Source organism: Flavobacterium sp. FlaQc-28 (assembly GCF_044007415.1).
GTDB lineage: Bacteria > Bacteroidota > Bacteroidia > Flavobacteriales > Flavobacteriaceae > Flavobacterium.
The window spans coordinates 115,343-576,715 of record NZ_JBIPCM010000002.1 but is presented as its reverse complement, the minus strand read 5'-3'; the positions used below and the strand labels follow the sequence as shown (position 1 = coordinate 576,715).

The 461,373-nt window shown below is 32.5% G+C and carries 413 protein-coding genes and 3 pseudogenes (2 of these 416 only partly in view); 224 read left to right on the top strand and 192 right to left on the bottom strand.

Going from position 1 to position 461,373, the window contains the following annotated elements; all coding sequences use genetic code 11:
* The 5 genes from ACHRVL_RS08430 to ACHRVL_RS08410 form a co-directional block, all read right to left on the bottom strand.
* Window positions 1–758, bottom strand: partial view of a cbb3-type cytochrome c oxidase N-terminal domain-containing protein gene (locus tag ACHRVL_RS08430; RefSeq protein WP_089052367.1) — the 5' portion only. Its footprint begins 181 nt before the window's first position; only the first 758 of its 939 coding nucleotides appear in the window; its start codon is at window positions 756–758; the stop codon falls past the left edge of the window.
* A gap of 1 nt (window position 759) precedes the next feature.
* Window positions 760–948, bottom strand: a complete 189-nt coding sequence (locus ACHRVL_RS08425; protein ID WP_089052368.1) for a CcoQ/FixQ family Cbb3-type cytochrome c oxidase assembly chaperone — start codon at window positions 946–948, stop codon at window positions 760–762.
* Between the two features lie 7 nt (window positions 949–955).
* Window positions 956–3,142 (bottom strand): cytochrome-c oxidase, cbb3-type subunit I, encoded by a 2,187-nt coding sequence (gene ccoN / locus ACHRVL_RS08420; RefSeq protein ID WP_089052369.1) that lies wholly within the window; start codon window positions 3,140–3,142, stop codon window positions 956–958.
* A 2-nt stretch (window positions 3,143–3,144) separates the two neighbouring features.
* On the bottom strand, window positions 3,145–3,336 hold the full coding sequence (gene ccoS, locus ACHRVL_RS08415; RefSeq protein WP_089052370.1) for a cbb3-type cytochrome oxidase assembly protein CcoS: 192 nt from the start codon (window positions 3,334–3,336) through the stop codon (window positions 3,145–3,147).
* A 114-nt stretch (window positions 3,337–3,450) separates the two neighbouring features.
* Window positions 3,451–5,838 (bottom strand): heavy metal translocating P-type ATPase, encoded by a 2,388-nt coding sequence (locus ACHRVL_RS08410; protein WP_395411835.1) that lies wholly within the window; start codon window positions 5,836–5,838, stop codon window positions 3,451–3,453.
* 203 nt (window positions 5,839–6,041) lie between these two features.
* Between ACHRVL_RS08410 and ACHRVL_RS08405 the strand changes: the two genes are divergently transcribed.
* The gene (locus ACHRVL_RS08405; RefSeq protein WP_395411832.1) at window positions 6,042–6,722 is read left to right on the top strand and encodes a Crp/Fnr family transcriptional regulator; all 681 of its coding nucleotides are present in this window, start codon (window positions 6,042–6,044) and stop codon (window positions 6,720–6,722) included.
* 1 nt (window position 6,723) lies between these two features.
* Here ACHRVL_RS08405 and mazG read toward each other — a convergent pair whose 3' ends face one another.
* The 3 genes from mazG to def form a co-directional block, all read right to left on the bottom strand.
* Window positions 6,724–7,494 carry a nucleoside triphosphate pyrophosphohydrolase gene (gene mazG, locus ACHRVL_RS08400; RefSeq protein WP_395411830.1) on the bottom strand — a complete coding sequence of 257 codons (771 nt, stop codon included), beginning with the start codon at window positions 7,492–7,494 and terminating at the stop codon, window positions 6,724–6,726.
* 101 nt (window positions 7,495–7,595) lie between these two features.
* Window positions 7,596–8,081 carry a DUF5606 domain-containing protein gene (locus ACHRVL_RS08395; RefSeq protein WP_395411828.1) on the bottom strand — a complete coding sequence of 162 codons (486 nt, stop codon included), beginning with the start codon at window positions 8,079–8,081 and terminating at the stop codon, window positions 7,596–7,598.
* 64 nt (window positions 8,082–8,145) lie between these two features.
* Window positions 8,146–8,736, bottom strand: a complete 591-nt coding sequence (gene def, locus ACHRVL_RS08390) for a peptide deformylase (protein WP_395411827.1) — start codon at window positions 8,734–8,736, stop codon at window positions 8,146–8,148.
* Window positions 8,737–8,934: 198 nt separating this feature from the next.
* On the opposite strand from def, the gene ACHRVL_RS08385 reads away from it, so the two are divergent.
* Window positions 8,935–11,157, top strand: a complete 2,223-nt coding sequence (locus ACHRVL_RS08385) for an FUSC family membrane protein (RefSeq protein WP_395411825.1) — start codon at window positions 8,935–8,937, stop codon at window positions 11,155–11,157.
* Window positions 11,158–11,195: 38 nt separating this feature from the next.
* On the opposite strand, the gene ACHRVL_RS08380 is transcribed toward ACHRVL_RS08385, so the two are convergent.
* The 3 genes from ACHRVL_RS08380 to ACHRVL_RS08370 form a co-directional block, all read right to left on the bottom strand.
* Window positions 11,196–12,692 (bottom strand): malate:quinone oxidoreductase, encoded by a 1,497-nt coding sequence (locus ACHRVL_RS08380; RefSeq protein ID WP_395411823.1) that lies wholly within the window; start codon window positions 12,690–12,692, stop codon window positions 11,196–11,198.
* Between the two features lie 125 nt (window positions 12,693–12,817).
* Window positions 12,818–13,234 (bottom strand): Holliday junction resolvase RuvX, encoded by a 417-nt coding sequence (gene ruvX, locus ACHRVL_RS08375; RefSeq protein ID WP_395411822.1) that lies wholly within the window; start codon window positions 13,232–13,234, stop codon window positions 12,818–12,820.
* Window positions 13,235–13,414: 180 nt separating this feature from the next.
* Window positions 13,415–14,053, bottom strand: a complete 639-nt coding sequence (locus tag ACHRVL_RS08370; protein ID WP_089052449.1) for a PAS domain-containing protein — start codon at window positions 14,051–14,053, stop codon at window positions 13,415–13,417.
* Window positions 14,054–14,340: 287 nt separating this feature from the next.
* On the opposite strand from ACHRVL_RS08370, the gene ACHRVL_RS08365 reads away from it, so the two are divergent.
* From ACHRVL_RS08365 to ACHRVL_RS08355, 3 genes are all read left to right on the top strand, one after another.
* The gene (locus ACHRVL_RS08365; RefSeq protein WP_125719511.1) at window positions 14,341–15,156 is read left to right on the top strand and encodes a 2,3,4,5-tetrahydropyridine-2,6-dicarboxylate N-succinyltransferase; all 816 of its coding nucleotides are present in this window, start codon (window positions 14,341–14,343) and stop codon (window positions 15,154–15,156) included.
* 176 nt (window positions 15,157–15,332) lie between these two features.
* Complete coding sequence (locus ACHRVL_RS08360; protein WP_395411820.1) at window positions 15,333–17,201, top strand: LTA synthase family protein; 1,869 nt, start codon at window positions 15,333–15,335, stop codon at window positions 17,199–17,201.
* Between the two features lie 117 nt (window positions 17,202–17,318).
* Window positions 17,319–18,077 carry a glycosyltransferase family 32 protein gene (locus ACHRVL_RS08355; protein WP_395411819.1) on the top strand — a complete coding sequence of 253 codons (759 nt, stop codon included), beginning with the start codon at window positions 17,319–17,321 and terminating at the stop codon, window positions 18,075–18,077.
* A 117-nt stretch (window positions 18,078–18,194) separates the two neighbouring features.
* Here ACHRVL_RS08355 and ACHRVL_RS08350 read toward each other — a convergent pair whose 3' ends face one another.
* Complete coding sequence (locus ACHRVL_RS08350) at window positions 18,195–18,950, bottom strand: glycosyltransferase family 2 protein (RefSeq protein ID WP_395411817.1); 756 nt, start codon at window positions 18,948–18,950, stop codon at window positions 18,195–18,197.
* 130 nt (window positions 18,951–19,080) lie between these two features.
* Here ACHRVL_RS08350 and ACHRVL_RS08345 point away from each other — a divergent pair, with 130 nt between their 5' ends.
* Window positions 19,081–20,145, top strand: coding sequence for a glycosyltransferase family 9 protein (locus tag ACHRVL_RS08345; protein ID WP_395411815.1), 1,065 nt, complete (start codon window positions 19,081–19,083; stop codon window positions 20,143–20,145).
* A 22-nt stretch (window positions 20,146–20,167) separates the two neighbouring features.
* Window positions 20,168–20,941, top strand: coding sequence for a glycosyltransferase family 2 protein (locus ACHRVL_RS08340; RefSeq protein ID WP_395411814.1), 774 nt, complete (start codon window positions 20,168–20,170; stop codon window positions 20,939–20,941).
* On the opposite strand, the gene ACHRVL_RS08335 is transcribed toward ACHRVL_RS08340, so the two are convergent.
* Complete coding sequence (locus ACHRVL_RS08335; protein WP_395411812.1) at window positions 20,922–21,686, bottom strand: lipopolysaccharide kinase InaA family protein; 765 nt, start codon at window positions 21,684–21,686, stop codon at window positions 20,922–20,924. The two genes, ACHRVL_RS08340 and ACHRVL_RS08335, sit on opposite strands and share 20 nt — an antisense overlap.
* A 59-nt stretch (window positions 21,687–21,745) precedes the next feature.
* Between ACHRVL_RS08335 and ACHRVL_RS08330 the strand changes: the two genes are divergently transcribed.
* From ACHRVL_RS08330 to ACHRVL_RS08320, 3 genes are all read left to right on the top strand, one after another.
* The gene (locus tag ACHRVL_RS08330) at window positions 21,746–22,708 is read left to right on the top strand and encodes a hypothetical protein (RefSeq protein WP_395411809.1); all 963 of its coding nucleotides are present in this window, start codon (window positions 21,746–21,748) and stop codon (window positions 22,706–22,708) included.
* A gap of 234 nt (window positions 22,709–22,942) precedes the next feature.
* Window positions 22,943–24,094, top strand: coding sequence for an acyltransferase family protein (locus ACHRVL_RS08325; RefSeq protein WP_395411808.1), 1,152 nt, complete (start codon window positions 22,943–22,945; stop codon window positions 24,092–24,094).
* A 100-nt stretch (window positions 24,095–24,194) separates the two neighbouring features.
* Window positions 24,195–24,755 (top strand): L-threonylcarbamoyladenylate synthase, encoded by a 561-nt coding sequence (locus ACHRVL_RS08320; RefSeq protein WP_395411806.1) that lies wholly within the window; start codon window positions 24,195–24,197, stop codon window positions 24,753–24,755.
* 31 nt (window positions 24,756–24,786) lie between these two features.
* Here the strand turns inward: ACHRVL_RS08320 and ACHRVL_RS08315 are convergent, their stop codons facing one another.
* Window positions 24,787–25,917, bottom strand: a complete 1,131-nt coding sequence (locus ACHRVL_RS08315; RefSeq protein WP_395411804.1) for a cysteine desulfurase family protein — start codon at window positions 25,915–25,917, stop codon at window positions 24,787–24,789.
* A gap of 87 nt (window positions 25,918–26,004) precedes the next feature.
* Here ACHRVL_RS08315 and ACHRVL_RS08310 point away from each other — a divergent pair, with 87 nt between their 5' ends.
* Complete coding sequence (locus ACHRVL_RS08310) at window positions 26,005–26,979, top strand: hypothetical protein (RefSeq protein WP_395411803.1); 975 nt, start codon at window positions 26,005–26,007, stop codon at window positions 26,977–26,979.
* Window positions 26,980–27,159: 180 nt separating this feature from the next.
* On the opposite strand, the gene ACHRVL_RS08305 is transcribed toward ACHRVL_RS08310, so the two are convergent.
* Window positions 27,160–27,711 (bottom strand): Smr/MutS family protein, encoded by a 552-nt coding sequence (locus ACHRVL_RS08305; protein ID WP_395325417.1) that lies wholly within the window; start codon window positions 27,709–27,711, stop codon window positions 27,160–27,162.
* Entirely contained in the window at window positions 27,701–27,886 is a 186-nt protein-coding gene (locus ACHRVL_RS08300) for a hypothetical protein (protein WP_395411801.1), read from the bottom strand. Before ACHRVL_RS08300 ends, ACHRVL_RS08305 begins: the two co-directional genes overlap by 11 nt.
* 124 nt (window positions 27,887–28,010) lie before the next feature.
* On the opposite strand from ACHRVL_RS08300, the gene ACHRVL_RS08295 reads away from it, so the two are divergent.
* Window positions 28,011–28,277 carry a DUF2752 domain-containing protein gene (locus tag ACHRVL_RS08295; RefSeq protein ID WP_395412179.1) on the top strand — a complete coding sequence of 89 codons (267 nt, stop codon included), beginning with the start codon at window positions 28,011–28,013 and terminating at the stop codon, window positions 28,275–28,277.
* 17 nt (window positions 28,278–28,294) lie between these two features.
* Here the strand turns inward: ACHRVL_RS08295 and ACHRVL_RS08290 are convergent, their stop codons facing one another.
* On the bottom strand, window positions 28,295–28,996 hold the full coding sequence (locus tag ACHRVL_RS08290; protein ID WP_089052393.1) for a DUF1003 domain-containing protein: 702 nt from the start codon (window positions 28,994–28,996) through the stop codon (window positions 28,295–28,297).
* 190 nt (window positions 28,997–29,186) lie between these two features.
* Here ACHRVL_RS08290 and epsC point away from each other — a divergent pair, with 190 nt between their 5' ends.
* From epsC to ACHRVL_RS08265, 5 genes are all read left to right on the top strand, one after another.
* Window positions 29,187–29,978: a serine O-acetyltransferase EpsC gene (gene epsC / locus ACHRVL_RS08285; RefSeq protein ID WP_395411798.1), complete on the top strand. Its 792-nt coding sequence runs from the start codon at window positions 29,187–29,189 to the stop codon at window positions 29,976–29,978.
* Between the two features lies 1 nt (window position 29,979).
* Window positions 29,980–30,867, top strand: coding sequence for a cysteine synthase CysM (gene cysM, locus ACHRVL_RS08280; RefSeq protein WP_089059012.1), 888 nt, complete (start codon window positions 29,980–29,982; stop codon window positions 30,865–30,867).
* A 104-nt stretch (window positions 30,868–30,971) separates the two neighbouring features.
* Window positions 30,972–31,511, top strand: a complete 540-nt coding sequence (locus tag ACHRVL_RS08275; RefSeq protein ID WP_395411796.1) for a hypothetical protein — start codon at window positions 30,972–30,974, stop codon at window positions 31,509–31,511.
* A gap of 21 nt (window positions 31,512–31,532) precedes the next feature.
* The gene (locus ACHRVL_RS08270) at window positions 31,533–32,519 is read left to right on the top strand and encodes an aldo/keto reductase (protein WP_395411794.1); all 987 of its coding nucleotides are present in this window, start codon (window positions 31,533–31,535) and stop codon (window positions 32,517–32,519) included.
* A gap of 89 nt (window positions 32,520–32,608) precedes the next feature.
* Entirely contained in the window at window positions 32,609–33,004 is a 396-nt protein-coding gene (locus ACHRVL_RS08265) for a hypothetical protein (RefSeq protein WP_395411791.1), read from the top strand.
* A 58-nt stretch (window positions 33,005–33,062) separates the two neighbouring features.
* On the opposite strand, the gene ACHRVL_RS08260 is transcribed toward ACHRVL_RS08265, so the two are convergent.
* On the bottom strand, window positions 33,063–34,076 hold the full coding sequence (locus ACHRVL_RS08260; RefSeq protein ID WP_395411789.1) for a sensor histidine kinase: 1,014 nt from the start codon (window positions 34,074–34,076) through the stop codon (window positions 33,063–33,065).
* A 193-nt stretch (window positions 34,077–34,269) separates the two neighbouring features.
* Here ACHRVL_RS08260 and rlmD point away from each other — a divergent pair, with 193 nt between their 5' ends.
* Genes rlmD through ACHRVL_RS08245 form a run of 3 tightly spaced genes read left to right on the top strand, consistent with a single transcriptional unit; the run spans window position 34,270 to window position 37,035 of the window.
* Window positions 34,270–35,682, top strand: a complete 1,413-nt coding sequence (rlmD, locus tag ACHRVL_RS08255) for a 23S rRNA (uracil(1939)-C(5))-methyltransferase RlmD (protein ID WP_089052398.1) — start codon at window positions 34,270–34,272, stop codon at window positions 35,680–35,682.
* A 14-nt stretch (window positions 35,683–35,696) separates the two neighbouring features.
* On the top strand, window positions 35,697–36,254 hold the full coding sequence (locus ACHRVL_RS08250; protein ID WP_395411787.1) for a DUF6452 family protein: 558 nt from the start codon (window positions 35,697–35,699) through the stop codon (window positions 36,252–36,254).
* Complete coding sequence (locus ACHRVL_RS08245; protein WP_395411786.1) at window positions 36,226–37,035, top strand: DUF6048 family protein; 810 nt, start codon at window positions 36,226–36,228, stop codon at window positions 37,033–37,035. The genes ACHRVL_RS08250 and ACHRVL_RS08245 overlap by 29 nt, the downstream gene beginning before the upstream one ends.
* Window positions 37,036–37,152: 117 nt before the next feature.
* On the opposite strand, the gene ACHRVL_RS08240 is transcribed toward ACHRVL_RS08245, so the two are convergent.
* Complete coding sequence (locus ACHRVL_RS08240; protein WP_395411784.1) at window positions 37,153–37,389, bottom strand: hypothetical protein; 237 nt, start codon at window positions 37,387–37,389, stop codon at window positions 37,153–37,155.
* Window positions 37,390–37,581: 192 nt separating this feature from the next.
* The gene (locus tag ACHRVL_RS08235) at window positions 37,582–38,745 is read right to left on the bottom strand and encodes a class I SAM-dependent RNA methyltransferase (RefSeq protein ID WP_395411782.1); all 1,164 of its coding nucleotides are present in this window, start codon (window positions 38,743–38,745) and stop codon (window positions 37,582–37,584) included.
* 196 nt (window positions 38,746–38,941) lie between these two features.
* Here ACHRVL_RS08235 and ACHRVL_RS08230 point away from each other — a divergent pair, with 196 nt between their 5' ends.
* The 12 genes from ACHRVL_RS08230 to ACHRVL_RS08175 all read left to right on the top strand — a co-directional run bounded on the left by ACHRVL_RS08230 (window position 38,942) and on the right by ACHRVL_RS08175 (window position 50,916).
* Window positions 38,942–39,706, top strand: coding sequence for a class I SAM-dependent methyltransferase (locus tag ACHRVL_RS08230; protein WP_395411780.1), 765 nt, complete (start codon window positions 38,942–38,944; stop codon window positions 39,704–39,706).
* A gap of 88 nt (window positions 39,707–39,794) precedes the next feature.
* A complete protein-coding gene (locus ACHRVL_RS08225; protein WP_089052451.1) occupies window positions 39,795–40,463 on the top strand; it encodes a ZIP family metal transporter in 669 nt (222 codons plus the stop codon).
* A gap of 428 nt (window positions 40,464–40,891) precedes the next feature.
* The gene (murQ, locus tag ACHRVL_RS08220) at window positions 40,892–41,704 is read left to right on the top strand and encodes an N-acetylmuramic acid 6-phosphate etherase (RefSeq protein WP_395411778.1); all 813 of its coding nucleotides are present in this window, start codon (window positions 40,892–40,894) and stop codon (window positions 41,702–41,704) included.
* A 72-nt stretch (window positions 41,705–41,776) separates the two neighbouring features.
* Window positions 41,777–41,998 (top strand): DUF6095 family protein, encoded by a 222-nt coding sequence (locus ACHRVL_RS08215; protein WP_395411776.1) that lies wholly within the window; start codon window positions 41,777–41,779, stop codon window positions 41,996–41,998.
* A gap of 79 nt (window positions 41,999–42,077) precedes the next feature.
* Complete coding sequence (locus ACHRVL_RS08210) at window positions 42,078–42,650, top strand: pentapeptide repeat-containing protein (protein ID WP_395411774.1); 573 nt, start codon at window positions 42,078–42,080, stop codon at window positions 42,648–42,650.
* 112 nt (window positions 42,651–42,762) lie between these two features.
* Complete coding sequence (locus ACHRVL_RS08205; RefSeq protein ID WP_395411772.1) at window positions 42,763–43,338, top strand: DUF1572 family protein; 576 nt, start codon at window positions 42,763–42,765, stop codon at window positions 43,336–43,338.
* Between the two features lie 180 nt (window positions 43,339–43,518).
* The gene (locus ACHRVL_RS08200) at window positions 43,519–43,890 is read left to right on the top strand and encodes a DNA topoisomerase IV (protein WP_395411770.1); all 372 of its coding nucleotides are present in this window, start codon (window positions 43,519–43,521) and stop codon (window positions 43,888–43,890) included.
* A gap of 24 nt (window positions 43,891–43,914) precedes the next feature.
* Window positions 43,915–44,688, top strand: coding sequence for a TerC family protein (locus tag ACHRVL_RS08195; protein ID WP_395411768.1), 774 nt, complete (start codon window positions 43,915–43,917; stop codon window positions 44,686–44,688).
* A gap of 178 nt (window positions 44,689–44,866) precedes the next feature.
* A complete protein-coding gene (locus ACHRVL_RS08190; RefSeq protein WP_395411766.1) occupies window positions 44,867–46,789 on the top strand; it encodes a DUF294 nucleotidyltransferase-like domain-containing protein in 1,923 nt (640 codons plus the stop codon).
* Window positions 46,790–46,791: 2 nt separating this feature from the next.
* Window positions 46,792–47,418, top strand: a complete 627-nt coding sequence (locus tag ACHRVL_RS08185; protein ID WP_395411765.1) for a PolC-type DNA polymerase III — start codon at window positions 46,792–46,794, stop codon at window positions 47,416–47,418.
* Between the two features lie 162 nt (window positions 47,419–47,580).
* Window positions 47,581–49,062, top strand: coding sequence for a hypothetical protein (locus ACHRVL_RS08180; RefSeq protein ID WP_395411764.1), 1,482 nt, complete (start codon window positions 47,581–47,583; stop codon window positions 49,060–49,062).
* Window positions 49,063–49,131: 69 nt separating this feature from the next.
* Window positions 49,132–50,916 carry a cytochrome-c peroxidase gene (locus ACHRVL_RS08175; protein ID WP_395411762.1) on the top strand — a complete coding sequence of 595 codons (1,785 nt, stop codon included), beginning with the start codon at window positions 49,132–49,134 and terminating at the stop codon, window positions 50,914–50,916.
* A gap of 59 nt (window positions 50,917–50,975) precedes the next feature.
* On the opposite strand, the gene ACHRVL_RS08170 is transcribed toward ACHRVL_RS08175, so the two are convergent.
* From ACHRVL_RS08170 to ACHRVL_RS08035, 28 genes are all read right to left on the bottom strand, one after another.
* Entirely contained in the window at window positions 50,976–52,805 is a 1,830-nt protein-coding gene (locus ACHRVL_RS08170) for a type VI secretion system baseplate subunit TssF (RefSeq protein WP_395411760.1), read from the bottom strand.
* 613 nt (window positions 52,806–53,418) lie between these two features.
* Entirely contained in the window at window positions 53,419–54,102 is a 684-nt protein-coding gene (locus tag ACHRVL_RS08165; protein ID WP_395411758.1) for a toxin-antitoxin system YwqK family antitoxin, read from the bottom strand.
* Window positions 54,103–54,457: 355 nt separating this feature from the next.
* Window positions 54,458–55,015 (bottom strand): hypothetical protein, encoded by a 558-nt coding sequence (locus ACHRVL_RS08160; RefSeq protein ID WP_395411756.1) that lies wholly within the window; start codon window positions 55,013–55,015, stop codon window positions 54,458–54,460.
* A gap of 101 nt (window positions 55,016–55,116) precedes the next feature.
* Entirely contained in the window at window positions 55,117–55,716 is a 600-nt protein-coding gene (locus tag ACHRVL_RS08155) for a hypothetical protein (RefSeq protein WP_395411753.1), read from the bottom strand.
* An 11-nt stretch (window positions 55,717–55,727) separates the two neighbouring features.
* Window positions 55,728–56,156, bottom strand: a complete 429-nt coding sequence (locus ACHRVL_RS08150) for a hypothetical protein (protein WP_395411752.1) — start codon at window positions 56,154–56,156, stop codon at window positions 55,728–55,730.
* Window positions 56,157–56,510: 354 nt separating this feature from the next.
* Window positions 56,511–56,972, bottom strand: a complete 462-nt coding sequence (locus ACHRVL_RS08145) for a hypothetical protein (RefSeq protein WP_395411749.1) — start codon at window positions 56,970–56,972, stop codon at window positions 56,511–56,513.
* A 112-nt stretch (window positions 56,973–57,084) separates the two neighbouring features.
* Entirely contained in the window at window positions 57,085–57,669 is a 585-nt protein-coding gene (locus ACHRVL_RS08140; RefSeq protein ID WP_395411747.1) for a hypothetical protein, read from the bottom strand.
* Window positions 57,670–57,750: 81 nt separating this feature from the next.
* Window positions 57,751–58,341, bottom strand: a complete 591-nt coding sequence (locus tag ACHRVL_RS08135) for a hypothetical protein (protein WP_395411746.1) — start codon at window positions 58,339–58,341, stop codon at window positions 57,751–57,753.
* 2 nt (window positions 58,342–58,343) lie between these two features.
* Entirely contained in the window at window positions 58,344–59,861 is a 1,518-nt protein-coding gene (locus tag ACHRVL_RS08130; protein WP_395411743.1) for a hypothetical protein, read from the bottom strand.
* A 2-nt stretch (window positions 59,862–59,863) separates the two neighbouring features.
* Window positions 59,864–61,720, bottom strand: coding sequence for a phage baseplate assembly protein V (locus ACHRVL_RS08125; RefSeq protein WP_395411741.1), 1,857 nt, complete (start codon window positions 61,718–61,720; stop codon window positions 59,864–59,866).
* Window positions 61,721–61,740: 20 nt separating this feature from the next.
* Entirely contained in the window at window positions 61,741–62,133 is a 393-nt protein-coding gene (gene tssD / locus ACHRVL_RS08120; protein ID WP_395411739.1) for a type VI secretion system tube protein TssD, read from the bottom strand.
* Window positions 62,134–62,266: 133 nt separating this feature from the next.
* A complete protein-coding gene (gene tssD / locus ACHRVL_RS08115) occupies window positions 62,267–62,653 on the bottom strand; it encodes a type VI secretion system tube protein TssD (protein WP_012025247.1) in 387 nt (128 codons plus the stop codon).
* A 147-nt stretch (window positions 62,654–62,800) separates the two neighbouring features.
* Entirely contained in the window at window positions 62,801–63,232 is a 432-nt protein-coding gene (locus ACHRVL_RS08110) for a GPW/gp25 family protein (RefSeq protein WP_395411737.1), read from the bottom strand.
* 13 nt (window positions 63,233–63,245) lie between these two features.
* Window positions 63,246–63,959, bottom strand: coding sequence for a hypothetical protein (locus ACHRVL_RS08105; RefSeq protein ID WP_395411736.1), 714 nt, complete (start codon window positions 63,957–63,959; stop codon window positions 63,246–63,248).
* 37 nt (window positions 63,960–63,996) lie between these two features.
* Window positions 63,997–64,521, bottom strand: coding sequence for a hypothetical protein (locus tag ACHRVL_RS08100; RefSeq protein ID WP_395411733.1), 525 nt, complete (start codon window positions 64,519–64,521; stop codon window positions 63,997–63,999).
* 84 nt (window positions 64,522–64,605) lie between these two features.
* Window positions 64,606–65,973, bottom strand: a complete 1,368-nt coding sequence (locus ACHRVL_RS08095; protein ID WP_395411732.1) for a DUF5458 family protein — start codon at window positions 65,971–65,973, stop codon at window positions 64,606–64,608.
* Window positions 65,974–65,990: 17 nt separating this feature from the next.
* The gene (locus ACHRVL_RS08090) at window positions 65,991–66,440 is read right to left on the bottom strand and encodes a hypothetical protein (RefSeq protein ID WP_395411730.1); all 450 of its coding nucleotides are present in this window, start codon (window positions 66,438–66,440) and stop codon (window positions 65,991–65,993) included.
* A gap of 42 nt (window positions 66,441–66,482) precedes the next feature.
* Window positions 66,483–66,995, bottom strand: coding sequence for a type VI secretion system TssO (tssO, locus tag ACHRVL_RS08085; RefSeq protein WP_395411728.1), 513 nt, complete (start codon window positions 66,993–66,995; stop codon window positions 66,483–66,485).
* A 21-nt stretch (window positions 66,996–67,016) separates the two neighbouring features.
* The gene (locus tag ACHRVL_RS08080; protein WP_395411726.1) at window positions 67,017–68,186 is read right to left on the bottom strand and encodes a hypothetical protein; all 1,170 of its coding nucleotides are present in this window, start codon (window positions 68,184–68,186) and stop codon (window positions 67,017–67,019) included.
* A 469-nt stretch (window positions 68,187–68,655) separates the two neighbouring features.
* A complete protein-coding gene (locus tag ACHRVL_RS08075) occupies window positions 68,656–69,246 on the bottom strand; it encodes a hypothetical protein (protein WP_395411725.1) in 591 nt (196 codons plus the stop codon).
* 7 nt (window positions 69,247–69,253) lie between these two features.
* Window positions 69,254–69,922, bottom strand: coding sequence for a hypothetical protein (locus ACHRVL_RS08070; RefSeq protein WP_395411723.1), 669 nt, complete (start codon window positions 69,920–69,922; stop codon window positions 69,254–69,256).
* 105 nt (window positions 69,923–70,027) lie between these two features.
* Window positions 70,028–71,155, bottom strand: a complete 1,128-nt coding sequence (locus ACHRVL_RS08065) for an SH3 domain-containing protein (protein ID WP_395411721.1) — start codon at window positions 71,153–71,155, stop codon at window positions 70,028–70,030.
* Between the two features lie 4 nt (window positions 71,156–71,159).
* Window positions 71,160–73,691 carry a hypothetical protein gene (locus ACHRVL_RS08060; protein ID WP_395411720.1) on the bottom strand — a complete coding sequence of 844 codons (2,532 nt, stop codon included), beginning with the start codon at window positions 73,689–73,691 and terminating at the stop codon, window positions 71,160–71,162.
* An 11-nt stretch (window positions 73,692–73,702) separates the two neighbouring features.
* Window positions 73,703–74,197: a DUF4280 domain-containing protein gene (locus ACHRVL_RS08055; protein WP_395411719.1), complete on the bottom strand. Its 495-nt coding sequence runs from the start codon at window positions 74,195–74,197 to the stop codon at window positions 73,703–73,705.
* Between the two features lie 52 nt (window positions 74,198–74,249).
* A complete protein-coding gene (locus tag ACHRVL_RS08050; RefSeq protein ID WP_395411718.1) occupies window positions 74,250–75,323 on the bottom strand; it encodes a LysM peptidoglycan-binding domain-containing protein in 1,074 nt (357 codons plus the stop codon).
* Window positions 75,324–75,338: 15 nt separating this feature from the next.
* Window positions 75,339–76,304, bottom strand: a complete 966-nt coding sequence (locus ACHRVL_RS08045; RefSeq protein WP_395411716.1) for a TssN family type VI secretion system protein — start codon at window positions 76,302–76,304, stop codon at window positions 75,339–75,341.
* Between the two features lie 2 nt (window positions 76,305–76,306).
* Window positions 76,307–77,257 (bottom strand): type VI secretion system baseplate subunit TssG, encoded by a 951-nt coding sequence (locus ACHRVL_RS08040; RefSeq protein ID WP_395411714.1) that lies wholly within the window; start codon window positions 77,255–77,257, stop codon window positions 76,307–76,309.
* Window positions 77,235–77,873, bottom strand: coding sequence for a C40 family peptidase (locus ACHRVL_RS08035; RefSeq protein WP_395411713.1), 639 nt, complete (start codon window positions 77,871–77,873; stop codon window positions 77,235–77,237). The genes ACHRVL_RS08040 and ACHRVL_RS08035 overlap by 23 nt, the downstream gene beginning before the upstream one ends.
* Before the next feature lie 215 nt (window positions 77,874–78,088).
* Here ACHRVL_RS08035 and ACHRVL_RS08030 point away from each other — a divergent pair, with 215 nt between their 5' ends.
* Both ACHRVL_RS08030 and ACHRVL_RS08025 read left to right on the top strand, forming a co-directional pair.
* The gene (locus tag ACHRVL_RS08030) at window positions 78,089–79,141 is read left to right on the top strand and encodes a PKD domain-containing protein (protein WP_395411711.1); all 1,053 of its coding nucleotides are present in this window, start codon (window positions 78,089–78,091) and stop codon (window positions 79,139–79,141) included.
* A 7-nt stretch (window positions 79,142–79,148) separates the two neighbouring features.
* Window positions 79,149–81,605 carry an AAA family ATPase gene (locus ACHRVL_RS08025; RefSeq protein ID WP_395411710.1) on the top strand — a complete coding sequence of 819 codons (2,457 nt, stop codon included), beginning with the start codon at window positions 79,149–79,151 and terminating at the stop codon, window positions 81,603–81,605.
* A 65-nt stretch (window positions 81,606–81,670) separates the two neighbouring features.
* Here the strand turns inward: ACHRVL_RS08025 and ACHRVL_RS08020 are convergent, their stop codons facing one another.
* From ACHRVL_RS08020 to ACHRVL_RS07965, 12 genes are all read right to left on the bottom strand, one after another.
* The gene (locus ACHRVL_RS08020; protein ID WP_395411708.1) at window positions 81,671–84,391 is read right to left on the bottom strand and encodes a DNA gyrase/topoisomerase IV subunit A; all 2,721 of its coding nucleotides are present in this window, start codon (window positions 84,389–84,391) and stop codon (window positions 81,671–81,673) included.
* Between the two features lie 23 nt (window positions 84,392–84,414).
* Window positions 84,415–85,482 carry a YhcG family protein gene (locus ACHRVL_RS08015; RefSeq protein ID WP_395411706.1) on the bottom strand — a complete coding sequence of 356 codons (1,068 nt, stop codon included), beginning with the start codon at window positions 85,480–85,482 and terminating at the stop codon, window positions 84,415–84,417.
* Between the two features lie 21 nt (window positions 85,483–85,503).
* Window positions 85,504–87,372, bottom strand: a complete 1,869-nt coding sequence (locus ACHRVL_RS08010; RefSeq protein WP_395411704.1) for a DNA topoisomerase IV subunit B — start codon at window positions 87,370–87,372, stop codon at window positions 85,504–85,506.
* Window positions 87,373–87,535: 163 nt separating this feature from the next.
* Window positions 87,536–88,711, bottom strand: a complete 1,176-nt coding sequence (gene pncB / locus ACHRVL_RS08005) for a nicotinate phosphoribosyltransferase (protein ID WP_395411703.1) — start codon at window positions 88,709–88,711, stop codon at window positions 87,536–87,538.
* 84 nt (window positions 88,712–88,795) lie between these two features.
* A complete protein-coding gene (locus tag ACHRVL_RS08000) occupies window positions 88,796–89,776 on the bottom strand; it encodes a transglutaminase domain-containing protein (RefSeq protein WP_395411701.1) in 981 nt (326 codons plus the stop codon).
* Between the two features lie 3 nt (window positions 89,777–89,779).
* Window positions 89,780–90,304, bottom strand: coding sequence for an NADPH-dependent FMN reductase (locus ACHRVL_RS07995; RefSeq protein WP_395411700.1), 525 nt, complete (start codon window positions 90,302–90,304; stop codon window positions 89,780–89,782).
* Between the two features lie 116 nt (window positions 90,305–90,420).
* On the bottom strand, window positions 90,421–91,338 hold the full coding sequence (locus ACHRVL_RS07990) for a YihY/virulence factor BrkB family protein (protein ID WP_395411698.1): 918 nt from the start codon (window positions 91,336–91,338) through the stop codon (window positions 90,421–90,423).
* A 91-nt stretch (window positions 91,339–91,429) separates the two neighbouring features.
* Window positions 91,430–92,104, bottom strand: coding sequence for a hypothetical protein (locus tag ACHRVL_RS07985; RefSeq protein WP_395411697.1), 675 nt, complete (start codon window positions 92,102–92,104; stop codon window positions 91,430–91,432).
* An 8-nt stretch (window positions 92,105–92,112) separates the two neighbouring features.
* A complete protein-coding gene (locus tag ACHRVL_RS07980) occupies window positions 92,113–92,790 on the bottom strand; it encodes a TIGR02117 family protein (RefSeq protein WP_395411695.1) in 678 nt (225 codons plus the stop codon).
* Window positions 92,791–93,166: 376 nt separating this feature from the next.
* The gene (gene ychF / locus ACHRVL_RS07975; protein ID WP_089052424.1) at window positions 93,167–94,261 is read right to left on the bottom strand and encodes a redox-regulated ATPase YchF; all 1,095 of its coding nucleotides are present in this window, start codon (window positions 94,259–94,261) and stop codon (window positions 93,167–93,169) included.
* A gap of 308 nt (window positions 94,262–94,569) precedes the next feature.
* Window positions 94,570–95,733, bottom strand: a complete 1,164-nt coding sequence (locus ACHRVL_RS07970) for a hypothetical protein (RefSeq protein ID WP_395411693.1) — start codon at window positions 95,731–95,733, stop codon at window positions 94,570–94,572.
* Between the two features lie 174 nt (window positions 95,734–95,907).
* Window positions 95,908–96,261 carry a 4Fe-4S dicluster domain-containing protein gene (locus tag ACHRVL_RS07965; protein ID WP_089052425.1) on the bottom strand — a complete coding sequence of 118 codons (354 nt, stop codon included), beginning with the start codon at window positions 96,259–96,261 and terminating at the stop codon, window positions 95,908–95,910.
* A 136-nt stretch (window positions 96,262–96,397) separates the two neighbouring features.
* Between ACHRVL_RS07965 and ACHRVL_RS07960 the strand changes: the two genes are divergently transcribed.
* The 6 genes from ACHRVL_RS07960 (at window position 96,398) to ACHRVL_RS07935 (ending at window position 101,357) form a co-directional block, all read left to right on the top strand.
* Window positions 96,398–97,471 (top strand): acyl-CoA reductase, encoded by a 1,074-nt coding sequence (locus tag ACHRVL_RS07960; protein WP_395411691.1) that lies wholly within the window; start codon window positions 96,398–96,400, stop codon window positions 97,469–97,471.
* A gap of 92 nt (window positions 97,472–97,563) precedes the next feature.
* Window positions 97,564–98,634 carry a 3-phosphoserine/phosphohydroxythreonine transaminase gene (gene serC / locus ACHRVL_RS07955; protein ID WP_395411690.1) on the top strand — a complete coding sequence of 357 codons (1,071 nt, stop codon included), beginning with the start codon at window positions 97,564–97,566 and terminating at the stop codon, window positions 98,632–98,634.
* 141 nt (window positions 98,635–98,775) lie between these two features.
* On the top strand, window positions 98,776–99,726 hold the full coding sequence (locus ACHRVL_RS07950; protein WP_395411688.1) for a D-2-hydroxyacid dehydrogenase: 951 nt from the start codon (window positions 98,776–98,778) through the stop codon (window positions 99,724–99,726).
* A gap of 102 nt (window positions 99,727–99,828) precedes the next feature.
* Window positions 99,829–100,386: a hypothetical protein gene (locus ACHRVL_RS07945; protein WP_395411686.1), complete on the top strand. Its 558-nt coding sequence runs from the start codon at window positions 99,829–99,831 to the stop codon at window positions 100,384–100,386.
* A 205-nt stretch (window positions 100,387–100,591) separates the two neighbouring features.
* Window positions 100,592–101,023 (top strand): DUF6146 family protein, encoded by a 432-nt coding sequence (locus tag ACHRVL_RS07940; protein ID WP_395411684.1) that lies wholly within the window; start codon window positions 100,592–100,594, stop codon window positions 101,021–101,023.
* Window positions 101,024–101,054: 31 nt separating this feature from the next.
* Complete coding sequence (locus ACHRVL_RS07935; protein WP_089052431.1) at window positions 101,055–101,357, top strand: DUF6787 family protein; 303 nt, start codon at window positions 101,055–101,057, stop codon at window positions 101,355–101,357.
* Here the strand turns inward: ACHRVL_RS07935 and ACHRVL_RS07930 are convergent.
* Window positions 101,354–101,656 carry a hypothetical protein gene (locus tag ACHRVL_RS07930; protein ID WP_395411682.1) on the bottom strand — a complete coding sequence of 101 codons (303 nt, stop codon included), beginning with the start codon at window positions 101,654–101,656 and terminating at the stop codon, window positions 101,354–101,356. The two genes, ACHRVL_RS07935 and ACHRVL_RS07930, sit on opposite strands and share 4 nt — an antisense overlap.
* Window positions 101,657–101,667: 11 nt before the next feature.
* Complete coding sequence (locus ACHRVL_RS07925; protein ID WP_395411681.1) at window positions 101,668–102,420, bottom strand: phosphodiester glycosidase family protein; 753 nt, start codon at window positions 102,418–102,420, stop codon at window positions 101,668–101,670.
* Window positions 102,421–102,549: 129 nt separating this feature from the next.
* Here ACHRVL_RS07925 and ACHRVL_RS07920 point away from each other — a divergent pair.
* The 4 genes and pseudogenes from ACHRVL_RS07920 to ACHRVL_RS07905 form a co-directional block, all read left to right on the top strand.
* Window positions 102,550–102,762: pseudogene (locus ACHRVL_RS07920) on the top strand (ATP-binding cassette domain-containing protein); the annotation flags it as partial.
* Between the two features lie 216 nt (window positions 102,763–102,978).
* Window positions 102,979–103,428, top strand: a pseudogene (locus ACHRVL_RS07915) (ABC transporter ATP-binding protein); the annotation flags it as partial.
* 32 nt (window positions 103,429–103,460) lie between these two features.
* Window positions 103,461–104,225, top strand: coding sequence for a TIGR02757 family protein (locus ACHRVL_RS07910; RefSeq protein WP_395411679.1), 765 nt, complete (start codon window positions 103,461–103,463; stop codon window positions 104,223–104,225).
* A gap of 102 nt (window positions 104,226–104,327) precedes the next feature.
* Window positions 104,328–105,680, top strand: coding sequence for a DEAD/DEAH box helicase (locus ACHRVL_RS07905; protein ID WP_395411676.1), 1,353 nt, complete (start codon window positions 104,328–104,330; stop codon window positions 105,678–105,680).
* A gap of 146 nt (window positions 105,681–105,826) precedes the next feature.
* Here the strand turns inward: ACHRVL_RS07905 and ACHRVL_RS07900 are convergent, their stop codons facing one another.
* Window positions 105,827–106,942, bottom strand: coding sequence for a lactonase family protein (locus ACHRVL_RS07900; protein ID WP_395411674.1), 1,116 nt, complete (start codon window positions 106,940–106,942; stop codon window positions 105,827–105,829).
* Window positions 106,943–107,188: 246 nt separating this feature from the next.
* Here ACHRVL_RS07900 and ACHRVL_RS07895 point away from each other — a divergent pair, with 246 nt between their 5' ends.
* From ACHRVL_RS07895 to ACHRVL_RS07880, 4 genes are all read left to right on the top strand, one after another.
* Window positions 107,189–109,117, top strand: coding sequence for a BatA domain-containing protein (locus ACHRVL_RS07895; protein ID WP_395411673.1), 1,929 nt, complete (start codon window positions 107,189–107,191; stop codon window positions 109,115–109,117).
* 141 nt (window positions 109,118–109,258) lie between these two features.
* A complete protein-coding gene (locus tag ACHRVL_RS07890) occupies window positions 109,259–110,509 on the top strand; it encodes a dihydroorotase family protein (protein WP_395411672.1) in 1,251 nt (416 codons plus the stop codon).
* A 4-nt stretch (window positions 110,510–110,513) separates the two neighbouring features.
* The gene (locus ACHRVL_RS07885; RefSeq protein WP_099720305.1) at window positions 110,514–110,840 is read left to right on the top strand and encodes a hypothetical protein; all 327 of its coding nucleotides are present in this window, start codon (window positions 110,514–110,516) and stop codon (window positions 110,838–110,840) included.
* A 140-nt stretch (window positions 110,841–110,980) separates the two neighbouring features.
* Window positions 110,981–111,625 (top strand): alpha/beta hydrolase, encoded by a 645-nt coding sequence (locus ACHRVL_RS07880; RefSeq protein ID WP_395411670.1) that lies wholly within the window; start codon window positions 110,981–110,983, stop codon window positions 111,623–111,625.
* A 73-nt stretch (window positions 111,626–111,698) separates the two neighbouring features.
* Here ACHRVL_RS07880 and ACHRVL_RS07875 read toward each other — a convergent pair whose 3' ends face one another.
* From ACHRVL_RS07875 to ACHRVL_RS07865, 3 genes are read right to left on the bottom strand one after another with little or no spacing between them, the layout of a single operon-like run.
* Window positions 111,699–112,121 (bottom strand): hypothetical protein, encoded by a 423-nt coding sequence (locus ACHRVL_RS07875; protein ID WP_395411668.1) that lies wholly within the window; start codon window positions 112,119–112,121, stop codon window positions 111,699–111,701.
* Between the two features lie 45 nt (window positions 112,122–112,166).
* Window positions 112,167–112,670 carry a hypothetical protein gene (locus ACHRVL_RS07870; RefSeq protein WP_089052439.1) on the bottom strand — a complete coding sequence of 168 codons (504 nt, stop codon included), beginning with the start codon at window positions 112,668–112,670 and terminating at the stop codon, window positions 112,167–112,169.
* 12 nt (window positions 112,671–112,682) lie between these two features.
* Complete coding sequence (locus ACHRVL_RS07865) at window positions 112,683–113,447, bottom strand: MBL fold metallo-hydrolase (protein WP_129025326.1); 765 nt, start codon at window positions 113,445–113,447, stop codon at window positions 112,683–112,685.
* A gap of 90 nt (window positions 113,448–113,537) precedes the next feature.
* Here ACHRVL_RS07865 and ACHRVL_RS07860 point away from each other — a divergent pair, with 90 nt between their 5' ends.
* Entirely contained in the window at window positions 113,538–114,998 is a 1,461-nt protein-coding gene (locus tag ACHRVL_RS07860) for a TonB-dependent receptor (protein ID WP_089052441.1), read from the top strand.
* A gap of 231 nt (window positions 114,999–115,229) precedes the next feature.
* On the opposite strand, the gene bcp is transcribed toward ACHRVL_RS07860, so the two are convergent.
* Complete coding sequence (gene bcp / locus ACHRVL_RS07855; RefSeq protein WP_129053678.1) at window positions 115,230–115,682, bottom strand: thioredoxin-dependent thiol peroxidase; 453 nt, start codon at window positions 115,680–115,682, stop codon at window positions 115,230–115,232.
* Between the two features lie 98 nt (window positions 115,683–115,780).
* Here bcp and nth point away from each other — a divergent pair, with 98 nt between their 5' ends.
* The gene (gene nth / locus ACHRVL_RS07850) at window positions 115,781–116,437 is read left to right on the top strand and encodes an endonuclease III (protein ID WP_089055073.1); all 657 of its coding nucleotides are present in this window, start codon (window positions 115,781–115,783) and stop codon (window positions 116,435–116,437) included.
* Between the two features lie 61 nt (window positions 116,438–116,498).
* On the opposite strand, the gene ACHRVL_RS07845 is transcribed toward nth, so the two are convergent.
* The 4 genes from ACHRVL_RS07845 to ACHRVL_RS07830 all read right to left on the bottom strand — a co-directional run bounded on the left by ACHRVL_RS07845 (window position 116,499) and on the right by ACHRVL_RS07830 (window position 120,069).
* Window positions 116,499–117,563: a tetratricopeptide repeat protein gene (locus ACHRVL_RS07845; RefSeq protein WP_395411665.1), complete on the bottom strand. Its 1,065-nt coding sequence runs from the start codon at window positions 117,561–117,563 to the stop codon at window positions 116,499–116,501.
* A gap of 649 nt (window positions 117,564–118,212) precedes the next feature.
* On the bottom strand, window positions 118,213–118,356 hold the full coding sequence (locus tag ACHRVL_RS07840) for a hypothetical protein (RefSeq protein ID WP_165768026.1): 144 nt from the start codon (window positions 118,354–118,356) through the stop codon (window positions 118,213–118,215).
* Between the two features lie 50 nt (window positions 118,357–118,406).
* Window positions 118,407–118,991: an RNA polymerase sigma factor gene (locus tag ACHRVL_RS07835; protein WP_395411664.1), complete on the bottom strand. Its 585-nt coding sequence runs from the start codon at window positions 118,989–118,991 to the stop codon at window positions 118,407–118,409.
* Window positions 118,992–119,310: 319 nt separating this feature from the next.
* A complete protein-coding gene (locus ACHRVL_RS07830; RefSeq protein WP_395411662.1) occupies window positions 119,311–120,069 on the bottom strand; it encodes a family 16 glycosylhydrolase in 759 nt (252 codons plus the stop codon).
* Between the two features lie 189 nt (window positions 120,070–120,258).
* Between ACHRVL_RS07830 and uvrA the strand changes: the two genes are divergently transcribed.
* The gene (gene uvrA, locus ACHRVL_RS07825) at window positions 120,259–123,054 is read left to right on the top strand and encodes an excinuclease ABC subunit UvrA (RefSeq protein ID WP_395411661.1); all 2,796 of its coding nucleotides are present in this window, start codon (window positions 120,259–120,261) and stop codon (window positions 123,052–123,054) included.
* A gap of 86 nt (window positions 123,055–123,140) precedes the next feature.
* Here the strand turns inward: uvrA and ACHRVL_RS07820 are convergent, their stop codons facing one another.
* The 6 genes from ACHRVL_RS07820 to ACHRVL_RS07795 form a co-directional block, all read right to left on the bottom strand.
* The gene (locus tag ACHRVL_RS07820) at window positions 123,141–123,440 is read right to left on the bottom strand and encodes a hypothetical protein (RefSeq protein ID WP_089055078.1); all 300 of its coding nucleotides are present in this window, start codon (window positions 123,438–123,440) and stop codon (window positions 123,141–123,143) included.
* 248 nt (window positions 123,441–123,688) lie between these two features.
* Window positions 123,689–125,341, bottom strand: coding sequence for a mechanosensitive ion channel family protein (locus ACHRVL_RS07815; RefSeq protein WP_395411659.1), 1,653 nt, complete (start codon window positions 125,339–125,341; stop codon window positions 123,689–123,691).
* 92 nt (window positions 125,342–125,433) lie between these two features.
* The gene (locus ACHRVL_RS07810) at window positions 125,434–126,903 is read right to left on the bottom strand and encodes an oligosaccharide flippase family protein (protein WP_395411657.1); all 1,470 of its coding nucleotides are present in this window, start codon (window positions 126,901–126,903) and stop codon (window positions 125,434–125,436) included.
* 76 nt (window positions 126,904–126,979) lie between these two features.
* Window positions 126,980–128,263: a glycosyltransferase family 4 protein gene (locus ACHRVL_RS07805; RefSeq protein WP_395411655.1), complete on the bottom strand. Its 1,284-nt coding sequence runs from the start codon at window positions 128,261–128,263 to the stop codon at window positions 126,980–126,982.
* 135 nt (window positions 128,264–128,398) lie between these two features.
* Window positions 128,399–130,849, bottom strand: a complete 2,451-nt coding sequence (locus tag ACHRVL_RS07800) for a YfhO family protein (protein ID WP_395411653.1) — start codon at window positions 130,847–130,849, stop codon at window positions 128,399–128,401.
* 49 nt (window positions 130,850–130,898) lie between these two features.
* Window positions 130,899–131,186: a DUF4834 family protein gene (locus tag ACHRVL_RS07795; RefSeq protein ID WP_395411652.1), complete on the bottom strand. Its 288-nt coding sequence runs from the start codon at window positions 131,184–131,186 to the stop codon at window positions 130,899–130,901.
* Window positions 131,187–131,310: 124 nt separating this feature from the next.
* On the opposite strand from ACHRVL_RS07795, the gene ACHRVL_RS07790 reads away from it, so the two are divergent.
* The gene (locus ACHRVL_RS07790; protein WP_395411650.1) at window positions 131,311–132,279 is read left to right on the top strand and encodes a transporter; all 969 of its coding nucleotides are present in this window, start codon (window positions 131,311–131,313) and stop codon (window positions 132,277–132,279) included.
* A gap of 52 nt (window positions 132,280–132,331) precedes the next feature.
* A complete protein-coding gene (locus ACHRVL_RS07785) occupies window positions 132,332–133,450 on the top strand; it encodes a GTP cyclohydrolase (RefSeq protein WP_395411648.1) in 1,119 nt (372 codons plus the stop codon).
* 92 nt (window positions 133,451–133,542) lie between these two features.
* Here ACHRVL_RS07785 and ACHRVL_RS07780 read toward each other — a convergent pair whose 3' ends face one another.
* Both ACHRVL_RS07780 and ACHRVL_RS07775 read right to left on the bottom strand, forming a co-directional pair.
* On the bottom strand, window positions 133,543–134,025 hold the full coding sequence (locus ACHRVL_RS07780) for a hypothetical protein (RefSeq protein ID WP_395411645.1): 483 nt from the start codon (window positions 134,023–134,025) through the stop codon (window positions 133,543–133,545).
* Window positions 134,026–134,148: 123 nt separating this feature from the next.
* On the bottom strand, window positions 134,149–135,408 hold the full coding sequence (locus ACHRVL_RS07775) for an aminotransferase class I/II-fold pyridoxal phosphate-dependent enzyme (RefSeq protein ID WP_129053665.1): 1,260 nt from the start codon (window positions 135,406–135,408) through the stop codon (window positions 134,149–134,151).
* Window positions 135,409–135,834: 426 nt separating this feature from the next.
* Here ACHRVL_RS07775 and ACHRVL_RS07770 point away from each other — a divergent pair, with 426 nt between their 5' ends.
* From ACHRVL_RS07770 to ACHRVL_RS07755, 4 genes are all read left to right on the top strand, one after another.
* On the top strand, window positions 135,835–135,978 hold the full coding sequence (locus tag ACHRVL_RS07770; protein ID WP_395411643.1) for a hypothetical protein: 144 nt from the start codon (window positions 135,835–135,837) through the stop codon (window positions 135,976–135,978).
* Between the two features lie 211 nt (window positions 135,979–136,189).
* Window positions 136,190–137,251, top strand: coding sequence for a hypothetical protein (locus tag ACHRVL_RS07765; RefSeq protein WP_395411641.1), 1,062 nt, complete (start codon window positions 136,190–136,192; stop codon window positions 137,249–137,251).
* The gene (locus tag ACHRVL_RS07760) at window positions 137,232–137,597 is read left to right on the top strand and encodes an STAS-like domain-containing protein (protein ID WP_395411639.1); all 366 of its coding nucleotides are present in this window, start codon (window positions 137,232–137,234) and stop codon (window positions 137,595–137,597) included. Before ACHRVL_RS07765 ends, ACHRVL_RS07760 begins: the two co-directional genes overlap by 20 nt.
* The gene (locus ACHRVL_RS07755) at window positions 137,594–138,133 is read left to right on the top strand and encodes a hypothetical protein (RefSeq protein WP_395411638.1); all 540 of its coding nucleotides are present in this window, start codon (window positions 137,594–137,596) and stop codon (window positions 138,131–138,133) included. Before ACHRVL_RS07760 ends, ACHRVL_RS07755 begins: the two co-directional genes overlap by 4 nt.
* 45 nt (window positions 138,134–138,178) lie before the next feature.
* On the opposite strand, the gene ACHRVL_RS07750 is transcribed toward ACHRVL_RS07755, so the two are convergent.
* Complete coding sequence (locus ACHRVL_RS07750) at window positions 138,179–139,513, bottom strand: hypothetical protein (protein WP_395411635.1); 1,335 nt, start codon at window positions 139,511–139,513, stop codon at window positions 138,179–138,181.
* A 423-nt stretch (window positions 139,514–139,936) separates the two neighbouring features.
* Here ACHRVL_RS07750 and ACHRVL_RS07745 point away from each other — a divergent pair, with 423 nt between their 5' ends.
* Window positions 139,937–140,251 (top strand): hypothetical protein, encoded by a 315-nt coding sequence (locus ACHRVL_RS07745; protein WP_395411633.1) that lies wholly within the window; start codon window positions 139,937–139,939, stop codon window positions 140,249–140,251.
* A gap of 8 nt (window positions 140,252–140,259) precedes the next feature.
* On the opposite strand, the gene ACHRVL_RS07740 is transcribed toward ACHRVL_RS07745, so the two are convergent.
* Window positions 140,260–140,436 carry a hypothetical protein gene (locus ACHRVL_RS07740; RefSeq protein ID WP_395411632.1) on the bottom strand — a complete coding sequence of 59 codons (177 nt, stop codon included), beginning with the start codon at window positions 140,434–140,436 and terminating at the stop codon, window positions 140,260–140,262.
* A 21-nt stretch (window positions 140,437–140,457) separates the two neighbouring features.
* Window positions 140,458–141,759 (bottom strand): IS1595 family transposase, encoded by a 1,302-nt coding sequence (locus ACHRVL_RS07735; protein WP_395411631.1) that lies wholly within the window; start codon window positions 141,757–141,759, stop codon window positions 140,458–140,460.
* 1,114 nt (window positions 141,760–142,873) lie between these two features.
* On the opposite strand from ACHRVL_RS07735, the gene nirK reads away from it, so the two are divergent.
* The 3 genes from nirK to ACHRVL_RS07720 are packed head-to-tail and all read left to right on the top strand — an operon-like array spanning window position 142,874 to window position 145,695.
* Window positions 142,874–144,289, top strand: coding sequence for a copper-containing nitrite reductase (gene nirK, locus ACHRVL_RS07730; RefSeq protein ID WP_395412177.1), 1,416 nt, complete (start codon window positions 142,874–142,876; stop codon window positions 144,287–144,289).
* A 16-nt stretch (window positions 144,290–144,305) separates the two neighbouring features.
* Window positions 144,306–145,079 (top strand): formylglycine-generating enzyme family protein, encoded by a 774-nt coding sequence (locus ACHRVL_RS07725; RefSeq protein ID WP_395411630.1) that lies wholly within the window; start codon window positions 144,306–144,308, stop codon window positions 145,077–145,079.
* A gap of 16 nt (window positions 145,080–145,095) precedes the next feature.
* The gene (locus ACHRVL_RS07720; protein ID WP_395411628.1) at window positions 145,096–145,695 is read left to right on the top strand and encodes an SCO family protein; all 600 of its coding nucleotides are present in this window, start codon (window positions 145,096–145,098) and stop codon (window positions 145,693–145,695) included.
* A gap of 166 nt (window positions 145,696–145,861) precedes the next feature.
* Here the strand turns inward: ACHRVL_RS07720 and ACHRVL_RS07715 are convergent, their stop codons facing one another.
* The 5 genes from ACHRVL_RS07715 to ACHRVL_RS07695 form a co-directional block, all read right to left on the bottom strand.
* Window positions 145,862–147,085 carry a hypothetical protein gene (locus ACHRVL_RS07715; RefSeq protein WP_395411627.1) on the bottom strand — a complete coding sequence of 408 codons (1,224 nt, stop codon included), beginning with the start codon at window positions 147,083–147,085 and terminating at the stop codon, window positions 145,862–145,864.
* 101 nt (window positions 147,086–147,186) lie between these two features.
* Complete coding sequence (gene ric, locus ACHRVL_RS07710) at window positions 147,187–147,918, bottom strand: iron-sulfur cluster repair di-iron protein (RefSeq protein WP_089056602.1); 732 nt, start codon at window positions 147,916–147,918, stop codon at window positions 147,187–147,189.
* 18 nt (window positions 147,919–147,936) lie between these two features.
* On the bottom strand, window positions 147,937–150,174 hold the full coding sequence (locus ACHRVL_RS07705) for a nitric-oxide reductase large subunit (RefSeq protein ID WP_395411625.1): 2,238 nt from the start codon (window positions 150,172–150,174) through the stop codon (window positions 147,937–147,939).
* A gap of 91 nt (window positions 150,175–150,265) precedes the next feature.
* Window positions 150,266–150,784, bottom strand: a complete 519-nt coding sequence (azu, locus tag ACHRVL_RS07700; protein WP_395411624.1) for an azurin — start codon at window positions 150,782–150,784, stop codon at window positions 150,266–150,268.
* A 21-nt stretch (window positions 150,785–150,805) separates the two neighbouring features.
* Complete coding sequence (locus ACHRVL_RS07695; protein WP_395411623.1) at window positions 150,806–151,255, bottom strand: RrF2 family transcriptional regulator; 450 nt, start codon at window positions 151,253–151,255, stop codon at window positions 150,806–150,808.
* A gap of 200 nt (window positions 151,256–151,455) precedes the next feature.
* Between ACHRVL_RS07695 and ACHRVL_RS07690 the strand changes: the two genes are divergently transcribed.
* Together ACHRVL_RS07690 and ACHRVL_RS07685 are read left to right on the top strand one after the other, a co-directional pair.
* A complete protein-coding gene (locus ACHRVL_RS07690) occupies window positions 151,456–152,238 on the top strand; it encodes an NYN domain-containing protein (RefSeq protein WP_395411621.1) in 783 nt (260 codons plus the stop codon).
* A gap of 32 nt (window positions 152,239–152,270) precedes the next feature.
* Complete coding sequence (locus ACHRVL_RS07685) at window positions 152,271–153,785, top strand: FMN-binding glutamate synthase family protein (RefSeq protein WP_395411619.1); 1,515 nt, start codon at window positions 152,271–152,273, stop codon at window positions 153,783–153,785.
* A 111-nt stretch (window positions 153,786–153,896) separates the two neighbouring features.
* Here ACHRVL_RS07685 and ACHRVL_RS07680 read toward each other — a convergent pair whose 3' ends face one another.
* Together ACHRVL_RS07680 and ACHRVL_RS07675 are read right to left on the bottom strand one after the other, a co-directional pair.
* Complete coding sequence (locus tag ACHRVL_RS07680; RefSeq protein WP_395411618.1) at window positions 153,897–154,301, bottom strand: hypothetical protein; 405 nt, start codon at window positions 154,299–154,301, stop codon at window positions 153,897–153,899.
* A gap of 8 nt (window positions 154,302–154,309) precedes the next feature.
* Complete coding sequence (locus ACHRVL_RS07675) at window positions 154,310–155,488, bottom strand: glycoside hydrolase family 88 protein (RefSeq protein WP_395411616.1); 1,179 nt, start codon at window positions 155,486–155,488, stop codon at window positions 154,310–154,312.
* A gap of 204 nt (window positions 155,489–155,692) precedes the next feature.
* On the opposite strand from ACHRVL_RS07675, the gene ACHRVL_RS07670 reads away from it, so the two are divergent.
* From ACHRVL_RS07670 to ACHRVL_RS07655, 4 genes are all read left to right on the top strand, one after another.
* Window positions 155,693–156,088, top strand: a complete 396-nt coding sequence (locus ACHRVL_RS07670; RefSeq protein ID WP_395411614.1) for a DUF2809 domain-containing protein — start codon at window positions 155,693–155,695, stop codon at window positions 156,086–156,088.
* Window positions 156,063–156,641, top strand: coding sequence for a non-canonical purine NTP diphosphatase (locus ACHRVL_RS07665; protein WP_395411612.1), 579 nt, complete (start codon window positions 156,063–156,065; stop codon window positions 156,639–156,641). Before ACHRVL_RS07670 ends, ACHRVL_RS07665 begins: the two co-directional genes overlap by 26 nt.
* A gap of 194 nt (window positions 156,642–156,835) precedes the next feature.
* Entirely contained in the window at window positions 156,836–158,737 is a 1,902-nt protein-coding gene (locus tag ACHRVL_RS07660) for a DEAD/DEAH box helicase (RefSeq protein ID WP_395411610.1), read from the top strand.
* A gap of 250 nt (window positions 158,738–158,987) precedes the next feature.
* Window positions 158,988–159,761: a carboxypeptidase-like regulatory domain-containing protein gene (locus tag ACHRVL_RS07655; RefSeq protein WP_089055103.1), complete on the top strand. Its 774-nt coding sequence runs from the start codon at window positions 158,988–158,990 to the stop codon at window positions 159,759–159,761.
* A 342-nt stretch (window positions 159,762–160,103) separates the two neighbouring features.
* On the opposite strand, the gene ACHRVL_RS07650 is transcribed toward ACHRVL_RS07655, so the two are convergent.
* Window positions 160,104–161,564, bottom strand: coding sequence for an aminoacyl-histidine dipeptidase (locus ACHRVL_RS07650; RefSeq protein ID WP_395411608.1), 1,461 nt, complete (start codon window positions 161,562–161,564; stop codon window positions 160,104–160,106).
* Window positions 161,565–161,801: 237 nt separating this feature from the next.
* Between ACHRVL_RS07650 and ACHRVL_RS07645 the strand changes: the two genes are divergently transcribed.
* The 4 genes from ACHRVL_RS07645 to ACHRVL_RS07630 all read left to right on the top strand — a co-directional run bounded on the left by ACHRVL_RS07645 (window position 161,802) and on the right by ACHRVL_RS07630 (window position 164,516).
* Complete coding sequence (locus ACHRVL_RS07645; protein ID WP_395411607.1) at window positions 161,802–162,863, top strand: DUF3810 domain-containing protein; 1,062 nt, start codon at window positions 161,802–161,804, stop codon at window positions 162,861–162,863.
* Window positions 162,864–162,891: 28 nt separating this feature from the next.
* The gene (locus ACHRVL_RS07640; RefSeq protein WP_395411604.1) at window positions 162,892–163,308 is read left to right on the top strand and encodes a hypothetical protein; all 417 of its coding nucleotides are present in this window, start codon (window positions 162,892–162,894) and stop codon (window positions 163,306–163,308) included.
* A gap of 72 nt (window positions 163,309–163,380) precedes the next feature.
* Entirely contained in the window at window positions 163,381–163,875 is a 495-nt protein-coding gene (locus tag ACHRVL_RS07635; protein ID WP_089055107.1) for an RNA polymerase sigma factor, read from the top strand.
* A gap of 8 nt (window positions 163,876–163,883) precedes the next feature.
* Entirely contained in the window at window positions 163,884–164,516 is a 633-nt protein-coding gene (locus ACHRVL_RS07630; protein WP_395411603.1) for a hypothetical protein, read from the top strand.
* Between the two features lie 121 nt (window positions 164,517–164,637).
* Here the strand turns inward: ACHRVL_RS07630 and ACHRVL_RS07625 are convergent, their stop codons facing one another.
* Together ACHRVL_RS07625 and ACHRVL_RS07620 are read right to left on the bottom strand one after the other, a co-directional pair.
* Window positions 164,638–165,468 carry a 1-acyl-sn-glycerol-3-phosphate acyltransferase gene (locus ACHRVL_RS07625; protein ID WP_089055109.1) on the bottom strand — a complete coding sequence of 277 codons (831 nt, stop codon included), beginning with the start codon at window positions 165,466–165,468 and terminating at the stop codon, window positions 164,638–164,640.
* Between the two features lie 126 nt (window positions 165,469–165,594).
* Window positions 165,595–166,245 carry an NUDIX hydrolase gene (locus tag ACHRVL_RS07620; RefSeq protein ID WP_395411601.1) on the bottom strand — a complete coding sequence of 217 codons (651 nt, stop codon included), beginning with the start codon at window positions 166,243–166,245 and terminating at the stop codon, window positions 165,595–165,597.
* Between the two features lie 257 nt (window positions 166,246–166,502).
* Here ACHRVL_RS07620 and ACHRVL_RS07615 point away from each other — a divergent pair, with 257 nt between their 5' ends.
* On the top strand, window positions 166,503–166,940 hold the full coding sequence (locus ACHRVL_RS07615) for a DUF4268 domain-containing protein (RefSeq protein ID WP_395411599.1): 438 nt from the start codon (window positions 166,503–166,505) through the stop codon (window positions 166,938–166,940).
* An 85-nt stretch (window positions 166,941–167,025) separates the two neighbouring features.
* On the opposite strand, the gene ACHRVL_RS07610 is transcribed toward ACHRVL_RS07615, so the two are convergent.
* Genes ACHRVL_RS07610 through mnmA form a run of 4 tightly spaced genes read right to left on the bottom strand, consistent with a single transcriptional unit; the run spans window position 167,026 to window position 171,245 of the window.
* The gene (locus ACHRVL_RS07610) at window positions 167,026–167,436 is read right to left on the bottom strand and encodes a hypothetical protein (protein WP_395411597.1); all 411 of its coding nucleotides are present in this window, start codon (window positions 167,434–167,436) and stop codon (window positions 167,026–167,028) included.
* Window positions 167,437–167,455: 19 nt separating this feature from the next.
* Window positions 167,456–168,400 carry an NAD(P)H-dependent flavin oxidoreductase gene (locus ACHRVL_RS07605; protein WP_395411595.1) on the bottom strand — a complete coding sequence of 315 codons (945 nt, stop codon included), beginning with the start codon at window positions 168,398–168,400 and terminating at the stop codon, window positions 167,456–167,458.
* Window positions 168,401–168,413: 13 nt separating this feature from the next.
* The gene (locus ACHRVL_RS07600) at window positions 168,414–170,015 is read right to left on the bottom strand and encodes a S8 family serine peptidase (protein ID WP_395411593.1); all 1,602 of its coding nucleotides are present in this window, start codon (window positions 170,013–170,015) and stop codon (window positions 168,414–168,416) included.
* A 42-nt stretch (window positions 170,016–170,057) separates the two neighbouring features.
* On the bottom strand, window positions 170,058–171,245 hold the full coding sequence (gene mnmA / locus ACHRVL_RS07595; RefSeq protein ID WP_395411591.1) for a tRNA 2-thiouridine(34) synthase MnmA: 1,188 nt from the start codon (window positions 171,243–171,245) through the stop codon (window positions 170,058–170,060).
* A gap of 333 nt (window positions 171,246–171,578) precedes the next feature.
* Here mnmA and ACHRVL_RS07590 point away from each other — a divergent pair, with 333 nt between their 5' ends.
* Complete coding sequence (locus tag ACHRVL_RS07590; RefSeq protein ID WP_395411590.1) at window positions 171,579–173,456, top strand: PEP/pyruvate-binding domain-containing protein; 1,878 nt, start codon at window positions 171,579–171,581, stop codon at window positions 173,454–173,456.
* On the opposite strand, the gene ACHRVL_RS07585 is transcribed toward ACHRVL_RS07590, so the two are convergent.
* The 10 genes from ACHRVL_RS07585 to ACHRVL_RS07540 form a co-directional block, all read right to left on the bottom strand.
* Window positions 173,457–174,014 carry a DUF4956 domain-containing protein gene (locus ACHRVL_RS07585; protein WP_395411589.1) on the bottom strand — a complete coding sequence of 186 codons (558 nt, stop codon included), beginning with the start codon at window positions 174,012–174,014 and terminating at the stop codon, window positions 173,457–173,459.
* A 136-nt stretch (window positions 174,015–174,150) separates the two neighbouring features.
* Window positions 174,151–174,867: a toxin-antitoxin system YwqK family antitoxin gene (locus ACHRVL_RS07580; RefSeq protein ID WP_395411587.1), complete on the bottom strand. Its 717-nt coding sequence runs from the start codon at window positions 174,865–174,867 to the stop codon at window positions 174,151–174,153.
* Window positions 174,868–174,963: 96 nt separating this feature from the next.
* A complete protein-coding gene (gene yidC / locus ACHRVL_RS07575) occupies window positions 174,964–176,874 on the bottom strand; it encodes a membrane protein insertase YidC (RefSeq protein WP_395411585.1) in 1,911 nt (636 codons plus the stop codon).
* A gap of 75 nt (window positions 176,875–176,949) precedes the next feature.
* Window positions 176,950–178,563, bottom strand: coding sequence for a CTP synthase (locus tag ACHRVL_RS07570; RefSeq protein WP_089055120.1), 1,614 nt, complete (start codon window positions 178,561–178,563; stop codon window positions 176,950–176,952).
* 424 nt (window positions 178,564–178,987) lie between these two features.
* Entirely contained in the window at window positions 178,988–179,647 is a 660-nt protein-coding gene (locus tag ACHRVL_RS07565; protein WP_395411583.1) for a tetratricopeptide repeat protein, read from the bottom strand.
* Window positions 179,648–179,905: 258 nt separating this feature from the next.
* Window positions 179,906–180,139: a DUF3820 family protein gene (locus tag ACHRVL_RS07560; protein WP_278009233.1), complete on the bottom strand. Its 234-nt coding sequence runs from the start codon at window positions 180,137–180,139 to the stop codon at window positions 179,906–179,908.
* A 206-nt stretch (window positions 180,140–180,345) separates the two neighbouring features.
* Complete coding sequence (gene nagB, locus ACHRVL_RS07555) at window positions 180,346–182,274, bottom strand: glucosamine-6-phosphate deaminase (RefSeq protein ID WP_129053640.1); 1,929 nt, start codon at window positions 182,272–182,274, stop codon at window positions 180,346–180,348.
* Between the two features lie 32 nt (window positions 182,275–182,306).
* A complete protein-coding gene (locus ACHRVL_RS07550; protein WP_370431817.1) occupies window positions 182,307–183,680 on the bottom strand; it encodes a sugar MFS transporter in 1,374 nt (457 codons plus the stop codon).
* A 173-nt stretch (window positions 183,681–183,853) separates the two neighbouring features.
* Complete coding sequence (locus tag ACHRVL_RS07545) at window positions 183,854–184,726, bottom strand: sugar phosphate nucleotidyltransferase (RefSeq protein WP_395411581.1); 873 nt, start codon at window positions 184,724–184,726, stop codon at window positions 183,854–183,856.
* A gap of 9 nt (window positions 184,727–184,735) precedes the next feature.
* Window positions 184,736–185,827 (bottom strand): mevalonate kinase, encoded by a 1,092-nt coding sequence (locus ACHRVL_RS07540; RefSeq protein ID WP_395411580.1) that lies wholly within the window; start codon window positions 185,825–185,827, stop codon window positions 184,736–184,738.
* Between the two features lie 231 nt (window positions 185,828–186,058).
* Here ACHRVL_RS07540 and ACHRVL_RS07535 point away from each other — a divergent pair, with 231 nt between their 5' ends.
* Window positions 186,059–187,096 carry a LacI family DNA-binding transcriptional regulator gene (locus ACHRVL_RS07535; RefSeq protein ID WP_395411579.1) on the top strand — a complete coding sequence of 346 codons (1,038 nt, stop codon included), beginning with the start codon at window positions 186,059–186,061 and terminating at the stop codon, window positions 187,094–187,096.
* Between the two features lie 231 nt (window positions 187,097–187,327).
* On the opposite strand, the gene ACHRVL_RS07530 is transcribed toward ACHRVL_RS07535, so the two are convergent.
* Window positions 187,328–187,966 (bottom strand): sugar-binding protein, encoded by a 639-nt coding sequence (locus tag ACHRVL_RS07530; protein WP_395411578.1) that lies wholly within the window; start codon window positions 187,964–187,966, stop codon window positions 187,328–187,330.
* Between the two features lie 700 nt (window positions 187,967–188,666).
* Between ACHRVL_RS07530 and ACHRVL_RS07525 the strand changes: the two genes are divergently transcribed.
* The 14 genes from ACHRVL_RS07525 to ACHRVL_RS07460 all read left to right on the top strand — a co-directional run bounded on the left by ACHRVL_RS07525 (window position 188,667) and on the right by ACHRVL_RS07460 (window position 217,946).
* Complete coding sequence (locus ACHRVL_RS07525; protein ID WP_395411577.1) at window positions 188,667–191,765, top strand: SusC/RagA family TonB-linked outer membrane protein; 3,099 nt, start codon at window positions 188,667–188,669, stop codon at window positions 191,763–191,765.
* Window positions 191,766–191,803: 38 nt separating this feature from the next.
* Window positions 191,804–193,315: a RagB/SusD family nutrient uptake outer membrane protein gene (locus tag ACHRVL_RS07520; protein ID WP_395411576.1), complete on the top strand. Its 1,512-nt coding sequence runs from the start codon at window positions 191,804–191,806 to the stop codon at window positions 193,313–193,315.
* A 97-nt stretch (window positions 193,316–193,412) separates the two neighbouring features.
* Window positions 193,413–194,825: an aryl-sulfate sulfotransferase gene (locus ACHRVL_RS07515; protein ID WP_395411575.1), complete on the top strand. Its 1,413-nt coding sequence runs from the start codon at window positions 193,413–193,415 to the stop codon at window positions 194,823–194,825.
* Window positions 194,826–194,836: 11 nt separating this feature from the next.
* Window positions 194,837–195,829, top strand: a complete 993-nt coding sequence (locus ACHRVL_RS07510; RefSeq protein ID WP_395411573.1) for a c-type cytochrome — start codon at window positions 194,837–194,839, stop codon at window positions 195,827–195,829.
* A 39-nt stretch (window positions 195,830–195,868) separates the two neighbouring features.
* Window positions 195,869–198,874 carry a glycoside hydrolase domain-containing protein gene (locus tag ACHRVL_RS07505; protein WP_395411571.1) on the top strand — a complete coding sequence of 1,002 codons (3,006 nt, stop codon included), beginning with the start codon at window positions 195,869–195,871 and terminating at the stop codon, window positions 198,872–198,874.
* 193 nt (window positions 198,875–199,067) lie between these two features.
* Window positions 199,068–202,163: a DUF5107 domain-containing protein gene (locus tag ACHRVL_RS07500; RefSeq protein ID WP_395411570.1), complete on the top strand. Its 3,096-nt coding sequence runs from the start codon at window positions 199,068–199,070 to the stop codon at window positions 202,161–202,163.
* Between the two features lie 20 nt (window positions 202,164–202,183).
* On the top strand, window positions 202,184–204,367 hold the full coding sequence (locus ACHRVL_RS07495; RefSeq protein WP_395411569.1) for a M1 family aminopeptidase: 2,184 nt from the start codon (window positions 202,184–202,186) through the stop codon (window positions 204,365–204,367).
* Between the two features lie 89 nt (window positions 204,368–204,456).
* Entirely contained in the window at window positions 204,457–206,316 is a 1,860-nt protein-coding gene (locus ACHRVL_RS07490; RefSeq protein ID WP_395411567.1) for a hypothetical protein, read from the top strand.
* 175 nt (window positions 206,317–206,491) lie between these two features.
* Window positions 206,492–207,532: a LacI family DNA-binding transcriptional regulator gene (locus ACHRVL_RS07485; RefSeq protein WP_395411565.1), complete on the top strand. Its 1,041-nt coding sequence runs from the start codon at window positions 206,492–206,494 to the stop codon at window positions 207,530–207,532.
* 798 nt (window positions 207,533–208,330) lie between these two features.
* Window positions 208,331–211,414: a SusC/RagA family TonB-linked outer membrane protein gene (locus ACHRVL_RS07480; RefSeq protein WP_395411563.1), complete on the top strand. Its 3,084-nt coding sequence runs from the start codon at window positions 208,331–208,333 to the stop codon at window positions 211,412–211,414.
* Between the two features lie 9 nt (window positions 211,415–211,423).
* On the top strand, window positions 211,424–213,121 hold the full coding sequence (locus ACHRVL_RS07475) for a RagB/SusD family nutrient uptake outer membrane protein (protein ID WP_395411561.1): 1,698 nt from the start codon (window positions 211,424–211,426) through the stop codon (window positions 213,119–213,121).
* A 91-nt stretch (window positions 213,122–213,212) separates the two neighbouring features.
* Entirely contained in the window at window positions 213,213–214,529 is a 1,317-nt protein-coding gene (locus ACHRVL_RS07470) for a DUF3472 domain-containing protein (protein ID WP_395411559.1), read from the top strand.
* 116 nt (window positions 214,530–214,645) lie between these two features.
* Window positions 214,646–216,001, top strand: a complete 1,356-nt coding sequence (locus tag ACHRVL_RS07465) for a Gfo/Idh/MocA family protein (protein WP_395412176.1) — start codon at window positions 214,646–214,648, stop codon at window positions 215,999–216,001.
* A gap of 85 nt (window positions 216,002–216,086) precedes the next feature.
* Entirely contained in the window at window positions 216,087–217,946 is a 1,860-nt protein-coding gene (locus ACHRVL_RS07460; protein ID WP_395411556.1) for a beta-galactosidase family protein, read from the top strand.
* 62 nt (window positions 217,947–218,008) lie between these two features.
* Here the strand turns inward: ACHRVL_RS07460 and ACHRVL_RS07455 are convergent, their stop codons facing one another.
* The 5 genes from ACHRVL_RS07455 to guaA all read right to left on the bottom strand — a co-directional run bounded on the left by ACHRVL_RS07455 (window position 218,009) and on the right by guaA (window position 224,909).
* Window positions 218,009–218,410, bottom strand: coding sequence for an OsmC family protein (locus tag ACHRVL_RS07455; protein ID WP_395411554.1), 402 nt, complete (start codon window positions 218,408–218,410; stop codon window positions 218,009–218,011).
* Between the two features lie 58 nt (window positions 218,411–218,468).
* The gene (locus ACHRVL_RS07450) at window positions 218,469–219,059 is read right to left on the bottom strand and encodes a nucleosidase (protein WP_395411552.1); all 591 of its coding nucleotides are present in this window, start codon (window positions 219,057–219,059) and stop codon (window positions 218,469–218,471) included.
* 190 nt (window positions 219,060–219,249) lie between these two features.
* Window positions 219,250–221,322 (bottom strand): LysM peptidoglycan-binding domain-containing protein, encoded by a 2,073-nt coding sequence (locus ACHRVL_RS07445; RefSeq protein WP_395411550.1) that lies wholly within the window; start codon window positions 221,320–221,322, stop codon window positions 219,250–219,252.
* Between the two features lie 94 nt (window positions 221,323–221,416).
* Window positions 221,417–223,318 (bottom strand): LysM peptidoglycan-binding domain-containing protein, encoded by a 1,902-nt coding sequence (locus tag ACHRVL_RS07440; protein ID WP_395411548.1) that lies wholly within the window; start codon window positions 223,316–223,318, stop codon window positions 221,417–221,419.
* Between the two features lie 61 nt (window positions 223,319–223,379).
* Entirely contained in the window at window positions 223,380–224,909 is a 1,530-nt protein-coding gene (guaA, locus tag ACHRVL_RS07435; protein WP_395411546.1) for a glutamine-hydrolyzing GMP synthase, read from the bottom strand.
* Between the two features lie 240 nt (window positions 224,910–225,149).
* Here guaA and ACHRVL_RS07430 point away from each other — a divergent pair, with 240 nt between their 5' ends.
* A complete protein-coding gene (locus ACHRVL_RS07430; protein ID WP_395411545.1) occupies window positions 225,150–225,677 on the top strand; it encodes a hypothetical protein in 528 nt (175 codons plus the stop codon).
* Between the two features lie 102 nt (window positions 225,678–225,779).
* On the opposite strand, the gene ACHRVL_RS07425 is transcribed toward ACHRVL_RS07430, so the two are convergent.
* Window positions 225,780–226,490: a hypothetical protein gene (locus ACHRVL_RS07425; RefSeq protein ID WP_395411543.1), complete on the bottom strand. Its 711-nt coding sequence runs from the start codon at window positions 226,488–226,490 to the stop codon at window positions 225,780–225,782.
* Window positions 226,491–226,847: 357 nt separating this feature from the next.
* Between ACHRVL_RS07425 and ACHRVL_RS07420 the strand changes: the two genes are divergently transcribed.
* The 15 genes from ACHRVL_RS07420 (at window position 226,848) to ACHRVL_RS07350 (ending at window position 240,133) form a co-directional block, all read left to right on the top strand.
* A complete protein-coding gene (locus ACHRVL_RS07420) occupies window positions 226,848–227,771 on the top strand; it encodes a DnaJ C-terminal domain-containing protein (RefSeq protein ID WP_395411542.1) in 924 nt (307 codons plus the stop codon).
* Window positions 227,764–228,069: a chaperone modulator CbpM gene (locus ACHRVL_RS07415; RefSeq protein ID WP_129024121.1), complete on the top strand. Its 306-nt coding sequence runs from the start codon at window positions 227,764–227,766 to the stop codon at window positions 228,067–228,069. The genes ACHRVL_RS07420 and ACHRVL_RS07415 overlap by 8 nt, the downstream gene beginning before the upstream one ends.
* Window positions 228,070–228,436: 367 nt before the next feature.
* Window positions 228,437–228,820 carry a RidA family protein gene (locus tag ACHRVL_RS07410; protein ID WP_099719842.1) on the top strand — a complete coding sequence of 128 codons (384 nt, stop codon included), beginning with the start codon at window positions 228,437–228,439 and terminating at the stop codon, window positions 228,818–228,820.
* Between the two features lie 139 nt (window positions 228,821–228,959).
* On the top strand, window positions 228,960–230,204 hold the full coding sequence (locus ACHRVL_RS07405; protein WP_395411541.1) for a voltage-gated chloride channel family protein: 1,245 nt from the start codon (window positions 228,960–228,962) through the stop codon (window positions 230,202–230,204).
* Between the two features lie 104 nt (window positions 230,205–230,308).
* Window positions 230,309–231,313, top strand: coding sequence for a bifunctional oligoribonuclease/PAP phosphatase NrnA (locus ACHRVL_RS07400; RefSeq protein ID WP_395411539.1), 1,005 nt, complete (start codon window positions 230,309–230,311; stop codon window positions 231,311–231,313).
* Window positions 231,314–231,319: 6 nt separating this feature from the next.
* Window positions 231,320–231,967: a gliding motility-associated peptidyl-prolyl isomerase GldI gene (gene gldI, locus ACHRVL_RS07395; RefSeq protein WP_395411537.1), complete on the top strand. Its 648-nt coding sequence runs from the start codon at window positions 231,320–231,322 to the stop codon at window positions 231,965–231,967.
* A 15-nt stretch (window positions 231,968–231,982) separates the two neighbouring features.
* Window positions 231,983–233,056 (top strand): peptidylprolyl isomerase, encoded by a 1,074-nt coding sequence (locus ACHRVL_RS07390; protein WP_395411536.1) that lies wholly within the window; start codon window positions 231,983–231,985, stop codon window positions 233,054–233,056.
* Between the two features lie 45 nt (window positions 233,057–233,101).
* Window positions 233,102–234,256 (top strand): peptidylprolyl isomerase, encoded by a 1,155-nt coding sequence (locus ACHRVL_RS07385; protein WP_395411535.1) that lies wholly within the window; start codon window positions 233,102–233,104, stop codon window positions 234,254–234,256.
* Window positions 234,257–234,484: 228 nt separating this feature from the next.
* Window positions 234,485–235,381, top strand: coding sequence for an EamA family transporter (locus ACHRVL_RS07380; RefSeq protein ID WP_395411533.1), 897 nt, complete (start codon window positions 234,485–234,487; stop codon window positions 235,379–235,381).
* 86 nt (window positions 235,382–235,467) lie between these two features.
* Entirely contained in the window at window positions 235,468–235,827 is a 360-nt protein-coding gene (locus ACHRVL_RS07375; RefSeq protein ID WP_395411531.1) for a DoxX family protein, read from the top strand.
* 30 nt (window positions 235,828–235,857) lie between these two features.
* Window positions 235,858–236,565 carry an aquaporin Z gene (gene aqpZ / locus ACHRVL_RS07370; RefSeq protein WP_395411530.1) on the top strand — a complete coding sequence of 236 codons (708 nt, stop codon included), beginning with the start codon at window positions 235,858–235,860 and terminating at the stop codon, window positions 236,563–236,565.
* A gap of 32 nt (window positions 236,566–236,597) precedes the next feature.
* Window positions 236,598–236,840: a GlsB/YeaQ/YmgE family stress response membrane protein gene (locus ACHRVL_RS07365; protein WP_089055158.1), complete on the top strand. Its 243-nt coding sequence runs from the start codon at window positions 236,598–236,600 to the stop codon at window positions 236,838–236,840.
* 110 nt (window positions 236,841–236,950) lie between these two features.
* Window positions 236,951–237,787 carry a sterol desaturase family protein gene (locus tag ACHRVL_RS07360; RefSeq protein WP_395411529.1) on the top strand — a complete coding sequence of 279 codons (837 nt, stop codon included), beginning with the start codon at window positions 236,951–236,953 and terminating at the stop codon, window positions 237,785–237,787.
* 112 nt (window positions 237,788–237,899) lie between these two features.
* A complete protein-coding gene (locus ACHRVL_RS07355; protein ID WP_089055159.1) occupies window positions 237,900–238,178 on the top strand; it encodes a DUF2805 domain-containing protein in 279 nt (92 codons plus the stop codon).
* Between the two features lie 98 nt (window positions 238,179–238,276).
* Complete coding sequence (locus ACHRVL_RS07350) at window positions 238,277–240,133, top strand: peptidase M61 (protein ID WP_395411527.1); 1,857 nt, start codon at window positions 238,277–238,279, stop codon at window positions 240,131–240,133.
* A gap of 91 nt (window positions 240,134–240,224) precedes the next feature.
* On the opposite strand, the gene ACHRVL_RS07345 is transcribed toward ACHRVL_RS07350, so the two are convergent.
* The gene (locus tag ACHRVL_RS07345) at window positions 240,225–240,668 is read right to left on the bottom strand and encodes a hypothetical protein (RefSeq protein ID WP_370431842.1); all 444 of its coding nucleotides are present in this window, start codon (window positions 240,666–240,668) and stop codon (window positions 240,225–240,227) included.
* A 188-nt stretch (window positions 240,669–240,856) separates the two neighbouring features.
* Window positions 240,857–243,184, bottom strand: coding sequence for a GH92 family glycosyl hydrolase (locus ACHRVL_RS07340; protein ID WP_395411524.1), 2,328 nt, complete (start codon window positions 243,182–243,184; stop codon window positions 240,857–240,859).
* Between the two features lie 176 nt (window positions 243,185–243,360).
* Between ACHRVL_RS07340 and ACHRVL_RS07335 the strand changes: the two genes are divergently transcribed.
* Window positions 243,361–243,819, top strand: a complete 459-nt coding sequence (locus ACHRVL_RS07335; RefSeq protein ID WP_395411522.1) for a hypothetical protein — start codon at window positions 243,361–243,363, stop codon at window positions 243,817–243,819.
* Between the two features lie 141 nt (window positions 243,820–243,960).
* Here the strand turns inward: ACHRVL_RS07335 and ACHRVL_RS07330 are convergent, their stop codons facing one another.
* From ACHRVL_RS07330 to ACHRVL_RS07280, 11 genes are all read right to left on the bottom strand, one after another.
* Window positions 243,961–244,566: a GNAT family N-acetyltransferase gene (locus ACHRVL_RS07330; protein ID WP_395411521.1), complete on the bottom strand. Its 606-nt coding sequence runs from the start codon at window positions 244,564–244,566 to the stop codon at window positions 243,961–243,963.
* Between the two features lie 31 nt (window positions 244,567–244,597).
* A complete protein-coding gene (locus ACHRVL_RS07325; RefSeq protein WP_395411520.1) occupies window positions 244,598–245,134 on the bottom strand; it encodes a hypothetical protein in 537 nt (178 codons plus the stop codon).
* Between the two features lie 24 nt (window positions 245,135–245,158).
* A complete protein-coding gene (locus tag ACHRVL_RS07320; protein WP_395411517.1) occupies window positions 245,159–245,515 on the bottom strand; it encodes a hypothetical protein in 357 nt (118 codons plus the stop codon).
* 100 nt (window positions 245,516–245,615) lie between these two features.
* Window positions 245,616–246,794, bottom strand: coding sequence for an AIR synthase related protein (locus tag ACHRVL_RS07315; protein ID WP_395411516.1), 1,179 nt, complete (start codon window positions 246,792–246,794; stop codon window positions 245,616–245,618).
* Between the two features lie 150 nt (window positions 246,795–246,944).
* Window positions 246,945–248,423 carry a carboxypeptidase regulatory-like domain-containing protein gene (locus ACHRVL_RS07310; RefSeq protein ID WP_395411514.1) on the bottom strand — a complete coding sequence of 493 codons (1,479 nt, stop codon included), beginning with the start codon at window positions 248,421–248,423 and terminating at the stop codon, window positions 246,945–246,947.
* An 83-nt stretch (window positions 248,424–248,506) separates the two neighbouring features.
* Window positions 248,507–249,880: a CsgG/HfaB family protein gene (locus ACHRVL_RS07305; RefSeq protein WP_129024136.1), complete on the bottom strand. Its 1,374-nt coding sequence runs from the start codon at window positions 249,878–249,880 to the stop codon at window positions 248,507–248,509.
* A 67-nt stretch (window positions 249,881–249,947) separates the two neighbouring features.
* Window positions 249,948–250,415, bottom strand: a complete 468-nt coding sequence (locus ACHRVL_RS07300) for a curli assembly protein CsgF (RefSeq protein WP_129024137.1) — start codon at window positions 250,413–250,415, stop codon at window positions 249,948–249,950.
* 64 nt (window positions 250,416–250,479) lie between these two features.
* The gene (locus ACHRVL_RS07295) at window positions 250,480–251,214 is read right to left on the bottom strand and encodes a CsgE family curli-type amyloid fiber assembly protein (protein ID WP_395411512.1); all 735 of its coding nucleotides are present in this window, start codon (window positions 251,212–251,214) and stop codon (window positions 250,480–250,482) included.
* Between the two features lie 4 nt (window positions 251,215–251,218).
* Window positions 251,219–251,695 (bottom strand): hypothetical protein, encoded by a 477-nt coding sequence (locus tag ACHRVL_RS07290; protein WP_395411510.1) that lies wholly within the window; start codon window positions 251,693–251,695, stop codon window positions 251,219–251,221.
* A gap of 84 nt (window positions 251,696–251,779) precedes the next feature.
* Entirely contained in the window at window positions 251,780–252,403 is a 624-nt protein-coding gene (locus ACHRVL_RS07285; RefSeq protein WP_129024139.1) for a hypothetical protein, read from the bottom strand.
* Between the two features lie 394 nt (window positions 252,404–252,797).
* Window positions 252,798–254,987 carry a glutamine synthetase III gene (locus tag ACHRVL_RS07280; protein WP_089055172.1) on the bottom strand — a complete coding sequence of 730 codons (2,190 nt, stop codon included), beginning with the start codon at window positions 254,985–254,987 and terminating at the stop codon, window positions 252,798–252,800.
* Window positions 254,988–255,413: 426 nt separating this feature from the next.
* Here ACHRVL_RS07280 and ACHRVL_RS07275 point away from each other — a divergent pair, with 426 nt between their 5' ends.
* The gene (locus ACHRVL_RS07275) at window positions 255,414–256,430 is read left to right on the top strand and encodes a glutamine synthetase beta-grasp domain-containing protein (protein ID WP_089055173.1); all 1,017 of its coding nucleotides are present in this window, start codon (window positions 255,414–255,416) and stop codon (window positions 256,428–256,430) included.
* 290 nt (window positions 256,431–256,720) lie between these two features.
* A complete protein-coding gene (locus ACHRVL_RS07270) occupies window positions 256,721–257,689 on the top strand; it encodes a TerC family protein (protein ID WP_395411508.1) in 969 nt (322 codons plus the stop codon).
* A 73-nt stretch (window positions 257,690–257,762) separates the two neighbouring features.
* Here ACHRVL_RS07270 and ACHRVL_RS07265 read toward each other — a convergent pair whose 3' ends face one another.
* From ACHRVL_RS07265 to ACHRVL_RS07255, 3 genes are all read right to left on the bottom strand, one after another.
* Window positions 257,763–258,281, bottom strand: a complete 519-nt coding sequence (locus ACHRVL_RS07265) for a hypothetical protein (protein ID WP_395411506.1) — start codon at window positions 258,279–258,281, stop codon at window positions 257,763–257,765.
* 84 nt (window positions 258,282–258,365) lie between these two features.
* On the bottom strand, window positions 258,366–259,235 hold the full coding sequence (locus ACHRVL_RS07260; protein WP_395411504.1) for an alpha/beta hydrolase: 870 nt from the start codon (window positions 259,233–259,235) through the stop codon (window positions 258,366–258,368).
* 458 nt (window positions 259,236–259,693) lie between these two features.
* On the bottom strand, window positions 259,694–260,566 hold the full coding sequence (locus ACHRVL_RS07255; protein WP_089056518.1) for an AraC family transcriptional regulator: 873 nt from the start codon (window positions 260,564–260,566) through the stop codon (window positions 259,694–259,696).
* 449 nt (window positions 260,567–261,015) lie between these two features.
* Here ACHRVL_RS07255 and ACHRVL_RS07250 point away from each other — a divergent pair, with 449 nt between their 5' ends.
* The 4 genes from ACHRVL_RS07250 to ACHRVL_RS07235 all read left to right on the top strand — a co-directional run bounded on the left by ACHRVL_RS07250 (window position 261,016) and on the right by ACHRVL_RS07235 (window position 263,848).
* On the top strand, window positions 261,016–261,420 hold the full coding sequence (locus tag ACHRVL_RS07250; RefSeq protein WP_089055177.1) for a T9SS type A sorting domain-containing protein: 405 nt from the start codon (window positions 261,016–261,018) through the stop codon (window positions 261,418–261,420).
* Window positions 261,421–261,829: 409 nt separating this feature from the next.
* The gene (locus tag ACHRVL_RS07245) at window positions 261,830–262,195 is read left to right on the top strand and encodes a T9SS type A sorting domain-containing protein (RefSeq protein WP_395411502.1); all 366 of its coding nucleotides are present in this window, start codon (window positions 261,830–261,832) and stop codon (window positions 262,193–262,195) included.
* 487 nt (window positions 262,196–262,682) lie between these two features.
* Window positions 262,683–263,090 carry a T9SS type A sorting domain-containing protein gene (locus ACHRVL_RS07240; protein ID WP_089055179.1) on the top strand — a complete coding sequence of 136 codons (408 nt, stop codon included), beginning with the start codon at window positions 262,683–262,685 and terminating at the stop codon, window positions 263,088–263,090.
* Between the two features lie 371 nt (window positions 263,091–263,461).
* Complete coding sequence (locus tag ACHRVL_RS07235; RefSeq protein ID WP_089055180.1) at window positions 263,462–263,848, top strand: secretion protein; 387 nt, start codon at window positions 263,462–263,464, stop codon at window positions 263,846–263,848.
* A gap of 52 nt (window positions 263,849–263,900) precedes the next feature.
* Here ACHRVL_RS07235 and ACHRVL_RS07230 read toward each other — a convergent pair whose 3' ends face one another.
* On the bottom strand, window positions 263,901–264,356 hold the full coding sequence (locus tag ACHRVL_RS07230) for a type ISP restriction/modification enzyme (RefSeq protein ID WP_395411500.1): 456 nt from the start codon (window positions 264,354–264,356) through the stop codon (window positions 263,901–263,903).
* A gap of 242 nt (window positions 264,357–264,598) precedes the next feature.
* On the opposite strand from ACHRVL_RS07230, the gene ACHRVL_RS07225 reads away from it, so the two are divergent.
* The gene (locus tag ACHRVL_RS07225; protein ID WP_129024145.1) at window positions 264,599–264,985 is read left to right on the top strand and encodes a flagellar motor protein MotB; all 387 of its coding nucleotides are present in this window, start codon (window positions 264,599–264,601) and stop codon (window positions 264,983–264,985) included.
* A gap of 233 nt (window positions 264,986–265,218) precedes the next feature.
* Here the strand turns inward: ACHRVL_RS07225 and ACHRVL_RS07220 are convergent, their stop codons facing one another.
* Both ACHRVL_RS07220 and ACHRVL_RS07215 read right to left on the bottom strand, forming a co-directional pair.
* A complete protein-coding gene (locus ACHRVL_RS07220; protein ID WP_395411499.1) occupies window positions 265,219–266,847 on the bottom strand; it encodes an arylsulfatase in 1,629 nt (542 codons plus the stop codon).
* A gap of 457 nt (window positions 266,848–267,304) precedes the next feature.
* Window positions 267,305–270,745, bottom strand: coding sequence for a methylmalonyl-CoA mutase family protein (locus ACHRVL_RS07215; protein ID WP_395411498.1), 3,441 nt, complete (start codon window positions 270,743–270,745; stop codon window positions 267,305–267,307).
* A 290-nt stretch (window positions 270,746–271,035) separates the two neighbouring features.
* Here ACHRVL_RS07215 and ACHRVL_RS07210 point away from each other — a divergent pair, with 290 nt between their 5' ends.
* The 5 genes from ACHRVL_RS07210 (at window position 271,036) to purU (ending at window position 276,781) form a co-directional block, all read left to right on the top strand.
* Complete coding sequence (locus ACHRVL_RS07210; protein ID WP_395411496.1) at window positions 271,036–272,598, top strand: L,D-transpeptidase family protein; 1,563 nt, start codon at window positions 271,036–271,038, stop codon at window positions 272,596–272,598.
* Window positions 272,599–272,774: 176 nt separating this feature from the next.
* Window positions 272,775–273,116 (top strand): hypothetical protein, encoded by a 342-nt coding sequence (locus ACHRVL_RS07205; RefSeq protein ID WP_395411494.1) that lies wholly within the window; start codon window positions 272,775–272,777, stop codon window positions 273,114–273,116.
* A gap of 521 nt (window positions 273,117–273,637) precedes the next feature.
* Window positions 273,638–274,897 (top strand): hypothetical protein, encoded by a 1,260-nt coding sequence (locus ACHRVL_RS07200; RefSeq protein WP_395411492.1) that lies wholly within the window; start codon window positions 273,638–273,640, stop codon window positions 274,895–274,897.
* Between the two features lie 223 nt (window positions 274,898–275,120).
* On the top strand, window positions 275,121–275,843 hold the full coding sequence (locus ACHRVL_RS07195) for a DUF4197 domain-containing protein (RefSeq protein WP_395411489.1): 723 nt from the start codon (window positions 275,121–275,123) through the stop codon (window positions 275,841–275,843).
* A gap of 83 nt (window positions 275,844–275,926) precedes the next feature.
* Complete coding sequence (gene purU / locus ACHRVL_RS07190; RefSeq protein ID WP_395411486.1) at window positions 275,927–276,781, top strand: formyltetrahydrofolate deformylase; 855 nt, start codon at window positions 275,927–275,929, stop codon at window positions 276,779–276,781.
* Window positions 276,782–276,929: 148 nt separating this feature from the next.
* Here the strand turns inward: purU and ACHRVL_RS07185 are convergent, their stop codons facing one another.
* The 3 genes from ACHRVL_RS07185 to pyrF all read right to left on the bottom strand — a co-directional run bounded on the left by ACHRVL_RS07185 (window position 276,930) and on the right by pyrF (window position 281,000).
* Window positions 276,930–278,423, bottom strand: coding sequence for a catalase (locus ACHRVL_RS07185; RefSeq protein WP_129053590.1), 1,494 nt, complete (start codon window positions 278,421–278,423; stop codon window positions 276,930–276,932).
* An 829-nt stretch (window positions 278,424–279,252) separates the two neighbouring features.
* A complete protein-coding gene (locus ACHRVL_RS07180; RefSeq protein WP_395411484.1) occupies window positions 279,253–280,053 on the bottom strand; it encodes an ABC transporter substrate-binding protein in 801 nt (266 codons plus the stop codon).
* A 125-nt stretch (window positions 280,054–280,178) separates the two neighbouring features.
* Window positions 280,179–281,000, bottom strand: coding sequence for an orotidine-5'-phosphate decarboxylase (pyrF, locus tag ACHRVL_RS07175; protein ID WP_089055191.1), 822 nt, complete (start codon window positions 280,998–281,000; stop codon window positions 280,179–280,181).
* Between the two features lie 349 nt (window positions 281,001–281,349).
* On the opposite strand from pyrF, the gene ACHRVL_RS07170 reads away from it, so the two are divergent.
* From ACHRVL_RS07170 to ACHRVL_RS07135, 8 genes are all read left to right on the top strand, one after another.
* Complete coding sequence (locus ACHRVL_RS07170) at window positions 281,350–281,823, top strand: Dps family protein (RefSeq protein ID WP_395411482.1); 474 nt, start codon at window positions 281,350–281,352, stop codon at window positions 281,821–281,823.
* Between the two features lie 431 nt (window positions 281,824–282,254).
* Complete coding sequence (locus ACHRVL_RS07165) at window positions 282,255–282,812, top strand: AraC family transcriptional regulator (protein WP_089055193.1); 558 nt, start codon at window positions 282,255–282,257, stop codon at window positions 282,810–282,812.
* Between the two features lie 13 nt (window positions 282,813–282,825).
* A complete protein-coding gene (locus tag ACHRVL_RS07160; RefSeq protein WP_395411480.1) occupies window positions 282,826–283,272 on the top strand; it encodes a response regulator in 447 nt (148 codons plus the stop codon).
* Between the two features lie 10 nt (window positions 283,273–283,282).
* Complete coding sequence (locus ACHRVL_RS07155) at window positions 283,283–285,067, top strand: CHASE3 domain-containing protein (RefSeq protein WP_089055195.1); 1,785 nt, start codon at window positions 283,283–283,285, stop codon at window positions 285,065–285,067.
* Between the two features lie 196 nt (window positions 285,068–285,263).
* A complete protein-coding gene (locus tag ACHRVL_RS07150) occupies window positions 285,264–285,785 on the top strand; it encodes a DUF4142 domain-containing protein (protein WP_395411479.1) in 522 nt (173 codons plus the stop codon).
* Between the two features lie 132 nt (window positions 285,786–285,917).
* The gene (locus ACHRVL_RS07145; protein WP_089055197.1) at window positions 285,918–286,202 is read left to right on the top strand and encodes a YtxH domain-containing protein; all 285 of its coding nucleotides are present in this window, start codon (window positions 285,918–285,920) and stop codon (window positions 286,200–286,202) included.
* 34 nt (window positions 286,203–286,236) lie between these two features.
* The gene (locus tag ACHRVL_RS07140) at window positions 286,237–286,596 is read left to right on the top strand and encodes a hypothetical protein (protein WP_395411477.1); all 360 of its coding nucleotides are present in this window, start codon (window positions 286,237–286,239) and stop codon (window positions 286,594–286,596) included.
* A 32-nt stretch (window positions 286,597–286,628) separates the two neighbouring features.
* Window positions 286,629–286,985 carry a hypothetical protein gene (locus ACHRVL_RS07135; RefSeq protein WP_395411475.1) on the top strand — a complete coding sequence of 119 codons (357 nt, stop codon included), beginning with the start codon at window positions 286,629–286,631 and terminating at the stop codon, window positions 286,983–286,985.
* A 571-nt stretch (window positions 286,986–287,556) separates the two neighbouring features.
* Here the strand turns inward: ACHRVL_RS07135 and ACHRVL_RS07130 are convergent.
* Complete coding sequence (locus ACHRVL_RS07130; RefSeq protein WP_395411474.1) at window positions 287,557–288,888, bottom strand: DUF5723 family protein; 1,332 nt, start codon at window positions 288,886–288,888, stop codon at window positions 287,557–287,559.
* Between the two features lie 466 nt (window positions 288,889–289,354).
* The gene (gene prfA / locus ACHRVL_RS07125) at window positions 289,355–290,431 is read right to left on the bottom strand and encodes a peptide chain release factor 1 (protein WP_395411473.1); all 1,077 of its coding nucleotides are present in this window, start codon (window positions 290,429–290,431) and stop codon (window positions 289,355–289,357) included.
* A 380-nt stretch (window positions 290,432–290,811) separates the two neighbouring features.
* On the opposite strand from prfA, the gene ACHRVL_RS07120 reads away from it, so the two are divergent.
* The 6 genes from ACHRVL_RS07120 (at window position 290,812) to ACHRVL_RS07095 (ending at window position 296,863) form a co-directional block, all read left to right on the top strand.
* A complete protein-coding gene (locus tag ACHRVL_RS07120; protein ID WP_395411470.1) occupies window positions 290,812–291,267 on the top strand; it encodes a hypothetical protein in 456 nt (151 codons plus the stop codon).
* Complete coding sequence (locus ACHRVL_RS07115) at window positions 291,264–292,280, top strand: serine/threonine-protein kinase (RefSeq protein WP_395411468.1); 1,017 nt, start codon at window positions 291,264–291,266, stop codon at window positions 292,278–292,280. Before ACHRVL_RS07120 ends, ACHRVL_RS07115 begins: the two co-directional genes overlap by 4 nt.
* Before the next feature lie 137 nt (window positions 292,281–292,417).
* Window positions 292,418–293,218: a hypothetical protein gene (locus ACHRVL_RS07110; RefSeq protein ID WP_395411466.1), complete on the top strand. Its 801-nt coding sequence runs from the start codon at window positions 292,418–292,420 to the stop codon at window positions 293,216–293,218.
* Between the two features lie 245 nt (window positions 293,219–293,463).
* Entirely contained in the window at window positions 293,464–294,285 is an 822-nt protein-coding gene (locus ACHRVL_RS07105) for a hypothetical protein (RefSeq protein WP_395411465.1), read from the top strand.
* Window positions 294,286–295,818: 1,533 nt separating this feature from the next.
* Entirely contained in the window at window positions 295,819–296,370 is a 552-nt protein-coding gene (locus ACHRVL_RS07100; protein WP_395411463.1) for a hypothetical protein, read from the top strand.
* Between the two features lie 130 nt (window positions 296,371–296,500).
* Window positions 296,501–296,863 carry a hypothetical protein gene (locus ACHRVL_RS07095; protein ID WP_395411461.1) on the top strand — a complete coding sequence of 121 codons (363 nt, stop codon included), beginning with the start codon at window positions 296,501–296,503 and terminating at the stop codon, window positions 296,861–296,863.
* A 21-nt stretch (window positions 296,864–296,884) separates the two neighbouring features.
* On the opposite strand, the gene ACHRVL_RS07090 is transcribed toward ACHRVL_RS07095, so the two are convergent.
* The gene (locus ACHRVL_RS07090) at window positions 296,885–297,226 is read right to left on the bottom strand and encodes a hypothetical protein (protein WP_395411460.1); all 342 of its coding nucleotides are present in this window, start codon (window positions 297,224–297,226) and stop codon (window positions 296,885–296,887) included.
* A gap of 88 nt (window positions 297,227–297,314) precedes the next feature.
* Here ACHRVL_RS07090 and ACHRVL_RS07085 point away from each other — a divergent pair, with 88 nt between their 5' ends.
* The 11 genes from ACHRVL_RS07085 (at window position 297,315) to ACHRVL_RS07035 (ending at window position 306,471) form a co-directional block, all read left to right on the top strand.
* Window positions 297,315–297,587, top strand: coding sequence for a helix-turn-helix transcriptional regulator (locus ACHRVL_RS07085; RefSeq protein ID WP_395411457.1), 273 nt, complete (start codon window positions 297,315–297,317; stop codon window positions 297,585–297,587).
* A 119-nt stretch (window positions 297,588–297,706) separates the two neighbouring features.
* Complete coding sequence (locus ACHRVL_RS07080) at window positions 297,707–297,907, top strand: YqaE/Pmp3 family membrane protein (protein WP_089055210.1); 201 nt, start codon at window positions 297,707–297,709, stop codon at window positions 297,905–297,907.
* Between the two features lie 180 nt (window positions 297,908–298,087).
* On the top strand, window positions 298,088–298,519 hold the full coding sequence (locus tag ACHRVL_RS07075) for a hypothetical protein (RefSeq protein WP_395411456.1): 432 nt from the start codon (window positions 298,088–298,090) through the stop codon (window positions 298,517–298,519).
* Between the two features lie 159 nt (window positions 298,520–298,678).
* Window positions 298,679–299,056, top strand: coding sequence for a VOC family protein (locus ACHRVL_RS07070; protein ID WP_395411455.1), 378 nt, complete (start codon window positions 298,679–298,681; stop codon window positions 299,054–299,056).
* A gap of 94 nt (window positions 299,057–299,150) precedes the next feature.
* Entirely contained in the window at window positions 299,151–300,230 is a 1,080-nt protein-coding gene (locus ACHRVL_RS07065; RefSeq protein WP_395411453.1) for an acyltransferase family protein, read from the top strand.
* A gap of 147 nt (window positions 300,231–300,377) precedes the next feature.
* Window positions 300,378–301,130 carry a helix-turn-helix domain-containing protein gene (locus ACHRVL_RS07060; protein WP_395411452.1) on the top strand — a complete coding sequence of 251 codons (753 nt, stop codon included), beginning with the start codon at window positions 300,378–300,380 and terminating at the stop codon, window positions 301,128–301,130.
* Between the two features lie 30 nt (window positions 301,131–301,160).
* The gene (locus ACHRVL_RS07055; protein WP_395411450.1) at window positions 301,161–302,330 is read left to right on the top strand and encodes an FAD-dependent oxidoreductase; all 1,170 of its coding nucleotides are present in this window, start codon (window positions 301,161–301,163) and stop codon (window positions 302,328–302,330) included.
* A gap of 347 nt (window positions 302,331–302,677) precedes the next feature.
* On the top strand, window positions 302,678–304,981 hold the full coding sequence (locus ACHRVL_RS07050) for a DNA topoisomerase 3 (RefSeq protein WP_395411449.1): 2,304 nt from the start codon (window positions 302,678–302,680) through the stop codon (window positions 304,979–304,981).
* 319 nt (window positions 304,982–305,300) lie between these two features.
* On the top strand, window positions 305,301–305,777 hold the full coding sequence (locus ACHRVL_RS07045; RefSeq protein ID WP_089055217.1) for a DUF6265 family protein: 477 nt from the start codon (window positions 305,301–305,303) through the stop codon (window positions 305,775–305,777).
* A gap of 9 nt (window positions 305,778–305,786) precedes the next feature.
* On the top strand, window positions 305,787–306,137 hold the full coding sequence (locus tag ACHRVL_RS07040; RefSeq protein ID WP_395411448.1) for a hypothetical protein: 351 nt from the start codon (window positions 305,787–305,789) through the stop codon (window positions 306,135–306,137).
* On the top strand, window positions 306,103–306,471 hold the full coding sequence (locus ACHRVL_RS07035) for a hypothetical protein (RefSeq protein WP_395411446.1): 369 nt from the start codon (window positions 306,103–306,105) through the stop codon (window positions 306,469–306,471). The genes ACHRVL_RS07040 and ACHRVL_RS07035 overlap by 35 nt, the downstream gene beginning before the upstream one ends.
* A 57-nt stretch (window positions 306,472–306,528) precedes the next feature.
* On the opposite strand, the gene ACHRVL_RS07030 is transcribed toward ACHRVL_RS07035, so the two are convergent.
* Window positions 306,529–307,689 carry an MFS transporter gene (locus ACHRVL_RS07030; protein ID WP_395411444.1) on the bottom strand — a complete coding sequence of 387 codons (1,161 nt, stop codon included), beginning with the start codon at window positions 307,687–307,689 and terminating at the stop codon, window positions 306,529–306,531.
* Window positions 307,690–308,013: 324 nt separating this feature from the next.
* Here ACHRVL_RS07030 and ACHRVL_RS07025 point away from each other — a divergent pair, with 324 nt between their 5' ends.
* From ACHRVL_RS07025 to ACHRVL_RS07010, 4 genes are all read left to right on the top strand, one after another.
* A complete protein-coding gene (locus ACHRVL_RS07025; RefSeq protein WP_395411442.1) occupies window positions 308,014–308,739 on the top strand; it encodes a hypothetical protein in 726 nt (241 codons plus the stop codon).
* Between the two features lie 273 nt (window positions 308,740–309,012).
* Window positions 309,013–311,259, top strand: coding sequence for a TonB-dependent siderophore receptor (locus ACHRVL_RS07020; protein WP_395411440.1), 2,247 nt, complete (start codon window positions 309,013–309,015; stop codon window positions 311,257–311,259).
* A gap of 199 nt (window positions 311,260–311,458) precedes the next feature.
* Complete coding sequence (locus ACHRVL_RS07015) at window positions 311,459–312,772, top strand: APC family permease (protein ID WP_395411438.1); 1,314 nt, start codon at window positions 311,459–311,461, stop codon at window positions 312,770–312,772.
* 70 nt (window positions 312,773–312,842) lie between these two features.
* Window positions 312,843–313,466 (top strand): GyrI-like domain-containing protein, encoded by a 624-nt coding sequence (locus ACHRVL_RS07010; protein ID WP_395411436.1) that lies wholly within the window; start codon window positions 312,843–312,845, stop codon window positions 313,464–313,466.
* A gap of 282 nt (window positions 313,467–313,748) precedes the next feature.
* On the opposite strand, the gene ACHRVL_RS07005 is transcribed toward ACHRVL_RS07010, so the two are convergent.
* Window positions 313,749–316,382, bottom strand: a complete 2,634-nt coding sequence (locus tag ACHRVL_RS07005) for a valine--tRNA ligase (RefSeq protein WP_395411434.1) — start codon at window positions 316,380–316,382, stop codon at window positions 313,749–313,751.
* A gap of 263 nt (window positions 316,383–316,645) precedes the next feature.
* Between ACHRVL_RS07005 and ACHRVL_RS07000 the strand changes: the two genes are divergently transcribed.
* A complete protein-coding gene (locus ACHRVL_RS07000) occupies window positions 316,646–317,026 on the top strand; it encodes a DUF1573 domain-containing protein (RefSeq protein WP_089059823.1) in 381 nt (126 codons plus the stop codon).
* Between the two features lie 92 nt (window positions 317,027–317,118).
* On the opposite strand, the gene ACHRVL_RS06995 is transcribed toward ACHRVL_RS07000, so the two are convergent.
* From ACHRVL_RS06995 to ACHRVL_RS06975, 5 genes are all read right to left on the bottom strand, one after another.
* Window positions 317,119–317,610, bottom strand: coding sequence for a hypothetical protein (locus ACHRVL_RS06995; protein ID WP_395411432.1), 492 nt, complete (start codon window positions 317,608–317,610; stop codon window positions 317,119–317,121).
* A gap of 81 nt (window positions 317,611–317,691) precedes the next feature.
* A complete protein-coding gene (locus ACHRVL_RS06990) occupies window positions 317,692–319,821 on the bottom strand; it encodes an OmpA family protein (RefSeq protein ID WP_395411431.1) in 2,130 nt (709 codons plus the stop codon).
* A 10-nt stretch (window positions 319,822–319,831) separates the two neighbouring features.
* Window positions 319,832–320,758 carry a type IX secretion system membrane protein PorP/SprF gene (locus tag ACHRVL_RS06985; protein ID WP_395411429.1) on the bottom strand — a complete coding sequence of 309 codons (927 nt, stop codon included), beginning with the start codon at window positions 320,756–320,758 and terminating at the stop codon, window positions 319,832–319,834.
* 32 nt (window positions 320,759–320,790) lie between these two features.
* Window positions 320,791–323,421 (bottom strand): gliding motility-associated C-terminal domain-containing protein, encoded by a 2,631-nt coding sequence (locus ACHRVL_RS06980; RefSeq protein WP_395411427.1) that lies wholly within the window; start codon window positions 323,419–323,421, stop codon window positions 320,791–320,793.
* Window positions 323,422–323,532: 111 nt separating this feature from the next.
* On the bottom strand, window positions 323,533–324,861 hold the full coding sequence (locus ACHRVL_RS06975) for an aspartyl protease family protein (protein WP_395411425.1): 1,329 nt from the start codon (window positions 324,859–324,861) through the stop codon (window positions 323,533–323,535).
* A gap of 122 nt (window positions 324,862–324,983) precedes the next feature.
* Between ACHRVL_RS06975 and ACHRVL_RS06970 the strand changes: the two genes are divergently transcribed.
* The 5 genes from ACHRVL_RS06970 to lgt all read left to right on the top strand — a co-directional run bounded on the left by ACHRVL_RS06970 (window position 324,984) and on the right by lgt (window position 329,973).
* Complete coding sequence (locus ACHRVL_RS06970; protein WP_395411423.1) at window positions 324,984–326,180, top strand: pyridoxal phosphate-dependent aminotransferase; 1,197 nt, start codon at window positions 324,984–324,986, stop codon at window positions 326,178–326,180.
* 202 nt (window positions 326,181–326,382) lie between these two features.
* Window positions 326,383–327,054, top strand: a complete 672-nt coding sequence (gene folE, locus ACHRVL_RS06965; RefSeq protein ID WP_129025852.1) for a GTP cyclohydrolase I FolE — start codon at window positions 326,383–326,385, stop codon at window positions 327,052–327,054.
* A gap of 114 nt (window positions 327,055–327,168) precedes the next feature.
* Entirely contained in the window at window positions 327,169–328,647 is a 1,479-nt protein-coding gene (gene cysS, locus ACHRVL_RS06960; protein WP_395411420.1) for a cysteine--tRNA ligase, read from the top strand.
* A gap of 79 nt (window positions 328,648–328,726) precedes the next feature.
* The gene (gene yidD / locus ACHRVL_RS06955) at window positions 328,727–328,975 is read left to right on the top strand and encodes a membrane protein insertion efficiency factor YidD (RefSeq protein ID WP_395411419.1); all 249 of its coding nucleotides are present in this window, start codon (window positions 328,727–328,729) and stop codon (window positions 328,973–328,975) included.
* A 65-nt stretch (window positions 328,976–329,040) separates the two neighbouring features.
* Complete coding sequence (lgt, locus tag ACHRVL_RS06950) at window positions 329,041–329,973, top strand: prolipoprotein diacylglyceryl transferase (RefSeq protein WP_395411417.1); 933 nt, start codon at window positions 329,041–329,043, stop codon at window positions 329,971–329,973.
* 476 nt (window positions 329,974–330,449) lie between these two features.
* On the opposite strand, the gene secDF is transcribed toward lgt, so the two are convergent.
* The 11 genes from secDF to ACHRVL_RS06895 all read right to left on the bottom strand — a co-directional run bounded on the left by secDF (window position 330,450) and on the right by ACHRVL_RS06895 (window position 351,289).
* On the bottom strand, window positions 330,450–333,425 hold the full coding sequence (secDF, locus tag ACHRVL_RS06945; protein WP_395411415.1) for a protein translocase subunit SecDF: 2,976 nt from the start codon (window positions 333,423–333,425) through the stop codon (window positions 330,450–330,452).
* A 228-nt stretch (window positions 333,426–333,653) separates the two neighbouring features.
* Window positions 333,654–334,589, bottom strand: coding sequence for a malate dehydrogenase (gene mdh, locus ACHRVL_RS06940; RefSeq protein WP_089055237.1), 936 nt, complete (start codon window positions 334,587–334,589; stop codon window positions 333,654–333,656).
* A gap of 109 nt (window positions 334,590–334,698) precedes the next feature.
* A complete protein-coding gene (gyrB, locus tag ACHRVL_RS06935; RefSeq protein WP_089055238.1) occupies window positions 334,699–336,639 on the bottom strand; it encodes a DNA topoisomerase (ATP-hydrolyzing) subunit B in 1,941 nt (646 codons plus the stop codon).
* A 339-nt stretch (window positions 336,640–336,978) separates the two neighbouring features.
* Window positions 336,979–339,711 (bottom strand): M16 family metallopeptidase, encoded by a 2,733-nt coding sequence (locus ACHRVL_RS06930; protein ID WP_395411413.1) that lies wholly within the window; start codon window positions 339,709–339,711, stop codon window positions 336,979–336,981.
* 242 nt (window positions 339,712–339,953) lie between these two features.
* Complete coding sequence (gene asnB / locus ACHRVL_RS06925) at window positions 339,954–341,570, bottom strand: asparagine synthase B (RefSeq protein ID WP_395411411.1); 1,617 nt, start codon at window positions 341,568–341,570, stop codon at window positions 339,954–339,956.
* Between the two features lie 313 nt (window positions 341,571–341,883).
* A complete protein-coding gene (gene asnB / locus ACHRVL_RS06920) occupies window positions 341,884–343,560 on the bottom strand; it encodes an asparagine synthase B (protein WP_395411409.1) in 1,677 nt (558 codons plus the stop codon).
* 629 nt (window positions 343,561–344,189) lie between these two features.
* The gene (locus ACHRVL_RS06915; protein WP_395411407.1) at window positions 344,190–344,639 is read right to left on the bottom strand and encodes a hypothetical protein; all 450 of its coding nucleotides are present in this window, start codon (window positions 344,637–344,639) and stop codon (window positions 344,190–344,192) included.
* Between the two features lie 64 nt (window positions 344,640–344,703).
* On the bottom strand, window positions 344,704–345,234 hold the full coding sequence (locus ACHRVL_RS06910) for a GNAT family N-acetyltransferase (protein ID WP_395411404.1): 531 nt from the start codon (window positions 345,232–345,234) through the stop codon (window positions 344,704–344,706).
* 167 nt (window positions 345,235–345,401) lie between these two features.
* Window positions 345,402–347,153: a TonB-dependent receptor gene (locus ACHRVL_RS06905; RefSeq protein ID WP_395411402.1), complete on the bottom strand. Its 1,752-nt coding sequence runs from the start codon at window positions 347,151–347,153 to the stop codon at window positions 345,402–345,404.
* Window positions 347,154–347,305: 152 nt separating this feature from the next.
* Complete coding sequence (locus ACHRVL_RS06900; RefSeq protein ID WP_395411400.1) at window positions 347,306–348,169, bottom strand: PhzF family phenazine biosynthesis protein; 864 nt, start codon at window positions 348,167–348,169, stop codon at window positions 347,306–347,308.
* Between the two features lie 105 nt (window positions 348,170–348,274).
* Window positions 348,275–351,289, bottom strand: a complete 3,015-nt coding sequence (locus tag ACHRVL_RS06895) for a tetratricopeptide repeat protein (protein ID WP_395411399.1) — start codon at window positions 351,287–351,289, stop codon at window positions 348,275–348,277.
* Between the two features lie 342 nt (window positions 351,290–351,631).
* On the opposite strand from ACHRVL_RS06895, the gene ACHRVL_RS06890 reads away from it, so the two are divergent.
* Entirely contained in the window at window positions 351,632–352,315 is a 684-nt protein-coding gene (locus ACHRVL_RS06890) for a cell division ATP-binding protein FtsE (RefSeq protein ID WP_089055468.1), read from the top strand.
* Entirely contained in the window at window positions 352,316–353,194 is an 879-nt protein-coding gene (locus ACHRVL_RS06885) for a glycosyltransferase family 2 protein (protein ID WP_395411398.1), read from the top strand. It begins immediately after the preceding gene.
* A gap of 8 nt (window positions 353,195–353,202) precedes the next feature.
* Here the strand turns inward: ACHRVL_RS06885 and ACHRVL_RS06880 are convergent, their stop codons facing one another.
* From ACHRVL_RS06880 to ACHRVL_RS06870, 3 genes are read right to left on the bottom strand one after another with little or no spacing between them, the layout of a single operon-like run.
* Window positions 353,203–354,288, bottom strand: a complete 1,086-nt coding sequence (locus ACHRVL_RS06880; RefSeq protein WP_395411397.1) for a glycosyltransferase family 4 protein — start codon at window positions 354,286–354,288, stop codon at window positions 353,203–353,205.
* Window positions 354,285–354,689 carry a sugar 3,4-ketoisomerase gene (locus ACHRVL_RS06875; RefSeq protein ID WP_395411395.1) on the bottom strand — a complete coding sequence of 135 codons (405 nt, stop codon included), beginning with the start codon at window positions 354,687–354,689 and terminating at the stop codon, window positions 354,285–354,287. The genes ACHRVL_RS06880 and ACHRVL_RS06875 overlap by 4 nt, the downstream gene beginning before the upstream one ends.
* A gap of 7 nt (window positions 354,690–354,696) precedes the next feature.
* A complete protein-coding gene (locus ACHRVL_RS06870) occupies window positions 354,697–355,794 on the bottom strand; it encodes a glycosyltransferase (RefSeq protein WP_395411393.1) in 1,098 nt (365 codons plus the stop codon).
* 44 nt (window positions 355,795–355,838) lie between these two features.
* Between ACHRVL_RS06870 and ACHRVL_RS06865 the strand changes: the two genes are divergently transcribed.
* On the top strand, window positions 355,839–356,744 hold the full coding sequence (locus tag ACHRVL_RS06865) for a glycosyltransferase family 2 protein (RefSeq protein WP_395411392.1): 906 nt from the start codon (window positions 355,839–355,841) through the stop codon (window positions 356,742–356,744).
* 92 nt (window positions 356,745–356,836) lie between these two features.
* Here the strand turns inward: ACHRVL_RS06865 and ACHRVL_RS06860 are convergent, their stop codons facing one another.
* The 7 genes from ACHRVL_RS06860 to ACHRVL_RS06830 form a co-directional block, all read right to left on the bottom strand.
* Window positions 356,837–357,583, bottom strand: a complete 747-nt coding sequence (locus tag ACHRVL_RS06860) for an acyltransferase (protein ID WP_395411390.1) — start codon at window positions 357,581–357,583, stop codon at window positions 356,837–356,839.
* Complete coding sequence (locus ACHRVL_RS06855) at window positions 357,564–359,072, bottom strand: O-antigen translocase (RefSeq protein WP_395411387.1); 1,509 nt, start codon at window positions 359,070–359,072, stop codon at window positions 357,564–357,566. The genes ACHRVL_RS06860 and ACHRVL_RS06855 overlap by 20 nt, the downstream gene beginning before the upstream one ends.
* 3 nt (window positions 359,073–359,075) lie before the next feature.
* Window positions 359,076–360,230 carry a DegT/DnrJ/EryC1/StrS family aminotransferase gene (locus tag ACHRVL_RS06850; protein ID WP_395411385.1) on the bottom strand — a complete coding sequence of 385 codons (1,155 nt, stop codon included), beginning with the start codon at window positions 360,228–360,230 and terminating at the stop codon, window positions 359,076–359,078.
* 122 nt (window positions 360,231–360,352) lie between these two features.
* The gene (locus ACHRVL_RS06845) at window positions 360,353–361,303 is read right to left on the bottom strand and encodes a FemAB family protein (protein WP_395411383.1); all 951 of its coding nucleotides are present in this window, start codon (window positions 361,301–361,303) and stop codon (window positions 360,353–360,355) included.
* 84 nt (window positions 361,304–361,387) lie between these two features.
* Window positions 361,388–361,990: a trimeric intracellular cation channel family protein gene (locus ACHRVL_RS06840; protein ID WP_089055448.1), complete on the bottom strand. Its 603-nt coding sequence runs from the start codon at window positions 361,988–361,990 to the stop codon at window positions 361,388–361,390.
* Window positions 361,991–362,002: 12 nt separating this feature from the next.
* On the bottom strand, window positions 362,003–362,851 hold the full coding sequence (locus ACHRVL_RS06835) for a hypothetical protein (protein WP_395411381.1): 849 nt from the start codon (window positions 362,849–362,851) through the stop codon (window positions 362,003–362,005).
* A 234-nt stretch (window positions 362,852–363,085) separates the two neighbouring features.
* Window positions 363,086–363,829, bottom strand: coding sequence for an RDD family protein (locus tag ACHRVL_RS06830; protein WP_089055445.1), 744 nt, complete (start codon window positions 363,827–363,829; stop codon window positions 363,086–363,088).
* 20 nt (window positions 363,830–363,849) lie between these two features.
* Between ACHRVL_RS06830 and ACHRVL_RS06825 the strand changes: the two genes are divergently transcribed.
* The 15 genes from ACHRVL_RS06825 to ACHRVL_RS06755 all read left to right on the top strand — a co-directional run bounded on the left by ACHRVL_RS06825 (window position 363,850) and on the right by ACHRVL_RS06755 (window position 381,109).
* Complete coding sequence (locus tag ACHRVL_RS06825; RefSeq protein ID WP_395411379.1) at window positions 363,850–364,830, top strand: stage II sporulation protein M; 981 nt, start codon at window positions 363,850–363,852, stop codon at window positions 364,828–364,830.
* Window positions 364,831–364,842: 12 nt separating this feature from the next.
* Window positions 364,843–365,610: a DUF4129 domain-containing protein gene (locus ACHRVL_RS06820; RefSeq protein ID WP_395411378.1), complete on the top strand. Its 768-nt coding sequence runs from the start codon at window positions 364,843–364,845 to the stop codon at window positions 365,608–365,610.
* Window positions 365,610–366,815 (top strand): DUF4350 domain-containing protein, encoded by a 1,206-nt coding sequence (locus ACHRVL_RS06815; protein WP_395411375.1) that lies wholly within the window; start codon window positions 365,610–365,612, stop codon window positions 366,813–366,815. Before ACHRVL_RS06820 ends, ACHRVL_RS06815 begins: the two co-directional genes overlap by 1 nt.
* A 36-nt stretch (window positions 366,816–366,851) precedes the next feature.
* Window positions 366,852–367,865, top strand: coding sequence for an AAA family ATPase (locus ACHRVL_RS06810; RefSeq protein WP_395411374.1), 1,014 nt, complete (start codon window positions 366,852–366,854; stop codon window positions 367,863–367,865).
* Window positions 367,866–367,952: 87 nt separating this feature from the next.
* Window positions 367,953–369,284 (top strand): DUF58 domain-containing protein, encoded by a 1,332-nt coding sequence (locus ACHRVL_RS06805; protein WP_395411371.1) that lies wholly within the window; start codon window positions 367,953–367,955, stop codon window positions 369,282–369,284.
* A gap of 66 nt (window positions 369,285–369,350) precedes the next feature.
* The gene (locus ACHRVL_RS06800) at window positions 369,351–370,436 is read left to right on the top strand and encodes a phosphoglyceromutase (protein ID WP_395411370.1); all 1,086 of its coding nucleotides are present in this window, start codon (window positions 369,351–369,353) and stop codon (window positions 370,434–370,436) included.
* 249 nt (window positions 370,437–370,685) lie between these two features.
* A complete protein-coding gene (locus ACHRVL_RS06795; protein WP_395411368.1) occupies window positions 370,686–371,477 on the top strand; it encodes a TrmH family RNA methyltransferase in 792 nt (263 codons plus the stop codon).
* A gap of 13 nt (window positions 371,478–371,490) precedes the next feature.
* Window positions 371,491–373,029, top strand: a complete 1,539-nt coding sequence (locus ACHRVL_RS06790) for a serine hydrolase (protein ID WP_395411367.1) — start codon at window positions 371,491–371,493, stop codon at window positions 373,027–373,029.
* Window positions 373,030–373,223: 194 nt separating this feature from the next.
* Window positions 373,224–375,446, top strand: a complete 2,223-nt coding sequence (locus ACHRVL_RS06785; protein WP_395411364.1) for a RelA/SpoT family protein — start codon at window positions 373,224–373,226, stop codon at window positions 375,444–375,446.
* A gap of 88 nt (window positions 375,447–375,534) precedes the next feature.
* Complete coding sequence (locus ACHRVL_RS06780; protein WP_026981862.1) at window positions 375,535–375,993, top strand: Fur family transcriptional regulator; 459 nt, start codon at window positions 375,535–375,537, stop codon at window positions 375,991–375,993.
* A gap of 94 nt (window positions 375,994–376,087) precedes the next feature.
* Window positions 376,088–377,359, top strand: a complete 1,272-nt coding sequence (locus ACHRVL_RS06775; RefSeq protein WP_395411362.1) for an adenylosuccinate synthase — start codon at window positions 376,088–376,090, stop codon at window positions 377,357–377,359.
* Between the two features lie 57 nt (window positions 377,360–377,416).
* Window positions 377,417–378,001 (top strand): NUDIX domain-containing protein, encoded by a 585-nt coding sequence (locus tag ACHRVL_RS06770; RefSeq protein ID WP_395411359.1) that lies wholly within the window; start codon window positions 377,417–377,419, stop codon window positions 377,999–378,001.
* A 166-nt stretch (window positions 378,002–378,167) separates the two neighbouring features.
* Window positions 378,168–378,725: a hypothetical protein gene (locus tag ACHRVL_RS06765; RefSeq protein WP_395411357.1), complete on the top strand. Its 558-nt coding sequence runs from the start codon at window positions 378,168–378,170 to the stop codon at window positions 378,723–378,725.
* 165 nt (window positions 378,726–378,890) lie between these two features.
* Entirely contained in the window at window positions 378,891–380,090 is a 1,200-nt protein-coding gene (locus ACHRVL_RS06760; protein ID WP_395411355.1) for a hypothetical protein, read from the top strand.
* A 134-nt stretch (window positions 380,091–380,224) separates the two neighbouring features.
* Window positions 380,225–381,109 (top strand): L,D-transpeptidase, encoded by an 885-nt coding sequence (locus tag ACHRVL_RS06755; protein ID WP_395411353.1) that lies wholly within the window; start codon window positions 380,225–380,227, stop codon window positions 381,107–381,109.
* 61 nt (window positions 381,110–381,170) lie between these two features.
* Here ACHRVL_RS06755 and guaB read toward each other — a convergent pair whose 3' ends face one another.
* From guaB to ACHRVL_RS06735, 4 genes are all read right to left on the bottom strand, one after another.
* Window positions 381,171–382,643 carry an IMP dehydrogenase gene (gene guaB / locus ACHRVL_RS06750; protein ID WP_257683877.1) on the bottom strand — a complete coding sequence of 491 codons (1,473 nt, stop codon included), beginning with the start codon at window positions 382,641–382,643 and terminating at the stop codon, window positions 381,171–381,173.
* Between the two features lie 191 nt (window positions 382,644–382,834).
* Complete coding sequence (locus ACHRVL_RS06745; protein ID WP_395411352.1) at window positions 382,835–384,223, bottom strand: DUF5723 family protein; 1,389 nt, start codon at window positions 384,221–384,223, stop codon at window positions 382,835–382,837.
* Window positions 384,220–384,771, bottom strand: a complete 552-nt coding sequence (locus tag ACHRVL_RS06740; protein ID WP_395411350.1) for a hypothetical protein — start codon at window positions 384,769–384,771, stop codon at window positions 384,220–384,222. The genes ACHRVL_RS06745 and ACHRVL_RS06740 overlap by 4 nt, the downstream gene beginning before the upstream one ends.
* Window positions 384,772–384,849: 78 nt before the next feature.
* On the bottom strand, window positions 384,850–385,716 hold the full coding sequence (locus tag ACHRVL_RS06735; protein ID WP_395411348.1) for a hydroxymethylglutaryl-CoA lyase: 867 nt from the start codon (window positions 385,714–385,716) through the stop codon (window positions 384,850–384,852).
* 263 nt (window positions 385,717–385,979) lie between these two features.
* On the opposite strand from ACHRVL_RS06735, the gene ACHRVL_RS06730 reads away from it, so the two are divergent.
* Both ACHRVL_RS06730 and ACHRVL_RS06725 read left to right on the top strand, forming a co-directional pair.
* Window positions 385,980–386,594 (top strand): hypothetical protein, encoded by a 615-nt coding sequence (locus ACHRVL_RS06730; RefSeq protein ID WP_395411347.1) that lies wholly within the window; start codon window positions 385,980–385,982, stop codon window positions 386,592–386,594.
* Window positions 386,591–387,298, top strand: a complete 708-nt coding sequence (locus ACHRVL_RS06725) for a DUF3307 domain-containing protein (protein WP_395411346.1) — start codon at window positions 386,591–386,593, stop codon at window positions 387,296–387,298. The genes ACHRVL_RS06730 and ACHRVL_RS06725 overlap by 4 nt, the downstream gene beginning before the upstream one ends.
* Here the strand turns inward: ACHRVL_RS06725 and ACHRVL_RS06720 are convergent.
* Window positions 387,293–388,327 (bottom strand): quinone-dependent dihydroorotate dehydrogenase, encoded by a 1,035-nt coding sequence (locus tag ACHRVL_RS06720; protein ID WP_395411345.1) that lies wholly within the window; start codon window positions 388,325–388,327, stop codon window positions 387,293–387,295. The genes ACHRVL_RS06725 and ACHRVL_RS06720 overlap by 6 nt on opposite strands.
* Before the next feature lie 283 nt (window positions 388,328–388,610).
* Here ACHRVL_RS06720 and ACHRVL_RS06715 point away from each other — a divergent pair, with 283 nt between their 5' ends.
* The 6 genes from ACHRVL_RS06715 (at window position 388,611) to ACHRVL_RS06690 (ending at window position 394,756) form a co-directional block, all read left to right on the top strand.
* A complete protein-coding gene (locus ACHRVL_RS06715; RefSeq protein ID WP_395411344.1) occupies window positions 388,611–389,192 on the top strand; it encodes a hypothetical protein in 582 nt (193 codons plus the stop codon).
* Window positions 389,193–389,239: 47 nt separating this feature from the next.
* Window positions 389,240–390,466, top strand: coding sequence for an OprO/OprP family phosphate-selective porin (locus tag ACHRVL_RS06710; protein ID WP_395411343.1), 1,227 nt, complete (start codon window positions 389,240–389,242; stop codon window positions 390,464–390,466).
* A 108-nt stretch (window positions 390,467–390,574) separates the two neighbouring features.
* Window positions 390,575–391,537, top strand: a complete 963-nt coding sequence (locus tag ACHRVL_RS06705) for a DUF6515 family protein (protein ID WP_395411342.1) — start codon at window positions 390,575–390,577, stop codon at window positions 391,535–391,537.
* A gap of 97 nt (window positions 391,538–391,634) precedes the next feature.
* Complete coding sequence (locus ACHRVL_RS06700) at window positions 391,635–392,771, top strand: formylglycine-generating enzyme family protein (RefSeq protein WP_395411341.1); 1,137 nt, start codon at window positions 391,635–391,637, stop codon at window positions 392,769–392,771.
* Between the two features lie 119 nt (window positions 392,772–392,890).
* Window positions 392,891–394,168 carry a peptidase T gene (pepT, locus tag ACHRVL_RS06695; protein WP_395411340.1) on the top strand — a complete coding sequence of 426 codons (1,278 nt, stop codon included), beginning with the start codon at window positions 392,891–392,893 and terminating at the stop codon, window positions 394,166–394,168.
* A gap of 27 nt (window positions 394,169–394,195) precedes the next feature.
* Entirely contained in the window at window positions 394,196–394,756 is a 561-nt protein-coding gene (locus ACHRVL_RS06690) for a YdeI family protein (protein WP_395412174.1), read from the top strand.
* Window positions 394,757–395,026: 270 nt separating this feature from the next.
* On the opposite strand, the gene yajC is transcribed toward ACHRVL_RS06690, so the two are convergent.
* The 3 genes from yajC to ACHRVL_RS06675 all read right to left on the bottom strand — a co-directional run bounded on the left by yajC (window position 395,027) and on the right by ACHRVL_RS06675 (window position 397,582).
* Entirely contained in the window at window positions 395,027–395,302 is a 276-nt protein-coding gene (gene yajC, locus ACHRVL_RS06685; protein WP_395411337.1) for a preprotein translocase subunit YajC, read from the bottom strand.
* A gap of 69 nt (window positions 395,303–395,371) precedes the next feature.
* Window positions 395,372–396,283, bottom strand: coding sequence for a transcription antitermination factor NusB (nusB, locus tag ACHRVL_RS06680; protein WP_395412172.1), 912 nt, complete (start codon window positions 396,281–396,283; stop codon window positions 395,372–395,374).
* Between the two features lie 192 nt (window positions 396,284–396,475).
* Window positions 396,476–397,582, bottom strand: coding sequence for a Glu/Leu/Phe/Val dehydrogenase (locus ACHRVL_RS06675; RefSeq protein ID WP_395411336.1), 1,107 nt, complete (start codon window positions 397,580–397,582; stop codon window positions 396,476–396,478).
* A gap of 203 nt (window positions 397,583–397,785) precedes the next feature.
* On the opposite strand from ACHRVL_RS06675, the gene ACHRVL_RS06670 reads away from it, so the two are divergent.
* From ACHRVL_RS06670 to ACHRVL_RS06660, 3 genes are all read left to right on the top strand, one after another.
* Window positions 397,786–399,564, top strand: coding sequence for an ABC transporter ATP-binding protein (locus ACHRVL_RS06670; protein ID WP_395411335.1), 1,779 nt, complete (start codon window positions 397,786–397,788; stop codon window positions 399,562–399,564).
* A 69-nt stretch (window positions 399,565–399,633) separates the two neighbouring features.
* Entirely contained in the window at window positions 399,634–400,002 is a 369-nt protein-coding gene (locus ACHRVL_RS06665) for a PUR family DNA/RNA-binding protein (RefSeq protein ID WP_078227816.1), read from the top strand.
* Between the two features lie 147 nt (window positions 400,003–400,149).
* Window positions 400,150–400,698 (top strand): RBBP9/YdeN family alpha/beta hydrolase, encoded by a 549-nt coding sequence (locus ACHRVL_RS06660; protein ID WP_395411333.1) that lies wholly within the window; start codon window positions 400,150–400,152, stop codon window positions 400,696–400,698.
* 80 nt (window positions 400,699–400,778) lie between these two features.
* Here ACHRVL_RS06660 and ACHRVL_RS06655 read toward each other — a convergent pair whose 3' ends face one another.
* Window positions 400,779–401,114 carry a tRNA-binding protein gene (locus ACHRVL_RS06655; RefSeq protein WP_395411331.1) on the bottom strand — a complete coding sequence of 112 codons (336 nt, stop codon included), beginning with the start codon at window positions 401,112–401,114 and terminating at the stop codon, window positions 400,779–400,781.
* A 174-nt stretch (window positions 401,115–401,288) separates the two neighbouring features.
* On the opposite strand from ACHRVL_RS06655, the gene ACHRVL_RS06650 reads away from it, so the two are divergent.
* Both ACHRVL_RS06650 and ACHRVL_RS06645 read left to right on the top strand, forming a co-directional pair.
* The gene (locus ACHRVL_RS06650; protein WP_395411329.1) at window positions 401,289–401,843 is read left to right on the top strand and encodes a thioredoxin family protein; all 555 of its coding nucleotides are present in this window, start codon (window positions 401,289–401,291) and stop codon (window positions 401,841–401,843) included.
* 413 nt (window positions 401,844–402,256) lie between these two features.
* On the top strand, window positions 402,257–402,652 hold the full coding sequence (locus ACHRVL_RS06645; RefSeq protein ID WP_395411327.1) for a GreA/GreB family elongation factor: 396 nt from the start codon (window positions 402,257–402,259) through the stop codon (window positions 402,650–402,652).
* A gap of 110 nt (window positions 402,653–402,762) precedes the next feature.
* Here ACHRVL_RS06645 and ACHRVL_RS06640 read toward each other — a convergent pair whose 3' ends face one another.
* The 8 genes from ACHRVL_RS06640 to ACHRVL_RS06605 all read right to left on the bottom strand — a co-directional run bounded on the left by ACHRVL_RS06640 (window position 402,763) and on the right by ACHRVL_RS06605 (window position 408,651).
* On the bottom strand, window positions 402,763–403,077 hold the full coding sequence (locus tag ACHRVL_RS06640; protein ID WP_395411325.1) for a cytochrome c: 315 nt from the start codon (window positions 403,075–403,077) through the stop codon (window positions 402,763–402,765).
* A gap of 94 nt (window positions 403,078–403,171) precedes the next feature.
* The gene (locus tag ACHRVL_RS06635) at window positions 403,172–404,104 is read right to left on the bottom strand and encodes a peptidylprolyl isomerase (protein WP_395411323.1); all 933 of its coding nucleotides are present in this window, start codon (window positions 404,102–404,104) and stop codon (window positions 403,172–403,174) included.
* Between the two features lie 46 nt (window positions 404,105–404,150).
* Window positions 404,151–405,302 (bottom strand): MFS transporter, encoded by a 1,152-nt coding sequence (locus ACHRVL_RS06630; protein ID WP_395411321.1) that lies wholly within the window; start codon window positions 405,300–405,302, stop codon window positions 404,151–404,153.
* A gap of 145 nt (window positions 405,303–405,447) precedes the next feature.
* Complete coding sequence (locus ACHRVL_RS06625) at window positions 405,448–405,792, bottom strand: cupin domain-containing protein (protein ID WP_089055408.1); 345 nt, start codon at window positions 405,790–405,792, stop codon at window positions 405,448–405,450.
* A gap of 15 nt (window positions 405,793–405,807) precedes the next feature.
* Window positions 405,808–406,710, bottom strand: coding sequence for a Zn-dependent protease (locus tag ACHRVL_RS06620; RefSeq protein ID WP_395411318.1), 903 nt, complete (start codon window positions 406,708–406,710; stop codon window positions 405,808–405,810).
* A gap of 15 nt (window positions 406,711–406,725) precedes the next feature.
* The gene (locus ACHRVL_RS06615; protein ID WP_395411316.1) at window positions 406,726–407,601 is read right to left on the bottom strand and encodes a sugar phosphate isomerase/epimerase family protein; all 876 of its coding nucleotides are present in this window, start codon (window positions 407,599–407,601) and stop codon (window positions 406,726–406,728) included.
* A 132-nt stretch (window positions 407,602–407,733) separates the two neighbouring features.
* Window positions 407,734–408,195, bottom strand: a complete 462-nt coding sequence (locus ACHRVL_RS06610) for a nuclear transport factor 2 family protein (protein WP_395411315.1) — start codon at window positions 408,193–408,195, stop codon at window positions 407,734–407,736.
* A gap of 129 nt (window positions 408,196–408,324) precedes the next feature.
* Window positions 408,325–408,651, bottom strand: coding sequence for a hypothetical protein (locus tag ACHRVL_RS06605; RefSeq protein WP_395411312.1), 327 nt, complete (start codon window positions 408,649–408,651; stop codon window positions 408,325–408,327).
* Window positions 408,652–408,866: 215 nt separating this feature from the next.
* Here ACHRVL_RS06605 and trmD point away from each other — a divergent pair, with 215 nt between their 5' ends.
* Window positions 408,867–409,547, top strand: coding sequence for a tRNA (guanosine(37)-N1)-methyltransferase TrmD (gene trmD / locus ACHRVL_RS06600; protein WP_395411310.1), 681 nt, complete (start codon window positions 408,867–408,869; stop codon window positions 409,545–409,547).
* Between the two features lie 56 nt (window positions 409,548–409,603).
* Here trmD and ACHRVL_RS06595 read toward each other — a convergent pair whose 3' ends face one another.
* Window positions 409,604–410,341 carry a hypothetical protein gene (locus ACHRVL_RS06595; protein ID WP_395411307.1) on the bottom strand — a complete coding sequence of 246 codons (738 nt, stop codon included), beginning with the start codon at window positions 410,339–410,341 and terminating at the stop codon, window positions 409,604–409,606.
* 304 nt (window positions 410,342–410,645) lie between these two features.
* Between ACHRVL_RS06595 and rplS the strand changes: the two genes are divergently transcribed.
* The 12 genes from rplS to ACHRVL_RS06535 all read left to right on the top strand — a co-directional run bounded on the left by rplS (window position 410,646) and on the right by ACHRVL_RS06535 (window position 425,414).
* On the top strand, window positions 410,646–410,996 hold the full coding sequence (gene rplS, locus ACHRVL_RS06590) for a 50S ribosomal protein L19 (RefSeq protein ID WP_089055403.1): 351 nt from the start codon (window positions 410,646–410,648) through the stop codon (window positions 410,994–410,996).
* Between the two features lie 279 nt (window positions 410,997–411,275).
* On the top strand, window positions 411,276–413,498 hold the full coding sequence (locus ACHRVL_RS06585) for an NADP-dependent isocitrate dehydrogenase (RefSeq protein WP_395411304.1): 2,223 nt from the start codon (window positions 411,276–411,278) through the stop codon (window positions 413,496–413,498).
* 148 nt (window positions 413,499–413,646) lie between these two features.
* Window positions 413,647–416,028, top strand: coding sequence for a TonB-dependent receptor domain-containing protein (locus ACHRVL_RS06580; protein WP_395411302.1), 2,382 nt, complete (start codon window positions 413,647–413,649; stop codon window positions 416,026–416,028).
* A gap of 38 nt (window positions 416,029–416,066) precedes the next feature.
* The gene (locus ACHRVL_RS06575) at window positions 416,067–416,915 is read left to right on the top strand and encodes a DUF4249 domain-containing protein (protein ID WP_395411300.1); all 849 of its coding nucleotides are present in this window, start codon (window positions 416,067–416,069) and stop codon (window positions 416,913–416,915) included.
* Window positions 416,899–417,381, top strand: a complete 483-nt coding sequence (locus tag ACHRVL_RS06570; RefSeq protein WP_395411298.1) for a GyrI-like domain-containing protein — start codon at window positions 416,899–416,901, stop codon at window positions 417,379–417,381. The genes ACHRVL_RS06575 and ACHRVL_RS06570 overlap by 17 nt, the downstream gene beginning before the upstream one ends.
* Before the next feature lie 45 nt (window positions 417,382–417,426).
* Window positions 417,427–417,873 carry a DUF1572 family protein gene (locus tag ACHRVL_RS06565; protein WP_395411296.1) on the top strand — a complete coding sequence of 149 codons (447 nt, stop codon included), beginning with the start codon at window positions 417,427–417,429 and terminating at the stop codon, window positions 417,871–417,873.
* A gap of 108 nt (window positions 417,874–417,981) precedes the next feature.
* A complete protein-coding gene (locus tag ACHRVL_RS06560) occupies window positions 417,982–418,644 on the top strand; it encodes a thiamine diphosphokinase (RefSeq protein WP_395411294.1) in 663 nt (220 codons plus the stop codon).
* 153 nt (window positions 418,645–418,797) lie between these two features.
* Window positions 418,798–419,748 (top strand): 23S rRNA (adenine(1618)-N(6))-methyltransferase RlmF, encoded by a 951-nt coding sequence (rlmF, locus tag ACHRVL_RS06555; protein WP_395411292.1) that lies wholly within the window; start codon window positions 418,798–418,800, stop codon window positions 419,746–419,748.
* Window positions 419,749–419,829: 81 nt separating this feature from the next.
* The gene (locus ACHRVL_RS06550) at window positions 419,830–420,066 is read left to right on the top strand and encodes a uroporphyrinogen decarboxylase (protein ID WP_395411290.1); all 237 of its coding nucleotides are present in this window, start codon (window positions 419,830–419,832) and stop codon (window positions 420,064–420,066) included.
* Between the two features lie 82 nt (window positions 420,067–420,148).
* Complete coding sequence (locus tag ACHRVL_RS06545) at window positions 420,149–421,090, top strand: alpha/beta fold hydrolase (protein WP_395411287.1); 942 nt, start codon at window positions 420,149–420,151, stop codon at window positions 421,088–421,090.
* Window positions 421,091–421,136: 46 nt separating this feature from the next.
* Window positions 421,137–423,128, top strand: coding sequence for an excinuclease ABC subunit UvrB (gene uvrB, locus ACHRVL_RS06540; protein WP_395411285.1), 1,992 nt, complete (start codon window positions 421,137–421,139; stop codon window positions 423,126–423,128).
* 102 nt (window positions 423,129–423,230) lie between these two features.
* Window positions 423,231–425,414, top strand: a complete 2,184-nt coding sequence (locus tag ACHRVL_RS06535) for a prolyl oligopeptidase family serine peptidase (protein WP_395411283.1) — start codon at window positions 423,231–423,233, stop codon at window positions 425,412–425,414.
* A 41-nt stretch (window positions 425,415–425,455) separates the two neighbouring features.
* Here the strand turns inward: ACHRVL_RS06535 and ACHRVL_RS06530 are convergent, their stop codons facing one another.
* Complete coding sequence (locus ACHRVL_RS06530) at window positions 425,456–425,857, bottom strand: excinuclease ABC subunit B (protein ID WP_395411281.1); 402 nt, start codon at window positions 425,855–425,857, stop codon at window positions 425,456–425,458.
* 57 nt (window positions 425,858–425,914) lie between these two features.
* Here ACHRVL_RS06530 and ACHRVL_RS06525 point away from each other — a divergent pair, with 57 nt between their 5' ends.
* The 4 genes from ACHRVL_RS06525 to ACHRVL_RS06510 are packed head-to-tail and all read left to right on the top strand — an operon-like array spanning window position 425,915 to window position 429,298.
* Window positions 425,915–426,712, top strand: a complete 798-nt coding sequence (locus ACHRVL_RS06525; protein ID WP_395411279.1) for an alpha/beta hydrolase — start codon at window positions 425,915–425,917, stop codon at window positions 426,710–426,712.
* 30 nt (window positions 426,713–426,742) lie between these two features.
* Window positions 426,743–427,753 (top strand): dipeptide epimerase, encoded by a 1,011-nt coding sequence (locus ACHRVL_RS06520; RefSeq protein ID WP_395411277.1) that lies wholly within the window; start codon window positions 426,743–426,745, stop codon window positions 427,751–427,753.
* Window positions 427,754–427,756: 3 nt separating this feature from the next.
* On the top strand, window positions 427,757–428,779 hold the full coding sequence (locus ACHRVL_RS06515; RefSeq protein ID WP_395411275.1) for an aminotransferase class I/II-fold pyridoxal phosphate-dependent enzyme: 1,023 nt from the start codon (window positions 427,757–427,759) through the stop codon (window positions 428,777–428,779).
* A gap of 51 nt (window positions 428,780–428,830) precedes the next feature.
* The gene (locus tag ACHRVL_RS06510) at window positions 428,831–429,298 is read left to right on the top strand and encodes a DUF1456 family protein (RefSeq protein ID WP_129054261.1); all 468 of its coding nucleotides are present in this window, start codon (window positions 428,831–428,833) and stop codon (window positions 429,296–429,298) included.
* Window positions 429,299–429,452: 154 nt separating this feature from the next.
* Here the strand turns inward: ACHRVL_RS06510 and ACHRVL_RS06505 are convergent, their stop codons facing one another.
* Entirely contained in the window at window positions 429,453–430,160 is a 708-nt protein-coding gene (locus tag ACHRVL_RS06505) for a LytR/AlgR family response regulator transcription factor (RefSeq protein ID WP_395411274.1), read from the bottom strand.
* Window positions 430,161–430,163: 3 nt separating this feature from the next.
* Complete coding sequence (locus ACHRVL_RS06500) at window positions 430,164–431,204, bottom strand: sensor histidine kinase (RefSeq protein ID WP_395411272.1); 1,041 nt, start codon at window positions 431,202–431,204, stop codon at window positions 430,164–430,166.
* A 222-nt stretch (window positions 431,205–431,426) separates the two neighbouring features.
* Here ACHRVL_RS06500 and ACHRVL_RS06495 point away from each other — a divergent pair, with 222 nt between their 5' ends.
* Complete coding sequence (locus ACHRVL_RS06495) at window positions 431,427–432,224, top strand: DUF5694 domain-containing protein (protein WP_395411271.1); 798 nt, start codon at window positions 431,427–431,429, stop codon at window positions 432,222–432,224.
* 387 nt (window positions 432,225–432,611) lie between these two features.
* On the opposite strand, the gene sucC is transcribed toward ACHRVL_RS06495, so the two are convergent.
* Window positions 432,612–433,805: an ADP-forming succinate--CoA ligase subunit beta gene (sucC, locus tag ACHRVL_RS06490; RefSeq protein ID WP_395411269.1), complete on the bottom strand. Its 1,194-nt coding sequence runs from the start codon at window positions 433,803–433,805 to the stop codon at window positions 432,612–432,614.
* Between the two features lie 415 nt (window positions 433,806–434,220).
* On the opposite strand from sucC, the gene gltB reads away from it, so the two are divergent.
* From gltB to lysA, 3 genes are all read left to right on the top strand, one after another.
* Complete coding sequence (gltB, locus tag ACHRVL_RS06485) at window positions 434,221–438,735, top strand: glutamate synthase large subunit (protein ID WP_395411267.1); 4,515 nt, start codon at window positions 434,221–434,223, stop codon at window positions 438,733–438,735.
* 96 nt (window positions 438,736–438,831) lie between these two features.
* Window positions 438,832–440,286, top strand: coding sequence for a glutamate synthase subunit beta (locus ACHRVL_RS06480; protein WP_395411266.1), 1,455 nt, complete (start codon window positions 438,832–438,834; stop codon window positions 440,284–440,286).
* A gap of 512 nt (window positions 440,287–440,798) precedes the next feature.
* Window positions 440,799–442,091, top strand: a complete 1,293-nt coding sequence (gene lysA, locus ACHRVL_RS06475; RefSeq protein WP_256371702.1) for a diaminopimelate decarboxylase — start codon at window positions 440,799–440,801, stop codon at window positions 442,089–442,091.
* A gap of 346 nt (window positions 442,092–442,437) precedes the next feature.
* On the opposite strand, the gene ACHRVL_RS06470 is transcribed toward lysA, so the two are convergent.
* Complete coding sequence (locus ACHRVL_RS06470) at window positions 442,438–442,764, bottom strand: hypothetical protein (protein ID WP_395411264.1); 327 nt, start codon at window positions 442,762–442,764, stop codon at window positions 442,438–442,440.
* Between the two features lie 206 nt (window positions 442,765–442,970).
* Between ACHRVL_RS06470 and ACHRVL_RS06465 the strand changes: the two genes are divergently transcribed.
* The 16 genes from ACHRVL_RS06465 (at window position 442,971) to ACHRVL_RS06390 (ending at window position 453,603) form a co-directional block, all read left to right on the top strand.
* Window positions 442,971–443,390, top strand: coding sequence for a helix-turn-helix domain-containing protein (locus ACHRVL_RS06465; RefSeq protein WP_395411262.1), 420 nt, complete (start codon window positions 442,971–442,973; stop codon window positions 443,388–443,390).
* Between the two features lie 93 nt (window positions 443,391–443,483).
* On the top strand, window positions 443,484–443,795 hold the full coding sequence (locus ACHRVL_RS06460) for a hypothetical protein (protein ID WP_395411261.1): 312 nt from the start codon (window positions 443,484–443,486) through the stop codon (window positions 443,793–443,795).
* A gap of 51 nt (window positions 443,796–443,846) precedes the next feature.
* Window positions 443,847–444,125: a hypothetical protein gene (locus tag ACHRVL_RS06455; protein WP_395411259.1), complete on the top strand. Its 279-nt coding sequence runs from the start codon at window positions 443,847–443,849 to the stop codon at window positions 444,123–444,125.
* Between the two features lie 60 nt (window positions 444,126–444,185).
* Window positions 444,186–444,635, top strand: a complete 450-nt coding sequence (locus tag ACHRVL_RS06450) for a hypothetical protein (protein ID WP_395411257.1) — start codon at window positions 444,186–444,188, stop codon at window positions 444,633–444,635.
* A 58-nt stretch (window positions 444,636–444,693) separates the two neighbouring features.
* Window positions 444,694–445,056, top strand: a complete 363-nt coding sequence (locus ACHRVL_RS06445) for a hypothetical protein (RefSeq protein WP_395411255.1) — start codon at window positions 444,694–444,696, stop codon at window positions 445,054–445,056.
* A gap of 81 nt (window positions 445,057–445,137) precedes the next feature.
* Window positions 445,138–445,623: a hypothetical protein gene (locus ACHRVL_RS06440; RefSeq protein WP_395411253.1), complete on the top strand. Its 486-nt coding sequence runs from the start codon at window positions 445,138–445,140 to the stop codon at window positions 445,621–445,623.
* A gap of 192 nt (window positions 445,624–445,815) precedes the next feature.
* Window positions 445,816–446,283, top strand: coding sequence for a DUF1572 domain-containing protein (locus ACHRVL_RS06435; RefSeq protein ID WP_395411252.1), 468 nt, complete (start codon window positions 445,816–445,818; stop codon window positions 446,281–446,283).
* 184 nt (window positions 446,284–446,467) lie between these two features.
* Window positions 446,468–447,652 (top strand): hypothetical protein, encoded by a 1,185-nt coding sequence (locus tag ACHRVL_RS06430; protein ID WP_395411249.1) that lies wholly within the window; start codon window positions 446,468–446,470, stop codon window positions 447,650–447,652.
* Between the two features lie 42 nt (window positions 447,653–447,694).
* The gene (locus ACHRVL_RS06425; RefSeq protein ID WP_395411247.1) at window positions 447,695–448,249 is read left to right on the top strand and encodes a hypothetical protein; all 555 of its coding nucleotides are present in this window, start codon (window positions 447,695–447,697) and stop codon (window positions 448,247–448,249) included.
* Window positions 448,250–448,457: 208 nt separating this feature from the next.
* A complete protein-coding gene (locus ACHRVL_RS06420; RefSeq protein ID WP_395411246.1) occupies window positions 448,458–448,784 on the top strand; it encodes an ArsR/SmtB family transcription factor in 327 nt (108 codons plus the stop codon).
* Complete coding sequence (locus tag ACHRVL_RS06415; protein WP_395411244.1) at window positions 448,774–449,268, top strand: SRPBCC domain-containing protein; 495 nt, start codon at window positions 448,774–448,776, stop codon at window positions 449,266–449,268. Before ACHRVL_RS06420 ends, ACHRVL_RS06415 begins: the two co-directional genes overlap by 11 nt.
* A gap of 49 nt (window positions 449,269–449,317) precedes the next feature.
* Window positions 449,318–449,815: an SRPBCC domain-containing protein gene (locus ACHRVL_RS06410; RefSeq protein ID WP_395411242.1), complete on the top strand. Its 498-nt coding sequence runs from the start codon at window positions 449,318–449,320 to the stop codon at window positions 449,813–449,815.
* A gap of 84 nt (window positions 449,816–449,899) precedes the next feature.
* The gene (locus ACHRVL_RS06405; protein ID WP_395411240.1) at window positions 449,900–450,766 is read left to right on the top strand and encodes an alpha/beta hydrolase; all 867 of its coding nucleotides are present in this window, start codon (window positions 449,900–449,902) and stop codon (window positions 450,764–450,766) included.
* Window positions 450,767–450,771: 5 nt separating this feature from the next.
* Window positions 450,772–451,458 (top strand): GNAT family N-acetyltransferase, encoded by a 687-nt coding sequence (locus ACHRVL_RS06400; protein ID WP_395411238.1) that lies wholly within the window; start codon window positions 450,772–450,774, stop codon window positions 451,456–451,458.
* Window positions 451,459–451,493: 35 nt separating this feature from the next.
* On the top strand, window positions 451,494–451,862 hold the full coding sequence (locus tag ACHRVL_RS06395; protein ID WP_395411237.1) for a nuclear transport factor 2 family protein: 369 nt from the start codon (window positions 451,494–451,496) through the stop codon (window positions 451,860–451,862).
* 151 nt (window positions 451,863–452,013) lie between these two features.
* Entirely contained in the window at window positions 452,014–453,603 is a 1,590-nt protein-coding gene (locus ACHRVL_RS06390) for an ABC-F family ATP-binding cassette domain-containing protein (RefSeq protein WP_395411235.1), read from the top strand.
* 167 nt (window positions 453,604–453,770) lie between these two features.
* Here ACHRVL_RS06390 and ACHRVL_RS06385 read toward each other — a convergent pair.
* Window positions 453,771–454,454, bottom strand: a pseudogene (locus ACHRVL_RS06385) (YifB family Mg chelatase-like AAA ATPase); the annotation flags it as partial.
* A 112-nt stretch (window positions 454,455–454,566) separates the two neighbouring features.
* On the opposite strand from ACHRVL_RS06385, the gene ACHRVL_RS06380 reads away from it, so the two are divergent.
* From ACHRVL_RS06380 to ACHRVL_RS06365, 4 genes are read left to right on the top strand one after another with little or no spacing between them, the layout of a single operon-like run.
* Entirely contained in the window at window positions 454,567–455,268 is a 702-nt protein-coding gene (locus ACHRVL_RS06380) for a TnsA endonuclease N-terminal domain-containing protein (protein ID WP_395411234.1), read from the top strand.
* Window positions 455,256–457,112, top strand: a complete 1,857-nt coding sequence (locus tag ACHRVL_RS06375) for a Mu transposase C-terminal domain-containing protein (RefSeq protein ID WP_395411232.1) — start codon at window positions 455,256–455,258, stop codon at window positions 457,110–457,112. Before ACHRVL_RS06380 ends, ACHRVL_RS06375 begins: the two co-directional genes overlap by 13 nt.
* Entirely contained in the window at window positions 457,096–457,983 is an 888-nt protein-coding gene (locus ACHRVL_RS06370) for a TniB family NTP-binding protein (protein ID WP_395411230.1), read from the top strand. The genes ACHRVL_RS06375 and ACHRVL_RS06370 overlap by 17 nt, the downstream gene beginning before the upstream one ends.
* Window positions 457,984–457,990: 7 nt before the next feature.
* Window positions 457,991–458,974, top strand: a complete 984-nt coding sequence (locus ACHRVL_RS06365; protein WP_395411228.1) for a TniQ family protein — start codon at window positions 457,991–457,993, stop codon at window positions 458,972–458,974.
* Here the strand turns inward: ACHRVL_RS06365 and ACHRVL_RS06360 are convergent.
* On the bottom strand, window positions 458,971–460,719 hold the full coding sequence (locus ACHRVL_RS06360) for a hypothetical protein (RefSeq protein ID WP_395411225.1): 1,749 nt from the start codon (window positions 460,717–460,719) through the stop codon (window positions 458,971–458,973). The genes ACHRVL_RS06365 and ACHRVL_RS06360 overlap by 4 nt on opposite strands.
* A gap of 611 nt (window positions 460,720–461,330) precedes the next feature.
* Window positions 461,331–461,373, bottom strand: the 3' end of a protein-coding gene (locus ACHRVL_RS06355; RefSeq protein WP_395411224.1) for a GNAT family N-acetyltransferase. 482 nt of this gene lie beyond the right edge of the window; 43 of the gene's 525 nt are visible here — the last part of the coding sequence; its start codon lies beyond the right edge, outside the window — the gene reads right to left on this strand; it ends in the stop codon at window positions 461,331–461,333.

Below are 461,373 nucleotides of genomic sequence, written 5' to 3'. Positions count from 1 at the left end.
GCGATCATTCCTTTACCGTCACGACCTCCATTTGTAATCGTATGGAATATTTCTTTTATTCCTCCTCCTAAAATCCAATGATTATCTGTTAAGTTTGGACCAATCTGCCCTCCACCATCTGCTCTATGACAAGCTGCACAATTTGTTGTAAATATCTCTTTTCCGGCATCTAAACTAGGTGCATCTGTAAGCAATACGACTGTTTTTTCATCCATCAAATCTGGAGCAGTTTTCATATATTCTTCGACATCAATTTTTGCCTGAGCCATTTCTTTTTTAAGCTCCATCTCTTGATCATCAGCTCCTAAAACATCATAACGAACTACATAAAGTACTCCAAAAATGATACAGATATAGAATAAATAAACCCACCATGGCGGTAAATTATTATCAAGTTCTTTAATACCATCATAATCATGATCTAGTAATAAATCTGCTTCTTTAGACATTGGCACTGTCTTCGTAAGTTTATGCATTAAGTCTTTGTACCAAGTACTTTCCTTAAGACTCAAACTGCTTTCATACTCTGCTTTTGCTTTTTCTTCAGGAGACATTAATTGATACATGATACGATTTACTGCACTAAGCGTAATTTCGATTGCAATCAAAATAAATAGAAATACAAACAAAAAGACAGATACCATTGGATATTTAATAAATGCCGGTTTATCACCTGAATCTATAAAATACTCCATCAAAGCAAAAACGATGAAAAAAATCAACGGTACTCTAACATATACTGGGAAAAACTTTTTCATTTTATCTATCTTTTGAAATTAAATTATCCTCTAAAGGTATTTGGCTCATTTCTTGAATTTTATCTTTTTTATAAGAGAATACCCAAAAGCCTAATCCTACGAAAAAGAAAAAGAAAATCAAGAGAGAAAGAATCGGGTAAATTTCTATACCCGATATCGTTTCCATATTGTGTTTTATTTGTTCAAACATAATGCTGTTATTTAGAAGTTTCTTTTACTTTAATATCAGTACCAAGTCTTTGAATGTAAGCAATCAAAGCAACGATTTCTCTTTCATTCATTGGAATAAATTTCTCACCTTTAGCTTCTGCTTTTTTCCTGCTGTCTTCATAACTTTTTACAAAATCAGGATCGCTTTCTAAACTTTTTTCAATTTTAACCGCCTGTTCTCTTAAAGTTCTTTGTGCATTTGCAACTTCCTCTTCTGTGTATGGTACACCAAGTGAAATCATTGCTTTCATTTTCTTCTGAGTTAATGAAATATCCATTGGCTCATTATCAAACAACCACTTGTAACCTGGCATTATCGATCCTGCCGATGTACTTTGTGGATTCCACATATGATTAAAGTGCCAGTTATCATTATATTTACCACCTACTCTTAACAAATCTGGACCTGTACGTTTTGATCCCCATAAGAATGGATGATCATAAACAAACTCTCCTGCTTTTGCTTGTACTCCATAACGTTCAACTTCACTTCTAAATGGTCGAACTGATTGTGAGTGACAACCGACACAACCTTCTCTGATATACAAATCACGTCCTTCAAGTTCTAATGGTGTATATGGTTTTACACTTGAAATTGTTGGTATATTAGATTTTACCATAATGGTTGGTACAATTTGAATAATACCTCCAATTAGAATTGCAATTGTAGCCAAAATGGTTAATTGAATTGGTTTTCTTTCTAACCATGAATGGAATTTTTCTCCATTAAGTCTGCCGCTGCTGATTTTTTGCAAGGCTGGAGCTTGAGCCAATTCATCTTCAATTGTCTGACCAGCTTTTACAGTCATAATGATATTGTAAACCAAAGTCAACATACCTATCAGATACAAACTTCCTCCAATTGCTCTCATCCAATACATTGGCATAATTGCAGTTACTGTTTCAAGAAAGTTTCCATACGTTAATGTACCATCTGGATTAAATTGTTTCCACATTGAAGCTTGTTGAAAACCTGCTACATATAATGGAATTGTATATACTATAATACCTAATGTACCAATCCAGAAATGGAAATTTGCTAATTTTTTAGAGAATAAATCCGATTTTGTCATTCGAGGAATCAACCAATAAATGATACCAAAAGACATAAATCCGTTCCAAGCTAATGCACCAACGTGTACGTGAGCAACGATCCAGTCAGTATAATGCGCAATAGCATTTACATTTTTAAGAGATAACATCGGCCCTTCAAAAGTCGCCATACCATAACCTGTAATAGCTACTACAAAGAATTTTAAAACTGGTTCTTCACGAACTTTATCCCAAGCACCTCTTAATGTTAACAATCCGTTGATCATACCTCCCCATGATGGAGCAATTAACATTACTGAGAATGCAACACCTAAATTTTGAGCCCAGTTAGGTAATGCTGAGTATAATAAGTGGTGAGGTCCTGCCCAGATGTAAATAAAGATTAAAGACCAAAAATGAATAATCGACAATCTATAAGAGTATACTGGACGATTTGCTACTTTAGGCACGAAATAATACATTAATCCTAAAAATGGAGTTGTCAAGAAAAATGCAACTGCATTGTGACCGTACCACCACTGTACTAAGGCATCTTGTACACCAGCATAAACAGAATAACTTTTTAATGCTGAAACTGGAATTTCAATATTGTTAAAAATATGAAGAACTGCAACAGTTACAAACGTAGCAAGATAGAACCAAATTGCTACATATAAGTGACGTTCTCTGCGTCGCAGCATTGTACCTATCATGTTAATTCCCATTACCACCCAAATAAGTGCAATCGCAATATCTATAGGCCATTCCAATTCAGCATATTCTTTTGAAGAAGTATACCCTAATGGTAATGTAATCGCTGCCGCAACAATAATTAACTGCCAGCCCCAAAAATGCAAATTACTTAAAAAGTCACTAAACATTCTGGCTTTAAGCAATCTCTGCATAGAATAATACATTCCGGCAAAAAAGGCATTTCCAACAAATGCAAAAATAACGGCATTGGTGTGCAACGGTCTCAAACGACCATAACTTAACCACGATATCCCATCTGTCAAATTGGGAAAAAGGTACATGACCGCTAAGGTCAGTCCCACTAACATACCCACTACTCCAAAAAGGATGGTGGCGTAAATGAATTTTTTTACAATTTTGTTGTCGTAATAAAACTGTTCCATTTCCATAATTATACTTGTTTTTCTTCTATTGGTGAATTATTATTTTGGGAAGTAATTTTGGTTTCGTCGTCAAAAAGAATTCTGACCGAAGGCGTATAATCGTCATCATATTGTCCTGATTTGACAGCTGCGATAAAAGCAATAAAAAAACATATTGCTACGAAAATACTCACTGAAATTAATAGATAAATAACACTCATACCGTAAATTTATGTTAACAAAATTAATAGGTTACCTGCGTGTAAAATATGATAATTATCATAATCAAAGAATAATGTTAAATTTATAAAATTTACTCTTTGAATTATTTAAAATCATTCTAAACTACTCTTGCTGAAATAGTTAGACATGATCGTTACAAAGCTGACAATTGTAATTGTGCTCAATGGCATAATAATGGCCGCTACTAAAGGTAGTAAATTTCCTGTTACAGCAAACGAGAGTCCGACTACGTTGTACAACAATGACAATCCAAAACTCATTTTGATTATTAATATAGATTTATGCGACAGTTTTAAAAAATAATCTAATCGATAAAACTCTCCTGCATCCAAAATAGCATCGCAAGCTGGAGAAAAAACATTGACATTTTCAGAAACTGACACTCCTACGTTACTCTGTGCCAATGCGCCGGCATCATTTAATCCATCACCAACCATCATCACGTTCTTTCCTGAATCTTGCAGTTTTTTAATAAAATCAAGCTTTTGTTCGGGCTTTTGATTAAAAACCAATTCTGTGTTTTTAGGTAAAATAGCTTCTAGATTAGCTCTTTCTCCATCATTATCTCCTGAAAGGACTTTAATATTATAATCTCTGCTTAGTGTTGCAAAAAGTTTCTCCAAACCTTCCCTATACTTATTCTGAAACACAAACTGTCCGTAATACAAGTCGTCAATCTTAATATGCAGTGCGGTTCGTTCTATTTCTGATGTATTTAAACCTGGATTTCCTACAAAAGAAGCTGATCCGATTTTTATTGTTCGATTATTAACTTCTGCCAAAATTCCCTTACCTGTTATCTCCGTAAATTCGTCAATTTTAACCCGATCCTCATCAGGCAAAAAATCATACAACATACGGCTTAACGGATGGTTTGAACCGCGAAGAACATTTTTTATCAGGATATAATTTTCTTTCGAAATTTCTTTTCCTTCATATAAAATATTAGATTTTTTATTCGTCGTAATAGTTCCTGTTTTATCAAAAACTATAGTATCAACTTTTGCCAGCTGCTCAATAACTAATGCATTTTTCAAGTACATTTTTTGTTTCCCCATTATACGCAGTATATTACCAAAAGTAAATGGTGCAGTTAACGCAAGTGCACAAGGACAGGCAACAATTAAAACCGCTGTAAAAACATTAAATGCTGTAGTTGCATCTATAAAAATCCAATATCCGAAGCCAGAAAAGGCAATCAATAATAAAATAGGAGTAAAATAACGGCTTATGGCATCGGTAATTGTTTTATGTTTTTGAAGTACTTTTTTCTGAAATATCTCATTACTCCATAGTTGCGTTAAATAACTTTGTGAAACAGATTGCAATACTTCCATTTCAATGACTTTTCCAATCTGTTTTCCACCTGCAAATACTTTATCTCCAGATTTCTTAATAATAGGATCAGCTTCTCCAGTTACAAAACTATAGTCAATTTCAGCTTTTTCGCTTATTAAAATTCCATCAACGGGAATTAATTCTTGATTTCGTATCAACAAGCGATTTCCTTTTAAAACATCATAAATAGGAACGCTTTCTTCAGATAAATCTGGATTTATGCGAGTAACTGCAATAGGAAAATAAGATTTAAAATCGCGTTCAAAACTTAAAAAACTATACGTTTTAATTTGAAACATTTTTCCAAGCAGCATAAAAAATACTAACCCTGTTAGACTATCAAAAAAGCCAGGACCGTAATTCATTACCATATCAAAAGTACTGCGAATGAACATTACGATGATTCCTAAAGCAATTGGAATATCTATATTAAGCATTTTTGATTTTATGCTTTTATAAGCTGAAACATAATAACCACTTGCAGAATACAAGAAACTTGGCAGCGCCAGAACAAAAATTAAGATTCTAAAAAAGGGTTTATAATTATCCAGCCAAAATTCTTTTATTTCAAAATACTCAGGAAACGAAAGAAGCATTATATTTCCGAAGCAAAAAAAGGCTACACCTAGTTTATACGTTAAACTTCTGTCGACATTATTTTTTCCTGTTTCGTAATTTTCTAAACTTATATAAGGTTCATAACCTATTGAGCTTAATAAATAAACTATTGACTTTAATGAAACTGTTTCTGAATTGAAGGTAATTCGAACTTTTTTCTCAGGAAAATTAACCTGCGAAGTACTTATTCCCGTTTCAAGACGGTTAAGATTTTCTAGAATCCAGATGCATGAACTGCAATGAATGTGCGGAATACTTAATGAAACTATTGAGGTATTTCCTTCCTGAAATTCTAAAACTTTTGAAAGGATTGCTTCATTATCTAAAAAGTCATATTTTCCCTGAATATCTTGCGGCGTTGCTCCTGGTGATTTTTGAAAATCGTAATAACAGGTCAAATCATGAAAACTGAAAATTTCGTAAACCGTTTTACAACCGGTGCAGCAAAACTTTTTTTCATCAAAATTGATTTCTTCATTTTTAGGAATAGTTAGTCCGCAATGAAAACAACTCTGCTCAATCATAATTTGTTTTTTTTAATGCAACAAATATTCAAAATAAGTCCCCCTTTTTACTATGACAATTATCATATTAAAATGAAATAGAATTCTAATTTAATGAAAATAAAACTGCCAAATTGCATCATCCTCTTTTTTATAGATATTTTAAACGATATTACTAGTATTAAACGTCAATATTGGTTAATTTTGCACTAAATTTTTTTGCCATGAGTAAATGTGATCAATGTATCGTAAGACAACTTTCTTCTCTAAAAGCCCTCAGTAAAGATGAAGTTGTAAAATTGGCTAGCAGCAAAACTATCTATACAATTAAAAAAGGCGAAGCTATTTTTGAAGAAGGCGAAGTTACCAATGGTGTATTTTGTGTTAAAGATGGTGTTGGAAAACTTTCTAAATTAAGCGCTAACGGAAAAGATCAGATTGTAAAACTGGTAAAATCTGGTGAATTATTAGGACAACGCTCAATGATCAGCAACGAACCTGCAAACTTAACTGCAAAAGCGGTTGCAGATATGGAGGTTTGCTTTATTCCTAAAAACGAAATCATACATTTCTTTAATACAAACAATCAATTCTCTTTGAATTTAATGCAGTCTGTCTGCGAAGATTTAAAAGAATCTGAAAATGATAAAATTGCTTTAGTTCAAAAAACAGTAAAACAGCGTTTAGCAGAAACTTTACTTCAATTACATGAAGGTTTTGGCGAAAACACAGACAAAACCCTAAAAGTACAACTTACAAGAGAGGAATTGGCTGGAATAATTGGTACAGCAACTGAAAGCTGCATCCGTTTATTATCTGATTTTAATAAACTAGACTTAATCGAGCTTGTTGGAAAAAAAATTATGCTTAAAAATATTAAAGCCTTAAAAAAAATGGCAGAATAATTTATTGCTTTTTTGCTTCATTCCAAAAAACATCCATTTCTGCTAAAGTCATATCCATTAAAGGTTTTCCTAATTCACCCGCTTTACTTTCTAAATATTGAAAGCGCTTGATGAATTTTTTATTAGTGCGTTCTAGAGCATCTTCTGGATTAACATTTAAAAAGCGGGCATAATTTATCATTGAGAATAGAACATCTCCAAATTCGGCTTCAATTTTATCTTGATCACCGGATTTAACTTCTACTTGAAGTTCTTCTAATTCTTCTTGAACTTTATCCCAAACTTGATGTGGTTCTTCCCAATCAAAACCAACACCTTTTACTTTATCTTGAATACGGCTTGCTTTTACTAACGCAGGAAGACTTCTTGGCACGCCTTCTAAAACTGATTTTTTACCTTCTTTTAGTTTAAGCTTTTCCCAATTTTGTTTTACTTCTTCTTCATCTTTCACAACTGTATCACTGTATATATGTGGATGACGATGAATTAATTTATCACAAATTTCATTGCACACATCAGCAATATCAAAATCATTTGTTTCTGAACCTATTTTTGCATAAAAAACAATGTGCAGCAGTAAATCACCCAGTTCTTTTTTTACTTCATTCAAATCATTATCTAAAATAGCATCACCCAACTCGTAAGTTTCTTCAATCGTTAAATGTCTCAGCGTTTGCAATGTTTGTTTTTTATCCCATGGGCATTGCTCACGAAGTTCATCCATTATAACTAATAATCTTTCAAAAGCTTTTAATTGAAGTTCTTTGCTCATTTTTTCTTGTTTTTATGTTTCGGCCAAGTGATTGTAAAAGTAAAAAATCCTGTCAAGAAAACATCTCAACAGGATTAATATATTTAAATTCAGAAAAACTATTATTCTTCTTTCTGAGCTTTTGCTTTTTTAGCAGCTGGAGCTTTTTTTACTTTCTCTTCTACTGCTGGAGTTTCTTCTGGAGCTTCTGCTGCAGCTGGCGCTAAATCAGTAACTAAACCTTTAGCTTGAAGTGTATTGTACCAGTTTAATACTTTTTTAATATCAGAAAGATAAACTCTTTCTTCATCATATTCTGGTAAAATTTCTTTAAAATAAGCGCTTAATTTTGCGTTATCTTCTTTGTGCGAAATAGCTTGACCTTTGTTTTCTTTAGCAGCAATTTTTTGCATTACTTCAGTCAATGGTTTTTCTCCTTCGTATGTATAAATTGAAATTTCTGATAATAAACTTACATTACTTTTTAAGTTTACAGTAATTTTTTTTCCGTCTAATAATGATTCTGCCACAAAACCTGTACGAGTCTGCACTTTCAATACATATAAACCTGGTTTCCCAGAAATGGCTAAAATTTTGTCTAAATTCATGTTTATTAAAATTAGTATTAAGAATTTTATTATATTTTTTTATGTCCTAAATTATTCAGAACATTTATCTTCCTTTTTTAGCAGCAGCAAATTTCATTCTATATTCTTGAAATGTTTTGCCTTCAGTAATATTTTTCAATTTTTTCTGAATCAAACGTTTTTTCAAAGATGATATTTTATCTGTAAATAAAACACCTTCGATATGATCGTATTCATGCTGAATAACTCTGGCGATTAAACCATCAAAAACTTCTGTTTTCATTACAAAATCCTCTTCACAATATTCGATTGTAACTGTTGGTTTTCTATAAACGTCTTCGCGAACATCCGGAATACTTAAACATCCTTCATTAAAACTCCACTCTTCACCTTCTTCTTTAATGATTTTTGCATTGATAAAAGCCTTTTTAAAACCTTTCAAATCTTTCTGCTCATTTGATGATAAATCCTCATCGTCACTAAAAGGAGTTGTATCAATAACAAACACACGAATTGGCAGGCCAACTTGCGGTGCAGCAAGCCCAACTCCATATGCATTATACATGGTTTCATACATGTTTGCTAAAGTCTCTTTTAAGTTTGGATAATCTGGCGTAATTGCTGTTCCCACTTTTCTTAAAACTGGGTCGCCATATCCTACAATTGGTAAAATCATTTGTTTTTGTTTAATGTTTTATCTAACAAAAACCCTATATTGGGTTCTTATATTTCAGCTGGCAAAAATAGTAAAAAATAGTCAATGAATAATTTTAAACCTATATTTATGATATATTTTGCATGCTTCTAAAAACTCAGCTATAATTATGCCAAAATAGTTCGTACAATTCTTACCTTTGCTAGTAAACCTCACTTTATGTTTGAACGTATCTCGAAATTCACAAATAGTACTTCTTTTTTAAATGCGTCAAAAGTAACCATCGCCTCAGTTGTACCCGTCTTAATTTTAAATTTTTTAGGACATTTCGAAATAGGTTTCACAATTGCATTAGGTGCATTTTATACTTATCCCAGTGATATTCCGAGCTCTTTAAGTCACAAAATAAAAGGTCTTATTGTTGCTTCCTTTATTGTTTCGGGCGTTAATTTATTAGTAAATCTTGCTTATCCGCATCCTTATTTGTTTTATCCCTTTTTAGGATTTTTATTGTTTATATGCTCCATGATTTCAGTATACGGTCAGAGAGCAACATTAGTTTCGTTTTCTGCTTTATTATCGATTTCATTATCCTTTGGTCATTTACATGAGGGCTGGGAAGCTTTTCAATATTCAGGTTTTATTTTTGTTGGCGGAATTTTATACTTAATTGTTTCACTAGTTTTTCACTTTGTACAACCTTATAAATATATTGAACTGCAAATTGCAGAAGGTATAAAGCTAACGTCTAAATACTTAAAACTTAGAGGTGATTTATGGAATCCCGAGGCAAATCGTGAAAAGATAATCGAAAAACAGCTCGCGATACAAGTTGATCTTAATTTGATTCATGAGGATTTAAGAAAAATGCTGATTGGAAATCAAAATGCGTCAGGAACAACAAGCCAAAATAGAAAAATGCTGTTGGTTTTTATAACCTTAGTAGAAATTCAAGAACTTGCTTTGTATACTTCTTTTGACCATAATAAGATTCATGAAAAGTTCAATAAACACCCTGAAGTTTTACGTACTTATCAAAATGTAGCGTATAAGCTGGCATCAACTTTAAAGAAACTTTCTAAAAACGTACAACATATTGCTGTTTATGTTGACAAAAATGATTTAAAAAATGAACTTGATGCTCTTGAGTTTGCGATTTTTGATTATGAAAAGAGTTTGGGCAAAGAAGAAGCTGCCGAAGGCGTATTAATGCTTACTAATATGCTGAAATATGCCAAAAATCAGGTTGGAAAAATTAAAACTATTCAACGTGCTTTATCACTGGCAATGCAGTCTTATAAATTAAAAGATAAAGACAAAGAATTAGAAAAATTCTTAACGCCGCAATATTATCCGCTGCGAACTTTAATTGAAAACTTAAGCTATTCGTCATCAATATTCAGACACTCGATTCGCTTAACGGTAACTATTTTGTGTGGTTTTATCCTTGGTCAATTATTACATCTTCAAAATAATTACTGGATTCTGCTAACTATAGTTGTAATTATGCGTCCTGGGTATGGCTTAACTAAAGAACGATCTTATAATAGAATTTTCGGAACTATTTTAGGAGGGCTTTTGGCATTTGGAATCGTATCACTTATTCAAAATCATGTTGTTCTGAGTATTTTCTCGATTGTTTGTATGCTTCTCGGGATTTCGTTTACTCAAATCAACTACAAAATAAGCGCCACTTTTGTTACGATGTACGTTGTGTTTATTTATGGAATTTTGACGCCAAATGTTGTTGAAGTAATTCAATTTAGAATACTTGATTCGCTTGCTGGTGCTACTTTGGCCTTTATAGCCAATCAATTTTTATGGCCGGCTTGGGAATTTTTAAATACACCTATTCATATTGAGAATTCGATTAGAGCAAACAGAAATTATCTAAAAGAAATTGCTGATTTCTATAATAAAAAAGGTGAAGTTCCTACTTCTTATAAATTAGCCAGAAAGAATGCATTTGTTGAGACTGGTAATTTAATGACTTCTTTTCAAAGGATGATGCAAGAGCCGAAATCTAAGCAAAAAACTATGCCTTTGGTAAACAAACTAGTGGTTCTAAATCATTCTTTTTTATCAGCTTTAGCTTCTTTATCGACTTATATACAGTCACATCAAACAACATCGGCTTCAGAATCATTCAATTACATCATAAAAACTATTCTTTCAAACTTAGAACATTCTATCTCAATTTTAAGAAATGAGGCTGTTATTACGGATACTTTTTTTGACAAAGAAGATGTCACATTGCAGTTTGAAGAGCTTAAACGTAGAAATTTTTCTCGTCTTGCTGCTGATGATGAACTCGATAAAGAAACGCGTCAAGCAAAAATGCAGGAAGCCCAAATGGTTATTGAGCAATTGATATGGATGAGTAATCTTGCAGAAAAAATCCTGAAAATTACAAAGGAATTAAAAACAACAAATCCAGATTAATTCATCTGGATTTGTTGTTTTTTATATAAAAATTGACTTTAATTATTCAATTTCAAAACTTCGGCAGTTTCTTTTCTAAGTTCTGCTAAAAGCTCTGGTTTATCATTAAGCGTTTTTCCATAAGAAGGAATCATTTCTTTCATTTTTGCCTCCCATTCTGGTGTTTTAATTTGATTTGTAAAACATCTTCCAATCAAATCAATCATAATAGCAACTGCAGTAGACGCTCCAGGAGAAGCTCCTAATAAAACAGCTAAACTTCCGTCGTGCGTACTAATAACTTCTGTACCAAATTCTAGAACTCCGCCTCCATCTTCGCCTTTCTTAATAACCTGAACACGTTGTCCTGCTTTTTCTAATTTCCAATCTTTAGAACGAGCGCTTGGTAAATATTCACGAAGTGTTTTCATTCTATCTTTTGGAGATTGACGAACCTGCTCTATTAAGTATTTTGTTAAAGGTATATTATGATATCCTGCAGAAAGCATAGGAATTAAGTTGTTTGCTTTTATCGATAATGGAAGATCTAAATACGAACCATTTTTCAAGAATCGTGTTGAGAATCCTGCAAAAGGACCGAACAACAATGCTTTTTCACCATCGATTACACGTGTATCGATATGTGGAACTGACATTGGCGGTGCTCCCACGCTTGCTTTTCCATAAACTTTAGCCTGGTGTTTTGCAATAACGTCTGGATTTGTACATTTTAACCATTGTCCGCTTACTGGAAATCCTCCGTAACCTGCTCCTTCTGGAACATTTGCTTTTTCTAATAAAGGCAATGAACCTCCACCAGCTCCAATAAATACAAATTTAGTATATGCTTTTCGTTTTTGACCAGTAGACAAATCTGTGATTTTAATTCTCCAAGATTTATCCTCACGTTGTTTTAATTTTTTAACCTCGTGGTTAAAGTATAAAGTAACACCGTCTAATTTTTCAAGATAATTAAACATGCTTCTTGTCAGCGCACCAAAATTAACATCGGTACCAATTTCCATGTGAGTAGCTGCTAATTTTTCATCAGCCGCTCTGCCTTCCATTACTAAAGGCATCCATTCTTTTAACTGATTAAAATCAGTACTGAATGTCATTTCAGAAAAAATAGGATTGCTTTGAAGTGCTTTAAATCTCTTTTTAAGGTATTCTACATTTTTATCTCCCCAAACAAAACTCATATGAGGAACGCTTTTTATAAAATTTTCTGGAGAAGGTACTTTATTTTGTTGTATCAAATAAGACCAAAACTGGCGGGAAATTTCAAAAGATTCAGCAATACTAATTGCTTTTTTTGGATCAATACTTCCGTCAGCCTTTTCTGGGGTATAATTTAATTCACAAAAAGCAGAGTGTCCGGTTCCTGCATTGTTCCAAGCATCGGAACTTTCGGCAGCAGCCACATCTAATCTTTCATAAATTTCAATTTTAATATCTGGTTGCAGCTCTTTTAAAATTAATCCAAGAGTTGCACTCATAATTCCAGCTCCAATAAGCACTACTTCACTATTGGAACGTATTGTATTGTCAGGCATAACAGTAATTTGTTTTTAAAGTGCAAAGGTACCTTTTTCAATCGCAAAAAAAAACTAATTTTTACATGATAAAAGTTAGAAAATTATAAATTTTTCCAAAAATGTAAAATTAATCAGAAATAAACCTAAAAACGCTTTGAAGAAAGATAATCCTGAAGTATAATTGTTGCCGAAATCTCATCAATTAAACCTTTATTCTGCCTTTGCTTTTTACTCAATCCACTGTCGATCATGGTCTGAAATGCCATTTTTGAAGTAAATCGTTCATCAACACGAATTACCTTCATTTCTGGAAAAATATTTGAAAAATGAGTCACAAAACCTTTAATTATTGATGCACTTTGAGATGGTTCGCCGTTCATTTGTTTTGGCTCGCCTATTAAAACTGCTTCTACTTTTTCTTTAGCGAAATAATCTTTTAGAAAATCAATTAAAGTATGAGTTGGAATCGTAGTTAACCCTGATGCGATAATCTGCATTTCGTCAGTAACAGCAATTCCTGTACGTTTTTGTCCGTAATCTAATGAGAGGATTCTAGGCATTTTATCTAAATTTTAAAACCATAATTAAAAAGAGAAACACTTTATAAGTGCAAATATAAACTTTTACAGACCTTTATTAACTTTAACCTTTCAATCAAAATTATTTAGCAATAAAAAAAATCCGTTCTGAAAAACTCAGAACGGACCTCACCAAAAATATTTAAAACTAAAAAAATATATCTATCTATTAAACAGTCTTCTAAAAAAGCCTCTTTCTTCCTCTTCCTCCTCGTCTTCTTTTTCTTTCTCTTCGTAATTCGCAAACTTAGACTGTGTTTTTTCATGCTCGTATATCAACTCTTTTATATACTCTACATAAGTTCTCTTTTTTTCTTCTAGAAATCCAATTAAATATTTCTCACTGTATTCAACACCACTTGCAGCTTCTATTTGCAGCAGTTTTTTATACAATGGTTCAATATGCAGAGAAATAACTTCTTGCGGAACGGCTTGTCTTCTTCCAAAATAATTCATAATGACTCCGTTTTCATCTTTTGCAATCTCAAAATCGGTAATAACCCAATAATAACGTCCAGATCTCGCTAAATTTTTTACAATTGCATGAAAGTTTTTTCCCGCTTTAAGATTTTCCCATAAGACTTTAAAAATGACTTTTGGCATATCTGGGTGACGAATAATATTATGCGGCTGTCCCATTAATTCGTAATCTTCATAACCAGAAACATCAACAAAAACTTCATTGGCATATTCGATAATACCAAACGCATTTGTTTTACTCATAATTACTTGTGTTTTATCCCACGTAACCTCTTTATCTATAACTGGAATTCGATTTTGAAGTTGATTTTCTTGATTCATCATTTTTCTGCTTATATTATTTGTTTTGGATTGTACGCTTAATTTCCTTACAAAATTGCTCTGGAATTATGTCGCGAAATTAGACAGAAGAAAAAAAGCAAAATCTGATTTTTGTCATATTTTGATATTAAAAAAACTTTTAGCGGCTCTTAATTTCAATTTTTATCTTATTGCTTTTTTATTATTTATCAAAATACAAACAAAAAGTTAAATATATAACATCTTCAAAAGGCTTTCTCTTTTTTGCATTTACTCAAATACCTTATCTTTGCCAAAAATTAAACACTATGAATTCTTTACAGACTATAATTGAACAAGCTTGGGAAAACAGAGCTTTATTACAAGAAACTACAACAACTGATGCTATTAGAGAAGTTATCGAATTAGTTGACGCTGGAAAATTACGTGTTGCTGAACCAGTTGGCGATAAATGGCAGGTAAACGAATGGGTAAAAAAAGCTGTTGTAATGTATTTCCCAATTCAAAAAATGGAAACATGGGAGTCTGGTATTTTTGAATACCACGACAAAATGTTACTAAAAAGAAATTATGCTGAAAAAGGAATTCGTGTAGTACCAAATGCTGTTGCACGTTACGGAGCTTATATTTCGAGCGGTGTAATCTTAATGCCAAGTTACGTAAACATTGGTGCTTATGTAGACGAAGGAACTATGGTAGATACTTGGGCAACTGTTGGAAGCTGTGCTCAAATTGGTAAAAACGTTCACTTAAGCGGTGGTGTTGGTATTGGCGGTGTTCTTGAGCCGTTGCAAGCTGCACCAGTTATTATCGAAGACGGTGCTTTTATTGGTTCTCGTTGTATTGTTGTCGAAGGAGTTCACGTAGGTAAAGAAGCTGTTCTTGGTGCTAATGTGTGTTTAACTGCTTCAACAAAAATTATCGACGTTACTGGTGATGAGCCTGTTGAAATGAAAGGTTTTGTTCCTGCACGTTCAGTAGTCATTCCTGGAAGTTATACTAAAAAGTTTGCTGCCGGCGAATTTCAAGTTCCATGTGCTTTAATCATTGGTACTCGTAAACCTTCTACAGATCTAAAAACTTCATTAAACAATGCACTTCGTGAATACGATGTTGCTGTATAGATAGTATAAAATTTTGAGATATTAGGGCGGTCTTTACCGCCCTTTTTTGTCCAAATATATTTTTTTTTAAAAATAAAAATCCTACAAGCAATATAAAGTAAGAAAATTATATTAATTTTGCTGTTTTTAAAAATCTTCTATAAAATTTAGAAGACCATTTATTTACATGCCTATTAATGAAAAATTACACTTCCAACTTAAAATTATTTCTTTACAGATACTTCTTGATTTTTTTAATTTATCAAATTTGTAATATCTTTTTTTATGCATTAAATTCTAAGTACTTTGATCATATTACGGTTCAAAATATTATAGGAAGTCTTTTATTTGATCTCTCTTCTATTTCATATATAACATTTGTTTTCCTAATCGCACACGCAATTCCAGGAAACTTTAAGTATCGCCAAACCTATCAAACTGTATTAAAAATATCTTTCTTTTCAGTCAATCTTTTGTTCATCGCAGCAAATCTCATAGATGTTATATATTTTCGATTTACAGGAAGACGAAGCACATTTAGTATGATTACTGCCAAAGGAATGGAGAAAGAAGCATTAGGCTTGCTTTTTTCTTTTATAAAAGAATTTTGGTATATCCTTTTACTGTTTATTATCTTAAGTGTCTTTTTCTGGAAATCGATACCAAATTTTAAAAACAAAAATGAAATTAAAAGTTTCACAAAAGAAAAATTCTTAAAGCAATCTTTTTACTTTCTCACCTCTGTTTTTTTACTATTAATTGTTGGTCGCGGAGGATTCCAGAAGAAACCGCTACGAATTGTGGATGCAGCCAAATATAGTTCTCTCAATAACGCTCCGCTTATTTTAAATACTCCATTTTGTATATTAAAAACCATATCCCAAAAAGGAGATATTGAGAAAGTTAATTATTTTAATAAAATAAATCTTGATTCTATCTACAAACCAATCTTGTCTTTTAAAAGCAAAGAAACAGCAATCAAAAAAAATGTTGTAATCATCATTCTGGAAAGTTTTGGGCATGAAAATATCAGCAAAAAGCAAACTCCTTTTCTGGACTCTCTGATAACAAAATCTTATTATTTTAAAAATGGATTTGCAAATGGAAAAGTCTCTATTGATGCCGTTCCATCAATCATTTCTAGCATACCCAGTTTAATGAATAACTCTTTTATTGTTTCCAGTTATTCTTTGAACAAAACGAATAGTTTGCCTAAAATTCTAAGAAAAGAAGGATATACAACTTCTTTTTTTCACGGAGCTTTCAACGGAAGCCAGAATTTTGATCAATATGCAAAAGCCGCAGGATTTGAAAAATATTATGGCAAGGATGAATATATCGGGCCAGAAGCTTTTGATGGAAAATGGGGGATTTTTGATGAAGAATTTTTACAGTTCTTTGCTAAAAAACTATCTACTTTCAAAGAACCTTTCTTTAGTTCTATCTTTACAATTTCTTCTCATAATCCGTATAAGATACCTGAAAGATATAAAGATAAATTCCCAAAAGGAACAACAGTTGTCCATGAAAGTATTGCATATACCGATTACGCCCTGAAACTTTTTTTTGAAAATGCCAAAAAACAAAAATGGTACAACAATACCTTGTTTGTAATTTCTGCAGATCATACTTCCTCTAGCGGAGAGTTAGATATAGACAAAACCAACATTGGCAAATTTCATATTCCTATTTTATTTTTTGATCCAGGCAATCCAACTTTTTCTGGTGTAGACGAAAAAAACTTCCAGCAAATCGATATTATGCCAAGCATAATAGATTATCTAGGCATAAAAACCGATTTAATTTGTTTTGGAAAGAGCTTTAAAAGCAACCAAAATTTTGCTGTATTTTATTTACAGGGCATTTATCATTGTGTTCAAGACGACTACTATCTAGCCTTTGCAAACAATCAAGTAATCGGATTATATAATTGGAAAAAAGACCCTCTCTTAAAAATCAATTTACAAAATCAAAACACATTTAAAACCCTAGAAATTTCAACTTTTTTGAAAGCCTATATTCAAAATTTTAATGAACGAGTGATTGATAATAAACTTAGTATCTAATCCTCTATTAAATCAAAATATTACCATCTCCCTCCTGTATGTTTTACAATTTCCTGCAAAACATAAAAACAATACCACGCTATTACAGTAGAAATATTATTAATTAAATTATAAATAATGATTCCAAAAAAAATACACTTTTGTTGGTATGGTCGAGGTGAGTACAACGATGTCATAAAAAAATGCATCGAATCATGGAGTAGCAAACTTCCTGATTATGAAATAAAAAAATGGGATGAATCAAATACTCCTTTTGATAAACTGCCTTTCTTAAGAATATTATATAAGCAAAAAAAATGGTCATTTATTTCTGATTATATGAGATTATATTCCATCTACACCGAAGGCGGCATATATTTAGATACAGATATTGAAATTGTGAAAAATTTTAAAGAATTACTTAATGAAGATTCTTTCGTAGGTTTTCAAACAAATTTAGAAAACAAATATCCGTTAAACTCAGCAGTAATTGGATCTAAAAAAAATAATTCTTTTATATTAGATTGCATTAAAGCAACTGAGCGCAAACAAAGATTACACTTTAATGCAATGGGAGGCCCTCCAATTGTAACCAACGTTTTGTACAAATATGGTTTAAGTAAATATAAAAAACAACATCTTAAGAAGGTGCTTCTGCTTCCTACAGAATATTTTTATCCATTTTCATGGCTTGAAAAATTCACTTCAGATTGTATTACCGAAAACACCATATGCATTCATTGGTGGGAAGATTCTTGGGTAAATAAAAAGAAAGATTTCGCTTATTTTATAGATAGTATCAAACGAAAAATGGAAAAAACTCCTTTAATCTTGTTCAACAGAATTAAGTTTGCATTGAATCCAGAGAAATTCTACCATATAAATAATGATATTTAATCATTCTGTTAATTCATCTTTATAAAGAACACATGAACCTTAATAAATCCTAAAGTTTCATGTGTTCTAAAATTGTCTTCAAAACCTTTTAGCTGAATAACCAGTAAGATTTAATATCTACTGTATTTTTTTTGCTTTTTGAAGCTTTATAAGCTTAGCATATTTCATATAAGAGAAAAAAGCCTGAATCATTGCGATTGACAATCCGTCAAGGCCATTAAAGATTCCTTTTTTAAAGAAATAACAGCGAACAAAAGCTACTGTTCCGTTAAGAACAGGTTTAAAAGCGCCAATTCTTTTTCCCTGATCATATAATTGCTGTGCGTGCCATCCAGAATATTGGTTCTTTTTAGCAATAATCTGATCAAAAGAATCCCATCCGTAGTGCAAAATATGTACAGCAACTTTTTTCTCATTTTGAGCAACGATTTTCTGATGCACTTTAGAATCTGAAGGATACGCTGTTTGTTTATTAAAAAAACGGACTTTATGATCTGGATACCATCCTGAAAAATTAATCAGTTTATTGGCTAAGAAATTTTTTACTCTAAAACTAAACGCATCATAACCCCCTTCTAAGTATTTTCCTTTCAGAACAAATTCTTCAGCATCTTTATCCAAAAATTCATCAGCATCAAGATTTAAAATCCAATCATTTTTACAATACGGAAGCCCATGTGTACGCTGTGGTCCGTCTCCTAAAAAAACTTGTTGAATAACTTTCGCTCCTTTTTCCTGAGCAATTTCAACTGTACGATCTTTACTAAACGAATCTACTATTATTACTTCATCACAAACTTTTAATAAGGCATCTATACATTTACCAATATTTTTTTCCTCGTTAAAAGTAATAACCAAGCCACTAATTTTCATTGAAAGTTGAATTTAATTGAATCGCAAAAGTATAACTTTTTTGATTAGTTTACCCTAATTCTCGAATAGCTTGTAGACTTCATAAAATAGTTTGTAATTTAGCAGCTCCAAAGCGAATTCATAATACCACATGAAAATACTTATAATCCAACAGAAAAGGATTGGAGACGTATTAACGAGCTCTATTCTTTGTAATAATCTTAAAACAAAATACCCAGATTCCACAATAGATTATATGTGTTATCCAAATTCTGTTGATGTTCTAAAAGAGAATCCTAATATTGACAATATCATTGTTTTAACAAATAAGGTAAGAAAGTCGATTCCTTCCTTATTTAAATTTATCTTTCAAATTCGAAGAAAAAAATACGATGCCGTAATTGATGTTTACAGCAAATTAGAAACAAATTTAATTACGCTCTTCTCTGGAGCAAAATATAAAGTTTCTTATCATAAATGGTATTCAAATGTTTTTTACAATCACAGCTACGAGCGTTTTGATGCTGTAAAATCTGAACATGGTCTAGCCATCGAAAACCGATTATTACTTTTAAAGCCTTTTATATCTGAGAAAATCACAGATGTTAAACCAAAAATCTTTTTAAAAGAATCTGAAATTAATGATGCCAAAAATCTTTTAAAAAGTCATAACATTGACACCAGCAAGCCCTTAATCATGTTTGGAATTCTAGGAAGCGAGGTTTACAAAACTTATCCGCTTGAAGGAATGGCAAAAATCATTGATTTTACTGTAGCCAAAACCAATGCTTCAATTATCTTTAATTATGTTCCAGATCAAAAAGATCTTGCTCAGGAAGTCTATAATTATTGCAGCGAGGAAACAAAAAAACACATTGCTTTTGATTTATACTGTACTGAACTACGTTCTTTTTTAGCACTTCTTTCTCAATGCGAAATGCTTATAGGCAATGAAGGCGGTGCAGTAAACATGGCAAAAGCACTTGAAATTCCAACATTTTCTATATTCACACCTTCTGTTAGAAAAGAAACTTGGCAGCTATTTGAGAATGAGGCAAAAAATGCTTCTATTCATTTAAAAGATTTAAAACCTGAAATTTACGAGCAGCACACAGAACAATACATAAAAGAGCATACTTTTGAGTATTATGCTGAATATCCTTTGCCTTTAATGCTTGAAAAATTAGAAACTTATTTTCAAGAGTACAAAAACTGAGAACACTCAGGAGGATACCATTATGCAAATTAATAACGAGCAAAAATTATCGGTTCTAATAATTACACTTAACGAAGAACGATATATAAAATCTCTGCTCGAAGATATTGATTTTGCTGATGAAATTATCGTAATCGATTCATATAGTACCGATAAAACGGTTGATATAGTCCAATCATTTCTAAATGTAAAATTGATTCAGAATCATTTTACAAACTATACTGCTCAACGTAATTTTGCTTTAGATCAAGCTAGAAATTCATGGGTTTTATTTATCGATGCCGATGAACGATTGACTTCAGAATTAAAAACTGAAATTATCTCGACAATAAACAGCAATAATACTGCAAGTGCTTATTTGATATATCGAACATTTATATTTAAGAATAAGCCGTTAAACTTCAGCGGCTGGCAGACCGATAAGATTTTCAGGCTTTTTAAAAAATCTGATTGCAGATACAATTCCGAAAGAATGGTTCATGAAAAGTTAATCGTAAATGGAAAAACTTCAATTTTAAAAAACAAAATCATTCACTTTTCTTATACTTCATATCAAGATTATAAGCTGAAAATGTATCATTATGGAATTTTGAAAGCGAATGAAAAACTAAAAAAAGGGCAAAAATCATCTTATCTTTTAATGATTTTTCACCCTTTATATACTTTTTTATACCAATTTTTAATTCGTCTTGGTTTTCTCGACGGCATCAATGGAATTACCATTTGTTACCTAAATGCTTATAGTGTTTTTATTCGTTACAAAAAACTGCGAGAACTTACTTCTTCCAAAATTTAAGTTTCTTTTTTAAGCGCTTTTTTCTGTAAAACTTCTCCTGAAAATCAGAAGTATCTTTCCACAATAACTCAAAAATTCTTTCTTCAGATTCCGAGTATAATTTAGCATATTCATTACTCATTACCGCAACCATTTCTTTAAGAGGAGTTAAACGGCATAAATTTTTCATGCGCATTTCAAAAGTCATTGTGGTATGAAATTCCATTCTATTTAAATCCACTAAAAAAAAATCATAATTCCCCTCAGCATTCTTTTTAATCAAAGTATTTCCAGGCGAATGATCTAAAAACTCAATTCCTTTTTCATGAAGATCAAAACTAAATCTGGTAAATTGTCTTAGAATATTTTCGCGATCCGGGAAATCAGGAATTTCAACCAGCTCTCTATAAGTCAGATCGCATTGAAGCTGTTCGCTGATATAAAAACTTTTCTCTAAACCTATAATCGACGAAAACTCAGCATATGCAATTGGTTTTGGTGTTCCTACGCCTAATTCTAATAATTTATTGGCAAATTCGTAAGAACGTTTTGCTTTTGATTTTCGGAAATATTTATAAGCGATTTTATTAATAAGATGTGGAACCTTAAACGATTTGATATTAATTTTCTGATTGTTAAAATCAAAAAGTTTTATCTGATTACGCTGACCAATAACGAAGTCTTCTCCTTTGGTGTCAAAAAACTGAATAAATTCGACAATCTCATTTTCGAATTTTTCATACCCTCGATTTAATCTTAAGATCATAAAAAATGTTTCAGCAAATTTAGTTAGTTTTACCATCTAATAAAAAAAAAATATCGATAATGCGTATTACACTAATAAGTCTTGACAATTGGGGACTCAATAAACATATTGCTTCAACGCTAGAAAAACAAGGACATATAGTTAAGCATATCGATTTTAATACCTTCAAATACAAATACCCAACTGTATTACACAAGGCTTACAATTTTATTTTAAAGGCTTTAAACAAACCAAACCTAAAACACCAGCATTTTGGTAAAGAAATTTTAAACCGTTTAGAGGAAAACAAGGAAATTCAAGATGTTATTTTAACTATAAAAGGTGATTTTATAGATCCTAAAAGTATTCTGGAATTTAAAAAATATACTAAAAAATCTATTGGCTTTTTTAACGACAATATTTATCGCTGCCCAAAAATTAAACGAGTTCTGCATTGTTTTGATGACGTTTTTTCATTCGAAAAAGACGACTGTGCGAAATTTAATCTAAAATTTGCTCCAAATTGGATCTACAATAACAACGTTTCTTTAAACAGCAACACCTATTTTGAATATGATGCTTTCAATATTAGCTCAATCGATAAAAGACTGCCAATTTTAGTTCGAATCGCTGATGAGTTAAAATCTAAAACAATAAAATTCAAATTTATTGTTTACGATAAAAAACGTAAACCAGTTGATAATACCATTACTTACATCAACAAACATATGCCATTATCTGAAGTAAACGACTATATCAGCCCCTCAAAAGTACTTTTAGATATTAACAGAATTGGTCAAATTGGATTAACTTTTAGAGTTTTTGAAAGTTTAGGTTTAGATAAAAAATTAATTACTACAAACTCTGATATCAAAAATTACGACTTTTATAATCCTAATAACATCCTTATTATAGATGAAAAAAATCCTGTAATTTCTGCTGATTTTTTTAAAAACGAATACGAAAAAATCCCAGATTCTATCTTGCATCAATATACTATCGAAGGATGGTGCGAGAATGTAATTTTTAAAAATCTCAAGTAAATCTTTTACATTTTAAAGCCTTTCATTATTAAAAACTGAATGTCTTTGACGATCTCATACTGTGCTGCCCATTTATTTTATGCTTTTATTAACCAATTTATACCTCTTAAATAGATAAAAAAAACACGGTATAATTCGTTCAATTTTAATTAATCATTCTGTATGTTTGCACCAGAATAAAAATACCACCTAGCCATTGTCAAACTTTGGTGTTGTTCAATATGCAAAAACAAAATGAATTTTACCATTTCTCTGATTATAATTGCTTCCTTAATTGCTTTAGTATTATCTGTTTTAGCAATTAATCGATTAGTAAAAATAAAGTTAACTGATGTTAGTTATCCCGAAATTGATGGACTGCGAGGTTATTTAGCCTTTTTTGTTTTCTTGCACCACAGTTACATATGGCAGATATATTTAAAAACTGAAAATTGGGAAGATCCAGAATCTAATTTATTCAATCAATTTGGAGAAACTACTGTTGTTTTCTTTTTTATAATTACTGCTTTTTTATTTACAACCAAATTACTCACGAATAAAACAGGAGAGATTGACTGGTCAAACTATCTTAAATCAAGATTTTTTAGGCTTTTTCCAATGTATTTCTTCTCTGTAATTATCATTTTTATTCTGGCAGCGTGCTTGACTAATTTTACTATTAGAGTCCCGTTTTTAGAAAACTTAAAAAGCATTCTTTCCTGGATATTTTTTAACGTCAGCAAGAAAAATTCAAACCTAAATGGTTTAGAAGATACTTTTATTCTAAATGCCGGAATTACTTGGACATTGCCTTACGAATGGATTTTTTACTATTTACTACCTCTTATTGCATTGTTCTTTAAAATAAAAATCAACTACAAAGCGTTAATCGGCTTTACCATTACAGCCGCAGTAATTATGCTAATAAACAAATCGTCATTAAGACATTTTATGCCTTTTATTGGCGGAATTTGTGTTGCATTATTAATAAACACAAAAAAGTTTAATACGATTTTAAAACAGAAAAAGTACACCCTATTAGCACTGTTATTATTAGCAGTTTCAGTCTATTTTTTCAACAGCGGCAGAAAACCTTATCCGCTGATAGCAGCGTCTATTGTATTTTTGATTATCGCATCTGGAAACAATTTTTTCGGAATTTTATCGAGTGCTTTTTCGCGTAAATTTGGTCAGATTACCTACAGTCTATATTTACTTCATGGTATTTTACTGTTTGTTATATTTCATTACATAGTTGGTTTTGAAAAGGCAAAAACATTAACTGACATTGAATTTTGGTCGATTATTACTGTGTCTGTTTTTCCTTTAATACTGATTTGTCAGCTGACTTTTAAATACATCGAACTGCCTTTAATGTCTTTAGCTAAGAGAAAAAATAAAGCATAATCTATCGAATATTCGAGCAAACCAAGGAAATAAAATCGTAATTTATTATTTTTTTTTATTGCTACCTTTGCAATCTCAATAGCCCATTACATTTTACAAAATGAACGAAGAAATACTAAAAGCATACGAAGTAATCAAAGAAGGCGGCATTATACTTTACCCAACTGATACTGTTTGGGGAATTGGCTGCGATGCTACAAATCCTGAAGCTGTTGCTAAAATATACAAGCTAAAACAACGTGCCGAAACACAAAGCATGATTGTTTTAATGAATGGTGAAAAAATGATGTACAATGTTTTTAAAAACATTCCAGAAGTAGCTTGGCAAATTTTAGATTTATCTGAAAAACCAACAACTTTAATTTTAGATGAACCTAGAAATGTTGCTGCCAATATCATCGCCACAGATAATTCGCTTGGAGTTCGATTAGTAAAAGAACCTTTTTGTTTTAAATTACTAGAGCGAATGAAAAAACCACTGGTTTCTACATCAGCAAATATCTCAGGGCAGCCTACTCCAATCGCTTTTAAAGATATCAACCCTGCAATCATCAATGGAGTTGATTATGTGGTTAATTTATATCACGATAAAGTTGCTGGAAAACCTTCAACAATTATAAAACTAACAAACGATTCACAGGTAAAAGTAATTAGAAAGTAATTGATAATTGACAATTGTTAATTATCAATTATCAATTGTCAATTTCCTTTAAGGACTCAATCAGCCAATCAATATCTTCTTTTGTGTTGTAATGACTGAATGAAATTCTAAGATTTGGCAATTGCAAATCATCTTCTGAAAGCATTTCTTTTAAAACATGCGAAGGTTTTATACTTCCAGATTGGCAGGCGCTTCCCCTAGAAACGGCGATTCCTTTCATATCCAAACTAAACAAAAGCATCGACGTTTTATCTGAAGAAAACGGAAGCGTGATATTGATGATATTATAAAAATCATCTTTTCTCCCATTAATTTTAAAACCAGAAAAATGAGTTTCTAACTGCTCAATAATATATTTCTTAAGCTCAGAAATGTATTCGCGTTCCTCAGTTAAGTTTTCATAAGAAACAGACAAAGCTTTTGCCATTCCAGCAATTTGATGTACCGCTTCGGTACCTGCGCGAAGCCCTTTTTCTTGTTCGCCTCCAAAAAACAAAGGCTGTAATCCAGAATTTTTTCGAACAAAAGCAAAACCAACGCCTTTAGGCCCGTGAAATTTGTGCGCACTGGCTAAAATAAAATCTACCGGAGTTTTTTGCAGATCAATCTCGGTTTTCCCAATTGATTGAACCGTATCTGAATGAAATAAGGCGTTATATTGCTTGCAAATAACCCCAACTCTATCCAAGTCTAAAATAGTGCCTGTTTCGTTGTTTACATGCATTAAACTAACGATTGTTTTTCTCTCGTCGCTTAGCAAATTAGACAAATGCGTCAAATCAAGACTTCCATCAGTATTTATCTTTACATACTCAACCTGAACACCATATTCTTCTTCTAACGCCATTACTGCATGCAAAACGGCATGATGTTCTATTTTTGAAGTAATAATTCGTTCAATCTTAAGATCTTCTACTGCCGATCTTAAAATCCAGTTATCAGCCTCAGTTCCTCCCGAAGTAAAAATAATCTCCTGAGCTGAACAATTTAAATGTTTAGCAATACTTTTTCTAGAAAGTTCTAAAACTGTTTTAGCATTTCGCCCAAAACTATGTGTCGATGATGGATTACCAAAATCTTCAGTCATAACTTTAGTCATTTCCTGAATAACTTCAGGACGCATCGCAGTTGTTGAGGCGTTATCGAGGTATACTTTTTTCATTGCTGCAAAGTTATGAAATATCAATTGTCTAATCTTAAATATCATTTGCCAAATTTTTCACTATTTTTGACCCAAATAAAATTTACGATGAAAAAATATGCAAGCCTTGTATTATTGGCGTTTTTGTTAAACGGCTGTGACGATGGCGACCTTACAGTAGATACAATCGATTTTGATAATGTTACAGCTGCAAGTTGCGATCCTGCAACTAATACTTTAATTTACAAACTTAAAACGCAGGAATCATTATTGCTTCAATTACCGCAGACAAACGGAATTGTAAACGATCCTAAAATTTACACCTACGACATAGACAATAATCTATATCGTGTTGTATACAGAGCTTATGACGGTAAAGTAGAAACTACAAATATTTGCGGCGCTATACCGCCAAGAACTCCAAATGTTACTGAAGAATGGTTAGGAAAAAGCGGGAAAATTGTAATTACAACTACACAAATAGCTAATGACCCAGACGTAAACGGAGCAACAAGAATTACTGGTTATAACCACAATATTGTATTTCAAAACATCACTTTTGCAAAACCCGCGGGAGATCAAGTTGAAGCCGAATTTCCGTTTGGAGATTATAAAACTACAGTTACTCCAGCTAATTTAACGTTTCAAAATGCCGCGAGCGGTGAAGCATTTAATTGTACTGCAAACTTAATGATTTACAATTACAATACATCCTTTACTTTAACAATCGAAAACTTTGATCAAAGCTTACTTGATAATGTAGAGACCCCTCCAGGAAAGCCAAGAACAGGAGCAATTGGAGCAACCACAAATAAGCTTTTTTACAGAACTTTTTTAAGCGGAACTGGAAGTATTTCTAAAGAGTATTTTTGTCAAACAACAACTCCTGCGTTACCTGCTGTAAATGAAACTTGGGTGGGTGAAAATACAAGCACAGATTTAAAAGCTGAAGTACAAGTTACAACAGAAAAATCAGGTCCAAACTTTATTCATACCGTTGTTCTTGCAAACGTTTCACTAGTAAAAGGAAACAGTAAATTTAGACTTGGAACTAGTTTTCTTCTAGGAAAAATCACCAAGTAAAAAAGCAAAAAATAAAATAAAAAAGAAGCAAGGACAACGTTCAAAAACGGTCCTTGCTTCTTTTTTTTATTCCTACAAAAAACGTCCGTTTTTCAAGACTGATTTTAATCAAAATTCAGAATGAAAAACGGACGTTTTTTTATGCTTTTAAAACAGCTTATTTAAGATTTAAAAACCTGTTTATTTATTGTTTTGTCTAAAATAAACTTCGGTCGCACCTAGTCCATATTTTTGATAATTGGCGTCTTGAAAATCTATACCATCATAACGACCCAATAAAAAATCCAGTTCCGCTTTTAAAATTCCTTCGCCGACACCGTGAATAAAAACAATTTTTGGAATGCGGTTTTTGATCGCAAATTCAATGTGTCTTTTTGCCGTTTCTGTCTGCAAAGTTAAGATGTCATAATTCGACATTCCACGTTTATTTGGAACCAGTTTTTCAATATGCAAATCAAATTCTGGAGCCGAAATTTCGCGTTTATCTTTGCGTTCTTTGACAAAACTACGTGGTTTTGGCTCTGTTTTTTCTTTTGAAATTTCATCTAAATCAATTCTTTTAATAGAATTCATTAAATTACTGATTTCTTGAATTTTAAGCAATTCGTTGACAAAAAATGTCATCATAAATCCGTCCTCAGTTTCAATCAAAACTTCGTTGTTTTTCACTGAAACGACCGTTCCGTTTATGGCTTCGTCTAAGACAGAAACCTTATCTCCTTTAGTCAACATCCTTCTCGTCTTTATCTTGGTTTTTACTTGGTGTTTTTGCACTCAGCTGCATCATTCCATACATGAAAACTGCAATTGCAATTACCGTTATATAGATATTTTTTTCTTCCGAAACCTGCTCATATAACGCAACCGAAATGGCAAGAATCATAATTAAAATTTTAAACGTTTTCATATTTTAAAGTTTAAGAATTCAAAAGTAGCAAACTTTAAAATAACAGTTCCCTCCTCTTGAAATGTTATCTTATATTTTTTTCGTAAAATTGTAAAAAAAAATCACCGTGTCTTTAGAAAAATATATGATCCCCTGCATGTTCAAAACGCTCTTTGGAATTGAGTGTTTAGGCTGCGGTTTTCAGCGATCATTATTCTTACTTTTTCAAGGTGAATTTTTAGCGGCTTTTAATATGTATCCGGCAGTTTACACTACCCTTTTATTTTTGCTTTTAGTCGTTTTATATTTTGTAGATAAATCGAGAAATTATAAAAATATAATTTGGAAAGCAGCAAGCCTGAATATCATTTTTATGCTGGCTGGTTACTTTTACAAACACTTTTATCTTTGATAATTTTGGTCGTTTTTTTACTTCTTTATTTTGTTCAAAATATCATTCATCATCTCAATTTGCACCTTCTGAATTTCAATTAATTCTTGCTGCTGATGCATAATTAAATGATCTATTTTATCGTGAATCATTCTAATTTCTAATTCCGATTTTAAGTTAATCATATAGTCTTTTTTGGCACGATTTCGATCCTTCTCTTCTTGACGATTTTGACTCATCATAATCACCGGCGCTTGCAAAGCTGCAATACAGGATAAAATCAAATTCAGTAAAATAAACGGATATGGATCAAACCCTTTGTTGACCAAAATATAAACATTCGAGCCAATCCAAATAATTATAAAAGCCAGAAACGAAATTATAAAAGTCCAGCTTCCGCCAAAATCTGCCACTTGATCCGCAATCTTCTGTCCAATACTCCTCGTCTCAACTTCATCTTCAACAATACTTACTATTGATTTATCTTCCTTTAATGAAGAAATAACATTTTTTTCAAGATCTGAAAGTGCTCCTATTTCGGTAGACAAATAATTAGAAATATATTTCTGGCGGTATTGATTCAACTCCTCGACAGCTATACAATCGTCATCACAAAAAGAAGGATGATCTTTGACAATTAACCCCAGTATTGGGTCGTGAATTGATTTTCCATAAATTTTCTCACTTATAGGGAAATCTATATTTGAAATTGCACTCTTAAACGTTGAATTGTTTTTCATTTTTGTAAATTTTATAGGCTAATTTACACAATTAACTTCTTAAGAATCATATTATATTTTACATTTCAGCAAACTTTCATTTATCACAAATACAACCCGAAGCACAAAATTTCTTTAGTTAATTCGTGCCTGTATTTACAAAAAACACCTTACTTTTAACGTTTTAAAATATCCATTCAATTTTATAATTGTGACAAAAGATACTATCATACAAAACATTAAAGCTTTAAAAAGCCATTCTACAATAAACTACGGTATCAAAACCAAAACCGAAGATTTTACTGAAAAGCTGTTCTATACCCTTTTTGATTCGAATGCCGCATTAGACGAAAGTATAAATGAACTCGAAATACGCTTTAAAGAAATTGCTGTTTTAGCTTGTCAAAAACCTGAAAACTTATGCGAGTCGATTTGGGATAAATTTCTTGAAAAACTTCCTGGAGTTTTAGAAAAATTAAATCAGGATGCGGCATATATTTTAGAGAATGATCCGGCATCAAACAGCTTAGACGAAGTTTACTTGGGCTATCCTGGTTTTTATGCTATTGCTATTTATAGATTAAGTCACGAATTATATCATCTAGACTTATTGCTGTTCTCAAGATTAATGAGCGAATACGCACATCGAATTACAGGAACTGACATACATGCGGGAGCCAGCATTGCATCGCCGTTTTTTATTGATCACGCAACAGGAATTGTTATTGGAGAAACCTCTGTTATTAAAAAACACGTTAAAATTTACCAAGGAGTTACTTTAGGAGCTTTGAGCGTGAGCAAGGAAATGAAAAATGCGAAAAGACATCCAACCGTAGAAGCAAATGTGTGCATTTATGCCAATGCCACAATATTAGGAGGAGGAACTATCATAGGCGAAAATAGTGTTATTGGCGGAAATGCATGGGTAACGAAATCTATTCCTGCAGATTCTATTGTCTTGAACACTACTACAACCGACGTTAAAATAAAAGAAAAAAGATAAAATGGGTCCACAGAAATTGTTAAACCTTATTGGAAACACTCCATTAATGGAAACTGTCAATTTGGTTAAAAATAAAAACGTAAAACTTTTACTTAAACTTGAAGGAAACAATCCGGGTGGAAGTGTAAAAGACAGAGCTGCCTATAACATGATTGCTTCTGCTCTTGAAAGAGGCGATATTAAAAAAGGCGACAAACTAATTGAAGCGACAAGCGGCAATACTGGAATTGCATTGGCAATGATTGCGCAATTGTTTCAAATAGAAATCGAATTGGTTTTACCAGAGGATTCTACAAAAGAAAGAACGCAAACTATGCGTGCTTATGGCGCTACGGTTATTTTAACGCCAGCAAGCGAAGGAATTATTGGTTCGAGAGATTATGCAGATAAAAAAGTCGCACAAGGCGGCTATTTAATGCTGAATCAGTTTGCGAACGACGATAACTGGAAAGCACATTATAAAACTACTGGTCCAGAAATCTGGAATGATACTGACGGAACTGTTACACATTTTGTTTCAGCAATGGGAACAACTGGTACGATCATAGGAACATCTACTTATTTAAAAGAAAAAAATCCTGCTATTCAAATTGTAGGCGCACAACCAAGCGACGGATCGCAAATTCCAGGAATTCGTAAATGGCCGCAAGAATATCTGCCCAAAATTTTTGATGCTTCAAAAGTCGACACTGTTGTCGATGTAAGTGAAGAGGAAGCCAGAGCAATGACAAAGAGATTAGCTCTGGAAGAAGGTGTTTTTGCAGGAATGAGCAGCGGAGGATCTGTTGCTGTAGCTTTAAAAATTGCAGAGCAGCTAGAATCTGGTGTTATAGTCGCCGTTATTTGTGATCGCGGTGATCGTTATCTGTCATCTGATTTATTTGATTAAAAGAGGAACAAAGGTTCGAAGCTGCAAAGGTTCAAAGTTTAAAAACTCAGAATCTAAGGAAGCTTTGGACCTTAAAAAAATCTTACTCCTTTGCTGTTTTAAAAATGAAAAAATTAGCCTTTGCACTCCTATCTCTTTACAGCATTACTATAAATGCACAAGAAATTAAAATTTTAAACACCAAAAAGTATTTTCGAAACGGCTCGAAAGAGTTTATTCTTTTCTGTGAATTGAAAAACAACTCTAAAGAGACCATAATTTTACCTCTTCCTGTAGAAACAGTTGGAAACAACAATACAAACAGCTTCAATTATTTTTACCTGATCGAAACTTTTCCTAATAATGCATTTATTATCGAAGAATCGCCTCCTGCTATAATGACAAAAAAGGCAAAATTAACACCTGACAATATCTTAATTTGCAAACCCTTTTCAACATTAAAATTCAATTTCGATACTAAATACATTACCAAAAACGATGTTTATTTCGATGATAAAATAAAATTCAAACAATTAGCATTAATCTACAGACCTTTTGACCTGACTGATGAAGAGAAAAAAGAAAACTTAAGCGATGAATTAGTAAACAGTAATTTTTACAAAAAGAAAATTAAATCGAAATCTTTTTCAATCAAAAAAACATAATAACTCAGCACCTCAAAAAAAATGAACTACAGAAAACTAGGCAAAACAAACTTCAACATATCTGAAATCTCACTTGGAACTTGGCAGGTTGGAGGAAAATGGGGATCAGGATTTAATGATAAAACTGCCGACGAACTTATAAACACTGCTATTGACAATGGCGTAAATTTTATTGATACTGCCGATGTTTATGAAAACGGATTAAGCGAAACTGCCGTTGGCCGTGTTGTTCGTTCACGCTCTGAACGCATCTACGTAGCAACAAAATGCGGACGCAATATTAATCCGCATGTAAATGAAGGCTACCAGCCAAAAGTACTTCAGAAATTTGTTGAAGACAGTTTAAGAAGAACTGGATTAGAAACTTTAGATTTAATACAACTTCATTGTCCGCCTACAGAAGTTTATTACCGTCCTGAAATTTTTGAACTTTTTGATCGCTTAAAAGAGCAAGGCAAAATTTTGAATCTTGGCGTAAGTGTCGAAAAAGTCGAAGAAGCTTTAAAAGCAATAGAATACTCAAATGTAACTACAGTTCAAATCATCTTTAATTTATTCCGCCAGCGTCCATCGCAGTTATTTTTCTCTGAAGCGAAGAAGAAAGATATCGGTATCATTGCGCGTGTTCCGCTCGCAAGCGGTCTTTTAACAGGTAAATTTGATTCAAAAACAACTTTTGACACTCAGGACCATCGTAATTTTAATCGTAACGGAGATGCCTTTGATAAAGGCGAAACTTTTTCTGGTATTGATTACGAATTAGGTTTAAAAGCAGTCGAAAAACTAAAAGCCTTATTTCCTGATACGCCAAACCTTGCTCCTATCGCTTTGCAATGGATTTTGAGTTTTAACGAAATAAGCTGTATTATTCCCGGAGCTTCAAAAAAAGAACATATTCTTTCGAATTTATCTGTTTATGATACTCCTCAATTAACATCTGAACAAATTTCGGCAATGAATAAAATTTACAACGATTTGATAAAACCGTCTGTTCATCAGCTCTGGTAATTTTTTTTAAGTTTTTTCTCTCAAAAACACGCAACCATTTATGACTTATTGCATCTAGTTATAAAAAACTAATCCATAAACCATAAATCATGAAAAAATTACCTTTTTTATTATTTGCAATTTGTTTTACGATCGCTTCTTGCAGCAAAGATGAAACAACACAAGAAGAAGAGCAAGCCAGACTTGATATAATGTATCAAGAAATTATAGACTATTCTCAAATCGACTCAAAGGCTTGCACCAATCCTGATGAATGGTCATTTACGAAGTTTGGCGCTTCTACTTGTTCAGGATACCTTATTTACAATAAAAAAATAGATCTCACAGTGTTTCAGAAAAAAATTGATAAATACATTGAAGAGAGAGGAAAATTCGACGTAAAATGGGGAGTTTATTACGATTGTATAATGATGCCTCCTCCTAAGAGTATAGAATGTAAAGATGGAAAACCAACCTTAATTTACGATTTTACAACTCACCAATAAAAGACAATTATTTAAGGTTGCTAAGATTAAAAAATTAATTATTAGCAACCTTAATTCTTTAGATTTCAAATTCAATTTTAAATTCGGCACCTTTATTTCTGCCTTCACTTAAAGCAGTTAGTTTTCCTTTATTTTTCTCGACAATTTTTTTACATAAATACAATCCAATTCCCGTTGATGATTCATTTGCAGTTCCTAAACGACTCATTTTTGTGAATTTTTTAAACAATTCATCAATCTGATTTTTATCAAAACCAATTCCTTCATCGGTAACCGTAATAATTACATTTGAATTCTCTTTAAAAACTCTAAGTTTTATTTCGCTGTCGAAATAAGAAAACTTAACAGCATTACTGATTAAATTAACTAAAACTTGAACTAGTAAACCTTCGTCGATTTTAAGTTTTACCTCGTCAATTTCAACATTTACTTTTAAGTTTACTTTTTTATCAATTAAACGTTGTTCAACCTGCTCGTTAATAAAAGGCAGAATGTTTGAGATTAAAATAGTCTTAAATTCTGGATTTATTTTTACGACCTGATCTTGTTCTTTTAATAATTTTATAAAATTCTCGATGTATCGAAATTGCAAATTAGTCGATTCGCAAATTAAACCTGCTAAATGTTTAAAGGACTCTGATGGATTTTCGCTTAAAATAAGTTCTGCTAAACCTTGCGGATTTCCTGCAAAATTTTTCAAATCGTGCGAAAGCATATAAATTAAATCCTGCTTTTCGTTTATAAAACTTTCGGCCTCATAAATTGATTCTTGAATATTACACATCAAAAGCCCTGCTTCATCAGTATATTCTGTTGGCAATACCGAAAGCTGTCTGTTATTTCTATAATCATCCAAAGATCTCGAAGCAATCGAAATTGGTTTGATTAGTTGTTTTAATATCAAAAGCGTGACTACCGTTGCCAGCAGGGTCATAATTAGAGAAAAAAGTAAAATTGAAGTTGGTGAGACGGTATGTTCAAAAAAAAGCACAAAAAATAAAATCCCTATAAGCGGAATATGTATTCCTATAAATGCAACAAATAAGAATTTAAATGCATAACTTTTTTTCAAAAAGCTGATTTGTGAAAGATTGTGATACAACTTCATAAAACACGACAAACAATAGGTTATACTTGATACATTTGAGACTAATGTTAAAAACAAAGTTAACTTTTAAACTCAATTAAACTAATAAATTCAACAATTTGATAATTTTTTTTGAAATTTAAATTTATAAAAGTTTTCAAACGCTTATTTTTGCGCTATGGGAAGAAAAAATACAGACAAAGTTGTCTTTCATCAAATCCAGGTTCTTGATGCTGGAGCAAAAGGAGTGTCAGTAGCAAAAGCACCTGACGGAAAAGTAATCTTTATTCCGAATGTAGTTCCGGGTGATGTAGTTGATGTACAGACATTCAAAAAAAGAAAAGCCTATTACGAAGGTAAAGCCGTAAAGTTTCACGAATTATCAGAACATCGTATTGAGCCTATCTGCGATCATTTTGGTGTTTGCGGCGGCTGTAAATGGCAAAATATGAAATACAGCCAGCAGTTGTATTACAAGCAAAATGAAGTAAAAAATCATTTACAGCGTATTGGAAAAGTTGAACTTCCTGAATTTGAAACTATTTTAGGTTCTGAAAAGCAGTTTTTCTATAGAAATAAAATGGAATTTTCATTTTCTAACAGCCGTTGGTTAACAGAAAAAGAAATTGAAAGCAAAGAAGATCTAGGAAACAGAAATGCTTTAGGATTTCATATTCCGAAAATGTGGGATAAAATTCTAGACATTCAAAAATGTCACTTACAAGAAGATCCTTCTAATGCTATTAGAAATGAAATCAGAGCTTTTGCAAATGAACATAATTTAGCGTTCTTTAACCCAAGAGAACATTCTGGCTTATTAAGAACGGTAATGATTCGTACTGCTTCAACAGGCGAAATTATGGTTTTGATTCAGTTTTTCGAAAATGACAAAGCTAATCGTGAACTTATTTTAGATCATTTATACGAGAAATTCCCGCAAATTACTTCTTTACAATATGTGGTAAATGCGAAACAAAACGACACTATTTACGATCAAGATATTAAACTTTATAAAGGAAGAGATTATATCTTGGAAGAAATGGAAGGTTTGAAATTCAGCATCAATGCTAAATCATTCTATCAAACAAATTCTGATCAAGCTTACGAATTGTACAAAATCACACGTGACTTTGCTGGATTATCAGGAAATGAAACGGTTTATGATTTGTACACTGGAACAGGAACTATTGCTCAATTTGTTTCTAAAAAAGCAAAAAAAGTAATTGGTGTAGAAAGTGTTCCTGAAGCAATTTTAGATGCAAAAGCAAATGCAGAGCGCAATAATATTACAAATTGCGAGTTTTTTGTTGGAGACATGAAAGTGGTATTCAACGAAGAATTCATTGCGCAGCATGGTAAACCGGATGTTATTATTACAGACCCGCCAAGAGATGGTATGCACGCAGCCGTAATCGATCAGATTTTAAAAATTGCTCCTAAAAAAGTAGTTTATGTAAGCTGTAACTCGGCAACACAAGCTCGTGATTTAGCATTGATGGACGAAAAATACAAAGTTACCCGCGTTCGACCTGTTGATATGTTCCCACAAACACATCATGTTGAAAATGTTGTACTTTTAGAACTTCGATAATTATAAAATTATAAATGAAAAAAATAGTCTCACTTTTACTTCTTTTTACGTTTGGACTGTCCAGCTGTGAAAAAGATGACATTTGCGATGGAAATACACCTACAACTCCACGACTTGTTATTACTTTTTATAATATTTCAGATCCGTCTGTTGTAAAAAATGTAACAAACCTAAAAGTTGTTGGTATTGGCGGCGGTGATCCAAATGGGATTATTTTTAATGCTAAAGGTACTGACACAAGTAAATATCTAGCAAATGGAAGCACTATTTCAATTCCATTAAAAACAGATGGCACCACCACTGCTTACAGTTTTATATTTAATGCCATAAACACTAATCCTGCAGCAGTAAATACAGATGTATTGACATTTAATTATACAACACAAAACATTTATGTGTCTAGAGCTTGTGGTTTTAAAACTAATTTTACATTGAACCCAAGCGATAATTCAAACACTGCCGGAATAATTCGAACTGATCCTGCTAACGACGGTCAATGGATGCAGAGTATTGATATACTAACTCCTAACATTCAAACAGAAAATGAAACACATGTTAAAATATATTTTTAGTTTTTGCTTAGTGTTTTCAATGTTTTTAGGACATTCTCAAGAAACACCAGCTGCAACAAAAGAAATCGTTCAGGAAAAACCAAAAAAAACAGCAAAACCAGCTGTTCAGGAAACAAAAACAGATAGTATCCCAACAAAAACAGATCGTTATGGTTTGCGTGTTGGAGTAGATTTATACAAACTAACAAGAGGGCTTTATGATAAAGATTATAAAGGAATTGAGTTTGTAGGGGATTATCGTTTAACCAAAACGTATTATTTAGCCGCTGAATTGGGTTTTGAAAACAAAACAACTGATGATGACCGACTAAATTCTACCGCAAAAGGAACTTATATTAAAGCAGGATTTGATTACAATATGTATCAAAACTGGTTGGATATGGAAAACCTTATAACAATTGGTATGCGTGCTGGTTTCAGCTCATTTAGTCAAGACTTAAACAGCTATAAAATTTACAATCCAAATCCGTATTGGGGAGAACAGCCCTACATTACGGCAAATCAAAAATATAATGGATTAAGCGCTGGCTGGATTGAGGTTGCGGGCGGTATTAAAGCTAAAGTTTTTAATAATGTATTTGTTGGTTTTGGTGTTCAGCTTAAACTTTTAGTTATGAATAACAAACCTTCTGGCTTTGACAATCTTTATATTCCGGGCTTTAATAGAACTTATGACGGAAGTTTTGGAGTAGGATTCAACTATACTGTTTCTTATTTTATTCCAATTTACAAGAAGAAAGTAGTTCTTCCAGAAATCAAAAAAGAAACTTCTAAAAAATAGAAAATCTTAATATAAAAAAGCCCCGAATTTAAAAATTCGGGGCTTTTTACATATGTGTAATCGAAATCCAGCTTACTATTTCAATAAGTTTAATTTCTTCTTTAAAAATTTAAAGAGTTATCCAATTTCTTTAATTCCTTTTATAAAAATCCATTTCATAAAAAGCTTCTCTCCATCCTTTGTTCTTGCAGCCTGAAATTTTGGAGAAATTAAAGTAGCCACAATAAATGCCGTTATCGGAATCCATAATCCTGTCAGTCCAGTATAAGTTGCAATTAAAAATCTGCCTAAAATAAACAGAATTGCAAAACATCCTAATTGATATAAAAAAGCTCTTATTTGTAGTTTTGTCATTTTTTTCTTTTTTAAGGTTCAAAGCAGCAAAGGTTCGGAGGCACAAAGAATTTCTCTTTGCGTTTATAAAGTCTTACCACTTTGCAACTATAATTCTACTTGTTTTTTTTTTATAAACTCAACATTACAAAAATTTGTCGCGACAAAGTTTAAATACCTTTGCCCCTCTGAACCTTTGTAACTTTAAACCTTCTACTCCGTAACTTGAAATTTCGTTCTCTTACTGCCTTCGTACATTTCGTATTTTACCAAACGAGCTTCAAGACTTCCGTTAAAAAGTTTGATTTTTCTTGACGGCTTTAACCCGACAAATTTTAAAGCTTCCAGGTTTGCAGTAATAAACCAAGCATTTGTTCCCGGATAATTTTTCTTTAGAGTATCACCAATACTAGCATAGAATTTCTCCATATGAATATCTAAACGCTCATCGTAGGGCGGATTAAATACAATATGTAATTTTCCTTCTACTTCTTTTTCAGAATCGAAAAAATTGTCTTCAGAAATGGTTACATAATCTTCCAGATTAGCATTTCTGATGTTGTCTTTTGCTTTACTTACCGCACTTGGCGCTTTGTCAAAACCTTTTATAGTATAATGGAATTCTTTCGTTTTTTTCATCAAACTATTTACAATCTGATCAAACAAATCGTTATCCCAGTCTTTCCATTTTTCAAAAGCAAATTCTTTACGATTAATATTTGCTGGAATATTGCAGGCGATCATTGCCGCTTCTGCTAAAAAAGTTCCAGATCCGCACATTGGATCTAAAAAGTGGCTTTGTCCTTCCCAGCCCGAAAGTAAAAGAACTCCTGCCGCTAAAACTTCGTTTATAGGCGCAATATTTGTAGCCGTTCTATAACCGCGCTGATGCAGCGAATTTCCAGAAGTATCTAAAGCTACCGAAACCTGATCTTTGTCGATATGCACATTAATTCGTAAATCTGGATATTGTTTATCAATACTTGGTCTTTGTCCCGTTCTTTCTCTAAACTGATCAACAATAGCATCTTTACATTTTTGAGAAACAAACTCAGAATGATTAAAATAAGTAGAATGCACGGTTGCATCAATTACAAAAGTTTGATTGGCATTTAACAATTTCGACCAGTTTACACCTGAAATTCCTTTGTATAATGCCTGCTCATTGTTAGCTCTAAAAGAGTAAATTGGTTTAAGTACTTTTAGCGCTGTTCTAAGCGACAAATTGGCTTTATACATAAAACCTTTATCTCCCTTAAAACTTACCATTCGCACTCCTTTTTCGACATCCTGAGCACCAAGCGTACGTAATTCTTGTTCTAATATTTCTTCAAAGCCAAAAAAACATTTGGCAATCATTCTAAAATTTTCTTCCATCTTTATTTTTGAATTATTTTAGATGCACTGCAGTGCATCTCTACATCTGTGCATTCAACACCCGCGAACCTGAGTATCTTTGCACCTCTGTACCTTTAATATCCATCACAATGCATAAGGTATCACTGCGGAATAGTTATTTTTCGGCAAAAATACACTAAATTTGCGGTACTTTAAATTAAATGAAATAGAATAAATGTCTGAAGCACCAAACTCATCAACACCAAATCAGGATCGTAATACAGAAAACTGGTTCTCTTCATGGTTTGATACTCCGTATTATCACATTCTTTATAAAGATCGAAATTACCGAGAAGCTCAGGTTTTTATGGATAATCTTACACATTATCTTAATCTTCCTGAAAAAGCAAAGGTACTTGATTTAGCCTGCGGAAAAGGAAGACATTCTATATACTTAAACCAACTTGGTTATAATGTATTAGGTGCTGATTTATCTGAAAACAGCATTGCAGAAGCTAATAAAAACAGTAACGAATCACTGCACTTTAAAGTGCATGATATGCGTGAACCTTTTGAAGAAAAATTTGATGCCATTTTTAATCTTTTTACCAGTTTTGGTTATTTTGAAAGTGACGACGATAATTTGACTACCCTGAAAGCTATCAAAGAAAGCTTATCTGAATATGGTTTTGCTGTAATTGATTTTATGAACGTAAACCAAGTTATTGAAACTCTAGTTCCAGAAGAAGTAAAAACGGTTGACGGAATTGATTTTCACATAAAAAGATATGTTGAAGACGGTCACATTTTCAAAGAAATTGACTTTGAAGATCAAGGCAGGAAATATCATTTTACAGAAAAAGTAAAAGCATTAACTTTGAAAGACTTTCAAGATTTAATGGATGAAGCAGGAATTTTTCTATTAGATATTTTTGGAGATTACAAACTCAAAAAATTCCATAAAACCGAAAGCGAACGATTAATCATGATTTTTAAGTAAATTGGGGAATCGTTTAATTGTTTAACCGTTTAATCGCTAAACAAAAACAATTAACCGATTAAACAAATCAACGATTACACGAAACGAAATGAACTATTTACTACCCTTATTCTCTGTACTTTTAGGATATATAGTGGCTTTGTTTTTAAAACCAAAAAACAAAACCAATTTAAAGTTACTGCTGGCGTTCAGCGGTTCATTTTTGTTATCTTTAACGGTAATGCATCTTTTGCCCGAAGTATATGAATCACACAATCATAATATTGGGATTTTTATTATGCTTGGGATTTTATTTCAAATTGTGCTTGAATTTTTCTCAAAAGGTGCAGAACACGGGCACGTTCATGGTCATGCAAAGATGTCGCAAATTCCGTGGCTGCTTTTCATAAGTCTTTGCATTCATGCCTTTTTAGAGGGTTTTCCTGTAAGTCATCATCATGATTTGGCTTTAGGAATTGCGATTCATCATTTGCCAATTGCAGTAATTTTAACCACATTTTTTATCAATGCCGATTTAGACAAAAAAGCAATTTTTGCCTTTATGCTTACTTTTGCCGTAATGACACCCTTAGGAACTGTTGCTTCTGAATATCTGCCAATTTTAAATGAATATTATACTGAAATTACCGCAGTAGTAATAGGTATTCTATTTCACATTTCATCCACAATCATTTTTGAAAGCAGCGAAGGACATAAATTTAATATCGCAAAAGTTTCAATGATTGTACTTGGAATTTTACTAGCATTTTTCTTGTAATTTCATAAAATTTCGTTTCCTTTTTAGTGGCTGAATATCATTTTTATTATTCAAAATGATGCTTTTTCTTACTTGCTTTTTATTCTTAAGTTTCAAAAAATAATACTGCCAAATGTTTTTAGTGTTTATGAAATTTTAAATAACTGACAAAAAATTAAAGCCCCTCCCTGTTTGACTTTTCATTAAAAAAGAAGCTGATTGCGAGCCAAAATCCTAGATATTCCAGATAATAAGTCTAGTTTCCTCATTAATCTTAACTATTCAACAATATTGCTTTTAGCATTCGCGTAACAAAACTTCTGACAAACAGTCTTTATTGATAAAAAATAGAGCACAAAAAAAGATTACATTTCTTTGAGACTTTGTGTTGTAATTTTCTTTATTAAAATAAAAAAATATTAATTTTGACTGGTCTAAATAACACTCAAATGACATTTACAAAAATAACTGAACTCTCATCACAATATGAACATTTAGAAAAAATGTCTGTTCATGAATTGTTATCAAATATCAACCAAGAAGATAAAACTGTTCCTTACGCAGTAGAAAAAGCTTTACCTCAAATAGAAGCTTTGATACCACAAATAGTTGCAAAATTAAAACTTGGCGGCAGATTATTTTATATTGGAGCGGGAACTTCAGGTCGTTTAGGTGTTGTTGATGCATCGGAATGTCCTCCTACTTTTGGTGTTCCTTTTGATTTAGTAAATGGTATAATTGCCGGCGGTGATACCGCTATAAGACGAGCAGTTGAAAATGCAGAAGACAATCCTACACAAGCTTGGATTGATTTAAAGTCTTATAATATCAATCAAAATGATGTCGTGATTGGAATTGCTGCTTCTGGAACAACTCCTTATGTTATTGGAGGATTAGAAGCCTGCAACCAAAACAATATTATAACGGGCTGTATTACTAACAATGCTGGAAGTCCGCTTGCATTAACCGCAAAGTTTCCTATTGAAGTTGTGGTTGGCCCTGAATTTATTACTGGAAGTTCGCGAATGAAAGCAGGAACAGCACAAAAACTGGTTCTAAACATGATTTCGACAGCAGCGATGATTCAACTTGGAAAAGTAAGAGGCAACAAAATGGTCGATATGCAGTTAAGTAATGTAAAACTTGTAGATCGAGGAGTTAAAATGATTATGGGTGAAATCCCAGTTTCATATGATGAAGCATCTGAATTACTAAAAAAATATGGCAGCGTTAGAAATGCTGTTGATAATTATCATAAGTAAACCGTTTTCTTTGTGGTACCTTTAACCGCAAACTTCATCAAGTTTTCAAACTTGAAACAAAAACACACACAAATGGCAACAAATAAGCAACTATTAGGAAAAGGAATTAAATATTTAACTGGTGCTCTGCCATTAATGTTTCTTGGGCCTTCATTGATTTACAATGCTTTTATGAATCAACATACCAATTGGCATTATTTAGTTTTAGGAATTGGAATTACGGCTTGCTTAGCTTCTATGTTTTTAATTTTCTACGGATTGAAAACAATTATGAAAGGTATATTTAATGACTAATTTTAGTCAAGTAAACAATTCTTAACAGCTCCGAACCTATTAAGTATTCATTTGTCATTTAATATTTATCCAACACAAAATGGAAAGTCTAATTCACATTCAAAAAACATTCGAAAAAGTTGTTTACATCGATAAAAAAATAAACAATCGTGAATTTGAAGATTGTGTGTTTAAAAATTGTGATTTTTCGAATAGTAATTTTAATTCTAATACTTTTTTAGACTGTGAATTTATTGACTGCAACTTATCTATGACAAGTTTAGCAGGAACAAGTTTAAAAAATGTAACTTTCAGAAACTGCAAACTTTTAGGAATTGCTTTTAATGAATGTGACGATTTTTTATTTCAAGTCCATTTTGAGGAATGCACTTTAGATTATGCTTCATTTGCTAATAAAAAAATGCCAAAAACAAAGTTCATTAATTCATCTCTAAGAGAAGTAACTTTTGTGGGAACTAATTTAACCAGTTCAGTTTTTGACAATTGTAATCTAGACGGCGCTATTTTTAATGAAACACAACTGGCTGCAGTTGATTTTAGAACAGCTTACAATTACAAAATTGATCCTGAATTTAATGCCATGCGAAAAGCACAATTCTCAACTCAAGGAATTGTTGGCCTTTTAGATAAATACGATATTAAAATTGTATAAAGATATAGCTTCGAAAAAAGCCACGAATTTCATTAATTTACACTAATTTTATTTTACTTACAAAAGCGATTAAATCTTAATTCGTATACATTCCTAATGAAATAAAATGATTATGGAAGCAAATGAATCTTATCTAGAAAGTGCTAAGAAACAATTTTTGTATTACAAAACTCTTGGCGAAAAAGCGATCAACCAACTTGAGCCTGAACAGCTTTTTGTTGAAACAAACGAAGACACCAACAGTATTGCCGCGATTGTAAAACATATTTCGGGAAATATGCTTTCGCGATGGACAGACTTTTTAACTTCTGATGGCGAAAAAGAATGGCGAAATCGTGATTCAGAATTTGAAAATGATTTACAGTCAAAACAAGAGGTTTTAGAAACTTGGAACAAAGGCTGGAAATGTCTAGAAAATGCTCTGAACAGTCTAAAACCAGAACAGCTTTCGGATATTATTTATATTCGAAATGAAGGTCATACCGTTATCGAAGCTATAAATAGACAACTTGCACATTATCCTTATCATGTTGGGCAGATTATTTTTTATGCTAAACAACTAAAAAACAGTTCTTGGGACAGCTTATCGATTCCAAAGAATAAATCAGGAAATTACAATGCCGAAAAGTTTGCCAAAGAGAAAGAAATTAAGAACTTTACCGATGATGAATTAAATAAATTGAAATGAGGTATGTTCTTTTATCAGACATAGGTGGATTTTTGTATTGGATCATTTTTAAATTTTGCAAAACTGATTTAAAAGAGGAGCAATCAAAATCTAATTGGTCTAGAAACATTTTCATCTTTATAATTACAGTCATACTTTCTCTCTTTATTTCCATTCTTATCAAAAAATAACTTACTTAAAATGAAAAAAATACTATTCTTACTTCCAGTATTAGCACTGGTATCCTGTTATAATGCTGAGCGCAGTTGTAAAGATTTTAAAACCGGAAAATTCAAATTTGAGTTTGAAGTAAACGGCGTAAAAAAAACTACGGTTTTTGAACGCAAAGACAATATTGAAATCGAAACTTTTGAAGGAAAAACCGATACTTCAACTATTCGCTGGGTGAGCGACTGCGAATATGTACTGCAAAAAAAGCATCCAAAAAATATGGCCGAAGAAAAAGCAATCAGCATGAAAATTCTAACCACTACAAAAGATTCTTATACTTTTGAATTTGGTATGGTTGGTTCTGAGGAAAAACAACGCGGTACGGTTTTTAAAATTGACTAAATAATATAAATAAACTCGTTTGATATGGAAGTATTCTTAAATCCTGATGCTTGGATTGCTTTATTGACTCTAACTTTTCTTGAAATTGTTTTAGGAATCGATAACATCATTTTTATATCGATTGTTACGGGCAAACTGCCTGAAGAAGATCGCAAAAAAGCAACCCGAATAGGTTTATTTCTAGCTATGTTCATGCGAATTGCTTTATTGATGGGAATCTCCTATTTAATTGCCATGAAAGCGACAATATTCAGCATTCATTGGGGCTGGTTTGAAGGTGATTTTACTGGACAAGCCGTTATTTTATTCCTTGGAGGTTTATTTTTAATTTATAAAAGCACCAAAGAAATCAGCGAAAAAGTTGACCATAAAGGCGAGGAAGAACAAACAATTAAAACTGCTGCAAAAAAGTCATTTTCGAATGTTATTGTTCAGATTTTATTGATCGATTTAATTTTTTCGGTTGACTCCATTTTGACTGCTGTTGGAATGACAAATGGTGTACATGGCGCACTGACCATTATGATAACTGCAGTTATTATTTCTGTTGCTGTAATGATGTTATTTGCTGTTCCTGTTGGAAACTTCGTAAATAAAAACCCATCCATTCAAATATTAGGACTTTCTTTTCTAATCTTAATTGGATTTATGCTGATTACCGAAAGTATGCACTTATCAAACGCTGCTCTTGCGGGTGAACATATTGGTGCCGTACCAAAAGGCTATTTGTATTTTGCTATCTCATTTTCACTGGCTGTTGAATTTATTAATATGAGAATCCGTAAAAGACAAGCATAAACATAAAATCAAAGTCCCATTTCTTGGGACTTTTTTTATGGTCGCTTTAAAAACATTCCTCACCTCTTCACCTTTACCCCTTTGTACCTCTGCATATTTACAATCAAACCAAAATAATAATCAGGTGTTCCTTTTACATTTCTATTTTATATAGTACATTAGATTTCAAATCTGATGTATGAAAAATACCATTTCACAAAGAGTTGCCGACTTTTTAAAGAACTTCCCTCCTTTTAATTTTTTGCATCCAATGGATCTCGAAAAGCTTTCGGAACAAATCTCTATTGTTTATAAAGATAAAGATGCTGTTATTTTTGCCGAAAATGAAAAAACTCACGATTCCTTCTATGTCGTTCACAAAGGAGCAGTTGCACTCAAAAAAAGTCAAAAAAGCACTGTTTTAGATATGTGTGACGAAGGTGATATTTTTGGATTACGTCCGCTTTTAGCACAGGAAAATTATATTATGGAAGCCGTGGCACACGAAGAAACCATTCTATATGCAATTCCTATAGCCGTTTTTAAACCTTATGCCCTTGAAAATAGAAATATTGGTAATTTCCTGATCGAAAGTTATGCTTCGAACACCAGAAATCCCTATTCAGATATTCATAAAGACAAACTATACGGCGATGATGATTTATTAAATGAAAACCGCCATTCAAATAATGATTCATTTGACTTAGCACCAATAAAATATTCTAAAAAAATTGTCACTTGCAGTCCATCTACAACAGTAAAGGATATCGCAAAAATCATGAATACTAAAAAAGTAGGTGCCATATTGATTGTCGACGAAATGCTGCCAATTGGTATTTTGACAGATAAAGATCTTCGCAATAAAATTGTTACTGGAGATTATTCGATCATGACTACTGCCGAAACAATCATGACAAAGCCAGTAATTACATATCCGAAAAAAATGACAGTTACTGAGGCTCAAATGGCGATGATGAAAAGTAATATCAGTCATTTATGTCTTACCAAAGATGGAACTGTAAATACAAAAGCAGTTGGAATTTTATCGAAACACGATGTAATGGTTGCTCTTGGAAATAACCCGGCAGTTTTGATTAAAGCTTTGAAAAGAGCTAAAAAAACGAAGGAAATAAAACCAATCCGAAATCGTATTATGCAGCTTCTTCAAGGGTATTTAGATCAAAATATTCCAATGACATTGATTTCTAAAATCATAACAGAACTCAATGAAGCCTGCACAACACGTGTAATCGAAATTTGCATCGAAAAAATGAGCAGTCCGCCCCCTGTAAAATTTTCATGGCTGGCTCTAGGAAGTCAAGGACGAGGAGAACAAATGCTGCATACAGATCAAGACAATGCCATTGTATATGAAAATGTTTCAGATGTTTTTAAAGATGAAACTAAAATTTACTTTTTAAAATTTGCTGCATTGGTCAACAAAGGTTTATTTGATATTGGTTATGATTACTGTCCTGCCGAAATGATGGCTTCGAACCCTAAATGGTGCATGAGTCTGGATGAATGGAAAGCTCAAGTACATCATTGGATTACAAATCCAGGGAAAAACGAGGTTTTACTGTCGTTTATTTTCTTTGATTATAGTTTGACGTATGGTGATGCCGAAATTGCAAATCAGCTCTCCGATTTTATTTTTGAAGATCTAAAAGCCAATCCAATATTTTATGTTCATTTAGTAAGCGGTGCATTGCAAAATCCATCTCCAACAGGCTTTTTTAGACAATTTCTTGTAGAGCAAGACGGCGCAAACAAAGATAATTTCGATATTAAAAGACGAGCTTTAATGCCTTTAACAGATGCTGCACGAGTATTAATTTTATCACATTCTGTTAAATCTATCAGCAATACAGCAGAGCGTTTTGAAAAACTCGCAGAATTAGAACCTACTAACAAAGAACTTTATTTATCCTGTTCTTACTCCTTTAAAGCTTTATTAAAATTTAGAACCAAACAAGGGCTTTTGCACCACGATTCAGGTCAATTTATTGCCTTGGAATCTTTATCGAAAATGGAAAAAATTAAACTGAAACGTACTTTTAAAACTATAAAAGAACTTCAAGAACTTATCTCAATACGATTTAATATCTCAAATTTAGTATAACGATGGGTTTATTTAATTTTTGGAAAAAAAACGACGAACTCTTCGATGAAAGCATTACTATCGAAGAAACGCGATTTGTAGTTCTGGATACCGAAACAACAGGATTCGACTATGAAAATGATCGAATTTTATGCATTGGCGCTTTAGTGCTGCAAAACAATATAATTTCTGTTCAGGAAACACTTGAAATTTATCTTCAGCAAGATCATTACGATAAATCGACTGCCCAAATTCACGGAATATTAAGAGATTTTGTTTTACAACGTCCAAGTGAACTAGAAGCTTTGCAGCAGTTTTTAACTTTTTTAGGAGACTCTATTATTGTTGCACATCATACTATTTTTGATATAACAATGATTAACAAAGCATTAGAAAGAAACAATCTGCCACAGTTAACTAATAAAACTTTAGATACGGCGCATTTATACAAGAAAACGCTAATTAAATCCCATTTGTTTGAGCGTAAAGATCATTATACTTTAGACGATCTTGCAGATAAATTTGATATTTCAAAAAAAGACAGACATACGGCTTTGGGCGATGCTTACATCACCGCAATTGCTTTTTTGAAAATTGTAAAAAAATTAAAAGAGAAAAAACAAATTTCTTTAAATCAGCTTTTTAAATAATTTTAAGATTTTATTATTACTCTAAAATTTACATTAGGCTCAAAAATTTACTATTTAGTAATCTTTGACTTATTATTTGTTAGCAATAAGAAAAAATTAACATAACATATATTTTGTTTTTCGAGGATAGCTTTGCCTCAATCAAAAAAAACAAAAACAAATATGAAAACTAATTTTTTAAAATCAGTTGCATTGCTTGGAATTACAGGACTTTCTGTAATTAGCTGTCAAAATGATGACAAAGATTCATCAAAAGATGTAAACGCTGCTATCGACTTTACTTCACACTCAAAAGTTCCTGCTTTTGTATTTCCGATGACAGGTTTTGAAAACCTTAAAATAAGTACTTTAATTGCAAGTTCTGACGTTCTTCCAGATTCTCCTAAATTTGTTTACGGTGCGCAGCCTGATGGTGCTGGATTGATGAAAAATCCAACTGGAGAAGGTTATATTATGATTACAAATCACGAAATCCTTCAATCAGTTTCAAGAGTTTACTTAGACAAAACTTTTAAACCTGTAAAAGGAGATTATCTTGTTGACGGAGTTGGTGGTTTAACACGTTTATGCTCTGCAACTTTAGCAACACCAGAAATTCACGGATTTGGTCCTATCTTTTTAACTGCTGGAGAAAGCGGACAAGAAAGTATGGTTCATGGAATTAACCCGTTAGGACAATCATCAGACAAAAGCAGAACGGATAGAGTTTTACCAGCTTTAGGAAAAGCAAGTATGGAAAATGCAGTTCCGCTTCCAAAAGAAGCTTATCCAGGGAAAACTGTTATCCTAATTGGAGAAGATCAATCGTACGCAACTTCACACGTAAGTGCAGGACAATTGATTATGTATATGAGTTCTACTGTTGGAGATTTAAGTAATGGTAAATTATATGCTTTAAAAAGAACAGACGGGAATCAAGTAGAAACTACAATGAAACTAAACAACTCTTATCCTGTTCAGTTTGTTGAAATTCCGAATGCTAAAAACTTAACTGGTGCTGTAATTAATACAACCGTTAATGACTTAAAAGCAATTCGTTTTTCAAGAGTTGAAGATGTAGATTACAGAAAAGGAAGTGCAAGCAACAACAGAGAAGTTTATTTTACAGCAACTGGTCAAGCAACAAACAATGCTCCTGTTGACGGATATACAATGTGGGGAAGAGTTTATAAACTAAAAATGGACGCTGCAGATCCGCTTAAAGGAACTTTAGAATTGGCTGTTGAAGGTGACAGTACTCCAGGAACGGGAATCATCAACCCAGATAATTTATGTGTAACTGAAAACTTCGTTTACATTCAAGAAGATGGTGACAGCTATTATGCTGATGCTAAACACGATTCGTACATCTGGCAATACAATATCGCTACAAAACAAAACAAACCTTGGTTGAACATGAACCACAAAAGAACAGATACGGCTTGGAACGCTCTTTACAACCAAACTGGTGAAATGAGATTTGGAAGCTGGGAATTTGGAGCAATGGAAGATATATCTGATATCATTGGTGTTCCTGATACTTTTACTGTAAATATTCACCCTCACACTTGGCAGAGCGATGCGTTTAAAAACGCTGATGGTTCTGGAACTCAAACTAACAAAGAGGGCGGACAAACTGTTATTATTAGAAACGTACAACGATAATAAATACAGCCAAAATCTATCAACAACCCTTATTTTCTAGATAAGGGTTGTTTCTATTACAATACTATTATGAAATTAAAGCACTTTACTTTTCTACTTTTGACACTTTGTTTTTTCTTTTCATGTCAAAAAAATGAAGTTTCAAAAACGACCATAAAACAAGATTTATTAGTTGACTTAACCAAGTTAAACAATGAAATTGTAAAATTTCAGAAGCTGATAACAAGTACCTCATCACAAAAAGAAATTGTTGAACAGTTTAAAAAATCACGTCTGGCTTATAAAAAAGTCGAATGGGCAATTGAATACTTTGCACCCGAGACAGCGAGATTTATGAATGGTCCAGCCTTAGACGAAATGGAACTTGAAGAAAACAGATCATTTGAACCACATGGTTTTCAGGTTATCGAAGAAATGATTTATCCAGAATATGATGCTGAAAACAATTCTGATTTAATCAAAGAACTGAATATTTTTCAGTCCAATATTAAACAGCTGAAAAGCACTTTTGAAGTTATTACAATCAGTAACGATTATGCCCTTGACGCCATTCAACAAAATGTTTTTAGAGTTATTACACTTGGAATTACAGGTTTTGACAGTCCCATTTTACAATCTTCAATTCCTGAAGCCGCCGAAAGTTTGATTGTAATTCCAAAATCACTTGAAAAAATTAATGCTGGTAACTCATCATTATCAAAACTAAAGAAATTAACTTTAAAAGCACAGAAGTACTGTACTGAAAACAATAATTTCAATGCTTTTAATCGGGCCTTTTTTATAACGGAATATCTAAATCCGATTTCAAAAAAAATTAAAGCTTTTCAGAAAGAAGAAAATATTAAAAATGTAAAAAAGAGCAGTCCATTAAACCCAACTATTGAAACTTTATTTGATAAAGATGCATTTGATGTCAACGCTTTTGTGCTTTCTGACGAATATAATTTTACGCAAGAAAAAGCTGTTTTAGGAGAAAAATTATTTTATGACAAAGGTCTTTCTAAAAACAATGATCGAAGCTGCGCCTCATGTCATCATCCTGAAAAAGCTTTTACAGACGGCTTAAAAACAAACGTTTCTTTGACGGGTTCGAATTTAGCCCGAAACACTCCTACTCTAACCTATGCTTCTTTACAAAATGCTCAATTCTGGGATATGCGCCAATTAGATTTAGAAAAGCAAAGCGTAGATGTTATTCAAAATAAAGATGAGATGCACGGTTCTATGGAGAATATTCATGCGAAGATTCAATTGGATAATGAATATGTAAAACTATTTAAAAAAGCGTATCCAAAAACCTCAAAACCTGAAGCTTGGCAGATTCAAAATGCTATTGCGAGTTATGTGCGTTCTTTAAATGCTTTTGATTCTCGATTTGATGAATACATGAGAGGAAATAAAAACATCCTTAACAATGAAGAAATAGAAGGAATGAACCTTTTTATGGGAAAAGCAAAATGCGCAACTTGTCATTTTACGCCATTATTTAACGGAACAGTTCCGCCTAGTTATTCTAAAACGGAGCATGAAGTTATTGGAACTCCAAATGAGGCTTCAGGAAAAACATTAAGCCCGGATAAAGGTCGCTATTTGTATAATAAAATGCCGCAATTAGTTGGTGCCTTTAAAACTCCAACTGTACGAAATGCAGCAGTTACAGCTCCATATATGCACAACGGAGTTTTTAAAACGCTGGAAGAAGTAGTTTCTTTTTACAATAAAGGCGGCGGGCAAGGTTTAGGCTACGAAGTCGAAAATCAAACGCTTCCTTTTGATAAATTGAACCTAACTGTAAAGGAAGAAAAAGCTTTAGTTGCTTTTATGAAAACACTCACAGATAAGAAATACCAGTAAAACCAAAATAATTTTCACAACAAAAACGGCCAAAAATCATCTTTTTGGCCGTTTTACATTTAATCAACAAACATTCGATAAGGAAACACATTTGAAGATCTGTTTTTTAGATTCTTCATGAAACTTTCGCATAAATAGCTCCACTCAGAATCCGACAAATGTTGTTTCTCTTCAGGATTTGTTTTAATATAGATATCAACTGTTCGGCTAAAACCTGCTTTTACAGAAATTTCTTTTCGTGTGCCTTTTTCGATTTTTATATCTAAAATCGAACTTTTAAAATGACTAAATCCAAAAGCTTTAATATCAGCAAAAGTTACGATTCTGCCGCGAGTCAGTAAGGCATTTCTATACGCTAGAATTCTGTCTTTATTGCTTTGTTTATTTAAACCGCCGGCTGTATTGGTCATTAGAGTTATACTATTACTTACAAAAGTCAAATCTGAAGATTCTAAAACTGTTCCTGTTTTAACATCATTTCCTTCTTCTGCACAGGTTGACCAATAGTTAATTTGGAACGAATTTTCCATATTTTTTTCAATCTTAGGCTTGATCATTAAATATGGATCATTATTCTTCAAAAAACTACTTTCTTTAGCCTGTTGTTCAACAGATGCCAGAAGCTGACTGATTTGTGACAATGAGCTGGTCATAAAATCTTTTCCTAAGCCTGAAAATGAAGATGTTTCATCTTTAAGCAGATCAAGCAGATTTTGAAGCAGTTCCGAAGCAGTTCTCGAATCAAATCTAGAAACACCGCCTATTCTCAAAACAGCATTTCCTTCTTCTATAACTCCTTCCTTAAACTCTTTTATTTCGTAATGATTATTAAGAGGGTCTATTACTGATTCGATATCGAGATAAATATTATTTCCTGTTTCTAAAGCCACATATGAAAGAAAATTACCTAAGCCCATACTTAAAGAATGGCGCTTTTTATTCATTACTGGAAAACAATTTGCTGTAAAAGAAACATTCTCTATTATTTGAGGAACCAATGACTCTGGAAAAACCAGCTTTATCCAAATGATTGGCTTTGATCCATTGTTTGTAATTTCTTCCAAATATTTACACTCACTTGAATACTCTGAAATTTTTTTATACTTTAATCCTCCTTTTAACGTATAGAAATTATCAAAATAATATTCGTTAATTTCCTGCATGATCTCATTGAGATGCGAATAATTACGATTTATTATATTATCAATATCTAAGCTGTTTAAAGGTACATTATACCCTTCTTCAACTTTAATTTCAATATCGTCATAAAAACATTTTACCTGTTTTAAGTAATAATGAAACATTTCTTTTTGATGGGTATTTTTAATGTCTATGTAAAGCATTAAATCTTCCAATTCTACATTCTCATCATTTAACTCAATACCTAAAACGATTTCTCCTGCCGGCAATGTATGCTTATAATCTTTAACAGCATCTTTATAAAAAAGATTCGAAATTTTAAACATATTTCTCTCGTAAGCTATATAAGCAATGTTACAAGGCGCAAGTTTTACTTCGAGTGTTGGCGAGAGTACTATTTCCTTTATTATAGGTTCGAGAGGATTGTAAATATTATGAATCCTTCGCTTTACAAGCATTTGATTTTGCAGAGAAGTTTTTCTATTATTCTCAGTTGGAAATGCATGCACAACCGCCCTTGCAGGTTTTGCTCCCGAAACAACTTCTGGAAACATAATTTCTAAAACTCTTTCTACAATACGAGTTTTTGAATCTTCCAGTTCATGAGCTACTTTTTCAAGTTCATATGATAATGCATTTAGCATCATAGACACTACAGGATCAAACGATGTCTCCATTTCAACATCTGAAAATCCCCATGATCTTGCTGCTCTTTTTAATACTCTGTCTTTTATTCGTTCTTGTCTCATTGCTTAACTTCTTTAAACTTGTTTAGAATTACTGAATGATTTTATTTAGAGGTCACTATCGCTCTTAAACATATAAATGGGATTTTTTTTCGGCTTACTATTTTTACTTTTCTCCCGAAAATCTGGTTTTCGAAACACAGTCTTAATAACATAACCCTGCCGTTTTAAATTTATAGTACAATTAGAATTTGAGTTTACTTCTATCTCAAAATAACCAATGCTGTCAGTCTTTGTACTGTTATCATTGATGTTTACAACAACATTTTGAATAGGTTTTCCAGTATCAAAATCATAGACATAGCCTGAAAATTTATTATGTGTACAGCTGCATAAAAGAAATGCAATTATGATAAATTTTATTTTCATTTATGGATTTTGTTAATATTTTGCATGTTTTATTTGCAGTCAAAAACAATTACAAGAAAAAACTTATTCTTTCATTTGGAAATTAAATAAGCTTTTTAATCATTCCTCTTTTATTAAAAACTAGACTTTACCAACATACCGCCACACGAAAGGATTCGTGCGGGAGCGGGGTGCTTTTTTACTAGAACTTGCCTTATAAAATCTGCATGGAATTTTCATGCAATTTTCAATATAAACCTGCATAATTCTAATCTGATTTCATATTTAAACCATCACTCTTAACACTTTGAGGTCGATAAGGAAAACAAGGAAGACCTTCATCATACACCAATGAATCTTTTATATAAAGCCTCTTTCCTATAATTTTTCCTTTGTCGTCATGCAGTCTCAATGTGTCTGTAAAATAGCCGTCTTTGGTGTATATTTCAAAATACAATACACCATTGCTGTGAAATTCTTTCCAGAGACCGGTTCCTTTTTTAAAATTGGTTTCGTAGATAACTTTACCATCATTATTGAACTGTCTGAAAACACTATCTCTTAATCCGTTTTTAAAATATTCTTCTCTCCATATTCTTCCTTTAGCGTAGACATTTCCATCTTTATCAAAATCAGCATCGCCACTTAGCCATTTGCCTTGTTTGTAGCTGTTAACTATTTTTCCAAAACGTTCTCCTCCTTCATCAAACACATCTTGATTATATATATTGCCATATTTTATATCTTCATTCGGAAAATCTTCATATATATAATTACTATAATTATTATAATTTCTAGTAAATTCTGGTTTTATAGGTTCTAACAAAATAGGATGTCTTTTACAGGCAATTTTGTTATTACAAAGCCATTTTGGATGATTTGGATAATTAATAGATGTACAAGAAATATTGAATATTACCATTAGAATAAAAAATATTAAGTTTCGTTTCATTTTTTTTTCGGTTTTACAACTATGTATCTATATAATTTTGCATATCACTACGCATTACCCGATAGCGCGGATTTGCAATCCGTGCCCGCAAAGATTGGTTTGTACTTTGTTTTAGTAACATCTATTATGTCAAACTGTTGTGGGCACGGATTACAAATCCGCGCTATCGTAAAGTTTAGATATATCAGCGCCATCAGGGTTTGAACTTATCCTTAATTCAAAGTGACTTTAAAGAATTATTAACATAGTTTAATTTTTCAAGTTTTTTTATTTCCTTTATTAATTGATTAAAGGGATCAACTTAATTCTATCTCCAAATTTTAAATTAAAGTTCTTAAAATTTCTTTTTAGTAATCTATTTACCAGGACCACCTATTCCAGCTTTATTCCATATTTCTTCATCTAAAAAAGTACCATTTCTATCATATTTTCTAATCTCGGTTTTGTCAGGAGTTTCAATTGTTATTGTTTTATCGCCATTTGCGGAAATTGTTATTATCTCTATTGTATCTTCACAATAATAAATATCACTGTCATTAATCATATTATCTGTTGAATCATAGAGTGTAGATTTACTTATAAAACCATTACTAACTATGTGTTTAATCGTATATATTTTACCATTTTCCATAAATTTTTGATCTAATTTTCCATCAACTTTGCCAACTTTATTTACTGAAAATTTTGAAAAAAAATCACCGTCTGTAATTATGTAATTTCCACTTTTTAATATTGTATCTCGGGCAAGATCATAGCGATTCTTGTATTTGCTACCAAGAACATTGACCTTAAAGGTTATAGAATTAATACTAACATGAACAAATTCACGATTTAAGGGGAAGAAATTAATATTTTTTTCTTGAGAGAAAACGAACTGTTGTGTTAAAAACACGAATGCAATTATAAATTTCATATTTTTTAGTCTTTAATTTATTTTGCAAAATATGTTACTATATTTTGCAAAGTTGATGTTTTTAATTCTGTTTAGTAGCACGATAAATTTTATGTAGCCTTTTACCAGTTTATTTTTTTTGAAGTATAAAAATTCTCATCCTTACCTCTCATTGCCTTAAAATCAATTGAATCTTGGACTTTTTTTAAACTATTTATTATATCCTTGTTTTCAATTCTAAATTTATCATACGTTACCAATTTTACAGTGTCACCAATTTTTAAATAATCAATTGACTTATTAATTTTATACTTTTTAAGTAGATTATTAGCTTCATCTTTAGAAATTAGGCGATTTCTTTCTTTAATAATTATATCGATAAACTCGTCCTTAGGGATTTCATCAAAATTTAAATTATAAATTAGTTTTAATTTGTTTTTTTTATTACAAACCTGATAATCAGTAATGTCATCTAGAATAACTTTTCCATTTGCACGATAACGCCAAACTATGTAGCCCACATTAGAAGAATTTATAATAATTCTAAATTCAGTAGGAATACTTAAAACTACGCTGTCTGTCATTGAAGGATTTTTCAAACTTGGTATAAGTGTTACCATTTCTTTTGAATCTATTTGTTTAACTTCTATAGGTTCTTTAGTTTGGCAAGAGATAAATAATGACAAGAGAATTAAAAGTAAAAATCTATGTCTTGTTTTCATGGTTCTGTTTATTAGCTTATAAAAATAGTATCTATGTATGTTAAATATTTATGGGTGTTTTCATCTTCTTTTGTGTAATGCAATAAGGTGAATATAAATTGACTTTTGTCGTAATTACTTTCTATATAATTTTTTTCTTTTAAATCAGTCAACTCTTTTAAAGTTTTAATTTCACCCTTTAATAATTTATCTAATATTTTTTGGTCAATTTCTAAACACTTATAATCTCCATATTTATCTGTATTAAACATTTCAGAACGTGCTAACTCATAAATACCTTGAATGCCTTTATCTTTAGCTTTTTCAACGTCATACTCAACAATATCATCCCATACTTTTTCAATAGGTTTACTAATACTCGGATAAACCACAGCATCCCGATAGCGCGGATTTGCAATCCGTGCCCGCAAAGATTGGTTTGTACTTTGTTTTAGTAACATCTATTATGTCAAACTGTTGTGGGCACGGATTACAAATCCGCGCTATTGTAAAGTTTAGATATATCAGCGCCATCAGGGTGTTATACGAGCGAGGACATAATAATTATCTATAATTATTGATGAAAGAAAATTGAAAACTTCTGTCTTTATTTTTCTTTTCTTTAAAAAGGCACTCGCTCTCAAACGAATCCCTTCGTGTGTGGCACGTTGCGCTTAAAACAGCAAATACAATAAACTTTTTTTCTACTTTCTTTTTGTGTTACTATATATTTCTAATCTATATGCGACTTTCAGCATATAGCCACACGAAAGGATTCGTACGGTAGCAGGGCTATCGGGGCGTGGCATTATTCTCTAATTATCAAAAAGAAATTCAAAATCTAAAAAATTATCTTTAACATTATTTGGATCATAATAAAAACTTAATTCTTTTTGTATTGCTAGTTTCATTCGAAGTATCTCAGGTTCCATATCTATTCTATACTCTTCTCTAAAATGAACATTATCAAATACCTTTGTAAGAGTTAACACATTAAGATTCACATCTACATATTCATTATGCGAATTTCTACCAGTCCCCACCTCAACCTCCTCTACCCAACAGTTTGTTTTTATCTCAAGCTCATTATAACTAACATGTATTCTTTTCCCAATTTTTCTAAGTCTAGTTCGAGCTTCTTCACCCTCATTTATTAATTTATTCTCCTCATCTTTAGCAATTCCCCTCAAAATAAAAGCTATAAAAAGTGAAACAATTATACCAACCCAACCTATACTATGATTGCTATGGTATAAAAAAATAATTATTTTTAACACAATACTTCTTTTTTTAAATTATAGAATTTCATCGTTATTTAATTTTTGTTTCTTTACTTTTCATTTAAATAAGGTTTTACCTTTAAACTTACTTATAAAGAATTAATTGAAACTACATGTTTACATCGTACCATTCTACTCTCTGACGAAGTCGAAAGTTTTCCTGACCACGAATTCTCGCAAGAAAATAAATTTTGTCTCCCGATTTTTCGTAATCATTAATTGGCTCATTATTATCTTCTCTAAATTTATCACATGATACTAATTCTATAATATCACCTGATTTTAAATTGTCTATGGACTTGAAAATATGATACTTTTTCAATAATTCCTTTGTTTCTTGTTCAGACAATAGATGTCTTTTATTTTTGATTAATAAATTTATTTTTTGATTTATCGGAAATATAGTATCAGTAGAATCTTTTGGTACAATTTTAAAAATTTGTTTTGTTTTATCTATTTTATTATAAACCTCAAAATCAAAATAATCTTTATCTAAAACTCTTCTATCTATATAATAAATCCAAGAAATAGAATTAATGCTTGAATTTATTGTAATTTCAAATTCAACAGGAATACTTAATAAAAAACACCTTTTCAAAGTTTTTTCCTCAATGTAACTACCTTCAATAGTTACTTTTTCATTAGTACTAATCTGTTTTACTTCGATAGGATTTTTTTTCTTACATGATAACATCAAAAAACATGTAAAAAAATACAAATAGATGTGCTTCATAGCTTAATATATATTCAAAAGCTCTTTATTTTTTAATTTTTATTACCAATGTATTTTAAAATCATGCGAATTAAAAAACTCTTCTCCTTTACAACTTGTAGTAATTCTAATTTTATCATCAACTCTTCTTAATTCCTTTAAAATTTTAATATTATCTTTTCTAAATTTATCATAGGAAATTAAGTATATAGTATCTCCATTTTTTAAATTGCTCAAAGATTTTCTTTTATTATACTTTGTTAATAATTCTTGAGCATCATTTTTTGAAATTAAATGATTTCTCTCTCTAATAACAATCGAAAAGGTGTTCTTAGACATTAAGTATGGTTTAAAATCAAATATTGGCTTATTACTAGCTTTATCATATACAATATATTCAGATACCATACTTAAATACTTCTTATTTATAAAATAATCAATATCTAAATATTTTAAATTCAAATTATTAATTGTTATTTGGTATTCATTTGGCAAGCTTATCAGCAAACTATCTTTTAATGGTGACCTTTTAGAATCTAATGCCAATAAGACTTGTTCGTTAGAAACAACTTCCCTTAAAAAATATGATTCCTTTTTTTTGCAAGAACTTATAAGGAGCGTTACAACACACATATATATAAAATATTTCATCATAATTAATTTATAAAAATACAATCGATTATTATTTTAGTCGTTTTATCAACTTCATCATTTTTTTTATAATAAAAAACATCATATAGTTGAGACTCTGATTGATTTTTGGAATAAAAAGCTATCATATCTTCTAAATTTTTAAAATCACCTCGAAATAATTTATTCAAAGTCGTTTGATTTATTTTAAACATTTTAAATGCATAACGTTTTTCTTTTCCTCCACTACTTTGCAAAAATTCATTAATCCCTTTAATCCCTTTATCCTTAGCTTTTTCGGCCAAATCATGAACTGGAATATCCCAAGATTCTTTTATTGACTCTAACAGTTCTGGTGCAACTACTGCCATTAAAAAATCTGCAGGCGCAAAACCTATCATTATTGTTTCCGGATGTTCATCCATAGCATATTTAAGTACATCAGAAAAACCAAAAATACTTACCAAATCTCTCGAGGCATTGGCCACTTTGTTAAAAAGACCAACGTCTTTAAAATAATCCAACTGGCTTATTCCTTTTGTAGTAACTAGTTTGCCTTCTTTTCTGTAACCAAAATTAGCAGCTTTAGTAATGGTGTAGAGGTCTCCGCTGTTATCAAAAACTGGTTTTGTATATATCCTTCGGCTAAATTCTATTTTACCTAAATTATTTGCTAGATAACCTTTTTCAAGCTGTTGAACTGCAATAGTATGCTGTACTTTGTCTCTGTATTTTTGCACTACTTCACCAACACTTCCATAAAACTCACTTTTTAGTTTGTTTTTTATCTCTTGAAGCTCACTTTCTAAAAGTTTATTTGATTCATTAATTAATCCAATTCCTGCCGAGAAAACAACAATATTACCATCTGCAGTTCGTATTTCAGGGAAACCATAATCTCTGTAAGCGGGTTTTATTATTAGTGTTTTTTCAGAAAAATAAACTCTTAACAAAAATCTTTCAGAATTCCATTCGATGCCGTTATAATTCCACTTCCAATAAAAATCTAAACAGCCATCGGTCAGCATTCCTTTTTCTGCTGCAATATCATCACTCCATGCAGGATCAAGAAGCAATTCAATCGTTATTCTTTTTTTTCCATTTACTTCCCTAACTTTTCCTTTTACAAAAACTTTTTTTCCATTAAACTTATCATCATCAGGATTAAAACAATCATGAAACAAGAACATATCAAAATCCCACAGTTGGAAAACAATTTCGGTACCTGTTGGTACTTTATTACTAACATTTAAATGAAAATAAATGGTCTCGTCTAAAGAAGCTTTCGGTCCTCTGGAATCTCTCTTCAAATATTTCTCGCCTTCATAATCATAAGTATACCATCCTGTTGCAAAAAACTTATCATTTTCTTCTTGCCAGTCATAATCACCAACGTGAACACCTTCTTCAACACCATGAAAATTAACTTTTTTGGCTGCTGAAAAAGTAACATCGCCTTTTGTGGCAATTATGTTCATATCGCCTTTAGAAGTCCAATTAGATTCGCCTAAAATAATACGGGTTATTTTTCTTCCTTCACTCATATTTAAAAGAAATTAGAATTTTCACCCGAATTGGTACTTATTTTTTTCTGTCCCTGTACATTAATATTATCATCTGTTGCGTGTTTTTGAATAGCACCTGCCTGTTCTTGTATAATCTCAGCATGGGAATTTCTTTTTCCTACGGCAGATTCATTTATATCAAATGCAGTAAGATTATAATCTCCAACAGCGCTTTGTGTCATAATTCCGCCTGCTTTACTTGTATGATTTACTCCTGCAGTCTCTGAAATATCCTGTCCCGCACTAGATGTTATATCTCTTCCTGCCGTCATAACAATATCCTCACCTGCCTCAAATTCTATATTTTTAGGAGCTTTAAACCTAATGTTTCCGTCTCCATGAATCACGGCAATTGTTTCGCCTTTTTGGCTTTCTATTGTTATGTCGCCTGTATCATCATCAGTAATAATTCTGTTTCCGCTTCGACTATGCATTACTGCCTTTATATCATTATTCGGCGTACTATAACCGCTTTTCTCTTTTCTGCTGGTCATAGTTCCTACTACAATAGGCAGTTCGGCATTATTGCCCTGAAAATCTACAAAAACCGTATCGCCTATTTCGGGGATAATGTGAGAGCCTCTGGCATCGCCTCCGTAGTTTTGCATTAATGGTATATAAGGAGTAGTTTGTCCTTTGGCTTCCTGCCATGGCATCTGCACCTGTACAGCGCTGAGTCCGTCAGGGTCTGCGTTTGCTGTTACCACAGCGGTCTGGCTCTGGCAGTATGGCACTAAATCTGGGTCTGTTTCTGCTGAAAATACCGAATTGTTGAAATTTATGGCAGTGAATTGGTTTTCGTAGCCTCCACCATCATCACATATATGTCTGATATGGGTAACTCTATAAGCGCTCTCGAGCTGCATATCGACACCGCTAATTCTTACTTTGTTTCCTATAGTAATGCCGGGAACTTCGCTTGATGCTGTAACCTCCATCAATCGACTTAAAACGGCACGCATTTTATTTTTGGTGTATTCTTCTGAAGTTGTTCTCGCGTATCCGCCAACAGGGTTCTGGTTAAGCTGTATTACGGTTTCTTTATTAAAAACTTTGTTGCCTTTATTTAAAAAGTTCTGTTGAAATCCGTCGGTTTCTTTTCGGTATTCTAAGGTTTCGTCGGTTCTGTATTCTCCCTCTCGGTTGTCATTTTCTATGGTTTTAAACATGGCAGGTATTAATTTCATAGTATAATTAAAATCCTGCATGTTTACGCCATAGACTAATTCTGGCTGTCCGCCCACTCCTCCGGGAGTGCCGAAAACGGTAGTGCGTCCGTTATAATAAAACCACTGCCCGTTTCTTTTGGCCAAACGGTTTAAAAAGCTGAAATTACTTTCATTGTACTGCACTGTATACGGCAGATTATCTTTATAAAAAGGCCTTACATCCATATCAATGTCAGAACCTTCTTTTACTTTATTTACAATATCGGCCAAAGGCATGCCGATAAAAGAATTGCATTCGGGTCCGTTTTCTAAAACTATGGTAGAGCTGCTTCCTTTTATCAGAATAGTTTCTTCCATATCCTTAATACGGGATTTCTGCAGCTGGACTTCGGTTACCACACCATAAAACTGCAAGACATAATCGTTGGGATCTGCCCCTATCATAAAGTCTTCCAGTCCGTCTATAGGTTTTATCTCAATGCTTATTTTTTCACCGTACAGCTGTTGTGAAAAAGGCATAACGCTTCTTAATTCTTCTACCAATAAATCCTGCCTTACTTCAAATGAAAAACTGTGATGGTCGTGAATAGTCTGGATAATTTCTAAACTGCTGAAATTCGAAATGCTGATTCCGCCAACTTTAATGGTGGTAACTGTCTGTAATGCCATTTTGATTTGCTTTTAAAGGGTTATATATTTTTCCAGTTATTCTCGAAAAGTGTATTGCCTATTTTCACTTCATTTGATGAAAGTAAAATTTCGGTGATCATAGGAACTGTTCCTTCACTTTTAAAACTTTTACGAAATGATATACAATATGCTTTTTTAAAAGTCACATTTTTCATGGTGCTCATGGCATCTCTTCTGTAAAAAATTACTTTACCATCTTTTACACTGGTCTGAGATACCATCCAATCTGAAAACAAATCAGTTTGAGTGCTTTCTACCACCAGCTTTATTTGCCCGCCTTTTGTTTTATTAGCAGGTTTTCCATTATTGTCTACATTTTGAGTAAAATGAACATCAAACTCTAAAACATTAAAAATCTCATTGTCTAATTCTAATTTGGCTAAAAAACTCATGTTTATATTTTTTAATTTTTGATTGAAAAAATTTGACCTGATTGGTCGCTTAGATAATAAAAAAGGAAGTCCTTTAAAAAGACTTCCTTTAATAGTTTTCAAGCTTAATCAAGTTTGATAAAGTCTTTAAGTATTATACCCAAGCATTATCAAACTCGCCTCCGCCCATCGAAATTTTACGAGCAGAAATCATAAAAGTCTCCGTTAACGGATTCTCACTGTTATGATCAAAGTTTTCTTTGTACTTAACCATGTAAGCTTCTGTAAATTTCAACTCTTTCAGAGTAGCATTTGAATCACGTTTAATGAATTTTACCGACCCGTCTTTTCTTTCGAAATTGTTAGTCATCCATTCAAACAATTCAGTGCTTCCTGTTGATTCTACTTCGATCATGATTCTTCCTCCACGTGTTACCGTAGAAGGACGCCCAGAAGCATCTGTTTCCTGAGCTAAATCATAACTTACGTTAAGCACTTTGTAATCTTTTCCTGCAACTGTCAATGATGTTAAAAACGACATAATAAAAATTTTTAGTTATTAATTTATTTATTCATATTGTAAATATATAAATTATTTCTTACTTTTAATTATAAATATTTAAAATTAATATTACAAATTTAAAACTGCAGATTACAAAGCTCATAATGAGGTTTTCTTACAAAGAAATTATTGATAAGACAGTGGACCAACAAAAAAATAGCCTCGGAAATCAAAATTTCTATTGGTACTTTTGATAGTTGCTGTAATAATTATGTCAACTTTTTTTTTAGTTCTTCGCACATTATCAACAAAAAAGAATTTTTCTGTCAATTCTACTACAAGTTCTACTACCTTAATTCTATTTTCATGCAAAAGCAATGATTGTTTCATTGTTTTTGAAATGATTTCTTTCAATTCATTTTCATTCATCAATAAATCAAAATCAATTTCCCAGATTCGCGACCCAAAAGTTTCGTCAAATTTGCATTCTCCAAAAGTGGTTGTGGCTAATAATATTATCTGTTGCGCTATCGAATGTTCTATTGATGTTTTTTCAAGTTCTTTTTTTTGAACGATTGCATTAAAATCAATGGGCAGTTTGTAAAAAGCTCCTTTCATCTTTGTGTTCTTTTTAAATGTAAATCAGCTTTTCTGTTTGTCCTTGTTTATTAGTTTCTACAGCTTTAGAAACCGTTTTTCGTTTTATAATATGAAGTTTTACTTTGGGTGTAAGCTTCAAAAATTTTTCACGATACAAAATGTCTCCAATAAAACGCTGTCCTTTGTTTTCATCAACGATTACAAAATAACTTGTTCCTTTTTGCATTTTAAGATGGTTAACATCACCAGCAAAAACCTGAATATGCTGCTCTTCGTTTTGAAAGGTATATGTTAACTCGTCATGGCTTAATTTTCTGTATTTTGAAACATCATAAGTTTCAACAGCTTCTCTTAAAGGTTCAAAAGCAATATTTTCGAATAGAAAATTCTTTGTTTCTAAAAATTTGAGTCCTAAGAAACTCCACAGACCTTTTTTTGTTTTTTGCTCTTTAAAAAAATAGGTATCTCGAGTTACCTTATAAATTTCTTTTTCTTCTGTTTTATCATCTGTAACTATCATTTGATAGGTTGGAATTTCGATTTCAGCAGGAACTTTTGACTCTCCTAAATTGGTTTTTAAATTTATAGTTCCAATCTGCTTTTCAGAAATTACGATACTGATAGTATGCTGTTTTAAAGCTGAATCTGTTCTTACTACAACCTCTCCTTCCCCATCTCCGGCGTAAAAAACGGAACCTTTATTATCTGTTAAGCCTAATGAAAGATTTAATTCAGGAATTGACATATTTTTTAAATTTTCGAGGATTATTAATTAAAAAAGATTAACGCTTTTTTATTTTATACAATTTCAAACCATTCAAATACTCTTTAATGTTTTGATTGTCTTTGCTGTTTGGACTAAACTCATAATCTTTTTTTAGCGTAAAAAATTTGATTGAATTAATGTTGTTATTCATTAATTTCTTAAAATCTCTTCTTCTTAATTCTATTATTGCTGTACCATCACAATTAACAGAATAGGAATTTTTCAGCACATACATTTCTCCTGTTTTAAAATACAATTCCAATGGTTGTTTCTGTTTTATACAAACATTATCTGTGAAAATTTTAAAATAGAGATAAATTTTATTCTCTCGTTTTCCAAATTGCAAAACCGAATATTCGAAATTTTCATTAAAAACACGCAGTAAAATTGGAGGCGCACTTGCAAAGTTTTTCCCTTTAAGCAATAACTCATTTTGCGAAATTGGGCAATTTAAGGTGTCTATAGGATTTATTTTTTGTGCCGAAACTAAATATGGAATAGAAAGTAAGACAGTCAAAAATAAAATTTGAAGTGCTTTCATATATTTGATTTTATAATTCAAAAGATCAATGTTTTGATTAAAAAGGAAACACAAGCTGTGTTTCCTTTTTTCTTTATTTAGGGATTACTTTTGTTCGTAATCTGTATCCCATTCTGTTCCGTCATCTCCCTTATGACCGTCCATTTTTATAAGGAAATTTTTAGCCGGAAAATATGGTTTCATGTGAATGTCCATATAAATTCTGTCTTTCTGAATCGGGTCTTGTTCAAATCTTCTGATCTCAAAGTTTTCAATTAATTTGTCTGGTCCGGTAATTCCATCAAGGAAAGCCACAATTTGATTCATAATCTCTTTACGCGTTTTGGCTGTAAAGTTTTCAAACGCACGACGATTAAGGAAATCCATCAATACTTTTGTTACATAATCAAATACACGCACTACAGAATAGGTTTGAAGACCTAAATTATCTCCGCTGAATAATGTTTTTGCAGAAAAAGCCATTACTTTTCCATACTCGTTTACCATTGGTACCAAACCAAGATTTTCAAGATTGGCAATTTCGCTTTTCTTAAGATCAAACTTAACTCCGTCTACTTCATTAATTCCCCCAAACTTTTTACCTGCAGTAACCTGAGACATTAGTGTTTTATAGATTTTTCCGGCCAAAGCTGCAGAAGGTGCAATATGCAAATCTTCATTTTCTCCAATCTGGTCAAATCTGCCGCGTCCTACCAGCCAGTTACAAGTCATGATAACGTTAGAACGGTATACATCTCCACCTGTTAATGAAGCAGCATCAAACATTTCCATTACATCATCTGGTTCGTCAAGATGTTCAAAATCTGTAACCAGCATTACTTTGTTTTCATGCGCTATTTTTGCCCATTTTTCGATTACTTTATTAGAACCTAAATAGCCGGGAATAACCAGAATCCCATAATTATTTTTAAGATCCAAACGATCGTAATTATCTACTAATTCTGAATGAATGGCATCTATAAAACGGGTATTGTCTAAATCTTTTAGCTGCTCAATATCAGCATTTACTATTGTTATGTTTTTAACTTTATCAGTTTCTGTATTTTTGAAAAACAAAGCAACAGTTCTATAAGCCGCTTCGATTTCTCTGGTATCTTCAACCGCTTTTACTAAGTTCTTTTTTAACAACGCTTCAGATTCTTTACATTTATCCTCACATTGCGCCACCATATCGGTCAAAGCTTCATTATTGCTTAAAACTGATGACCATAGCTCTAAAGTCTTTTTTAGAGTTTCTCTTTCTTTGGTTTTGTTTACTTCTCCAAGAAAAATTTTTCTTCTCGCTTTTCTGTCAGGATTTAGGTTTTGCACGCCTTCAATGGCCATTTCCAATAAATCAAATCCGCCGTATTTGGCTAACTTTTCTACATTTTTTTCTATAGAACTCCCTGAAGCTTTGCGTTCTAAAACCGCTGTATCTTCACTATTTTGATGTACTTGCTTAGTTGACATATTTCTTTATCTTTTAATTATTTATTTTCTTTTAATTCATTAATCAATGAGCCAAGACTTTCTAATAAAGCTTTTTTAGCCTCTCCATCTTCAAGAGCTGCTTTTAAAATCTTGTTTGATTTTAATTGACGAATGATTTTTTGATATTGATCTTTTTCTGTTTCAAGATCAGATAAAAAATTACTTTGTGCTGTAATCCCTTTTACACCAAAATCTCCTAAACTTTTAAATTTTAAAGCTTCCACTTTTGTAGCACCATCAGCATTTTCAAAGTTTACTTTTACTTCTGGCTTAAAATGTTCAAAAGCTTTTTCAACGTTCGTTATTCCTTCTACCAGTTCTGGTTTTATAGGAGCGTCTACTGTTAATTTTTGAGCTACAAGTGTTCTGTTTTGAGGGATTGCAATGATCGCTTCATCTGCATCCAGTTTCACTTCATTTCCTCCAATTCCATAATTTGATAACATAATTCCTAATTTTAAATGGTTACTATTTTTTTACTTTACTAATTATTGATTCTGATAAATCTGGCGGCAGACATCTAAATCTCTGCTTACTTTTTCCAGTTCTTCTTTATATGTTTTGGCAGACTGATTTAAACTGTCTATCAAATGTGCATTGTGCGTAAGACTCCTTATTTGCTTTTTATAATCAATAATATTTTTGTAAGCCAAAATGATATTATTGTACAGTTTCTTATTATCTGTTGAATCTTTTGGGATTTTTTGATAAATATTGGCTACCATCACATTTGCCAAACGCTGTTGAAAATCATTGTCTACTTTAGGTGAATTGATCGAATCAATTGTCATTCTGACGCTGTCAATTTTGATTGAAAAATTGGTCTGATAATCATATTCTCTTTTCATCATTTCGTTTTCGGCTTTCAATATTTTATTTTCTGCTGTGGGCAGATAAAGATTAAAGGCAAAGGCTGAAAACATTATAATAAACGTGATAATAAATGCAGCTAAAAATGCGTAGAAAGCTTTCTGACGTTCTTTTTTATTAAGTACTTCCATAATTTATATTTACTTTTTTAATTAGTCTTTCATGAAAAAACCATGTCTTTTCGGATTGTGAACAATGTCTTTTTTCTCTGTTTCGGCAACAAACAATTCGATGCTTTCTTTTTTCTTTCCGATGTAGTCCAGTTTACTTAAGGTGTCGAACAGTTTTTCTATCTTGAAAAGAAAATTAATTGTCAATGTTGCTGTTTTATCGATATGAACATGATCATAATTTGTATTTATCAAGGTGGTAAAAAGCACCTCTAAATCTCCTTGAGATAAATCACACCATTCGGCGAAATAGTTTAGCAGCTCTTCTTTACCTGCTCCGGCTTTAGAATCGATAAAATTCTTCATCACTCGGGCAAACGAAACAACCGTACTCAACATAGAAGCGGGATGCTGATGCAATGAAAACCAGCGAAACTGTGTTAAACAATTCCCCAAGAAATAACTCGTGTTGTCCGACAATTGCATCACGGTTTGAGCCAGAACACCTGTCTGCTGGAATCGGTTAATTTTCTGAGAAATTTGAACCGAATAAATCTCAATCTGACCAAATGATCTTGCAATTTCTGCCTGCATATCGGTTAGTTTTGAATGACAGCTTACGGTAACCGAGGCTGGAATATAATTTTCATCCAAAACTGTAGTATCGCCAATCAAAATTTTTCCGATTGCCAGATAAAAACCTCCATAACCTATTCCTGAACGGAATTCTTCTGCTTTAATTAAGTGGAGCTTGTATTCCGGCTGTGTAAATGGATATCTTGGCGGAACCTCATCTGGATCGGGTTCCCCAAACGGAATTCTTTTTCTGGAATTAACTGAAATACAAGCAAGCAACTCTAATTGTTCTCCTTCTTTTATTTCGTAAGTATCTTCTGGATACGGAACTTGGAGATCTAATGCATCCGTGTTTGCTTTACTGATTTCAATTCTGGAACCGTTTGGCGTAATAGCATGGCATTCTTCTACACGTACACGCAAAAGTTTGTGATTGTCGATTCCTAAAGTAATCTTGGTCGATTCTTTACTGTGATTTCCTGAATCTAACAATCCATAGCTAATAGGCGTAGTATGAATTCCGACTGCATCATTGACCAATTCAGAAACATTGTCCTGCATCGCCAAAAAATGACTTTTATTGATTTTCATTCCATCTATCCAGTTTACTGGGAAATGATTTAATTTTTCTATCATGATTTATTCTTTATACTTTTTTAAGTTCATTCCATAGCAAAATGCCTCATGCAATTGAATTACATGAGGTTTTTAGGTAATTATTAGCATCGGCTAATAATTCGTGTTTATTTGTTTTTGGATTATTTTAAGTGGTATTATGAGAAAGGAAATTATTCTAGGATTTCCTTTTTTTATTTAAATTAGAAACTAAATCTTAAAAACTTAGAGTTTTTTTAAATAAATTATTTAAAGTTTTGTTGTCGTTGTTGTGTATTAAAAAGAAAAGCCTTTTTTAGAATTATATTTTTCATTGGATTCATTTATTTTTCAAAATGCTAGATATTGCTTTTTCCCATTCTTGCTAGCTGGGGCTTTTCTTTTCAATATTTCAAGGAGCTTAATGTTCATTAAAAAAATAACACTCTTTTATTGTATAATTATTTCTTGTCGATTTAGAATCTTTATCATAATTAACTTTTAGAGATTATTACCAAAATAGTTTATATGTATCCATTTTCGCCTCTTTTGATTCATCAAGAAAATAAAGAGAATCCCTTTTTATGCTACCATCTTTTTTTACATCGTTATTCATGTACAAAATGATTTCATTATCCGTTGCAAAATACTTTAGTTGCCAAATTTTATTGTTTTTTACATCCAAATACGAAAGGCAAGTGTAATTTGGAATTTGTTTATCAACTGTACTTCTATAAAATTCAATGGAATCCTTCTTTTTATCATTTAATAAAGTATATAGAATTATTCTATAATCATTTTTGTTTTTTAAAATTTGTTTTACAAACTGATATTTTCCGTTGATTAAATTGGAATTTTCGAAAGATGAAAATCGGCTTTTATATAGATTGTTTTGCTTTTCTAGTATCGAAGAACCATTCTGTTTAGTGATTGCCTTAAAATATTTTTCCTCACCCAAACCTATTATTGAATCTCCAAAAAAAATCTCCGAATTCTGTTTCTGACTGAAATCATTCTCTTTCGTAAGAGAATGATTTTTTTTACAAGAAAAACCAAATAAAACAATTGCAAAAAAAATAGCAAATGGAAGTTTATTTTTCATATTTTAATTATTTGAAATACTCATTAAGATTTATTTTAGACATTCCTAAATAATAGGTTTTATCTTCATCTATTTTAAATTTCTTATAATAGACAATACCATTATTATCCAGATAACCAATATTTTGCTTTGTAGAATAAGGATAATCTACTTCTAGAAAAAGATTAACTGATTTATTAAATTCATTTTTATTAAACATTACTAAATCAATTTTACTAACTACTAATGGCATTTCATAATCTTGACTATCAATTGATGAAGAAGTCTTAATATAAAATAATTTCTTTTGATTAATTATTATTGAATCTAAGAGACTAAACGATTCAATTTTACTTAATTTTAAAAGACTATCATTTTTTATATAATTATAAAAAAAAGTTTTGTCGATCACATTCTTACCTCCCTTATCTTTAAAGTAATCAAGTGCAGCAAACTTATTTTGAAAATCTAAATCTTCTTTCTTAATTTTTTTAACCGTATCTTCATAGGTATTGATTTCCCATTCTTTTGGAAACTCAATATTTAAAATTGATGATTTCCCAAATTCTTTATAGGGAATAGTCTCATTTTTTTCCTGCCCATCAACAATAACTTCATTTTTACCACTTGATGTATTTTCGCTTTTATTATTACAGCTTGCAACTAAAGTTATCAGTATAAATAGTAAACATCTCATAATTATTTTTTATAATTTTTAATTCCCCCAGCTAACAAAAGTCTACAACTTTTGCTAGCTGGGGCTTTTCTTTTCAATATGTCAAGGAGCATATATGCTATTATATTATTCCGCTTTTATCTTAGTTTTATATACATATCCTTTTTTCCCTTCTTTCGTTTGCACTAACCACCAATCTCCCGAATTATCTAAAATTTCAATTTTAGTTCCTGTAGCAATTTTTTGAAGAATTTCAGAAGATGTATTTTTCTCTTTTCTCAAATTTGTAAAACCATCAGAATCACTTATTTTATTTAAACTAAACTTTTTATGAAGCAAATTTATTATTTCATCAATTTTAGAATTTGAAACAACATAACTTTCATAACCATCTTGTTTATTTTCTTTAATTTTATTTTCCGATTCTTGTCTAGTCTCAGAAGAAATTTGTAAATCTATTTCCGAAACAACATAATGATTATTTATTAATGTTTTAACAGCATCATAATCCTCTTGCTTTATTGCTTGACTCATTAAATCATTTAGGAGAGTAACATCTATTTTGTATTTAGTAATAAAATACTGTAGCCAAGCACTGTTTGTATAATATTGTAAATCAAAAAAAGTTTCATTATTTACTAAGTATGATAAATTTTCACTATCGAAATCTTCTGGTAAAGAAATCTCATCAAAATATATTTCAAGCTTTTTCTTGAAATCTTTAATTTCTGGAGTATCCTTATTTAAATCCTTCGGGGCAAAATTAATATTAGTACCTTCATTAAATAAATCAGTGAATTTTATTTCATTTTTCATCTCATTTGTTTGTTTTTGATTATTACAATTTAAAAAATCACTAAAATGATCTTGTTTAGTTTTTATTTTTTTAAAATTAGGTTCAATAGGATCTAAAGCATTTAATGATAAATATAGCGCGTCCCTTTTTGGAGGAATGATAAACCAACCGACAACACTTTCTACGATTTCTTGAGTTTTAGGATTATCTGATAAATTGTTTCTGGTAAAAGCTTTTATTATAATAGTATCATTTCTGATATCATCAATCCTAACCTCATACTTTTCTTTTTTTTCAAAATCACTGGTATAAAAAAGCTTAAAAAGAATTTTTTCACAGTCTGACTCTTGTCTGGTGGAAGTTAAAGAAATTTTATTTTCATTAGATTCCTTTTTTTTTGAACATGCTATTATCGATAGCAAAATGAATAAATATAAAACGATATTGATTTTTCTCATATTTCTAAAAACTATTAACAATTCTCGGAATTGTTGTATTAATAATTGTCACATAATTAGATTGTCTACTTACATCTCTTGTATGCCACCTCCCTACATTTCCATTATGTCTAACCAAAAACTCTGCAACATAAACCATTCCCGCTTCTACAGATGGAAACTTAATATATCTTTTTTTGGAATCAGTTACTTGTGTATTCCCTCCTCTTCCACTCATTCCTTCATTTTCAAATTCTTCCCATATCCCAATTGGAGTGTATTGTGGAAATTTATTATACACTTCACCATCCCAACCATAAGTTGGATGATTATTGTTTGCTGCTTCCATCCCTGGTCCTCCACAATGTTTATACTGTCCTGATTTAAAATGAGAACATTCCCATCTGTACATCATTTCTACATTTTTAGCAATTTCTTCACCATAATTATCATAGATCAATCTTAAAGCTCTTCTAGCATCTTCCAAATTAAATAATTTGTCATCTTTGTTTAATTCTGGTAAATTATCTATCAAAGCAAAAACTTTTATTTCTTCCTTATATTTAGACTCTTTTACTACAATTCGCTCATTACTGGAATACCCTCGTCTTCCATATACTCCTGTAAGTTCAGGAATAACACTTTCTAAGTAATTATTTAAAGCGTGATAAATAAATTTATAATTTGATGCACTTAAGTCTCCCATTTCACTTCCGCAACTAGAATGATTTGTTCCATCAGAATTTCTTATTCCTAAACAACCTATTAAGTCTTTAGATTTCCATGGATCTATAGAAATTGAACTTCTACCTTTTAATGTCATTGCGCCACTCGAAACCTCTAATCTTAAATTTTCTAAAGGTCTCAAATTAGAAACATTATCATCAACAAACCTATATCTAAAACTCTCTTTTCCGGAATGATTCCAAGCTTGCATATATCTTATTCTATATAAACTATTTAAATTATTAGGAGGAATAGGACCTTTACTTACATAATTCTTATTATTTGATTGTGTATGTCTTGCAACTGTTAAAATAGTAGACTCTGCATTTTCATAAGATTTGTATTTTATATCTTGCTTAAGTTTTTTTATAGCTTCTCCTGTTTTATTTCCTCTATAAACATACATTTTATATAAAGGAAATGCACTTTTACCATTTGGTAATTTTTTGCAATAAATTTTCCCTGCTTCTTTATATTCATTCATCCCATTAAAACCACCATAATCAGGATATGACTCTATTCTCCTATTCCTATCTACTTTTATTTCGGTGGCAATTTCACTAGTTATATATAAAATAGCTTCTTTTCCTAGTCCTATAACTTTTTCAAATTTCTCTTTTTTCTGCTCTCCACCAACCTTCGCAACCTTATTAGTTTGTTCAACAGGATCCGGTTTAAAAACTTTAGCATCTACATCTACAACTTCACTCTTTTTTAGATCATTTGTCTGCAATACTTTAACTTCTGCAAACAGCTCCTGTTCTGCACCTTCAGTCCAAAAGTTTCCTCCAAGGCTTCGAGGAATTGTATCTAGAGGTACAACAATCGCATGCAAATCAGATTTTAGCGTAAATTCCTGCTGAAACAGTAAATCGTTGCTAGCTACATCTTCATCATATAGTTTTAAGCTAATATCCTTTCCCTTTAATCCCGTCGAGTTGATCCAGACTTTAATCTGTTTTTCTTTAAATGTTCCTTTAATCTTATTGCCAGCTGTGTCAGTAAGATTCACTGAATTGATTCGCCCCTTTTCTTTTTTAGTACCCGCTGCATCTTGCTTTGGAGAATCTTTCTTGGAAGGAATCGTTGGCTTTTCAGCTTCTTTTGGTGTTGTCTTTGCCTTAAAGGGAGCTACGGGAGCTTCAACATCATTTACGTTTACATTGTTACTTGCAATTTTATTTTTGTTAAAATCAACGGTAACATAGTACTCATGAATTTTACCTTCTTCCGGTCCGTTTTGCTTGGCTATTTTAGCAAAACTTGGTCTCAGCAAAAAGTCAACATCTGCTTTACCGTTTTTAACAACTCCTGAAAGGGTTTGTATTAGATTCTTTTCATTTGCTTTGTTATGTCCGGCACCAGCAGCATCATCTTCCCACAAGGTTACAGATACTTTGTGTTTTTCCATATGAAGACAGTGAACCCTTGCTTTTAGAGTCTGTCCGTATGAAAGCGGTTTTGCTGGTTTTTGTCCGTTTTTATCAAGCAGTTCAATGCTTTCAATTTTTGGTTTTTCGGCGGGATGTGAAGTTATATTAAGGCGCGCCACATCTTCTCCTCTTCTTGCTAGAATACGGATTCCTTTTCTTTCTAAACTTTTTTGAAGAAAGGTGTAAGAGATTCTTTTTCCTGTTTTATCATTTTCTTTTGTCTTGCGCCATCTTCCGTTTTCGAGAATATATATTTCCCATTTTACAGGCTGTTCAAAACTATTACTAGAAGTTGAATTTTGAAAAGGCAGAATACTCGGTAAAAAAGTATTTACTGAGTAGAATTCTTCCTTACCTACAACAGGATCCGGATTTCCAATTATTTTAAAATCTGACATACTATTTTATTTTATTTGCAAATAGAATCACTCTCTTCTAAACTCTCCTTAAATTTTGATGTATTAACCAGCAGATTTAACTGGTTATTTACTTGCGGTTTAGCCTTTTTCGCATTCTGTTTGCTCGCTTCTGCTTTCTGGCCGTGCTTATCTATTTCTATACAATCTGGTCCTCCAATTGGGCAGGTTCCTTTACTATCTTCAAGCAGAATTTTTCCCTGATTGCTTAAGGTTACTTTTTCATAAAATGCACTCCACTTGGTAATTGTGGCCTGACATGGCAGATAATCACCGCTTCCATTTGGCTGCATTTTGCATTTCCCAAACGTGTTCTTCTCTAATGTCTGTCCAATTTCTTTGTCAGTAGCAATGAGTTTTTTCTCTGCATCTTTATCATTAGCATAATGCTTATCCTGCGATTTTACTTTTAATATATCTTTTTTTGGTTCTACGCTAAATTTACATTTTAGTGAAGCTCCCTGAACTACTATATGTTTCTCACTCATTGCCTTACCATTTATAAATATTACATTTACTTAACTACTCTGTTTTAACTCTTTAATTTTGAGTTTCTTCATTCTTTAAAGATTCAATTTGTATGATCACTTTTATTGGTTCATCATACTCGATATTGCATTCTAAATTTATCTTTTCGATACAATAACTATGTTCATCAAGAAAATATGAAGCGTTGAATTTTCCTTTCCACGGGTCAAATCCAAAACTGGCTTCTCCTCCAGAATCTACATAATCTCCTTTTTGTTCTACTTTTACCAAATTTGATTCATCTAAAATCGAATCTATCTTTTGCTCTACTGCAAACTTCGATTCTTCATCTTTCTCTAATGGAAAAAAGACTTCGTTTTGAAACGAATAATTTGATGTATAACCAACGTAAATGCCGTTAAAAAAAGCCCTTAAAAAATAATCTGAAGCAAGAGAATCAAATAATGTTTCAGAATTTTCTAAAGCATATTCTGTATGTTCAATATAATTTTCTGCAACCTCACCTTCAAAATAATCTAGAACTTCTTCTTTAGTATCCTTCCATCGATTATCTATTTCATCATAATTGTAAACAGCAATCCATTTACCCGTGTCGTCAACCACAATTTTTAATGGATAAAGCACTTTCGCAGTTTTTGCCGCCAATTCATCCATTACGGTATCTGACACTTCATTATTTACCTTAATAGCATCTCTATTTATCTCAAACAAATGAAAACTGTTTTTATCCGTTGCTAGCCATTTTACGCTAACTTCCATTTCTATAGTATCAACTTGATCCCCAAAGACAGTTGTGTACTGAACTTTATAATCCTTATTAATTCTGTCTGCAACAAAAGGCAATATATGATTACTCGATAAGGTTACTTTTTGCCCCTTTTTCTCTTCTTTTTCTTTTCGATCTTCAATATATTTTCCTGGAGCCAGAATCAAAAACTCAGAATAGCTTTTAAAATCAGCTTCTATTAAATCCTGAATCTCACAATACATATTATGATACCACCTAAGCTCATCGGCCTCAACACCAAGATCTCTAGCTACGCTTGCAAGTGTATCTCCTTTTTTGATTTTATAAGTACGGAATTTATCATATGGGGATTCTTCAGGTTTGTCTTCGTAATACATATTTTCTCAGCAACATTAAACTTCAACCTCTTTTTCTTTATTTTCAATCTTAGGTTCAAACATAAAATCTTGACCTTTTCCTTCTTTTTTTGTTTGAGTAATTTCTTTCACTCTTTGTCTTTTACAAATAATAACTGAGTTCTCAGTAATACCATTCATTCCTAAAGTGTATTTGGCATCTACATATTTTGCGGCTTGATACCATTTTGGCTGTAAAAAGAATACCCAGCTGCAATTTTCTCCCCCTTGCTTTAAATCAATTTTACTTTCGGCATTGTGTTCATTATAACCTGAAACAGTATGGTAGAACAAAGCTCCAAAGTCAATTCGTACTGGTCCTTTTGATCTTATTGAGGTATATTTTGTGTCGTTTTCTTTTTTCTGGATTAATAATGTTATCAGTAATAAATCCTTCATTTGAACATTTTCAATTTCTGGGAAAGGATTTTTTCTTTCGGGAATTTTCCATGTAACATATTCTCTTGCAGGTATCTGCATCATAAATTCAAAAACAATATAAACTCCAGTAGGAACAAAAAATAAGATAAAATGGGAACACATTATAAATGTCATTTCGATCCCGTTTAATGCTGTATAAATGATCGCAAATAAAACGCTTGAATAAAGCACCACCAATAATGCAAACAAAAGCTCTACTGCTACACTTCTGGCGTTAAACTCTTTAAAATACGAGCGATACAGCCATACATGTAAAATCCCAAACAATAAAGTAGCTATTTGGTAAAACATAAACTCGTCTGAGAGTTCATTGAATAGTTTATTATATCCTAAAAATGCGACTAAAGCATAAACAAGTGCAAAAGAAAAAACATAGATGTAAAACTTTCTTTTATACTGTGCTGCGAATTCTTTTACTTTATCACTAAACAGTAATGTCAGTATAGCACAAAGTGCTATTACAACTACTATAAAGACGATGAGTTTTACATCAATAAGTGCTAATAAATGTTTTTTAACCATTTTTAAATTCGTGTTGTATACCCTAACACAGGCTGTTTATTAAAATTAAATTCTTCTGTTTCCTGATTCATTATCAAAACTGTTTTTGGTTCTACTTCCATCGGGAAGAAATGCTCATAAAAACAATCTATAAATCTTTTTATTGATCCGTTGTGTATATAACTCTCAAAGGAATTATTCATAATTGGACCAATTTTTATTGTTACGTTCATCGAATAATCCATGTATTTATTCCCACAGATAAAATCGACTCCTAACCTATTTTCTCCCAAATTAATCTGTTCATTTTCTTCGCTGTATTCTTTTGAACTTGTACTTATATATTCTACTTTTTCTTCGATAATATTCTCCAGACAGCGACAGGACAGATCAATATCACCTACAATTTTATAAGCATAAGGCAGCAATTGTATGAACTTTGAGACCAAAACGGCAGGATAATTTTTTGATAATCCCCAAAAGTCATAGAAAAAATCAAGAGGTTTACTACCATTTAGTTTATATAAAAGGCTTTTCTCAACACTTTCAATTTTTGTACGATAATGAAAAATTTCATTTTCAAAAGGATCAAAAAAACTGCGCGCTTCGTTTTCCTGTTTTTTCTGATGCTTATGCTCCTTTATCATCTGGCGAACAGACTTGTCTGTTTTGTTTTCAGACAAACTATGTACAAATCCCTCTGGCAAAGAATCATACATGCTGTCACGAGATAAAAGCATTGTAACATAATCATGCCTAATATAATTATCGTCCTGAATTACAGCACCTAAAACATCTTTTCTGTAAGCTCTTGAAAACTGTCCTTGATTTGAAATGGTAATTTCATCAGCAGAAATAACCTCTTTTTCTATTAGTTCGTTAGCAATAATTTCTGCTCGAATATCATAAGAAATGCTTTCTATTTCCTGTACTATATTTTCAAGATCTTTATTATTTTTTTCTTGTATCTTCATTTATTCGCCCTGCTCCTATATATCGCAATTGAAAATATTCATCATTAAAATTGTAAATCCCTAAACCTTTATCTGTACAAGCCAAAATTCTGTCATTGTGCAGATACAAAGCCACATCTGAAATAGGATGATCTTTATCGTATCTAAAAAAAACCAGATCGCCTTCGACCAAAAATGTACGTCCAGTAAAAATCTGAATAGACTTTGATTTCCACATTCCTGCTGGATCTTTAGGCAGTGTAACTTTATAAACATCACTATATAGAGATTGAAGAAAATAAGAGCAGTCTATTCCTTTTTTAGAAAAACTCTTTTCCTTATATGGCGTATTAAGCCATGGATCAAAATAAGAATAGAGTTTATAGTTGGTAATCCTATTAGGCATAACTGCCAATACAATTGAGTATTTCTCTTTTAGATATAAAACTTCATCACTTAGATTTTCAGAATTATCATTAACAACGGTTTTATTTTTTAAACTAGTTTCTTCCATTTCGGTTTCCTTTTTAAGTAACTCTAGTGAGTAATCATATTTAAAAGGGATTTGAGAAATATATTTTTTTCCAGTACATCCAAAGCATATAGCAACAAGCAACAGAACAAATAACTGTTTCATTTTTTAGTATTAATAATTAGAAATTGAAATGCCTGAATTAGATTCTTCACAGTTAAAAAATGAGATAGAAGTGGTATTTCTCATTTCTAACAAATGGCATTAGAATAGGTATATATTTACAAATATAGAATTTTATTTTTAATTTTTATAAGATTTTACACATAGTATTAAATAAATAAAGTTATTTTTGCCAATCTTATCATACAAGCCTAAAAATGAACACTAAAAAAATAGACAGCAGAATCATACTTTTTTTTAGTATTATTCTTCTTATCGCAATTGTATCTTTTCTAATACAATTTTTTAAACATGTAGACTGCAATGATGTCAAGTATTACATATTCTCTGATCATTCGCAAAGTGAAGAACCTGTTGAATTTTATGACAGAACACCCAATGCTAAATCCTGGAAATGGGATTTTGGAGACGGCTCTAATACAGATACCCGAAGACATACTTTTCATACTTATAAAAAGCCGGGTAAATACGTTGTAACTCTTACCATTAATGGAGAATGCACTCACACCAAAGAGCTTGTTCTTACAGATAAATACTTATTAGACAAACTGGGAACTCCAAAAATTATAACTTCAAAAGTAATTACAGTTGGGCAGGCAACTTATTTTAATTCTATCTCAGAAAATGCAAAAACATGGGAATGGGTTTTTGGTGAAGGAAGAGGAGTCATTGAGACATCTTCTAATCCTGTATATACTTTTTTAACTCCGGGAGAAAAAACCATCACTCTTGTTATTAATGGAGATTTCAGCAAGGTTGCCAAAAAAGTAATTTATGTGCATCCTAAAGTAATTAAGAAAACAAATCCACTGGATGTAACTTCTTATGTGTATGAAAAAAATGCCGAATCTTTCAGCCTGCCAAGAGGCTCTGTAAAGAAAGATCCTCTAGACGATATGCTGCAATATGTTCCTGTAGCACCAAAAAACAAAACTCAAAAAGACAGTATTACACCAATTAAAAAGGCGCCTAAAATATCTGAAGATCAATTTGAAATCCTATTAAACAAAGTTGCAGAAGGAAGCAAAGTAAAAGATGATTTTGCTGATTTTTTATGCGATGATCTGGATGTTCCAGTCGTAAAAAATGATAAAGATTTATTGACTTTTTCTCAATTATGTGCTTCATTAAAAGGAAAAAAAATAAAGATAGAATCAATACGTCTTAACAAAGATAAACAGACAAATTGCATTAAAGGAATAAATATCAGTTACAAAGTAAAAAAGTATCTGATATGGTCTAAAGATTAATTTTGGTATGGAAGAAGAAAAAAATGTTTTCAGCACAGAACTATTAAGTGCACTCGAAATTGCTAAAAAAATTGCTAAAGCCAATTTAAATAAATATTACTCAGCACCTCATTTACTCAAAGCCATTCTAACTCGTGATTTATCACTTTTGAAACGTCTTGAAAATATGAATAAAGATGTATATTATCTTGACGAATGGGCAGAAGTACGAATAGAAGAAGAACCAAAAACAACAAATGTTCTTGATGCAGAACCTAGTGATTTAATTGACGAAATTATTAAAGAAGCTGAATCAATAAGAATAGCATTGAATGAAGAGGAAATTAGTCTTTATGCCATAATTACAGCTATTAGTTCTCCTGGTGTGGCTTTTTCGTTTGATCAAATGAAAACTTATCCTATATCACGAAATGAATTGCTGGAAGAAATAGAAACAATTCCGCAAAACACTGCATTCTCGAAACAAGAAATTAAAAAAGGCTTTTTAAGTAAATATTGTATTCATAAAAATACTGAAAAGAGAAACAATAAAGTTTTAGCCATCGGGCGTGAATCAGAATTAAATACCATTAAAGAAATTTTATGCCGCTTCTCCAAGCCAAATGTTTTATTAATTGGAGATCGAGGTATTGGAAAATCAATTCTAATTGACACCTTAATTCAAAATATAACTGATAACCAAGTTCCTGATATATTAATCAAAACACAGCTGTTTGAATTAGATTTATCTTCGTTAATTGCTGGTGCATCATACAAAGGTGAAATTGAGGATCGCTTAAAAAACTGCATTCACGAATTACAGCAGTTTCCTAAGTCCATTCTTATTATTGAAGAAATTCATACTTTATTGGATAAAAATGGCGGCGACTCAGGAGTGTCCAACATTTTAAAAAGTGAGATGGCAAAAGGTTTAAACATTATTGCAACCTCGACGATAGATGAGTTTTCAAAAAGAATAGAAAAAGAACAAGGTCTTGCTGGTATGTTTGAAATTGTCAAACTAGATGAGGCAAATGATGAAACATTATTTCGAATGATTCGTGAATCAATCAAAATTTATCAGGAACATCATAAAATTCAGATTGACAGCGAAACCATTTCAGAATCAATACGATTATCTAGAAGATATTTAAAAGAAAAAAGTCTTCCAGAGTCAGCAATTAATTTGATTGATCATACAATGTCGGTTTTAAAAACTTCAGGTGAGACTTTTTTAAAAGAAAAAGGAGCACTTCAAAACAAATTAGCTGTTTTAAAAAACAATGATGCCAATTTATCTGAAGAACAATTAATTAAAGAATGTCACTGGTTTTTAGCAGACATATTACAAAAAAACGCCTTTTTATTGATTACTGAAGAAGAAAATGAAACAAAACAATTAGAATCTTCTGCAGCTTTAATTAGTCAAACAACACTTCTTTTAAACACTCTTGAAATAAGAGCTCTGGACAAAAGAAGCCACATTGAAGCATTTGATCTTTCTTTAGTCATTGCCCAAAAAACGGGTATTCCCGCAGGCAAACTAAATGAAGAAGAAAAGCAAAAACTAAGCACCATTGAAGAAGTCTTAAACCAAAGAGTTATTGGTCAGGATCATTGTATTTCGACCGTTGCAGGTTCAATTTTAGAATCAAGATCAGGATTGAGTAAAGCTGGACAGCCTATTGCATCATTCTTCTTTCTAGGTCCAACCGGAACAGGAAAAACAGAATTAGCCAAATCTTTAGCCGAATTCCTTTTTCAAGATGAAAATGCAATTATCCGATTTGATATGTCTGAATTTAAAGAAGAACATTCTGCAGCACTGCTCTATGGTGCACCTCCTGGATATGTTGGTTATGAAGAGGGCGGCTTGTTAGTAAACAAGATCAGACAAAAACCTTATTCCATTGTTTTATTTGATGAAATTGAAAAAGCACATCCTTCAGTTTTTGATGTTTTTCTTCAAATTATGGATGAAGGAAAACTCCATGACCGATTAGGAAAGGAAGGCGATTTCTCGAATGCAATTATTCTTTTTACCTCGAATATTGGTGCAGATCATATTGTCACGACTTTCAATAATGGTGAAATTCCGACTTCAAGTTCTTTAATGGAAATTATGGCAAATTATTTCAGACCTGAATTTTTGGGACGTTTAACAGAAATTGTACCTTTTGCGCCTATCAGCAAAGAAAATGCGTTGAAAATATTTGAAATTCATCTTAAGAAAGAGTTCATGGATTTGCTGAAAAACATCAATATTAGAGTTGAAATTCCGATAGAAGCGAAACTTTATCTTGCTGAAAATGGTTACAATGCCAAATATGGAGCGAGACCAATTAAAAGTATTATTAGAACACATTTAAGAAGACCTTTAGCAAAAAAAATAATTTCTGGTGAAGTGCAAGACGGAGATACAATTTCTGTCAGCATCGAAAACAACGAAGTAAAATGGATTAAGGAAGAAGTCGTTTCTCTTTAAAATTAGACTTCGACAATTTTATATAAAAAAACGCTAAGAAATCAATCTTAGCGTTTTTTGTTTTTTTATTCTAAAATCAAACCAATCTGGCCATCATCTTCTAATTCTGTTTCGACTGAATCATCTTCTGGCAATTCTGGTTTTTCTGGAACTTCTTCTACTGGTTCTTCAAAAGGAAGCGGATCCAACAAATTAACTTGTTTTAGTTTATCTGCCGTTAATTGATTTCCTAAAGCTTTAAAACCTTTTACGGCAATAAAATCTTCAACATCAATATGCAGATCTTCTTTTTGAACTCCTTTTACTTTTGCAAAAACTAATTGCGCTACAGGACGATAATCCGTTGATACAATTTCTAACTGCGAATTTGGATGATCTGTAATAAAACTTTCTTCTTTACCTTCGTTTTCTACCAAGAAACGTTTTAAGAAATAACGTTCTTTTTCTCCATCGTAATAAATCGCCGAAATTGGTTTTTTAGGTTTCCATTTTTCCAACACAATCATATCTTCCTCAAAATGAGTAGATAATTCTGGAATAATAACTTTTAATTTTCCTGTCTGACTGATTACTAAAATTTTATCACTTGGTTTAAATTCTCCAAGCAATTCTCCTCTAGCATCAACATTCAAACGTTTAACAGTATCATCAAACCAAACTTTTCTTGGCAGTAAAGTCGAAATCCCTTTTTCCTTTAATTCAATTTTTTTGATTGGATATTTGGTCACTAAATTTCCTTTAGAACCACGTCCTTTAATTGCCAATTTAGCAAAATCAATATCGAATTTCAGTTTTTTAATAGTTCCTATTTGACGCAATAAAATAGTTACAACCTCAGCTTCTCCGTTCGGGTTATGTGAAAAATACACAACTTGCGAACCATTTGTTCCGTTTGTTAAATCGTACGCTTTATCACGCGTCACACCCGAAACATTGAAACGTTTGATATACGACGGACCTGATTTTCCATCACGATACATCATATTGTAAATAGTACGTTTATCACTCTTATCAAAAACGGCAGCATGTATAATATCTTTTCCGATAAAAGTTTTGGCATCTACTTTTGTAATCATCAATGTTCCGTCTCGTAAAAACACAATGACATCGTCAATATCAGAACAGTCACCTACGTATTCGTCTTTCTTTAAACTCGTTCCTACGAAACCTTCTTCACGGTTTACGTATAGTTTTGTGTTACGTAAAACTACCTTTGTAGCTTCAACATTATCAAAAACACGAAGTTCTGTTTGACGTTCTCTGCCCTTTCCGTATTTCTCTTTTAATTTAGTAAAGTAAGCAATTGCAAAATCTGTTAAATGCTCCAGATTATGCTCTACTTCTTTCATCTCTTCTTCTAACCTTGAAATCAATTCATCGGCTTTATCAGAATCGAAACGTGTAATACGAATCATTGGAATTTGAGTCAAACGCTGTAAATCTTCATCAGTAATTTCTCTGACAAATGATTTTTTGAAAGGCTCAAAACGATCGTATAAATATTTATAAAGTGATTCTCTGTCTCCGTATAATTTAAAGTCAATATACATTTCTTCACGAATGAAGATTTTTTCTAAAGTAGAGAAATGCCACTTATTTTTTAATTCTTCTAATTGAATTTCTAACTCCTGACGAAGCAAATCAACTGTTCTGTGTGTTGAAATTTTCAACATTTCAGAAACTCCAATAAACAACGGCTTATTATCTTCAATAACACATCCTAAAGGTGCTACAGAAGTTTCGCAGGCTGTAAAAGCAAATAATGCATCAATTGTTTTATCTGGCGAAACGCCCGGGAAAAGATGAATTAAAATCTCAACATCAGCTGCAGTGTTATCTTCAATTTTCTTTATTTTGATTTTACCTTTATCATTGGCTTTCAAAATACTGTCAATCAAACTAGATGTATTGGTTGAAAACGGAATTTGCGTAATCACCAATGTATTTTTGTCTAATTGCGAAATTTTAGCACGCACACGCACACGTCCGCCGCGAAGTCCGTCATTATAATTCGACACGTCGGCAATACCTTGTGTCATGAAATCAGGATATAATGTAAAAGGTTTTCCTTTTAGAATTTTGATAGATGCATCAATTAATTCATTGAAGTTATGAGGCAGTACTTTTGTAGAAAGCCCAACCGCAATACCTTCAGCTCCCTGCGCTAAAAGCAATGGGAATTTTACTGGAAGATTGTTTGGTTCTGCACGACGACCATCATACGAAACTCCCCAATCTGTAATTTTTGGAGAGTATAAAACCTCCAAAGCAAATTTTGATAAACGTGCCTCAATATAACGCGAAGCTGCTGCTCCATCACCTGTTAAAATATTTCCCCAGTTTCCCTGGCAATCAATCAATAAATCTTTTTGACCAATTTGCACCATGGCGTCACCAATACTCGCATCTCCGTGTGGGTGATACTGCATGGTGTGACCAACAACATTGGCAACTTTATTATAACGACCATCATCCAACTCTTTTAAAGAGTGCATAATACGACGCTGAACTGGTTTAAATCCGTCCTCGATAGCAGGAACTGCACGTTCCAGAATTACATACGAAGCATAATCCAAAAACCAGTCTTTGTACATTCCCGTTACTTTGGTAATAACGTCCTCTCCTTCTTCTTCCTGATTTTCATAAAAATGCTGTCCTTCGAAATGCTTAGCATCTACATCGATAATCTCATCGTCATCTCCATCCTGATTGTCATCAATCGGGTTTTCATCTTGATTATTCTCGTCGTCGTTTGGAATTATGTTATCGTCTTCTTCGTCTTTCATTTAATTATATTCTAATTATAATTCTATTTGTTTTCGAGTAGTTCTTTTAAAGCTTCAACACTTGGTAAAACGGTCTTATATTTACTGGCAAATATTTGCTCATTATTTTCTGGTAAAGTATATTTTACTACAGCTTCACTTTTGGTCTGACAAAGTACAATTCCGATAGTTTTATTTTCATCTTCCAATCGCATTTCTCTATCGTAATAATTGACATACATTTGCATCTGACCTAAATCTTGATGTTTTAATTCGCCTATTTTCAAATCTATAAGCACAAAACACCGCAGTATTCTATTGTAAAAAACTAAATCAATTCTAAAATGTTTATCATCAAAAGTAATTCTTTCCTGTCTTGCAACAAAAGTAAAACCATGACCCAATTCTAGCAAAAACTGCTCTAGTTTACTGATAATTTCTTCTTCTAACTCCGATTCAGAATATTGATTCAATTCTGGTAATCCTAAAAACTCCAGAATATAAGGATCTTTAATGATATCTTTAGGTTTCTCGATAATCTGACCTTTCTCTGAAAGCTTCAAAATTCCTTCTTTATCTCTGCTTAAAGCTAATCGTGTATAAAGTGCCGTATCATATTGACGTTTTAGTTCTCGAACGCTCCAATTATTTTTTTCAGATTCGATTTTATAAAAACGTCTTTCCTTTTCATCATCAATTCTCATTAAAAAGACATAATGGGTAAATGTCAATTTAAAGAATGAAGATAATGTCTGATAATCTACCCTATTCAATTTCGTAGTCGGTGACTGCGTTTTTTGAATTTGCAAAATCCGAGTCAGTGACTCGGAAATTGAGAAAGTCAAATAAAACTTTCTCATATTACTTAAATTATCAACTGAAAAACCTTTACCAAACTCTTTTGTCAACTGTTGAGAAAGACTTTGCAAGAGCTGTTTTCCATATTCAGCTCTATCTTTTCCATTTTGCTCTTCTTCAACAATAATTCTTCCTATTTCAAAATAGGTAATTGTCATTGTTGAATTTACAGTACGTAAAACCTGTTGACGGGCATTTTGCAATAGCTCGGCAACTTGCTGATAAATAACTTTGTTTTGCAGACCGTCTGACACTATTTATTATCCTAAAAATTCTTAAACCTCCTCAAGCTCATCAATCTCCACTTTCAAATTCTTGATAATAAACTCTTGTCTATCCGGTGTATTTTTACCCATATAGAAAGATAACAATTGTTCAATTGAAGTATGTTTATCCATCATAACTGGATCAAGGCGGATAGTGTCACCAATAAAGTTTTTGAACTCATCTGGCGAAATCTCTCCTAAACCTTTAAATCGGGTGATTTCTGGTTTTGGTTTTAGTTTTTCAATCGCGTCTTTTCTTTCATCTTCAGAATAACAATAAATCGTTTCTTTTTTGTTTCTAACCCTGAAAAGCGGTGTTTGCAAAATGTACAAATGCCCTTCTTTGATTAACTCTGGGAAAAACTGTAAAAAGAAAGTAATTAGAAGCAAACGAATGTGCATTCCATCGACATCGGCATCGGTTGCGATTACGATGTTGTTGTAACGCAGTTTTTCTAATCCGTCTTCAATATCTAATGCAGCTTGCAATAAATTGAATTCTTCGTTTTCATATACAATTTTCTTCGTCATTCCGTATGAATTCAGAGGCTTACCACGCAAACTGAAAACTGCTTGCGTATTTACGTCACGTGACTTTGTAATCGATCCAGAAGCCGAATCTCCCTCGGTAATAAAAAGCGTGCTTTCTAAGTTTCTTGGGTTTTTAGTATCTGGAAGATGCGCGCGGCAGTCTCTTAATTTTTTATTGTGAAGATTGGCTTTTTTAGCACGATCTGTCGCTAGTTTTCTAATTCCTGATAATTCTTTACGCTCACGTTCAGCTTGTAGAATTTTACGCAATAAAGCCTCCGCAGTTGTTGGATTTTTATGCAGATAATTATCTAACTTGGTTTTGATAAAATCGTTTACGAAAGTACGAACAGAAACTGCTGGTGTTCCATCATCAGAACCCATATCTGTAGAACCCAATTTTGTTTTGGTCTGAGACTCAAAAACAGGTTCCATTACTTTAATACTAATCGCACTTACAATCGATTTACGAACGTCTGATGCTTCGAAATTCTTATTGTAAAACTCACGAATCGTTTTTACAACAGCTTCACGGTAGGCTGCTAAGTGCGTTCCTCCTTGTGTTGTATTCTGTCCATTGACAAAAGAGTGATATTCTTCGCTGTACTGCGTTTTACTGTGTGTTAACGCAACCTCGATATCATGTTCTTTTAAGTGGATAATTGGGTATTCTAAATCATCTTCGCTGATTGTTTCTTCTAATAAATCACGAAGTCCGTTTTCTGAGTAATATTTTTCTCCATTGAAAATAATAGTCAAACCATTGTTCAAATAACAATAGTTTTTGACCATTTTAATTACATATTCTAAACGGAATTTATAGTTTTTGAAAATCGTTTCGTCTGGCGTAAAAGTTACTTTTGTTCCTTTACGTTTTGTAGTTTCAATTACATCTTCTTCTGAAACTAAATTTCCAGCAGAAAACTCCGCCGCTTTTTGTTTATCATCACGAACAGATTCTACACGAAAATAATTGGAAAGTGCATTTACCGCTTTTGTTCCAACACCGTTCAAACCAACTGATTTTTGAAAAGCCTTAGAATCGTACTTTCCACCTGTATTCATTTTCGAAACTACATCGACTACTTTTCCTAACGGAATTCCACGTCCGTAATCACGAACTGAAACCGTTTTATCTTTGATAGTCACTTCAATAGTCTTTCCAGAGCCCATTACGAACTCATCGATACAGTTGTCTAAAACCTCTTTTAAAAGAATATAAATACCATCATCAGGAGAAGAACCGTCTCCCAATTTTCCGATATACATTCCGGGACGCATACGGATATGTTCTTTCCAATCAAGCGAACGAATATTATCTTCGGTATATTGATTTTGCTCTAGCATATATGAATTTAGGATTTTTTGCTAATGTACCATTTCTTAACAAAAAATAAAAGCGTATTTTCTTTTTGTTATGAATAATAACAGTTTAAAATCTATTTAAATTGATTTTAAAATAAAACAGGGGCCAAATTTATGGAAAAACTGCTTTTTCGGCAAAAAAATACTATTTGATTCCGAGTACTTCTTTCGCCAAAGCAATCATTTCGGGCGTTCCCGTATTTTTGTTTTTTTCATCAGAAAGTTTTACAACACCTTCCCAATGTCTGTTTTCAAGTTTTACTTCGGTTAATTTTATAACCATATTCATCGATGGCAAACCTACATCATTGGTAAAATTGGTTCCTATTCCAAACGACATCTTGATTTTGCCTTTACAAAAATCTGTTATACTTTTTACTTTATCATAATTTAGAGAATCCGAGAAAACAATGACTTTTGATTGCGGATCAATTCCCATTTTAGCGTAATGCGAAATTACTTTTTGTGCAAATTCAATCGGGTCGTCGCTGTCATGACGAACTCCATCAAAAAGTTTAGAGTATTTTTTATCGAATTGGCTAAAGAAAATTTCAGTAGTATAAGTGTCTGTCAAGGCAATTCCTAAATCCCCTCCATAAACTTGCGTCCAGTGTTCTAGACTCATAAAATTAGCCATTTTAAACCCATATTGCGCTGCATGAAACATAAACCATTCATGAGCATGAGTTCCTAAAGGCCTGATATTATTAACCATCGCAAAATGTACATTGCTGGTTCCTATAAAACTTTCTGAACCAAACGTTCGAAGCGTATCATTTACCAAAACATGCACATCATAAGAATGACGACGTCGTGTACCAAATTCTAAAATCGAAACTCCAAGCTTGTTATAATTGTCAATCTTGTTCTTGGTAAGCTCTTTTATTGCCTCGTCGTTTAAGCGAATTAAATGATTGGATTTATAAAAAAGCTCCGAAATTAACGCCATCAAAGGTACTTCCCATAAAATAGTACGATACCAATAACCTTCTACCGTAACTTTTATATCCGATCCTTCCTGACTAATTTGAACTTCTGAAGGATCATAAATATAACCATGCAAAAAGTCGAAATAGGTAGGATCTAAATAAGGACAATGATGAGATAAATACTGTTTTTCCTCTTTAGTCAATCGCAAATCGGCCATTGCATCAACCGATTTTCGAAGTAAATCTGCAAATCCAGGCGGAAAAATATGTTTTCCCCTATTTATAAAACCATAACGAACTCTTGCCTTTGGAAAAAGTTTTATTACAGTGTGCTGCATCGTAAATTTATAGAAATCATTGTCTAAGATCGATTTCAAAAAAGTTGTTTCCATAGCGTATTAATTCAAGTCCTGAATGGCTAAGATACGGCAATTCGATAAAAGAAGAAAACCCAGCTAAACAAACCTTTTCAGGATTTATTTTTTAATTATTTTAAAAGAAACAATACTGCTTGTATTTGCATAAATGGTAATATAATCTCCTATGTTTTTATCGTAAGTGATTTGAAATTCTAAACTGCCGCGTTTTTCTTTTGAGTTTTGAATTTTAACGGGCTGATTCTTTTTATTGAGATAAAAAACCTGATCTGCTTTTGAAATGTTTTTGATTTCAAAAGTCATTTTATCTCCAAACTTAGCTCCAATAATTCCAGAATCTGGTGATTTAATTTTATAATCTTCTTCTATTGTTTTATTATAAATTAAAGGCCCGTTAAGAAAATCTTCTTTACTTAATTTATTTCCCAAATAAGAACCTGAATCAGGAAAATGCTTGGCGAAAAAATAATCTGGATCGGTATCAAAATAAACAGATGTAAAATCGTTAACCATTTTTCCTTTATTACTGTCATAATACCCTTGCCCCCAAGTAACATCAACTAAGCGCCACTTTTTATCGATCAAAACAGTATTCCAAGCATGGTTTGAAGAAGTTATTTTTCTTCCAATATCAGCCAATCTGGTTTTAGAATCTCCTCGAATTATTTCAGATTTAAGACCAACCAATTCAGCTAAATGTTGATACAAAGCCGTAAATCCTTCACAAACTGCTATTCTAGAAGTAAAAGCTTTTTGAAGCATTTTATCATTCAACGCTTTAATTTTGCGTTGCTTTTCTGCTTCTGTTGAGTATGAAAAACCTTGTGTTTTGGGCGGATTTAAAAAAGCATTGTAATCGTACTTTATATTAAAAGCCATCCAGCTGTAAATTGCTCTCGCTTTATCATAATCAGAATTGAAGTCTGTTTCAATTTTTTCTGCTAGTTTTTCTGTTGATGCAAATTTGCTTGGATATTTTGCAACAATTTTGTCAACTTCGCTAATTTTTTGTGCAAAAGTGTAATTCAAAAAAATACTGTTCAACAGCAGGAATATAAAAGCAATCTTTTTTTGCGGCATTGATTAAAAACTTGATTTGATAATATCTTTAAGTTCTTTATCTAACTCAGCATTTGATATTTTATTTTCTGCTAAATCAAAATTAGCATTAAATACCGGTAATGAAAATGTAGCTTTTATTTGCGCTCCATATCTTGGTAAAGCATTATTTGCAATTTCTAAAACTGATGCTCCGCCACGCGCTCCGGGTGAAGTTGCTAATAACAACATTGGCTTTTGCTGAAAAATTTCTTTCATTATTCTTGAACACCAATCAAAAAGATTTTTAAATGCTGCGGAATAATTTCCATTATTCTCTGCCAAAGAAACAACTAAAAGATCTGCGCTTTCTATTTTAGCCAAAAAAGCTTTTGCAAGTTCATGCTGACCAACCTGTTTCTCTAAATCAACGCTAAACAACGGCATTGCAAAATCATTTAAATCTAAAACTTCTACATCAGCATTTTCAAACAAACTTGCCGCGTAAGCTGCTAAATGTTTATTGATCGACTGTGTACTGTTACTTCCTCCAAAAGCTATTATTTTCATATTGTGGTATTTTTATTTTTTTTGAAACCATCTAAGTTACTTAAGTAAATTTAAATTTGACTTCTTAAATTGAAGACAAAGAATTCTAAATGAACTTATATAACTTACATGTTTTTTTAGACGTTTTCAATTTCAAAAATCTCTTTTTGTATTTCTACAGAGTACTCATTTGGTGAAATACTGCCGCCAAAAGTTTTCGCATAAACCTTGGTAAATTCAGCTCCAAAGTATAAAATAATGGCGGAATAATACACCCAAACCAATATTATAATTACGGAACCAGCTGCACCATATACGCTGGCAATTGTTGAATTTCCTAAATAAAGCCCAATCGCAAATTTACCTATCATAAATAAAACTGCGGTGCAGGAAGCGCCAATAAAAGCATCTTTCCATTTGATAACTCCGTCAGGTAAAGTTCGGAATATAATTGCAAAAAGCAATGTAATACTCGCTAAAACAATTACTAAATTTATAATATAAAACAGATAGACAGTAGTATCAGGTAAATACAGCTTTAATCGAGCATTTAAAACGTCAAGTGTCGCATTGAGCATTAAACTTACAAGCATTAAAAATCCAACAGTTACAATCATTGAAAATGACATTATTCTGTTTTGAATAAACTTTTTTAAACCTTTATTGGGCTTTGCCCGTAATCCCCAAATGTAATTTATCGAACTCTGAATTTCGGCAAAAACTCCCGAAGCTCCAATTAACAGCATTATAACCCCAAAAATCGTTACAAATAAGTTGCTGTCTGATAATTGAACATTTTTAATTGCTTCCTGAATTTGTACTGCAGCATTATTCCCAACCAACCTATTGATTTGACCATACAATTGCCCTGTAACTGCTTCTTGTCCAAAAAAAACGCCACAAATAGTAATTATAATTATCAATAAAGGAGGTAATGCAAAAATGGTATAATACGATAATGCTGCACTTAACTTTATAGCATTGTCATCATTAAATTCTAAAAATGTCGTTTTTAATAAATACCAGGATTTTGAAAATACATTTTGATTTTTCATCTGCATATTCTTTGAGATTCTCTCAAATTTAAGCATTTATAAAAAAAATCAATTCTTGTATTGTGATAGAATTTTATATTTTTTCCATATCTCAGTTTGAAACTTTTTTATATTCCTGATTGTAACCTAAATTTTTAATTTTCAGAATATTTTTAAAATCTTTTCTTGTTGGTTTTATTAAATAAGAAAGCGAATCTATCATTTTTGCTTTTATAGAAGTAACGGAATCCAATTTCTTTAAGTCATCTGGTAAGTAGATACTCTTAATTTTAAGAACATTCTTTTCTAGAGACATCATTTTTATTTTCCAAAAAACAGAATCTCTTGTACTTAAAACCAGCTGCCCATTGATACGTTTTAGTTTCTGATTATACGACAACCTAAACAACGTATCTGTCTCTTTTCTAGACAATTCAATTGAATCTCCTTTTTTAAATACATCAAATTTATATTTTGTGTCCTTAGAAATTAATTTTCCATCAACAAGGTCAAATTCAGATTTTAAAGAATCTAGTTTTTGTCTGTGAATCCTGAATTTAAAATAATATTCTTTAAAAATTCTATCTTCATCAATTCTCAAGAAAGTAGAATCTGAAGTCATATATAATCCTTTAAATTTAGAAGGAAAACTATTTAGCTCAGAATCATTAATGGGTTGAGGATTCTCAAAACAAAATGCTAAACCTCCAGATTCTGCCGCCAAATCTGCTTTTTTACAAGAAATACTCATTGAAACTATCGTTAAAAATAAAATCAGCTTTTTCATATCTCCAATTATTTATAATGACAAAAAATCCCTTTATCATAAACTGTCCATAAACTCGCTTTTTGATTTGCGGCTTTTAAAGCACAGTTTGCCCAAGTATTACAAGTGTAAAAAAGACTGTAACTTCCTTTTGCTTCATAAAAGGCATCTTTTCTTCCGTAGCTGTGACCTTCAATCCATTCTGGTTTTGTTGGATTATCGAAACTTTCAGAAATATAAGTAACCAAGTTTTGATAATTTTCTTTTGAAATCAAAATACGTTTGCAGTCTTCTCCTTCTTGCAGTTGCTTATAAAAGGTAGTATGTACTGCAGATGAACTCACTCCAAACGCAGCCTTCAATGCTGTGCTTGCCTTTAAGTCAGACCATTCTGGTGTGTCGAGATAAAAACCTTTGTCGCCCCAGCCAAAAGCGATAAAATTCATTATTGAATCTTTTGATTGGGTCTGATTAAATTGAATTTCATTTCGCCAATCTTTGATTTCATTTTTTATCGGAACGACAATATCGGTATGAACGCCGTTTGAAAGAATGTAAATTGGAATCGCATTTTGTTCTTCAACTTTTGCAACATCTGAATTCACTGTGATTTTCGAAATAATTAAAACTGATGAAATGTACAAAGCCAGAAAAGTGAAAATCCCGAAAAGTGTCCAGCCTAGAAATTTGAAAGTTTTTTTTAGCATTTTGATTGGTTGGTTTTAGATTAGTAATTGGTTAATTTTTCTCTAACCAATTTTTGAGCCAAATTTTTTCAAGTTGCTAATTCGTTTGCGAAATGGCACACGGATTTTACTGATTCGCTTTCGCGAAAGCGCGGATTTGAACGGGTTTTTTTTTAAAAAACTACAACGCAAAAGTACAGTTTGTCATTTCGACGAAGGAGAAATCTCCGCTAGAAACTCGACAAAGATTGGCGATTTTCTAGCGGAGCTACTTGCGAAGATTTCTCCTTCGTCGAAATGACACACTTTGTGAATATTAACTTTTAGGTATAAAAAAACTGCTGAATCTCTCCAGCAGTTTTAGTCTTTATTCTTTGTTCTTTCTTCTAAAAACAAATTAAACGTTGAAACGGAAGTGCATTACATCACCATCTTTTACAACATATTCTTTTCCTTCAACTTTAAATTTTCCAGCTTCTTTTGCTTTTGCTTCAGAACCGTATTGAACGTAATCTTCGTATGAAATCACTTCTGCACGGATGAACCCTTTTTCAAAATCAGTGTGGATAACTCCAGCAGCTTGAGGCGCTGTTGCTCCAATATTGATTGTCCAAGCACGAACTTCTTTTACACCAGCGGTAAAGTAAGTTTGCTGCTTTAATAATTTGTAAGCTGCACGAATTAAAACTGACGCTCCCGGCTCAGTTAATCCCATATCTTCTAGAAAAACTTGACGCTCTTCGTAGCTTTCTAATTCTGTAATATCAGCCTCTGCTCCTACTGAAAGAATAATAACTTCAGCTTCTTCGTCTTTTACTAATTCGCGAACTTGATCAACATATTTATTTCCGTTTACTGCTGAACTTTCGTCAACATTACAAACGTATAAAACTGGTTTTGCAGTAATTAATTGAAAAGCTTCCATAAGAACTTCTTCATCATTATTTTGAGGAATAATTGTTCTTGCAGATTTTGCTTGCAATAACGCTTCTCTAATTCTATTTAATAAAGCTTCTTCAGTTTGAGCTTCTTTGTTTCCAGTTTTTGCAGCACGTTTTACTTTTTCTAAACGTTTTTCGATCGTTTCTAAGTCTTTCAACTGCAACTCGATATCGATAGTTTCTTTGTCACGAATTGGATTTACATTTCCGTCAACGTGTACAATATTGTCATTATCAAAACAACGCAAAACGTGAATAATTGCATTACACTCTCTAATGTTTCCTAAAAACTGATTTCCAAGACCTTCACCTTTACTTGCACCTTTTACCAAACCTGCAATATCTACGATATCTACCGTTGCCATTTGTACACGTTCTGGTTTTACCAATTCTTCCAATTTATTGATTCTTGGATCTGGAACGTTTACAACACCAATATTAGGTTCGATTGTACAAAACGGAAAGTTAGCACTTTGCGCTTTTGCATTAGATAAACAATTAAATAATGTTGATTTTCCAACATTTGGTAATCCTACAATTCCTGCTTTCATCTGTTGTTTCTATTTATTTTTAGTAGACTCCAAATTTCTAGAGTCAAGCCACTAAGCAGTATCACTTAATGGATTATAATTTTAAGTTTTTCTTTCTCTTTATGCCAAAATGATATTTTTTGACTTTAAAATTTTGCAAATATAAGATTTAATAGCTCTTAAGCGAAGTAAAAATGTTTATTAATAAAATTACTTTTATTCAGCAGCTAATTTTTTTTAAAAACTCGAGAAATTATGCTTCTTAAAATATTTTTACACAAAAAAAATCCTGAATAAACTTCAGGATTTTTTTGTTATTTTAATCAAAACTACATTTTAAACTCTAAGGAACTTACAATTGCCTTTTCTTCATCTGTTGCAGTTAATCCTGAAATATCCCAGTAATTGGTCAGGATTTTATTCTTTTTATTAAAAAGCGATTTCTCTTTAAAAACATCACTTTCCTTATAAGTAAAATTTTGTTTATTAAAACTTGTTGTTGTAAAGCTATTACGCACTTGAATCTTTTTAACTGCATCTTTTAAAATAAGATTATAAGCTATTTCTTCGTTTGAGCTCAACAAATAATAATTCTTACCATCAAACCTATAATCTACTTTTACAAATGATCTTGTAATATTCTTTGAATTTATAGTCGTCTTTTCTTCTAATTTGTCAATATTTTTCGGAGTTGCATCAATTGTAAACTCTAAAATAAGTTTCTTTTCTGGATCGTAAATAATTTCAAAACTATCAATTGCTTCTTTTGCTTTCTCCAAAGGTGTAACTGTCATTACGTAGTAATCTTTATTCTTAGAATGACCTTTTATAATAAAATCGTATTCCTTTTTTGCTTTTGAACTTAAAAGCGGTTCAAAATATTTTAAGTTCGAATAATTTTCCATGATATTATTCAAATTGTAACCTTTTAAATCTGCACTTACATCTGTATCTAATATCCCGTAAGATCTGTTTTGTTCTACCAAAAGCGTTGTTTCTGCTTTTTTCTGATTTCCAGCGAATTGAAAATTAACAAGCCCGTCATTATAATAAGAATACTGGTTGTCGAGCATAAAAAACTCTTTCACATATACTTTCAGCCTATAAGATGCGGCTAACATATGTATAGAATTAGAAACTATTTTTTGAAGTACTTTTTGAGGTGATTGTTTAGACAAAACAACTTCATCTAGTTTATTATTCTTGCTGCTTAGATAAACTACAAAATTACTTTCTTTTAAGGAGGCCCATCGAATAGTTAAACTCTCGTAATTAGTTTCAGAAACCTGTATATTAGATCCTCCGCTTAACACAAAAACAGCTTTACCATCTTTATTCGTTAACAAAATCTGTTTGGTTTTCAAAACAACAGTCGTTGCATTTTCAATAGGTAACTGCGTTTCTATATCTTTTACAACTATAGAATGCTCCTCGTTTTGTGCAGAAATACTAGTACCGAATAACACAATACATAGAAGTATAATTTTCCTCATAGGCAATCTTAAATTTTCAACTAAAGTATTAATTTTATTCTTACAATTTCAAAAAAATAAAAATCAAAATACTAAAAACCAACAAAATAGCCTTTTTACAAAACCTTAAATTTTGAGCAAAAAAAATCCTGAATATAATATTCAGGATTTTTTTTTATCATTTATTCAGAAAGATTATTCATCTCCATGTAAAAACGCTTGTCTGTTTAACAAGGTTTCTTCATCTTCTACATGATTATCATCTGGTACACAACAATCAACAGGACATACAGCAGCACATTGAGGTTCATCATGAAAACCTTTACATTCTGTACATTTTCCTGGAACAATATAATAGATTTCGTCAGAAATTGGAGTTTGTGCATCTTCTGCATCAACTTCAGTTCCGTCTGGTAAAATTACTTTTCCTGAAAGACTAGTTCCGTCTTTGTATCTCCAATCATCAGCTCCTTCATAAATTGCTGTATTTGGGCATTCTGGTTCGCAAGCCCCACAATTAATACATTCGTCTGTTATAATTATTGCCATTTTATTCTTGATTACGAGTTAAAAGTTATCAGATTCCCATTAAAAATGTCAAACATTTTATTCGGCTTTGCCTTATAACTTAATATAGCTTATTTTTGTGCAAAATTACAATCAAAACCTTTCATAAACAAACATTATGACATTAGAAACAAAAAAAAGTGTTTTTGTTGAATTAGGAAAATTTTTAAGTCAGTTTTCTGAAAAGGAATCCGCAAAAAAATCTGACGTTTTATACAATGAAGCTTTTTTTGATGATTTTGAAAAACTAATAGCTTTATCACAATCTCACAATGGCTGGTATACTCCTGAGCAGGTTTTCTTTGCCATAAAATCATGGGCAGATGCTTTAACGGAAGAAAACATTGATAAATGGCTTTCTAATTATTCGTCTGAGTTTGCTCAAAGCGATAAAAAAGAAAAAACTGTTGCCTTAATTCTAGCCGGAAATATCCCGTTAGTTGGTTTTCATGATTTTTTATCTGTTATAATAACTGGAAACAGAGCCTTAATAAAAACATCTTCTAATGACCAGCATTTATTGCCGTTTTTGGCAAAGTACTTAATTGCTGTTGATGAAAATTTAAAAGATAAGATCACTTTTGTTGAAGGAAAATTAGAAAATTTTGATGCTGTTATCGCTACAGGAAGCAACAATACAGCACGATATTTTGAATATTATTTTAAAGATAAGCCTTCAATCATCAGAAAAAACAGAAATTCGGCTGCGATACTAAACGGAAAAGAAACTCATGAAGAATTAGAAGCTCTTGGCGAAGATATTTTTAGATATTTTGGTTTAGGATGCCGAAATGTTTCTAAACTTTTTGTACCAAAAGGCTATTCATTTGATGCGTTTTTTCAAGCTGTTTTTAAATATCAGGATGTTATTCATTATGAAAAATACGCTAATAATTACGATTACAACAAAGCGGTTTTTTTAATGAGTAATTTTAAATTGCTTGACAATGGCTTTTTGACTCTTAAAGAAGATTCTAGTTATGCCTCACCTATTTCGAGCGTTTTTTATGAATATTATGAAGATCTTGAAAGTTTACAAACTCGTATTGAAGCAGACGAAGAGCAAATACAATGTATCGTAAGCAATAATTTGATTAAAAACAGTACTGCATTTGGTCAAACTCAAAATCCGCAATTGTGGGATTATGCAGATAACGTTGATACTATAACGTTTTTGTTAACAACAAAGTAATAAAATGTTCAAATATTTCGAATAATTTATCGCTTTTTCAGCTCCTATTGCCGAAATTTGCGTCTTTAAAATTTCGACTATTAACAACAACCATGAAAAAACACAACTACAGCGCAGGACCAAGTATTTTACCTCAGGAAGTTTTTGAGAAGGCATCAAAAGCAGTTTTAAATTTTAATGATTCAGGATTATCGATTCTTGAAATTTCACACCGAAGCAAAGATTTCGTTGCTGTAATGGATGAAGCTCGTTCGCTTGCTTTAGAATTATTAGGACTTCAAGGAAAAGGATATCAAGCCTTATTTTTACAAGGTGGTGCAAGTACAGCATTCTTAATGGCTCCTTACAACTTGATGAAAGAAAATGGAAAAGCGGCTTATTTAGATTCAGGAACTTGGGCAGCGGCAGCTATTAAAGAAGCTAAGTTTTTTGGAGAAACTGTTATCGTAGGATCTTCAAAAGAAGAAAATTACAACCATATTCCAAAAGGATACGAGATACCATCTGATGCAGATTATTTTCACTGCACAAGTAATAATACCATTTTTGGAACTCAAATGAAAGACTTTCCAGCAACTAACGTTCCTGTTGTCTGCGATATGAGTTCTGATATTTTTTCACGCCAATTAGATTTCTCAAAATTTGATTTAATTTATGCTGGAGCTCAAAAAAACATGGGACCTGCAGGAACTACATTGGTAGTAATTAAAGAAGAAATTTTAGAAAAAAACGGAAGAACAATTCCTAGTATGTTAGATTATGCTAAACATATTAAAGCAGAAAGTATGTACAATACTCCCCCTGTTTTTGCAGTATATGTTTCGTTATTAACTTTACAATGGATTAAAGAAAAAGGCGGAATAGCTGCTGTTGAAAAACTGAATGACGCAAAAGCTGATTTACTTTATGCTGAAATAGACAGAAACCCATTATTTAAAGGGGCAGCTGCTGTAGAAGATCGTTCAAAAATGAATGTAACTTTCTTACTGAACAATGCTGATCATACTGCAGCGTTTGATGCTTTATGGAAAGAAGCAGGAATTTCTGGATTACCAGGACATCGTTCTGTTGGCGGTTACAGAGCTTCAATTTACAATGCTATGCCAATTGAAAGCGTTCAAGTTTTAGTTGATGTAATGAAAGCATTAGAAGCTAAAGTTTAATTTTTTTCGGTTAATCGTTAATTTGTTTAACTGTTTAATCGTCAAAAAATACTTCCTTTAAAATATCAAAAAAGAAAAATCAAATAGCTGGTTTATCGATTAAACAATTTAACGATTAACCAAATAAACACACAACACGCAATGAAAGTATTAGCTAACGACGGAATTTCTAAAAGTGGAATTCTAGCCTTAGAAAAAGGTGGTTTTGAAGTTATAACTACAAAAGTAGCACAAGAACAAGTAGCAAATTTTGTAAACGAAAACAATGTTGAAGTAGTTTTAGTTCGTTCTGCAACTAAAGTTCGTAAAGATATTATTGACGCTTGTCCTGGACTAAAAATTATTGGACGCGGTGGAGTTGGTATGGACAATATCGATGTTGACTATGCAAAAAGCAAAGGAATTCATGTAATTAATACTCCAGCTTCATCATCAGAATCTGTTGCTGAACTGGTATTTGGACACTTATTTTCTGGTGTTCGTTTTTTACATGATTCTAACAGAAATATGCCTCTTGAAGGAGATTCAAACTTTGACGGTTTGAAAAAAGCTTACGCAAACGGAACTGAATTAAGAGGTAAAACTCTTGGTATTGTTGGTATTGGACGTATTGGTCAAGCTACTGCAAAAATGGCGCTTGGTTTAGGTATGAAAGTTATCGCGGCCGACAGCTTTATCCCGCAAGTAGATGTAAAAGTTGAGTTTTTTGACGGACAATCTATCACAACTACAATCGTTTCTCAATCATTAGAATCTTTATTTAAAGAAGCTGATTTCATTACCTTACACGTTCCTGCTCAAAATGGTTATATCATTGGAGAAAAAGAACTTGAAATTATGAAAGATGGAGTTGGAATCGTAAACTGTGCTCGCGGCGGGGTTATCGATGAAGTAGCTTTAGTAAAAGCTTTAGATTCAGGAAAAGTTGCTTTTGCTGGTTTAGATGTTTTCGAAAGCGAACCAAAACCAGAAATGGCAATTTTAATGCATTCTAAAATTTCTCTTACGCCGCACATAGGTGCTGCAACAGGAGAAGCACAAGACAGAATTGGTACTGAATTAGCTTCACAAATTATTACTTTATTGAGCTAATTAATTATATTTAAATTATTTAGAAGGGATTTATTAACATCGTTTAATAAATCCCTTTCTTTTTTTGATTAAATTTGAGTTCTAATCTAAACTCTTTAAATCATGTTTGAACAATTAACACAATTAGTACAGCAATACGGAGGTAATGCTGTTGTTAACAATACAGCTATCCCAAACGAACACAATGAAGCAGTAATAAGCGAAACAAGTACTTCAATATTTGCAGGCTTACAAAAAATTGCAGCTGAAGGCGGTGGTGAGCAGCTGGCAGGTTTATTTAACGGAAGTTCTCCAATAGACAGTTCAAATCCTGTAGTACAGCAAATCACGCAGCAATTAACTGGAAGCTTGGGCGAAAAATTCGGCTTAAGCAGTGCAGATTCTTCTGGCGTAGCTTCAAGCATGATTCCACAAATTTTAAATTCGCTTGTTAATAAAGCAAAAGATCCAAACGACAGTAGTTTTCAAATTACAGATATTATCAGCTCTATTTCTGGAAACAGCGGACAGGCTTCAAATATCATGGATACTATTTCTAAATACGGAATGCAATTTGGTTTAGACCAAAATAACGACGGAAAAGTTGATATTGCTGATGCTGCAGCTTTAACCAAAAGCGGCGGCTTAGGTGGTTTACTAGGAAAATTATTTGGAAAATAAATAAGTCTTTAGTCCCAAAATTGCAAAGAAACTAAGGCTAAAAATATAAATTGTAAAAGCTGTTTTACTAAAAGTAAAACAGCTTTTTTTATAAAAAAAACTCTAAACCTTTACAATTTTAAACTTCTGAACCTCTTATACAAAAGTTAAATAACAAGCTCTTCTGCTGATTTATTCGTAAATTTAGATTAGAATTTCAAATACCATGAAAAAATATATTTCCATATTCGCTTTTATTCTAACTATAGCTGCGTGTTCTACAGCTTCAAAAAATGTTGCTGTTACTGATAATCCTATTAAGAAAGGAAATGATACTGTTAGAATTGCAAATGATTCTTTAGAATATGAAGTTATAATAATAGATAACGGCTTTAATACTTGGCTTGCTTCTAGAGCTTATCCGCGAAATTATTATTCCTTAACCTACCTAGAAAATAAGAATTATTTATATGTAACCGAATGGAACAATAGGGCTATGCAGCCACAGCGTTACAATCCAAATTTATACGAAATGACGATCGATTACCGACGAGATATACATTATGGTTACGAAGTAAATTACCTTATTTACAATTATATGATTTATTTTCAAAATACTTACAAACAAAAGCTTTGGGGTTATGTGCCATCAAGATAATATAGTATATTTGTAATCATTACAAATAGCAATGAATAGATTAAAGAAACGTTGGGGAATTACCTCAAATCTACAAGCCATTATTATACTTATAGTTTTTGCCATTACAGGATCGGCATCTGCTTGGCTCTCTAAGCCATTTTGCATTTGGTTAGGCATTACCAAAGAAGATTTTGGGGTTTGGTTTACCTTAATTCGTCTTATTATTATTTTTCCAATTTATCAAGTTTTATTGGTCGCTATTGGAACCATTTTTGGGCAGTTTAAATTCTTTTGGAACTTCGAAAAGAAAATGCTTAAAAACATGGGACTAGGATTCTTGTTTAAAGACTAAATTTTTGTTCGTTCTTTCGAAAAGAAATACGTATAAATCCAAGTAAGTGTAAAAGAAGGAATAATATCTGTAAACGGAATTATTTCTTCAAGAAAAGTCAAAACTCCAGCTACTTTTCCAATACGTCCTTTATACATTTTGCTCATAATAAGCGCAGCAATTGGCGCCCAAATAACATCTGAAAACTCGCCAACTAATGGAATTGAAAATGAAATCATACCAATTCCATCCAAAATTAAACCAATTATTAATTTTGACATTCTGTTGTCTTCTACAACTGTTGTTTCTTCTATTTCCATCCTATTCATCTTTATTTTTTTCTAACCACTGCAAATAGCACACCAAAATTTCCGTCCGTTTGAATCCACTTTTCCGAAGGCACATAAGCTCTCGACACAAAACCATCTAAATACAGCGCATTCCTGCATCCTAAGCTTTTAAAATACGCTGCAAAATCATAAAAATTTATTTCTTTTTTAGACAATACAAAAACTACATTTCCATTTGGCAAAATTCCAACTCCGTTTCTAATATTCAAGTTAGAAGAACCCTCTTTAAATTCAGGATGTATTTTTCCATCAATAATCAACATAGGACCAGATTGCGTTGCATACTTTACTTTTCTATTATTTTGAAACTGTTCTGTTTTACAAATTACCGGCACATTTCCTGTTGTTATGTAAAATACTCCGTTAGGTTTTAAATAAAAATTTCCAACATCGTTTGTTGTATCTAATGCTGTTAATACTTTTTGTTTCTCGATATAAAGTCCTTGAGGCGAATTTTCTTTATTATACATTCCCGCATTCATCGCAAAATCTAAAATCAAATTTTGTTTTTCAATCCAGTCTTTTAAATTCTGAATGCTTTTAAATTTTTCTCCATTTTCATTTTTCCAAAACAATCTTAAATCCTGCTTTTTAGCATCAATCGTATACACTACAAAAGAATTTCTATCATAAACTTTCACACTTATAAAAACAATCAATATTGCCGCTGTAAGCAGAAATAGTTTTAATTTCATATTCAATAAAACCTTCATAAATACTGTATAAAATTTCATCACTAATTTATGTTGTTTTTCTCACAAACAAGCTATTTACTGCGTTAAAAATGTTATTCATAAAATTCTGTTACAACCCATTTTTATATCGATAGATTCTTTGTTTCTTTGTAAAAACAGTTTCACTACATGATACACGCAAAAAACATACATAAATTCTACGATAAACTTGAAGTTTTAAAGGGAGTTGATTTACATATTAAAAAAGGCGAAATTGTTTCGATCGTTGGAGCTTCTGGTGCAGGAAAAACAACTTTATTGCAAATTTTAGGAACTTTAGATAAACCAGACAGCAATCCTGATTCATCATTAACAATCAATGGCGAAAATGTTTTGAAACTGCAAGATGTTGAAACTGATAATTCAAAAGAAGAAAGAACATTTAAAATCATCACTTGGGCAAGTTCAATTTACATCATACTTCTGGCTGTTTTTTTATTGTTTTTCAGAACTAAAATCTTCGACGAAATAGTACGATTAATTACAATTGGCGCTTTATTTTTACCAATAGTTTTAATGCTTGTTTATTATACAAGATATTTCAAAAAGAAAAGCAAGAAGGACAAAATACTATCCGATTTTAGAAATTTGAATCTTGGGTTTATTTTTCAGTTTCATCAACTATTACCAGAATTTACTGCTTTAGAAAACGTTTGTATTCCTGCTTTTATGGCTAACAAACCAAAAGCCGAAACGGAAAAGGAAGCTAAAAGAATCTTAGAATATCTTGGTTTATCACACAGAATCAACCACAAACCAAACGAACTTTCGGGCGGAGAACAACAGCGTGTTGCAGTTGCAAGGGCTTTAATCAATAAACCAGATGTTATTTTTGCCGATGAACCTTCTGGAAATCTCGACACACATTCGGCAGAGAATCTACATCAATTGTTTTTTCAGCTTCGTGACGAATTTGGACAGACTTTTGTAATTGTAACTCACAACGAAGAATTGGCTAATATGGCTGATAGAAAATTAATTATGGTCGACGGCCAGATTAGTAATTAGGTTTTCTAATTATTTGAATATTTCATTTCAACATGAACCAAAAAGAACTTAAAGAATTTCTTGACGAAAAAGTCATTCAATACAACAATCAGGATTTTATTGAAAGTGATCCCGTTCAGATTCCACATTTATTTACTCAAAAAGAAGATATTGAGATTGCAGGTTTTCTAAGTGCTTCAATTGCATGGGGAAATCGCAAAATGATTATCAAAAATTCGCATAAAATGATGGAATTAATGGGTAATACGCCTTATGATTTTGTCATGTCACATTCCGAAGATAATTTAGCCGATTTAGAAACTTTTGTGCACCGCACATTCAACGGAAAAGATTTTGGAGGATTCATTAAAGGTCTCCAGCACATTTACAAAAACCACAACGGACTTGAAGCTGTTTTTGCTAAAAATCAGGAAAAAGACAGTTTACAAAAAAGCATAAGCGAGTTCAAAAAAATCTTTTTCGAAATCGATCATTTACCGCGAACTCAAAAACATATTTCAGATCCGCTCAACAATTCGGCAGCAAAACGTATCAATATGTATTTACGCTGGATGGTCCGCCAAGACACAAAAGGTGTCGATTTAGGAATCTGGAAAACCATTTCCCCATCCGTATTATCATGTCCGCTTGACGTTCATTCTGGAAATGTTGCCAGAAAACTAGGCATTTTAGAACGAAAACAAAATGATGGTAAAGCACTTGCTCAGTTAGATCAAAAATTACGAGAAATGGATGCTCAAGATCCTGTAAAATACGATTTTGCTTTATTTGGTTTAGGTGTTTTTGAAGGGTTTTAAAATTGAAAATCAAACAATTATAGCAACAAATAGTTAGATGATTCGAAAAATTTAGTGATCTAACCGCCATTTTAATGTACATTTGCACAAAATTTAATGCAAATGAGCACTTTCGAAAAATTCAATCTTCCAAAATCTTTACAAAAAGCAATCGACGAACTGGGATTTGTTACACCAACTCCTATTCAGGAAAAATCTTTCTCTGTAATCATGTCTGGACGCGATATGATGGGAATTGCGCAAACCGGTACTGGTAAAACATTTGCCTATTTACTGCCTCTTTTAAAATTATACAAATTTACAAATACCAATTCACCAAAAATTGTTGTACTTGTACCAACTCGTGAATTAGTAGTTCAAGTTGTTGAAGAAGTTGAGAAACTAACCAAGTACATGTCGGTTAAAACACTTGGAATTTATGGAGGTGTAAACATCAATACACAAAAAAAAGCCGTTTACGAAGGTGTTGATATTCTAGTTGGAACTCCTGGACGTACAATGGATTTAGCTTTAGATGCGGTTGTTCGTTTTGATGATACTCAAAAATTAGTAATTGATGAGTTTGACGAAATGCTTAATTTAGGTTTTCGTACGCAATTGACAGCTCTTTTGGCAATGATGAAAGCAAAACGTCAAAACATCTTATTCTCTGCAACAATGACAGATGAAGTAGATGACATTTTGAATGATTATTTTGATTTTCCAGAAGAAGTTACGCTTGCAGCATCTGGAACACCACTTGAAAAAATTACTCAAATTACTTATAACGTTCCAAATTTCAATACAAAAGTAAATCTTCTAAAACATTTACTTCAAACTGATGAAAGCATGGATCGTGTTTTAGTTTTTGTAAACAATAAAAAGATCTCGGATATGCTTCATACTCGAATCGAAGAAGATTTTGACGGACAATTTGGTGTAATTCACTCAAATAAATCTCAAAATTACCGTTTGAGTACAATGGCTGAATTTCAAGAAGGAAATCTTCGTGGTTTGATTACTACAGATATTATGGCGAGAGGTTTAGATATTTCTGATATTTCTCACGTTATTAACTTTGAACTTCCAGAATTACCAGAATTATATATGCACAGAATTGGTCGTACAGGTCGTGCTGATGCAACTGGAACCGCAATTAGTTTTGTAACTCCTAGAGAAGAAGAATTTAAAATTGAAGTCGAAGTTTTAATGAACCAAGAACTTGAAATTACTGATTTCCCTGAAGAAGTCGAAATTTCATCGAAACTAATTGAACCAGAAAAAGACAAGCAGCCAATTAAGTTTTTAATGAAAAAAGTAAAACTTGAAGGTGACGGAGCTTTTCACGAAAAATCTAAAAAGAATAAAAAAGTCAACCTTGGCGGTCCTTCAAAAACAAAAAAGAAAACGCACGGTTCTGTCAATCGAAATATGTTGAAAACGAGAGATAAGAAGAGAAAAGATAAGGATAAATAGTTTCTTTGTAAGTGACAAAGGTTCAGAGGAACAAAGGGGCAAAGTAAAAAAAGGTTTAAAAGAAAATTAAATTTTCTTTTAAACCTTTTTTTATTGATTCAAGCTTTGTACCTCTGAACCTTTGTCACTTTGAACCTTTAAAAAAACTATATTTTAGTAAAAACCAACCCAACAGGCGAACACAATTGGATTCTTCTTCCTGTATCCGTAATTTTTCCAGTTGCGATATCTCTTTTAAAAATAACAATATCATTAGTGTACTGATGTCCTACTAACAAGTAATTTCCAGTTGGATCAATGGCAAAATCTCTCGGCCCTTTTCCTAAAGTACTTTGTTGTTCTACTAATTCTATACTCCCATTTTTAAGAATTTTATAAACTGAAATCGCATTAACATCTACACGATCAGAAACGTATAAAAAATTCCCGTCAGGCGAAATCTTTATCGCTGCAGCACCTGTACTTCCTTTAAATCCTTTTGGTAAAATACTAGTTTCAGCAATTACTTTCAAACTTCCAGTTTTGTTATCATAACTAAAAGTTGTCAATGTCCCGTCTAATTCCTGAACCAGATAAACAAATTTACCATCTTTACTAAAAGTCAAATGTCTTGGGCCGCTTGCTGGTTTTACATCCACACTTCCTTTTAATGTTAGTATTTCGTTTTTAGCAATTGGATTGTATTTATAAATAAAAACTTTATCCAAACCTAAATCATTTGATAATACAAACTTTTTATCCGGCGAAAAACAAACCATATGCACATGCGCTTTTTCCTGACGTGCTGTATTTGGCCCTTTTCCTTGATGCTGAACTAATTGCTGCGCCTCAGAAATACTGCCGTCAGCATTTTTCTTAAAAACAGCGATGCTTCCACCTGAATAATTTGCTATAATCACATTTTTATCATCATTAATCAAATGGCATGGATCAGCTCCTAAAGCATCATTTTTATTCAAAAAAGTAACCTTCCCTAAAGCTGAATCATAACCAAAAGCACTTACAGCACTATGCTCACCATTTTCATTTACAGCATAAATAAACTTATTATCTGCTGAGACTGACAAATAACTTGGGCTGACTACATTTTCTGAAGAGCCTTTTAATTTAAAATCTCCCGAATCAGCATTAAATTCATAAACGTAAATTCCGTTACTTGGGCAGGTATTCGTATAAGTTCCTACTAATAAATTAAATTTATTTTGAGCCTTAGCAGTTGTAAATGCTAAAGCTGAAAATAATACCAGATATATCTTTTTCATACATATTTTTTTGAATACGCTAAAATACGCAATTATATCTTTTTCGACATTACAAATCAAACCAGAAAAGTTACATTTTTCGAAAAGGATCTCCACCATATAAGTCATATAAGTTCATTTTAAAATGCTTTAAATACTTTTTACTTATAATCTCTATATGAACTTATATGGTTCAATTAAAAAATTTGTATTTTTGACCAGCATCTTCGCGAAAAACAAAACGTAGTGAAGTAAATCGAAGCCAGAATGCATTTTAAACATCCCGAAATTCTATACTTCCTTTTTTTATTGATCGTTCCAATTTTGGTTCATTTATTTCAATTACGACGTTTTAAAACCTCCTATTTTACTAATGTTCGTTTCTTAAAAGAACTTGCCATTCAAACTCGAAAAAGTTCGAAAATCAAAAAACGATTATTACTGGCAACTCGTTTATTATTACTTACCTGTATTATTACAGCCTTTGCACAGCCTTTTTTTGAAGCCAAAGACAGTAAAAATGCCTCAAACGAAATGTATATTATCCTAGACAATTCATTTAGTATGCAGGCAAAAGGAAAAAAAGGAGAATTGCTAAAACGAGCTGTTCAGGAATTACTAGAGAATACGCCCGAAACTGCACAATTTTCATTGCTGACAAACACCGAAAATTATTGGAATACTGATATTAAATCGGCTAAAAGTGCTTTACAAAATTTAAAATACAGCGCAACTCCATTTGAACTTTCGTCGATTATGGCAAAAATAAAAGCACATAAATCAGCACATAAAAAAGATATTGTAATTATTTCTGATGCTGTAGGCTTGACCGAAAATGACGTAAAAAATATTGATCCCGAAGAAAAACCCTATTTCATAGTTCCTGAAGCAGAACAAAAAAACAATGTTTCTATCGACAGCGTTTACATCAATCAGACATTAGAAAATTTTTACGAAATAACAGTTGACTTATCAGGTTATGGAGATGATTTTAAGCCTATTTCGACTTCTTTATACAATCAAAACAAATTAATTGCTAAAACAATTATCAATTTTGATGCGAAGAAAAAGAAAATCAACTTTACCATTCCAAAAGAAGCTTTTCATGGTTATGCTTCTATTGAAGACAATGGTTTAACCTATGACAACAAATTGTTTTTCAGTATCTCTAAAAACAAAAAAACTAACGTAATCAGCATCGGAGAACCTGAAAAAAGTAATTTCTTATCAAGGATTTACACTTCTGCCGAATTCAATTATAATAATTATGCAATTAGTTCTCTCGACTATAATAGTTTAGAAAAGCAAAATACAATCATACTAAATGAATTAGTTGAAATTCCGCAAGCTTTGCAAACCACTTTAAAAGCTTTTGTTTCTAAAGGCGGAAATTTAGTTCTAATTCCTTCTGAAAAAAGTTCAATTTCAAATTTAAATTCCTTTTTAGGAAATTTTGGAAAAGTTCAATTTAATACGCTAAAAGCGCAAAATAAATTAATTACCAAAATCAATTTTGATCATCCTTTGTTTTCAGGAGTTTTTGAGAATAAAATCACAAACTTTCAATACCCAAAAACAAACAATTCATTTGATATTTCAAGTCCTTATCCAGCCGTTTTATCTTATGAAGATCAAACTGCATTTGTAACAGCAATTCAAAATCAAGTTTCAGGAATTACCGTTTTTTCGGCACCAATAAATACAACAAACTCAAACTTTCAGCAATCACCATTAATTGTTCCGTTATTTTATAAAATGGGACAAAACAATCAGAAAACAGGAGTAAATGCTTTGACGATTGGTAACAATCAACCTTATTTCGTAGATGTTTTATTAAGTAAAGATGCAATTCTAGAAGTAAAAGGAACTGACGATTCTTTCATTCCGATTCAGCAGATACTAAACAACAAAGTAAAACTAACTTTTAATGATTTTCCTGAAACAGCTGGAAATTACAGCATTCTTGACAAAAAAGAATGGGTTGAAAATTTAAGTTTTAATTACAAACGATCAGAAAGTGATTTAAGTCAGGTAAATACAAATGTCGTTTCTAACTTTAAAACTGCAGATACAATTTCGACCATTTTTAATACCTTACAAACTGAACGTACAGACAGCCAAATTTGGAAATGGTTTGTTATCTTTGCACTGTTATTTTTAGCATTAGAAATGGCGATTATAAAATTTGTGAAGTAATTTTTTTGGCGTGTTTGTCATTTCGACGAAGGACTAATCACACAAGCGGCGAACGTACTGCACAAAAAATTGGATGCGATTTCTCCTTCGTCGAAATGGCAAAAGCTGAATCTGTAAATAAAAAAATAAATTTCTCTACATATGAAAATAATCATCAAAAACGCCAAAATTATCGACTCAAAAAGTCCGTTTCATAACCAGACTGTTGATCTTTTAATTGCAGATGGTTTAATAGAAAAAATAGGCGTTTCACTTCCAAATGATAATGCAACAGAGGTAAAATTCGATAATCTTCATGTTTCTCAAGGATGGTTTGACAGCAGTGTTTCACTTGGAGAACCAGGTTATGAGGATCGAGAAACCATCGCAAACGGATTAAACGTTGCAGCAAAAAGCGGTTTTACTGCAATTGCTCTTCAGCCAAACTCCTTCCCTATTATTGACAATCAGTCTCAAGTAAATTTTGTAAAAAATAAAGCGAACGGTTTTGCAACAGAAATTTTCCCAATTGGAGCTTTAACAAAAGCCAGCGAAGGAAAAGATATGGCAGAATTGTTTGACATGAAAAAAGCCGGTGCCGTTGCTTTTGGAGATTACAACAAAAGCATTGATAATGCCAATCTGCTAAAAATTGCGCTGCAATACGTTCAGGATTTTGACGGTTTGGTAATTACCTATTCGCAAGACCCAAACATAAAAGGAAATGGCGTTGCAAACGAAGGAATTGTTTCGACTCGTTTAGGATTAAAAGGAATTCCTGATTTAGCTGAAGAACTTCAAATATCTCGAAACTTATTTTTGCTGGAATATACAGGCGGAAAACTTCATATTCCAACCATTTCTACAGCAAAGTCAGTTCAATTAATTAGAGAAGCTAAAGCAAAAGGTTTAAACGTAACTGCAAGTGCATCTGTACATCATTTGGTTTTAACAGATGAAAAACTGGATGGCTTTGATACTCGTTTTAAAGTTACTCCGCCTTTACGCACTGAAGTAGACAGACAGGCTTTACTTAACGGAATTGCCGACGGAACTATCGATATGATTACTTCTGACCACAATCCGATTGATATCGAATTCAAGAAAATGGAATTTGACACGGCAAAAAATGGAACTATTGGTTTAGAAAGTGCTTTTGGAGCTTTATTGACTGTTTTACCTTTAGAAACTGTAGTTTCAAAACTAACTTCTGGAAGAGCTGTTTTTGGACTTGAAAGCAATACAATTGCCGAAGGCTCTAAAGCAAACTTTACTTTCTTTACTCCTGAAGGGAAATCGACTTTTACTAAAGAAAATATCCTTTCAAAATCTAAAAATTCTGCCTTTTTAGGAACTGAAATCAAAGGTTCTGTGTACGGAATTTTAAATCAAAAACAACTTGTTACAAAATAATACAATGAACAATACAATCGAAGAAGGAAAATCTATCGCTATTACCAGTTATATTTTAATTATTGGCGTTTTAATCGCGATGTCTATGAATTCTGAAAACAAAAACAGCTTTGCTTCTTTTCATATTCGTCAGGCTTTAGGCTTATCACTTACTTTTATTTCTTTCGGAGCAATTATCAGCAATTTTGACAGTTTTTTTATCACTTTTCCAATGTGGATCTGTATTTCAATTCTTTGGACTTTTGGTATTTTTAATGCGATACAAGGGCAGACAAAACCAATTCCGCTAGTGGGAGAACTTTTTCAAAAATGGTTTAAATCTATCGGTTAGTAAAATTCCAATATTTTTAATTCCAAATTCCAAACTTGAAAAACTTTGACAAAGTTTCGAACTTTGTCAAAGTTGAAAACTTGAAACTGAGACTGAGGCTCACATTTCACAACTTACAATTCACAATTCACAATAAAAAAATGAATCTATCTTTAGAATATAAAATAAGAGAACCAAAAGTTATTTTAGACAAAAATCCTCTTTTACTTTTATTACACGGTTACGGCAGTAACGAGGCCGACTTATTTTCGTTTGCAACTGAACTTCCTGATAATTACTATATTATTTCAGCAAGAGCGCCTTATGATTTACAATATGGAGCTTATGCTTGGTACGCAATCAATTTTGACGCAGACCAAAATAAATTCTCAGATAATGAACAGGCAAAAACATCAAGAGATATCATTGCCAATTTTATTGATGAATTAGTTACCAATTATCCTATTGACGCTAATAATGTGACTTTGATTGGTTTTAGTCAAGGCTCAATTCTAAGCTATGCGACGGCACTTTCATATCCTGAAAAAATTCAGAGAGTTGTAGCGATGAGCGGTTATTTTAATGAAGAAATCATCAAAGAAGGTTTTGAGAAAAACGACTTTAAAAACCTAAAAATATTCGCGTCACACGGAACTGTAGATCAAGTTATTCCGATTGAATGGGCTAGAAAAACTCCAGCAATTTTAGAAAGGCTGAATATTCCAGTTACTTACAAAGAATATCCTGTTGGTCACGGTGTTGCGCCACAGAATTTCTTCGATTTTAAGAACTGGCTTTCTGCTTAAAAAATAGAACATAAAAAAGTGAGATGTAAAATGGTAATACCAAAATACATCTCACTTTTTTACTTTTTACTTTCTATTCTCCAGTATAAATAATTTTACCTGCTTTTTTCAGAACATAACCTTTCCACGGAATTAACTCGAAATCGTCTTTTTTCCAAGAATTACCTTCGGATTTTCTTTCTAAAATGATAGATTCTTTTTGAGTATCAAGAAAAAGCTCTGCTTTATTTCCATCAAAAATAACAAATGCCGCAGTTGTATAACTTTTACCTGTTTCTTCTGCATGCGATAGTTTTGTACCTTCAAAAATTCGGATACATTCTTTTTTCAGAGTTGACCACGTGTAACCGGCTGAACCTTTACATCCGTGCACATCAGAATCTCCTCCAACTAATTTCTTCTCCTGCGGTTCTTTCACAGTTGCATTTTCCTGAGAAACTTTTTTTGAACAAGAAAATGTTCCTGCAATAATCAAAAACAAAAATATCTTTTTCATAATCCTATTAAATTTAAATTGATAAAAAAACAGGATAACATAATCCTATTTTTGGTACAACCAAGTTTGGTTTACTTCAAAGGTAATATTATCATCATTATCAACAAAATACTTTAACAAGACTTCTCCCCATAATTCCCCATTACTATAATCAGCAATGATCCAACGGTGGTTTAAAATTTTTACTTTATTGATAATAAATTTGTTTGGCCCTATTTGATCTTGTCCTGTATACGGATTCCCTTTTGGGTTTGCATTAAAATCCAATAATTTCTCAGTTACAACTGGAATCAATTTTTCAAATAAAATTACTTTTCCTCCAGAAGCACTGTTATCAAAGTAGTTTTGCGCATTTTCATTATGTTCAAGAGAAAAATAATTTGCATCAGCCAATTGAGTTTTTACTAATTGAATACTGTCTCTTAGCTTTTTAGTCGTTTTATCATATCTTTCCTGCCCGAATTTTACTTCGCTGCTATAAAACATATAAGTAAAAACATTCATTAATATCGCAAGGATAAAAAGATAAAGCATTAAGGATTTTTTCATTTTATGGAATAATTAAATTGTAATTTCTAAGTTGTCGTAAGCCAGAAAAACATTTTCTGGAAGTTGTTTCTGCACTTCTTCGTGAAAACCTAAGACATGGCTGATATGCGTCAAATAAGCCTTTTCGGGTTTTACAAGATTAATAAAATCAAGCGCTTCTTGCAGATTAAAATGGGTGTCGTGAGGTTCAACACGCAAAGCATTAACCACTAAAACCTTTAAACCTTTAAGCTTTTCAACTTCGGCTGTTTCAATTGTTTTTACATCTGTTAAATAGGCAAAATCATCGATTCTATATCCAAAAACCTGTAAATCTCCGTGCATTACATTTATTGGAATCGCCATTTTATCGCCAACCGCAAAAGGTTTGTCATTTTCGACTTCGATAGTTTTTACGCTTGGAGCGCCAGGATATTTATTCACAGTTTCGAAAACATAATCAAAACGGCGTCTTAAATTACCTAATACACGCTCATGTCCGTAAATAGGAATTTCACCCTGTCTAAAATTAAACGGACGAATGTCGTCTAAACCTGCAGTATGATCTGCATGTTCGTGAGTAAATAAAATAGCATCGAGTTTACGGCAACCACAGGAAAGCATTTGCTGCCTGAAATCAGGACCGCAATCGATTACAAATGAGTGCTCGTTCCAAGTAATCCAAATGGACACACGGAGCCTTTTGTCCTTAGCATCAGTGCTTTTGCAAACAGGATGATCCACTCCGATAATCGGAATGCCTTGAGAAGTACCAGTACCTAAAAAATAGACCTTCAATTGAACTTAATTTTTTTACAAAAATAGGATTATTTCTCTTTCATTAGAAGCCTAATTTACTAACTTTGTAACAAATCTATTTAAAATAAAATGGGTACAGAAATAAAACTCAAAGGTGACAAGGTCATCGAACAGATTCCCTCTATAAAAGACAAAGCTTTACGCATTAATTTAAACGAAAACATTTACGGAACATTTGCAGAAATTGGCGCTGGACAAGAGACAGTTAGACATTTTTTCAGATCCGGAGGTTCTTCAGGAACTATTGCAAAAGCCATGTCTGCCTATGACAAAGATTTTAGTGATGCTATTTACGGAATTGAAACTGACGGCCGTTACGTAACCGAAGAACGTTTAAAAAAAATGTTAACTCTTGAAGGACAAATCATCGAAGAGCGTTTAAGCAGAGAAAAACATCCCACAAAACTTTTCTTTAGTTATGCCAATACAGTTGCAACTATAGATTTTGCCAAACAATTTAAAGGACACGGCTGGGTAGGAATTAGATACCAAATTGAACCAGACGAAGCTTATAACGAAATTATTCTCCACATTCGTTTTAGAGAGACTGACGCTAGATTACAACAAGAAACACTAGGAATTTTAGGTGTAAACTTAATTTACGGTGCTTTTTACAAATATAATGATCCAAAACGTTTACTTCGATATTTATACGATCACTTAGACAAAGATCAATTAGAAATCGATACGATCAATTTCTCTGGACCTCGTTTTGCTGATGTTGACAATCGTTTGATGAGTTTACAATTGGTGAAAAACGGAATGACTGATGCGGTTATGTTTAATCCTGAAGGGAAAAACATTCTGCCGGCTGCCATTTTATACAAAAAGAATCTTTTAGCTTTAAGAGGAAGTTTTCGCCCAGTTACAAAGGTAAACATGGACATGTACGAGAAATCATTGAAGATGTTTCTTGAAGAAAACAAGGTTGAAAAAGACAATACATTAGTTATTTTTGAAATTACACTTTCGAATTTACGTTCTGATGGTGAAATCGACGAACGTGACTTTATGGACAGAGCTGAATTACTTTGCTCACTTGGTCAAACAGTAATGATTTCGAATTTCCAAGAATACTATAAAGTAGTTGAATATTTTGCTAATTATACTAAAGCTCGTATGGGATTAGCAATGGGTGTAAATAACCTTGTCGATATTTTTGACGAGAAGTATTACAGACACTTAAGCGGTGGAATTCTAGAAGCTTTTGGAAAATTATTCTACAGAGATATGAAAGTTTTCCTTTATCCAATGCTGGATGAAAATGGAGAATTAATGAATTCAACTAATTTAAAAGTACATCCAAGAATGAAAGAACTTTACAAGTTCTTCAAGTTCAATGGAAAAGTGGTTGATATTACAGATTATGACCCGCACAACTTAGAGGTTTTTTCTCGCGAGATTTTAAAAATGATCAATCAAGGCAAAAAAGGATGGGAACATATGCTTCCGCCGGGTATTGCAGAAATTATAAAAGAACACCATTTGTTTGGATATCATCCTCAAACAGAATTAGAACAAAATGCTTAATTTAAAAGTCCCTAATTGGGACTTTTTTTTTGTTTCAGGTTTTAATTTACCGCAAAGCACGCAAAGATTTTTATATAGATCTACGTATAAAAATGCAAAGCTCGCAAAGCTTGATGTTGATTCAGCTTTGTGAACTTTGCGTTTTTTAAAACCACACCTAGAAAAAACTTAGCGTGTTTTGCGGTAATTTTTTTTTCAGTTCGGAAGAACATGAAACTTAAAACAAAAATACTACTTCAATATCTGTGCTGCGTGTTCTTTTGTTTTTACTTTTTCGATTACTTCTTCGATAATTCCTTTTTCATTAATTACGAAGGTTGTTCTGTGAATTCCGTCATATTCTCTTCCCATGAACTTTTTTGGTCCCCAAACTCCAAATGCATTGATTACTGATTTGTCTTCATCTGCTAATAATGGAAAAGGGAATTCATATTTATCTTTAAATTTCAACTGTGCTTTCTGACTATCAGCACTCACGCCCAAGAGCTCATAATTATTAGCTTTAAAACGTTCAAAATTATCTCTCAGATCACAAGCTTCAGCAGTACAACCAGGCGTACTTGCTTTTGGATAAAAGAAAACTACTAATTTTTTTCCAGCATAATCTGCCAGTTTATGCGATTTTCCGTCTTGATCTATTCCTGAAAAATTTGGTGCATTGTCACCGGCTTTTAATGTTGTCATATCTTTTTATTTTAGATTTCAGATTGTTGATTTTAGATTTAAAACAAAGATAACTTATAAGTTATAAATCGCTATTTTTACACTTTAAATTTACAGAAATGAATAAAGAAGCTCGCGTGCAATTTGTTATAAATACGTTAAAAGAACTCTACCCTACCATACCTGTACCGCTTGATCACAAAGATCCTTATACTTTATTAATTGCTGTTTTACTTTCGGCGCAATGTACTGATGTTCGCGTTAATCAAATTACTCCTCTTTTGTTTGCAAAAGCTGACAATCCATATGATATGGTGAAAATGTCTGTAGAAGAAATTAAAGAAATTATTCGACCATGCGGTTTATCTCCAATGAAATCTAAAGGAATTCATGGTTTGTCTGAAATTTTAATTGAAAAACACAATGGCGAAGTGCCGCAAAGTTTTGAAGCATTAGAAGAATTACCGGCTGTTGGTCATAAAACAGCAAGTGTTGTAATGTCTCAGGCGTTTGGAGTTCCCGCTTTTCCTGTAGATACACATATACATAGATTGATGTACAGGTGGAATCTTTCGAATGGAAAAAATGTCACTCAAACCGAAAAAGATGCTAAACGATTGTTTCCTAAAGAAATATGGAATGATTTACACCTGCAGATTATTTGGTATGGACGCGAATACTCGCCTGCACGAGGCTGGAGTTTAGAGAAAGATATTATCACAAGAACGGTTGGAAAAAAATCTATTATTGAAGAAATGACAAAAGTGACAAAATAGAAAAAGGCACAAAGTTTAAAACCTTTGTGCCTTTTTATCTTTATTCTTTAATCCTTAAAATTTACATACCACCTTTTAAAGCATTATATTCTTTTGTCATATCAAGTGATCTGTAAACTCCCAAAAGTGTTTTTGTAGCTTCTGAATTTTTTGGCTCAATAGCAAGTACTTTCTTTAAATACGGAATCGCACTGCGAGTTACATCATCTTTTACAGCACTCAATTTATCATATTTCTTCATTTCTGCAGGCGTTGTTCCTAAAGATGAAATTTCATCGGCTAAATCTTTTTTCTGCTGCAACTTTAAGTAAGCTAAATTTATATAAGCATCAATATAATTTGGATTCAGCTCTAGAACATAATTATAAATCATTTCCGCTTTAGCATACTCTTTCTTTTCTAGATAAGAATAAGCTAGATTATTATTAATCTCAATCTTTTTTGAAGGAACCGATTCTGTTCTTGGCTTTTCGTAAACTCCCTGCTGAATAGCGGCTTCTCGGGCTTTTGGCGAAACAAAAAGATCTTCTTCTTTTGTTTTCTTGTTTGTTGCGTAGTACAAAACTCCTTTTCCTGAAAAATTGATTTTTTTGAGCTGCTCATAATATCGTATCGCTGAATCAAAATCTCTGGCATTTACAGATGAAGATGCGGCATTAAATAAGTTCAGCGTATCTTTTTTATCAAACAAATAAACTTTATAACTTTTCTCTGCGCTTTCTTTAAATTTGCCTGCATTAAAATCTGTCATTGCTCCATTAACCAAGTTAGATTTCATCTCTTTTAGCGCCAAATTTGCTTTAATAGTAAATTTAAATTTACCTGATTCATTTTCGTATAAAAATACATCCTGATAAGCTTGTGATGCCAATGTAAAATTACTGGCTGCGTCAATGTTTTTTCCAGCTAAATCTTTTAATACATTTCCTTTTAAAAAGTAATAATCAGATTTATCCTCATCAGAAGCATTGAGTATAAGATATTCTGTTTTATTTAAAATTGCCAAAGCTTCTTGACTTTTTCCTTTCTCATACAAGGACTGCGCTTCTTTGATTTTATCTTTTTGAGCAAATGCTCCAATTGTTACCAATAGCAGAGTTGATAACAGGATTAGTTTTCTTTTCATTTTTGGTTAGTTTTGGTTGGTTGTTAAATAGACTTAATGGCTTTTTATCAAAAGAATAAGCATCAAAAAAAGATGCTAAAACTTTATTTAATATACTCTGGTACGCATATTAAAAAAACAAAAAACTCTTTTTCCATCAAAAAAAATAGTAGAAATCAATAATGATCTCTGCTATTATCTATCTGAATTACAACAAACAAAACAACGAAGCGTAATTTTTTTCCATAGATTATCGGTGATTTGGGTTAAACGTTTTTCTTAAATATTAACATTTATATCTAAAAATGAGTTTCTACACTTTAATAATAAAAACTTCATGATTTAATAATATAAATGAAATAAATAATACTTTTTAACTAAACTAAAATTAAATCTCGAACAAATAAAGAAAACCTGATTAAAATATGAAAATTTAACAATACAGAATAAAACTATACAAAAAATCTGATATTGTTTGTGAAGCAAAAAAGACTGAGATTACTTTTTTTCCATTTAAAATTTAAAATCATCAGACTGATGTGGTCAATTACTAGTGAGTTTAATAAAATAAAAAACTCACTATCTGTATTTAAATACAAATAGTGAGCTTTCAACCAAAACGACCATTTGGTTTTTTCGAAATAAACATCCGACTGGGCAAGCGGGCTGTTTAATTTGCTATAATTTCAAAACTTTTATTCTCAATTTTCACAACAGTTAAAGCTTGTGAATAATTCAATAAAAAAGATATTACTTCTTTTTTAGGTTTTAAATCTTTAGCAGCTGCTGCTTTTTTTGAGTAAATTTTCGCCATACGAATAAAATGTTTTATACTAGTATAACGAACTTATATTCAAAATAGTATCAACTGGTCAAAATAATTTGATGTTTATCGATAATTTTTCTCAAATTCATCAATGCATAACGCATTCTTCCTAATGCAGTATTAATACTTACATCTGTTAACTCCGAGATTTCTTTAAAACTCATATCCTGATACATTCTCATTACCAAAACTTCTTTTTGATCGTCTGGCAGCTCTTCGATTAACCTTTTTAAATCAACTTCAACTTGATCTAAAATCATTTTACTTTCGATGTTTAGCGAATCATCAGACATGATTGAGAAAATCGAAAACTCTTCGGTTTCTCTATACATTGGCATTTTTTTGGTTTTACGAAAATGATCCACAATTAAGTTGTGTGATATACGCATAACCCAAGGCAAAAACTTACCTTCTTCATTATATGAATTGCTTTTTAAAGTTTTGATAACTTTAATAAATGTGTCTTGAAAAATATCGTTTGAAATATCTCTATCAGCAATCTTTGAATATATAAAACCATATATCTTAGATTCGTGTCTTTTTATCAATGTCGCAAGGGCACTTTCGTTGCCTTCGACATAATTTTTCACTAATAGAGCGTCTGGAATATGCAGATCAGCCATAATACTTACTTTTTTAGGTTCTATAATTTTGGAGTAAATTTTCTAAAAAGTAATTTTATTGTATAGGCGTATCTTTTTTATAATGTTAATATTGTGACCAAATTTAACAAATTATTATTTTAAAAAGCAAACAAATGCAATAATAATTAACATTTAACCGTTAAGTTTTTTAACACATCGTTCTATTTTGTTTTAAATCATTAAAAAAAATGGAAATTTTAGTAAGTATAACGCTTTTTAAAAATAAACGTAAATAACTTACATTTAAACATTTACACTATTCAAATCTGCATTATTTCTAAATTTCGCGGTTAGTTTTTTATTGATATACTCTTACGTAATCTATATAAAACTTTTGCGGAAAAATGGCATCGTCTACTTCTGGTCCTCCAAAATTTCCTCCAACTGCCAAATTCAAAATAATATAAAATGGTTTATCAAAAGGCCAGGTATCTTCGTTTTTTATAGAAGGATTAAAGGTATATACTAAAGTTTTGTCTACAAAAAATTCAATTTTATCCTTATCCCACTCAATAGCATACACATGATAACCTTCTTCAATATTTAAAAATTCAGTTCTTTTTGTGTTGATTGTATTTCCGTGACTGTCTTGCGTATGAAGCGTTGTGTAAACCATGTGAGGATCTCTGCCTACATACTCCAGAATATCAATTTCACCGCTTTTTGGCCATTGCACCTCGTCAATATTAGCGCCAAGCATCCAGAAAGCAGGCCATATACCTTGCCCAACAGCTAGTTTTACCCTTGCTTCTATCCTGCCGTATTTAAACTCTTTCTTACCTTTAGTTGTAATTTTTGTCGAGGTATATTTATTTCCCTCTTTTCTGGCTTCGATTACCAAAATACCGTCTTTTATTTCATGATTTATTTTGGTATAAATCTGCCTTTCATTATTACCAAAACCACACGAATTCGGACAACCGTCTCCAAGTTCAAAATTCCAAAACTTTTCATTTATCTCTTTCTTATTGAAGTTTTCTTCCCATACCAATTTTCTCTTTGCTTCTTGCGCATATGAAAAACTGCAAATGAGCACTAATAGAACTACTTTATTCATAACTATTACTTTAGAAATTATTAAAACTGTTCTAAAATAGAATATTTCATAAACACTAGCCGCTTTTTAATCAAAAAACTTTGATATTCAAATTTGGAGCTAACAATGTGATTCTGTTAAAATTTGGAACAATATCCTTAACTAAACTCAATTCAAAATTGATTACTTTTGTAAAAATTGACATTTTTTATGCAAATCGATCTTTCTACACTCGACCCAAAACAAAATATTATAATAAAAGGAGCACAAGTACATAATTTAAAAAATGTAGATGTTGCTATTCCGCGAAATAAACTTGTTGTAATTACAGGTCTTTCAGGATCAGGAAAATCAAGTTTAGCATTTGATACTTTATATGCCGAAGGACAACGTCGTTATGTAGAAAGTTTATCTTCATACGCACGTCAGTTTTTGGGGCGTTTAGACAAACCAAAAGTAGAATACATTAAAGGTATTGCACCGGCAATTGCAATTGAGCAAAAAGTGAATACCACAAATGCTCGTTCTACTGTAGGAACTTCTACAGAAATCTACGATTATATTAAACTTTTGTTTGCTAGAATCGGACGCACTTATTCGCCTGTTTCTGGTCAAGAAGTTAAAAAAAACACCGTTTCTGATGTGGTTTCTGATGTAAAAACATTGGAAATCGATAGTAAATGGCTGCTTCTTGCTCCTATTCATCTTGAAGAAGGACGACAGCTCGAAGATAAACTTAAAGTATTATTACAACAAGGTTTTGCCCGTATTTTGGTCGAAAATGAAATGGTGCGTTTAGATGAATTTTCTACAGAAAATCTTCATCAATTAGACAATAAAGACATCCTGTTAATTATTGATCGTATTGTTGTAAAGGAAGAGGAAGAGTTTTACAATCGTCTTGCTGATGCTGTTCAAACTGCTTTTTTTGAAGGAAAAGGAATTTGTTATCTTCAAGAATTGGGCTCAGATAAACGTTTTTCTTATTCTAATAATTTCGAATTAGACGGCATTACTTTTCTAGAGCCAAATGTTCACTTATTTAGCTTTAATAATCCGTATGGTGCCTGCCCAGTTTGTGAAGGTTACGGAAATATAATTGGCATTGATGCTGATTTGGTTGTTCCTAATACTTCACTGTCTATTTTTGAAAGCGCTATTTATCCTTGGCGAGGCGAAAGTATGAGCTGGTACAAAGACGAATTAGTGAAACATGCTTATAAATTTGATTTCCCAATTCACAAACCTTATTTTGAACTTTCTGATAGTCAAAAAGACTTAATTTGGACAGGAAATCAATATTTTCAAGGTCTAAACAGTTTTTTTAAAGAACTTGAAGAGAAAAATTATAAGATACAAAATCGTGTAATGCTGTCGCGCTACCGCGGAAAAACGAAATGTCACGCTTGTCGCGGAAAACGTCTTCGTGAAGAAGCTTCATATGTAAAAATCAACGGAAAAACAGTTTCAGATTTAGTTGATTTACCAATAAAGCATTTAGTTACTTTTTTCAAAAATATCGACTTAAATACTTACGAGCAGCAAATTGCGAAACGTTTGATGGTCGAAATCAATAATCGTTTATCGTTTTTGACCGAAGTTGGTTTGGATTATCTTACCTTAAACAGAAACTCTTCGACACTTTCGGGAGGAGAATCGCAGCGCATTAATCTAGCTACTTCGTTAGGAAGCAGCTTGGTTGGTTCTATGTACATTCTAGACGAACCTAGTATTGGACTTCACCCAAAAGATTCTGAAAGATTAATTAAGGTTTTACTTTCCTTGCGTGATTTAGGCAACACTGTAATTGTCGTAGAACACGATGAAGATATTATGAAAGCGGCTGATATGATTATTGATATCGGTCCTGAAGCTGGAACTTTTGGAGGAAAATTAGTTGCTCAGGGAACTTATGAAGAAATCCTAAAATCAGATTCGCTTACTTCTAAGTATTTGAATGGAGATTTAGAGATTTCAGTTCCACAGAGAAGAAGAAAATTCAAAAACCATATTGATATTATTGGTGCAAGAGAAAATAACTTAAAGAATATCAATGTCACTTTTCCTCTAGATATTTTAACTGTTGTTACAGGAGTTTCTGGAAGTGGAAAAAGTACTTTGATTAAGAAAATACTATTTCCTGCCATGCAGAAAAAACTGGAAAATGCTGCTGAAAAAGCGGGACAGTTTAGCGAAATTAAAGGCTCTTTCTCACAAATAAAACACATTGAATATGTAGATCAAAACCCGATTGGAAGAAGCTCCAGATCAAACCCTGTGACGTACATAAAGGCTTATGACGATATTCGTGATTTGTATGCTAAAGAAAAATTATCAAAAATAAGAGGTTATCAGGCTAAACATTTCTCTTTTAATGTTGACGGCGGCCGCTGTGAAACTTGTAAAGGAGAAGGTTCTATAAACGTTGAAATGGTATTCATGGCTGATGTTTCTCTGCCTTGCGAAACCTGCGGTGGAAAACGATTTAAAAAAGAAATCTTAGAGATTAATTTTGACGATAAAAACATCAACGATATTCTGACTATGACAATCGATGATGCTATTGCTTTTTTCGAAAAAAACAAGCAGACAAAAATCACGCAAAAATTACAGCCTTTACAAGATGTTGGTTTAGGATATGTACAATTAGGTCAATCATCCTCTACTCTTTCCGGTGGTGAAGCACAGCGTATCAAATTGGCCTCATTTTTAGTAAAAGGAGCAACAAAAGATAAAGCTCTATTTGTTTTTGATGAACCTACAACTGGGCTTCATTTTCATGACATTAAAAAGCTGATGGCTTCATTTGATGCTTTAATCGAAAAAGGACATTCAATAATTGTGATTGAACATAATCTTGATTTAATTAAATGTGCGGACTGGATTATCGATTTGGGACCTGAAGGCGGAGAAAACGGCGGTCATTTATTGGCTGCAGGAACTCCTGAAGAAATTGTTAAAGTAAAAGAATCTGTTACTGGAATTTATTTGAAAGATAAACTGTAGTTTTCTACTCTTTAAAAAACGAAGCCATAAATTATATCAACTTATGATATTAATTTATGGCTTTGTTTTTTTAAAATCAGGAACGTTTACGCCAGTAAACATTTTTCTTCAAAAGGAAAACCATCTTCATCGATGGCAACTAGTACTTTTTTTTGTTTTGAGGCCTCGATTGTAAGATACAGCCAAGCAAATGACCATAATCCGAGTGTTAAACAAAAAATAATAAAATTCAAACCGTGGTTAACTGCTTTTCCACCCTTTGAAAGAACAGCGAAAAGTAATTCATCATTTCTCTCTTCTAATACAAATCCGTTATGAACTTTGTTTGAAATCATATTCGAAAACACCTGTACACTTTGTTCCGGACTGAGCTGATTGTTTTTCATAATCCTTCATTTTGGTTTAGTCTGTATGCGAAATTTTCTAAATTCTCAACAATTCCCAATTAAGTACTGCATTCAAAAACAAACATCAGCAGAGCCTTTTTATATTCTATGTAAACCATTTAGTTTTTTTTCAATAAAATGGAACGTTAAAAATTTAACCTAAAATTATATTTTAAAATTAAAACTACAAAATAAACAACTGTTAAAATTGATTCTTTAAAACAGTATATCAATACATTAACGATAACTTAATCTTTATTTCTAATGTTAAATGACGAAGGTTTATAATCACTTTTTAAATAATTTTCTGGTATAGTCGTCATGTTACCGTCTCTTAAAGCATTATAATGCGGCGACATAATTTCGATTCCAGCTTCATTAAAAGAATCTTGAATATTTTGATGCAATGAAGAATAAATTAAAGGCTGTTTTGTAGGTTCTTTTGTATAAACGTTTATTTGATATGATACATAAAAGTCGTCTAAACTAGTTTGCAAAACAAAAGGCGGCGGAGTCTGTTCGATCATTTGCGTTTTTAGTGCAGCATCAATCAAAGCCTTATGAATAGCTGCCCACGGAACATCATATCCAATGGTAACTGTTGTATGTATTAATAATCCATTATTAACCTGTTTTGTATTTGATGAATAATTGGTTGACGTACTTGATAAAACTGTTGAGTTAGGAATAGTTATATCTTCAAATTTAGGCGTTCTAATTCTGGTAACCAAAGCTGTTTTTTCGATTACTTCACCGCTTACATCTCCAATTTTTATAAAATCACCTATTTTAAATGGACGCATATACGTGATTACTAAACCTGCAACCATATTGGCAATTGCATTTGAAGAACCTAATGAAAATAAAACCCCCACAAATACAGATACTCCTTTGAAAATTGGCGATTCTGAACCAGGTAGATACGGAAAAATAATTACTACCATAAAGGCAAGCAATAAAAATCTAACAATATTAAATGTCGGCATTGCCCAATCGTTGTAGAAACCGTCAATTTTAATATTCTCTTTCTTAATTTCTTCAAAAAAGAACTTAATCACTTTTATGGTATATCTAAAAATAACAACAATAACTATAATGGTGACTAAACTTGGCAGAAAGTCAACAAATCCCATAACAGCGGATTTTGCAGGCGTAAGAATCCAACGCAGCAATGTTGTCGTGTAAGCTTCTGTAGCAGGAAAAATGCTAAACAACAACGGAAGTGAAAGGTAAACTATTAAAACAAGAATAAGACCTTTTACAAAACCATACAGCTGCATTGCGAGCACCTGCTGCTTTTGAGGCGATAAAATTTTAATATTATTGTAATTAAAGCCTTTAAAATACTTATCGCTGTTTTTTAGAATATAGAGTTTTACTCGGTTAAAAAGTTTACCAACAAAATACAAGATACTGCCAATAATCAAAATCAACAAGGCTGTATACCCAAGTCTTTTTGGCAGCATCGAATAGTTTTCATTTTGATAAATTATTGCTTTCTTTATTAAAGACAAATTACGTTTTGCAATAAATTCTTGTGTCTGGTTTTCAGCTTTTGCATCAACGTCAAGAATTGACATAATAATAAAATCATCATTATAAACTATGTCTTGAGAAATATCTGAAGGAATAATTACAAGTGAATCTGAATCAAAAAGTGAATCCTCATAAAGTTTTCTAATTTTTTCGGTAATCGCTTTCGCCCTGTTTTCGGCAGAAAAAGAACCCACTTTGTTATAAACAAAGAATAAAGTATCCTTAAAAGGATTTATAGGATATTTTACTTGTTTTAGTTCAACTGCGACATTCTTTGATGTCTGCAGGCTGTCTTTTTGAGTAAAAGCAAATGATGAAAATAAAACAATGAAAATCGCTAAAAAACAAAGTAATTTCTTTTTCATATGATGTTAGCTGTAATTGGTCCTTTCTAACAAATATAAAAACAAAATAGGTTCAATTCTAAATTACTTTACTGTTTCGCAATAAAATCGTATTAAATTTTAATTCCGATTTTCTTTAAAATGGTATCGATTACTTTGTTAATATCTGGCGAAATATTAAATCTATAATTCAGGTAAACATATAAAATGGTTACCAAAATTGATTTCAAAGCAATACTAATCAATTGATAAAATGGAAACTCCCAGAAATAAAACAATAGAAACAACACAAAAGTTAATACCATTGATGAAATTGTCTCTTTTGTAAAAGGGTACAAATGAAGTTTCTTTACCACAAAAAGAAGTTTTGCTAAACTGTACAGGGTAATTGATAATAAAGTTGCAAAAGCAGAACCAAAGATTCCAAAAATTGGAATAAAAATCATGTTTAAAATGACCGTAAGAACAACCAGCATTAAACCAAGATACAAAACCATTCGATAATATTTTGTATTGAAAATAATGGCGTTATTGTTTCCTAAAATCAGATCAAAATATTTTGATAAACCAATCATAAATACAACTGAAATTCCTCCGCTGTATTCTTTAGGTACTAATTCATAAAGCTGATTAATGTTGACAAAAATACACAGCATTACAAATCCGCCTACCATTTGTAAATTGATAGAAGTCTTTTTATAAAGTATATTCAATTCGTCATACTTATTTTCATGCATTAATTTTGCCGTTATCGGATAAACGATTTGATGCATCGCACGACTTGGCACAGAAATCACCAAAGCAATATAAGTAGCTACAGAATAGAAAGCAATATTCTCAATCTGCATATACTGATTCAACATCATTTTATCTCCATCTAAAAGCAAATTAGCTACACTTCCTGATAAAATAATATAAAAGGTATATATTAATATTTCTTTTGTATTTGCTGGTATTGTAAACTGAAAAGTTGGTTTCTGAATGCTGAATGCATATAGCATGGTTATCAAGAATGCCAAAAAATACAAACCTGCCGTTGCGTACACAAAACCTTCTACACTAAGCCAATCATAATAAACGCCTATTAATAGGAACAATGAAAATAATCGCAATCCAACTTCTTTTACAAAGTTTCCAAAAACAGAATGCATATTTACTCTTAACCAGGCATAAAAAATTTCAAAGTATGCCATACACAATCCTATAAATGGTATTAACCAGATATAACTTTTTACAATCGCATTCTTTTTAGACACAAAGAATAGAATCTCGTCATAAAAAAATAGACCAATCAGTAAAATTGGAATTATTAATAACAGAGGAAATAAAACGGTAAAGGATAAAAAACGGGATTTTTCCTCTTCAGTTTTATACTGCGAATAAAATTTCACCAAAGTATTTTGCATTCCAATCGCAAACAAAGGCATGATAACATTTGCGCAAGATGTCACATAATTAGTTAAACCATAAAAGGTTGCTCCTAAAAAAACAGGATATAAATAAAGTGTATTAATGGCTCCAATTCCGAAACCTATATAGGTAATAATAGTATTTTTGAAAGACTGATTTAAGACAATACCCATTTTTTGATTGCAGAGTTTAGATTGTAGAGTTTAGATTTTTGATTTTCTGCTCTCTTTTAATTTTGAAATTGTTGTTTTAACTAATTAACTGTGCTAATTGTTTGGTAAGGTTTTTTCTTGAATATTGCTGTAAACCAACCCCATAAGACTGTAATTTCCCTTCCAAAAACTGATTATAAAAGTCCAAAATTACACTTTTTAGTTTCACTTTTTCAGAATAATCAAAAAATACCCCTGTATTGGTTTCTGCAATGATATCGGCAAAATCAGAACCTTGCGGACCAATTGCAATTATTGGTCGATTTGAGACCATGTATTCAAACAATTTCCCTGGTATAATACTTTTTGTATCCTCTGAATTTATTTCGATTAAAAGCAAAACCTGCGATTTTTTTTGATGCCCGATTGCTTCATTATGCGAAACATATCCTAAAAGATTTAAATAATCATTGAGTTTAAATTCTTCAATAGAATCTAAAACTTCCTGACTTACTGCACCAATTAATTTAATTTCTAAATTCTTTTTAAAATCAGGAATTTCGTTAACTAGTTCAACAAGACATTCCCATAAAAATTTTGGGTTTCTCTCTGATAAAAATGATCCAATGTGTGCTAAAGTAAACTTCGTATCTAGTGGCTCTTTCTCTACTTTTTCTAGATCGTAACCATTTGTAATTACTGCAATTGGTTTATTGGTAATAGCTTGAAATTCTGTTTTTGTAGTTTTACTCGTTACAATAATAGTATCCGCCGTATTAAGAACTTTATGTTCTAAATTTTTGTGTTTTTTTGCTGCATAATTTGACAACCGAAGAGATTTGTGATAGCCAATGGTTGTCCAAGGATCACGAAAATCTGCAAACCATTTTACGTTTAGTTTTTCTTTTAATTCTAAACCAATTAAATGCAGACTATGCGGCGGTCCAGATGTTACGATCGTATCAATATTATTCTCTCTAATATATTTTTCAAGATAAGAAACGGAAGGTTTTACCCAAAAAACACGCGCATCAGGAATAAAAAGATTCCCACGAACCCAAAGAAAAGTTTTATCTAAAAATGTCTGCTTTTTTTTATGTGGAAAAATTCCCGAGCTTATCTTCTTAGTTTTATTTTTTGAAAAAACAGAAGCCAATTGATAAGGCTCCCAAATTTTATTTTTTAATACAATGACTTTATCAGATATTTCACTTACCAAACCTTCATCTACAATTGGATAAGTTGGGTTCTCTGGAACATAAACAATAGGTTGAACATTAAATTCTGGAAGATATTTTACAAATTTCAACCAACGTTGTACTCCCGGTCCTCCTGCTGGTGGAAAATAGTACGTGATAATTAAGAGCTTCTTTTGTTCCAAGGAGAATTATTTATTGTTTAAATGTGTAAATATTTAGAAGTTATTATCAACTTTGTAAAACTCTGCTGCATCTTTGAGATTCTTTGTGAAATAAAAATTATAAAAAAGAATTTCAAAGTAGAATGATAAACCTATTTACTTAGACTGTTCACTAGACTTCTTACGTTCAAAATAAATCCCGCCAATTAAAAGCAACACCATTCCTATTGAACTAGCCAAGTTAATGACTCCTCCTGTTTTTACAACCTGAGGTTCAAACTTAAACTCAATAGTATGTTTTCCTCCAGGAACTTCCATAGCTCTTAAAACATAATCAACAGGAAAATGGTCTGTCAATTGACCGTCAACATAAGCATTCCAGCCATTTTTATAATACATTTCAGAAAAAACAGCCAAAGCATCGCCTTTACTGTCTGATTGGTATTTAATATAGTTTGGTTTATATTTTACCACTTTAATCGTTCCAGTCGTATCCCATTGTTTTTTCAATCGGGCATTTCTAAATTTACCTTCATGCTCACGAACATTGAATACTGCAACTTTTTTAGTATCGATATAATTCAAAGCTTTCATTACATCGTCTGGTTTATTTACAAGTTTTACTGAACTTACAAACCATGCGTTTCCATTTGCATCAGGGTTTTGAGTTGGAATATCTTTACCCTGTTTATCTGTTTGAATAACATACTTAACATTTAACATATTAAGTATTTCCAAATTCATGTTTTTATTTTTATTCGCAATTTGGTAATCAAATAACTGTTGTATTCTTCTTGGTTTTGCAGCATGATAACCACCAATAGAATGATGAAAATAAGAAGCTCTCGCACTTGACATATTTCCGCTCATTTCAAAAACTCTGTAATGTGTAGTATCCTTTAATATTTCAATATCTGAAGGTGTTTCTTGAAATGGAGCAGCAATTTGAACAGGGCTCACAAAATCTTTAGCTGAAACATATTTTTTATCCACAAAAAACAAATCAAAAATCATCAACACAGCAACAATTATTAAAGCTGTAGTCTGCGAAAATTTATTTTTAATAAATAACCATAAAACTCCAAAAGTTACAACTATAAAAAATCCAGATCGAAGTAAATCTGCAGAGTACAATGACATTCTATCTTCCTTCAAAGCATCAACAAAAGCAGGTCCGTAACTTTCTAAAAAGTACTGATCATTCATTCCTGTAAAGTGAAAAGAACTTTTAGCAATTACCAAAATAGCAATGATTCCTAATCCAAAAACACCTGTCTGAATTAAAGCTTTTTGCTGTAGTTTTGGTTCTTCTTTAGCTTTAAAGAAAGATTGTAACCCCATTACTGCAAGTACAGGGAAACATAATTCTAAAATTACTTGAATAGAAGATACTGCTCTAAACTTATCATACATTGGAACATAATCTATAAAAAAGTCTGTTAGAAAAGAGACATTTTTTCCCCATGAAAGAACTAATGAAACCAATGCTCCTGAAAGAAAAACGTATTTTATTTTTCTATTATCAATAAATAATGCTAAAACTGCCAAGAAAAAGACAACAACTCCAATATAAGCTGGCGCGGCAACAATAGGCTGGTCTCCCCAATATGCAGGCATTCCCGATACAAAATCTTCAGCTTGGCTTGCCGGCACACCCTGCTCTAGCATAAACGAATACATACGGCTATCAATACCAACATTTTCATGGTTTGAACCTCCAAAAAGTCTCGGAGCAATTAAATTAAAACTTTCTGCGATTCCGTAACTATATTCTGTAATATATTCTCTACTTAAAGCATTTTCGTTTGTCTTTTTGGTTCCGTCAGGATTAAAAGTTAATTCGCTGTTACTACGAGTACTAAATTTAGCATATTCGCTGGTAGCCATTAAATTAGCTGCATTAGCACCAATAGCAAAAATTCCCGCTACAGCCAGCGTACCTATTGCAATTAAAAGCGGTTTGTATTCTTTATTCTTTATAAAAGTAAAAGCAAAATAACCCGAAAGTATCAATAAGAAAATCAATAAATAATAGGTCATTTGAAAGTGATTCGCATTAACTTCTAATGCAACCGCAAACATGGTGAGCAGACCTCCCCAAATATATTTTTTTTGAAAAACGAGTATAAATCCAGCGATAACTAGGGGCATATATGCAATTGCATGCGCTTTTGCATTATGACCAACTCCAAGAATTATAATTAAATAGGTCGAAAAACCAAAGGCAAGTGCACCGATAAAAGCTTTTAATGGATCTGTTTTTAAAACCAATAACAAACCATAAAACCCAAAGAAATATAGAAAAAGATAATCTGCAGGACGTGGTAAAAAACGCAAAACATCATCAATTTTACCAATAAAATCATTAGGATAATTTGCTCCCAACTGATAAGTAGGCATTCCGCCAAAAGCAGAGTTTGTCCAATAAGGTTCTGTGTGTTCAGCTGCCCTGAAGTCATTCTGCTCTTTTGCCATTCCGGTATATTGAGCAATATCTGACTGAAAAATCTGTTTTCCTTGCAGAACAGGATAAAAATAAACTAATGATACAAGAATAAAACCCAGAATTACAAGGGCATGCGGATAGAACTTATTTACTATTTTCAATTTTGGCAGGTTTGGTTAAATGATGAATCCTATTTTTTAGGATACAAACTTAATCTATTTCTTCGTAATCAACATAATCCCCAACCTTTTTGGTTTCGCGAGGATTTTTTGCATTAGCTGTATTGATGATTATCTCATCATTTGTAGTATTACGAGCTTTTTGCCAAGAATTATCTTGACTATATTGTTGTTGTCTCTGAAAATTTTCTCCTGCCTTTTCAACTGCTTTTTTTACCAATACTGGCAAAAAGATTCTAGCTAAAAATTTAAAAATATAATAAAACGCTATCATATAGAATATAGCTTTTATTAAACCTGAAAAAGATGCTTCTTGCATAATTGTATAATTTTTGTCAAAATTAATAAATCCATTGTTTAAAATTAAAATATCAATCTTAAATAAATAATAAAATATAGTACATTTGAAATGCGTTATAGCTTTTTAATCAAAAAATACATTTATGTTGAAAATTAAAAACTTACTTTCTACATCTCTTCTTTTAATACCACAATTTTTCTTTGCTCAATACACTGATGTAATAAACTCAAACAGACCGGGCGAAACTATGTCTGCTTATGCTGTTGGAAAATCTGTTATTCAAGCAGAAATTGGCGTTTATGGTATTAAAGAAAAACATGACTTACTTAACTACGACGCAAGTGGTTTTGGTACTGATTTTACAATAAGATATGGTGCTTTTTTAGAGCAATTAGAATTTATTGTTGATTTACAATATCAAATGGAAAACTTTGATACTCCGTATACCAGCTACAAAAAAAACAATTTTAAACAAACTGTTTTAGGAGCTAAATATTTAATTTACGATCCTTACAAAAATTATAAAGACGAAGTAAACATCTACAGCTATAAAGCCAATCGCAGTTTTAAATGGCGCGAATTAATACCAGCAGTTTCGATATTTGCAGGAGCAAATTTTATTGGTGCCGACAATCCTTATTATTTCTCTCCTGATGGTGAGATTTCTCCAAAAGTAGCTTTGGTTACACAAAACTTATTTGGAGGCGGAAGATGGGTTTTTGTAACCAATATTATTGCAGATTATATTGGAACTGATTACCCTAGTTATGGCTACGTATTGACCTTAACACACGGATTTAATGCAAAATGGTCTGGATTTGTTGAAAATCAAGGATACAAAAGTGATTTCTACAGTGATGCAATCGTTCGCGGCGGTGCAGCTTATCTTTTATCACCAAATATGCAGATTGATGCTTCGATAAGTACTAACTTTAAAAATACTCCATCTGTTTTATATGGCGGAGTTGGTTTTTCTTGGCGTTACGACGGCTGGTATAAAGAAAAACAAATCGAGGTTAAAAACAGTGAAAGAGCTAAAAAGAATCCAGAAAATGAAAAAGAGATAGATTATCAGGCGAGAGAAAGAAAACGCAAAGCGAAATACGAATAAATTTTAATAACGAAACTCTCTGCGCTAAGAGATTTTTTATAATACCATCTTAATGATTACAATTAAAGAAGCTAAAACTAAAAAAGAACTAACCGAATATATCAAATTTCCATTTTCGCTATATAAGGACAATCCATATTGGGTACCACCTATTATTGCAGACGAACTAGAGTCTTTTGATAAAACCAAAAATCCTGCGTTTGATAATGCCGAAGCTTACTTTTATCTTGCTTATAAAAACAATGAAATTGTGGGAAGAATTACTGCAATTATCAATTGGGCCGAAGTAAATAATCAGCATAAAAGAAAAGTTCGTTTTGGATGGTTTGATGTAATTGATGATATAGAGGTTACAAAAGCATTGCTCGAAAAAGTATATGAATTAGGAAGAAAACACAACCTTGAACATGCCGAAGGTCCAATGGGCTTTTCTAATTTAGACAAAGTTGGCGTTCTAACGGAAGGTTTTGATCAAGTTGGAACGATGATTACTTGGTACAATAATCCGTACTATGTAACTCATTTTGAAAAACTAGGTTTTCAGGTTGAAAAAGAATACATCGAAAGCATATTTCCTTTTTCGAATGTAAAACCCGAATTTTTTCTTAAAGCACAAGCTTTAATTAAAAAACGCTACGAACTTAGAGCTCTTAATTTCACTAAGACAAAAGATATTATGCCGCATGTCGACAAAATGTTTGATTTGTTTAATGAATCATATGCCAAACTAGCTTCGTTTGTTGCGATTTCAGATATTCAAAAGGAGTATTTTAAAAAGAAATACATCAGTTTTATCAATCCTGAATACATAAAATTTGTAGTTGATAAAGATGATAACTTAGTTGCTTTTAGTATCGTTATGCCAAGTTTTACTGAGGCTTTACAAAAAGCAAAAGGAAAACTTTTTCCATTTGGTTTTCTTCACCTTTTAAAAGCGAGAAAGAAAAGTAAAGATGTAGTTTTTTACCTTATCGGTGTTCACCCAGATTATCAAAATAAAGGAGTTACTGCAATTATTTTTGATGAATATTACAAAACTTTCTCTGAAAAAGGAATTGTGAATTGTATTAGAACTCCAGAATTAGCAGAGAATACAGCGATTCATTTACTTTGGAAAAACTTTGATCCAAAAATTCACTGCCAAAGAAAAACATATTTGAAATACCTTTAAAAAATTTAGCTATCGAAATAGGCATTTCGTTTTAAACATAAAGAATCCATTCGCAATAAACGAATGGATTTTTTGTACCAATGACATTTTTACTATTCTACTTTACAATCTGTCTTAGTCAATCTGTTTTTTTTATCAAACTTCAATTTGGTTTTATCCTTAAAAGTTACTTTATCGTTAGCTTGAACAACATCTCCAAATCCCTCTATTAACGATCCGTCTTTTTGCAGAAATGCAACTTCCCGCACAGATGAAACTCCTTCAGAAGTAAAAGTATAATCAGCGATAAGCGTATCGCCATTCATATTTCCAATTAGAGTTCCTTCATTTTTATCTTTTCCAGATATATTATAGCTTAATTTTCCGTTTACCTCTTGGTGCGAGTTTACATTAAAACTCAATTCAATCACATTGCCATTTGCTCTTAAAGCATAACATTGATCACCTGCAGGTTCTTCTATTTGAGCCTCTTTTGGAGCATTTGGAGTAATTTGAACCGGTTCTGTATCTGTTGTTTTTTTACAAGAAACTAAAACAGTCAAAATTAGAGTCGTTAGTATAAGTAGCTTTTTCATAATTATTAATTTTATTTTCTGATTACAAATTTAAAGTTACTTCAAATAAAAAAAATCCATTCGTATAACAGAATGGATTTTTTTACATAATTTCCATTAAAGGAAATATTATTTTTTAAATAATTACGAAACGTCAACAGTTGTACGCTCTGCAATTTCTTTATAAGTTCCGTTAACCAATTTTTCGCGAATCGCTTCAAATGCGGTTAATGTTTCTTCGATATCAGCTAAAGTATGTGAAGCTGTTGGAATCATTCTTAACAAAATAATTCCTTTTGGAATAACTGGATAAACAACAATAGAAAGGAAAATACCGTAATTCTCTCTTAAATCGTTTACCATTACCATTGCTTCTGGAATACTTCCTTCTAAATAAACTGGTGTAATACAAGTGTTTGTATCACCAATATTAAATCCTTTTTCTTTAAGTCCGTTTTGTAATGCATTTACATTCTCCCAAAGTTTATCTTTGATTGAAGATGAATTACGCAATAATTCTAAACGTTTCAATGAACCAATTGTTTGGATCATTGGTAGCGCTTTAGCAAACATTTGTGAACGTAAGTTGTATTTTAAATAATCAATAACTTTTTTATCTGCTGCAACAAAAGCACCAATATTAGCCATTGATTTTGCAAAAGTCGAGAAGTAAACATCAATATCGTCTTGAACTCCTTGCTCCTCACCTGCTCCAGCACCTGTTTTACCAAGAGTACCAAAACCGTGTGCATCATCAACTAATAAACGGAAATTGTATTTTTGCTTCATTGCAACAATTTCTTTCAATTTACCTTGTTGTCCGCGCATTCCAAAAACACCCTCAGTAATAAATAAAATACCACCGCCAGTTTCTTCTGCCATTTTTGTAGCACGCTGCAGGTTTTTCTCCATACTTTCAAGATCATTGTGCTTATAAGTAAAACGTTTACCCATATGCAAACGAACTCCATCAATGATACAAGCATGCGAATCAACATCATAAACAATGATATCATTTTTAGTTACCAATGCATCAATGATCGAAACCATTCCTTGGTAACCAAAATTTAATAAATAAGCTGATTCTTTCATTACAAAAGAAGCCAATTCATTTTCTAATTGCTCGTGGTAAGTTGTGTGTCCAGACATCATACGAGCTCCCATTGGATAAGCTGCTCCAAATTGAATTGCTGCATCAGTATCTGCCTTACGAACTTCTGGGTGATTTGCTAAACCTAAATAATCATTTAAACTCCAGTTTAGGATATTTTTTCCGTGAAATGTCATTCTAGGACCTAACTCTCCTTCTAACTTTGGGAAAACATAATAACCTTCTGCTTGAGAAGCCCATTTTCCTAAAGGCCCTTTATTTTCTTGAATTCTTTCGAATAAATCTTTTACCATAATATAGTGTAGTAATATTTTTAACTTAATCAGCGAGCAAAAATAATCATTATTATTCTAAAATTCAGACAGTCATTTATTTTTATTTAAAAAAAAAGCCTTGATTCATAAATAAATTTACTCCCATTTGAATTCTGCAAATCAAGAAAAAAAACTCAAAAACCAAAGTTATCAATGTCGTAGTTTTTAGTATTTTTTTTATATTTGATACACAAAGCATTCTTTTTAAATTTTTTTAACAGCCTGATTTAGTTTTATTGCTGTATTTTATTTCTGTTTTTTATCCCCAAATAGCTGCCTTTTTTTTGAATAGTATAAACATTTTGAGTTAATATAATTTTGATAATAATATACCCAGGTTACCACTTTAAATTTTAAATATAACCGAGGTAGTTGTTTTATTATACATATTTAAACAAACATATCATGAAAACACTTTCAGATCACATTCAAGAAAGTTTTACACCTGTAAAAGAAGATCAGCAAACAGTTATAGAGAGTCAGATTGACAACCAAGAAGAGGTCGTTAATGAAGATGCGTCTACAGAAGAAGAAAAACCGTCCGAGTAAGGGACGGTTTTTCTTGCCTTACAAATCTGTACAATCTCCTTACAGTTAATTTTAGAATAGAAAAAATTTACTGTAATTTGTACATAATATTAAATCAACGTCCTCGCCTTTCGCTTTAGATTAATTACGCTCAAAATCAATCAGCTCTTTGTTTATTAAAAAAATAAGTCACATATTTACCAATTAAAACTTACATTTTAAAACTTGTAATGTGACTAAAAAGAAAAATAAAAAAAATGTAATTAGAAATATTAATAAAAGTTTATTTCGAAGAAAAGTTAAACGAAATAGGGCTTTTAGGATTGCTAAAAGAGACCAGTATGATTCAACTTATACAATCACTAAAAAAGAAAGTTTTATACCTAAAAATGAGATAATTCTAAAGGCTGATCGAAATTTTGAACTATTAAAAAATCCACAAACAGTTATAGATTACATTGCAAATTTAAAATCGTTTGCTAAAGACAATCAAAATGTAGATTCAATTTTCATAGACTTATCAGATGTATTGAACATTGATATTGGATCAATATGTATATTACTATCTTCTATAGTAGAGTTAAATATATATGGAATTAACCTTCGTGGAAATACGCCTGTTGATGTAAAAGCAAACAAGGTCTTTATAGAATCAGGTTATTTAAAGCATATGAGTAATTTATCTAGCAAGCTTCAACAAAAGATAAAGACGTTTACTGGTGATAATCTAATTCTTATGAGTGGCTCGGAAAAATCAGAGAGCAGAAAAATAGGAGAATGCATCAAAAATGCAGTTCAAATTTTATCAGGAGTAGCGTCTCATTATCCCCCAATTTACGGTATGATATTGGAAATGAATTGTAATTCTGTTGAACATGCTTATCATAAAAATAAACACTGGTTATTGGGAGTTAACATTGATAAAGAGAACAAAAAGATTATTTTCACTTACGCTGACAATGGATTTGGTGTATTAGGGACACTTCGAAGAAAATTTGCAGCAGTTCTTGAAGATACTTTTAAATTAAAAGAAAATTCGGAAATATTAGAAGGCCTTTTTGATAGAAAATATAATTCCAGATTTAAAAAGCAATACAATAGAAATAAAGGATTACCTGTAATTAAAAGAGCATTTGTTAACGGAAAGGTAAAAGATTTATTAGTAATAACTAATGATGTATCTTTGCACTTTGGGAAAGATGAGTCATTAAAGTTAAATAACGCATTTTCGGGAACATTTTATTACTGGGAGTTAGACTTAGAAACAATTGAAAATGAAAGAAATAGAGTATAAAGTTTTGGATTTTACTGAATATCCTGGTCCTCGCTATAAAGATCAAGGACAGTATAGTGGTGAATATTTTTATGAAAATGTCATAAAGCCTAAATTTCAAGAAGCTCTAGAATCTAATTCTATACTTGTTTTAGATTTAGACAATACTGCTGGTTATGCATCTTCATTTCTTGATGAATGTTTTGGAAATTTAGTATATGATTTTAATTATGATGAAATATTTAAAAGGCTAAAAATTATATCAACTCAAGAACCCGATTGGATTGAAGTTATTTTTAAAGAGACTCTTCCAGAGTGGAAAAGAAAACGAGACGGAAATATAGATCGTAAGTCTCCTGCGAAATGAAAGAAGTCTTTCTAATAATAATTGGTTTTGCTTTAGGAATTGCATCATTTTTTGTTTTAGTAACTCATATTCATCAAATTAGTGATATTATTAACACAATATCGATTTTTGTGAATATAGGCATTGGTGTTTTTGTGGCTTATTTTGTTCAGAATAAGTTAACAAATAATAGATATGTAAAAGAGTATCACATAAATTTAATTACTAACATTTCTAATGACTATGAGGCTTTTCTGAAAGATATTAGAAATGGTAATCTAAATAGAAAAGAGATACAAAGAGAATTTAAATATTTCTCTATGAGGTTTATTGCATTAGACAATATCTTGAAAACCTATTTAAGAAATAGCTCTCAAAATCTACAATTATTAAACAGGAACATGAGTCAAATTGTAACAGGCAGCGGAGATTTTAATAATACCGTAACTAATTCAAAAGTAAAATTATTATTTCGCACTCTTAATGACATGAATAGTAAGCATAACGAATTAACAGATTTAATAACTAATAACGTTATCACGATTAACTCAAAGTAATCCAAACATATTTTAAAATCCCGCTCGATGAGCGGGATTTTCTTTTTAATAACTTCTACTCGTGCTACTATAGAAACTAGATAAAGTATAAGACTTCGTAGCTTCTTCATTAGATGCTTTATCATTATAATAAGCTAGAAAATCACGCTTATCTTCTAGGTCTCCAATTTTCTTCAATTTCTCATTTAAAGAATCAAGATTTTGATTAAAACTAGTTTTTTCTTGTTTCGTGAATGTAGTAGAATCGTATCTCTTTTGACCTAATCTATTCAAATAAGTATGCTTTTTGATAATTACATTGCAAGCATTTACATTTGTTTGAGCAGACTGTAATAAAGTCAAATAGTTAGTTCTCCATGTCTTGTACTCAGCTGTATTTCCAATATTTTGAAAATTTGCACGATTTATTTCAATCTCTAATTGACCAATAAATCGATTAGACGTAACATAAAACAATTCATTTGTCATGGAGTTTTTAATAATTGGAAATCGATCGAAATCACCTCTTAAAGTACTATAATCATCATCCTTTTCAGTAATCAATTCATTCTTAACGAATTTATATTCGACCTCATTATTAATGAGAATATAGTAATCTGGTAGTTTAATAAAATCTCCCGATAGCACATTTAACTCAACAGGAGTTTCACCAGACACATATACTGATTTCTTTGATATTTTATCAGACAGTACTTTGCCTGTTTCAGTTTTTTGAATTGTAGATAATTCTTTTTGCGATTCGAGATACCATCTGTAATCATTCGTTTTTTCAGGTTCTTTGATCTTTATTTTTTGAATTTCGGTTTGAAAAGTTTTCAGATCGTTTTTACTAGAACGTTTACCTTTTTCATAAATAAGAATGTTTTTTGTAGATGTTTGCTGATTGTTATTTGAAGTCTTGATGAAATCATTTAACTTCATTCTTTCATCAATTGCGATAACTTTTATATTGTATCGATCTGCAAGTGTTTGAGAATCTATCAATAGCTTTTCTTTGATGTCATGTTTTTCATCAGAAGCTAAAAATGTATCAATATTTTGTAGAATCGTTTTTATTGCCTCTTTCTTTTCTTCATTCTCCTTCAAGGTATTGTTGTACAAATCGAATGCAGGTTTGTACTGATCTAACTTTTTTAATTCTCGTTTGTATTCTGCAGTAAGAACTTGTGTAGTGTCGTAAGTTTTGTAATCAATCTCTTTAATTACGACGGGATAAATTTTGAAAGTCTGTACTTGATACTTGTCAATAATCTGTTTAGATAGTTCAGGAGTGATTGTGAGTTTTTCTTGACTAAACGTCTTGGTAGTAAACAGAAATGTAGAAGTGGAAATAATGACGTACGTCAAATGCCTGCAGTACTTTTGATAGTGCTTTTTCATTAGGTGGTAATTTGGATTTATAAATGTTTAATGCAAAAAATAAGCGTGGACATTTACACCACACTAAATCCAGGATTACCACACCCTTAAACAAGCAATGATGCAAAGCCACGCCATGACGGCGCACCTCACATACATTATTTGCTTGTTAAATCGAGAAGCCGTTGAGCCTCAGAGTGGTAATTCGGATTTAGCAATAATGTAATTAAGCACGAATATTTTTACAATACAAAAATAAATAAAAAGGTCGACTTGGGACAATGAAAGTGAATAATGTTTTGATAGCTTATGAACAGAATATCTCTGATTTCACTCATGACGGATTGTTATATTATACATACAATTTAAACATCGATAATTATGTTCAAACTTCGTCTCTATAAATTTTTAAGTATCTTTATTCCTTACTTTAAAAGGAAACTAATGAATGAAATATATAATGCGATTAAAAATGCTGTAGACTATCATATTAAAGAATACAACAAGAAAAATTTATTTGATTTATCCTTGAGTAATAGCCTTGCAAAGGAATTTGCAGTCAAATATTCAGGAATGTACAAAACAGTAGATTTTTCAATCGAAGTTAAATATATTGATAATGACATAAAATTTTCAACTTATATTGATGCATCTAATTCTACCGAAGCTTCATTTGAGATAACAGATTTTATAAGATGGATAGTACAAATGCCAAAAGAAGATCTAATAAAAAGGATTCAATTTGCTTTGAGACAATAAATTTTATATTATTTCCCACTAACTGCTCTGTCAACCAAAGAGATTGAATCTCTTTTCGAATCATCTTTTGCAGGTGCCACTCGAGTTAATGCATCTAATTCTTCATCAACAAGTTTTTCTTTTAAATCCTCTTTCAATGATTGAATGTCAAATTTCTCTTGAATGTGTTTTGATAGTGGTTTCATAGTTTTTTATTTATGTATGTATTAAACCTTTGCTATCAACTCTTTATAACTTAACCTCTCGTCAGAATTAATCAAAGTTAGATTAAATTGTTCACCTATACTCATTGTTCTAATATTATATCGATATGCAAATTCGTCACAATAACGATGTAAATGTTTATCACTTGTACGATGATATATTCCAACAATACCACGTTTTAAAAGCCCCCAAAATCCTTCAATTCCATTCGTATGGTACGATCCTTTCTTGAAAAATCCTAAATTATGTTGGATCACTTTATGGTTATATTGTTTGTGTAATCCCTGATATCCCATCCATCCATCACTTACAATGATTGAACCTTTCTTTACTTTAGAATCGATTATAGGTTTAAGCGTTTTGCCTTTCGTATTCTCAACTACTTCAGTGTAAACAATTCCATTATTAAGCATACCAAAAACTGGAGTTTTTGTTTTTGTACTTCTACCTTGTGTATTATCAATTTTTTTCCCTTTACTACGATTTTTATTTTTCCCTCCTACAAAAGTTTCGTCAACTTGTGTAATACCATCAAATTCGAAATCGTCTCTCATTCGAACTGAATTTCGAATTCTACTTAACATAAACCAAGCTGTCTTTTGTGTAACACCTAATTCACGCATTAATTCATAACTACTAATACCTTTCTTATTTGTTGTGAATTTAAAAATAGCTCTGAACCATTTTTGTAATGGCACTGTTGATTTTTCAAAAATTGTTCCTTTTGTAACACTGAAAGGTAATCTGCAATCTTTACATTTGTAATAACCATTGTCATATCCTCTCTTTTTGATTCGATAATGATTATCACGCTGGCTTCCACAATGTGGACAAATTGGTTCTCCATTCCAACGCAATTTTTCTAGGTGTTCTCGACATGCTATTTCTGTGTTTAATACCTTTCCCATGTCGTATACAGATTTAAAAATCTGTGCAGTATCAAGTTCAATATCAGTATGCTTGCTCATATTTGTTTTATTAAAAATAATACATTTTGGCGTAACTGGTAAGGTTTTTCTTGCTTTTTTAGAACGAGTTATTAACAATTTCAAAGGGTCAGGCAATACAATTGGTGCAGGCTTAGAAGCTTTTTCTAGACCGCATACAATAAGTAGGTGTCTAAGAATGTCTTCTACGGTTTTGTCAAATGTATCCAGTTCATCATAATCAACATAATCATCAAATTGTATCAATTTTAGTAATAGATCTTCATCTTGTTCGTCTTCAGAATCTTCGTCGTAATCAAACTGTGAGAAATTGTACGTATTGTAGCAAGAATTAAAATCATATTTAACAGAAGTCATAATTTTCGAGTTAGAATTATGACGAATACAACAACATTTAAAAATGAAATGAATTTGATTTGGAAAGTTTGAAAATCGACAATGTAAACCAGTGATATTGTTTAATTTATAAAATAAAAATCACCTGATGTGAACAGGTGATTTTAAAACAATAATTAGAAAATTATCTTTATTAAATACTCAAGAATAATAGAAATAATTGTTTGAGAAATTGTACGAAGGATAATTTTCCAATTTAACTTAATCAGATTGAAAAAGTTTTTTAGATGATTTTTGATTTGCTGACACACAGCGGAAATGAAATTTAACATACTCAAAGTATTTTTATGATTAATATTTGAGAATTCAACAACATTGTCTTGGAAATTAATTTCATTTTGAAAAGTTAGAAAATGAAGCAAAAAGGCATGCTCTACGAAGCATGCCTTTTAATTGTTTAATTATACATATAATATAAAAACAAGAAATCCGTCTGGCAGGACGGATTTCTTCTAACATTTTTAACCCACTAAATGAAAAGCGATAAAAATTTGATAAGATAAAGAATGCGACGAACATGCTTTTTCCTCAATTTTAAGTTGATTTTTAATTTAAGTTCAAAAATTGGTTTGTTTGATTTTCTCATTGTATTAGTTTTTGAGATTATTAATACAGGATGTATCAAGCATGATCATTTTTGAGCTTATTTTTGGTTAGAGAATTTTCAATATTTGCGATATATTGAAAATAAAAAATCAGGCCTCTGTGAAGGCCTGATTTTACTAAGAAAAATATTTTATCATATTTTTAAAAAGCAGGTATTTTCATCATAAAAATAAAGCCATCTGTATAAGCAGATGGCTTTTAAATAATGCAGAACTTGCGTACAAGACCCAGAATATTGTTATATTGTATCAAATCCATTTACCAAAATTTAAAGTGGTAACCTGGGTATATTATTATCATAATTTTTACCAAAAAATGATAATTCTACAATTAATTAAGCGAAATATTAGTAACCATTCTATGACTTTTATCATAATAAAAGACAAAATAGTCTTTTATTTTTGATTAAAATTTAAAATGAAAACAAAACCAATTACTTATGAAAAAGAAACATACCATTCAGATTAAAATGAGTCTCTTTTTAAGCTTACTCTTTATCGCTCTTTTTTTAGGAAGCTGTAAAAAAGAGGAAGCCAAAAACTATGCAGATATCATGACCGAAGGAGAAATGAATGCAGAACTTACTGCACCTCCTATGGTTCCAAAACCAGTTGGAAACAGGACTGCCATGAAACTAAAACTTAACATGGAAATTAAAGAACAAGAAGGTACAATGACCGATGGCGTAAAATATACGTATTGGACTTTTGGAGGATCTGTACCAGGAAGCTTTATTAGAACACGTGTTGGAGATGAAGTCGAATTTCACTTAAAAAATCATCCAGATAATAAACTGCCTCATAATATCGACTTGCATGCTGTAACTGGTCCAGGTGGAGGTGCAACCTCATCACTTGTGGCTCCTGGTCATGAAAAGGTGTTTAGTTTTAAAGTAATTAATCCAGGTTTATATGTTTATCATTGTGCTACTGCTCCAGTAGGAATGCATATTGCAAATGGTATGTATGGTTTAATTCTAGTAGAACCAGAAGGCGGACTTCCTCCAGTTGATAAGGAATACTACGTTATGCAAGGAGATTTTTATACTCAAGGAGAATATGGTGCAAAAGGATTACAAGCATTCGATATGAACAAAGCCGTAAAAGAAACTCCAGATTATGTAGTATTTAATGGTAAAGTGGGAGCTTTAACAAATGGCGGCGAATTGACTGCTAAAGTAGGTGAAACTGTTCGTTTATATGTTGGTAATGGAGGTCCAAACTTAGTTTCCTCTTTCCACGTTATTGGTGAAATATTCGACAGTGTTCATGTTGAAGGTGGAAGTGTAATCAATAAAAATGTACAAACAACCTTAATTCCTGCGGGCGGTGCCGCTATTGTTGATTTTAAAGTCGAAACTCCAGGAACTTTTATTCTTGTTGACCACTCTATTTTTAGAGCCTTTAATAAAGGAGCTTTAGGAATGCTGAAAGTTGAAGGAAAAGAAAATAAAAACATTTATTCAGGAACTATTCAAGAAGGTATTTATTTACCTGAAGGCGGAACTATTCAGAAAATGCCGGGAAGCTCAGCTGCAAAAACAGCAATTCCAAAACGTACTGTTGCTGAAAAAATTAATATTGGAAAAGAAATTTTTGGAACGACTTGTTTTGCTTGTCACCAATCTGAAGGACAAGGAATTCCTGGAACTTTCCCTCCTCTTGCAAAATCAGATTATTTAAATGCCGATTCAAAACGTTCTATCAATACTATTCTACATGGTTTAACGGGTGAGGTAACTGTTAATGGCAAAAAATACAACAATGTAATGCCTGCTCAGAATTTATCTGATGATGAAATAGCAAATGTTCTTACTTACATCTATAACAGCTGGGGCAATAACAAAACCGAAATAACACCAGAAATGGTAAAAGCGCTAAGATAACAGCAACATTTTTCGCATGAAAAAAAATATTTTCATTCTTACTCTTTTCTTGATGCTTACAGGATTAAAAGCTCAAGAATCTGGAATGGTTCCGATAAAAGAGGGCTCGTTTGTCCCTCTTTACGGAGCCACCACCAAAAAACCTGTAGTTGTAAAATCGTTCTACATGGATATTTATCCGGTTACAAATAGTGAGTTTTTAAACTTCATCAAAAAAAATCCATCGTATGCAAAATCTAAAATAAAAGGAATTTTTGCTGACAAAAGTTATTTGTCGTATTGGACTAATGATTTTGATTTTGGAAGTGCAAATTCTAAATCTCCGGTAACAAGTGTTTCTTGGTTTGCGGCCAAAAAATACTGTGAATGCCAAGGAAAACGATTACCTACAATGGATGAATGGGAATATGTGGCTATGGCTGATGAAAAAAAAGTCGACGCCAGAACTAAAAAACAATTCAACGAATACATCTTATCTTGGTATGAGAAATCGAGAACATACGAAAATCAAATTGGAAAGACTTTCAAAAATTATTGGGGAGTTTACGATATGCATGGTTTAGTTTGGGAATGGACGTCAGATTTTAACAGCATTTTTTTATCTGGAGAATCGAGAAAAGATAAAAGCAGTGACAAGAATTTATTCTGCGGAAGCGGTTCTGTAAATGCAACAGATTTGATGGATTATGCGGCATTTATGCGTTACGCTTTTAGAGGAAGTCTTAAAGCACAGTATTCTACTCGAAATCTAGGTTTTAGATGTTCCAGCGATACAAACCCAAAACGATAACTTAAATTACTTTCAAATGAAAAAAACAATTATCGCTGTATTTATTCTCTTATTCTCTTTGCAAAGTTGTAAAGAGTCTGACAAGAAAAAAGATTCAGTACCTGTAAACAAAGAGATTAGTGATTTATCAATTTACAATTTGCCCTCAAAATGGACAACTCAGGACGGAAAAGATATTGAATTGAAAAGTCTAAAAGGAAACGTTCTTGTTATGGTTATGATTTACACCAGTTGTAAAGCTGCCTGCCCAAGATTAGTCGCAGATATGAGAGATATTGAATCTAAACTTGATAAAAACACAAAACAGCATGTAAAACTTATCTTGGTGAGCATTGATCCCAAAACTGATACCCCCGAAAAACTAAAAGATTTTGCAATTGCTAATAAAATGAATCAAGATCCCTGGCTATTTTTACGTTCATCAGAAGAAAATACTCGTGAGTTTGCAGCAGTTTTGGCTGTTAATTACAAGCAGATATCTCCTATAGATTTTTCGCATTCCAATATTATAAGCGTTTTTAATCCAGATGGAGAACTAATATTTCAGCAAGAAGGCTTGGGCGTAAACAATGATAAAACCATAACAACAATAAATCAAGAAGCAGAAAAAATTTAGAAATAGTAAATAGGTTGATTAGTAGAAAAACAAGAGTAGATTTTAGGAATGGATCGGCTCTTGTTTTTTGTTTATAAAGCCTTTAGATAAAGTCGTCCCGCTGGGGCTTTTACATATCGCAGCCAAACATTCTATAAATATATTGTCCCTCTGGGACTTTTTTGTTTTAAGAATGATCTTTTCTTATTGAGATCATCATTAAAACTAATCCCAAAACAAGAAGCAAGCTAAATATCAAAATACTTTGATAATAAAACACCATCGTGTCTTTTCCAAAAAAGAAAAGCCCGCCTTGAAAAAACAACAAAACTTCTGTAGCAATGTATCCTAAAATAAAACACTTTGCTCCATTTTTCATTAAAGAAGAATTACCTGAAAGCATCTTATTTTGGACTAATATTCCAAACAAAAAACCGGTTATAATTCCTAAAGTTGTTAAGTGAATAAAGCCAATTACAAAATTTCTAATTTGATGTGAAACTTCGGCAATATTCGGAAAAATCGTCAATAATTGAATCCCGATTTTTAAAAATAAAGAACACAAAGCTAAACTATAAAACAACTTTGCAGTTCGATTCAAATTAGTTTTAAAATCGATTATTTGAGGTTTCAGCATTTTGTAGAAGTAAATAAAAGCGAACAATTGCAGTATCACTCCAAGAATATTAATCCAATTTAAAATGTTGTTTTCCACAAACCATCGAATAGGAAATGCTACTGTTAAAAAGATCGAAACGACCAAAAGAGAGTAAAACATCTTAACCTTTTGTTCCTCAATTGCATGTTGAAATTGTTTTAAAAACAAAGCTAAAACGGCAAACAAAAACCAGCCGTTAAACTGAAAATGGAGAAAAAACTGAATGGCTATTTGATAAAATGCACTTTGTTTACCAAGCGTACTAACCGCAGGACCTAAACACCAAACTCCAAAAGTAGACAAAACCATAAATAAAACAGCCGTTTTTAAAAATCTGACTGCAGGAGTTTTGTCTTTAAAACTATCTTTCCAAACCAATCTGCAAAAAAGATAACTCAATAAAATATGCATAGTTGAAAAAATGATCGAAAACAATGCATAACCCTGAACAGGAAAAGTAACCATCATTCCGATAACAGCAATTTCTGTACACCAAAACAGACGACTGTAAATAGGTTTCTCTCTTTTTTCTTTCGGAATAAAAAAGTGTACAATTAAAACATAAACCATCATGTAAACCCAGCCCAGCATCGCCACATGAGAGTGTGCATGAAGCAGAAAACTATAATTTATACAGTCTAAAGGAAAAAGATACACATACCTCATTGATAACCCGAAAACACAAGCGATCAAGAAATTAAAAAAGCAGCAAATAATCCAGTTTTTTTGAGAATACATTTTAAATAATTCCATTTTAAGAATATTAAAAGTAGTAAATAGTTGTCATAAAAAACACCGATAATACTCAATACTTTGACATTTATCGGTGTTTTTCGACTATTAAAATTTAATCGTTATTCTACTTCAACAAATTCTTTCTCTAGAGCAACAGCTTTAGGAAACAAGATATTATTCTCTAAATGAATATGTTTATGTAAATCTTCTTCAAACTCCTTAAGCATTGCAAAAGTTACTCTATACGTTGTACAAGCATCTGCTGGAGGTGTGTAGTTATTTGTCAGACTCGCAATTTCTCTAAAACGTTCTCCCTCATTATCATGTTCATGCATCATCATTGCAATTGGGTTTGAAACCGTTCCAAACGAAGGCTGTGATAAAACTCCATCAGACTCTTTTGTTTTTACCATTCTCTTTACAAAAGGAAACAAAACTAATTCCTCTTTTTTCATATGCTGCGACAATTCTCCTGCACAACCAATAAACAACTCATTTATTCTAAATAACTCAGGATGGTTTGCTCCGTGTACTTTGCATAATTTATCTAGAAAAGCAAGAAGTGTCTGCGATTTTTCTTCTACATAACGATGATGTGTTTTTTCTATATAATCTGCCAATAAATCTAAAGGCCAAGAATTAAAGTCTATTGAACCGTTATTCTCTGATTGCAAAACCTCATAAACACTTTGCAGCAAAGCATCAGAATCTATTTTTTGTTTTTCGCATACTTCAGTTACTGTTCTGTTTCCTTTACAGCAAAAATCAATTCTATATTTTGAAAATACTGCAGCTGTTCTAAAATCCTGAGCTACAAAAGATCCGATTGTTTTATTTTTTAAATTTTCCATGATAATCAATTTTAATTTTTATTTGTTTTTATTTTTTAAGGTCAGGTCAAATACAAACCAAGCCATTGTTATAAATCCGATTCCGAATATAGAATCTCCTATTGCACGAAGCCATTTTAAGGTAATCATTGCCGGCTGTTGCATTAATTCAGAAGAACGGGCGTACCACATTCCGTGATCGATACTTTCTATTGCCTGCCAAACTCCTATTGGAAGCAAACTCAATATTGCCATCAAAAACAAACCAATATTTAAGCTCCAAAAAGTAATTTTAAGCAGTTTAGTATTCCAGTTTACATTTCTGTATAAACTTCTCAATACAAATAATACTAAACCTATTCCCAGCATTCCATAAACCCCAAACAAAGCAGTATGTCCGTGCAATGGCGTAGTATTTAAACCTTGTACATAATAAAGTGCTATCGGAGGATTGATAATAAACCCGAAAATTCCAGCTCCGAGAAAATTCCAAAATGCCACAGAAATCATAAAATAAATAGGCCATTTGTAATCAGCAATCCATTGTGTTGATTTTGAAATTTTATAGTTTTGATACGCTTCAAATCCAATTAAGGTTAAAGGCACAACCTCTAATGCACTGAAAGTAGCTCCTAATGCCATAATTGCTGTTGGAGTTCCTGAGAAGTACAAATGGTGAAAAGTTCCCAAAATACCTCCTGACATGAAAATAATCGTTGCAAACAGAACATTCAATGTTGCTGTTTTAGTTTTCAATAGTCCTAATCGAACAAACAAGAAAGCAATAACCACCGTTGCAAACACTTCAAAGAATCCTTCAACCCAAAGGTGAACAACCCACCATCTCCAGTATTCGGCAATAGCCAGATTTGTTTGTCTTCCCCACATTAAACCAGCTCCATAAAACATGGCAATTGCAGTACAAGAAACTAAGAATAAAATGATTAGGTTTTTTTCTTCTGTTTTTTTCTTTAAAACTGGTATTAATGGACGAATCATTAAAGCAAGCCACAAAAACAATCCAACTAAAAGGAAAATCTGCCAAAAACGTCCTAAATCAACATATTCATAACCTTGGTGACCAAACCAAAAGTTTTGTACTAAATTCAATTTCTGCATTACGCCAAACCATTGTCCAGCCATTGAACCCAAAACAATTATCAATAAGGCAATAAATAAGAAGTTTACTCCAAAACATTGAAATTTAGGATCTTTACCCGAAACTGCCGGAGCAATATACAATCCAGTTGCAAGCCAAGCTGTTGCAATCCAGAAAATAGCCAATTGCGTGTGCCAAGTTCTTGTTACTGCATAAGGTAAAATTTGATCAATTGGAATTCCGTACAAACCATTTCCTTCAACGCCATAATGAGCTGTTATTATCCCAAATACCATTTGCAAAATCATTAACAAACTAACGATCCAGAAATATTTTGTAACCAATCCCATTGATGGAGTTTTACCTTGTTTAATAATCGGGTCTTCTTTTGGAAGTGGAAATTCTTCTTCTTCACCCGATTTTGCATGATAAAACACTAAAATACCAACACTTAAAATCAACAAAATAATACTGACACCAGACCAAGCTAAAAGTTCTTTAGTAGCTTTATTGCCCACTAATTCATCTGCCGGCCAATTGTGCGTATACGAAATATCTGAATCAGGACGATTTGTAACTGTTGCCCATGTTGCCCAAAAGAAAAACGCATTCATTTTATGCATTTTCTCTTCATCTTTAATAGAGTTTTTAGGAATTGCGTATTCCTCTCTCAGTTTATCAAATTTTGGATCATTGGTAAAAAGACCTTTATAATATTCACTCAAACCTTCAATCGCCGCAACACGGTTTTCAGATATAGTAAGAACTCCTGTATTTGGATCATATCGATTGGTTCGCACATCTTTTTGCAAACGAACTTTTAATGCTGATTGTTTTTCTTCATCAAGTTCATCAAACTTTTTATTGAAGTCTTTTTGGGCAAATTTATCCAGTATAAAAACTGCCTCACGATGAAGCCAATCTGCCGTCCAATCTGGTGCAACATAAGCACCGTGCCCCCAAATAGAACCAACTTCCTGTCCGCCTATACTCTGCCAGATATTTTGTCCGTCCTTAATTTCTTCTTCAGAAAAAATAACTTTACCGCCATCAGAAACAATCTCTTTTGGAACTGGCGGAGCCTGCTGATAAATTTCGTAACCGTAATAACCTAATACAGAAAATGATATAGCCATTACTAGAATAAAGACTATCCACAATTTTTTTTCTCTTTTCATTTCTTTTCAATTCAATAAAAGACATTTTTATCTTTTATTTGTTTTTAAAAAAACTCCAAACCTTGTTTAAAGGATTCGGAGTTTTGGTTATTTACTCAACAATCAATACGCCTTTCATCATAGCCATGTGGCCAGGGAAAGAACAGATAAATGGATATGATCCTTTTTTATCAATTGTAAACTCAATTGTATCTTCTTCTCCTCCTCCTAATAATTTAGTATGAGCAATAATTGAAGCTTTTTCAGATTCTGGAATAAAATCAGTTGCTTTTGCATCATTAGCTTTCAAAGCAAAAGCCGCTTGATCTGTACCTTCTTGAAGAATAACTAGATTATGTCCCATTGCTTCTTTTGGGATTTTACCAACATGTTTTAAAGTAAGCGTAATTGGTTTTCCTGCAACTGCTTTCAATTCATTTGTGCTAAACTGCATTTGGTCATTTCCTTCAATAACTAATACATTTTCTGCCGTTGAAGTTACAGGAGCAGCTTCTCCTTCTGTTGAAGTTTCTGTTTGCTCTTCAACTGGTGCAGTTTCTTTTTTACCGCAAGAAGTTATTGTTAAAAATCCCATAAGGATCAATAGCGAAATTTTAGTTTTTGTATTCATTTTTTAGATATTTATTTAATGTTAATCGTTAATATTCAATGTTTTCAAAAAAAAGTCTCCTGATTTTACTCCTAACGCCAACTGTTCAAGAGTAGTTTTAGTCAACATCTCTAAAAGTAAACCTCTAATCTTTTTAAAATCATGATGAACTGGACAAGGATGCTCTTCAGAACATTCTTTTAAACCAATACCGCATCCTTTATAAATTTTGTCTCCATCAATGGCATCTACAATCTGAATTAATTTTATTGTTTTCAATGCTTCATTTGAAACTTCAAATCCGCCACCAACTCCTTTAGCCGAATGAATTATTCCGCTTTTAGTTAAAATCTGCATAATTTTAGCCGTAAATGGTTCCGGAGAATCAATTTCTTTTGCTACATCTTTTATTCCAACCCTTATTCCTTTAGAAGATTTAGTTGCAATAAAAATAGAAGCTCTAATTCCATACTCACACGCTTTTGAAAACATATCTCATTAATTAATTCCATACAAAATTATTTAATTTTATTATAAAAGACAAATTTATCTTTAATTAATTTTATAAAACAAAAACTTATTTATAACCAGAATAATTTAGAAGTGCTAAAACACTTATTTGACTTAAAATTCACATAAAACCCAATTTTAATTTTAACTTTGAGAATACTAATTTTTCTAATATTGAAATAATGGCTTTAAGCAACTCAAAAGATCTAAAATTAGCTGTTCTTATTGATGCAGATAATGTACCCTATAGCAATGTAAAAGGTATGATGGAAGAGATCGCAAAGTTTGGCACACCAACTACAAAACGTATTTATGCTGATTGGACAAAGCCAAATGCAAACGGATGGAAATCTGTATTATTGGAGCACGCCATTACTCCTATTCAACAATACAGTTATACGGTTGGAAAAAACTCATCAGATTCAGCCTTGATTATTGATGCAATGGATTTACTTTATTCAGGGAAACTTGATGGTTTTTGTATCGTATCAAGCGACAGTGACTTTACCCGTTTAGCGGTGCGTCTTCGAGAATCTGGTATGAAAGTAATTGGTATAGGCGAAAAGAAAACACCAAGTTCTTTTATTGCCGCCTGCGACAGATTTATCTACATCGAAGTTTTAGACGGTGCCATTCAAAAAAAGAAACCTAAAACAGTTATTGCTGCAGATACTAAAAAACTAGTTGAAAAACCTGCAGAAAAAGCATTGCACAAAATTGATAAACAAACTATCGAACTTATCGAAGCTACTATCGAGGACATTGAAGATGATGACGGCTGGGCATTCTTAGGTGATGTTGGAAATCTAATTGTAAAAAAGAAACCTGAATTTGATCCTAGAAATTACGGATTTTCTAAACTTACGCCAATGCTGAAATCACTTACTGATATTCTAGAAATCGACGAAAGAGAGTCTGACAAAAAAGGCATTAAACATGTCTATGTTAGATTACGATTCAATTAATTAAAATTTTACCCTATTAATACTTTAAAAACATGAGAAAAAAATTCTTTATCTACGGATTCTTATTGTTTCTAATTGTTGCAGCAATTTATTATTACACTGACCGAGGCTTTTTACTTGTTATAATTCTTCCAATATTATTGATTGTTGGACTTTATAATGCGACTCAAACAAAACATGCCATTTTAAGAAACTTTCCTGTTTTGGGATATTTCAGATATTTATTTGAAATGATTGCACCCGAAATTCAACAATATTTTATTGAAAGATCTACAGACGGAAAACCTTTCTCTAGAAACCAACGCTCATTAGTTTATCAAAGAGCCAAAAATATTGATTCAAGCACTCCTTTTGGAACACAGCAAAATTTAAACACTGAAAGTTATGAGGGAATAAAACATTCTATTTTTCCAGCTAAAGTTAACGAAGAGTTACCTCGTGTTTTAGTAGGCGGAAAAGACTGTAAACAACCTTACTCTGCTTCTTTATTTAATGTTTCAGCAATGAGTTTTGGCTCGCTGAGCGAAAATGCTGTTCGTGCTATAAATATTGGAGCACAAAAAGGAAATTTTTATCAAAACACGGGTGAAGGCGGATTAACTGAATTTCATCTCGCAGGCGGCGGAGATATTACTTGGCAAATTGGTACAGGCTATTTTGGCTGTCGTGATGCCGAAGGAAATTTCAGCCCAGAAAATTTCTCTGAAAAGGCAAATCTTCCAAACGTAAAAATGATCGAAATTAAACTTTCTCAAGGTGCAAAACCAGGACATGGAGGCGTACTTCCTGCAAGAAAAAACACAGAACAAATTGCTAAAATTAGAGGTGTTGAGCCGCACACAATGATTCTTTCACCTCCAGGTCATCATGCATTTTCTGATTCTAAAGGTTTGATTCGTTTTATTGCACAGCTACGTGAATTATCAAACGGAAAACCAATTGGTTTTAAATTGTGTATTGGTAACACGGCTGAATTTGAAGCAATCTGCCACGAAATGATTGCTGAAGATATTTATCCTGATTTTATAACTATTGATGGCGCCGAAGGAGGAACTGGCGCAGCTCCTTTAGAATTTGCTGATGGTGTTGGAATGCCATTTGAGCCAGCCTTAATATTCGTAAACAAAACTTTGATTGGATTAAATATTCGTGACAAAATACGTATTATAGGAAGTGGAAAAATTATTTCTGGATATTCTATTCTGCACGCCATAGCTTTAGGTGCTGATATGTGTAACAGTGCGCGCGGCTTTATGTTTTCATTAGGCTGTATTCAAGCCTTAAGATGTCATAATAATGAATGCCCTACAGGAGTTGCCACACAAAATAAAATGCTGATGAAAGGGTTGGTTGTTACTGATAAATCAGATCGTGTTTATCATTTTCATAAAAATACACTTCATTCTGCCAACGAACTTTTGGCAGCGGCAGGAAAAACCTCTTTTGCTGATGTAGATATTAATATATTTATGCGTGGTGATGAATTTACTAATTTATCAGAGTTGTATTTCCCAGATAACCTGACAAATGTTACCAAAATAAATTAAATAGAAATGCCTCTTTATTATTTAAAGAGGCATTTTTTTTATAACTCAAACTTTACCAAAATAACTATTGAGTGCACTTAATAATTATTTTATAAAACTCATAGAAAGAGTTTAATTCAGTAATTCTGGCAAAGTTTCTTTATTTATAATCTGTTTCACAAAAACCGTGTTATCGTCAGCTAGAAAATAGGCGTCAAATTGAATCCCTTCTTCTATTAGATCTTTTGGTATTTGATTTTTCTTTATCATTTCCTTCAACAATTTATCAAACGCAATGCCTGCCGCTAATTTATTAGGAGCGTTTTGTTCTAAATTAGTTTCAAATCGCAGTTCAATTTTATCATCATTAATATATCCTCGAGCAGTTGTCAATGTAACATTTTCAGCTTTAAAAGCTGGTGCCGCAGCATTATAAGATGTTACAAACTCCTGAAGTTTTTGTTTTGCATTTTTACAGCTTACAACCATTACTAACATTATAACTGCAAGCGAGATTTGAGTGATTTTCTTTAACATAATCAATTTTATTTAATTTTTTGAAGTCTTAAAAGCGCTTCAAGATAGTAATAATCTGCGTAATTTATCGAACAATCTACTTCGCTGTCTGCTGGTTTATGTCCTGTTGAGTGCAATAAAAAGGCTGAATTCACATCACGGCTCTGGTAATTATCTGAAAGCGAAACAATCATTTTTTTAGCTTTAGTCAAATATTCTTTTTTCAAAACAGAGTCTTTTGTATATGAACTCAATTCTAAAAGTGCCGAAGATACAATTGCCGCTGCCGAAGCATCTCTTGGTTCATTTGGAATATTTGGCGCGTTAAAATCCCAATACGGAATTAAATCTTCTGTTGTCAATTTATCTAAATAAATACGGGTAATTTTATGAGCAAAATCTAAAAATTTAGAATCTTTTGTTTCTCTATAAACCATTGTAAACCCATAAATTGCCCATGCCTGTCCTCTTGCCCACATACTTTCATTACTATAACCCTGAGCTGTTTGCCCTTTGATTTTTTTACCCGTTTCAAAATCATAAATCACAACGTGATAAGATGTATAATCAGGTCTAAAATGGTTATTCATTGTTGTTTCGGCATGTTTTACAGCAATATTGTATAACATTTTATTACCTCCGTTTTTAGAAGCCCAAAACAACATTTCTAAGTTCATCATATTATCGATGATCGTATTGTGCCCGCCCATTTTATTATGAGGCCAAGATTGAATTGTACCTACTTTAGGATTAAAAAGTGTTGCCAGCGTGTCAGCTGTTCTTAATATAATTTCTTTGTAAGCAGGATTTTTAGTCAATCGATATCCATTTCCGAAACTATTAAAAACCTGAAACCCTAAATCATGATCTGCCGCTTTGCTTACAGATAAAGGTGTTAAGAGGCGTGTAAATTTATCAGCTTCCTTTTCCCATTTCTTATCTTTTGTTGTTTCATACAAATACCACAATTCGCCAGGCCAGAATCCGCTTGTCCAGTCTTTATAATTTACAAAACTCCAATCCTTACTTCCATTTGGAACCATTCTTGGCAAAGTTCCATTATTCGGAATCACTTTTAAAGTTTTTGAAGCCTGCACTTCGCAATAATCAAGCTGTTTTTTTATATTAAAAGAATCGTTTTTTTGAGCATTACTGTAATTTCCAATAAGAAGCAAAACCAAAAACAAAATAAAAGTTTTTAAATTCATGTGGTTATTTTTTATAGATAGTTTATCGAATAGATAAATTTATAAAATAAAGCAGACGGATTTTAATGTTTGTGTTTTGCAATTCGTAAAAAACGTTTTCAACTCTTTTTTTATATTTTCTCGTTTGTCAAAGTTCAAAACTTTAGCAAAGAGAAATAACTTATAAAGATTAATTGTAATTTTGTTTCAAACAAAAAACTAAACTTGAACAAAACCCGAATACACTATTTCATTTTATTTCTAACCACTATTCTTCTAGGAATTCTTTCAAGGAAAATTTCAGTTATTCCGTTATGGATTGGCGATTTTCTATATTCGATTATGATTTATTTTCTGGTTCGAATCTTGTTTATCCGTAAAAAAACCATTTTTATAATAATCTCCTCTTTACTATTATGTTATAGCATTGAGTTCTTGCAGCTTTATCAAGGGGAAGGCATTACAGCACTCAGAAAAACACTTTTTGGAAAATACGTTTTAGGACAAGGTTTTCTTTGGAGTGATATTATTGCTTATACATTTGGAATCATTTTTATTTTTTTAATCGAAAAATTCACTTTAAAATATAACACTCATGAAACTCGTTTTCGCTTCAAATAATGTAAATAAAATAAGGGAAATTCAAAGTATTCTTAACGGATCTATTCAGCTTTTAAGCTTAGAAGATATTGGCTGTCATGAAGAAATTCCGGAAACGGCAGATACAATTGAAGGCAACGCGATTTTAAAGGCTAATTATGTAACTGAAAAATACGGTTACGACTGTTTTGCAGATGATACGGGCTTAGAAGTAAAAGCTTTAAACGGAGAACCAGGCGTTTATTCGGCAAGATATGCAGGTGAACAGAAAAATGCTGATGATAATATGAATAAACTTTTGGATGCTCTAAAAAACGAAGATGATCGCAGTGCACAGTTCAAGACCGTTATTGCATTAAATTTAAATGGTGCGCAGCATCTTTTTACCGGCTTGGCTAAAGGAACTATTACTTTGAATAAAACTGGAAATCACGGTTTTGGATATGATCCTATTTTTCAGCCCGTAAATTATAATGAAACTTTTGCTGAACTATCAGCTGAAGTTAAAAATAAAATCAGTCATCGTGCAAAGGCAACCGAGCAACTTATTGATTTCCTGAATAGAACAAAATAATTGTTTAAAATACAACATTTTAATGGACAAAATTGATATTTCAAGACGTTTTTTTTTCGATTTCTTTCAAAAAATCATTTTACACTAAACATAACTTTTTGATAATCAAATCATAACAAATACATAATTCTTAAAATTGCATTAGTTTATCTGAATAATTAACAGTAATTTTGCACCCTATTTTAAAAACACATATGAATAAATTTGAACAATTAGGATTGAATGAATCGTTACTGAAGGCGATTTTAGATCTAGGATTTGAAAATCCGTCAGAGGTACAGGAAAAGGCGATTCCCCTATTATTGGAAAAAGACACGGATATGGTTGCGTTGGCTCAAACAGGGACAGGGAAAACGGCAGCTTTCGGTTTTCCGCTAATTCAAAAAATTGATGCCGACAACAGAAATACACAAGCATTAGTTTTATCGCCAACACGCGAGCTTTGTTTACAGATTACTAACGAACTTAAAAACTACTCTAAATACGAAAAAGGTATTAATGTGGTAGCAGTTTACGGAGGAGCTAGTATTACAGAGCAGGCAAGAGAAATAAAAAGAGGAGCACAAATTATTGTAGCTACTCCAGGAAGAATGCAAGACATGATTAACAGAGGTTTAGTTAACATTAAAAACATAGATTACTGTGTTCTTGATGAGGCTGACGAAATGTTAAACATGGGATTCTACGAAGATATCGTATCTATTTTATCAGATACTCCAGACGAAAAAAGCACATGGTTGTTCTCTGCAACAATGCCGCAAGAAGTTGCTAGAATTGCAAAACAATTCATGAGCGAGCCTGTAGAAATTACTGTTGGAGCTAAAAACTCTGGTTCGTCTACAGTTTCTCACGAATTTTACTTAGTTAATGCTCGTGATCGTTACGAAGCTCTAAAACGTTTGGCAGATGCTAACCCAGATATTTTCTCTGTGGTTTTCTGTCGTACAAAAAGAGATACTCAAGCTATTGCCGAAAAACTTATCGAGGATGGATACAGCGCGGCTGCATTGCACGGAGATTTATCTCAAGCACAGCGTGATGGTGTAATGAAATCTTTCCGTGGAAGACAAATTCAGATGCTTGTTGCCACTGACGTTGCTGCACGTGGTATTGACGTTGATAACGTAACACACGTTGTAAACTACCAATTACCTGATGAGATCGAAACGTACAACCACCGTTCAGGACGTACTGGTAGAGCTGGAAAATTAGGAACTTCTATTGTAATCGTTACAAAAAGTGAGTTACGTAAAATTTCTTCTATCGAAAGAATCATCAAACAAAAATTCGAAGAAAAAACAATTCCATCTGGAATTGAAATCTGCGAAATTCAATTATTACACTTAGCTAATAAAATTAAAGATACTGAAGTTGATCACGAAATTGACAACTATTTACCAGCAATCAACAATGTTCTTGAAGATTTATCTAAAGAAGAATTGATTAAGAAAATGGTTTCAGTAGAGTTTAATCGTTTTATTGCTTACTACAAAAAGAACAGAGATATTTCATCTCAATCTTCAGGAGAAAGACGTGAAAGAAACGATTCTGAGCCAAGAGAATTCAATAATAATGGAGCAGTTCGTTATTTTGTAAACATTGGCTCAAGAGACAATTTCGACTGGATGTCGCTTAAAGATTACTTGAAAGAAACATTAGACTTAGGTCGTGATGACGTTTTCAAGGTAGATGTAAAAGAAGGTTTCTCTTTCTTTAACACTGATCCTGAGCATACTGATAAAGTAATGGAAGTATTAAACAACGTTCAATTAGAAGGACGTCGTATTAATGTTGAAATCTCTAAAAATGACGGAGGCGGAAGACGTGACCACAATAACCGTGGCGGTGGAAGAAGCTCTGGACCAAGAAGAGAAGGAAACTTTGCTCCAAGACGTGAAGGTTCTGGCGGAGGATTTAGAAGCGATAGAAACTCTGCACCAAGACGTGAAGGCTCTGGCGGAGGATTTAGAAGCGACAGAAACTCAGCTCCAAGAGAAGGCGGTTTCAAAAGAAATGAAGGTGGTTCTGATAGAGCTCCAAGACGTTCTGAAAGCTTTGGTGATTCACCAAGACCAAGAAGACCAAGAAGAGATTAATGATTTAATATCTTAAAATACAAAATCCCAAATTCCAGATATAATTGGAATTTGGGATTTTTTTATGTTCAGAATCTTATTCTCTACAAATGAATTTGTAATCCAAAACAATGTAATTTAATCTTATTATCCTTTTTTATTTAAATACTAAAAGCAACGTTGCTGTCTTTGTTAATTTTCTTATAATTATATTCAAAGACTGCGAAATATTTAATCTCTATTTACTACTTTTAGTGCTTTAAATCAGGATATGAAATATTTCGCAGTTTTCTTTTTCATGCTATTCTCTACCGTTAGTTTTGCGCAGGACATCGAGCCTACAACCCCGCAAAGAGTTTCGGGTTATATTATAAACGACGATAGTAAACAACCTCTTCCAAACGTAAACATCATCAATACCAACAAAGTACGCGGCGCAAAATCTGATGCTAAAGGGTATTTTGAAATTGATGTACAGCCTAATGACACTATTCACTTTTCGCTGCTAGGATTTCAATCTCTTAGAATTAGAGTAACAAATGACTGGATAAAAAACAAAGTGACCCGTATTCAGCTTACCGAAAAAGCAATCGCGCTTGAAGAAGTTATTATCGCTCCTTTTACTTTAACAGGATATCTTGAGGTCGACTCAAAATTAATTCCTACAAAAGAAAATTACCGTTACAGTATTTCTGGTCTTACGCAAGGTTATGAAGCAGGCGAATATTCTCCTAATGCTTTCGGAAAAGTATTAGGTTCTATTTTCAATCCAGCTGACATGCTCTATAATTTCTTTGGGAAAAACGGAAAAGAACTCAAGAAGCTGAAGGACATGAAAAAAGACGATACTATTAGAAACTTGCTAGAAACAAAATACGACCGCGAAACTATTGCTGTACTTTTAGGAATAAGTAAGGATGAAATCCCTGAAATTATGCATCGTTGTAACTATTCAGATGCTTTTATACAAACAGCAAATGACCTTCAAATTTTAGATGCTATCAGCGGCTGTTACGAACAATATAAAGTGCTTAAAAGGAATTAAAATTTTACTCTTACCATAAATACAGAAATCCTCAATTTTAAATTGGGGATTTTTTTATGCTCATTAGGATTTTAAAAAGTTATATTTACTATTAATCAATTAAAACAACTAAAATAAATATCTAATGGCAAAAGGTCAAGATGCTAAAAAAACAGCAAAAAAAGAACCGCTAAAAACGGCTAAAGAAAAGAAAGAAGAAAAGAGAGAAAAGAAAAATGCTCCTAAAAGAGATTAAAAAGAAGTGTTCAGTGAGTAATTCTTATAATGTACAGAATTTAAAAAGTGTTCAGCTTTTTAGTTATCAGAAAACTGAACACTAAAAAGCTGAACACTAAATTACTCTTATTTAACTGGAATATTAGAAAGAATCTCTAATACAAATTTCCAATATTTTTGAGCAGATGAAATACTAGCTCTTTCATCTGGCGAGTGTGCTCCATGAATTGTCGGTCCAAAAGAAATCATATCCATTTCAGGATAATTTGTTCCTAAAATTCCACATTCTAAACCAGCGTGACACGCTACAACTTTTGGTTTTTCACCATTTTGCTTTTCATAAATTTCTTTTAAAACTTCTAAAATTTCCGAATTAACGTTTGGCGTCCATCCAGGATAAGATCCGGAAAGTTCTACCTCACATCCTACTAATTCAAAAGCAGAACGCAAAGAATTAGCCAAATCAAATTTAGAAGATTCAACAGAAGAACGCGTTAAACATCCTACCAATATTTCACCGTCTTTTATGATTACACGAGCAATATTATTTGATGTTTCAACCAAATCAGCCATATCAGCGCTCATTCTATAAACACCGTTATGAGCCGCATAAATCGCTCTAATAATCCCTTCCTGAACACCTAAATCCATTACTTTTTCAGGCAGATCAGTCTTAACAATTTCTATAGATAAGTTGGGTTCAGTTGTTTTATATTCAGCTTTAATATCATTAATGATTTCCTGCATATCAAAAAGATATGCTTCATCAAACATTTCAGAAATAATCACTTTTGCAACACTTTCTCTTGGAATTGCATTTCGAAGACTTCCTCCATTAATTTCTGCAATCTGTAAACCAAAGTTTTCAAAAGCATCAAACAACAAACGATTCATAATCTTATTAGCATTTCCTAATCCTTTATGAATATCCATTCCTGAATGACCTCCGTTTAAACCTTTTACAGTTATTGAGTATCCAACAGAACCTTCTGGAACTTCTTCATCATGATAAGCTCTTGTAGCTGTAACATCAATTCCTCCAGCGCATCCTATATCAATTTCGTCGTCTTCTTCAGTATCCAAATTCAATAAAATTTGACCTTGAAGAATTCCTCCTTTTAGGTTTAATGCTCCTGTCATGCCTGTTTCTTCATCGATTGTAAACAATGCTTCAATTGCAGGATGTGCAATTGTTTTACTTTCTAAAACCGCCATAATTGTAGCAACTCCAAGTCCATTATCTGCACCAAGCGTTGTACCGCGAGCACGAACCCAGTCGCCATCTACATACATATCAATTCCCTGTTTATCAAAATCAAAAACAGTATCTGCATTCTTTTGATGCACCATATCAAGGTGCCCCTGCATTACGATTGCTTTTCGATTTTCCATTCCAGGAGTTGCTGGTTTTCTAATGATTACGTTTCTAATTTCGTCTTCAAAAGTTTCTAAACCTAAGCTGTTTCCAAAGTTTTTCATAAACTCGATTACACGCTCTTCTTTTTTTGATGGACGTGGAACTGCATTTAAATCTGCAAATTTGTTCCAAAGTTCTTTTGGTTCCAGATTTCTTATTTCCTGACTCATTATATTTTGTTTGATGTTTAACAATTAAGATTGTCAAAGTTACAAAGTTTATACTTTTTTTCGCCACGAATTTCACGAATTAGCACTAATTGTATTGAATTAAAATACAATTTCAATAACACTTAAGACTCTTGCGTAATTAGCAAACATTAAGTAATGAAAATTATCGGAATTCGCAGTTAAGTTTTTTTTATCAATCAATATTGTATTTATATTTACGTATTCAAAATTTAAACTGTGAAATCAAAATACATTCTGCCGTTATTTTTACTCTTGCAAATTATTCTTTTAAAAATTCTGCCTTATTTTTCAGATTATGTCGAAGGTTTTTACAGCAACAATTTATTTGTTAGAATTTCGCACTTCTCAAGAACACTTTTAGGAAAAATTCCCTTTTCTATAGGCGATTGCATTTATGCAGTTCTAATACTTTCCGCAATAGTTTGGTTTTGGAAAATAAGAAAAACATGGAGATCAGATTGGAAAGATCATATTTTAACGATTTTGGGTAAAATCTCTATTTTTTATTTTTTCTTTCATCTTTTATGGGCCTTCAATTACTATCGCGAGCCTCTTTTCGCAAAAATGGAAATCAAAAGAGAATATACCGATGCAGATCTTTTAGCTTTTACAAAACGGCTAATAGCTAAAACTAATGAAGTTCAGTATGAAATCACTAAAAACAAAAGTGAAAAAATTGTCTTTCCGTATTCGCAAAAAGAATCTTTTAAAATGATTTTAAACGGTTATAACAATCTCGCACAAGAACATCCTTACTTTAAATACGAAATTCTAAGCGTTAAAAAATCACTTTTCAGTACACCATTAACTTATATGGGTTTCGGCGGTTATTTAAATCCTTTTACTAACGAAGCTCAAATTAATGATTTGCTGCCAATGTATAATTTTCCGCAAACCACAGCTCACGAAATGGCGCACCAGATTGGTTTTGCCAGTGAAAATGAATGTAATTTTATTGGTGTTTTAGCATCTGTTAAAAACAACAATCCTTATTACCAATATGCTGGTTACAGCTTTACATTACATTACTGCTTAAGTATTTGGAAGTATAAAAACGAAAAAATCTTTACTATTCTAAAGAAACAAGTAAATCCTGGGATTTTAAAAAATTATCAGGAAAGTCACGATTTCTGGAAAAAATATGAAACACCAATAGAAGATGGCTTCAGAATATTTTACGATAATTTCCTAAAATCAAACAATCAGAAAGACGGAATGGACAGTTATAGCAAATTTGTAGATTTGATGGTCAATTATTATAAAAAACGAACTTTATAACTTTTACAAAAATAATTTCTGCGAAAAAATGAAAATAATAGATATAAATAATGGTAACTTCCATTTAAGTACTAATGAAATCATTACGAGCAAAGACTCTTACTCAAAAGTTCTTACTTTTGAATCTGTAGACCATACTGAAGATATGGGAAATAGCTATGAATGGATTTATTTTAGAAACATACATATTGATAATTTTTATTTTTTCGTGGCAGTATCTTTTTATAAGAAAAAAATAAAGTCAGTAAATTTTAGTTTTACATTAAAACCTCAAGAAAAAGATTGGGACAATTGGAATGAAAAAGAAGAGTTACAGCTAAAAAAAATGTTTGATCTATGGCTAGATAATAATATTGGAGAAAAAACAAATTTTAATTGGGGTAAGATTAACTCTTATTATGATAAAAGAGAGCAAACCTCAGGAATAAGAATTGAGTATAATTAAAAAGTCATTTTATCTGCAACAAAAAAACATTTTATCTGTAACAAAATAGATTTCAACACTACTAATACTTTTATGACCGAAAACCTAGAACAATCATTTGTTGCGCAATTGCAGGCAAATCAGAATATAATCCACAAAATTTGTCGATTATATACTGCCGGCGAAGATGCACACAAAGATTTGTTTCAGGAAATCACCATTCAGCTCTGGAAAGCGTATCCAAAATTTAGAGGCGACAGTAAATTTTCGACTTGGACCTATCGCGTTGCTTTAAATACAGCAATTACTCTCTATCGCAAAACCAAAAGAACTATATCTACCGTAGATTATGAAAGTCATCAGCATTTTGTAAAAGATGTTGACTACAACTATGAAGAAGAAGAGCAGATTAAATTAATGTACAAAGCTGTTTATCAGCTAAACGATATCGAAAAAGCATTGGTCTTTATGTATCTAGAAGATAAAGACTATCAAGAAATAGCTGAAACTCTAGGAATCAGCGAAGTGAATGCGCGCGTGAAAATGAACAGAATTAAAGGGAAACTTAAAAAAATACTAAATCCTTAAAAATTATTATGAAAGAACTGGATTTACTAAAAAAAGACTGGAAAAAGAACTCGGATTCTTTTGAGCAAATTTCTGAAAAAGAAATCTACAAAATGATTCATAAAAAATCATCTTCTATTGTGAAGTGGATTTTAATTATAAGTATTTTGGAAATTTCTTTTTGGACTTTCTCCAATTTATTTATCAATACCGATGATGTTTTACAAAAAATAAATCATCCAGAAATTGTGGTTGCACTTGAATACTTGACTTATATGAATTATTTAGTGGGATTAATTTTTGTATACATTTTCTATAAAAACTATACAACCATTTCGACCACAGTTGCTACCAAATCTTTAATGAGTACCATTTTAAGAACCAGAAAAACAGTTCAATATTACGTTTGGTACAATTTAGGAATGATTGTAGTTTCTTCTATTTTCAGCTTTTTTATAGGATATGTCTACAATCCAGATATGGCTTTTTTCCAAGAAAAACTTGCTCAAGATGGCAAAGCGATGCTTTTTACGGTTGGAATTTTAGTTTTTGTAATACTTGGTTTCTTTGGATTATTCTGGTGTTTCTACAGATTACTGTACGGAACTCTTTTACGAAGATTGTATTCAAACTACAAGGAGTTGAAGAAAATTGATCTTTAGTTTACAGTAGCAAAGGTACAGAGAAACAAAGGCTCAAAATTTTTTCTTTAAGTAACTGGATTAAGAGACTAAGCTATTTTTTAAACTTGAAACCTGAAACTTGAAACAAAAAAGCTAAAATCTAGTATCCATTTTCTGGAGCCTTATAACTCCATCTTCTCATTTCATTAAGTTCTTCCTCAACTTTAATCTCTTCAGCAGGAATTACTTTTAAAAATGACGGATGTTGCTCGATTGCATATTCAACTTTTTCGACAATTTGTTCGATCGTATCGTTTTCATAATCAATCTCAAGCGGTTCTTTTATGATAAAAGACTGCAGAATATTTTTCTTTTTTAAACGAAGTCCTTTTTTATCAAATGAACGGCGAAATCCATCAATAACAATAGGAACTACAATAGGTTTATGCTGTTTTATAATATGCGCTGTTCCTTTACGAACCGGTTTAAATGACTTTGTTGTTCCTTGCGGAAATGTAATTACCCAACCGTCCTCGAGCGCAATACGAATATTTTCGGTATCGTTTGGGTTAACATCACGTTTTTCAGTAACATCGACACCTTTTGAGCGCCAAGTTCTTTCAACAGTAATTGCCCCAACATAAGCTAAAATTCTTGGCAGTAAACCAGCCTGCATTGTCTCTTTGGCAGCAACATAATACAAATTCATTTTAGGCTGCCATAAATAACCAATGTTCTTAATAGTGTCTTGACGTCCGCTTAAACTTGCGTTAAACACATGAAACATTGCTACAACATCGGCAAAATAAGTTTGGTGATTAGAAATAAACAATACATTATTATCTGGTAATGTTTTAATGATTTCAGATCCTTCAATCTGCAATTCATTAAAACCTCTGTATCTTCGGTGCGTCATAGCTCCCAAGATTCGGATTAACCATTTCTTGATAAATAATATATGTCCGAAAGGATTTCGTTTAAACAATCCCATAACTTTATTTTCTGTTTTTGAGGTTAGGACGCAAACATACAAAAATAAATCGTTTAGCAGTACTTTTAGGTAATTTCAAAAATAAACTACTATAAATATGAATATCAAATTGTTAAATTAAAAACTTCATGATTTATTTTCAAAACCAGTTTTTAAAACATCTCTCAATTCACTTAAAATCATTGCTGTTGCTCCCCAGACAATATGATTTTGAATATTAAATGCGGGAACTAAAACATCATTTGCATAAGAAGTTGATAATGTGGCTTCGATTATAATTTCGTCGCTTAAAAAAACGGATAACGGTAATTCTATAATTGCAGCGACTTCGCGAATATCTGGGTAAAATGATAATTCTTCATGTGAAATTCCTAAAAACGGATGCACTAAAAAATTACTTGGCGGAATATACATTGGTGTAAAATCCTTAATTACATCAATTTTTTCTGGAGCTACACCAATTTCTTCATGCGTTTCTCTTAATGCGGTTTCTCTAAAATCTAAATCTGTGTTTTCATATTTCCCACCGGGAAAAGCAATTTGTGATGAATGTACACCATTATAGGCATTTCTAACAATCAAAACCAAATGCGTTTTATCCTTCTTTGGATACAACAGCATCATAACAGCTGCTATTCTAGGATTCTTTGTCTCTAGATTAATATTTTTTAAAGCTTCAAGACGTTCTTTTGGAGCCATTTTCATGTGTGCTAATTCTGCCGGCAGTTCAATCGGAATTAAATTAGGAACAAATTTCAAAAAGTCTTGAAAATCCATATTCAAAGTTTATTTTTGTATTATTAGATTCTGTTTAGATTTTATATCTCATTTTTTTACTGATTATTTCTCGCTATATTTCGTTAAATTAATAAAAAATAAATTCATTATTCTTTCTAAATTTGCCTCATCTATCAAGAAATAATCTCATAAAAATTCTGATATATAAAATCTAAACAGAATCTCAAATTAAAATATAAATATACTCTAGAAAATGCGGTTCTACAAGTTTTCTAAAGCAAAGCCATAAAAATAAAATGTACAGTAAAGAAGAATCACAAAGAATAAAAAGAGAATTTTGGGTTGCTTTTGCCGAAAAATACCCGAGAAAATGGGTTCTTTATGATACCAAGATAAAAGATTTCTCTTTTAAGTTTTATGTTGACAATAAAAAAGCTCAGGTTTTAATTGATATTGAACAACGAAGTGATGAAAAACGAAATGCTTATTTTGAAAAATTAGAAGCATTAAAAAATATTCTTGATGAAGAATTTATCAAAGATTTAGTTTTTGAAAAAAATTACACTTTAGAAAGCGGTAAAACGATCAGCAGAATCTGGGTCGAAAAAACAGGAGTTGGTTTCAGTAATCGCAATAATTGGGATACTATTTTTGGTTTCTTCAACGAAAACATGCATGCTCTGGAAATGTTTTATCTAGAGTATGATGAGTTTATTAAGGATATTGATGCTTAATAAGGTACTGAGATTCTGAGATGCTAAGGCTCTAAGGTTTTATTATCAAACCTAACAAGTTTTATTAAGAACTTGTTAGGTTTTTTTATACATTAAAAATATTATAAACAATAATATGATCGTCATAATTGATGTAAAGCTGTTTGCGATAATCTTGCTTTTTACGAGTTATTATTGATAATTTACATTCTTTTCCGTCATTGTCTTTGCACATAAAGGAATACACAATGTCAGTATCATTTTCTTCGCGTTCAATATAATCTAATATTTTAAAAAGCTGAATTTCTTGTGAGTACACAACAATCCTGTGTTTGTCTGTGTCTAAAATGACCGAGAGATTTACTAAGTCAAGATTGGACCACTCGCCCCATTTTCCTTTTTCTGTTTTTTCTAACACACTAAAACCCGAAGTTTTAAAATGATAGGATTGACCATGAGCATAATGCAATCCAAAACCTAAAAACAATAATACTAAATAAATGCGTATAGAATTCATATAAATTTCTTGCGGGTAATTAAAACTCAAATGTAGCTTTTTCTTTGCGTGCAGATTCAAAATCGGCTATCATTTCTTGAATAATTTGCTCTACAGGCAAAATTTCGTGAATTAATCCAGCAACCTGTCCAATCTCTAATTCGCCTTCTTCAAGATCTCCTTCAAACATTCCTCTCTTAGCTCTCGCTCTGCCTAATAGCTGAACTAAATCTTCTTTAGATGGACATTTTTCATACAAGTCCTGAACATCTTGATAGAATTTATTTTTCACTAATCGAACAGGAGCTAATTCTTTCAATGTCAATTGAGTTCCTCCCTCTTTTATATTAACTATCGTTTGCTTAAAATTATTGTGAGCAGAAGATTCTATTGAAGCAGCAAAACGACTTCCAACCTGAACACCATCGGCACCCAAAATCATTGCCGCAAGCATTCCTCTTCCAGTTGCAATTCCGCCGGCGGCGATAATAGGAATCTGCACTTTTTCTTTCACCATTGGAATCAAAGTCAACGTTGTCGTTTCTTCACGTCCATTATGACCTCCAGCTTCAAAACCTTCAGCAACAATAGCATCAACACCGGCCTCTTGGGCTTTTAAAGCAAAAACACTGCTGCTTACTACATGAACTACAGTAATTCCTTTTTCTTTTAAAAATGAAGTCCATGTTTTAGGATTTCCAGCAGAAGTAAAAACGATTTTAACGCCTTCTTCGACCACAATATTCATTATATCTTCAATATTAGGATATAACATCGGAATATTAACTCCAAAAGGTTTGTCTGTGGCTTTTTTACATTTTTGAATATGTTCTCTTAAAACTTCAGGATACATTGATCCAGCTCCAATTAAACCTAATCCGCCAGAATTACTAACAGCCGAAGCCAGTTTGTAACCGCTGTTCCAGATCATGCCGCCTTGTATTATTGGATATTTTATATTGAAGAGTTTGGTAATTTTGTTCATGCAGATTGGGCTGTTATTGTTTGATTATTTTTCCTGTTTTATGCAAACCTTCACTATCAAAAGTATAAAAGTAAAGTCCGCTGGTTAGAGTTTCTACAGAAAGTAATGGGTTTTGACTTGTGATTTCTTTTTCTATCACTTTTTGCCCCAAAATAGAATAAATCGCTACTGATGCTTTAGGATTATCAAAAGAAAATGAAATATTGGTTTGAACTGGATTTGGATAAACCAAAAAATCGGCAGCAGATTGAAACGTTTCTACACCTAAGGTTGAGCCAAAATTTGGAATTCCGTACCCATAATTATTATCAGGACTAGTATAGCGATCTGCAGACTGCAGGATCATTTGTCTAATTTCTTTGTTCGTTTTTGATGGAAAGGCCTGCCATAAACAAGCTGCCATTCCTGCCATTATTGGACAAGCAAAAGAAGTTCCGTTTGTCGTTCCAATATTTCCTGCTGCATTAGAAACAACTGCTGCAACACCTTGTGCCATGACATCCGGCTTAATTCGATTATCAAAACTTGGCCCGATCGAACTTGAACCAGCTTTCACTTTTGAAGCATTAACAGAACCTATGGTAATAACCGAAACCGCATCTGCGGGCCCGCCAATATGTGGCTCTGCAGTTGTTCCTTCATTTCCCGCTGCAGCCACTACAATCATTCCCTTACTAAAAGCTATTTCAGCACCTCTTGAAATAAAATTTGTTGTGCCATTCATATCGCTGTAGGTATGACTATAACTAGGCTCGTCATATCCAAAATATCCTAATGAGGTTGTAATAATATCAGCTCCAAAAGCATCTGCCTGCTCTGCCGCTTCAACCCAATATGATTCTTCAACAGGATTTTCACTGGCATTATCTTCTGTAATAAACAAATAATAAAAAGCATCTGGCGCAGTTCCCACCAAAGAATTTTCCGTATAACCACCCATTGTAGATAAAACTGAGGTTCCATGACTGTTGCCAGAATAAAAATCAGCACTTCTATTTACATAGTCATAACCACCTAAAATCAAATTATTATCTCTTAATCTCTTAAAAGGCTGCGCTGTATTTACTCCTGGGAAACCTCCGTCTAAAACAGCAATTACTTTACCAGAACCCGTATAGTTTTGTTGATGCAGCACCTGTCCGTTCAACATTTGAATTTGATTTGCTGAATTCCCGTAAGCGTAATCGATTGTAGTATTAAGCTTTTCTTTTGTTTTTGCCGCAGCATGAACAGCTGCTGGTTTTGCTGTTGTATTCAAGGCTTTATTAGCAAAAACTATTTTTTCAATAAAAGCAAAGGATTTTAATGTTGTAATATTGGCTTGCGTACCTCTAATATGAACTGCATTGAGCCATTTTGACTGAGCCATTACAGAAATCCCCGTGCTTGCCTTAATCTGATTTACATAGGTTATTTCAATAGGAGCATCTGAAATATTTAAGGCAATATTTTGTTTTGTACGACGGTCTAAAGCTCGTTGTGATAATGTTTGCGATGGATTATTAAAAAAGTCCTGTGAGTTTGGTTTTCCAGTAAAATAAACCCATGCATCCTCCCCCTGAGCAAATGTCAAAGTAGAAACAAATACTAAAAGAAAAGTAAAACAATGTCTCATAAATACTTTTTTAAAAGGAAAACCCCGTAAAAAAGTATAAAGCTAAGAAATTACTCCCGAACCAACTAATTCATTTTCCAAATACCAAGCTGCAAACTGACCTTCGGTAATCGCAGATTGAGGCTCTTCAAAACGAACATACATTCCATCTTCAAACTGATGTAAAATAGCTTTTTGCAAAGGCTGACGGTAACGAATTCTAGCCATTACTTCCATAGTTTCACCAACTTTTAAAGTCAAATCTGTGCGGATCCAGTGTATCTCTGATTTTTCGACAAATAAAGCTTTTTTAAACAAACCTGGATGATTGCTTGTTAATCCTGTATAAATAGTATTAGTATCAACATCAGTCGCAATAACAAACAAAGGATCTGTGGTACCTCCAACATTTAAACCTTTTCGTTGTCCGTTAGTAAAATAATGCGCTCCTTGATGATTGCCCATTATTTTCCCCATTGTTGGAAGATATTGCGGTTTTTGAGCGTCTAACTTCAATTCCTCTTCAATTGATAAACCAGCTGGTTTTTCGATATTGTAAATTGGATCGTTTTTATCGATCTGAACAATTTTACCTTCTTTTGGCTGTAATTTTTGCTGTAAAAATTCTGGCAGACGTACTTTCCCAATAAAGCATAATCCTTGCGAATCTTTCTTTTCGGCTGTAACCAATTCCATTTCAGCAGCAATTTCACGAACTTCTGGTTTAGTTAAAGCTCCAATTGGAAACAAAGCTTTTGATAATTGTTCTTGCGATAATTGACATAAAAAGTAAGATTGATCTTTGTTAACATCATTTCCGGCAACTAATTGATATAACATTTTTCCATCCACTTCAATTTCACTTTTTTGGCAATAATGTCCAGTTGCAACATAATCTGCACCAAGACTTAATGCAATTTTCATAAACACATCAAATTTGATTTCGCGGTTACAAAGCACATCAGGATTTGGAGTTCTTCCTTTTTCATATTCATTGAACATATAGTCAACGATTTTTTCTTTGTATTGCTCGCTTAAATCAACAGTTTGAAACGGTATGCCAAGTTTTTCAGCAACTAATAAAGCATCATTACTATCTTCTAACCAAGGACATTCGTTAGAAATAGTAACTGAATCATCGTGCCAATTTTTCATAAAAAGCCCAATAACTTCGTATCCTTGCTGCTGTAACAAATAAGCCGCAACACTAGAATCTACTCCACCTGAAAGACCAACAACTACTCGTTTCATTTTAAAATGTTTATATTTTACAAGGGTGCAAAGGTAAGCCAAATTATAGATAATTGCAGTAGTTTTAATTGGTTTATATAATCCTGCGGTAGATAAAACTTATTGTTTAACTAGTTGGGTGTAATTATAAAAAATAATCTAACACATAGAAACATAGATATTATATCTAAAAAAGAAGACAAAAAGAAACACATTTCTTTCGCATAGCGCTGCTATGTGCATTTAAAAAAAGTGAAACGCCTAATTTTTGACAGCAAAAGCTATGTTTCTATGCGTTTGAAATAATTGCACCCAACAGATTAATTAATTACTTTTATTATTCAATAAATCGTAATGCAAAAATACATTTACACTCTGTTATTCTATTTTGTTTTGATGTTTTTAAATGCTCAAAAGCATTCATCAACGCTGCCAGATTATGAAGCCTTTAAGGCATTTAGAGGAAAACCTTTGTCTGATAAATTTTCGAATATAGAATCTGTAAAAGTAATATATGATTTAAGAAAACAGAAAATGTATTATTTCAACAGTACATTGATTCCGCTTCATTATGATTTCGCACTAAATTATCTGCATTACAATAAAGATTTAGAAGTTTTTAATAATGAAAACTACAGCAATACTCAAAAAGACCGCGATTTTTTACTCGGAAATTTAAACCATATTAAAGGAACGGATAAATGGATTTTTGAACTCGCTGCTTCAGATCATATGCCGATCCCGCTTATAGAACGTTTCTTTAATCTTGTGACAAATTCAACTTTTATTGGAAAAAATTTAAAATTCTATTTGAACAATCCTGAGCAAATGGAATGGTTTCAGCAGAATAAGTTTAAAATCTCCTGTGTAAAATCAGATTATATTTTTAATGAACTTACCTACCAAGAAGTGGTTTCTGGAAGTAATATTGGTATCCTAAAACAATACAAAATAAAGGATTTAGAAAGCCGAAAACCAAATTCAAACGAAATTGTAATTTTAGATGGTACACCAGATGTTTTGCCTAATGTAAGAGGAATTATTGTAAATGAACTGCAAACACCATTAAGCCATTTAGTTCTTTTAGGAAAAAACCGAAAAATCCCTATTATGGCTTATACTAAGGTTTTTAAAGATACAAACATCAACAAACTGCTTTCTAAAAAAGTGGAATTAAAAATTGAGGTTGATACTTTTTTTATCAAAGAAACAGATAAAAAAATAGTCGAAAAGGTAAATTCTAAAAAAAAGAAACTTACTATTGACAACACCGTTACTGATCTCGTTGATTTATCTAAAATCCCAAAAAAGGGAGTAAATTATATTGGATCAAAAGCTCAAAACATGGCTTATTTAATTGCTGTTTCGAAAGAAATACCATTTAGAACACCCGAAAATGCACATGCAATTCCGTTTTATTTTTATACGAAACACCTTCAAAAAGAGTCAATTTCGCCATTAATCAGTGAACTTTTAACTTCCACAAAGAAAGATTCAGCGGTTTGGGTCAACAAACAGTTGAAAAAAATTAGGGATGCCATCAAAAAAGAGCCTGTTGATCCTGTATTAATCGCAAAACTAAATGAAACATTTAAAAATGCTCAATTCAAAAACTTTAGATTTCGCTCCTCAACTAATGCCGAAGATCTTGATGATTTTAATGGTGCAGGATTATACGATTCTAAAACAGGAATTTTAGGCGACAGCATTAAAACTTTCGAAAAAGCCATTAAGCAAGTATGGGCCAGCGTTTGGAACGAGGCTTCGTATAACGAAAGAGAACTTTTTGGAATCGATCAGCATAATATTGCAATGGGAGTTTTAGTACACCGTTCTTTTCCCGATGAATTAGCCAATGGCGTTATCATTACAAAAAACATCTTTAGAGAGAACTTTCCAGGTATTACGGTCAATATTCAAAAAGGAGAAAACTCTGTTGTAAAACCCGAAAAAGGCGAAATCTGCGAACAATTTGTCGCTTATCATTTTAATTCTGGAACTAATGATGACGATTTTGATATTGATTATACTTCAATTTCAAATTTAAACAATAACGAGCCTTTACTGAGCCGAAAAGAAATGAGCCGACTTTTTCTTGTGAGCAGTAAAATTGAAGAAAAAATGTATCGTTATTGGCGAAAAAACACCTATCATCCAGTTGATATCGAATTTAAAATTGTGGGAGAAAACAGAGATCTTTATATCAAACAAGTTAGACCGTTTAATGAATAATCAATAAAAAACCAGCAGATCAATTTCATTTGAAACGGTATTGACCAAAACAATTTTAAAGTCAAAATCTTCAAGATTAATTTTTTCTTGAATTGCTTTTCTGATGTTTCCGTTTTCTAAAGAAAAATCACTTATCAATGGAATTTTTATATCGACTGTATTCAAATATTTTGACGCTTTTTTATTGACTATCATCGAGGCTGCAATATAAAAACCGATTATGATGATTTGGAAAAATAAAAGAATCTCAATTTTTTCAAAAGGATACATAATATCTAAAATCGAAAGTGTAATAGTGGCAAAAAGAAAAATTATAGCATTTACAGTAAAAGACTGTGTTCTAAACCTAAGAATAGAAAAAATAGCAAACAAGCCAAACCCTATTCCAACACCAATTTCTATTTTAGTAAACAAATAACAAAGTGAAAAGGTACAAAGACCAACTATAACCATCAATGGATTTATGGTTTCATTATCTTTTCTGTTAGAGAAAAAATACAAAAGCAGAATTGAAAAAAACAATAATAAAAATCTTCCAATAAGTTCGTTTAAATCCATTTACTCAAAGTATTAACAAACCAAATTTAGAAAAAAGATTGCCACGAATTTCACGAATTTTCACTAATTATCTTTTTACTCTTTATAAAAAAAACTCACAGCAAAAAAAACTGCCCTTTAGCGGGCAGTAAATTCTTTATTCTTTTATTGGTTTTGAGTCTGCTTGATAACTGCTTTTAGGATCACTCATGTTTACTTCTTTCAACAACTTTCCGTTAATATAGAACTGCCACATTCCGGCTTTTTTACCATTTACAAACTTCCCTTTTGAAGCTACTGCTCCATCAGAATCATAAAAAACAGCATCTCCGTTATACAAATTATCTTTATAAGTCGTTTGCTCTAGAAGCTTTCCGTTTTGCCCGTATTTTTTATAAACTCCATCTTTGCCCCCATTCTTATAGGTCATTTCTTCGGCAATTTTAGAATCTGGATAATAAATAAATTTCATCCCTTCCAATTTCCCATTTTTGTAGTTTTCTAGCATCATAACTATTTTAGAAGCTTTATGATAATACTTCCATTCGCCTTCATGCGCTTTTCCCACTTCTTTGCCTTCGCTTACTTTATTTTTATTCTGATCAAAAAATGTAGTATACGAACTTCCATCATTTGCAGTAAAGTCACGTGTTGCAATAACATCGCCTTTTTTGGTATCATCAAAAAATTTAAAAACACCAGTCTCTTTTCCGTGACTGAATGTTCCTTCATAACGAGGACGTTTAGAAACTTCATAAACTCCTTTCCAAACTCCATCTTTCTTACCGTTTACATCATTTTTATTAAAATCTTGTGCAGATAAAAAACAGGTGCTTAAGAAAAGTAATCCTACTATTATTTTTTTATAAATCATATTGTAATCAATTTTAAACTTTAACGAAAATGAGGTTCATAAAGTATAGCATAGATATAAAAAAATCTCGACTGAATCGAGATTTTTTTTATTTTCTTATTTCTTTTTATTTTGAGCTTTTGCAGCTTCTTGCTGTTCCATTACATCTTGAAGACGCTGTTGAAACTTACTTGGTTTCTTTGGCTCTCTCAATTTGTTTTCTTGAATTTGAGCGTGAATTTTATCACTGTCAACAATGTAGTTTTTAATTACAAACATAATTCCTATTGTAATTAAGTTAGAGATAAAGTTGTATAAACTTAAACCAGCACCATAGCTATTGAAGAAAATTAACATCATTAATGGCGAAACATAAATCATGATTTTCATCATTTTTGCCATGTCTGGCATACCTTCCTGCTGAGGCGCTGCCATTTGTTGATCTCCTGAAGTCATTTTCATATAAAAGAAAATTGCAATTGCCGCCAAAATTGGGAACAAACTAATATGATCACCATACAATGGAATATGAAAAGGCAACTTTGCAATTGCATCAAAAGATGATAAATCATCTGCCCAAAGGAAACCTTTTTGTCTCAACTCAAAAGCTGATGGGAAGAACTGGAATGATGCATACATAAATGGAAGCTGAATCAATGCCGGAATACATCCTGCCATTGGATTAACCCCTGCTTTATTGTAAAGTTTCATTGTTTCTTGTTGTTTCTTCATTGGGTCTTTTTTGAACTTTTCTCCCAACTCTGTAATCTCTGGACGTAAAACTTTCATTTTAGCCTGCGACAAGAATGACTTATAAGTAATTGGCGACATAGCCAATTTAATAATTATTGTAAAAATGATAATAGCAATTCCTAAAGACAATCCAACTGTTGAACTCAAGAATCCAAATAATGGAATAAAAATAAGTCTATTAATCCAACCGAAAATTCCCCAACCTAAAGGAATAATTTTTTCAAAATTTTTATCGTACGATTTTAATACTTTGTAATCTGCTGGTCCAAAATACCAACTCATTTTATAATCAACTTCACCATTAGAAAACGCCAAAGGCACATTGGTTTTAAATTGTTTAGTAAAAACAGTATCGATTTTTTCATCATTTACCAAATTAGTAGACTCTAATTTAGAAGTTGCAAATGGTTTTTCAGTTAACAAAATAGATGTGAAAAAGTGTTGTTTGTAAGCTATAAAACTTACTTTTTCAACAGTTTCTTCTTCATGTTTACCTAAACCTGCATAATTTATCTTACCATCTTCATGCTCATAATAAATTTCAGCATAACGGTTTTCATAAGAAATACTCTTTTCGTTTCTATATGTCTTTAAATCCCATTCTAAATCCAATGGCTTAGAAGAATTTAAAACTCTATTTAATCCTTGAGAACGGATATCAAAACCAACTAAATAATCGTTTGGTTTTAATACATATTTATACTCTAAGAATTCATTAGCTCCCGCTTTCAAACGCATTGACAAAACCTGATCTGCACCAATTTTTTCTAAAGTTGGTTCAAAAAACAAATCTTTAGAATTTAAAGTTCTATTATCAATCGTTTGTAACTTAATATTTAAACTAGCATTATTATCTTTAATTAATTCAACTAATTGTCCTGAATTTTTCTCAAATTTTTTGAATTCTTTAAGAGTAGCTTCAACTATATAACCACCCTTATTAGCGATTTTAAGTTTAATCTTTTCGTTTTCGATTGTTGTAAAAGACTCTTTTGCAGAAGGAAGCGTAGCAGAATATGCGAAACCACCTAATGTTTTTTGCAATTGCGCTAATTGTACAGTATCACCAGGAGTTGCAGCAGCAGTTGATGCAACAGCAGTTTTTGCTTTATCAGCCTGAGCTTGAGCTTCTTGTTTAGCAACTAATTCTTTCTTGGCTTTTTCAGCAGCAATTTCTTTCTCAGAAGGCTGATTTTGATACATTATCCAAATCAAAATTCCGAATATCAATACAAAACCAATGATTGAATTAAGGTCTAATTTTTTTTCTTCCATTATAATTTAAAAAAGTTATTCGTTGAATTAGTAATGAGTTTAACTCAAAAGTTACATCTTCTAGAATATTAATTATTATTTTTTATGCGCATTTACTGCAGCTGCCACAAAGTTTACAAAAATTGGATGTGGGTTTGCAACTGTACTTTTGTATTCTGGATGGTATTGAACACCAATAAAGAATGGGTGATTTTCAAGCTCTACAATCTCTACTAATCCTGTATCAGGATTAACTCCAGAAGCTTTCAAACCTGCTTTTTGCAATTCATCTGCATATTTGTTATTGTACTCATAACGGTGACGGTGACGCTCTGAAATTGTTGTTTCACCATATATTTTATGTGCTAAAGTATTTGGTTTAATATCACATTTCCAAGCTCCAAGACGCATTGTACCGCCTTTGTCTGTAACCGTTTTCTGCTCTTCCATTAAATTCACAACTGGATGAGCCGTTTTTTCGTTCATCTCTGTTGAGTTGGCATCAGCATAACCTAAAATATTTCTAGAATACTCAATAACAGACATCTGCATTCCTAAACAAATTCCGAAAAACGGAATGTTATTTTCACGTGCGTAACGAACTGCTTCAATTTTTCCTTCAATACCTCTTTCTCCAAATCCTGGAGCAACTAAAACTCCATCAAGAGTTCCTAATTTCTCCTCGATATTATCAGCATTGATATGCTCTGAGTGAATAGAAATTACATTTACTTTGGTTTCATTTGCAGCTCCTGCATGAATAAACGCCTCTAAAATAGATTTGTAACAATCCTGCATTTCTACATATTTTCCAATCAAACCAATATTAACGGTATGTTTTGGATTTTTTAATCTGCGTAAAAAAGTATTCCAGTTTTTAAGATCTGGAGATGCTTTTTTAGGTAAATCTAATTTTTTCAAAGCCACAACATCTAACCCTTCTTCAAGCATTAAATTTGGAACTTCGTATATCGTTGAAGCATCGATCGATTGAATTACTGCTTCTTTTTTAACATTGCAAAATAAAGCTAGTTTTTGACGTAATTCCTGAGACAATTCGTGCTCAGTTCTACATACTAAAATATCAGCTTTAATACCGCTTTCCATCAATGTTTTTACAGAGTGCTGTGTTGGTTTTGTTTTCAACTCACCTGCAGCAGCCAAATAAGGAACTAATGTTAAATGAATAACAATTCCGTTATTTTCACCTAATTCCCAAACTAATTGACGAACAGATTCTATATAAGGTAAAGATTCAATATCACCTACAGTTCCACCAATTTCAGTAATAACAATATCGTAATCGCCAGATTTACCCAGCAATTGCATTCTGTCTTTGATTTCGTTTGTAATATGAGGAACAACTTGAACCGTTTTTCCTAAAAACTCTCCTCTTCTTTCTTTTTCAATTACTGAAAGATAAACTCTTCCTGTAGTTACGTTATTTGCCTGAGAAGTAGGAACATTCAAGAAACGTTCGTAGTGACCTAAATCTAAATCTGTTTCAGCTCCATCATCAGTTACATAACATTCTCCATGCTCATACGGATTCAAAGTACCTGGATCCACGTTAATATACGGGTCAAATTTTTGAATTGTTGTACGATATCCTCTTCCTTGTAACAATTTTGCTAAAGATGCCGCGATAATACCTTTTCCTAATGAAGAAGTCACACCTCCTGTAACAAAAATATATTTTGTTTGATTCATTCTGTTGTTGTTTGTATGTAGTTGTGTAAAAAACTTGGCAAAAGTACAAATTTAATTGGATAATTTAGCTGTAAGGTTTTTAGATTTTTAGAGTTCTTGCATTTTAAATATCTTTTTTAACATCAATTTTTATAAAACAAAACATTTTCAAAAGATTATATGAGAATTTACATCTAATGACTTGAAAACCCAGCATTAAATTTTATAATTTAATGTTAGTTTCAGGTTTCTCTACTATGATAAGAATCAGAAGAAAATAGCTTTTTATCAAAAACTATAGTTAAGCGGAGTCTAATTTTTTGAATTCCTTATAAACAAATCACCTTAGCGATATCCATGTTTTAGAAATCAATACTTTATATATATTGTTCCATCGGGACTTACAATACATAAAAAAATGAGTATCTCGTAAAAATAGTTGAATTTAGAATGTAACTGGAAGCGTCCACTTTTCCCATAAATCAACATTTAGTCCATTATTTTTAGCTGAAACATATACAACCATATTATTTAAAATAGAATCAATTTCCTTTCTAACAACTTCCCTTTTTTTCTCTTCAAAAACTCTAAGAACTTTTATATCTAAAAAATTATCTTTACTTATTGTAAACTGAATATATATTTGTCCTTTTAGGTTCTCACACAAGATTTTAGAACCTCTAAATTTTCTTCTTAAAAGATCGATATATCTTCGATTAATACCATTCTTTTCAAAAAGCAAATATTCTTCCTCTTTATAAATAAACTTAGGTTTTTCTTCAACATCTTCGATCGACATTATCTCTCCATTTCTAAAATTAGGACAGTTTTCTTTAATTACTTTTAATGCTTCTCCATCATTTAGCAAATAAGCTTGATAGAAATGCTCACAGGCATTGTCCTTTTCTTCTAATTTTAGTTCTGAAACTGCAAGATTGAACCAACAATGTTTATTTTTCATGTCAAGATTTACTGCTTTTATATAGATTTCTTTTGCTAATAAAAAGTCATTTTCGACAAAAGCTTTTTCTCCATCCATCAGCAATTGATTAACGTTAACCGCTTGTGAAATACAAATTTGAGTAAAAAGTAGAAAAACAGACATTATAATTCTGCTCTTAAAGAAGTATTGAAATAAAAATAAAAAATATGTTAGAAATTGTTTCTTGTACCCCCAAGTTATAGTTGAGACAGAGGTAAATTTTAGCATAAAAAAAATATTATAATTTAAAAACACTGACTTGTACACATTTATGAATTCAGACTTGAATTCTGTGGTATCATTTTGTTTTTGAAAATTATAATATTCTGTATTTCAAACTTATATAAAAAAAATCAAACTACCAAAGATTTTTCTTACTATTTAATTCGGCTTAGGATACTGCTTCTTAATATTTCGAATTAACTCTTCCAATCCATTTAGTTTTAATTCATAGATCAACTGAAGCTGCTGCCCTAGCTCTCCTTTAGGAAATCCTTTGTTATGATACCAAACCACATAATATTCAGGTAAATCTATTAAAAAACGGCCTTCGTATTTTCCGAAAGGCATTTTGGTATGCGCTAATTTTATGAGCTGTTTTTTGTCTTGTTCCATAGTTTAGAAGAAAAAAGAAGCAAGAAGAAAGAATTGATCTTTCTTCTTGCTTCAATTATATGCAAAGCTATTATTATTTTTTACTATTTCACTACTCCCAACCGCTATCGGGATAAAAAAATTTCGCCACGAATTCACGAATTAAGTTGAGTATAATTCGTGAATTCGTGGCGAATAAAAACTTAGAATCTAAGAACCTTAGTTCCTTAGTAATGCCATCTCACAAATGCTTCCATAGCTGCGTAAGTTGCCAAACCTAATTGGTGGTACAAAGCTGCTGTTTCTGCATTTCTGTCTTCAGCTCTCTGCCAGAACTCTCTTGCATCTGTTCCTTGAAAAACAACACCGTCTTTTTGAGATTGGTGCTTGAAGATTCCGTGACGCTTTGCTAAAACTTGGTCTGGACTCATTGGCACAGCCATTTCAACCTCGTCAATTCCCCATTCCTGCCAAGCTCCGCGGTATAACCATAACCAACAGTCATCCATGAATGATTTTGGTTTTAAAGCTTTTACTGCTTCAAAAATAGCATCTAAGCAAACTTTATGAGTTCCGTGTGGATCTGCTAAATCTCCTGCTGCGTAGATTTGGTGCGGTTTAATTTTTTCAATTAAATCCATTGTTAACTGAATATCTTCCTGTCCAATTGGTTTTTTCTCAATTGTACCTGTTTCATAAAACGGAAGTTCCATAAAATGAATCTGTTCGTCTGGCAATCCAACAAAATGACTTGTTGCTCTCGCCTCACCTTTTCTGATCAATCCTTTAATGTAACGTACTTCAGGAATATCAATTTCACTATTCTTTTTATTCTCTAAGAATGTTTGTGCTTTTTTGTAGATGTTATCAGCCTCTTCGCTTTTGATTCCGAATTTTTCATTGTAATCAATTACGAATCTTGCAAAACGCAACGCTTCATCATCAGCAACAGCAATATTTCCAGAAGTTTGATACGCTACGTGCACTTCATGTCCTTGCTCTTGCAAACGCATAAAAGTTCCTCCCATACTAATGATATCATCATCTGGATGCGGGCTGAAAATTAATACACGTTTTTTAGCCGGCTCTGCTCTTTCTGGGCGATTTGAATCGTCCGAATTTGGTTTCCCGCCTGGCCAGCCTGTAATTGTATTTTGTAATTTATTAAAAATCTTAATATTAGTATCGTATGCTGGACCTGAATCAGCTAATAAATCGCTCATTCCGTTCTCGATATAATCAGCATCAGTAAGCATTAAAATTGGTTTTTTAAGATCTAATGCCAATCCTAAAACTGCTTTTCTTGTTAATTTATCAGTCCATTCAATTTTCTCAACAAGCCAAGGTTTGTTGATTCTTGTCAGTTTTGAAGATGCTTCTTTATCTAAAATAAAAACTGCATTATTGTGTTCTTGCAAGAAAGAAGCTGGAACACGATTTGTAACTTCGTCTTCAACTGATCTTTTTACAATATTTGCTTTTCCTTCACCCCAAGCTAATAAGATAACTCTTTTAGCTTCCATGATTTTTTTAACTCCAAGTGTAATTGCAGTTCTTGGTGTATTATTTAATCCAAAAAAATCTTTGCTTGCTGCTACTCTAGTAATATGATCTAAAGCTACTAAACGTGTTTTAGAGTTTTGAAGCGAACCTGATTCGTTAAAACCAATGTGTCCGTTTCCTCCAATTCCTAAAATCTGTAAATCGATTCCGCCTAAAGCTTCAATTTTTGCTTCGTATTCGTGGCAATAGTCAGCAATTTGTTCTTTAGTTAAAAGTCCGTCAGGAACATGAGCGTTCTCAGGTAAAATATCGACATGATCAAAAAGTAATTCTTTCATAAAACGAACATAACTGTTGATAGAATTTGGCTCCATTGGGTAATATTCATCTAAGTTGAAACTGATTACGTTTTTAAAACTCAAGCCTTCCTCTTTATGCAATCGAACTAACTCTGCATATAGTCCTTTTGGAGAAGAACCTGTTGCAAGACCTAGAATACAAGGTTGATTTTCTTTTTGTTTCGATTGAATTAAAGCTGCAATTTCTTGAGCAACTGCTTTTGAAGCTTCGTTCGAATTTTCAAAAACAACTGTGTTGATGTTTTCGAATCGCTTTTCGAAACCTGTTGCTTTGTCGATTTTACTTTTTAACATGATATAGTAGTTTATTTTAATTTCTCATTAATTTACCAACTTCTATATTTATGACCTTTTACTGCATAAAAAAGAATCATTAAATAAGATGGCAGCAGCATTAAATAAGCAATTTGGTTTCCACTTTTAGAAACCGCCTGCGTTCCATCTGCGATATTTGATGCGTTTATAGTTTCTGTAATCAGACCGTAAAACAAAGGAAAGATCGCACCGCCAATGATACCCATAATCAAAATGGCACTTCCTATTTTAGTATATCCGCCTAGATCTTCAAGCGCCATTGGCCAAATTGCAGGCCAGCAAAGTGCATTTGCCAAACCTAGTAATGCTACTAAAAGTATTACAACTGGCAAATTTGGAACTCCCGGCAATTGTACCATTATATTTGGCGAGATCAAAACGATTGCTAAAACCAAAATTATACCTAAAACTCCTGACGCTTTTAAAGCAGTTACCTGAGAAAGGTATTTTGGAATTAATGATATTCCTAAAATATATCCCACAACCATTGCCGACATTGTAAATGAAGTTAATTTTAAATAAAAATTCCCTTCATCACCATAAACTCCCAATTGTTTTCCGAAACCTCCGATAGAATCTCCAGCTAAAACTTCGGCTGCTAAATAAAGCATCAAAGTTACAACTCCTAATACTAATTGTGGGCGTTTGAACGCGTTTTTAATTTGCTTAAAAATACTCAAATTTGTTATATTTCCATCTTCATCAAGATCAATTTCAGGAAGCGGCGATAATTTTACCAATATTGCAAGAACAACTATTATCAAACCCATATAAAGATATGGTGTCTGTAATTGCAAAGCTAAAGCATTTAAAGCGTTTGCTTTTGAAGCGGAATCCAACAGCGCAATTTTATCTGCAGTAAAGTCCTGCATGTTTGACAATACTAAGGCTGTTAATATAATTGGCGCAACAAAACCGGCCATCTTATTTGCAATTCCTAAAACACTGATTCTTGCGGCTGCACTTTCTCTAGGTCCTATTACAACTACATACGGGTTAGCTGCGGTTTGCAATATCGCCAAACCTGTTCCCATGATAAATAAAGCGATCAAAAACAGTAAAAAAGTTCTGCTTTCTGCAGCTGGGTAAAACATAAATGCTCCAGCGGCAATGATAAGCAATCCTAGTGAAATCCCATTTTTATAACCTACTTTTTCGATTACCCAAGAGGATGGAACTGCCATTACAAAATAGGCAATATAGAAAGCAAAAGTTACAAAATAGGCTTGAGAAGAGGTTAATTCGCAAGCTAATTCAAAAAACGGAATTAGCGGTCCGTTTAACCACGTTACAAATCCGAGAATAAAAAACAAAGCGGTCAGAATGACCATTGGAATAATTGCACTCCTTTTGTTTATTTGTATGGCGCTTTCAATGTTTGACATAATACTTTTGGGTTGATAGTTAATAGTTTTTTTTATTTTCAACCTAAATTTAGTACCAACACTCACAATCGGTATGCGTATTTTATGCATTTTTATGCATTTTTTTTGCATTGCAAAAGTAATCTAATATGTTGTATTCTGCCCTAAATTAGATATAAATTTTTTGTTAATTTTTATTGCCAGTCTAAAACTGGATAATACTTTTTAAGATATTCTTTTACTTCTGCAATATCTTCTTTTGCGGTTAAATCGGGAACATGTTCTGAAAATGGAATTCCTAATGTTGTTCCCGGGTTTTCTTTTACAGAGTTCAAAAGTACTGTAGGAAGCTCTTTTTCATCACGTTCTGGATTTACAGGGCAATTTTTAAGATGCGTATACAAAGTACTTCCGTTAAATTTAAAAGCATTCATACTTACTCTTATTTTTCCATCAACGTCTTTATAATTTTCTAAATCTGCCGCTGTTGGTTTCTCTAGAATATCCAATAATTGATTATTTTCATCTAGTTTGGCAATTGCAAAACGCGAAATTCTTTCAAGCGGAAAATCAAGTGCATCACGATCGTAACTGATAAATGCGTTTGGACTATTTGTTTCGCGCAGTGCTCGCAAGGCTTCTGCTGAATATAAATTATCACTGTTGCAAACTGAGTATTCTTGCAAATTTAATTCAGGAAACTGCATTACGGCTTGAAACAAAGCATCAGCAGTCCCAAATGGTTTTATTCTTCCTTCAGGAATATACTGTACTGCAAATGAAATATTGAGTCCATGAAAATCATTATCTACATTTTTACTTCCGTAAAACTCTTTAAACAGCTCTCCCTGCTCTCCAATAATAATATAGATATTTGTATAACCTGCTTTTTTTGCATTTAATAAAAGATAATCTAGTAAAGGTCTTCCGCTTGAACCAACACCTATTAAACCTTTGCTTCTTTCATTTGCTTGTGCTATTTCTTCGGGTGATAAATTGTCTAAAACTGCTTCTTTTTTCATACGGGATGATGCTCCGCCCGCAAGAATAACTAAATTGTTGTGCATACTTATTTTTTAAATTTCGATATTTTCTATAGTTCTTACTCCTGGATCTACATTTACAGCATATGCTTCCTGTGCTCCTGCGTTTAAAATGGCTTCGATTACAGCGTTTTCAATTTGCGGATCTGCAATTACTACAATACTTCCGCCGCCGCCAGAACCTACAATTTTGGCTCCGTAAGCACCTGCTCGCAAGGCAGCATTAATCATAGCATCAATTCTAGGAACTGTAATTTTTAATAAATCACGTAAAACTTCGTGATGCTGATTCATTAATTCTCCAATTTTTTTAAGATCTAAAACTGGTTTTTCAAACTCTTTTAAAGCTTCTTTTGTGTAGTGATAATTTTTAAGAGCGGCTTCAAAAAACGGAATTAAACGATCTGGCAGACAATTTCGATAGCGATCAAAGTCTTCTATTTTTGAGGCATGCAGATCAAAATCAGGGAAATTTTGTTTAACAATACCTATAGACATCAATGCATTTCCTTTTATTTCTCCAATCAAACCAATTGTTTCTTTAGGAACACCAGAAACTCCTGTAATCAAACCTTTCAATCCTGTTCCGATAATTCTATAAGAAAAAGGTTGTTTTGTATTAATATACACGATGTTCCCTACTCCAATACTAAAATGATCCATCATTCCGCCCGGTTCTCCATGTTCTAAAACTTCAGATTCATATCCTAATTTCGACAGGAATTCAGGAGTCACTTCATGATCAATTCCGAAGGCATCGATTAAAAAACGAATCCAAGCCATTAATAAGGCTGATGAACTTGAAGTTCCAGAGTTTATCGGAATATCGCCGGTAATTGTAATTGTATAACCTGTGTTTGGCACACAACCATATCTGCGCAGTACGCGCAGTGATGAAGCAAAATAATCACGAGGCTCTAGTTTCTCAAAAGCAGCGTTAATATCAATGGTTCTAACTTCATCAATGTCGATCATGTTTAGAACAAAAGTATTGGTGCTATTTTGTTCTGCGGTTAGTTTTATATTTCGATCTATTGCACAGGCAATAACCGGCAATCCTAAATAATCTTGATGATCTCCAAAGAGACATGTCCGACCTGGGGCTAATGAAGTAATTTTTTTCATTTAAAAAGAGTCATTAAATCATTATACAACAATAGTTTATAATGATTTCTTGGTTATGGATATTTTTTTGATTTTCAATTTTAACTCCACAAAACTATCGATTATATTTTTATAAAACAAGTAAAATTAAAAAAATGTGCTCGAACACACTTTAAAAATGTCCTCGAGCACACTAAATAATTATGACGTGCTATTTTAAATAATCAAATCAAAGTTTCTATATTTGCTTATATGGATAAAAAGTACACAATTAAGGATATTGCAAAAATGGCAGGAGTTTCTAAAGGAACTGTTGACAGAGTCTTGCATAACAGAGGGAAGGTTTCTCCTACAGCACTGGACAAAATAAACGAGGTTTTGAATGTGATTAACTATGAACCTAACTTAATTGCCCGTAATTTAAAAAATAATAAGATTTATCGTATTTGTGTTTTACTGCCTGATCCAGAAATAGATCCGTACTGGCTGCCATGTGTAAACGGCATTCAAGATGCAAAAACTGAATTTAAAGCTTACAGCGTTATTATTGAAACACACTATTTTAATCCTGAAAGTACTAAATCATTTTTAAGCACTAATGAAAAAATCATCAATCAATCGCCTGATGCGGTTTTAATAGCGCCTTTATTTCATAAAGAAACTCTTGAAATTATTAAGCAGTATGACGAATTGAATATTATGGTTAATACTTTTAATAACCAGGTTGAATCTTCTTCGATAAAGGGTTTTGTTGGACAAGATTTATACAAAAGCGGTCGTGTTGCTGCCAGTTTAATGAATTTGATTTTACCAAAAGGTCAAATTGCAATTATACATATTGACGAAAGCCTTAAAAATGCAGTTCACATGCAGAAAAAGGAACAAGGTTTTAGAAATTATTTTGAAGAGAAAAATCTTTCTGATTTCACTTTAACGACTTTAAAATTAAAACATTCTAACATCGAGACTAAATTCACCGCTTTTTTAGAGGAGAATCCTAATTTGAGCGGCATTTTTATCACGACTTCTAAAGCGTATCAAATAGCTTCTCTATTAACTTCTGCAAAAGATAAAAAAATCGCAATTATTGGTTATGATTTAATTGAGAAGAATGTAAACTTCTTGAATAAAGGTTTGGTTCATTTTTTAATTCACCAAAATCAAAAAAGACAAGCTTATTTAGGTGTCAGTACTTTAGTCGAACACTTTTTATTTAGAAAAGATATTCCTGAAACTATTTTACTGCCTATCGATATTATTAATGTCGAAAATGCTTCATTTTACGCTTAACCCGTTTTATCGCAAAGACACTAAGTTTTTTTTAATCATATAAACACTAAAAATTTAAGCCGCTAAATCTGTAAACCAAAAATGGCTCGCAAATTTAGCAGCTTAAATTTTTTTTATTTTAAAACCTTTGAACCTCTGTCTCTTTGAATCTTTGTCTCTTTGAATCTTTGTCTCTTTGAATCTTTGTCTCTTTGAATCTTTGTCTCTTTGAATCTTTGCCTCTAAAAAAAACTATTTCATCAAAATAAATCTTCCAAAAGAAGAAGCGATATGAAAATTAGGCGTTTCGGTATTTGGATTTACCCATGAAATCCAAGTTGGCTCGTATGCGCCATTTTCTACTTTAGAAAATTTAGCTCTATATACACCGGTTTCAATTATGTTATTTTGAATTAAATCTAATTCTTCAAGTGATTTTATACTTATCTTACCTTCAACTGTAAAAGACTTTTCATCTTTTGATGCTTTTAAGTGTAAATTATCTTTTGGCCAATTCCAATTAAAATCAAACTTCCTGTCTGGGTAAGCCTCAAAATCCATTGTTCTTGTTTCAGTATCCATTTCCAGACAATAATAAGGACTTAGCTTCTCATTTTTTCTAAAAAACAGCTCCACTCTATCTGAATTTCCGATACTATCAATACTGTCATCTTTTTTATCGATATAAACATCAGTATCAAAAACTCTAAAATTAAAAAATAGATTCTCTAGATCCCAACAAGCTCTAAATTCAATTTTAGAAATAGAATCACTTTTCCAAGGAGAACAAAAATCAGTCAAACAGTTTGCTTTTTCCCAAGTCTTAAAATCTAAAATTTTATCAGAATTTTGCTCTTGTTTTTCTACTAAAATTACTTGATATTCTTTCACAATTGTATTTCTTAAAATTTGTTAATTTTTTATTTTTTCAAAAGCCGAAAATGACACAAAAAAAGGTCACTATTTTTCTCTTTTTTTCAGATCACTAAAGTAGTTTAAAATTCAAGAAAAAAACACAACTGAAATAAAAATAAAATTGCCTAAAATTATTTTAAAGCAATAAGAAAAGCCTGATGAATTATTATTTACCTCACATTATCATTACGAATTTCATAAAGTTTTAATAAAACAACACCAACAATACACCCAAAGAGCCTTGTCAAGTAAAAAACCCTCAATTTTACTGATCTTTTTAATCGCTGCTTAATTTGTAGATATTCCATCTTTTTAAGTAAAAAAAAATGTTTTATGTAATTTTATGTGCTCGAGAACATTTTTTTTATGTGTTCGAGCACATTTTTTATGTTTTTTCTTGTTTAGTAAAAATATAATCGATAGTTTCGTTATATAATAATCTTAAAAATAAGTTAATTAAAATGTTTTTTAAGCATTTTTCGCTCTTAAAAAAATGACCAAAAACGGGTAAAAACTCCAAAAACATGTCAAAAGTAAAGGGTGTATTTATAGCAGAAAAACGACTCAATTATAATTCAGAAAAAGAGTAAACCTAAATTTAAAATCAAATAAAAAGAAAAGAAAACCTACAAAACAAAAAGCAAAATTTTTATTAACCAAAAAACCAATTAAGAGTATGAAATTATTAACCCAAAAAAAACCTAGAGACTTTCGGATTAACAATTTATCCGGGAAAGAAATTAAACTCACGATTCTTTCGTTGTTAGTTTTCACATTTCAAGCTTCGGCAGCAACTCCTGTAAATGTGTTTTCTAAAACCAATACTTCGTTGTTTTTTGAAAAAACGGTAAAGGGTAAAGTAACAGATCAAAACGGACTTCCCCTGACAGGTGTAAACGTAACCATAAAAGGCACCAAAACGGGTGTGCAAACCGATGTTGACGGAAGTTTTGCAATTACAGTTCCTGATAGTGCAACCAAACTTATTATAACATACATTGGTATGGAAGACCAAGAGGTAACAATAGGAAGCGCACCTCTAAAAATTGTTATGAAGGAAGCTGGTCAAAAACTAGAGGAAGTTGTTATTGGATATGGAAAAGCCAGAAAAAAAGACCTTACTGGTTCTGTGAGCTCTGTTGGAAAAGACAATTTAAATTTAGGAGGAACTATTGCCAATGTTGGACAAGCTCTTCAAGGTCGTGCCTCTGGAGTACAAGTACAGCAAAATAGTTATGCTCCTGGAACTACTCCAAATGTTGTGATTAGAGGAGGAAATTCTATTAACAATTCAAATGGTCCGTTGTATGTAGTTGATGGTTTCATTACAAGTTCAGGAGGTTCTATCAGTCCAAACGATATTGAAAACATTCAGATATTAAAAGATGCCTCTTCTACTGCTATTTATGGTTCAAGAGGAGCAAATGGTGTAATCTTGATTACGACTAAAAAAGGAAAATCAGGTAAAATGCAGGTTGAAGCAGAGATTTCTGATGGTTTTCAAAACATCATTAATAAACCTACATTACTAACTGGTCAGCAATTTGTTGATATTCAAAATGCAATTCAACTTGAAAACGGAAGACCTCCTCTTTTTCCAGCGAGTCTTCCTGTGGCCAATACGAATTGGTTTGATGCAGCAACACGCCCAGGTGAAGTACTAAACAGATCTCTTACTTTTAGCGGAAGCGATCAAACATCTAAATTTTTTCTTTCTGGAAATTACATCAAACAAACCGGAGCCATTGAAAATACTGATTTCGAAAGATACAGTGTAAGAATGGGAGGCGAAAAAAGATTTAACAGCAAATTAAACATGGGTACCAATTTTTATGGTGCCGCGACAGAAGGAAACAATAGTGACTTTGGAGATAATATTCTATCGCCAATGTTTTCAATTCAGACAGCCTATCCTAATCTACCTATTTATAATGCTGACGGAACTTACAATAAATACTTAGGTAAGGATAATGCATTAGCCCTTTTATTAGAGCCAACCGATCATGTTATTAATAGAATGGTTAATGGTAATATGTTTTTAGATTATGAAATCATCAAAGGTCTAACGTATCATTTTGGTGCGGGTGCTGAATGGCAAGAAAACATTCAAGGAAAATATACACCAAGAACTTTAACTGCAGGAGCTGCTTTGAAAGGAACTGGTTCTGAAGAAAACAAAACTTATTTTAGATGGAGTACGGAACAATATTTAACCTATAAGTTTAATATTAAAGAACAGCATGCTATAACAGCAATGATTGGTACTTCTAATCAAAAAGATACATACGAAAGAATGAAAGCTTCTGGATCTGGATTTTCTAGTGATGTATTGACTTACTATAATTTACAAGGTGCTGAAGTGTATTTGAAACCAGAAACACAAAAATTAGAGACAAAATTAACTTCTTATTTTGGAAGGTTAAACTATGCCTTTAACGATAAATACTTAGCTTCTTTTACGCTGAGACGAGACGGTTCTTCTCGTTTTGGACCAAATAATAAATACGGAACATTCCCTTCTGGTGCTATTGCATGGAAAATCTCTAACGAACCTTTTATGCAAAAATTAGATAAGATTTCTGAACTTAAATTAAGAGTAAGTTACGGTATTACAGGAAATGATGGTATTGGAGATTATGCATACATGAACACACTAAAATCTTGGGGCGCAACAATTGCTCCTGATAGTTTCGTAGGTGCTAATGAACCTGAAAACTTACCAAATCCTAATTTAAAATGGGAAGAAACAGCGCAAACCAATATAGGTTTAGACATGGGATTTTTAGACAGTAAAATAACGGCAACGATTGATGTATATAAAAAGAGAACTACTGATGCATTGATCAGAGTTCCTGTTGGCGGATGGTGGGGTTTTAACAATCAAACCATGAACTCTGGAGTTATTGACAACCAAGGTATTGAACTTGGAATCACCACTACAAACTATAGAAATGATAAATTTCTGTGGACAACTTCCTTGAACGTTGCCTACAATAAACAAGAAGTTATATCTCTAGCTGATAATGTAAAAATTATTAGTACTAATACGTCTAACCCAAGCGGAACGGTTTCTGGAAGAGAATTCACAAGATTAGAGCCTGGAAAAGAAATGGGAGTATTGTACGGATTTAAATATGCCGGCGTAATCAAAACTGGAGAAGTTTATGCTCCACAGCCTTTATCTAAACCTGGAGATCCAAAATATGAAGATCTTACGGGAGATGGAAAAATCACTGCTGATGATAGAACATACTTAGGAAATTCTACACCACATTATATTGCAGGTTTCAACAATGATTTTAGATTTGGAAATTTTGATATGAATATCTTTTTTCAAGGAGCTTTTGATTATTCTGTTTATAATATGACAAAAATGGTAGGAGAATCCAGCACAAGCACAGACGCTCTAAATCGTTGGGTAGCTGGAACTAATGAAAACACAGATATTCCAAGAGACGGTTACTACAAAAGTACTTATGGCAGTTACGTAAATTCAAAATTTGTTGAAGATGCATCTTACATTCGTTTAAAAAATGTTTCTATCGGATATTCCATTCCAGAAAGTGCATTAAGACAAGTAAAATTTATAGACAATATTAGATTGTATGCTATAGGACAGAATTTATTGACCATTACAAATTATTCTGGAAACGACCCTGAAATAAATGGACATACAAGCAGCTCTACAGCGCAAAACATTGGTGGCGGAATTGATTTTAACTCTTTCCCAGCTTCTAGAACGTTTATTTTAGGCATAAAAGTGACTATTCACTAGTCTAAAAAGCTTTTTTAGTAACATTTAAATTTATTAAAATGAAAAAACATACAATATTATTACTATTACTAGCGGCTGGAGTACAATTTTCCTGTAACCAGGATCTTGAACCTACGGTATATAGTAGTTTGACCAATACCAATGGGTATCAAACAAAGTCAGATGCTATTGCTGCAGTCAATTCCGTTTATGGCAGACTAAAAGGTCCTTCTGTAGGCGATAACTATTCATACTGGGCAACAAGACACTTTGCTCTCACCGATATTGCTACAGATTTAGGTCATTGCCAATTTGGTGGAGATCCGGGACAATTATCATTAGGAACTTGGAATTCTAGTAACGGATTGCTTCAAGAAGATTGGAATGCCATGTATAAATTGATTGCCAATGCAAATAATGCGATTTTTAACATTGCAAAAATGTCTGGGATAACTGCTGCCGAAAAGGCTCAATTTATTGCTGAAGCCAAATTTTTAAGAGCATCTTCATATATGGATTTAACGGATGCTTGGGGACCTGTAATTTTAATTACGGAAGCTAACTTAAGAAATCCAGGTTATTTAGAACAAATAGCTCCGTCATCAGTAGAAGAAATAGATGCTTTCCTGATCAAAGAATTAAATGAAGCTGCAGATGTATTGCCTTTAAATTACCAAAATAATCCAATTTATGGTACTAATGATGTAGCTCGTGCTACTAAAGGCGCCGCACTTACTTTATTAGCGAAGTTATACTTACGCAGTCATGATTGGCAAAAAGTAGCAACACTTACGCAGCAAGTAATGAACTTGAATCAGTACAGTCTTTATCCATCATATTTAGGATTATTTAAAGAAAGCAACAAATGGTGCTCAGAAAACATCTTTTCTTCTCTTAGTGATGCTAACGTAAATGGAACAGAATTATTGAACCATTTTGGACCTACAGATCACCCAGTTGTACAAAACAGATGGCAATATTATACAGTAAACTGGGATTTCTTCAATACATTTGGTAATGAAGATGATAGAAAAAAATGTTTCTTTCCAGAGTTTATGGGATCAGATGGTTTATTGCACAAACAAGCACCAACTTTGGGTGCGCAGCCGCCTGCTGGCGTACTTTATATGCCGGATGTAGCAACCAGAAAATATGCTGATGATGAAACCACAACCTATTATGATGGTCATAGTGTGAATATTTTACGTTATGCAGATGTATTATTGAGCAGAGCTGAAGCCTTAAACGAGATCAGCGGTCCAACATCTGAAGCTATAGATCTTATTAATCAAGTAAAAGGAAGATCACATGCAAAACTATTAGTGCTGTCAGAACATACTCAGGCTTCATTAAGAGATGCTATTTTACAAGAAAGAGGATGGGAACTTTTTTATGAAGGAAAACGTCGTGCTGATTTAATCAGAATGAACAAATATGATGTTCTGGTAAATGCTTATCACCTTAGAGTTGGTGAAGCGGCACTTATCAAAATGCCTCAAAACAAATATTATACTTACCCGCAAAGTCAAGTTGATCTTAATCCAAAATTGAGTAATGCTGACAGGCAATAAATAAATTTTAAATCAGGAATAGGCAGTTAAATCAGCTGTCTATTCTTGATTTTTTATACAAAAGCACTTTTCTGTTTCATTCAAAAAAGCCTTTATAATGATCAAAAAACTAATTTTAAAATGGAGCTTTATTTTGGCAGTACTTGCATTGACAAGCTGTTCTAAAAAACAAGGCAATTATATCACAAATATCAATATTGGGACTCATAGCAACAACGAATTGAAAATTCAAATCGATGTTACTACGAATGACGATGTACAGGTATATGCCGAATATTGGACTGCAAAAAATGGAACTAAAAACAAGATAATTTCTCCTATTTCAAAAAAAGGGCTTTCACATTCTTTAGTACTTCTTAATATAATTCCTGAAACTGACTATAATTTTAAATTAATTACAGTGCAGGGAAAAGAAAAAGACAGCAGTAAAGTATACAATTTTAAATCACGAAAACTGCCGGAATGGCTGCAGAAAAAGTTCAAAGCAAATAGTCCAAAACCAGAGCTTTTACCGCAAAACTTCAAAAAAGGGTTTATGCTTATGGCTAAAAGAGAAACTCCAGGAACAGCATTTATTGTTGATTACAAAGGAAATATTAGATGGTATCATACAGTAGAAAATACTGGTTTTAAAGTAACGCATTTCACAAAAGAGCAAACTATACTTTCTATTCTAGGAACCAATGATGAGCCTACAAGTTATGGCAGTGAAATTCTAGAAATTAACCTGCAGGGCGATACTTTAACGCATATTAAAAAAGGACAAGGCGATCTAAAACAAGTTATCCACCATGAAATCATAAAAAAATCAGCAAATGAGATTGTTACTTTATTTGTTGATGCTAAAATAACAGACTTATCTGCAATTGGTGGAAAAAAGAGAGACACTATAAATGGTGATGGAATCCTGATTCTAGACAAAAAAGGAAAACAAATTTGGAAATGGAGTGTTTTTGATGATCTCGATCCAATGAAAGACAAAGCTTTATTGAAAACTAAAAAAGACTGGATGCACGCCAACAGCCTAAACTATGATAAAGATGGTAATTTTTTAATCTCTTTTTACAACAACGGACAAATCTGGAAAGTCGATTCTAAATCTGGAAAAGTAATTTGGAAATTAGGAAGAAACGGCAATATGAAAATGGCTAAGGATAGCGATTTCTCACAGGCACACGCTGCACACATCAACCAAGACGGAAGTTTAATGTTTTTTGATAATGGTGTAGACAAAAAGCAATCATCAGTTTTTGCGATTAAAGTAGACGAAAAAAACAAAGCAGTACAGCTCGATTTTCATGTAAACCTGCCAAAAGATATTTACAACGATAGAATGGGAAGCGCCTATATGATCAATAAAGATCTCATATTGGTTTGCTGTTCCAAAAGACATATAACGGTTTTAACCAACAAAAAAGGAGTATTACTTTGGGCTTTAGAGTCTGAAATACCTCCTTATCGCGTACAATTTATTCCAGAAGAAAACATGAAACCTTTTCTTTTAAATTAAAAATTCTAGTCATGAAAAAAATAATTCTTATTGGTCTCTTTTCAGCATTGCCAATGATTCTTTTCAATTCTTGCAATACTTCAAACTCTCAGACTTTGGCAGCCAAAACGACTGCTGATGATGAAGGTTATATTACCATTGATACTTCTAAAATTCCAGATGATGAATTTGGAGAATCTGTACGTTATGGCCGCGAATTGATGCTGAAAACGGCTTATTATATTGGTCCAAATGGTATTAATGGAAAATATTTAGGCAACAAAATGAATTGCACCAACTGTCATCAAGATGCTGGTACAAAACCTCATGCCTTCAATTTAATGTCATCACATGATAATTATCCGCAATATCGCGGACGCGAAAACAAAGTTCTTACACTTGCTGAACGTGTAAACAATTGTGTAATGAGACCACACTCAGGAAAACCGCTTCCGCTTGACGGAAAAGAAATGGTTGCCTTTTTATCCTATTTTAAATGGATCAGCAAATTTGTTCCAAAAGACGGACAATTTAAAGGTGCGAAAAACTTAGAAATTGAATTTCCAGATGTTGCTGCAAGTCCAGAAAGAGGAAAAGCTTTGTTTGCTGAAAATTGTGCACGCTGCCACGGAAATAATGGCGAAGGAATCTATAATGCAGACAAATCAGGCTACACCTACCCTCCTTTATGGGGAAAATATGCTTATCAGCCCGGCTCAAGTATGCACCGCGTTATCAAACAAGCACAATGGTTAAAAAGTAATATGCCGTATGACAAAGTAACTTTAGGAAAACCATATCTTACAGATGCCGAAGCACTCGATATTGCTGCCTATGTAAATGATGATGCCATTCATGAAAGACCAAATCCTAAAACGTTAGATTATCCTAATAAAATGGGAAAACCTATTGATTATGCTCACAGTCCTTTTAGCGACAATTTCTCTGAAGAGCAGCATAAATATGGGCCATACAAACCCATTATTGCCTATTGGAAAAAAAACGGATGGAAAGCCGTTTACTAAATAATAAAGCACACTTTTTAACTTGAACATAAAAACACAATGAAACTAAACCTAAAAAACAACGAAATACTAAGCAGCATATTGATTATGTGTCTTTTCATTTTCAGTATTCCATTGACTGCACAAGTAAAATATACAGACGGCAACGACAGCTGGAATCCTAATTTACTAGGAAATCATCGTGTTCTTGTTAACTTTTCTGGAACAGGAAATATCGCTAAAACTACTATAGAATGGCGCAGAAGAGATGAGAAACCTGAACTTAAAAAAATTATTGTTCAAGATGCCGCTGGTAAAGAAATTCTTAATGTAAAAACAGAAAACATCAACCGAGAAAACGGAACAATTTACTTTGAACCAATTTCTGGTAAAGGAACTTATTATGTTTATTATATGCCTTACATTGATGAAGGCACAGCCAATTATCCAAAAGGAATTTATGCTAAAGCAGAAAACAAAGCAGATGCGCAGTGGATTTCTAAAATAAAAGCAGGTCTAAAAGACAATTGTACTATTACAGAAATTCAAAGTGTAAATGCTTTTAACAGCTTTTATCCAATGGAAGTAATTGCAACAGCTGCTGAAACGTCTGCTATTATTGCTAAAAACAGCGGCAGTACTTTTCTTGTCTTCCCAGAAGATAGACTGCACTCCATTCGAATGAAAAATGATTTACCACAACGCTGGATTGAAAAAGGTATACAAAACAATTTTTCTGATACGGCAAAGAAAGGCGAATATTTAGCTTTTCAATTAGGAGTATACGCTCTTGCAGATTTAAAAAATGTAAAAATATCTTTTACGAATTTAGTCAGTACAAATGGAGCGACAATAGAAGGAAAAGACATCAGCTGTATCAATACTGACGGAACAAAATATGACGGCACTCCTTTTACCAATACTGTTTCTATTTCAAAAGGAAAAGTTCAGGCAATGTGGTGCGGGATTGATGTTCCACAAACTGCTGCCGCTGGAAATTATACCGGAAAAGCAACTGTTACCGCTGACGGAAAATCTACAGCAATCACACTTCAAATAACAGTAACTAATGAAGTTACTAAAAACGGAGGCATTGACAGTCCTGAAAAAATGACGCGTTTAAAATGGTTAAATTCTACATTAGCTCAAGAAAATACCGTAATTGCACCTTATACTCCACTAGTAGTAAAAGATACTGAAATTTCTTTATTAGGTCGCAAACTAGCTTTAGGAGCTAATGGTTTTCCAACTCAAATTCAGACTTTTTTCACGCCAGAAATGACAACTGTCACGACAAAACCAAATGATATTTTAAGTGCTCCAATAACATTCCATTTTATAGATGCAGCAGGAAAAGAATCACTGCAATGGAAAAATAATGGTTTAAAATTCACTAAAAAAGAGGCCGGAACCGTATCTTGGGAAAGCACATCTACATCAAAATCAGTTCAAATGGATGTAAATGCTGCTATTGAATTTGATGGTTTTTTACATTATACCGTTAAGGTTACCGCTTTAGAAGATGCTTCATTCAACGACATTAATTTTCAACTGCCAATGCAGCTAACATCTGCAAAATATATGATGGGACTTGGTCAAAAAGGTGGTGATCGTCCTGCATCTTTTGACTGGAAATGGGACGTTGCCCATAAAAATCAAGATGGCGCTTGGATAGGAAATGTAAATTCTGGATTGCAGTTTTCTCTAAGAGATGAAAAATACAGCCGTCCGCTAAACACTAATTTCTATTTACAAAAACCATTATTATTACCTGCTTCTTGGGGTAACGAAAACAAAGGCGGAATCACTATAACACCAAACCAAAAATCGGTTTTAGTAAACGCATACAGTGGTGCTCGCAACATGAAAAAAGGAGATGTTTTGTATTACAACTTTACTTTACTGATCACTCCGTTTCACACCATCAATACGGATTTTCAATGGGATAACAAATTTTATCACAAATACAGTCCAATCGATTCAATTGCCAAAACTGGTGTAACGGTAATCAATATTCACCACGCAAATGCTATCAACCCTTACATCAACTACCCTTTTATCGAATTTAAAAAGATGAAAAACTATATTGATGAAGCGCATCAAAAAGGTTTAAAAGTAAAAATCTACAATACCGTTAGAGAAGTTTCGAATAAAGCTTACGAGACTTTTGCTTTAAAAAGTTTAGGACATGAAATTTATTCTCCAGGAAAAGGCGGTGGATTTTCTTGGCTGCAAGAACACGTAGGCGATGATTATATCGCAGCTTGGTTTGTGCCTGAAATTAAAGATGCGGCAATAGTAAACAGCGGCATGAACCGTTGGCATAACTACTATGTAGAAGGAATGAACTGGCTAACACAAAATGTTGGTATTGATGGAATTTATCTTGACGATGTTGCTTTTGACAGAATCACAATGAAACGTATTAAAAGAGTTTTAACCAAAGACGGTCACCCAGGAATTATCGATTTACACAGTGCGAATCAATACAACAAAAGCGATGGTTTTAACAATAGTGCCAATTTATACATGGAACACTTTCCGTACATCAATAAACTATGGTTTGGAGAATACTTTGATTACGAAAAAGGACAACCTGACTTTTTCTTAACTGAAGTAAGCGGAATTCCTTTTGGATTAATGGGCGAAATGCTGCAAGATGGAGGAAATCCTTGGAGAGGAATGGTTTACGGAATGACAAACAGACTTCCGTGGAGTAATAATGCTGATCCTAGAAATATTTGGAAATTATGGGATTCTTTTGGAATCAAAGGTTCTGAGATGATTGGATATTGGAGTGAAAACTGTCCAGTAAAAACAAGTAATGATAAAGTTCTAGCAACTGTTTACAAAAAGAACGGAACAGCATTAATTTCTATTGCAAGCTGGGCTGATAGTGATGTAAATGTAAAATTGAACATCGATTGGAAAAAACTAGGAATAAATCCTGCCAAAGCAACAATTACGGCTCCAGAAGTTATCAATTTCCAGCCTGCAAAAACTTTTACTGCAAAGGATGAAATTCCAGTAGCAAAAGGAAAAGGATGGTTATTGATTGTTAAATAAATAACGGTAATAAACAATTATATCGTACTATTTGTCATTCCGAGAAACGAGGAATCACACAAGAAATTCCGTATAGAAAATCGTCAATCTTTGTCGATTCCCTAGTGTGATTTCTCCTCCGTCGAAATGACAAAAATGCGAGAAAACAACCTAATTATCAGGCAAAAATAACCACAATAAAACAGCTCTCCATATGAAACTTAGACCATTTTTATCGATTTTACTTTTTGGAAGCCTCTTTGTCAACGCACAAAATAAACCAACTATCAAGGAATACAAAAAGGTGTTTACAACCTATCCTTTTTCAGATCCAGATCCAATTCCTAAACCAGATACAAAAGTGTATCCATACTATCGTTTCGATGGTTTTACAGATAAAGCTGTGCAAAAGGAATGGAAAGTTGTCGAACTTGAAAACGATTATATTAAGTTGACAATTCTGCCTGAAATTGGCGGAAAAGTGTGGTCTGCCATAGAAAAATCGACTGGAAAAGATATTGTTTACAACAACCATGTTATCAAGTTTAGAGACATTGCCATGCGCGGTCCATGGACAAGCGGAGGTGTTGAAGGAAATTATGGTATTATCGGACACACTCCAAACTGTGCAACTCCTGTAGATTACACCACCATAACTAGAGAAGACGGCAGTGTAAGTTGTATTATAGGCGTTTTGGATTTACTAACCCGCACTTCATGGAAATTAGATATTAACTTACCTAAAGACAAAGCTTATTTTACAACCAATTCGTTTTGGTTTAATTCGACAGAATCTGAACAGCCGTATTATACTTGGATGAATACAGGAATTAAAGCCGCAGGAAATTTACAATTTATTTTTCCAGGACAAAGCTACATTGGTCATAATGGAGAACACAACGAATGGCCAATTGATAAAAAAAACGGCAAAGATTTATCGTATTATAAAAACAATGATTTTGGCGGTTATAAATCGTATCATGTTTTTGGGAAACACAATGATTTCTTTGGCGGTTATTACCATGATGAAGATTTTGGAATGGGAAGATATGGCAATTATGATGATAAACCGGGGAAAAAAATCTGGATTTGGGGATTGTCACAGCAGGGAATGATTTGGGAAAAACTGCTTACAGATACTGATGGTCAATATGTAGAAGTGCAAAGCGGCCGATTATTTAATCAAGCAAGCGAAGGCAGTAATTTAACTCCTTTTAAACAACGTTCTTTTGCACCGTATCAAACTGATTCTTGGACAGAATATTGGTTTCCTGTAAAACAGACTAAAGGTTTTGTAAAAGCCAATAATTATGGCGCTGTAAACGTAAAAAATGAAAACGGCTGGCTGAAAATCTATTTCTCTCCACTTCAAAAATTAAATGAAAAATTGGAAGTTTTTGATAATGGAAAAAAAGTCTATTCCAAAGATATTTCAGTTAATACTTTACAAGTATTCAAAGATTCTATTCAAGTTGCAGTTGATCAAAACAAATTAAGATTGACAATTGGAGGCAATAAACTCGTTTGGAATTCGGCACCTGAAGACGGAAACCTAAATCGTCCTTTAGAAGTTCCAAAAGATTTTGACAACAATTCAATGTACGGATTATATCTGCAAGGCAAAAACTACATCAGTTTTAAAGATTATATAAAAGCCGAAGAAATGCTGAACGAATGTCTGAAAAAGGATCCTAACTACGCTCCTGCTCTTTCTGATCTTGCAGTATTGCAAATTCGCAAATTTCAATACAAAGATGCAGTCAAATCAGCTGCCAAAGCTTTAGCCATAAATACTTACGATCCTGCTGCAAACTATTATTATGCACTGGCAAATATGCATTTAGGAAATAATGTCGATGCAAAAGATGGATTTGATATTGCTGCCGCTAGTGTCGAATATCGAAGCGCTGCTTATACTGCTTTAAGTCAAATTTATTTCATCGAAAATGATCTAACAAAAGCCACTGAATATGCTGAAAAAAGTTTACTCAATAATCAGAACAATCTAGAAGGATTACAGCTTTTAGCCGTTATATATCGTTTACAAAACAATAAAAATAAAGCTGATGCAACCTTGAATAAAATAAACAATGTTGATCCGTTAAATCATTTTGCAGGATTTGAAAATTTTCTTTGGGCAAATTCAGATACTGCAAAAATGAATTTCACTTCATTGATAAAAAACGAAATGCCAGAGCAAACTTATCTTGAATTAGGAATCTGGTACCAGCATCTGGGCCGCAAGGACGAGGCTTTAAAGGTTTTCTCGACAGCGGCTCCAAGTGCTGAAATTATTTATTGGAAAGCATTTTTAGAAAACAAAGCCGTTGATTTAAGTAAAATTCAGCCCGGACTTAGTTTTCCATTTCGTCATGAAACTGCAGTTATACTCGAAGATCTTATTAAGAAAAATGAACAATGGCAGTTAAAATATCATTTGGCTTTAATTGAGTGGAATCGCAATAATCTTTCAAAAGCAAAAGAACTCTTCAATCAATGTGGTTCTAAACCTGCTGACCCGGCTTTTTATGCTGCAAAAGCATCTTTAATGAAAGATAATCCTGAAATCCTAACAGCAAGTTTACAACAAGCTTTAAAACTAGACAATCAAGGATGGAGATATAATAAGTTATTAGCTGAACATTACATCAGTTTAAAACAATATGACAAAGCACTTGCCATAACAGAACCATTTTATAAAAAGCATAAAGAGAATTATTTAATGGGAATGTTGTATGCTAAAACCTTACTTCTTAATAAAAAATACAGCGAAGCAGATGCCTTTTTGACCAAGTTAGAAATCCTTCCGTTTGAAGGTGCAACTGCAGGAAGACAATTGTATCATGAAGCTAAATTGATGCAGGCTTTAGCCGAAATGAAAAGTAAACAATACAAAAAAGCATTACAGCTAATTGCTGATGCCAAACTGTTTCCAGAAAATTTAGGTGTTGGAAAACCATACGACGAAAATATCGATGAAAGATTAGAAAACTGGATGGATTATCAATGTTATACAAGTTTGGGTAATACAGAAAAGGCTAAAGAATCGTTGCAAAAAATCGTTTCTTTTAATCCAAAGATTGACAATACTGTTATGAATTTTTTACCTGCAAATCAACTTATTTCAGCTTGGGCTGTTGAGAAAACTTCTTCAACAAAAAAAGCAGAAGAATGGATTCGAAATCAGGCCAAATTATATCCTGAAAACAAAATTGTTCAATGGAGTTTACAAATGTATACTCAAAAACAATCGGATATTTTAACAGCTGATGAAAAAGACGGCGAAGTTAGAATTATCGAAAAGCTTTAAAAAATATATACTTACACAAAATGAATAAAAATTTTATAAAATATACTGTTTTAAGCTTAGTTACTTTGGCTTGCCAAAACATTCAGGCTCAAAATACTGAGAAAGACAAGGAGCAGTTAGCTATTTACAGAGCAACTCCACTAAAAGTTCACGATCTGGTACACACAAAATTGGAAGTGTCTTTTGATTATGGAAAAAGACATTTGTACGGAAAAGAATGGCTTACTTTAAAACCGCATTTCTATGCAACAGATTCGCTTACTTTGGATGCAAAAGGAATGGATTTTAAAGAAATTTCGATCGTAGAAGGAAAGAAAAAAACACCTTTAAAATATACTTACGACAGCGAACAGCTTTTTATTAAACTGGACAGAAAATATAAAGGTTCTGAAAAATATACCCTTTTTATTGATTATACGGCAAAACCAGCAGAACTGAAAAGTAAAGACGGCGAATCGATTACAAACTCAAACGGATTGTATTTTATTAATCCTGACGGAAAGGGAGATAAACCAACACAAATATGGACTCAAGGCGAGACTGAAGCTTCGTCTTGCTGGTTTCCGACAATTGACAAACCAAATCAGAAAACAACTTCTGAAATTGCTATGACAGTTCCATCAAAATATACCACTTTGTCAAACGGTAAATTAACTTCACAAAAAGTAAATAAAGACGGAACAAGAACGGACACTTGGAAAATGGAACAGCCAAATGCACCTTATTTGTTTATGATGGCTGTTGGAGATTTTAAAATCTATAAAGATTCGTATAATGGTAAAGAAGTCAGCTATTATTTAGAGCCAAAATATGCGCCCTATGCCAAACAGATTTTTTATAAAACGCCAGATATGATGAATTTTTACAGTAAAATGCTTGGCGTAGAATATCCTTGGGCAAAATATGCACAAATTGTTGTGAAAGATTATTTTGGAGGTGCTATGGAAAATACTTCAGCGACAGTTCATGGCGAATATGTACAAAAAACAGAACGAGAATTATTAGATGATAATCAAGAAAGTACAATTGCTCACGAACTTTTTCATCAATGGTTTGGAGATTATGTAACAGCTGAATCGTGGTCAAACTTAACAATGAACGAATCTTTCGCCACTTTTGGAGAAGTACTTTGGCACGGTCATGATGCCGGACAAGATGCGGAAGACAGATCCCGTTATGAGAAACTTCAAAATTATATGCGTTCTCAGAAAAATGGTAACAGTCCTATTTTAGCACGTTTTCATTACAAAAACGCAGACGATATGTTTGATAATATCAGCTATTCTAAAGGTTCTATCATTTTGTATGCCATGAAAAACCAAATGGGTGACGAAGCATTTTTTAAAGGATTAAATCATTATTTAACAACAAATGCTTATAAATCTGGCGAACCGCATCAGCTGCGTTTGTCTATGGAAGAAGTAACTGGAAAAGATTGGCTGCCTTATTTTAATCAATGGTATTTTAATGCAGGAAGTCCTATTCTGGATGTTAATTACAAATACGTTAACGGAAAAATCATCATTACTATCACTCAATCTCAGGATAGTGCTGTGCAAACCTTTACACTTCCTTTAAAAATTGATTTTTACGTAAACGGAACTAAAATAAGAAAGGATATTTTAATTAATAAAAGAGAACAAAGTTTCAGTTTTGACCTTCCTTCAAAACCTGAATTTATAGATTTAGATCCAGATAAAATCTTAGTTGGCGAAGTTAATGTAGATAAAAAAACTGCTGCTGATTATCTGTACCAATATAAAAATGTGCCTTCTTACTACAACCGAATTGAAGCTATAAAATTTGCATCAAAAGATAAAAGTCATGATTCGCAGCTTGTATTATTAGCAGGTTTAAAAGATCAACAGGATGATTTGCGAACATTATGTATTAAAGGAATTGATTTAGGAGATCGTGAAACAAAAGATGCAGCCATTAAAACATTACTTGACATTGCTAAAAATGATTTAAAAACAAACGCCAGAGCAGCCGCTATTGTAAAATTAGCTTCAACAGGAGATACGTCTTATAAAGCACTGATGATTGAGAGCACAAAAAATCAATCTTATAATGTAATTGCTGCCGGAATTTACGGATTGTCAAAATTCTCAACTCAAGAATCAGATCAAGCTTTAAGCATTTTAGATGATGATACAAAAAATCACCTGACACCAATTATCAAAAAATTTAACAACCAAAAATAGCACCTATAAATCCGTTATTATATTAACAAAAACTGAGGATACAGTTGAGACTTTTAATAACACGGATTTTGAAATAAAGTAAAAGAAACATGCATAAACTTTTTCTAACATACATCTTCTTCTCTATAATAACCATTTGTACCGCACAAAATAAAGTCAAAAAAATAAATGTAAAAGACTACGGTATTACGGCTGGCACTAAAGAAAATCTAACCTCAAAAGTCAACAAACTTATTGAAGGATTAGGCAGCGAGCCCGTAGAAATTATTTTCCCTAAAGGCCGATATGATTTTTACCCAGATGCCAATTATTATAGAACTTACTACGAAAGTAATACTTATGATGCAGCTGTTAGAAAACTAGCTATACTTATAAAAGATAAAAAAAACATAACCATAAATGCACAGCAATCAGATTTTGTTTATCATGAACACATGCAGCCTTTTACTTTAGACAATGCTGAAAATATTACGATCAAAAATGTAAATATCGATTGGGATGTTCCTCTAACTTCTGAAGCTGAAGTTGTAGAAGCCGATGAAAATCATATCGTTATGAAGATTGATATTACGCAATCTCCTTATAAAATTCATGAAAAAGGATTAACGTTTGTTGGCGAAAATGCCAATGAAAATTGGGCATTATCTGGAGGTTCATGGTTAATTGAATTTGATAAAAACCACATAATCCCTGCAAATACAGGAGATAATGGTTGTGTAAAAGGAGATCTAAAAAATGTAAAATACAGCGAAATCAAACCTGGATTGGTGCTCATGCAGGGAAAATTCACAAAAACTCCTGCAATTGGAAACTTTCTTATATTAAGACATGGTACAAGAGATCATGCTGGAATGTTTTTATTTCATAGTAAAAACACCAAATTAGAGAATATCAATGTATATCACACTTCTGGTTTAGGCATTTTGTCTCAATATTGCGAAAATATAGAAATGCGAAACGTGAACATGATTCCAAACCCGCATAAAAACCGCTATTTAAGCGGTCACGATGATGGATTACATTTTATGGGATGTAAAGGCGAAATCATAATTGACAATTGCGATGCACAAGGCTTAATGGACGATCCTATTAATATTCATGGAACTTATGTACCGGTTATACAAAAAGTTGATGACTTTGCTGTAAAATGCAAATTTGGGCAAGATATGTCGCACGGATTATTATGGGCGGTTACAGGCGATAAAGTAGGTTTTATACAGAAAAAAGAAATGGGAACTACAGCTTATGGCACCGTTTCGAGTTTTGAGCCTTTAGATGTGGATCATTTCATTATTAGATTTAAAGAAAAAATTCCAGCTGATCTTGATACTGGTTTTGTTTTAGAAAACCTAAGCTGGACACCTAATGCAACAATTACCAACTGTTTTGTTGGCAGTAATAGAGCTAGAGGTTATCTAATCTCAACTCCAGGAAAAGTAATTATCGAAAATAATATTTTTGAAACCAGCGGTTCAGCAATTCTTATTGCAGGCGACGCTAATTATTGGTACGAAAGCGGTGCAGTAAAAGACATTACCATCAAAAACAATGAATTTAGATATCCTTGTAATTCGTCTTATTATCAATTCTGCGAAGCCATTATCAGTATTTACCCTGAAATTCCACAGCCAAATGCTGCACAGCCTTTTCATAAAAACATAAAAATAGAAAACAATAGTTTTAATCCATCAGACTACCCTATTCTATATGCCGTATCTGTAGATGGATTAAGCTTTAAAAATAATACTATTAAAAGAAGTTTTGCATTTACACCTTGGTATCCTGAAAAATACAATTTTAGAATCGAGGCGTGTAAAAATGTAGAAATCAGCGGTAACAAAATAGGAAAAGAGGTTTTAGGAAAAAATATTCTTCTAAAAGGAATGAAACGTGAGGAGTTAAACTTAAAGAATACTGAATTGAGTGTTGAAATCGCAAAATCAATTTAAAATTTCATTACCGCATTTAAAATAAAACAAACCATTCGGTTAGTTATAATTTAATGTATTGAAAATAAATTTAAACGCTGAAAAAGTTGGAATTATCTATTTTCTATGCATTAAAATTATATACACTTATTAAATTAATAGACAAATAAACGTATCGTTTTTATACAACAATTTTATGGATAGAAAACATACTATTAAGGACATTGCTAAAATGGCAGGAGTTTCAAAAGGAACTGTTGACAGAGTATTGCACAAGCGCGGAAAAGTTTCGCCGCTTGCTCTTGAAAAAGTAAATGAAGTATTAAACGTAATTAATTACGAGCCAAATCTTATTGCCCGAAATTTAAAAAACAATAAAGTTTATCATATTTGCATTCTTCTTCCCGACCCAAAAATAGATCCGTATTGGCTTCCTTGTCTAAAAGGAATTAAAGAAGCTGCACAGGAATTTAAAGCCTACAATTTACTTATTGAGACTTTTTACTTTAATCCAGAAAAAACAAAATCATTTTTGAGCATCAATGAAACTATTATCGAGAAATCGCCCGACGCAGTTTTACTGGCTCCGCTATTTCATAAAGAAACACTTGATGCAATAAAAAAATACGAATCCTTAAATATTATTGTAAATACGTTTAATAATCAGGTCGAATCGGCTGCTGTGAAAAATTTTGTTGGACAGGATTTGTACCGAAGCGGTCGTGTAGCTGCAAAATTATTAAACACAATCCTTGATAAAGGACACATTGCCATTATACATATTGACGAAACCTACAAAAATGCTATTCATATGCAGGAAAAAGAAAGAGGATTCAGATCCTTTTTCAGTCAGAAAAATAATTTAGAATATAAGATTACTACATTAAAACTAAAAAACCCAAATCTAGAAGTTGCTCTAAAAAACTTCATCAATGAAAATCCTGACTTATCAGGCGTTTTTATAACTACTTCTAAAGCGTATCAAGTTTCTAAGATTATCAACAAAATTAAGGATAAAAGAATACGCATGATAGGCTATGATTTAGTTGATGAAAACGTAACCAATTTGAATCAGGGAGTAATTGATTTCCTAATTCATCAAAATCAAAAAAGACAAGTTTATTTAGGCATTATATACCTTATAGAGCATTTTCTGTTCCGTAAAGAAACTCCGGCAGTAACTTTATTGCCAATTGATATAATTAATTCTGAAAATGCTGATTTTTACCGTGCATAATTTTCAATCAATCTTTCTTGTTCCTTATTCTTTTTTAATTACTTCACATAGCGATCTATTTTAGCATCAATCGATCTAAAATATACTATTCTATTTCAAATTATCAGATTAAAAAAACAGGCAAAAAACATTCAAAAAATCAGGCCTGATTTTAGTAAAGTTTCAGCTCCAAATAGAAAAGAAATCAGGTCATTTTTTAAACTCTAAAATTTAGAAAACACGCCCTATTCTATCTTTCTAAAAAGCTGTTGACATTCAAACTTTTATTTTTGAATTAACCTCAGTTTCAGATTCTTTTTTACCTGTATCAGAAAACCCTAATTATGCAAAAAAATGCATAATTCGAACTACCAGAAAGTTTAATTTATTACTAGACTTTTTGATTCATAATTGCGATATTCTCATAAATACAAACAACTATTTTTCATTTTTTAAATATTAAATATTCAGACTGAAAATCTGACTAAAATGAAGAACTCACCTTGAAAGCAATTTTCTTAAAAATATCGTATCTATTTAAGTCAAAAAAAACAGTTTGCACAATTTTATGTGCTCGAGAACACAAATATCGTGTGTTCGAGCACATTTTTTGTGTTTTTTCTTGGTTAATAAAAATATAATCGATAGTTTCGTCAAATAATAAAGTTTTTAAGCGATTTTTTTCGCCTTTTTTTGATCTATTTAAGCATCTTTTTAGTTAGCAAAAACCAAAAAAAATAAACACTAGAAAACTTAAATAATTAAAATAAAAACAACCAGACAAAAAACACATTTAGTAACCAAAACCAAATCAAGAGTATGAAGAAGGTATTCTCAAAAAAACCTGAAAATTTCAGGTTGCATACTGTACTTGAAAAAACTTTAAAAACAACATTATTATCTCTGTTGTCCTTAAGCTTTCAAATTACAACTGCAGCACCTGCAAAAGAAATTTCGACAAATGAAACCAGTTTCCTGGCATTTCAAAAAATTGTAAAAGGTAAAGTTGTAGATGAAAAAGGAATTCCTGTTCCTGGAGTAAATGTTAATATAAAAGGCACTACAAAAGGAGTGCAAACTGATATGGATGGAAGTTTTGCCATCGAAGTTCCTAATGACAGCGCTATTTTGGTCTTTACCTTTATGGGAATGCAGGATCAAGAAGTTCCAGCTGGAAACGGTATTCTGAAAATTGTTATGAAAGAAGCCGGCCAGCAAATGGACGAAGTTGTTGTTGTAGGATACAGCAAAGTAAAAAAAGAAAGTTTGACAGGTTCTTTGCAAACTTTAGACAATAAAAAAATTGTAGATGTAACTACACCTAATGTTGAAAATATGCTGGCAGGAAAAGCTACCGGCGTATTTGTAAATACAGGTGGCGGACAGCCAGGAGCAGCAGCTAAAGTAATCATTAGAGGTAGAACAACTGTCAATGGAAGTACAGACCCTTTATGGGTAATTGACGGAGTTATTGTGGGGAATACTTCGGCAAATGTAAATCCAGCTGATATTGAAACCTTGACGGTTCTTAAAGATGCAGCTTCTACGGCTGTTTATGGATCACAAGGAGCAAATGGGGTAATTGTAGTTACTACTAAGAGTGGAAAAAATGGAAAATCAACCATTAATTTTTCTGCGAAAACTGCCATGACTTCTATAAACAATGGAAATTTCAAAATTATGAATGGCTCCGAATTATATGATTTATATGATTCATTTGCAAACAAAGAAACTTTTCAAAATGTTTGGTGGTGGAAACCGGAATTAAGAAACAAAAACTTTGATTGGTGGGATAATGCAACTCAAACAGGTATTGCAGAAGATTACAACTTATCATTCAGCGGCGGTGGTGAAACCTTTAAAAGTTATGTTTCTGTAGGTCTTTACAACGAAACAGGGGCTATAAAAGGGTACGACTACAAAAAATACAACGGTCTTATGAAGTTTGAATACAAACCAAGCAGTTGGTTTACTTTAAGACCTCAAGTAAATTTAACTAGAGAATCTGTTTTAGACAAACAACATGATGTATACGCTTTATATGCAAATATGCCTTGGGACAGTCCTTATTTAGCAGATGGCACTTTAGTAGGAAATGCACCAAACCCAACTTGGGTAAACACAACTGGATCAAATTACTTATATGATTTACAGTGGAACAGCAATGAATCTGAAACATACACTGTTCGAACTAATCTTGATTTTGACATTAAGTTTACAAAATGGTTAACTTTTTCATCTGTAAACAATTACATATTTGGTAATTCAAATGCAAGTTATTATACTGATCCAAGATCAGCAAATGGGATTGCTGTAAAAGGAAGAATTGAAGACAACTTCGATACTTATAACAGAATATATACTAATCAGTTATTAAAATTCAACAAATCATTTGGCAGCCATTCGTTTAATGCTATTGCTGGTTATGAATGGAATGAATACAACAAAAAATTCAGCCAAGCTATTGCAACAGGAATTCCTCCTGGAATTGTAGCTCCTGACGCTGCAGCTGTTCCTGAAAAAGTAGCGGGTGGAAGATCACAATGGGCAGTTCAGTCTTTATTATCAAATGTAAATTATTCGTATGATAATCGCTATTTAGCACAAGTGTCTTTCCGTCGTGATGGAGCATCAAACTTTGGAAAAAATGCACAATATGGTAATTTTTATTCTATAAGCGGTGGATGGAACATTCATAATGAAGCATTCTTTCACGCAGATTACATCAATAATTTAAAACTTAGAGCTAGTTATGGTTCAGTAGGAAACAGACCTAATAGTTTGTACCCTCACCTGCCTTTATATTCTTTCTCAAAAAGCAGCTATAATGAAAGTCCAGGAGCGTTAATCTCACAATTAGCTAATCCTGATTTAAGCTGGGAAAAAACGTTTACAGGCGGTGTTGGTGTAGATGTAAGCTTCTTTAAACGTGTAAATATTACTTTAGACTACTACAATAAAAATACTTCTGATTTATTGTACCAAGTGCCGCTTCCAGGTGTAATTGGAGTGAACAGTATTTGGAGAAACGTAGGCGCAGTAAACAATAGAGGTTTTGAAGCTTCTGTTAATGTTGACATCATCAAGAATGAAAACTTAAACTGGTCGATAGATGCCAATATTGGTACTAATAAAAATAAGGTAACAAAACTATACGGTGATAAACAAGAAATCATTGTAGGTGACGGAAGTGGTGCTGCAGGTTCTGCAAACAAACTTTTAAAACCAGGAAATGATGTTGACAGCTGGTACGTAACGGAATGGGCTGGCGTTAATCCTGAAAACGGAAAACCACAATGGTATACTACAAATACTGCGGGTGAGCGTGTAAAAACAAGCAATTATGGTGAAGCTTCTAAATACAGAAAAGTAGTTGGAGCCTATACTCCAGACTTTTTTGGAGGATTCTCTACTAGTTTAAACTACAAGAAATTTGATTTTGCTGCTATTTTCAGCTATTCAGTTGGTGGTGAAATCTATAATTATGCGAGAGCAGAATTTGATTCAGATGGTGCTTATAATGACAGAAATCAAATGAAACTTCACAGCGGATGGAGCCGTTGGGAAAAACCAGGAGATATTGCGACTCATCCACAGGCACTTTATGATAACAACAGCCAATCAAACAAAGCATCATCTCGTTTCTTAGAAACAGGTACTTACTTAAAAATGAGAAGCATCACTTTTGGATACAATATGCCGATTGAGCGTCTTTATATTTCAAATTTAAGATTATATATAGCTGGAGAAAACTTGTTTACCATCAGTCATTATTCTGGTGTTGATCCTGAACTCCCTCCTACTTACAACTCAGCAAATCAACAATATACTATTACAGGTGTAGCAACACAAGTATATCCTTCAACGCGCAAAATTGTACTAGGACTTAACGTAACTCTTTAAAACAAAATCATGAAAAAAATATTTATATTATGTATGGCAATTAGTTTTCTGTCCTCATGTGATTTAGACAGAGAGCCATTTGGTTCCTATACAAAAGACAAAATCGAAGAAGATAAAGTAGCAGCTGTAGAAGTTTTATTAAACGGCTGTTATGCACAATTAAAAGGCTGGTCTGATGTTATGCACAGAGTTGGAGAATATCCAAGTGACAATATCATGATTAGAGGAACATCTACAGATTCATTCTACTCTTTTATTTCGTATCAACATATTCCAGACAACGATAGATTATCTGTTTTTTGGAACAACAGTTATAAGATTGTTTCACAGTCAAGTGATTTAATTAAAATGATTACAGAAGGTGAAAGCGCGACTGTAGATCAACAACTTGGAGAAGCGTATTACTTAAGAGGCATGATCTATTTTTACTTATGCCGTACTTATGGAAGACCTTATTCGCAATCGCCGGAAACTAATTTAGGCGTGCCAATTGTAAATGGGTTGCCAGCAGACGTAATTAATCTTGTATTACCAGATAGATCAACAGTAAAAGATACTTATGCACAAGCGATCAGCGATCTTAAAAAAGCAGAATCTTTAATGACTGTTGACAGATCTGCAGCTTATGCTACAAAAGAAGCAGCACAGGCAATGCTTTCAAGAGTATACTTATATATGAGTGGTACCTATGAAAATCCTAATCAGGATTATGCAACACTATCAATCGAATACGCTAACAAAGTAATCAATAGTGGGAAGTATAAACTATTGAGCCGTGAAAGTTTTATGAAATCTAATACTTATGCACCGGATTCTGATGAACAAACCGAAACTATTTTTGCCGTTAAACGAGTAGCTTCAGAATTTTCAGGTTATGATCATTATTATGGAATTGGCGGTATGTATGCTAACATTCAAGGTCAAGGATGGGGCGAAATGTACGCAAGTGCAAAATACTTGGATTTATTAAGAAAATCAGGATTGAAAAAAGATGCTCGCTGGGCTTTTATTGACCCGCAATACGATACAGACGAAGCTGGAACCAAAACTCAAGCATTCCGTTTTATCTACGACATTAAAAATACAAGCGGCACGCAAACTGGCTATAACTATATGCAGCAGCCTCTTAAAACAAATTCTAATGGTTCGTATTATATCACAATTGGATCTACAGATTATAACTTAACAGTAGTAAATGCAGCGGAAAATCAGTATTCAATTGTATATGAAGGAAAAACATATACAGGTGAAAAAGATTATATGATGTTGTTAAACAGAGTTTATCCTATGTATTATGTCACCAAATGTTCTTTACAAAATAATGACTCTCACTTGTACTCCCCTTCTATTTCAAAATTAGATGAATTGTATTTGAATATGGCAGAAGCTTATGTTAAAAAAGGAGATTATAACAGTGCATTGACGAACTTAAACATTATCCGTTCAAGATCAATCGTTGGCGGCGGCTATACATCATTAGACAATACAAATGCAGTACAGCGTGTAGACGAAGAACGTCAATTAGAACTAGCTTTTGAAGCACACCGAGGTTATGATGTTTATAGAAACGGACAAACGATGACACGTCACTATCCAGGACCGCATTTACCAATGGTTGACTGGCCGGCTTCAAGCCCAAGAGTAGTACAATATATTCCGCAGTCAGAAATAAATGCTTATCCAGGAACACTGACTCAAAACCCATAATTGTTTAGAATTGTTTTTGTTTTTGAAGCCTCTCTAATTTGGTTCATTAGAGAGGAACTTCAAAAAAAGAAAACCTAAATTACCTATATCTATGAAAAACATATTCTGCTTAATCCTTGCTTTAGCCGCTTTTTCCTGTACAGCCAGCAACGACATTTTTAGCGAAAAAACAAGTTTAGAAAATCCAAAAACCAAAATTTCGCTGCCACTTGCCGGTAATGCTTATAGTTCTAAACATGTAGACGAAAGCAATACAATTACAGATAACGGTATTGAAAACTGGACCAATTCTGATGAATATTTCACCGCTTATTTTAGAGTATCAAAAGCAGGAAATTTTCAAATTACTATAGAAGAATCTGTACAAGTTTTTGGAAAATCAGAACTTGAATTTTCAATTAACAATGAGGCTAAAAGAGTAAAATTTACAACATCAAAAAAAGCAGTTACAGCGGGAACTTGGAAAATAAACCAAGAAGGATATGTTGCCGTAAAAATAAAAGGAATCAGCAAAACAGGTGATCGTTTTCCGTCAATTAATCGCTTAACGATTTCAAGTGATGATTACGATGCAAAAATTGCTTTCGTTCCTAACAACGAAGGAAACTTCTACCATTGGGGGCGTCGCGGCCCATCTGTGCACTTAAACTATCAAGTTCCAGAAAACACGAATGCAAAATGGTATTACAACGAACTTACTGTTCCTGAAAACGAAGACAAAATTGGTTCTTATTTTATGGCAAATGGTTTTGGAGAAGGATATTTTGGAATTCAAGTAAATTCAGCTTCCGAAAGAAGAGTTTTATTCTCTGTTTGGAGTCCGTTTACAACAGATGATCCAGCTAGTATTCCTGAATCACATAAAATAAAAATGCTAAAAAAAGGCGAAAATGTACATACCGGCGAATTCGGAAACGAAGGTTCAGGAGGACAGAGTTACCTAAAATACAACTGGAAAGCAGGAACAACTTATAAATTTTTATTACAAGGATTTCCACTAAACAACAACACAACAACTTATACAGCCTACTTTTACGCACCAGAACAAGGAAAATGGCTTTTGATTGCGAGCTTTAACCGTCCGCAAACCAATACGTATTTAAAAAGATTTCATTCATTTCTAGAGAATTTTGTTCCAGAACAAGGCGATTTTTCTCGTAAAGTCTTATTTAACAATCAATGGATTTGCGACGAAAAAGGAGTTTGGTTAGAAATTAATTCGGCGCGCTTTACAACCGACAATACGGGTGCAAAAGAATACCGAATGGATTTTGCAGGCGGACTTGACGCTAATTCTTTTTATTTAAAAAATGGGGGCTTTTTTAATAATTACACAACGCCAAAAACAATTTTTTCAAGACCTTTAGCAAATAAAAAGCCAGAAATAAATTTTGAAGCTTTACCCTAATCGGACTTAAAAAAACACAAATACAAAAACAATAATTCCCGATAATCAGCATTTAGATTATCAATCATTTTCAAATCAAATTAATTCAAATTATGAAAACTAGTATTTTAAAATTCATGTTAGCTGCCTGTCTTTTGTTTGGATGCACAATCGCGTCGGCACAAATGATCAAAACCAAAACGCCGGCTCGTGCAAAAGGACAACAAGATGTACTGCAATTAGCAACTACTCCAATTCCAACTGTTCGTGTAGCCTTTATTGGTTTAGGAATGCGTGGTCCTGGAGCTGTAGAACGTATGACACATATACCGGGTGTCGAAATTGTAGCACTTTGCGATATGCTTGAAAAAAACACACAATCGTCTAACGAAATTTTAACCAAAGCTGGTTTTCCTAAAGCACAAGAATTTTTTGGAGATGAAAATGCATGGAGAAAAGTAACAGCGTTACCAAATGTTGATTTAGTTTACATCGCTACAGATTGGAAACACCACGCACAAATTGGTGTTCAAGCAATGAAAGACGGAAAACACGTTGCTATTGAAGTTCCAGGTGCAATGACAATGAAAGAAATCTGGGATCTTATCGATACTTCAGAAAAAACGCGTAAGCACTGTATGCAGTTGGAAAACTGTGTGTATGACTTCTTCGAGCTTACCACTTTAAACATGGCACAACAAGGTTTATTTGGAGAAATTCTTCACGCTGAAGGTTCTTACATTCATGGTTTACAACCATTTTGGGGAGAATACTGGAACAACTGGAGAATGGATTACAACATCAAACACCGTGGAGATATCTATGCAACACATGGTATGGGGCCAGCTTGTCAAGCATTAAATATTCACCGTGGAGACAAAATGAATTTCTTAGTTTCTATGGACACTAAAGCAGTTGGAAACCCTGCTTACATCAAAGAAAAATCTGGAAAAGAAATTAAAGATTTTAGAAACGGTGATCACACCATGACTATGATTCGTACTGAAAACGGAAAAACAATCCAAATTCAACACGACGTTACTTCTCCTCGTCCGTACAGCAGAATGTATCAGTTAAGCGGTACAAAAGGTTTTGCAAACAAATATCCATTAGAAGGATACGCTTTAGATGGTAAATCATTAAGTGATGACGTAAAACCAAATCATGAAAAATTAAACGCTCACTCATTTGTTCCAGAAGAGGTTAAAAAAGCATTAATGGAAAAATACAAACACCCAATTGTAAAAAATATCGAAGAAAAAGCTAAAAAAGTAGGCGGCCACGGCGGAATGGATTTCGTTATGGATTACCGTTTAATTTACTGTCTTCAAAAAGGACTTCCTTTAGATATGGATGTATACGATTTAGCGGAGTGGTCTTGCTTAGGACCTTTAACAGAAATTTCTCTTGATAACGGTTCTGCACCAGTCGAAATTCCTGATTTCACACGCGGCGGATGGAATAAATTAAAAAAATTAGAATTCGCGGAATAATTTTATTGGTTAGTTAGTAGAGCAAGAGGGCGCAATTTTATAGCGCTCTTTTGTTTATTAAAAAGATTTTTAATTACTTTGAAAAATGAAAAAAGTTTACTACACCCTCCTATTTGCCTTTATTACACTGTTTTCTGTATCAGCACAGCAAAAACAAACTTTCGCTATAAGCGGAGGAGATTTTTTATTGAATGGAAAACCAATACAAATTCACTCAGGTGAAATGCATTACTCGCGTATTCCACAGCAATATTGGCGTCATCGTCTAAAAATGATGAAAGCCATGGGACTAAACGCCGTTGCAACTTATGTATTTTGGAATTATCACGAAACTGCTCCTGGTGTATGGGATTTTAAGACCGGAAATAAAAACTTAGCAGAATATATAAAAACAGCTCAAGAAGAAGGATTATTTGTAATTCTTCGTCCAGGTCCGTACGTATGTGCTGAATGGGAATTTGGCGGTTACCCTTTTTTCTTGCAGAATGTACCTAATATGGTTATTCGCGGTAACAACGCGGCATATTTAGCAGCTACAAAAGCTTACTTCACACAATTATACAATCAGGTTAAAGATTTACAAATTACCAAAGGCGGCCCTATTATCATGGTTCAGGGCGAAAACGAATTTGGTTCGTATGTTGCACAGCGAAAAGATGTTCCTTTAGAAGAACATAAAAAATACAGCGCAGCCGTATTTCAGCAATTAAAAGACCTTGGTTTTGAAGTTCCTTTTTTCACTTCAGACGGAAGCTGGTTATTTGAAGGCGGTGCATTGCCAGGCGCATTGCCAACTGCAAATGGTGAAAGTGATATTGCAAAATTAAAAGAGGTTGTAAATAAATTTAATAATGGTCAAGGGCCTTATATGGTTGCCGAGTTTTATCCAGGCTGGTTAGATCATTGGGCAGAACCTTTCCCTACTCAAAAACCTGAACAAACTGCTCGTCAGACTAAAAAATACTTAGATAATAAGGTTTCATTCAACTATTATATGATTCATGGCGGTACTAATTTCGGATTCACTTCTGGAGCTAATTACGACAAAGAACACGATATTCAACCTGATATGACCTCATATGATTATGATGCTCCTATAAGTGAAGCAGGATGGGCAACTCCTAAATACAATATGTTAAGAGAGTTACTTAAAACAAACGAAACTCCTGCAATTCCTGAAAAAATGCCAATTATCGAAATTCCGAAAATAGCATTAACAAAAACAGTTGATTTAGCCGATTTAAAAGCAAAAATAAGCCCAGTTTACGAAGATACGCCACAAACCTTCGAACAATTAAATCAAGGCGATGGCTACGTTTGGTACAGTAAAAAGTTTACACAGCCAATCAGCGGAAAACTTGAGTTAAAAGGATTGCGCGATTATGCGATTGTTTATGTTAACGGAAAAAAAATAGCAGAATTAAACCGATACTATAAAAAATACGATTGCGAAATCGACGTGCCTTTTAATGCTACTTTAGATATTGTTGTTGAAAACATGGGACGTATTAATTATGGTTCTCAAATCAACGAAAATAACAAAGGAATTATAAGCCCTGTAATTATTAATGGTCAAACTATTACAGGCGATTGGGAAATGTACAAATTGCCTATGAGCCAAGAACCAGATTTGACAGCTTATAAAAATTCAGGCAAAATAAATCGTCCTACTTTATACCAAGGTACTTTTACACTTAGTAAAACAGGAGATACCTTTTTAGACATGCGTGATTGGGGTAAAGGAATTGTATTTGTAAACGGAATCAACATTGGCCGCTATTGGAGTGTTGGACCGCAGCAAACTTTATACCTTCCGGGATGCTGGCTTAAAAAAGGCAAAAACAATATTGTAATTTTTGAGCAAAAAAATGAGACACTTCAAAAAGAACTTAAAAGTATAACTACTCCAATTTTAGAAGATTTAAAACCTGAAAAAGGACAATAATATACAAAAGCAAAAAAGCCATTCACAACAATGAATGGCTTTTTTTTTATGCAAATAAAAAATTACTTCCAGTTGAAAGTAACTCGTTTTTCAATTTCAGGATTTAAGCTAAATAAAACCGGACAAGTCATTGCTGCACGTTCTAGGATAGTTCTGTTTTTCTCATCGGTAACACCATTCATTTCAAAAACAATTTCGATTGCACCAATACGACGTGGTTCTGCATTCATAATTTTAGTTACTTCAGCAGTCGAATCGATTAAATTTACTTCCATATCACGAGCTTTAATTCCCATAATCGTCATCATGCAGCTTGCCAAAGCATTTGCTACAGTATCTGTTGGAGAAAAAGCTTCTCCTTTTCCGTTATTATCTAAAGGTGCATCTGAGATAATTTCACTTCCAGATTGCACATGTATTGATTTTGTTCTTAAATCACCTAAATAAGTTACTTTTGATGTCATAGTATTGTTTTACAATTATTTATATTCTTTTTTTAAACTGCTGTTATTATAGAGATTACTAATCTAATCCTAATTTAAAAAGACTTCCATAAGCCAATGCCGCTTTATGAACCTGAACCAGCCAGTCTTCGGCAGCATTATCATCCGCACCATCCGAAATATATTTTAAACATAAAAACGGGATACCTTCTTTCATTGCAATCAGCGCCAACGCGTAAGCTTCCATATCTACAACATTATACAAGACTTCAGAATGCCCCATTTCAAAACTATCTCCAGTTCCGCAGATTCCTTCCTGTAAACCATTCATTTTTAAACCATATTCAAAAACTGTCGGCAGACCAGAAAATGGAGTTTCGTAGAGATCGTATCCTAAACCTCGAACATCCATATCTCTTTGTATAAATTTCGTACAGCAGATAATATCACCTTTCTTAAAAAAATTACTTCCAGCAGATCCAAGATTAACAATTAATGAAGGCTTCTTATGCTGCAAAACTTTCGACAATTCGTAAGCAGCATTCACCTTTCCAATTCCGGTCATAATCGTATTACATTTTTCAAAAACATCGGCTGCTTCAGCTTTCAAAGCAAAAGAAAATAATATATCCTCTATTAAAAATGACTGTTCGTGGTTTATTTTTACCATCAATTTATTTTAATTTTTGATATGCAAAAATACCATTTTTAATCTCTCACGACAGTCTATATCACGATTCTTTTAAAAAATCACAAATAAAAAATCCGTGCTGCAAAAAAGCAGCACGGATTTTTTATTCTATATCCAAAATTAAATAATTAGTGAACTTTCAAATTTAATTATTGGACTAATACCAGTATTAATTTGCAGTTTTTAAAGTTAAATCAGAGTCATAATATAAAATGTAGACCCCTTTATTAGCATGTCCGCCATCTTCCTTTTTATAAAACTGAAACTTATTCTCCACTTGTTGTGTAGTCATTAAATCTGCTGTTTCTTGATATGTTTTTCCTTGAACCAAACGCATCATCGTATCAAAAGTTACATCAAAACCTCTTGTTGCATATGTATTTGGATAGATTTTATTTTTTAATCTATATTCTTTCTTAAAGATTGAAACCGCCTGATCATCGCTGTCACGAGTAACTGAAGGATACATTAATTTAAGTTTTACTAAATTGTCAAAACTAATCTCATCTGTATCAAGCGTGCTGTTCGGTTCTAAAATTACCAATTGAACTTGACACGTTTTTTGTGCATCCAATAACGCTTTAATTGTTGTTTTTATCATTGCCGTATTTGCTGTTTCCATCACCACATAATTCATTCGGTTTGGCAGTAACAAGCTTTTTAAATTTGCAGCGTCTAAACCTCCTGCCTCAGTCAAAGCGGCAAAAACAACTCCTTTTTGATTTTGTTTAATATAACTGATTACTGATTCTTTTTTCTTGTCTACAACAGCAACAATATTACCATTTTTAGCGCGCATATAATCAAAAACAGTATTTCGAACAACCTCATTTGACGGTATAGTTTGATATAAATTTTCGATTGGGTTCGCAGCATCTTTTGATAAAGGCGAAATAACTGGAACATTATACAATCTTAATGTATTTGCAGTAGATTCGGCATTATTTTGATAAAATGGTCCCACAACAGCATCAGCATCTTGCAATTTTGGAATTAAACTTGAAATATTTGATGTTGTTTTTGTTTCCTGCGAATCATAGATCGAAACATCAATTGGAAGTTTTAAAACTTTCGCAGAATCGATAGCCATCATTGCTCCTGAATAAAAATCAAGAGTCATGTTTAAAAATTTATCTGTTTTCAAGCGAGCGGCAGTTCCTGTTGTATCACTTTGTAATTTAGCCAAATTAAACGGAAGCAGTAAAACCACTTTTTTACGGTCTCCTTGTCCTCTTTTTTTACTAAGTTCTACTATTTCAGGATTTACAGAAACAGTTTCAGATTTTACTTTGTCTACAATTTGTATTCCTCCACCAGATGTTTTATTTTCCAGTATTTTTTCAACTGGCTGTTGTTGCACAATAATCGGGGCCGGCGCTAAATATCCTGTTGGAACTTTTAAAACCATTCCTTCTTTTACACCTTCTGAAAGTGCAGGATTAAGTGCCGTTAATTCTTCTTGCGATAAATGAAACGTTCTTGATAAGCTGTAAAAAGTTTCTTTTGGCTTTACCTGATAATCCATGTAGCTAACTGCTTTTTTTGCAGTTTCAGCAGGTTTTTTAACTTCTTCATGCTTAGTAACATTTGCAGCAGTACTTTCCGTTTTAGGAGCTGTTCCTTTAATCGTCAATCTATATCCAACTGGCAGATTTGAAACGATATCTGGGTTTCTTTTTTCTAAATCTTCAACCGTAGTTTTATATTGTTTTGCAATAGAATATTTAGTTTCTTTTGGCTGAACATCATGGTATACGTACTTTTCTTGTACTTTTTCTTTTATTTTTTTATCTGCGGCAGCTGCAGTTTTTGAAGCAGATCCTTTTGCAGGAATTACTAATTTCTGACCAATTTGCACGCCTGTTTTTTCAAGAAACGGATTTGCCGCTTTTAATGCTTCATCAGAAATATTATATTTTTTTTCGATGCTGTAAAACGTCTCTTTTGGCTGTACTTCATGAATAATTTCTTTTGAACTTTCGGTCGTTTTTACCGCAGCAGCTGTACTTTTTACCGTATTTTTCACAGCAGTTGTAGGAATTAATAAAACGGAATTGGGTACTAAACCTCTTCTTGCATCTGGATTTAATTCGTAAATATCAAAAGGTGTAACCTTAAATTTCTGTGCAATCTGATTTATTGTTTCTCCACTCGAAACAGTATATTTTACTACCTTTTCCTGAGAAAAAGCAGAACAGGTTACAAAAAAAACAAGGAATAATAAGGTCGAAAGATACTTCATAATATGGCTTAAAACAATTTAATTTCTAATTCAATTAACAAGATAATAATTTCTTTTATACAAGATTCAAGCCACTTGTTAAATCTTGCAGTTATTATCTAAGATCAACTTCCAATTTTGCAATAATAATGTTCTTATATAACTCATCTTCTTCTTTTTTCTTGCATTGATACAAAACTTCTTCCATGTTTTTAAACTTATCTGAATAAACATAATACGAAAGACTGTTTATATTAAAGAAAAAACTAGCATTAAAATCGCCAGAATCAATGAGTTTCATAATAAACTTATCACGCAGCATTGCGTCTGTAAATATACCTAAAACTAAGTAATAGCCGTTTGAAACTTCTCGAAGATTATCATAAACTTCAACTTTTACTGTTTTGTCGCTTTTAAGAGGGTTTTCTTCCAATTCGCGCTTCATTTCTTCTAATGAAACTACTTTTGAAGCACCTGCAAAATTTGATTTTTTAACCGCTTCATCTTGATACTTTTTCAGTTTTACCAGCGCCAGTTTATCGTCAAATTTTCTAGCTTCCATGCTATAATAAGTTGCTTTACTAATATGACGTTTTACTTCTATTTTTTTCTGAGTATCCAAAGAATCTATTTTTGCAATCAATAACTGATTTTGTGCATCTCCTTTTTCTTGCTCAATTTTGTAACGTTTTACTTCCTCGACCGAAAGTCTTTGCTGTATAGATGATACATTGTTATTTTTTTCGCTTTCGCGGATTTTCTTTTTGTACTCCTGATTTTCTTCAACAGCAATTTTCTCAACTTTGTTCATCAAACCCGCATAAGCTTTTCGATTTTCAGCTAGTTCTTTTTTTAACTGTGACGATAATTCACTTGTTTGCGAAATACTCGCATAAGATTGCTTTTCTAAACGTTTTGATTCATCAACATTTAAAATATCCATTCGTTTTAATTCGATCAAATCACTATTCATCGTATTTACTAGTGAATCCAGCTTAGCCATTAAAACATCCTGAACATTTTTATTAGCCTCCAAAACCAATCGCAATTTTTCGACTGAATTTTCTTTTGAACCATTCATATCATTCAAATTAACCTTTAAATCATTAATTTTAATAATCTTCTGATTCATCTCTTTTTGAATAACAAGTCTGTCTTTCAAATCAGTAATTTCTACCGTTTTAGCTTTAGTTTTTTCAACCACGACTTGTTTTTCCGCCAAAGCAAGCATCAATTCCTCATTTTCATTTGTTGGCTTAATTTCCTTTGTATTAATGGCTAACTTATTTCCAACAACTAATCCGTTTACAATTTCTGGATTTTGCGATTCTAATTGATCTATAGAAATTCCATACTTTTTAGCAATCGAAAACTTAGTTTCCTTTGGTTCAACCACATGAAAAACAGTTTCCTGATTGATAACACGAACTCTTCCATCTAAAGTTTTTCGCTTATTCGGAATTACAATTGACTGCCCAATCTGCAATCCGCTTTGCAATAAATCCTTATTTTGATTTTCTAAATCCGAAACTGAGACATTGTATTGTCTGGCAATACTAAACAGCGATTCTTTGGCCGCAACCAAATGTATAGCTTTTGAAGAACTTACATTCTCAGTTTTAGAAAGATTTAAAGGATTTGGAATACTTAATTCTTGACCTATTTGAAGTCCGTTGACAAGAATTGGATTTGCATTTTGAATAGCTTCTATAGAAACATGGTATTGTTTTGATAAGCCAAAAAGGGTTTCTTTTGCGCCAACAATATGAGTAATTTGCTGGTCTTGTTTTACTTTTTCTGCAGAATGAACAGGGATTTTAATAATCTGATTGTCCTGAATTCCATTTTGCGATTCGGGGTTGAGTTTGTAAATCTCATCTACAGAAACCTTATACTTTTGGGCTATAAAATAAGCAGTTTCTCCCTTTTGAATTTTGTGCTCAATAATTGAGTCTTGTGCAGTTATTTTGTTAAAAGACAAAACAAACACAAGAGAAATCGTTAAAAATTCTCTCATAAATAGTAGGTTTAAAAAATTAAGGCGTTACAAATGTAACGCCTTAATTTGAAAAACAATACTATTCCCACTCAATTGTTGCTGGTGGTTTTGAGCTTATATCGTAAACCACGCGATTCACGCCTTTTACTTTATTTATAATGTCATTTGACACTTTCATCAAGAAATCGTAAGGTAAATGAACCCAGTCAGCAGTCATTCCATCTGTCGATTCTACAGCTCTAAGCGCTACTACTTTTTCATAAGTACGCTCATCGCCCATTACACCAACACTGTTTACAGGAAGCAAGATTGCTCCAGCCTGCCAAACTTTATCGTATAATCCCCAAGATTTTAATCCTTCGATAAATACTGAATCTACATCTTGTAAAATTTGTACTTTCTCTGGAGTAATATCTCCTAAAATTCTAATTGATAATCCTGGACCTGGAAAAGGATGTCTTCCTAATAATTCAGGATCTATACCTAAAGTAGCTCCAACTCTACGAACTTCGTCTTTAAACAACATTCTAAGTGGTTCTACAATTTGTAATTTCATATAATCTGGCAATCCACCTACGTTATGGTGCGATTTAATAGTTGCAGATGGTCCCTTTACCGATACCGATTCGATTACATCTGGATAAATAGTTCCTTGTGCCAACCATTTTACGTCTTCGATCAAATGTGATTCATCATCAAAAACTTCGATAAATATGCGTCCGATAGTTTTACGTTTCGTTTCAGGATCGCTGATTCCTGCTAATTCAGAAAGAAAACGATCTCCTGCATCAACACCTTTTACATTCAATCCCATTCCTTTGTATTGATCTAATACGCTTTGGAATTCGTTTTTACGCAAAAGTCCATTGTTTACGAAAATACAGTACAGATTTTTACCAATTGCTTGGTTTAATAAAACTGCAGCAACTGTAGAATCTACTCCGCCTGATAATCCTAAAACTACTTTATCGTTTCCTAATTTCTCTTTTAATTCTCCCACCATTTCTTCTACGAAAGCATTTGGTGTAAAATTTTGAGGAACTTCGGCAATTTTTACTAAAAAGTTTTCCAGCATTTTTGATCCATCTGTAGAATGGAAAACTTCTGGATGATATTGAATTCCGTAAGTTGTTTCGCCTTCAATTTTATAAGCAGCAAATTCTACGTCATGTGTGCTTGCTAATTTTACGGCATTTGCTGGAAGTGCTTTAATACTATCACTGTGACTCATCCAAACTTGGCTGTTTTCTGAAACACCCTCAAAGAAAACTTCGTTCTCTTTTATATAAGATAAATTAGCTCTACCATATTCTCTAGTGTTTGAAGCTGCTACTTCTCCACCGCTGAAATGAGCTAAATACTGTGCTCCGTAACAAACGGCAAGCATTGGAAGTTTACCTCTAATTTGAGATAAATCAGGATGTGGAGCATCTTCTGCACGAACAGAAAATGGGCTTCCGCCTAAAATTACTGCTTTATAAGCTGATAAATCACTAGGAAAGTGATTGTATGGGAAAATTTCGCAGAATATATTTAATTCGCGAACTCTACGCGCAATAAGCTGAGTATATTGCGATCCGAAATCTAAAATAAGTACGTTGTGTTGCATGCGCAAAAATACTTTTTATATTCGAAATTGAAAAATCGGAACGTTGAAAAATAAATATTTTTTTTCAACGTTCTAATTTTTAGGCTCAAAGGTTCAGAGTAACAGAGGTTCAGAGGTTTATAATTTTGCAAAAAATATTTGCTTTGTTCCTTTAAACCTTTGCATCTTTGAACCTAAAAACAAAAAATCCAAAAACCAAAATATTTCGTATCTACCGAAAAACCCAAACTAATTTTAAATATGAAATCAAAATTTATTGCAATTGCCCTTTTATTAGCCGTGTCACTAACTTCTTGCGATTCTGTTGATGACTTACTAAGTTTTAATATATCAAATGAAACTTCTATTAAAATTAACAGCACATCGCCAATCAATCTTCCTTCAGAAATAATTACTCCAGAGGTAACCACCAATTCTTCGGCAGAATTTGAAAATAATAAAACAAAAGCAAGTTTAGTAAAAGATGTAAAACTTAGGTCTTTAAAATTAGCCATTACTGATCCTTCAGACAAAACTTTTACTTTCCTAAAATCTGTTCACTTATATATTTCAACAACAGATTCTGATGAAATAGAATTAGCATATCAGGATAATATAAATGCAACAACAAACACGATTGATTTAATTTGCACTGATAAAAAATTAGATCAATACATCAAGGCAGATAAATATAAAATTAGAACTAAAGTTACCTTAAAAGAAACGCTTACAAAAGATGTGACTATAAAAGCCGAAATGAAGTTTAGAGTAACGGCAGATCCGTTTTAAGAAAAGGTTCAAAGTCTCAAAGCAGTAAAGGTTCAAAGGCAAACGAAGTATAAAACTTTGTCCCTTTGAACCTTTGCCACTTTGAACCTAGCGCTTACAGCGCTACTCTTTCGTAACCACAATCGAAGCCTTAAAACCTGCGGCCAGATTATCCCAATAATCATTTGTTACTAATTGACCTTTATCGTCGTATACTCTAATTTCAGCAGTATTTCCTCCTAAGGAACCAATATTTAGAGCTTCAAAATCTAATTTGTTGAAACCGTTTACCAAGTCTATTTTGACTTCTTTAAAATTAGAATCTAAAAATATCTGACTTCTAATTACATTATCATTTGAAGAAACTTTTACTAAGTCGCCGTCAATGGCTCCAAAATCGCGCAGTTTCACGATAAAATACTGCGACTTGGTTCTAAAATCTCCCAAAGAAATATTTTTCTTTACAAGCATTCCTCGGCCTTCTCGCAGACCTGCATCTTTTAAAGCTTTATTTATATCCTTTTCCATTTTTGCCACGTATTGATCACCCGGATTGGCAAAATCTGTTTCTGTAGACATCGTGAACTTGCTTTTTTCCTGTCCGATCTGGAATTGAGACGTTGGCGTTATACTTTTATTTTCAAAAATATTTGGGGCTTTTATACTAGGTACATCTGCTGTTTCTGCCTGCGGATTTTTAACTTGCGGAATTGGTTCTTTTTTCTTTGCGCCAAACTTAGGTGCCGGAATCGGTTTCATCTTGCCTCCAAATTCAGTCTGTGCTGAAACTGTTACAGCTGTAAAAAATAATATGAAAAATAAAAGATGCTTCATTGAAAAGGTGTTATCGAATCGGCTTTAAAATTTTTATAAAATCGTAAGTCAAGCATCACAAAAATAATATAAATAAGTTTGGTGCGACAACTTTAAGACTATTATAACAATATATTAGGCTATTTTTTGGAAGCAAAAAACCTGCCAAAAATATCGAATAAATATCCAACAAAACATTCATAACCAAAATTAATCCTACATTTCACAAATAAAAACTAACATTATTTCTTTGATAGTAAACAACTTATTACTAACTTCAAAACTTTAAAAAAGTTATTCTAAAATTTCAAAAAAATAACTTCTTCCAAAATAAAAACCCAAGCGGCTAATTCTTTTAATATTATAAAATTCTAAAAAATGGATTATATCGATTATTATAAAATATTAGGCATTACCAAATCTGCTGCTGATGCCGATATCAAAAAGGCATATAGAAAACTGGCGCGAAAATATCATCCCGATTTAAATCCGAATGATAAAGAAGCAGAACAAAAATTCAAAGAGATAAATGAAGCGAATGAGGTTTTAAGTAATCCCGAAAATCGTAAAAAATACGACAAGTACGGAAAAGACTGGAAACATGCCGATGAATTTGAAAAGGCAGGCTATGACCCGAATCAGCAGCAATATTCGAGACAGCAGCAAGGCGCAAATCAAAGTTATACCGATTTTGGCGGAGGCAATTTTTCTGAAAGTGATTTTTCCGATTTCTTTAATTCAATGTATGGCGGTTCTGGAAGAGGTTCAAGAGCTCAAGCAAAATATAGAGGACAAGATTTTAATGCGGAATTACAGCTTGATTTAGCATCTGCCTACACCACTCACAAACAAAACTTAAATGTAAACGGTAAAAATATCCGAATTACAATACCGGCTGGTGTTGAAAACGGACAAATTATAAAAATTCCAAATCATGGAGCGCCCGGAGCAAACGGCGGACCAAATGGCGATTTATACATCACTTTTATAATCAATAACAGCTCCGATTTCAAACGTGAAGGAAATAATTTATATGCCGATGTTGATCTGGATTTGTACACGGCTATTTTAGGCGGAGAAATTTACGTGAATACTTTTGATGGAAAAGTAAAAATAAAAGTAGCTCCCGAAACTCAACCCGGAACCAAAGTAAAACTTAAAGGAAAAGGATTTCCTGTTTACAAAAAAGACAATCAGTTTGGTGATTTATACATAACCTATACTCTAAAATTACCAACTAAATTATCTGAAAAAGAAAAAGAATTATTTGCAGAATTAGCTAAACTAAGAAATCATGAATAACAAAAGCTTAATCTTAATAAAACAATTTTGTTTGTATAACGAAATTGAAAATACTTTTATAAAAGAACTGCATAATTATGGCTTAGTCGAAATTGTTGTCGAAGAAAATGAAGAATATTTACAGCCTGAACAACTGCCTGCCATAGAAAAAATGATTCGTATGCATTACGATCTAAAAATTAATTTTGAAGGAATTGATGCTATTTATCACTTACTTAACAAAATTGAAATTTTACAGCAGCATCTTACCAGCACACAAAATAAACTTCGAATTTATGAAGAACATCAAATATCATGAAATTTAAAAAACTATAACCCTTTGTGCGTAATTAATTTAACACATAGAAACATAGACTATAGTTTATCAAAAAAAGGCGTTTCACTTATTTAAAATACATATAGCACAGCTATGTGAGAGAAATATGTTTCTTTTTGTATTCTTTTCGAAATATAAAATCTATGCTTCTATGTGTTGAAATAAATTTTTAGAAATTACATCCAACAGGTAAATTTTCCTTTTAAAATATCACAAAAAACAATATTTATCAATGGGATTTCAAATAATTAAAACTCTTTTTACCAAGCATATTTTATAAATTGCAGCACATTAATTAACCTGAATTTGTTTTTAAAAACTCAAAGAGCAATTCAAAAAAACACACAAAATGAAAAGAGAAAATATCTTAACTGGATCTCCATGGGAAGACAAAATGGGATATTGCCGCGCTGTAAGAATTGGCAATATCATTGAAGTTTCTGGCACTGTTGCAATTGTTGACGGCGAAAATGTTAAAGCAGACGATGCTTATGCTCAAACTTATAACATTCTTGAACGTGTAGAAAAGGTTTTAGAAGATTTAAATGTTGGGATGAAAGACGTTATTAGAACTCGAATTTTTACTACTAATATTTCTACTTTTGAAGATGTTGCCAGAGCACATTCTGCTTTCTTTAAAGATGTAAAACCAACAACTGGTTTTTATGAAATAAGTAAATTAGTTGCTCCTGAATATTTAGTTGAAATTGAATTTACAGCTGTTGTACAATAAATAGTTTTTCGCGACAAATTTCACGAATTTTCACTAATTATTTTTTTTCTGCCACAGATTAACGGATTTAAAATGATTATTTTCCTTTTAATTCGTGAAAATTCGTGAAATTCGTGGCTAAAATATTTTTAATCTTTGGATGGCTTTTCAAAACCCAAAACAACTACTATTTGATATTCCTAAATGGATTCTTATCTGTTCTTTAATAGGTATACTTTCAGGATCTGCTTCTGCATTTTTTCTTGTTTCTTTAGAATGGGTTACGCAATATAGAATTCAGCACGATTGGATTGTCTTCCTTTTACCATTTGGCGGTTTATTAGTTGGTTTAAGTTACTATTATTGGGGAGAATCTGTGATAAAAGGCAATAATTTATTGCTTGAGGAATATGAAAAACCAAAAAAAGTAATTCCTTTTAAAATGGCTCCTTTAGTACTTTTAGGAACCTTAATCACACATTTATTTGGAGGTTCAGCCGGCCGTGAAGGAACTGCAGTACAAATGGGAGGCGCTATCGCAGATCAATTCACAAGAATTTTCAAATTAGACAATTCTGAACGCAGAATTTTAATAATTCTAGGCATCAGTGCAGGTTTTGCTTCTGTTTTTGGGACACCTTTAGCAGGCGCTATTTTTGCGTTAGAAGTTTTATATTTCAGTAAAATCAATTTTAAAAGTATCCTATTATCATTTCTTGTAGCGTATGCCGCTTATTTTACGGTAGAATTTTGGGAAATTAAACATACCCATTACAGCATTCCTGTAATACCAGAACTAAGTATTTTGAACATCTTTTATACTTTACTAATTGGACTTCTTTCAGGTTTTGCAGCTTTACTTTTTTCAAGAAGTACCCATTTTTGGAGTTCACTTTTTTCAAAAAACATCAAATATCCCCCGCTTCGTCCTGTTATTGGAGGAACGGTTCTAGCCATTGCAATTGCAGGACTTGGTTTTACTAAATTCTCTGGATTAGGGGTTCCTGTTATTGTTGATTCGTTTTCAAACCCCAGTCAATGGTATGATTTTTTACTTAAAATTTTATTCACAGGATTCACTTTAGGAGCAGGATTTAAAGGCGGCGAAGTAACCCCGTTATTTTTTGTAGGAGCCACTCTAGGCAGTGCCTTATCTTTAATTATCCCGATGCCTATCGCTCTTCTAGCAGGAATAGGATTTGTATCTGTCTTTTCGGGAGCAACCCATACTCCTATCGCCTGTACCATTATGGGAATGGAATTATTTGGCATTCAGCCTGGAATATTTATCGCACTTGGCTGCTCAATTGCTTATTTTTCTTCAGGTTCAATTGGTATTTATAAATCACAGATTGTTAAGGGCGCGAAACATAAATTATATCAAAGATTAAATTCCAATTTTTAAATTTCAAATACCAAAAACAAAGACTCTAATACAGAACTAATAAAAGTGTGTTAATCTATAAAATGATTTCAACATTACATTAAAAAAATGTAAATTCGCACACTATGAAAATACAAGATATTCAGGCAATACAATTGTTGCTTGCCGCTCCAAAGAAAATCGTAATAATTCCGCATAGAGGTCCAGATGGCGATGCTATGGGATCTACACTAGGTTTATATCATTTTTTACTCAAAAATAACCATCAGCCAACTGTAATTGCGCCTAATGATTTTCCAGATTTTTTAGCTTGGCTGCCAGGCTCAGAAACCGTTAAAATCTTTGAAAAAGATACTGAAAACTGTACTAAAATATTAGAAGAAGCCGAATTAATTTTTACGCTTGATTTCAATGCTCTGCATCGTGTAGGCGAAATGGAACACACTTTAGCTCGATTAACTGCACCTTTCATTATGATTGATCATCATCAAAAACCTGATGATTATGCAGCTTATACGTATTCTGACACTTCGTACGGATCTACTTGTGAAATGGTTTATAACTTTATTTCCTTTTTAAACAAAAAAGAAGATATTGATAAAACTATCGCAACTTGCATTTACACAGGAATTTTGACGGATTCCGGTTCATTCCGTTTTCCAGGAACAACAGGAAACACTCACCGAATTATTGCAGAATTAATTGATTTAGGCGTAGAGAACACTCAAATCCCTGTTTTATTGTTTGACAACAGTTCGTACAGTCGTTTGCAATTATTAGGACGTGCACTGCAAAACATGAAAGTTTTAGAAGAACATCAAACATCATATACATCACTTACACAGGACGAATTAGATTCATTTAATTATGTAAAAGGTGATACTGAAGGAATTGTAAATTACGGATTAAGTATAAAAGGTATCGTTTTTACAGCTATTTTTATAGAAAATAAAGACGAAAAAATCATCAAAATTTCATTCCGTTCACAAGGAGGTTTCGATGTTAACCAATTTGCACGCGACCATTTTAACGGCGGAGGCCACAGCAACGCAGCAGGCGGAAGATCTGAAACGACAATGGAAGAAACACTTAAAAAGTTTGAAGATTTAGTAAGTAAACTAAAAATATAACCCCGTATGAACTACTTAAAAATTAGTATTTACACACTGCTTTTAACTGTTTTACTGGCAAGCTGTAAACATCATGAAGAAGCTCGGAAACCAATTTCGAGAGCTTCGGGTACTTTTATGAAAAAATCAGCCGACAGAAACAAAAAACTGGTTGCAAATGAAGAAGATGTTATCAAAAAGATTATCAAAACAAATCCAAAAGTAAAGTACTATGCTACCAGAAAAGGATATTGGTTTTCTTATGATGAAAAAAATAATACTGATACAGCTACACCAAAAAAAGGAGATATTGCCTATTTTAATTTAGAAGTAAAAGACATTAATGGTAAAATCATTTATTCAGAAGCAGATCTTGGCCCGCAGACGTATTATGTAGACAAACAAGATATTATGATGGGCTTACGTGACGGAATCAAGTACATGAAAAAAAATGAAACTGTTACCTTTTTATTTCCATCGCATATTGCTTACGGCTATCATGGTGATAATAAAAAAATAGGAACAAACCAGCCTTTAATCTGTACCGTTACACTTCGTAATTTTGTTCCTGATCCAGCAGCAGTTTCAAAAACTGCAGCAGCTCCAAAACAAACTGTAAAAAGTACAACAGCAGCTCCGGCAGCTACACCAAAAAAAGATACAATAAACCCATAAAAAAACATTTTAAAAATGAAAAAAAGTATTTTAGTATTACTACTAACCGCTGCTTCGTTTTACTCTTGTAAAAATGAAAACAGCAGCCTTCCTGATGGTTTATATGCCGATATTGAAACGAACAAAGGACATATAATTGTTGAATTAGATTATAAAAAAGCGCCTGTTACAGTAGCTAACTTTGTAACCTTAGCCGAAGGCAAAAATGAGTTTGTAACCAAAGATTACTTAAAAAAGAAACATTTTTATGATGGTTTAAAATTTCATAGAGTTATAGAAAATTTCATGATTCAAACCGGAGATCCTGAAGGAACTGGTTCTGGAGATGCTGGTTATAAATTTAAAGATGAAATTTCAGATTTAAGATTTGACAAAGCTGGTGTTTTAGCAATGGCAAATAATGGACCTGGTACAAACAGCAGTCAATTTTTTATTACTCATACTGAAACTCCTTGGTTAGACGGAAAACATACTATTTTTGGTCATGTAGTCGACAAAGGTCAGGAAGTAGTAAACAAAGTTGTACAAGGTGACAGTATTGTTTCTGTTAGTATCGTTAGAAATGGAGAAGCTGCCAAAAAATTTGATGCAGAAAAAGTACTTCATGATTATTTTGCAGAAGCTTCAAAAGAGAAAAGTAAGTTTGCAGGAGTTCAAAAAGAAAAAGTAGATTACTACGCTTCTTTAAGACCAAAAGCAACAAAAACACACTCTGGTTTAGAATTCATTATCACTGAAAAAGGTACTGGTAAAAAACCAGCTACTGGAGCTCAAATATACATTCACTATGCAGGTTTCTTAGAAGATGGAACTTTATTTGATTCAAGTATAGAAGACGTAAACAAAGCTTTTGGAAAATTTGATGCAGCAAGAGCTGAAGCAAAAGGCTATCAGCCAATTCCTTTTCAAGCAGGTCGTAAAGACGGCATGATTCCTGGTTTTATCGAAGGTATCGAGCAGCTTTCATTTGGAGATAAAGCAGTTCTTTTTATTCCTGCTCATTTAGCATATGGAGAAACTGGAGCCGGCGGTGTAATACCCCCAAATGCAAATATTATTTTTGAAGTTCAATTATTAGAAAAACCATAATTATAAAACCTGTAATTATATTTCTTGACTTAAATTTAAAATGCAATGAAGTTTAAACTTTTATTTTTATTTTGTTTAGCGGTTGTAAATATTCAAGCGCAGACTACTAAAAAACCAGTCGCAAAACCTGCTGCTAAGCCAGCTGTATCGACTGCAAAACCTGCAGCTAAACCTGTTGCAAAACCAAACCCTGATGAGGGAATCTTTGCTACTATTTCTACAACAAAAGGAGACATCGTTCTATCATTAGAATATGTAAAAACTCCTGTTACAGTGGCTAATTTTATTTCTCTTGCAGAAGGAAAAAATCCTAATGTAAAAGTAGAGAGACTTAAAGGAAAACCATTTTACGATGGTTTAAAATTCCATCGAGTTATTAATGATTTTATGATTCAAGGGGGTGATCCAGACGGAAATGGTTCTGGAGGACCTGGATATTCATTTAAAGATGAATTTGTCGAAGAACTAAAGTTTGAAAAAGGAGGCGTTCTTGCAATGGCCAATTCTGGACCTGCAACAAATGGCAGCCAGTTTTTTATTACGCATAAAGAAACTCCATGGCTTAATGGTAAACACACTATTTTTGGGCATGTTGTATCTGGAATGGATAATGTAAATAAGATCGTTCAAGACGATATTATGACAAAAATTACCATTACTCGCAAAGGTGCTGCTGCTAAAAAATTTGATGCTGTAAAAGTCCTTACAGATGATGCTAAAAAACAAGAAGCTAAAAAAGCCGAAAGTCAAAAAGTAATAAAAGACAAAGCAGCTTATTTTGCAGCAACTAAAGCTAAAGCAACTACAACAGCTTCTGGTTTAAAATATGTAATTACACAAAAAGGAACTGGCATAAAAGGTGCTGAAGGTTCTTCAATTTACTTTCATTATGCAGGTTATTTTGAAGACGGGAGTCTTTTTGACAGCAGTATGAGCAGTGTAGCAAAAGCTTATAGCAAATACGATGCAAATAGAGATGCTCAAGGCGGATACAAGGCTTTCCCTTTTACAGTTGGCAAAAAAGATGGTATGATTCCAGGTTTTATCGAAGCTCTAGACATGATGACAGATGGAGAAAAAGCAATTTTCTTTCTTCCTTCAAACTTAGCTTATGGTGAAAAAGGAGCTGGAGGCGTAATTCCGCCTAACGCAACTTTAATTTTTGAAATTGAAACTTATCAAAATCAACCAACAAAGTAATACTTTCAAATTCCTTTTTTGAAATAACAATTAAAGTTCCCAAAAGTTCAAATCTTTGGGAACTTTTTTTATTTCTATCAAAAACATTCTTCTGCATAATCCTTAAAATAATACTGAAACAGAAACTAAAAACAGGCGCAATGATAACGTTTGCGTATATTTTCTACTAATTCCTAAACAAAATACCTTACCTTTGCCCGCTTAATTTTTTCAAAACAAATCATAAAGATGTTACAAAACAATGTATTAAAAGGAGTATTTTTAGTTGCTTTAGGAGCTACAACTTACGGAATGTTAGCTACTTTCGTAAAAATGGCTTATACTGAAGGATACACAACGGCCGAAGTTACAACTTCTCAATTTATACTTGGTATACTTGGTATCTTGATCATAAATGCTTTTCAAAAAGCAAAAAATAAAGGAAAAGTTGTAAAAGCTTCATCAAAAAATATATTCAGTTTAATGCTTGCTGGAACATCGTTAGGCATGACAAGTTTATTCTATTATCTGGCTGTAAAATATATTCCAGTTTCTATAGGTATTGTGTTATTAATGCAAACTGTTTGGATGGGTGTTTTACTTGAAATGATTTTAGAAAAAAAACTGCCTTCGAAACAAAAAGTTATTGCTGTTTTGATTGTCCTAGTTGGGACTGTTTTAGCCACAAATATTATCCACAATGATGTTGTACTAGATTGGCGCGGAATTTTTTGGGGCGTGCTAGCGGCAGCCTCTTTTACTACAACAATGTTTACAGCTAATCGTGTCGCTACAGAAATTTCATCTGCACAGCGCAGCTTATATATGCTTTTAGGCGGTGCCGTAATAGTATTTTCATTTGCTTTTTTTACTCAGACCGGTTCTTTTAATCTTGATATTTTCTTTAAATGGGGAATCATTCTAGCTTTATTTGGTACTATTATCCCTCCTATGTTATTGAATCTAGGTTTTCCGTTAACGGGAATTGGATTAGGCAGTATTGTTTCTGCATTAGAATTACCTGTTTCTGTAATGATGGCTTATGTTTTATTGAATGAAAAAGTAATTTTCTCGCAATGGATTGGAATTGTTTTAATTATTTTGGCAATCATAATTATGAATGTAAACTTTAAACGTAATAAGTAAGCTTATAACTCAGCGCTAAAAAAAAGCGCCTTGTAATGTTATAATTGTTAATTTTTTTATAAATTCGTGATAAACTACTATCTATCATGAATTTATCTTGGCATTTATATTTGATGGCAATTCTTTATATACTTGCAGGACTAAACCATTTTAGAAATCCTGGAATGTATATTAAAATTATACCTCCTGTATTCAAAAACCCCAAAGTAATAAATATTTTAAGCGGAACTGCCGAAATACTATTAGGCATTCTTCTAACACTTTCTTTTTCGATACATATTGCGGCTTGGGGAATTATTGCATTATTAATTGCAGTTTTTCCTGCCAATTTGTATATGTATCAAAATAAAAAAGCGAGTTTTGGTTTACCAAAATGGATTTTATTTGTACGTTTGCCCTTACAGATCGTCTTGATTTTTTGGGCATATCAATACACCCAATATTAATCAAATCTATTAATCTAAAATTATTTAATTATGAAAAAATTATTTGCTGAATTTTTTGGAACTTATTGGCTGGTTTTTGGAGGTTGCGGAAGTGCTCTTTTTGCTGCGGGAATTCCAAATCTAGGAATTGGATTTGCGGGCGTTGCTTTAGCTTTTGGTTTAACCGTATTAACAATGGAGTATGCCGTAGGGCATATTTCTGGAGGCCATTTTAATCCAGCGGTATCGTTTGGATTGTGGGCTGGCGGAAGATTCCCTGCAAAAGATCTTTTACCTTATATCATTTCGCAATGTATTGGTGCACTTGCTGCTGCTGGAACATTATTTATTATTTGGACGGGTAAAGCAGGAAACGCAATTAACAATACACAAGCAGGTGCTTTTGCATCAAACGGATATGGAGCATTCTCTCCTGATGGATATTCACTGCAATCTGCTTTTATAGCTGAGTTCGTTCTAACATTATTCTTCTTGTTAGTAATTTTAGGTGCAACAGATAAGTTTGCAAACGGAAGATTTGCTGGGATCGCAATTGGTCTGGCTTTAACTCTTATTCACTTAATTAGTATTCCTATTACAAATACATCGGTAAATCCTGCAAGATCATTATCGCAAGCAATTTTTGTTGGAGGAGAGCCTCTTAGTCAAGTTTGGTTATTTTGGGCAGCTCCAATTTTAGGTGCCATTGTAGCTGGATTTATTTATAAATCGTTACTGCAAAATCACGACGCTGCATAATTTAACTCGTATAACTATTAAATTTTAAAACTATGGAATTTTTATATTTCTTACTTATAGGAGCAATTTCCGGCTGGCTTGCGGGTCAGATTTGGAAAGGTGCAGGCTTTGGTTTATTTGGTAATATTATCGTTGGAATTATTGGCGGTTTTGTTGGCGGCTGGATTGCCGGCAAACTTGGCATTGGCGGCGGCGGACTTTTATGGCAGATTATTGTTGCTGTAGGAGGAGCTTGGGTATTACTTTTCATAATCAGCTTGATCAAAAAAGCTTAAAAATAGTACAGCTAAAAAAACACATTCTAAGAGGAAATCAGATATTCAATTATTTGGTTTCCTCTTTTTTATAAAGAAAAACACTTCATATCTATTAAAACCAATTTGCTATGAACGAAATTATTTCTTATTTCAGCACCATTCCTTCATCACATCGCAGTTTAATTTTAGTAGGCGGCATTACCTTTTTTTGGGTAATTGAGAACACATTTCCTCTCTTTCAAATGAAATATCATAAATGGCAGCATGCAGGAATCAACTTCTTTCTGACATTTACCACTATAATCGTCAATTTTGTACTGGCTTTTATTCTAATAAAAACAGCGAATTGGACAACCGAAAATCATTTTGGCATTCTACAATGGCTGCCTGAAATTCCTATTTGGCTGTATACTATTATCGGGCTTCTTTTGTTAGATTTAATAGGTGCTTATTTAGTGCATTTTATTGAACACAAAATAAAGTTTTTGTGGCGCTTTCATGTTATACACCACACAGACACTTGGATCGATACCACAACTGCAAACAGACATCATCCGGGAGAAAGTGTCATTCGATTTGTATTTACTACTCTTGGTGTTCTTGTAGTTGGCAGCCCTATGTGGATGGTTTTTCTATATCAAACATTATCTGTAATTGCAACTCAATTTAATCATGCTAACATTTCGTTACCAACCAAATTAGATGTTTTCTTAAGCTACTTTATAGTTTCTCCGAATATGCACAAAGTGCATCATCATTATGTACTGCCATATACTGACAGTAATTATGGTAATATTTTCTCTGTTTGGGACCGACTATTTGGAACTTTTACCACTTTACCTAAAGAAGAGTTAATCTACGGAGTCGACACGCATATGCTGCCCGAAGAAAACAATCAATTAAGAAATTTATTAAAAATTCCGTTTCAAAAATTGCGCTCTTTTAATTCTGAAAAAAAACAGTAAAAAAAATATACTTCATCGAACCAAGTAATTATTTTTTTTATTAATATTGATACATAAAATGAAAATCAATCTATTAATCATTAACCTCTATTTTTGAATTAATTTTCACGAGATGAAAAAGAGTAACCGCAAAGAATTGAATTGGGAACAAACCGAGAAGCTTGTTTCATTAGCCTTAGAAGAAAAAAATCCATTTGAAGTCATAAAAAAAGAATTTGGGTTGGCAGAAAAAGAAGTTCTTGAAATCATGAAGAAGAAAATGCCTCTTGAAAAATTTGAGATGTGGAAAAAGAAAGCCATTGCCAATAAACCAAAACCGAAACCTGTTAAAATTGATGATTTTGATGAAGATTTAGATGGCAAATATTATATAAAAAACAAATTCGACTAAAAAAAACTCCTGAGTGTCAGGAGTTTTTTTTTTATTTTTTATTTTATTGTAACATTTTTACTTTTTTTAGTCAAATACGAATAACTAAACTTAAACAAATGAAAAAAATACTTTACACTTTAGCTCTTGCTATAACGCTTTGGAGCTGTAAAACTGGAAGTACTTCAGCAGGAAAAAGCAATGTTGTAGATGTTAACATCAATCTTGTAGATGTAAAAGACGACAAAGTTTTAGTAACGGTAACTCCTCCTCAAATCAAAACAGACGAAATTGTTTACAGCATTCCGAAAACTGTTCCAGGAACTTATTCTACTGATAATTATGGAAAAAATTCAGAAGATTTCAAAGCTTTTGATGCTAAAGGAAATGCTTTAACTGTTAAAAGACTTGACGATAATTCATGGTCTATTTCGAATGCAAAAGCATTAAAAAAAATTACGTATTTAGTTAATGATACTTTCGATACTGAAAAAGGAACTGGTTTTGGCAATGACGATATTTTCTCGCCTGCAGGTACCAACATCAATGCAGGAGTTAATTTTCTAGTAAATACACACGGATTTGTAGGGTATTTTCAAGATAAATTAGAGATTCCTTATAAAGTTACTATCACGCATCCTGAAACATTTTGGGGAGCAACTTCTATGACAGATCAGGATCCAAGCAAAACAAGCGATGTTTTTACAACTCCACGTTATGCTGTTTTAGTCGAAAATCCAATTATGTATTCTAAACCAGATTATACTGAGTTTAATGTAAATGGTATGGATATTTTAATTGCTGTTTACTCGCCAACTGGAAAATTTACTGCCGAAAGTATCACGCCGGAAATGAAAACAATGATGACGGCGCAAAAAAACTTTTTAGGAAAAGTAAATGCAAATAAAAAATATACAGTTTTATTATATTTATCAACCTTAGCAAAAGATGATGCACACGGTTTTGGAGCTTTAGAACATCCAACGGTTACTACAGTAGTACTGCCAGAATCAATGCCTAAAGAAAAACTGGTAGAATCAATGAAAGATGTGGTTTCTCATGAGTTTTTTCATATCGTAACTCCATTAACCATTCACTCAAAAGAGATCCAGTATTTTGATTATAATGCCCCAAAAATGTCTGAGCATTTATGGATGTACGAAGGTGTAACAGAATATTTTGCAAATCTTTTTCAAATTAATCAAGGCTTAATTAATGAAGGTGAATTTTACACTCGTATTGCCGACAAAATTGAGCAGTCTAAAAGTTTAGACGATACGATGTCTTTTACTAAAATGAGTGCCAATGTTCTAGAACAGCCTTATAAAGATCAATACTTAAATGTGTACCAAAAAGGAGCTTTAATTGGTATGTGCATTGACATTATTATTAGAGAAAAAAGCAATGGAGAAAGAGGAATTCTTGATTTAATGCATAAATTATCAAGTGAATATGGTATTGATAAACCGTTTAACGACAATGAATTATTCGCTAAAATCACTTCATTAACGTATCCTGAAGTAGGCGAATTTTTAAACAAATATGTAGCAGGTACAACACCAATTCCTTATGATTTTTACTTAGCTAAAGTTGGTGTTTCAAAAGCAACAGAGAAAAAACCTGGAAATGCTTTCATTAAAGGACAAGTTCCAAATATTACTATCGACAAAGCAACAAAAGAAATTGCTGTTCGTCCTGAATCAGAATCTCTTGAATTTTTCAAAAACTTGAACCTGAAAGGCGGCGATAAAATTTTAGCTGTAAACAACAAATCATATAATTTAGATAACATTTATGATTTGATTACAGAAAGTGAAAATTGGAAAGAAAACGATCCAATTACTTTAAAAATTAAACGCGGCGGTAAAGAAGAAACTATAAAAGGAACTGTAAAACTGCCTTACGAAGAATCTGAAACTTTTAAAGCTACTGATGCTTCAAAAGAAAAGCTTAAAAATGCTTGGTTAAAAGGTTAATTTCCTTTTGACTGAAAACAAAAAAAACCGACAAGTGATTGTCGGTTTTTTTTTATTCTCTACTAGAAACTTTGTCAAAGTTTTCTATATATTATTTCTTCACTGGAAATTTCCAAGCAAATTCATCTTTATCATTGATGATGGCACCAATTTCAAATTTAACTACTTCATCAAATTCCGTTTGAAGAATAAACCAATTGTCTTCGTTGAAATAGTTCTCAAAAGTATCAAAAGTTTCTTGGTTGTATTTTGTTATTCCTTTTGCAGCAAAATCTTTCTTTACATCAGCAATTTTTCTTCCGATTAACTTGAAGCCAAAAACTTCTAAATCATTACTAGAAGCCACTATATAACCTAATTTCAAGTCTTCTTCTTGATAAAATGTTAATCTCATTTTGTATGCATTATATACAAAAATTACATTATCATCTTCGTCGTTATAGTTTTTATCAGGTTTTCCTAAAGCTGCTGTTACATCATTCTGCTTCATCCCGAAAAGCAGTTTATCAATTCCTGATTTTAAATTTATTTTCATAATGATTTTTCTAATATTTGAAATGCAAATTTCGTGAACTTTTTTGTTGTTCCGCCACGAATTACACAAAATTTCACAAATTAAAATAGTATCATTTTGCCAGGCTGAGCGATCTTTTCTGTCAGGCTGAGCGAAGTCGAAGCCCTATTCGTTATAAAAGCCCTTCGACTTCGCTCAGGGTGACATGACTAATACCCCTTTTTATTAGGCTTACTAGCCATATAAAATGTAATCTTTCCACCATTTATAACATCCGCATGTTTTAAAAACGGTCTTTCTAATTGTTTTCCGTTCAGCAGAACTTTACTCACAAATACATTTTTATCAGATTGGTTTACGGTTTCTAGTTCGAAAGTTTTTCCGTTTTCTAAATTTAAAACAGCATTTTTCAGCAAGGGACTTCCTAACGCATATTCATCAGAACCCGGAGCAACTGGATAAAACCCTAAACTGCTAAAAATATACCAAGCACTCATTTGTCCGAAATCATCATTTCCTCCTAAACCATCAGCACCATTTCTGTACATTTTTTTTAATATCATTCTAATTTTATCTTGAGCTTTCCAAGGAGAATCTGTCCAATTGTACAAGTACACAACGTGATGCGAAGGCTCATTTCCGTGAACATAATTCCCAATTATTCCTTCTCTTGTAATGTCTTCTGTATTCTCAAAATATTTGTCTGGAAGATGCATGTTGAATAACGAATCTAAACGAACTTTAAACTTCTCATTTCCGCCCATTAATTTAATCATATCAGCAGGATCTTGCGGTACGTACAAGCTGTAATTCCAAGAGTTCCCTTCAATAAAACCTTGGCCGTGTGTGTCAAGCGGATCAAACTCTTTCTTAAAAGTTCCATCGTTTAATTTCGGACGCATAAAACCTGTTTTTTCATCATAGACGTTTTTATAATTTTTCGATCTATTGATAAATTCATTGTAAATTTCTGTTTTACCCAATTTCTTTGCAGCTTGTGCAATTGCCCAGTCATCATAAGCATATTCTAAAGTTTTAGAAACCGAAGCCCCACTTTTGTCTTCTGGAACATATCCTTTGTTCATGTAAAATTCTAAACCATCATAATACGGCACTTTTGCAGTATTCACACAAGCTTGAAGTGCTTTTTCAGCATCAAAACTAATATTTCCTTTTACAATCGCATCTGCTATAACCGAAACAGAATGATATCCAATCATACACCAATTTTCATTTGCATAATGTGACCAGATTGGAAGCATTTTATGAACGCTTTGATCTGAATGTGCCAGCATTGAACTAACCATATCTGCATTTCTTTTTGGCTGCACAATATTAAATAAAGGATGTAAAGCACGATAAGTATCCCAAAGTGAATAACTGGTATAATTGGTAAAGTTTTCGGCTTTATGAACATTCATATCTAAACCTTTATAATTCCCATCCAAATCCATATACTCGGTTGGTCCCAAAAATGCATGATACATTGCGGTATAAAAATTAACCAAATCTTCTTTTTGAATGGTTTCAACCTGAACCTTATTCAATTCTTTATTCCAAACGTCCTGACTTTGTCTTTTTACTTTTTCAAAATCCCAATCAGGTGCTTCCTTTTTCATGTTTTCTAATGCCCCAGCAGAACTCACTGGCGACAATGCCATCTTTATTTTGATTTTTTCACCTTCATTCGTATCAAAATCAAAAAACAATTTTAGGTTCTGACCTGCCATTTCTGGAAAGTTTTTCGTTTGATCAAATCTTCCCCAAAAACCTCTGTACACACTTTTTTCTTGTGCTGCCTGTCCGTAACTTTTAATTGGTTTATTGAAAGACATAGCAAAATAAACCGTTCTGGTTCTCGCCCATCCATTTGTCTGACGATATCCCGTTATTAACGTATCATTTTCTATACGAACAAAAGTCCAGACATTCTTTTTATCATAATTATAAATTCCAGAAGTTAAATCCAGAATTATATGTGCTTCATCGGATTTTGGAAATGTGTATTGATGCATTCCAACGCGAGTTGTTGCCGTAAGTTCTGCTTTTATTTTATGATCTTCTAGAAAAACACTGTAATAAGCTGGTTCTGCTTTTTCTGTCGAATGAGAAAATACCGATCTATAGCCCGATAAAGGTTTTGACGCAACACCTGGATTTAATTGTAATTTTCCCGTTGTTGGCATAATTAAAAAATCACCTAAATCTGAATGACCCGTTCCGCTGAAATGAGTATGACTGAAACCTACAATCGTTTTGTCTTCATACTGATAGCCGGCACAGTATTTATAAACTTCGCCATTATATTTTCCGTTTAAACTGTAGGCAATCGTATCGGTTTCGGGGCTTAATTGCACGCTTCCAAAAGGTACTGTTGCACCTGGGTAAGTGTGCCCCATTTTTGCCGTTCCAATCATGGGATCGACATATTGAATTAAATTTCTTTTTTCCACTGTTTTTTTCTGTGCATTTGAAATGGTAGCAAGCAGCAAAAATGAAAATCCGAAAAGAAGACTTTTGCACTTTATTCTATTCATTGGGTGAATTTTTTTAATCATTCTATTTTTATCTAAAACATATCAGGTAATTACTAAAACAATTTGCCTTTGTTTTTAGTTTAGAAAATTACAACTAAATATGTTTTTAAAAAACATAAAATATGGTCTTCTAAAAAGGTTTTAAATATCTTTGAAATATAAAAAGATTACATTTCATGAAAAAATATATCTTATTAGTTTCAGCAATTATAGTATTCATTACATCTCAATCTTGTTCTCACAAAAAAGAGAATACAGATATAAAAGTAAAAGATTACTGTACTATCATTTTTGAATCAAAAAAGAAAATTATTTATGTAACTTATGATGATGCTTATTCAGAAGAATGGATTAAGCAAAAGGATGGAAAAGAGAAAAAAGTTCAAAACAAATTAAATTTCACTAATAAAGAACTTGACAGCTTAGCAAAATATACACATCAAATCATAAAGGATCCAGCTATTACCACTACACACCTGACTTGTGGTGCAGGTGAAAATATAACAATTGAGATTAGTTATTGTAGTACAAGTATTTCATGCAAATATTCGTCCATACAGAGTTGGTCTACATTATCAAATGACAACAAAAAATTGTATGATTTATTAAGTACCAAAACTGCAATTCCAAAATAAGCACTTGTCAAAAAGCGACTTAGAAACAATATAGAATAAATCTTTGCTGGATTGAAATCTAGCTTTATACTATCTCTTGTTTTTGTTTAGACTGGACTGAAGTCCAGCCCTACAATATGGTTCGAGCCTTTGGCTCTTTTATTAAAGTTTTTGTTTTAAGTTTTCTTTTACCTCATCAAACCATTCGTTTCTAAGAATACTCAAAACAATAGAATCACGACGAACATCACTGTTTGCTGTTGGCATATGACTGCGCAAAACGCCTTCGACTTTACAGCCAATACTTTTCATTGCAGCCACGCTTCTTTCGTTATTATTATCAGCACGAAATTCGACACGTTCCATTCCTAAAGTTTCAAAAGCAAACTGAAGCAGTAAAAACTTGCAGTGTTTATTAAGTCCTGTTCCTCTAAAAGCAGAACCATACCAAGTGTACCCTAATTGAAGTGTTTTATATTCGAGATTAATATCGTAAAAACGTGTTGAACCTGCGAATTTTTGAGCTTTTTTATCAAAAACTATAAAAGGAAATTCTTTTTGATTTTCTCTCGCTTTTAGAGCGGACTGAATGTATTTGATCAAATTTTCTTTACCATCAGCACCAATTAACGAATATTTCCATGTTTCAGGTTCATTAATCGATATTTCTAATAAATTTTCGACATCTGATTCTTGAAGTGATCGTAATAAAACAACCTCATCCTCTAAAATTAAAGTATCTGTAAAAGAAAAATTGGAAACAGTCATGGTTTGCTTTTTTATAAATTTTCAAGGAGATTTAATTAATTCGAACTTTATTGTTGCTTTTTATTTTTTTGATTTGCCATAAAACCGCAATCACAGCACCTATTACTCCTCCTGCATAACTAAAACTATGCATTTCTGAAACTGAAATTAGATTTTTTACATTTATAATTTGAAGAGGAAAGCAACAATTTGACTCTAAATTCGAAAAACCTAAAAACCCGTAACATAATCCTAATAAACCAATTATTACTGTTGTAGTCAACATTATAATAATTGCACCTTTAATACTTCTTATCATTTCTTTTGTATTAGAACTAAAGAGTCCAACAAAACCAAAGATAAGTCCAGCAAATAAACCAATCCACCAAACAGACCACACGCCAATTATTGAAGCGGTTAATCTTGGAGCATTTCTGCCATATTCTACAAAACCAAATCTTTCAAACAAAACTTGTGTAAAAAATTTATCAGAAATTGTGTATGTGAACTGATTGTGTAAAATACCAAAAAGCGAAGCCGCAATAATACTTAAAAGAATACAACAAACAAAAACGAGTACTTTTCTCATCTCCCTTTTTACAATAAATGAAACTTATTCACTCATTTCATCATAACGCTCCGGAACTTGCGGATCGTAAAGCGGACATTTAAATTCCAGCATCAAATCAACCAATTGATTCATGGTTTTCCCTTCGGTGCCATAACAATCTATTTTGATGCTTTGCGGAGTCGTAATAACTTGGAAAGCTCCTTTTCCTGCGTTATTTTTCCAGCTGTTTTCATCAATTCTTTCCCATTTTGAAAAAACAGAATTAATGCGATTTATAATTACCTCAACAGGAAGTTTCTCCAGGCCGATAACTCCTTCTTTTTCAACAAGAGCTTCGTAAACCTCATGATGGTTTAGGTAAATTTCGTCTAAATATCTCCAAAAAAGCAATTCGTACATATTGAAGTGTTTTTAAACCATATAAGTGATATAAGTTCATATTAAAAGCGCTTAAAAAAGTAACTAAAATGAACTTATACCACTTATATGGTGAATTATTTTAATATTCGAATGTTCCGTATTCGCTGGTAATTGTTAGTTTTTTAGCATCAGCTGCTTCTACTCTACCTACGATTTGCGCATCAACATTAAATGATTTCGAAATGGCAATAATATCTTGTGCAATATTCTCAGGAACATAAATTTCCATACGGTGACCGCAGTTGAAAACTTGATACATTTCTTTCCAATCTGTTTTTGACTGTTCTTGAATTAACTTGAACAATGGCGGGACTGGAAATAAATTGTCTTTTATAATGTGTAAATCTTTTACGAAATGTAAAATTTTAGTTTGAGCACCTCCGCTGCAATGCACCATTCCGTGAATGTCGTTTGGTGTATATTTATCTAAAATTTTCTTGATAATTGGCGCATACGTTCTCGTTGGAGAAAGTACTAATTGACCTGCATTTATTGGGCTGTTTTCGACTTCATCAGTTAAATTTACCTGCCCTGAATAAATTAATTCTTCTGGAACTGCTGCATCGTAACTTTCTGGATACTTTGTAGCCAAATATTTCCCGAAAACGTCATGACGTGCAGAAGTCAAACCATTGCTTCCCATTCCGCCGTTATATCCTTTTTCGTAAGCTGCCTGCCCAAAAGAGGCTAAACCAACAATTACATCACCAGCTTTAATATTTGCATTATCTACAACATCGCTGCGTTTCATACGAGCCGTAACTGTCGAATCGACAATTATGGTACGCACCACATCACCAACATCTGCAGTTTCACCGCCAGTTGAATGAATAGTTACTCCAAATGATTTTAATTCGTTGATTAATTCTTCTGTTCCGTTTATAATTGCCGAAATAACTTCAGCAGGAATTAAGTTTTTGTTTCTTCCAATGGTAGAGGAAAGCAAAATATTATCTGTAGCTCCAACACATAATAAATCGTCAATATTCATGATTAAAGCATCTTGAGCAATGCCTTTCCAAACTGAAATGTCTCCAGTTTCTTTCCAGTACATATAGGCCAAAGATGATTTTGTACCCGCTCCATCAGCATGCATAATCAAGCAATGCTCTGAATCTTGCGTTAAGTAATCTGGTACAATTTTACAAAATGCCTGTGGAAACAAGCCTTTGTCAATATTTTTTATAGCGTTATGTACGTCTTCTTTTGATGCCGAAACACCTCTTTGTGCATATCTTTTGCTAGAATCTGAACTCATGAAAATTAGTTTGTGTTGATGTGGTGCAAAGATAATCCCTTTTTTTAATTCTTTGACTTATTCGATTATATGATTCACAAAAAAATCGGCAGAATATAATTTCTGCCGATTTCCCCTGATTAACTATTTTGAAAAAATTGGTCTTTTAAGTTATTTCCAATCCGGCATCGCTGCGTTTTGGAATAGAGTTGTCCTTGTTGAACTATCAGATATACTTGCCGTTTGAATGTTTTTAGCAGATAATCCATCATTCGACGTATTAACAAAGATGACTTTTGCTTCGTTTGGCGAGAATTTAACGTCTAAATCATTAAAACCATTCTCTTTTTGAGTGTCTAATTCTGCCGAAGTATTTGTTGCTACTGTGTAAATAAATATTCTAGAATCTAATCGTCTGTAAGTTGAATTTTCGAAACCAGAAACATCTTTGGTATAAACTACTTTACTATTATCGATCGTAATACCAAGACCGCTTGCTGCACCTTTTTCGCCAGAAAGTATTTGATACAAGACATCTCCAGCCATATTTATAGCATATATTTCGACATTATAACCTGAGGCATCATTTACTTTTAGTACGATCTGACTTCCGTCCTGACTCCATTCGCACTCTGATATAAACTTACCATTAGGGGTTTTGAATATCTGGACTAAACCTGAACCATCTGAGTCTATACGAAGGAGCTGATCAAAATTAGGATAAATTATCTGTCTTCCGTTTGTGCTCCAGCAATAATTAACATGATCCATATTAAATCCAGCGATTGGAATAAAGTTGGTCACTTTTTTCACATCTGTACCATCAGGATTCATGGTGAAAATTTGATTTAATGAACCGTCAGAACTTATGTAAGCAATACGATTGATACTCAAATTTTTTCTCGGCCTGTAGCTATTAATTGATGATGGCGACAACTGAAGCTCATTTCCAGCTTCATCTGCGGTATAAATGACATTGTTATTTTTTACCTTTTTAACATATAAATATCTCGGATTTGGAAATGCTAATGTTGTAAAAGAGGTTATTGCACTATTTGTAGGTTTATTGATTCCGTCATTTGCCGATACTTGCCAATAGTATTTTGTACTATAATCTAAACCTGTAATTTTTAAAGTTGTAGCCTTAAGATCAGAATACGTTTTAACTTCATCAGTCGTTCCGTTTTTAACGGTAACTTGAAACGTCATTGGATCTTTTTCTGGATCAGTCGAAGTCCAAGTTAAATCTAAACTTAAAGCCTGAGAAGTAGCATTATCCAAAGGAGCTGTAAGCGCAGGAATTTCAGGCGGTTTATTATTTGCCGTAGATACTTCTAACTCAAAAATAATTTCTACCGGAACGTCTTTTTCAACTGTAGCGGGCTGAAATCTGGCTATAAATCCATCTTTCTGCGCTTGAAAAGAATATTTTCCTACTGGTACTTTTTCCATAATAAAGTAACCATCTTTATCTGAGAATACAGTGCTTGTTGTTGGGCTCGATAAAACACGGGCATTTGCGATCCCTTCGTAGGTTCGAATGTCAACAACTCTTCCTTTTACTACTGCTGTTCCTGTGTCGTCAACTTGTTCTTCACTACAAGACATCAAAAGAATAAAGCACGCCAAAATTTTTAATCCTATTTTCATTTGAGACATAATTTTATTAAACTTACATTGTATTTACTCCTGTAATCATTTTATAAAGAACCTGGAAATATCACGAGGTTTTATTATTTCTTCTTGTACTTATAACTTTTTGGGAAATAATAGGTCAATCCTAAACCAAACCGCCAGTAATAATCATCTCGAACGCCGCTGACTAAGTAATCTACATTGTCACTAAAGGGAACATTAAACTCGCCAAAGGCCTTTATTCCCAGATAATTTGTTGCGAGATATTCGACTCCGCCGCCAAACTGAACTTTACTGGCTATATTTTCGTATTTTTTATTGAACTCAACCCCGGTTCCAGCAAAAATATAAGGGGTAAATACATCACGAGGTAAGATTAAACATTCTAAATTAAGGTCTAAGGAAACATACCCTGCATCGAGTTTATTTTTGTTTGCCAGCCAAAATGCATTTGACGATGCACTTAAAGCAAATGTTGGTGTAAAGAAAAATTTTGCAGCACCTCTAATCAGTGGTTTGGGAACTGGATTTGCATAATCACCCTGCATTAAGGCAACTCCTCCAGAAGCTTCCAATCCAAAACGGGCTCTTCTTTCACTCAAATTTCTATTGTATAATTGAGCTAAATCAGCTTCACTTTTTTCTTTATCATATTCAGCAACAAAAGCATCAATTTTATTCTGAGGAGCATTTACTTCCCATAGTTTATCTTTAATTCCGTCTACAATAAGGCCTTCAACAGCTTTTTCGATTGCTTCTGTTACTGCTAATTGAATAGGTTCGTTTCGAGTAAAACCGGTTTCTACTTCTAAAAGTCGGTTTAGATTTACATATCGAAATAAACTCGCATCTACACTTTGAGACAAAATAGTTTTAGAAACATAAACCGTATTTAAGATTTTTCCGTTAGAAGTTGAAACTAACCTTAAATATACCGTTACACGATCTTGTCTGTAACGAGTAGAACCACCCGCACCAAAGTATCTTGCACCAAAACCACCTGTAATAATATTAGTATCATAAGAAATAATTCCACCCTCAAGCAAAACGCCCGCAAATAAAAGCGGCGTTAAAACGGCTTCATTCGCTTCTGTTTTTGAGGCATATTCCTGACGTGTCGAACGGATAATATTTCGTTCATTTAAAAGGTTACCCAGATTTTCACGCTCTATAGGTATAAACCACTTAGAGTCTTCCAGCGCTTTAATTAAAATCGAAGTTGCACCTTGAGTAACCGCGGTACTAAAAGTACTTCCTAACTCAGTAGCTTTATACTGCCCGGTCTGATCTTTAAATTTGTAAACCCCAACAACAATTTGTTCTTTAGGTTTAGGCATATCGACTAATGCGGTAGTTGCAGGAGTATTTTCTCCAAATACTGCCTTTTGAACTCCTACTGGCTGGTTAAAATAAGCTCCACATCCTGAGAATAGGCAAGTTATTAAAAGTATAAAAAGGGGACTTTTATTCATAATAAGTTATTTACAGTAAAACATGAACCTAATTGACGTATAAGAAAAAAAAACAAGAAACCAGAATCTATCGAGCTGGTATAATTACTTGTGTTTGTTCGCCTGTATCGATATCTAAAATATCTACTACCATTCCTAAATTAGAATTATATATATCTACAGACAATGTTCCAAAGACATATGTTCCTGGTTTTAGTCCGCCGCCAGTTCCTGTTCCAGTACCTGTGCCTGTCCCCGTTCCTGTTCCGGAACCTGTTGCTGATCCAAATTGATCATCGAATAACGAATTTGAAATCCTATTTAACAGCTGATTATTTAAAGTACTTTTAAAACGTTCCAAATCAGTCTGTGGTTTATATCCTGTAGTTGGATCTTCTTTAAAATCATTTTGTGCTTGGGCAGAACTAAGCAGCCATTGATAATTAAAAGTATCACCACCGCTAAAAGCAGGATTAATAGGCTTATAAGCAAGATCCTGCGCATTTGAGACTGCGCTAAAACCTGCTAGACAAACTAGTAAAGCTAAAGTTTTCATATTGATAAATTTTATTTCCTACATTAAAAACACAACTCTTCTTGACACAAAACGTTCCTCAATTTTAGTATTGAGTTATAATTTTGCTTTGTTTTTCAAGATCCTTAAAATATTTAAATACTTTAGAAGCGGCTGAATCAGCCATATATTTTAAGAAATCTTCATCTGGACGTGAAATAAATTCTTCTATTATTTCGCCATCCACTAAAATCGTAATCTTTGTTGTACGCCCAAAAGTCAATTCCTCTTGAACAGTTACGATTTTACTGGTATTGATCTTTAATTTCGAATATTGCGAATAAAAATAATCGTAAAAGTCATTTCCCAGTTTTGTTTTAGTGTCATTAGCAACAATTCCAATCATTTCGATTCCGTCTTGTGGAATAGCTTTACCGGAATCTGATTCATTTTTCTCTCCAAAAACAACTCTATCCTTGCCAATGATGGCATTATTTTCATCATAAATTAATAACAGTATTATGATCTCATCCTCCTTTGTAAAATTGACCTGTGTTTTTGACAGCTCAACTTTTTGAATGGGCTCTAATGTGACTCTGCCGTCTTGTCCGTTATTTGATTTATTTGAACCTGATTTGCTTTTTTTGAATACTGTCAACTTATACGAGATATTCTTGAACTCAGATTTTAAATTCTCAACAGTTCCAGTAATAGCAAGAAGATTTTCAATTTCTTTTACTTCTATCTTAGCTTTTACTTCTTTATAAACTACCTGCGAAAATCCTGATTCAGAAAAAAAAAGGGCAAAAAAAACAATTCCTATGTTCCAATACTTTTTCATAATTCTAACGATTGAATATGTATATTGTTCCTGAATTTCCAGATTGATTAATAATCAAATCTTTAGATATAGAATTTGAACCTGAATTAAAAACCGTTAAATTACTGCCGTTCTGATTTATTGACATTGAAGCGACTCCTCTTGTGTACAAGGAATAATCGCTTATATAATTATTGTTGCCTGTCTGCGTGTAGGATTGATTGATTTCCTCAGCTTTTTTATAAACATTCATATAGTTGGTATTGCCTGTTTGCTGAGCGGTTACATTTGCATTATTACTGATGATGGTTAAATTGGCTTGATTGTAATTTCCAATTTGTGAAACCGTTACAATATTTCTGCTTTTAATGTATTGATTTATTTGATTTTGATTGCGATTGTTCATTTCATTTAAAACGTAATCACTTCTATTCCCATCAATTGATTGAGAGAATAAAATTCCTGTAATGAATAGGAAAATATAAGTGGCAAAACGTTTCATAATTGTGGTATTATGGTAAAAAAGAATTCTAATAAAAAAAAGGAAGAACTTAATAAATCAAATTCTTCCTTTTCTTGGTTCTATTTAGTTAGATTGGATTACTATACTTCCGTTTAGGAATCCAGTTTGAGTAACTGTACTAATATGATCATTTCCAAATTGAGCAGTTGCTGCAAAGTTTCCAATTCCATATTGTTCAATGCTAGAGTAGTTATCCCATCCTAATTGCAATGTAGCGGCATTGTTGAAGAAACCTACTTGAGTAGTTGCTGCAGTGTTGTCATCTCCAAATTGCAATGTTGTTGAATTATTAAATGCTCCAAATTGAGTAGTGTAAGCATCATTAAAATTACCCACTTGCAATACATCAGAATTGTTGTAAGCTCCGATTTGAGTAGTAACTGCTAAGTTTCCAACCCAGATTCCTTGAGCAATAGTAGAACTGTTGTCATCTCCAATTTGAGTAACTACAGCAACATTTCCTGCTCCTAATTGTGCAACACTAGACTCATTATCATCTCCGTATTGTCCAACAATTGCAACGTTTGCAATACCTATTTGATCAACATCTGAATTGTTTGATGATCCAACTTGGATTACCAATGCACCATTTAACAAACCTAACTGATCTACATCACTCACATTACCTTGAGCGAACGCTACACCTGCAAATAGCATCGCGGAGATGCTTAAAATTACTTTTTTCATAATAAATATATTTAATTGGTTATTAATACAAATTATTATGTAGGTATATGCAATTTGGGGAGAAAATCTGGGGGATTCTAACCATCATTTGAGAATAGTTTTTCTGCTAAGTCTCTCATTTTCATATTCAAAATTAGAAAACTTCTCGATAATCAAAACAGGTATAAATACGTATTTTACAAGATCTTAATCTGTTTTCGATGAAATGCGAAACTATAACGACGAACTGCTGTATTTGGCTTTTTTCTTAATAAGAAAAAAGCCACTTTTTACATTTTCCTTACATTTATGCCAAAACAAAAGATATATTTCAAACCAGAAACAGTTATATTAACATAATCACAAAAAAAGCCTGTCTTTTTACAGACAGGCTTTAACTTAATGTTAATGAAAGTTATTTAGTAAACAACAATTCTCTGTATTTGGTTAATGTCCAGCTTTCATCATCAACCAAAAGCTCCAGTTTATCACAATGGTTACGAATGTCTTCAAAATAAGGTTTTACCTTATCGCAATAAGCTTCTGCCATTTTTTGTGCATCGGTTAATTGATTTGCTTTCTTTCTTTCGTTTGTCATTGCCAATACTTTAGAATTGATTCCTTCTATATGACCTGAAATTTCTTTTATTAAAATAATCTGCTCTTTTGCAATCGTTTCAAATTCTTTTCCAAAGATCTCTTTTAAACCTTTTACATTCTCAATCAAAGTATTTTGATAACGTATTGCAGTAGGAATAACATGATTTCTAGCGATATCGCCTAAAACTCTTCCTTCAATCTGAATTTTCTTAGTGTATTCTTCTAATTCTATTTCGTAGCGCGCTTCAGCTTCAACATGATTAAAAATACCTAGTTCAGAAAATAAGTCCAAAGCTTGCTTAGAAACTTTAGCTTTAATAGCCTCTGGAGTAGTTTTAAAATTACTTAAACCTCTTTTTCCTGCTTCTTTTTCCCATGCTTCGCTATAACCATCGCCCTCAAAAAGTATTTTTTTAGACTGTTTAATGTATTCTCTTAAAACATTAAAAATAGCATCGTCTTTTTTCATGTCTTTAGACTCGATCAAAGTTTCTACTTCATTTTTAAAGTCGATTAATTGTTTTGCCACAATAGCATTTAGCGTTGTCATTGCGTTAGAACAGTTTGAATTTGAACCAACAGCTCTAAACTCCCATTTATTTCCTGTAAATGCAAAAGGCGAAGTTCTATTTCTGTCTGTATTATCTAATAGTACGTCTGGAATTTTACCAACTACATTTAATTTTAGATCTGTTTTTTCTTCTGGAGATAATTTTCCAGTTGTTACACTTTCTAATTCAGACAATACTTTTGTTAACTGCGCTCCAATAAATACAGACATAATTGCCGGCGGTGCTTCATTTGCACCTAATCTATGATCGTTGCTTGCTGTAGCTATAGAAGCACGAAGCAAAGTTTCATTATCATTAACCGCTTTGATTGTATTAATAAAGAAAGTCAAAAACTGTAAATTGCTCATTGGTGTTTTACTCGGACTCAATAAATTAACTCCTGTATCTGTTGCCAGCGACCAGTTATTGTGTTTTCCTGAACCGTTTACTCCTTTAAAAGGTTTTTCATGAAATAAAACTTTAAAATCATGACGTTCTGCAACCTTCTGCATAACATCCATTAATAAAGAGTTATGATCTACGGCAAGATTTGTTTCCTCAAAAATAGGCGCAAGTTCAAACTGATTTGGTGCAACCTCATTATGACGTGTTTTTACAGGAATTCCTAAAAGCATACATTCCTGTTCTAAATCTCTCATATAAGTAAGAGCACGAGTTGGAATAGAACCAAAATAATGATCATCTAACTGCTGCCCTTTTGCCGAAGTATGTCCTAATAAAGTTCTTCCAGTCATCATTAAATCAGGACGAGAATTTGCCAAAGCTTTATCAATCAAGAAATACTCCTGCTCCCAGCCCAAAGTTGCTGTTACTTTTTTTACGTTTTTATCAAAATATTTACAAACTTCAGTAGCTGCTTCATCAATTGCAGATAAAGCTCTTAATAAAGGTATCTTATTATCTAAAGCTTCTCCTGTATAAGCAATAAATACAGTTGGAATACATAAAGTTGTTCCATATATAAAAGCTGGCGAAGTTGGATCCCAAGCTGTATAACCTCTAGCTTCAAAAGTATTTCTGATTCCGCCGTTCGGAAAACTTGAAGCATCTGGCTCTTGTTGTACCAATTGTGCGCCTCCAAATTTTTCTACAGGATCGCTGCCATCATACGAAGTTTCAAAAAAAGCATCATGTTTTTCAGCAGTTGTTCCTGTAAGAGGCTGAAACCAATGTGTATAATGTGTAACACCTTTTGCCAACGCCCATTCTTTCATTCCCATGGCAATATAATCTGCCAGTTTTCTTTCGATTTTAGTTCCATGCTGAATAGCATCTCTTACTCCTTTTAAAGCATCTGAAGTTAAATATTGCTTCATAGCTTTTTCATTAAACACATTTGAACCAAAAAGATTTGATTTTCTACCAATCTCTTCAAAATGTACCGGCTTTCTTGTAGAAGCTTCTTGCAAAGCTTGGAAACGTAATGTTGACATGTATATAATTTTAAAAATTCGTACTAATTTTCATTAAAAAATGATCGGCAAATATAAACAATAAAATTCCCTGTTTTAAACATAAAATGGAGAATTTTGAAAAACAATTTCTCAACAGAAGATACTTTTTTCAAAGAATAATGAATCTGTTGTATAGAATTCTAACAAAAAACAATAGTATTACCCAATAAATAAACATTTTTTCATAATTCCTTAACCTTAAAATTCAAAAAGAGCCCCAAATTATTACGAATTTATTTTTTTAAGGTGTTAAAAATTGCTTTTTTAAAAATATACCCCTCTCAAAATTGCGCTTCTCAAAAAAATTATAGTCCGATAAACAAAATAGCCCCCTAATTTTTAGGAGTAAAAAAATAAATCTATATTTGACCCAGCGAAAAAACAAAAAAACAAATTTATATTATTATGGCTAAAATTAAGTTAGAGTACATTTGGTTAGATGGATACGAGCCAACTCAAAATCTTAGAAGTAAAACTAAAGTTGAAGAGCATGAAAATTTCAAAGGAACATTAGAAGAACTTGGAAATTGGTCATTTGATGGTTCGTCAACAAGACAAGCTGAAGGTGGATCTTCTGACTGTTTATTAGTTCCTGTTGCAATTTACCCTGATCCAACTCGTATTAACGGATATTTAGTAATGTGTGAAGTTATGTTTGCTGACGGAACTCCACATCCTTCTAACGGAAGAGCTACGATTGATGATGATAATGATGATTTCTGGTTTGGTTTTGAACAAGAGTATTTCATCATGGATACTAAAACTTTATTGCCATTAGGTTTCCCTGTTGGAGGTTATCCTGCTCCACAAGGTATGTACTACTGCTCTGTAGGTGGAAAAAACACTCACGGAAGAAAATTAGTAGAAGAACATGCTGATTTATGTATCGCTGCTGGAATTAACTTTGAAGGTATTAACCAAGAGGTTGCCTGCGGACAATGGGAATTCCAATTATTCGCTAAAGGTGCTAAAAAAGCTGGAGACGAAATTTGGGTTGCTCGTTACTTATTAGATCGTTTGACTGAAAAATATGGTTACTATATCGAATACCACCCTAAACCACTTGGAGATACAGACTGGAATGGTTCAGGTATGCATGCTAACTTCTCTAACGAAGTATTAAGATCATGTGGAGACCAAGCTACTTACGAAAGAATTTGTGAGGCTTTCCGTCCTGTTACTGCTGAGCATATCGCGGTTTATGGTGCTTACAATGACCAACGTTTAACTGGTAAACACGAAACTGCTTCTATTCACGATTTCTCTTATGGAGTTTCAGACAGAGGATGTTCTATCAGAATTCCTTTAATGACTGTTCAAAAAGGATGGAAAGGATGGTTGGAAGACAGAAGACCAGCTTCAAACGGAGATCCATACAAAATTGCTGCTAGAATTATCAAAACTGTTAACTCAGCGCTATAATTCAAAGCTTAGATTATATTCTAAAAGTGCCTTCATAATTGTTGGCACTTTTTTTTATTTACTAATTTTTCCACAAAGGTTACGCAAAAAATCTTTGGCGCCAACTTTGTCAAAGTTTTAAACTTTGACAAAGTTCTTACAACTATCAGTTCGAGCGGAGTCGAGAACCTATGTAACATTTCGACTTCGCTCAATGTGACAAAACCATAAATTTGAAAGTAACTTTTCAATAATTAATTTTCAAGTTAAACTTCAAAACTTATCTTTGTACATCATTTAAAAAATTCATCATGATAGTCTGGACTTTCTTTTTGTTAGCCGTAATTTTTATTCTTGCTTTAGATTTAGGTGTATTCAATAAAACACCCCATATCATCAGCACCAAAGAAGCCAGCAAATGGACCTTAATTTGGGTTACTTTATCTTTTCTTTTTTCAGGAGTTATTTATTGGCTGTACACCACAGACTATATCGAAAACCCTGATAATTTAAAACCAACTGTAGCCGCAATGAAATTCATTACCGGTTACTTAATCGAGTTATCCTTAAGTGTAGATAACATTTTTGTAATTGCTATTATTTTTGCTTCCTTCAAAATTCCGCAAAAATACCAGCACCGCGTATTATTCTGGGGAATTTTGGGCGCGATCGTTTTTCGTGGTCTAATGATTTTCTTCGGAGTAATGTTGATCAATAAATTTACTTGGACGACTTATTTATTTGGAGCTTTCTTATTATTTACAGCAATAAAAATGTTGTTTTCAGGCGAAGACGAAGATTTTCAACCTAAAGATTCTTTTGTTTACAAAGCATTAGGAAAAATCATTCCGATTACCTCTCATATGGAAGGCGAGAAATTTTTCATTTCAACAAAAACCGCAAAAAGAGCTGCAACACCATTATTTGTTGCTTTAATTGTAATTGAAGTAATGGATGTTTTATTTGCTGTCGACAGTGTTCCTGCCATTCTAGCCATTACATCTGATCCGTTTTTAGTATTTAGTTCTAATATTTTTGCTATTCTTGGACTGCGTTCTATGTACTTTTTCTTAGCCAATATGCTGGCAAAATTCAGTTATTTAGAATACAGCTTAGTTGCTATTTTAGCCTTTGTGGGATTAAAAATGTTACTGCACGATTTCATCCACGTACCAGAATGGGCTTCTTTAGGATTTATTGCACTTTCGCTTTTAGTTGGAATTATCGTCTCGCTAAAATTTGGTAAAGAAAAAGAACTTACTGATAACAGCAAAGAATAATACTTTTCAAAACATATAGTCATAAAAAAAGGAAATCTTACGATTTCCTTTTTTTTATTATATAAATCTATTACTAGAATTTAATCTCTTGAATTTGGCTTTCATTCAATTTTGCTGCAGACATTACTTCTGAAAAGTTACTCGTATTAACAGTCTTAGCTAAATCCGATGGAATAATTACAACTCTAAAAGTTTGATTTTGTATATACTCTGGCTTAGTTAATAAGTTATAAGTTCCTCTAGCAGTTATAATAAAATCAACTTTACTAAAATCATAATCATAATCCAACTCATTTCCATCATTAAAATAAATTGTTCTAGGTAGTAATTGCCAAACTGGAGTAGTTGGATTAATAACACCTGTCAATCTATAAATCAAAACAGTTTCATCATCAAATAAATTATCCCCAATTTCAAATTTAAAAGTACTTTTCAAATTATATTCATTATCAGCAACCCTACCTAAATTAACATTACTAATTTCAAATGCTTCAGGCATTAATGCATCTCTTCCCGGAGGCCCTTCAGGTCCTTCGCAACTTGTAAAAGCGATTAATCCAACAACCGCAAAAAGGGTAAGTATCTTTTTCATAATTTTTATTTTTTAGATTTATAAAGGTATTCCAAAAACCAAACCAAAAAAAGCTTTTAGTTGGCTTTGAAACGATATTTTCGTTTATTTTTTCGCAACAACCTGATTTTTAAGCAGTATTTTATTAAAAAATAATACATGATACGGCAGCGAATTTTCCCAATATTCCCAAGTATGTGCTCCTGGACGCTCTGTATAATCGTGTTCTATTTTATCGTAAACCATTCTGCGATGCAATTCTCTATTAGGTTCAATTAAAAAATCATCAACACCGCAATCAATTATTAACGGCAGTTTATTGTCTTTTATTTTATCCAGCATTCCCATAACGGCATGCTGTGCATACAATGCCGAATTATCGCTTTTATCTCCAAAAACAGGCTGCATTAATTTTATCACTTGTGCCGAAGACTCTCGATTAAGCATTGTACCCATATCTACTGCTCCGCTCATACTACCGGCGGCACAAAACAAATCAGGATGTTTAGCAGACAAGTACAAAGCTCCATGCCCCCCCATAGAAAGTCCTGTTATTACTCTTCCGTTTCTATTGCTGATGGTTTTATAGGTTTTATCCACTTTTTGAATTACTTCCTGCGTAATAAAAGTTTCAAACTGACTTCCTGGATTTACAGGGCTGTCTAGATAAAAACTAAACGTTTCGCCCTCTGGCATTACAATAATTATATTGTATTGATCTGATAAATTTTGAACTAGTTTTTTATTTGGAGTATTTTTTAACCAATCACCAAAATGTCCGTATGCACCATGCAGCAAATACATTACCGGAAAAGCCGATTTACTTTTAGCATACGAATTGGGCAAAACTACAGCTGCTTTGTATGTTTTACTCATGGCTGTGCTGGCAATTTGCAGCGTGTCTACCTTTGCGGCGTACGACATTGACGAAACACACAAGAAAACGGCAAATACCCAAATTTTAAAGTTTTTCATTTTTATCATTTTTCGATTAAGGAATGTAAATATACCTTTTTTCAAAATAATTATATGAAAAATCCGACCAGTTTTCGCTAATCGGATTTATGAGGGTTATTTTCTTCTGTTGCCACGACCCGAGCGATAGCGAACAGACGAAGCAACTACACGAATTTTCACGAATGAAACTTTGACAAAGTTTTAAACTTTATCAAAGTAAAAACCGAAATTAAAAATTCGTGAAATTCGTGGCTGATAAATTTAATCAAAACTATTAACTAAATTCGTTTCGTGTAATTATTCAAAAAACAATCTAACACATAGAAACATAGATTTTATGCCTAAAAAAGAAGACAAAAAAGAAACATGTTTCTTTCGCATAGCGCAGCTATGTGTATTTAAAAAAAAGTGAAACGCCTAATTTTCGACTGTAAAAGCTATGTTCCTATGTGTTGAAAATAATTATGCCCAACGGGTTAACTAATTATAATTTTATGCTCGTGACGATATTGCGAGGCGCTTTTACCTGTATATTGCTTAAATGATTTACTAAAGTGACTGAAATTATTAAAACCACTTTCGTAGCAGACTTCGTTTATACTGATTGCTTTTTCGGCCAATAATTTTGAAGCATGAACCAAACGATATTCATTCACAAACTCTGTAAATGTTTTATTTGAAATCTTTTTGAAATAACGACAAAATGAAGGCGTGGTCATACTCACCAAATTCGAAACCTCATCGATAGCAATCGATTCTTGAAAATGATCTTTTACATAATTAAAAATCACATTCATACGATCACTGTCTTGCGTTTGAAGTTCCAGCGAAAAACCATCAGCATTCAAAATGGTGTATTCTTCAGAAGATTCAAGTTCATCCAAAACACTCAAAAGTGTCAGCAAACGCTCAAACGGAAGCTGATGTTCCATCATTTCTATTTTCTTTCCAATTTGTTTTTTAGTCTCACCGCCAAAAGCAATTCCGCCTTTAGACTGACTTAAAATATTTTGGATTTTCTTCATCTCTGGAACTACAAAAAAGTCATTTCCTAAAAATTCAGGTTTAATATGAATGACTGTTTCGTTTGTATTTCCCGTATTTTCATTTGTAAAACCGCAATGCGGTAAATTAGAGCCTATCAGAATCAAACTGCCATTTGTGTAATAAGAAACATGGCTTCCTATTTGTCTTTTTCCTGCCCCGCCGTTTATATAAACCAACTCAATTTCTGGATGATAATGCCATAAATGAGCTTTGCTATTGGTCTTTTCGGCGTGTTTAGTATAGGTAAAAGAACTTCCGTATGAGCTAGTTATCACTTCAAGAGCTGGGGCAATTGTCTTCATGATAAAATCTTTAAAAAATAATAGCAAATTTAACAAAATCACCTAAAATAATTTAAATTTTAACCTATAACGGTTTCGTAACTGAGAATTTTGCATAAAAAAACTCCAAAAAGACAGCTCTAAAATAGGCGAAAATCTTTGCTTTTTTCATAACTGATATTTTTCTGAATGTTTTTTTTTCAAAATCGTATTTAATCAAACGTTTTTATAGTCATCTAGTATTTTTTGTAAGAATACAGGAGTTTACAAAAAACATTAACAATCTTAAATCATTAAAAAATAACAACTGAATTAACACAAACACCTACAATAATTCAAATTTTAACCTATATCGGTTTCGTAAATGAGAATATAGCACATAAATTGGAAAATAGAGTAAATAAAAAATAGGGATCACTGAAGTAATTTTACATCAGAAAATTAGTGATAACAATTTAAAACGAAATACTATGAAAGCGATTTTAAAATTAAGTTTAGTATGTGCAGTACTTTTATCAGGATTCAGTACTTATGCAATTGATGGAAATGAGGACTTTAATCTTCATGTATTGAAAAACGGAAAAATGATCACTTTTGGTCTTAACCAAGTTCAAAAAGCAAAATTAGCAATATACGATAAAGAAGGAAATTTGTTCTACTCTGAAAATGCTGCTGGTAAAGATGGAATTTTAAGAACTTTTGATTTACAAGATTTTCCAAACGGAACTTACTTTTTAGAAGTTGAAGACAATTCTAAAAAAGTGAGATATGAAATTATCGTAAACGATGATTTTACAACATTATCATCAAAAGCAATTTCAGCTGTTTACAAATCAGATTCTTCTGCAAAAAATACAAGCGTAGCAATACGCTAAAAAAGTTTATACTCTCATACAGTATAAAAATGAGGTTAGATAGTTAGTAAAGTTAAAAAACGCAAGTTTTAGAAACAGCTCTTTGTGGTTATTGAGCTGTTTTTTTTTGTCCTTTATTGAACTAAAATTTTAACTGCTAAGATTTAACCGCAAAGTCCGCAAAGAGTTTTATGAAGGTCATTTTTATAAGAAATTACAGCAAATCAATGTTATCTTGTCTTTAAACAAAACATTAAATAATAACAAGTGAATTAACCAAAACGCAACAAATAACGCAAAATTTAACCTATAACGGTTTCGTAAATGAGAATATAGCACATATATTGGAAAATAGAGTAAATAGAAAACAGCAATCAAGAGCTTAATTTTACATTCAGAAATTTGAGATAAATAATTAAAACTAAATAATATGAAAAAGATTTTAAAATTGAGTTTAGTATGTGCAATACTTTTATCAGGAATAAGTTCATATGCAATTGACGGAGGTAACGCTTTCAATCTGCACGTATTAAAAGCGAATGGAAAAGTAATCACTTTTGCTTTAAATCAAACTCAAAAAGCGAGCCTTAGTATATACGACAAAAACGGAAGCTTAATTTATTCTGAAAATGCTTCTGGTAAAGAAGGAATTCTAAGAACTTTTAGCTTAGAAGAATTTCCTGCCGGTACTTATTTCTTAGAAATTGAAGACAGCGTTAAAAAAGCAAGACATGAAATTACAATAACAGACGAAAGTTCGCTTTTATCTTCAAAAGCACTTTTGACTGCTTATTAAACAAAAAATAAGCGCCGCAATGCGCTGTAAAAATTTATACTTTGTTTAAAGTATAAGGTTAGATAGTTAGTAAAGTTAAAAACGTGATTGTTTTAAAACAGCTCTTTGTGGTTATTGAGCTGTTTTTTTTGCTCTTTATTGAAATGAAATTTTAACCGCAAAGTTCGCAAAGTTTTTTAGACAAAACTTTGCGAACTTTGCGTTTTTCTAAATTCAGCATATTAAAAATCATTGCGTGCTATGCGGTTAAATCCACATAATACATGTAAATAAATTCTTAATTCAATGTAAATTCAAAATCAAGAAAATCGTTGAAAAATAACAACCAAATTAACAAAAACAGTAAATATTATTCACATTTTAACCTATAACGGTTTCGTAAATGAGAATACAGCATCGAAATTGGAAAATAGAGTTGTTAAAATACACGCACCTCTGTAGTAATTTTACTTCAGAGAATTAAACTAATAATTTAAAACTAAGTATTATGAAAAAGATTTTAAAATTGAGTTTAGTATGTGCAGTACTTTTTACTGGAATGAGTACGTATGCAATCGATGGAAATGAAGATTTTAATCTTCATGTAATAAAAGCTAACGGAAAGCTTATAACATTTGCCCTTAATAAAGTGCAAAAAGCAAATCTGGCAATTTATGACAAAGACGGATCTCTAATTTATTCTGAAAATGCTTCGGGTAAAGATGGAATTTTAAGAACTTTTAATCTTGAAGAATTTCCAGAAGGAACTTACTTCTTAGAAGTTGAGGATAATGTAAAAAAAGTAACGCATCAAATCACCATTACAGATGATGCAACTGTATTATCAAAAAAAGCGGTTTCATCAGTTTACAAAGCAGGTTTTTCTGCAAAAAATACAAGCGTAGCGGTACGCTAAAAAGTTATACTTCTCATAAAGTATAAATCAAGGTTAGATAGTTAGTAAAGTTAAAAAACGTAAGTTTTAAAAACAGCTCTTTGTGGTTATTGAGCTGTTTTTTTTGCTTTAAACTCAAGCAGATTTCATTGTTTATTATTTTTTTGAAAAACTATTCTTAATAAATGTATCACACTGGTTTATACGTCATTAAAAAAATGATGTAAAAAAACATCCGAAACACCAGTAATTACGTATATAGTGTAACCAAAACATAGAAATAGTTTTAATTCAGCATTTTAGCTCATCAAAAAAGCGCTTTTTTTGCATAAAATTAAATTTGTATTTGTAGTTTTGCGCGTTCCACATTAGTAATAAACATTAAAAAAAACATGACAAGATTTACCAAAACAGGGTTAGTTGCGGCCTTTTTTTTAGCAACTGTATTTTCTTATGCCATTGATGGAAAAGGAGATTATATTTTGAACATTAAAACCGGAGAAGGAAAAGTAGTAAGCTTTACTTTAGATACTGTTCAAAAATCATCATTTTCTATCTACGATGAAAATCACAATTTACTTTATGCTGGAGAATCTGCAGCAAACAAATTAGAGGTTTCAAAAACAATAAGTCTTGAAGGTTTTCCAGCCGGAACTTATGTTCTTGAAGTAAAAGCAAATGATAAGGTTGCAAAACATGAAATTAAAGTTGCTTCTAAAAAAGTAAAAACCGTAAAGTTAGACGAATCAGTAAATGAAAGTCCATCTTTTCGCCGCTAATTTTTTGCCCTAAAAATTAGAAAGCATCAGCCTCAGCTGATGCTTTTTTTATTTATTCCCTTTCTTGATTTCTAAAATTACGCCCAATTTGAATCAATTTCCAAAACACATTAGAATCCAAAGGAAGAGGGATTTTCTGAATATTATTCTCTAAATCCTTATTATAAAGTGACGAATGCAAAACAGCATAACATAAATCTAATAAATCAATTGCGGTAAAACTTTGTTTATACTCTAAGCGCAGTTCTTCGTTGTTTGCAAAACACACATTTCCCGTTTCTTTTTTGTCAAGAAACAATAAACCGTATCGATTTGTAATACTCTTTAGCAATTCTGAATTTAATTCTGATGTTTCCTGAAAAAGACTATTAAGCGTAAAATAAATTTCATTTTCATCTAATGAAATTTTTAAAACAAGCCTTTCTAAGTCAACTTTCAGAAGATCTTTTTCCTTGCTTTCATCAACACGAAAATTAATTATTTTATCTAAATATTGCCAAACTGTCATAATATTCTTAACTTTATAACTCTAAAGTTATAATTTATCCTTTGTATAAATGAAATATTTATTCTGATAAATCGTTTTTCATTATAAGAAATTTTCTATTTAATACGTTAATTCATTTCTAACAGCCCTAAAAAATCGATAAAACTAAAAAAACATCGTCCAAATACACGTTATATACTTGATTTAGATATATTTGCAAAAATAAAAAATAATAACCAAACCATTCATTTAAACCAATATTCATGAAAGAAAAACTAGCTGTTTTAGTGTTGTTGACTGTTTTTTCACTTCGTGTTTCTGCTCAAAATGAAAAGCCTTTCATAACAGACAAGATAAGCGACAAGTATGCTTATGTTGATGTGATTAAAACTTACGAACGTATTGCTGCAAAAGGCTACAAATCTGTCGACTTGTTTCAAAAACTAGGAAATTCCTCTTACTCTAACTACAAACTAGAGAAAGCTGCCGCGTGGTACGGTGAACTTTTCGCTATAACATCAGATTTAGAACCTGTTTATTATTATCGCTACGCAGAATCTTTGCGATTTATTTGTCAAAATGAAAAAGCCGATGCTGTTATCGAAAAACTAAATCGTAAACCCAAAGTTACTACTAGAAAAAAGGTTTAAAAGAAACTGATATAAATAAAACCTCTCATTTCTGAGAGGTTTTTTGTTTTATCCCGCACCAGTAATACCTCAATATTGTCATTTTATTGTGCGATGCTCGCGCGAGCCTTCTCTCTCGTGCATTATTTAGTATTCACGAGCGAGACGCTCCCGCTAGCGTGGGAATACTAGACTAACCTCCCTCTTTTTTATTGAACTTTTACTAATTTATTACTTACCAATTAACAAAAAAATTATTTTTTCTTTTTGACAGCTCCAGATTCCTGCTGGTTTGCTTTGATTTTTTCTTTTACAGATTTTGTTATTCCGTCAATAGTGAAACTTGCAGGTTCTTGGCTTGGCGGATAAGCAATGAATGTTTGTAAGAATACGGCTGATTTTTGAATTCCTTGTGCTAGGATAAAGTCATTTTTTAATCTCCAGTCATTGTATTGGTCTGTATCGTCCGATCTTTCATAAGGGTCTTGACGCAAGTTGAACAATTTAGGAAGACGAAGTTTAACCAATGGATCTTGCCAAATGTCTAAGTTACCTTTAGCTCTTTGTTCTTCAAACACCACTTTCCAGTCGTCAAATCTAATACCTACAAGATCTGCATCATCGTCAAAATAAAAGAATTCATTTCTTGCTGATTTCTTATCTTGAGCTGCACTTGTCAAATAAGACAATTGGTTGAAACCATCCAAATGCACTTTGAAAGTATTACCTTGCGATTGATAGCCGCCTTTTAACAACTCGTCTGTTATATTTGCATTACCTGCTGCTGCAAGCAATGTTGGAAACCAGTCAAGACCAGAAACAATACCGTTCAAGACTTGTCCACTCGGGATATGTCCAGGCCAGCGAATGAAAGCTGGTGTGCGGAATGCTCCTTCCCAGTTTGAGTCTTTTTCGCTGCGAAATGGAGTGATAGAGGCATCAGGCCAGCTAAACATATTTGGCCCATTATCCGTAGCATACACCACTATAGTGTTGTTGGCAATACCTAGTTCATCCAATACTTTTAAAATTTTGCCTATGTCGCCGTCATGCTCCAACATACCGTCAGCATACTCGTTGTCAGGCATACCGCTTTGTCCGCGCATTGATTCACGCACGTGTGTAAATACATGCATACGAGTAGCATTCATCCATACAAAAAATGGTTTTCCGTCTTTATTTTGTCTTTTTATAAAATCGATTGCTTTATCAAAAGTTTCATCATCAATAGTTTCCATTCTCTTTTTGGTCAATGGCCCCATATCTTCGATGGTTTGTTTGCCTACCCTACCAAAACGCGGATCAACCGTATGATCATCTTTGTCAGATGCCTTACAGTTCATAATACCGCGAGGGGTGGCTGATTTTAAGAATTGAGGGTCTTTGGGCCAGTTTGCTCTTTCGGGCTCTTCCTCAGCATTTAAATGATAAAGATTTCCGTAAAACTCGTCAAACCCGTGTACAGTTGGTAGATATTTGTTCAAATCGCCTAAGTGATTTTTACCAAATTGAGCTGTTGCATAACCTAATGGTTTAAGGGCTTGCGCAATAGTGATGTCACGTGCTTGTAAACCAATATCAATTCCGGGAAGTCCTACTTTTGACAAACCTGTACGGTAGCAGCTTTGTCCAGTGATAAACGTTGAGCGTCCTGCTGTACAACTATTTTCTGCATAATAATCAGTAAACATAGCTCCTTCTTTGGCCAAACGGTCGATGTTAGGGGTTTGGTAACCCACTACACCTTTTCCGTAGGCACTGATATTAGAGATACCAATATCGTCTCCAAAAATAACCAAAATGTTTGGTTTATTCTTCTCCTGAGCCATGGCAGTCGGCGAAGCAATTATCCCTGTTACCAATACAGCGCCAATGGTGGTCAATTTACAACACTTTTTTAATTTGTCTTTTAAATTCATTTGCTTTAGTTTATAGTTAATACTGTATTTAATTTAAAAACCTTAAAATTCAAATTATAATCTTATAGCATACTATCTTCAGCCAGAATAAAGTTAACTAATTGTTTATTTCATTAGTAAATTTTAACACATATTAGGTTACTTTTTTTTATTTTGTTTTGCTCTGCATCTGATGTATTTACTTCAATACCTTCTTTTTAGCAATACTGACCACAACATTTAACCACAATATTTGTCATTTCGACGTAAGGAGAAATCAAACACGTAATTACGCAAAGATTGGTGACTTACTTTGTCGAGCTTCTAGTGTGATTTCTCCCTTTGGTCGAAATGACAAACTTTATAGAATTTTATTTTCATAAAACAAAAAAAACCTCCCATTCATATGAGAGGTTTCTTTTTAAATCTATAAAACAAAAAATTACATATTCCTTCTATACTGCCCACCTACTTCAAACAACGCCGAAGTAATCTGCCCTAAAGAACAAACCTTTGTAGCTTCCATTAAATGATCGAATAAGTTTTCGTTTTTAATAGCCGCTTCCTGCAGTTTACTTAAATGCTCGTTTACTTTTGCTTCGTGAAACTGGTGTAAATTATCCAGCATCGTGATTTGATATTGCTTTTCTTCTTCGGTAGCACGAATAACTTCTGCCGGAATTACCGTTGGAGAACCTTTTGAACTTAAGAATGTGTTTACACCCACAATTGGGAAATCGCCATTGTGTTTTAAAGTTTCATAATACAAACTTTCTTCCTGAATTTTAGATCTTTGGTACATGGTTTCCATTGCACCTAGAACTCCGCCGCGTTCTGTGATTCTGTCGAATTCTTGAAGAACCGCAGCTTCAACTAAATCGGTCAATTCTTCGATGATGAATGAACCTTGAATTGGGTTTTCGTTTTTGGCTAAACCTAATTCTTTATTAATAATCAACTGAATTGCCATTGCACGACGTACCGATTCTTCTGTTGGCGTTGTTATCGCTTCATCGTAAGCATTGGTGTGCAATGAATTACAGTTGTCATAAATTGCGTATAAAGCCTGTAAAGTTGTTCTAATATCGTTGAAATCAATTTCCTGCGCGTGTAACGAACGTCCAGAAGTTTGAATATGATATTTCAGCATTTGTGCTCTTTCATTGGCTCCGTATTTGTTTTTCATGGCTTTTGCCCAAATTTTACGCGCCACACGACCAATTACCGAATATTCTGGATCAACTCCGTTTGAGAAGAAGAACGATAAATTTGGTCCAAAATCGTTGATGTTCATTCCGCGGCTCAAATAATATTCCACGTAAGTGAAACCATTTGAAAGTGTGAATGCCAATTGCGTAATTGGGTTTGCTCCCGCCTCGGCAATATGATATCCTGAAATTGAAACGGAATAGAAATTACGAACGTTTTTAGTAATAAAATATTCCTGAACATCACCCATTAAACGCAAAGCAAATTCAGTTGAGAAAATACAAGTATTCTGCGCCTGATCTTCTTTTAAAATATCGGCCTGAACCGTTCCACGAACTTGTGATAACGTTTTTACTTTTATTTCGTTATACACTTCCAAAGGTAAAACCTGATCTCCTGTAACGCCCAAAAGCATTAGTCCTAAACCATTATTTCCTTCTGGTAAATCGCCTTGGTATTTTGGTCTTTCAATACCTTTAGCAGCATATATTTTGTTGATTTTTGCCTCGACTTCTTTTTCTAATTCGTTGGCTTTAATGTACAATTCGCATTGCTGATCGATTGCCGCATTCATAAAAAAGCCTAACAACATTGGCGCAGGCCCGTTGATCGTCATACTTACAGATGTTAAAGCATGCACCAAGTCGAAACCTGAATACAACTTTTTAGCATCGTCTAAGCAACATATCGAAACTCCCGCATTCCCGATTTTTCCGTAAATATCTGGACGTAAATCTGGATCATTTCCGTATAAAGTAACACTGTCAAAAGCAGTCGAAAGTCTTTTTGCAGGCAATCCTGCACTTACATAATGAAAACGTTTATTGGTTCTTTCTGGTCCGCCCTCGCCCGCAAACATTCTTGACGGATCTTCGCCTTCACGCTTAAACGGATACAATCCCGATGCAAACGGAAATTCTCCAGGAACATTTTCCTGTAAATTCCAACGCAGGATATCGCCCCAGCCTTCATATTTAGGCAAAGCAATTTTCGGAATTTGTAAATGCGATAAACTTTCAGAATGTGTTGCGATTTTGATTTCTTTATCACGAACTTTAAACGAGTAAACTGGATTTTTATATTTCGCTACTTTTTCATCCCAATTCAGAATAATCTCCCAATTGTACGGATCTAAATCCATTTTTACTTTATCGAATTGATTCAGTAAAAGATTTAAAAAGATTCTGTTTTCGTCGTGCTCTTGAATTCCGCTTGGCAAAACTGTAGAATCGTCAATTCCAGCTTTATTGATTTGAGGAACTTTTCCTGAAACCGATTCTATGGTTTTAAAGATTCCGTATAATTTCTGCGCTACTTTTTGTTGTGAAAGCGCTGTTTCATCATAACTTCTGTTATTCTCTGCAATTTCAGACAAATAACGCGTTCTGTGTGGCGGAATCACGAAGATTTTCTCACTCATTTCTTTAGTGATGGTAAAAGTCGATTTCAAATCTGAAGCCGTTTTTTCAACCACTTTATCCATAATCGCTTTGTAAAGCGTATTCATTCCAGGATCATTAAACTGCGAAGCAATCGTTCCGAAAACAGGCATTTCATCAGGATTTTTATCCCAAAGATTATGGTTTCTTTGATATTGTTTTTTTACATCGCGCAAAGCATCAAGTGCGCCGCGTTTATCAAATTTGTTTAAAGCTACTAAATCGGCAAAATCAAGCATGTCGATTTTTTCCAATTGCGTTGCAGCTCCAAATTCTGGAGTCATTACATATAAAGAAACATCAGAGTGATCCATAATTTCGGTATCAGACTGACCAATTCCAGAAGTTTCCAAAATAATCAAATCGTATTTTGCTGCTTTCAAAACCTGAATCGCTTCGGCTACATATTTCGACAATGCCAAATTAGATTGACGGGTTGCCAGCGAACGCATATATACACGAGGATTGTTGATGGCATTCATTCGGATTCTGTCTCCTAAAAGCGCTCCCCCCGTTTTTCTTTTTGATGGATCGACAGAAATTAATCCGATTGTTTTTTCTGGAAAATCAATTAAAAATCGGCGAACTAATTCATCTACTAAAGACGATTTTCCTGCTCCGCCCGTTCCTGTAATTCCTAAAACAGGAATTTTAGAATTGACATTGCTTTCGTGAATTTTATCAAAAACAGGTTTTGCAATTTCAGGAAAATTTTCTGCAGCCGAAATTAAACGTGCAATTGCTGTTGGAACTTTATTTTCGATATGATCGATTTCTCCATTTAACTTATCTCCAATAGGAAAATCAGCCTGCTGAACCAAATCATTAATCATTCCTTGAAGTCCTAACGAACGTCCATCATCTGGTGCATAAATTCTAGTAATACCATATTCATGCAATTCTGAGATTTCGCTTGGCAGAATTACTCCGCCTCCGCCGCCAAAAATCTTGATATGCCCTGCTCCTTTTTCGTGAAGCAAATCATACATATATTTAAAATACTCATTATGACCTCCTTGGTAAGAAGTCATTGCAATTGCATTTGCATCTTCCTGAATTGCTGTATTAACCACTTCTTCGACACTGCGGTCGTGTCCTAAATGAATTACTTCAACTCCCGTTGACTGAATAATACGACGCATGATATTGATCGCTGCATCATGACCGTCAAAAAGAGAAGCAGCTGTGACAATTCTTACTTTATTTTTAGGAATATATGGTATTTGTTGTTCCATTTTATGAATATGATAATTTTAAGGGAGCAATTTACAAAATATTTTAATATTTGGTTACTTTAATAGCTTTATGTTAACAAAAAAATATTCACTATTCCTAAACTACTGGGGTAACATTTTAAATCACTTATTGATCTATAGTATATAAACCTACAACATGGCAATTTTGATAAATCCATATTTAATAAAGTAACTCATTTTCAAGATCTTAAAGTAATTTAGTAAAGTAGAAAAAGCCCCAAATTTTTACCAAACTTAAAATCTAAGTAATAACGTAAAAATTTAAAAAAATGAAAACTACATATCACCTAAGTATAATTATTGCGCTTAGTTTTATTATCGTATCTTTTAATAAGTACGAGAATGTTGAATCTAAGAATTATAAATCTAACGTCTTGGCTTTTTACAATAATTCAGATAATGATAATGTAAAAGACAATGTTTCAAACGAATTCTTCAAGAAATATACTGATTTAAAAAAGTATAAATCTGATGTCATGTCCTTATACAAAAACCGATCTCTTGGAACTATTTGGTACGATGAAAATGAGATCAATCAATTTGGCACCATCTTATATGACAAAGCAAAAAAAACAAACGATTTGGTTATTCCTTACCAAAAAGAAATAGACCAGCTTTTTGATTCTTCATCAGAAACCAATCTCTCTATAATTGATGCTGATATGCTTTTAAGCTCTTTATACATTGTATATGCACAAAAAAGCAATTCAGATTCAAATAAAAAATTGTCTTATGATGCCATGCTGAAAGATTTTCTAAACTACAGTACAATCGAAAAAGCAACAGTAAAAACTGATGATGATAAAAATCTTTATGACCAATACTATAAACTGCAAGGCGTTTTAAAACAATATAAAAAAATAGAAAAATCTAATAAATGGAAACCTATTACAACAGAAACTCCATACAAAGATTTGCGTCCAGATGCAGTTTCAAGCACTATTGCTCAAGTTAGAACACGTTTGTATTTATTGGGCGATTTAAAACAGGATTCTAAAAGTGATGTTTACGATCGTGAACTAATGGATGCTGTTATGAAATATAAAGTTCGTAACGGTTTTAAACCAAATTACATTCTGGCAGAAGAACATATTAAAGAAATGAATATTCCGCTTTCGGATAAAGTAAAAACTTTAGTACTTAATATGGAAAGAGTTCGTTCTATTTCGGCTGAGTTGGTAAACAATGACGAATATATTATGGTAAATGTTCCGTCTTATGAATTGATTTATGTTAAAAACGGAAAAATTGAACTAACCTCAAGTGTATTTGTAGGATCGCCTTTGACTAAAACTACCATTTTTAACGGACAAATCGAAAGAATTGTTTTTAGTCCTTATTGGACAGTGCCGCAAAGTATAGTTGAAAATGAGTTAAAATTAAAAATAGCTGCCAATAAAAATTATCTTGCAGAACATAACATGGAAATGGTAAACGGTCAGATACGACAAAAACCAGGACCAGAAAACTCTTTAGGTTTGGTTAAATTCATGTTCCCAAATCCAGACGATATTTATATGCACGACACGCCGTCTAAAACTTTATTCGATTTTGAAAAAAGAACTTTCAGTCATGGATGCATTAATGTAAAATTAGCCAAAGAATTAGCAGTCGCCATGCTAAAAGATTATCCAGAATGGACTAAAGAAAAAATAGACAATGCAATGGCAGGAAAAGCAGAAAACAGTTTCAAACTTTCTAAAAAAGTACCTATTTATATCTGCTATTTTACTTCGCTTGTAAATGAAAACGGAGAGGTTGGTTTTTTTCAAGATGTCTACGAAAAAGATGCTGCTTTAACTCCTGAAAAATCAGCTGTTGCAGTAAACTAAATTTAATGTAAAATTAAAAATCAATCGGAAATTCATTTAGTTGAGTTTCCGATTTTTATATGCAAAAAAACCTTAACTTGTTTATTTTAAAACTTTTAGAGACCTAAATATTGAGTTTTCTGTCAGAACTTTGCAGCGTAATATACCACTAATATTAATTGCAAAAACAATAAATCATGAAAACAGAAAATATTGAAGGATTAACACTTTTTGAAATTAACTTATTAATTCAACAAGGCGCAAAATTTGTAATGTTTCCTAATATGATGACTAAATTTAAAAGTTCAACTATTTATTTTGTTCGTCCTGAAGAAAAAACATTTAAATATGCTGTAAAACACTTTTTTAAGAATATCGCAAATTGTTGGCACATCTTACCTTTTAGACCTCTTTATCTTTCTAAATCCTTATTTTATTTAGCCATTGGCGGTCAAAATTACACTCAAACAGTTTTGGCAGATTTACAAAAAATTAATCCTGTCCATAACCCAAATTTATACTGTTTACAATACGTTTAAACTGCCTTTTTTATCCCAAAAAATCTTAGTTATAAATTTGTTGCAATAAACCAAAAGCTATCAGGGTAATCATGCAGCCCTACTCTGCTTGAAAAAAATCCTTTTTTGCAATTTGTTTATCTCAAACAAAAAGAATTAAATCATCTTATAAATTTTATAAGGTGATTTTTTTTGTTTCATTCAAAAATTAATGTCTTTAAAACATTTCTTTTTAAATTTAAAATCTTGCTGGAACGAATCTCTTTTTCAGCCCATTTATAGTATCAAGTCACTTTTTTATTTAATAAAAGGCGGAAAAGATTACACACAAGATGTATTAAACGATCTTAATCAAAATAATCCCATTTACAGGACAAATTTACAGGGCGTAGAATTCAACTAAAAAATTAAATATCAACAAAATAGAAATCTAGTTTTCAAAAAAAATCACGTTGTTAAGCAAATGTTTTTTTTCAATTAAAAACATTTGATCAGGTACTATATTTAATAGTCATATTCATATATTTGAAAAAAATATTTTTATGAAAAAAATTACCCTAATCTTATTACTAACTGCATTAAGCAGTGCATCTTATGCTCAAAAAGCAGACACCAACAAGAAAAAAGTTAAGATAACGATTCCAAAATCTGACTTTTTCAAAAACATTAAAACATACAATATTATTGTTCAAGGAGACGATACTTGGAACGCAGATTACGCTGACAAGACCACAAAAACTTATGAGCATAATGTAACTAAAAACACTATTGAAGATTACTCTAAAAAAGATGTCTCAAACCCAGATGTTCGCGTTTTAATGGGATACAAAGGAGCTACTTACAAAAGAGCTGATAATGGTACGTATCTTTTAGACGGAGATTTTAAATATTTGGTTTTAGGAAAAAACAATGAAATCATATACGAAAAAGGCACAAATGCCAAAATGTATTCTGGAACTTACGTAAACGGAAAACCAAATCAAAGTTTAGCAAGTGACCTAAATAACATTGGATATAAATATCTTGCTGATAACAATATTTTTACAACCGAAAAAGAATTCACATTAAACTACGGCGTATTCGAAAAAGCAGATGAGTTTCCTGAACTTATCGAATTTAATACTAAAACAAATGAATTTTTAGACAAAATTGCAAGCAATTCTTTAGATCAATCTTATCTAACAGAACTTGAAAAATTTTATTTGGGTTATGTGGGTAAAGAATACAAAAAATTAAAACCAAAAGATTACAATAAAGTAATTTACCTAAACTTATCGCTGACACAATTGTTTCTTTTAAATTTTAACAAAGCTTCAGAATACCTTGAAACTGCAAAGCAAGGTGCAGGTATGATGAGTATGTGGCCAGATGAAGCCAAAGCAAACATTACAAGTTTAATGACAGTAAACCAAAATAACTTTACTGCAAAAGTTGAAAACCCAACATTCGACTCTGCTTACTATATTTATATTAACGGAACTGTATCTCAAAACGGAAAAACACAAACTGGAAAACTAAAAACGGATCGATTTGCAAATCGTGCAGAGGGAAGTATTCTATCTTCAAATGATCCAACTGAATCAAAAGTTTGGATTTATAAAGATAATGGTGAAACTGATTTTGTTGTAGTTAACGACAAAACAACTATTACTACAGATAAAGGATTAGAATTGAAATTTATTAAATACAACAACGCCTTTATTTTAGTAGAAAAAACAGCAGATTCGTCTTTTAAAAAATACGAATCTTCTGCAACTGAAATTTATGCAGAGAAAGACGGAAAATTTGAAGTAAAGCAATAAGCTCATTTTTTTTAAATACCTATTAAAAAGATTCAACTTTTTTAGTTGAATCTTTTTTTTTTTGCAGTATTGTCGTCTCTCCTATTCATCAAATTTCTATGTCTAAGAAATTGAAAGCTGTCCTAATGTTAATTATAAAACAAATTGTTACAGCTCCTCAAATAAAATTGTGGCTTTATTTTTGAATAAGTAGTATTTTTGAAACTTAAATAAAAACCCTATAATGAAAAAGATTTTAATTCTGTCTCTCCTATTTTCTCTAAGTTCTCAGGCTCAGGTAAAAGAAACCTTAGCTCAAAAAATATCAAAACTATCTACTAAAGTTTCAGGAGTTGGCGGCGTTGATATTGCATCTGGACTAAAAGAAGCTTTAAATAAAGGAATTACAGAACAAGTAAGTAAATTAACCGCCGTAGATGGTTTTTATAAAAATGAAGCTGTAAAAATTCTAATGCCCGAAGAACTGCAAAAAGTCAATGCCACTTTAAGAAAAGTTGGCCTTAGTTCACTTGCCGATGAAGGTGTTAAAATGCTGAATCGCGCTGCCGAAGATGCTGTGAAAGAAGCAACTCCAATCTTTGTTTCGGCAGTGAAAAATATGTCGATTACCGATGCGAAAAATATTTTATTAGGAAATGAAAGTGCTGCAACAAGTTATTTGCAAAATAGTACCACTACAGCTTTATACGGAAAATTTAATCCTGTAATTAAAAGCTCTTTCGAAAAAGTGGGTGCCGATGTGGTGTGGAAAAACATTATAAAAAAATACAACACAATCCCGCTTGTAAAAAAAGTAAATCCAGATTTAACGGATTACACAACAACTCAGGCTTTATCTGGCGTTTTTAAAATGATTGCTGTTGAAGAAAAAGATATTCGTACTAACATCAGCGCAAGAACAACACCTTTATTGAAAAATGTTTTTGCAATGCAGGACAAAAAATAGTTTTTTTTGTTTAATCGTTTATTCGTGCAATCGAACAAACGATTAAACAGTTAAACAATTAACCGATTAAACCAAAAAACGAAATGCAAAAAATAACCATTCTGATTCATTGCAAAGACCAAAAAGGAATTATTGCTGCAGTGACAACTTTTATTGCTAAAGTTGAAGGAAATATCATTTACATTGATCAGCATGTTGATGTAGAACAAAATGTCTTTTTTATGCGATTGGAATGCGAATTAACCAATTCGAAAACTACAATTGAAGATTTTAAAACTGATTTTGATCAATCTATCGCCGCCGACTTTAATATGTCATGGGATTTGTACAATCAGGAACAAAAACCTAAAATGGCATTGTTCGTTTCTAAATACGATCACTGTTTATTTGATATTTTAGGACGTTACAGCGCCGGCGAATTAAACATCGAAATTCCCCTTATTATCAGCAATCATAATGATTTAAGATCAATTGCTGAGCGATTCGACATTCCGTTTCATTGCGTGCCTTTTACAAAAGACAATAAAGAAGAAGGCGAAGCTAAACAAATTGAACTTTTAAAAAGATATCAGATCAATTTTATTGTTTTAGCACGCTATATGCAGATTATCACACCCAATTTGATTTCGCTTTACGAGAATAGAATCATTAATATTCACCATTCATTTTTGCCCGCTTTTCCGGGAGCAAAACCCTATCATTCAGCCTTTAAACGCGGTGTAAAAATTATTGGTGCAACAAGCCATTACGTCACCGAAGAATTAGACGAAGGACCAATTATCGAGCAGGATATTGCCAGAGTTTCTCATATTCACTCAGTTGAAGATTTTATCATGAAAGGCCGTGATTTGGAACGCATTGTTCTTGCAAGAGCAATTAAACTGCATGCAGAAAGAAAAACAATGGTTTATAGTAATAAGACAGTTGTTTTTTCTTAAGGCTCAAAGTAGCAAAGGTTCAAAGGGACAAAGTTTTTTTTCTTTATAACAAAACAAACCCGACAGGTTTTAAAATCTGTCGGGTTTAATTTTAAAATTATGAGGCAAACCTTTGAACCTTTGCCTCTTTGAACCTTTTTTCCTTTTTTTAACGAACCACAATCGACAATCTTGGATCATCAAAAGCATCTACTTCAGCCATTGTCATTCCTAAAGCGTTTGCAACTCCTTCTCCATATGCTGGATCAGCTTTGAAACAGTTTCTGATATGGCGAATCTGAATAAACTTTTGAGCGCCGCCAACTTGTCCTGCAGTATTTTTAAACAACAATTGTTTCTTTTCTGGAGTTAACAAATTGAACAATAATCCCGGCTGTGTGAAATAATCATTATCATCATCTCTAAAATTATGTGCCCACGCATCGCCGTGAAGTTTTAATGGCGGTTCTTTAAATTCTGGCTGTTCTTGCAATTCGCCAAAACTATTTGGTTCATAATGTTTTTTCGAGCCGTTATTTCCATCTACACGCATTGCTCCGTCTCTGTGGAATGTATTATAAGGACATCTAGATGAATTTACAGGAATTTGGAAATTATTTACTCCTAAACGATATCTATGTGCATCTCCGTAAGAAAACAAACGTGCTTGCAGCATTTTATCTGGTGAGAAACTAATTCCTGGAACAACATGCGCCGGATTAAAGGCAGCTTGCTCTACTTCGGCAAAATAGTTTTCTGGATTTTTATTCAATTCAAATTCTCCAACTGGAATCAATGGAAAATCTTTTTTCAACCAAACTTTAGTTAAATCAAAAGGGTGAAAACGATACGTTTCGGCTTGTTCTTCGGTCATAATTTGAACAAACAATTTCCATTTTGGAAAATTCCCTTCTTCAATAGCATCAAACAAATCTCTTTGGTGGCTTTCTCTGTCTCCTCCTACTAATTTAGCCGCTTCTTCATCAGAAAGGTTATCAATTCCTTGCTGTGTTACAAAATGGAACTTCACATAATGTCTCTCATTTTGTTTGTTTATAAAACTAAAAGTATGACTTCCAAATCCGTGCATTTGTCTGTACGATCTCGGAATACCTCTATCACTCATTACTATTGTAACCTGATGTAAAGCCTCTGGCAGTAAAGTCCAAAAATCCCAATTGTTATCAGCACTTCTCAAATTGGTTTTTGGATCACGTTTTACCGCATGATTTAAATCGGGAAATTTCATTGGATCACGGAAAAAGAAAACAGGTGTATTGTTTCCTACCAAATCCCAGTTTCCTTCGTTTGTATAAAATTTCAAAGCAAAACCTCGAATATCTCTTTCGGCATCTGCAGCGCCTCTTTCTCCTGCAACTGTAGAAAAACGAGCAAACATTTCTGTTTTTTTACCAATTTCCGAAAACAAATCGGCTCTTGTATATTTAGTAATATCATGAGTTACTGTAAAAGTTCCGTAAGCGCCAGAACCTTTAGCATGCATTCGTCGTTCTGGAATAACCTCGCGATCAAAATGCGCCATCTTTTCTAAAAACCAAAAATCTTGTAACAAAACAGGTCCGCGAGGGCCCGCAGTTTGAATGTTTTGATTGTCTGGAACGGGAGTTCCGGTAGCAGTTGTTAATTTTTTGTTTGATTCCATATTGCTGATATTTAATGTTTTATCAAATATACAAACTTATCTTTAGCATATTGATAATCAAAATTGATTGTTATTATATTTTAATAATAAAAAACTATATACCGTTACAGAAAGCTCAAAATCAATACTTAAAAAATCTTAACGTATGTCCAACAAAGTAATAACAAAACCTTAACAGCAAAGCATCCATATATATCTGATCTTTGTAGTGTAATAAACTGGTTATTTATTATTTTGGTTTTGGTTAGTTAAATGATGCCGGCGTCTTCGAGATGCCGGCATTCTTTTTTTGTGTTAACATGGTTTATTTTGTTTCAAGTTTAAGGTTTCAGGTTGCTTTACTTTGAACGTAATTTTACAGCAAAGAGCACAAAGTTTTTTTATATATTAGGCTTTGTATAAAGCGCAAAGTTCGCAAAGCTTTGTAAAAAACTTTCCTCCCGATAGCTATCGCGATTGTATAATTCCTTGTGTCCTTTGCGGTTAAAAAAATACATTTTTTTGAACATTAACTTATATCCAACAAAGTAATAACAAGATCTTAACAGCATAAGATCGATATATATCGGATCTTTGTAATGTAATAAACTGGTTATTTATTATTTTGGTTTTGGTTAGTTAAACAATGCCGGCGTCTTCGAGATGTCGGCATTTTTTTTGTTTCAAGTTTCACGTTGCTTTGCTTTGCTTTGAATATAATTTAACCGCAAAGAGCGCAAAGTTTTTTTTTTGAGGCTTTGTAAAAACACAAAGTTCGCAAAGCTTTGTGTAAAAAACTTTGCGCTCTTTGCGGTTAAGCAAGTAACAACCTTAAACTTGAAACAAAAAATTAATTTTTCAATCTTTCGTGGAGTAATTTAAAATAAGCGAATGCCTTTAATAATCGGCTGCCGTGCCAGGAGAACATTTCACCGTCGACAAAGATCGTTTTGGCATGATGTGTAAACCTGCCTATTTCAAAAGCATCTTCTTCTTTAAAAGGATAAGGTTCTGAGGAAAGAAAAACCACATCTGGATCGCCTTCTAAACGCATTTTCTTTAATTCGATTTCAGGATAACGTCCTTTATCACTATAAATGTTCTTAAAATGATTTAGTTGCAGCAATTCATTAATATATGTATCATTTCCAGCAACCATATAAGGATTTTTCCAAATGAAATACGCAGCTTTTTTTACTTCAATATCTTGAATGTATTTTTTAAAATCGCTCAAGGCGAAAGTTAACTTGTCGTTCCACTTTTGCGATTCGGTTCTGCAATTGAATAATTGACCAAAATCTGAAATCATCTGAAAATTATCTTCTATAGAAACAATATTGGTAACCCAAACTGGACAAATTTCTTGCAGCTGGTTTACTATTTCTTCGGTATTCTCTTCTTTATTACAAATGATAATATCGGGTTGTAACAGTTTTATTTTTTCAAAATGAATTTTCTTAGTACCGCCGACAATCTTCTTGGTCGATTTTAAATGATACGGATGTACACAGAATTTTGTGATTCCGATTATTTTATCTTCTAACCCCAAATCATAAAGCAATTCTGTTTGAGATGGAACCAAAGAAATAATTCGTTTGGGAGCTGTTTCAAAAGAATGAACGGTTCCTATTTGATCTGTTAACTGTTTCATTTATTTAGATGTCTTTTTAACCGCAAAGTTCGCAAAGATTTACGCTAAGAACACAAAGTTATTTTCCTTGCGAACCTTGCGAAAAACCTTAGCGAACTTTGCGGTTAATCTATTTATAAAGTTATTTAAAACTTAGCATTAATAATATTTTCCATTTCTTTTTGAACAGATAAAGCTTCTTCTCTAGCCTTTTCAGCAAAATCGGTTCCTTTTGAAGCGTAAATAATTGCTCTTGCCGAGTTTACCAATAAACCTATTTTATCGTTCATTCCGTATTTACATACTTCAGACAAACTTCCGCCTTGAGCGCCAATTCCAGGAACTAACAAAAAGCTGTCTGGAACAATTTTTCTAATATCGGCAAAATATTCAGCTTTTGTTGCGCCTACAACGTACATTAAATTTTCACTATTTTTCCATGTTTTAGAAGTTTCTAAAACTTGTTTGTATAATTCTGTTCCGTTTGTATTTAAAGTCTGAAAATCGAATGCACCTTCGTTAGAAGTTAAAGCCAACATAATAGTATGTTTATTTTCGAAAGCTAGAAACGGCTCAACAGAATCTTTTCCCATATAAGGAGCAACAGTTACACTATCAAAATTTAAGTCTTCAAAAAAAGCTTTAGCATACATACTCGAAGTGTTTCCAATGTCGCCGCGTTTAGCATCGGCAATTGTAAAAATTTCAGGATAATTTTCGTTAATGTAATTAATTGTTTTTTGCAGCGACATCCATCCTTTTATTCCGTATGCTTCAAAAAAAGCAGTATTTGGTTTGTAACCCACCGTTAAATCATGAGTCGCATCGATTATCGCTTTATTAAATTCAAAAATTGGATCTTCTGTTTCTAATAGATGCGGCGGCATTTTAGTTAAATCTGGATCTAAGCCAACGCATAAAAATGATTTTTTTTGAAGAATTTGTTCGTGTAGTTGTTGTGTTGTCATATTATATTTTAATAGTGCAGCAAAATTACAAATAATATTAGTTTTTGTTTCAGGTTTTAGGTTTGAAGTTTCAGGTTAATTCTTTGCCACGAATTTCACAAATTTCACGAATAGAATTTTGGTCAATAAAATTTGTACAACTCGCAGCAAAAAAACTTCACGTTTCGCCCTTCGACTTCGCTCAGGGCGACAATGTAATTGCTTAAAGTTTCAAATTTTAATTATCTAATTTTCTAATTGTCCTATTATCTAATTAACATTGAATTCATATAACAACTGCAAAAAATTATGTAAGAAAAAAGAATCGCTTCTTTTTAAATTTGAAAGGAACTCTAAAAAACAGATACTTATGACCCCGAATATTGGAATATCTACACGAAATTTAAAAAAGAGCACAAGTATATTAGCGACTATATTATCTAATGAAATGATTCTTTATGTAAAAACCAGAAAATTTCATTGGAACATTTCGGGAAATAGTTTTATGGAATTGCACCAATTGTTTGAAGAGCAATACCGTATTTTAGAAGCTCAAATCGACGAAGTTGCAGAACGCATCAGTCAGCTGGGCGAAAAAACAATTGGAACCATGAAAGAGTTTATTGAAAACTCTACACTAAAAGAATCTCCAAAGGAGTACGCTTCGCAAAAACAAATGCTAGAGGAACTGTTAGAAAATCACGAACAATTGGTAACTGAATTTCGAGCTTATATTCCGATTTTTGAAGACGAAGCCAATGATGCCGGCTCTGCAGATTTTGTGACGAACTTATTACAGGAACATGAAAAAATGGCTTGGATTCTGCGCCGTTATCAAGTTTAAAAAAAGCTTGAAATGTGAATTATGCAACGATTATCAAAATAAATGTAACACAAAATTCAACATTAATACGCAACTTTACCATGTAAAAGGGACCCCACATTCTATTTACAAAAATAAAAAAGGCTTGGTTGAATAAAACAGAATCTAAAGCTGTAAAAGCTTTTCTGACGGTTAATGATTTAATTTTTGCTAAAGATAAAAGTTGCGACGTACCAAAAAACTTTAGCAAATACAGGAAAAAAAGAATTTTATCAAATCCTGTCAGAATTATGAAACTTTCTTATTCGATCAGAAGTACCGTCTAGTAGCAAAATATTAGACGGTATTTTTTTGAAAATTTGGTTTTTATACGTTAATATTTCCTTAATACAACGAGTAAGAAAGACTATAAGCCAAAATAAATTAATTATCTTTAACCAAATTTGTATAAAATGAAACTGTTTATAAAGTTTGACATTAACACCATTTGCTCTCTTTATCTGAAGCAAAATCTCGAGCAGCAAAATATAAATTTTACTACTTTAGGTTTTGGAGAAATTGAGGTTGACGATAGTCTAGATTCTGATGCACTCGAAGCTTTAAAAAACAATTTAAGCCCTTGCGGATTTGAAGTTGTTGAAAATCAAAAGAGTGTTTTAGTTCAAAAAATTAAAGATGCTATAATTGAGCTTGTTTTCATGGAAGACAATAACAATTATAAAAGTTCCGTTTTCTTAGCAGAAAAACTAAATCATAGTTACGGCTATTTATCGAACGTTTTCTCTGAAGTAACTTATTCTTCTATTGAAAACTTCATCATTTTACAAAAAATTGAAAGAGCAAAACAGTTAATTATTATTAACGAAATGAGCTTGACAGAAATCGCGTTCTTATTAAACTATTCAAGTGTTGCCCATTTAAGCACACAGTTTAAAAACACAACCGGCATTACGCCATCGGCTTTTCAGCGAATAATTAAGAAACGAAGAGAAAATTTAAAACAAAACTAAATACCACATAAAAATGCAAAACGCATTATATATTTTACTCGCAGATGATGATGAAGATGATCGTCTTTTTTTTAAGGATGCTTTTGAAGAAGTAAAAGTACAAACTAATGTAAATTTTGTTCATGACGGAATGCAGTTAATGGATCATTTAATGAACCCAGACACTAAAATTCCTGATATTTTATTTCTCGATTTGAATATGCCTAAAAAAACAGGAAAAGAATGTTTGATCGAAATCAAAAAAACAGAACATCTTAAAAACATTATTATTGCCATTTATTCGACTTCATCATCTGAAGAAGATATTGAAGATACTTTTATTCAAGGCGCCAATATTTACATTAAAAAACCAAGCGATTTTAATACGCTTAAAAAAATAATTAATGAAGTTGTGACTGTAAACTGGCACTATCATACATCAGGATTAAATCGTGATAATTTTTTACTGCGTCTAAAATAATTGTAGATCAATGAAATGGATACCAAATTTTAATTCTTCAAACTCTTTGAGAGTTATTTTTGTAATCGCAGTTTTCATTCTGTTATTTCTATCCTCTATTGCATACAAGCACAATCAAGATTTAAACGAATCGAGTAAGCTTGTTATGCATACTTACGAGATAAATATTCAGCTGGAGCGTTTAATGTCGGCGATCAAAGACGCCGAAACGGGTCAGCGAGGTTATATTATTACCAGAAATGCACGATTTTTAACGCCTTATATTTATTCACGTGATAAAGTAAACACTTCCTTTATCACCTTGCGAAAATTAACGGCTGATAATCCTGTTCAACAAGAAAACCTTCGCAAACTTTTTAAGTTAATTATTCAGCGTTTTGTTTCGTTTGAAAACTGTTTAAAATACAGCGATCCTAAAACATATGACAAACGCAGACTTGACAATCATATGTTTGGCGGCCGAATCCTGATGGAAAACATTCGTTTTAAGGTTGACGAAATGAATGATATGGAGAAAAAATACTTAAACAAAAGGCTGAAAATCTATGACGCCGAAATATCGTTAAGTCCGCTTTTTTCTATTTCCTTATTTTTAGTCGCTATGAGCTTTATTTTATTGGCATACAGACAAATAAGCAAAGATTTCGAGCGTTTGAAAATTTTCAATAAAAAACTTTTAATTTCCAGCGGTTTAATCGCACAATCTGAAACTATTGGTAAATTCAGTACATGGCAATGGGATTTAGACTCTAATAAAATTGATTATTCTGATAACCAATTTCGCTTATTAGGTTACGAGCCAGGTTCATTTGTACCTGAAAAAGATACTTTTTTAAATTTTGTTCATCCAGATGATAAAGAAACGGTTGCTAAATCTATTGAAGGCATTATAAACAGCGGACGACTTCCTTTTGTTTATTATAAAATATTGCTTCCAAGCCGCGAAGTTCGATATTTTAAATCAACAGGAAAATTATTAACGGATCAACAGGGAAGCAAAATTTTACTGGGAATTAATTTTGATATTACTGATGAGCATCTGCTTAATATAGAATTGCAGGAACGCAATCACGAATTAGAAAAAAGCAATAAAGAACTAGCCTCTTTTAACCATGTTGCGAGTCATGATTTGCAGGAACCGTTAAGAAAAATACAAACTTTTATTTCGAGAATTTCTGATGCTGATAAAGCTGTAATGTCGCAAAGTGCCAACGATTATATTACTAAAATTCAGATTTCGGCTAAAAGAATGCGCGTTTTAATTGATGATCTTCTTTTATTTTCGAGAACAAATACTACGAAAAAAGAATTTATAAAATCGCAGTTAAATGAATTGCTTCAAAATGCTGAAGCTGAATTAACAGAAATTATTGAGGATAAAAAAGCGGTTATTACAGTTTCAAAACTGCCTAAGTTGTCTGTGATTCCGTATCAAATAGAACAGCTTTTTATCAATTTAATTGGAAATTCATTAAAGTACAGCAAACCTAATGTTGTACCCGAAATTGTAATTGAAAGCACTAAAGTACTTTCTGAAGATTATCCTGAATTGTTGGATCAAAATGTAAAAAAATACCATAAAATTACTTTCACAGATAACGGAATGGGATTTGATCCTCAATTTAAAGACACGATTTTTATATTATTTCAACGTTTACATTCCAAAACAGATTATCCGGGAACTGGAATTGGACTGGCTATCTGCAAAAAAATTGTCGACAATCATAAAGGCTTTATTATGGCGGACAGCGAGCCGGATAAAGGCTCGGTTTTTACCATTTTTCTTCCCGATTAATTCTTTACAAACCGCATCATAAAACATTGTAAAATAACGTTATATAATTTCTTTATGGGAATTATATAACGTTTCTTTTTTATGCTGTAAAGCAAAATACGCCATTCATCGCCAACTTTGTAATATAATACTTTATGAAGTAATAATGAGAGCAATACCTATACTAAAGGGAGCATTTTTTAAAGTGTGTATTTTTTTGATTATCATTTGTGTTTCATCATGCAAAAAAAATAATCCAATTGAAACGACACTAAAGAAAAATGAAACTTTTGCAAAAAATGAAAAGGAAGAAACAGAAGCCTTTTTTTTTATAGCTACTGCAAATGTAAGTAAAGCAATTATTTCAAAAAGTAAGATTGCACAACAAAAAAGTTCAGAAAGTTCAATAGTAATTTTAAGTTTAAAAATCGAAACGCAGCAAAATCGGTTATTAGAAGATGTAAATGAATTGGCTACTAAAAGACTCATTATTATATCTGAAATAGATGCGCCGCATCGAAGAGACGCTTACAATCTAGTTAACGTAAATGCTTTTGATTTTGATGCTGTTTATCTAAATTCTATGAAAGAATATTTAGAAGAACAAATCGAATTACTGGAATCGATCTCTAAACAAACTAACGATAAAACAATTTTAAAATTAGTATTGACCTATTTGCCCGAACAATTTGATCTTTTAAGAGAAACGGAGCTAAACCTGAAAAAAGAAATAAAATAATGGTTAACCAATTTATTGGCAGCTATTTTAATAATGAAGATAAATCTAATACTAAAGACTTTTTAAAGGCTGGAAACGTAAAAAATGAACCCTTTTTAAATTAAATATATTAATCACTAAAATTCAATTATTATGAAAACGAGTAACACCATTTTAGGAATTGTTGGAGCTGCAGCAGCAGGAGCATTATTAGGAGTATTATTTGCACCAGATAAAGGCTCAAATACCAGAAAAAAAATCAAAGATAAATCAAGAGACTACGGCGATAATCTCAAACATAAGTTTGACGGCGTTGTACACACAATCACTTCAAACGGTAAAGAAATTATTCAAGAAGGAAAAGCAAAGTTTAATGAAGCAAAAGAAGACTTTAATGCGCTTAAAGACGAAGCTAAATCTGTAAAAACAAATTACTAAAAAGTGATTCTTTCAAACCATAAATACCACTATCATGGAACCAAATGCAACAACAAATGAAGATCTAAATCTTTATGAGAAAGCCGAAAATTATACCAAAACAAGTTTAGAATTACTAAAACTTAAAACGGTATCGTCTGTGGCCGATGTTGTTTCAACACTCACATCAAAGATTGCGGTTGCGGTTGTTGTTGCATTTTTTTCCTTGTTTCTTAACATTGGTATTAGTTTGTGGATTGGAAAAGAACTTGGAGAATATTATTATGGCTTTTTTATTATGGCGCTTTTTTATTTAATTATCGCCATTGTAATTCATAGAATGCACCATACCTTAATTAAAACTCCAATTGGAAACACAATTGTTTCCAGTATTCTAAAAGAAACTAAAAACTGATTTTATTCGATTGATAACTAAAAAAGACTACTATGGAGGCTATTTATACTATTGACGAATTGAATCAGAAAATTAAACAGCTCGAAAACCGACAAGACACTGAATGGGATTTGATTAAAGAAGAAATCGAGGATATTAAAGATAACTTGAAACCTATTAATCTAATTCGGAATACGGTCGAAGAAATCAATGAAACAATTGGTTTTAAAAGTCATTTGGCACAATCTGCAATTAGTATTGGAATTGGTTTTCTGGCCAAAAAACTAGTGGTAGGAAAAACCCCTTCGACATTTAAAAACATCTTCGGATCATTGTTGCAGCTTGTTGTAACCAATTTAGTTTCGAAACCGCATGAACCCTCACGCGAAACAACAAAAGAGGAATCATGACATAATGAATCATCATAAAGAGTGATTGTTTAACTACATACTATGATAATGGAAAAGTTAAATGAAATAGTAATCAAAAATAGTATGAACATCTACTCTACCCTATATAAATATTTTGAATTTACAAGAGTATTTTTAGGTATCTAACTTGTTTATACGTTTCAAGTTATAACAAACGATTAAACGGTTAATACATCACTATAGTTAAGGTGCTAAGATTCTGAGGTTCTAAGGTACTAAGATTCTATCCCGAATTTTCGGGACTGAGGTTTTAAGTTTTTCTTCTTAAAAACTTAAACTTATCTTAACCCAAAAGCGCGAGTTTCACAAAAGTGAAACTCGCGCTTTTTTATTCTCTAAAATACATGTAAGCAAATAAATTATAACCGTATTACAAACCATTAGCAATATATAATCAGGGTTAATCATTTATCACAAAAAAAGCCGAACATCAGTTCGGCTTAACTATTTACAGACTCAAAGAAAAGCCTTTGCGCCTCTGCACCTTTGCACCTTTGCAACTCAATCAAAAAAAACCTCAGAACCTCAGCATCTCAGTACCTCAGCCCCTTTAGTTATAATTTTGATAAATAGGAAATTTCAAGCCTACATAAAGATTACAGCCTTTGGAATTGTTTGAAAACAAATTGCTGATTAAAGATCCTGATCCAATAAACAACGGGCCGGCTCTAAAACCAGTTCCAACTTGCGTTCCGCCATATTCCATCCAAGTCACAGGAACGTAAAAACTATATTTTCCATCTTCAAATCTAGGCGTAAATGTAACCGAATTAGCAATTGCAGTTCCGTTTGTTTTTTTAGCATCAACCAATCCAAAATCGCCGCTTAAATTCAGATAAAATTTGTTATTAATATTCCAGTCAAAATTGGTGTGCAAAGCAGTTGGTAAATTAGCCTGCATCCCTTTTCTTGTTGCCGTTTTTACATAATTGGCATCAAAAAACTCAAAAATATTATCGGCATTATCAATATCATCCTGCGTAACTCTTCCTGACAAATCGTAGGTGTTTTCGATCATATTTTTGTAATTAAGCTTTCCAATATCAGTTACAGAAACTGCAGCTTTAAACTTATATCGATTTCCTCTGCAAGTATGGCAATTGGTACGATATTCATATGTAAATCCTAAATCAACGCCAACGCCAGCCGAACTTCCGTCAAACTTAGGATCATTACCATTTTGATAATCATAACTTGCAGCCGTTTTTAATGTTCCCGTTGAGTAATATTCGCTCAAAGCCGGATTTACATCATTTTTATTAAAAGCAACACTCAAATTACTTCCGTTAATATAGCCATTTACTCCCGCCATCAAATATTTCAGCGTAATACCGCCTTTTACAAAATGTTCCTCATCATCAAGCAAAACCGTACCGTAACTAGCGCCAATCTCTGCCCATGAATTGGTAACAGCATTTGGATTTCCTCCTGTTATTAAAAAACTATTTGAAACATCTAGATCTTTATTTACCTCATCAACAAGTTCGCCATTTACATCGACAACATTGGTTACACTTCGTACACGCGTAAAAAGCGCAACGCTGTGAGCTGGCGTAATATTGAACATAACCGACGGACCTAAAATATCGACATTGAAATTCCCTTTATTATTCGTTTTAATATTCTTCTTTCCGTCTCTTTGCAAATCAAAACTGCCATCTAAAACCTCGGCAAAATTAACTCCATATAAGTCATTCTGTCCAGTTGCACTAGCCGAAAACACGTTAATATCAACTTGGTATTTAGAATCGACAACAGCCGACGGATTAAATAGTACCCCATGAATTCCCGCATAATTATCATCCCGAAATCCAAAATACGATTGCCCTTGGGCATAAAAAAAGCTTCCAAAGAAGCAAAATAATAGTAAAGTTCTCTTCATAAATTAGTTTTAAACAATTGGTTAGTTATGCCTTTTATGGTTGAAAAGGCACACAAATATTAAAAGAAAAATGTTAAAAAAAAACTTTTTTTCTAAGGAACAAAGAGGCAAAGATGCAGAGACTCAAAGGTTTTAAGATTTTTCTTAGAATTAATAAAAACCAAAATAGTACTCATGCCTGAAACTATGAAAACTATTTCGGAAAATGTATTACGGGAAATGTTTTTTGAAAATGGGTTGTGAAAAATAATTTGTAAATACATTGCGTTCCAATGGTTGAAACCATTGGCTATATTTATATCCTTTGTCTAGAATCATCACGATCATAAACAAAAAAAAGCCGAACAAATGTTCGACTTTTAATATAGTATAAATTCAAAGAAAACCTTTGAGCCTTTGTATCTCTGCTCCTTTGCCCCTAAGCGTAAAAAACCTTAGAACCTCAGCATCTTAGTACCTCAGAACCTTAGAAAACTTCTGAAGCCTCTTTCAATTTCTCCATATTGTTCACCAACTGAAGCTCGGCAACAATTTTATGAATATCACCATTCATGATATTTCCTAAATCGTAAAGTGTTAAACCAACACGGTGATCGGTTACACGACCTTGCGCATAGTTGTAGGTACGAATTTTAGCCGAACGGTCTCCAGAACTAACCTGAGATGTACGTTTTGTAGCGTCTTCAGCTTCTTTTTTAGCCAATTCCATTTCGTACAAACGAGAACGTAAAACCGTTAACGCTTTATCTTTATTTTTATGCTGCGATTTCTGATCTTGACATTGCGCCACTAATCCTGTTGGAATGTGCGTTAAACGTACTGCCGATTTCGTAGTATTTACAGATTGTCCTCCAGGTCCAGACGAACAGAAGAAATCTACACGAACATCGTTCATATCAATCTGAACATCAAATTCTTCTGCTTCTGGCAAAACCATAACAGTAGCTGCCGATGTATGCACACGACCTTGTGTTTCAGTCTGCGGAACACGTTGTACACGGTGAACACCAGCTTCAAACTTCAAAGTTCCGTAAACATCTTCTCCCGAAACTTCAAAAATAACCTCTTTGAAACCTCCGGAAGTTCCTTCGTTCATATCCACAACAGATGTTCTCCATCCTTGTGCTTCGCAGTATTTCGTATACATTCTAAATAAATCCCCTGCAAAAATACTAGCTTCATCCCCACCCGTTCCGGCACGAATCTCCACCATTACATTTTTAGCATCTTCAGGATCTTTAGGAATCAACATAAATTTGATTTCCTCCTCCAGCTGCGGCAAGCGCTCTTTTGCTTCGTCTAGCTGCATTTTGGCCATTTCAACCATATCTGCATCGCTTCCGTCAGCAATAATTTCGTTTGCTTCGTCAATATTTGCTAAAACAAGAATGTATTCTTCTCTCTTTTCAACCAAAGCTTTTATGCTTTTATATTCTTGGTTGAGTTGCACATAACGTTTTTGATCAGCAATAACATCCGGCTGAATAATCAAATCCGAAATCTCATCAAAACGCTGCTTTACATATTGAAGTCTATCTAACATTTTCTAATTCCTTTTATTGGACTGCAAAATTACAAAATTTTTGTGGAAAATTCTAGTGGTTATTTTTTGGGAATTTTGAGAAGGATTTTGATACTTTTTCTTTTAAAAAATCAGGTGTTTTTACTTAGTGGTAAATTTAAAATTTAATACGATGTTTGTTTTTATTTTAGATTAGCGTTTATCTTAAAGTGACCTCGTTTTATTTTATTCATAACATCATTACGGTTTTCCATAAGGTTTAAGAATTTAAAGAAATTATATTTGGACATATTTTAATCAGTTTTCTTTTATCTGAAATTCCCACAATGATATATACAAATGTTTTAGAATAATGTATTAAAAATCATCTCAAAATAAATAAAAAACAAATCTTAAATAAAATGAAAAGTATAGGTTTTAATTTTACAAAAAATGATCTTAGATATTGTTTGTTAGAAGACAATACAAATCCTCCAAATATCATTGAAAAAAACAAAATAGTTTATCCAAATGATATGGAAATATCTGAATTAATGGAATGGTTTGAAACAAAATTATCATTAATTATAGACAAACATAATCCTGACAAAATTTCGCACAAAATTTCAAATAATTTAAAAACTTTAGATCAAATTAAAAATTCATGCTATCCGCAAGCTATTTTAAATTTAATTGCTAAAAAAAGAAATATTTATATAAATAGCTTTTCGAGTCAAGCTATAAATGCAACGAAATTTGGAGAACCTAAAAAAACTGATGTTTTTAAATATATAGATATTGTAATGGGGACGCATCCACCATATTGGGATAAAGCAACAAAAGAATCAGTTTTGATAGCATGGTTTAATTTATTATGATGACAGGTAGAAATATAGATAAATTCCAAGAAATAGAGCATATTGGTAGTGGTGCATTTGGTAATGTTTATAGATGTTATGATCCATTTTTACAAAAAGAAATTGCTATTAAAGTTATAAAGGTACCTGACCCTACGAAATTTGTAAATGCAGTTAAAGAAGGACAAACTTTAGACATCTGCAGACACAAACATATTGTTGATGTTAAAGATGTTAGAGCAACTTTATTTGAAGGAGAACCAGTCGTAATTATTGTAATGGAATATTTATCAAAAGGCTCTATTCAAAAACATATTGAAAAACGTTTCATATCAGTAAGAGAATCTTGTAAAATAATTCAGCAAACTCTATTAGGTCTTGAACAAGCCCATAACAATAATGTTTTACATCGCGATATTAAACCCGGTAATATTATGTTTGGAGATAATGACGAAGCTAAACTATCCGATTTTGGTTTAGCAATAAATTATCATTCTGATCCAAGTGATTTATTAGGTTATAGACCACATCAACCATTAGAAGTAATCGAAGGCAACCCAATGAATAAACTGAGTGATATTTATGCTACTGGTATAACACATTATAGGCTACTTAACAACACGAATAAATTACCTTTCACATTTAACAGCATAGAAGAATGGAAAAAAGCTGTAAAACGAGATTTATTTCCACCGAAAAATTATTTACCACATATTCCTGAAAAGATATTGAAGTTATTAAATAAATCAATCCATAAAAATCCTGCAATAAGATTTCAAAACTGTACAGAATATAGCCAATCTATAGATAAACTAAAGTTTAATATCGACTGGATTTCAATAGATAATGACAATTGGATTGGGCATAATTCCAAAACAAAATATTCAATATCAAAATTCAAAAAAAAGAATGGTTGGACTATAGATTTTAAAAAAAATGGAATAAGAAGAACCGAACATTGTTATATTAATCTTCCCGATGATAAAGTTGAAAATGAATTTTATCAAATAATTAGAGACACAACGTTAATCTAAAAAATTACAATTCCTTTAGTCGATTGTGAAGGCACTCTATAAAAAATTATCACGAAAAAACTCCCCTTCTATCTTAAAAAAATAAAAAAACCGCACTATTAAGCATAGTAAAAAACTAATAATCAATATATTATAAAATGATAAAAAATCTTATTAACCTTGATGAAAAAGATCTAGATTTAAATATTTACAGAATATATCCTTTTGGTAGATTTATAGATTTAATGTCCAAAAAAAATAATGTTCTTGTTAAAACATCTTTATGGGAAGATCCTTTTGAAAATTTCATACTTACCTCGACTGGTGTATTAGCTTCTGGAGAAACTTTTACGATAGGATCTCGTGAGCAATATTTTGGACAATGTTGGAGTTACAAGAAAGAAAGTGACGCAATGTGGAGAATTTATTCACAGCATATTAAAAATATAACTACTCAAAAATTGATACTTGACAATATTGGAATTAAAGTAAAATCTACAGTTAGAAAGGTTTTTGAACCACTTTTTTCTGCACAAGAAAACCAATTAAATCCATTTAATAAAGAACTAATTAATGTATGCTCTTTTGTAGGAAAGGTAGAATACCATAACAAAAAAAGATTGGTTGAGTTGCTTAAAAATGATATAAGCAATATTATTCTTGATCAATCAGGCAAGAATCAAGCATCTACATTAATGTTTAAAAGGCTAGCATTTACTCACGAAAAAGAAATTAGAATTGTATATCATAATAATAAATGCGAGCCCTCAGATAAAATTTATTCATATTCAATTGAGCCAAATATCTGTTTTGAAGAGATTGTTGTAGACCCTCGAATTCCAAAAGACACATATATTGAAATAAAGAAAAAAATTGAAGAAGCAGGTTTTAAAAATAAAATAATTCAATCTGGGTTATATAAATTAGAGGAATTTACATTTAATTCAGAACTTCCATAATTATTATCCTAATCTTTCTACTGAGCGAGCACCCCAGATCGCGCAGATATATCTCTACAGCTCGTTAGCGCGAATTTGTAATCCGTGCCCGCAACAGTAAGTCATAATAAAAATCATCAAAACAAAAAGCTACAAAAAATCATGTAGCTTTTTTTATATTTACAAACAAACAGTCTTTATAGACAAGAGATAAAGATCCGTACTAGAATATAAACAATATCAAATTTCAAAAAAAAACTAAATCAATGACAATAGCAGATCTAATAAAAGACTTTATCGATACTAGTAGGGAGAGATTAAAGACTCCAATTTCAGGAGCTTTTTTATGGTCTTTTCTTATTTTTAATTGGAGACCAGTAGTTTTATTATTTTTTTCTAAAGCATCTATTGAAGATAAAATTATTATAATTAACCATGAATACTGTAATTTTTGGGCAATATTTTGGCCCGTGGTTATTGCAACTTTTTATACATTACTAATCCCTAAAATAATGCTTCAAATTGATAATGATCTCGTAGAAACTAAAAAAAATAGAATGGATAATAATTACATTCAAAAAGGACACGAAGTAACAAAAAAGCAATTATTAGCCGAACAAGAGGTTGTTCTTAATGATATAATGAGTGGCAATAAAAGTAAACAGGAATTAATAGAAAAAATATCATCCTTAGAAGAAGCTAATTCTCAACGAGCAATTGCTGATAAACTTACTATTGATTCATTAAATTTAAAATTAGCACAAGCGAACAATACAATTATTAATATTCAAACACGTCACCCACAAAGAAAAGGAATAGGACAAAGCATTGAGGATAAAAATTTATTTGTAGATCATATATATAGTTCTTTATCACCCAAAACAAGAAAAACTTTCTATGATATAATTAATTCCGATGGCAAAATTACTTTAGAACATCTATCTTCAAGTACCCTCAATACAATCTTAGATTATGATTTGTTCATAAAAGATTCTGAAGATTACTCTAAATGGTTGATAACTGATATTGGCTTAAGGCTTTTTAATAGGATCTCCCGATCTATTCAAAAAAATAATTACCCTACCTAGCACCCTGCTCCACGAAGTATTCAACTGAAACGCTACACAAATGTCTCTGCCTTTGCGTTTTTTTTGTTTCTTATAAATCATAAAACCACTCAAAAGTCTCCCGACTTTTTACTAATTGTTCTAAAAATAATTAATGCAATATATTTAATATAAAGTCAGAGACTTTGAGACGTTTCTGTTTTCAAAATAACAATAGCAAAAATGGCGCAAAGTCAGAGACATTTGCGCAGGTAGAAGTCGGGACATATTAAACCTGTATAGATAAAATATCAACTATTTTTAAAATAAAATATTTTTAATACAATTTTAAAAATATTTTATATCTTTGCTCTAAGCGAGGAGGATCTATACGATTTCAGTATTTTTCTAGACGCTAAAAAAAACAAACGTTAATATAATATTACACAATCTGTGATGGATTGCTGTAGCATTATGTTAACGTTTTTTTTTGGAATAAATTGAACTAAAAGGCTCTTTTAAATATTTAAAAGAGTAATAAGATTAATGTGCCAAATGGGAGGCACAAAAAAAGTCAGAATGGCCGTTCTGACTTTGGTCTTATTTAATTTTCCCGAACTTAAACATCATGGAAAACACTTTGATGATTCTATTGCTATTAGTTATAGCAATAAAAAACAAATAGTATAACTATTTGAGAAACATTCAGAAAAGGAGGCTGACAGCCTCCTTTTTTTTTAAAATAATTTCCAAATATATATAATTTAATTTTTTCACTTGTCGAATATCTTATTTTTTATGCAAATTTTATGCTTAATTGTTAATATTCCCCGATCGCGCAGATATATCTCTACGGTTCGTTAGCGCGTATTTGTAATCTGTACCCGCAACAGTACTACAAAAAATCATCAAAATAAAAAGCTACAAAATCATGTAGCTTTTGTTTTATATTTACAAAGTGAACAAACCAATCCCTAGCTCTCTAGAGAGTTCTTATAAAACTAGCAACTCAAAAAAAATGAAAAAACTTATATTTCGATTTTGGATTATTAATTTCCTGATAAGCATTTCATTATTTTTTATTTATAGAATTGTGATTTCAGAAACAAAGATGATCGAGGGAAATTCCTTTGAAAAATTTCTACAGATTTTAGATCTCATAATAAATCTAGGTTTTTCTGCTATATATTTTATTGCGATGATTATCTCTTCGTTTGCAATTCTTCTAAATTTGAAAGAAAAAATTAGAAATAATTTCTACTGGTCACTTTTGGCATTTTTAGGAATCCCATTATTTTGTGTCATTTTTATCCTTATTAATTTATTAATTGATATTCGCGTACACAATGTAACTGTTTTAACAAAGCTTGCCCTTTTTTCAATAATTTATCTGTTTCTTACAACAATAGAGTTTTTATTGTTTAGAAAAAAAATCAACAAATTCAAAATCGAATAAACAAGATTCCCTTGCTCTGCGAAGGTTTCTGATTTCAAACAAACCATATAAAACATTCCAAATTCAGCATTATTTACAGCAGCCACCAATTGTAAATATGCGTACAGAATTGTCTCCAAATGAAGCTAAAAAATCATCCGTTTTTCAAAAAATATAAAGTCATCAAGGTCGTATTATTAGTGCATCTCGTAACTTCGGTACTTGTATTAACTACTCAATTAGTTCATGGTTTTATAAATCAGGATATTGCAGGCAGTTTCAAAAAACCTTTTGAAAATTATAAAGCATTGTGCAATCCCGAAAAATATCTCAAAAAAGATATTTTTGTAGTTGACACGGCTTTTGTTCAGAGTGAAGTTTCTTCTAGTCAAGGAAAATCTACTTCAAAAGATCATACCATAATTCGCGGTAATTTATTGCATTCTAAAACAAAAAAAGAAATAGATTGCGCTTACATCAATTCAGCAGTGATTATAGGAGCATACACTTACAATCAAAATGTAAAAACAATCGAAGTGCTTAGAAATACGCTTAACGATGAAGTCTTTTATAACGATAAAACAGATCTTAAATCGCAAAAAATTGATGCTGTTTTGGGGTTGTATTTTTATTATTCTTTTATTCCACTTCTTATAATTCTATTCCTTTTAAAAAAGAAATCACATAATTAAAATTTGATCTTAATTGTAAAATTACCTTCTTGTTTAACCTTTCTAAAAAGTTCTAATGAAACGTAAAATTAATCCTGAAAACTTTTGAGATTGCGCTGCGAGACAATAAATACTAACAGAAACAAACATATTGAAAACACTACTGCTTTTTTTATTTTTTTGTGTCGCTGCAAATGCGCAGGATAAACCAATTGGAAATTTTGAGCATAGGTATTTTACAGATCCTGCTTATGACGGTTTTAGTTTTGGACAAATTTTTACTCTTCAATTAAATCAAGACAATACTTATACTTTGATCGAAGACATTGAAAACGATGTCCTTGCTGAACCAACAAAAATTATTGGTTCCTATACCTACAATGAACGCATTTTGACTTTGCAAACTCCAACTATCCGAGCCTTTAAGGTGAATAAAAAAATGACAAAGTTAAAATCTGTCAAAAAAACGGAAGCGTTCGGAAATAAAATTCGGGAAATCTATATTAAAAAATAAATGCCGACTGTCAACACAGAATTATTCTTCTAGATTTTGAACTTTTTTAAGAAACATTTCATCTATTTCATCCAGAAATTCAAATGCATTCAAAGGAAAAAGCTTGTGCACAACTTCTAAAATTAAAGGCAGATTAATAGTTGTTCTTATATCTGTTTCTGAAATTTTATGTACGTCGTTTTCTACACCTAAAATACATAGTTTCAACATTTCATTAATAGTGCAGCCAAGTTCATAATAACTTGAAAACGCAACTTTAGCAACATACTGCTCATTTTCTTTATTAGCCGATTTTAGCGTTTTAAAATAGTAACGCATTAATTTTTTAAATTTCTCTTCATTTTCCATTGCATTTTTTTCCATAATATTTTATTCTTTAAATATGAGCAAATATACAAATTATAGCACATGTGCTATAATATTTTTCTTATTTATATCTTCTTTTTGATAAGTGGAAAAGAATAATACTAAAACTAGAAAATTAATCTTCGATGAAGAGGGTTTACAGTTGCTTGCTAAGCGATTAAAAGAAATACGTTCTGAAAAAGGTATATCACAAGAAGAACTTGCTTATCGTTCTGAAATAACATTATCACAAATTGCCAGAATAGAAACAGTACGAATAAATCCTACTATTAGTACCATATTTAAAATTGCGCGAGCATTAGAAGTACCTCTTAGCGATTTATTTAATTTTGAGCTGCCTCGCGTTTCGAATGAATAAACTATTTTGTTCGCTTCACGAAGAGTTCTAATGAAACTCTGCGCAATCTCAAAAACTTTCAAGATTGACTTTGCGTTTTTTTCTTCTTATAAATTATTAAACTTACAAACCAAAAAAGCATGACGCTAATTGCAATTTTCTTTCCCTTTGCTTCTTTCTTTTTGAGAGGAAAAATATTCACTTCTATTATTTGTCTAATCTTACAAATAACTTTAATTGGCTGGATTCCTGCAGCAATTTGGGCTGTTATTTCTTTACAGAATTCAAGAGCCGATAAACGTAATGAGAAACTAATAAAAGCGATGAAAACCAAATCTTAAAATAAAAATGCTATAAACATATCGTCCTGCTGGGCTTTATTACTTTCCGGACTTTAAAAATAACTTCCTTCTGCCTCAATATTATTTTATAAAATAGTACGGCTTTACGTAAGGTTTTTCAGTAGAAACGAATTACTTTTAAAAAAACTTTTTAACTCGTTTTTAAAACAACCAAAACCAATGAAACTAATACTTAGCATTTTACTTTTTATTTTCAACTCGATTTTATTCGCACAATCCAGTCAATTTGCAGGCGATTATACACGTTCACTTTCGGACGACGGAAAACAACATATAATCGAATACAAACTGAGCTTAAATCCCGATGGCACTTTTGAGTTTCATTCCTATTCCAAAATACAAGGCGGAACTCCGCCAGAATCTAACAAATATGGAAAAGGAAAATGGACTGTGAAAGACAATATGGTTACCTTTTCTACCAACAAAAAAGAAGATCTTAACGAAAAATACACTTTAGATTTTAATACTTCGAAAGCGAGATTTGTAACCAAAAATCCTAGAGATAAAACAGATCAAATTGTAAAAACAAAACTTCAATTTTTAGATTCGCAAATTCCGTGGATGAAAAAAATCGATATTTTTAAGATATAACAACATACAAGAGCAAATGCTTATCAAGAAAGCTGCAGGAAATTATTTTCTGCAGCTTTTTTTTAGTTTATTAACAAAAAAAATCAATCTTTGCGAATGAGATTGTAAATTCATATAAAATCAAGTTCCAGCAGTAACTTTCTAACACCTATTTTAATTATGGAAACAAATTTTGAAGCAGGAATAAATATCGCAATTAAAATTCCAAAGCAAAAATACGATCAAACTGTAGCTTTTTATCGTGACATTTTAAAACTAGAAGTAAAAGAAGTGGCTATAACAAATCTGACCGTTTCAAAAACACATTCGGTTAAATTTGGTCATAATGTCATTTGGCTGGATTGTGTAGACAATTACACCCATTCTGAAACTTGGCTGCAATTAACGGTTCCCGATGTCGAAAAAGCGACGGATTATTTAAAACAAAATGGCGTAGAAACCTGCGACGAAATTGAAGAAATTCCAGAAAACATGCATTGGATTATGGATCCGGCAGGCACGGTTTTTAATTTGCAGAAAAACTCAAATCGCGAATAACTAAAAAAACAATTTTACAAGCATCACAACTACTACTAAAAGCAAACGCTAAAAAATCTAATCTATAAACCACGAAAAAAAATTACCTATTAACATGACAAAATCTGATACCGAAATTTTAAAGACCAAACAACATTTTGAAATCCTAGACGGCTTAAGAGGAATTGCGGCTTTGGCAATCGTAGTTTTTCATTTTATGGAAATCGTTTATCCGCCCAAAGAAAATTTTATTGCGCACGGTTTTTTAGCCGTTGACTTTTTCTTTTGTCTCTCAGGATTTGTTATCGCCTACGCTTATAACGATCGTATTGGCAAAATGGGTGTTAAGGAGTTCTTTAAATCTAGGTTAATACGATTACATCCGTTAGTTGTTTTTGGTGCTGTATTGGGTTTTCTAGCCTTTCTTTTTGATCCTTTCAGCGGTCATTCGGCAACTTATGATACTGGCAGATTAATTTTGTTATTTGTTACTTCGCTGCTTCTAATTCCATTTCCTGTAATGCCAGATCGCTATTTCAATATATTTGGTTTAAATGCACCTGCATGGTCTTTGTTTTGGGAATATATTGCTAATATTCTTTATGCGCTTTTCCTTCATAAATTAAGCCGTAAATGGCTTTTTATATTAACTCTTTTGGCCGCTGCAGGAATTTGTTTTGTTAGTTATCGCGCAGGAGGTTCGTTGATGGGCGGATGGAGCGGAGAAACTTTTTGGGATGGCTGCGCTCGTATTTCGTTTTCTTTTTTAGCAGGAATGCTCATTTACCGTTCAAACTGGATTATTAAATCAAAACTTGGATTTATTGGGTTATCTGTATTATTGCTGTTAACATTTGTAATGCCGTTTTCTGATTGGAACTGGCTTACAGAACCTTTGGTCGTTTTACTCTATTTCCCATTATTGATTGCATTAGGCGCTGGAGCTTCATTAACTGAAGGTTTTAGAAAAATTTGTGTTTTCTTCGGAAAAATATCCTATCCTTTATACATGACACATTATGCTGTAATGTGGATTTTTGCAGGTTATTACACCAAATACAAACCCGCAGTTGGCGAGCTGACTTTGATTATAGTTGCAGGAACGGTTCTTTTGCTTGGTTTCGCTTATTTGACCATGGTTTTATACGATACTCCTATTAGAAAATATCTTACTGATAGAAGAAAGAAAGTGTAATTAGAAAACTTTATACCTCTTCAGCAAAGAAATATAAGTTTTAATACAAGTGCGAAATTTTCACGCAAAGCCGCTGAGACGCCAAGTTTTTTTTATAAATTCATTGAACAAAAACTTGGCGTTTTTACAGCTAAATACTCATTTCAAATGAACGACTTCTATTATAATTTTCTTTTGCCACAAGAGCCGCTTGCTGACTTTGTAGAAAACATTGGTATGTTCTGCAATCCGTCAGATAAAGCAAAAGAAGTCGTTTTAATGCCAGACGGAAGAGTCGATTTGTTTTTTCTGCAATCCGATCAAGCGCCTTTTCAGATTCTATTAATCGGGTTGGAAACAATACCCGAAGAAAGAGTTATTCCGCCGCACACAATTGCGTTTAAAGTGAGTTTTAAACCGCTTGGTGTCGAATATCTTTTGCAGACTTCGATTGCCGATATTTTAAACAGTGCCAAAGAACTGCCAAAAGACTTTTGGAATATTAATCCTGATGATTTGAAAGATTTTGAAGCTTTTCAGCAAAAAATAACAGCGCAATTAAAAGAACTTTTGCCACATACAATAGACGAAAGAAAACGACAGATTTTTGAACTTATTTATGCTTCAAACGGCGAAATAAAAGTAAAAGAACTTTCAGAAAAAATAGCTTGGAGCAGCCGAGAAATAAACCGATATTTTAATAAGCAATTTGGACTTTCTTTAAATGCATTTTGTAAAATTCTACGTTTCAAAGCTTCGTTGCAGCATATTGCAAAAGGCAGACTTTTTCCCGAGTTAAACTTTACCGATCAAACTCATTTTATAAAGGAAATTAAAAAATTCTCAGGCGTTGTTCCCAGCGAATTATTAAAAAATAAAGATGACCGATTTATACTATTATCGGTCTTAAAACAACAATAATTTTGCCTCGTATTACTAAAACTATACGAGATGTTACTACAAAACAAACAAGTAGCCATTGTAGGCGGCGGTCCGGGCGGACTAACATTGGCAAGACTTTTACAGCTGCAAAATGTAAATGTAAAGGTTTATGAAAGGGATTTGAATAAAAATGCAAGAGTACAAGGTTCGCTGCTCGATTTACACAACGATTCTGGACTTGCCGCGATTCGAAAAGCTGATTTATTTGAAGAATTTAAAAACAATTTTCTTCCCGGTGCCGATAAAACTCTTATCGTAAACGAGCAGGCAACGGTATTTTTTAGCGATCATGATACCAATCGCGACGAAGATTTTGACAATGAATATTTTCGTCCTGAAATTGATCGCGGTACTTTACGAAAAATACTATTAGAGTCTTTACAGCCCGAAACGGTAATTTGGAACAGTCATTTTGATTCGATGGAAAAACAGAATAACGGCTGGCTGCTGCATTTTAAAAATGGTTCGTCTGCTTATGCAGATGTTGTAATTGGTTCTGATGGAGCAAATTCTAAAATACGTCCTTATATTACAACGATCAAACCCATTTACTCTGGCATAACTATGCTTGAAGGCAATGTTTACGATTCTCAAAAAGCAGTTCCTAACATTGATTCGTTATGCAAAGGCGGAAAAATTATGGCTTTTGGAAATAACAAAAATATATTGCTTGGGCAAAAAGGCGGCGGTGATCTTGGTTTTTACGCCAGTTTTAGAGCCAATGAAAACTGGACTGCAGACAGCGGTTTAGATTATTCAGACAAAACACAAATACTAAATTGGTTCAAAAATGAATATCCGGAATGGAATACGATTTGGTATGAATTATTCGAAAACGTCACAACGCCATTTATTCCGAGACCTATTTATTGTATGCCTTTAAATCAAACTTGGGAAGCTTTACCAAATGCCGCAATTATAGGCGATGCAGCACACGTAATGCCTCCTTTTGCTGGTGAAGGTGCTAATATGGCGATGCTTGATGCTTTGGAATTAAGCGAATGTTTAACTTCTAATAAATACAATACCTTGCAAGAAGCCATTTCGTTTTATGAATTGAATATGCGTGAAAGAGCTTCTAAAGCAGCGCAAGAATCTCTTGAAAACGGCGATAAAATGCATTCCGAAAATGCGTTGAAAATGATGTTAGATTTTTTTTCTGAGGGGCTAAGGGGTTAAAACCTTGAGGGTCTGAGGGTCTGAGATTCTAAGGTTCTGAGGTTCTAGAATATTGGAATTCTTAATTGTCTTATATTTTTGCTGAATCAAACCGTTTTTAATTCTACTATTGCCTATAATCTTGTCAATTCCGAAGAACAAGGAATCATACTCGGGATTTGACAAAAATTATCGATTTAGATTGTGGAGTTCCTTGTGTGATCTCTCCTTCGTCGAGATGACATAAAATGAAATAAAAAAAATACCAATACGTGATTAAAAAAAACTTTGTCCCTTTGTTCCTAAGAACCTTTGCGCCTTTCTTGTAAAAAATTCTTAATTTGCGCCTTCAAATAAGAAGGAGAAAAATGAAGGTCTGTATTGCTGAGAAACCAAGTGTAGCACGTGAAATCGCATCCGTTTTGGGTGCCAATACCAAACACGATGGGTATTACGAAGGCAATGGTTATGCCGTGACCTATACTTTTGGGCATTTATGCACCTTAAAAGAACCTAACGATTATAAACCGCACTGGAAAAGCTGGGATTTGAACAATCTGCCCATGCTCCCTGAGAAATTTGAAACTAAAGTAGTTCAGAATTCAGGAATCCAAAAACAGTTTAAAATTATAAAAAGCCTTTTTGACAAAGCCGAATTGGTTATAAACTGCGGGGATGCCGGGCAAGAAGGAGAATTAATTCAGCGCTGGGTGATGAACGAAGCAAATTACAAAGGCGAAATACAACGTCTATGGATTTCATCGCTGACTACCGAAGCGATAAAAGAGGGTTTTGAAAACTTAAAACCTTCTGAAAACTACGATAATTTATTCTACGCTGGGTTTTCAAGAGCGATTGGCGATTGGTTACTTGGTATGAATGCCACTCGTTTGTATACTGTAAAACATGGCGGTTACAAACAAGTTTTGTCTATCGGTCGTGTGCAAACGCCGACATTAGCAATGGTTGTAGATCGATTTAAAGAAATCGAAAACTTTAAACCGCAGCCCTATTGGGAATTACAGACTTTATATAGAGAAACGCTTTTTAGCTATGAAGAAGGTCGTTTTCTAAAAAAAGAAGATGGTGAAATTTTAGCAGAGAAAGTCAAAGAAAGTGATTTTGAAATTGTTTCTGTTGACAAAAAAAACGGAAACGAATATGCTCCAAAACTGTTTGATTTAACAGGTTTACAGGTTTATTGCAATCAAAAATTCGGGTTTTCGGCAGAAGAAACGCTTAAAATTGCACAGTCTTTATACGAACAAAAAGCCATTACCTACCCAAGAGTTGATACCACTTTTCTACCTGGAGATATTTATCCGAAAGTAACCGGTATTTTACAAAAATTAACGCATTACGCAGAGCTGACACAGCCGCTTTTAGGCAAAAAAATAAAGAAATCGCCTAAGGTTTTCAACGATAAAAAAGTAACAGATCACCACGCTATTATTCCAACCGGAATAGAAATTAATTTGCAATACAATCAACAGCAAGTTTATGATATTATTACAAAGCGCTTTATTGCGGTTTTCTATGATGATTGTTTAGTTGCAAATACAACAGTTATTGGAAAAGCTGCCGATGTAACTTTTAAAGCAACAGGAAAAGAAATCTTAAAAAAAGGATTTCGAATTGTTTTTGAAGATCCAAACGCAAAAGAAAAAGAGGCGGATTTACTGCCAAGTTTTGTTGTGGGCGAAAAAGGTCCACACGAACCTTCGTTTCTGCAAAAAGAAACCAAACCGCCCAATCATTTTACCGAAGCAACTTTACTGCGCGCCATGGAAACGGCAGGAAAACAAGTTGACGATGAAGATTTGCGCGAATTGATGAAAGAAAACGGTATTGGTCGTCCGTCAACACGAGCGAATATTATCGAAACCCTTTTTAAGCGTCAATATATTGTTCGAAATAAAAAACAGGTTTTGCCCACAACAACAGGAATTCAGTTGATTGATACAATTCAGAATGAATTGATAAAATCGGCTGAACTTACGGGTTCTTGGGAAAAACAGTTGAAAGATATTGAAAAAGGCAGTTTTACCGCATCAGCCTTTATAAAAAACATGAAACGCATGGTTGAAGCTTTAGTCTATGAAGTACGAAGCGAAACCAAACATGCCAATATTTCGCACGCAGCAACAATCCAAAAACCTGTTGTTAAAGCAGAAAAAAAGAAAGCTGCAGGAATTTTGTCTGAAACCTGTCCGAAATGTAAAAAAGGAAATTTTATCAAAGGAAAATCGGCTTTTGGATGCAGTGAGTATAAATCTGGCTGTGATTTTGTACTGCCTAATGTTTTTGCGGATAAAAAAATTACCGAAAGTCAATACTTACGATTGCTTCAAAAAGGTTCGACCGTAAATATAAAAGGCTTTAAAACAGATTCTGGAACCTTTGAAGGTTTGATACGTTTTGAAGAAAATTTCAAACTCAAACTCGAACCTAAGAAAACTCAAGCTAAACAGACGACAAATGAAGTATCCGATTCTTTAACCTGTCCGAAATGTAAAAAAGGAACAATCTTAAAAGGAAAAACGGCTTACGGCTGTGCTGAATACAAATCAGGCTGTGATTTTAAAGTCACTTTTGATGAAGTCCGTGCCAAACTGAAAGATCAAAAACCTACGAAAGAATTGGTTTATTCTATTTTACAGGAAAGCGTTTAGTTTTTTTCTTAGCCACTGATTAAAAGGATTTGAATGATTCTTTACTTTGTGTATGTGTGTTGCCACGAATTACACGAATTTCCACGAATTAATTTTTGAAAAATTGTAATGCTTTTTATCGTAGAATTGATGAGTTAAAATGATTTTGTCTCACGCAGATTCTGCAGATTTAGGCAGATTTAATTTTGATTCTTAATGATATAAATCTGCGATTATCTGCTTAAATCTGCAGAATCTGCGTGAAAATTAATTCGTGGAAATTCGTGTAATTCGTGGCAAACTTTTTTTTCATACTTTAGTACAATCAAAACTCATAAATATGTTTCAGAAAATTACTCTTTTAGCACTTGTTATAACTGCTGTTTCTTGTCAAAAAAAGGAATCTGTAGAAAAAGATAAAATCAAAATTGCCGACTGGCTTATTGGTAACTGGGAAAACAAATCGACTGACGGTGTTCTTACTGAAAATTGGCAAAAATTAAACGACAGTACTTTCAGCGCTTCTTCTTATTTTATAAAAGGCAAAGACACTATCCATTTTGAGTCTATTATTCTAGCTCAGCTTGGAGAAACTTTAACGTATAAAGCAACTGTAAAAGGGCAAAATGACGACAAACCAGTTTCTTTTGCATCAACTTTAGAGTCTGATAAACAATTGGTTTTTGAAAATGCCAAACACGATTATCCTCAAAAAATCACTTATACAAAAGGTGCAGATAATACTTTAACCGCCGAAATTTCTGGAAACTTGAATGGAAAACCAAGTTCTGAGAAGTTTGTTATGACGAAGAAGTAATTTTTTTGAATGTTTACAATTGTCCTAACTTTTTTCGGTATTATTATCGTATTGGGTATCATCTTGCAGATAAAATATTCGATTATTCCAAAATCATTTATACCTCTTGAAAGCAAAATAGTTCGCTTTGAAGAAAGGATAAAATGGCGTGATGCTACGGGAAGTCCAAGCAATCCAGAAGTATCATCAACTTACTATGTGCCAATTATAGAATATACTTTTAATGAAAAAAAATATATTTATGAGGGTAAGATTCCGATAATGCTTGAAACTTACAATTTTGATCGTAAAATAGTTTTATACATTAATCCCAAAAAACCATCTGATGTCAGACATAAAATTAAACACTATTGGGAATGAATTATGGAATGGCTATAGCAAACACAATGAAATTCGGGCTTTTTTAAGCAATCTAATTCAAAGTGGAATTACTTCTTTTATTTTTAAATATAATCGAATAGAAGAAACAATGAACACGACTTTCGATTTTAGGTTTTATTGTATAGAAAATCAGGTTGAAAAAGAGCTATTCTATGTTAATTGCAACTCCACCAGAAAGACTTTGCTTTCTTTCTTGGAAATCCTTAATCATATTAATGAAAACTATAAAATTGATTTAGTAAATGAATTCGCTAATGATGGTTATTTTTATGATAGCGAGAAGCAAGAAATCGTAAGACTTATATATCCCTAATTTTCAACAAAAAAGAATCAACAAAAAATCTTAGAACCTCAGCACCTTCAAAAAAATCTACTCGTTCTCCCCTATCTTATTCACCATAAAAATCATAAGTATTCCTAAAAGTGCCATTACTAGAAAAGCCCATTTCATACTTAGATATTCAGAGATAAAACCAACCATTGGCGGCACTAATAAAAACCCTAAATAACCAATAGTAGATATCGAAGTTAATGCTGAACCACTGCTTAATGTTGATGATCTTCCGGCAATACTAAACACAAGCGGAACTACGCAGGATACTCCAAAACCAATTAAAACATAACCAAAAATAGTTGGATAAGCATACGGCAGGATAAAGCAAATACCAAATCCTACTGTGATTAAAACACCGCTGTAAAATAGAATTCGTTTGGTACCAAATTTCATTACCCCATAATCACCAAACAAGCGCCCTAAGGTTACTGCTGTTGCAAAAAAGACAAATGCTGCACTGGTTAACTTTGGCGAAGCTTTTAGTATATTTTCGAAATAAATTCCGCTCCAATCGTACATTGTATTTTCGCAGGCCATTGAAACAAAGCAAATCAAGGCAAACTTTACCAGATTTTTTTCGGGCATCGAAAAGAACTTCTTTTTTACCTGAACGGGTTCATTATGAATACTCATTGGATAAAAACAAGCTGTAAGTGCCATCATAAAAACGCTTACTCCTAATAAATGATGCGATGGCGCAATTTGCTGCGTTACCATAACATAACCTAAACCTGCACCTGTAAAAACGGCAATACTCCAAACGGCATGAAAACGAGTTATGATCGATTTAGGATATAATTTTTGAACTTCAAGAGATTGTGCATTTATGGATAAATTAAAAATATTACGCGAAGCTCCAAAGATTAAAAGTACAAAAACCAATTGCCATACAAACGCAACCAAACCTGGAAGTGACAGTACAATATTGAACATGATTGCTCCTAAAAGCATAATATAACGGCTGCTGTATTTATTGAGCAGTTTTCCTGTAAAAGGCATTGTCAGCATTAATCCAATTGGAAATGCAAACAAAACTGCTCCAAATTCAGCTTCAGATAAATGCAATTGTGCTTGTATATGCGGAATTCTAGAAACCCAAGAAGAATATCCAAAACCTGAAAGGAAAAAAAACACCGTATTGGCTATACGATATCCTCTAGGTGTATTTTGAATTTTTTTAAAGAATGGTAAAATCATGAAGGCTTTTTTCAGATTGCAAAATTAGGGCTTTTTAAAAGGAACTGAGACCCTTTTTGCTTTTTCTATTTGCAAAATACCAATTCAACTGTTTTAGGTTCAAAAATAGAACAACAACTTTCTATTTTAATAATAAATAATGGCTTTAAATACATAAAAAGCAAAAATACTTAGAGGCATATTATTTACAAACACAAATCAAAATCAAGGTTTTAACAAATCAAACAAGAATTAGCTTTAAAGATTTTTACTTTTATTTTTAATTGTTCTAAATAAACTTTAAGTTTGTGCCATTATCATACTTAACAAATTAATCTTGATCATATGAAATCAAATACTTTAAAAACAATAACATTTTTATTTTTAGCCTTTTTTGCGGCACCTCAACTTTTTGCACACGCGCTTTGGATTGAAACTAAAGCTGCAGGAACAAAAGGAAAAGCACAAGAAATCTCGGTTTACTTTGGAGAATTTTCAGATAATGACATTACAAAAGCAGACAAATGGTTTTCTGATTTAAAAGATTTCAGTTTAGTATTGGTTTCTCCTTCAAAAAAAGAAACAAAACTTACTGCAAAAGCTTTAGACAATAAATATCAAGCCTTTTTTACTCCTGATGAAGATGGGGTTTATACTGTAGTAATGCACCATAAGGTAAAAGATGTTTACGGAACTATGGTTCTTGATTATAACTCAAGCGCAACTGTTGTTGTTGGAAATAAAACTGCTGGAAATTCTGCTTCTGCTAACAAAAATGTAATCAGCGTATTTAGCGAAAATGCTGATAGTACAAAAAAAGACGTAAAAATAAATGGTGTTGCTTTATATGATGGCACAGTTGCAAAGGAGCAAAAAATTAAGGTTATCGCTCCAAATGGGTGGGAAAAAGAATTGTGGACAAATGATAAAGGCGAGTTTTCGTTTACGCCAATCTGGTCTGGAAATTATATGGTAGAATTTGCTTATACTGAAAAAGCTGCTGGTGAACACAATGGCAAAAAATACGATGAAATCTGGAAAATGGCTACTTACTTAATCACGGTTAAATAATTTTCAATCTTTTTTTTAGATTAAATCACGAAGTTAATCTTCATGAAACCTTGTTCTTCTGAGCAAGGTTTTTTTAGTGTTAAGCTGTCAACATTAAAATAACATTAGAACAACCTTATAATAAAATTAAATCAACATTAAAACACCTTAAGACAATCTTAAGACAAAACTAAGAATATTTTAAGCGATAAAACACCTCTAAAAATTTTGTTAAAGGGTTTATGCGGTGTTATATTTGCAAAAAATTATTTTTATTAAATCTAAATAAGTAAAATGAAATATAACTTACTACTCGCTTTATCCTTGATTAGTTTAGCGTCTTATAGTCAAGATTATTCAAGTGCCGACAATACCACAACTCTTAATGATACGGTAAAAAATAAAAAAGGAGAAATTCTTAATGAAGTTTTAATAACAACAAACAAGCCTAAAAAACCTATTGAAGCTGCTCGTTCTGGTATTAAAGTTATGGACTTACCTCAAAGTGTTCAAATTATTGGCAGTGATATAATCGCACAACAGCAAGCTATTAGATTAAGTGAAGTTGTAAAAAACATGAACGGTGTTTATGTAGGTTCTGCTCGTGGCGGTGCTCAAGAATCATTCTTTTCAAGAGGTTACGATATGGGTGCAAACAATATGTTTAAAAACGGATTCCGTTTCAGCAGCGGATCAATGCCTGAAGTTTCTTCATTAGAAAAAGTAGAATTTTTAAAAGGTAGTGCTGCTTTATTATACGGAAACGTTGCTCCAGGTGGAATTTTAAACATGGTAACTAAAACTCCTCAATTTACTAAAGGCGGAGAGGTTTCTATGCAAATTGGAAGTTTCTCTTATTACAAGCCTTCTATTGATATTTACGGGCCTCTAAATAGTTATATTGCTTACCGTTTTACGGGTTCTTACGAAAACTCAGAAAGCTTTAGAGATGTTGTAAAAAATGAGCGTTACTACTTAAATCCTTCATTTTTATTTAAGTTGAGCGACAAAACTCAAATTACACTTCAAGGTGATTATTTAAGCTACGATTGGACTCCAGATTTTGGAACGGGAATAATTGGAAAAGAAATTGCTGATGTGCCAAGAAACAAATATTTAGGAGCACTTTGGTCTTACGGAAAAACGAATCAAACTAGTGTTTCGGCTTTGCTTAACCATAATTTTAATGACAATTGGAAACTTAATTTCAATACATCATTCCAAAATTACAAAAGAACTTCTAAAGGAACTGAGCGCGTATCTATCGACACAACAATTCCAAATTATGTAAATGGTGACTATATTCGTCCATTAGGGCAAAATCAAAACTTTGAGCAAATCATTGGTGAGCAATTAAGCTTACAAGGGATTTTTCATACTGGAAAAGTTAAACACCAAATTTTTACAGGTGTTGATTTAGAAAACTCATTCACTCAAGCTTATACTTATGCTTTTGACGAAAAAGCGGTAAAAGATGCTAAAGGAAAATACATTGTTAATGCATACGACCGTGTAAACATTTATGATCTTACTTATGACGGACAGCGTATGGATATTCCAAATGCAAATGCTACAAGACTTGTAAATACAGATTCAAACCGTTTTGGAATTTATGCTCAGGATTTAATTTCTATTTCAGAGCAGTTTAAAGTTTTAGCAGGATTACGTTGGTCATGGCAAGAAACTCAAGCTGAAACAACTGATTATACAAAAGCTACAATAACTAAAGGGCAAAAATTAACAGATGCTGCTTTTTCGCCTAAAGTTGGTTTAGTTTATCAGCCTACAAAAAACACTTCATTATTTGCAAGTTATGCAAACTCATTTACGCCAAATACAGGAACAACTGTTGATGGTGAAGCTATCAAACCATCTATCATTGACCAATATGAGGTAGGTATTAAAAAAGATTTCTGGAGAGGTTTATTAAGTACAAACGTTACACTTTATCAAATCACAAACAGTAATTTAGCACAAACTGCTGAATTTAAAGCTGACGGAACTCCTAATACGGATACAAATGTAAAAGTATTAAGCGGTGAAACTAAAAGTAAAGGTGTTGAAATCGATGTTACTGCAAGACCAGTTGACGGTTTAAACATTATTGCTGGATACAGCTACAACGATATGCGTTACAGCAAAACTTCAGGTTTAAATGGCAGCTTTATTGAAGGTGACCGTTTGGCTAGAACTCCTGCAAATACTGCAAACTTAAGCTTCTTTTACACGCTTCAAGATGGTTTATTAAAAGGTGTTTCTTTTGGAGCAATCGGAAATTACATTGGTAAGAGAATTGGAGGATGGAATAATTTAATTGTAATCGATCCTAAAACTGGAGTACAAACTATAAACGACAGAGAAATTCCTTTAGAAGGTTACACTACAATTGATGTATCTGCTGGATATACTTGGAGAAAAATCTCAATTTTATGTAAATTATCAAACATTACAAACGAGTTGAATTATACAGTTCACGAAAACTACAGTGTGAATCCAATCGCACCACGTCAAATTATGACAAGTTTACGTTACAAGTTCTAAAAATTTGAATTAGATTATAATGAACCAAAGCTTTTTCTGCCTTTTCATTTTTCGAAAAACAGAAAGAGTTTTGGTTTTTTAATACACAAACCTTATCTATCATTAGATAAGGTTTTTTATTTCAATAAAAGGAAATATTCTAATTGTATTACTTTTGCTGAGCAGATACCTCACATTCCAAAAAACAAAAAATCCAAATATGTCAGATTTCAAGAAAAATCAATTGCAAAAAAGTTTAGGTCTAAGTTTTAATATTGCGGTGTTAATTGGAGGAACTATTGGAGTTGGTATTTTACGAACACCTGGAACAATTGCCGAAATGCTTAGCAATTACTGGCTAATAATTGCTTCATGGCTTTTTGGAGGTCTATATGTTTTATTGGGTGCCAATTCGTATGCAGAACTCGCAACGATGTTACCAAAAGCCGGCGGTTCTTATAATTATATTAAAAGAGCTTTTGGAGAATATGCAGGTTTTTTGTCTGGATGGTTCGATTATATTACCAATGTTATTCCGCCCGCTTTTTATTGCATTGTCATCAGCGAATATATTATTATTTTATTTCCTGAACTTGCAAATTACGCCACAGTAATGGCAATTTCATTACTGCTTGCTTTTGTATTAATACACTTGAGCGGCGTAAAAAACGGAAGTGTTATTCAGCAGATTACAAGCTTACTAAAAGTGATTTGTTTTGTAGCACTAGTTGTTGCCTGCTTTATGTATTCTGGCATTGAAACTACACCGATAAAAACAGATAGTTCTTTTTTTCAAATTGGGTTAATCTTTGGTTTTTTCAAATCTTTACAACTTATCATTGGCACTTACAATGGCTGGAACAGCGTTTGCTTTTTTGCTGAAGAAAATGATGATCCAAGCAAAAACATTCCTAGATCATTGTACAGCGGTGTTTTGCTTGTTATGTCAATTTATGTTTTGGTAAATGCCGCATTTTTTCACGTTCTGCCAATAGAAACTTTAGCCAAATCAAATCTCGCCGCTGCCGATGTTGCTAAAATTATTTTTGGTGAAAGCGGTGCTCTTATCGTTACGATAATTTCCATTTTTTCTTTAATCAGCATTCTGAATGCTTTTATGATGATTCCGCCAAGGATTCTTTACGGATTAAGTCGTGACGGATTTTTTGTTGAAAAAGGAACACAGGTAAACAAAGGCGGAACTCCTATTGTTGCGCTTTTAGTTTCATCACTTTTCAGTTTATTTTTAATTTGTATCGGCTCATTTGAAGTATTATTCTCCTTTGCGGCTTTTATCTCGATTATTGTTTGGGGATTGGCTTATTTTTCACTTTTAAAACTAAGAACTCAAGAACCTGATCTTCCACGACCTTACCGTTCTTTTTGGTATCCGTGGACAACGATAATTGCGATTATAATCTCAATTGCTTTATTAATAGGATTTATTTACAGCGATCCTAAAAGCTTTATAATCATTTTAGGAATTACTGCGGTTTCATATCCTTTGTTTTTGATTTTGAGAAAAAAATTATAAAGTAATATTTCTGCTGACATACTGCTGTCACTCAATGTGATTTAATTTGCTGTACAAAACATAAAAAAAGATGAGCAAACTAGATTTAACAAAAACGGATAAAACATATTACAAAGCTAAAACCAGTCCAGAAATACTTCATATAGAAAAAACAAATTATATATCGATTACAGGAAAGGGAGATCCTTCGGGAAAAGAGTTTTCGGAAAAAATTCAGGCTTTATATGGTACCGCTTATATTCTCAAATTCATGCTTAAAGCTGTAAACAATGATTTTGTTGTTCCAAAACTAGAGGCTTTATGGAGTTTTGATACTGAAAAATACGCTGCCATTTCGATGGATGAAGCACCGCTAAAAATACCTCGATCAGAGTGGAATTATCGAATTATGATTAGAATGCCGGATTTTGTAACTAAAAAACAAACTGAAGAAGCCATTATTATTGCCGCCAATAAAAAACAAATAGATTTAGCGAAGTCTATTGAATTTTATGAAATGACAGAGGGTAAAGTCGTGCAAATTCTTCATATAGGACCTTTTGAAGACGAACCGCAGACTTTGAAAAAAATTCAAGAGTTTAGCATTGAAAACAATCTGCAGCAAAATGGATTACACCATGAAATCTATTTATCAGACTTTCGCAAAACTGCTCCCGAGAAATTAAAGACTTTATTAAGAGAACCTGTAAAATAACTTTTTTGACAGCTACGAATTCACGAATTATTTACAATCAGATTATAACCCAATCTTGTCATCCAGAGGAACTTGTGATCTCTACAAGTAGCTCTACAAAGATTGATTACTACAAAGTTTGTCATTTCGACTGAAAGGAAAAATCACACAAGAAGCTCGACAAAGATTGACGACTTTAGGAACGAAGTTACGTGCGTGATTTCTCCTTTCAGTCGAAATGACAAAACACAAAAAAAGCTGTCCATTTGGCAGCTTTTTATATTTAAACAGTAAACCTGATTCTTACTTCAAACCAGCTAAACTCTGCTCGATTGTAGCAATTTTTGCTAAAGCATCGGCTTGTTTTTGTTTCTCTATGTTTAGGACTTTTTCTGGAGCTCCGTTTACGAATTTTTCGTTTGAAAGTTTTGCTTCTACAGATTTCAAGAATCCTTTTGTATAGTTTAATTCTTCTGTCAGTTTTGCAATTTCTGCTTCAACATCAATATTTCCAGTAATTGGAATAAAATATTCATTTGATTTTACACGGAAAGATAAAGCGCCATCCACTTTTTCAGAAACATATTCAAAAGCAGAAACATTTCCTAATTTCGTTATAACTGAATCAAAATAAGTAGAAACATTTTCGCTGTTAATTCCTTTTAATTCAATACTGTCTTTAAATGGAATATTTTTATCTTTTCTGATCGTTCTAATTCCAGAAATTACTTCAATTGAACTTTCAAAATCAGCAACTAATTTAGCATCAAAGGATTTTAATTCTGGCCAAGTCGAAACAATTAAAGCTTCTTCAGGTGTTCTTTCAGCAATTAATTGCCAAATTTCCTCTGTCAAGAAAGGCATAAATGGGTGAAGCAATTTCAAATTACTTTCCAGCATTTCGATTGCCTTATCAAATGTCGTTTTATCAATTGGCTGTTGGTATGCAGGTTTGATCATTTCTAAGAACCAAGAACAGAAGTCATCCCAAACCAATTTGTAAATTGCCATAAGAGAATCTGAAATTCTGTATTTCTCGAAATTATCCTCGATATCAACTAAAGTCTGCTGTAATTTCGCTTCGTACCATTCGATTGCTACTTTTGATGATTCTGGCTGAGCAATAGTTTCCGAAACTTCCCATCCTTTAATCAATTTGAAGGCATTCCAAATCTTATTAGAGAAACCTTTTCCTTGATTACACAATTCTTCATCAAACATAATATCGTTTCCTGCAGAAGCACTCAAAAGTAATCCTACACGAACACCATCGGCACCAAATTTATCGATCAAATCTAAAGGATCAGGAGAATTTCCTAATGATTTAGACATTTTACGACGCTGTTTATCACGAACTAAACCAGTTAAATATACGTTTGTAAACGGTTTTTCGCCTGCGTATTCGTACCCTGCAATAATCATTCTGGCAACCCAGAAAAATAAAATATCCGGACCTGTAACCAAGTCATTTGTTGGATAGTAATATTTATAATCTGCACTTTCCGGATCCATGATTCCACCAAAAACTGACATCGGCCAAAGCCAAGATGAAAACCATGTGTCTAATGCATCAACATCTTGTTTTAAGTTGTCGGTTGTTAGTTGTTGGTTGTTGGCTCTTTCTTTTGCTAATACTAAAGCATCTTCGATATTTTCTGCAACTACGAAATCTTCTTTTCCATCTCCGTAATAGTAAGCTGGGATTTGTTGTCCCCACCATAATTGACGCGAAATGTTCCAATCACGAATATTGTTTAACCAATGCGCATAAGTGTTTTCGAAACGTTTTGGGTGTAACTTAATATCGCCATCAACTAAAACAGATTGGATCGCTGGTTTTACTAAATCTTCCATTTTCAAGAACCATTGATCTGATAATCTTGGTTCGATTACGGCTTTAGTTCTTTCAGAAGTTCCAACTTTATTTAAATGGATTTCGGTTTTTGCCAAAGCTCCAATTTCTTCTAGTTCTTTTGCGATTTCTGTACGAACTACAAAACGGTCTTTTCCTTGATAATGTAATCCGAAGCTGTTTAATGTAGCATCTTCATTAAAAATATCAACGATTTCAAGATTGTGTTTTTCTCCTAACGTTTTATCGTTCATATCGTGCGCAGGCGTTACTTTCAAACATCCTGTTCCGAATTCTACATCTACATATTCGTCTTCGATAATTGGAATTACCCTGCCACAAATTGGAACGATAGCTTTTTTACCTTTTAAATGTGTAAAACGCTCATCGTTTGGATTAATACAGATTGCAGTATCTCCAAAAATAGTTTCCGGACGCGTTGTAGCTATAGTCAAGAAATCTTCTGAACCTTCGATTTTATATTTTAAGAAAAATAGTTTTCCTTGCTGTTCTTCGTAAATTACTTCTTCATCAGAAAGAGTAGTTTTAGCTTCAGGATCCCAGTTTACCATACGGTATCCTCTGTAGATTAGACCTTTGTTATATAAATCTACAAACGATTTAATTACAGATGCAGACATATCTGGATCCATTGTAAATTTAGTGCGTTCCCAATCGCATGAAGCTCCTAGTTTTTTAAGCTGCTCAAGGATTGTTCCGCCATATTTATCTGTCCATTCCCAAGCGTGTTTTAGAAATTCTTCACGAGTTAAATCATTTTTATTGATTCCTTCTGCTTTTAACTTCGCTACAACTTTTGCCTCAGTAGCAATCGATGCGTGATCCGTTCCCGGAACCCAGCAGGCATTGAAACCTTTTAAACGTGCTCTACGAATTAAAACATCCTGAATAGTATTATTCAACATATGTCCCATATGCAAGACACCAGTGACGTTTGGAGGAGGAATTACAATAGTATACGGTGTTCTATGATCTGGTTCTGAATGAAAATAATTGTTTTTCATCCAATACTCATACCATTTGTTCTCAATCGTCTTAGCGTCAAATTGTGCTGGAATTGTCATTTAAATAGGTTGTTTAATCGTTAATTTGTTTAACTGTTGAATCGTTTAATTGTTTAACTGTTTTATTTTGCTGCCAACGTTTACAGACCATTAATCGATTAAACGAATTAACGTTTAAACAATTAAACAAAAAAATGGTTCAATTTTTGTAATTATAACTGACAGCAAAAGTAAATAATTAAAGACACTATAAAAAGCGAATTATTAATTTGTGTGTTAATTAAAAGAATGTATATTTACTTACAATTAAAAATAATTTCAAAATGAAAAATGTTGCCTCTTTTATTGCAGTCGTATTGTTTAGCGCAATAGGCTATGCACAAAATGGCCCAAAGATTGAATTTGCAGCCTCAGACAATACGATTGATTATGGAAAAATTTCAAAAAGTGATAATGGAGTACGCTCCTTTGAATTCACTAATACCGGCGATGCACCGCTTTTAATTATTGGTGCAGAATCGACAGTTAGTTCTATCGTTGTTACTAAACCAGCCGCTGCAGTAATGCCTGGAAAAAAAGGTAAAATTGATGTTAAATACAACATGGTTTCTGGTCCTATTCGTAAAACAATTACAGTTGAAACAAATGCTGTGAACTATCCTGACGGCCGAGTTGCCCTTAAAATTAAGGGAGAAGTTTTATAAAAAATAATACCTAAAAATAGTAAAAGCCGTTTCTTTAATTAGAAACGGCTTTTTTTATGATGAATTAAAGTTCTGTTTTGATGATCTTGTGACTATTTTTCTGTTTTCTCAGCACACTCCGCCACTTCAAATTTATATTTTACTTTATCAAAATCAATTGGTTTGTCTTTTACTATATAAGTTACACCCATTGTCGTCTGCATTGTTCCGTTTCCTAAAATAAGCTGTTTGTCTCGTTTTAATAATGCCATTGGGTTTTTGAATGTCGTATTTTTATTAACGTTGTCTCTAAAAGTATAATCTACAAACAATGTATCGCCGTGAAATTCACCTGCAACTTCTCCAGTTCTCACTGTTGAAGGAGCTACTTTCATAATCATATCACCAGATAATTTCCCGTTTTTTAAAGTATTCAATTTTAAATCTATGGTATCTTTCTCGTATATCGCTTTATAACATTCTGTACTTACAACTTTTTCTCCTTCGGCTTTTGCTGCTTCAGCTTCTTTTTGTTTTTCTTCATTTTTACAGCTCTGAAATCCAATACAGATTACAAGCAGACAAGGCAAAACTAGATTTTTCATGTTTCAATATTTTAATCAAGGTTATTGTATAAAATTAATAAAAAAGAAATCAAGTGAAAGAATTTTATACGAATTTCGACTCTATAAATTCTTAATTACAAATTCAGATCTTCTGTTTAATTCATGTTCTTCTTCTGAACATGCTTCGTCTGTTTTACATTTTACAATTGGAACAGATTCTCCATATCCTTTTGCTTGAATTCTTTTTGGATTGATTCCTGATTCGATTATAAATTCTCTGGTCGAATTGGCTCTTTTTTGAGACAAATCTTCATTATACTTCAAATTTCCGCGTGAGTCAGTGTGCGATCCAATTTCAACAACCATATCTGGATATTTCTTCATTAGTTCAACAACTCTGCTCAAAACTACTTTAGATTCTTTTCGGATATACCATAAATCGTAATCAAAATAAATAGGATCTGTTTTAATAATCAATCTGTCTTTATTGTCTTTTATAACATCTTTTTCCTGAGCTAAGATTTGCTTTACTTTTTCATTCTTTTTCACTTCGGCTGCAACAACAGCTTCTTCTTTTGCTTTTTTCTCTCTTTGTTTCAATTCAAGTGCCGCAAGTGCTGCTTTTTTCTTATTATCTTCTTCTATAATAAGTTCTTGTTTTCTTTTATTTTCAGCAATCAGCTTTTCTTCCTGTTTAATAACTTCCAAAGATTTTAAACCTAATGACGCATCGTTTGTTTTATTTCTTGTTTTATCTAAAGTCAAGATTTTAGAAGCGTTGGTGTAGTTTTCTTTAAACGCGCTAATTTTATACGAAGCTTCACAAGAAACTGTAAAACTAAATTTTCCATCTGCCGAAGTTGTAATTGTATTTAGGTTTTTATTTTCTAAATCTTGCAAAATTACGGTTGCATTTTCTAAAGCCAATTTTGTATCTACATCTGTAATAATTCCTGCTATCAACTGTTTGCAGTCTTCTACAATTAAGTCTTTAATTTCTTTAAACCAATAAATATCATCGTTTCCTTTTCCTCCTTCTCTATTTGAAGCAAAATATCCTTCTTTGCTGCTATCAATATTAAAAGCAAAATCATCTAGATTTGAATTTAACGGCAATCCAATATTTATTGGTTTCGTATATTCATAGCCATTAATATCTGCTGCAAAAACATCCAGCGATCCATAACCTAAATGTCCATCTGAAGAAAAATAAAGTTTGTTATCTGCTGATGCAAAAGGAAATTGTTCTCTTTTAGCTGTATTAATTACGGGTCCAAGATTCTTCGGAGCATCAAATGCGCCTTCGTTTATATTTACAGAATAAATATCAAAAGATCCTAAAGTTCCGGGCATATCAGAAGCAAAATACAATACTTTTTCATCAGCACTTAAAGCTGGATGTTCTACTGAATAGTTTGGACTGTTGAATGGAAGCGATGTAATATTTGTCCATTTTCCGTCAACTAATTCTGCTTTAAAAATCTGAAGATTTGAAATTTTATTCTCATCTTTCTTTTTCTTTCTTTTTTTAGAATTATTTCGGGTAAAATAAATGGTTTTACCATCTTTTGTAAAAACGGCATTAGATTCATGCATTCCTGTTCGTAATTCATTGGCAAAATAATGTGTCAGAGAATCTGCTGAATTACTGTTTTTTAAAGAAATTGTTACCAAATTTAAATAGGTTTCATTATCCCATTTGTATTTTTTATCAAATAAACCCGGTTTTAATTTTACAGCGGCAAATATCAAATTCTCACCATATTTTACAGCTCCAAACTCAGAATTTGGAGTATTTACGGCTAGGTTTTTAATCTCAAATCGTTTGCCTATTGCGGTAACATTTTCTAGTGTTTTCTGCTCTTTTTCGAAAGAAGCAAGATCTTCTGCATTGGTAGATTTTGAATAATATTCCTTTAAAAAAGTATTCGCTTCATCATAATTATTGGTTGCTTTTAATGTCTGTGCATATCTAAAATAATATTCTTGATCTAAATTATTGCTATAGCTTTTGATCAATAAACGATAATAGCGTTGTGCTTTTACTAAGTCATTGGTATAAAAATAAGAATCGGCTAAGTTTTTAATAACCTCTTGCGATGGTTTTTCTTCGGCTAATTTTTCATATAAAATGATAGATTCGCTGTAATATGTTTTGTCAAAAAAACGTTTTGCTCTACTTAATTCTTGATCTTGGGCACTTATAAACTGTATTGAAAATACGAATATAATAACGAGTAGTTTTTTCATATTTTTCATTTTAGAAGAATCTTGGTGATTTGTCATATCCTTTTCCTAATAGGTCTAAGTCGAATAGAAGCATAATTTCGTGGGTTCCAGAATTAAACTGCCCTAAATTCGACAATGTATAATCGTAAGCATACCCCACTCTCAATGAAGGTGTGACATTGATATTGAACAACGCACTTACTGAATCATCTATTCTATAAGCTGCACCAAATTCAAATTTCTCGTTATACAAAACGTTGGCTGTAATATCCAATGTAATTGGGGCTCCTGCTACAAATTTGGACATAAATGCGGGTTTTAATTTCAATCTGTCGTTAACTTGAAAAACATAACCTGCAGTCAAAAAAGTATGTATCGCTTCTGAACCAAAAGCGTTTATTCCAGATTTTTCTTCAACATATTTTGATTTTAATAAATTAGGAACTGACAATCCTACATATAAATTGTCTCTGAAATAATATGCTCCTACACCAATGTTAGGTTTAGTGGCGTTTATGTTTTCTGCGAAAGCAAAATCAGTTTGAGGATCTGCAAATCGAAACCCATTAAAGTTCGTCTGCATAGACGAAAATCCTGCTTTAAGCCCAAGCGATAATTTATTTTTTCCTGCTAAATTTAAGACATAAGCAAAATCAGCATAAACATTGTTTTCTTTTTTAGCACCATCACCAATATCATCAGAAACAAATGAAATTCCTGCTTCAACTTTATCGGTTATTGCACTATGTGCAAAAAAGGTAAATGTTTTTGGGGCTCCAACTGCTCCAACCCACTGTGTTCTGTAAAGTCCGCCAAAATTCATCATTGCAGCAACACCTGTTGCATATGCTGGATTTACGATACTCATATTGTACATATAATGCGTATATTCTGGATCTTGCTGTGCTGAAACGGATGTTATATATAGAAAACTAATAAGAAGTATTATTTTTTTCATTTGAAAACTAGGTTAAAGAATGTAAAAAGAAATTATCGATTTAGGTAAAGACGTCCTTGTTTAGGAGGTTTATTATCTTTATTGAAATTGATAATATAAAAATAGACTCCGTTAGCTGCTATTCCATCTCCAAAACCAGCCGATTCAGAATTTCTTCCATCCCAATTGGGTTTATTTATATTTCCTTTAAACATTACATTTCCATATCTATTGAAAATTTCAAGTGAATAATCTGGGTACAAAAATTCAATATCAGGAATCCTAAAAGTATCATTTACATTATCTCCATTTGGCGAAAATCCGTCAGGAATAAAAAAATCAAATTCTGAAGCATCACAATCTTTTAATGAGACTGCTACTTCTAAATAATTATCCGAAATACAATCTGTAATTGTCGACAAATCATATCCGTAATAAACAGCATTATGAACTAATAAAGTTGTTGATTTTAATAGGTTTCCGTTTTCTTTCGCATCATACCAAGTAACGGTTGATGACACATTTGTCGCTTTTGATAAATCTGAAATAGTTGGATTTTTTAAGCCGCAAAAATCTGCTCCTCCCGAATTTAAAACTGGTGCCGGCGTGTCATTTACTACTATTGAAACTGCAGTTGGCGCCGATGTACAATTTGCAGAGGAAGTTTCTCTTACATAAAGATTTTCTGTTTTTAAAACATACGTATCTGCAAGCGGTGTTGCCGCTGTTTGAGAAACGTACCATTTATATTGAGATCCTCGCGGCGTTAAATTTGTAATAGTTGCACCATCAACTTTACAAAATGTCTGCAGATTATTTACTGTTGGAGCCGACGGAATAGGATTTACAAAAAAACCATCTGATACATTATTCAAACTAACATCGCATAAAGTCGTATTATTCATCAAATTACTTGCTGAAATTACCGTAGTACCTGTATTAGCTAATAAATTTACTGGAATAAAAAAGTCAGCATTTCCATTTACAACATTTAAAACCACGGTTTGCAATGTTGAAGAATTACTATCAGAAAGCATATAAGAAAGTGTTGCAGCAGTTAGATTTCCTAATCCTGAAACAGCCACAGGAACGGGTTCATTAAAACATTTGTCATTAGCCAATACTTTTATAGTAATTGCAGCTGGTAATGGATTAATAATTAAATCTCCTTGAAGATTTACTCCATTTGTGCAGCCTGTAGTCATATTTGTAATTCTGATTATGGTGATTTTTGAAACGCCGCTTTTTATATTCAATCCCGCAGGAATTTTAAAATTTGCTGTTCCGCCTGTAACAATAATATTTGCTGTTTGTCCCGTTGCTTTGTTGCCTCCTGATAAATTATATATAATAGTATATGGTCCATCGGCTAATTGTTCAGCATTTGAAAGATCTACTGCTGCCTCTTTATTTTGACAAGTTGGATTTGGTGTTAATATGGCATCATCTAAGCGAGGCAGTGGATTAATTTTTAAGTCATAAAATAAATCAGTGACAATATTTGCACAAGCTTTTCTGCTTATTGTTGAAATAATATTGGTAACAGTCATTCTAAAAATCCCGACTTGCCTGAAATAAGACGATTTTACTGGAAAAGTAACTTCTCCATTTACAAAGTTTGCTTTTATAGTTTCTACTCCTCCATTTGGTCCAGAAACTGCAAATGTAATTTCGTATTCTCCATCTGGAATTACCTGAAGACCTTGTGTAATTTTCGCTGAATAAACTGCTGTTATAATCTTATCTTCGCAAATATCTGATTCTACAATAAGTTTTGCTCCTGTAAAATCAAGCTGTTTTTCTAGTACAATACTAATAACCGAAGTTTCATCTGGACATATTGTATTACTAGGATAAGCTAAAACCGTATACGTATAATTGTAAGTTCCAGGTCCGTTAGTATCAAATACTTCTTGCAGATTTACGGTATTATCTTGAAGTGAAGTTAAACCAACACCTCTCCATTCCCCTCCGCTTTCTTCTTTTGTTAGTACAGTCTGTAAATCTAAATCTGTATAACCTGCCAAACCTGTAGTCCCGCAAAGTACCAACTCTTGTCCTTCTCCAGCTTGGGGAGCTCTAAAAATTGTTACTGTTACTGTAGAAGTTGGAGCAACTGGCGAACAAGCAATTACAGCTGGTACGGTGTATGTAAACTGAAATGATCCTTCTAGTCCTGTAATGGGAATTGATGCTCCAACAGCTCTTCCTGCACTATCTGTCCAAGTTCCGTTTGAATGAGGTCCCATCACTGTACTATTAAATGCTGTAAAAAGATTAAATGTTTTCTTTGAACTGCACACAGTAGCAAAAGGAGCCGGCACTCCAGCATAGGCACCTATTGTAATGGTTACAGTAGCTTTATCATCAATACAGCCGGCTGCATTTGCAACAGTATAAGTATAATGATAAACACCGCCGCTTCTTATAAGTTGTCCGTTTAATTCTCCGGTAGCAGTGTTAAGTCCTTTCGAATTATCATCATCAGTCCAAGTTCCGCCTGGGGTTGGAGTACCTCCCAATAGGGAAAATAATGATATAGATTTGTAAACTGGATTATAGATATCACAAATTACTTTTTGTGCATCATCTCCTGCACATTGTGCATGTATTCCTGAAGGTAAAACAAGTAAAAAAACAAAAATAAGTGGTATTTGTAAGAATTTAACGTAGTTTTTGGTCATATATTATTATTTTGGTTAAACTTACAAATAATAAAACACTTGCCAAAAAAAACATAAAATTCTGATTAATTTTAGCTTTCTATACAATGATAATTTACACCAAAAATAAAATTACAACTCATCTTCGAGCCTAAATCGAAACTTTAAAACAAGACTATTTCTCTCTACTTCTAGATTAATAAATATATCTTCCTCTGATTTTAAAAGATGATTTATCTGCTGCAACGTAAACTTATAAGGTCTGTCTCCATTAATACTTATGATAATATCTCCTTTTTGAAGTCCGCACTTTTCAGCTGCCGAGTTTTTCCGAATATTAACAATCTCAAAAACCGGTTTCAATAAAAATTTATATCTAAAATTTCCTCCTCCTCCGCCTTCATTCTTTTCGATATCACTTACTGTTGAAGCAAGCTTAACGGTTTCCAGATGCACTGTTTCCTGAACCCATTGCAAACCATTATGCTGAACAGTAATTCCGCTTTTATTATAAGTAAAAGGCTCAGCGAATTTATTGTTCTTTTTAAGATATATCTTTCGGTCTGTATAATCCATTACCAAAGTAAACCTTTTTAAAATCTCTCCGCCTACAGATCCAACTCTTCCTGGAACCATCTTTACATTTCGAATAGATGAAGAATCAGGAAAAGCAACAATTGGTTTTTTAAAATTAAAATCGGCAATCGAAAAACTCTTAATTCTAGCCCGATGACCTTCAATATCTCCGCTAAATCCTTTTCCTAAAAAATCAGGAAAATTCTTTTCTGGAAGCTTAATTTTATTGTTTTCAAAAACCCAAAAAGCATCACTATTGCCAATATCAATAAGCAGTTTCGCAGGAATATTAATGCTGTCTAAAACAGCCGAAGCATTAATATAGGGTTTAGATCTTTCTATTGTAATTGGAATTGCTTCAAATTTTGTGTCCAGCTTTTTTTGAATCTCTTTTTTGTTGTCGTAAACCGTAATTTTCTTTCTTACGTAATTCACTTCAACAATGTTGTTTTTAAAAAACTTATAGCCAATAATTCCATTAACGGGAATACCAATATGTGATGACAAATTAAAACCTTGATCTAAAATAACATACAGCATGTGATTTTCTGATTTTAATCCATGTGTTTCTAATGTATTATTGGTTGATTTAAGTCCTTCTATTTCTTCTTCGGCGCCAAGTCCTCTAAGTTTTATTTTCTGGACATTATTAAATTTAACTTCCTGCATTTCATCCATACTGAAAAGAATAGTTTCTTCAACACCAGAATCTAAAAGAAAATTAAGTTCTATTCCGTTTACTTTAATCGGAATAAAAATGAGGTTATTTATCAATTGAAAGGGAACAACTACCTTTTTACTATTGTTTTGAATTATGAAATTATCTTGAGCCAGCAGGTTAAAAGATATGAATAACCCAAAAAACAACATAATATATTTTTTCATTGACAATATTTTATTATAAAATTACTAAATATATTTATAATTGTTACATTTTCATAAGTACTTGTATTGTTTACGTTAAATTCGAAAAAAAAATGCAAATTTGCACTTCAATAATAAATCTCATGCCAACAATTTCTAACAAAGGCAGAAACATGCCCGAATCTCCGATACGCAAGCTTGCTCCTTATGCTGATTTAGCAAAGCAAAAAGGACACAAAGTGTATCATTTAAACATTGGTCAACCGGATATCAAGACACCCGAAGTGGCCATCGAGGCGGTAAAAAATATTGACAGAACTATTATAGAATACAGCCCATCTGCTGGATATGAAAGTTACAGAAAAAAATTAGCAAAATTTTACCAACGCCAAAATGTAAACGTTAACTCAGAAGACATCATTGTAACTACTGGTGGTTCTGAAGCCTTATTGTTTGCGTTGGCCACAATTACAGATCCGGGAGATGAAATCATCATCCCAGAACCTTTTTACGCTAATTATCATGCATTTGCTTCTTCTACAAGTGCAACAGTAGTGCCGCTTGTTTCGACTATCGAAACGGCGTTTGCATTACCAAGTATCGAAGAAGTTGAAAAGTTGATTACGCCAAAAACGAAAGCAATTTTAATTTGTAATCCAGGTAATCCAACAGGATATTTATATTCAGAAACTGAAATTAAACAATTAGCAGGTTTAATTAAAAAATACGATCTCTATTTAATTGCTGACGAGGTTTATCGTGAGTTTTTATACGATGGCGATGACATTCACTATTCTGTAATGAATCTTGAAGATGTACAGCAAAATGTAATTATGGTCGATTCAGTTTCAAAACGCTACAGTATGTGCGGCGCAAGAATTGGCTGTTTGGTTACTAAAAACAAAGAAGTACTGGCAACGGTAATGAAATTTGCTCAAGCACGTTTAAGCCCGCCAACAATTGAACAAATTGCCTGTGAAGCTGCGATCGATACTCCGCAAAGTTATTTTGATGAAGTTATCTCTGAATACAAGGAACGTCGTGATACTTTAATCAATGAATTAAATAAAATCGAAGGCGTAATGATTACCAAACCTAAAGGTGCTTTTTACTGCATTGCTCAATTGCCAATTGACAACGCCGATGATTTTGCTCAATGGCTTTTAGAAAGCTATGATTTAAACGGCGAAACGGTTATGGTTGCTCCTGCTGCCGGATTTTATTCTACGCCGGGAATGGGATTGAATCAGGTAAGAATAGCTTATGTACTAAATAAAAAAGATTTAATTACTGCTGTAAATATTTTAAAAGAAGCTCTTTTAGTTTACAATAAAAAATAAAATCATAAAATACAATCCTTTTAAAAGACAATAACCATCTAAGTTATTGTCTTTTATGTTTTAGCACCATACTGATTTAGTCTTTATTTAAACTATATCTTAAAAGGATCGATTAAATAATAAAAACGATAGAAAAGGTTTCCTATTTATTAATTATCTTTACCGCCTTAAAAAGATATACCCATTATAATAGTAGTTTTTAATGATAAACAACGAAGATTTTTTAGACGAAATAGGTGACAGTCATTTCAGCAGTAATGCAAAAAACCCTCTAAGAGAGGATGCTTTCGACTTAAGCGATGACGAAAAAATAGAAAAAATTAAAAAAGATGTTGAAAACATTCTCCAAACTCTTGGAATGGATTTGACAGATGACAGCATAAAAGGCACTCCAAACCGAGTTGCAAAAATGTTTGTAAAAGAAATTTTTGGAGGTCTTAATCCTTCAAAACAGCCAAAAGCTTCAACTTTTGACAATAATTACAAATACGGTGAAATGCTTGTTGAAAAAAACATCACTGTTTATTCTACCTGCGAACACCATTTACTGCCAATTATCGGGCGCGCTCACGTTGCTTATATTTCAAGCGGAAGAGTTATTGGCTTATCAAAAATGAATCGTATTGTTGAATATTATGCCAAAAGACCTCAGGTTCAAGAGCGTTTAACAATGCAGATTGTTCAAGAACTTCAAAAAGCTTTAGGAACAGAAGATGTTGCCTGCGTTATCGATGCTAAACATCTTTGCGTAAACTCAAGAGGAATCAAAGATATCGAAAGCAGCACTGTAACGTCTGAATTTGGTGGGAAATTCAAAGATCCTCAAACAAAAAGAGAATTTCTTGACTACATTAAACTAGAAACTCAGTTTTAAATATTTGTTAAATCGTTTATTTATTAAATCGTTATATCATTTTTTTGAATTTCAGATTTAACAAATAAACGGTGAAACGATTAAACAAATAACAAATAAACAGCAATATCAAATATGCCACTATATAACAGTCAACCCTTAAAAATATACAATTCACTTTCGGGTGAAAAAGAAAATTTCAAACCAATCCATGAAGGAAATGTTGGAATGTATGTTTGCGGACCAACGGTTTATAGTAATGTACATTTAGGAAACGTAAGGACTTTTATGTCTTTTGACGTTATTTTCAGGTATTTTCTACATCTTGATTACAAAGTTCGTTACGTTCGTAATATTACAGATGTTGGTCATATTGTAGATGATGTTGATGAAGGTGAAGATAAAATTGCTAAAAAAGCACGTTTAGAGCAATTAGAACCTATGGAAATTGTACAGCGATATACTGTTGATTTTCATAACATTCTAAAAGCTTTTAACTTTTTACCTCCAAGTATTGAGCCAACTGCAACGGGTCACATAATTGAACAGATTGAAATCATCAAGAAAATTATTGATAAAGGGATTGGATATGAAGCCAATGGATCTGTTTATTTTGATGTTGTTAAATATAACGAAACCAACAATTATGGTATCTTAAGCGGCAGAAATATCGAAGATATGCTTGCTAACACTCGTGATCTTGATGGACAGTCAGATAAGAGAAACCCACAGGATTTTGCTCTTTGGAAAAAAGCAGAACCAGAACATATTATGAGATGGCCTTCGCCTTGGAGCGATGGTTTTCCTGGCTGGCACTTAGAATGTACAGCAATGAGTACCAAATATCTTGGAAATCACTTTGACATTCACGGCGGTGGAATGGATTTAAAATTCCCTCATCACGAATGTGAAATTGCTCAAAATGAAGCCTGCACAGGTCAGTCACCAGTAAATTATTGGATGCACGCTAATATGCTTACCTTAAATGGTAAGAAAATGGCAAAATCTACAGGAAATAATATTTTACCGGGAGAGATCTTAAGCGGAGAAAACAATATTCTAAGCAAACCTTTTTCAGCATCTGTAACACGTTTTTTCATGTTACAAGCACATTACAGAAGTATTCTTGACTTTTCTGATGATGCAATTGTGGCTGCCGAAAAAGGATACAAAAGATTAATGGAAGCTGTTGATTCTTTATCAGAAATCAAAGTCAGCATGACAAGCTCGTTAGATATTGCTTCTTGGAGACAATTGTGCTATGATGCGATGAATGACGATTTTAACACTCCAATTTTAATTGCACAATTATTTGAAGCTGTTCGATATATTAACCTGCTTAAAGAAGGAAAAGAAACGATCTCTGAAGATGATTTAAAAACTTTAACTTCTACCGTTAATGGTTTTGTTTTTGATGTTTTAGGCTTAAGCAGTGAAAAAGGTGCTGACGGCAATAATGACAAATTAGAGGGAACCGTAAATATGCTTATTGGTATGAGAAATCAAGCTCGTGCAGATAAAAACTTTGCTCTTTCTGACCAAATTCGTGATCAATTGATTGCTTTAGGAATTCAATTAAAGGATGGAAAAGAAGGTACTTCTTTTAGTATTTAAAAACGAAGTGTTCAGTAATAAGTTTAAAGTATTCAGATTTAAACTGATTGCTAAATACTGATCACTGATTACTAAAAATATGTTTTCAAAAATTCTAATATATCCGTTTGTATTATTGGTACGCTTTTATCAAACAGCGATATCACCTTTTACACCTGCTGCATGCCGATTTGAACCAACGTGTTCCAGTTACATGATTCAGGCATTACAAACGCACGGACTATTTTATGGCGGATATTTAGGAATGAAACGAATTTTAAGCTGTCATCCGTGGGGAAGATCAGGTTACGACCCAGTTCCTGAGAAAAAATGCTCGCACAAACATTAACTTTAAATAAAGACTTACTCTGTTTTAAATATTTATTTTTACAAAAAAACAAAAACTCTTAACATATGACACATGCCTTAAATATCATTTGGAATCCTTCAGAGGGAATAGATTTAGGATTCTTTATGATTCGTTATTACAGTTTAATGTTTGTAATTGCTTTTGGTTTAGGATGGTTTATCATGAAAAAGATTTTCGAACGCGAAAACGAACCAATTGACAAGCTAGATTCTTTATTTGTTTGGACTGTTTTAGCCACTTTAATTGGAGCACGTTTAGGTCATGTATTATTCTATGATTGGGAATATTTTAGAAATCATTTACTTGAAATCTTTTTACCTGTTAAATTTGAGCCTAAATTTGAGTTTACAGGATTTCAAGGTTTAGCGAGTCATGGCGCTGCAATTTCGATTATCATTGCCATGTACTATTACAGCAAAATGATCCTAAAACGTCCATTATTATGGATTTTAGACCGTGTTGTTATTCCAGTTGCGAGCGGCGCTATTTTTGTTCGTTTAGGAAACTTCATGAATTCTGAAATCATCGGTCACGAAACCACGTCTCCTTTTGGAATTCGTTTTTTACATGATCAATTTAGTAAAGGTGAAGCTGTAAACGCTACACAAATCGCAAATCCAAAAGACGCTTACACTGCAATTGCAACAGATCCAAAATTTGCTAATTTATTAGCACAAGTGCCTGCAAAACACCCAACACAATTGTACGAAGCATTTTGTTATGTATTTGTATTTGCAATCTTATTTTTCTTGTACTGGAAAACTAATGCAAGACTTAAATCAGGATATTTATTCGGATTGTTTTTAGTGCTTTTATTCGTTGTACGTTTTATAGTTGAGTTTGTAAAAGAAAGCCAAGGCGGTTTTGAGAACGAATTAGGCCTTTTCTCAACAGGACAATGGTTGAGTATTCCTTTTATCATAATTGGTCTATTCTTCATTATTAGAGCACAAAGAAATCCTTTAGCAGCTTCATAATTAAACATAAAATATTTTATAGTAAAAAGTCCAGTATCTAATAAATACTGGACTTTTTATTTATAACAGCTACAAAAAATCAATCTCGAAATTTCTTTATTGCAACTCACTTTGTTTCTGCTCAGCCTCGCATTCAAAATACATTTAACCTCCTGTTTATACTCTAATTATTATTTTCGTTCTTTTCTAAGGAAAAGAAAGCAGAGAAACAATAAGAAAAGCAAACCTTATGTTTTTACATCCTAGACGCATAGTACTTTATTTTACTAAAACACATTCATAAAGCCTATTCTCTACTTCCCAACTTATATCGTAATCCACAATTAAGAACACGAAAAAGTCGAGATCAATCCTTTAGCTTTTAAGCACTGTAAATATCAAAAAATAATTTTCTAAACCTAAAACTATATCTAGAGCAGCAAAAAAAAAAGATCCAGCTTTCACTGGATCTTTTTTAATATAATTTAAGCGATTAATTATGCTTTATTATGCTTGTCTTCGATTGTATGTTTTTCATCATTTGAAATCGTATCTACCAATACTGGTGTTGCGATAAATAATGAAGAATATGTTCCTACAATAATACCAATTAACATTGCAAAGATAAATCCTCTGATAGACTCTCCACCAAAGATAAACATCGTTAATAATACAATAATCATCATTAATGACGTATTCAATGTTCTTGATAATGTAGTATTAATAGAAGCGTTTACAATATCTTCGAAACTACCTTTACGGTTTCCAATGATAAACTCTCTAACCCTGTCAAATACAATTACTGTATCATTCATTGAGTAACCAATTACAGTAAGAATCGCTGCAATAAAGTGCTGATCCATTTCCATGTGGAAAGGCATGAATTTGTAGCATAAAGAGTAAACTCCTAATACAAAGATAACGTCATGCGCTACAGCTGCAATCGCACCTAATGAATACTGCCATTTACGGAAAGAAACCATTAAGTATAAGAAGATAACTGCCATCGCACCAAGAACTGCCCAGTATGAGTTAGTTTTAATATCTTCAGAGATAGAAGCCCCAACTTTAGAAGCTTGTAAAACTCCAATTTTCTTACCATCAAAAGAGTTGATGAATTTATCGTAAGAAGTGTTTGGGTAATACTTTTGTAATGCAGCATATAATTTTTGATTTACTTCTTCATCAATAGCTACACCATCTTCTTTAATTTTATATTTAGTAGTGATTTTCAATTGATCATCATCTCCTAAAATTTTAGCTTCAACCGGAGTTCCAAAAGCTGCAGATAACTCATCTGAAACTACTGTTGCATCGATTGGTTTTTCAAATTTAACTTGGAATGTTCTTCCTCCAACAAAATCAACACCTTCATCTAATCCGTTAACGAAGAAGATAGAAGTTAAACTTACAATTACAACAATTGAAGAGAAGATGTAAGTGAATTTTTTAACCTTAATAAAGTCAAAGTGGAAATTAGTAAACCAGTTTTTAGTAATATTTGTACAGAAAGTTAAATCAGCTTTTTCTGCAATATTTTTGTCAATAAAAATTCTTGCAATAAAGATTGATGTAAACAATGATGTTACGATACCAATAAGTAATGTTAAAGCGAAACCTTTAATTGGTCCTGTACCAAAGATAAACAAGATTGCTCCAGTTAAAACGTGTGTAACGTTAGCATCGATAATAGAACGCATTGCACCGTGCCATCCGTAAGAAGCAAGTACAGCTTCAGACAATGATTTTCCATCACGCAATTCTTCTTTTGCTCTTTCGTATATAATAATGTTAGCATCTACTGCAGTACCTAATGTTAATACGATACCTGCAATACCTGGTAATGTAAGTACAAAACCAAAACTTGCCATAATTCCGAATAAGAATAATAAGTTTAATAATAAAGCTAAGTTAGCATACCAGCCTGCTTTACCATAATAGAATACCATCCAAACACAAACTAATAAAAATCCTAATACAGCTGAAATTGTTCCAGCATCAATTGCTGCTTGACCTAAAGATGGTCCAACTACAGTAGATTGTACAATATCTGCAGACGCAGGTAATTTACCAGCATTTAATACGTTTGCTAAATCTTTAGTTTCAGCAACATCAAAAGAACCTGTAATTTCAGATCTTCCACCAGCAATTGGTCCACTTGTAACACCAGGCGCAGAATAAACGATGTTATCTAAAACAATAGCAATATAACCTTTTTGAGAAAAAGCTCTTCCTGTTAGTTCTTCCCAAACTTTAGCCCCTTGACTGTTCATTTGCATAGAAACAGCTGGTTTACCCATTTGGTCAAAAGTATCTTTTGCATCAGTTACAACTCCACCGCTCATTGCAGGAACGTTATCTCTGTTTCCTTTTAAAGCGTATAATTCTACCGCTTCAACATCTTTTGCTTTTGCATCTTTTATAGTAGTTGGTTTGCTCCAAACAAATTTTGCATTGTGTTGGTCAGCAGCCAATAAAATTCTAATTTCTGGTCTTTTAAAATAACCGTTGATAGCAGAAGTATCTTTAGTAGCAAAATATCCTAAAACTGGACCACCACCTTGAACAATCATTTTATCAAATAAAGGATTGTTTCCTTTTTTAGTATCAAGTGAATCTTTAGAATTATCTGTTAATAAAGCATTCAATGAATCTTTAGCTACAGCTTTAGTTTCTACCTTCTTAACTTCAGTCTTTTTTAAAGCTTCGTTTGCAGCAACTAAGAAGTTACCAACTTCTTCGATTTTGTAAGTTTCCCAAAACTCTAATTGAGCTTTTCCACCTAATAATTTTTTAATTCTATCAACGTCTTTAGCACCTGGAAGCTCTACTAAGATTCTTCCTGTTTCTCCTAATTTTTGGATATTTGGTTGTGTTACACCAAATTTGTCAATACGCTCTCTTAATACTTTATAAGCACTTTCAACAGACTCATCAACTTTTCTTTTGATTACTTTTTGAACTTGTGCATCTGTCATTTGAAAATCAACACCACCATCACCTTGCAAGCTTCTGTTTGCAAAAATATCAGGTGAAGCTAACTTTACAGTTCCCTTTGAATTTGCTTCAAAAGCTTCAAAAAATTTATTTAAATAGGTCTTATTTCCTTCTACATTTGCACTTGCATCTGCTAAAGATTTATTAAATACTGGATTTTTAGAGTTGTTTGCTAATCCTTTTAAAACATCTTTAATAGAAATTTGAAGAATTACGTTGATTCCTCCTTCTAAGTCAAGACCTTTGTTAAGTTGCTTGTTTTTTACTTCGTTATAAGTAAAATCCGTAAACCCAAGATTGAAAACTTTTTCTTTACCAATAGAATCTAAATATTTTAGCTCTTTATCAGGATTATCTCCTGCAAAAGCTTTAGCTTCACTTTTGACATTATTTGCCACAAAAGTGAATGATAGTTGGTAAATACTTACCAATGCAAATAGAATTGCGAAAAATTTAATAAGTCCTTTATTCTGCATTATTACTAAAAATTAATTATGTTTTATTGTTTGTTTTTGGTTCTAAATTCCCTAAAAATAAGCCCTGACATGAGATTTTAAAACTAAAAAATCGAGATCACGAATTACAACATTTTTTTTAAACCGAGCAAATATATAATTCTCGAAATGATTAAGCAATTTATTTATTAATTAATCTCAAAAAAAAGACTGCAAAAGTGCAGCCTTTTCCTTTTTTTATCAAATTCTTTATACTAAAATCGACTTTAAAGCGTCATTCATGCTGCGAACCGCATCTGCACTTTTAGCAAATAAAGCTTTCTCTTGATCATTTAATTTAATATCAACAATCTCTTCAACTCCATTTTTACCAATTATACACGGAACTCCTATACAAATGTCGTTTTGCCCATACTCACCTTCTACAAAGACAGAACAAGCAATCATTTTTTTCTGGTCGTTTAAAATACTATCTACTAAGTACGCTACAGAAGCTCCTGGCGCATACCAAGCTGATGTTCCTAAAAGTCCTGTAAGAGTTGCTCCTCCAACCATTGTATCGGCAGCAACTTTTTGCAATACTTCTTCTGAAAGAAATTGCGAAACTGGAATTCCGTTATAAGACGCTAAACGCGTTAATGGAATCATAGTAGTATCACCGTGTCCGCCAATTACCATAGCAGAAACATCATTTGCAGGTTTATCTAATGCAAGAGAAAGGTAAGTTCTAAAACGAGAGCTGTCTAACGCACCTCCCATACCTATAATTCTATTTTTTGGTAAACCTGTTGCTTTTAAAGCTAAATAAGTCATAGTATCCATAGGATTTGAAACTACAACTATTATGGTATTTGGAGAATGTTTTAATACATTTTCTGCAACTGTTTTTACAATTCCGGCATTTATACCTATTAATTCTTCTCTGGTCATTCCTGGTTTTCTTGGAATTCCTGACGTAATTACAACTACATCACTTCCTGCAGTTTTAGAATAGTCGTTGGTTACACCAGATACTTTGGTATTAAAACCAGTATTAGTGGCGCATTGCATAATATCCAAAGCTTTACCCTCAGCAAAACCTTCTTTAATATCCAACAATACAACTTCACTTGCAATTCCTCTATACGAGATAACATCTGCACATGTAGCTCCAACATTTCCTGCTCCTACAATAGTAACTTTCATATTTTTTACTTTATCGGTTATTAATCTGTTTATTTATAAATCAACAATTCGTTTAATCGTTTAAGTAAATTTAAACAATTAAACGAATTGAAGGTTCTATTCTGTTTTATTATGCATCAATATTTGCGTAAACTGCATTTTTCTCGATAAATTCTCTACGCGGCGGTACTTCATCTCCCATTAACATTGAAAAAACTCGATCAGCCTCAGCTAAACTATCGATAGTTACTTGACGTAAAGTTCTAAAGTTTGGATCCATAGTTGTTTCCCATAACTGCTCTGCGTTCATCTCTCCAAGACCTTTATAACGTTGAATAGCTGCACTTCCTCCCATTCTTTCATTCGCCTGATCACGTTGAACATCGTTCCAAGCATATTCTTTCTTTTGTCCTTTTTTAACTAAGTACAAAGGTGGTGCCGCAATATATACGTGTCCTTCTTCAATAAGCTCTTTCATGAAACGGAAGAAGAATGTTAATATTAAGGTAGAAATGTGACTACCATCGACATCGGCATCACACATGATGATTACTTTGTGGTATCTTAGTTTTTCAAGATTTAATGCTTTACTGTCTTCTGCAGTTCCAACTGTAACTCCTAAAGCTGTAAAGATATTACGAATCTCTTCGTTTTCAAATACCTTATGATGCATCGCTTTCTCCACATTCAAGATTTTACCACGTAATGGTAAAATCGCCTGAAAGTTACGATCACGTCCTTGTTTTGCTGTTCCACCAGCCGAATCTCCCTCGACTAGATAAACCTCACATCTTGCAGGATCTTGTTCTGAACAATCAGATAATTTCCCTGGCAATCCACCGCCGCCCATTACAGTTTTACGCTGTACCATTTCACGCGCTTTTTTCGCTGCGTGACGTGCCTGAGCTGCTAAAATTACTTTTTGGATAATTACTTTTGCATCATTTGGATTTTCTTCCAAATAATTTTCTAACATTTCTCCAACAGCTTGAGAAACTGGAGAAACTACCTCTCTGTTTCCAAGTTTTGTTTTAGTTTGCCCTTCGAATTGAGGCTCAGCAACTTTTACCGAAATAATAGCTGTTAATCCTTCACGGAAGTCATCTCCTGCAATTTCGAATTTCAATTTATCTAACATTCCAGAAGCATCTGCATATTTTTTAAGGGTTCTTGTTAAACCACTTCTAAAACCTTGCAGGTGAGTCCCTCCTTCGTGTGTATTGATATTATTTACGTAAGAAAAAATATTCTCTGTATAACTTGTATTATAAATCAAGGCAACCTCAACAGGGATTTCACCCTTATCGTGATCCATACTGATTACGTGAGAAATAATTGGCTCACGGTTACCATCTAAATAACGAATGTATTCTTTAAGACCTTCTGTTGAATGAAATACTTCGCTTTTAAATTCACCTTTATCATCTACTTCTCTTTTGTCTGTAAACGTAATTGTAATTCCTTTATTCAAGAAAGAAAGCTCACGCATACGGGCTGACAAAGTATCATACGAGAACTCTGTAGTTTGTGTAAAAATGGTATTATCAGGGTAAAAAGTCTGACGTGTACCTCTTTTTTCAGTTTCTCCTATTTGTTTAACTGGATATAAAGATTTTCCTCTTTCGTATTCCTGCTCGTAAATTTTACCTTCTCTAAAAACTGTCGATTTCATATGAACCGAAAGTGCGTTTACTACAGAAACCCCAACACCGTGAAGACCTCCAGAAACCTTATAAGAATCTTTATCAAATTTACCTCCGGCACCAATTTTAGTCATTACAACCTCTAGTGCAGAAACTCCTTCTTTTTTATGCAAATCAACAGGAATACCACGTCCGTTATCCTCAACTGTTACAGAGCCGTCTTCGTTTATTGCAACACTAATCGCATCACAATGTCCTCCCATCGCCTCATCAATTGAGTTATCGACAACTTCATAAACCAAATGGTGCAGCCCTCGAACCCCTACATCTCCAATATACATCGATGGACGCATTCTTACGTGCTCCATTCCTTCTAATGCCTGAATACTATCTGCTGAATAATTGTTCTTCTTGATTTCTTCGCTCATATAATTTATTCTAAAAAATGTATTTATTGTCTAACACGCAAATATATAAAAACGCGGACTATATACCCATAAAATTCCGACTTAAAGCACTTAAGTTATCAACACAATTGTTTAAAAAATCAAAAAATAACTTCTAAATTCCAAAATTTAGCCGCTCAAAAAAATAAAACGAAAAAAAATCTTCATTTTTTTCAAATTCCAATATTTTAAATTCCAAACCCAAAAACTAAAAACAACATAAAAGCAAAATCCGAAATAACAATTTAATGTTATTTCGGATTCTTTAATTCATCCCAGATTGGAATTTGAATTTTATAAAATTGAGGATTTTATCCTTTATTATTTCTTGTTAAAGTCTCCCGCATAAATTGAGGTCATTTTATCCAAGCTTATATATTTTTTCAAAACCGCATTAATTTCTTCCACTTTTAAAGCTTTTACTTTACTTTCAAGCGTATCATAATCATCAAGCGGTGTTCCGTATTGAAGATAAGCATTTGTTAACGCCATTAAAGTCACATCATTTCCTAATCTGGTTTTTCTTTCGTTAAGCCAGCTTGTTAAAATTGACTTTAATTCCTCGGCACTAAAACCATCTTTTAATGCTTTTGAAATTTCTTCTTTAGCTGCAGTTTCAACTGCATTTTTTTTCGTTGGATTTAAAAAAGCATAATACAGCCAATATGCAGCGTCATTTGTAGTTGGAATATTTATAAATGATCCTGCTCCATAACTAATTCCTTCTTTTTCTCTCAATCGCATTGGAATTCTGGCTGTTAAAAAACCGCCGCTTCCTAACATTTCATTTGCCATAACAAATGCCGGATAATCAGGACTTTTTAAGTTCATTTTAAAACTTATTTTTCCTATTGCAACAGCATTTTCTTTATCAGGTGTGATAAATTCTTTGTCTAATTTTTTCGTTTCAAAAAAAGTAGGCTGTGCCATCACATATTTTGATTTAGAATTCCATTTTCCAAACGTATTCTCTAAAATTTCCGCTGTAGTTTTTGCATCCAAATCTCCAACAACACTTCCAATCCCGTTGTTTCCTCCTAAGATATTATTATAAAAATCAACAATTTCTGATTGTTTTATCTTTTTATAAGCATCAATTTGCTCTTGAACTGTTGATGTATAAAAAATACTTTCTTTGGAATATTCTTCAGTTTGTTTTGAAACTTGTACAAACGCGACAGCCTGAGGATCATTTAAACTAGATTCTAGATAAGTATTATATTCATTTATTGTTTTTGTTAACTCATTTTGAGGAAAAGTTGAATTCACCAGCAAATCACCCAAAATTTCCATAACTTCTTTGAAGCTTTCTTTGTACGTATTAATGTTTACTGTCAAATTTTGCCCCGAATAATTAAAATTCAAACTAGATTTTAACTGATCTAATCGATCACTTATTTGTTCTTTTGTTTTGGTTTTAGTTCCTGTTTTTAGCAATTGAGCAAGGATTGCTCCAGTATCTGTTTTTCCTGCCAAGTCTTTTTCATTACTTACAGGAAATTTAAAACTAGCTTGGACTTTTCCACCTTTTATTTCTTTTTTAATAAGACCATATTTTGCTCCATTGCTTAATTTTCCTTCAACAAAATTTTGTTTTAAGTTTTTTATAGAAGCTTCAAAAGCTGCTGTTTCTTTCTCTAAAGCTTTTCCTTTGTAGTCTTTTGTAAAAGCAGCTAACTGCTCATCTGTATACTCTGAAGGCTTAACTCTTTGCTCGTCTTTTGACGGAATAAATATCCCGATTGTTCTATTATTACTTCTAAAATATCTTTCTGCAACTCTTTGAATATCTTCTTTTGTAAGGTTTTCGATTGCATCTCTGTACAAAAAGCCCAATCTATAATCGCCGGCACCAATAATTTCAGTAAGATTTATAGCAAATGAAATTGTGTTATTTTTTACACCTTCAATTTGCTTAATAAGCTTTGCTTTAGCTCTGCTCACATCTTCGTCTGTATATTTCGTAGAAGCTATTTTATCCAACTCTGCTCTTACCAGATCTCTTGTTGCTACTACATCTTTATCATTAGGAACTGCAACTCCAAAATACATAAAACTAGCGTCTCTAGTTGTTGGCTGCCAGAAATATATACTAGAGACTTTTTGAGTTTCTACCAGTGTTTTATACAAATACCCTGAAGGATCTGAAGTTAAAATTTCACCTAAAGCATCAATCGCTGCATAATCTTTATCAACATAAGCTGCTGTATGATACAAGGCACCAACATTTTTACTATCACCGGCTCTTTTAAGTTCTACATATTTTTCACCATCTTGCGCTGGTTCAATCGTATATGTTTTATTTAGGACTCTTTTAGGTTTCGCAATTGCTCCAAAATACTGTCCAATATATTGCAGTGCTTTTTTCTCGTCAAATTTACCCGCTATAATCAGAGTCGCATTATCCGGCTGATAATATTTCTCATAAAAAACTCTAAGTGTATTGGCTTTTACTCTTTCTATATCTTCTTTACTTCCAATAGTGCTATTTCCGTAATTATGCCAAAGGTAGGCTGTCGACAAAATTCTTTCCTGCAAAACACCATCTGGATTATTCTCTCCTATCTCAAATTCGTTTCTAACTACTGAAAACTCCTTATCTAAATCAGTTTGCAAAATAGTAGCATTTATCATCCTGTCCGCCTCCATTTCAACACTCCATTTTAAGTTTTCATCAGTTGATGGAAAAACTTCATAATAATTAGTACGATCGAACCAAGTAGTTCCGTTTGCACTTCCCCCTTTATCAGAAAGCATTTTCTTAATATCACCAAGATTTTTGGTACTCTTAAAAAGCATATGTTCTAATAAATGCGCCATTCCTTTTTCACCGTAACCTTCGTGTCTCGATCCTACATTATAAACAATATTTACAACCATATTGCTTTGTGAAGCATCAGGAATCAGCAGCACTTTTAATCCATTATTCAAAGAATATTCTTTTACACCTTCAACGTTTTTAATGTATTTTGGCGTTTCAAGCTTTTGTGCATTAACAGGACTCATGGAGGCAAATGCACAATACAATGCTCCACTTAGTAATAGTTTTCTCATAGGTAATAGTTAGTGATTAAAAAAAGCAGTAATTTTTTTGGTAATCAAATATAGTATTTTTCCTAACTAAGACAAATTGAAATTAACTTAGTTTTAGCATTTTATCTTTGAGCTAAACTTCTAACTGACTGCGCAGTATAACTTCTCAATTCTAAACAAAAAAAATCCGAAACTCACCTTTAAAATGTCGTTTCGGATCTTGTACTTTATATTTTTAATCAACTTAAAACGGATTTGCAACTTTAGATTGCTAATCCTGATTTTACAGTTTCAACATCATCAGAAATGTGCGCTGCATTTGCTCTTCCGCTTGGATCAAGATTGTCCTGCCATTTTGGAATCCATTTTCTAACAGTTTGTCCTGCACTAACCTGCGGATAGTATTTATGGAATATTGATCTGTAATAATAAGCTTCTTTTGTTGTTGGTGTATTGTATGGAAATTCTGCAGCTGCACCAGCTAACTGTTCATCTGTAACTTGAGACGAACAATATTCTATAAGTTCATCAACCCAGCGATACCCAACTCCATCAGAAAATTGTTCTTTCTGTCTCCATAAAACACTCTCTGGCAAATAAGGATCTTCTGGCGTATCAAAAGCTTTACGTAAAATGTATTTTTCAACTCCATCGTACATTTTAGGCTGTTTCTCTTCTGTTTTAATTCGAATTGCAGCATCTAAAAAATGAGAATCCAGAAACGGAATTCTTGCTTCTATTCCGTTTGCCATTGTTGTTTTATCTGCACGAAGTAAATCAGCCGTAAATAACTTTTGAACTCTTTCGATTGTTTCATCTTGGAATTCATCTGCCGAAGGCGCATTTCTAAAATACAAATGACCTCCAAAAATTTCATCTGCACCCTCTCCTGAAAATACTATTTTTATTCCTTTCTCGTTGATAACTTTCGACAATAGGTACATTGGAACTCCTGAACGTACTGAGATAATATCATATGTTTCAATGTGATATATTACTTTTTCTAATGCCTCTACTCCTTCTGCAACAGTAAAATGAACTTCGTGATGATCTGTTCCTAGAAATTCAGCGGCTTTTCGAGCCTTTTTATTATCTGGTGAATCAGCGTCTAAACCAATAGAAAATGTTGGCAGTTTTTTACCTTCTTCTTTAAAGAAACGTGAAGCAATAGATGAAATTAAAGAAGAATCTAAACCTCCTGATAATATAGCACCAACCTTCACATTACCCATCAAACGTTTACGAACGGATTCTACTAATGTATTACGAATCAAATCTAAATCAAGAGACTTATTAGCCTTTGCTCGATCTTCATATTCTGGATTATAATATTTTACAAAACCCTTCTTTGCTGTATAATAGTGTCCCGGAGGGAATGTTGAAAATGATTTACATTGGTCTGCGATCGATTTCATTTCTGACGCGAAATAAATTCTTCCTCTTTCATCTAAACCATAATACAAAGGTTTAACACCAATTGGATCACGACCAGCGATATAATTATCACCGTCGATAATCACAAAAGCAAAATCACCGTCTAACTTATTACAAAAATCATATCCAAATTCTTCGTACAAATGCACAATAACTTCAGAGTCTGAATTTGTTCTGAATGTATGCTCTTTTAAAACTGTATTTTTTAATTCTTGATAATTATAAATTTCACCATCATGAACCATCCAGGCTTTTTTAGTTCCCTGAATAGGCTGTTTCCCTGACTGCAAATCTATAATGGATAAACTTTCATGACAAAGTATACTGCCATTTTCCATAATCTGTAAATCACTCTCATCGGGACCACGATATGACATTCTTTTAGAAAGCTCTTTTACAAGCTGCGGGTCTTTTCCTTTGCCTATAACGGCTAATAATCCAGACATACTACTCTATTTTTTTATTACATTCCCTTCAATGAAAATTCAAATTGAATCCAACATTAAAAAATCATTAAAATTTCTATTAAAAGCAAAGCTAAATATTAATTCTTTCTTTTCTAATTTTTTAGTCTTAAAAAATCTGCCAATTTCATTTTATTTTGACAAATGTCAAATATAAAACGAAAGCTAAATCAATTTCCCATTTTTCACTCCTAAAAAACTAAAAATCAAACAATTTAACATTCTTAGACAAGAAAAACGTCCTCGGCTAGAGAACGTCTTTCATCAAAATATACTAATTCTAAAATAAACTTTTTTATGCTTTAGTATAAGCATCATCATGAACGCTTGCAACTGCTCTTCCAGAAGGATCGTTCATGTTTTTAAATGCTTCATCCCATTCTAAAGCGATTTTTGTACTACAAGCTACACTTGCTTCCTGAGGCACACATAATGCTGCTGCATCACTTGGAAAGTGTTCTGCAAAAATAGAACGATAGTAGTACTCTTCTTTTGAAGTTGGCGTTTGCAATGGGAATTTGTATTTTGCATTTGCCAATTGCTCATCCGAAACTTCTCTGCCTACCACTTCTTTCAAAGTGTCAATCCAACTGTATCCTACTCCATCAGAAAACTGCTCTTTTTGTCTCCATGCAACACTTTCTGGAAGCATATCTTCAAAAGCTTTACGAACAACCCATTTTTCCATCGGATGTTCTTTGTTTATCATTTTATCTTGCGGGTTGATGCGCATTGCAACATCCATAAACTCTTTATCTAAGAAAGGCACACGACCTTCAATTCCCCACGCAGCTAAACTTTTGTTAGCACGCAGACAATCATACATATGAAGTTTTCCTAATTTACGAACGTTTTCTTCGTGAAATTCTCTTGCATTTGGTGCTTTGTGGAAGTATAAATATCCTCCAAATAACTCATCCGCACCTTCACCAGACAGTACCATTTTAATTCCCATTGATTTGATCACTCTCGCCATTAACCACATCGGAGTTGAAGCTCTTACTGTAGTAACATCATAAGTTTCTAGGTTGTAAATTACATCACGTACTGCATCTAAACCTTCTTGGATAGTGAATTTAATCTCGTGGTGAATGGTTCCAATATGATCTGCTACTTTTCTTGCAGCTGCTAAATCTGGAGAACCTTCTAAACCAACTGAGAAAGAGTGCAATTGCGGATACCAAGCATCTGTAGTATCATCAGACTCAATTCTTTTTTGTGCAAATTTTTTGGCTACAGCCGAAGTAATAGACGAATCTAAACCTCCTGAAAGTAAAACACCGTAAGGAACATCACTCATTAATTGTCTGTGAACCGCAGCTTCTAATGCTTTTTTGATTTCTGGAATACTCGTTTCGTTATCTTTTACTGCATCATATTCTGTCCAGTCTCTTTTGTACCATTGTACAAATTCACCGTCTTTACTAGTCATATAATGTCCTGGAGGAAATAACTCAATTTTTGTACAATATCCTTCTAAAGCTTTTAATTCAGAAGCTACATAAAAAGTTCCGTGCTGATCCCAACCGATATACAAAGGAATAATTCCCATATGATCACGAGCAATAAAATACTCGTCTTTATCAACATCATAAATAGCAAATCCAAAGATTCCGTTCATTTCGTCAACAAAATGAGGGCCTTTTTCTTTGTAAAGAGCCAAGATCACTTCACAGTCACTTTCAGTTTGAAAGTTGTATCTTCCTTCAAATTGTTTACGCAAATCTCTGTGGTTGTAAATTTCACCATTTGCAGCCAAAACCAATTTTTTATCTTCTGTAAATAAAGGTTGTTTTCCTGAAGCTGGATCTACAATAGCCAAACGCTCATGAGAAAGAATTGCTTTATCATTGCTGTAAATTCCGCTCCAGTCTGGTCCGCGGTGACGAATGATTTTAGACATTTCTAATACTTGAGGTCTTAAAGTCTCGGCTTTTTGTTTTAGATCAAAGGCACATACAATTCCACACATAATCTTATATTTTTATTTTTAAATTTTAATTTGACAAGGCAAAGATGCAATATCAGTTACAATTGAAAAACACAAATACCTAATTCAGTTACAATTTAAAACCACAAAACAAATTTTACATATAAAATGTAAAATTTTAACACCAAAAAAAGGGCTAAACTTATAATTTTTAATTTCAAGCCTAATTAAAGCACAAAACACAAGGTTTTAAAGCAATATTTGAATTAAACTCCGAGATATTCAAATATTAATAAAAAATTCTCAGGAAGATTAGAAAAAGCTATTCGCAAATTATTCTATAGTTAGTATTGTCATTTCGACTGAAAGGAGAAATCGCACTAGAAACTCCGCAAAGAAAAGCACCAATCTTTGTTGATCTGCATGTGCGATTTCTCCTTTCAGTCGAAATGACATACTTTGTGGTTAAGGCATCGCTTTAAAAAAATAAACTACACCTGCTATAATCAGCATAACAATTCCCATCCAATCCCTAAATGACTGAAATTTAATCTGAAATTTATACAGTTTATTATTTTCTGTAACATCTTTTTTCCACAGTTTATGAAGTTTATAAAAAGCAAAAGATGCTCCAAATAAAGAAAAACTGCATATTAAATAAGGATAATCCATTAGCTAATTTCTTGAATGAGATACTTTGTACCGTTTATCTCAAACTCAAAACCTACTTTATTCCCCATCAAATGATTTCCCAACGGAGATTGTGGAGAAAGTGCAATAACATTAATACCGTCGATTGTAATTTTAGGAAGCGCAACACTCAAATACAAATAGATTCCATTTGCTTTTACCAGACTTCCTAAAATAATATTCTCGGTAGTTTTTAAAGGATCAATTTTATCTAAAATTGCTTTCTGCGCAATCGCTTCTTTCAATTTATTGGTCAACTTTTCCTGTTCAATATGCATCATCGACAAAGCCGTTTCATGCTTATCACCGGCAGATCCTTTTGCATCGTTTTTAGAATCTTCTGTCAATCCCGAAATCATGTCTTTAAAAACATCTATTCGATCCTGAACCATTTGTAGATAATGAGTATGTATTTTTTGTTTGAATTCCATTCTTTAAAGGTACTGAGGTTCTGAGATACAAAGGTGCAAAGGTTTTTTTTCTTTGTCTATTTTTTTATTCAAAAAAAGTACTTGGATAAACCACGTTTCCGTTAATCCCAGATAATCCATTTTCAGTCAAAGAGATTACCATACAGTTTTCTGCAGGAACATCAAAAGGCATTTTAATATTGTACTTTTCGCAAAGCTCATATCCAAATCTCGGGTAATAATCTTGATGTCCTAATAAAATCACCGATTTATATCCTAATTTTTTTGCCGCTTCATGACCGTATAAAATAAGTTTTGAGCCAATTCCTTTTCCTTGAAATTCTGGTAAAACCGAAACTGGAGCCAGCGCTAAAGACTGAAATGATTGAGATTCATTTTTAATCTCCAATTTTGTAAATAAAATATGTCCGACGATTTTGTTCTCAACTTCAGCAACAATCGATAACTCTGGAATAAAAGCATCTGATTTTCGCAGTCTTTCAACTAGAAATTGTTCTTTATGATCGCTGTATTCTTCCTTTTCAAAAGCCTTTTCAATGAGCTGAAATACACTTTTATAATCGTTTTCATTTTCTTGTCTCAGTTTGATTTCCATCTTTTCTAAAAGTTACAAAGGTTCTAAGTTACAAAGATGCAAAGGTTTTGTACAGTCACAAAAAAAGTTAGTCGCGAATTCACGAATTTTTTAATTAATTCGTGAATTCGCGACTAAAAATTTATGCTAAAAACTTCGTGTCTTTGTGCCTTCGCGGCAAATAGCTTTTAAAAATCGAATTTATAATTTCCTCCAGCCAGAACCTGAAATCCTTGTACTGGATAATTCAACCATCTTTCATATGCTTGATTTCCTATATTATTCAGTTTTAAGAAGAAAGTCAAACGTTCGCTATATTTGTATCCTAAATGTGCATTGGCGTCAAAATAACTTTTTAAGGTAATTGGATTTCCAAGAGTCGCAACATTTAAATTAGTCTGCATGTCTTTACGTTCTCCCACATAAAAAACATTTAAACCTGCATACCATTGTTTTGTTATGTTGACATCAAGATTTGAACTCAATTTCATAGAAGGTAAATTCCACGCTTCTAATCCGTCAGTTTTATAACTGTTAAAAGTTCCGTTGATTCCAAAAGAAACGTTCTGAGAAAAATCTGCTTTTAATTCTCCGTAAAAACGCAAAGTTCTAACATCATCATAAATTACCCCAAACGAGTTTCCGAAAGCATAATTCTGATTCGAAAAATCTTCTGTATAATCATTGCTTTTAAACAATGCTTTGTCTTTCTCATTCAAATAAGAAGCAGTTAAATTATAATTGATATTATTTGCCAGCTTCCCTTTTAAACCTGCAAAAACATTATATTGAGTACTACTTGGTCTCATATTTAAAGTTGGAGACAAAAATGGATTTTGAGTAACAAAATCGGCATAAGAGTTTTGATTTAAACTTCCGTTTACTCCTGTATAAAAAATCATTAAATCACCTACTAATTTGTATGAAGCGTTTACTTTTGGATAAACAAAAAACTTATTACCGCTGTTTTCAGAATCTAAAGCATAAAATAATCCAGCACCTAACTCAAGCGTCCATTCGTTTTCATGAATCACAAAACTTGGTTCAACTCCAAAATTTGTTAAACTGTATTTTAATGGCTCAACATTATTGTAAGCATAATTATGTTCAAACGAACCGCTCACATGATCTACAACAATATTTGTATTAATTGCTTGATCCATAACATCAACTTTAAAAGTCGGTTTTAAATAAAAACGATTCTCTGAAGAAGAAAAACTATCCGAAAAATGCGTAAATCTCGCATCGATTTTATTGAAAATACTTTCACTGAACTCTACATTTCCTCCTAAAGAAATAGTATTATAAGAATGATTCGGATTAATTCCTCTTATCAAATCTTCTTGCGTTGCAGGCGGCAGCGTCATTCCAAAATCAGAAGGCAGACCGTACCAGTTGTAAATTTGGTTTTGATACCCCAAATCAACTCCCCAAGATACATCACGATTTATTACGCCGTAGCCTACATTTAATGCTGTATCATAAAACTCATCATTCAGATTAACATCTTTAATTCCGCCTTGCGAAGAATGATGACGAAGCATTCCTGCCAAATAATCATTATTTCCTAAATCCTGCGTTACAAACAACTCAGCATTTAGTGTTCCGTAATTTCCAACACCTAAAGTCGCATAATTATTAAACAATCTTTCTTTTTTAGATTTTTCAACGCCTTCTGCTTTTCCTTTTGATGGTGTAAAAGTCGATGCCACCGGAACTGATAAAATGCTATATTTTATAGTTTCTTTAGGCTGATTTCCAGAATCGTCCAGCGAAGGAGTTTCTTTTACTTTAAAAGCGTCTGAGATTGTCGGCGAATAAGGTTTTACCACATTTACAGTTTCAGTTCCGATGTTTTCATTTTTCTTTTGCGAAAACGAAAGCTGACCAACAAGCAGCACAAGTAAAACGATGATTTTATTTCGGCAATTAATTTTCATATTTCTTCTTTTTAAGAGTATAGAGAAAAGAGTATAGAAAATAGACTTATGCCATTTCTTAATTCTTAAGCTACAACTCTTTGTTCTGTTCTATATTCTAAAATCTATTTTCTTTATTCTTTATTCTTTGTTCTTTGTTCTATCCTCTTAATCTAAGCATCCCACTCGCCCTTTGCAACAAATTGAGCTTTTCCTCCTATTTTAATACCAAACTCATTGTCGTTTAATTTTCCTTTAAAATAAATTTCTGAAGGACGATTAATATAATCTCCTTGATAATTAACTATTTCAAGTTCTGGCTTATGGTATTTTAATAAAAATGCCTGTAAACAAGTACTCGCGCTTCCTGTTGCGGCATCTTCAATTAACTGATTGTGTTCAATACACAACATTCGGCTAAACAATTTTGACCCTTCTAAATAATAAAAATACAAGGCTCTGTGTGGTGTTTTACAATTCTTCTTCAACCAATCATCGGTTTTATCTTTGTCTAAAACCAAATCTTCAAGCGCTCTTTTACTGCTTAATCCAACCATTACAAAAGCACTTCCGGTTGTAACTTCCTGAATTGGAAATTGATTTTCAAAATCGTGATTTTTCAAATTACTGAATACTGAGAAATCTTCTTTCGAAAAAATATCCCAAAATTTTGGCTGTGCTGCTTTTAACCAAATCAAATCTTCAGATTGTTGAATAGAAATAGGTCCAATTGGCACATTTAGTTTTATACTCTCTGGCGAATTATCAAATACTTTATTCATCAAAACCCATGAAGTCCCAATTATCGGGTGTCCTGCAAATTGCATTTCATGAGCCGGGGTAAATATTTTTATCTCTGCTTTATTATTCTCCTTGTCCAGTTTGGTTACAAATGTACTTTCTGCAAAATTTATTTCTCTTGCAATCTGCTGCATTTCATCCTTACTTAAATTTTCAGCCTCTAAAAAAACTGCCAGCTGATTTCCAGCATATTTTTTATCCGCAAAAACATCAACTATATAAAAAGGTAAACTCATTTCTTTCTTTTTTTTTTAGAGAATAGAGGAAAGAATAAAGAAAACAGACTTCCAATCCTTCGTTTAAAATCTATTCCTTTTCTCTTTTTTCTATACTCTTTTTTCTTATTTATTAATCGACGAGTTTGTTTTAGACTCTTCCATCTTAATCGCACTCAACTCTTTTTTTGCTTCTTCAACAACATCTGGAAAATCTGTAAAGTTGTTAATTACGTTGTCCAAAATATAAGTTGCCTGGTAGCTGTCTTTTAATCCGTAGAAATTTTTAGCCATTAAAACCAAACCTTTCGCTCCATAATATTTATAAGCCGAATAATTCTTCGCTAATTTTTGTACAGACACATTTGAAGCATCAAACTTGCCTTCTTTTGTTTTAAAATACGCATCATAATACAAAGCCTCGGCTGCTAATTCTCCTTTTGAAGTTGCCGAAAGTTTCGCATAAGCCGTTTTAGCCTTTTCCTCGTCACCAGTCTGCATTGCCGCACGCGCTACAATAATTTGAGCATCCGCTTTTACGTTTGCGTCAGCTTTTGCATTTTGAAGTACTTTATCAGCATAGACAACTGAATTGTTATAATCCTTTTTGTCATAATAACATTTCATCAAATTAGCCTGTGCAAAACTTTTATTTTGAGGAAAATCAGCTTCATTCTCTAAACGAACTAAAACCGGAATCGATTTATCACAATCTTTTGCTTTCAAGTAAATTTGAGCCAATCTGCTTAACGATTGTTCTGTAAATTCACTTCTTGGCTGATCAATAACATATTGATAATTTGTTGCAGCTTTTGTTTCAGAACCTTCAGCATAAGTCAGCTGTGCTAAATAAAAATTAGCTTCAAGCGCGTGTAATCCTGTTGGAAACTTGCTCACATAACCTGCAAAACCAGTAATTGCGGCTTTGTTGTTGCTTTGGCTGTATTGTTTGAAAGCGGCATCATAAGTATCATTATCCAACTCAGCGTCAGAAACAGAAACGAAATCAAGTGTTCGAACCCAAGTTGCATATTCATCTACTTTTCCTGAATCCACATAAATCAATCTCGCAGTTGAAACAGCTTCAAGCGCTTCTGGTGTTTTTGGAAATTCAGCAGCCACTTTTTTGAATTTAGTCAAAGCTTGTTCATCGCGATCTGAATTGTAATAAATCAAACCTTGTTTTAAAATCGATTTCGAAGTAAACGAACCGTTTTTATATTCCGAAATTAACTGATCGAAAGTTTTAATCGCTAAATCATTCTTTTTGTCAGCTACATATGTATTTCCTAATTCATATAAAGCATCATCACGATACTCTGATTTTTTATACATTTTAAGAAAGTTATTCAACTCAGCAATTTTCTGATCGTTTTTAGACATGAAACCATAAGAAAGCGCTTTTTGAAATTGAGCATAATCAGCATCAACTCCTTTTGCATCAATTGCTTTTCCGTAAGCTTCATTTGCCTGCGCATATTTTGAAGTCACAAAACGTGAATCTCCTAAACGCAAATACGAATCGTTTAAACGAACTTTATCTTCTTTTGAATTATCAATTTGAGCTTGAAATGAATTAGCCGCCTGATCGTATTCTTTCAGTTTAAAATAAGTATAACCAATATTATAATTAATGTTTTTATATTCGGCGGTAGACTTTGCCGCAGTAAGTCCAGCAAACTGCTTGTAAGTCAATAATGCATTTTGGAAATCATCAGTAACATACTCTGTTTCAGCTTTCCAGAAAGTAGCACGAGCTGTAAACTCAGGTGTTTTTTGTTCGCTGATTGCATTTTTAAACATTTTTGCAGCCTCAGCATAATTTGATTCATTAAACAATTCTACACCTCTGTAAAAAAGCACTTTTTGATAAGCTGCTTTATTTTCTGCAGTTCTGTTTTTTTCTAATAAAGTCAAAGCCTCTTTATAATTTTTTGTAGAAATATAAGAATCTACCAAAAGTTTCTCTACTTCTGCTCTGCTGGAATTATTTGGATATTTTTTCAAGAAATCAAGTAAAACTCCCGGAACCGTTTGATAAGCGTTTCCAATATCATAACTCACTTTAGCGTAATTTAATGCAGCATCTTCCTGAATCTGCGCATTAAAATCCATTTCCGAAGCATTTTTAAAAGCATTCAGCGCTTCTTGTTTTTTACCTGTATTTAAATAACTTAAACCTAAATGATAGTAAGCATTTTGCGCTACAAAATCTTTTCCTTCGATAATTTTATTGAATTGAGAAATGGCTTTTTCGTAGTTTTTCTGCTCATAATAAGCATAACCTAACTGATAAAAATCGGTATTACTCCATTTTCCTTTTTTTCCTGCATATTGTTCCAAAAACGGAATCGCTTTATCATATTGTTTTAGATTGAAATAACTTTCACCAATAATTTTATTCAATTCAGACTTTTCTATTTCATTTGATTTTGCCATTGCCTTTTGCCCCAAATCAATAGCTTTTTGGAAATTTCCAAGTTTAAAATTCATATCGGCCTTATAATACGAAAGCTTTTCTTTGTATTTTTCTTCGCCCGAAACTTCATCAAAATATTTGGTTGCTTCTTTGTAATCATCGCCTTCATAAGCCATAAATCCTAAATAATATTTAGCTTGCGAACCAAAAACAGGAGAATTCACCACTTTATTAAAATAAGTTGTAGCTTCTTTTTTCTTCTTAGCAGTAAAATAACTGTATCCTTTCTGGAAATTGAATTTATCTGAGTCTGATTTACTCATGTAACTTTCATCTACTTTATCAAACCATTGCAACGCTTTTGGATAATTTCCCTGCTCAAAGAAATATTGCGCAACTTCGATATAAGCCTGATTTTGTTTGGTACTTGTTGGATAATCATCAACAAACTTTGCCATTAACTCATCCGCATTAACCTGATTTGTTCTAATAGCGCAATTAGCAATGTAATAAGCGCAGTCAGATTTTACTTCTTCTGTCTCTGCATGATTTTTTACATACTCAAAAATATGTTGTGCCGAAGCATATTGTTTGTCATTATATAAAGCCAGTGCTTTGTCAAAATCCTTTAAATCGTAAGTATAAATAGCTGATTTTTGTGCTGAAATCGTGGTCGAGATAAGGATAATTTGGAATAAAAAGAACCAGGAAAGTTTACGCATTTTAGTTTTATTTAGTATTCAAATTTATCATTTTATACCGTTTATAACGAAACGTTTCAGACTTTTATTATGAACAAAAAATTAAGATCTACAGTTTAAAAGCATAATTTAAACCCTATAAGTCATATAAGTAATTATAACTCAAGAGTTTTATAATCTTTTTCCAATACTGAGAAATCATATACGCTGCCGTAGTAAAAATCCCAAACAAACATCTTTAAAATGAACTTATATGACTTATAAGGTTTAAAATCACATTTCGATTTTTTATAAGAAATGATTGAAATTTATTTTGAATCCAACCGTTATCTTATTACTTTTACCAATCAAATCAATTTTATTATGTCACAAACCGTACTATCTCTTAAAGAAGTCACTATATATCAAGAAGGAAGAAAAATTTTATCTCACATTAATTTAGATGTTCAACATGGTGAATTTATTTACATCATTGGTAAAACCGGTTCTGGAAAAAGTAGTTTCTTAAAAACTTTATACGCAGATTTACCACTTACGGAAGGTGAAGGTCACATAGTCGATTTTGATTTGGCTACTTTAAAAGAAAATGATATTCCGTATTTAAGACGTAAAATTGGAATTGTTTTTCAAGATTTCAAATTGCTTCCAGATCGTTCTATAAAAGACAACATGCTTTTTGTTTTAAGAGCAACCGGCTGGACTGAAAAAGAAGCCATGGAGCATAAAATCGATGAAGTTTTAAACAAAGTAGGAATGGGAGATTTCCTAAACAAAATGCCTCACCAACTTTCTGGTGGAGAGCAGCAGCGTGTTGCAATCGCAAGAGCTTTGCTTAACGATCCTGAATTTATTTTAGCCGATGAACCAACAGGAAATCTTGATCCTCAAACGAGTTCTGAAGTTTTAGAAGTACTAAAAACGATTAATGCCAATGGTAAAACTATTATCATGGCCACTCACGATTATGCATTATTAATGAAATTTCCATCTAAAACATTAAAATGCGAAGATGAAAGAATCTTCGAAGTCGTGCAAAGAAACGTGTAAATGCTTTCGATTTTAATTCCGGTTTACAATCAAAATGTTTTATCGCTCGTTAACGAACTTGTAAAGCAATGTTGTTTATGTGGAATTAATTTTGAAATAATTGCTCAAGATGATGCCTCAAATTCTGTACTAAACAAGGAAAATGAGTTTATAAATTCTTTGCAAAATTCTTCTTTTATTTCTTTAGAAAAAAACATTGGATTAAGCTCTAATAGGAATTTACTCGTTTCAAAAGCCAAATACGAGAATCTTCTTTTTATTGATGGAGATTCTATTATTATCAATCCCCATTTTACACAAAATTATCTCGATAATATTTCTTTTGACATCGTTTATGGCGGCAGAATTCATCCGCTCAAAATCGAATCTAAAGAACAAAAATTAAGATGGAAATATGGACGAATGGTTGAAGACAAAACTGTTTCTCAAAGAAATTCTTCTGTTTTCAAAACTCTGATGTTCAACAATACTTTGATTAAAAAAGATTGTTTTAACACCATACAATTTGATCCTGATTTAACAAAATACGGACACGAAGACACTCTTTTTGCTTTTCAAGTCAGCAAATCAAACTTTAGTGTAAAACATATTGATAACGCTGTTGAACATGGAGAAATTGACAACAGTAAAACTTACCTTTCTAAAGTAAAAAACAGCCTGGAAAACCTGATTATTTTAGGTCAAAAAAAACAAATTGATCCTCATTTTGTAAAAATATTATACGTACACAATCTGCTCAAAAAATACAAACTAAAATTTGCTTTTGGATTGTTTTACAGCCTTTTTAATCCAATTATTTACAAACAATTAAATTCTAATAACCCCTCTTTAATACTACTGAACGTATTCAAAATAAGTTATATCTGCAGCTTAAAATAAATTTACAACTACAAACTTTCCAGCAATTTCTTCCATTTTTTCATTACAGCATCTATTTTGTAAAGCTTCATAGATTCTTTTGCATTTGAACCTAATTGCTTTCGCAAAGCTTCATTCTCAATCAAAATTGAAATTTTCTCTGCAAACAATTCTATATTTCCATCAGGAACCAAAAATCCGCTTGTTTCATTATTAACAATGGATCTCGGACCCGTGGGACCATCGTAAGCGATACAAGGTAAACCTAAAGACATTGCTTCGACTAAAGTCATTGAAAAAGCTTCAAATCGAGAAGTTATAACATAAATAGAAGCTTCTAAATATATACTCTCAATGTTTTTTTGAAAGGAAAAAAAATTAAGGTTTGAACTTAATCCTAAACGACTCGCTTCTTTCTTCAACAAATCGATTTCATCTGTATAAATATCCAAAACCCAGTCCGAATGTTTCTCATTTATTTTTGACCAAATGGGCAATAATCGGTCTAAACCTTTTTCATATGAATTTCTGGCAATAGCAACTACTTTTTTGTTTTGTAAAGAAGCTGTTTCTTCTGTTTTTACCCAAGACGGATTAGAAATTACTACTGCATTTTTTACATTCCATTCGTTTAAATTCTCATTTGATAAAACGACCACTTGGGTAAACTTTTGCGCACCAAAATCTTTAAAACGATATTTTATACTTGAAATTAATTTGGGCAAGAAATCTGATTTCTGCTGTTTCTCTTCAATAAATTTAGAGCTGTGACATTCTAGAATAATTGGAATTTTTGTTCTAATTAAAAAAGGAAAAACAAATGCTTTTAAACCGTTATCAGCCATTAAAACAACATCGGGATTTATTTCTTGTATTTTTTGATTTATTTGTTTTTGATAGGATTTTAAGAACTTAAAAACATTTCCTTTTAGCTCAATAGAATGAAACACAACTTTAGAATTGAAGTCATAAAAAGGCAATTTATCAGTTTCATTTTGAGATAAAACATGAACTTCATAACTAAAATGCTCTATAAAATAATTGGCTTTAATGGATAAAACTCTGGCAACTCCATCGGTATTTTTTATTGTGGGAACAATATAAAGCAATTTCATTTTTTAGACTTCAAAAAAGTTTCATAATCCCTGATATAATCCATTTCCTCAAAAACATCCGAAGCTAAAACAAGACAAACTGAACCTGATGAAAAATTTTCTAATTCACGCCAAATTCCATTTGGTAAATGCAATCCAACATTTGGTTTATTCAGCAAATAGCTTTTTTTCTCATTTCCGTCATTTACAATCACTTCAAAACTGCCGCTCAAAGCAATTAAAACCTCGTGCTGATCAATATGAGAATGCCCTCCGCGAAAAGCAGTACTTGGAACATCAAAAAGATAATAAACCCGCTTGAATTCAAAAGGCAGAATTCCGTTTTGAATAAAAGCCAAATTCCCGCTTAAATCTTCTACCACAGGAATTTTAACCAATGTTATATCTTGAATTGCGGTCATATTTTTTTTAGTTCAAGTTCATTAAATTCAACCATTGCTCACCAATTTTTTCTAACAAAAACGGGCTGATGCTTTTAATTGTATTTTGCTTACAATACTGATACAAATTTTCATCTAAAACAAACAAATTCATAGCGTTGGTTAATTTTTTCCAATTTTGATTTTCTACTAAAATACCATTTTCAAAAGAAGAAATCATATCTCTGGGGCCAAAATCACAATCAAACGAAACAACTGGAGTTCCGCATGCCAAAGCTTCTAAAATAACATTTGGAAAACCTTCATTTTTACTGCTTAAAACCAAGAATTTTGCTTTGCTGACATATCTAAATGGATTGTTCTGAAAACCTAAAAGGTGAACAAATTCCTCAATATCATTTTCAAAAGCTGTTTTTCTAAGTTTTATACCATTTCCTTTTCCTATTATTATTAAATGAATTTGCTTTTGCGGCAAGTCTGATTTTGAATAACTTGAAATTAATTTATCAAATTGTTTAATTTCATTTTCATATTGCCCAACGGCAACAATAAATTCAAATCCAATTTTGAAATCTTCTTTTTGTTTCTCTAGAATCTCTTCTAAATAAATTGGATTATGAATCATTGCCACATTTTTTAATTGATGTTTCGTTTCGATCAATGTTTTCATTTCTTCAGTAATAGCAACATTCGCAAAACTATGATTGTACATTAATCGTGTGAGCCAAGAATTATTAGGCATATAATGATCGATTAAAAAACTGTGAACCGTAAAAATAGTCTTGGTATTGTAAATAAATCGAGCCAAAATAAGCTCTTGAATAACCTTAGTTCGAAAACGAAAATCAATAATAAAATCAAATTGATTCTGATTCAAATAATCTCGTAAAGCCCTTAATCTTTTGACTTTATTAAAGAAACCATTACTTTTATTTTTGAGTAAACCCAGGTTTATCAATTTCCCAGAATAGGGATAACTAAGTTCGTCTAAAATAATAATTAAATCAACCTCAAAACCTTTGCTTTCAAAAAAAATAGACAAATTTGCCATCACTTTTTCGCTTCCACCTCCGCTTAAGCGATAACCAATCAGCGCAATTTTCTTTTTTTTGTGAGACAATATCATTCGTGATTTCTTATTTTCGTATCAAATATAACTTTTAAAACAATATGCCGGATAAATCATTAGTGACTATAATTTGCTTGTGTTATAACCACGAAAGGTTTATTGTCGAGAGTTTAATGTCTGCTGTTAATCAAGATTATCCTTATGTTGAATTAATTATTGTTGATGATTTCAGCACCGATAATTCAAAAAAAGTCATTAAAAACTGGCTCATCAATTATCCTAAGATTTTATTTATTGAAAATGAAACGAATCTAGGAAGTACCAAATCGTTTAATAAAGCGCTTCGACATGCAAAGGGAAGCTTTATAATTGATTTGGCCTGCGACGATATTTTGGCACTAAATTGCGTTTCGCTGCAAATAAAAGCATTTCAAAAAAGTCACTACAAAAACCTTGGTGTTGTTTACGGAAATACGGAATTGATTACTGAAAATGGTGCGTTTGACTCTTATTATTTTCCTGTCGATTCCTCAAAAAAAACAATCGAAACCCGAAAAAAAGGCGATATTTATTTAAGTGTTATTTCTGGCGGTAATAGTATTTGTTCCGTTTCATCAATGGTCAAAAAATCTGTTTTTGATGATTTACAAGGTTATGATGAAAATCTGGCTTATGAAGATTTAGACCTTTGGATTCGCGCTTCTCGGAAATATGATTTTGATTATAATGATGAAATTTTGATTCAGAAAAGAATTGTTTCGACTTCTCAAGGAACTCATTTTTTTCTTAAAAATGACGAAAGGTCGAGAAAAATAAATCATTCTACTTATTTGATCATTCAAAAAGCAATTGCTTTAAACAGGACAAAAGAAGAACACAAAGCCATTTTAAAACGAATGCATTATGAAATGATTTTGGCGTTTAAAACTTCAAATTTCAAATTGTTGTTTAAGTATATTTTATCAGAAATAAAACAACGTATCCGAATTATAATAGAACGCGGATAAAATAGATTTTTTGGATTAATACATTTAAAAAAAATCCGTTTTTATCCGCGTCTTCGCTTTAGCGAATCCATGTCATCTGTGTCCATTTTTTTTTATATTGTCAAAAAATCATCTAATTGCTGTTTTTCTCCCTGCCAGTCTCTTGAAATATTATTTCGGATTAATTTAGCCGGAACACCGCCAATTAAAACATTTTCGCCTAAAGCTGTATACTCTTTTGTACATAAACTATTTGATGCAACGGTGCAAAAATCAGGCGTTTGAGTTCCTTTAAGAATCGAAACTCTGTTGCTTATAAAATTATAATTTCCGATACAAATTGGAGCCGATTTTTTAAACTTCTCACTAGTTTCTGTATCAATTAAATCATGAAAATTAGTATCTATAATCTGCGATTCAGAACCAAATCTCGCATAATCGCCTAAAACGACTTTTTCAGTACAGATTATTTTTGAACTCGAAGCCATCGAAGCCATATTTCCAAATTCACAAACAGCATTTTCACCAACAAATAGAAAATAATCTTTTCCAAATTGAAATTTCCCTTTAAAGAGTAACGTTCCATAAATAGCAATTTCAGCAATTCCTTTGTGAACAGAATTCAATTCGTAAGGCTGACCAAAACCTATCATTCCTTTTTGAATTTTTCCATGAAGTTGAATTTCACCTTTTATCGAAGTAAATTTCACAGGTCCATAAAAGAAAACAGGAAGCTTTTTTGCTATTTTGAAAGGGAATTTCTTGAAATTAAAATACAGCGTTTTGATCCAGTTTACTTTCGAGAAAAACTTGATTTTTTGGTAAAAAGAACGACATTTTCTATAACTGCTCTGAATCATTTCTGTCTTTTTTTCGCTGCACAAATGAAGTAAATATTTCGTTTAAATTTATCTTTTTATTAATCTGAAACCAACTAAACCAAAAAGAAAGTAAAATCATAATGGATAATAAAGTGTATCGTAAAGCCTCAATTTCAATATATCGAAACAAAAATGCAGTGACGCAAATTACTAAACAAACAAAGTAAATTGAGTAGAAATCTTTCTCAAAATACAAATCGTAACGTTTCTTAGTAATTATTTTTAATCCAATAAAATGGAATAAAAAATAAATACAAAAACTAAAACCAAGACCTTCTAAACCATAAAAATAATAGCCTGAAATATTCATCAATAACGACAATATATTGAATCCAATGGCAGTTTTTACAAACATTTTCGAATCACCTTTGGCAATTAAAATAAATCCTATTGCCCATGAAACGGCACGAAACAACATTCCTAAAATTCCAATACAAATCATTGGAATTACGGCATCAAATTTTGTAGTGTAAACAAGCTGCACAATTACCGAACTTAAAGTAAGAAACACAACAATGATTGGGGTAATAAGTAAAATTGAAATAAAAGCTTGCTGCTGTACACTGGTTCTAACTTTAGCATTATCCGTATTTACAGCTGCTAATTTTGGAAAATAATCCGTACTCATAACCGTAAAAATAATTCCAACATAAGAATTCAGCAATGTAAATCCTGCGTTGAAAAAACCTACTTGTTCTAACCCACCAATTTTACCAATATAAATCTGAACTAAATAGGTTGACAAAAGCGTTAAAACACTGCTTATAGTCAGCATAAAACCCAATTTTACAATCCATTTCCCTTCGGCGATAATCGCTGTTTTAGGAATTCTTTCTTTCTCCGTTTTTATTTTACTGGAATAATAAAATGAAAAAATTAAAGCAAATAATGACGCAATGAAAATGGTGGGAACTATGGCATTAATTCTCAAAAAATAATACAACGGAATGGAAAATAATAATCCAAATAAATTACCATATAAATTCGCTTTAGCTAAAAACCGAAATTGGCGCAAGCCTTGCAAAACAGCCAATTGTCCTGAAGATAATTGTTTAAATAAAACGGTTACAGAAAGTGATGCAAATGAATAGGTTTGACTCGAATCGCCAAAAGTAATGATACTTAAGGTTTTTGAAAAAATTAAAGTAAGCAGCATTCCCACTATTCCAGTTATAAAAACAATCTTTTTTACAATTTGAATTGTTTTTAAAACTGTTTTTGTATCATCGTTTTTATAATTTTCGGAAATGCTTTTTACTGCACTGGTTTCAATTCCTAAACCCGAAATACTGCTTAAAACACTCAAAGTTGAGTTCAGTAAAGCAACAATTCCCATTCCTGCAGGGCCAATAAAAACGGCAATTAGTTTAGTCCGAATAACAGAAATTAAAATGGAAAAAAACTGTACTCCTCCAAAAACAGAAGTTGTTTTTAAAATATCTTGATATGATTTTTTACTATCAGACACTAATTAATATTGATTAAGTGTTTTGATAATAAAATCAACTTCTTCCTCTGTTAAAACAGGACTTATTGGTAAACTTAAAACTTCATTATGAATTTTTTCGGTAATAGGAAAAGATATATTATTCCACTCCAAAAATGCATTTTGCTTGTGCGGCGGCACTGGATAATGAATTACAGTTTGAATCTTATTATCTGTTAAATAACGCTGCAAATCAGTTCTATTTTCAGTTCTAATGACAAATAAATGAAAAACGTGATTATTAGAATCATCCCAATAGGGCAATATGATTTTATCATTTTTAATTTCAGTCAAATAGCGTTTTGCAATTGCTCGTCGTTTATTATTTTCAGCATCTAAATTGGGTAATTTTAAATTTAAAAATCCTGCCTGCAATTCATCTAATCTCGAATTTACACCAATATATTCGTTATAATATTTTTGCTGCGAACCATAATTTCGAAGCGCAAAAAGCACTTTTGCCAACTCAGAATCGTTTGTTGTAATCGCTCCGCCATCGCCCAAACAACCAAGGTTTTTTCCTGGATAAAAACTGTACGCTGTGCTTGATTTTAGATTTCTGACTGTTGATTTTTGATTGTTGATTTTATCTTCCTTTCTGCTTGGAATTTGGAATTTGGAATTATTAGAATTTTCAATCGCTCCATGCGATTGTGCCGCATCTTCTATTACTAAAAGATTATTTTGAAAAGCAATTTCATTTATTTTCTCCATTTCGGCCAATTGTCCGTAGAGATGAACAGCTAAAACAGCTTTTGTTTGGGATGTAATTTTCTCCTGAATCAAATCAGGATTTAGATTGTAGGTTTTTAATTTTGGCTCGACTAAAACAGGAACTAAATCTGCTTGCAAAATGGCTAAAATACTGGCAATATAAGTATTTGCAGGAACAATAACTTCATCACCTTTTTGCAATTTTCCAAGTTGTATATAACCTTTAAAAATCAGTACTAAAGCGTCAAAGCCATTCCCAACTCCAATACAGTATTTTGCTTGACAATATTCGGCGAAAGCCTTTTCAAAAGTTTCAACCTCTTTTCCTAAAATGTACCAGCCATTGTTTAGAACCAATTTCAGTTTTTCCTGAAAAGCAGTTTCATAAGGCTCATTAATTTTTTTTAGGTCTAGAAATGGTATCATATTTTGTATCGGCCGCAGATTAAAAGATTCACATAGATAATTCTAAAAATCTATTTGAATTAATTTGTAATCTCAAAAATAAGTATTTCGCTTATCAAAATACGTATAGGCTCTAATAGAAATTATTTTATCTCGATTTTGTAAAAATCCTGATTGTAAATCGTACAGCCTAACTCTTCTTTTTGTTTGAGTAATCCAGCGTGATAACCTGAATCATTGTCATCATTTACAATTCCCATATCAAAAAAGTGTTTTCCTTTTCGTTTGTATTTATGAATCAAATTGATGAATAAAAAATCTAGTGCTCTTACTTCTTCTCCTTTTTTTGAAGTTGCGCCGTATTGTGATTTTATAATATTCTTGGTTTCAAAAATCGTTATGCCGGCAATAATTTCATCATTCTGATATACTGAATACTGTTTTATATTTTGAGGGAACCTATTTTTCAATAAGGCAATTTCTTCTTTTGAATGAACTGGCTTTACATTAAACTTTTCTGACAATCTTGGTTCCAGAACTTTATTCCAAAAAGGCTGAAAATCTTCTTCTTCAACAATGTCTAAATCAAGATTTTCAATTCGTCTAAAATGCTTTAATTTACTTTTGGAAATCTTTAAAGGCAGATTTAAATTTACGGCTAAATTCATTTCTTTTCGCTCTAAAACAGCGCCTCTTTTAAACAAAAAGAAGTCTATTTCTTGATTTCCTCCTGAAAGATAAAAACTTGGAATTGGTTTGTAATAAAAAGTTTGGATTTTGTTTTCATTCAAAAAAAACAAAACAGCATCTAAAATTGATACTGCTTTTTCTCCGTTTAATTTGGCTGAAAAAACCAAACCTCCGTATGTAAGTCCTTGATGTGAATAAACAGAATTTGATCGTTTGTTTGCTGGAAGAACCGCCCGTAATTTTTCATCCTCAAAAATTAAAAGCGAAAAATCTTCAAAACGATCTGCGTGATATTCCATAAAATCACGATGAAACAAAAACGTAGCATTTTTAGCCTGATCGACAAAATCATTCCAAATGTCGTAATCATTTTTCGTGTATTTTTTTACTATAAAGCTTTTCATTTCTCGACAGATTAAGTGGTTTTTAAAATCGTTAGCCCAAAAAATCCTTCTAATCCATTTAATCTGTGGCTAAATATAAAAATCTTATTTATGATCAAATGCTTGTAAATGCCATTTGTATTTTACTGCGAGTAAACGTACAGAAATAATAACTACAGAAGTTACTAAATACAACGCATCGTCTGCCAGATTCCATTTTCTTAAAACAAAAAACACAACTCCGCCAAAAATACAGATTGTCGCATAAATTTCTCGTCTAAAAACGGTTGGGATTTCATTGCATAAAATATCTCGAAGTACTCCGCCAAAGCAAGCTGTCATTGTACCAAGCGCCACACAAATTACTGGATGCAGACCAACCATGATTCCTTTTTCAAGGCCTATCAAAGTAAAAACGCCTAAACCAATTGTATCAAACAAAAACAAAGAGGTTCTAAGTTTATCAAATTTTTTTCTAAAAAGAATAGCCAGAAAAAAACCTAAGATAATAACATATACATATTGCAGATTGAGCATCCATCCCACCGGAGTTCTGCCAATTAAAACATCTCGCAGAGTTCCGCCTCCAACGGCCGTTACAAAAGCAATAATAAAAACGCCAAACGGATCAAGTCTTTTGTGCATTGCCGTTAAAGCGCCAGACATTGCAAATGCCATTGTGCCGATAATATCTAATAAATGAAACATTTTTTAAAGTTGTTATTTTTTAACGTAAATCGGGCTTCTTTTTAGCAAATACTGCACAGAATCAATCCAGCTGTCTTTTACTGCCAAGAAAGGTTTACGTGTTTGCGAATATATTTTTGATGCATTTTTATACAGATCAAAATATACGGTGTAATAGTAATACTCTTGCGTATTGGCTGTTGTAGTCGAAATATCGCTGGTTTTTACCTTTTTGTTATTGTCACTTACTTTTGCATTTCCGCTGTTGTAAGTAGTTGCCGTTGTACCTGACCCAATAGTATACGAAATCTTTGCAGCAACAATATTATCAACGCCTAGAATTTTCTCAAGATCTTCAATTGGTGTTTCATCAATATTTTTATAGTCAATTCCTGCTTTGTGCAGCAAACTATTAGTCGTTCTTAAATCCTGAACGGTTAAAGGAAAAATATTTGATGATTTATCCAGCAGTTTATTGTAAAGATCATTTTGTGCAAATTTGGCCATATCTTCAGAACTTTCCTGTGTGTCTGAATTTAAATATGGAACTGGAAGTACTGCAATTGTATTTTGTTTCATTTCAGAAGAAACAACTGCTGTTGATCTTGTTGATGCAGAACTGCTTGTTGGTGTTACATCAAATGTTTGTGAACGTCCGCTTGCAAAATCAATACGAGCAATTTGTCCCGTATCTAACGAAATTTGGAGTGTTTCTCCTGGCAGAGAGTATTCAACTGCTTTATCAGACATTTTACTAATTGTACATTCAATTACCTGATAATCTCTTTTTATAATTTTATCTAATTTTTTTGTGCCCTGAGCAAAGGCTGCAATTGATACCAAAAAAAGTATTGCAACAGCATATAAGCTTTTAATTTTCATGTTTTTATATTTAAATCTTCCTACTCTTTGGCTTTTCGGTTACGCCATTTTAAAAAAACTTAATGTTAAGTTCTTTAACAAATTTAAGAAATCATCTAACCCGTTTTGAGCTTAAAAGCATTTTTTTTCTGCGATTTGCGAAGTATGTTAAAAAATTATACTAAAAATTTGAAAACTATCATTTTTCTGAATAAACTCTGCAGTATCGAACGACTAATTACAAAAAAAGTAACATTACATGTTTTGAGTGTAAAAATTATAATCTTTTAACACTATTCTAATAAAATCAACATTGTTTCCGGATTGATTCTTTATTCCTGTTACATTTTCAATCTTAGCGACCAATTTATAAATCACTTCATGATCGTTTTTTGCCTCAGCTTTTTGATATGTTTCTTTAATAATTCTCATATCATTATCAGACAATTTAATAACCAATGGATAGGTTGGTACATAAGCGTCTCCAATTTCCTCAAGAATAGTATGGCTTATATTGATTTTGTTTTTTAATGTAATTACTGCCGTTCCTGCAGCCATATCGCCTAAACGCTGTGCTTTTTTGCTCGAAACAACTGCAATTAAACCTACAAGTCCGTAAAATGATGAAAAATCAATTATTCTAAAAAACCATCTCATTAAATAATCACCAAATCCTGCTTGATAACCATCTATTTTAACCACTTTTATTTTGACTAATTTCTTTCCAAAAGACTGACCTTCAAAAATACTTTCTAAGGTGATTGAATAAATAATTAAAGGAAAATAAAGCATTAAAAAAATGGCACCGCGTGACCAAGTATCTAAATTATCCATCAACGGACCAAGGTCAAGCCAATAAAAAACAAGCAGTGAAACAACAATTATGTATGATAATTTAATGCCTAAATCTATAAAATAAGCACCCATTCGCTCGCCTACCGTGGCGGCGATAAAATTTATTCGAACATTTTGTGTCGTATTAATAGATAATTCTGACATATTTTATATTTTAGCCTTCAATGAGAGAAGTTGCATTTATAAAACAAAATAAAGAAAAATGGCTGGAATTTGAGCTAGCTATTTTCGGCAAAGCTAAGAAAAATCCTGACGAATTAGCTAATTTATACATTCAATTAATGAATGACTTGTCGTATGCGCAAACTTATTACCCTAAAAGTAAGACGGTTGTATACTTAAATCATCTTGCTTCGCAGATTTACCAAAAAATTTACAAAACGAAACGAACTGAAAAAAATAGAATCGTTGAATTTTTCAAAACCGAAGTTCCGCTGCTTTTATTTGAATACAAAAGATATTTGATGTACGCTTTTGTTTTATTTTTTGTGACTGTCGCAATTGGAGTAGTTTCTGCACGATATGATTCAAATTTTGTTCGTTTGATTTTGGGTGATGATTATGTAAATATGTCTCTGGATAACATCAAAAAAGGAAATCCTATGGCGGTTTACGGATCTGGATCAAACTGGGGAAGTTTTATTGGCATTACGATGAATAATCTTTATGTTGGTGCAAAATGTTATATGTTCGGAATTACCGGCGGTATTGGCACATTTTATATCTTTCTTCAAAATGCAATAATGTTGGGATCTTTTCAGTATTTCTTTTTTGAACAAGGTGTATTCTGGAAAAGCGTTCGTGGTATTTGGATTCACGGTTCAATGGAAATTTTTGCAATTGTAATAGAATCTGCTGCAGGATTTATTTTAGGAGCTTCTATCCTATTTCCTAAAACTTTTTCGAGAATGAATTCATTTAAAATTGGTTTCAAAAACAGCTTCAAAATATTCTTGAGCACTTTTCCTTTTACAATAGGTGCTGGGTTTTTAGAAGGTTTTATAACTAGATACTCTATTGATATGCCTAATTGGTTAAGCAGTTTTATTATCCTGTTTACGTTAGCAATAATTTCATTTTATTACCTGATTTATCCTTTTATCGTTCATAAAAAAGTACAAAAACTATCTGCCAAATCGAATTAATCTACACCAGTAATGAATAAATTTTTATTTATTTTATCTTTTCTTTTTTTCTTCGGCATCTCGCATGCTCAGGATTCTTTGGTGACAGAAGAACCTCCAAAGATTAATTCAGTAAAATATACCCAAGCTGATATTCAAATTGATTCGAGTACTGTAGAAGCAAAAACATTCTCAAAAAATTTCAAAAAGAAATATACTGATCAAGATTTTATCTACGAGCAGAAAGCTCCAGAAAAAAGCTATTGGGATCGCTTTAAAGATTGGCTTGCTAGTATTTTACGAAGTATTTTCTCTTTCAGTACAACAGAAGCTTCATTAAAATTCACTGTTCTTTTTCTAAGAATAGTTGCTGTTTTGGTAATTGTTTTAGTGATTTATTTAATTGTTAAAGCCATTATCAATAAAGAAGGCCAATGGATTTTTGGCAAGAACTCACAGAAAAGAACAGTTCATTATTCTGATATTGAAAAAAATATTCATCTTCTTGATTTTGAAAAACTAATAAAAGAGAGCCTTGCTTCAGGCGAAAAGCGCACCGCTGTTCGATACTATTATCTTTGGCTTTTAAAAACGATGGCAGAGCATAATTATATTGAATGGGATATTGAAAAAACCAATTCAGATTATTTGTACGAACTTCAAAAACCAGCTCACAAAGAAGAGTTTACCTATTTATCTTATCTCTATAATTATATTTGGTACGGCGAATTTGAAATTAACGATACGACCTTCAACAAGGCCGAAAATCGATTTAAGAATGCTTTAAAAACCTTTAGCTGATGAGTAAAAATATCAAAATTTACATTGGAATTCTGGTTTTTATCTTGATCTTAATTTTAGTTTCAGATTACAATAAACCAAAACCTGTTGATTGGAGACCAACCTACTCTGTCAATGACAAAATCCCTTTTGGGTTGTATGTTTTTGACAAAGAAATTGGCGGTATTCTTAAAAATCAAAAAATTGAAAAAATTGCTGATGTCACACCGTATGAATTTTTAGATTCTAAATACGATGAAGATACTTTAGTGCAAACTTATGCAGTAAAAGGTACTTTTTTAAATATTTCGGCACAAAATACTATTGACGATCAATCTATTAAAGAGATCATGTATTTTGTCTCGCATGGAAATAATGCTTTTTTAAGCATGACCAATTTTCCAAAACCATTATTAGACAGTCTTAAAATAGATTACAACTCTGGTTTTCTTCAAACCGATAATAATTCTGTTTGGATGGCGAATAAAAAACTGAGTTCAAAAATCTATAAATCATCAGGCAATATTGTTGATTACTTTTCTAAAATAGACACTTTAAACACCACTGTTTTAGGCTACCAAGGAAATCCAAAAGAGAAAAAAAATATCAACTTTATAAAAGTTGCTTACAAAAGCGGTTATTTCTATCTGCACATGAATCCCGTGGCTTTTACCAATTATAATTTGCTAAAAGAAGATCGATATCGATATACTGAAAATGTATTATCGTACATTCCAAAAGGCAATATTTACTGGTATACCAAAGGACAGAACAATGAAAATATTTCAGAATCACCGCTTCGTTATATTCTGAGTCAGCCAGCATTAAAATGGGCTTGGTATTTATTCTTAATCGGAATGCTGATTTTTATGATATTCAATGCAAAACGAAAACAGCGTATTGTTCCTATTTTACAGCCATTAGCAAATTCGACTATTGATTTTACTAAAACGATAGGCAATTTGTACTATCAAGAAGGAGATCATACCAATATTATAGATAAAAAAATCATTTATTTCTTAGAAAAAATTCGAACTGAATATTTAATCGATACCACAAAGCTTGATGATGATTTTGTAAAAAAACTGCATCATAAAACTGGAAAAAACGAAACAGATATTCAAGAACTTATATTTTTAATCAACGAACATCGAAACGGTTATCATGCCAGTATTGAACAAGATTTAATTAGAATTAATACTGCAATTGAAAAGATTTTAAACTAATATTTTATACCAATTAAATAAAAAACATACACAATCATGGACGATATTAATACTCAAGAAACTGAAATCACCAATGAAAATGTGAATTTTGAAGCCAGAATAAACCTAGCTCCGCTTTTAGAACACGTAAACGCGATTAAAAAAGAACTAGAAACCGTAATTGTTGGCCAGCACAAAATGGTCGATCAGCTTCTAGTTGCCATTTTATCAAACGGTCACGTTTTATTAGAAGGTGTTCCTGGAGTTGCGAAAACAATTACAGCAAAACTACTTTCAAAAACATTAAACATTGGCTTTAGCCGAATTCAGTTTACGCCGGATTTAATGCCATCTGATATTTTGGGAACTTCTATTTTTAATTTGAAAAGCTCAGAATTTGAATTTAAAAAAGGTCCAATTTTTTCTAATTTAATTTTGATTGACGAGATTAATCGTGCTCCTGCAAAAACACAGGCTGCACTTTTTGAAGTTATGGAAGAGCGCCAGATTACAATTGATGGTTCTGCCTATAAATTAGAAACTCCGTTTTTAGTAATTGCAACCCAAAATCCAATTGAGCAGGAAGGAACATACCGTTTACCTGAAGCACAATTAGACCGTTTCTTGTTCAAAATCACAATTGATTATCCAAAATTAAACGAAGAAATTTTAATTATCCAGAGAGAACATTTATTGCAGGATCACGGCAAATTAGAAGCTATTAAAACCATTCTTTCCTCATCTGAAATAAATAATTATCAAGCTTTAGTAAAACAAATTAGAGTAGAGCAAAATTTATTAGAGTACATTGCCAGAATCGTAGTTAACACTCGTGAAAATGCCTTCTTGTATTTAGGAGCTTCGCCTCGTGCGTCTATTGCTATTTTAAATGCTGCCAAAGGTTTTGCTGCTATTCGCGGACGTGATTTTGTTACACCTGAAGATATTAAAGAAGCTGCAATTCCTGTTTTACAGCATCGTGTAATTGTAACTCCAGAACGTGAAATGGAAGGAATTACAAGCTCTGAAATTATCAAACAAATTATTGAAACAGTAGAGATTCCGAGATAGTAAAAAAGTTATCAGTTATGAATTTTGAGTTATGAGTTAACTTGAAACGTGAAACCTAAAACTTGAAACCTGAAACTAAAAAAAACAGTGAATTTTATAAAAAGTCTATACCTGAATAATTTCTTTTTCTATGTGCTTTTGAGCATTATAGGATTATTTGTCTGCGCTTTTATTTTTCCAAATTTGTACAATGCCGTATGGTTTGTATTTTTGATTCTATTCACTTTCTTAGCCCTTGACATTCTAATATTATATCTCACAAAAACTGGAATCGAAGCAGAAAGAATTACACCAGAAAAGCTTTCAAATGGAGATTTAAATCCTATAAATATTCAAATAAAAAACCATTATACCTTTCCTATTTTAGTTAAGATAATTGATGAAATTCCATTTCAATTTCAAGTGCGCGATTTTAAAATCGTAAAAAAAATCAAAGCTTCAGATCAAAAAGAAATTGGATATGATTTACGTCCAACAGAACGCGGTGAATATTATTTTGGCTATTTAAATATTTATGTTTCATCTCCTTTACGATTAATTTCCCGTAGATTTTCGTTTGCCAAAGATCAAATGGTTCCAACATATCCGTCATATATTCAATTGAGAAAATACGATTTATTGGCATTCTCTAATAATTTATACCAATACGGAATCAAAAAAATACGCCGAATTGGTCACACAATGGAGTTTGAACAAATTAAAGAATATGTTCAAGGCGACGATCTTAGAACCATAAACTGGAAAGCTACTGCAAAGAAAAATACTTTGATGGTGAACCAATTTCAAGACGAAAAATCACAATCGGTTTACATGGCAATTGATAAAGGACGTGTGATGCAAATGCCTTTTAATGGATTAAGTTTATTAGACTATGCTATAAATTCGACTTTAGTTTTATCCAATGTAATTCTGAAAAAACAAGATAAAGCTGGTCTTTTTGCTTTCTCTAAAAAAGTAGAAAACAGAGTTTTTGCGGAGAGAAGAGGTTCTCAAATGCAAAAAATACTGGAAACTTTATACAATATCAAAACTGATTTTTTCGAAAGTGATTACAGCAGATTATATGTCGATATTAAGAAAAATATCAACCAAAGAAGCTTAATTATCCTGTACACCAATTTTGAAACTATGGACGGTTTAAATCGCCAATTACCATATTTAAAAGGAATTGCAAAAAACCACTTATTGGTAGTTGTCTTTTTTCAGAATACAGAATTAAACGATATCATCAACAAAAAAACAGACACTATTCAAGAAGTTTACGATAAAGTTATAGCCGAAAAATTCATGTTCGAAAAACGCCTTATTGCAAACGAATTAAAGAAATACGGAATCCATTCCGTTTTAACACAGCCTGAAAATCTGACTTTAGATGCTATTAATAAATATTTGGAAATTAAGGCGAGAGGGATTTTATAACAACGTAAATTGCAGTTTAAAATCTTTAAACCTTTGTCTCTTCCAACCTTTGTAACTCAAAAAAACATGAAAAAACTATTTTTAACCACATTTGTTTTAATAAGCTTTTTAAGCAGCGCACAAAAAACAGAAAACATTATTGTAATCACCACAGATGGCTTTAGATGGCAGGAAGTTTTTAAAGGACTGGATCCTGCAATTGCCAATGATAAAAAATTTAATCAAGGTGACAGTACTTATATTTATAAAAACTACGCTGGTGCTGATTATGCTTCATCTCGTAAAAAAATAATGCCTTTTTTCTGGTCAGAAATTGTTTCAAAAGGACAAATTTATGGCAATCGTGACCTTGGCAACAAAGTCGATGTTGCAAATCCGTATTGGTTCAGTTATCCAGGTTACAGCGAAATCATGACTGGAAATGTTGATCTTAAAGTAAATTCTAACAGCTACAAAGCCAATCCGAATGTAAATATTTTAGAGTATTTAAATCAGCAGCCAAAAATAAAAGGCAAAACTGCAGCTTTTGGAGCTTGGGATGCTTTTGATAGAATTTTAAACGAAGAAAGAAGTGGTTTTCCAGTTATTTCGGCTTTTGATAATGTTGGAGGAAGTAAACCAACACCCACTCAAAAATTGTTGAATGACATGCGTAATAACTCATACAAACCTTTTAATGAAGGTGAATGTCTAGATGTTTTTACACATTATCAAGCGATGAATGAACTAAAAACCAACAAACCAAAAGTGCTCTATGTTGCTTACGGAGAAACAGATGAGTGGGCACATCATGGACAATACAAATCGTATCTTGATGCTGCCAATCAAGTTGATAAATGGATTAAAGAAATCTGGGATTTTGTACAAAATGATCCGCAATACAAAAACAAAACAACCATTTTTATAACTGTCGATCACGGACGCGGCGACAAAATAAAAACACAATGGACGGATCATGGTTCTGATATTGCTGGCGCATCGCAAATTTGGTTTGCAGCGATGGGACCAGAAATTGCTCCAAAAGGTGAAATCAAAACAGAATCTCAAATTTATCAAAAACAGTTTGCTCAAACTATTGCCAAAATTATGGGCTACACTTTTAGTGCAGATCATCCTGTAGATACTGAGGTTAAAGATGTTTTTAAGAAATAAAAATCTTGTTTTTTGCCACGAATTCCACGAATCTTCACGAAAAAATATTTTACTTACCACTGGTAAAAAATTTGTGAAAATTTGTGAAATTCGTGGCAAATTTTTTATTTCATTTATTCACTAAATACCCGCAAGGTTTTGAAAACCTAGTAAAAAGATAACCTATCAACCTTTGCCGCTTTGAACCTTTGCAACTTTTACAAAAAACTCTGTACCTTTGAACCTTTGCAACTTTGAGCCTTTAAAAAAATGAAACAAATCACTTCAGTACAAAATCCGTTTATAAAATCGCTTGTTTTATTACAAGAAAAAGCAAAAGCCCGAAAACAAACCGGAACATTTTTGATTGAAGGACAACGTGAAATTTCACTTGCAATAAAAGGCGGTTTTGAAATCGAAACAGTTTTATTTTTACCTGAATTAGTTACAGAAAATCAAATTCATGAACTAGTTTCTAAATCGGTTCAATTGATCGAAATCAACAAAGAAGTTTACCAAAAACTAGCGTATCGCGATACAACCGAAGGTGTTTTGGCAGTTGCCAAAACTAAATCTTTAAAACTATCTGATTTAAAATTATCTGATAATCCTTTAATTCTAGTAGCAGAATCTCCTGAAAAACCAGGGAATATTGGTGCACTTTTACGTACTGCAGATGCCGCAAACTTAGACGCCGTATTAATTGCAAATCCAAAAAGCGATTTATACAATCCAAATATAGTACGTTCCAGCGTTGGCTGTTTGTTTACCAATCAAATTGCTACAGGAACCACAGAAGAAATCATTGCTTTTTTGAAAGAAAAAAAGATCGATTTTTACTGTGCTACATTACAAAATTCGACTTCTTATCATACCCAAAATTTCACAACTCCAACCGCTTTAGTTGTGGGTACAGAAGCCTCAGGATTAACGCAAGACTGGCGTGATGCAGCAACACAAAATATCATTATCCCGATGCAGGGCGAAATAGACAGTATGAATGTTTCTGTAGCCGCCGCGATTTTAATTTTTGAAGCCAAACGCCAAAGAGGATTTAACTAATAAACTTTCCATCATGAATTACAAATTATCGCTTTTAGCATTATTATTTAGCTTTTCTGTTTCAGCACAAATAACCAATCAAGAAGTAGATGACTTGGTAAATCGTACCATAAAAACTTTTGATGTTCCGGGAATTGCAGTTGCGATTGTAAAAGACGGAAAAGTAGTTTTGTCCAAAGGATATGGCGTAAAATCAGTTTTGACACAGCAAAAAGTAGACGCCAATACGTTGTTTGGAATTGCTTCAAACAGTAAAGCTTTTACATCTGCAGCATTAGCAATGCTGGTTGACGAAGGTAAAATAAAATGGGATGATAAAGTAATCACCTATCTTCCAGATTTTAAAATGTATGATGATTTCGTAACTCGCGAATTTACAATCCGTGATTTATTAACGCACAGAAGCGGACTTGGCCTTGGTGCAGGTGATTTGATGATTTGGCCTGACGGAAGCGATTTTAAAGCTCAGGATATTATTCATAATTTACGTTATTTAAAACCTGTTTCGAGTTTTAGAACAAAGTACGATTACGACAATTTAATGTATATAATTGCAGGCGAAATTGTACATGTGGTAAGCAAACAAACTTGGGCTGATTTTGTTGAAGAACGAATCATGAAACCATTAGAAATGACCAATAGTGTAGCATCGGTAAAACGTTTAAAAGACACCACAAACGTAATTACACCACACGTGCCAATTAATGGAAAATTAAAAACAATAAAACGTTACGAAAATCAGCTTTTCGATGGTGCTGCCGGAATTTATTCTAGTGTAAACGACATGAGTAAATGGGCAATTCTGCAAATCAATAACGGAAAATACGGCGACAATAAACAGTTATTTTCAGAAAAAGAACATGACGAAATGTGGCAGCTGCAAACTATAATTCCAACCAAAACAAGACCTCCGTACAATACTCATTTTAACGGATATGGCTTAGGATGGTTTTTGAATGATGTAAAAGGATACAAACAAGTTTCGCATACTGGAGGTTTAGAAGGAAATGTTACACAGACTACTTTAATTCCAGAATTAGGGTTAGGAATTATTGTTTTAACCAATCAGCAATCTGGAGCGGCATTCAGTGCTATTACAAATACAATTAAAGACAGTTATTTAGGCATTAAATCTGATGATTATGTTACGGTTTACAGTAACCGAATGAAAGCCAGCGAAGAATCTGCTGATAAAGTTACAGACGAAGTTTGGGCAGTTGTGGCAAAAAACAAAAAAGACAAACTAAAGGTTGATTTTTCAAAAATTATTGGTACTTACAAAGACAATTGGTTTGGCGAAATAACGATTACAGAAAAAAAAGGAAAGCTCTATTTTGCTTCAAAACGTTCGCCGCAGCTTGCTGGCGAAGTCTTTTTCTATAAAGATGGCAATTATGTTGTAAAATGGAATAATGCCTTTTTTCATGCGGATGCTCATTTGCTTTTCAAATACGATGAAAACGGAAATGTGGTTAACTTAAAAATGCTTCCAATTTCTGATCTGACTGATTTTAGTTATGATTTTCAAGATTTAGATTTTTCTAAAAAGTAGTTTTTGTTTCAGGTTTCTCACAAAGCTTTGTGATCAAGTTTCAGGTCGAAAACTTGGTTTGAAAAGCGGGGTCAAAAACTTGAAACCTGAAACCTGAAACCTGAAACCAATTAATTTCATTCTAAAAATCAGAGATCTATTCCCTTGTGTATATTCTTTTTTTTTCCTATTTTTAGTACTTGAACCATGCCGTTATGATAGAAATAGATACAGAAAAAGAAAACAAAGCGATTGCGCAGGAGTACAAAGAATTACTACGAATTAGTTATCAGACTTTATCACCTACTGATAAAAAACTGATTAGAAAGGCTTTTGATGTTGCTGTAGATGCTCACAAAGAGCAAAGACGCAAATCTGGAGAAGCGTATATCTTTCATCCTATTGCAGTTGCAAAAATTGTTGCCTCAGAAATTGGTCTGGGCGCGACCTCTATTGCCGCGGCTTTATTACACGATGTTGTTGAAGATACTCCAATGACTGTAGAAGATATTGAACGATTATTCAATCCAAAAGTAGCACAGTTAGTTGAAGGCTTAACAAAAATTTCATTAGTCCAAAAAGATCTAAATGCCTCTATGCAGGCAGAGAATTTTAGAAAAATGATCTTGACGCTGAATGATGATGTACGCGTAATTTTGATTAAACTCGCGGATCGTTTACATAATATGCAGACGATGGATTCGATGGCGGAATACAAACAGACCAAAATCGCTTCTGAAACGCTTTATATTTATGCTCCCCTCGCCCATCGTTTAGGACTTTATAATATTAAAACTAAACTAGAAGATTTAGGTTTAAAATATACAGAACCTGCCGTTTACAATGATATTGTAAGTAAAATTAGAGAAACTAAGGAAGAGCAAGATGCTTACATCAAAGATATTTCGGATGTTTTGAAGAAATCTTTAGATGCTGAGAATGTTGATTACATTATAAAAGGCCGTCCAAAATCCATTTATTCGATTCGTAGAAAAATGCGCGCTCAAAATGTAAGTTTTGATGAAGTTTATGACAAGTTTGCTTTGCGAATTGTCTACAAATCAGATCCGCATGACGAAAAATTTATTGCTTGGAAAATCTATTCGATTGTAACAGATCATTACAGACCAAGCCCTAGTCGTTTACGCGACTGGATTTCATCACCAAAATCAACAGGTTACGAAGCACTTCACATTACCGTTATGGGACCAAAAGGCCGCTGGGTCGAAGTTCAGGTTCGAAGTGAGCGTATGGATGAAATTGCCGAAAAAGGATACGCAGCACATTACAAATACAAAAACGGAGCAACCGAAGAAAGCGGTTTAGATACTTGGCTGAATTTACTTCGCGAAGCACTGGAAAATCAAGAAACCAACGCAGTTGATTTTGTCGAGGATTTTAAAATGAATTTATATTCAAAAGAAATCTTCGTGTTTACCCCAAAAGGAGAAATCAAATCACTGCCAAAAGGTGCCACTTCACTTGATTTTGCATTCAGTATTCACTCTGAAATTGGAATTAAAACCAGAGGTACTCGTGTAAATGGCCGCTTAGTTCCTTTAAATCATGAACTTAAAAGCGGTGATCAAGTTGAAGTTATAACTTCTGTAAATCAAAAGCCAACCGTAAACTGGCTCGAATATGTAACAACTTCGAGAGCAAAAAATAAGATTAAAAACGTTCTAAACGAGAACACCAAAAAAATTGCTGAAGAAGGAAAAGAATTACTTACCAGAAAATTAAAGCATTTAAAAATTACGCTAAACGAGCAAACTACAAACGAGTTAGTTAACTTTTTTAAATTAAAAACAAGCTTAGATTTATTCTATCGTGTTGGGATTGGTGCTATCGAAAATCAACAGTTAAAAGATTACGCTGCACAAAAAAGCAATACGTTTATCAATTTCTTTAAAAATAAAATTAAAAGAAATAAAGACACAACCTCTCCAGAAGAAATCCACAGACCCGTTATCAGCAGTAATTATGACATGTTGGTTTTTGGAACTGAACACGACAAACTGGATTATAAACTATCGCAATGCTGTAATCCTATTCCTGGTGATGACGTTTTTGGTTTTGTAACCATCAACGAAGGAATCAAAGTACATAAAAAAGACTGCCCGAATGCTATTGGAATGCAGTCTAATTACGCTTACCGAATTATGAGCGCCAAATGGATCGATTCTTCTCAAGAAGAGTTTAAGGCGATTATAAATATTACCGGAATGGATGTTTTAGGACTTACCAATCAATTGACTCGTGTAATTTCAAATAATATGAGCGTTAATATTCAGAGTATTTCATTGAGTACTGATGCCGGAATTTTTCACGGACAAATTGCGGTTATTGTTCAAAACAACACTATTTTGAAAAAAATGATCAATGCAATTAAGAAAATTGACGGTGTCGACAAGGTTACGAGAGAGTACAGAACCTAACTTTTTAGGGAAACTATAAGAATTTTGTAACGAAACTTTAAACCCGAAACTTTTATTCATTAAAAATAAAAAATTATCTTTGCCGGATATGACACTCATTTCAACTGACAACACTAAGAATCAAGAAATTGTAAAAAATGTTTTTACAATGTATCTTGAACAAAAAGGGCATCGCAAAACTCCTGAGCGTTATGCTATACTTCAGGAAATCTACGATAGCGAGGAGCATTTTGATATAGAAAACCTATACATCAAAATGAAAAATAAAAACTATCGTGTGAGCAGAGCTACGTTATACAACACGATTGAACTGCTGCTGGACTGCGCTTTGGTTAGAAAACATCAATTTGGGCAAAATCAGGCTTATTACGAAAAATCGTATTTCGACAAACAGCATGATCATATTATCATGACTGATTCTGGCGAAGTAATTGAATTTTGCGATCCAAGAATTCAAACCATCAAAAAAACAATCGAAGAAATATTTGATATCGAAATTACGAATCATTCACTTTATTTCTACGGAAACAAAAAGCAAAAACAATAATCCCGAACAGGCATTATTTAAAAAATAAAAAAAGAAAATTAACTACATTAATCAGTAGGACAACTCAGCTTGTCTCAACGCAAATTAAAACAGAATGACCGTAGATTTATTACTAGGATTACAATGGGGAGATGAAGGTAAAGGAAAAATTGTTGACGTTCTTACCTCAAATTATGATATTATCGCACGTTTTCAAGGAGGACCAAACGCAGGACATACACTAGAATTTGACGGAATTAAACACGTACTTAGAACCATTCCTTCAGGAATTTTTCATAAAAACTCAGTAAACATCATCGGAAATGGAGTTGTAATTGACCCAGTAGTTTTTCAAAAAGAAATTGAAGGTTTAGAGAAATTTAAACTTGATATCAAAAGCAAATTAATCATTTCTAGAAAAGCACATTTAATTTTACCAACACACCGTTTACTTGATGCCGCTTCTGAAGCGTCAAAAGGAAAAGCTAAAATTGGTTCTACTCTTAAAGGAATTGGACCAACTTACATGGACAAAACAGGTAGAAACGGTTTACGCGTTGGTGATATTGAATTAGAAGATTTTAAAGAACGTTACAGAGCTTTGGCTGACAAGCACGAAGCAATGATTGCTTTCTATGATGTTAACATTCAATACAACTTAGCAGAACTTGAAAAAGAATTTTTCGAAGCTATTGAAGAATTAAAAAAATTAGACTTTATCGACAGTGAAGAATACATGCACCAAGCTCAAAAAGCTGGGAAATCTATTCTATGCGAAGGCGCTCAAGGTTCATTATTAGATGTTGATTTTGGAACTTATCCGTTTGTAACTTCATCTAACACTACTGCTGCTGGAGCTTGTACTGGTTTAGGAATTGCTCCTAACAAAATCAAAGAAGTTTACGGAATTTTCAAAGCTTACGTAACACGTGTTGGTAGCGGGCCGTTCCCAACTGAACTTTTTGACGAAGTTGGTGCTACTATGGCAAAAGTAGGTAACGAATTTGGATCTGTAACAGGAAGACAAAGACGTTGCGGATGGTTAGACCTTGTGGCTTTAAAATATGCTGTTCAAGTTAACGGAGTTACTCAGTTAATGATGATGAAAGGTGATGTATTATCTGGTTTTGAAACTTTAAAAGTGTGTACAGAATACAACTACAAAGGACAAAATATCGCTCATTTCCCTTACAACATTGAACCAGAAAATGTTACTCCAGTTTATAAAGAATTTAAAGGCTGGAAAGCTGATCTAACAGGTTTAACAACTTACGATCAATTGCCAATTGAGCTAAAAGAATATATTGAGTTTATTGAGAAAGAAATCGAAGTGCCAATCAAAATTGTATCGGTTGGACCAGACAGAAAGCAAACAATAACAAAATAATACATTTAAACGCTCTGATAATCAGGGCGTTTTTTTTTTTATGAAATAATTTTCCAAATGAGAAAAAATCCAGAAATCGAAATAACTGAAACCAAATTATTATCAGATAATTGGTATGTACTGAACAAAGTTACATTTAATTACAAAAAAGAAAACGAGAAAACAGAATCGCATATTCGTGAAGTATATGACCGTGGAAATGGTGCCGGTATACTACTTTACAATACTTCTAAAAAAACGGTTATATTAACCAGACAGTTCCGTTTACCAACTTATCTTAACGGAAACAAAACCGGAATGATGATTGAAGTTTGCGCAGGACTTTTAGACAAAGATAATGCTGAACAAGCTATCATTCGCGAAACGGAAGAAGAAACTGGATATCGCTTAAAAAAGGTTCAAAAAGTAATCGAAACTTATATGTCGCCGGGATCTGTAACAGAAATTCTGTACTTATTTATTGGAGAATACGACGAAAGCATGAAAGTAAGTTCTGGAGGCGGACTTGATGCTGAACAAGAAAATATAGAAGTTTTAGAATTCACTTTTGATGAAGCTTACGCGATGATTGAATCTGGCGAAATTACTGATGCTAAAACTATTTTGCTTTTACAACATGCTAAAATAAAAGGGTTGATTTAGATTTTTATTGCGAATCTAAAACATGATGTACTCAAAAAAGCCGATCAATTTTTCTGGAGACCTAAATTATGTATGATTGCAAAGTCTGACAAACTTCAAAAGATTCTTCACAAAATAAAGATATCCAAGTTCACTATACTTTAAAATTAATCAAGCAGAAACAGCAATGAATATCTGGAATGAATTTGCAAATGAAACTAATGAAACATTTAAAGAAGGTTATTCTTGGCGTTCCGATTCAGTCGAAATTAAACACAAACACTGGAAAATTGTGTTTGACAATTATACTTTATGGTCAGGAAAATACAGTACTTCAGTGACTAGAATTGTTGTTCCGATTACTTTGCAGGGTGATTTTAAATTTGAAATTTACAATGAAGGATTTATCCGAAAAGTAGAAAAATTATTTGGAGCACAGGATATAGAAATTGGCTATCAAGATTTTGATAAGTATTTTACGATCAAAAGCAATAACGAAGCCAAAACAAAAACATTATTTCGGAATAAAGAAATTAGAGACCTTATCTCATCACAAAAAGAAGTAAACATACAAATTTGCAATCAAAGAGGAATTTGGGAGGAACAACTTTCAGAAAATGAATTTGAACTATCTTACTATTGCGACAGTAAAGTTCGAGACATAAATACCTTAAAAAATCTACTGAAACTCTTTGAACTTCTTTTGAACGAAATGCTCCAAATTAATGTCATAACGATAAAATAAAAATTAACAAACCCGACAGTAGCAAACTTAATTTTACTGCGTTTTAAACAGAAAAGATAAAAACAAACTTAAAAAAAATGGTTCTGTTATTATTACAACATGCAAAAATAAAAGGGTTGATTTAAAGCTTTTTTTTGAGTATTTTTAGCTTCTAAAATCCTACAAATGCAAAAATTAAAAATACTTCTTTTTCTTCTTCTTTCCATAAATATAACTGCCCAAGAAAAAAAAGAAACCTATCTTTTTTCCGAAGATATTACAGCAAATTTTGAAAAAGATAAAACTCCGCCGCGTTTTCAAGTTGCTGCAACCAATTTTTCTATAAGCGGTTATTACAAACTTGCTTTGGAGACTTGGGACAAACAATTTGATAACGACTTTTCTAAAAAGAAAACAATCTCAAAAGAAGATAGTATTTATTTTAAAACATTTAGCCCTGTAAATGCTAAAGAGTATATTATAGATCGTTCTAAAAACGAAAAGATCATCCTAATAAACGAAGCACACAACAATTCCAGACATCGAGTTTTTACAGCATCTTTATTACAAGATTTATACAATAATGGATATCGTTTTCTAGGACTAGAAGCTTTATGGGAGAGTTTAAATGGTAAAGATTTTCCAGTTTTAGAAAGTGGATTTTATACCAAAGAATCTCAGTTTGGAAATTTAATTAAAGAAGCAACAGCAATTGGCTTTACCGTTTTTGGTTATGAATCAACTTCAAATGTAAGAGATGGAGGAAAAACCAGAGAAATAGAACAAGCAGAAAACATTGTTAAATTAATGAAAGAGAATCCAGATTCTAAATTCCTTATCCATTGCGGGTATGAACATATTGTAGAGGGAACACCGGGAATTAAAACTTGGGAAAAAGCAATGGCTGGGAGAATTATAGAAATGACTGGAATAAATCCTTTTACAATAGATCAGACCTATTATTCAGAAAAAGGAACTCCAATATTAAACTCTCCCTATATTGAAATGGTAAATTTGGATTACTCTGTTATTATGGTAAACAATGAAAATCAAACATTTAATGGAGAAAAAGACAATCCTAAAAAAATTGACTGCTGCATTATACATCCAGTTACGAAATACAAAAACAACAGACCTGACTGGCTGAACTTATCGAATGAAAGAAAAGCTGTTACGATTAAGAAGTCAAAAATTAAAGAATATCCCGCTTTAGTTATGGCTTATAGAATCAACGAGTATGAAAATAACGGAATTCCTGCAGATATTATTGAAATTTCAAATCGTGATGAAAAAATAAATTTGATACTGAAAGAAGGTCAGTATAAAATTTTAATCAAAAACAAAAACTATAAAATAAGCAGTGAATTTACACAATCTGTAAAATAGATAAGCCCCTTTCTGTGTTCTATCTGAATAAATCAAGCTTACAACCAAATGAAAATCAAACAAACATTTCTAAAAATTATGTAACCCATTTACAATATTCTATTTATAACTTTATTTTCATAAAAGTTCCTCTTATGAAAAAGTTATATTATACAGCAAATTTATTGTTCTTCTTAATGTTAGTTTTATTGGGAGCGTGCAAGAAAAACGATAAAACAGATCTAACCGAAAACACCAAACCTAAGAAGATAATTGAATACAAGAAGCCAAAATCATCTGTTTCCTTTCAAATTGAAAAAACAAAAGATTGGTTAAAAATTAATGAAGCCGACAGCAGTAAACTCGATATTGTTTACGCTTTAAACAGAACGGATAAAGCAAATTTTAAAAAGCTTGATTCGGTTATTATTCCAACAGATTTTAGCGGGGATTTAGTTTATTATATGCCATTTCCCTTGCATGTTTCTGCTTTGGAAGAGGTTTCTAAAATCGTTCTTTTCTCTTATCCTGCACAAACTTTCGCGGCTTATGAAAATGGCGAATTAGTTTACACAGGACCAACAAATATGGGGAGAAAAAAAGATCCTACTCCAACGGGATTATTCTTCACGAATTGGAAAGCTGAAAAAACAACCAGTACTTTTAATGACGAATGGGATTTAAAATGGAATTTCAATATCGAAAATAAGCTAGGAGTTGGTTTTCATGAATATGAACTTCCTGGCTATCCTGCATCACATTCTTGCTTACGATTATTAGAAAAGGATGCTAAATATCTTTACAAATTTGCTGATGAGTGGATTTTGAAAGACGAGGAAAATATAAAAGTAAAAGGAACTCCAGTTGTAGTTTTTGGAAACTATAATTTTGATGGTCCAAAACCTTGGTTGCAATTGTCATCTAATCCAAAAGCTCTAAATATTTCTGAATCTGAAATTGAAAATCAAGTAAAACCATTTATTCCTCAGATTTTAAAGAATCAGAAATTGAGAGAAGCAGAACAAAATACTTCTCTATAAAATAAAACAAAAGGCGTAAGAATTAAATCTTACGCCTTTTTTATATAATTAAAACTAAAAATTATCTAGAATAATTTGGAGCTTCTTTTGTAATTGTTACGTTATGCGGATGACTTTCAGTAATTCCGCTTGAAGTGATTCTAACAAAACGTCCTGTTTCTTGCAAAGTAGGAATATCTTTTGAACCACAGTAGCCCATTCCTGCACGAAGACCTCCAATAAATTGAAGCATACTTTCGTTTAATTCTCCTTTATAAGGAACACGACCAACAATTCCTTCTGGAACTAATTTTTTAACATCGTCTTCAACATCTTGAAAATAACGGTCTTTAGATCCTGTTTGCATTGCTTCAACAGATCCCATTCCGCGGTAAGATTTGAATTTTCTTCCTTCAAAAATAATAGTTTCACCCGGAGACTCTTTTGTTCCAGCTAATAATGAACCTAACATTACACAATCAGCACCTGCAGCAATTGCTTTAGGAATATCTCCTGTATAACGAATTCCACCATCAGCAATAACAGGAACTCCAGTTCCTTTGATAGCTGCAGCAACTTCTAAAACTGCTGAAAATTGAGGAAAACCAACACCTGCAACGATACGTGTAGTACAGATTGAACCTGGTCCAATTCCAACTTTTACACCATCAGCACCATTTTCTACTAAATATTTAGCAGCTTCCGGCGTTGCAATGTTTCCAACAATTACATCGATTTGAGGGAATTTTGACTTTACTTCTTTTAACGTGTTTACCACACCTTCTGTATGTCCGTGCGCAGTATCTATAATGATTGCATCTACACCTGCATTTACTAAAGCTTCAGCTCTTTGAACTGCATCTCCGGTAACTCCAATTGCAGCAGCAACTCTTAAACGACCAAATGAATCTTTGTTTGCGATTGGTTTTTGAGTCAGTTTTGTAATATCTCTAAACGTAATTAAACCAACTAATTCATTATTAGCGTTTACAACAGGTAATTTTTCGATTTTATGTCCTTGTAAAACAACTTCTGCCTGCTCTAACGAAGTTCCTTCGGCAACAGTTACTAAATTTTTACTTGTCATTACCTCAGCGATTGGTCTTGCACCATTTTTTTCGAAACGTAAATCACGATTGGTAACAATTCCTTTCAGAATTCTATTTTCGTCAACGATTGGAATACCGCCAATTCCAAATTCTTTCATGGCATTTTTTGCGTCTGCAATAGTCGAAGTTGTTGGTAATGTTACTGGATCGATAATCATTCCTGCTTCTGCACGCTTTACTTTTCTAACCTCTGCAGCTTGCTGCTCGATAGTCATGTTTTTATGTAAAACACTAATTCCTCCTTCTTGTGCCATAGCGATTGCCATTGCACTTTCGGTAACAGTATCCATAGCAGCAGATACAATTGGAACGTTTAATGTTATGTTTCTTGAGAATTTCGATTTGATACTCACTTCGCGGGGAAGCACATTCGAGTAGTTAGGTACTAATAATACATCGTCGTAAGTTAAACCTTCGCCGATAATCTTGGAGTTGTGTGCTATCATGTTGCAATTTCTAGTTGAATTGCGTGCAAATATAGTGAATAAATTGGAAACTTGAATACTAACTTATTCATAAATTTACTTTTACAGGAAAATACTCCTGATTTAAATTCCAATTTCTGAAATTCCAAATCCCAACAAAAACGAAAATAAGACCTTAATTCATTGAGGGTTATTTTTGATTTTTAATTCTTTTAATCTTGAAAAATAAAATTGAAACCAAATTGAAATGCAATACTATTTGCTTTTGAAACATCTCTATATTCAAAAACATTATCTACAAGAACATACATATTAAGTTTTCCAAGAGTTCCAGAAACCCCTAAACCGATGTTCGTGTAAGAATATGGATCAACTGTATAAGTTGCTTTTACATCTAATTTCTCTGTAATACTGCGTTTATAAAAAGCGGTTAATGCAGCATAAGGATCTTTTGGCATCGTCATGGCAAATACTTGCGCTCCAACAGCATTTAGATATTTTCGTTCACTTGAACCTTTACAATTACAATCTTCATCCGGTCTTGTTTCTCCGAAAGAATACTGAATTGAAGAATTAAATTTAACAGGACGCCAAGTTGTATACTTATTATAAAGCTTCTCTTCTGGAATCGCTTTTTCAAAATCATCTATAATATCATTCGGTTCATCTGTCGCATCAAAACTAGGGTTTACTCCGTCGTACTTATAACTTCCTTTATAAGTTCTGGTTTCAACATCTTTTGATTGCCTGATAAAACCAACATCAAGCACACTTGCCGTTAGCTGCAGATTATCTTCAATATTATAAGTAAGCCCAGCATCGAATCCTAAACCAAGACTTCCATTAAAAAAAGTATTGTGCGCAATATCCTTGGCAACACTCCCTTCATATTCATCTTTCGTAAACTTTGCAATTCCGGCGGTTCTAAGCTCTAAGTTTGATTCAATTATTTGGGTATACATATTTGTTCCCGTGCCTTGTGCTGTATAAATGTATCCTGAATTTTTGGTTGAAGTTGCGTTAGCGCCGCTCGAATAAATTTTAGCGCGTCCGCCCAAAACGAGTTTTTTGTTTAATTTTTTATGAAAACCAACATGAAAAACTGAAAGTACTTCAGCACGAACATTTATATCGGCTAAATTGAAAGATTTACCCATATAATTCTGATTTCCGTCAACAGCTAAAATTGCGGCATCTTTTGGAAAATACATTAAAAAATCAAATTCCTGATAAGCTCCAAATGAAACATAAGATTGACTTTCCTGACCTCCTACTCTAAATCCGCCAGAGAATATTTCAAGCTGTTGGTTAACTTGTGTTTTATCATTTGCCGATGATTTATTGATAACATTTCGAACTTTATCATTAAAATCTACACCATTATTAGCAAACAAATCATAAGCAGAAAAACTGCTTGAACCAACATTTCCTGAAACTCCAGATAAAACTGGAATTCCAAAATAGAATTTATAAGATACATCTGCACCTGGATTAACAAGGGAAGATTGGGGTATTGATGTAAAGTTGTATAGTACTTGTTTATTCTGAGCGAAACATGAAAACTGAAAAATCAAGATCACAATTAAAAGTGTTTTTTTCATTCTATTTTCATATAAACAATTGCACCTGATTTTAGTTTTAAGTTACCTGAAATTGTTCCTGTTCCTGACCCAGGAACAATATGCACAACAAAGGCTATTTTTACAGACTTTTTCAGTCTGACTAATCGCTCTCCTTCAAAAACCTCAGCCGGATATTTTATAACATTAGAACCTCCTGTATAGGTCGGGACATTTAAAGAAATAGTTTCTAACGGCGCATTATTAGCATCAAGGAGAATCAAATCAACCTCAAAAGCTCTATTAATTGTATTTTCGATTTCAAAATTAAACTCGGTTTTTATCAAATTCTCATTGAAGAACTTGTTTTTAAAAACATCAAAATCTTCTACAGCTGGAGGTATTGGAAATCCAGAACCATCGTCTACAATTTGATCAGCAGTAACAGTAAAATAAGCCAAATTGGCAACAAAAGTTGGCTGAAGCACTAGATCATCGACCTGATCAAAATCTAAATTACTCGAACAGGAGAAAAATAAAATCGATGAAAACAAAACTATAGCTATTCTATTTATGAAATTTGACCTCATGCTTGTTTTATATAGTATAAATAAAAACGTCTTTCGTTAATTAGATATTGCCTGATTGCTAAATTATTGTAATCTTTTTCAATGGAACTTTCCAAACAATTTTGAAGCTTCGTTATAAGCACTTTCAAAGCTTAAGGAATTAAGCCCCGTTATTTTTTTATTGGCCGTAAAGTAAGAGATCAATTTTTCGGTTGGCATGTTTCCTGTTAGTTTATCTGTTGCCATTGGACAGCCGCCAAACCCTTGAATTGCCCCATCAAAACGTGTACATCCGGCTTTTGTTGCAGCATCAATTTTCTCAAACCAACTGTCAGGAGTGGTATGCAAATGTGCTCCAAACTCAATTTGCGGGTATTTTGGAATTAGATTTGAAAAAAGATAAGTAATAACTTCTGGTGTTGAACTTCCAACAGTATCTGAAAGTGATAAAATTCTCACTCCCATTCCTGCCAATTTTTCTGTCCATTCAGCCACGATTTCAACATTCCAAGGATCTCCATAAGGGTTTCCAAATCCCATTGAAAGATAAGTAACAACCTCTTTCTTTTTTTTATCGGCAATCTCTAGAATTTCTTCAAGAGTTATCAAAGATTCTGCGATGGTTTTATGAGTATTACGCATTTGAAAATTCTCTGATATCGAAAAAGGAAAGCCTAAATACTGAATTGACTCATGTTCTGAAGCTAAAGCTGCTCCTTGTGTATTTGCGATTATCGACAAAAGCTTACTCGAAGTTTGAGACAAATCCAGTTGTGCTAAAACCTCAGCAGTATCTTGCATTTGTGGAATTGCTTTAGGCGATACAAAACTTCCAAAATCAATAGTATCAAACCCTACACGAAGTAAAGCCTGAATATAGGTCACTTTATTTTTTGTGGGAATAAATGCTTTAATACCTTGCATGGCATCTCGCGGACATTCGATAATCTTGATTTCTGTATTCAAAACTTACTCTTTTGTAAAGGCTAAGTTAGTTCCTTTTTTAAAGAAATAAAAATTAAGTCGTTTTATATAATTCGTTTTTTTTAACCATGTAAGCCTCATAACTATTAGCACATTTATTTCTATACTATTACCAAAAACAGTAATAAAAATAAACATTCCTAAAAATGGTAATAAATACAAATATTACGTATAAATGTAATATATAAAAATATTACCTATATTTGTAATAGAAATTTTATCATTTTTTAATTATATTTGATGTTATGATTAGTGTAATTACAGGCGACATAATTGATTCTAGGCAACAGCAATCAAAACATTGGGTCGAGGATTTAAAAAAAATCCTAGCTCAATTTGGCGATACACCAAATCAATGGGAAATCTACAGAGGCGATGAATTTCAAATTGAAGTTGAAAATCCCGAAGAGGCTTTACTAACTGCTATTTTAATAAAAGCACGTTTAAGAGCTATAAAACTAGATGCTCGAATGAGTATTGGTTTTGGCAGCAAAACACATAATGCTGCAAAAATATCCGAAAGTAACGGAACTGCTTTTATTCATTCTGGAGAACTTTTTGGAACCTTAAAAAAACAAAAGGTAACACTGGCTTTACGAACTGCCGATATTGATTTTAATGAAAAACTAAATCTAATGCTGCAGCTGGCTTTAACCTTTATGGACAACTGGCTGGTACAGTCTGCTGAATTTACTGCCATCGCAATAGAAAATCCAACTCTGTCTCAAGACGAAATTGGTCAGAAGTTAGGTATTAACCAAGCCGCTGTCAGCCGTAGGCAAAAACGTGCTCAATTTGATTTGGTTATGACTTTAGACCGCTATTTTAGAACGCAAATAAAACAACTTACAGCTCCATGATTTTATTTATAAAACTGTTTTTAGCTCATTTATTAGGAGATTTTATATGGCAGCCCAACAAATGGGTCGCTGATAAAGAAACGAAGAAACATAAAAGCTTTTATTTATATCTTCATGTTTTACTGCACGGAATTTTGGCAGCAATTCTAGTTGGAGAAATCAGTTTTATACCTTACGCAGCATTCATAGCCATTACCCACGGCTTTATAGATTTTATCAAACTTAATTTTCAGAAGAAGAAAACGAAACGCACTTGGTTTGTTGTAGACCAAATTGTGCATATTTTGATTCTGATTGGCATCAGCCTTTTATATCAAAATAAAAATATGATTCATTTTTGGCTTGATGATAAATTTTGGATTTTAGTAACGGGAATTATATTTATAACTAAACCTGCTTCTATTTTTATTAAAACCATCATCTCAATTTGGAGTCCTGAAAGTCAAAACAGTAATCAAGACAACTCACTTGCCAATGCAGGAAATTACATTGGCATATTAGAGCGTTTATTTATATTCTGCTTTATCCTTTTGGGACATTTTGAAGCAATTGGATTTTTGCTGGCCGCAAAATCTATTTTTAGGTTTGGAGATTTAAAAGAAGCCAAAGATCGAAAACTAACTGAATATGTTTTGATTGGCACTTTAATCAGTTTTGGAATCGCAATACTTGTTGGACAAGTTGTTCAGATGCTAATTTTATAATTGACTTAAAACTTTCTTGTTTATAGCCTTTATAAGCGCCGGCCCTTCATAAATAAAACCTGTATACAATTGTACTAAACTTGCACCTGCATTAAGTTTTTCGATTGCATCATCTGCTGAATGAATTCCTCCTACTCCAATAATTGGGAATGCTTTATTGCTTTTTTCCGAAAGAAAACGAATTACTTCTGTAGAACGTCTTGTTAATGGCTTTCCAGATAAACCTCCCGTTTCAGATTGGTTTTGAGATTGTAAACCATCTCTTGAAATAGTCGTATTTGTAGCAATTACACCCGCAATTTGAGTTGTTTTTACAATATCAATGATATCTAACAATTGCTCATCTGTAAGATCTGGAGCAATTTTTAAAAGAATTGGTTTTACTTTTTGAGTGCTAGTTTTTTGTTTCTCGATATTTCTATCTTGTAAAGTCTGCAATAAAGCCGTTAAAGGCTCTTTGTCTTGTAATGCTCTTAGATTTGGTGTATTTGGAGAACTTACATTTACCACAAAATAATCAACATGATTAAACAAAGCATCGAAACAAATGATATAATCATCAACCGCATTTTCATTTGGTGTCACTTTATTTTTTCCGATATTTCCACCAATTAAAACTCCTGAATTCTTTTTCAAACGTTCTACAGCTTCAATAACTCCGCCATTATTAAACCCCATTCGGTTAATAATTGCCTGATCTTCTTTTAAACGGAACAAACGTTTTTTAGGATTTCCTTCCTGACCAACCGGCGTTACAGTTCCAATTTCGATAAAACCAAAACCAAAATCAGAAAGTTCCTTATACAACTTGGCATCTTTGTCAAATCCAGCCGCAAGTCCAACCGGATTTTTGAATTTAATTCCAAAAACTTCTCTTTCTAAACGAGAATCTTTTACCTCATAAATAGATCGTATAATTGATGAAACTCCAGGAATTTTTGAAATGAATTTTACAAATGAAAAAGTAAAGTAATGCACTTCTTCAGGATCAAACCAAAAAAGTATCGGACGGATTATCAATTTATACATAAGTGTGTTGTTGTTATTTTTTCGGATGCAAATTTAAATATTATAGTTTAAAAAGGTGCTTTTTACAGAAAACAAATTACAAGAGTTTTCAAATCAATTTTAACATAAAAAATAAAAACATTTTAAAAAACTAAAAATATTGAGTCAAAATTTACTTTTTTGACGTTGCAAGTTATAAAATGAAACAATTTAAGCTCTTCGCACAAACCTGTTTGGGTCATTTATTATTTAATTTTGAGCTATTTACAACTTTAAACTAATATTTCATTAATACAGACTCTAAATGTTTTCTACTATTAATCATATTAAGATAACAGTTCTTCTGACAACGGTTTTTTATTTAGTCAGTTACAACAATATTACAGCTCAAGAAAGTGAAAAGAAAACATTTAGTCCGCATCATCAAATAGGAATATCGATTAATCATGCTCATGTTTTTGAAGGTCGTGATGACGAAGGAAATCATGAAGTATTAAATCTCCCTGCGTGGGGAGTTGATTATACGTATCAATTTCACGAAAAATGGGCTATTGGTCTGCACACCGATTTTATTATTGAAAAATTTAAAGTCGAAAAAACATATGCAAGCGGTGATGATAAAGAAACTGTCGAACGCAGTTATCCTATCGCTCCTGCAGTTATGGGAATCTATAAACCTAGCGAATCATGGAGTATTCTTTTAGGATTTGGAGGAGAGTTTGCCAAAGAAGAAAACTTCTTTTTGACGCGAGCCGGCGTAGAATATGGCTATGAGCTTCCAAAAGATTGGGAAATATTTGGAACTTTCAGCTACGACTTAAAATGGAATGCATATGACAGTTGGGGAATTGGTTTAGGAATTGCAAAAAACTTTGGAGGAAAATAGGCGTACTAAGTAAGTAACTAAATAAATTATACAAACATTCTAAGCATATGCATAACGCAAACATTCTAACAAACGTATTGAATACTTTTCTTCTCAGCTTAATACTATTATTTAGTTTAGATAGTTCAGCGCAGCAATTGAAAGAAAAAGATACTACTAAACTAATTAATGTTCGTTATGGCGATAAAGGAATAGAACTACAAACCAAAGACAATAAATTTCTATTTCAATTACAAAGCCGATTTCAATTTAGATTTTCTACTCCCTATGATACTGATCCTTTAACTTATGATGATTACAGCCAAGATGCCAAAACCACTTTTAAAATAAACCGCGCCAGACTTAAAATTGGCGGACATGCTTTTGAACCCTGGTTGAAATACTACTGGGAATATGAATTAAGTCAGTCCAATTTACTGGACTTTAGAATAATGATCGAAAAATGGGAATGGCTGAGCTTTAAAGTCGGACAATGGAAAACTGAATTTACCCGCGAACGTTTTATCAGCAGCGGTGAACAGCAAATGGTTGAACGATCACTTATTAACCGTCCTTTTACCGTCGATCGCCAATTGGGTTTTGAAGTGTACGGACATTTGAAAGGGAGCGGTATTGCCGATTTTAATTATTGGGCTGCTGCTTTAACAGGAACAGGTCGAGGCAGCACCTCAAACGATGACAATAATTTAATGTATTTTGGAAGAGCACAGTGGAACTTTTTGGGACGCTTTCTTGATTTTGAAGGCTGCGATTTAGAGTTTCATGAAAAACCCACTCCAATTATTGCTTTTTCTGCCATAACCAATAGAAGCCCTTATACACGCTTTTCTCAAGCAGGCGGAGGTTCTTTAGACGGGTTTGAAAATGGTTTACCTGGTCAATACAGAGTAAATCAATGGAATATGGAAACTGCTTTTATGTATCGCGGTTTTTCTTGGCAAAGCGAATTGCATACCAAAGAAATTATTGATAAATTGAATAATAATGACACAACGACTTTAAAAGGATACTATGTTCAGGCTGGTTATTTTTTTCATAATGTACTTAATTGGTGGCCAAAACACTTAGAAATGGCAGGAAGACACGCTTCCTATCGCCCAGATAACAGTATAAAACAAAATTTACAAAACGAAACAACCCTTGCTTTTAACTGGTTCTTTAAGGGACATAAAAACAAGCTCACTTCAGAGGTTTCCTATTTTAGTTTTCAAGACAAAACTTTGCCTTTAGAACAAGGCTGGCGTTTTAGGATACAATGGGATATTTCCTTGTAGAATTTAAGTTTTAATCTAAAATGACATTGCAGCAATTCAAAATATTCGATTTAATATTCTATACAAAGTATATTTTTTAATAACTTTAACCAACGTAAAAATCTGAAAATGAAAAATTTAACTAAAACTCTAAAAAAAGGCGCATTACTATTTTTAGCTGGATCATTTTTTTTGATTTCAATAGATAGTACAGCACAGCGTCGAGGCGGCGGTGGTGGCGCACATAGACCTGCCGGCGGAATACAGAGAGGCGGCGGTGCTATACAAAACAGACCTGCAACTCAAGCGAGGCCAGCAGCAAATAGACCCGGTGCAAATAATTCGGGTACTAAAATAAACAGACCTTCTAACTCTTCCAACTCAAAAATTGGCGGTAGAACTACAACCAACAATAGAAATTCAAATACTGTAAATAGAAACAAAACAGGAAATAGAAATACCAATATTAGCGGCAATACTGTTAATCGAAACAGAAATAACGTCAATATTAATGTTAACAACAGTGTACATGTTCGCAACAACCGTAATACAGTAGTTAGACCGGGCTACAGACCTTATGCACGCCCACCTTATGTTTATGGAGGATATCGATACAACTGTTATCATCCCTATTTCCCTCGTCCGTACGTACCTTTTTATTGGGGTCCTGTTTGGCATCCCTGGGGATTTTTCGTGGCAACGCTGGCCGTTACAGCAATTGTAGTTAGTGTAGAAAATGAAAAATATCACTATGATCAAGGCGTTTGGTACACCTCTACAAATGGAGGCTATACAGCTGTTCCTGCCCCTGTTGGCGGCACAGTAAATAATATTCCAAGTGGAGCCGAAACAGTTAATACAGGAACCGTCAATAACTATTATTATGGTGGAACCTATTACGAAAAAGATGGAAGTAACTACAAAGTAGTTGCCCCAACTGCTGGAACTGTAGTCGACAAGCTGCCTGAAGGTGGTGAAGAAGTAACTATTGGTGATGTTAAATATGTAAAATTTGGCGAAACATATTACCAGCCAGTTCAAGTTGACGGAAAAGACAAATATGAAGTCGTGCAAGTAGAAAAGGAGAATTAATTTTTTAAATTCTACCAATTCAGTATACTATTAAAAATAATTTTATTTACTTTTATGTCTATCTATTAACAACCATTATCAGCTTAAAATTTTTACAATGAAAAATAAAACCTACTGGATATTTGCCGTGCTGACTATTTCAATTATTTCAATTGCTTATGGTTACACTAAACTAATCTCACCAAAGCAAAAAATGGCAGTAATGGATTGTGCCGAAAAGCCCGATACTTCTATAGCTTCAGTTTTTGCACCAACTATTGAAAATAAAAACAAACCAACTGGAAAAGCTCCAAAAGGAATGGTTTGGATTCCGGGTGGCGAATTTTCGATGGGAAGTAATGTTGAAGATGAAAGTTTATGCAGTATAAAAGGTGTTACAAAAGATGCCGCTCCTGTACATAGAGTTTATGTTGATGGCTATTATATGGACGAAACCGAAGTTACAAATGAACAATATGCTGAATTTGTAAAAGCTACAGGATACGTAACTGTTGCCGAACAAAAACCAACAAAAGAAGAATTTCCAACAGCTGCCGAAGAAGATCTAATAACGGGTTCTGTAGTATTTAATCCTACTGATGCCGCTGTAAATTTGAACAATTTTCTACAATGGTGGGCCTATATCCCTGAAACGGATTGGAAACATCCGCTTGGACCTCAAAGTTCTTTAAAAGGAAAAGAAAAATACCCTGTTGTACATATTACTTATGAAGACGATGCTGCCTATGCAAAATGGGCTGGAAAAAGACTTCCAACTGAGGCGGAATGGGAATTTGCGGCAAGAGGTGGTAAAACAGGAGAAATTTACGCTTGGGGAAATGTTTTAAAACCAAAAGGAAAATTTCAAGCCAATATTTACCAAGGACATTTTCCAATTAAAGACGGAGATACAGGCGAAGATGGTTTTAAAGGTATTGCTCCTGTAAAACAATATGCTCCAAACTCGTACGGACTTTATGATGTTGCTGGAAATGTCTGGGAATGGACAAGCGATTGGTACAGCATAGATTACTATAAATCTTTAAGTGAAAGCGGAAAAGTAGCTAAAAATCCGCAAGGTCCTGATGCTTACAATGATCCTGCAGATCCAAGCCAAATAAAACGTGTGCACCGAGGCGGTTCCTTTTTATGTACAGATCAATATTGCACCAGATATATGGTTGGAACTAGAGGAAAAGGAGAAATTCGATCTGCAGCCAATCATCTTGGTTTTAGATGCGTTAAAAGTATTTAAAGAAAAAAATCATATCAAAAAAAGGATTCTGAAAACAGAATCCTTTTTTTGTTTTTAGAGACAACTTACTAAATATATCTGCTGAAAAAATTACTTATATTTGCTAAAAATTAAAAAAAATGCAACACATCATAGATCGTTTTATCAGTTATGTAACAATTGATACCGAATCAGATCCGAATTCGAAAACTACTCCAAGTACAGAAAAACAATGGAATCTTGCTAACAAATTAGTTGAAGAACTAAAAACTATAGGTTTGACAGAGGTTACTATTGACGACAAAGCTTATATCATGGCGACTTTGCCAAGTAATGTTGATCATGAAGTGCCAACAATTGGATTTGTTTCTCATTTTGATACCTCTCCAGACTTTAGCGGTGCAAACGTAAAGCCGCAGGTTATAGAAAATTATGATGGAAAAGACATTGTTCTAAATGCAGATAAAAACATCATTTTATCTCCAGATTATTTCAAAGATTTATTGCAATACAAAGGACAAACTATTATTACAACTGACGGAACTACTTTATTAGGTGCAGATGATAAGGCTGGAATTACTGAGATCGTTTCTGCAATGGAGTACTTAATCCAGCATCCGGAAATTAAACACGGAAAAATTAGAATTGGTTTTACACCTGATGAAGAAATTGGCCGTGGTGCACATCATTTTGATGTTGAAAAATTTGGCGCTCAATGGGCGTACACGATGGACGGAAGCCAGATTGGCGAATTAGAATACGAAAATTTCAATGCTGCAGGCGCTAAAATTACTTTCAAAGGAAAAAGCGTTCACCCAGGATATGCCAAAGGAAAAATGATAAACTCAATGCTGCTGGCTAATGATTTTATCAATGAACTTCCAAAAGGTGAAACACCGCAAGAAACAAAAGGTTACGAAGGTTTTTTCCATGTACATCATATAAAAGGCACTATCGAAGAAACTGTTTTAGAATTAATTATTCGTGATCACAACAAAAAGAAATTCGAAAAACGTAAAGAGTTAATCGCAAAAATTGCTAAAAAATTCAACAAGAAGTTTGCAAAAAAATTTGGTGAAGATATTGTAATTGCTGAAGTAAAAGATCAATATTACAATATGAAAGAAAAGGTACTTCCTGTTAAACATATTGTAGATATTGCCGAAAAAGCAATGCGAGAACTAGATATTAAACCAATCATAAAGCCAATTCGAGGCGGAACTGATGGTTCTCAATTGTCTTTCATGGGCTTACCTTGCCCGAATATATTTGCAGGCGGACATAATTTTCATGGAAAGTACGAATATGTTCCTGCCGAAAGTATTCAGAAAGCAACAGATGTTATTGTAAAAATTGCAGAACTTACTGCAATTCCAGGAATTTTTGAAGCAGTCGAAAAACCTAAAAAGAAAAAATAATTGGAACCAGCTTCTGAAAATAAGGGCATGTGGAAATACGGCAGCCAATGGGAAGAGGAATTACTTCTTCTTAAATCTATTATTGATAAAACCGAGCTGAAAGAAACCACAAAATGGGGCGGCCCGGTTTATGTATACGAGAAAAGAAATGTCCTTGGCATTGGAGGTTTTAAAGATTATTTTACAATTTGGTTTTATAATGGTGTTTTCCTTAAAGATAAAAAAAAGAAACTCATCAATGCACAGGAAGAAATAACAAAATCATTACGTCAATGGCGTTTTGCTTCAAAAGAAGATATAGACGAGGTAGTAATTTTAGAATATATCTTAGAAGCTATTGAAAATGAAAAGCAGGGCAAAATCATTAAACCTGCAAAAAAGGAAATGATAATCTCTGAACTTCTTGACAAAGAAATGATTCAAAACCCAGCTTTAAAAGAAGCTTTTCAAAAGTTTACCCCTTACAAGCAATATGAGTTTTTAGAATATATCGAAAGTGCTAAGCAGGAAAAAACGAAGCTTTCGAGAATCGAAAAAGTGATTCCGATGATATTAGCAAATGTTGGACTGAATGATAAATACAGGTAGTATTTAAAAATTCCAAATTTTAAATCCCACGTTATATAAAACCTTTGTCAAAGTTTAAAACTTTGACAAAGGTTTTTTCTTTTTTGTCATTTCGAGGTACGAGAAATCGCACTAGAAACTCTACAAAGATTGACGACAAACTTTGCGGAGTTACTTGCGAAGATTTCTCGTACCTCGAAATGACAAAATTGTGTTGAATTATGTCACAACAAAAAAAATCCCAAACTCCATTTCTGGAATTTGGGATTTTCGATATTGTAATTTAAAAAATTAAGCCTTTTTATTCAAAGCAGCACTCATTTCCATAGAAATAGCCGAACGCTCTATTTTTAATTTTCCAGACATTGTTTCAATGATAACTGAAGTTTCAGCAAGCTCAACAACTTTACCGTGGAAACCGCTTTTTGTAATTATTTTATCACCTACTTTTAGGTTGCTTTCAAATTCTTTTTCGTTTTTTGCTCTTTTTTGCTGTGGTCTGATCATGAAGAAATAGATTACCACAAACATTAATAGGAATGGCGCAAATTGAGTTAATTGTCCCATAATTGAAATTCTGTTTTTGATTTATATTAATATTATCTTTTGGAATTTATAAACTGGAATTTATCCTTTTTACATTAGTCCTCTTCCAACTTTAACCATTTTTTTATTGGCTGTAAGTTCCTTTACAAGATTATCTAAAATTCCGTTGATAAAAATACTACTTTTTGGTGTAGAATACTCTTTTGCAATTTCTAAATATTCGTTAAGAGTTACTTTTACTGGAATTGAAGGAAATTTCAAGAATTCGCAAATTGCCATTTTTAAGATAATAGTATCAATTTCGGCAATCCTTTCACTGTCCCAATTTGGCGTTTTATCATCATATTCTTTTGCCAAAACAGCTTCGTTTAAAACTGTTCTTCTAAATAAATCTTTCGCAAAATCCTTATCTTCAACATCTTTATACAATTTAGGAACTCTAAAATCGTCTGGATCTTCAGTCTTAATTGCTTTTAATTGTTTAATGATATGTGTATTTACAACCGGAATATCATCAACCCAAGTCAATTTATCGTCTTCAAGATATTCGTATAATTTATCGTTTGGAACAATAACTTCAGCAAATAAATCAGCAATAAACTGTTTGTCTTCCTCAAAAGTATTAACGTTGTTGCTCATGTATTTTTTATACAAATCACTTGCTTTAATATCATTTAAAAGTAAAATGATATAATCATCGTTTAAAGTCCAGTTGTTGATTTTACGATTTTCTAAAGCGATACTAAGAGAATTGCTCTCGGCAAGAAGTTGAAAAATTTTGTTTTTGACAAATTTTTCATTCGGATTACGTTCTGCAGCAGTTGCAAGATGTTTTTTGCTCGAAAGATGTAAAAAAACAGATTCTTTTTTGCAAATTTCAATCAACGAAGAAAGCATTATAAGATATAAATCCTGAATATTATCAATGCTGTAAAAAAGAAACTTCTCTTCTTTTTCCATATTATCAGAACCGCTTTGATGCATTGCATAAATGGACTGCATTACTTTAACGCGTATGTGTCTTCTATTTACCACCTTGTAAGAACATTTAAAAATTAGTCTGCAAAATTAGGAATTTCAATCCTTATATTAAAATTAAATCAACAAAAAAAGTCTCGATTATTAGCCCTATTTTAAAGATTACTTAAAAAATACGACTAAAACCGAGACTCTAAATTCTAAAATAAGCTTTTATTACTTTTTGCTGTTTTCAATTTTTCTTGCATCAATACGATTTTGAGCAATTGTAAGTGCAGCTTTATGCGTAGTCATTCCGTTTTTCACAGCATAATCGATAATCTCTAAAGTAGTATTATAGATATTTTCTGTTTTCGCCATGATTTCTGCTTTACCGTAATGCTCTAATTCAGCATAAACATTGATAATTCCACCAGCGTTGATTAAGAAATCCGGCGCATATAAAATTCCTCTTTCTTGTAATCTCGCACCGTGAACATTCTCATCTGCCAATTGGTTGTTTGCTGCACCAGCAATAACTTTAGCTTTAATTTTGTTTACTGTATTATCGTTAATAGTCGCTCCCATTGCACAAGGCGCATAAATATCAACATCTGCAGTATATAAATCTTCACCAGTATAAATTGCCGCATTGTATTTTGAAGCAACCTGATATAATTTTTCTTCGTTAATATCAGTAATCGTAACCTGTGCTCCTTCTTTAGTTAAATATTCAACCAAAGTTTCACCCACGTGTCCAATTCCCTGAACTAAAACTTTTTTACCCTCTAAAACATCAGAACCAAATTGGCTTTTTGCTGCCGCTTTCATTCCTAAATAAACACCGTAAGCCGTTACAGGAGAAGGATTTCCAGAACCGCCTCTTTCTTCAGAGATTCCAGTTACATAAGGAGTTACATCTCTTACAGTATCCATATCTTTAGTTTCCATTCCAACATCTTCAGCAGTAATATATCTTCCGCTTAAAGAGTGAACAAACTCACCAAATTTACGCATTAATTCAGGTGTTTTTTGCGTTTTAGCATCCCCAATAATTACTGCTTTACCACCTCCGATATTCAAACCGGTGATAGCTGATTTATAAGTCATACCTCTTGAAAGACGCAAAACATCGTTTAACGCTTCCCATTCAGTATTGTAATTCCACATTCTAGTACCACCTAAAGCTGGACCCATAACCGAATTATGAATACCAATAATTGCTTTTAAACCTGTATCTTTGTCATTGCAAAATACAATTTGTTCGTGATCGTCAAAAGATAATTGACCAAAAACAGGATCCATTTTTTGAAGTTCCTTTCCAGTTGCGAAAGCTGCATCCATAGCGCTAGTATTAATTAGTTAAAATTATGAATTTGTCAAAAAGACTTCTCAAACTTAAACAAAAAATACACTTGTGCTAATTTTTTATCTATATAATAACAATTATACAATATATTATTTCTGATTTAATTGCATTTTATTATAATTTTAATTAAGAATAATTCATAAAATTAAATCAATTCAATATTGAATCTCTTAAAAAAATGAAAGAATTAAGCTATTTAAATAAATATTTCATTAAGTACAAATACAGTTTTTCTTTAGGTATTTTAATCACCATAATCGCACAAATATTTTTCTTATTTACTCCAAAACTAGTCAGCAAGTGCTTTGACGTGATTGAGCGCTTTCTTAAATTATCAGAAACAGATCGAAACTCTGCAATCATAGTCGATTTCTATCAGCGAGAATTAATTCATAACGCACTGTTAATCACCGCGAGTGCTATTGTTGGAGGATTTTTAACCTTTTTAATGCGCCAGACTTTAATTGTGATGTCACGCCATATCGAGTTTGATTTGAAAAACGAGGTTTTTAAACAATACGAAAATCTTTCGCAAAATTTCTACAAGCAAAACCGCACCGGAGATTTGATGAACAGAATAAGCGAAGACGTTTCTAAAGTTCGTATGTATGTAGGTCCTGCAGTAATGTACTCTATAAATACTTTTATTCGTTTTGCCATTGTTATACTATATATGTATAATGTTTCGCCTTTACTTACTTTATATACTATTCTGCCTTTACCAATTTTATCGTATTGTATTTTCAAATTAAGTTCTGAAATCAATAAGCGAAGTACCACCTTTCAACAATACTTATCAAAAGTTTCAAGTTTTTCGCAGGAAATATTTTCAGGTATTAGAGTTATAAAAGCATATTCCTTAGAAAATCAACATCAAAACAACATGATTGATCTTGCAGAAGAAAGCAAACGCAAAAGCTTAAGTCTGGCAAGAGTTCAATCGTTATTTGGACCTTTAATGATTGCCTTGATCGGAATCAGTAATTTAGTAGTAATTTATTTTGGAGGCGTCATGTATATTAACGGAACAATTCCGAATATTGGAACTATTGCCGAATTTATACTTTATGTAAATATGCTTACATGGCCTGTTGCTTCATTAGGATGGGTTTCATCTATGGTTCAAGAAGCCGAAGCATCACAAAAGCGTCTAAATGAATTTTTGAAAATCGAACCAGAAATCAAAAACAACAATCCAAACTCATCTGATATTCAAGGTTCAATTGCTTTTGAAAATGTAAGCTTTACTTATGATGACACTAATATTGAAGCTTTAAAAGATGTCACTTTTACCGTAAAAAAAGGAGAAACATTAGCCATTTTAGGAAAAACTGGTTCTGGAAAATCGACTATCCTATCTTTGATATCACGTTTATACGATGTTACCGATGGAAGAATAACGATTGACGGAAATGAAATCAGTACTTTAAACTTAAATGATTTGCGAAATAATATTGGAATTGTTCCTCAAGATGCATTCTTATTTTCAGACACGATCAAGAATAACATCAAATTTGGCAACCAAAACGCAACTGATGAAGAAGTGATTGAAGCTGCCAAAAGTGCCGTTGTTCATGATAATATTGCCGCTTTCAACAAACAATACGATACTGTTTTAGGCGAAAGAGGCATCACGCTTTCGGGCGGACAAAAACAACGCGTGTCGATTGCGAGGGCAATTATAAAAAATCCAGCCATTTTACTTTTTGACGATTGTTTATCTGCGGTAGATACCGAAACAGAAGAAACAATCCTAAATAACCTTTTTGAAATTTGTAAATATAAGACTACAATAATAGTAAGCCATCGCGTTTCCTCTGCAAAGAATGCCGATAAGATTATAATTTTAGAAGATGGTAAAATCATTCAACAAGGCTCTCATAATCAATTAATAAATCAGGAGGGCTATTATTCATCGTTATATTTAAAACAACTTTCGGAAAAAGAATTACTTTAATTGTTGCGTAATAGATAATTTTTTATGATTTTTGAGTACTATTAATTCCAAAAAATGATAGAACGTATTATGAGAGAAAATGACATGTTAGAAAAAGAAGAGATTTTTTCTAAAGTATTACGAGCAGGAAGAAGAACTTATTTCTTTGATGTGAGAGCTACTAAAGCTGACGATTATTATATCACAATTACTGAGAGTAAAAAATTTACTGAAGAAGATGGTTCTTTTCATTTTAAAAAACACAAAATTTATTTATACAAAGAAGATTTTAGTGCTTTTGCCGAAATATTAGAAGAAATGACTTCATACGTTTTGAACCACAAAGGCGAAGAAGTAATTTCTGAAAGACATCAAAAAGATTTTAAAAAAGAATACAGTTCTGATAAACCTGAAGGACAAAGATCTAGCTTTACAGATATCGATTTTGACGATATTTAGTCCTATTATAACTTTTTAAAAAGTACAAGTCCAAAATGATTCGCATTTTGGACTTTTTTTATATATTTAAACTCTATAAATTTAGTCGAGATAAAACTGGATCTAAACTTTTAAACTAACCTTTTTAATATATAAAAATTCCACGAAATGGAAATACAACTATTAATATTACCAGGCTTGGGAAACTCAGGCGACAAACATTGGCAGACCTTTTGGCATGAGAAATTTAAAAATTCTATTCGTTTAGTTCAGGATAATTGGGATGAACCTGTTCGCGAAGATTGGATATTCCGCTTAAACGAAGCAGTTTCTAAACTTAACAAACCAACTATTTTGATTGCGCACAGTTTAGCCGTTTCTTTAGTATTGCATTGGGCAGAAACAAATAACAACAAAAATATCGCAGGCGCATTACTGGTCGCTCCCGCTGATGTCGATTCGCCTGAACACACGCCAGATGTTATTAGAAATTTTTCGCCAATGCCGCTTTATAAATTACCATTTCCGTCGATAGTTGTAGCCAGCGAAAATGATCCTTACTCTTTGTTTGAAAGAAAGCAGTATTTTGCTGAAAAATGGGGAAGTGATTTTGTAAATGTTGGCAGACAAGGCCACATTAACTCAGATTCTGATTTAAAATATTGGGAAGAAGGACAAGCGATTCTGCAAAAGCTGATATCGAATATTAATAAGTAACAAACAATCAGTATTCAGATTTTTAGTGTTCTGTTATTTACTTATCTAAAACTGAACACTAAAAATCTGAACACTGAACACTATCCTATACGAAGCCCATTTTCAATCTTAAAATCTGGAGCTAACAAAATAACATCTCCCTCCTCGCCTACAGCACCAAGAACAAGACATTCGCTCATAAATTTTCCAATTTGTTTTTTAGGAAAGTTTACAACTGCCACAATTTGTCTGTTTACTAAATCTGCTTTTTCGTAGCGTTTTGTAATTTGTGCAGATGATTTTCTAATGCCAATTGCGGCACCAAAATCTATCGTTAGTTGATATGCAGGTTTTCTCGCTTCAGGAAAATCATTTACTTCTACGATAGTTCCAACTCTCATATCAGTTCTTTCAAATTCGTTCCAAGTTAAATCCATTTTTTAATTTTTGATTATTTACAAACCTATAAATTTTGTCCATAAAATCATTATTTCTTCAGTCTATTTTTTAGAGCTGCCTCTACTCTTGAAAGCAGCTCTAGAAGAATTATTCTTGTGCTCTTTTTTTTACAGAAATTAAACCCTATTTTTGAGAACTAATTTTTTATAAAAATGGCACGAACTCCTTCAAATATGATTCCTTTGGGAACAATTGCTCCCAATTTTTATCTAAAAGATACCAATTCTAATAATGAATATTCATTTGAAGATTTGAAAGGATCAAAAGGAACTCTTGTTATTTTTATGTGCAATCATTGTCCGTTTGTTCTTCATGTAATCAAAGAAATCGTAATGATTGCAAATGATTATCGCGTTCAAGGACTTGGCGTAATAGCCATTTCAAGCAACGATATTGAAAAATATCCTGAAGATTCGCCAGAAATGATGACTGAATTTGCTTTTAAAAATAAAATTGATTTTCCGTACCTATTTGATGAAACACAGGAAATTGCAAAAGCTTATGACGCCGCTTGTACTCCTGATTTTTACTTATTCGATAGTCAAAATCAATTATTTTACAGAGGTCAGCTTGATGATTCAAGACCCGGAAACGGAATTCCGTTAAGCGGAAGCGATTTAAGAAGCGCCATTGATGCCTTAATTTACAATCGCACCTTAAATGCAATTCAAAAGCCAAATATAGGCTGTAATATCAAATGGAAATAAAGATTGCGTACCTTTAAAAAAGTTTACCTATCTTTGTACTTTCTAATAAACAAATACTCATTTTGAGCACTATAACAATATTTACAGTTTACCTGTTGTTGTCTTCTTTAAGAAGGGAACTGTCTGGTGCTGTTTTTATTTCACATAGTAAGGCCTTTATTAATTAGGCCTCCGTCTATTCCAATTTCTTCTTTCAGGCGGAGGATTTATACCACATTTTAATATTATTTTTATTTGAAGGAATAACTCCTCTCAAATAATTCTTTGCTTTTTTTAATCCAACAATTTCAAAAACATCTACTGTACTAAATCTACAATTTGATTTTTTTTGAATTAACAATTATCTAATCAGCCTGAACGAAGAACAAAATTAAAACACAAACATTTAAATTATAATAATAAAATATAGATATATGAAACCAACACCCACATTCTGTAAAACAGATTATCAGTTTTTAAGAGAATTGATATTAAAAAGTAAAAATTCAACAAATACTAAAGAAGCGAATCAGCTTTCGCAAGAACTAGATCGTGCAGTTATCAGCAAAGAAGACGAAATGGACAGCTCTGTTATCCGAATTAATTCTTTTGTAACAATTGAAGATGTAAAGGCGAATAAACAAATGAAAATTCAGATCGTTTTACCTTCATCTGCAGACGTAAAACAATCTAAAATTTCGATTCTTGCTCCATTAAGCGTTGCTATCATCGGATTTAAAGAAAATGACGAAGTCGATTGGGAATTACCTGCTGGTATAAAGACTTTAAAAATAATAGCAGTAGACAATTCGGCTGTACATAATTTATAACTTTTTAAACACCTCATTCTGTGACGGTGTTTTTTTTATATCTATCTAAAACAAAAAAACTATTCAATAGACTTACTGAATAGTTTTAATTATCATTTCTTAAGAGCAAATTATAATTGCGAATGAATATAATTTGTTATTGATGCCATTTTCACATCATCTAACTTTGCTTTCTTCTGCATACGCACCAAAATTGGCTGCCAATCTTCTTTCGTAAAATCTTTTGGTTCGTACAATTTGTGACATCTTGCACAACTATTATCATACAAATTTTTACCCTCTGCCAATTCAGGAGTTAATTCGACTGCTTTTACCGTTTTAGAAGCTGGAGCAGAAGTTTCTGCTGTCGCAGCAGTTGTTTTTTTTGTGCCGCACGACGCTAAAAATAACGTTACAACTGCTAAAGTTAGAATTTTTGTTTTCATTGCCTTGATTTATTTTTAAGTAAATATAAAAAAAATCCCATTCGTCTTGCGAATGGGATTCTATTTAAAATCAATTTAAACTTTATCAGTTTTATTATTTTACATCCATTAATTCAACGTCAAAAATCAAAGTTGCGTTTGGTGGAATTACTCCCCCTGCACCTGATGGTCCGTAAGCTAAATCAGAAGGAATTACAAAACGAGCTTTGTCTCCAACTTGCAATAAAGCAATACCTTCGTCCCATCCTTCAATAACTTGACCTTGACCTAATCTAAATTCGATTGGTTTTTTACGTGGGTAAGAAGAATCAAAAACTTTTCCGTTTTCTAAAGATCCTTCGTAGTGAACAGAAACTGTTTTTCCTGCCTCAGCTTGTTTACCGTCACCTTTTTGAATCATTTTGTAACGTAAACCGCTTTCTGTTTTATCAAAACCAGCAGCTAATTGCTCCATTTTTGCTTCAGATTCTGCTTTTAAAGCTGCTTCACGTTTCAAACGAGCACCTTTCAAACCAATAAAAGCTTCAATGGCATTCCATTTTTGAGCTTCTTCACCTACTCTAATAATTTCTAAAGTCTCAAGTCCGTCACCTTGTGCAACTGCATCAACAATATCTTGTCCTTCGATAACATGACCAAAAACAGTATGTTTCCCGTCTAACCAAGGAGTTGGAACGTGAGTAATAAAAAACTGAGAACCATTACTTCCTGGACCAGAATTTGCCATAGACAAAACTCCTGGACGATCGTGTTTTAAGCTTGATACAAATTCATCATCAAATTTATAACCTGGATCTCCAGTTCCAGTTCCTTTTGGACATCCTCCTTGAATCATGAAATCAGGAATTACTCTATGAAAGTTTAATCCGTCATAAAATTTTTGTCCTTGAGGTTTTACTTTATTCTCCATATTTCCTTCTGCAAGAGCTACAAAATTCCCTACGGTTCCTGGTGTTAAATCGTGTGTTAGTTTTACTAAAATCGAACCTTTACTAGTGTTGAATTTAGCGTATATTCCGTTTTCCATTGTTGTTATTTTTAATTTGATTGCAAATTTACAAATTAATTTTTTATCAATTTGTGCTTTCTATTTTTTTAGATTTTGATTTATAAGTAAGTCCGTAAACGGCTAATGCTAATAATGACAACACCATACAGCCAATTGCTACAGCATGCCATCCGCCTAATTTCCACAACAATAATCCGTATGCAGATCCCGCAGCGGTTCCTAAAAAGCTAAATGACATAAATACGGTATTTAACCTGTTTCTGGCTTCTGGTAATAGAGAATAAACTCTCGTTTGGTTTGAAATGTGTACACCTTGAATTCCAATATCAATAAACACAATTCCAATCGCAATTCCGATTACACTTTCTATAGAAAAATAGAAAATTAAAAAGCTTATTAAAATCAGTAAACAGCCATAACCCACTGCGATTCTAGAATTTCCTTTGTCTCCAATTTTTCCAACCAAAGGCGCAGCCAATGCTCCAGAAGCACCAACTATACCAAATAAGCCAATTGTTGCACTATTAAAATGAAATGGTTCTCCTGAAAGCAATAAAACCATAGTAGTCCAAAATGCACCGAACTGAGCAAAGCTAAAAACATTAATTAGTGTAGCTTCACGCAAAACGGGCTGTGTTTTTATAAGTGTAAACAAAGATTTTATCAACTCGCCATAAGTACCTTTAAACTGAGGTTTATTTACAGGAAATTTACTTTGAATGACAAAAAAGATCAAAAGACAAATGCCGGCTGCGATATAAAACATGGATCTCCAACCTAAAATCTGACCGATAAAACCACTTAGAGTTCGAGAAAGAAGAATTCCTACTAACAAACCGCTCATAATGGTTCCAATTACTTTTCCTCTTTGTTCAGGAGTACTTAGCGAGGCTGCTAATGGTAAAATTAACTGCGGTACAATTGATGTAATTCCAATTAATAAAGATGCAATTTGTAGAACCAAAAAGCTTTTGGCCACTGCAGCAATAAGCAATGCTATTACAGAAGCAAAAGTGGTTATTAAAATTTGTTTTTTTCGTTCTAATTTATCGCCAAGCGGCACCATAAAAAACAACCCAATAGCATAACCTGCCTGAGTTAAATATGTTATAGTTCCGGCGCTGGCTTCTGGAATTTTAAATTCGTTGGCAATTAAAACAATTAAAGGCTGGCAGTAATAAAGATTTGCAACTATAAGACCAGTGCAAACTGCCATAAAAAGGACATTCGTTTTAGATAAATTCATTTTGCAAAAATACTATTCTAATTGGAACCAAAACTTTAAAAAAATTATAAAATTTATAAAGTCTCCATTAAAACCAAGCCTTTTTGTACCAATTATGCAGTATCTGCAAATTGCTTTATTTCATAAAATCTTCACGCATTGGACTAAAAACATCCGTTAAAAGGCCGCTTTCCAAACAAACAACACCATGAATCGCATGAGGCGGAATGTAAAAACTATCTCCTTCTTTTAGAGTTTGTGTTACACCGCTTATAGTAACATCAAATTTACCGCTTGAAACGTAAGTAACTTGAGAATGATAATGTTCGTGCAAGACACCAATTCCTCCTTTTTCAAAATGCACATTAACAAGCATAACGCGATCATCAAAAGCCAATATTTTACGTTTAATTCCTTCGCCTACTACTTCCCATTCTATTTCATCTCCTTTAATAAACTCTTTGCTTGTTCCGAAACTCATACTATTTTATTTTTATTAAATACTTTTAAGGTCTTTTCTTGTTAACTGTAATCCTTCAACTAAATTGTTTTCCTTAAAATACTTTTCTAATTCATTTAACCTTTTTACATTATCATACTTAAACCCCGAATATAACTTTCTTTGACAAAGAGAACATAATCTAATAGAATGTCTATCTGTTTCTGCCATACTGTTGGTTCCATTCATGGCGCAATTTACTTCAATACAATGATGCAAACCAAACATATGTCCAATCTCATGCGAACAAATTTTCAGCAATCGATCTAAGCATAAATTAAAATCAGCCTCTTTCTGCATTCTGTAAATAGAACTTACTGCGATTTTATCTCTGTAAGATGCCAGCCCAAAAACATAATTCCATTCTGGCTTTGGATACAAATCCTTTTCAGTTATTGCCATTAATGCAATTCTTTTATCAGGACTTTCTTCTTTCAAAACATCAGTTAAAATATATCCCGCTAAAAATTGTTCTTGTCCAACATCTCCAATTCGTCTAGCATGATTTGGAATAATATCATTTGAAACCGTTTCCAAAACCTTGGTTTCAAGCTGAAAGAATATTTGCAAATATTGACGAACCAATTCAATCTGTTTTAGTTGTGAAGAATTAAATTCTCCAATTGGTTTCAAATATATAATATCCTCTTTTTTTGTAGGGACAACATGTTTAGTCTGAACAAATTGTTCAAAACTTTGTCCTTTCTCTTTATGAGAAAACAACCAATCTCCAAAAACTGGTTCCTCAAGCTTAACATCATTAACCTTAATAGCTGCAAAATAAGGTTGAAGCGGTAAAATTTGCTGGGCGTTTAACTGTAACTTTGAATTATTTTCTTCTTTCTTATTCGAATGACAAGAACAAAAAATTACAAACACCAACAAAACAAGTTTCTTCATAAATTACTTCTTATATCAGATTAAGTTTTTTGAAATGAAATCACAGCTGGTTTTAATTGAATCAATACTATTAGGAATATAATTATTCTCCTGTTCTACAAAAAAATACGTCATTCCTGCGATTTTTCGCTGTTTAAAAAAAGGCTTAAAATCAATAGATCCAGAACCAATTTCAGCATTCAAACTCTGATTTTCCTTATCCATATCTTTTACATGCCACATTTTAAAACGCCACGGATTTGCAGCAAACAACTCAAGAGGATTGTTGCCTGAACGAGCAACCCAGTATAAATCTAATTCAAAAAACACTAAATCTTTTTCTGTTTCTTTTAGCAAAATATCATAACCTGTAGTACCGTTTTCTAGTTTTTGAAACTCAAAATCGTGATTATGATAGGCAAATTTCAATCCTTCTTGTTTACACATTTTGGCAGCTTCATTCAAACGTGCGGCAATCTTTTTATAATCATCACTATTTTTTCTATACGCTTCATCGATCCATGGAACGGTTAAAAAATCGCTTTTTAGAATCTTTGCTGCTTTAATTGCGGCAACCAATTCTTCTGTATTTCCATCGTAAAGAAAACTCCCCAAATTATAATGACCGCTGACCGCTTTTAAATCATTTTCATCCAAAATCTTTTTTAATTCTGAAGGAGTTAATCCCCAAAACTGGTCTTTAATTGAAAAACCATAAGTTTCTACAATTGAATAACCTGAATCTGACACTTGCTTTAAAGTCGATTTTACATCTTTTGAAAGATCTTCTCTCAACGTATACAATTGCAAGCCTATTTCTATTTTTTCCATAGTAAATGCTAATGACGGCAAAGCCAAAACTGCCGCTCCTGCTAAACTGCTGTTTATAATAAAATTTCTTCTTGTTACCATCTTTATAAGAAAAAGTATAACTTAAAACTACACAAATTGATTTTCAAAATTACGAATAAAGTCATCTAGAGCAATTGCAGTGTCTTTAATTTGCGATTTCTCCTTTTTCATTCCTTTTTTCCTTACTCCATTTTACTTTGAATCTTCTTCTTCAAAGTTATCGAAATAAGTAAAATCTTTTACAATCATACCATTTTCGATTGTAAAAATAGTGCAGATTGGCAGTTCAAACTTTGAATTATCCGGCGCAGTACCAGTCGAAACAAATTCAACAATTATATGTTTCTCTCCTGATGGATATATTTGAACAATACTGTCTTTTAAATCTGGAAAAACTTCATTTAATGCTGCATATTTTTCCTGAATTTGTTTGCGAGTTTGCTTTACAATTCCTTGTCCTAATGATGGATCTTTAAAATCGGCTGTTTCAGTATACATTTCAGCCATTTTTTTCCAATTATGGCTATTGAAATATTCAAAATATTGCTTTACTACTTTTTCGTTTTGTGTGGTATCCATTGGTTTTGATTGATTTTGGTTGTTACAGGAAGCAAGTACAAAAATTACAGCAAGTATTATTATTCCATTTTTCATCTATTATTGATTTTTAAGCTTCAATAAAAGTAGTTAAATTTAACAATAATTCACTTAAAGAAACAACAAAAAAGACAGCCTTATCCCATTGATTACAAACTACTAAACAAAAAAAAGATTGTATTAAAATTAATTCGTAAAAACGATTTGCTGAGGAGGGTAATTCTGCTTTTCATTTTTATACGAATACACTTTCCCTTCAAAATCAATGTATATATAGGTATAATTCCAATAACTCGGTCCAGCAATTCTCGATTCTGTATTATTAGAATTTTTATAAACTTGATCTGCGTAAACTAATATCTGCCCTTGAGCATTGTTAACAGTTCGAATAGGAAAACCCCAGCTTTTAATGAGACTATGCCTCGTTTTACCCGTCAAATTATTTAAAGTATTTTTTGAGCTTGAGCAAGAGGCAAGAATTACGATCGTGATTAATAGTATATATTTTTTCATCTTTTATATTTTGGCTTATTACTTTATAAAAATAACCTTTCTCTCAAAAGAAGAAACAAACCAAAGATTATCAATAGTTTAAATAAACATTAACTTGAACTGTTCTTAATGCTCAAATATTTCCATTTAATACCTATAAATGTTTCAAATCTTAAATCATTAAAACTTCAAATATTAACTTTGTATCTTTGCAACAAAACTTTTGAAGAAAAACAATGCGAATTGACATTATAACGATTTTGCCGGAATTATTAAGAAGCCCGTTTGAGGCATCGATTATGAAACGTGCTATTGATAAGGGTTTAGTAGAAGTACATTTTCATAATTTACGCGACTATACAACCAACAAACAAAAAAGTGTTGATGATTACCCTTTTGGCGGAGGTGCCGGAATGGTAATGACTGTACAGCCAATTGACGATTGTATCACACACTTAAAAAGCGAACGCGAGTATGATGAAATCATTTATATGTCGCCAGACGGTGAAACATTAAACCAAAAAATGGCCAACAAAATGTCTATGTATGAAAATATTATCATTTTATGCGGCCATTACAAAGGTGTTGATCAGCGTGTAAGAGATCATTTTATTACGAAAGAAATTTCTATTGGTGATTATGTTTTATCTGGCGGTGAATTAGGTGCTTTAGTTTTATCTGATGCTTTAATTCGATTAATTCCAGGAGTTTTGAGCGATGAAACCTCAGCATTAACAGACAGTTTTCAAGATAATTTACTTTCGGGACCCATTTATACAAGACCGGCTGATTATAAAGGATGGAAAGTTCCTGATGTTTTAACGAGCGGACATTTTGCCAAAATTGATAAATGGCGCGAAGATATGGCTTATGAACACACTAAAAATAGAAGACCTGATTTACTGGAAGGACACTAAAAAAGTATTCAGTCGCAGTTTTCGGTTTTAGTTCATCAGAAAACTGCGGCTAAAAATTATCCGTCATAATTCATTGAAATAATCGTTTTGTTTGCTATTTCGAAATCAAGAATATGATCTTGTGAAAAAGTATCTCCCGTAGCAACAAAAGCTTCTACATCTTTAGACTTCTTAATTGTTATAACCGCTCGGTAAATATCTAAAGTGTTATACCAGTCATCATCTGCCTGTTTGTCTGTGAATTCATTGTTTTGATTATAAAATTCAATTAAATCCTTTTTACAATCTGCAAGCCAGGATAAATATTCAGAAATGGCATCTGCATATTTTCTAAAATCAGAATCGGGGAGAAAAATTCTTATTTTTCCTTTTATAGTTTTATTGAATATAACAATTTCTTTTTGCGGAATTTCAAACTTATCTGGATCATTTTCAGTAGTAACAAAATCAGATAATACTAATTTCGTCTGCTGTTTCTTTTCTTTGACCTTTCTAACATCTTTAATTATAAAATTGTTTTCATGTGATTTTGCTTTTTGCTCCAATACATATAATTTAGAAACCTCTTTTGTGTTATTACTTTCAACAGTTTCTTTAAAAATCTCATAAGCTGATCTGTGATAACCTAAAAGAGTGTATACATTTGAAAGCACCAGTTTTTGTTCTTTAGTTTTATATAAATTTTCCAATTCATAAAGCAAATCGTAGATTTTTGCTACGCTTTCTTTAGAACCATAAGATTTTTTAAATTCATTAGAAAACTCAATATAATCTCTTAAATAATTTCTTTCCATTTAATTTTATCTTATAATTACCTTCACACTTAAGCAAACATAAGATTTTACTTCTAATTTCTATGCTAAAAAACTCATTTTTCAGTCTTCAGACTCCGTTTTAAGACCTTCGTAACTATAAGCTGAGATTGAAAACTGTAATTTTAAAAAACAAACTAAAACACATCTTATCAACAACTTAAAATAATTCATAATTTATAATTCATAATTTATAATTATTTTTTACATTTGCACCCGAATTGGACTAACCTCTGGCGAGATCCGTGAATGTTACTCTAAATAAAACTATAATAATAAAATTATCATGGCAGATTTATTAAAATTCGTTCAAGACGAATTCGTTGCTAGAAAAGATTTCCCTGAATTTGGAGCTGGAGATACTATTACAGTATTCTACGAAATTAAAGAGGGTGAAAAAACAAGAACTCAGTTTTTTAAAGGAGTTGTTATTCAAAGAAGAGGTTCTGGTAACACAGAAACTTTCACGATTCGTAAAATGTCTGGAGCTATTGGAGTTGAGCGTATCTTCCCAGTAAACTTACCAGCTTTACAAAAAATCGAAATCAACAAGAAAGGTTCTGTTCGTAGAGCTAGAATTTTCTACTTCAGAGAACTTACTGGTAAAAAAGCTAAGATTAAAGATAAAAGAAGATAATCATTTATCTAATTGTTATAAAAAACTCGTTTCATATCATTTGAAACGAGTTTTTTTTTGCCCCAAATTTTCGAAATAATAAAACCGCAATTTTTTAATATCAAAATCATCGATTTGGCAATTTAACGTGTGCGAATTAGTAATCTGATAATTCCTGTATTTCTCGGTAAAACTATACCGTTTTCGGACTGTTTTTATTATATTTGCTCCGCTCATTTTGAGCCGACTATATCATTCACATCGCCATTCTTTGACGACACGATTATAAAAAAAAAAAAAATGACACAGAATTCAAAAATTTTTTACACCTTAACTGATGAGGCGCCGTTATTAGCGACTTACTCTTTATTACCTATTGTTCAAGCTTTTACTTCCACAGCTGGTATTGCTATTGAAACTAGAGATATCTCGTTAGCAGGAAGAATTTTATCTAATTTCCCTGAGTCTTTAACAGATGCTCAAAAAACAGGTGATGCTTTGGCTGAATTGGGTCAATTAGCTACAAAGCCAGAAGCTAATATTATCAAGTTACCAAACGTTTCTGCATCTGTACCACAATTAAAAGCTGCTATTGCTGAATTGCAATCACATGGTTATAACATTCCTAATTTCCCAGAAGATCCACAAAACGATGCTGAAAAAGAAATTAAAGCAAAATATGCAAAAGTATTAGGTTCTGCAGTAAACCCAGTTTTACGTGAAGGAAACTCTGATCGTAGAGCTCCAAGAGCCGTTAAAAACTTTGCAAAAGCAAACCCGCACTCAATGGGTGCTTGGTCTGCTGACTCAAAAACTAAGGTAGCTTCTATGCCAAATGGTGACTTTTACGGAAGTGAAAAATCACTTACGGTTACTGAAGCTAATGATGTAAAAATTGAATTTGTTGCTAAAGACGGTTCTACAACTGTTCTTAAAGCAAGTACTCCTTTAAAAGCTGGTGAAATTATCGACAGTTCTGTAATGCATTTAAAAGCATTAAAAAGTTTTGTTGCTGAAGCAATTGCTGAAGCTAAAGCTGCTGGAGTTTTACTTTCTGTGCACTTAAAAGCTACAATGATGAAAGTTTCAGATCCAATTATCTTTGGCGCTATCGTTGAAGTTTATTTTGCTGATCTTTTCAAAAAATACGAAACTTTATTCAAAGAATTAAACATTGATACTAGAAATGGTTTAGGTGATATCTATGCAAAAATTGCAGGAAAACCTGAGCAGGCTGAAGTCGAAGCTGCAATCAATGCCGCTATCGAAAACGGACCGGCTCTTGCAATGGTAAATTCTGATAAAGGAATTACAAACTTACACGTTCCTTCTGATGTAATTGTAGACGCATCTATGCCTGCTATGATTCGTACTTCTGGACAAATGTGGAACAAAGATGGTAAGGCACAAGATACAATTGCAGTTATTCCAGATCGTTCTTATGCTGGAGTTTATACAGCAACAATCGATTTCTGTAAAAAACACGGTGCTTTTGATCCTAAAACAATGGGAAGTGTTCCTAACGTTGGATTAATGGCTCAAAAAGCAGAAGAATACGGGTCTCACGATAAAACTTTCCAATTGAAAGAAGACGGTGTTGTTCGCGTTGTTGATGCAAATGGAACTGTTTTAATGGAGCAAAACGTTGAAGCAAATGACATTTTCAGAATGTGTCAGGCAAAAGACGCTCCTATTCAAGACTGGGTTAAGCTAGCCGTAAACAGAGCTCGCTTATCAAGTACTCCTGCTGTTTTCTGGTTAGACGAAAACAGAGCACATGACAGAGAATTGATTGCAAAAGTTCAAAAATACCTTAAAGATTACGATACTACAAACTTAGATATTCGCATTTTAAACCCAGTTGCTGCAACTGAATTTACTTTGGACAGAATCATCAAAGGTTTAGATACTATCTCTGTAACTGGAAACGTTTTACGTGACTATTTAACAGATTTATTCCCAATTTTAGAATTAGGAACTTCTGCAAAAATGCTATCTATTGTTCCTTTAATGAATGGTGGCGGATTGTTTGAAACTGGTGCTGGAGGATCTGCTCCTAAACACGTTGAGCAATTTACAGAAGAAGGATATTTACGTTGGGATTCATTAGGAGAATTTTTAGCTCTTGGTGCTTCTTTAGAGCATCTAGGACAAACTTTAAACAATTCTAAAGCAATTGTTTTAGCTGAAACTCTTGACGAAGCAAACGATAAATTCTTAGCAAACGATAAATCGCCAGCTCGTAAAGTTGGACAAATCGACAACCGTGGTTCTCACTTTTATCTTGCGTTCTATTGGGCTCAGGCTTTGGCTGCTCAAAACAAAGATGCAGAATTAAAAGCTATCTTCACTCCAATTGCTGCTGAATTTGAAGCTAATGAAGCTAAAATTGATGCTGAATTAATTAGTGCGCAGGGAAAACCTCAGACTCTTGGTGGATACTATCAGCCAACACCTGAATTAGTAAGCAAAGCAATGCGTCCTAGTGAAACATTCAATGCAATTATTGCTAAAATAAAATAATTCAGCCGCACCGCTGTGCGTCTCTATAATAAATACTGAAAGGACAACTCACAAGGTTGTCCTTTTTTTATTCTTAACTAATGTTTAACAAAATTCAGTCTGCTATATTTAGTAAGAATTATTAACTATGTAGTTCAAAACCAAAGCAATGATTACAAAAAAGATTAGTTTACTTCTTATCCTTATTTTTACCACATTTGCTTCTTTTTCTCAGGAAAAATTTACCCTCAGCGGAACCATAAAAGATTCTAAAAACAACGAAAGTTTAATTGGTGTAAACGTTTACATTCCTGCTTTAAAAATTGGAACCACAACAAACGAATATGGTTTTTACTCCCTTACAGTTCCCAGCGGCGAACATGAAATTGAAATTAGTTATTTAGGCTACCAAACCATTCACAAAACTATTATTTTAGATCAAAATACTAAAAACAACTTCTCGATCAGCGAAAGCGGTCAAGAACTTCAAGAAGTTGTTATTAAAGATAATAAAGGCAAAATAAATATTAAGTCGCCAGAAATGAGTGTCAACAAACTCTCTATTTCTACCATTAAAAAAATGCCTGTGGTATTAGGTGAAGTCGACGTTATTAAATCCATTTTACTGCTTCCGGGAGTAACTAATGCAGGCGAAGGTGCATCTGGATTTAATGTGCGAGGCGGCGGCGCTGATCAAAATTTAATTTTATTAGATGAAGCTACTATATTTAACTCTTCGCACGTATTTGGATTTTTCTCTGTTTTTAATCCAGATGCAATCAAAGATTTAAAATTGTATAAAGGAGGAATACCTGCCAGATTTGGCGGTCGTGCCTCTTCAGTTTTAGATATTTATCAAAAGGACGGAAGCAGCAAAAATTTTCACATGAATGGAGGAATTGGTTTAATATCAAGCCGATTGCTTTTAGAAGGCCCAATTGTAAAAGACAAAGGTTCTTTTTTAATTGGCGGAAGAGCTTCATATGCCCATTTATTCTTAAAACTGTCTGAAGAAAATAAAGACAACTCTGCTTATTTTTATGATCTAAATGCGAAATTCAGTTATAAATTAAACGATAACAACAGCTTATATTTATCTGGCTATTTTGGAAGAGACGTTTTCAGCCTTAATAAAAACTTTACGAATACTTACGGAAACTCTACTTTAAATCTTCGTTGGAATCACTTGTATTCTAATAAACTATTCTCAAATTTATCCTTGATATACAGTGATTATTATTATGGTCTTGATTTGGATTTTGTTGGTTTCAAATGGGATTCAGGCATCAAAAACTATAATATTAAATACGATTTCAAAAACTACATTTCGGATAAATTCAAACTAAATTATGGCTTAAACGGGATTTATTATGATTTTAATCCCGGAACTATTAAACCAAGCAATACTACATCTGGAATAAATCCAGATCAACTGGATCGAAAATATGCATTTGAACCGTCAATTTATTTAGATGCCGAAAACCAGCTTTCTAAAAAAATAACGCTGGCTTATGGATTACGCTACAGTTTGTTTTATCGTTTAGGTGCATCGACCATCAATTATTATGACAATAATAATCCTGTGCTTTTTAACACGGATATGCAGATTTACGAAAAAGCAACTCCATCATCTACAAAATATTTTGGCTCTAATAAAGTTATTCAGAATTACAACAACTTAGAACCAAGATTCTCTGTCTCTTATCAATTAAATGACGATCAAGCAATAAAAGCAAGTTACAATCGCATGGCGCAATATCTTCAATTAATTTCGAATACCTCATCTCCTACTCCACTGGATGTCTGGATGCCTAGTGATAATTACATTAAACCACAGCTTGCTGATCAAATTGCTTTGGGGTATTTTAGGAATATTAATAACGGCGTTTATTCTTTTGAAGTTGAAACCTATTATAAAAAAATCAAAAACAGACTGGATTATATTGATGGCGCCGATTTGATTGCAAATGACGCGATTGAACAAGTAATTTTAAACGGTCAAATGCGTGCATATGGTGTAGAAATTATGTTGAAGAAAAATGAAGGTAAATTTAACGGATGGGTTTCTTATACTTTATCTAAGTCAGAACAACAGACACCAGGAAGAACTCCAGAAGAAACTGGCATCAATAACGGAAAATGGTACAGCTCTGCTTATGACAAAACACATAATTTAGCCATAACATCAGCTTACAATTTAAACGATAAGTGGTCTTTTGGCGCTAATTTCATCTTGCAGTCAGGACAGCCTGTTACATATCCAGTCGGTCAATATGAATATTTAGGAATTACAGTTCCAAGTTATGGACTTCGAAATAAAGATCGCCTGCCTGCTTATCATCATTTAGATATTTCGGCCACTTTAACACCAAGAAAAAACAAAGGCAGAAATTGGAAAGCCGAATGGGTTTTTAGTATATACAATCTCTACAATCGCCAAAATGCAGCATCAATCAACTTTAGGCAAAACCTAGACACAGGAGTAAATGAAGCTGTACAATTGTCAATCTTTGGTATGGTGCCTGCTGTTAGCTATAATTTTAAATTTTAAAGAAATTTCAGTTCTCTAGAGAAACAAAAAGATATGTTATGAAAAAAGTTATTTTATTAATTGTATTATTTACATCTGCACTTTTTACAAGTTGTGAAGAAGTTGTAGAGGTTGATCTAGATACGGCACCTCCAAAATTAGTAATTGAAGCCTCTATAAACTGGCAAAAAGGTACAACAGGAAAACAGCAGGCAATAAAATTAACTACAACTACAGGGTATTTTGAAAATAAGGTACCAATAGTTTCTGGAGCTGTTGTTTATATTAAAAACAGTAAAAACAAAAGATTTAATTTTACTGAAGTCCCAAAAACAGGTCGATATATTTGTAATGATTTTGAGCCAAAAATTGAAGAAACGTATACATTAACCATTATTAGCAGCGGAAGCACTTACACCGCAAGTGAAACTCTAAAATCTGTTGCACCAATAACTAGAATTGAACAGAATAATAAAGGCGGTATTACAGGAACTGATATAGAAATAAGAGCCTTTTATAATGATCCAGCAAATGAGGATAATTTTTACTTATATAAATACGAGTATTCAAAAAAAATAACCTCTACTTATTATGTTGGCGAAGACAAATTCTATCAAGGCAATGAATACTTTAGTAAATCAGATGATGAAGATATTGAAGTGGGCAATGAGATTCAAGTAACACATTTAGGCATCTCAAAACAATATTACAATTACATGAGTATTTTAGTAAGCATTGCAGGAAGTAATGCTGGAGGCCCATTTCAATCACCGCCTGCAACTGTAAGAGGAAACATTATCAACACAACAGATAAGGCAAATTATCCGTTAGGGTATTTTGCACTCAGCGAAACTGATTCAAAAAAATATAAAATTGAACTAAGTGATAAAAATGGAAGCACAAATTAAAATCGCAACCGAAAAAAAACTCATTGGAAAACGAATCAATATGTCATTTATTGAAAATCGAACGTTTCAATTATGGAGCAGCTTTATGCCAAAACGCCGTGAAATTAAAAATTCAATTGACTCTAATTTATATTCTTTAGAAGTTTTTTCACCAAACCATTTTGACAATTTTGATCCCAATAAGAGTTTTCAAAAATGGGTAGCAGTGGCCGTTACTAATTTTGATGTAATTCCATCAGAAATGGAAACACTTGTAATACCAACCGGTTTATATGCCGTTTTTATTCATTATGGTCCAGCATCTGAAGGACATAAAACCTACCATTCTATTTTTGCAGAATGGCTTCCTAAATCAGAATACACTGTTGATGACAGGCCTCATTTTGCAGTAATGGATCATAAATACAAAAAAGACGATCCAAACTCTGAAGAAGAAATCTGGATTCCGATAAGAAATAGAGACTAATTTTCAACATCATCTTTATTATTCTTAATTTTCAACTAAAAAAACATGCTGGCAGAAACATTAAAATCACTATTCAATCGGGATTTGAACAAATTAAAAGTCGAAATAGAATCGTACCAAAATGAAAATCAGCTTTGGGCAATCGACAAAAATATTTCAAACTCTGGCGGAAATCTTTGCCTCCATTTAATTGGCAATATCAATACCTATATTGGTTCCGAAATAGGAAAAACAGGATATATTCGAAATCGTCCCTTAGAATTTTCTCTAAAAGATATTCCTAAATCAGAATTAATTGGTAAAATCGAAGAAACCATTATAGTGGTAAATAACACTCTTGATCTTTTATCCGAAGAAGATTTAAATGCCATTTATCCGCAGATTGTTTTTGAAAAAGAAATGACTACAGGATTCTTTTTCGTTCATCTTTCTACACATTTAGCCTATCATCTTGGACAAATTAATTATCATAGACGATTGCTGGATTTATAATTGCAGATTTTAGAGTGTTCAAAAATCTTTTGCAAAAAAAATCTAAATTCTAAAATCAGAAATCTAAAATTGTAACTGTACCTTTGCAACACATTCAAAAAAAATAGCATGTCATCACACCATATAGTTCGCGACGATCAGGAACCCGCTTTAATAATTGCAAACGGCGCCGCCTGCAACCCTGAATTATTGGGACAATTATTAGAATGGTCTCCGCTTGTTATTGTATTAGACTCAGCCATTGAACGCGTTATAGATTTAGGCATTAAAATCGATGTACTTTTAGGTGATTTTGATCGTGGTTTTGATCCTGAAATATATAAAACTTCACAATATCCTCTTGAAATTGTTCACACGCCGGATCAAAATAAAACTGATTTAGAGAAAGCTTTTGATTATTTAATAGAAAGAAAAATTCCTGCTGTAAATGTAGTTTGGGCTACCGGAAGACGTGCAGATCATACGATTACCAATCTTACCAATATTGTTCGTTACCGCAATTTACTTAAAATTGTTATTCTCGACGATCATTCAAAAATATTTTTGCTACCTGCAAAATTCGAAAAATGGTACACTGCTAAAACACCTATTTCGTTAATTCCAATTGGCGTTGTAAATGGCATTTTTTCCAAAAATCTAAAATACGAATTGCAGAACGACACCCTTACAATGGGCTATAGAACCGGAAGCAGTAATTCTGTAGAACAAGACGGAATTGTAACCATTACACATCGTGAAGGTGATTTACTTTTAATGGAGTGTTTTGATTAGAAACATTTAAAAATAAAAAGTCCCAGCGGGGTGACACAGAAAACCGATGTCGCTCTGCTGGAGCTTTATTTCAATCACAAATAAACACTATAAATATTAGGCTCCTCTGGAGCTTTCTTTTAAATACCTATCTTTGCACAGAAATCAATAAAAATGAAAGCAGAAAACAATTCTCAAAAAGACAATTTACATCCTAGAAATATTCATCGCTCACGTTATGATTTTGAATTGCTTATTACAAATTGTCCTGAATTAAAAGCTTTTATTTCTATTAATAAATATGGTATTGAAACCATTGATTTCAGTAATCCGCTTGCTGTAAAAACGCTAAATAAAGCTTTACTTCAAACCTATTACGAAATTCAAAACTGGGATATTCCAAAAAACTATCTTTGCCCTCCAATTCCAGGCAGAGCCGATTATATTCACTATATAGCTGATTTATTGGCAGAAACGAATCATGGTCAAATTCCCGAAGGTAATTCTGTTATGGGACTAGATATCGGAACGGGTGCAAATTTAATCTATCCGATATTAGGGAATTCGATTTACAATTGGAGTTTTGTCGCAACGGATATTTATAAAACTTCAATCGAAAACTGTAGTAAAATTATCGAAGTAAACCCCAAATTAATTGATACAATAAGTTTACAGCAGCAGACAGAATCTCGATTTATCTTTAAAAACATCATTATTCCTGAAGATCGTTTTACATTCACTATGTGTAATCCACCTTTTCACGCATCGGCAGAAGAAGCGAATAAAAGCACTTCTAGAAAAGTATCCAATTTAAATCCGAAGGAAAAGAAAAACACAAATCCAGTATTAAATTTTGGAGGTCAAAATGCTGAGTTATGGTGCAATGGCGGCGAAATTGGTTTTGTAACTCAAATGATTTACGAAAGTGTAAAATATGCTTCGCAAGTTTTATGGTTCACAACATTAGTTTCTAAAAAAGAAAATCTATCTTCTATTTACAAAACCCTAAAAAAAGTAAATGCCGTTTCTGTAAAAACCATCGAAATGTCGCAAGGGCAAAAAAACAGCCGTATTGTCGCTTGGAGTTTTTTGAGTAAACCCGAGCAGCAAAAATGGACGCTTTAAAATATTGATTTTCAACTTCAAAACCTTGATTTTATAATTTGCTTTTGGTAAGTTTACTATAAACTATTCAATATCAAAATCATGGCAGATTATATAGGTTACCTAGCATCATTTTTTATTGTAGGAGGTTTTTTATTGAAAGACCTCAAAAAAATACGTTTAATTAATTTTTTCGGATGCATGTGTTTTGTGATATACGGCATCTTTTTAAAAGATTACAGAGACATTAATCAATGGCTTCTTCCTGTTATTATTCCCAACGGAATTTTAGCATTGGTACAAGTTTATCACTTAACGGTACAAAAAAACGAACCTTAGAATTATGATACTTTAAAGCAAAATTCTGATACAGAAACGCTTTTCCAGAATTGTATCTTTAGCTAAATTGAATTTTATTGCAATGCAAAAATTATACTTCAGATTAGTCCTAATATTGTTAGTGATAACAAGTTGTTCCTCAATTAAAGAAGCAAAATTTAATGATTATATATTCGAAACCAAAAGCGAAAAACAATCCTATTTAAGTGCGTACAATAAAGCATTAAAACTTTGGGATATTCCTTATACCGAAGAAAATGTAAAGACAAGTTTTGGAACGGCGCACGTGATTATTGCGGGACCAAAAAACGGAAAAAGTTTGGTTTTGCTTCACGGAATGGATGCAACCTCAACCATGTGGTATCCTAACATTAAGGCTTTAGCAAAAAATCACAGGATTTATGCAATCGACTTTTTAATGGAACCCGGAAAATCAACTTTAACAACGAAACCACTTTCATCCAAAGAAATTGTGATTTGGTACAATGAAATTTTCAGTTTCTATAAATTAAAACAATTCGATATTATTGGAGCATCAAGAGGTGGCTGGATCGCAGCATTATTAGCTTCTGAAAAAACAAATTCTATTGATAAAATAGTTCTACTAAGTCCCGCACAGACTTTTAAATTCATAGATAAAGTCAGAAAAACAAGTTCTGCATTGCTGTTGAAGCTTTTCCCAAGTGAAAAAAAATTCAGTAAAACGCTCCAAACATTCTCAACGCATCCTGAAAACATAAACCCTGTTTACAAAAGGCAGTTTTATTTGGCAAACAAATATGCAAAATCAAATTCCAGTATGCTTAAAATGCGTCCGTTTTCAGATGAAGAATTACAATCAATTACAAATCCAGTATTGGTATTAATTGGAGATCATGACGTTATCAACTCTGAAGAAAGTCTGACAAGAGCGCAAAAATTTTTAATAAACTGCAAAACTCAAACAATTAAAGATGCAGGTCATTTTTTAACCATTGACCAAGCGAAAATTACAAACGACGCCATCATTAAATTTTTAGAATAGAATTCAAACTTTGTATCTTTACAAAACTAATCTTCATCCATAAAAAATGAATTTCCAAGTAACTTCAGAATATAGTCCAAAAGGAGATCAACCTCAAGCAATTCAAAAATTGTCGCAAGGTATAGTCGACGGCGAAAAATATCAAACTTTATTAGGAGTTACAGGATCTGGTAAAACATTTACAGTAGCCAATGTTATTCAAGAAGTACAGCGTCCAACGCTGGTTTTAGCGCATAATAAAACTTTGGCTGCACAATTATATTCAGAGTTCAAACAATTTTTTCCAAATAATGCGGTTGAGTATTTCGTTTCTTATTACGACTATTATCAGCCTGAGGCTTTTATGCCTGTTACAGGGGTTTTTATTGAGAAAGATTTATCTATCAATGAAGAGCTCGAAAAAATGCGTTTAAGCACTACTTCTTCTTTACTTTCAGGAAGACGTGACGTTTTAGTTGTTGCCTCAGTTTCCTGCTTGTATGGTATTGGAAATCCTGTAGAATTTCAAAAAAACGTAATCGAAATAACTCGAGATCAAGTTATTTCGAGAACTAAATTACTGCATAGTCTTGTACAAAGTTTATACGCTAGAACCGAAGCAGATTTTAATCCGGGGACTTTTAGAATTAAAGGCGATACGGTAGAAGTTTATCCCAGCTATGCTGATGATGCGTATCGAATTCACTTTTTTGGAGATGAAATTGAAGAAATCGAAGCTTTTGATCCTAAAACCTCACAGGTTATCGAAAAGTTTAAAAGGTTAACGATCTATCCCGCCAATATGTTTGTGACTTCTCCTGAGGTTCTGCAAGGCGCAATCTGGGAAATTCAACAAGATTTAGTGAAACAAGTTGATTATTTTAAAGAAATCGGCAAACATTTAGAAGCCAAACGTTTAGAAGAACGAACCAATTTTGATTTAGAAATGATTCGCGAATTGGGATATTGTTCTGGAATTGAAAATTACTCGCGTTATCTTGACGGACGTGAAGCCGGAACAAGACCTTTCTGTTTACTAGACTATTTTCCGAGTGATTATCTAATGGTTGTTGATGAAAGCCACGTAACAGTTTCACAAGTTCACGCCATGTACGGAGGCGACCGCAGCCGAAAAGAAAATTTGGTTGAATATGGTTTTAGACTGCCTGCCGCAATGGACAACAGACCTTTGAAATTTGAAGAATTTGAAGCTATGCAAAATCAAGTAATTTATGTTTCGGCAACACCTGCAGATTATGAATTGCAAAAATCTGATGGAATTTATGTAGAGCAGATTATTCGTCCAACAGGATTATTAGATCCAATTATTGAAGTAAGACCAAGTTTAAATCAGATTGATGATTTGATTGAGGAAATACAAGTTAGATGTGAACTGGACGAAAGAGTTCTGGTAACTACCTTGACGAAAAGAATGGCCGAAGAATTAGCCAAATATTTAACTAAAGTAAATATTCGATGCCGTTACATTCATTCTGATGTTGATACTTTAGAACGAATCGAAATCATGCAGGATTTACGAAAAGGTATTTTTGATGTCTTAATTGGAGTTAACCTGCTTCGTGAAGGTTTAGATTTACCCGAAGTTTCTCTTGTTGCAATTCTTGATGCTGATAAAGAAGGTTTTTTAAGAAACCATAGATCTTTAACGCAGACTATTGGCCGTGCAGCCAGAAACTTAAATGGAAAGGCGATTATGTATGCTGATAAAATTACAGCCAGCATGCAAAGAACTATAGACGAAACTAATTATCGCAGAACTAAACAGATTAATTACAATACAGAGCATGGTATTACTCCTCAGGCCTTAAACAAAAAAATAGACAGCGCATTTACAAAAAATCCGTTGGTAGAATACGAATTAGGACATACTTTACCTGCTGCTGCTGAACCTGAAACGGCTTATTTGTCTAAATCTGGATTAGAAAAAATGATTCGAGAAAAAAGAAAATCAATGGAAAAAGCAGCTAAAGAGTTAGACTTTATGCAAGCTGCCAAACTGCGCGATGATATTAAAAAACTACAAGATCAATTAGCTTAAAAAAACACAACAAGCTAATTATCAATTATTTAAAATAATTTCATACATTTACTCGTCCATAATCTATCTGGGATTTTTTCTTACTTCAAAACTAGATAAATTATGAGCACTAAATTTATTCTTACTACTGCAGCACTTTGCGGCTCAGTAGTATCAAATTTCGGGCAGATTAAACCACAGCCCGCCCCAGAAAAAATCGTCGTAGATGAATATTTCGGAGAAAAGGTAGAAGATCCCTATCGCTATCTTGAAAATCTAAATGATCCGAATGTGGTTACTTGGATGAAAGCCAATGCTGATTATGCACGAGCAAAGCTAAATGAAGTTCCAGAACGTCAAAATCTCTTTAAAAAACTAAAAGAGCTTGATGCAAGAAAAGAAAGCACTATCTCTGAATTACAAATTACCGAGAACGATCATTATTTCTATCTAAAACGAAATGCCAACGAGGAAAATGGTAAACTATATCAGAAAATTGGCTACAAAGGAACTGAAAAACTGCTTTTTGATCCAGAAACTTACAAAAAAACAGCGGGAGTAAATTACAATATAAGCTCTATAACGCCTAATGAAAAAGGAGATAAAGTAGCTATAGAAATTGCTCCAAGCGGTTCTGAAAGTGCAGAATTACTTATTGTAAACATCGACGGAAAAGTTTACCCTGAAGTATTCGACAGATGTTGGTTCAGCACACCTTCTTGGATGCCTGATGGAAATTCATTTACCTACGGAAGATTAAACTCTGCAAATGTTACCGACCCAAACAGATTATTAAACTCTAAAGTATATTATCATAAATTAGGTGAAGACCCAAATAAAGATGTAGAATTTTTGTCGAATGCAACCAATCCCGAACTTAATATAGGTGCTGAAGAATTTCCTTTGAATCTCTATCATAAAAATTCGAATAAAAACTATGGCTTAGTTCTTACTGTAGACAATCGAATTAAGTTGTACGATACTGATTTAAAAGACAATTTCAAACCCACAAAATGGACCAATTTAGTTGACAAAAAAGATGAAGTAACAAATTATAATGTTGATAAAGAGTTTATTTATTACTTAACTTATAAAAATGCTTCTAATTATAAAATTATCAAAGTTCCCATTTCAGATCCAAACATCGAAAAAGCAGAAACAGTTATTCCTGAGCCCAAAAATGGAAATATAACCAATTTTACACTTACAAAAGATGGTTTATATTATTCCCTTACCGAAAATGGCGTACAGGCAAAAGTATTTTTCTTAGCAAAAGGAAAAAAGGAACCTGTCGAATTAAAATTGCCTTTTCAAGCAGGTTCAGCTTCATTTTTAACTGTAAATGAAAACAAAAGCGATATTTGGATAACACTATCAGGCTGGACTTCTCCCACAAAACGTTATTTGTATAATCCATCATCCAATACATTTACTTTTCAGCCCATGACAAAACCTATTGAATATCCAGAATTCAAAGATATTGTTTCTAAAGAAATTATGGTTCCCTCCCATGATGGCGCTTTGGTTCCTGTTTCGATCATTTACAATAAAAACACTAAACTAAATGGAGATAATCCACTTTTAATGGTAGGATATGGTGCTTATGGAATCTCTATGGAACCACGATTCAGTGCTGGTTTTTCATTACCATATTGCACTTATGGCGGTATTTACGTTATTGCACATGTTAGAGGCGGTGGAGAACTAGGAGAAGCTTGGCATAAAGCAGGTTTTAAAACTACTAAACCTAATACATGGAAAGATTTAATTGCGGTTACTGAATATTTAATTAAAGAAAAATATTCTTCGCCTAAAAGAATCGCTATTTGGAGCGCAAGTGCGGGCGGTATATTAATTGGAAGAGCAATTACAGAACGACCTGATTTGTTTGCTGCAGCCATTCCCGAAGTAGGAGCATTTAATACAATCCGCTCAGAACTATCACCAAATGGTCCAGGTAATATTCCTGAATTTGGAACTGTAAAAGATAAAACAGAATTCAAAGCGCTGCTAGAAATGGATTCGTTTCATCATATTAAAAAAGGAACTGCTTACCCCGCAACATTAATAACGGCAGGAATGAATGATCCGCGTGTAATTGCTTGGGAACCGGCAAAATTTGCAGCTTCACTTCAAAATGCAAACACTTCAAGCAATCCAATACTTTTTTTAACTGATTTTGAATCTGGTCACGGAATGGGAGATAGTGCAACAAAAAGCATAGAAAAAAACAGCGATTTAATCAGCTTTGCGTATACTTATACTGGACATCCCAAATTTCAACCTTCTAAAAAACTAAAACCATAATAAAAATTTAAAAGTACATTCCTGTACTCCTATCTATTGACTTAATTGTGTTGCTCTTGAAATACTTTGAGCAGCACTTTTGGGTCAATTAAGGCATTTGGTGCTTTTTCCATAAGATCTAAAACACGTTTTACAGCACCAGGATTTAATCCCATTTCAATTGCAATCTGCTGAATTGCTTTTGCTTCCTTTTCGTGCAAAATACCGTCACAATGCATAATCAGCGCCAATCTGTAAAATTGTTGAATACGCTGAAACTCAGATTTAATTACTTTAGCAGTATATTCTTGATGAAACAAATCTTGAAAAAGAGCACGATCAACATTCAGTTCCTGTGCAACCAGCCATAAAAAATCCAGCTCGCGTTTATGCAATTGACCATCAACTGTCGAGAAAGCAATCATTTCTAAAAGTAAACTTCTCTTTTCTTCTTCGGTATTCATCAAATTTATTATTTTTAGCTAAAATATTATATTTAAATCTAAAACACAAAATAACTGATGATTAGAGGCATTTTCTTTTTTATTTTTCTCTGTTTTGCAATTGGAAATGCTCAAGAAAGCACCGCTTCAAAAAACGTATCAACTTTTACAATTGAAGCACCTCAACTCAAAACCACTAAAAAAATCTGGATTTATTTACCCGAAGGTTATTCAGCTTCAGCCAAAAAACACAGTGTTATTTACATGCATGATGCTCAAAATTTATTTGATGCCAAAACTTCTTATGTTGGAGAATGGAATGTCGATGAAAAATTAGACAGTCTTAAAGCTCCTGTAATTGTAGTTGGTATTGAACATGGCAATGAAAAGCGTATAGATGAATTAACACCATTCAAAAATGAAAAATACGGCGGCGGAAACGCTGATGATTATCTTGATTTTATTGTAAAAACTTTAAAACCCTACATCGACACGCATTATCGAACTAAAACCAAAGCAAAAAATACCACTATAATGGGAAGTTCACTTGGCGGTTTAGTTTCTTATTATGCTATTCTTAAATATCCTGAAGTTTTTGGCAAGGCGGGTATTTTTTCCCCATCATTTTGGTTTTCAAATGATATTTATAATTTAACGGAACAGGCTCCAAAAAATAAAACAAAAATTTATTTTCTCTGCGGAGATAAAGAAAGTGACGATATGGTAAAAGATTTAAATAAAATGGAACGGTTATTAGACAAAAACCGCTGCTATTGCCTGCATCTTACCAAAACTAAAATTATAAAAGGCGGCGAACACAACGAAAAACTATGGAGAGACGGCTTTGTCAAAGCGGTTCTTTGGCTTGGTTATTGAGCAAAATATTGACAAAAAAAAGCATCAAATATGAAACTAATTTTAAAAGAATATAACTTAAAGCTGAAACATACTTTTACTATTTCTAGAGAATCTATTGATTTTCAGCCTTCATTAATTGTCGAACTGCAAAGCGATGGTTTTTCGGGTTTTGGAGAAGCTACTTCAAACCCATATTACAAAACCACAGTTCCAATGATGATGGGAGATCTAGAAAAAATCAGAACCATTATCGAAAGTACTGAAAATGAAACTCCAGATGTTTTCTGGTCAAAAATTCATCCGTATCTAAAAGATGATATGTTTGCGCTTTGTGCTTTAGACTTGGCTTATAATGATTTGTATGCACGCAAAAAAGGCAAAAAATTATATGAATTATGGAACTATACGACCGAAAGAAATCCAATGACGGATTATACAATTGGGATTGCTTCTATTGAAAAAATGGTTTCAAAAATGCAGGAACTTCCGTGGCCAATCTATAAAATTAAATTGGGAACTAAAGAAGATATTGCAATTGTAAAAGAACTTAGAAAACATACTAATGCCGTTTTTAGAATTGATGCGAATTGCGGCTGGGGAGTCGAAGAAACGATCAATAATGCTATAGAACTAAAAAAACTAGGCGTTGAGTTTTTAGAACAGCCTATGAAAGCAGATAATTGGGAAGCACATAGAGAAGTTTTCAAACATTCTGTTCTACCTATTATTGCTGACGAAAGCTGTATTGTTGAAGAAGACGTTGCTAAATGTTTCAATCATTTTCATGGTGTAAATGTAAAATTGGTAAAATGCGGAGGATTAACTCCGGGAAAACGCATGATTGAAGAAGCTAAAAAACTAGGATTGCGAACAATGGTAGGCTGTATGACCGAATCTACGGTAGGTATTTCTGCAATTGCTCATTTACTGCCTCAACTTGATTATGTTGATATGGATGGCGCACTCCTTTTAGCCGAAGATATTGCAACTGGTGTAACTATAAAAGATGGTGTTGTAAGTTATTCTAATCTAAACGGAACTGGTGTTACACTGCTATAAAAAATGAAAGTCGACAAATTTCCCGATCGAGTTATTGAAATTGACCAAGAACAGTTTTTGTATTTTGGCGGAACTGCTTATTTAGGACTTCCAACCAATAAAGCTTTTCAGAATCTGGTCGTTAAAAACATTTTAAACTGGGGAACTACTTACGGCAGTTCCAGAACTGCTAACATCAAATTAAGAGCTTATGATGAAGGTGAAAACTTTTTAGCTTCTCATATTGGTTCAGAAAGTGCTGTTACAGTTTCTTCTGGAATGCTGGCGGGAAAATTGGTTATAGATTTAATAAAGAAGCAAACTGACTGTTTTTTTCATTTGAATGATACGCATAATGCAATCCGAATCGAAAACAGCCTTCCGTTATTTGTAAATAATCAATTAAACGAACGTTTATTAGATTCAAAGCGGGAGAAAATAGCGATTCTTACCGATGGAGTTCCTTCGTTTGAAACAAAACCCGTTGATTTATCTTTCTTAAAACAGATTCCAAGTCATAAAGAAATTACCTTGCTTATTGACGAATCTCATTCATTGGGAATTGTTGGTAAAAATGGTTCTGGAATTTATTCTTCAATTGACTTTTCTTTTAAAAGAAAAATAATGGTTTCGTCTTTAGGAAAAGCATTTGGATTAACTGGCGGTGTTATTGCATCTGATTTAAAATTTATTAATGAAATAAAGGAGTTAGAAACTTTTACCAGTGCAGCTGGAATGAACCCTGCATTTGTACAAACACTTTCAGATGCGAGAGAAATTTACACCTTACAGCACAAAAAACTCTTAGAAAATTTAGAATATATCAATTCGATTTTAATCAAAAATAACAATATTCTATTTGATAAAAACTATCCTTTAATTTATCTGCTATCAAATGAATTAGTAGAAAAATTAAACCAAGAAAAAATCATCATTGCAAGTTTTAAATATACTAAAGATGCTGAACCGTTAAATCGCATAGTAATTACCGCAAACCATTTAAAAGAAGATTTGGATAAGTTAATTCAGGTCTTAAATCATAACTAAAAAATACGCCAAGTTTTTGCTTTTAAAACGTACCTTTGTAAAAAATAAACGATGACAAATAACGATATACTTAAAAAACTTCGCGTGGCTTTAATGCTCCGTGATGACCAAATAGTTGAAATTTTAGAATTAGTAGATTTTAGAATTTCAAAATCAGAATTAGGTGCTTTTTTTAGAGCCGAAGATCATCCAAACTATATGGAATGCGGCGATCAGGTTTTGCGTAATTTCTTAAACGGATTGGTAATTCATTTGAGAGGAACTAAAGAAAATCCGAAAAACCCAACGGATGTTTTAGCAAAACATAAATCTGAAATTCCAAAGAAAGAAACTTCTAAAGAAAGACCCGAATTTAAAGCTTCTCCAAAAGATTCAGAAAAATATAGAGGTGATCAAAGTTCATCAAAGTCGGGTTCATCAGCTGGAAAACCTAAAAAGAAAGCATTTCCTAAAGGAAATGGAAAACCATCTGTTGTAGAAAAAGTGGTTTTCAAAAACGGCAATAAGAAAAAATCCTAATTGAGGATTTAACCGCAAAGAACGCAAGGTTCTTACTTAAAAGACTAAATATAAACGCAAAGTTCGCAAAGTTATATAGATAAAGCTTTGCGAACTTTGCGTTTGTATTCTCAATCCTAAGTAAAAAATCTTTGCATACTTTGCGGTTAAAAATCTATATCTTATTCTTTTCTATTTTATCAAAAAAAGCATCTTTAAAAGTAGCACCAATTGGTAATTCTTTTCCATTTACAAAAACAGAAAAATTATCTGTAGATTCAATATGCTGCAAAGAAATCACATGTGATTTATGAATCTGAATAAAATCATTTTCAGGAAGTGATTCTATTACATTTTTTAATGACGAATGCGTAATAATCTGCTGTTTTGAAGTATGAATACAAACGTAATTCTGTAGACTTTCTACATACAAAATATCGTTTAGGAAAATCTTTTGGAATTTGTTTTTTCCATCTGTTTTAATGAATAGAAAATCAGGACTATTATTTTGACTTGAAACAATCGTCTTTGATTCCGTATTCAGCTTTGAAACTGCTTGATAAAAACGCTCAAACGAAATGGGTTTTAATAAATAATCAACTGCATTCAATTCAAAACCTTCCAAAGCAAAATCAGGATAAGCTGTTGTAAAAATTACCTTTATATCCTTTGAAATAATTCTAGAAATCTGCAAACCTGTTAATTGCGGCATTTGAATATCTAAAAAAATAACATCAACTGCTTGTGTATTTATAAATTCTAAAGCCTTTAATGAATCATTAAAAACTCCCGTATTTTCAAGAAAATTAACTTTACCAATATAATTCTCCAGAATACGAGTTGCCGGCGGTTCATCGTCAACAATAATACATTTAAAAGCCATAAATTATTTTTTTAGTGGTATTTTTAAGTACGTTTTAAAGATATTATTTTCTTCGGTTTTTTCAAGTACAAATTTACCTTTATACATATATTCTAATCTTTTAGTTAAGTTATCAAAACCAATTCCGGTTGAAGAATAATTCTCGCCTTCTACGGTATAATTAAACGTTGAAATTTCTAAAAAATCCTCTTTTATTTTAATCAAAATAACTGCTTTTTCCTGTTCACTATTAAATTTTCCGTGCTTAAAAACATTCTCTACAAAATGAATCAAAGCTGACGAAAGAATTCTTTCATTCGAATAATTTCCTTTAATAGAAAAATCAAGATACAACTGATCTTCAAAACGTTTTTTCTGTAAATGAATATAGTTTTGAATAAATTGAATTTCTTTTGAAAGTACTGCCTCATCTTTATCAGTTTCGGTAATAACATAACGAAGTAAATCGGAAAGCACTAAAACATCTGAAGCCATTTCGTCGTCTTTTAAAATCAACTGACTGTAAAAAGAATTCAGCGTATTAAACAAAAAATGAGGGCTAACCTGAGCTTTCAACATTTGAAATTGAGCTTTTTTATTCTCTAAAAGTAATTCTTGATTTTGCTGCTGTGCACTCTGAAACTGCCAAAACAAATAACTCAGCGCACTAAAAATAACAGCAGGTAATCCAAAAAAGAAATTATCACGAATATAAAAACCCCATTCTAAATCGCCAACATGATAGTTATGTACTCCAATAATATTAAACATAATTACTTCCTGAAAAACATATCTCACTCCAGCAAAAAGGATTAATGAAAATGGAATGCTTAAAAAATAAAAATGAATTTTCTTTTTATTCAAAAACCAATCACAAACCGTATAAAAATTGACTACATAAATGACAAAAACAGAAAGAAAAAAAGTCGATGTAATCCAAAAGTAAAGCTTGGTTCGCTCGACCATTATTATTTTATTATTAATTCCATAATCCCAAAGACAGTACGTTAAAAACAATCCAAGAAAAAGAATAATGTGGTAGTAAAAAGGTATTTTAAGTTTCATATATATCAATTATAAATTCAAAAATACAATTATGACTTTAAATCTAAATAGTATTTATATGAAACCCTATTTTTTTAATGATGAACCATGAAAAATAGTATACCAACATTTTGAAAACAGAATATCGACAGTTGGTCAAGTAAAAGTGAGCGTTCATCAAAACCGAAAAAAAAGCTTGGAATCTGCCCCTACATTTGCAATGAATTTAAACACAAAATCATCATGCAAAAAATCATCTTATTACTAGTCCTTATTACATTTAACCTATCATCTGCTCAAACAAAAAAGAAACAAATCCTGCTCATTGGAACTTTTCATTTTGCAAATCCAGGAAATGATGTTGCCAAAATAAAAACATTTAATGTTATGTCTGAAAAAAGTCAAAAAGAGCTTGAAACCATGAGCGACAAAATCAAGAAATTTGGCCCAGACAAAATTTTTGTTGAATGGAGATTCACCAAACAAGCTGAATTAGATAAGTTTTACAATAAAAACACTGACAGTCTTTTCAAAAAAGATGCAAACGAAATTACCCAATTGGCACTTCGCACAGCGAAAAAACTAAATCACAAAAAACTATACGCAATTGATTACCGCACTCCTTTTCCTTACGATAGTTTAATGATGAGTATGGAAAAAGCGGATCAAAAGGATTTGATGGAGAAGACTAAAAACATGATGGCACAATATCAGAACGAACAAAATGAGAGAATTTCAAAAAGCACTTTAACAGAACTTATGCTTTATTTCAACGAAAAAGAAACGGACAAAGATAACTTACAATGGTACTTAGAAGTAGCAAACAGAACTGGAAAACCAGATGATTTTACAGGTGCTTCCTTAGTGACAAATTGGTACAAACGAAACTTATATATGTATTCTTTAATCCAAAAGCTAACTGAAAGCAAAGATGATAAAATAATGGTTCTAGTTGGCGGCGGACATGCTGCGATGTTCAGACAGCTTATTGAAAACGATCCAACGTTTGAACTTGTAGACTTATCGACTGTTTTGAAGTAAACTTTTTTTGCCGCAAAGTTTTTACCAAGGAATTATAAATACAAACGCAAAGTTCGCAAAGCTGTATGGATACAGCTTTGCGAACTTTGCGTTTATAAAAAGATTGTATTTTTTAAATATAGCCTGCGGTTTCAACCGCATGGACACAATGCACATCACAATCTGTAACATCACGGAGCTTCCTCGTGGTTGAAACCACGAGCTATGTCGAAATACAATCCGTAAAATTTTATTGATTTAGCTTTGCTCCCGATAGCTATTGGGATTGCGTTTATAATGTCACAGATTAGCAAATATCTTAGCGCATTTTGCGGTAAAATTAAAAACAAAAAAAATCCCTCCGAAGTATCGGAGGGATTTTCTATATAAATTGATTTCTTATTTTAATTAAGAAAGAGCAGCTTTAACTTGGTCAGCAGCTTCTTGGAATTGAACTGCAGATAAGATTGGCATACCAGAGTTGTCAATTAATTCTTTTGCAATTTCAGCATTTGTTCCTTGCAAACGAACGATAATTGGCACATTGATAGCGTCTCCCATGTTTTTGTAAGCATCAACAACACCTTGAGCAACACGGTCACAACGAACAATTCCTCCGAAGATGTTAATTAAGATAGCTTTTACGTTTGGATCTTTCAGGATAATTCTGAAAGCAGTTTCAACACGTTTTGCATCTGCAGTTCCTCCTACGTCAAGGAAGTTAGCAGGCTCAAAACCAGCATATTTAATTAAATCCATAGTTGCCATTGCAAGACCAGCTCCGTTTACCATACATCCTACAGTACCGTCAAGATCAACATAGTTTAGACCAACTTCTTTAGCTTCAACTTCGATTGGATTCTCCTCACGGATATCTCTCATTTCAGCATACTTAGGTTGTCTGTATAAAGCGTTATCGTCAATGTTAACTTTAGCATCAACAGCTAAAATTTTATTGTCAGATGTTTTTAAAACTGGGTTGATTTCAAACATTGAAGCATCAGAACCAATGTAAGCATTGTAAAGTACGTCGATGAATTTAACCATTTCTTTGAAAGCATTTCCAGAAAGACCTAAGTTAAAGGCAATTCTTCTTGCTTGGAAACCTTGTAATCCAACAGATGGATCGATTTCTTCAGTAAAGATCAAGTGTGGAGTGTGCTCAGCAACTTCTTCGATATCCATTCCACCTTCAGTAGAATACATAATCATGTTACGACCTGTACCTCTATTCAATAAAACAGAAACATAAAATTCAGAAGTTTCGCTTTCACCTGGATAGTAAACATCTTCTGCAACTAAAACTTTGTTTACTTTTTTACCTTCAGCAGATGTCTGAGGCGTAATTAATTGCATTCCGATGATTTGTCCAGCGATTTCTTCAACTTGTTGCAAGTTTTTAGCCAACTTAACTCCACCACCTTTTCCACGACCACCTGCGTGAATTTGTGCTTTAATAACATGCCATCCTGTACCAGTTTCGGCAGTTAATTGTTTTGCAGCAGCTACAGCTTCAACCGCATTGTTAGCCACAATTCCGCGTTGAATGCGTACTCCGTAACTTGCTAAAATTTCTTTTCCTTGATATTCGTGTATGTTCATAATATAGAATTTGTCTGGTTCTGAATTTATTTCAGAATAAAAGTGCGACAAAAGTAGCAAAATTCAACTTAATAGTAAAATCTTTTTCAATTAAAAAACACCTCAAATAGGTATTATAGGATTATTCTTTTTCAAAGCAAACAAATCGTTACCGAAACACTTTGTTAATGTTAACTTAAAATCACTATATCGTTTGAGATTTAACAAAAAATTCACCGAATTCAGTAGCTCAACGACGATTTTTCTTAATATATTTTAAAGTGCATTGTCATTTTATCATTTCGCAATGGTCAATATAACATTATTATCAATTAAGAAGCGTTTTTCTATTATTACAACAAAAATGTAAGTCAATTTATAATTTCAATACATTATGTTTAACGAAATCTTTATTTTTGTAGAAAAAATATCAAGAATGAAAGTTAAAGAACAAGGGCTTTATTTGCCTGAATTTGAACACGACAATTGTGGTGCAGGATTTATTTGTAATTTGAATGGTATTAAATCAAACGATATTATTCACAAAGCATTAGACATCTTAATTAAATTGGAACATCGTGGTGCCGTTAGTTCTGATGGAAGAACTGGAGACGGAGCAGGGATTTTGTTTGATATCCCTCATGATTTTTTTAAGAAAGTTTGTGACTTTGAAATCCCAGAAGCGCGTGAGTATGCAGTAGGAATGGTTTTTTTACCAAAAAGCAAAAACCAGGTTTCTTTTTGTATTAATGCATTTGAAGCAACTATCAAAGATCAAAACTTAAAAGTTTTAGGTTGGAGAGATGTGCCTGTTGACGTTGAAAATTTAGGGCAGATCGCCGCAGAAAAAGAACCAACAGTTAAGCAAGTTTTCGTTTCAAAAAACGGTCAAGATTTAACTGAACAAGAATTTAATGCAAAACTTTTTGCAGCTAGAAAAATTGCTGAACATGCCGTAAGAGGATCTAAAACCTCTGAAAGTCATATGTTTTATTTTACTAGTTTATCGACAACTACTATAATATATAAAGGTCTATTGATGCCGGAAGACATCAGCCGTTATTATATAGATTTGAAAGATCCAGACTTGGTGACTCGTTTAGCACTTGTACACCAGCGTTTCTCTACAAATACATTCCCATCTTGGGACTTAGCTCAACCGTTTAGATACATGTGTCATAATGGTGAGATCAACACACTTCGTGGAAACGTAAGCCGTATGCGTGCTCGTGAAGAGCTTATGCAGAGCAAAGTTTTTGGCGATGATATCAAAAAATTATTCCCAATTATCTTAGAAGGAAAATCAGATTCTGCTTCTATGGATATGGTGGTTGAACTTTTATTAATGACTGGTCGTTCTCTTCCAGAGGCAATGATGATGGTTGTTCCTGAAGCTTGGGAAAAACACCAAACCATGTCTCCAGAAAAAAGAGCTTTCTATGAATACAATGCTTGTATCATGGAGCCTTGGGATGGTCCAGCTTCTATTCCGTTTACAGATGGAAACGTAATTGGAGCTTTATTAGACAGAAACGGATTGCGTCCTTCTCGTTACACATTAACACACAGCGGTTTCGTAATCATGTCGTCAGAAATTGGTGTATTAGATATCGATCCAGAAGATGTAATTCAGCACGGACGTCTTGAACCAGGAAAAATGTTCCTGGTTGACATGAACGAAGGTCGTATTATAGAAGACGAAGAAGTAAAAAAATCAATCGTTACAAAACGTCCATACCAAGAATGGTTAGATGCTAACTTATTGCCTCTTGCTAAAGTTCCTTATACCAACAACCCTACTCCTGTTGAAAAACTAGATTTTTTAACTAGACAGCGTTTATTTGGTTACACCATTGAAGATTTAAAAACAATCATCAACCCAATGGGAGGTCAAGGAGCTGAAGCAATCAGTTCTATGGGTAACGATACACCATTGGCAGTATTATCAGACCAGCCTCAATTGTTGTACAACTATTTCAAACAATTGTTTGCTCAGGTTACTAACCCGCCTTTAGATGGTATTCGTGAAGAAATCATTACCGATATTAGTTTAGCGATTGGTGGAGATTTCAATATTTTTGAAATCGAGTCAAAACAATGTAAAAAACTAAAAATCCAAAATCCAGTTATTTCTAACGAGGATTTAGATAAAATTAGAAATATTGACCACGCAGATTTCAAATCGGCTACTATTTCAACTCTATATAAAATAGAAAAAGGAGTTAACGGTTTAGAGCGTGCGCTTGAAAAATGTGTTCAGGCAACTTTCAAAGCTGTAAATGAAGGATGTAATGTTATCATTCTTTCTGATAGAGGTGTAAGCGAAGAATTAGCTCCAATTCCAATGTTATTGGCTTGCTCTTACATTCACCACTCTTTAAACATTTTACAAGTTCGTTCTAAATTTGGAATTATAATCGAATCTGCTGAACCACGCGAACCTCATCATTTTGCTTTATTATTCGGATACGGTGCAAGTGCAATCAATCCGTACATGGTAAACGAAATCATTTACGATCAAGTTGCGCAAGGTTTCATCACTGGAGTAAAAGCAGATTACGCTGTAGTTAACTACAACAAAGCGATTGCAAAAGGAATCGTGAAAATCATGAACAAAATTGGTATCTCTACTTTACATTCATATAGAGCTGCTCAGATTTTCGAGATTTTAGGTTTAAACAAAACATTCACCTCTAAATACTTCCCTTACACGCCATCAAGAATTGAAGGAATTGGTTTAATGGAAGTGGAGAAAGAAGTAAAAAAACGTTTCCAAAAAGCTTTCCCAAATTCAAAAGTGGCAAGTTTGCTTTCTCTTGAAATTGGAGGTATTTACAGATGGAGACGTGGCGGTGAAAAACACATGTTTAACCCAACCACTATTTCTAAATTACAACAAGCGGTTCGTTTAAACAGCCCAGAAAGTTATAAAGAATACTCAAATGCCGTTAACGAGCAAAGCTCAAACTTAATGACCATTAGAGGTTTATTTGAATTCAACAACTTAGATCCAATTTCTATTGACGAAGTAGAACCTTGGACAGAAATTGTAAAAAAATTCAAAACGGGTGCAATGTCTTACGGATCTATTTCTAGAGAAGCACACGAGAATTTAGCGATTGCAATGAACAGAATCGGCGGAAAAAGTAACTCTGGAGAAGGTGGAGAAGATCCAAAACGTTTCCAGAAAGAAATTAACGGAGATTCTAGAAACTCTGCAATTAAGCAAGTTGCGTCAGGACGTTTTGGTGTTTCGATCAACTATTTGACAAACGCTAAAGAAATCCAAATTAAAATGGCTCAGGGAGCAAAACCTGGTGAAGGTGGACAGTTACCTGGAGAAAAAGTAGTGCCTTGGATTGCTGAAACTAGAAACTCTACACCTTATGTAGGTTTGATTTCACCTCCGCCTCACCACGATATTTACTCAATTGAGGATTTATCTCAGTTGATTTATGACTTAAAAAATGCAAACCGTGAAGCGCGCGTAAACGTAAAATTAGTTTCTGAAGTTGGAGTTGGAACCATCGCTGCCGGTGTTGCCAAAGCAAAAGCTGACGTAATCTTAATTTCTGGTTATGACGGAGGAACGGGAGCCGCACCATTAACATCTTTACAGCACACAGGTATTCCATGGGAACTTGGTTTAGCTGAAGCACAGCAGACTTTGATCTTAAATGACTTAAGAAGCCGTGTAGTTTTAGAGTGTGACGGACAGTTAAAAACAGGTCGTGACGTAGCTATCGCAGCTTTATTAGGAGCTGAAGAATTTGGTTTTGCAACGGCACCGCTTGTAGCTTCTGGATGTATCATGATGAGAGCTTGTCACTTAAATACTTGCCCAGTTGGTATTGCAACTCAGGATCCTGAATTGAGAAAAAATTTCAAAGGAACTCCAGAGCACGTAATCAACTTCATGTATTTTATTGCTGAAGAATTAAGAGAAATCATGGCACAGTTAGGTTTCAGAACTTTAAAAGAAATGGTTGGTCAGTCACAAAAATTAAATGTGAACAAAGCGATCAAACATTACAAAGCAAATGGTTTAGATTTATCACCAATTCTATACAAACCAGAAAAAGCGAAAACACAGCCAAATCACAATACAACTCAACAAGATCACCAACTTGAAAACGTATTAGATTTTGACATTATCAAAGAAGCGATTCCATCTATCTATAGAAAAGAGAAAACAAGAGTAACCTTTAAAATTAAAAATACAGACCGTTCTGTAGGTGCGATTTTGAGTAATGAAATCTCAAAAATTTATGGCGCACAAGGATTACCTGATGACACTATTTTAGTTGATTTTGAAGGTTCTGCCGGACAAAGTTTTGGTGCTTTTGCAACAAACGGATTGTCGTTTAAAATTCACGGAAACTGTAATGATTACTTAGGAAAAGGGCTGTCTGGAGGAAAACTAATTGTAAAAGTACCTCCTACTGCAACCTTCAAACCTGAAGACAATATCATTATTGGAAACGTTGCCCTTTACGGAGCTATTACCGGAGAGGCTTATATTAATGGAATGGCCGGAGAGCGTTTCTGTGTGAGAAATTCTGGAGCAACAGCAGTTGTTGAAGGAATTGGAGATCACGGTTGCGAGTACATGACCGGTGGTACAGTAGTAGTTTTAGGAAAAACAGGAAGAAACTTCGCAGCTGGTATGAGCGGTGGTGTAGCTTATGTTTACGATCCAAATAAAAAATTCGACTCAACAGTTTGTAACATGGAAATGGTTGCATTCGATCCATTGGAAGAAGAAGACGTTACAAAACTAAGACGATTGATCAAAAATCATTCATTGTACACCAGCAGTCCATTAGCAAAAAGAATTTTAGCAGACTGGGAAAATCAACAACAGCACTTCGTAAAAGTAATGCCAACTGATTATAAGAAAGCATTAAAAAGAATTGCAGAAGAAAAACAAATAGAAGAATTAATAGCTTAATTAAAAGGTTCTGAGATACAAAGATGCAGAGGTGCTAAGTTTTTCAACTCACCTCTCCCATTTTACAACTCACAACTAAATTTTATTAAAAATGTCATGGGTAAAATAGGCGGATTTAAAGAATATAACAGAGCCGACGAAAGTAATTTAGCAGTAGCAGAACGTGTTTCGAACTACAACGAATTTACTATTCCGTTAGCAAAAGATAAAGTAAAAGAACAAGGTTCAAGATGTATGGATTGTGGTATTCCTTTTTGCCACAGTGGTTGTCCGTTAGGAAATTTAATTCCTGACTTCAACGACATGGTACATCAGGAAGAATGGCAAAGTGCATTGGAGATTTTACAATCGACTAATAACTTTCCAGAATTCACAGGGCGTTTATGCCCTGCTCCATGCGAAAAAGCATGTGTATTAGGAATTATAAAAGATCCTGTATCAATCGAAAACATCGAGAAAAACATTGTTGAAATTGGTTTTGCAGAAGGTTGGATCAAACCACAAACTCCAAAAACAAGAACAGGAAAAACAGTTGCTGTTATTGGTTCTGGACCTGCGGGACTTGCAGCGGCGCAGCAATTAAACAGAGCGGGTCATACCGTTACCGTTTTTGAAAGAGATAATGCAATTGGAGGTTTATTACGTTACGGAATTCCAAATTTCAAATTAGAAAAAGGAATTATCGACAGACGTGTAGCTATTCTTGAAGCTGAAGGGATCACTTTCAAAACTGATGTAAACGTTGGTGTAAATTTCAGTGTTGAAGAATTAAACGCATTTGATTCTATCGTTTTATGCGGTGGAGCAACAGAAAGAAGAAGTTTGCCAACTAAAGGAATCGAAAGTAAAGGTGTTGTTCAGGCAATGGATTTCTTAACTCAACAAACTAAAGTTTTATTTGGAGAATCAATTCCAGATCAAGTTAAAGCAACTGGTAAAGATGTAATCGTTATTGGTGGTGGAGATACTGGTTCTGACTGTATCGGAACTTCAAACAGACACGGAGCTAAATCGGTAACTAACTTTGAGATTTTACCAAAACCTCCAGTTGGAAGAAGCGAGTCAACTCCTTGGCCTTTCTGGCCGTTGCAGTTAAAAACATCTTCTTCTCACGAAGAAGGCTGCGACAGAAACTGGTTGATCAACACTAAAGAATTCATTTCTAACGATAAAGGCGAATTAACCGGATTAAAAACGGTTGAAGTGCAATGGAAAATGACTCCAGGTCAACGCCCTGAATTAATCGAAAAAGAAGGTTCTGAAAAAATCTGGCCTTGCGATTTAGCTTTATTGGCTCTTGGATTTACAGGTCCAGAAAAAACTTTAAGCGAACAATTAGGAATCGAAACTGATTTTAGAAGCAACTACAAAGCACATAATTATCAGACAAACGTTCCTCACATTTTCACTGCAGGTGATATGAGAAGAGGACAATCATTAATCGTGTGGGCTATTTCAGAAGGTCGCGAAGCAGCAAGAGAGGTAGATTTGTTCCTTATGGGCTCTACCAACCTGCCTACTAAAGGAAGAGGAGATTTACCGAGTCTTTAATTTAAAGGTTCTGAGAAACTAAGGTGGTAAGATTCTAAGTTTTTTTTCTTAGCATTTTATTAAATCTTTATTCTGATAAACAACATAACTACTAACAAACCCTTGAATTTATATTCAGGGGTTTTGTTTTTTTTAGCCACTCCCGATAGCTATCGGGATTTACAGATTTAAAGGTTTTTTTTGTTTGCCACGACCCGAGCGATAGCGAATAGGCGAAGCAATTACACGAATTTTCATTCTTGGCTGGTTTCTATTTCAAACATAGCCCGTGGTTGAAACCACGGGAACACAATATTATGATATCGTTCAATCCGTAACGTTTCCCGTGGTTGAAACCACGGTCTATGCTGTCACATTCTGCGAAAAATAAAATTAAAAATTCGTGTAAATTCGTGTAATTCGTAGCTAAAAAACTTACTATATTAGTATTCTAAAATCTTACAACCTCAGAAAAGGTTACAAAAACTCAAAATAAGCAACTTTTTGTTCAAAATTAAACAATTTGTTACAATTTGTTATTTTTCTACAATTTATTTGCTGGTAATCAAAAGTGTAATAACTTTGCTCAAAATGATTTAAAAATGCAAGCAAAAGATTTACTGCAGTTAGCAGACCAATTTGGAAGTCCATTGTATGTTTACGATGCCGAAAAAATCCAATCTCAGTACAACAGATTAACTAAAGCTTTCTCTAAGGTAGAAAACTTGAGAGTTAATTACGCCATGAAGGCATTGTCTAACGTTGCGATTCTTCAGTTATTAAAGAACATGGGGTCTGGCTTAGATACTGTATCAATTCAGGAAGTTCAGTTAGGACTTCATGCTGGCTATGAACCCGAAAAGATTTTCTTTACACCAAACGGCGTTTCTCTTGAAGAAATCGAAGAAGTTGCCGCAATGGGAGTACAAATCAATATCGACAATTTATCTATTTTAGAGCAATTCGGAACAAAACATCCACATATTCCAGTATGTATTCGTATCAATCCACACGTAATGGCGGGCGGAAATGCTAACATTTCGGTTGGACATATTGATAGTAAATTCGGAATTTCTGTTCACCAGATTCCGCATATCTTGCGAATTGTCGAAAACACAAAAATGCACATTGTGGGTATTCACATGCACACAGGATCTGATATTTTAGATATCGAAGTATTCTTGTATGCTGCTGAAATCTTGTTCGATACCGCTAAACATTTCAAAGAATTACAATTCTTAGATTTCGGAAGCGGATTCAAAGTTCCTTACAAAAAAGACGATATCGAAACAGACATCGAAGAATTAGGTAAAAAATTATCTAAAAGATTCAACGCTTTCTGTACAGAATACGGCAGAGATTTAACGTTGATTTTCGAACCAGGAAAATTCTTGGTGAGCGAAGCAGGTCATTTCTTAGTAAAAGTAAACGTAGTAAAACAAACAACATCAACAGTTTTCGCTGGAGTAGACAGTGGTTTCAACCACTTAATTCGCCCAATGTTGTACGGATCTTCACACCATATCGAAAACATCTCAAACCCAAAAGGAAAAGAGCGTTTTTACTCTGTTGTAGGATACATTTGCGAAACAGATACTTTCGCCAACAACCGCAGAATTCAGGAAATTACTGAGGGCGACATTTTATCTTTCAGAAATGCTGGAGCTTATTGTTTCTCAATGTCTTCAAACTACAATTCAAGATACAAACCAGCCGAAGTTTTATGGATGAACGGACAAGGAATCTTGATTCGTCAAGCTGAAACATTTGAAGATTTACTTAAAAATCAAATTCCATTGCCACAAGAAATTGCTGCAACAGTTTAAAATAAAAAAAAAAGAGAATATCTATTTAATCCCGTTTCTTAATTGAGATGGGATTTTTTTTGCTTTTATTTCACGCAGATCTACGCAGATTTTTCTATTTATTATAATTGTCAGGCTGAGCGAAGTCGAAGCCCGCGCAAAGTAACCACAATATTTGTCATTTCGACCGAAGGAGACTCGAGCGATAGCGAACAGGCGAAGCAAATCTTCGCAAGAAAATCCGCAAAAAAAATCAACACAAACGCAAAGCAACCATCAAGTTTGTCATTTCGACGTAAGGAGAAATCTTAGCAAGAAACTCCACCCCTAATATGAACATTGCTATTTTCTATTACTCTTCTAGAATTTAGACTTTTTTAAGAAACTTATCATCGATTTCATCTAGAAATTCAAAAGCATCGAGAGGAAAAAGCTGGTGCACAACTTCTAAAATTAAAGACAAATTTATAGTTGTTCTTATATCAGTTTCTGAAATTTTATGTACGTCGTTATCCACGCCTAAAATACATAGTTTCAGCATTTCGTTAATAGCGCTGCCAAGCTCATAGTAACTTGAAAACGTAACTTTAGCAACATACTGCTCATTTTCTTTATTAGCCGATTTTAGAGTTTCAAAATAATAACGCATTAATTTTTTAAATTTCTCTTCATTTTCCATTTCATTTTTTTTCATTGACATTTGATTTCTTGTGTGTATTTTTAAGCATTATTTTATTTTATAATTCCATAATTTTAAAGTAAGAAAAATTGTATTTTTACTCCTCGCAAGTAATCAATAGATTTTCGGGTAATCGACAAATGCTAATTGTATCTTACAAAGTATTTTTGTTTTTTACAACGATCAAAAAAAATCTAATAATTTTTAAATATCTTTGAGCTATGACTACAACAGCAAAACCAAAACATATTGGAAGAAACATAAGCCGAATTAGAGAGCTTAGAGGTATGAAACAAGAGGCACTCGCTTTTGCAATTGGTGTTACTCAGCAAACTGTATCAAATATTGAAGGAAGTGAAACCATTGACGAAGAAAAACTAGATGCTATTGCAGAAGTTTTAGGTGTTTCGGCAGAAGCTATAAAAAATTATAGTGACGAAGCTGTATTTAATATTATTGGAAACACGATCAATAATAATGATAATGCATCAATGAACTCAAATATTCAATACCAACCAACATTCAATCCAGTAGATAAATTAATTGAATCTTATGACGAAAACAAAAAGCTTTACGAACGTTTGGTTCAGGCTGAAAAAGACAAAGTAGAATATTTAGAAAAATTACTAAAAGGAAAATAATTCCTCAACAATACATTTTATGAAAGCACAAATATCTTTTTATTTTGTGCTTTTTTTGTGCACAACCAAAATTTCAATCCAAACTTTAAACCTATGAAATTAAATCTACTCACATTATTTTTTGTCTTATCAGTAAGTTTTATTTATTCTCAAAAAACAATCAAAATAATTTTAGACCCAAAAATAAAAGCGTTGGCTCTTGAAAATATAAATACAACAAACAACGGATCACAATATGCGATAGATTCGATTTATGGAACAGTTTATAGAGGAAAAAATATGGTTGAAGACACTATATTTTATGATCATCTAAAAAATGATTTTACAAAAAAAGATTTTATGTGCAATCATTATTACGAAAATGATACACTTATTATTAAAGGTGGTTTTGGCAGTAGATTTTAGGTTTACGGTTTCGTTGCAAAAGTATTTCCAAATAAAACCGCAGAAATAAAATTGCGCAAATTTTGGGGTTATCCCTCTTATTTTACAAGTAGAGACCAGGTAGATGCTAAAAGCGAAATACTTGTTTATACAAGAACTTCAAAACTTGTTCTCAACAGATTACCTAACAATAAATCTGATCGTAAACATATTTATGGCTGTGTCGATTTTTTAAGCGAAGATTTTTTTGTTGAAATGAAAGACAAAAAAACTGGAGAACCTTACAGAGAAAAAAACACAATGGAATACAAGATTTATTTTGACAGCAGGTATCTCAAAGATGATGAATAACACAACCATTTTACTTCTGCAGTAAAATAATAGAACTAAACAAATCAAACCACCAAATCCATGAAAATCACGATTTCCTTATCAATATTTTCCCTACTGCTTACAACCAATATATTCAGTCAAACCATCACAGACTTAAAACTAAAACCAAAAGAAATTCCAAAAACCTATACTTTAAGTGACGGCAATATTTGTGTAACACCTCAAGCCTGTACTTTTTACAATGATATAGAAACCTACAGCAATATTGTTGGAACTGTAAAAAGCAAAGCCATACAGAGTTTTAAAAGTAAAACAGATCGCGGTTCTATACTGTATTTTGAATTTGAACACGTTTTTAAAGGCGACCGTTTTCTGCAAGGATTATTATGGGGAAAAGACGGTCAGCCAACTAAAGAACATCCCGAAGAATATCTCGTAAAAGGAAAATTTCTAGTTATTTGGAGTTTGCATTCAGACAGTCCGCTAAAAGAAAAATCTGAAACTAAAATAGAGACACTTTTACAATAAAATCCTAATCAAAGCTTCATTTTAAATGATTAATTTTACGCGATAAAAAACAACAAAAATGAAACTACAAATACGAATTCTGCTTTATTCCATTTTATTCTTTTTATACCTTACCTCTACTCATTTTTTTCTATCACTTGGCGAAATATTAAAAACTGATCCTTACATAACTATGGGTTGTGGTTTTGCTGTTTTAAATAGTATTTATGCTTTTTTAGGATTAAAATGGAAACCGATGCTAAACATAATTTGTTCTATTGCCATTGCCTCTTTAGCATTATTTTTGGCGGTGCAGTTTGCCAATTTACATTTACTTTCAAATTATGATCCTTACTTAGTTAAAACAGCCATATTTACAAATGCTCTTTTATCTATTATTTTTTGGGAAATTGTGTATCAATTAAAGAATAGGAAACAATAACAATATTTCTATTGACTCAAGCTTAACTAGACCAATAAATAAGCACTGCGAAGCTTTAGTCAAATGAACACTCCTTATAAAATGAACCGAACAGAAACTCGAATAACCGATAAAGACATCCAAACCATAAAAAGTAAAGTAAAAAAAACGAAAGTCTTCATATTTGTATTTCTTTCATTTATTGCACTTTGGTCTTGGGGATTAAGTGATTTAGATACTTTGTTTTCGATATTCAATACCATCGTTTTTGTTATTATTCTCATAGCCCTCGTCGTGTTAGTACTTTCCTTAAAAAGATTAAAAGTAACAAGCAACGACCTCTCAGCACAAATTAAGATTGTAAACACTTTTAAGGTGATTGATAAATATTATACCTTAAAAAAAAGTAGGAATTATTTTATTGTATTTAATTCGAAAGATATACCTAAATATGAGGTTACAAAAAAAACCTATTCCCTAATAAATATTGATGACTTTATTGAAATCGAATATTCAAAATTTGCTTTCTGGATACTCAAAATTGAACATAATGGAAATGATATCGAGAATAAACAAAATATTCAATAACCAATAAAACAAAGTTTTTTCGTACGCAATTTTTTATATTCGCATTTTAAATTTTATCTAAGCCAATATGAAAATTAAACCTTTACTCCTTTTAGCAATACTTATTATTTCTTGCCAAACAACAAACCTTTTCTATAGCTCCAATGTGAATAATATGCAATAAAAGAATATCAACTTCTAAATTATTTAAATGTGAAAAATGCATTAGAAATTGCCAATCGTTTTAGAGAAATTATCCTTAACGGAACTTGGGTTGCAAATACCAATTACAAAGACCAGCTCGAAAAACTAGATTGGAAAATTGCCGTTACTCCTATTCAGAACTTAAATACAATAGCTATTCTGGCGCAGCATATACACTATTATATTGACGGAATTAATACTGTTTTTAAAGGCGGAACTCTAGACATAAAAGATAAATTCAGCTTTGACTTTCCTCCTATTTCTTCTTCCGAAGACTGGGAAATTTTTCTAGAGAAATTTTGGAGTTCTTCTGAAGAATTTGCCTCTTTTGTCGAACAAATGTCTGATGAAAAATTAGACCAGTTTTTTGCTGATGAAAAATACGGAACCTACAAAAGAAATATTGATGCTATGATTGAACATAGTTATTACCATTTAGGACAAATTGTTTTGATTAAAAAACTGCTGACAAAATAAGGTTTATTAAAAACTAAACGTTTTAATCCAGCCCCGATAAAGGCGATATTCTCGCAGAAATAAAGACGAAAGCGGGACTAAAGGTTCTTGTAAAAACATAAAGTTCTGCTCCTTAAAATAAATTAAAAAAAGGCATGGTTGTTGAAAATTAAATGAAATATATTTGCACTTTCAAAAAAATACTATGCAAAAAACTACTTTATTATTCTCTATATTCTTTCTGATTCTCTCATCGTGCGGCGTAAAAACAACTCAGGCCTTAATAAGCGATGGCAATTATGACGGTGCTATTGATCGCGCAGTTGAAGCTTTGAGAACAAAAAAAGATTCAAAAGGAAAACAAGATTATGTGTATTTACTAGAAGAAGCTTTTGCAAAAGCCAAAGAAAGAGATCTTCGTGATCTTGATTTAATGATTAAAGAAGCTACTCCTACTAATGCTGAACGTGTTTACAACACCTATTTACAATTGAATAACCGTCAGGAAAAAATAAGACCATTATTGCCTCTGCCACTATTAAAACAGGGAAAAAATGCTTCTTTTTCTTTTGATAACTACTCAAACCAAATTATAAGCAGTAAAATTGCTCTTACCAGATATTTATACGAAAATGCTTTGACTCTTTTAAAATCAAACAATAAACTTGATTATAGAAAAGCCTATGACGATTTAACGTATTTAGAAAACATCAGTCCAAACTATAAGAATGCTAAAAAACTAATGGAAGACGCACTGTTTAAAGGAACTGATTTTGTAGATGTTTATGCTAAAAATCAAACCAATATGGTGATTCCGAAAATGCTTCAAGACGATTTATTAGATTTTAAAACGTACGGACTAAATGATAAATGGACCGTTTATCACAGCGCCCGACAAAAAAATATTACTTACGATTACAGCTTAATAATCAATTTTAGACAAATAAATATTTCGCCAGAACAAATTAAGGAGAAAGAATTTATAAAAGAAAGACAGATTAAAGATGGCATGAAAACACTTTTAGACAGTCGAGGAAGACCTGTAAAAGACAGTTTGGGCAAGGAAATAAAAGTCGATAATTACAGAATGCTTCGCGCAAATGTTTACGAATTTAGACAATTTAAGTCTTGTCAAGTTACTGCAGTGGTAGATTATGTTGATGTAAGAACAAATCAATTACTACAGTCATTTCCTGTAACCAGCGAATATTTCTTTGAGAATATTTATTCGACTTACAAAGGCGACAGAAATGCCTGCGACGATAACTATATCAGTTATTTTACAAAACGCGCGATTCCTTTTCCTAACAACGAACAAATGGTTTATGATACCGGCGAAGATTTAAAAGCAAAAATTAAAGATATTATTGTTCGAAATAAATTCAGATAATAAGCCCATCTAATTCAAAATAGAAGTAGTTAAAAACAAAATATGAAATTTAGAATTTTAGTTATCGCCACACTCTTTTTTATCTCTTGCAAAAAAGAAGATAAACAACCGGCTGACTCAACTGCAACTACGAAAAAAGACACACTCCAAAAAACGGAGAAAATAGAAATCAAAAATACTGCAGATACAATCATATTATCAAAAAAACATAAAACAAATAAAATTTTATGTGATCTTGACGGAGATGGTTTAAATGAAACTGTCGAAATTGTAAGAAGCACTAAAAACGCAAAAAGCGGTTTGAGAATCATTTTCGGGAACGGAAATAAAACCGATTATTTTGGTATGGGAAATGATATTTTGGATCAAGGTTTTGATGAGATTGACTGGGCTGGAATATTTGAAAAAGCACCAAAAAATGAATTGTACTGGGATAACGTAGGCGAAAATGGCGATATACTTGCAGATGAAGAAATCAAAGAAGAAGATAAAATAAAACTGCTAAATGACGGAATATTTATTCACGCCGAAGAAAGCTGCGGCGGTGGAATAATTTATTTGGAAAACGGAAAATACAAATGGATTCAGCAAGAATAATTTTATAGATTTATAAAAACATTACATTTAGATTTAGACAGAGGCTCACTTAATACAGTGAGCCTCTGTTTGTTTTGCAACATTACATTTCTCTGCGTTTTACTTCATTTTGCAGTTATGATTAAAAAAAAAATCAAAATTTATATTGCGCAACCAAAAAGTTGCGTATATTTGCAACTGATTAGTTGCTTATTTAAATAATTAAAAAATGAAACGAGATATTTTTCAAGCCATTGCTGACCCAACCCGAAGAGCAATTCTGGTTTTAGTTGCTTCTAATGCATTAACTCCCAATGCAATTGCAGAGCAATTTAATACAACAAGACAAGCAGTTTCTAAACACATTAAAATTCTTAATGAATGTGAATTATTAGATGAAACAAAAATGGGAAGAGAAATTTATTATCAACTCAAAATCGATAAAATGAAAGAAATTGATCAATGGCTTGAGCAATTTAAACAAATATGGGAAAGCCGTTTCAGTCAATTAGATCAAGTATTAATGAACCTAAAATCTAAAGAAAATGGAATCTAATTTAGCAATGAATTTTACTGTAGATAAAGAAAATAAAACGGTAAACATAAAACGTGAATTTAATGCTCCTTTACCAAACGTTTGGTCGGCATGGACCGAACCCGCAATTCTAGATCAATGGTGGGCGCCGGCGCCTTTTAAATCGAAAACGAAAAGTATGGATTTTAAAGAAGGCGGACGAAGACTTTATGCTATGGTTGGTCTGGAAGGCGAAGAACGCTGGAGTTCTTTTGATTATACTTCTATTTCTCCAAAAACAAACTTTAAATATTCTTCTAACTTTTGTGATGCTGATGGAAATCCAAATTCAGCTTTTGGAAGCTCATATTGGGATTTAACGTTTTCTGAAAAAGGGAATCTGACGGTTGTTGATATTGCAATTAAACGAGATAGTTTAGAAGAATTAGAAAAAATAATCGAAATGGGGTTCAAAGAAGGAATTACAGCCACTATGCAAAGTTTGGACAAAATCTTTGAAGCATAAAAATAAAAACAGAGTCAAAAAATAGTAATAAATCTAAAATCGAAAGAAAATGAAATCTAATCTATTAATGAATTTTACTGTAGACAAGGAAAACAGCACTGTAAATGTAAAACGCGAATTTAATGCTCCTCTTGCAAATGTGTGGTCGGCATGGACAGAAGCAGAAATTCTAGATCAATGGTGGGCACCATCTCCTTGGAAAGCCAGAACAAAAAGCATGGAATTTAAAGAAGGCGGCCGACGACTTTATGCTATGGTAGGACCACAAGGCGAAGAACACTGGGCAATAGCCGATTTTACATCGATAACACCTAAAACTAATTTTAAATATCTAGATGCTTTTAGTGACAACGAAGGAAACTTAAACGCAGATTTTCCGCGTTCTGACTGGAATGTTAACTTTTCTGAGCAAGGAAATTTGACAATTGTAGATATTGCCATTAAACATGATAAACTATCCGATTTAGAAAAAATTATCGAAATGGGCTTCAAAGAAGGTTTCACAATTGCTCTTGAAGGTTTGGATGAAATTTTTGCGAAAAAATAAAAAAAGTCATTAAAATAGTATAAAGACGAAAGCTTCAAAACAATAAAATTGTAACTTTCGTCTTTATACTATTTCCTTTAAACAATGAACAATTTCTCAACTTCAATCCTCTTATTCCTTTTTTCAATTTCTATTTTCAGTCAGAACAACAAATCAAAATCAACAGACATTAGCAAACCATTTGTACTTGGGGTTATTGATGAAATACAATCGAAAGAATTAGGCGAAAATAGAATTTTAAACATTTATCTTCCTGAAGGCTACACAGCAAAAGACACGACAAAATATCCTGTAATTTATTTATTAGATGGTTCTGCAGATGAAGATTTTATACATATCTCAGGTTTAGTACAGTTTAATAGTTTTGAATGGATCAATCAAGTTCCAAAATCAATTGTTGTAGGTATTGCAACCGTAGATCGAAGAAGAGATTTTACTTTTCCTACAACTGTTCAAAATGATAAAAACCGATTTCCAACAACGGGGCATTCGGATAAATTTATTGCTTTTATCGAAAAGGAATTACAGCCTTTTATTGACAAAAAATACAAAACAAACAATTCAAAAACCATTATAGGGCAATCTCTGGGTGGATTACTGGAAACAGAAATCTTATTCAAAAAACCATTACTATTTAACAAATACGTAATTGTAAGTCCGAGTTTATGGTGGAATAATGGTTCTATTTTAAATCAGAATCCAGAAATTCTTCAGGAAAACTTCAAACAGAAAACAGAGATTTATATTGCAGTAGGCAAAGAAGGTCTTACTCCTACAGAAATTCCGCGTGTAATGGAAGTTGACGCTAATCTATTGGCAGAAAAAATAAAAGCATCTCAAAGCAAAAATATAAAAGTCTATTTTGATTATTTCCCAGAGGAGAATCACGGTACAATTTTACATCCTGCCGTTTCAAATTCTTTTAAATTCTTTTATCCTCAAAACAAATAATACAAATGAAAATTACTGAAGAAAGCAAATTAGACAATCCCGTTTGGAATTCATTATCAGAAAGTCATCAAAAATTTGCTTTAGAGTATAACGGAACCAAGTTTTATAATCCTGATTATTGTCCGTTTGGAGGATATTTAGAACTTGAGAGTACTCCAGAATCAGCAGATAAATATGCTTCATTATGCGGCAATTTCTTTATTGTTGGCGAAAAGCCTAAAATTCTTGACACTTTAAAAATTGCCAAAGAACTCATTTGTCTTCAAATGATTGTTCGTGAAAAAGTGCAAATAACATTTGACAATGAAATTATCAAACTCACTGAAGAACATAAAGAAGAGTTATTTGAATTGGTAAATTTAGTTCAACCTGGATATTTTAAAGCCAATACATTTTTATTGGGTAATTACTACGGAATTTTCTCCAATAAAAAATTAGTATCCATTGCAGGCGAACGAATGAAAATGAATAATTTTACCGAAGTCAGCGCCATTATAACGCATCCAGATCATACCGGAAAAGGTTACGCCAAACAATTGACTTCACATGTTGTAAACAATATTTTTGATGAAGGCAAAATTCCATTTTTACACGTTGTCGAAACTAATCTTGGAGCCATAAAACTCTATGAAAAACTAGGCTTTGTTACACGAAGAAAAATGAGTTTCTGGAATATTTCTAAAAAGTTGTAAATTTAGATTTCTATTCATTTATCATTTTACGAATCATGACACCAAATAAACAAACCATAAACGAATATATGGCTGCTTTTATGGTAAGTGACCATCAAAGAATTCTTGCCTGTCTTACTGATGATGTAGTTTGGGAAATGCCTGGAATATATCAACATGTTGGTAAAAAAGCTTTTGACAAAGAAATTGAAAATGACAATTTTATTGGCAGTCCAACGATTCAGATTATAAAATTAATCGAAGAAAATGATATTGTAATTGCCGAAGGCGCTGTTCAAGGAAACATGAAAAACGGTAACAAACTGGATGCCATTTTTTGTGATGTTTTTGAAATGGAAAACGGAAAAATAAAAAAACTCACTTCCTATCTAATGTCTAAAAATGCCAATTTAAAATTTGAATAATCTGGAATTCAAATCTTAAAAAATATTTTTTATATCTTTGCCTCACTAAATAAACCGCACAAACTCTATGTGATTAAAAATTTCTTTCGGACAATTTTAAGGTAAGCCTCAAAAGGCTTGCTCATTTGTTTATTCCTTAAAGAAAGAAATTATGGTTATTTTACAAAATATCTCATACCTGCATTCAAACAAAGATTTGCTGTTTGATAAAATCACTTTTACCGTTAATCCTCACGAAAAAATTGCTTTAATAGGAAGCAACGGTGTTGGAAAATCGACATTATTAAAAATTATTGCGGATGAATTACAACCTGCTGGCGGAGTATTAAAAACGGATTCTAAGCCTTATTATCTGCCGCAAATATTCGGACAGTTTAATCATCTTAGTATTGCTCAGGCTTTGCAGGTTGAAGATAAACTGAATGCGCTTCAAGAAATTCTTAACGGAAATGTTTCTGAAGAAAATCTCAGCACTTTAAACGACGACTGGACAATTGAAGATCGCTGTAATGAAGCACTGCAATATTGGCAATTGCAAGATTTAAATTGGAATCAGAAATTAGAAACATTAAGCGGCGGGCAAAAAACAAAAGTTTTCCTAGCTGGAATTTCAATTCATCAGCCTGAACTTGTTTTGCTTGATGAACCAAGTAATCATTTGGATGTTTCAGGAAGAGAATTGTTATACAATTTTCTAAAAAATACTTCTTCAACTTTGATTGTTGTAAGTCACGATCGAAAACTACTTAATTTATTGCATCCGGTTTACGAATTATCAAAATACGGAATTACGATTTATGGCGGTAACTACGATTTTTATACTGAACAAAAACGTATCGAAAACAATGCTTTAAGCCAAGATATTCAGGGTAAAGAAAAAGCTTTACGCAAAGCAAAAGAGAAAGAACGCGAAACTCTCGAACGTCAAAACAAACTTGATTCCCGCGGTGAAAAGAAGCAAAAGAAAGCTGGAGTTTCTAGAATTATGATGAACACTTTACGCAATAATGCCGAAAACAGTACTGCTAAAACGAAAGGTGTTCATGCTGAAAAGATTAGTGGAATATCAACCGAATTACAGGAATTGCGATCCTCTTTACCTGATATTGATCAAATGAAATTTGGCTTTGCCAAAACAAATTTACATAAAGGCAAAACACTTTTTTCAGCGACTGCTATTAACCACAGTTACGAAGATCATTTGCTATGGGAAAAACCGCTTAGCTTCCAAATTCTAAGTGGTCAGCGTATGGGGCTGAAAGGTTTAAATGGCTCTGGAAAAACAACTTTGATTAAAATAATCATGGGTGAATTGCATCCCAAAATAGGAACAATTTACAAAGCCGATTCGAAAATTATTTATATCGATCAAGATTATTCACTTATCGAAAATGGAATTTCGGTTTATGAACAGGCTCAAAAATTTAATGTTTCGGGTTTACAGGAACATGATGTAAAAATGAAACTGAATAAATTTCTGTTTTTGCAAAATGACTGGAACAAGCCTTGTTTCGCTTTAAGCGGAGGCGAAAAAATGCGTTTGATGCTTTGCTGCTTAACAATTAATAATCAAGCTCCGCATATTATTATTTTGGATGAACCAACAAACAATCTTGACATTCAAAATATCGAAATCTTGACAGCAGCAATTAATGAATATAAAGGGACTTTAATTGTGGTTTCGCACGATGCTTTTTTTTTGGAGGAAATACTTATTGAGGATTTTATTGAATTATATTAAAATTTGTCATTTCGAGGAACGAGAAATCACACACGCTGAGCACGCGCTGTTGTCTAGTTTCTTATGAAGATTTCGCATTCCTCGGAATGACAAGATTACGCAGAACTTTGTCAAAGTTTGAAACTTTGACAAAGTTTTCTGTACAAAGTATTATAATCTAAAGTCAATTACCCAAGCCACCCCTCACGATCTAAACTTCGATATTGAATTGCTTCGGCGATATGCTGGGAAATTATATTTTCTGAATTATCTAAATCGGCAATCGTGCGTGCTACCTTCAAAATTCTATCATAAGCTCTTGCAGAAAGATTCAAACGTTCCATAGCTGTTTTTAAAAGTTCTTTAGATTGTTCGTCTAAGGCACAAAACTCCCTAATAAGTTTACTGCTCATTTGTGCATTATAATGGATGTTTTCTACGTTTTCAAAACGTTTGGTCTGAATTTCACGTGCGGCGGTTACACGCTTACGAATTTCGACACTGCTTTCGGCTTTACGGTCGTCTGCCAATTTATCAAATGGAACCGGAGTAACTTCAATATGAATGTCAATTCGGTCTAAAAGAGGACCTGAAATTTTACTCATATAACGTTGCATTTCGTGCGGTGACGAAGTATTAGGCATGCTTGGATCATTAAAAAAACCACTTGGACTTGGGTTCATACTTGCCACAAGCATAAAGGATGAGGGATAAGTTACGGTAAATTTTGCTCTTGAAATTGTTACTTCACGATCTTCTAACGGCTGGCGTATTACTTCTAAAACATCACGCTTAAATTCTGGCAATTCGTCTAAAAACAAAACGCCATTATGTGCCATCGAAATTTCTCCCGGCTGCGGATAACTTCCTCCTGTTATATTTGCTAGTAGATGCTAAAAATCTAATTATTTATCACGCTTATTACACAAGTAGATGCTAAAATAGTTCATGCAATTCCTTAAATATAGAATCTTACAACAAAAGATGACACTAAAACTAAAAAAAAGAGTACGTGAAATTAGCTTCAAAAGCAGTTCACTTTCTGGACAGATATGCAGTAAAAAACTGAGCAGATCAATTCAATTTGAATCTTCTTTAGAAAAAGATTTCATATACTTAATTGAATTTGATATAAAAGTATGCTCTTATCTAGAGCAACCAATCGAAATACCTTACATAGATTCCCAAGGTAAAAACAGAAAATATACTCCAGATTTTTTAATAAACTATCACGATAAATTTCGAAAAGACGAAATCATTGAGATTAAATACGAATCTGAACTTTTAGAAAAAAAAGATGAACTAGAAGAAAAATTTGAATCTGCTAGAAAATATTGCATCAATAATGATTTAGTTTTTAGAGTAATTAGCGATGCATACATTCGTGATGAAAAACATATACTACTTAAAAACATAAAATTTCTTTCCAGATATAGAGATTTCTTTGACAAAATTGATTATCAAGCAACTGGTTTACATTTTGATACTAGTTACGCTTGTATATTGTTGGATAAAATTGATCAATGTGAATGCTGTACAATTAATCAATTAATCAGTAAAATTACAAATGACTGGGAAAAGAAAGCTGAGTTAATTTTCTTAACTTGGTATTTAATCGCAAACAATTTTATTGAATGTGATTTAAATAACCCATTAAACTTAAATTCTGCTATATGGAAAGATTAGTTATTGAAATAGGTGAAAAGGTAATTTTTAAAAATAGAGAAGCAGTAATAATTAGAATTGTAGATATAGATCAGGTGAGTATTCAAGAATTACAAAATAATGTTATACACACCGTAAAAACTTCTGAAATAAAAAATTACACTAATTCAACTAAAAAATTACCCGATAATAATATTTCTGCGTTAACAGAGAAAGAATGGGATGAAGCACAAAGGAGATTTGAGATTATAAAACCTATATTAGGTAATAGAAAAAACTTTAAATTAATAGAAAGTATATCTATTGACAAAAAAATTCATTACACAACAATATACAGATGGTTAAAACTTTATGATGAAACAAGTGTAATATCTTCTTTGTTAGGTCATAAAAAAAATGGAGGACGAGGAAAAAGCAGATTATCTAATGAGCAAGATATAATCATAAACAATTCAATTAATAATTTATACTTAAATCCGTCAAAAAAATCGATTACAAAAATTGTAAGAGATATTGAAAAAAATTGCAAAGACAAAAATATTCCAATTCCTCATTCAAACACTATTCGAAAAAGGATAAAATCATTATCTGAAGAAGAAGTACTAAAAGCTAGGTTTGGGAAAAGTAAAGCTAGAGACAAATTTGAACCGATAAAAAATTCTTTCCCCGGTGCCGACTATCCTCTATCTGTTGTTCAGATCGACCACACCAAAGTTGATATTATTCTTGTGGATGAACATTATAGAAAGGCTTTCATCAGACCTTGGCTAACTATCGCTGTAGATGTATACAGTAGAATGGTTGTTGGTTTTTATCTTTCTTTTGATCCACCCGGAGAAATGGGAACAGGTCTTTGTATTGCAAATTCAATTCTTTCCAAAGAGATTTGGATGGAACGAAATCATGTCGAAGGCGAATGGCCTTGTTGGGGCATTATGTCAACAATACATGTTGATAATGCCCGAGAGTTCAGAGGAAATATGCTTAGAAAAGCTTGTCAAAACTATGGTATAAATTTAGAATTTAGACCAGTAGCTCAGCCTCATTGGGGAGGGCATGTTGAACGATTATTAGGAACTTTTTCAAAAGAGATTCATAACTTACCTGGAACAACATTCTCTTCTCCTGAAAGTCGAATAAACTATGATTCAGAAAAAAATGCTTCCTTAACAATCTCTGAATTTGAGAAATGGCTAATGACTTATATAGTCAATGTTTATCATAAAAGAAATCATTCCGGTATTGGTATGTCACCTTTACAAAAATACAAAGAGGGATTAATGGGAAGTGATCTAATTAATGGATGCGGTATACCTCCTAAACTATTAAATGAAAAAAGATTAAAACTTGATTTCATGCCTTATACTGAAAGAACAATTCAGGAATACGGAGTCATAATAGATCATATTACTTACTATCATGATGTATTAAGAAAATATATCCATTCTCGAGAATCATTAGCTAGTAACAGCCCAAAAAGAAAATTCATCTTCAGACGAGACCCCAGAGATATAAGTACCGTTTATTTTTTTGATCCTGAAATAAATGATTATTTTGAAATTCCCTATCGAGATACATCTAAACCTGCAATTTCTATTTGGGAATATAAAGAGGCTGTTAGAAAACTGAACAGCAATAATGTAGCAATAGATGAAGAAGCAATTTTTAATGCATACAGAACAATGGAAAAAATTGAATTAAAATCAATTTTAGAAACAAAAAAATTAAAAAGAACTACTAGATATGCTGACAAAAGAAATGAGCAAAAAACAATTTTAGTCAACGATGAAATAGAAGATAATCCAAAAATTAGTTTTCTAGACATTAAACCTTTTGAAGATTTAGACGATGAAGCATTTACATGATAAAACAAAAGAGATTTTAAATAATTATTCTGATAGTGAAAGAATTATTTCTATAAGAAAATCTAAATGGATTGGTTATTCTCAAGCCAGTAACATAATAAGCAGGTTCGATGAATTATTAAACTACCCTATTAATCACAGAATGCCTAATATTTTGCTGGTTGGAGACTCAAATAACGGAAAAACTGCGCTGCTCAATAAATTTTTAAAAGCAAATCAATCATTTGTAGAAGAAGAAACAAGCAAGCTTGTTGTTCCTGTGCTTTTAATACAAGCCCCGCCGGAACCAGATGAAAGAAGATTATACAATGCGATTCTAGAATCACTGTTTGCTCCCTATAACTCATCCGAAAAAATTGAAATGAAACAACAGAGAGTGATTCATCTTCTTAAAAAAGTAGAATTAAGACTTTTAATAATTGATGAAATACACCACGTTCTAGCAGGAAACTTATCTAAACAAAGATCCTTTTTGAATGTATTAAAATTTCTATCAAACGAACTTAGAATAAGTATGGTATGCTCTGGAACAAAAGAAGCATTTAATGCAATTCAGACCGATCCACAACTAGCAAATCGTTTTGAACCCAAAGTTTTAAAAAAATGGCGAAATGACGAAGAATATTTAAGATTACTTGCAAGTTTTGAAAGACTGCTCCCTCTGAAGGAAGAATCTATGTTAATTGAACCATCCATTTCAACAAAGATACTTGCAATGAGTGAAGGACTAATTGGTGAAATCTCACGTATATTAGAGCTGTCCTCTATTCTCGCGATAGAAAGCGGAGTAGAGAAAATCAATAAAAACATTTTAAATAATATTGATTTCGTTCCTCCTAGCGATAGAAAAAAAATGATTTTTAAATTGTAATAAGGTCATGAAATCATTAGAAAAGTTTAATAAAAAAATATGGCCTGCTTACGTCAATCCAGAAAAAAATGAACTTTTCTCAAGCTGGCTGTTAAGAATTAGCAAAGAAAACTTATTAAAATCTCATAGCTTCAGCAAATTCTACTTTAACAATTTTCCAATTTGGAATAGAGATATCGACAAATTATATCCCAGTATTATAGTATCTAAAATACTAGAGAATACAATGCTTTCATCCGATGATATAAAAGAACTATTTCTGGAATCGTATAGAGATATTATTTTTACTGGCAGAGAATTTACCAGTTATACTCCAGGTATCTTAAACATTGGCATTAATCATAGAATTAGAAAATTATACGGATTACTTTGTTGTCCATCCTGTCTCAACAACGAAGTTTCATACTTTAAAAAAGAATGGAGATTATTTTTTTCAATAGCATGTCTAAAATGTAATTGCCTATTAATAGACAGGTGCCAAAAATGCTCTAAACCAATTTCTTTCCATAGATTAGAAAATGGTCATAAAAATGAAATCTTAAAAACCCCTTTTTATTTCTGTTGGAACTGTTTACATGACTACCGAGAAAATATAGTACCTATACCTAACAATTCACACATTGTTAGATATCAAAAATACATAGATTGTACTATTGATAATAAATCAAATGATTTAACTCAATATTCATTTATGTTTTTTAAAATTCTATATCTCCTTTCAACGAAATTATTAACTACAGGTAAAACGACTAATCGAATAAAATTAACAGTTGAAGATTTTTTTAATTATTCAATAACTACTAATAATAAAATCAATTTCAGTCTTCATGAAAGGAAAGAGGCTCTCTTAATTTCTTTTTCTATTTTAGAGAACTGGCCATACCAATTTCAAAATATTTTCAAAAGTTCAAATGTAAGACGTACAGACTTTAGTAGAGATATAAAAGATATTCCATATTGGTTTGAAAAAGAAATTTTAAACTTACATTAGGCTACAATCTTTAAAATTCTTTCATTAAAAATTTTATTCGCCATACTAATACTAGCTTCCGATGTACTATTATAATTTTTCAAACTATGTTTTAAAGGATCAGCTATAACTATACCTAGTTTTTCCCTTATAACATCAGAAAACATTCTAATTTTAGTCCATACATATTGATTTTTCTCTAGCTCTTCTATTTTTTTTACAGACGATTTTAAAAAAAGCTCCAATTTGACCGGATCTATTCTTTGCAAAAAATTATCATGGATAAATCCAGTAAATCCTCTATTAAACTCTACTAAGTAAAAATATTTATTTTTATAGTATAAAGAGATAATCATAACTGAATGATTAGAAATTTTATAAGTATAATTACTTAAAATAAAATCACTCAAACATTTAAACTGACATTTGACATCATATTCTTCTTCTAATTTTTTTACTGCTAATCTCAGTAATTCAAACCTGTTTATACTCTTAGGAGGCAGAGTATCCAAAAAATTATTTCTCACTGAATCGGAATCTAAATCTGAGCCTTGATTTATAATGGTGCCACTATTTAATTGTTTTTCAGTAGGAATTAACGATACATCATAAGCTTTATCTTGTTTATCTCTAATAATTTTTGTCACCGGAACTTGAAAACCTGACACAGTTCCTGAATTAATATAAGTATCAATAATATTGGCTTTATTATTACCTAAATTTTCAGAAGTTAAATTTATACTATTACCTTTAATTGAAGGTTGAGCAGGGCGACTAATTTTAATTTTATCTAAATCTTCTTGTTGATCAGTTGATTCTTTAGGAAAAAGTTCATCTATTTGAATTTCATCAACTAAAAATAAATTTGGATTATATTGATGGTCTATAATTCTTTCTGCTATAATATAATCTTGTCCATCTACTTTAAACTCTTTTCCCTGAATATTAACCGATAACAAATTTTCACTAAAAGGAAAAATTGTATTTAAATATATTCCAGATTTTAATTTCTCATAATTATTTCTTTCGTTAACAAAAAAATTTAAAACCTCATTTTCTAATTTAATTAGAGACTTTATTCCCTTATCTCCAGGCATGAAGAAAAAGTGGGCAATCAAAGAAACATCAGATTCCCCAAGCAGATTATTATTATATTTTAATATTCCTATTCTTTTATTATGTTCATTTGTAATAATCTTTAAGTTATTAACATCAAATAATTCCTTTATCCCTTCCCTCATTAATAAACTCAGGAATTTGGATGATTTAAAAAAGAAATATTTGCAAAGAACATAGTCAGTTAAAAACAATCTAATCTTTGATTTCCTTCCCAATATCAACTTAGATGTTTCGAATACATAATAATTTAAATCATCCAAATCATCTCTCCCATCAAATAGTGAATACTCTGAATCTAAAAAAGAGAAAGCCTTTTTAGTTTTTCTATAATCAAATGGAAAGTCAATTTTTACATCCCTCTCAGCTTTATGATATTCTGAAGAATAAATAAGTTTATCTTTCTTTGAATCATATATAGTCCCCGGTGCTAAAAACACCAAAACTTCAATTGGTAAAATCACCTCTTGCTTATATTCTTTGTATTTTTTATAACCATTATAAAAATTGTTTTTATTATCTGTATTTATAAAGTTGAGCTTAACCTTAAAAATATTATTAACAACAGTAATTTTACCAATCCAATAAAGATACCAGTAGCGCCCAGGAGCGTTTTCATTAAACTTAATTACAATTTTCTTTTCTTTCATTTCTATTACTAATTAAAAAACACTTTGATAGAAACAAAGTGCTTTTAAAAATACGAAGATTTTTACTATCGTTTATTCAAAAATATAAATTCATCACATATGGATGCCCTTTTTAAATCATCATAAGAATCGATTTTAAATTTCTATCGAAATTGTATCTTTCAATTATGTTTTCAAAAAATTATCAAATCAGAAATTATGTATAATAGAATATCCTTGAGTTTTTTATCAACACTCCTTAAGTTAGTAATAGGTGATATTTTGTAAAAAATCGGATATACATTTCGTTTCTAAATAACATTCCTCTTTGTTTTAGTAAGGTTATTTGGTCGGCATTTGTTAATGGTGGTTTGTTTGCCATTTATATAAAAAAAAATGACCCGCTTGCAGTTCTGATGGTATACAAGACGGGTACTGTTACTGCAAAGATACAATTAGTATTTGCTTTTTTTGCAAATTTACGTTCAGTAGTTTCACATAAATGGCGAATCAGGAAGTATTTTTTCCTATTAAAAGTTGTTCCTGGCTTTGAATCTAGATTGCAATTTTAAAGATTTTTTTTAGGTAGTTAAAATAAAAGGCAACCTAATTGGTTGCCTTTTATTTTAAATTTATTCTTCTGATTCTTCATCAGGAAATAAGCCTTCGATTGTT

What these genes read in the sequence shown, in the direction of transcription:
- ACHRVL_RS08425 (WP_089052368.1), bottom strand. Translation starts at nt 948, where the DNA reads ATGTTTGAACAAATAAAACACAATATGGAAACGATATCGGGTATAGAA.
- ccoN (WP_089052369.1), bottom strand. Translation starts at nt 3,142, where the DNA reads ATGGAAATGGAACAGTTTTATTACGACAACAAAATTGTAAAAAAATTC.
- ccoS (WP_089052370.1), bottom strand. Translation starts at nt 3,336, where the DNA reads ATGAGTGTTATTTATCTATTAATTTCAGTGAGTATTTTCGTAGCAATA.
- ACHRVL_RS08410 (WP_395411835.1), bottom strand. Translation starts at nt 5,838, where the DNA reads ATGATTGAGCAGAGTTGTTTTCATTGCGGACTAACTATTCCTAAAAAT.
- ACHRVL_RS08405 (WP_395411832.1), top strand. Translation starts at nt 6,042, where the DNA reads ATGAGTAAATGTGATCAATGTATCGTAAGACAACTTTCTTCTCTAAAA.
- mazG (WP_395411830.1), bottom strand. Translation starts at nt 7,494, where the DNA reads ATGAGCAAAGAACTTCAATTAAAAGCTTTTGAAAGATTATTAGTTATA.
- ACHRVL_RS08395 (WP_395411828.1), bottom strand. Translation starts at nt 8,081, where the DNA reads ATGAATTTAGACAAAATTTTAGCCATTTCTGGGAAACCAGGTTTATAT.
- def (WP_395411827.1), bottom strand. Translation starts at nt 8,736, where the DNA reads ATGATTTTACCAATTGTAGGATATGGCGACCCAGTTTTAAGAAAAGTG.
- ACHRVL_RS08385 (WP_395411825.1), top strand. Translation starts at nt 8,935, where the DNA reads ATGTTTGAACGTATCTCGAAATTCACAAATAGTACTTCTTTTTTAAAT.
- ACHRVL_RS08380 (WP_395411823.1), bottom strand. Translation starts at nt 12,692, where the DNA reads ATGCCTGACAATACAATACGTTCCAATAGTGAAGTAGTGCTTATTGGA.
- ruvX (WP_395411822.1), bottom strand. Translation starts at nt 13,234, where the DNA reads ATGCCTAGAATCCTCTCATTAGATTACGGACAAAAACGTACAGGAATT.
- ACHRVL_RS08370 (WP_089052449.1), bottom strand. Translation starts at nt 14,053, where the DNA reads ATGAATCAAGAAAATCAACTTCAAAATCGAATTCCAGTTATAGATAAA.
- ACHRVL_RS08365 (WP_125719511.1), top strand. Translation starts at nt 14,341, where the DNA reads ATGAATTCTTTACAGACTATAATTGAACAAGCTTGGGAAAACAGAGCT.
- ACHRVL_RS08360 (WP_395411820.1), top strand. Translation starts at nt 15,333, where the DNA reads ATGAAAAATTACACTTCCAACTTAAAATTATTTCTTTACAGATACTTC.
- ACHRVL_RS08355 (WP_395411819.1), top strand. Translation starts at nt 17,319, where the DNA reads ATGATTCCAAAAAAAATACACTTTTGTTGGTATGGTCGAGGTGAGTAC.
- ACHRVL_RS08350 (WP_395411817.1), bottom strand. Translation starts at nt 18,950, where the DNA reads ATGAAAATTAGTGGCTTGGTTATTACTTTTAACGAGGAAAAAAATATT.
- ACHRVL_RS08345 (WP_395411815.1), top strand. Translation starts at nt 19,081, where the DNA reads ATGAAAATACTTATAATCCAACAGAAAAGGATTGGAGACGTATTAACG.
- ACHRVL_RS08340 (WP_395411814.1), top strand. Translation starts at nt 20,168, where the DNA reads ATGCAAATTAATAACGAGCAAAAATTATCGGTTCTAATAATTACACTT.
- ACHRVL_RS08335 (WP_395411812.1), bottom strand. Translation starts at nt 21,686, where the DNA reads ATGATCTTAAGATTAAATCGAGGGTATGAAAAATTCGAAAATGAGATT.
- ACHRVL_RS08330 (WP_395411809.1), top strand. Translation starts at nt 21,746, where the DNA reads ATGCGTATTACACTAATAAGTCTTGACAATTGGGGACTCAATAAACAT.
- ACHRVL_RS08325 (WP_395411808.1), top strand. Translation starts at nt 22,943, where the DNA reads ATGAATTTTACCATTTCTCTGATTATAATTGCTTCCTTAATTGCTTTA.
- ACHRVL_RS08320 (WP_395411806.1), top strand. Translation starts at nt 24,195, where the DNA reads ATGAACGAAGAAATACTAAAAGCATACGAAGTAATCAAAGAAGGCGGC.
- ACHRVL_RS08315 (WP_395411804.1), bottom strand. Translation starts at nt 25,917, where the DNA reads ATGAAAAAAGTATACCTCGATAACGCCTCAACAACTGCGATGCGTCCT.
- ACHRVL_RS08310 (WP_395411803.1), top strand. Translation starts at nt 26,005, where the DNA reads ATGAAAAAATATGCAAGCCTTGTATTATTGGCGTTTTTGTTAAACGGC.
- ACHRVL_RS08305 (WP_395325417.1), bottom strand. Translation starts at nt 27,711, where the DNA reads ATGTTGACTAAAGGAGATAAGGTTTCTGTCTTAGACGAAGCCATAAAC.
- ACHRVL_RS08300 (WP_395411801.1), bottom strand. Translation starts at nt 27,886, where the DNA reads ATGAAAACGTTTAAAATTTTAATTATGATTCTTGCCATTTCGGTTGCG.
- ACHRVL_RS08295 (WP_395412179.1), top strand. Translation starts at nt 28,011, where the DNA reads ATGATCCCCTGCATGTTCAAAACGCTCTTTGGAATTGAGTGTTTAGGC.
- ACHRVL_RS08290 (WP_089052393.1), bottom strand. Translation starts at nt 28,996, where the DNA reads ATGAAAAACAATTCAACGTTTAAGAGTGCAATTTCAAATATAGATTTC.
- cysM (WP_089059012.1), top strand. Translation starts at nt 29,980, where the DNA reads ATGGGTCCACAGAAATTGTTAAACCTTATTGGAAACACTCCATTAATG.
- ACHRVL_RS08275 (WP_395411796.1), top strand. Translation starts at nt 30,972, where the DNA reads ATGAAAAAATTAGCCTTTGCACTCCTATCTCTTTACAGCATTACTATA.
- ACHRVL_RS08270 (WP_395411794.1), top strand. Translation starts at nt 31,533, where the DNA reads ATGAACTACAGAAAACTAGGCAAAACAAACTTCAACATATCTGAAATC.
- ACHRVL_RS08265 (WP_395411791.1), top strand. Translation starts at nt 32,609, where the DNA reads ATGAAAAAATTACCTTTTTTATTATTTGCAATTTGTTTTACGATCGCT.
- rlmD (WP_089052398.1), top strand. Translation starts at nt 34,270, where the DNA reads ATGGGAAGAAAAAATACAGACAAAGTTGTCTTTCATCAAATCCAGGTT.
- ACHRVL_RS08250 (WP_395411787.1), top strand. Translation starts at nt 35,697, where the DNA reads ATGAAAAAAATAGTCTCACTTTTACTTCTTTTTACGTTTGGACTGTCC.
- ACHRVL_RS08245 (WP_395411786.1), top strand. Translation starts at nt 36,226, where the DNA reads ATGAAACACATGTTAAAATATATTTTTAGTTTTTGCTTAGTGTTTTCA.
- ACHRVL_RS08240 (WP_395411784.1), bottom strand. Translation starts at nt 37,389, where the DNA reads ATGACAAAACTACAAATAAGAGCTTTTTTATATCAATTAGGATGTTTT.
- ACHRVL_RS08235 (WP_395411782.1), bottom strand. Translation starts at nt 38,745, where the DNA reads ATGGAAGAAAATTTTAGAATGATTGCCAAATGTTTTTTTGGCTTTGAA.
- ACHRVL_RS08230 (WP_395411780.1), top strand. Translation starts at nt 38,942, where the DNA reads ATGTCTGAAGCACCAAACTCATCAACACCAAATCAGGATCGTAATACA.
- ACHRVL_RS08225 (WP_089052451.1), top strand. Translation starts at nt 39,795, where the DNA reads ATGAACTATTTACTACCCTTATTCTCTGTACTTTTAGGATATATAGTG.
- murQ (WP_395411778.1), top strand. Translation starts at nt 40,892, where the DNA reads ATGACATTTACAAAAATAACTGAACTCTCATCACAATATGAACATTTA.
- ACHRVL_RS08215 (WP_395411776.1), top strand. Translation starts at nt 41,777, where the DNA reads ATGGCAACAAATAAGCAACTATTAGGAAAAGGAATTAAATATTTAACT.
- ACHRVL_RS08210 (WP_395411774.1), top strand. Translation starts at nt 42,078, where the DNA reads ATGGAAAGTCTAATTCACATTCAAAAAACATTCGAAAAAGTTGTTTAC.
- ACHRVL_RS08205 (WP_395411772.1), top strand. Translation starts at nt 42,763, where the DNA reads ATGGAAGCAAATGAATCTTATCTAGAAAGTGCTAAGAAACAATTTTTG.
- ACHRVL_RS08200 (WP_395411770.1), top strand. Translation starts at nt 43,519, where the DNA reads ATGAAAAAAATACTATTCTTACTTCCAGTATTAGCACTGGTATCCTGT.
- ACHRVL_RS08195 (WP_395411768.1), top strand. Translation starts at nt 43,915, where the DNA reads ATGGAAGTATTCTTAAATCCTGATGCTTGGATTGCTTTATTGACTCTA.
- ACHRVL_RS08190 (WP_395411766.1), top strand. Translation starts at nt 44,867, where the DNA reads ATGAAAAATACCATTTCACAAAGAGTTGCCGACTTTTTAAAGAACTTC.
- ACHRVL_RS08185 (WP_395411765.1), top strand. Translation starts at nt 46,792, where the DNA reads ATGGGTTTATTTAATTTTTGGAAAAAAAACGACGAACTCTTCGATGAA.
- ACHRVL_RS08180 (WP_395411764.1), top strand. Translation starts at nt 47,581, where the DNA reads ATGAAAACTAATTTTTTAAAATCAGTTGCATTGCTTGGAATTACAGGA.
- ACHRVL_RS08175 (WP_395411762.1), top strand. Translation starts at nt 49,132, where the DNA reads ATGAAATTAAAGCACTTTACTTTTCTACTTTTGACACTTTGTTTTTTC.
- ACHRVL_RS08170 (WP_395411760.1), bottom strand. Translation starts at nt 52,805, where the DNA reads ATGAGACAAGAACGAATAAAAGACAGAGTATTAAAAAGAGCAGCAAGA.
- ACHRVL_RS08165 (WP_395411758.1), bottom strand. Translation starts at nt 54,102, where the DNA reads ATGAAACGAAACTTAATATTTTTTATTCTAATGGTAATATTCAATATT.
- ACHRVL_RS08160 (WP_395411756.1), bottom strand. Translation starts at nt 55,015, where the DNA reads ATGAAATTTATAATTGCATTCGTGTTTTTAACACAACAGTTCGTTTTC.
- ACHRVL_RS08155 (WP_395411753.1), bottom strand. Translation starts at nt 55,716, where the DNA reads ATGAAAACAAGACATAGATTTTTACTTTTAATTCTCTTGTCATTATTT.
- ACHRVL_RS08150 (WP_395411752.1), bottom strand. Translation starts at nt 56,156, where the DNA reads ATGTTACTAAAACAAAGTACAAACCAATCTTTGCGGGCACGGATTGCA.
- ACHRVL_RS08140 (WP_395411747.1), bottom strand. Translation starts at nt 57,669, where the DNA reads ATGTTATCATGTAAGAAAAAAAATCCTATCGAAGTAAAACAGATTAGT.
- ACHRVL_RS08135 (WP_395411746.1), bottom strand. Translation starts at nt 58,341, where the DNA reads ATGATGAAATATTTTATATATATGTGTGTTGTAACGCTCCTTATAAGT.
- ACHRVL_RS08130 (WP_395411743.1), bottom strand. Translation starts at nt 59,861, where the DNA reads ATGAGTGAAGGAAGAAAAATAACCCGTATTATTTTAGGCGAATCTAAT.
- ACHRVL_RS08125 (WP_395411741.1), bottom strand. Translation starts at nt 61,720, where the DNA reads ATGGCATTACAGACAGTTACCACCATTAAAGTTGGCGGAATCAGCATT.
- tssD (WP_395411739.1), bottom strand. Translation starts at nt 62,133, where the DNA reads ATGAGTTTTTTAGCCAAATTAGAATTAGACAATGAGATTTTTAATGTT.
- tssD (WP_012025247.1), bottom strand. Translation starts at nt 62,653, where the DNA reads ATGTCGTTTTTAACATCATTGACAGTTGCAGGAAAAGATTACAAAGTG.
- ACHRVL_RS08110 (WP_395411737.1), bottom strand. Translation starts at nt 63,232, where the DNA reads ATGAAAGGAGCTTTTTACAAACTGCCCATTGATTTTAATGCAATCGTT.
- ACHRVL_RS08105 (WP_395411736.1), bottom strand. Translation starts at nt 63,959, where the DNA reads ATGTCAATTCCTGAATTAAATCTTTCATTAGGCTTAACAGATAATAAA.
- ACHRVL_RS08100 (WP_395411733.1), bottom strand. Translation starts at nt 64,521, where the DNA reads ATGAAAGCACTTCAAATTTTATTTTTGACTGTCTTACTTTCTATTCCA.
- ACHRVL_RS08095 (WP_395411732.1), bottom strand. Translation starts at nt 65,973, where the DNA reads ATGTCAACTAAGCAAGTACATCAAAATAGTGAAGATACAGCGGTTTTA.
- ACHRVL_RS08090 (WP_395411730.1), bottom strand. Translation starts at nt 66,440, where the DNA reads ATGTTATCAAATTATGGAATTGGAGGAAATGAAGTGAAACTGGATGCA.
- tssO (WP_395411728.1), bottom strand. Translation starts at nt 66,995, where the DNA reads ATGGAAGTACTTAATAAAAAAGAACGTCAGAAAGCTTTCTACGCATTT.
- ACHRVL_RS08080 (WP_395411726.1), bottom strand. Translation starts at nt 68,186, where the DNA reads ATGATAGAAAAATTAAATCATTTCCCAGTAAACTGGATAGATGGAATG.
- ACHRVL_RS08075 (WP_395411725.1), bottom strand. Translation starts at nt 69,246, where the DNA reads ATGAAAAATAAACTTCCATTTGCTATTTTTTTTGCAATTGTTTTATTT.
- ACHRVL_RS08070 (WP_395411723.1), bottom strand. Translation starts at nt 69,922, where the DNA reads ATGAGATGTTTACTATTTATACTGATAACTTTAGTTGCAAGCTGTAAT.
- ACHRVL_RS08065 (WP_395411721.1), bottom strand. Translation starts at nt 71,155, where the DNA reads ATGAGAAAAATCAATATCGTTTTATATTTATTCATTTTGCTATCGATA.
- ACHRVL_RS08060 (WP_395411720.1), bottom strand. Translation starts at nt 73,691, where the DNA reads ATGTCAGATTTTAAAATAATTGGAAATCCGGATCCTGTTGTAGGTAAG.
- ACHRVL_RS08055 (WP_395411719.1), bottom strand. Translation starts at nt 74,197, where the DNA reads ATGAGTGAGAAACATATAGTAGTTCAGGGAGCTTCACTAAAATGTAAA.
- ACHRVL_RS08050 (WP_395411718.1), bottom strand. Translation starts at nt 75,323, where the DNA reads ATGTATTACGAAGACAAACCTGAAGAATCCCCATATGATAAATTCCGT.
- ACHRVL_RS08045 (WP_395411716.1), bottom strand. Translation starts at nt 76,304, where the DNA reads ATGGTTAAAAAACATTTATTAGCACTTATTGATGTAAAACTCATCGTC.
- ACHRVL_RS08040 (WP_395411714.1), bottom strand. Translation starts at nt 77,257, where the DNA reads ATGAAGATACAAGAAAAAAATAATAAAGATCTTGAAAATATAGTACAG.
- ACHRVL_RS08035 (WP_395411713.1), bottom strand. Translation starts at nt 77,873, where the DNA reads ATGAAACAGTTATTTGTTCTGTTGCTTGTTGCTATATGCTTTGGATGT.
- ACHRVL_RS08030 (WP_395411711.1), top strand. Translation starts at nt 78,089, where the DNA reads ATGAACACTAAAAAAATAGACAGCAGAATCATACTTTTTTTTAGTATT.
- ACHRVL_RS08025 (WP_395411710.1), top strand. Translation starts at nt 79,149, where the DNA reads ATGGAAGAAGAAAAAAATGTTTTCAGCACAGAACTATTAAGTGCACTC.
- ACHRVL_RS08020 (WP_395411708.1), bottom strand. Translation starts at nt 84,391, where the DNA reads ATGAAAGACGAAGAAGACGATAACATAATTCCAAACGACGACGAGAAT.
- ACHRVL_RS08010 (WP_395411704.1), bottom strand. Translation starts at nt 87,372, where the DNA reads ATGCTAGAGCAAAATCAATATACCGAAGATAATATTCGTTCGCTTGAT.
- pncB (WP_395411703.1), bottom strand. Translation starts at nt 88,711, where the DNA reads ATGGAAACAACTTTTTTGAAATCGATCTTAGACAATGATTTCTATAAA.
- ACHRVL_RS08000 (WP_395411701.1), bottom strand. Translation starts at nt 89,776, where the DNA reads ATGCCGCAAAAAAAGATTGCTTTTATATTCCTGCTGTTGAACAGTATT.
- ACHRVL_RS07995 (WP_395411700.1), bottom strand. Translation starts at nt 90,304, where the DNA reads ATGAAAATAATAGCTTTTGGAGGAAGTAACAGTACACAGTCGATCAAT.
- ACHRVL_RS07990 (WP_395411698.1), bottom strand. Translation starts at nt 91,338, where the DNA reads ATGAAAAATCAAAATGTATTTTCAAAATCCTGGTATTTATTAAAAACG.
- ACHRVL_RS07985 (WP_395411697.1), bottom strand. Translation starts at nt 92,104, where the DNA reads ATGAAAAAGCTGATTTTATTTTTAACGATAGTTTCAATGAGTATTTCT.
- ACHRVL_RS07980 (WP_395411695.1), bottom strand. Translation starts at nt 92,790, where the DNA reads ATGCTAAAAAAAACTTTCAAATTTCTAGGCTGGACACTTTTCGGGATT.
- ychF (WP_089052424.1), bottom strand. Translation starts at nt 94,261, where the DNA reads ATGAAAGCAGGAATTGTAGGATTACCAAATGTTGGAAAATCAACATTA.
- ACHRVL_RS07970 (WP_395411693.1), bottom strand. Translation starts at nt 95,733, where the DNA reads ATGAGGAAAATTATACTTCTATGTATTGTGTTATTCGGTACTAGTATT.
- ACHRVL_RS07965 (WP_089052425.1), bottom strand. Translation starts at nt 96,261, where the DNA reads ATGGCAATAATTATAACAGACGAATGTATTAATTGTGGGGCTTGCGAA.
- ACHRVL_RS07960 (WP_395411691.1), top strand. Translation starts at nt 96,398, where the DNA reads ATGACATTAGAAACAAAAAAAAGTGTTTTTGTTGAATTAGGAAAATTT.
- serC (WP_395411690.1), top strand. Translation starts at nt 97,564, where the DNA reads ATGAAAAAACACAACTACAGCGCAGGACCAAGTATTTTACCTCAGGAA.
- ACHRVL_RS07950 (WP_395411688.1), top strand. Translation starts at nt 98,776, where the DNA reads ATGAAAGTATTAGCTAACGACGGAATTTCTAAAAGTGGAATTCTAGCC.
- ACHRVL_RS07945 (WP_395411686.1), top strand. Translation starts at nt 99,829, where the DNA reads ATGTTTGAACAATTAACACAATTAGTACAGCAATACGGAGGTAATGCT.
- ACHRVL_RS07940 (WP_395411684.1), top strand. Translation starts at nt 100,592, where the DNA reads ATGAAAAAATATATTTCCATATTCGCTTTTATTCTAACTATAGCTGCG.
- ACHRVL_RS07935 (WP_089052431.1), top strand. Translation starts at nt 101,055, where the DNA reads ATGAATAGATTAAAGAAACGTTGGGGAATTACCTCAAATCTACAAGCC.
- ACHRVL_RS07930 (WP_395411682.1), bottom strand. Translation starts at nt 101,656, where the DNA reads ATGGAAATAGAAGAAACAACAGTTGTAGAAGACAACAGAATGTCAAAA.
- ACHRVL_RS07925 (WP_395411681.1), bottom strand. Translation starts at nt 102,420, where the DNA reads ATGAAATTTTATACAGTATTTATGAAGGTTTTATTGAATATGAAATTA.
- ACHRVL_RS07910 (WP_395411679.1), top strand. Translation starts at nt 103,461, where the DNA reads ATGAACCAAAAAGAACTTAAAGAATTTCTTGACGAAAAAGTCATTCAA.
- ACHRVL_RS07905 (WP_395411676.1), top strand. Translation starts at nt 104,328, where the DNA reads ATGAGCACTTTCGAAAAATTCAATCTTCCAAAATCTTTACAAAAAGCA.
- ACHRVL_RS07900 (WP_395411674.1), bottom strand. Translation starts at nt 106,942, where the DNA reads ATGAAAAAGATATATCTGGTATTATTTTCAGCTTTAGCATTTACAACT.
- ACHRVL_RS07895 (WP_395411673.1), top strand. Translation starts at nt 107,189, where the DNA reads ATGCATTTTAAACATCCCGAAATTCTATACTTCCTTTTTTTATTGATC.
- ACHRVL_RS07890 (WP_395411672.1), top strand. Translation starts at nt 109,259, where the DNA reads ATGAAAATAATCATCAAAAACGCCAAAATTATCGACTCAAAAAGTCCG.
- ACHRVL_RS07885 (WP_099720305.1), top strand. Translation starts at nt 110,514, where the DNA reads ATGAACAATACAATCGAAGAAGGAAAATCTATCGCTATTACCAGTTAT.
- ACHRVL_RS07880 (WP_395411670.1), top strand. Translation starts at nt 110,981, where the DNA reads ATGAATCTATCTTTAGAATATAAAATAAGAGAACCAAAAGTTATTTTA.
- ACHRVL_RS07875 (WP_395411668.1), bottom strand. Translation starts at nt 112,121, where the DNA reads ATGAAAAAGATATTTTTGTTTTTGATTATTGCAGGAACATTTTCTTGT.
- ACHRVL_RS07870 (WP_089052439.1), bottom strand. Translation starts at nt 112,670, where the DNA reads ATGAAAAAATCCTTAATGCTTTATCTTTTTATCCTTGCGATATTAATG.
- ACHRVL_RS07860 (WP_089052441.1), top strand. Translation starts at nt 113,538, where the DNA reads ATGGGTACAGAAATAAAACTCAAAGGTGACAAGGTCATCGAACAGATT.
- bcp (WP_129053678.1), bottom strand. Translation starts at nt 115,682, where the DNA reads ATGACAACATTAAAAGCCGGTGACAATGCACCAAATTTTTCAGGAATA.
- nth (WP_089055073.1), top strand. Translation starts at nt 115,781, where the DNA reads ATGAATAAAGAAGCTCGCGTGCAATTTGTTATAAATACGTTAAAAGAA.
- ACHRVL_RS07845 (WP_395411665.1), bottom strand. Translation starts at nt 117,563, where the DNA reads ATGAAAAGAAAACTAATCCTGTTATCAACTCTGCTATTGGTAACAATT.
- ACHRVL_RS07840 (WP_165768026.1), bottom strand. Translation starts at nt 118,356, where the DNA reads ATGGCGAAAATTTACTCAAAAAAAGCAGCAGCTGCTAAAGATTTAAAA.
- ACHRVL_RS07835 (WP_395411664.1), bottom strand. Translation starts at nt 118,991, where the DNA reads ATGGCTGATCTGCATATTCCAGACGCTCTATTAGTGAAAAATTATGTC.
- ACHRVL_RS07830 (WP_395411662.1), bottom strand. Translation starts at nt 120,069, where the DNA reads ATGAATAAAGTAGTTCTATTAGTGCTCATTTGCAGTTTTTCATATGCG.
- uvrA (WP_395411661.1), top strand. Translation starts at nt 120,259, where the DNA reads ATGCAAATCGATCTTTCTACACTCGACCCAAAACAAAATATTATAATA.
- ACHRVL_RS07820 (WP_089055078.1), bottom strand. Translation starts at nt 123,440, where the DNA reads ATGAAAAACAATCAGCTCAGTCCGGAACAAAGTGTACAGGTGTTTTCG.
- ACHRVL_RS07815 (WP_395411659.1), bottom strand. Translation starts at nt 125,341, where the DNA reads ATGAAAAAGAAATTACTTTGTTTTTTAGCGATTTTCATTGTTTTATTT.
- ACHRVL_RS07810 (WP_395411657.1), bottom strand. Translation starts at nt 126,903, where the DNA reads ATGGGTATTGTCTTAAATCAGTCTTTCAAAAATACTATTATTACCTAT.
- ACHRVL_RS07795 (WP_395411652.1), bottom strand. Translation starts at nt 131,186, where the DNA reads ATGCAAGAAGCATCTTTTTCAGGTTTAATAAAAGCTATATTCTATATG.
- ACHRVL_RS07790 (WP_395411650.1), top strand. Translation starts at nt 131,311, where the DNA reads ATGTTGAAAATTAAAAACTTACTTTCTACATCTCTTCTTTTAATACCA.
- ACHRVL_RS07785 (WP_395411648.1), top strand. Translation starts at nt 132,332, where the DNA reads ATGATTACAATTAAAGAAGCTAAAACTAAAAAAGAACTAACCGAATAT.
- ACHRVL_RS07780 (WP_395411645.1), bottom strand. Translation starts at nt 134,025, where the DNA reads ATGAAAAAGCTACTTATACTAACGACTCTAATTTTGACTGTTTTAGTT.
- ACHRVL_RS07775 (WP_129053665.1), bottom strand. Translation starts at nt 135,408, where the DNA reads ATGGTAAAAGATTTATTCGAAAGAATTCAAGAAAATAAAGGGCCTTTA.
- ACHRVL_RS07770 (WP_395411643.1), top strand. Translation starts at nt 135,835, where the DNA reads ATGAAAACACTTTCAGATCACATTCAAGAAAGTTTTACACCTGTAAAA.
- ACHRVL_RS07760 (WP_395411639.1), top strand. Translation starts at nt 137,232, where the DNA reads ATGAAAGAAATAGAGTATAAAGTTTTGGATTTTACTGAATATCCTGGT.
- ACHRVL_RS07755 (WP_395411638.1), top strand. Translation starts at nt 137,594, where the DNA reads ATGAAAGAAGTCTTTCTAATAATAATTGGTTTTGCTTTAGGAATTGCA.
- ACHRVL_RS07750 (WP_395411635.1), bottom strand. Translation starts at nt 139,513, where the DNA reads ATGAAAAAGCACTATCAAAAGTACTGCAGGCATTTGACGTACGTCATT.
- ACHRVL_RS07745 (WP_395411633.1), top strand. Translation starts at nt 139,937, where the DNA reads ATGAATGAAATATATAATGCGATTAAAAATGCTGTAGACTATCATATT.
- ACHRVL_RS07740 (WP_395411632.1), bottom strand. Translation starts at nt 140,436, where the DNA reads ATGAAACCACTATCAAAACACATTCAAGAGAAATTTGACATTCAATCA.
- ACHRVL_RS07735 (WP_395411631.1), bottom strand. Translation starts at nt 141,759, where the DNA reads ATGACTTCTGTTAAATATGATTTTAATTCTTGCTACAATACGTACAAT.
- nirK (WP_395412177.1), top strand. Translation starts at nt 142,874, where the DNA reads ATGAGTCTCTTTTTAAGCTTACTCTTTATCGCTCTTTTTTTAGGAAGC.
- ACHRVL_RS07725 (WP_395411630.1), top strand. Translation starts at nt 144,306, where the DNA reads ATGAAAAAAAATATTTTCATTCTTACTCTTTTCTTGATGCTTACAGGA.
- ACHRVL_RS07720 (WP_395411628.1), top strand. Translation starts at nt 145,096, where the DNA reads ATGAAAAAAACAATTATCGCTGTATTTATTCTCTTATTCTCTTTGCAA.
- ACHRVL_RS07715 (WP_395411627.1), bottom strand. Translation starts at nt 147,085, where the DNA reads ATGGAATTATTTAAAATGTATTCTCAAAAAAACTGGATTATTTGCTGC.
- ric (WP_089056602.1), bottom strand. Translation starts at nt 147,918, where the DNA reads ATGGAAAATTTAAAAAATAAAACAATCGGATCTTTTGTAGCTCAGGAT.
- ACHRVL_RS07705 (WP_395411625.1), bottom strand. Translation starts at nt 150,174, where the DNA reads ATGAAAAGAGAAAAAAAATTGTGGATAGTCTTTATTCTAGTAATGGCT.
- azu (WP_395411624.1), bottom strand. Translation starts at nt 150,784, where the DNA reads ATGAATACAAAAACTAAAATTTCGCTATTGATCCTTATGGGATTTTTA.
- ACHRVL_RS07695 (WP_395411623.1), bottom strand. Translation starts at nt 151,255, where the DNA reads ATGTTTTCAAAAGCGTGTGAGTATGGAATTAGAGCTTCTATTTTTATT.
- ACHRVL_RS07690 (WP_395411621.1), top strand. Translation starts at nt 151,456, where the DNA reads ATGGCTTTAAGCAACTCAAAAGATCTAAAATTAGCTGTTCTTATTGAT.
- ACHRVL_RS07685 (WP_395411619.1), top strand. Translation starts at nt 152,271, where the DNA reads ATGAGAAAAAAATTCTTTATCTACGGATTCTTATTGTTTCTAATTGTT.
- ACHRVL_RS07680 (WP_395411618.1), bottom strand. Translation starts at nt 154,301, where the DNA reads ATGTTAAAGAAAATCACTCAAATCTCGCTTGCAGTTATAATGTTAGTA.
- ACHRVL_RS07675 (WP_395411616.1), bottom strand. Translation starts at nt 155,488, where the DNA reads ATGAATTTAAAAACTTTTATTTTGTTTTTGGTTTTGCTTCTTATTGGA.
- ACHRVL_RS07665 (WP_395411612.1), top strand. Translation starts at nt 156,063, where the DNA reads ATGAAACTCGTTTTCGCTTCAAATAATGTAAATAAAATAAGGGAAATT.
- ACHRVL_RS07660 (WP_395411610.1), top strand. Translation starts at nt 156,836, where the DNA reads ATGAATAAATTTGAACAATTAGGATTGAATGAATCGTTACTGAAGGCG.
- ACHRVL_RS07655 (WP_089055103.1), top strand. Translation starts at nt 158,988, where the DNA reads ATGAAATATTTCGCAGTTTTCTTTTTCATGCTATTCTCTACCGTTAGT.
- ACHRVL_RS07650 (WP_395411608.1), bottom strand. Translation starts at nt 161,564, where the DNA reads ATGAGTCAGGAAATAAGAAATCTGGAACCAAAAGAACTTTGGAACAAA.
- ACHRVL_RS07640 (WP_395411604.1), top strand. Translation starts at nt 162,892, where the DNA reads ATGAAAATAATAGATATAAATAATGGTAACTTCCATTTAAGTACTAAT.
- ACHRVL_RS07635 (WP_089055107.1), top strand. Translation starts at nt 163,381, where the DNA reads ATGACCGAAAACCTAGAACAATCATTTGTTGCGCAATTGCAGGCAAAT.
- ACHRVL_RS07630 (WP_395411603.1), top strand. Translation starts at nt 163,884, where the DNA reads ATGAAAGAACTGGATTTACTAAAAAAAGACTGGAAAAAGAACTCGGAT.
- ACHRVL_RS07625 (WP_089055109.1), bottom strand. Translation starts at nt 165,468, where the DNA reads ATGGGATTGTTTAAACGAAATCCTTTCGGACATATATTATTTATCAAG.
- ACHRVL_RS07620 (WP_395411601.1), bottom strand. Translation starts at nt 166,245, where the DNA reads ATGGATTTTCAAGACTTTTTGAAATTTGTTCCTAATTTAATTCCGATT.
- ACHRVL_RS07615 (WP_395411599.1), top strand. Translation starts at nt 166,503, where the DNA reads ATGTACAGTAAAGAAGAATCACAAAGAATAAAAAGAGAATTTTGGGTT.
- ACHRVL_RS07610 (WP_395411597.1), bottom strand. Translation starts at nt 167,436, where the DNA reads ATGAATTCTATACGCATTTATTTAGTATTATTGTTTTTAGGTTTTGGA.
- ACHRVL_RS07605 (WP_395411595.1), bottom strand. Translation starts at nt 168,400, where the DNA reads ATGAACAAAATTACCAAACTCTTCAATATAAAATATCCAATAATACAA.
- ACHRVL_RS07600 (WP_395411593.1), bottom strand. Translation starts at nt 170,015, where the DNA reads ATGAGACATTGTTTTACTTTTCTTTTAGTATTTGTTTCTACTTTGACA.
- mnmA (WP_395411591.1), bottom strand. Translation starts at nt 171,245, where the DNA reads ATGAAACGAGTAGTTGTTGGTCTTTCAGGTGGAGTAGATTCTAGTGTT.
- ACHRVL_RS07590 (WP_395411590.1), top strand. Translation starts at nt 171,579, where the DNA reads ATGCAAAAATACATTTACACTCTGTTATTCTATTTTGTTTTGATGTTT.
- ACHRVL_RS07585 (WP_395411589.1), bottom strand. Translation starts at nt 174,014, where the DNA reads ATGGATTTAAACGAACTTATTGGAAGATTTTTATTATTGTTTTTTTCA.
- ACHRVL_RS07580 (WP_395411587.1), bottom strand. Translation starts at nt 174,867, where the DNA reads ATGATTTATAAAAAAATAATAGTAGGATTACTTTTCTTAAGCACCTGT.
- yidC (WP_395411585.1), bottom strand. Translation starts at nt 176,874, where the DNA reads ATGGAAGAAAAAAAATTAGACCTTAATTCAATCATTGGTTTTGTATTG.
- ACHRVL_RS07570 (WP_089055120.1), bottom strand. Translation starts at nt 178,563, where the DNA reads ATGAATCAAACAAAATATATTTTTGTTACAGGAGGTGTGACTTCTTCA.
- ACHRVL_RS07565 (WP_395411583.1), bottom strand. Translation starts at nt 179,647, where the DNA reads ATGTCTGTTTTTCTACTTTTTACTCAAATTTGTATTTCACAAGCGGTT.
- ACHRVL_RS07560 (WP_278009233.1), bottom strand. Translation starts at nt 180,139, where the DNA reads ATGGAACAAGACAAAAAACAGCTCATAAAATTAGCGCATACCAAAATG.
- nagB (WP_129053640.1), bottom strand. Translation starts at nt 182,274, where the DNA reads ATGTTAAAAAGTAAAATCGACAAAGCAACAGGTTTCGAAAAGCGATTC.
- ACHRVL_RS07550 (WP_370431817.1), bottom strand. Translation starts at nt 183,680, where the DNA reads ATGTCAAACATTGAAAGCGCCATACAAATAAACAAAAGGAGTGCAATT.
- ACHRVL_RS07545 (WP_395411581.1), bottom strand. Translation starts at nt 184,726, where the DNA reads ATGCACAACAATTTAGTTATTCTTGCGGGCGGAGCATCATCCCGTATG.
- ACHRVL_RS07540 (WP_395411580.1), bottom strand. Translation starts at nt 185,827, where the DNA reads ATGAAAAAAATTACTTCATTAGCCCCAGGTCGGACATGTCTCTTTGGA.
- ACHRVL_RS07535 (WP_395411579.1), top strand. Translation starts at nt 186,059, where the DNA reads ATGGATAAAAAGTACACAATTAAGGATATTGCAAAAATGGCAGGAGTT.
- ACHRVL_RS07525 (WP_395411577.1), top strand. Translation starts at nt 188,667, where the DNA reads ATGAAATTATTAACCCAAAAAAAACCTAGAGACTTTCGGATTAACAAT.
- ACHRVL_RS07520 (WP_395411576.1), top strand. Translation starts at nt 191,804, where the DNA reads ATGAAAAAACATACAATATTATTACTATTACTAGCGGCTGGAGTACAA.
- ACHRVL_RS07515 (WP_395411575.1), top strand. Translation starts at nt 193,413, where the DNA reads ATGATCAAAAAACTAATTTTAAAATGGAGCTTTATTTTGGCAGTACTT.
- ACHRVL_RS07510 (WP_395411573.1), top strand. Translation starts at nt 194,837, where the DNA reads ATGAAAAAAATAATTCTTATTGGTCTCTTTTCAGCATTGCCAATGATT.
- ACHRVL_RS07505 (WP_395411571.1), top strand. Translation starts at nt 195,869, where the DNA reads ATGAAACTAAACCTAAAAAACAACGAAATACTAAGCAGCATATTGATT.
- ACHRVL_RS07500 (WP_395411570.1), top strand. Translation starts at nt 199,068, where the DNA reads ATGAAACTTAGACCATTTTTATCGATTTTACTTTTTGGAAGCCTCTTT.
- ACHRVL_RS07495 (WP_395411569.1), top strand. Translation starts at nt 202,184, where the DNA reads ATGAATAAAAATTTTATAAAATATACTGTTTTAAGCTTAGTTACTTTG.
- ACHRVL_RS07490 (WP_395411567.1), top strand. Translation starts at nt 204,457, where the DNA reads ATGCATAAACTTTTTCTAACATACATCTTCTTCTCTATAATAACCATT.
- ACHRVL_RS07485 (WP_395411565.1), top strand. Translation starts at nt 206,492, where the DNA reads ATGGATAGAAAACATACTATTAAGGACATTGCTAAAATGGCAGGAGTT.
- ACHRVL_RS07480 (WP_395411563.1), top strand. Translation starts at nt 208,331, where the DNA reads ATGAAGAAGGTATTCTCAAAAAAACCTGAAAATTTCAGGTTGCATACT.
- ACHRVL_RS07475 (WP_395411561.1), top strand. Translation starts at nt 211,424, where the DNA reads ATGAAAAAAATATTTATATTATGTATGGCAATTAGTTTTCTGTCCTCA.
- ACHRVL_RS07470 (WP_395411559.1), top strand. Translation starts at nt 213,213, where the DNA reads ATGAAAAACATATTCTGCTTAATCCTTGCTTTAGCCGCTTTTTCCTGT.
- ACHRVL_RS07465 (WP_395412176.1), top strand. Translation starts at nt 214,646, where the DNA reads ATGTTAGCTGCCTGTCTTTTGTTTGGATGCACAATCGCGTCGGCACAA.
- ACHRVL_RS07460 (WP_395411556.1), top strand. Translation starts at nt 216,087, where the DNA reads ATGAAAAAAGTTTACTACACCCTCCTATTTGCCTTTATTACACTGTTT.
- ACHRVL_RS07455 (WP_395411554.1), bottom strand. Translation starts at nt 218,410, where the DNA reads ATGACATCAAAAGTAACTTATTTAGGTGATTTAAGAACAAAATCAATA.
- ACHRVL_RS07450 (WP_395411552.1), bottom strand. Translation starts at nt 219,059, where the DNA reads ATGGTAAAAATAAACCACGAACAGTCATTTTTAATAGAGGATATATTA.
- ACHRVL_RS07445 (WP_395411550.1), bottom strand. Translation starts at nt 221,322, where the DNA reads ATGAAGTATCTTTCGACCTTATTATTCCTTGTTTTTTTTGTAACCTGT.
- ACHRVL_RS07440 (WP_395411548.1), bottom strand. Translation starts at nt 223,318, where the DNA reads ATGAGAGAATTTTTAACGATTTCTCTTGTGTTTGTTTTGTCTTTTAAC.
- guaA (WP_395411546.1), bottom strand. Translation starts at nt 224,909, where the DNA reads ATGCAACACAACGTACTTATTTTAGATTTCGGATCGCAATATACTCAG.
- ACHRVL_RS07430 (WP_395411545.1), top strand. Translation starts at nt 225,150, where the DNA reads ATGAAATCAAAATTTATTGCAATTGCCCTTTTATTAGCCGTGTCACTA.
- ACHRVL_RS07425 (WP_395411543.1), bottom strand. Translation starts at nt 226,490, where the DNA reads ATGAAGCATCTTTTATTTTTCATATTATTTTTTACAGCTGTAACAGTT.
- ACHRVL_RS07420 (WP_395411542.1), top strand. Translation starts at nt 226,848, where the DNA reads ATGGATTATATCGATTATTATAAAATATTAGGCATTACCAAATCTGCT.
- ACHRVL_RS07415 (WP_129024121.1), top strand. Translation starts at nt 227,764, where the DNA reads ATGAATAACAAAAGCTTAATCTTAATAAAACAATTTTGTTTGTATAAC.
- ACHRVL_RS07410 (WP_099719842.1), top strand. Translation starts at nt 228,437, where the DNA reads ATGAAAAGAGAAAATATCTTAACTGGATCTCCATGGGAAGACAAAATG.
- ACHRVL_RS07405 (WP_395411541.1), top strand. Translation starts at nt 228,960, where the DNA reads ATGGCTTTTCAAAACCCAAAACAACTACTATTTGATATTCCTAAATGG.
- ACHRVL_RS07400 (WP_395411539.1), top strand. Translation starts at nt 230,309, where the DNA reads ATGAAAATACAAGATATTCAGGCAATACAATTGTTGCTTGCCGCTCCA.
- gldI (WP_395411537.1), top strand. Translation starts at nt 231,320, where the DNA reads ATGAACTACTTAAAAATTAGTATTTACACACTGCTTTTAACTGTTTTA.
- ACHRVL_RS07390 (WP_395411536.1), top strand. Translation starts at nt 231,983, where the DNA reads ATGAAAAAAAGTATTTTAGTATTACTACTAACCGCTGCTTCGTTTTAC.
- ACHRVL_RS07385 (WP_395411535.1), top strand. Translation starts at nt 233,102, where the DNA reads ATGAAGTTTAAACTTTTATTTTTATTTTGTTTAGCGGTTGTAAATATT.
- ACHRVL_RS07380 (WP_395411533.1), top strand. Translation starts at nt 234,485, where the DNA reads ATGTTACAAAACAATGTATTAAAAGGAGTATTTTTAGTTGCTTTAGGA.
- ACHRVL_RS07375 (WP_395411531.1), top strand. Translation starts at nt 235,468, where the DNA reads ATGAATTTATCTTGGCATTTATATTTGATGGCAATTCTTTATATACTT.
- aqpZ (WP_395411530.1), top strand. Translation starts at nt 235,858, where the DNA reads ATGAAAAAATTATTTGCTGAATTTTTTGGAACTTATTGGCTGGTTTTT.
- ACHRVL_RS07365 (WP_089055158.1), top strand. Translation starts at nt 236,598, where the DNA reads ATGGAATTTTTATATTTCTTACTTATAGGAGCAATTTCCGGCTGGCTT.
- ACHRVL_RS07360 (WP_395411529.1), top strand. Translation starts at nt 236,951, where the DNA reads ATGAACGAAATTATTTCTTATTTCAGCACCATTCCTTCATCACATCGC.
- ACHRVL_RS07355 (WP_089055159.1), top strand. Translation starts at nt 237,900, where the DNA reads ATGAAAAAGAGTAACCGCAAAGAATTGAATTGGGAACAAACCGAGAAG.
- ACHRVL_RS07350 (WP_395411527.1), top strand. Translation starts at nt 238,277, where the DNA reads ATGAAAAAAATACTTTACACTTTAGCTCTTGCTATAACGCTTTGGAGC.
- ACHRVL_RS07345 (WP_370431842.1), bottom strand. Translation starts at nt 240,668, where the DNA reads ATGAAAATAAATTTAAAATCAGGAATTGATAAACTGCTTTTCGGGATG.
- ACHRVL_RS07340 (WP_395411524.1), bottom strand. Translation starts at nt 243,184, where the DNA reads ATGAATAGAATAAAGTGCAAAAGTCTTCTTTTCGGATTTTCATTTTTG.
- ACHRVL_RS07335 (WP_395411522.1), top strand. Translation starts at nt 243,361, where the DNA reads ATGAAAAAATATATCTTATTAGTTTCAGCAATTATAGTATTCATTACA.
- ACHRVL_RS07330 (WP_395411521.1), bottom strand. Translation starts at nt 244,566, where the DNA reads ATGACTGTTTCCAATTTTTCTTTTACAGATACTTTAATTTTAGAGGAT.
- ACHRVL_RS07325 (WP_395411520.1), bottom strand. Translation starts at nt 245,134, where the DNA reads ATGAGAAAAGTACTCGTTTTTGTTTGTTGTATTCTTTTAAGTATTATT.
- ACHRVL_RS07320 (WP_395411517.1), bottom strand. Translation starts at nt 245,515, where the DNA reads ATGTACGAATTGCTTTTTTGGAGATATTTAGACGAAATTTACCTAAAC.
- ACHRVL_RS07315 (WP_395411516.1), bottom strand. Translation starts at nt 246,794, where the DNA reads ATGAGTTCAGATTCTAGCAAAAGATATGCACAAAGAGGTGTTTCGGCA.
- ACHRVL_RS07310 (WP_395411514.1), bottom strand. Translation starts at nt 248,423, where the DNA reads ATGAAAATAGGATTAAAAATTTTGGCGTGCTTTATTCTTTTGATGTCT.
- ACHRVL_RS07305 (WP_129024136.1), bottom strand. Translation starts at nt 249,880, where the DNA reads ATGAATAAAAGTCCCCTTTTTATACTTTTAATAACTTGCCTATTCTCA.
- ACHRVL_RS07300 (WP_129024137.1), bottom strand. Translation starts at nt 250,415, where the DNA reads ATGAAAACTTTAGCTTTACTAGTTTGTCTAGCAGGTTTTAGCGCAGTC.
- ACHRVL_RS07295 (WP_395411512.1), bottom strand. Translation starts at nt 251,214, where the DNA reads ATGAAAAAGTATTGGAACATAGGAATTGTTTTTTTTGCCCTTTTTTTT.
- ACHRVL_RS07290 (WP_395411510.1), bottom strand. Translation starts at nt 251,695, where the DNA reads ATGAAACGTTTTGCCACTTATATTTTCCTATTCATTACAGGAATTTTA.
- ACHRVL_RS07285 (WP_129024139.1), bottom strand. Translation starts at nt 252,403, where the DNA reads ATGAAAAAAGTAATTTTAAGCATCTCCGCGATGCTATTTGCAGGTGTA.
- ACHRVL_RS07280 (WP_089055172.1), bottom strand. Translation starts at nt 254,987, where the DNA reads ATGTCAACATTACGTTTCCAAGCTTTGCAAGAAGCTTCTACAAGAAAG.
- ACHRVL_RS07275 (WP_089055173.1), top strand. Translation starts at nt 255,414, where the DNA reads ATGGCTAAAATTAAGTTAGAGTACATTTGGTTAGATGGATACGAGCCA.
- ACHRVL_RS07270 (WP_395411508.1), top strand. Translation starts at nt 256,721, where the DNA reads ATGATAGTCTGGACTTTCTTTTTGTTAGCCGTAATTTTTATTCTTGCT.
- ACHRVL_RS07265 (WP_395411506.1), bottom strand. Translation starts at nt 258,281, where the DNA reads ATGAAAAAGATACTTACCCTTTTTGCGGTTGTTGGATTAATCGCTTTT.
- ACHRVL_RS07260 (WP_395411504.1), bottom strand. Translation starts at nt 259,235, where the DNA reads ATGAAAAACTTTAAAATTTGGGTATTTGCCGTTTTCTTGTGTGTTTCG.
- ACHRVL_RS07255 (WP_089056518.1), bottom strand. Translation starts at nt 260,566, where the DNA reads ATGAAGACAATTGCCCCAGCTCTTGAAGTGATAACTAGCTCATACGGA.
- ACHRVL_RS07250 (WP_089055177.1), top strand. Translation starts at nt 261,016, where the DNA reads ATGAAAGCGATTTTAAAATTAAGTTTAGTATGTGCAGTACTTTTATCA.
- ACHRVL_RS07245 (WP_395411502.1), top strand. Translation starts at nt 261,830, where the DNA reads ATGAAAAAGATTTTAAAATTGAGTTTAGTATGTGCAATACTTTTATCA.
- ACHRVL_RS07240 (WP_089055179.1), top strand. Translation starts at nt 262,683, where the DNA reads ATGAAAAAGATTTTAAAATTGAGTTTAGTATGTGCAGTACTTTTTACT.
- ACHRVL_RS07235 (WP_089055180.1), top strand. Translation starts at nt 263,462, where the DNA reads ATGACAAGATTTACCAAAACAGGGTTAGTTGCGGCCTTTTTTTTAGCA.
- ACHRVL_RS07230 (WP_395411500.1), bottom strand. Translation starts at nt 264,356, where the DNA reads ATGACAGTTTGGCAATATTTAGATAAAATAATTAATTTTCGTGTTGAT.
- ACHRVL_RS07225 (WP_129024145.1), top strand. Translation starts at nt 264,599, where the DNA reads ATGAAAGAAAAACTAGCTGTTTTAGTGTTGTTGACTGTTTTTTCACTT.
- ACHRVL_RS07215 (WP_395411498.1), bottom strand. Translation starts at nt 270,745, where the DNA reads ATGGAACAACAAATACCATATATTCCTAAAAATAAAGTAAGAATTGTC.
- ACHRVL_RS07210 (WP_395411496.1), top strand. Translation starts at nt 271,036, where the DNA reads ATGAAAACTACATATCACCTAAGTATAATTATTGCGCTTAGTTTTATT.
- ACHRVL_RS07205 (WP_395411494.1), top strand. Translation starts at nt 272,775, where the DNA reads ATGAAAACAGAAAATATTGAAGGATTAACACTTTTTGAAATTAACTTA.
- ACHRVL_RS07200 (WP_395411492.1), top strand. Translation starts at nt 273,638, where the DNA reads ATGAAAAAAATTACCCTAATCTTATTACTAACTGCATTAAGCAGTGCA.
- ACHRVL_RS07195 (WP_395411489.1), top strand. Translation starts at nt 275,121, where the DNA reads ATGAAAAAGATTTTAATTCTGTCTCTCCTATTTTCTCTAAGTTCTCAG.
- purU (WP_395411486.1), top strand. Translation starts at nt 275,927, where the DNA reads ATGCAAAAAATAACCATTCTGATTCATTGCAAAGACCAAAAAGGAATT.
- ACHRVL_RS07185 (WP_129053590.1), bottom strand. Translation starts at nt 278,423, where the DNA reads ATGGAATCAAACAAAAAATTAACAACTGCTACCGGAACTCCCGTTCCA.
- ACHRVL_RS07180 (WP_395411484.1), bottom strand. Translation starts at nt 280,053, where the DNA reads ATGAAACAGTTAACAGATCAAATAGGAACCGTTCATTCTTTTGAAACA.
- pyrF (WP_089055191.1), bottom strand. Translation starts at nt 281,000, where the DNA reads ATGACAACACAACAACTACACGAACAAATTCTTCAAAAAAAATCATTT.
- ACHRVL_RS07170 (WP_395411482.1), top strand. Translation starts at nt 281,350, where the DNA reads ATGACCCCGAATATTGGAATATCTACACGAAATTTAAAAAAGAGCACA.
- ACHRVL_RS07165 (WP_089055193.1), top strand. Translation starts at nt 282,255, where the DNA reads ATGAAACTGTTTATAAAGTTTGACATTAACACCATTTGCTCTCTTTAT.
- ACHRVL_RS07160 (WP_395411480.1), top strand. Translation starts at nt 282,826, where the DNA reads ATGCAAAACGCATTATATATTTTACTCGCAGATGATGATGAAGATGAT.
- ACHRVL_RS07155 (WP_089055195.1), top strand. Translation starts at nt 283,283, where the DNA reads ATGAAATGGATACCAAATTTTAATTCTTCAAACTCTTTGAGAGTTATT.
- ACHRVL_RS07145 (WP_089055197.1), top strand. Translation starts at nt 285,918, where the DNA reads ATGAAAACGAGTAACACCATTTTAGGAATTGTTGGAGCTGCAGCAGCA.
- ACHRVL_RS07140 (WP_395411477.1), top strand. Translation starts at nt 286,237, where the DNA reads ATGGAACCAAATGCAACAACAAATGAAGATCTAAATCTTTATGAGAAA.
- ACHRVL_RS07135 (WP_395411475.1), top strand. Translation starts at nt 286,629, where the DNA reads ATGGAGGCTATTTATACTATTGACGAATTGAATCAGAAAATTAAACAG.
- ACHRVL_RS07130 (WP_395411474.1), bottom strand. Translation starts at nt 288,888, where the DNA reads ATGAAGAGAACTTTACTATTATTTTGCTTCTTTGGAAGCTTTTTTTAT.
- prfA (WP_395411473.1), bottom strand. Translation starts at nt 290,431, where the DNA reads ATGTTAGATAGACTTCAATATGTAAAGCAGCGTTTTGATGAGATTTCG.
- ACHRVL_RS07120 (WP_395411470.1), top strand. Translation starts at nt 290,812, where the DNA reads ATGAAAAGTATAGGTTTTAATTTTACAAAAAATGATCTTAGATATTGT.
- ACHRVL_RS07115 (WP_395411468.1), top strand. Translation starts at nt 291,264, where the DNA reads ATGATGACAGGTAGAAATATAGATAAATTCCAAGAAATAGAGCATATT.
- ACHRVL_RS07110 (WP_395411466.1), top strand. Translation starts at nt 292,418, where the DNA reads ATGATAAAAAATCTTATTAACCTTGATGAAAAAGATCTAGATTTAAAT.
- ACHRVL_RS07105 (WP_395411465.1), top strand. Translation starts at nt 293,464, where the DNA reads ATGACAATAGCAGATCTAATAAAAGACTTTATCGATACTAGTAGGGAG.
- ACHRVL_RS07100 (WP_395411463.1), top strand. Translation starts at nt 295,819, where the DNA reads ATGAAGCTAAAAAATCATCCGTTTTTCAAAAAATATAAAGTCATCAAG.
- ACHRVL_RS07090 (WP_395411460.1), bottom strand. Translation starts at nt 297,226, where the DNA reads ATGGAAAAAAATGCAATGGAAAATGAAGAGAAATTTAAAAAATTAATG.
- ACHRVL_RS07080 (WP_089055210.1), top strand. Translation starts at nt 297,707, where the DNA reads ATGACGCTAATTGCAATTTTCTTTCCCTTTGCTTCTTTCTTTTTGAGA.
- ACHRVL_RS07075 (WP_395411456.1), top strand. Translation starts at nt 298,088, where the DNA reads ATGAAACTAATACTTAGCATTTTACTTTTTATTTTCAACTCGATTTTA.
- ACHRVL_RS07070 (WP_395411455.1), top strand. Translation starts at nt 298,679, where the DNA reads ATGGAAACAAATTTTGAAGCAGGAATAAATATCGCAATTAAAATTCCA.
- ACHRVL_RS07065 (WP_395411453.1), top strand. Translation starts at nt 299,151, where the DNA reads ATGACAAAATCTGATACCGAAATTTTAAAGACCAAACAACATTTTGAA.
- ACHRVL_RS07060 (WP_395411452.1), top strand. Translation starts at nt 300,378, where the DNA reads ATGAACGACTTCTATTATAATTTTCTTTTGCCACAAGAGCCGCTTGCT.
- ACHRVL_RS07055 (WP_395411450.1), top strand. Translation starts at nt 301,161, where the DNA reads ATGTTACTACAAAACAAACAAGTAGCCATTGTAGGCGGCGGTCCGGGC.
- ACHRVL_RS07050 (WP_395411449.1), top strand. Translation starts at nt 302,678, where the DNA reads ATGAAGGTCTGTATTGCTGAGAAACCAAGTGTAGCACGTGAAATCGCA.
- ACHRVL_RS07045 (WP_089055217.1), top strand. Translation starts at nt 305,301, where the DNA reads ATGTTTCAGAAAATTACTCTTTTAGCACTTGTTATAACTGCTGTTTCT.
- ACHRVL_RS07040 (WP_395411448.1), top strand. Translation starts at nt 305,787, where the DNA reads ATGTTTACAATTGTCCTAACTTTTTTCGGTATTATTATCGTATTGGGT.
- ACHRVL_RS07035 (WP_395411446.1), top strand. Translation starts at nt 306,103, where the DNA reads ATGTCAGACATAAAATTAAACACTATTGGGAATGAATTATGGAATGGC.
- ACHRVL_RS07030 (WP_395411444.1), bottom strand. Translation starts at nt 307,689, where the DNA reads ATGATTTTACCATTCTTTAAAAAAATTCAAAATACACCTAGAGGATAT.
- ACHRVL_RS07025 (WP_395411442.1), top strand. Translation starts at nt 308,014, where the DNA reads ATGAAATCAAATACTTTAAAAACAATAACATTTTTATTTTTAGCCTTT.
- ACHRVL_RS07020 (WP_395411440.1), top strand. Translation starts at nt 309,013, where the DNA reads ATGAAATATAACTTACTACTCGCTTTATCCTTGATTAGTTTAGCGTCT.
- ACHRVL_RS07015 (WP_395411438.1), top strand. Translation starts at nt 311,459, where the DNA reads ATGTCAGATTTCAAGAAAAATCAATTGCAAAAAAGTTTAGGTCTAAGT.
- ACHRVL_RS07010 (WP_395411436.1), top strand. Translation starts at nt 312,843, where the DNA reads ATGAGCAAACTAGATTTAACAAAAACGGATAAAACATATTACAAAGCT.
- ACHRVL_RS07005 (WP_395411434.1), bottom strand. Translation starts at nt 316,382, where the DNA reads ATGACAATTCCAGCACAATTTGACGCTAAGACGATTGAGAACAAATGG.
- ACHRVL_RS07000 (WP_089059823.1), top strand. Translation starts at nt 316,646, where the DNA reads ATGAAAAATGTTGCCTCTTTTATTGCAGTCGTATTGTTTAGCGCAATA.
- ACHRVL_RS06995 (WP_395411432.1), bottom strand. Translation starts at nt 317,610, where the DNA reads ATGAAAAATCTAGTTTTGCCTTGTCTGCTTGTAATCTGTATTGGATTT.
- ACHRVL_RS06990 (WP_395411431.1), bottom strand. Translation starts at nt 319,821, where the DNA reads ATGAAAAAACTACTCGTTATTATATTCGTATTTTCAATACAGTTTATA.
- ACHRVL_RS06985 (WP_395411429.1), bottom strand. Translation starts at nt 320,758, where the DNA reads ATGAAAAAAATAATACTTCTTATTAGTTTTCTATATATAACATCCGTT.
- ACHRVL_RS06980 (WP_395411427.1), bottom strand. Translation starts at nt 323,421, where the DNA reads ATGACCAAAAACTACGTTAAATTCTTACAAATACCACTTATTTTTGTT.
- ACHRVL_RS06975 (WP_395411425.1), bottom strand. Translation starts at nt 324,861, where the DNA reads ATGAAAAAATATATTATGTTGTTTTTTGGGTTATTCATATCTTTTAAC.
- ACHRVL_RS06970 (WP_395411423.1), top strand. Translation starts at nt 324,984, where the DNA reads ATGCCAACAATTTCTAACAAAGGCAGAAACATGCCCGAATCTCCGATA.
- folE (WP_129025852.1), top strand. Translation starts at nt 326,383, where the DNA reads ATGATAAACAACGAAGATTTTTTAGACGAAATAGGTGACAGTCATTTC.
- cysS (WP_395411420.1), top strand. Translation starts at nt 327,169, where the DNA reads ATGCCACTATATAACAGTCAACCCTTAAAAATATACAATTCACTTTCG.
- yidD (WP_395411419.1), top strand. Translation starts at nt 328,727, where the DNA reads ATGTTTTCAAAAATTCTAATATATCCGTTTGTATTATTGGTACGCTTT.
- lgt (WP_395411417.1), top strand. Translation starts at nt 329,041, where the DNA reads ATGACACATGCCTTAAATATCATTTGGAATCCTTCAGAGGGAATAGAT.
- secDF (WP_395411415.1), bottom strand. Translation starts at nt 333,425, where the DNA reads ATGCAGAATAAAGGACTTATTAAATTTTTCGCAATTCTATTTGCATTG.
- mdh (WP_089055237.1), bottom strand. Translation starts at nt 334,589, where the DNA reads ATGAAAGTTACTATTGTAGGAGCAGGAAATGTTGGAGCTACATGTGCA.
- gyrB (WP_089055238.1), bottom strand. Translation starts at nt 336,639, where the DNA reads ATGAGCGAAGAAATCAAGAAGAACAATTATTCAGCAGATAGTATTCAG.
- ACHRVL_RS06930 (WP_395411413.1), bottom strand. Translation starts at nt 339,711, where the DNA reads ATGAGAAAACTATTACTAAGTGGAGCATTGTATTGTGCATTTGCCTCC.
- asnB (WP_395411411.1), bottom strand. Translation starts at nt 341,570, where the DNA reads ATGTCTGGATTATTAGCCGTTATAGGCAAAGGAAAAGACCCGCAGCTT.
- asnB (WP_395411409.1), bottom strand. Translation starts at nt 343,560, where the DNA reads ATGTGTGGAATTGTATGTGCCTTTGATCTAAAACAAAAAGCCGAGACT.
- ACHRVL_RS06915 (WP_395411407.1), bottom strand. Translation starts at nt 344,639, where the DNA reads ATGGAATTCAAACAAAAAATACATACTCATTATCTACAAATGGTTCAG.
- ACHRVL_RS06910 (WP_395411404.1), bottom strand. Translation starts at nt 345,234, where the DNA reads ATGGAAATCAAACTGAGACAAGAAAATGAAAACGATTATAAAAGTGTA.
- ACHRVL_RS06905 (WP_395411402.1), bottom strand. Translation starts at nt 347,153, where the DNA reads ATGAAAATTAATTGCCGAAATAAAATCATCGTTTTACTTGTGCTGCTT.
- ACHRVL_RS06900 (WP_395411400.1), bottom strand. Translation starts at nt 348,169, where the DNA reads ATGAGTTTACCTTTTTATATAGTTGATGTTTTTGCGGATAAAAAATAT.
- ACHRVL_RS06895 (WP_395411399.1), bottom strand. Translation starts at nt 351,289, where the DNA reads ATGCGTAAACTTTCCTGGTTCTTTTTATTCCAAATTATCCTTATCTCG.
- ACHRVL_RS06890 (WP_089055468.1), top strand. Translation starts at nt 351,632, where the DNA reads ATGTCACAAACCGTACTATCTCTTAAAGAAGTCACTATATATCAAGAA.
- ACHRVL_RS06885 (WP_395411398.1), top strand. Translation starts at nt 352,316, where the DNA reads ATGCTTTCGATTTTAATTCCGGTTTACAATCAAAATGTTTTATCGCTC.
- ACHRVL_RS06880 (WP_395411397.1), bottom strand. Translation starts at nt 354,288, where the DNA reads ATGAAATTGCTTTATATTGTTCCCACAATAAAAAATACCGATGGAGTT.
- ACHRVL_RS06875 (WP_395411395.1), bottom strand. Translation starts at nt 354,689, where the DNA reads ATGACCGCAATTCAAGATATAACATTGGTTAAAATTCCTGTGGTAGAA.
- ACHRVL_RS06870 (WP_395411393.1), bottom strand. Translation starts at nt 355,794, where the DNA reads ATGATATTGTCTCACAAAAAAAAGAAAATTGCGCTGATTGGTTATCGC.
- ACHRVL_RS06865 (WP_395411392.1), top strand. Translation starts at nt 355,839, where the DNA reads ATGCCGGATAAATCATTAGTGACTATAATTTGCTTGTGTTATAACCAC.
- ACHRVL_RS06860 (WP_395411390.1), bottom strand. Translation starts at nt 357,583, where the DNA reads ATGATTCAGAGCAGTTATAGAAAATGTCGTTCTTTTTACCAAAAAATC.
- ACHRVL_RS06850 (WP_395411385.1), bottom strand. Translation starts at nt 360,230, where the DNA reads ATGATACCATTTCTAGACCTAAAAAAAATTAATGAGCCTTATGAAACT.
- ACHRVL_RS06845 (WP_395411383.1), bottom strand. Translation starts at nt 361,303, where the DNA reads ATGAAAAGCTTTATAGTAAAAAAATACACGAAAAATGATTACGACATT.
- ACHRVL_RS06840 (WP_089055448.1), bottom strand. Translation starts at nt 361,990, where the DNA reads ATGTTTCATTTATTAGATATTATCGGCACAATGGCATTTGCAATGTCT.
- ACHRVL_RS06835 (WP_395411381.1), bottom strand. Translation starts at nt 362,851, where the DNA reads ATGAAAATTAAAAGCTTATATGCTGTTGCAATACTTTTTTTGGTATCA.
- ACHRVL_RS06830 (WP_089055445.1), bottom strand. Translation starts at nt 363,829, where the DNA reads ATGTCAGAATTATCTATTAATACGACACAAAATGTTCGAATAAATTTT.
- ACHRVL_RS06825 (WP_395411379.1), top strand. Translation starts at nt 363,850, where the DNA reads ATGAGAGAAGTTGCATTTATAAAACAAAATAAAGAAAAATGGCTGGAA.
- ACHRVL_RS06820 (WP_395411378.1), top strand. Translation starts at nt 364,843, where the DNA reads ATGAATAAATTTTTATTTATTTTATCTTTTCTTTTTTTCTTCGGCATC.
- ACHRVL_RS06815 (WP_395411375.1), top strand. Translation starts at nt 365,610, where the DNA reads ATGAGTAAAAATATCAAAATTTACATTGGAATTCTGGTTTTTATCTTG.
- ACHRVL_RS06810 (WP_395411374.1), top strand. Translation starts at nt 366,852, where the DNA reads ATGGACGATATTAATACTCAAGAAACTGAAATCACCAATGAAAATGTG.
- ACHRVL_RS06800 (WP_395411370.1), top strand. Translation starts at nt 369,351, where the DNA reads ATGAAAAAACTATTTTTAACCACATTTGTTTTAATAAGCTTTTTAAGC.
- ACHRVL_RS06795 (WP_395411368.1), top strand. Translation starts at nt 370,686, where the DNA reads ATGAAACAAATCACTTCAGTACAAAATCCGTTTATAAAATCGCTTGTT.
- ACHRVL_RS06790 (WP_395411367.1), top strand. Translation starts at nt 371,491, where the DNA reads ATGAATTACAAATTATCGCTTTTAGCATTATTATTTAGCTTTTCTGTT.
- ACHRVL_RS06785 (WP_395411364.1), top strand. Translation starts at nt 373,224, where the DNA reads ATGATAGAAATAGATACAGAAAAAGAAAACAAAGCGATTGCGCAGGAG.
- ACHRVL_RS06780 (WP_026981862.1), top strand. Translation starts at nt 375,535, where the DNA reads ATGACACTCATTTCAACTGACAACACTAAGAATCAAGAAATTGTAAAA.
- ACHRVL_RS06775 (WP_395411362.1), top strand. Translation starts at nt 376,088, where the DNA reads ATGACCGTAGATTTATTACTAGGATTACAATGGGGAGATGAAGGTAAA.
- ACHRVL_RS06770 (WP_395411359.1), top strand. Translation starts at nt 377,417, where the DNA reads ATGAGAAAAAATCCAGAAATCGAAATAACTGAAACCAAATTATTATCA.
- ACHRVL_RS06765 (WP_395411357.1), top strand. Translation starts at nt 378,168, where the DNA reads ATGAATATCTGGAATGAATTTGCAAATGAAACTAATGAAACATTTAAA.
- ACHRVL_RS06760 (WP_395411355.1), top strand. Translation starts at nt 378,891, where the DNA reads ATGCAAAAATTAAAAATACTTCTTTTTCTTCTTCTTTCCATAAATATA.
- ACHRVL_RS06755 (WP_395411353.1), top strand. Translation starts at nt 380,225, where the DNA reads ATGAAAAAGTTATATTATACAGCAAATTTATTGTTCTTCTTAATGTTA.
- guaB (WP_257683877.1), bottom strand. Translation starts at nt 382,643, where the DNA reads ATGATAGCACACAACTCCAAGATTATCGGCGAAGGTTTAACTTACGAC.
- ACHRVL_RS06745 (WP_395411352.1), bottom strand. Translation starts at nt 384,223, where the DNA reads ATGAAAAAAACACTTTTAATTGTGATCTTGATTTTTCAGTTTTCATGT.
- ACHRVL_RS06740 (WP_395411350.1), bottom strand. Translation starts at nt 384,771, where the DNA reads ATGAGGTCAAATTTCATAAATAGAATAGCTATAGTTTTGTTTTCATCG.
- ACHRVL_RS06730 (WP_395411347.1), top strand. Translation starts at nt 385,980, where the DNA reads ATGATTAGTGTAATTACAGGCGACATAATTGATTCTAGGCAACAGCAA.
- ACHRVL_RS06725 (WP_395411346.1), top strand. Translation starts at nt 386,591, where the DNA reads ATGATTTTATTTATAAAACTGTTTTTAGCTCATTTATTAGGAGATTTT.
- ACHRVL_RS06720 (WP_395411345.1), bottom strand. Translation starts at nt 388,327, where the DNA reads ATGTATAAATTGATAATCCGTCCGATACTTTTTTGGTTTGATCCTGAA.
- ACHRVL_RS06715 (WP_395411344.1), top strand. Translation starts at nt 388,611, where the DNA reads ATGTTTTCTACTATTAATCATATTAAGATAACAGTTCTTCTGACAACG.
- ACHRVL_RS06710 (WP_395411343.1), top strand. Translation starts at nt 389,240, where the DNA reads ATGCATAACGCAAACATTCTAACAAACGTATTGAATACTTTTCTTCTC.
- ACHRVL_RS06705 (WP_395411342.1), top strand. Translation starts at nt 390,575, where the DNA reads ATGAAAAATTTAACTAAAACTCTAAAAAAAGGCGCATTACTATTTTTA.
- ACHRVL_RS06700 (WP_395411341.1), top strand. Translation starts at nt 391,635, where the DNA reads ATGAAAAATAAAACCTACTGGATATTTGCCGTGCTGACTATTTCAATT.
- pepT (WP_395411340.1), top strand. Translation starts at nt 392,891, where the DNA reads ATGCAACACATCATAGATCGTTTTATCAGTTATGTAACAATTGATACC.
- ACHRVL_RS06690 (WP_395412174.1), top strand. Translation starts at nt 394,196, where the DNA reads ATGTGGAAATACGGCAGCCAATGGGAAGAGGAATTACTTCTTCTTAAA.
- yajC (WP_395411337.1), bottom strand. Translation starts at nt 395,302, where the DNA reads ATGGGACAATTAACTCAATTTGCGCCATTCCTATTAATGTTTGTGGTA.
- nusB (WP_395412172.1), bottom strand. Translation starts at nt 396,283, where the DNA reads ATGCAGTCCATTTATGCAATGCATCAAAGCGGTTCTGATAATATGGAA.
- ACHRVL_RS06675 (WP_395411336.1), bottom strand. Translation starts at nt 397,582, where the DNA reads ATGGATGCAGCTTTCGCAACTGGAAAGGAACTTCAAAAAATGGATCCT.
- ACHRVL_RS06670 (WP_395411335.1), top strand. Translation starts at nt 397,786, where the DNA reads ATGAAAGAATTAAGCTATTTAAATAAATATTTCATTAAGTACAAATAC.
- ACHRVL_RS06665 (WP_078227816.1), top strand. Translation starts at nt 399,634, where the DNA reads ATGAGAGAAAATGACATGTTAGAAAAAGAAGAGATTTTTTCTAAAGTA.
- ACHRVL_RS06660 (WP_395411333.1), top strand. Translation starts at nt 400,150, where the DNA reads ATGGAAATACAACTATTAATATTACCAGGCTTGGGAAACTCAGGCGAC.
- ACHRVL_RS06655 (WP_395411331.1), bottom strand. Translation starts at nt 401,114, where the DNA reads ATGGATTTAACTTGGAACGAATTTGAAAGAACTGATATGAGAGTTGGA.
- ACHRVL_RS06650 (WP_395411329.1), top strand. Translation starts at nt 401,289, where the DNA reads ATGGCACGAACTCCTTCAAATATGATTCCTTTGGGAACAATTGCTCCC.
- ACHRVL_RS06645 (WP_395411327.1), top strand. Translation starts at nt 402,257, where the DNA reads ATGAAACCAACACCCACATTCTGTAAAACAGATTATCAGTTTTTAAGA.
- ACHRVL_RS06640 (WP_395411325.1), bottom strand. Translation starts at nt 403,077, where the DNA reads ATGAAAACAAAAATTCTAACTTTAGCAGTTGTAACGTTATTTTTAGCG.
- ACHRVL_RS06635 (WP_395411323.1), bottom strand. Translation starts at nt 404,104, where the DNA reads ATGGAAAACGGAATATACGCTAAATTCAACACTAGTAAAGGTTCGATT.
- ACHRVL_RS06630 (WP_395411321.1), bottom strand. Translation starts at nt 405,302, where the DNA reads ATGGCAGTTTGCACTGGTCTTATAGTTGCAAATCTTTATTACTGCCAG.
- ACHRVL_RS06625 (WP_089055408.1), bottom strand. Translation starts at nt 405,792, where the DNA reads ATGAGTTTCGGAACAAGCAAAGAGTTTATTAAAGGAGATGAAATAGAA.
- ACHRVL_RS06620 (WP_395411318.1), bottom strand. Translation starts at nt 406,710, where the DNA reads ATGAAGAAACTTGTTTTGTTGGTGTTTGTAATTTTTTGTTCTTGTCAT.
- ACHRVL_RS06615 (WP_395411316.1), bottom strand. Translation starts at nt 407,601, where the DNA reads ATGGTAACAAGAAGAAATTTTATTATAAACAGCAGTTTAGCAGGAGCG.
- ACHRVL_RS06610 (WP_395411315.1), bottom strand. Translation starts at nt 408,195, where the DNA reads ATGAAAAATGGAATAATAATACTTGCTGTAATTTTTGTACTTGCTTCC.
- ACHRVL_RS06605 (WP_395411312.1), bottom strand. Translation starts at nt 408,651, where the DNA reads ATGAAAAAATATATACTATTAATCACGATCGTAATTCTTGCCTCTTGC.
- trmD (WP_395411310.1), top strand. Translation starts at nt 408,867, where the DNA reads ATGCGAATTGACATTATAACGATTTTGCCGGAATTATTAAGAAGCCCG.
- ACHRVL_RS06595 (WP_395411307.1), bottom strand. Translation starts at nt 410,341, where the DNA reads ATGGAAAGAAATTATTTAAGAGATTATATTGAGTTTTCTAATGAATTT.
- rplS (WP_089055403.1), top strand. Translation starts at nt 410,646, where the DNA reads ATGGCAGATTTATTAAAATTCGTTCAAGACGAATTCGTTGCTAGAAAA.
- ACHRVL_RS06585 (WP_395411304.1), top strand. Translation starts at nt 411,276, where the DNA reads ATGACACAGAATTCAAAAATTTTTTACACCTTAACTGATGAGGCGCCG.
- ACHRVL_RS06580 (WP_395411302.1), top strand. Translation starts at nt 413,647, where the DNA reads ATGATTACAAAAAAGATTAGTTTACTTCTTATCCTTATTTTTACCACA.
- ACHRVL_RS06575 (WP_395411300.1), top strand. Translation starts at nt 416,067, where the DNA reads ATGAAAAAAGTTATTTTATTAATTGTATTATTTACATCTGCACTTTTT.
- ACHRVL_RS06570 (WP_395411298.1), top strand. Translation starts at nt 416,899, where the DNA reads ATGGAAGCACAAATTAAAATCGCAACCGAAAAAAAACTCATTGGAAAA.
- ACHRVL_RS06565 (WP_395411296.1), top strand. Translation starts at nt 417,427, where the DNA reads ATGCTGGCAGAAACATTAAAATCACTATTCAATCGGGATTTGAACAAA.
- ACHRVL_RS06560 (WP_395411294.1), top strand. Translation starts at nt 417,982, where the DNA reads ATGTCATCACACCATATAGTTCGCGACGATCAGGAACCCGCTTTAATA.
- rlmF (WP_395411292.1), top strand. Translation starts at nt 418,798, where the DNA reads ATGAAAGCAGAAAACAATTCTCAAAAAGACAATTTACATCCTAGAAAT.
- ACHRVL_RS06550 (WP_395411290.1), top strand. Translation starts at nt 419,830, where the DNA reads ATGGCAGATTATATAGGTTACCTAGCATCATTTTTTATTGTAGGAGGT.
- ACHRVL_RS06545 (WP_395411287.1), top strand. Translation starts at nt 420,149, where the DNA reads ATGCAAAAATTATACTTCAGATTAGTCCTAATATTGTTAGTGATAACA.
- uvrB (WP_395411285.1), top strand. Translation starts at nt 421,137, where the DNA reads ATGAATTTCCAAGTAACTTCAGAATATAGTCCAAAAGGAGATCAACCT.
- ACHRVL_RS06535 (WP_395411283.1), top strand. Translation starts at nt 423,231, where the DNA reads ATGAGCACTAAATTTATTCTTACTACTGCAGCACTTTGCGGCTCAGTA.
- ACHRVL_RS06530 (WP_395411281.1), bottom strand. Translation starts at nt 425,857, where the DNA reads ATGAATACCGAAGAAGAAAAGAGAAGTTTACTTTTAGAAATGATTGCT.
- ACHRVL_RS06525 (WP_395411279.1), top strand. Translation starts at nt 425,915, where the DNA reads ATGATTAGAGGCATTTTCTTTTTTATTTTTCTCTGTTTTGCAATTGGA.
- ACHRVL_RS06520 (WP_395411277.1), top strand. Translation starts at nt 426,743, where the DNA reads ATGAAACTAATTTTAAAAGAATATAACTTAAAGCTGAAACATACTTTT.
- ACHRVL_RS06515 (WP_395411275.1), top strand. Translation starts at nt 427,757, where the DNA reads ATGAAAGTCGACAAATTTCCCGATCGAGTTATTGAAATTGACCAAGAA.
- ACHRVL_RS06510 (WP_129054261.1), top strand. Translation starts at nt 428,831, where the DNA reads ATGACAAATAACGATATACTTAAAAAACTTCGCGTGGCTTTAATGCTC.
- ACHRVL_RS06505 (WP_395411274.1), bottom strand. Translation starts at nt 430,160, where the DNA reads ATGGCTTTTAAATGTATTATTGTTGACGATGAACCGCCGGCAACTCGT.
- ACHRVL_RS06500 (WP_395411272.1), bottom strand. Translation starts at nt 431,204, where the DNA reads ATGAAACTTAAAATACCTTTTTACTACCACATTATTCTTTTTCTTGGA.
- ACHRVL_RS06495 (WP_395411271.1), top strand. Translation starts at nt 431,427, where the DNA reads ATGCAAAAAATCATCTTATTACTAGTCCTTATTACATTTAACCTATCA.
- sucC (WP_395411269.1), bottom strand. Translation starts at nt 433,805, where the DNA reads ATGAACATACACGAATATCAAGGAAAAGAAATTTTAGCAAGTTACGGA.
- gltB (WP_395411267.1), top strand. Translation starts at nt 434,221, where the DNA reads ATGAAAGTTAAAGAACAAGGGCTTTATTTGCCTGAATTTGAACACGAC.
- ACHRVL_RS06480 (WP_395411266.1), top strand. Translation starts at nt 438,832, where the DNA reads ATGGGTAAAATAGGCGGATTTAAAGAATATAACAGAGCCGACGAAAGT.
- ACHRVL_RS06470 (WP_395411264.1), bottom strand. Translation starts at nt 442,764, where the DNA reads ATGAAAAAAAATGAAATGGAAAATGAAGAGAAATTTAAAAAATTAATG.
- ACHRVL_RS06465 (WP_395411262.1), top strand. Translation starts at nt 442,971, where the DNA reads ATGACTACAACAGCAAAACCAAAACATATTGGAAGAAACATAAGCCGA.
- ACHRVL_RS06460 (WP_395411261.1), top strand. Translation starts at nt 443,484, where the DNA reads ATGAAATTAAATCTACTCACATTATTTTTTGTCTTATCAGTAAGTTTT.
- ACHRVL_RS06450 (WP_395411257.1), top strand. Translation starts at nt 444,186, where the DNA reads ATGAAAATCACGATTTCCTTATCAATATTTTCCCTACTGCTTACAACC.
- ACHRVL_RS06445 (WP_395411255.1), top strand. Translation starts at nt 444,694, where the DNA reads ATGAAACTACAAATACGAATTCTGCTTTATTCCATTTTATTCTTTTTA.
- ACHRVL_RS06440 (WP_395411253.1), top strand. Translation starts at nt 445,138, where the DNA reads ATGAACCGAACAGAAACTCGAATAACCGATAAAGACATCCAAACCATA.
- ACHRVL_RS06430 (WP_395411249.1), top strand. Translation starts at nt 446,468, where the DNA reads ATGCAAAAAACTACTTTATTATTCTCTATATTCTTTCTGATTCTCTCA.
- ACHRVL_RS06425 (WP_395411247.1), top strand. Translation starts at nt 447,695, where the DNA reads ATGAAATTTAGAATTTTAGTTATCGCCACACTCTTTTTTATCTCTTGC.
- ACHRVL_RS06420 (WP_395411246.1), top strand. Translation starts at nt 448,458, where the DNA reads ATGAAACGAGATATTTTTCAAGCCATTGCTGACCCAACCCGAAGAGCA.
- ACHRVL_RS06415 (WP_395411244.1), top strand. Translation starts at nt 448,774, where the DNA reads ATGGAATCTAATTTAGCAATGAATTTTACTGTAGATAAAGAAAATAAA.
- ACHRVL_RS06410 (WP_395411242.1), top strand. Translation starts at nt 449,318, where the DNA reads ATGAAATCTAATCTATTAATGAATTTTACTGTAGACAAGGAAAACAGC.
- ACHRVL_RS06405 (WP_395411240.1), top strand. Translation starts at nt 449,900, where the DNA reads ATGAACAATTTCTCAACTTCAATCCTCTTATTCCTTTTTTCAATTTCT.
- ACHRVL_RS06400 (WP_395411238.1), top strand. Translation starts at nt 450,772, where the DNA reads ATGAAAATTACTGAAGAAAGCAAATTAGACAATCCCGTTTGGAATTCA.
- ACHRVL_RS06395 (WP_395411237.1), top strand. Translation starts at nt 451,494, where the DNA reads ATGACACCAAATAAACAAACCATAAACGAATATATGGCTGCTTTTATG.
- ACHRVL_RS06390 (WP_395411235.1), top strand. Translation starts at nt 452,014, where the DNA reads ATGGTTATTTTACAAAATATCTCATACCTGCATTCAAACAAAGATTTG.
- ACHRVL_RS06380 (WP_395411234.1), top strand. Translation starts at nt 454,567, where the DNA reads ATGACACTAAAACTAAAAAAAAGAGTACGTGAAATTAGCTTCAAAAGC.
- ACHRVL_RS06375 (WP_395411232.1), top strand. Translation starts at nt 455,256, where the DNA reads ATGGAAAGATTAGTTATTGAAATAGGTGAAAAGGTAATTTTTAAAAAT.
- ACHRVL_RS06370 (WP_395411230.1), top strand. Translation starts at nt 457,096, where the DNA reads ATGAAGCATTTACATGATAAAACAAAAGAGATTTTAAATAATTATTCT.
- ACHRVL_RS06365 (WP_395411228.1), top strand. Translation starts at nt 457,991, where the DNA reads ATGAAATCATTAGAAAAGTTTAATAAAAAAATATGGCCTGCTTACGTC.
- ACHRVL_RS06360 (WP_395411225.1), bottom strand. Translation starts at nt 460,719, where the DNA reads ATGAAAGAAAAGAAAATTGTAATTAAGTTTAATGAAAACGCTCCTGGG.